The organism is Stenotrophomonas bentonitica (assembly GCF_013185915.1).
Classification (GTDB): domain Bacteria; phylum Pseudomonadota; class Gammaproteobacteria; order Xanthomonadales; family Xanthomonadaceae; genus Stenotrophomonas; species Stenotrophomonas bentonitica.
In genome coordinates, this window is record NZ_JAAZUH010000001.1 from 115,344 (window position 1) to 576,716 (window position 461,373).

Annotated in this window: 407 protein-coding genes, 1 tRNA gene and 6 pseudogenes (2 of these 414 running past the window's edge); 186 read left to right on the plus strand and 228 right to left on the minus strand. The window is 66.8% G+C overall.

Annotation, left to right across the window (positions count from 1 at the left end):
* From acnB to HGB51_RS00485, 3 genes are all read left to right on the plus strand, one after another.
* Window positions 1-878 carry the 3' portion of a bifunctional aconitate hydratase 2/2-methylisocitrate dehydratase gene (acnB, locus tag HGB51_RS00475; RefSeq protein ID WP_070206790.1) on the plus strand. The gene continues 1,708 nt to the left of window position 1, outside the view, so only the last 878 of its 2,586 coding nucleotides appear in the window; the start codon falls outside the window, past its left edge; the stop codon is at window positions 876-878.
* Window positions 879-1,088: 210 nt separating this feature from the next.
* Window positions 1,089-1,595 carry a hypothetical protein gene (locus tag HGB51_RS00480; RefSeq protein WP_070206791.1) on the plus strand — a complete coding sequence of 169 codons (507 nt, stop codon included), beginning with the start codon at window positions 1,089-1,091 and terminating at the stop codon, window positions 1,593-1,595.
* A 684-nt stretch (window positions 1,596-2,279) separates the two neighbouring features.
* Complete coding sequence (locus tag HGB51_RS00485) at window positions 2,280-2,705, plus strand: hypothetical protein (RefSeq protein WP_141739041.1); 426 nt, start codon at window positions 2,280-2,282, stop codon at window positions 2,703-2,705.
* A gap of 121 nt (window positions 2,706-2,826) precedes the next feature.
* Here HGB51_RS00485 and HGB51_RS00490 read toward each other — a convergent pair whose 3' ends face one another.
* From HGB51_RS00490 to flhB, 25 genes are all read right to left on the minus strand, one after another.
* Window positions 2,827-4,125, minus strand: a complete 1,299-nt coding sequence (locus HGB51_RS00490) for a hypothetical protein (protein ID WP_070206793.1) — start codon at window positions 4,123-4,125, stop codon at window positions 2,827-2,829.
* Between the two features lie 52 nt (window positions 4,126-4,177).
* The gene (locus HGB51_RS00495) at window positions 4,178-5,245 is read right to left on the minus strand and encodes a protein-glutamate methylesterase/protein-glutamine glutaminase (RefSeq protein WP_070206794.1); all 1,068 of its coding nucleotides are present in this window, start codon (window positions 5,243-5,245) and stop codon (window positions 4,178-4,180) included.
* Window positions 5,242-5,838: a chemoreceptor glutamine deamidase CheD gene (cheD, locus tag HGB51_RS00500; protein WP_070206795.1), complete on the minus strand. Its 597-nt coding sequence runs from the start codon at window positions 5,836-5,838 to the stop codon at window positions 5,242-5,244. The genes HGB51_RS00495 and cheD overlap by 4 nt, the downstream gene beginning before the upstream one ends.
* A complete protein-coding gene (locus HGB51_RS00505) occupies window positions 5,835-6,701 on the minus strand; it encodes a CheR family methyltransferase (RefSeq protein ID WP_070206796.1) in 867 nt (288 codons plus the stop codon). Before HGB51_RS00505 ends, cheD begins: the two co-directional genes overlap by 4 nt.
* A gap of 56 nt (window positions 6,702-6,757) precedes the next feature.
* Window positions 6,758-9,010 (minus strand): methyl-accepting chemotaxis protein, encoded by a 2,253-nt coding sequence (locus tag HGB51_RS00510; RefSeq protein ID WP_070206797.1) that lies wholly within the window; start codon window positions 9,008-9,010, stop codon window positions 6,758-6,760.
* Window positions 9,011-9,172: 162 nt separating this feature from the next.
* Window positions 9,173-11,539, minus strand: coding sequence for a methyl-accepting chemotaxis protein (locus tag HGB51_RS00515; protein WP_171966694.1), 2,367 nt, complete (start codon window positions 11,537-11,539; stop codon window positions 9,173-9,175).
* A gap of 94 nt (window positions 11,540-11,633) precedes the next feature.
* Window positions 11,634-12,017, minus strand: a complete 384-nt coding sequence (locus HGB51_RS00520) for a hypothetical protein (RefSeq protein ID WP_070207884.1) — start codon at window positions 12,015-12,017, stop codon at window positions 11,634-11,636.
* Window positions 12,018-12,106: 89 nt separating this feature from the next.
* A complete protein-coding gene (locus HGB51_RS00525; RefSeq protein WP_070207885.1) occupies window positions 12,107-12,598 on the minus strand; it encodes a chemotaxis protein CheW in 492 nt (163 codons plus the stop codon).
* An 88-nt stretch (window positions 12,599-12,686) separates the two neighbouring features.
* Window positions 12,687-13,463, minus strand: a complete 777-nt coding sequence (locus HGB51_RS00530) for a flagellar brake protein (protein ID WP_070207886.1) — start codon at window positions 13,461-13,463, stop codon at window positions 12,687-12,689.
* 158 nt (window positions 13,464-13,621) lie between these two features.
* Window positions 13,622-15,859 (minus strand): methyl-accepting chemotaxis protein, encoded by a 2,238-nt coding sequence (locus tag HGB51_RS00535; RefSeq protein ID WP_070207887.1) that lies wholly within the window; start codon window positions 15,857-15,859, stop codon window positions 13,622-13,624.
* Between the two features lie 309 nt (window positions 15,860-16,168).
* Window positions 16,169-18,157: a chemotaxis protein CheA gene (locus HGB51_RS00540; protein ID WP_070207888.1), complete on the minus strand. Its 1,989-nt coding sequence runs from the start codon at window positions 18,155-18,157 to the stop codon at window positions 16,169-16,171.
* A gap of 45 nt (window positions 18,158-18,202) precedes the next feature.
* The gene (locus tag HGB51_RS00545) at window positions 18,203-18,568 is read right to left on the minus strand and encodes a response regulator (RefSeq protein ID WP_070207889.1); all 366 of its coding nucleotides are present in this window, start codon (window positions 18,566-18,568) and stop codon (window positions 18,203-18,205) included.
* Window positions 18,565-18,873: an STAS domain-containing protein gene (locus HGB51_RS00550; RefSeq protein WP_070207890.1), complete on the minus strand. Its 309-nt coding sequence runs from the start codon at window positions 18,871-18,873 to the stop codon at window positions 18,565-18,567. The genes HGB51_RS00545 and HGB51_RS00550 overlap by 4 nt, the downstream gene beginning before the upstream one ends.
* A 116-nt stretch (window positions 18,874-18,989) precedes the next feature.
* The gene (locus tag HGB51_RS00555; protein WP_070207891.1) at window positions 18,990-20,060 is read right to left on the minus strand and encodes a chemotaxis protein CheW; all 1,071 of its coding nucleotides are present in this window, start codon (window positions 20,058-20,060) and stop codon (window positions 18,990-18,992) included.
* The gene (locus HGB51_RS00560) at window positions 20,057-20,839 is read right to left on the minus strand and encodes a ParA family protein (RefSeq protein WP_070207892.1); all 783 of its coding nucleotides are present in this window, start codon (window positions 20,837-20,839) and stop codon (window positions 20,057-20,059) included. Before HGB51_RS00560 ends, HGB51_RS00555 begins: the two co-directional genes overlap by 4 nt.
* Window positions 20,840-20,843: 4 nt before the next feature.
* Window positions 20,844-21,854 (minus strand): flagellar motor protein MotD, encoded by a 1,011-nt coding sequence (gene motD / locus HGB51_RS00565; RefSeq protein ID WP_070207893.1) that lies wholly within the window; start codon window positions 21,852-21,854, stop codon window positions 20,844-20,846.
* Between the two features lies 1 nt (window position 21,855).
* The gene (locus HGB51_RS00570) at window positions 21,856-22,596 is read right to left on the minus strand and encodes a flagellar motor protein (protein WP_070207894.1); all 741 of its coding nucleotides are present in this window, start codon (window positions 22,594-22,596) and stop codon (window positions 21,856-21,858) included.
* Window positions 22,597-22,688: 92 nt separating this feature from the next.
* Window positions 22,689-24,509 carry a chemotaxis protein CheA gene (locus HGB51_RS00575; RefSeq protein ID WP_070207895.1) on the minus strand — a complete coding sequence of 607 codons (1,821 nt, stop codon included), beginning with the start codon at window positions 24,507-24,509 and terminating at the stop codon, window positions 22,689-22,691.
* Between the two features lie 4 nt (window positions 24,510-24,513).
* Window positions 24,514-25,128 (minus strand): protein phosphatase CheZ, encoded by a 615-nt coding sequence (locus tag HGB51_RS00580; RefSeq protein ID WP_070207896.1) that lies wholly within the window; start codon window positions 25,126-25,128, stop codon window positions 24,514-24,516.
* A complete protein-coding gene (gene cheY / locus HGB51_RS00585; protein WP_017357461.1) occupies window positions 25,128-25,520 on the minus strand; it encodes a chemotaxis response regulator CheY in 393 nt (130 codons plus the stop codon). The genes HGB51_RS00580 and cheY overlap by 1 nt, the downstream gene beginning before the upstream one ends.
* 16 nt (window positions 25,521-25,536) lie before the next feature.
* Complete coding sequence (locus tag HGB51_RS00590) at window positions 25,537-26,283, minus strand: RNA polymerase sigma factor FliA (RefSeq protein ID WP_070207897.1); 747 nt, start codon at window positions 26,281-26,283, stop codon at window positions 25,537-25,539.
* On the minus strand, window positions 26,280-27,167 hold the full coding sequence (locus HGB51_RS00595; protein WP_070207898.1) for a MinD/ParA family ATP-binding protein: 888 nt from the start codon (window positions 27,165-27,167) through the stop codon (window positions 26,280-26,282). The genes HGB51_RS00590 and HGB51_RS00595 overlap by 4 nt, the downstream gene beginning before the upstream one ends.
* Entirely contained in the window at window positions 27,154-29,124 is a 1,971-nt protein-coding gene (gene flhF / locus HGB51_RS00600) for a flagellar biosynthesis GTPase FlhF (protein WP_171966695.1), read from the minus strand. Before flhF ends, HGB51_RS00595 begins: the two co-directional genes overlap by 14 nt.
* Before the next feature lie 148 nt (window positions 29,125-29,272).
* Entirely contained in the window at window positions 29,273-31,375 is a 2,103-nt protein-coding gene (gene flhA / locus HGB51_RS00605; RefSeq protein WP_070207899.1) for a flagellar biosynthesis protein FlhA, read from the minus strand.
* On the minus strand, window positions 31,372-32,499 hold the full coding sequence (gene flhB, locus HGB51_RS00610; protein ID WP_070207900.1) for a flagellar biosynthesis protein FlhB: 1,128 nt from the start codon (window positions 32,497-32,499) through the stop codon (window positions 31,372-31,374). Before flhB ends, flhA begins: the two co-directional genes overlap by 4 nt.
* A 164-nt stretch (window positions 32,500-32,663) precedes the next feature.
* Here flhB and HGB51_RS00615 point away from each other — a divergent pair, with 164 nt between their 5' ends.
* Complete coding sequence (locus HGB51_RS00615; protein ID WP_070207901.1) at window positions 32,664-33,491, plus strand: EamA family transporter; 828 nt, start codon at window positions 32,664-32,666, stop codon at window positions 33,489-33,491.
* 39 nt (window positions 33,492-33,530) lie between these two features.
* Here HGB51_RS00615 and HGB51_RS00620 read toward each other — a convergent pair whose 3' ends face one another.
* The 40 genes from HGB51_RS00620 to HGB51_RS00815 all read right to left on the minus strand — a co-directional run bounded on the left by HGB51_RS00620 (window position 33,531) and on the right by HGB51_RS00815 (window position 73,057).
* Entirely contained in the window at window positions 33,531-35,672 is a 2,142-nt protein-coding gene (locus HGB51_RS00620) for a putative bifunctional diguanylate cyclase/phosphodiesterase (RefSeq protein WP_070207902.1), read from the minus strand.
* A gap of 212 nt (window positions 35,673-35,884) precedes the next feature.
* Window positions 35,885-36,676, minus strand: a complete 792-nt coding sequence (gene fliR / locus HGB51_RS00625; protein ID WP_070207903.1) for a flagellar biosynthetic protein FliR — start codon at window positions 36,674-36,676, stop codon at window positions 35,885-35,887.
* 7 nt (window positions 36,677-36,683) lie between these two features.
* Window positions 36,684-36,953, minus strand: coding sequence for a flagellar biosynthetic protein FliQ (locus HGB51_RS00630; RefSeq protein WP_070207904.1), 270 nt, complete (start codon window positions 36,951-36,953; stop codon window positions 36,684-36,686).
* Window positions 36,954-36,962: 9 nt separating this feature from the next.
* Window positions 36,963-37,745 carry a flagellar type III secretion system pore protein FliP gene (gene fliP, locus HGB51_RS00635; RefSeq protein ID WP_070207914.1) on the minus strand — a complete coding sequence of 261 codons (783 nt, stop codon included), beginning with the start codon at window positions 37,743-37,745 and terminating at the stop codon, window positions 36,963-36,965.
* 2 nt (window positions 37,746-37,747) lie between these two features.
* Entirely contained in the window at window positions 37,748-38,149 is a 402-nt protein-coding gene (gene fliO / locus HGB51_RS00640; protein WP_070207905.1) for a flagellar biosynthetic protein FliO, read from the minus strand.
* Window positions 38,146-38,484, minus strand: coding sequence for a flagellar motor switch protein FliN (fliN, locus tag HGB51_RS00645; RefSeq protein ID WP_070207906.1), 339 nt, complete (start codon window positions 38,482-38,484; stop codon window positions 38,146-38,148). The genes fliO and fliN overlap by 4 nt, the downstream gene beginning before the upstream one ends.
* Window positions 38,481-39,488: a flagellar motor switch protein FliM gene (gene fliM, locus HGB51_RS00650; RefSeq protein WP_070207907.1), complete on the minus strand. Its 1,008-nt coding sequence runs from the start codon at window positions 39,486-39,488 to the stop codon at window positions 38,481-38,483. Before fliM ends, fliN begins: the two co-directional genes overlap by 4 nt.
* A gap of 9 nt (window positions 39,489-39,497) precedes the next feature.
* The gene (locus tag HGB51_RS00655; protein ID WP_070207908.1) at window positions 39,498-40,016 is read right to left on the minus strand and encodes a flagellar basal body-associated FliL family protein; all 519 of its coding nucleotides are present in this window, start codon (window positions 40,014-40,016) and stop codon (window positions 39,498-39,500) included.
* A 399-nt stretch (window positions 40,017-40,415) separates the two neighbouring features.
* Window positions 40,416-41,573 carry a flagellar hook-length control protein FliK gene (locus tag HGB51_RS00660; protein ID WP_070207909.1) on the minus strand — a complete coding sequence of 386 codons (1,158 nt, stop codon included), beginning with the start codon at window positions 41,571-41,573 and terminating at the stop codon, window positions 40,416-40,418.
* Entirely contained in the window at window positions 41,573-42,028 is a 456-nt protein-coding gene (gene fliJ, locus HGB51_RS00665) for a flagellar export protein FliJ (protein WP_070207910.1), read from the minus strand. The genes HGB51_RS00660 and fliJ overlap by 1 nt, the downstream gene beginning before the upstream one ends.
* Before the next feature lie 3 nt (window positions 42,029-42,031).
* Complete coding sequence (locus HGB51_RS00670) at window positions 42,032-43,414, minus strand: FliI/YscN family ATPase (protein WP_070207911.1); 1,383 nt, start codon at window positions 43,412-43,414, stop codon at window positions 42,032-42,034.
* Window positions 43,411-44,046 carry a FliH/SctL family protein gene (locus HGB51_RS00675; protein WP_070207912.1) on the minus strand — a complete coding sequence of 212 codons (636 nt, stop codon included), beginning with the start codon at window positions 44,044-44,046 and terminating at the stop codon, window positions 43,411-43,413. The genes HGB51_RS00670 and HGB51_RS00675 overlap by 4 nt, the downstream gene beginning before the upstream one ends.
* Entirely contained in the window at window positions 44,043-45,056 is a 1,014-nt protein-coding gene (fliG, locus tag HGB51_RS00680; protein WP_171966696.1) for a flagellar motor switch protein FliG, read from the minus strand. The genes HGB51_RS00675 and fliG overlap by 4 nt, the downstream gene beginning before the upstream one ends.
* Entirely contained in the window at window positions 45,049-46,695 is a 1,647-nt protein-coding gene (fliF, locus tag HGB51_RS00685) for a flagellar basal-body MS-ring/collar protein FliF (protein ID WP_070209322.1), read from the minus strand. The genes fliG and fliF overlap by 8 nt, the downstream gene beginning before the upstream one ends.
* Before the next feature lie 12 nt (window positions 46,696-46,707).
* Window positions 46,708-47,064, minus strand: coding sequence for a flagellar hook-basal body complex protein FliE (fliE, locus tag HGB51_RS00690; protein ID WP_070209323.1), 357 nt, complete (start codon window positions 47,062-47,064; stop codon window positions 46,708-46,710).
* A gap of 277 nt (window positions 47,065-47,341) precedes the next feature.
* Window positions 47,342-48,493, minus strand: a complete 1,152-nt coding sequence (locus HGB51_RS00695) for a YadA-like family protein (protein ID WP_084739097.1) — start codon at window positions 48,491-48,493, stop codon at window positions 47,342-47,344.
* A gap of 299 nt (window positions 48,494-48,792) precedes the next feature.
* Window positions 48,793-50,280: a sigma-54 dependent transcriptional regulator gene (locus tag HGB51_RS00700; protein ID WP_070209325.1), complete on the minus strand. Its 1,488-nt coding sequence runs from the start codon at window positions 50,278-50,280 to the stop codon at window positions 48,793-48,795.
* Window positions 50,277-50,657, minus strand: coding sequence for a response regulator (locus tag HGB51_RS00705; RefSeq protein ID WP_070209326.1), 381 nt, complete (start codon window positions 50,655-50,657; stop codon window positions 50,277-50,279). Before HGB51_RS00705 ends, HGB51_RS00700 begins: the two co-directional genes overlap by 4 nt.
* A gap of 12 nt (window positions 50,658-50,669) precedes the next feature.
* On the minus strand, window positions 50,670-52,079 hold the full coding sequence (rpoN, locus tag HGB51_RS00710) for an RNA polymerase factor sigma-54 (RefSeq protein ID WP_070209327.1): 1,410 nt from the start codon (window positions 52,077-52,079) through the stop codon (window positions 50,670-50,672).
* A gap of 266 nt (window positions 52,080-52,345) precedes the next feature.
* A complete protein-coding gene (locus HGB51_RS00715) occupies window positions 52,346-52,978 on the minus strand; it encodes a response regulator (protein ID WP_070209332.1) in 633 nt (210 codons plus the stop codon).
* Between the two features lie 162 nt (window positions 52,979-53,140).
* Window positions 53,141-53,719, minus strand: coding sequence for a PilZ domain-containing protein (locus tag HGB51_RS00720; RefSeq protein ID WP_070209328.1), 579 nt, complete (start codon window positions 53,717-53,719; stop codon window positions 53,141-53,143).
* A complete protein-coding gene (locus tag HGB51_RS00725) occupies window positions 53,716-54,021 on the minus strand; it encodes a hypothetical protein (RefSeq protein WP_141739228.1) in 306 nt (101 codons plus the stop codon). Before HGB51_RS00725 ends, HGB51_RS00720 begins: the two co-directional genes overlap by 4 nt.
* Window positions 54,021-54,437, minus strand: a complete 417-nt coding sequence (fliS, locus tag HGB51_RS00730; RefSeq protein WP_070209330.1) for a flagellar export chaperone FliS — start codon at window positions 54,435-54,437, stop codon at window positions 54,021-54,023. The genes HGB51_RS00725 and fliS overlap by 1 nt, the downstream gene beginning before the upstream one ends.
* Before the next feature lie 67 nt (window positions 54,438-54,504).
* A complete protein-coding gene (fliD, locus tag HGB51_RS00735) occupies window positions 54,505-55,887 on the minus strand; it encodes a flagellar filament capping protein FliD (protein WP_070209331.1) in 1,383 nt (460 codons plus the stop codon).
* A 387-nt stretch (window positions 55,888-56,274) separates the two neighbouring features.
* Window positions 56,275-57,432, minus strand: a complete 1,158-nt coding sequence (locus HGB51_RS00740; protein ID WP_171966697.1) for a flagellin — start codon at window positions 57,430-57,432, stop codon at window positions 56,275-56,277.
* Between the two features lie 79 nt (window positions 57,433-57,511).
* Window positions 57,512-58,690, minus strand: coding sequence for a flagellin (locus HGB51_RS00745; protein ID WP_171966698.1), 1,179 nt, complete (start codon window positions 58,688-58,690; stop codon window positions 57,512-57,514).
* Window positions 58,691-58,770: 80 nt separating this feature from the next.
* Entirely contained in the window at window positions 58,771-59,967 is a 1,197-nt protein-coding gene (locus tag HGB51_RS00750; RefSeq protein WP_171966699.1) for a flagellin, read from the minus strand.
* A gap of 72 nt (window positions 59,968-60,039) precedes the next feature.
* Window positions 60,040-61,206, minus strand: coding sequence for a flagellin (locus HGB51_RS00755; protein WP_070208090.1), 1,167 nt, complete (start codon window positions 61,204-61,206; stop codon window positions 60,040-60,042).
* A 250-nt stretch (window positions 61,207-61,456) separates the two neighbouring features.
* On the minus strand, window positions 61,457-62,659 hold the full coding sequence (gene flgL, locus HGB51_RS00760; protein ID WP_070208091.1) for a flagellar hook-associated protein FlgL: 1,203 nt from the start codon (window positions 62,657-62,659) through the stop codon (window positions 61,457-61,459).
* Entirely contained in the window at window positions 62,656-64,533 is a 1,878-nt protein-coding gene (gene flgK / locus HGB51_RS00765) for a flagellar hook-associated protein FlgK (RefSeq protein ID WP_070208092.1), read from the minus strand. The genes flgL and flgK overlap by 4 nt, the downstream gene beginning before the upstream one ends.
* 8 nt (window positions 64,534-64,541) lie before the next feature.
* A complete protein-coding gene (gene flgJ / locus HGB51_RS00770; protein WP_070208093.1) occupies window positions 64,542-65,759 on the minus strand; it encodes a flagellar assembly peptidoglycan hydrolase FlgJ in 1,218 nt (405 codons plus the stop codon).
* Window positions 65,759-66,868: a flagellar basal body P-ring protein FlgI gene (locus HGB51_RS00775; RefSeq protein ID WP_070208094.1), complete on the minus strand. Its 1,110-nt coding sequence runs from the start codon at window positions 66,866-66,868 to the stop codon at window positions 65,759-65,761. The genes flgJ and HGB51_RS00775 overlap by 1 nt, the downstream gene beginning before the upstream one ends.
* A 7-nt stretch (window positions 66,869-66,875) precedes the next feature.
* Window positions 66,876-67,568, minus strand: a complete 693-nt coding sequence (flgH, locus tag HGB51_RS00780) for a flagellar basal body L-ring protein FlgH (protein WP_070208095.1) — start codon at window positions 67,566-67,568, stop codon at window positions 66,876-66,878.
* Between the two features lie 23 nt (window positions 67,569-67,591).
* Window positions 67,592-68,377: a flagellar basal-body rod protein FlgG gene (flgG, locus tag HGB51_RS00785; RefSeq protein ID WP_068851734.1), complete on the minus strand. Its 786-nt coding sequence runs from the start codon at window positions 68,375-68,377 to the stop codon at window positions 67,592-67,594.
* Window positions 68,378-68,482: 105 nt separating this feature from the next.
* On the minus strand, window positions 68,483-69,235 hold the full coding sequence (locus HGB51_RS00790; RefSeq protein WP_070208096.1) for a flagellar basal body rod protein FlgF: 753 nt from the start codon (window positions 69,233-69,235) through the stop codon (window positions 68,483-68,485).
* 32 nt (window positions 69,236-69,267) lie between these two features.
* Window positions 69,268-70,491, minus strand: coding sequence for a flagellar hook protein FlgE (gene flgE / locus HGB51_RS00795; RefSeq protein WP_070208097.1), 1,224 nt, complete (start codon window positions 70,489-70,491; stop codon window positions 69,268-69,270).
* A 31-nt stretch (window positions 70,492-70,522) separates the two neighbouring features.
* The gene (locus HGB51_RS00800) at window positions 70,523-71,203 is read right to left on the minus strand and encodes a flagellar hook assembly protein FlgD (RefSeq protein ID WP_070208098.1); all 681 of its coding nucleotides are present in this window, start codon (window positions 71,201-71,203) and stop codon (window positions 70,523-70,525) included.
* Between the two features lie 26 nt (window positions 71,204-71,229).
* Entirely contained in the window at window positions 71,230-71,637 is a 408-nt protein-coding gene (flgC, locus tag HGB51_RS00805; protein ID WP_070208099.1) for a flagellar basal body rod protein FlgC, read from the minus strand.
* Between the two features lie 3 nt (window positions 71,638-71,640).
* On the minus strand, window positions 71,641-72,036 hold the full coding sequence (flgB, locus tag HGB51_RS00810) for a flagellar basal body rod protein FlgB (protein WP_070208100.1): 396 nt from the start codon (window positions 72,034-72,036) through the stop codon (window positions 71,641-71,643).
* A gap of 76 nt (window positions 72,037-72,112) precedes the next feature.
* Window positions 72,113-73,057 carry a chemotaxis protein gene (locus HGB51_RS00815; RefSeq protein ID WP_070208101.1) on the minus strand — a complete coding sequence of 315 codons (945 nt, stop codon included), beginning with the start codon at window positions 73,055-73,057 and terminating at the stop codon, window positions 72,113-72,115.
* 104 nt (window positions 73,058-73,161) lie between these two features.
* Here HGB51_RS00815 and flgA point away from each other — a divergent pair, with 104 nt between their 5' ends.
* From flgA to HGB51_RS00835, 4 genes are all read left to right on the plus strand, one after another.
* Window positions 73,162-73,824: a flagellar basal body P-ring formation chaperone FlgA gene (flgA, locus tag HGB51_RS00820; protein WP_070208102.1), complete on the plus strand. Its 663-nt coding sequence runs from the start codon at window positions 73,162-73,164 to the stop codon at window positions 73,822-73,824.
* An 82-nt stretch (window positions 73,825-73,906) separates the two neighbouring features.
* The gene (gene flgM, locus HGB51_RS00825) at window positions 73,907-74,209 is read left to right on the plus strand and encodes a flagellar biosynthesis anti-sigma factor FlgM (RefSeq protein ID WP_070208119.1); all 303 of its coding nucleotides are present in this window, start codon (window positions 73,907-73,909) and stop codon (window positions 74,207-74,209) included.
* 2 nt (window positions 74,210-74,211) lie between these two features.
* Window positions 74,212-74,544: a flagellar protein FlgN gene (locus HGB51_RS00830; RefSeq protein WP_171966812.1), complete on the plus strand. Its 333-nt coding sequence runs from the start codon at window positions 74,212-74,214 to the stop codon at window positions 74,542-74,544.
* 53 nt (window positions 74,545-74,597) lie between these two features.
* Window positions 74,598-75,839, plus strand: coding sequence for an ATP-binding protein (locus HGB51_RS00835; protein ID WP_070208104.1), 1,242 nt, complete (start codon window positions 74,598-74,600; stop codon window positions 75,837-75,839).
* Window positions 75,840-75,845: 6 nt separating this feature from the next.
* On the opposite strand, the gene HGB51_RS00840 is transcribed toward HGB51_RS00835, so the two are convergent.
* Both HGB51_RS00840 and HGB51_RS00845 read right to left on the minus strand, forming a co-directional pair.
* Window positions 75,846-77,603 carry an EAL domain-containing protein gene (locus HGB51_RS00840; RefSeq protein ID WP_070208105.1) on the minus strand — a complete coding sequence of 586 codons (1,758 nt, stop codon included), beginning with the start codon at window positions 77,601-77,603 and terminating at the stop codon, window positions 75,846-75,848.
* Window positions 77,604-77,606: 3 nt separating this feature from the next.
* Window positions 77,607-79,709, minus strand: a complete 2,103-nt coding sequence (locus HGB51_RS00845) for a sensor histidine kinase (protein ID WP_070208106.1) — start codon at window positions 79,707-79,709, stop codon at window positions 77,607-77,609.
* A 144-nt stretch (window positions 79,710-79,853) separates the two neighbouring features.
* Between HGB51_RS00845 and HGB51_RS00850 the strand changes: the two genes are divergently transcribed.
* On the plus strand, window positions 79,854-82,328 hold the full coding sequence (locus HGB51_RS00850; RefSeq protein WP_070208107.1) for a putative bifunctional diguanylate cyclase/phosphodiesterase: 2,475 nt from the start codon (window positions 79,854-79,856) through the stop codon (window positions 82,326-82,328).
* 85 nt (window positions 82,329-82,413) lie between these two features.
* Here the strand turns inward: HGB51_RS00850 and HGB51_RS00855 are convergent, their stop codons facing one another.
* The 6 genes from HGB51_RS00855 to HGB51_RS00880 form a co-directional block, all read right to left on the minus strand.
* Complete coding sequence (locus HGB51_RS00855; RefSeq protein ID WP_070208108.1) at window positions 82,414-82,686, minus strand: hypothetical protein; 273 nt, start codon at window positions 82,684-82,686, stop codon at window positions 82,414-82,416.
* Window positions 82,687-82,783: 97 nt separating this feature from the next.
* Window positions 82,784-83,974: a methyl-accepting chemotaxis protein gene (locus HGB51_RS00860; protein WP_070208109.1), complete on the minus strand. Its 1,191-nt coding sequence runs from the start codon at window positions 83,972-83,974 to the stop codon at window positions 82,784-82,786.
* 73 nt (window positions 83,975-84,047) lie between these two features.
* On the minus strand, window positions 84,048-84,662 hold the full coding sequence (hflD, locus tag HGB51_RS00865) for a high frequency lysogenization protein HflD (protein ID WP_070208110.1): 615 nt from the start codon (window positions 84,660-84,662) through the stop codon (window positions 84,048-84,050).
* A complete protein-coding gene (gene mnmA / locus HGB51_RS00870) occupies window positions 84,659-85,798 on the minus strand; it encodes a tRNA 2-thiouridine(34) synthase MnmA (protein ID WP_070208111.1) in 1,140 nt (379 codons plus the stop codon). Before mnmA ends, hflD begins: the two co-directional genes overlap by 4 nt.
* Window positions 85,795-86,256, minus strand: a complete 462-nt coding sequence (locus tag HGB51_RS00875) for an NUDIX hydrolase (protein WP_070208112.1) — start codon at window positions 86,254-86,256, stop codon at window positions 85,795-85,797. The genes mnmA and HGB51_RS00875 overlap by 4 nt, the downstream gene beginning before the upstream one ends.
* A gap of 1 nt (window position 86,257) precedes the next feature.
* Window positions 86,258-86,722 carry a hypothetical protein gene (locus HGB51_RS00880; RefSeq protein ID WP_171966700.1) on the minus strand — a complete coding sequence of 155 codons (465 nt, stop codon included), beginning with the start codon at window positions 86,720-86,722 and terminating at the stop codon, window positions 86,258-86,260.
* Between the two features lie 94 nt (window positions 86,723-86,816).
* Between HGB51_RS00880 and clpS the strand changes: the two genes are divergently transcribed.
* Window positions 86,817-87,146, plus strand: a complete 330-nt coding sequence (gene clpS, locus HGB51_RS00885; protein WP_070208114.1) for an ATP-dependent Clp protease adapter ClpS — start codon at window positions 86,817-86,819, stop codon at window positions 87,144-87,146.
* Window positions 87,147-87,324: 178 nt separating this feature from the next.
* Entirely contained in the window at window positions 87,325-89,607 is a 2,283-nt protein-coding gene (gene clpA, locus HGB51_RS00890) for an ATP-dependent Clp protease ATP-binding subunit ClpA (RefSeq protein WP_070208115.1), read from the plus strand.
* Between the two features lie 42 nt (window positions 89,608-89,649).
* Here clpA and HGB51_RS00895 read toward each other — a convergent pair whose 3' ends face one another.
* The 4 genes from HGB51_RS00895 to HGB51_RS00910 all read right to left on the minus strand — a co-directional run bounded on the left by HGB51_RS00895 (window position 89,650) and on the right by HGB51_RS00910 (window position 92,508).
* Window positions 89,650-90,015 carry a hypothetical protein gene (locus tag HGB51_RS00895; RefSeq protein ID WP_070208116.1) on the minus strand — a complete coding sequence of 122 codons (366 nt, stop codon included), beginning with the start codon at window positions 90,013-90,015 and terminating at the stop codon, window positions 89,650-89,652.
* A gap of 218 nt (window positions 90,016-90,233) precedes the next feature.
* Entirely contained in the window at window positions 90,234-90,452 is a 219-nt protein-coding gene (infA, locus tag HGB51_RS00900) for a translation initiation factor IF-1 (protein WP_005409596.1), read from the minus strand.
* A 194-nt stretch (window positions 90,453-90,646) separates the two neighbouring features.
* Window positions 90,647-91,381 (minus strand): leucyl/phenylalanyl-tRNA--protein transferase, encoded by a 735-nt coding sequence (aat, locus tag HGB51_RS00905; RefSeq protein WP_070208117.1) that lies wholly within the window; start codon window positions 91,379-91,381, stop codon window positions 90,647-90,649.
* On the minus strand, window positions 91,378-92,508 hold the full coding sequence (locus tag HGB51_RS00910) for a GNAT family N-acetyltransferase (RefSeq protein ID WP_070208118.1): 1,131 nt from the start codon (window positions 92,506-92,508) through the stop codon (window positions 91,378-91,380). The genes aat and HGB51_RS00910 overlap by 4 nt, the downstream gene beginning before the upstream one ends.
* A 193-nt stretch (window positions 92,509-92,701) precedes the next feature.
* Here HGB51_RS00910 and HGB51_RS00915 point away from each other — a divergent pair, with 193 nt between their 5' ends.
* A complete protein-coding gene (locus HGB51_RS00915) occupies window positions 92,702-93,595 on the plus strand; it encodes a hypothetical protein (RefSeq protein ID WP_171966701.1) in 894 nt (297 codons plus the stop codon).
* Window positions 93,570-94,229, plus strand: a complete 660-nt coding sequence (locus tag HGB51_RS00920) for an N-acetylmuramoyl-L-alanine amidase (RefSeq protein WP_171966702.1) — start codon at window positions 93,570-93,572, stop codon at window positions 94,227-94,229. The genes HGB51_RS00915 and HGB51_RS00920 overlap by 26 nt, the downstream gene beginning before the upstream one ends.
* A 61-nt stretch (window positions 94,230-94,290) precedes the next feature.
* Here HGB51_RS00920 and trxB read toward each other — a convergent pair whose 3' ends face one another.
* Window positions 94,291-95,262: a thioredoxin-disulfide reductase gene (gene trxB / locus HGB51_RS00925; RefSeq protein ID WP_070207995.1), complete on the minus strand. Its 972-nt coding sequence runs from the start codon at window positions 95,260-95,262 to the stop codon at window positions 94,291-94,293.
* Window positions 95,263-95,496: 234 nt separating this feature from the next.
* On the opposite strand from trxB, the gene HGB51_RS00930 reads away from it, so the two are divergent.
* From HGB51_RS00930 to HGB51_RS00955, 6 genes are all read left to right on the plus strand, one after another.
* A complete protein-coding gene (locus tag HGB51_RS00930; RefSeq protein ID WP_070207994.1) occupies window positions 95,497-97,863 on the plus strand; it encodes a DNA translocase FtsK in 2,367 nt (788 codons plus the stop codon).
* A 63-nt stretch (window positions 97,864-97,926) separates the two neighbouring features.
* Window positions 97,927-99,885: a DUF3857 domain-containing transglutaminase family protein gene (locus HGB51_RS00935; protein ID WP_171966703.1), complete on the plus strand. Its 1,959-nt coding sequence runs from the start codon at window positions 97,927-97,929 to the stop codon at window positions 99,883-99,885.
* A 64-nt stretch (window positions 99,886-99,949) separates the two neighbouring features.
* Window positions 99,950-100,588, plus strand: coding sequence for an outer membrane lipoprotein periplasmic chaperone LolA (gene lolA / locus HGB51_RS00940; RefSeq protein WP_070207992.1), 639 nt, complete (start codon window positions 99,950-99,952; stop codon window positions 100,586-100,588).
* Window positions 100,589-100,666: 78 nt separating this feature from the next.
* The gene (locus HGB51_RS00945; protein ID WP_171966704.1) at window positions 100,667-101,968 is read left to right on the plus strand and encodes a replication-associated recombination protein A; all 1,302 of its coding nucleotides are present in this window, start codon (window positions 100,667-100,669) and stop codon (window positions 101,966-101,968) included.
* The gene (gene crcB / locus HGB51_RS00950; protein ID WP_070207990.1) at window positions 101,968-102,372 is read left to right on the plus strand and encodes a fluoride efflux transporter CrcB; all 405 of its coding nucleotides are present in this window, start codon (window positions 101,968-101,970) and stop codon (window positions 102,370-102,372) included. The genes HGB51_RS00945 and crcB overlap by 1 nt, the downstream gene beginning before the upstream one ends.
* 137 nt (window positions 102,373-102,509) lie before the next feature.
* The gene (locus tag HGB51_RS00955) at window positions 102,510-102,782 is read left to right on the plus strand and encodes a hypothetical protein (RefSeq protein ID WP_070207989.1); all 273 of its coding nucleotides are present in this window, start codon (window positions 102,510-102,512) and stop codon (window positions 102,780-102,782) included.
* Here the strand turns inward: HGB51_RS00955 and HGB51_RS00960 are convergent.
* From HGB51_RS00960 to HGB51_RS00975, 4 genes are all read right to left on the minus strand, one after another.
* The gene (locus HGB51_RS00960; RefSeq protein ID WP_141739137.1) at window positions 102,727-105,078 is read right to left on the minus strand and encodes an ATP-binding protein; all 2,352 of its coding nucleotides are present in this window, start codon (window positions 105,076-105,078) and stop codon (window positions 102,727-102,729) included. The genes HGB51_RS00955 and HGB51_RS00960 overlap by 56 nt on opposite strands.
* A complete protein-coding gene (locus HGB51_RS00965; RefSeq protein ID WP_070207987.1) occupies window positions 105,075-105,701 on the minus strand; it encodes a response regulator in 627 nt (208 codons plus the stop codon). Before HGB51_RS00965 ends, HGB51_RS00960 begins: the two co-directional genes overlap by 4 nt.
* A 186-nt stretch (window positions 105,702-105,887) precedes the next feature.
* Window positions 105,888-106,769: a LysR substrate-binding domain-containing protein gene (locus tag HGB51_RS00970; RefSeq protein ID WP_070207986.1), complete on the minus strand. Its 882-nt coding sequence runs from the start codon at window positions 106,767-106,769 to the stop codon at window positions 105,888-105,890.
* A gap of 39 nt (window positions 106,770-106,808) precedes the next feature.
* Window positions 106,809-107,789 carry a helix-turn-helix transcriptional regulator gene (locus HGB51_RS00975; RefSeq protein WP_070207985.1) on the minus strand — a complete coding sequence of 327 codons (981 nt, stop codon included), beginning with the start codon at window positions 107,787-107,789 and terminating at the stop codon, window positions 106,809-106,811.
* Between the two features lie 120 nt (window positions 107,790-107,909).
* Here HGB51_RS00975 and HGB51_RS00980 point away from each other — a divergent pair, with 120 nt between their 5' ends.
* The 22 genes from HGB51_RS00980 to HGB51_RS01085 all read left to right on the plus strand — a co-directional run bounded on the left by HGB51_RS00980 (window position 107,910) and on the right by HGB51_RS01085 (window position 132,214).
* A complete protein-coding gene (locus tag HGB51_RS00980; RefSeq protein WP_070207984.1) occupies window positions 107,910-108,515 on the plus strand; it encodes a glutathione S-transferase family protein in 606 nt (201 codons plus the stop codon).
* A gap of 102 nt (window positions 108,516-108,617) precedes the next feature.
* Window positions 108,618-110,066 (plus strand): amidohydrolase family protein, encoded by a 1,449-nt coding sequence (locus HGB51_RS00985; RefSeq protein WP_070207983.1) that lies wholly within the window; start codon window positions 108,618-108,620, stop codon window positions 110,064-110,066.
* 337 nt (window positions 110,067-110,403) lie between these two features.
* Window positions 110,404-111,162 (plus strand): CS1 fimbrial subunit B flags: Precursor, encoded by a 759-nt coding sequence (locus HGB51_RS00990; protein WP_216666701.1) that lies wholly within the window; start codon window positions 110,404-110,406, stop codon window positions 111,160-111,162.
* 68 nt (window positions 111,163-111,230) lie between these two features.
* Window positions 111,231-111,731, plus strand: coding sequence for a CS1 type fimbrial major subunit (locus HGB51_RS00995; protein ID WP_070207982.1), 501 nt, complete (start codon window positions 111,231-111,233; stop codon window positions 111,729-111,731).
* 59 nt (window positions 111,732-111,790) lie between these two features.
* Window positions 111,791-114,334, plus strand: coding sequence for a TcfC E-set like domain-containing protein (locus tag HGB51_RS01000; RefSeq protein WP_070207981.1), 2,544 nt, complete (start codon window positions 111,791-111,793; stop codon window positions 114,332-114,334).
* A complete protein-coding gene (locus tag HGB51_RS01005) occupies window positions 114,331-115,566 on the plus strand; it encodes a hypothetical protein (RefSeq protein ID WP_070207980.1) in 1,236 nt (411 codons plus the stop codon). The genes HGB51_RS01000 and HGB51_RS01005 overlap by 4 nt, the downstream gene beginning before the upstream one ends.
* Before the next feature lie 527 nt (window positions 115,567-116,093).
* A complete protein-coding gene (locus tag HGB51_RS01010) occupies window positions 116,094-116,867 on the plus strand; it encodes a hypothetical protein (RefSeq protein WP_141739136.1) in 774 nt (257 codons plus the stop codon).
* A gap of 180 nt (window positions 116,868-117,047) precedes the next feature.
* Window positions 117,048-117,206: a hypothetical protein gene (locus tag HGB51_RS01015; protein WP_171966705.1), complete on the plus strand. Its 159-nt coding sequence runs from the start codon at window positions 117,048-117,050 to the stop codon at window positions 117,204-117,206.
* A 206-nt stretch (window positions 117,207-117,412) separates the two neighbouring features.
* Entirely contained in the window at window positions 117,413-118,357 is a 945-nt protein-coding gene (locus tag HGB51_RS01020; protein WP_084738962.1) for an alpha/beta hydrolase, read from the plus strand.
* 85 nt (window positions 118,358-118,442) lie between these two features.
* Entirely contained in the window at window positions 118,443-119,825 is a 1,383-nt protein-coding gene (locus HGB51_RS01025; RefSeq protein ID WP_070207999.1) for a YncE family protein, read from the plus strand.
* Between the two features lie 53 nt (window positions 119,826-119,878).
* The gene (locus tag HGB51_RS01030; RefSeq protein WP_070207998.1) at window positions 119,879-120,928 is read left to right on the plus strand and encodes a heme/hemin ABC transporter substrate-binding protein; all 1,050 of its coding nucleotides are present in this window, start codon (window positions 119,879-119,881) and stop codon (window positions 120,926-120,928) included.
* 13 nt (window positions 120,929-120,941) lie between these two features.
* Window positions 120,942-121,982, plus strand: a complete 1,041-nt coding sequence (locus HGB51_RS01035; protein WP_070207978.1) for a FecCD family ABC transporter permease — start codon at window positions 120,942-120,944, stop codon at window positions 121,980-121,982.
* Complete coding sequence (locus HGB51_RS01040) at window positions 121,979-122,743, plus strand: heme ABC transporter ATP-binding protein (RefSeq protein WP_070207977.1); 765 nt, start codon at window positions 121,979-121,981, stop codon at window positions 122,741-122,743. Before HGB51_RS01035 ends, HGB51_RS01040 begins: the two co-directional genes overlap by 4 nt.
* A gap of 292 nt (window positions 122,744-123,035) precedes the next feature.
* The gene (locus HGB51_RS01045) at window positions 123,036-123,674 is read left to right on the plus strand and encodes a DUF1120 domain-containing protein (protein WP_070207976.1); all 639 of its coding nucleotides are present in this window, start codon (window positions 123,036-123,038) and stop codon (window positions 123,672-123,674) included.
* A gap of 69 nt (window positions 123,675-123,743) precedes the next feature.
* Complete coding sequence (locus HGB51_RS01050) at window positions 123,744-124,382, plus strand: DUF1120 domain-containing protein (RefSeq protein WP_070207975.1); 639 nt, start codon at window positions 123,744-123,746, stop codon at window positions 124,380-124,382.
* Between the two features lie 219 nt (window positions 124,383-124,601).
* Window positions 124,602-125,345 carry a fimbria/pilus chaperone family protein gene (locus HGB51_RS01055; RefSeq protein ID WP_070207974.1) on the plus strand — a complete coding sequence of 248 codons (744 nt, stop codon included), beginning with the start codon at window positions 124,602-124,604 and terminating at the stop codon, window positions 125,343-125,345.
* Window positions 125,346-125,534: 189 nt separating this feature from the next.
* Window positions 125,535-126,176 carry a DUF1120 domain-containing protein gene (locus tag HGB51_RS01060; RefSeq protein WP_070207973.1) on the plus strand — a complete coding sequence of 214 codons (642 nt, stop codon included), beginning with the start codon at window positions 125,535-125,537 and terminating at the stop codon, window positions 126,174-126,176.
* A 37-nt stretch (window positions 126,177-126,213) separates the two neighbouring features.
* Complete coding sequence (locus tag HGB51_RS01065; RefSeq protein WP_070207972.1) at window positions 126,214-126,849, plus strand: DUF1120 domain-containing protein; 636 nt, start codon at window positions 126,214-126,216, stop codon at window positions 126,847-126,849.
* 27 nt (window positions 126,850-126,876) lie between these two features.
* Entirely contained in the window at window positions 126,877-127,509 is a 633-nt protein-coding gene (locus tag HGB51_RS01070; RefSeq protein WP_070207971.1) for a DUF1120 domain-containing protein, read from the plus strand.
* Between the two features lie 123 nt (window positions 127,510-127,632).
* Window positions 127,633-130,113, plus strand: coding sequence for a fimbria/pilus outer membrane usher protein (locus tag HGB51_RS01075; RefSeq protein WP_070208145.1), 2,481 nt, complete (start codon window positions 127,633-127,635; stop codon window positions 130,111-130,113).
* Window positions 130,110-131,324 carry a DUF1120 domain-containing protein gene (locus HGB51_RS01080; RefSeq protein WP_084738982.1) on the plus strand — a complete coding sequence of 405 codons (1,215 nt, stop codon included), beginning with the start codon at window positions 130,110-130,112 and terminating at the stop codon, window positions 131,322-131,324. The genes HGB51_RS01075 and HGB51_RS01080 overlap by 4 nt, the downstream gene beginning before the upstream one ends.
* 248 nt (window positions 131,325-131,572) lie before the next feature.
* Window positions 131,573-132,214, plus strand: a complete 642-nt coding sequence (locus tag HGB51_RS01085) for a DUF1120 domain-containing protein (RefSeq protein WP_070208143.1) — start codon at window positions 131,573-131,575, stop codon at window positions 132,212-132,214.
* Window positions 132,215-132,336: 122 nt separating this feature from the next.
* Here HGB51_RS01085 and HGB51_RS01090 read toward each other — a convergent pair whose 3' ends face one another.
* Window positions 132,337-134,520, minus strand: coding sequence for a TonB-dependent siderophore receptor (locus HGB51_RS01090; RefSeq protein ID WP_070208142.1), 2,184 nt, complete (start codon window positions 134,518-134,520; stop codon window positions 132,337-132,339).
* 507 nt (window positions 134,521-135,027) lie between these two features.
* Here HGB51_RS01090 and fusA point away from each other — a divergent pair.
* The 3 genes from fusA (at window position 135,028) to HGB51_RS01105 (ending at window position 138,713) form a co-directional block, all read left to right on the plus strand.
* On the plus strand, window positions 135,028-137,064 hold the full coding sequence (gene fusA, locus HGB51_RS01095) for an elongation factor G (RefSeq protein ID WP_070208141.1): 2,037 nt from the start codon (window positions 135,028-135,030) through the stop codon (window positions 137,062-137,064).
* A 259-nt stretch (window positions 137,065-137,323) separates the two neighbouring features.
* The gene (locus HGB51_RS01100; RefSeq protein ID WP_070208140.1) at window positions 137,324-138,253 is read left to right on the plus strand and encodes a M14 family metallopeptidase; all 930 of its coding nucleotides are present in this window, start codon (window positions 137,324-137,326) and stop codon (window positions 138,251-138,253) included.
* Window positions 138,254-138,380: 127 nt separating this feature from the next.
* Window positions 138,381-138,713: a hypothetical protein gene (locus HGB51_RS01105; RefSeq protein WP_070208139.1), complete on the plus strand. Its 333-nt coding sequence runs from the start codon at window positions 138,381-138,383 to the stop codon at window positions 138,711-138,713.
* Here the strand turns inward: HGB51_RS01105 and HGB51_RS01110 are convergent.
* Complete coding sequence (locus HGB51_RS01110; protein ID WP_070208147.1) at window positions 138,707-139,111, minus strand: ribonucleotide reductase subunit alpha; 405 nt, start codon at window positions 139,109-139,111, stop codon at window positions 138,707-138,709. The two genes, HGB51_RS01105 and HGB51_RS01110, sit on opposite strands and share 7 nt — an antisense overlap.
* Window positions 139,112-139,330: 219 nt before the next feature.
* Here HGB51_RS01110 and moaA point away from each other — a divergent pair, with 219 nt between their 5' ends.
* From moaA to HGB51_RS01205, 19 genes are all read left to right on the plus strand, one after another.
* Window positions 139,331-140,311 carry a GTP 3',8-cyclase MoaA gene (gene moaA / locus HGB51_RS01115; protein ID WP_070208138.1) on the plus strand — a complete coding sequence of 327 codons (981 nt, stop codon included), beginning with the start codon at window positions 139,331-139,333 and terminating at the stop codon, window positions 140,309-140,311.
* Window positions 140,312-140,318: 7 nt separating this feature from the next.
* Window positions 140,319-141,317: a bifunctional molybdenum cofactor biosynthesis protein MoaC/MoaB gene (gene moaCB, locus HGB51_RS01120; RefSeq protein ID WP_070208137.1), complete on the plus strand. Its 999-nt coding sequence runs from the start codon at window positions 140,319-140,321 to the stop codon at window positions 141,315-141,317.
* Window positions 141,314-142,573, plus strand: coding sequence for a molybdopterin molybdotransferase MoeA (locus HGB51_RS01125; protein ID WP_070208136.1), 1,260 nt, complete (start codon window positions 141,314-141,316; stop codon window positions 142,571-142,573). The genes moaCB and HGB51_RS01125 overlap by 4 nt, the downstream gene beginning before the upstream one ends.
* The gene (locus tag HGB51_RS01130) at window positions 142,570-142,830 is read left to right on the plus strand and encodes a MoaD/ThiS family protein (RefSeq protein WP_070208135.1); all 261 of its coding nucleotides are present in this window, start codon (window positions 142,570-142,572) and stop codon (window positions 142,828-142,830) included. The genes HGB51_RS01125 and HGB51_RS01130 overlap by 4 nt, the downstream gene beginning before the upstream one ends.
* A 2-nt stretch (window positions 142,831-142,832) precedes the next feature.
* Window positions 142,833-143,312: a molybdenum cofactor biosynthesis protein MoaE gene (locus HGB51_RS01135; protein ID WP_070208134.1), complete on the plus strand. Its 480-nt coding sequence runs from the start codon at window positions 142,833-142,835 to the stop codon at window positions 143,310-143,312.
* The gene (mobA, locus tag HGB51_RS01140) at window positions 143,293-143,856 is read left to right on the plus strand and encodes a molybdenum cofactor guanylyltransferase (protein ID WP_070208133.1); all 564 of its coding nucleotides are present in this window, start codon (window positions 143,293-143,295) and stop codon (window positions 143,854-143,856) included. The genes HGB51_RS01135 and mobA overlap by 20 nt, the downstream gene beginning before the upstream one ends.
* On the plus strand, window positions 143,853-144,221 hold the full coding sequence (locus HGB51_RS01145; RefSeq protein ID WP_070208132.1) for a hypothetical protein: 369 nt from the start codon (window positions 143,853-143,855) through the stop codon (window positions 144,219-144,221). The genes mobA and HGB51_RS01145 overlap by 4 nt, the downstream gene beginning before the upstream one ends.
* Before the next feature lie 140 nt (window positions 144,222-144,361).
* Complete coding sequence (locus HGB51_RS01150) at window positions 144,362-145,774, plus strand: NarK family nitrate/nitrite MFS transporter (protein WP_070208131.1); 1,413 nt, start codon at window positions 144,362-144,364, stop codon at window positions 145,772-145,774.
* Window positions 145,775-145,843: 69 nt separating this feature from the next.
* Window positions 145,844-149,587: a nitrate reductase subunit alpha gene (locus HGB51_RS01155; RefSeq protein WP_070208130.1), complete on the plus strand. Its 3,744-nt coding sequence runs from the start codon at window positions 145,844-145,846 to the stop codon at window positions 149,585-149,587.
* A complete protein-coding gene (gene narH, locus HGB51_RS01160; RefSeq protein WP_070208129.1) occupies window positions 149,587-151,131 on the plus strand; it encodes a nitrate reductase subunit beta in 1,545 nt (514 codons plus the stop codon). Before HGB51_RS01155 ends, narH begins: the two co-directional genes overlap by 1 nt.
* Window positions 151,128-151,808, plus strand: coding sequence for a nitrate reductase molybdenum cofactor assembly chaperone (gene narJ, locus HGB51_RS01165; RefSeq protein WP_070208128.1), 681 nt, complete (start codon window positions 151,128-151,130; stop codon window positions 151,806-151,808). The genes narH and narJ overlap by 4 nt, the downstream gene beginning before the upstream one ends.
* Window positions 151,805-152,512, plus strand: a complete 708-nt coding sequence (gene narI, locus HGB51_RS01170; protein ID WP_070208127.1) for a respiratory nitrate reductase subunit gamma — start codon at window positions 151,805-151,807, stop codon at window positions 152,510-152,512. The genes narJ and narI overlap by 4 nt, the downstream gene beginning before the upstream one ends.
* A 3-nt stretch (window positions 152,513-152,515) precedes the next feature.
* Window positions 152,516-153,415 (plus strand): peptidylprolyl isomerase, encoded by a 900-nt coding sequence (locus tag HGB51_RS01175; protein WP_070208126.1) that lies wholly within the window; start codon window positions 152,516-152,518, stop codon window positions 153,413-153,415.
* Window positions 153,412-154,743, plus strand: a complete 1,332-nt coding sequence (locus HGB51_RS01180; protein WP_070208125.1) for an MFS transporter — start codon at window positions 153,412-153,414, stop codon at window positions 154,741-154,743. Before HGB51_RS01175 ends, HGB51_RS01180 begins: the two co-directional genes overlap by 4 nt.
* Window positions 154,730-155,953 (plus strand): oxygen-independent coproporphyrinogen III oxidase, encoded by a 1,224-nt coding sequence (locus HGB51_RS01185; protein WP_256123609.1) that lies wholly within the window; start codon window positions 154,730-154,732, stop codon window positions 155,951-155,953. Before HGB51_RS01180 ends, HGB51_RS01185 begins: the two co-directional genes overlap by 14 nt.
* Window positions 155,953-156,747: a cyclic nucleotide-binding domain-containing protein gene (locus tag HGB51_RS01190; protein WP_070208124.1), complete on the plus strand. Its 795-nt coding sequence runs from the start codon at window positions 155,953-155,955 to the stop codon at window positions 156,745-156,747. Before HGB51_RS01185 ends, HGB51_RS01190 begins: the two co-directional genes overlap by 1 nt.
* Window positions 156,744-157,496: a molybdate ABC transporter substrate-binding protein gene (modA, locus tag HGB51_RS01195; RefSeq protein WP_070208123.1), complete on the plus strand. Its 753-nt coding sequence runs from the start codon at window positions 156,744-156,746 to the stop codon at window positions 157,494-157,496. Before HGB51_RS01190 ends, modA begins: the two co-directional genes overlap by 4 nt.
* Window positions 157,497-157,499: 3 nt before the next feature.
* Complete coding sequence (gene modB / locus HGB51_RS01200; protein ID WP_070208122.1) at window positions 157,500-158,180, plus strand: molybdate ABC transporter permease subunit; 681 nt, start codon at window positions 157,500-157,502, stop codon at window positions 158,178-158,180.
* Window positions 158,170-158,838 (plus strand): sulfate/molybdate ABC transporter ATP-binding protein, encoded by a 669-nt coding sequence (locus HGB51_RS01205; RefSeq protein WP_070208121.1) that lies wholly within the window; start codon window positions 158,170-158,172, stop codon window positions 158,836-158,838. The genes modB and HGB51_RS01205 overlap by 11 nt, the downstream gene beginning before the upstream one ends.
* Before the next feature lie 18 nt (window positions 158,839-158,856).
* On the opposite strand, the gene HGB51_RS01210 is transcribed toward HGB51_RS01205, so the two are convergent.
* Window positions 158,857-160,395, minus strand: coding sequence for a flavodoxin domain-containing protein (locus HGB51_RS01210; protein ID WP_171966706.1), 1,539 nt, complete (start codon window positions 160,393-160,395; stop codon window positions 158,857-158,859).
* On the minus strand, window positions 160,392-160,820 hold the full coding sequence (locus HGB51_RS01215; RefSeq protein ID WP_070206115.1) for a PAS domain-containing protein: 429 nt from the start codon (window positions 160,818-160,820) through the stop codon (window positions 160,392-160,394). The genes HGB51_RS01210 and HGB51_RS01215 overlap by 4 nt, the downstream gene beginning before the upstream one ends.
* Window positions 160,821-161,039: 219 nt before the next feature.
* On the opposite strand from HGB51_RS01215, the gene HGB51_RS01220 reads away from it, so the two are divergent.
* The 3 genes from HGB51_RS01220 to HGB51_RS01230 are packed head-to-tail and all read left to right on the plus strand — an operon-like array spanning window position 161,040 to window position 165,580.
* The gene (locus HGB51_RS01220) at window positions 161,040-162,464 is read left to right on the plus strand and encodes a basic amino acid/polyamine antiporter (protein ID WP_070206116.1); all 1,425 of its coding nucleotides are present in this window, start codon (window positions 161,040-161,042) and stop codon (window positions 162,462-162,464) included.
* Window positions 162,465-162,470: 6 nt separating this feature from the next.
* On the plus strand, window positions 162,471-163,883 hold the full coding sequence (locus HGB51_RS01225; protein ID WP_070206117.1) for a basic amino acid/polyamine antiporter: 1,413 nt from the start codon (window positions 162,471-162,473) through the stop codon (window positions 163,881-163,883).
* Window positions 163,883-165,580: an alpha/beta hydrolase gene (locus HGB51_RS01230; RefSeq protein ID WP_070206118.1), complete on the plus strand. Its 1,698-nt coding sequence runs from the start codon at window positions 163,883-163,885 to the stop codon at window positions 165,578-165,580. Before HGB51_RS01225 ends, HGB51_RS01230 begins: the two co-directional genes overlap by 1 nt.
* Before the next feature lies 1 nt (window position 165,581).
* On the opposite strand, the gene HGB51_RS01235 is transcribed toward HGB51_RS01230, so the two are convergent.
* From HGB51_RS01235 to HGB51_RS01245, 3 genes are read right to left on the minus strand one after another with little or no spacing between them, the layout of a single operon-like run.
* Complete coding sequence (locus tag HGB51_RS01235) at window positions 165,582-166,145, minus strand: TIGR00645 family protein (protein WP_070206119.1); 564 nt, start codon at window positions 166,143-166,145, stop codon at window positions 165,582-165,584.
* Window positions 166,145-166,645, minus strand: a complete 501-nt coding sequence (locus HGB51_RS01240; RefSeq protein WP_070206120.1) for a DUF6491 family protein — start codon at window positions 166,643-166,645, stop codon at window positions 166,145-166,147. The genes HGB51_RS01235 and HGB51_RS01240 overlap by 1 nt, the downstream gene beginning before the upstream one ends.
* 27 nt (window positions 166,646-166,672) lie before the next feature.
* A complete protein-coding gene (locus tag HGB51_RS01245; protein ID WP_070206121.1) occupies window positions 166,673-167,134 on the minus strand; it encodes an outer membrane lipoprotein in 462 nt (153 codons plus the stop codon).
* A gap of 312 nt (window positions 167,135-167,446) precedes the next feature.
* Between HGB51_RS01245 and HGB51_RS01250 the strand changes: the two genes are divergently transcribed.
* Genes HGB51_RS01250 through HGB51_RS01275 form a run of 6 tightly spaced genes read left to right on the plus strand, consistent with a single transcriptional unit; the run spans window position 167,447 to window position 177,371 of the window.
* Window positions 167,447-168,697, plus strand: coding sequence for an arginine deiminase (locus tag HGB51_RS01250; protein ID WP_070206122.1), 1,251 nt, complete (start codon window positions 167,447-167,449; stop codon window positions 168,695-168,697).
* A 21-nt stretch (window positions 168,698-168,718) separates the two neighbouring features.
* Window positions 168,719-169,882: an efflux RND transporter periplasmic adaptor subunit gene (locus tag HGB51_RS01255; protein ID WP_070206123.1), complete on the plus strand. Its 1,164-nt coding sequence runs from the start codon at window positions 168,719-168,721 to the stop codon at window positions 169,880-169,882.
* A complete protein-coding gene (locus HGB51_RS01260; protein ID WP_070206124.1) occupies window positions 169,879-173,034 on the plus strand; it encodes a multidrug efflux RND transporter permease subunit in 3,156 nt (1,051 codons plus the stop codon). The genes HGB51_RS01255 and HGB51_RS01260 overlap by 4 nt, the downstream gene beginning before the upstream one ends.
* The gene (locus tag HGB51_RS01265) at window positions 173,027-174,445 is read left to right on the plus strand and encodes an efflux transporter outer membrane subunit (protein WP_070206125.1); all 1,419 of its coding nucleotides are present in this window, start codon (window positions 173,027-173,029) and stop codon (window positions 174,443-174,445) included. Before HGB51_RS01260 ends, HGB51_RS01265 begins: the two co-directional genes overlap by 8 nt.
* A 47-nt stretch (window positions 174,446-174,492) precedes the next feature.
* Window positions 174,493-175,956: a DcaP family trimeric outer membrane transporter gene (locus HGB51_RS01270; protein ID WP_070206126.1), complete on the plus strand. Its 1,464-nt coding sequence runs from the start codon at window positions 174,493-174,495 to the stop codon at window positions 175,954-175,956.
* An 8-nt stretch (window positions 175,957-175,964) separates the two neighbouring features.
* Complete coding sequence (locus HGB51_RS01275; protein WP_070206127.1) at window positions 175,965-177,371, plus strand: MipA/OmpV family protein; 1,407 nt, start codon at window positions 175,965-175,967, stop codon at window positions 177,369-177,371.
* Window positions 177,372-177,385: 14 nt separating this feature from the next.
* Here the strand turns inward: HGB51_RS01275 and HGB51_RS01280 are convergent, their stop codons facing one another.
* Window positions 177,386-177,964, minus strand: coding sequence for an HdeD family acid-resistance protein (locus HGB51_RS01280; RefSeq protein WP_070206128.1), 579 nt, complete (start codon window positions 177,962-177,964; stop codon window positions 177,386-177,388).
* Between the two features lie 159 nt (window positions 177,965-178,123).
* On the opposite strand from HGB51_RS01280, the gene HGB51_RS01285 reads away from it, so the two are divergent.
* On the plus strand, window positions 178,124-179,509 hold the full coding sequence (locus HGB51_RS01285) for a metal-dependent hydrolase family protein (protein ID WP_070206129.1): 1,386 nt from the start codon (window positions 178,124-178,126) through the stop codon (window positions 179,507-179,509).
* Window positions 179,510-179,575: 66 nt separating this feature from the next.
* Here HGB51_RS01285 and HGB51_RS01290 read toward each other — a convergent pair whose 3' ends face one another.
* Entirely contained in the window at window positions 179,576-179,944 is a 369-nt protein-coding gene (locus tag HGB51_RS01290) for a hypothetical protein (protein WP_070206130.1), read from the minus strand.
* A 170-nt stretch (window positions 179,945-180,114) separates the two neighbouring features.
* On the opposite strand from HGB51_RS01290, the gene HGB51_RS01295 reads away from it, so the two are divergent.
* The 4 genes from HGB51_RS01295 (at window position 180,115) to HGB51_RS01310 (ending at window position 186,040) form a co-directional block, all read left to right on the plus strand.
* Window positions 180,115-180,552: a hypothetical protein gene (locus HGB51_RS01295; RefSeq protein ID WP_141738938.1), complete on the plus strand. Its 438-nt coding sequence runs from the start codon at window positions 180,115-180,117 to the stop codon at window positions 180,550-180,552.
* A gap of 167 nt (window positions 180,553-180,719) precedes the next feature.
* Window positions 180,720-183,833 (plus strand): YadA family autotransporter adhesin, encoded by a 3,114-nt coding sequence (locus HGB51_RS01300; RefSeq protein WP_070206132.1) that lies wholly within the window; start codon window positions 180,720-180,722, stop codon window positions 183,831-183,833.
* A gap of 37 nt (window positions 183,834-183,870) precedes the next feature.
* On the plus strand, window positions 183,871-185,643 hold the full coding sequence (locus HGB51_RS01305; protein ID WP_070206133.1) for a S8 family peptidase: 1,773 nt from the start codon (window positions 183,871-183,873) through the stop codon (window positions 185,641-185,643).
* 1 nt (window position 185,644) lies between these two features.
* Window positions 185,645-186,040, plus strand: coding sequence for a protease inhibitor I42 family protein (locus tag HGB51_RS01310; protein ID WP_171966707.1), 396 nt, complete (start codon window positions 185,645-185,647; stop codon window positions 186,038-186,040).
* 215 nt (window positions 186,041-186,255) lie between these two features.
* Here the strand turns inward: HGB51_RS01310 and HGB51_RS01315 are convergent, their stop codons facing one another.
* The 3 genes from HGB51_RS01315 to HGB51_RS01325 are packed head-to-tail and all read right to left on the minus strand — an operon-like array spanning window position 186,256 to window position 190,954.
* The gene (locus HGB51_RS01315; RefSeq protein WP_070206135.1) at window positions 186,256-189,249 is read right to left on the minus strand and encodes a Tn3 family transposase; all 2,994 of its coding nucleotides are present in this window, start codon (window positions 189,247-189,249) and stop codon (window positions 186,256-186,258) included.
* 23 nt (window positions 189,250-189,272) lie between these two features.
* Complete coding sequence (locus tag HGB51_RS01320) at window positions 189,273-190,544, minus strand: site-specific integrase (RefSeq protein ID WP_070206136.1); 1,272 nt, start codon at window positions 190,542-190,544, stop codon at window positions 189,273-189,275.
* Window positions 190,541-190,954 (minus strand): MerR family transcriptional regulator, encoded by a 414-nt coding sequence (locus HGB51_RS01325; protein ID WP_070206137.1) that lies wholly within the window; start codon window positions 190,952-190,954, stop codon window positions 190,541-190,543. Before HGB51_RS01325 ends, HGB51_RS01320 begins: the two co-directional genes overlap by 4 nt.
* Window positions 190,955-191,059: 105 nt before the next feature.
* On the opposite strand from HGB51_RS01325, the gene HGB51_RS01330 reads away from it, so the two are divergent.
* The 6 genes from HGB51_RS01330 to HGB51_RS01355 are packed head-to-tail and all read left to right on the plus strand — an operon-like array spanning window position 191,060 to window position 197,795.
* Window positions 191,060-191,677 carry a cation efflux transmembrane domain-containing protein gene (locus HGB51_RS01330; protein ID WP_057681761.1) on the plus strand — a complete coding sequence of 206 codons (618 nt, stop codon included), beginning with the start codon at window positions 191,060-191,062 and terminating at the stop codon, window positions 191,675-191,677.
* The gene (locus HGB51_RS01335) at window positions 191,674-192,030 is read left to right on the plus strand and encodes a hypothetical protein (protein WP_070206138.1); all 357 of its coding nucleotides are present in this window, start codon (window positions 191,674-191,676) and stop codon (window positions 192,028-192,030) included. Before HGB51_RS01330 ends, HGB51_RS01335 begins: the two co-directional genes overlap by 4 nt.
* Window positions 192,031-192,086: 56 nt before the next feature.
* A complete protein-coding gene (locus HGB51_RS01340) occupies window positions 192,087-193,367 on the plus strand; it encodes a TolC family protein (RefSeq protein WP_070206139.1) in 1,281 nt (426 codons plus the stop codon).
* Window positions 193,364-194,314, plus strand: a complete 951-nt coding sequence (locus HGB51_RS01345) for an efflux RND transporter periplasmic adaptor subunit (protein ID WP_084738757.1) — start codon at window positions 193,364-193,366, stop codon at window positions 194,312-194,314. The genes HGB51_RS01340 and HGB51_RS01345 overlap by 4 nt, the downstream gene beginning before the upstream one ends.
* A gap of 8 nt (window positions 194,315-194,322) precedes the next feature.
* Window positions 194,323-197,520: an efflux RND transporter permease subunit gene (locus HGB51_RS01350; protein WP_070206140.1), complete on the plus strand. Its 3,198-nt coding sequence runs from the start codon at window positions 194,323-194,325 to the stop codon at window positions 197,518-197,520.
* Window positions 197,517-197,795 (plus strand): hypothetical protein, encoded by a 279-nt coding sequence (locus tag HGB51_RS01355; RefSeq protein ID WP_032961123.1) that lies wholly within the window; start codon window positions 197,517-197,519, stop codon window positions 197,793-197,795. The genes HGB51_RS01350 and HGB51_RS01355 overlap by 4 nt, the downstream gene beginning before the upstream one ends.
* 31 nt (window positions 197,796-197,826) lie before the next feature.
* Here the strand turns inward: HGB51_RS01355 and HGB51_RS01360 are convergent, their stop codons facing one another.
* The 8 genes from HGB51_RS01360 to HGB51_RS20200 all read right to left on the minus strand — a co-directional run bounded on the left by HGB51_RS01360 (window position 197,827) and on the right by HGB51_RS20200 (window position 203,938).
* A complete protein-coding gene (locus HGB51_RS01360) occupies window positions 197,827-199,131 on the minus strand; it encodes an arsenic transporter (protein WP_070206141.1) in 1,305 nt (434 codons plus the stop codon).
* 18 nt (window positions 199,132-199,149) lie between these two features.
* The gene (gene arsH, locus HGB51_RS01365) at window positions 199,150-199,875 is read right to left on the minus strand and encodes an arsenical resistance protein ArsH (protein WP_014159624.1); all 726 of its coding nucleotides are present in this window, start codon (window positions 199,873-199,875) and stop codon (window positions 199,150-199,152) included.
* Entirely contained in the window at window positions 199,872-200,285 is a 414-nt protein-coding gene (gene arsC, locus HGB51_RS01370) for an arsenate reductase (glutaredoxin) (RefSeq protein WP_083279732.1), read from the minus strand. Before arsC ends, arsH begins: the two co-directional genes overlap by 4 nt.
* A 10-nt stretch (window positions 200,286-200,295) precedes the next feature.
* Window positions 200,296-200,826: an arsenate reductase ArsC gene (locus HGB51_RS01375; RefSeq protein WP_070206143.1), complete on the minus strand. Its 531-nt coding sequence runs from the start codon at window positions 200,824-200,826 to the stop codon at window positions 200,296-200,298.
* Window positions 200,823-201,170 (minus strand): ArsR/SmtB family transcription factor, encoded by a 348-nt coding sequence (locus HGB51_RS01380; RefSeq protein ID WP_070206144.1) that lies wholly within the window; start codon window positions 201,168-201,170, stop codon window positions 200,823-200,825. Before HGB51_RS01380 ends, HGB51_RS01375 begins: the two co-directional genes overlap by 4 nt.
* Window positions 201,171-201,285: 115 nt before the next feature.
* Window positions 201,286-202,380, minus strand: coding sequence for a UvrD-helicase domain-containing protein (locus HGB51_RS01385; protein ID WP_070206145.1), 1,095 nt, complete (start codon window positions 202,378-202,380; stop codon window positions 201,286-201,288).
* The gene (locus HGB51_RS01390; protein ID WP_246233389.1) at window positions 202,358-203,749 is read right to left on the minus strand and encodes an ATP-dependent nuclease; all 1,392 of its coding nucleotides are present in this window, start codon (window positions 203,747-203,749) and stop codon (window positions 202,358-202,360) included. The genes HGB51_RS01385 and HGB51_RS01390 overlap by 23 nt, the downstream gene beginning before the upstream one ends.
* Before the next feature lie 39 nt (window positions 203,750-203,788).
* Window positions 203,789-203,938: an AAA family ATPase gene (locus HGB51_RS20200; protein ID WP_246233390.1), complete on the minus strand. Its 150-nt coding sequence runs from the start codon at window positions 203,936-203,938 to the stop codon at window positions 203,789-203,791.
* A 266-nt stretch (window positions 203,939-204,204) separates the two neighbouring features.
* Here HGB51_RS20200 and HGB51_RS01395 point away from each other — a divergent pair, with 266 nt between their 5' ends.
* Together HGB51_RS01395 and HGB51_RS01400 are read left to right on the plus strand one after the other, a co-directional pair.
* Window positions 204,205-205,257, plus strand: a complete 1,053-nt coding sequence (locus HGB51_RS01395) for a DNA-binding protein (protein WP_070206146.1) — start codon at window positions 204,205-204,207, stop codon at window positions 205,255-205,257.
* A gap of 45 nt (window positions 205,258-205,302) precedes the next feature.
* Entirely contained in the window at window positions 205,303-205,929 is a 627-nt protein-coding gene (locus tag HGB51_RS01400) for an SEC-C domain-containing protein (protein ID WP_084738758.1), read from the plus strand.
* A gap of 3 nt (window positions 205,930-205,932) precedes the next feature.
* Here HGB51_RS01400 and HGB51_RS01405 read toward each other — a convergent pair.
* Both HGB51_RS01405 and HGB51_RS01410 read right to left on the minus strand, forming a co-directional pair.
* Window positions 205,933-206,035, minus strand: a tRNA-Ile gene (locus HGB51_RS01405).
* Between the two features lie 92 nt (window positions 206,036-206,127).
* Entirely contained in the window at window positions 206,128-206,679 is a 552-nt protein-coding gene (locus HGB51_RS01410; protein WP_070206147.1) for a 3'-5' exoribonuclease, read from the minus strand.
* 157 nt (window positions 206,680-206,836) lie between these two features.
* Between HGB51_RS01410 and HGB51_RS20480 the strand changes: the two are divergent.
* Window positions 206,837-207,040 (plus strand): annotated as a pseudogene (locus HGB51_RS20480) (winged helix-turn-helix domain-containing protein); the annotation flags it as partial.
* A 378-nt stretch (window positions 207,041-207,418) separates the two neighbouring features.
* Window positions 207,419-209,119, plus strand: coding sequence for a tetratricopeptide repeat protein (locus tag HGB51_RS01420; protein ID WP_070206149.1), 1,701 nt, complete (start codon window positions 207,419-207,421; stop codon window positions 209,117-209,119).
* 6 nt (window positions 209,120-209,125) lie between these two features.
* On the opposite strand, the gene HGB51_RS01425 is transcribed toward HGB51_RS01420, so the two are convergent.
* Complete coding sequence (locus HGB51_RS01425; RefSeq protein ID WP_070206150.1) at window positions 209,126-209,914, minus strand: transporter; 789 nt, start codon at window positions 209,912-209,914, stop codon at window positions 209,126-209,128.
* A gap of 1 nt (window position 209,915) precedes the next feature.
* Window positions 209,916-210,983, minus strand: a complete 1,068-nt coding sequence (locus HGB51_RS01430) for a hypothetical protein (RefSeq protein WP_070206151.1) — start codon at window positions 210,981-210,983, stop codon at window positions 209,916-209,918.
* A 250-nt stretch (window positions 210,984-211,233) separates the two neighbouring features.
* Between HGB51_RS01430 and HGB51_RS01435 the strand changes: the two genes are divergently transcribed.
* On the plus strand, window positions 211,234-212,016 hold the full coding sequence (locus tag HGB51_RS01435) for a CHAD domain-containing protein (RefSeq protein WP_070206152.1): 783 nt from the start codon (window positions 211,234-211,236) through the stop codon (window positions 212,014-212,016).
* A 158-nt stretch (window positions 212,017-212,174) separates the two neighbouring features.
* On the opposite strand, the gene HGB51_RS01440 is transcribed toward HGB51_RS01435, so the two are convergent.
* The 15 genes from HGB51_RS01440 to HGB51_RS01515 form a co-directional block, all read right to left on the minus strand.
* Window positions 212,175-216,830: a hypothetical protein gene (locus tag HGB51_RS01440; protein WP_070206153.1), complete on the minus strand. Its 4,656-nt coding sequence runs from the start codon at window positions 216,828-216,830 to the stop codon at window positions 212,175-212,177.
* Between the two features lie 341 nt (window positions 216,831-217,171).
* A complete protein-coding gene (locus tag HGB51_RS01445; RefSeq protein ID WP_070206154.1) occupies window positions 217,172-217,675 on the minus strand; it encodes a hypothetical protein in 504 nt (167 codons plus the stop codon).
* A gap of 442 nt (window positions 217,676-218,117) precedes the next feature.
* Window positions 218,118-218,711: a hypothetical protein gene (locus tag HGB51_RS01450; RefSeq protein ID WP_141738940.1), complete on the minus strand. Its 594-nt coding sequence runs from the start codon at window positions 218,709-218,711 to the stop codon at window positions 218,118-218,120.
* A 20-nt stretch (window positions 218,712-218,731) separates the two neighbouring features.
* Window positions 218,732-219,466, minus strand: coding sequence for a hypothetical protein (locus tag HGB51_RS01455; protein WP_070206156.1), 735 nt, complete (start codon window positions 219,464-219,466; stop codon window positions 218,732-218,734).
* A gap of 160 nt (window positions 219,467-219,626) precedes the next feature.
* Window positions 219,627-220,001 (minus strand): hypothetical protein, encoded by a 375-nt coding sequence (locus HGB51_RS01460; protein ID WP_141738941.1) that lies wholly within the window; start codon window positions 219,999-220,001, stop codon window positions 219,627-219,629.
* Window positions 220,002-220,159: 158 nt separating this feature from the next.
* Entirely contained in the window at window positions 220,160-221,860 is a 1,701-nt protein-coding gene (locus tag HGB51_RS01465; RefSeq protein WP_070206158.1) for a serine hydrolase domain-containing protein, read from the minus strand.
* A gap of 64 nt (window positions 221,861-221,924) precedes the next feature.
* Window positions 221,925-222,446, minus strand: a complete 522-nt coding sequence (locus HGB51_RS01470; protein WP_141738942.1) for a hypothetical protein — start codon at window positions 222,444-222,446, stop codon at window positions 221,925-221,927.
* A 100-nt stretch (window positions 222,447-222,546) separates the two neighbouring features.
* Entirely contained in the window at window positions 222,547-222,990 is a 444-nt protein-coding gene (locus tag HGB51_RS01475) for a hypothetical protein (RefSeq protein WP_141738943.1), read from the minus strand.
* Entirely contained in the window at window positions 222,957-223,613 is a 657-nt protein-coding gene (locus tag HGB51_RS01480; protein ID WP_070206161.1) for an NAD-dependent epimerase/dehydratase family protein, read from the minus strand. Before HGB51_RS01480 ends, HGB51_RS01475 begins: the two co-directional genes overlap by 34 nt.
* 179 nt (window positions 223,614-223,792) lie before the next feature.
* Complete coding sequence (locus HGB51_RS01485) at window positions 223,793-224,530, minus strand: hypothetical protein (RefSeq protein WP_141738944.1); 738 nt, start codon at window positions 224,528-224,530, stop codon at window positions 223,793-223,795.
* A gap of 63 nt (window positions 224,531-224,593) precedes the next feature.
* A complete protein-coding gene (locus HGB51_RS01490; RefSeq protein ID WP_246233391.1) occupies window positions 224,594-225,013 on the minus strand; it encodes a lysozyme inhibitor LprI family protein in 420 nt (139 codons plus the stop codon).
* Between the two features lie 259 nt (window positions 225,014-225,272).
* Window positions 225,273-225,695 carry a BLUF domain-containing protein gene (locus HGB51_RS01495; RefSeq protein WP_070206164.1) on the minus strand — a complete coding sequence of 141 codons (423 nt, stop codon included), beginning with the start codon at window positions 225,693-225,695 and terminating at the stop codon, window positions 225,273-225,275.
* Window positions 225,696-226,167: 472 nt separating this feature from the next.
* Window positions 226,168-227,070 (minus strand): manganese catalase family protein, encoded by a 903-nt coding sequence (locus HGB51_RS01505; RefSeq protein WP_070206165.1) that lies wholly within the window; start codon window positions 227,068-227,070, stop codon window positions 226,168-226,170.
* A 54-nt stretch (window positions 227,071-227,124) separates the two neighbouring features.
* Entirely contained in the window at window positions 227,125-227,634 is a 510-nt protein-coding gene (locus HGB51_RS01510) for a ferritin-like domain-containing protein (RefSeq protein WP_070206166.1), read from the minus strand.
* Between the two features lie 208 nt (window positions 227,635-227,842).
* Complete coding sequence (locus tag HGB51_RS01515; protein ID WP_141738945.1) at window positions 227,843-228,163, minus strand: hypothetical protein; 321 nt, start codon at window positions 228,161-228,163, stop codon at window positions 227,843-227,845.
* Between the two features lie 1,107 nt (window positions 228,164-229,270).
* Here HGB51_RS01515 and HGB51_RS01520 point away from each other — a divergent pair.
* The 5 genes from HGB51_RS01520 (at window position 229,271) to HGB51_RS01540 (ending at window position 232,031) form a co-directional block, all read left to right on the plus strand.
* Complete coding sequence (locus tag HGB51_RS01520) at window positions 229,271-229,768, plus strand: YciE/YciF ferroxidase family protein (protein WP_070206169.1); 498 nt, start codon at window positions 229,271-229,273, stop codon at window positions 229,766-229,768.
* Between the two features lie 99 nt (window positions 229,769-229,867).
* Window positions 229,868-230,506, plus strand: coding sequence for a DUF6766 family protein (locus tag HGB51_RS01525; protein WP_070206252.1), 639 nt, complete (start codon window positions 229,868-229,870; stop codon window positions 230,504-230,506).
* 15 nt (window positions 230,507-230,521) lie between these two features.
* On the plus strand, window positions 230,522-231,070 hold the full coding sequence (locus tag HGB51_RS01530) for a cysteine hydrolase family protein (RefSeq protein ID WP_070206170.1): 549 nt from the start codon (window positions 230,522-230,524) through the stop codon (window positions 231,068-231,070).
* Between the two features lie 118 nt (window positions 231,071-231,188).
* On the plus strand, window positions 231,189-231,686 hold the full coding sequence (locus tag HGB51_RS01535) for a hypothetical protein (protein ID WP_070206171.1): 498 nt from the start codon (window positions 231,189-231,191) through the stop codon (window positions 231,684-231,686).
* 81 nt (window positions 231,687-231,767) lie between these two features.
* Complete coding sequence (locus tag HGB51_RS01540) at window positions 231,768-232,031, plus strand: type II toxin-antitoxin system TacA family antitoxin (RefSeq protein WP_070206172.1); 264 nt, start codon at window positions 231,768-231,770, stop codon at window positions 232,029-232,031.
* 244 nt (window positions 232,032-232,275) lie between these two features.
* On the opposite strand, the gene HGB51_RS01545 is transcribed toward HGB51_RS01540, so the two are convergent.
* Together HGB51_RS01545 and HGB51_RS01550 are read right to left on the minus strand one after the other, a co-directional pair.
* Window positions 232,276-232,578, minus strand: a complete 303-nt coding sequence (locus HGB51_RS01545; protein ID WP_070206253.1) for a PQ-loop repeat-containing protein — start codon at window positions 232,576-232,578, stop codon at window positions 232,276-232,278.
* Between the two features lie 25 nt (window positions 232,579-232,603).
* The gene (locus tag HGB51_RS01550; protein WP_070206173.1) at window positions 232,604-233,767 is read right to left on the minus strand and encodes a zinc-dependent alcohol dehydrogenase; all 1,164 of its coding nucleotides are present in this window, start codon (window positions 233,765-233,767) and stop codon (window positions 232,604-232,606) included.
* A gap of 158 nt (window positions 233,768-233,925) precedes the next feature.
* Between HGB51_RS01550 and HGB51_RS01555 the strand changes: the two genes are divergently transcribed.
* Window positions 233,926-234,090: a hypothetical protein gene (locus HGB51_RS01555; RefSeq protein WP_171966709.1), complete on the plus strand. Its 165-nt coding sequence runs from the start codon at window positions 233,926-233,928 to the stop codon at window positions 234,088-234,090.
* Between the two features lie 542 nt (window positions 234,091-234,632).
* On the opposite strand, the gene HGB51_RS20485 is transcribed toward HGB51_RS01555, so the two are convergent.
* Entirely contained in the window at window positions 234,633-234,908 is a 276-nt protein-coding gene (locus HGB51_RS20485; protein WP_425505353.1) for a hypothetical protein, read from the minus strand.
* Here HGB51_RS20485 and HGB51_RS01560 point away from each other — a divergent pair.
* On the plus strand, window positions 234,907-242,898 hold the full coding sequence (locus tag HGB51_RS01560) for a GH36-type glycosyl hydrolase domain-containing protein (RefSeq protein ID WP_425505354.1): 7,992 nt from the start codon (window positions 234,907-234,909) through the stop codon (window positions 242,896-242,898). The two genes, HGB51_RS20485 and HGB51_RS01560, sit on opposite strands and share 2 nt — an antisense overlap.
* Window positions 242,895-243,116, plus strand: a complete 222-nt coding sequence (locus HGB51_RS01565) for a hypothetical protein (RefSeq protein ID WP_070206174.1) — start codon at window positions 242,895-242,897, stop codon at window positions 243,114-243,116. The genes HGB51_RS01560 and HGB51_RS01565 overlap by 4 nt, the downstream gene beginning before the upstream one ends.
* Here the strand turns inward: HGB51_RS01565 and HGB51_RS01570 are convergent.
* The 3 genes from HGB51_RS01570 to HGB51_RS01580 are packed head-to-tail and all read right to left on the minus strand — an operon-like array spanning window position 243,079 to window position 245,210.
* Window positions 243,079-243,462, minus strand: coding sequence for a nuclear transport factor 2 family protein (locus tag HGB51_RS01570; protein WP_084738761.1), 384 nt, complete (start codon window positions 243,460-243,462; stop codon window positions 243,079-243,081). The two genes, HGB51_RS01565 and HGB51_RS01570, sit on opposite strands and share 38 nt — an antisense overlap.
* A gap of 21 nt (window positions 243,463-243,483) precedes the next feature.
* Window positions 243,484-244,338, minus strand: coding sequence for an MBL fold metallo-hydrolase (locus HGB51_RS01575; RefSeq protein WP_084738762.1), 855 nt, complete (start codon window positions 244,336-244,338; stop codon window positions 243,484-243,486).
* On the minus strand, window positions 244,335-245,210 hold the full coding sequence (locus HGB51_RS01580) for an MBL fold metallo-hydrolase (RefSeq protein ID WP_070206176.1): 876 nt from the start codon (window positions 245,208-245,210) through the stop codon (window positions 244,335-244,337). The genes HGB51_RS01575 and HGB51_RS01580 overlap by 4 nt, the downstream gene beginning before the upstream one ends.
* Before the next feature lie 74 nt (window positions 245,211-245,284).
* On the opposite strand from HGB51_RS01580, the gene gcvA reads away from it, so the two are divergent.
* Window positions 245,285-246,193, plus strand: coding sequence for a transcriptional regulator GcvA (gene gcvA / locus HGB51_RS01585; RefSeq protein ID WP_216666704.1), 909 nt, complete (start codon window positions 245,285-245,287; stop codon window positions 246,191-246,193).
* A gap of 11 nt (window positions 246,194-246,204) precedes the next feature.
* Here gcvA and HGB51_RS01590 read toward each other — a convergent pair whose 3' ends face one another.
* Both HGB51_RS01590 and HGB51_RS01595 read right to left on the minus strand, forming a co-directional pair.
* Window positions 246,205-246,624, minus strand: a complete 420-nt coding sequence (locus HGB51_RS01590; protein ID WP_070206178.1) for a hypothetical protein — start codon at window positions 246,622-246,624, stop codon at window positions 246,205-246,207.
* 175 nt (window positions 246,625-246,799) lie between these two features.
* Window positions 246,800-247,831, minus strand: a complete 1,032-nt coding sequence (locus tag HGB51_RS01595) for a threonine aldolase family protein (protein ID WP_070206179.1) — start codon at window positions 247,829-247,831, stop codon at window positions 246,800-246,802.
* 375 nt (window positions 247,832-248,206) lie between these two features.
* On the opposite strand from HGB51_RS01595, the gene HGB51_RS01600 reads away from it, so the two are divergent.
* Window positions 248,207-248,770: a fasciclin domain-containing protein gene (locus tag HGB51_RS01600; RefSeq protein ID WP_070206255.1), complete on the plus strand. Its 564-nt coding sequence runs from the start codon at window positions 248,207-248,209 to the stop codon at window positions 248,768-248,770.
* Between the two features lie 111 nt (window positions 248,771-248,881).
* On the opposite strand, the gene HGB51_RS01605 is transcribed toward HGB51_RS01600, so the two are convergent.
* The 8 genes and pseudogenes from HGB51_RS01605 to HGB51_RS01635 all read right to left on the minus strand — a co-directional run bounded on the left by HGB51_RS01605 (window position 248,882) and on the right by HGB51_RS01635 (window position 262,467).
* Window positions 248,882-250,261 carry an NAD-dependent succinate-semialdehyde dehydrogenase gene (locus tag HGB51_RS01605; protein WP_070206180.1) on the minus strand — a complete coding sequence of 460 codons (1,380 nt, stop codon included), beginning with the start codon at window positions 250,259-250,261 and terminating at the stop codon, window positions 248,882-248,884.
* Window positions 250,262-250,630: 369 nt separating this feature from the next.
* Entirely contained in the window at window positions 250,631-251,482 is an 852-nt protein-coding gene (locus HGB51_RS01610; RefSeq protein ID WP_070206181.1) for an aldose epimerase family protein, read from the minus strand.
* On the minus strand, window positions 251,472-252,488 hold the full coding sequence (locus tag HGB51_RS20205) for a glycoside hydrolase family 43 protein (RefSeq protein ID WP_343034364.1): 1,017 nt from the start codon (window positions 252,486-252,488) through the stop codon (window positions 251,472-251,474). The genes HGB51_RS01610 and HGB51_RS20205 overlap by 11 nt, the downstream gene beginning before the upstream one ends.
* Window positions 252,462-253,928: pseudogene (locus HGB51_RS20210) on the minus strand (MFS transporter); the annotation flags it as partial. The gene HGB51_RS20205 and the pseudogene HGB51_RS20210, both read right to left, overlap by 27 nt.
* Complete coding sequence (locus HGB51_RS01620; protein WP_141738946.1) at window positions 253,921-256,617, minus strand: glycoside hydrolase family 3 protein; 2,697 nt, start codon at window positions 256,615-256,617, stop codon at window positions 253,921-253,923. The pseudogene HGB51_RS20210 and the gene HGB51_RS01620, both read right to left, overlap by 8 nt.
* The gene (locus HGB51_RS01625; protein ID WP_070206184.1) at window positions 256,617-258,305 is read right to left on the minus strand and encodes a glycoside hydrolase family 43 protein; all 1,689 of its coding nucleotides are present in this window, start codon (window positions 258,303-258,305) and stop codon (window positions 256,617-256,619) included. The genes HGB51_RS01620 and HGB51_RS01625 overlap by 1 nt, the downstream gene beginning before the upstream one ends.
* Window positions 258,305-260,290 carry a sialate O-acetylesterase gene (locus HGB51_RS01630; RefSeq protein WP_070206185.1) on the minus strand — a complete coding sequence of 662 codons (1,986 nt, stop codon included), beginning with the start codon at window positions 260,288-260,290 and terminating at the stop codon, window positions 258,305-258,307. Before HGB51_RS01630 ends, HGB51_RS01625 begins: the two co-directional genes overlap by 1 nt.
* Window positions 260,287-262,467, minus strand: coding sequence for an alpha-glucuronidase family glycosyl hydrolase (locus HGB51_RS01635; protein WP_070206186.1), 2,181 nt, complete (start codon window positions 262,465-262,467; stop codon window positions 260,287-260,289). Before HGB51_RS01635 ends, HGB51_RS01630 begins: the two co-directional genes overlap by 4 nt.
* Window positions 262,468-262,601: 134 nt before the next feature.
* Between HGB51_RS01635 and HGB51_RS01640 the strand changes: the two genes are divergently transcribed.
* Complete coding sequence (locus HGB51_RS01640; protein WP_070206187.1) at window positions 262,602-263,660, plus strand: LacI family DNA-binding transcriptional regulator; 1,059 nt, start codon at window positions 262,602-262,604, stop codon at window positions 263,658-263,660.
* Between the two features lie 14 nt (window positions 263,661-263,674).
* Here HGB51_RS01640 and HGB51_RS01645 read toward each other — a convergent pair whose 3' ends face one another.
* The 7 genes from HGB51_RS01645 to HGB51_RS01675 form a co-directional block, all read right to left on the minus strand.
* Window positions 263,675-266,245 (minus strand): glycoside hydrolase family 3 protein, encoded by a 2,571-nt coding sequence (locus HGB51_RS01645; RefSeq protein WP_070206188.1) that lies wholly within the window; start codon window positions 266,243-266,245, stop codon window positions 263,675-263,677.
* A gap of 22 nt (window positions 266,246-266,267) precedes the next feature.
* On the minus strand, window positions 266,268-267,602 hold the full coding sequence (gene xylA / locus HGB51_RS01650; RefSeq protein WP_070206189.1) for a xylose isomerase: 1,335 nt from the start codon (window positions 267,600-267,602) through the stop codon (window positions 266,268-266,270).
* Between the two features lie 45 nt (window positions 267,603-267,647).
* Entirely contained in the window at window positions 267,648-269,141 is a 1,494-nt protein-coding gene (xylB, locus tag HGB51_RS01655; RefSeq protein WP_070206190.1) for a xylulokinase, read from the minus strand.
* Between the two features lie 64 nt (window positions 269,142-269,205).
* On the minus strand, window positions 269,206-270,738 hold the full coding sequence (locus tag HGB51_RS01660) for a tryptophan halogenase family protein (RefSeq protein WP_070206191.1): 1,533 nt from the start codon (window positions 270,736-270,738) through the stop codon (window positions 269,206-269,208).
* Between the two features lie 13 nt (window positions 270,739-270,751).
* Entirely contained in the window at window positions 270,752-271,771 is a 1,020-nt protein-coding gene (locus HGB51_RS01665; protein WP_070206192.1) for a cupin-like domain-containing protein, read from the minus strand.
* Between the two features lie 3 nt (window positions 271,772-271,774).
* Window positions 271,775-272,515 carry a SapC family protein gene (locus tag HGB51_RS01670; RefSeq protein WP_070206193.1) on the minus strand — a complete coding sequence of 247 codons (741 nt, stop codon included), beginning with the start codon at window positions 272,513-272,515 and terminating at the stop codon, window positions 271,775-271,777.
* Window positions 272,516-272,582: 67 nt separating this feature from the next.
* Window positions 272,583-275,717, minus strand: coding sequence for a TonB-dependent receptor (locus HGB51_RS01675; protein ID WP_070206194.1), 3,135 nt, complete (start codon window positions 275,715-275,717; stop codon window positions 272,583-272,585).
* A gap of 297 nt (window positions 275,718-276,014) precedes the next feature.
* Between HGB51_RS01675 and HGB51_RS01680 the strand changes: the two genes are divergently transcribed.
* The 6 genes from HGB51_RS01680 to HGB51_RS01705 all read left to right on the plus strand — a co-directional run bounded on the left by HGB51_RS01680 (window position 276,015) and on the right by HGB51_RS01705 (window position 283,107).
* Complete coding sequence (locus tag HGB51_RS01680) at window positions 276,015-277,097, plus strand: LacI family DNA-binding transcriptional regulator (RefSeq protein ID WP_084738763.1); 1,083 nt, start codon at window positions 276,015-276,017, stop codon at window positions 277,095-277,097.
* 154 nt (window positions 277,098-277,251) lie between these two features.
* Window positions 277,252-278,841, plus strand: coding sequence for an arylsulfatase (locus HGB51_RS01685; protein WP_070206195.1), 1,590 nt, complete (start codon window positions 277,252-277,254; stop codon window positions 278,839-278,841).
* 93 nt (window positions 278,842-278,934) lie between these two features.
* Entirely contained in the window at window positions 278,935-280,668 is a 1,734-nt protein-coding gene (locus HGB51_RS01690) for a GMC oxidoreductase (RefSeq protein WP_070206196.1), read from the plus strand.
* Between the two features lie 9 nt (window positions 280,669-280,677).
* On the plus strand, window positions 280,678-281,001 hold the full coding sequence (locus HGB51_RS01695) for a Rieske (2Fe-2S) protein (protein ID WP_171966710.1): 324 nt from the start codon (window positions 280,678-280,680) through the stop codon (window positions 280,999-281,001).
* Between the two features lie 177 nt (window positions 281,002-281,178).
* Window positions 281,179-282,219, plus strand: a complete 1,041-nt coding sequence (locus tag HGB51_RS01700) for a YeiH family protein (RefSeq protein ID WP_070206198.1) — start codon at window positions 281,179-281,181, stop codon at window positions 282,217-282,219.
* Between the two features lie 15 nt (window positions 282,220-282,234).
* The gene (locus tag HGB51_RS01705) at window positions 282,235-283,107 is read left to right on the plus strand and encodes a LysR family transcriptional regulator (protein ID WP_070206199.1); all 873 of its coding nucleotides are present in this window, start codon (window positions 282,235-282,237) and stop codon (window positions 283,105-283,107) included.
* A gap of 29 nt (window positions 283,108-283,136) precedes the next feature.
* Here the strand turns inward: HGB51_RS01705 and HGB51_RS01710 are convergent, their stop codons facing one another.
* From HGB51_RS01710 to HGB51_RS01745, 8 genes are all read right to left on the minus strand, one after another.
* Window positions 283,137-283,853, minus strand: coding sequence for a L,D-transpeptidase (locus HGB51_RS01710; RefSeq protein ID WP_070206257.1), 717 nt, complete (start codon window positions 283,851-283,853; stop codon window positions 283,137-283,139).
* Between the two features lie 157 nt (window positions 283,854-284,010).
* On the minus strand, window positions 284,011-284,289 hold the full coding sequence (locus HGB51_RS01715; RefSeq protein WP_070206200.1) for a hypothetical protein: 279 nt from the start codon (window positions 284,287-284,289) through the stop codon (window positions 284,011-284,013).
* Between the two features lie 198 nt (window positions 284,290-284,487).
* Window positions 284,488-284,967 carry a hypothetical protein gene (locus tag HGB51_RS01720; protein WP_070206201.1) on the minus strand — a complete coding sequence of 160 codons (480 nt, stop codon included), beginning with the start codon at window positions 284,965-284,967 and terminating at the stop codon, window positions 284,488-284,490.
* Between the two features lie 13 nt (window positions 284,968-284,980).
* Window positions 284,981-285,910, minus strand: a complete 930-nt coding sequence (locus HGB51_RS01725; RefSeq protein ID WP_141738948.1) for an SEL1-like repeat protein — start codon at window positions 285,908-285,910, stop codon at window positions 284,981-284,983.
* A 238-nt stretch (window positions 285,911-286,148) separates the two neighbouring features.
* Window positions 286,149-288,977 (minus strand): autotransporter family protein, encoded by a 2,829-nt coding sequence (locus HGB51_RS01730; protein WP_256123573.1) that lies wholly within the window; start codon window positions 288,975-288,977, stop codon window positions 286,149-286,151.
* Window positions 288,978-289,373: 396 nt separating this feature from the next.
* Window positions 289,374-289,685: a SymE family type I addiction module toxin gene (locus tag HGB51_RS01735; RefSeq protein WP_141738949.1), complete on the minus strand. Its 312-nt coding sequence runs from the start codon at window positions 289,683-289,685 to the stop codon at window positions 289,374-289,376.
* 403 nt (window positions 289,686-290,088) lie between these two features.
* The gene (locus tag HGB51_RS01740) at window positions 290,089-290,700 is read right to left on the minus strand and encodes a hypothetical protein (protein ID WP_070206203.1); all 612 of its coding nucleotides are present in this window, start codon (window positions 290,698-290,700) and stop codon (window positions 290,089-290,091) included.
* Between the two features lie 108 nt (window positions 290,701-290,808).
* Window positions 290,809-291,105: a putative quinol monooxygenase gene (locus HGB51_RS01745; RefSeq protein ID WP_070206204.1), complete on the minus strand. Its 297-nt coding sequence runs from the start codon at window positions 291,103-291,105 to the stop codon at window positions 290,809-290,811.
* Between the two features lie 114 nt (window positions 291,106-291,219).
* Between HGB51_RS01745 and HGB51_RS01750 the strand changes: the two genes are divergently transcribed.
* The 3 genes from HGB51_RS01750 (at window position 291,220) to HGB51_RS01760 (ending at window position 292,507) form a co-directional block, all read left to right on the plus strand.
* Window positions 291,220-291,750: a hypothetical protein gene (locus tag HGB51_RS01750; RefSeq protein ID WP_070206205.1), complete on the plus strand. Its 531-nt coding sequence runs from the start codon at window positions 291,220-291,222 to the stop codon at window positions 291,748-291,750.
* A gap of 173 nt (window positions 291,751-291,923) precedes the next feature.
* A complete protein-coding gene (locus HGB51_RS01755; protein ID WP_070206259.1) occupies window positions 291,924-292,208 on the plus strand; it encodes a CopG family ribbon-helix-helix protein in 285 nt (94 codons plus the stop codon).
* Between the two features lie 2 nt (window positions 292,209-292,210).
* On the plus strand, window positions 292,211-292,507 hold the full coding sequence (locus HGB51_RS01760; RefSeq protein ID WP_070206206.1) for a type II toxin-antitoxin system RelE/ParE family toxin: 297 nt from the start codon (window positions 292,211-292,213) through the stop codon (window positions 292,505-292,507).
* 1 nt (window position 292,508) lies between these two features.
* Here HGB51_RS01760 and HGB51_RS01765 read toward each other — a convergent pair whose 3' ends face one another.
* The 4 genes from HGB51_RS01765 to HGB51_RS01780 all read right to left on the minus strand — a co-directional run bounded on the left by HGB51_RS01765 (window position 292,509) and on the right by HGB51_RS01780 (window position 296,450).
* On the minus strand, window positions 292,509-292,799 hold the full coding sequence (locus tag HGB51_RS01765; RefSeq protein ID WP_070206207.1) for a hypothetical protein: 291 nt from the start codon (window positions 292,797-292,799) through the stop codon (window positions 292,509-292,511).
* A gap of 99 nt (window positions 292,800-292,898) precedes the next feature.
* Complete coding sequence (locus HGB51_RS01770; RefSeq protein ID WP_256123574.1) at window positions 292,899-293,489, minus strand: hypothetical protein; 591 nt, start codon at window positions 293,487-293,489, stop codon at window positions 292,899-292,901.
* 471 nt (window positions 293,490-293,960) lie between these two features.
* Window positions 293,961-295,034 (minus strand): hypothetical protein, encoded by a 1,074-nt coding sequence (locus tag HGB51_RS01775; protein ID WP_070206209.1) that lies wholly within the window; start codon window positions 295,032-295,034, stop codon window positions 293,961-293,963.
* 102 nt (window positions 295,035-295,136) lie between these two features.
* A complete protein-coding gene (locus HGB51_RS01780) occupies window positions 295,137-296,450 on the minus strand; it encodes a PAS domain-containing sensor histidine kinase (RefSeq protein ID WP_246233393.1) in 1,314 nt (437 codons plus the stop codon).
* A 239-nt stretch (window positions 296,451-296,689) separates the two neighbouring features.
* On the opposite strand from HGB51_RS01780, the gene HGB51_RS20435 reads away from it, so the two are divergent.
* Entirely contained in the window at window positions 296,690-300,253 is a 3,564-nt protein-coding gene (locus tag HGB51_RS20435; RefSeq protein WP_141738950.1) for an autotransporter outer membrane beta-barrel domain-containing protein, read from the plus strand.
* A gap of 84 nt (window positions 300,254-300,337) precedes the next feature.
* On the opposite strand, the pseudogene HGB51_RS01790 reads toward HGB51_RS20435, so the two are convergent.
* Window positions 300,338-301,261: pseudogene (locus HGB51_RS01790) on the minus strand (alpha/beta hydrolase).
* Window positions 301,262-301,378: 117 nt separating this feature from the next.
* On the opposite strand from HGB51_RS01790, the gene HGB51_RS01795 reads away from it, so the two are divergent.
* Window positions 301,379-302,773 carry an FAD-containing oxidoreductase gene (locus HGB51_RS01795; protein ID WP_070206212.1) on the plus strand — a complete coding sequence of 465 codons (1,395 nt, stop codon included), beginning with the start codon at window positions 301,379-301,381 and terminating at the stop codon, window positions 302,771-302,773.
* Between the two features lie 11 nt (window positions 302,774-302,784).
* Window positions 302,785-303,921, plus strand: coding sequence for an alpha/beta hydrolase family protein (locus tag HGB51_RS01800; RefSeq protein WP_070206213.1), 1,137 nt, complete (start codon window positions 302,785-302,787; stop codon window positions 303,919-303,921).
* Here HGB51_RS01800 and HGB51_RS01805 read toward each other — a convergent pair.
* A complete protein-coding gene (locus HGB51_RS01805) occupies window positions 303,827-304,168 on the minus strand; it encodes a hypothetical protein (protein WP_256123575.1) in 342 nt (113 codons plus the stop codon). The two genes, HGB51_RS01800 and HGB51_RS01805, sit on opposite strands and share 95 nt — an antisense overlap.
* Before the next feature lie 175 nt (window positions 304,169-304,343).
* Here HGB51_RS01805 and HGB51_RS01810 point away from each other — a divergent pair, with 175 nt between their 5' ends.
* Window positions 304,344-304,754 (plus strand): YidH family protein, encoded by a 411-nt coding sequence (locus tag HGB51_RS01810; protein ID WP_171966711.1) that lies wholly within the window; start codon window positions 304,344-304,346, stop codon window positions 304,752-304,754.
* A gap of 10 nt (window positions 304,755-304,764) precedes the next feature.
* On the plus strand, window positions 304,765-305,211 hold the full coding sequence (locus HGB51_RS01815) for a hypothetical protein (RefSeq protein ID WP_070206214.1): 447 nt from the start codon (window positions 304,765-304,767) through the stop codon (window positions 305,209-305,211).
* Window positions 305,212-305,223: 12 nt separating this feature from the next.
* On the opposite strand, the gene HGB51_RS01820 is transcribed toward HGB51_RS01815, so the two are convergent.
* The 3 genes from HGB51_RS01820 to HGB51_RS01830 are packed head-to-tail and all read right to left on the minus strand — an operon-like array spanning window position 305,224 to window position 307,118.
* Entirely contained in the window at window positions 305,224-305,640 is a 417-nt protein-coding gene (locus HGB51_RS01820) for a DUF1622 domain-containing protein (RefSeq protein ID WP_256123576.1), read from the minus strand.
* The gene (locus HGB51_RS01825) at window positions 305,637-306,458 is read right to left on the minus strand and encodes a bestrophin-like domain (RefSeq protein WP_070206215.1); all 822 of its coding nucleotides are present in this window, start codon (window positions 306,456-306,458) and stop codon (window positions 305,637-305,639) included. The genes HGB51_RS01820 and HGB51_RS01825 overlap by 4 nt, the downstream gene beginning before the upstream one ends.
* Window positions 306,459-306,467: 9 nt before the next feature.
* A complete protein-coding gene (locus HGB51_RS01830) occupies window positions 306,468-307,118 on the minus strand; it encodes a MarC family protein (RefSeq protein ID WP_070206216.1) in 651 nt (216 codons plus the stop codon).
* 212 nt (window positions 307,119-307,330) lie between these two features.
* Here HGB51_RS01830 and HGB51_RS01835 point away from each other — a divergent pair, with 212 nt between their 5' ends.
* The 5 genes and pseudogenes from HGB51_RS01835 to HGB51_RS20225 all read left to right on the plus strand — a co-directional run bounded on the left by HGB51_RS01835 (window position 307,331) and on the right by HGB51_RS20225 (window position 312,785).
* Window positions 307,331-307,660 (plus strand): YegP family protein, encoded by a 330-nt coding sequence (locus HGB51_RS01835; protein WP_070206217.1) that lies wholly within the window; start codon window positions 307,331-307,333, stop codon window positions 307,658-307,660.
* 86 nt (window positions 307,661-307,746) lie between these two features.
* Window positions 307,747-308,871, plus strand: a complete 1,125-nt coding sequence (locus tag HGB51_RS01840; protein WP_070206218.1) for a DUF3667 domain-containing protein — start codon at window positions 307,747-307,749, stop codon at window positions 308,869-308,871.
* 175 nt (window positions 308,872-309,046) lie between these two features.
* Window positions 309,047-310,570 carry an SDR family NAD(P)-dependent oxidoreductase gene (locus HGB51_RS01845; RefSeq protein WP_246233438.1) on the plus strand — a complete coding sequence of 508 codons (1,524 nt, stop codon included), beginning with the start codon at window positions 309,047-309,049 and terminating at the stop codon, window positions 310,568-310,570.
* A gap of 168 nt (window positions 310,571-310,738) precedes the next feature.
* A pseudogene (locus HGB51_RS20220) lies at window positions 310,739-311,176 on the plus strand (TonB-dependent receptor plug domain-containing protein); the annotation flags it as partial.
* Window positions 311,177-311,588: 412 nt separating this feature from the next.
* The gene (locus tag HGB51_RS20225; RefSeq protein ID WP_256123577.1) at window positions 311,589-312,785 is read left to right on the plus strand and encodes a TonB-dependent receptor domain-containing protein; all 1,197 of its coding nucleotides are present in this window, start codon (window positions 311,589-311,591) and stop codon (window positions 312,783-312,785) included.
* A gap of 106 nt (window positions 312,786-312,891) precedes the next feature.
* Here the strand turns inward: HGB51_RS20225 and HGB51_RS01855 are convergent, their stop codons facing one another.
* Window positions 312,892-314,937 (minus strand): TonB-dependent receptor, encoded by a 2,046-nt coding sequence (locus tag HGB51_RS01855; RefSeq protein ID WP_070206220.1) that lies wholly within the window; start codon window positions 314,935-314,937, stop codon window positions 312,892-312,894.
* 409 nt (window positions 314,938-315,346) lie between these two features.
* Window positions 315,347-315,736 carry a hypothetical protein gene (locus HGB51_RS01860; RefSeq protein ID WP_141738951.1) on the minus strand — a complete coding sequence of 130 codons (390 nt, stop codon included), beginning with the start codon at window positions 315,734-315,736 and terminating at the stop codon, window positions 315,347-315,349.
* A 196-nt stretch (window positions 315,737-315,932) separates the two neighbouring features.
* On the opposite strand from HGB51_RS01860, the gene HGB51_RS01865 reads away from it, so the two are divergent.
* A complete protein-coding gene (locus HGB51_RS01865; RefSeq protein ID WP_070206221.1) occupies window positions 315,933-317,258 on the plus strand; it encodes a sensor domain-containing diguanylate cyclase in 1,326 nt (441 codons plus the stop codon).
* Window positions 317,259-317,304: 46 nt separating this feature from the next.
* Here HGB51_RS01865 and HGB51_RS01870 read toward each other — a convergent pair whose 3' ends face one another.
* From HGB51_RS01870 to HGB51_RS01885, 4 genes are all read right to left on the minus strand, one after another.
* Complete coding sequence (locus HGB51_RS01870) at window positions 317,305-317,781, minus strand: hypothetical protein (protein WP_141738952.1); 477 nt, start codon at window positions 317,779-317,781, stop codon at window positions 317,305-317,307.
* 71 nt (window positions 317,782-317,852) lie between these two features.
* Window positions 317,853-318,485 (minus strand): hypothetical protein, encoded by a 633-nt coding sequence (locus HGB51_RS01875; RefSeq protein WP_141738953.1) that lies wholly within the window; start codon window positions 318,483-318,485, stop codon window positions 317,853-317,855.
* Between the two features lie 597 nt (window positions 318,486-319,082).
* Window positions 319,083-319,376, minus strand: coding sequence for a hypothetical protein (locus tag HGB51_RS01880; RefSeq protein WP_070206225.1), 294 nt, complete (start codon window positions 319,374-319,376; stop codon window positions 319,083-319,085).
* A 246-nt stretch (window positions 319,377-319,622) separates the two neighbouring features.
* Window positions 319,623-319,934 carry a hypothetical protein gene (locus HGB51_RS01885; RefSeq protein ID WP_070206226.1) on the minus strand — a complete coding sequence of 104 codons (312 nt, stop codon included), beginning with the start codon at window positions 319,932-319,934 and terminating at the stop codon, window positions 319,623-319,625.
* A gap of 185 nt (window positions 319,935-320,119) precedes the next feature.
* On the opposite strand from HGB51_RS01885, the gene HGB51_RS01890 reads away from it, so the two are divergent.
* Window positions 320,120-320,359 carry a hypothetical protein gene (locus HGB51_RS01890; protein ID WP_425505368.1) on the plus strand — a complete coding sequence of 80 codons (240 nt, stop codon included), beginning with the start codon at window positions 320,120-320,122 and terminating at the stop codon, window positions 320,357-320,359.
* 82 nt (window positions 320,360-320,441) lie between these two features.
* On the opposite strand, the gene imm31 is transcribed toward HGB51_RS01890, so the two are convergent.
* From imm31 to HGB51_RS01905, 3 genes are all read right to left on the minus strand, one after another.
* Window positions 320,442-320,744 (minus strand): Imm31 family immunity protein, encoded by a 303-nt coding sequence (gene imm31, locus HGB51_RS20490; protein ID WP_070206228.1) that lies wholly within the window; start codon window positions 320,742-320,744, stop codon window positions 320,442-320,444.
* Window positions 320,745-320,768: 24 nt separating this feature from the next.
* Window positions 320,769-321,182, minus strand: coding sequence for a hypothetical protein (locus HGB51_RS01900; protein WP_141738954.1), 414 nt, complete (start codon window positions 321,180-321,182; stop codon window positions 320,769-320,771).
* Window positions 321,183-321,374: 192 nt separating this feature from the next.
* Entirely contained in the window at window positions 321,375-321,635 is a 261-nt protein-coding gene (locus HGB51_RS01905; protein WP_141738955.1) for a hypothetical protein, read from the minus strand.
* A 176-nt stretch (window positions 321,636-321,811) separates the two neighbouring features.
* On the opposite strand from HGB51_RS01905, the gene HGB51_RS01910 reads away from it, so the two are divergent.
* Window positions 321,812-322,087 (plus strand): hypothetical protein, encoded by a 276-nt coding sequence (locus HGB51_RS01910; RefSeq protein ID WP_070206231.1) that lies wholly within the window; start codon window positions 321,812-321,814, stop codon window positions 322,085-322,087.
* Between the two features lie 127 nt (window positions 322,088-322,214).
* Here HGB51_RS01910 and HGB51_RS01915 read toward each other — a convergent pair whose 3' ends face one another.
* Both HGB51_RS01915 and HGB51_RS01920 read right to left on the minus strand, forming a co-directional pair.
* The gene (locus tag HGB51_RS01915) at window positions 322,215-322,415 is read right to left on the minus strand and encodes a hypothetical protein (RefSeq protein ID WP_141738956.1); all 201 of its coding nucleotides are present in this window, start codon (window positions 322,413-322,415) and stop codon (window positions 322,215-322,217) included.
* A gap of 185 nt (window positions 322,416-322,600) precedes the next feature.
* On the minus strand, window positions 322,601-323,056 hold the full coding sequence (locus HGB51_RS01920; RefSeq protein WP_141738957.1) for a hypothetical protein: 456 nt from the start codon (window positions 323,054-323,056) through the stop codon (window positions 322,601-322,603).
* 546 nt (window positions 323,057-323,602) lie between these two features.
* Here HGB51_RS01920 and HGB51_RS01925 point away from each other — a divergent pair.
* The 11 genes from HGB51_RS01925 to HGB51_RS01975 all read left to right on the plus strand — a co-directional run bounded on the left by HGB51_RS01925 (window position 323,603) and on the right by HGB51_RS01975 (window position 335,997).
* Complete coding sequence (locus HGB51_RS01925) at window positions 323,603-324,763, plus strand: SPFH domain-containing protein (protein ID WP_070206233.1); 1,161 nt, start codon at window positions 323,603-323,605, stop codon at window positions 324,761-324,763.
* Window positions 324,764-324,781: 18 nt separating this feature from the next.
* Entirely contained in the window at window positions 324,782-326,116 is a 1,335-nt protein-coding gene (locus HGB51_RS01930; protein WP_070206234.1) for a hypothetical protein, read from the plus strand.
* Complete coding sequence (locus HGB51_RS01935) at window positions 326,113-326,364, plus strand: hypothetical protein (RefSeq protein ID WP_070206235.1); 252 nt, start codon at window positions 326,113-326,115, stop codon at window positions 326,362-326,364. Before HGB51_RS01930 ends, HGB51_RS01935 begins: the two co-directional genes overlap by 4 nt.
* A gap of 94 nt (window positions 326,365-326,458) precedes the next feature.
* The gene (locus tag HGB51_RS01940; RefSeq protein WP_070206236.1) at window positions 326,459-327,016 is read left to right on the plus strand and encodes a (2Fe-2S)-binding protein; all 558 of its coding nucleotides are present in this window, start codon (window positions 326,459-326,461) and stop codon (window positions 327,014-327,016) included.
* Window positions 326,989-328,059 carry an FAD binding domain-containing protein gene (locus tag HGB51_RS01945; protein WP_070206237.1) on the plus strand — a complete coding sequence of 357 codons (1,071 nt, stop codon included), beginning with the start codon at window positions 326,989-326,991 and terminating at the stop codon, window positions 328,057-328,059. Before HGB51_RS01940 ends, HGB51_RS01945 begins: the two co-directional genes overlap by 28 nt.
* Window positions 328,056-330,332 carry a xanthine dehydrogenase family protein molybdopterin-binding subunit gene (locus tag HGB51_RS01950; RefSeq protein ID WP_070206238.1) on the plus strand — a complete coding sequence of 759 codons (2,277 nt, stop codon included), beginning with the start codon at window positions 328,056-328,058 and terminating at the stop codon, window positions 330,330-330,332. The genes HGB51_RS01945 and HGB51_RS01950 overlap by 4 nt, the downstream gene beginning before the upstream one ends.
* 118 nt (window positions 330,333-330,450) lie before the next feature.
* A complete protein-coding gene (gene paoA, locus HGB51_RS01955) occupies window positions 330,451-331,095 on the plus strand; it encodes an aldehyde dehydrogenase iron-sulfur subunit PaoA (protein ID WP_070206239.1) in 645 nt (214 codons plus the stop codon).
* A complete protein-coding gene (locus tag HGB51_RS01960; protein WP_070206240.1) occupies window positions 331,092-332,042 on the plus strand; it encodes an FAD binding domain-containing protein in 951 nt (316 codons plus the stop codon). Before paoA ends, HGB51_RS01960 begins: the two co-directional genes overlap by 4 nt.
* 3 nt (window positions 332,043-332,045) lie before the next feature.
* Window positions 332,046-334,244, plus strand: coding sequence for an aldehyde oxidoreductase molybdenum-binding subunit PaoC (paoC, locus tag HGB51_RS01965; protein ID WP_070206241.1), 2,199 nt, complete (start codon window positions 332,046-332,048; stop codon window positions 334,242-334,244).
* Window positions 334,241-335,287, plus strand: coding sequence for an XdhC family protein (locus tag HGB51_RS01970; protein ID WP_084738767.1), 1,047 nt, complete (start codon window positions 334,241-334,243; stop codon window positions 335,285-335,287). The genes paoC and HGB51_RS01970 overlap by 4 nt, the downstream gene beginning before the upstream one ends.
* Before the next feature lie 14 nt (window positions 335,288-335,301).
* Window positions 335,302-335,997: a nucleotidyltransferase family protein gene (locus HGB51_RS01975; protein ID WP_246233394.1), complete on the plus strand. Its 696-nt coding sequence runs from the start codon at window positions 335,302-335,304 to the stop codon at window positions 335,995-335,997.
* 41 nt (window positions 335,998-336,038) lie between these two features.
* Here HGB51_RS01975 and HGB51_RS01980 read toward each other — a convergent pair whose 3' ends face one another.
* Entirely contained in the window at window positions 336,039-340,766 is a 4,728-nt protein-coding gene (locus HGB51_RS01980) for an ATP-dependent helicase (RefSeq protein WP_070206243.1), read from the minus strand.
* Between the two features lie 71 nt (window positions 340,767-340,837).
* On the opposite strand from HGB51_RS01980, the gene HGB51_RS01985 reads away from it, so the two are divergent.
* Both HGB51_RS01985 and pip read left to right on the plus strand, forming a co-directional pair.
* Window positions 340,838-341,284 (plus strand): hypothetical protein, encoded by a 447-nt coding sequence (locus HGB51_RS01985; protein ID WP_141738958.1) that lies wholly within the window; start codon window positions 340,838-340,840, stop codon window positions 341,282-341,284.
* A gap of 88 nt (window positions 341,285-341,372) precedes the next feature.
* The gene (gene pip / locus HGB51_RS01990) at window positions 341,373-342,326 is read left to right on the plus strand and encodes a prolyl aminopeptidase (protein ID WP_070206245.1); all 954 of its coding nucleotides are present in this window, start codon (window positions 341,373-341,375) and stop codon (window positions 342,324-342,326) included.
* Here pip and HGB51_RS01995 read toward each other — a convergent pair.
* Window positions 342,311-343,444, minus strand: coding sequence for an alkene reductase (locus HGB51_RS01995; protein ID WP_070206246.1), 1,134 nt, complete (start codon window positions 343,442-343,444; stop codon window positions 342,311-342,313). The two genes, pip and HGB51_RS01995, sit on opposite strands and share 16 nt — an antisense overlap.
* A 127-nt stretch (window positions 343,445-343,571) precedes the next feature.
* Between HGB51_RS01995 and HGB51_RS02000 the strand changes: the two genes are divergently transcribed.
* Window positions 343,572-344,504, plus strand: coding sequence for a LysR family transcriptional regulator (locus tag HGB51_RS02000; RefSeq protein ID WP_070206247.1), 933 nt, complete (start codon window positions 343,572-343,574; stop codon window positions 344,502-344,504).
* A gap of 83 nt (window positions 344,505-344,587) precedes the next feature.
* Window positions 344,588-345,811 (plus strand): patatin-like phospholipase family protein, encoded by a 1,224-nt coding sequence (locus HGB51_RS02005; protein ID WP_070206248.1) that lies wholly within the window; start codon window positions 344,588-344,590, stop codon window positions 345,809-345,811.
* A gap of 24 nt (window positions 345,812-345,835) precedes the next feature.
* On the opposite strand, the gene glgX is transcribed toward HGB51_RS02005, so the two are convergent.
* The 8 genes and pseudogenes from glgX to xth all read right to left on the minus strand — a co-directional run bounded on the left by glgX (window position 345,836) and on the right by xth (window position 359,186).
* The gene (glgX, locus tag HGB51_RS02010) at window positions 345,836-347,956 is read right to left on the minus strand and encodes a glycogen debranching protein GlgX (RefSeq protein ID WP_070206249.1); all 2,121 of its coding nucleotides are present in this window, start codon (window positions 347,954-347,956) and stop codon (window positions 345,836-345,838) included.
* The gene (locus HGB51_RS02015; protein ID WP_070206250.1) at window positions 347,953-348,117 is read right to left on the minus strand and encodes a DUF2934 domain-containing protein; all 165 of its coding nucleotides are present in this window, start codon (window positions 348,115-348,117) and stop codon (window positions 347,953-347,955) included. The genes glgX and HGB51_RS02015 overlap by 4 nt, the downstream gene beginning before the upstream one ends.
* Window positions 348,118-348,127: 10 nt before the next feature.
* Window positions 348,128-350,629, minus strand: a complete 2,502-nt coding sequence (gene treY, locus HGB51_RS02020) for a malto-oligosyltrehalose synthase (RefSeq protein WP_171966712.1) — start codon at window positions 350,627-350,629, stop codon at window positions 348,128-348,130.
* Window positions 350,626-352,542 (minus strand): 4-alpha-glucanotransferase, encoded by a 1,917-nt coding sequence (locus HGB51_RS02025; RefSeq protein WP_070209053.1) that lies wholly within the window; start codon window positions 352,540-352,542, stop codon window positions 350,626-350,628. Before HGB51_RS02025 ends, treY begins: the two co-directional genes overlap by 4 nt.
* On the minus strand, window positions 352,539-354,278 hold the full coding sequence (gene treZ, locus HGB51_RS02030) for a malto-oligosyltrehalose trehalohydrolase (protein ID WP_070209052.1): 1,740 nt from the start codon (window positions 354,276-354,278) through the stop codon (window positions 352,539-352,541). Before treZ ends, HGB51_RS02025 begins: the two co-directional genes overlap by 4 nt.
* Entirely contained in the window at window positions 354,275-356,458 is a 2,184-nt protein-coding gene (gene glgB / locus HGB51_RS02035) for a 1,4-alpha-glucan branching protein GlgB (RefSeq protein WP_425505369.1), read from the minus strand. The genes treZ and glgB overlap by 4 nt, the downstream gene beginning before the upstream one ends.
* Window positions 356,459-356,508: 50 nt before the next feature.
* Window positions 356,509-357,953 (minus strand): annotated as a pseudogene (gene glgA / locus HGB51_RS02040) (glycogen synthase GlgA); the annotation flags it as partial.
* A 432-nt stretch (window positions 357,954-358,385) separates the two neighbouring features.
* A complete protein-coding gene (gene xth / locus HGB51_RS02045; protein ID WP_070209055.1) occupies window positions 358,386-359,186 on the minus strand; it encodes an exodeoxyribonuclease III in 801 nt (266 codons plus the stop codon).
* Between the two features lie 153 nt (window positions 359,187-359,339).
* Between xth and HGB51_RS02050 the strand changes: the two genes are divergently transcribed.
* A complete protein-coding gene (locus HGB51_RS02050) occupies window positions 359,340-360,011 on the plus strand; it encodes a hypothetical protein (RefSeq protein WP_141739212.1) in 672 nt (223 codons plus the stop codon).
* A 115-nt stretch (window positions 360,012-360,126) separates the two neighbouring features.
* On the opposite strand, the gene HGB51_RS02055 is transcribed toward HGB51_RS02050, so the two are convergent.
* Both HGB51_RS02055 and HGB51_RS02060 read right to left on the minus strand, forming a co-directional pair.
* Window positions 360,127-361,494, minus strand: coding sequence for a PQQ-dependent sugar dehydrogenase (locus HGB51_RS02055; RefSeq protein WP_070209049.1), 1,368 nt, complete (start codon window positions 361,492-361,494; stop codon window positions 360,127-360,129).
* Window positions 361,491-361,913 (minus strand): DUF2231 domain-containing protein, encoded by a 423-nt coding sequence (locus HGB51_RS02060; RefSeq protein ID WP_070209048.1) that lies wholly within the window; start codon window positions 361,911-361,913, stop codon window positions 361,491-361,493. The genes HGB51_RS02055 and HGB51_RS02060 overlap by 4 nt, the downstream gene beginning before the upstream one ends.
* 235 nt (window positions 361,914-362,148) lie before the next feature.
* Between HGB51_RS02060 and HGB51_RS02065 the strand changes: the two genes are divergently transcribed.
* Window positions 362,149-363,381 carry an MFS transporter gene (locus tag HGB51_RS02065; protein WP_070209047.1) on the plus strand — a complete coding sequence of 411 codons (1,233 nt, stop codon included), beginning with the start codon at window positions 362,149-362,151 and terminating at the stop codon, window positions 363,379-363,381.
* 10 nt (window positions 363,382-363,391) lie between these two features.
* Here HGB51_RS02065 and HGB51_RS02070 read toward each other — a convergent pair whose 3' ends face one another.
* Window positions 363,392-364,189 carry an AraC family transcriptional regulator gene (locus HGB51_RS02070; protein WP_070209046.1) on the minus strand — a complete coding sequence of 266 codons (798 nt, stop codon included), beginning with the start codon at window positions 364,187-364,189 and terminating at the stop codon, window positions 363,392-363,394.
* Window positions 364,190-364,385: 196 nt separating this feature from the next.
* Between HGB51_RS02070 and HGB51_RS02075 the strand changes: the two genes are divergently transcribed.
* Complete coding sequence (locus HGB51_RS02075; protein ID WP_343034366.1) at window positions 364,386-365,012, plus strand: SOS response-associated peptidase; 627 nt, start codon at window positions 364,386-364,388, stop codon at window positions 365,010-365,012.
* Between the two features lie 6 nt (window positions 365,013-365,018).
* On the opposite strand, the gene HGB51_RS02080 is transcribed toward HGB51_RS02075, so the two are convergent.
* From HGB51_RS02080 to HGB51_RS02105, 6 genes are all read right to left on the minus strand, one after another.
* Entirely contained in the window at window positions 365,019-367,322 is a 2,304-nt protein-coding gene (locus tag HGB51_RS02080) for a GH92 family glycosyl hydrolase (protein WP_246233395.1), read from the minus strand.
* 116 nt (window positions 367,323-367,438) lie between these two features.
* Window positions 367,439-368,923, minus strand: coding sequence for a glycine betaine/L-proline transporter ProP (proP, locus tag HGB51_RS02085; RefSeq protein WP_070206612.1), 1,485 nt, complete (start codon window positions 368,921-368,923; stop codon window positions 367,439-367,441).
* A gap of 291 nt (window positions 368,924-369,214) precedes the next feature.
* Window positions 369,215-369,841: an ATPase gene (locus tag HGB51_RS02090; protein WP_070206611.1), complete on the minus strand. Its 627-nt coding sequence runs from the start codon at window positions 369,839-369,841 to the stop codon at window positions 369,215-369,217.
* Window positions 369,842-369,844: 3 nt separating this feature from the next.
* Complete coding sequence (locus tag HGB51_RS02095) at window positions 369,845-370,186, minus strand: type II toxin-antitoxin system prevent-host-death family antitoxin (protein ID WP_070206610.1); 342 nt, start codon at window positions 370,184-370,186, stop codon at window positions 369,845-369,847.
* Window positions 370,187-370,275: 89 nt separating this feature from the next.
* Entirely contained in the window at window positions 370,276-370,608 is a 333-nt protein-coding gene (locus tag HGB51_RS02100; protein WP_070206609.1) for a thioredoxin family protein, read from the minus strand.
* A gap of 2 nt (window positions 370,609-370,610) precedes the next feature.
* Window positions 370,611-371,021, minus strand: coding sequence for a host attachment family protein (locus HGB51_RS02105; RefSeq protein ID WP_070206608.1), 411 nt, complete (start codon window positions 371,019-371,021; stop codon window positions 370,611-370,613).
* A gap of 172 nt (window positions 371,022-371,193) precedes the next feature.
* Here HGB51_RS02105 and HGB51_RS02110 point away from each other — a divergent pair, with 172 nt between their 5' ends.
* Genes HGB51_RS02110 through HGB51_RS02125 form a run of 4 tightly spaced genes read left to right on the plus strand, consistent with a single transcriptional unit; the run spans window position 371,194 to window position 375,238 of the window.
* Complete coding sequence (locus HGB51_RS02110) at window positions 371,194-371,871, plus strand: DUF3348 domain-containing protein (protein ID WP_171966714.1); 678 nt, start codon at window positions 371,194-371,196, stop codon at window positions 371,869-371,871.
* Between the two features lie 10 nt (window positions 371,872-371,881).
* On the plus strand, window positions 371,882-374,011 hold the full coding sequence (locus HGB51_RS02115) for a DUF802 domain-containing protein (protein WP_070206607.1): 2,130 nt from the start codon (window positions 371,882-371,884) through the stop codon (window positions 374,009-374,011).
* Window positions 374,008-374,655, plus strand: coding sequence for an OmpA family protein (locus HGB51_RS02120; RefSeq protein WP_070206606.1), 648 nt, complete (start codon window positions 374,008-374,010; stop codon window positions 374,653-374,655). The genes HGB51_RS02115 and HGB51_RS02120 overlap by 4 nt, the downstream gene beginning before the upstream one ends.
* Entirely contained in the window at window positions 374,645-375,238 is a 594-nt protein-coding gene (locus HGB51_RS02125; protein ID WP_070206605.1) for a DUF2894 domain-containing protein, read from the plus strand. The genes HGB51_RS02120 and HGB51_RS02125 overlap by 11 nt, the downstream gene beginning before the upstream one ends.
* On the opposite strand, the gene HGB51_RS02130 is transcribed toward HGB51_RS02125, so the two are convergent.
* From HGB51_RS02130 to HGB51_RS02160, 7 genes are read right to left on the minus strand one after another with little or no spacing between them, the layout of a single operon-like run.
* Window positions 375,235-375,996, minus strand: a complete 762-nt coding sequence (locus HGB51_RS02130) for a 2,3-dihydro-2,3-dihydroxybenzoate dehydrogenase (RefSeq protein WP_070206604.1) — start codon at window positions 375,994-375,996, stop codon at window positions 375,235-375,237. The genes HGB51_RS02125 and HGB51_RS02130 overlap by 4 nt on opposite strands.
* Entirely contained in the window at window positions 375,993-379,922 is a 3,930-nt protein-coding gene (locus HGB51_RS02135; RefSeq protein WP_084738824.1) for a non-ribosomal peptide synthetase, read from the minus strand. Before HGB51_RS02135 ends, HGB51_RS02130 begins: the two co-directional genes overlap by 4 nt.
* Window positions 379,923-379,942: 20 nt before the next feature.
* Complete coding sequence (locus HGB51_RS02140; RefSeq protein WP_070206602.1) at window positions 379,943-380,212, minus strand: phosphopantetheine-binding protein; 270 nt, start codon at window positions 380,210-380,212, stop codon at window positions 379,943-379,945.
* Window positions 380,209-380,844 (minus strand): isochorismatase family protein, encoded by a 636-nt coding sequence (locus HGB51_RS02145; RefSeq protein ID WP_070206601.1) that lies wholly within the window; start codon window positions 380,842-380,844, stop codon window positions 380,209-380,211. Before HGB51_RS02145 ends, HGB51_RS02140 begins: the two co-directional genes overlap by 4 nt.
* The gene (locus HGB51_RS02150; protein ID WP_070206600.1) at window positions 380,844-382,496 is read right to left on the minus strand and encodes a (2,3-dihydroxybenzoyl)adenylate synthase; all 1,653 of its coding nucleotides are present in this window, start codon (window positions 382,494-382,496) and stop codon (window positions 380,844-380,846) included. The genes HGB51_RS02145 and HGB51_RS02150 overlap by 1 nt, the downstream gene beginning before the upstream one ends.
* A complete protein-coding gene (locus tag HGB51_RS02155; RefSeq protein WP_070206599.1) occupies window positions 382,496-383,686 on the minus strand; it encodes an isochorismate synthase in 1,191 nt (396 codons plus the stop codon). The genes HGB51_RS02150 and HGB51_RS02155 overlap by 1 nt, the downstream gene beginning before the upstream one ends.
* Window positions 383,683-384,885, minus strand: coding sequence for an MFS transporter (locus HGB51_RS02160; protein ID WP_070206598.1), 1,203 nt, complete (start codon window positions 384,883-384,885; stop codon window positions 383,683-383,685). Before HGB51_RS02160 ends, HGB51_RS02155 begins: the two co-directional genes overlap by 4 nt.
* Before the next feature lie 195 nt (window positions 384,886-385,080).
* Here HGB51_RS02160 and atpC point away from each other — a divergent pair, with 195 nt between their 5' ends.
* From atpC to HGB51_RS02185, 5 genes are all read left to right on the plus strand, one after another.
* Complete coding sequence (atpC, locus tag HGB51_RS02165) at window positions 385,081-385,527, plus strand: ATP synthase F1 subunit epsilon (RefSeq protein WP_070206597.1); 447 nt, start codon at window positions 385,081-385,083, stop codon at window positions 385,525-385,527.
* 167 nt (window positions 385,528-385,694) lie between these two features.
* Window positions 385,695-388,067, plus strand: a complete 2,373-nt coding sequence (locus HGB51_RS02170) for a ribonucleoside-diphosphate reductase subunit alpha (RefSeq protein ID WP_084738821.1) — start codon at window positions 385,695-385,697, stop codon at window positions 388,065-388,067.
* A 70-nt stretch (window positions 388,068-388,137) separates the two neighbouring features.
* Complete coding sequence (locus HGB51_RS02175) at window positions 388,138-389,178, plus strand: ribonucleotide-diphosphate reductase subunit beta (RefSeq protein WP_070206596.1); 1,041 nt, start codon at window positions 388,138-388,140, stop codon at window positions 389,176-389,178.
* Window positions 389,179-389,188: 10 nt separating this feature from the next.
* Entirely contained in the window at window positions 389,189-389,644 is a 456-nt protein-coding gene (locus HGB51_RS02180; RefSeq protein ID WP_070206595.1) for a flavodoxin, read from the plus strand.
* Complete coding sequence (locus HGB51_RS02185; protein ID WP_070206594.1) at window positions 389,644-389,970, plus strand: thioredoxin family protein; 327 nt, start codon at window positions 389,644-389,646, stop codon at window positions 389,968-389,970. The genes HGB51_RS02180 and HGB51_RS02185 overlap by 1 nt, the downstream gene beginning before the upstream one ends.
* A gap of 12 nt (window positions 389,971-389,982) precedes the next feature.
* On the opposite strand, the gene HGB51_RS02190 is transcribed toward HGB51_RS02185, so the two are convergent.
* The gene (locus HGB51_RS02190) at window positions 389,983-390,297 is read right to left on the minus strand and encodes a DUF3817 domain-containing protein (RefSeq protein ID WP_070206593.1); all 315 of its coding nucleotides are present in this window, start codon (window positions 390,295-390,297) and stop codon (window positions 389,983-389,985) included.
* A gap of 86 nt (window positions 390,298-390,383) precedes the next feature.
* Entirely contained in the window at window positions 390,384-391,148 is a 765-nt protein-coding gene (locus HGB51_RS02195) for an SDR family NAD(P)-dependent oxidoreductase (RefSeq protein WP_070206592.1), read from the minus strand.
* Between the two features lie 101 nt (window positions 391,149-391,249).
* On the opposite strand from HGB51_RS02195, the gene HGB51_RS02200 reads away from it, so the two are divergent.
* Both HGB51_RS02200 and HGB51_RS02205 read left to right on the plus strand, forming a co-directional pair.
* Window positions 391,250-392,158 (plus strand): LysR family transcriptional regulator, encoded by a 909-nt coding sequence (locus HGB51_RS02200; RefSeq protein WP_070206591.1) that lies wholly within the window; start codon window positions 391,250-391,252, stop codon window positions 392,156-392,158.
* Between the two features lie 57 nt (window positions 392,159-392,215).
* Window positions 392,216-393,373: an MFS transporter gene (locus tag HGB51_RS02205; RefSeq protein WP_070206590.1), complete on the plus strand. Its 1,158-nt coding sequence runs from the start codon at window positions 392,216-392,218 to the stop codon at window positions 393,371-393,373.
* Here the strand turns inward: HGB51_RS02205 and HGB51_RS02210 are convergent, their stop codons facing one another.
* The 8 genes and pseudogenes from HGB51_RS02210 to HGB51_RS02245 form a co-directional block, all read right to left on the minus strand.
* Window positions 393,374-394,291 carry a M14 family metallopeptidase gene (locus HGB51_RS02210; protein ID WP_070206589.1) on the minus strand — a complete coding sequence of 306 codons (918 nt, stop codon included), beginning with the start codon at window positions 394,289-394,291 and terminating at the stop codon, window positions 393,374-393,376.
* A gap of 244 nt (window positions 394,292-394,535) precedes the next feature.
* Window positions 394,536-395,511 (minus strand): annotated as a pseudogene (locus HGB51_RS02215) (zinc-binding dehydrogenase).
* A gap of 14 nt (window positions 395,512-395,525) precedes the next feature.
* Complete coding sequence (locus HGB51_RS02220) at window positions 395,526-396,302, minus strand: hypothetical protein (RefSeq protein WP_070206588.1); 777 nt, start codon at window positions 396,300-396,302, stop codon at window positions 395,526-395,528.
* 80 nt (window positions 396,303-396,382) lie between these two features.
* The gene (locus HGB51_RS02225; protein WP_070206587.1) at window positions 396,383-398,023 is read right to left on the minus strand and encodes an MFS transporter; all 1,641 of its coding nucleotides are present in this window, start codon (window positions 398,021-398,023) and stop codon (window positions 396,383-396,385) included.
* Window positions 398,017-399,315, minus strand: coding sequence for an alginate export family protein (locus tag HGB51_RS02230; protein WP_070206586.1), 1,299 nt, complete (start codon window positions 399,313-399,315; stop codon window positions 398,017-398,019). The genes HGB51_RS02225 and HGB51_RS02230 overlap by 7 nt, the downstream gene beginning before the upstream one ends.
* The gene (locus tag HGB51_RS02235; RefSeq protein WP_070206585.1) at window positions 399,294-401,135 is read right to left on the minus strand and encodes an amidohydrolase; all 1,842 of its coding nucleotides are present in this window, start codon (window positions 401,133-401,135) and stop codon (window positions 399,294-399,296) included. The genes HGB51_RS02230 and HGB51_RS02235 overlap by 22 nt, the downstream gene beginning before the upstream one ends.
* A 13-nt stretch (window positions 401,136-401,148) precedes the next feature.
* Window positions 401,149-401,556, minus strand: a complete 408-nt coding sequence (locus HGB51_RS02240; RefSeq protein WP_070206584.1) for a DoxX family protein — start codon at window positions 401,554-401,556, stop codon at window positions 401,149-401,151.
* A gap of 2 nt (window positions 401,557-401,558) precedes the next feature.
* On the minus strand, window positions 401,559-402,215 hold the full coding sequence (locus tag HGB51_RS02245) for a hydrolase (RefSeq protein WP_070206583.1): 657 nt from the start codon (window positions 402,213-402,215) through the stop codon (window positions 401,559-401,561).
* 185 nt (window positions 402,216-402,400) lie between these two features.
* Here HGB51_RS02245 and HGB51_RS02250 point away from each other — a divergent pair, with 185 nt between their 5' ends.
* On the plus strand, window positions 402,401-405,424 hold the full coding sequence (locus tag HGB51_RS02250; RefSeq protein WP_084738820.1) for a sensor histidine kinase: 3,024 nt from the start codon (window positions 402,401-402,403) through the stop codon (window positions 405,422-405,424).
* The gene (locus HGB51_RS02255; RefSeq protein WP_070206582.1) at window positions 405,421-406,080 is read left to right on the plus strand and encodes a response regulator; all 660 of its coding nucleotides are present in this window, start codon (window positions 405,421-405,423) and stop codon (window positions 406,078-406,080) included. The genes HGB51_RS02250 and HGB51_RS02255 overlap by 4 nt, the downstream gene beginning before the upstream one ends.
* Here HGB51_RS02255 and HGB51_RS02260 read toward each other — a convergent pair.
* Window positions 406,077-407,270, minus strand: a complete 1,194-nt coding sequence (locus tag HGB51_RS02260; protein ID WP_070206581.1) for an MFS transporter — start codon at window positions 407,268-407,270, stop codon at window positions 406,077-406,079. The genes HGB51_RS02255 and HGB51_RS02260 overlap by 4 nt on opposite strands.
* A gap of 96 nt (window positions 407,271-407,366) precedes the next feature.
* Between HGB51_RS02260 and HGB51_RS02265 the strand changes: the two genes are divergently transcribed.
* The 7 genes from HGB51_RS02265 (at window position 407,367) to HGB51_RS02295 (ending at window position 414,270) form a co-directional block, all read left to right on the plus strand.
* The gene (locus HGB51_RS02265; RefSeq protein WP_070206580.1) at window positions 407,367-408,326 is read left to right on the plus strand and encodes a LysR family transcriptional regulator; all 960 of its coding nucleotides are present in this window, start codon (window positions 407,367-407,369) and stop codon (window positions 408,324-408,326) included.
* A 43-nt stretch (window positions 408,327-408,369) separates the two neighbouring features.
* The gene (locus HGB51_RS02270; RefSeq protein WP_070206579.1) at window positions 408,370-409,692 is read left to right on the plus strand and encodes an Nramp family divalent metal transporter; all 1,323 of its coding nucleotides are present in this window, start codon (window positions 408,370-408,372) and stop codon (window positions 409,690-409,692) included.
* Window positions 409,693-409,747: 55 nt separating this feature from the next.
* Entirely contained in the window at window positions 409,748-410,581 is an 834-nt protein-coding gene (locus tag HGB51_RS02275) for a class I SAM-dependent methyltransferase (protein WP_070206578.1), read from the plus strand.
* A 68-nt stretch (window positions 410,582-410,649) separates the two neighbouring features.
* Window positions 410,650-412,539, plus strand: coding sequence for a DUF885 domain-containing protein (locus tag HGB51_RS02280; protein ID WP_141738999.1), 1,890 nt, complete (start codon window positions 410,650-410,652; stop codon window positions 412,537-412,539).
* Between the two features lie 111 nt (window positions 412,540-412,650).
* Window positions 412,651-413,451 (plus strand): DUF2092 domain-containing protein, encoded by an 801-nt coding sequence (locus HGB51_RS02285; protein WP_070206576.1) that lies wholly within the window; start codon window positions 412,651-412,653, stop codon window positions 413,449-413,451.
* Between the two features lie 469 nt (window positions 413,452-413,920).
* Entirely contained in the window at window positions 413,921-414,088 is a 168-nt protein-coding gene (locus tag HGB51_RS02290) for a hypothetical protein (protein WP_171966687.1), read from the plus strand.
* Window positions 414,085-414,270, plus strand: coding sequence for a hypothetical protein (locus HGB51_RS02295; RefSeq protein ID WP_070206574.1), 186 nt, complete (start codon window positions 414,085-414,087; stop codon window positions 414,268-414,270). Before HGB51_RS02290 ends, HGB51_RS02295 begins: the two co-directional genes overlap by 4 nt.
* Before the next feature lie 122 nt (window positions 414,271-414,392).
* Here HGB51_RS02295 and HGB51_RS02300 read toward each other — a convergent pair whose 3' ends face one another.
* The 3 genes from HGB51_RS02300 to HGB51_RS02310 all read right to left on the minus strand — a co-directional run bounded on the left by HGB51_RS02300 (window position 414,393) and on the right by HGB51_RS02310 (window position 418,470).
* Window positions 414,393-416,645, minus strand: a complete 2,253-nt coding sequence (locus HGB51_RS02300; protein ID WP_171966715.1) for a patatin-like phospholipase family protein — start codon at window positions 416,643-416,645, stop codon at window positions 414,393-414,395.
* Window positions 416,642-417,826, minus strand: a complete 1,185-nt coding sequence (locus HGB51_RS02305) for a BamA/TamA family outer membrane protein (protein WP_256123581.1) — start codon at window positions 417,824-417,826, stop codon at window positions 416,642-416,644. The genes HGB51_RS02300 and HGB51_RS02305 overlap by 4 nt, the downstream gene beginning before the upstream one ends.
* 95 nt (window positions 417,827-417,921) lie before the next feature.
* A complete protein-coding gene (locus HGB51_RS02310; RefSeq protein WP_070206572.1) occupies window positions 417,922-418,470 on the minus strand; it encodes a DUF4136 domain-containing protein in 549 nt (182 codons plus the stop codon).
* A 168-nt stretch (window positions 418,471-418,638) separates the two neighbouring features.
* Between HGB51_RS02310 and HGB51_RS02315 the strand changes: the two genes are divergently transcribed.
* The 7 genes from HGB51_RS02315 to HGB51_RS02345 are packed head-to-tail and all read left to right on the plus strand — an operon-like array spanning window position 418,639 to window position 425,635.
* A complete protein-coding gene (locus tag HGB51_RS02315; RefSeq protein WP_171966716.1) occupies window positions 418,639-419,058 on the plus strand; it encodes a response regulator transcription factor in 420 nt (139 codons plus the stop codon).
* Entirely contained in the window at window positions 419,055-419,594 is a 540-nt protein-coding gene (locus tag HGB51_RS02320; RefSeq protein ID WP_070206570.1) for a DUF3302 domain-containing protein, read from the plus strand. Before HGB51_RS02315 ends, HGB51_RS02320 begins: the two co-directional genes overlap by 4 nt.
* Window positions 419,595-419,597: 3 nt before the next feature.
* Complete coding sequence (locus HGB51_RS02325) at window positions 419,598-420,779, plus strand: HlyD family secretion protein (protein WP_070206569.1); 1,182 nt, start codon at window positions 419,598-419,600, stop codon at window positions 420,777-420,779.
* A gap of 52 nt (window positions 420,780-420,831) precedes the next feature.
* Window positions 420,832-422,247: an efflux transporter outer membrane subunit gene (locus HGB51_RS02330; RefSeq protein ID WP_070206568.1), complete on the plus strand. Its 1,416-nt coding sequence runs from the start codon at window positions 420,832-420,834 to the stop codon at window positions 422,245-422,247.
* Between the two features lie 9 nt (window positions 422,248-422,256).
* On the plus strand, window positions 422,257-423,309 hold the full coding sequence (gene cax / locus HGB51_RS02335) for a calcium/proton exchanger (RefSeq protein WP_070206567.1): 1,053 nt from the start codon (window positions 422,257-422,259) through the stop codon (window positions 423,307-423,309).
* A gap of 6 nt (window positions 423,310-423,315) precedes the next feature.
* Complete coding sequence (locus HGB51_RS02340; protein WP_070206566.1) at window positions 423,316-423,978, plus strand: potassium channel family protein; 663 nt, start codon at window positions 423,316-423,318, stop codon at window positions 423,976-423,978.
* 13 nt (window positions 423,979-423,991) lie between these two features.
* Window positions 423,992-425,635: a mechanosensitive ion channel family protein gene (locus tag HGB51_RS02345; RefSeq protein ID WP_141738998.1), complete on the plus strand. Its 1,644-nt coding sequence runs from the start codon at window positions 423,992-423,994 to the stop codon at window positions 425,633-425,635.
* Window positions 425,636-425,653: 18 nt separating this feature from the next.
* Here HGB51_RS02345 and HGB51_RS02350 read toward each other — a convergent pair whose 3' ends face one another.
* Genes HGB51_RS02350 through HGB51_RS02360 form a run of 3 tightly spaced genes read right to left on the minus strand, consistent with a single transcriptional unit; the run spans window position 425,654 to window position 428,741 of the window.
* Window positions 425,654-426,547, minus strand: coding sequence for a DUF2950 family protein (locus tag HGB51_RS02350; protein WP_070206565.1), 894 nt, complete (start codon window positions 426,545-426,547; stop codon window positions 425,654-425,656).
* Between the two features lie 13 nt (window positions 426,548-426,560).
* A complete protein-coding gene (locus tag HGB51_RS02355) occupies window positions 426,561-427,901 on the minus strand; it encodes a DUF3300 domain-containing protein (protein ID WP_070206564.1) in 1,341 nt (446 codons plus the stop codon).
* Window positions 427,902-427,943: 42 nt separating this feature from the next.
* Window positions 427,944-428,741, minus strand: coding sequence for an OmpA family protein (locus HGB51_RS02360; RefSeq protein WP_070206563.1), 798 nt, complete (start codon window positions 428,739-428,741; stop codon window positions 427,944-427,946).
* Window positions 428,742-428,952: 211 nt separating this feature from the next.
* Here HGB51_RS02360 and HGB51_RS02365 point away from each other — a divergent pair, with 211 nt between their 5' ends.
* From HGB51_RS02365 to HGB51_RS02385, 5 genes are read left to right on the plus strand one after another with little or no spacing between them, the layout of a single operon-like run.
* A complete protein-coding gene (locus HGB51_RS02365) occupies window positions 428,953-431,709 on the plus strand; it encodes an aminotransferase class I/II-fold pyridoxal phosphate-dependent enzyme (protein ID WP_070206562.1) in 2,757 nt (918 codons plus the stop codon).
* Between the two features lie 30 nt (window positions 431,710-431,739).
* A complete protein-coding gene (locus tag HGB51_RS02370) occupies window positions 431,740-433,440 on the plus strand; it encodes an aspartate:alanine exchanger family transporter (RefSeq protein ID WP_070206561.1) in 1,701 nt (566 codons plus the stop codon).
* 9 nt (window positions 433,441-433,449) lie between these two features.
* Window positions 433,450-434,307: an OprD family outer membrane porin gene (locus tag HGB51_RS20365; RefSeq protein ID WP_084738813.1), complete on the plus strand. Its 858-nt coding sequence runs from the start codon at window positions 433,450-433,452 to the stop codon at window positions 434,305-434,307.
* Window positions 434,280-434,804, plus strand: a complete 525-nt coding sequence (locus HGB51_RS20370; RefSeq protein ID WP_343034367.1) for an OprD family outer membrane porin — start codon at window positions 434,280-434,282, stop codon at window positions 434,802-434,804. The genes HGB51_RS20365 and HGB51_RS20370 overlap by 28 nt, the downstream gene beginning before the upstream one ends.
* A gap of 22 nt (window positions 434,805-434,826) precedes the next feature.
* Window positions 434,827-436,515 (plus strand): aspartate-alanine antiporter-like transporter, encoded by a 1,689-nt coding sequence (locus HGB51_RS02385; RefSeq protein WP_070206558.1) that lies wholly within the window; start codon window positions 434,827-434,829, stop codon window positions 436,513-436,515.
* Between the two features lie 10 nt (window positions 436,516-436,525).
* Here HGB51_RS02385 and HGB51_RS02390 read toward each other — a convergent pair whose 3' ends face one another.
* From HGB51_RS02390 to HGB51_RS02425, 8 genes are read right to left on the minus strand one after another with little or no spacing between them, the layout of a single operon-like run.
* The gene (locus tag HGB51_RS02390; RefSeq protein WP_070206557.1) at window positions 436,526-437,143 is read right to left on the minus strand and encodes a response regulator transcription factor; all 618 of its coding nucleotides are present in this window, start codon (window positions 437,141-437,143) and stop codon (window positions 436,526-436,528) included.
* Between the two features lie 4 nt (window positions 437,144-437,147).
* Complete coding sequence (locus HGB51_RS02395; protein WP_070206556.1) at window positions 437,148-438,266, minus strand: two-component system sensor histidine kinase NtrB; 1,119 nt, start codon at window positions 438,264-438,266, stop codon at window positions 437,148-437,150.
* 55 nt (window positions 438,267-438,321) lie between these two features.
* Complete coding sequence (locus tag HGB51_RS02400; protein ID WP_070206555.1) at window positions 438,322-438,837, minus strand: hypothetical protein; 516 nt, start codon at window positions 438,835-438,837, stop codon at window positions 438,322-438,324.
* Window position 438,838: 1 nt separating this feature from the next.
* Window positions 438,839-439,651: a DUF2092 domain-containing protein gene (locus HGB51_RS02405; protein WP_084738811.1), complete on the minus strand. Its 813-nt coding sequence runs from the start codon at window positions 439,649-439,651 to the stop codon at window positions 438,839-438,841.
* A 35-nt stretch (window positions 439,652-439,686) separates the two neighbouring features.
* Complete coding sequence (locus HGB51_RS02410; protein ID WP_070206614.1) at window positions 439,687-440,670, minus strand: SphA family protein; 984 nt, start codon at window positions 440,668-440,670, stop codon at window positions 439,687-439,689.
* A 5-nt stretch (window positions 440,671-440,675) separates the two neighbouring features.
* The gene (locus tag HGB51_RS02415) at window positions 440,676-441,599 is read right to left on the minus strand and encodes a formylglycine-generating enzyme family protein (protein ID WP_070206554.1); all 924 of its coding nucleotides are present in this window, start codon (window positions 441,597-441,599) and stop codon (window positions 440,676-440,678) included.
* An 11-nt stretch (window positions 441,600-441,610) separates the two neighbouring features.
* On the minus strand, window positions 441,611-442,123 hold the full coding sequence (locus HGB51_RS02420; protein ID WP_084738809.1) for a YidH family protein: 513 nt from the start codon (window positions 442,121-442,123) through the stop codon (window positions 441,611-441,613).
* The gene (locus HGB51_RS02425) at window positions 442,120-442,551 is read right to left on the minus strand and encodes a hypothetical protein (RefSeq protein WP_070206553.1); all 432 of its coding nucleotides are present in this window, start codon (window positions 442,549-442,551) and stop codon (window positions 442,120-442,122) included. Before HGB51_RS02425 ends, HGB51_RS02420 begins: the two co-directional genes overlap by 4 nt.
* A 131-nt stretch (window positions 442,552-442,682) precedes the next feature.
* Here HGB51_RS02425 and HGB51_RS02430 point away from each other — a divergent pair, with 131 nt between their 5' ends.
* The gene (locus HGB51_RS02430; protein WP_070206552.1) at window positions 442,683-443,849 is read left to right on the plus strand and encodes a hypothetical protein; all 1,167 of its coding nucleotides are present in this window, start codon (window positions 442,683-442,685) and stop codon (window positions 443,847-443,849) included.
* An 18-nt stretch (window positions 443,850-443,867) separates the two neighbouring features.
* On the opposite strand, the gene HGB51_RS02435 is transcribed toward HGB51_RS02430, so the two are convergent.
* From HGB51_RS02435 to HGB51_RS02445, 3 genes are all read right to left on the minus strand, one after another.
* Window positions 443,868-444,257, minus strand: a complete 390-nt coding sequence (locus tag HGB51_RS02435) for a response regulator (protein ID WP_070206551.1) — start codon at window positions 444,255-444,257, stop codon at window positions 443,868-443,870.
* A gap of 119 nt (window positions 444,258-444,376) precedes the next feature.
* The gene (locus HGB51_RS02440) at window positions 444,377-445,024 is read right to left on the minus strand and encodes a response regulator transcription factor (protein WP_070206550.1); all 648 of its coding nucleotides are present in this window, start codon (window positions 445,022-445,024) and stop codon (window positions 444,377-444,379) included.
* Between the two features lie 152 nt (window positions 445,025-445,176).
* Window positions 445,177-446,136: an AraC family transcriptional regulator gene (locus HGB51_RS02445; RefSeq protein ID WP_141738997.1), complete on the minus strand. Its 960-nt coding sequence runs from the start codon at window positions 446,134-446,136 to the stop codon at window positions 445,177-445,179.
* Between the two features lie 267 nt (window positions 446,137-446,403).
* Here HGB51_RS02445 and HGB51_RS02450 point away from each other — a divergent pair, with 267 nt between their 5' ends.
* Both HGB51_RS02450 and HGB51_RS02455 read left to right on the plus strand, forming a co-directional pair.
* The gene (locus HGB51_RS02450) at window positions 446,404-447,972 is read left to right on the plus strand and encodes a sensor histidine kinase (RefSeq protein ID WP_171966717.1); all 1,569 of its coding nucleotides are present in this window, start codon (window positions 446,404-446,406) and stop codon (window positions 447,970-447,972) included.
* Between the two features lie 42 nt (window positions 447,973-448,014).
* Window positions 448,015-448,878 carry an acid phosphatase gene (locus HGB51_RS02455; protein WP_070206547.1) on the plus strand — a complete coding sequence of 288 codons (864 nt, stop codon included), beginning with the start codon at window positions 448,015-448,017 and terminating at the stop codon, window positions 448,876-448,878.
* 218 nt (window positions 448,879-449,096) lie between these two features.
* On the opposite strand, the gene HGB51_RS02460 is transcribed toward HGB51_RS02455, so the two are convergent.
* Window positions 449,097-449,495 carry an ESPR domain-containing protein gene (locus tag HGB51_RS02460; RefSeq protein WP_070206546.1) on the minus strand — a complete coding sequence of 133 codons (399 nt, stop codon included), beginning with the start codon at window positions 449,493-449,495 and terminating at the stop codon, window positions 449,097-449,099.
* 160 nt (window positions 449,496-449,655) lie between these two features.
* Window positions 449,656-450,645 (minus strand): helix-turn-helix domain-containing protein, encoded by a 990-nt coding sequence (locus HGB51_RS02465; RefSeq protein ID WP_070206545.1) that lies wholly within the window; start codon window positions 450,643-450,645, stop codon window positions 449,656-449,658.
* Between the two features lie 672 nt (window positions 450,646-451,317).
* On the opposite strand from HGB51_RS02465, the gene HGB51_RS02470 reads away from it, so the two are divergent.
* From HGB51_RS02470 to HGB51_RS02525, 12 genes are all read left to right on the plus strand, one after another.
* Window positions 451,318-451,524 (plus strand): Flp family type IVb pilin, encoded by a 207-nt coding sequence (locus HGB51_RS02470; protein WP_070208264.1) that lies wholly within the window; start codon window positions 451,318-451,320, stop codon window positions 451,522-451,524.
* Between the two features lie 77 nt (window positions 451,525-451,601).
* Entirely contained in the window at window positions 451,602-452,141 is a 540-nt protein-coding gene (locus tag HGB51_RS02475) for a prepilin peptidase (protein ID WP_070208237.1), read from the plus strand.
* Window positions 452,138-452,605: a pilus assembly protein gene (locus HGB51_RS02480; protein ID WP_070208238.1), complete on the plus strand. Its 468-nt coding sequence runs from the start codon at window positions 452,138-452,140 to the stop codon at window positions 452,603-452,605. The genes HGB51_RS02475 and HGB51_RS02480 overlap by 4 nt, the downstream gene beginning before the upstream one ends.
* A gap of 31 nt (window positions 452,606-452,636) precedes the next feature.
* A complete protein-coding gene (gene cpaB / locus HGB51_RS02485; protein ID WP_070208239.1) occupies window positions 452,637-453,515 on the plus strand; it encodes a Flp pilus assembly protein CpaB in 879 nt (292 codons plus the stop codon).
* 4 nt (window positions 453,516-453,519) lie between these two features.
* Window positions 453,520-454,836 (plus strand): type II and III secretion system protein family protein, encoded by a 1,317-nt coding sequence (locus HGB51_RS02490; protein WP_070208240.1) that lies wholly within the window; start codon window positions 453,520-453,522, stop codon window positions 454,834-454,836.
* Window positions 454,837-454,851: 15 nt separating this feature from the next.
* Window positions 454,852-456,132, plus strand: coding sequence for a CpaE/TadZ family protein (locus HGB51_RS02495; protein WP_070208241.1), 1,281 nt, complete (start codon window positions 454,852-454,854; stop codon window positions 456,130-456,132).
* Entirely contained in the window at window positions 456,117-457,472 is a 1,356-nt protein-coding gene (locus tag HGB51_RS02500; RefSeq protein ID WP_070208242.1) for a TadA family conjugal transfer-associated ATPase, read from the plus strand. Before HGB51_RS02495 ends, HGB51_RS02500 begins: the two co-directional genes overlap by 16 nt.
* A 2-nt stretch (window positions 457,473-457,474) precedes the next feature.
* Entirely contained in the window at window positions 457,475-458,416 is a 942-nt protein-coding gene (locus tag HGB51_RS02505) for a type II secretion system F family protein (RefSeq protein WP_070208243.1), read from the plus strand.
* Window positions 458,413-459,357, plus strand: coding sequence for a type II secretion system F family protein (locus HGB51_RS02510; protein WP_070208244.1), 945 nt, complete (start codon window positions 458,413-458,415; stop codon window positions 459,355-459,357). The genes HGB51_RS02505 and HGB51_RS02510 overlap by 4 nt, the downstream gene beginning before the upstream one ends.
* Before the next feature lie 2 nt (window positions 459,358-459,359).
* On the plus strand, window positions 459,360-460,106 hold the full coding sequence (locus HGB51_RS02515; RefSeq protein WP_070208245.1) for a tetratricopeptide repeat protein: 747 nt from the start codon (window positions 459,360-459,362) through the stop codon (window positions 460,104-460,106).
* Window positions 460,103-460,399 (plus strand): DUF3613 domain-containing protein, encoded by a 297-nt coding sequence (locus HGB51_RS02520; RefSeq protein ID WP_070208246.1) that lies wholly within the window; start codon window positions 460,103-460,105, stop codon window positions 460,397-460,399. The genes HGB51_RS02515 and HGB51_RS02520 overlap by 4 nt, the downstream gene beginning before the upstream one ends.
* A 4-nt stretch (window positions 460,400-460,403) precedes the next feature.
* On the plus strand, window positions 460,404-461,373 hold the 5' portion of the coding sequence (locus HGB51_RS02525; RefSeq protein WP_070208247.1) for a TadG family pilus assembly protein. The gene runs 1,172 nt beyond the window's last position; 970 of the gene's 2,142 nt are visible here — the first part of the coding sequence; the start codon lies at window positions 460,404-460,406; its stop codon lies beyond the right edge, outside the window.

Here is a 461,373-nt window from a genome sequence, read left to right on the forward strand (position 1 = left end):
GCAAGAAGAACATCTTCTCCGGTCGCATCCTGGAAATCGAAGGCCTGCCGGACCTGAAGGTGGAGCAGGCGTTCGAACTGTCCGACGCCTCGGCCGAGCGCTCGGCTGCCGGTTGCTCGGTGCACCTGAACAAGGAACCGATCATCGAGTACCTCACCAGCAACATCACGCTGCTGAAGTGGATGATTGCCGAGGGTTACCAGGACGCCCGTTCGCTGGCGCGCCGCATCGAGAAGATGGAAGCGTGGCTGGCCAACCCGGAGCTGCTGGAGCCGGATGCCGACGCCGAATACGCCGCGGTCATCGAAATCGACCTGGCCGACATCCACGAGCCGATCGTGGCCTGCCCGAACGATCCGGATGACGTCAAGACGCTCTCGGACGTGGCCGGTGCGGCCATCGATGAAGTCTTCATCGGTTCGTGCATGACCAACATCGGTCACTTCCGTGCGGCTGCAAAGCTGCTGGAGGGCAAGCGCGACATCCCGACCAAGCTGTGGGTGGCCCCGCCGACCAAGATGGACGCCTCGGAGCTGACCAAGGAAGGCCATTACGGCACCTTCGGCACCGCCGGTGCGCGCATGGAAATGCCGGGCTGCTCGCTGTGCATGGGCAACCAGGCACAGGTGCGCGAAGGTGCGACGGTGTTCTCGACCTCGACCCGCAACTTCCCGAACCGTCTGGGCCGCAACTCCAACGTGTACCTGGGTTCGGCCGAGCTGGCCGCGATCTGCTCGCGCCTGGGCCGCATTCCGACCAAGGCCGAGTACATGGCCGACATCGGCGTGCTGGATGCCAGGGGCAAGGAGATCTACCGCTACATGAACTTCGACCAGATCGAGGAATACCAGGACGTGGCCAAGACGGTCGCCGCCTGAGTTTCGTGATCGGTTGATGTGTTGAATGAAAAACCCCCGGTGCGAGCCGGGGGTTTTTTGTTTGCGGATGAGTTGTCGATGACTCAACTCTGCGCAGTGCGTCGCTATTTCTTGCTAAGGCTGATTGAGATACTACGCAGATAGAAAAACGCATGGACGCGTCGGTCGCTGATGGCAGGACGAGCGCATGCGGTCATAGGGAGTGATCTGATGCGAGTGTTAAGTATTCCAGTCCTTGGCGGGCTGCTACTTGCGCCCGCGTTGGCCGCGGAAGCCGCGGCGGTTGCAGCGCCGCCACATTGCTATGGCGAGGGGAAGGGCCAGACCTGTGCACTTTCCTTTGGTGATCTTTGGGGCTCTCAGGAGCGGTACGCGGGGCGGCGGATCGAAATTAGTGGATACCTCGTCCGCGGTTTTGGCCAGCTGGTTCTGTATCCCGGGAAAGACTATTTTCTGTACCAGAAAGGAATCGGTGGCATCGCGGTGCAAATGGACCAGGCAACGTTGGAGGCCGCATTTGCCGAGATGCGTCCTATCCCTGGCGACGGAGACTGGAAGTACGAGGCTCTGTGCCCCATCACCGTGCAGGGCATCTACAGCGACAAGCCGTTTGGGGACTTGGCAACGTTGGGAACTGTAACGGTTGCAAGCGGTCCAAGGATGCTTCCATTCATTGGATCCTGCGCTGACTTGCCGCCCAAGCGGCCGCAACCTTAAGCATGCCGGACGTCTCCAATGCCAAATGCGGGAACATCTACCGCTACATGAACTTCGACCAGATCGAGGAATATCAGGACGTGGCCAAGGCGGTCGCCGCCTGAGTTTCGTGATCGGTTGATGTGTTGAATGAAAACCCCGGTGAAACCCGGGGTCTTTTTGCCGGTTTATCCTGGTCTTATTGCGTTCGCCAGCAATTCGTAGTGCCACGCCGCGCCTCATGGGCAACGGGCGCCGATTCAACCATCGCGTCGCCACGCGCCCGGGCATGCCCGCAACAACGGGATACGCGTGGTAGCGTGGCAACCGCGCAACGCGCGGCCCAAGCATCCGAAGCCGCAACAACGCGGCTCGGATGCCATCACCGCCGCTGACATGTGTCCGAAGCCGGCCGTCCGGTGTTCATGACGCCGGAACGGAGAGGCGGCGTTGATTACGGGTCATGCGTCATCGGATCTGGAGCCTTTATCGGCGGTTGTTTGGGAACCAACCCTACCGTTGCGCACTGCAGGCTGGCGCGGCGCGATCGCGCACCGGAAGGCTGCCTGAGTCTCGTGATCGGTTGATGTGTTGAATGAAGAAACCCCCGGTGTGAGTCGGGGGTTTTTGCTTGCGTCTACGCGATGTGCGCACATGGCGCCCGTTATCATGGAGTTTGAAGTGTCTGGCCCTGAGGTGATGACAATGAAGGTGATTGTGACGGCATTGGTTCTGTCCCTCAGTCTTGGATACATGGGTTGCACGCACTCGGCCGAGCCTTCTGGTAGTCAGGTTGAGGGTGCAAGGGCTACTTATCTGAAGGTCAGAGCGCTGCCTGCAAGTGAGGTTCGGCACGGGGCAGCACAGGAGGTTGAAACGATGATCCCGCTGCTTGCCACATCAGACGAAGCAACCATCGGCTACGTTGCGGACGTGTTGAGGCTCGCGGGCTGTCGCGCTCGTAGCGCATTGCCTGAGCTGAAGGCGGCGTTGTCCAGATTCCAGGGGCCAGATGATTCCGGAGAAGCGCTGCTGTCTTACGTGGTGCCAGAAGGACCTTGGGGCGACATCTACAATGCAATTGCTGTCATTGAAAGTGATGGCCGCTGTGGCACGAGGACTGGTCGGTGACACGCTGCGAGCAGAGAAATCAGGCGGTTTGATAGTGCCTTGCCAAGGGCTATCATAGGCTTGTAAACCCCGGTACCGTCTCTGCCATTGGCACGCGGTCGGGGTATTTTTCTGCTCCGGATCAGTCCGCGCGGGCAACCGGCGGCGGCGTCTGCACGGGTGCGGCGGCGGGCGGGAACAGCTTTGGCAGCTGGGTGGCGAAGCGCGCGATGCAGCGACCGGCGAATTCCTGCGCGGCGGCCCTGACCTTGGCGTAATCGTCGGCTTCCCATTCGTCCAGTGTGGCCAGGCGGCGCTCGTCCATGCAGCGGATGACGGTCTCCTTCATGCCGTCCAGCGGCGGTGAGAAGCTGATCATGGCTTCATGCCGAAGCTCGTACGGATCGGTGGAGCCGGCACGTTCCTGGTAGATGAGCGACCAGTGTCCGCCCAGGGGCTGGACCGTGCGCAGGTCAAGGGGAACCCGGCCGGGGTACTTGCTGAAATACTCGGTCAACTGCGCGCGCAGCAGGCCCGGCATCAACTCGACGGCAGGACTCAGCACTTCGTCAACCTTGCCTCCCTTGGGGTTCTTGACGGCAAACCGGCTCAGGCCGCCGCCGCCATAGAACTTCAGCGCCAGCTCCCCGATCTTTGCACCCTTGGCCCGGCCACGGGTCAGCACGCGCAGCACAAGGTCGCCCTGCTGTCCGTCAGCCAGCTCCCTGGCTGCGCCATCGCCGACCAGTACGGTGGCCTTCCAGTCCCGCAGCGGGCCGTTGTAGGGCTCGTCGATCGGCTCCGCCGGGGTCTGAGTCGTTTCGGCTGACGTGGCAAGCGGTGCGTCAACCTTTGGATCGGGGCACTGCGCTTTCGGCATCTTGAGAGGGGCAGGCGCCAGGCCGCCATCGGCGTGGACCTCGTTGGCGCTGATCCGGCACATGCCACCGGAGACCGTCATCACCACCTCGTAGTCCTTGCCCGGCTCGGGGGTGAACTGGAGGGTCGGGGGACGTTCGCAGTGATAGCTTATGTCCGGCCCGTGCCGATAGCTTCTCGGCATGGTGCCGCCTTCGATGCGTCCGTCGAAGATCAGCGGTTGGCCGCCGGCGACCAGCAGTTCCTGGTAGTTGGGCCGCGAGAACATGACGCTCTTCATGTTGCGCACGGTGTCGGTGATGGGAATGCCCAGCGAGACGTTGTCGGGTGCACCCTTCAACAGGGTGCCGAAGGTGTCCTCGACGGACCGCACGACTTCCAGCCGGTCGTCATACATGTCGCGACAGACCGCATTGGTGTACATGGTGATGGCCCGTCCGTTCTGGCCGAAGATGCGAACGCGGGCGTCGGCAACGGGGTCCGGGTCCTGCGCGGCGGCGGGGCCGGCGAGCAGCAGGCTGGCCAGCAGCAGGGTGGCTGCGGTACGGGGTGATCCCTTCACGGTGAAGCTCCTTGATGATTGCAGTGCAGCGGGGAACGCGGGCTGCATGGTATCAGCCACGCGCCAGCGCCATCAGGCGTTCGGCGATCCGTTCCAATGGCACCTGCTCTTCGGCAGCGCCCAGCTTGAACGCGGCGCCGGGCATGCCCCAGACCACGCTGGTGGCTTCGTCCTGGACCAGGGTAGGCGCGCCGACGTTTTTCAGTTCGAGCAGGCCGCGCGCGCCGTCGTCGCCCATGCCGGTGAGGATGGCGCCGATGGCGTTGGCGCCGGCGCTTTCCGCTACGGAGCGGAACAGCACGTCCACGGCCGGCTTGTGCCGGTTCACTGCCGGGCCGTCGTCGACGCGGCAGCGCCAGCGGGCGCCGTCGCGGATCACGCGCAGGTGCTTGCCGCCCGGGGGCAGGTAGGCGTGGCCGGCCAGCACGGCCTCGCCGTCGCTGGCTTCGCGCACGGACATCGCCGAATGGCGGTCCAGGCGCTCGGCGAAGGCGGTGCTGAACGTTGCCGGCAGGTGCTGCGTGAGCACTACTGCCGGCGCGTCGGCCGGCATGCCTTCCAGCACCACGCGCAGCGCTTCGGTGCCGCCAGCGGAGGCGCCGATGGCGATCAGGCGGTCGGTGGTGCGGAACTGGATGGAGCGCGCGGGCGAGGGCGCCACGGGGTCGAGCGTGACGCGCGGGGCGATCGGGCGGGCGAGGGTGCGCACGCGCGAGCGCGCGGCCATCTTGACCTTGGCGATGATCTCCTCGGCATAGCCCTGCAGGCCACGCGCGACGTCGAGCTTGGGCTTGGAGATGAAGTCTACCGCGCCCAGCGCCAGCGCCTGCAGGGTGGTGTCGGCGCCGCGCTCGGTGAGCGAGGAGATCATCACCACCGGCAGCGGGTGCAGCCGCATCAGGTTTTCCAGGAACGCCAGCCCGTCCATGCGCGGCATTTCCACGTCCAGGGTGATGACGTCAGGCGCCAGGCGCTTGATCTTCTCGCGCGCCAGCAGCGGGTCGGCGGCGGTGCCGACCACTTCGATGCCGGGGTCGCTGGCGAGGATCTCGCTCAGCATCTGCCGTACGACGGCAGAGTCGTCCACGATCAATACACGTACGGGCGAACCACTGATCATTCGAACAGCTCCACGCCACCGGTGACCGGGGCACGCGACAGGCGCGCACGCACCGCCGATTCGGTTGCGGCCACTTCGGCTTCGTGCGCATGCGGCAGGCGCTGCACCACCACGCGGCCGGTGTCGGCGAAGAACCACACCTTGCGCGGATGGATGCCGCACAGGTCTTCGGCCAGCACCGGAATGTGCTCGGCCTGCAGGTACTGCCGCACGAACTCGGCATTGCGGGTGCCGACCGGGTTGCTGGTGAAGCCCTTGAGCACGTTGGCGCCGCCGAACACCTTGGCTTCCAGGCGCTTGCGGTGTGCGCCGCGCTTGAGCAGGTCGTTGATCAGTAGTTCCATGGCGTAGCTGCCGTAGCGGGCGGGTGCGCCGTCGCCGACGTTGCCTTCGGGCAGCAGGAAGTGGTTCATGCCCCCGATCTTGAGCACCGGGTCGCGCAGGCACGCGGCCACGCACGACCCCAGGGTGGTGGTGAGCGCGGTTTCGTCGTCGACCACCAGGTACTGGGTCGGCAGCAGCTTGGCGGCGGTGACCTTGAAGCGGCTGTCGTAGTAACGCATCACCTCGTCGGTGCGGGCGGCGAGGTTCATGCCGGGGCTCCGGGAGCGCGCTTGTACAGGGTGCGGCCGCAGGGCTGGATCAGGTCGGCGGCGTGCAGGTAGTTTTCGGAGTGCCCGGTGTAGAGCAGGCCGTCGTCGCCCATGTGCTGGATCAGCCGCGAGAGGATGCCGCGCTGGGTGGGCTTGTCGAAGTAGATCATGACGTTGCGGCAGAACAGGGCGTCGAACGGGCCGCCGACGTCGTAGCGCGGCGCCAGCAGGTTGAGCGGGCGGAAGTCGATCAACTCGCGCAGCGCGGGATGCACGCGGCACTGGCCTTCGTTGGGGCCGCTGCCGCGCTGGAAATAGCGTTTCTTGATCGCCGGATCGAGGCCGGAGACGCGGTCGATGGCATAGACGCCCTTGCTGGCGGTGGCCAGCACCTGGGTGTCCACGTCGGTGGCCAGGATCCGCACCGGCGGCTTCAGGGTGCCGAACGCTTCGCAGGCGGTGATCGCCATCGAGTAGGGCTCTTCACCGGTGGAGGCGGCGCACGACCAAAGTTGCAGGGTGCCGTTGCCGGTGCGTGCGCGGAGTTCGGTGTCGAGCTTTTCGAAGTGGTGCGGCTCGCGGAAGAAGGCGGTGAGGTTGGTGGTCAGGGCGTTGGTGAACGCCTGCCATTCGTCGCCGCCCTGGCTTTCGAGCTGGTCCAGGTAGTCCTGGAAGCTGCGCAGGCCGAGCGCGCGCAGGCGCCGCGAAAGGCGGCCGTAGACCATGTCGCGCTTGGCCGGGGCCAGCGAGATGCCGACGCGCTGGTAGATCAGGTCGCAGATCCGGCGGAAGTCGCGGTCGGCGAATTCGAATTCGCGACCGTGGGGAGTGGCGGTGGTGGCAGGGGCGGTTGGCGTGGTCACGGGCGCACTCGGGAGAATGGGGGGCTGTGGGAAGCGGGGCAGAGCCCCGCTCTACCTCAGAATTCCTGCCAGTTGGTGTCGTCGGCCGGGGTGGTGCGGGGAGCGCGCATTACGGGCGAAGGTTTGGCGGCAACCGGCTTTACGCTGCGCAGCGGCGCGGGCGGCGCTACGCGGGCGGCCACCGCGCTGACCGCGGCGGCCACCTGGTTGTCGAGGCGGAAGATCGAGACCGCGTCGGCCAGCTGGGTGGCCTGTTCTTCCATGGCGCGGGCGGCGGCGGTGGCTTCCTCCACCAGCGCGGCGTTCTGCTGGGTGGTTTCGTCCATCTGCACCACGGTCTGGTTGACCTGTTCGATGCCGGCCGATTGCTCCTGCGAGGCCGCCGAGATTTCGGCCATGATGTCGTTCACGCGCTGCACCGAGGCGACGATCTCGCCCATGGTGGTGCCGGCCTTGTGGACCAGCGCCGAGCCGTCGGCCACGCTGGCCACCGAGTCGTCGATCAGGCCCTTGATCTCCTTGGCCGCACCGGCCGAGCGCTGGGCCAGGGTGCGCACTTCGGAGGCGACCACGGCGAAGCCACGCCCCTGTTCGCCGGCACGGGCCGCTTCGACCGCCGCGTTCAGGGCCAGGATGTTGGTCTGGAAGGCGATGCCGTCGATCACCGAGATGATCTCGGCAATGCGCCTGGAGCTGGCTTCGATCGCGCTCATGGTGGTCACCACCTGGCCGACCACTTCACCGCCCTGCGAGGCGACGCTGTGTGCGCCGATGGCGAGCTGGTTGGCCTGGCGGGCGTGTTCGGCGTTCTGGCGCACGGTGGAGGTCAGTTCCTCCATCGAGGCGGCGGTTTCTTCCAGGTTGGCCGCCTGCTGTTCGGTACGGCGCGACAGGTCGCTGTTGCCAGTGGCGATCTCGCCGGCGGCCAGGTTGATGTTGCCGGCGGCCTGCTGGATCTGGCCGACGATCTGGGTCAGCTGCGCGACGGTGGCGTTGGCGTCGTCGCGCATGGTCGCGAACACGCCCTGGTAGTCACCGTGCATGCGCGCAGTGAGGTCGCCTTCGGCAATCGCCGACAGCAGTTGCGAGAGCTTGCCGAGGTTGTCGTCGCTGACCTGCATCATCGCGTTGAGGCTGGCGATCATCTGCGCGAAATCGTGGTCGAAGCGGGCGGTGTCGCCGCGCTGGCTGAAATCGCCGGCAGCGGCCGCGGCGCCCAGGCGCTTGATCTCGGCGTTGATGCTGGCCAGGTTGTGCTTGACCGCGTCGACGGTGTTGCTGATCGCGGCCTTGTCGCCCGGGTAGCGGGCGATGTCGGCACTGAGGTCGCCGATGGCATAGCGCTGGACCACGGCGAGCACGTCCTGCATGGTCTGCACGTGCGCGCCGACCAGGGTGTTGGTTTCATGCACCATCAGGCCGTACTCGCCCGGGAAAGCAGCTTCGTCCATGCGGTAGGTGGTCTGGCCGGCGTCGTGCTGGCTGGCCATCTCGCGCTGGGCGCCGATCACCGCGTGCAGCTGCTGCTGCATGCGGCCCATGCTTTCCAGCAGGCGGCCGGGTTCGTCCTGCGCCTGCACGCCGATGCGGCTGTCCAGTTTGCCGCGCGCGATGCTCTCGGCCACGCTGGTGGCCTGGCGCAGCGGTCCGGTGATGCGGTTGCCGATCAGCCAGCTCAGGGCCAGCACCAGCAGCACCACGGCGCCGCCGCTGCCGGCCATGATGCCGGTGAAGGCCAGCGCGTCGGACTGCACGTCGTCCATGTACACGCCGCTGGTGACCACCCACTGCCACGGCGCATACATGCCGGCGTAGGTGGCCTTCTCGATCAAGGCGTCGCCGTTGCCGGGCTTGGTGGTCGAGTAGTAAGTGAAGCCGCCGCTCTGCCTGGCCAGGTCCACCTGCTGCCGGTACAGCGGCACGCCGTCCTTGGAGACGTAGTCCTTCTGCACCTTGCCGACGCGGTCGGGCGCGAACGGGTGCATCAGCAGGGTGTAGTCGGTCGCCAGCACGTTGTAGTACGCCGCGTCGTTGTCGCCGCGCATGCTGTGCAGGGCCTGCAGGGCCGCACTCTTTGCCGCTTCCTCGGTGAGCTCGCCGCTGTCGGTCAGGCGCTTGTAGTGGTCCAGGATGCCGTAGGTGAGTTCGACCTGGGTCTTCAGGCTGTCCTTGCGGGTCTCGGCCAGGTCCAGGTACTGGATGCGGGCGGCGATCATGGCGAGGACGATCACGCCGAGCGCGATCAGGGCGGTGAGCAGGTTGAGCTTGCCCCTGACGGAGAGGTTGGAGAAGCGGCTGGCGAGATTCATGTATTCGGGTCTTCTGCTGCGGGGGACGGCAAAAGAGTTATCGGCCGCAGGCGCGTCGGATTGAGTCGTGCGAACTGAGCGCATTCAGGCTGGGATATGAAAAGGCCCCGGTGCATGCGCACCGGGGCCTGGTCTGTTGCACGTCACGCGAAGGCGTAGCGCTTAGAACTCCTGCCAGTCGCCTTCGGCAAGTTCGGCGGCGACTGCACGGCTGGCCGGCTTGCGTACCGGTGCAGCGGCAGCCACCGGACGGGCGGCCACGCGCGGTGCGGGTGCAGCGACCGGTGCAGGTGCAGGCACCTCACGCTCGTCGAGGCGGAAGATCGAGACGGCGTCGCTGAGGTGGCCGGCCTGTTCTTCCATGGCGCGGGCGGCAGCGGTGGCTTCTTCCACCAGCGCGGCGTTCTGCTGGGTGGTTTCGTCCATCTGCACGACGGTCTGGTTGACCTGTTCGATGCCGGCCGACTGTTCCTGCGAGGCGGCGGAGATCTCGGCCATGATGTCGGTCACGCGCTGCACCGAGGCGACGATCTCGCCCATGGTGGCGCCGGCCTTGTGGACCAGGGCCGAGCCGTCGTTGACCTTGCCGACCGAGTCGTCGATCAGGCCCTTGATCTCCTTGGCCGCACCGGCCGAACGCTGGGCCAGGGTACGCACTTCGGAAGCGACCACGGCGAAGCCGCGGCCCTGTTCGCCGGCGCGGGCCGCTTCCACCGCGGCGTTCAGCGCCAGGATGTTGGTCTGGAAGGCGATGCCGTCGATCACCGAGATGATCTCGGCGATCTTCTTGGACGAGGTCTGGATCGCGCTCATGGTGGTGACCACCTGGCCGACCACGTCGCCGCCCTGCGAGGCCACCGTGTGCGCGCCGATGGCGAGCTGGTTGGCCTGGCGGGCATGTTCGGCGTTCTGGCGCACGGTGGAGGTCAGTTCCTCCATCGAGGCAGCGGTCTCTTCCAGGTTGGCGGCCTGCTGTTCGGTACGGCGCGACAGGTCGCTGTTGCCGCTGGCGATTTCGCTGGCAGCCGTGCTGATCGCCTGGCTGGAATGCTTGATTTTGGTCACGATGCCGCTGAGCTGTTCGGCGGTGGCGTTGGCGTCGTCGCGCATGGTGGCGAACACGCCCTCGAACTCGCCGTGCATGCGTACGGTCAGGTCGCCCTGCGACAGCGCGGTGAGCAGGCCGGAGATCTGTTCGATGCTGGAGGCATTGGCATCGAGCAGGCCGTTGATCTGCTGGGCCAGCTGCAGGAAGAAGCCGTCCTTGCCTTCGGCGCTGATGCGGCCGGACAGGTCGCCGGCGGCGGCCTGGGCGATGACGCGGGCCACTTCGGCTTCGACCAGCGCTTCGGGGGTGCGGTCGCGCCATTCGACCACGTGGCCGACGCTCTCGCCTTCTTCGTTGCGGATGGTGGAGACAACCTGGGCGAACTGGGCGTCACCGAACTGCATGGCGCGGCGGGCAACGCCGTGCTGCTTGAGGTTGGCCAGCAGGTTGGCGTCCATTTCGCCACGGTGCTCGAGCACGGTCAGCGGGCGGCCGACCAGGCTGGTGCCGGCGTCGAAGTCCGGCAGGCTGGTGCGCAGGTCGTCCTGGTACTGGGACAGGGTCTGTTCCAGGGCGCGGTTGGCGTAGACGATGTTGAGGTTGTTGTCGGTCAGGTACACGCCGGTGGAGCTGTAGTCCAGCGCGGTACGGATGCGCAGGTTCTCGCGGGCCACGGCCTGCTCGGTCTCGGTGCGTTCGCGCAGGTCGCGCTGCATGCGCTGCATGGCCTGCATCAGCTCGCCGACTTCGTCCTGGCGGGTGACGTCGATATGGCCGTCGAGCTTGCCGCCGGCCACGTCGTTGGAGACCGAAACCGCGCTGCGGACGGCACCGACCAGCGAACGGGCGAACAGGTAGACCAGCACCAGGCCGAGCGCGGCGCCGCCGAGCAGGGCGATGACGGTCAGGGTGGCCGAGGTGGCGTAGGTCGATTCGGCCTCTTCGCGCGAGGCGCGGGCGAGGCGGTTGTCTTCGGCAATCAGGGTCTCAAGCGCGCTGGCGGCCTTGAGGTGCTTCATGCGGGTTTCGCCGACGAAGGTGTCGATGGCATCGTCCGGCAGGTCGAGCTCGAGCATTTCGGTGACGGCGTCGTAGGAGGCGAGCGAGTCGGTCCAGTCCTTGGCGAAGGCGTCGAACAGCTTCTTCTGCTGGGGGCTGTCGATCAGCGCGGGGTACTTCTTGATCGAGGCGTCGATGTTGCCGCGCAGGTCCTTGGCGCGGGTCTTGGCTTCAGCCTTGACGTCGTCGCTGGCGCGGATCAGGCCCTGGTAGGCCGAGTTGCGGTATTCACCGAGCATGCCACGCATTTCGCCGGCCATGCGGATGCTTTCCATCCGGTTGCCGGCCAGTTCGGTGGTCACGTTGTTGAGGGAGTGCAGGCCGCGATAGGCGACCACGCCCTGCAGCAGCATCACCAGCAGGATGACGCCAAAAGTCAACATCAACTTCGGCATCAGTTTGAGGTTCTTGATCCATTGCATGGTGGTGCACTCTCCTGTGGCAGACGCGCCCGGGTCTCAGGCCCGGTTGCAGCAGCCACGCCGGCGCAGGCCGGCGTGGCGGGGCATGGGTCGGTTACTTGATGTTGGCGAGCTTCAGGCCGGCCGGCGAGCTGACTTCGATTTCAGCGCGCGAGGCGTCGCGGGCGATCTTGCCGATCACGCACACGGTCTTGCCTTCCAGGGTTTCCAGCGGGAAGCTGAACTTGCCGCGGTTGGCGCCGGCGATGCGGGCCGAGAAGGTGTGGCGCGGGAAGGCGCCGCCCATGTACAGGAAGGTCGGCTGGCCTTCGGAACCTTCGGCGTAGCGGGCCTTTTCGACCTTGCCGCAGACCATGCCGTCCTTGCCGACCGAGCGCGCTGCCAGCTCCGGCGGGATCATCTCGGCGGACTGGGCGTAGGCGGAAGAGGCGGAAGCGGCGAGGACGGCAACCGAGAACACGGCAAGCAGGGACTTCATCGGGAAATTCTCCGGGGGACTATGAATGGTGATACCTGATTCCAGCTATCGGCCATTTGCGACAGAACTGAAGGACTTTTTGTGTCGGATCAGGCGGCGGCGTCTTCGACGGCGGCCTGCTGGCCCATGTCGGCGCTGTCGAGCAGGGTTTCGATGTCGAGCAGGATCAGCATGCGGTCGTCCTGGGTGCCGATACCGGAGATGAAGCGGGTGTCGACGGCGGCGCCGAATTCGGGGGTGGGGCGGATCTGGTCGGCGTTGAGCGGGATGACGTCGGAGACGCTGTCGACGACGATGCCGACCACGCGGTTGTCGACATTGAGCACGATCATGACGGTGAAGGCGTCGTAGCGGGCTTCGTCCAGGCGCAGCTTGAGGCGCAGGTCGATGACCGGGACGATGGTGCCGCGCAGGTTGATCACGCCCTTGATGTAGTCGGGGGCATCGGGGACGCGGGTGACCGAGTCGTAGCCGCGGATTTCCTGGACCTTGAGGATGTCCACGCCGTAGTGCTCGGCGCCGAGGGTGAAGCTGAGATACTCGCCACCGCTGCTGGCGGCGTTGGGGTTGCTGTCGTTCATGGAAGGAATCCTGGGTCGGGCGTGGCGGTCGGAAAACCGGGGCGTCACGCTCAATATCGGCCTGGATTCGGGAGTCTTTAGGGACCGGTCATTCCCCGTTCTTGCGGGCGCTGCGCTGGCGGTCGATGCGGAAGATGTAGCGCTGGATGGCGCTGTCGCCGCCGCGGGGCAGGCCGTCGAAACGCATGCCGATGCGCTTCATCTCGACGCCGTTGGGGAGCTTGAGGGCGAGCTGGTTGCAGACGATCAGGGAGACCTGCAGGGGGCCGGTTTCAGGCATGTCCAGGCGGGCGTCGTAGCGCTTCTGGATGGAGAAGGCGTTGCAGTTGACCGGGACGGTGACGGCCAGGCCGCCGCCGCTGATGTCCACCACGCGCAGGTGCAGGGCTTCGCTGCGGTCTTCGTTGATCGGGAACAGCAGGTTCGGGGAGTCGGTGACCGGGGTTTCCAGGCGGTACAGTTCGCGGCGCTGGAGGTGCACCAGTTCGGTCGGGAAGGGCACGCGGAAGGCGACGTGGCCATAGCCGCCGGTGCGTTCCAGGTGGTCCAGGCGGAAGCGGACCATGACCCGGTCCAGCTGGGCGAAACAGAGCAGGTGGCCGGCCTCTTCGGCGGCGCGGTTGGCCGGTTCGGAGGGACTGCCGTCGAGCAGCAGGGTGTCGTCGTCTTCGTCCAGCTCGAGGATGGCGGTGGGGAACGACTGGTCGCGCCCACCCAGGTGCGCGGTGAGCAGCGACCGCTGGTCGATCAGCGCCTGCAGCAGCTGGCGGATCTGCCGGGGATTGCGGACCAGGTAGCGATCATCCGCGCCGTCGTCGTGGACGGCGTGGTCGTCGTTGTGTGCGTCAAGGCTGCCTTCGGACATGGACTCTGCTGCGTTGGGCGGGTACAGATTTCTTGCGAAATCAGGTCTCTGTCCGTTTATCGGCAGCAGATCACAATAATGTAGAGGCAATGTGTGCATCGGTAAACACGACACCCCGCCGGAGCGGGGTGTCGTGGGACTGTCGCCTGGGTGCTGGCTTAGAACTCCTGCCAGTCGCCTTCGCTGGCCAGCGCCGGTTCGCGTACCGCCGCGCGGCGGGCAGGCGCCGCCGGCGTGCGCGGCGGGGTCGAGGTCCGCTGGCGGGTGGCCGGTGCGGCTGCGACCACGGCCGGTGCGGCCTGGCCTTCCAGCTTGAACAACGCGACCGCATCGGTGAGGTGGCCGGCCTGTTCTTCCATCGAGCGGGCGGCGGCGGTGGCTTCTTCCACCAGCGCGGCGTTCTGCTGGGTGGTTTCGTCCATCTGCATGACGGTCTGGTTGACCTGCTCGATGCCGGCCGACTGTTCCTGCGAGGCGGCGGAGATCTCGGCCATGATGTCGGTCACGCGCTGCACCGAGGCCACGATTTCGTCCATGGTGGCGCCCGCCTGGTTGACCAGGGCGGAGCCTTCGGCGACCTTGCCGACCGATTCGTCGATCAGGCCCTTGATCTCCTTGGCCGCGCTGGCCGAACGCTGGGCCAGGGTGCGCACTTCGGAGGCGACCACGGCGAAGCCGCGGCCCTGTTCGCCGGCGCGGGCCGCTTCGACCGCGGCGTTCAAGGCCAGGATGTTGGTCTGGAAGGCGATGCCGTCGATGACGGTGATGATATCGGCGATGCGGCGCGAGGAGGCGTCGATCTCGTGCATGGTGCTGACCACCTTGCCGACCACGTCGCCGCCCTGCGAGGCCACCGAGTGCGCGCCGATCGCCAGCTGGTTGGCCTGGCGGGCGTGTTCGGCGTTCTGGCGCACGGTGGAGGTGAGCTCCTCCATCGAGGCGGCAGTTTCTTCCAGGTTGGCGGCCTGCTGTTCGGTACGGCGCGACAGGTCGTTGTTGCCCGAGGCGATTTCGCCGGCGGCGGTGCTGATGCTGCCGGAGGCGTGCTGGATGCGGCTGACGATCTGGGTCAGCTGTGCGACGGTGGTGTTGGCATCGTCGCGCATGCTGGCGAACACGCCGTGGAACTGCCCTTGCATGCGCGCGGTGAGGTCGCCATTGGCAATCGCCTGGAGCAGGTGCGAAAGCTGCGAGAGGTTGCCGTCGGCCACTTCCATCATGGTGTTGAGGTGCTCGATCATGACCCTGAAGTCGTGGTCGAAGCGCTGCGCGTCGCCGCGCTGGCTGAAGTCGCCGGCCGCGGCGGCCTGGGCCAGGGCCTGGATCTGGGTGTTGATGGCCAGCAGGCTGGCCTTGGCCGCGTCCATCGATTCGTGCAGGATCGCGCGGGTGCCGGGCAGGCGGCGTGCATCCTTGGACAGATCGCCGGCCGCATACTGGTTGAGCACGTCGATGGCGTCGCGGATCGAATCGAGGTGCTCGAAGATCACCGTGTTCACGCCGACCGCCAGCTGGCCGTACACGCCCGGGAAGTCTTCCGGAATGCGGTGGCTGATGTCCGGGCCGGCGTGCATTTCGACCATCTGCTGGGTTTCGCTGGAGTAGCGGCGCAGCATCAGGGTCATGTCGCGGGTGGCCGCGAGCATGCGGCCGGCTTCATCGGCGGTGGTGCTGGAGGCGATGTTGACCGACAGGTCGCCGCGGGCCACCGACTGGATGGCGTGCATGGCCTGGCGGATCGGGCCGGTGATGGCGCGCGCGATCACCACGCCCATCGCGATGGCCAGCAGGGCCAGCAGCGAGACGGTGGCGATGATGGCGATCACGCTGTTGCGGTGGGTGGTGTTGGCCTCGTCGATCTTTTCCAGCATCAGGCCGCTGCTGAACGCGCCGAGTTCCTTGAGGTCCTCGAACATCGAGCGGCGGGCCGGGCGCGACTTTTCGTCGGAGATCTGCTGGGCCAGCACGGCGTCGCCGGCGGCACCGGCAGCGCGCATTTCGGCGTTGGCCGCGAAGTAGACCTCCAGGTCGGCGGCAACCTTGCGGTACAGCGCCTTCTCCTGGTCGCCGGCCGGCAGCGCGGCGTAGGCGTTGAGTTCGTCACGGACGGTCTTGGCGGTGGCGTCCATGCGCGTGTTGTAGTCGGCGACCTTGTCGGGCTGGTCGAGCATGCTCAGCTGCGCCAGTTCGAAGGTGCGGAACTCGCCGAGCTGTGCGCGCACTTCGCCCAGGTGTTGCACCGAGGGAATGTCGTTGCTGGCCATCTCGGCCAGTTCGGCATTGGCGCCGTTCAGGCGCAGCAGCGCGAACACGCCCAGCCCGATCGTCATCAAGGTGGTGAGGGCAAACCCGACCGCGAGCTTGCGGCTGATGGGCAGATTCTGGAACCACTTCATGCTGGGGACTCCGGGCAGGGCAGGGGCGCACGGCGGTTGAACCGCAGGGCGGGCAATGAAACTGTCATCGCTACTGCGGATAACGGCGTGCCCCCGGCCGAACTTGAGCGTTCGATTTCACATTTTTCCTGAAGCGTGAATGGTTGCGAAAGCAAGCAATACCAAGGCTTTCGCCATGCGCAGGCGGATGGATCGCGGGTGGCGATGAACGGGGGCGAAAACGGGCGTCACGGTTTTGGTGGCGGCGCGGGAAAACAAAACGCCCCCGCTTTCGCGAGGGCGTTCCAGACAACCGGCAATTGAACGTGGTTACGCCGCCTGCGGCACCCGCAGCGAGCGCACCAGGCCGCCGATGTCGACGATCAGTGCGACGCGGCCATCGCCGAGGATGGTCGCACCGGACACGCCACCGATACGCCGGTAGTTGTTCTCGATGTTCTTCACCACCACCTGCTGCTGGCCGACCAGTTCGTCCACTTCCAGCGCGATCTTCTGGCCATCGCCTTCGACCACCACCACCAGCGAGTCGTCAGTGGCGCGGCGGCCGTAGCCGTAGTACTCGCTGAGCGAAAGAATCGGCAGGTACTCGCCACGCACGCGCAGCACGCGGCCTTCGCCGGCCATCGAGCGCACGTCTTCGGCCTTGGGCTGCAGCGCCTCAAGCACGTAGGCCAGCGGCAGGATCACGGTTTCGCCGGCCACCGATACGGTCATCCCGTCGAGGATGGCCAGGGTCAGCGGCAGACGGATCAGCACACGGGTGCCGTTGCCGGTCCTGCTTTCCAGCTGCACTTCGCCGCCCAGCGCCTGGATGTTGCGGCGGACCACGTCCATGCCCACGCCACGACCGGACAGGTCGGTGACCGCGTCGGCGGTGGAGAAGCCGGGCTGGAAGATCAGGTCCCAGACCTGCGCGTCGGTGGGGTTGTCCGGCACGGCAAGGCCACGTTCGTGCGCCTTGGCCAGGATCTTGTCGCGGTTCAGGCCGCGGCCATCGTCGCTGACTTCGATCACGATGTGGCCGCCCTGGTGCGATGCCGCCAGGGTAATCGTGCCGGTTTCGTCCTTGCCGGCGTCGCGGCGGACGTCGGGCATTTCCAGGCCGTGGTCGATCGAGTTGCGCACCAGGTGGACCAGCGGGTCGGCGATCTTTTCGATCAGGCCCTTGTCCAGTTCGGTGCCTTCGCCGATCGTGCGCAGGCGGACCTGCTTGCCCAGGCGCGTGGAGAGGTCGCGGACCAGGCGCGGGAAGCGGCGGAACACCGCGTCCACCGGCAGCATGCGCACGCCGATCACCGCTTCCTGCAGGTCGCGGGTGTTGCGTTCGAGCAGGTCCAGGCCGGCGAACAGCTGCTCGGCATGCACCGGGTCCAGTGCGTGCGAGACCTGCTTGAGCATGGCCTGGGTGATGACCAGTTCGCCGACCAGGTTGATCAGCGCGTCGACCTTGTCGACGCTGACCCGGATCGAGGTTTCCGCTTCGCTCGAGGCGGCAGCGGCAGCGGGGGCTGCGGCAGCGGCCGGAGCAGCCGGTGCGGCGGCCGGAGCAGCGGCGACAGGCGCGACCGGAGCGCTGGTGGCCAGGCTCGGCGGTGAGGCCGGGCGGATGTCCAGTTCGCAGTCGTCCACGACCCAGGCGAAGGTGTCTTCGATCTTGCTGCGCGGCACCTTGCCGACCAGGCCCAGGTCCCAGGCCAGGTGCGCTTCAAGCGGATCGAGCTGGTCGAAACCGGGCAGGCGTTCCAGGCGCGCGGCCACCTGCAGCGAACCGAGGTGTTCCAGTTCGCGGATGATGCGCAGCGGGTCGTTGCCGCTCATGAACAGCGACGGCGCCGGCACGAAGCCGATCTGCCACGCTTCGGGGGTGTCGTCGACCTTGGCCGCGACCGGTGCGGCGGCGCTGGCAGCCTGGCCGGACAGCACCGCTTCCAGCCGTGCCTTGATCGCGGCGACGGCCTGCGGGTCGGCCGGCTGGCCGTGTTCGGCTTCGCGCAGCAGGGCGCGCAGCACGTCCACCGAAGACAGCATCGCATCGACCGCGACTGGCTCCAGCGCACGCTTGCCGGCACGCAGTTCGTCCAGCAGCGTCTCCAGCACGTGGGTCAGCGCGGCGATCGCGTCGAAGCCGAAGGTGCCGGCGCCGCCCTTGATGGAGTGCGCGGCGCGGAACACCGAGTTGATGATTTCCGGATCCTGCTGGCCCGATTCCAGTGCCAGCAGCCCGGCTTCCATGGCGTCCAGGCCTTCGCGGCTTTCCTCGAAGAAAGTGGCGTGGAAGCGTTGCAGGTCCATGCTCATGGCAGTTCGGGTCCGGTTACGAAGGGGGAAGGCAGTGGAAAGGGATCAGCCCAGGACTTTCTGGACGGTGGCGACCAGCTGTTCCGGGTTGAACGGCTTGACCAGCCAGCCGGTGGCACCGGCGGCCTTGCCTTCGGACTTCTTGTCAGCGGCCGACTCGGTGGTCAGCATCAACATCGGAGTGAACTTGTAGTCCGGCAGCTGGCGCAGTTCGCGGATCAGCGAGATGCCGTCCATGTTCGGCATGTTCACGTCGGTCACCACCGCGTTGAAGCGCTGGCCCTTGGCGCGACCCAGCGCGACCGCGCCGTCTTCGGCTTCTTCGACGGCAAAGCCGGCCGAGGTGAGGGCGAAGGAAACCATCTGGCGCATCGACGCCGAATCGTCCACCACCAAGATACGTGCGCTCATGCCGCGTTCTCCACAGATTTCAGGTTGTCATGGGTTGCGTCCAGGCCGAGGGCCTGGGTGACGCCGAGCAGTCGCGCGGCGTCGCGGAAGGTGGCGGTGCAGCCTTCGAATGCGGTCGGGTGGCCGGCCTGGCGGCGGGCTTCGACGAATGCGCACAGGACCTGCACCGACGCGGTATGGATACGGCCGACCTGGCTGGCGTCCAGCGTCAGGTCGCCGCCCTGGTCCACCAAGGGGGCCAGGCGTGTTTTGAGCTCGGTGCTGCTCTCGATTCCGAGATCATCACCCAGGGCCACAGTGCTCATCGTTGCTCCGGACAAACGGTTCCTAGGTCTATAACGGCTGGGTTGGAGGAACCTTTAGGGGGCGTTGTTCATGGTGGTCCGGCACCGCGTGTCCCACGGGAACCTGGCCACACCCATCAATTCAACAACTGCGTGGCATCCAGCAGGATCATCGGCTGGGCGGTGACCCGGGCGACGCCGCGGAACAGGTCGTTGGAGATCTGGCAGATGCGCGCGGTGTCCGGCGGTTCGATCTGCGAATCGGTCAGGTTGGCGACGTCTTCCACGGCCGAGACGCGCAGGCCCATGGTTTCGCCGTCTTCTTCCAGCACCACGATGCGGGTGTTGGCGTCGTCCTGGGCCGGACCGGCACCCAGGTGGATGCCGAGATCCATCACCGGCACGACCTGGCCGCGCAGGTTCATGATGCCGAGCATGGCCGACGGGGTGCCGCGCAGCGGCAGCAGCGGGACCGGCAGCACCACTTCCTGCACCTTCAGCAGTTCCAGCGCATACGCCTGGGCACCGCAGCGCAGGCGCAGCCAGCGCGAGGTGCGCTCGCTGGCGCGGCGGTCGCCACGCGGGCTGGAGGCGGGGTTGCGGGCCTGGGCCTGCAGTTCCTGCCAGCTGCTCGGGCGGCCGGTCGGTGCCATCGGTGCCGGTGCGGCGGCGCGGGCGACCGGTTGCGGAGCGGGCGCGGGGACGGCGCGTGCAATGGGTGCAGCAACCGGTGCGGCAGCGCGGGGCGGTGCAGTCGGAGCGGGTGGCGCAACGGCAGGCGGAGCGGCAGGCGCAGGCGTTGCTGCGACGGCGGGCACGCTGTCGTGGAGCGCTTCGTCGGGCAGGTCGTCCCAGCTCGGGCGCGATGCGTCCGCAACGGGACCCAACGCGGGATCGTTGAGCAGCTCGTCGAGCAGCGCAAGGTTGGCAGGCGCACCGGGCGAGGTGGGCGTATCGAAGGCAGGCGTAGCGGCAACGGCCACCGGTCCAAGCGCCGGGTCGTTCAGCAGTTCCTCGAGCAGGGCGAGGTTTGCCGGTGCGCCGGGCGAGGTCGGGGTCTCGAACGCGGGCTCCGCAGCGAATTCCGCGCGGATCGCTTCGGCCACGCCTGCGGCTTCGGCCACATCGACAACGGCGATGCTTGCGGTCGGCACCGCGTCGCCCAGCAGTTCTTCCAGATAGTCGTCGAGCACGCCCACGGTATTCATGCCGCGCGCTCCATCTGCTGCGCGTCGTCGGCCAGGATCCATTCCAGCGCGCGGCGGTAGGCCAGCAGGCCGCGGCCGGGGTAATCGTCCGAGGTCAGCGGCAGGGTCAGGCCGGCGGCGTTGGAGATGCGGGTGTCGACCGGGATCGCGTCTTCCCACACGCGTTGGCCGTGGCGGTCCTGCATCTGCTTGAGGGTTTCGTTGCCGGCACGGGTGCGGCGGTCGAACAGGGTCGGCAGGATCGACATCGGCAGCGGACGGCGGCGCGAGCGCTCGACCATCTCACCGGTGCGGACCATGCCGTCCAGGCCGTGCAGGGCCAGCGGTTCGGCCTGGGTCGGGATGATCAGGCGGTCGGCGGCGGCCAGCGCGTTGATCATCAGCAGGCCAAGGGTCGGCGCGCAGTCGAGCAGGATGTAGTCGTGCTGGCCCTGGTGGCGGGTCATCGCGTTCTGCAGGGCCAGGCCGAGGCCGGGCTGGTTGGCGCTGCGGCGTTCGAGCGTGGCCAGCGCGGCCTGCGCGCAGATGTAGTCCAGGCCCGGCACCGTGCTGGCGTGTGCCAGGGTGCTGAGTTCAGCAGGCGGGGTGCCGAACAGTTCCAGCACGCCGGCCGGCGGCGGGTCCAGCGGCACGTTGAACGCGCGGGTCAGCGACGAATGCGGATCCAGGTCGATCAGCAGGACGCGGTGGCCCAGCGTGGCCAGGCCGCGGCCCAGCGCGAGGGTCGTGGTGGTCTTGCCCACGCCGCCCTTCTGGTTGGCGATTGCCCAGATACGCATCGGTTCACTCCTTCATTGCGGGGGGAACGGCGGCGCCAACTCGGCTGCCGGCCGGCACCGGTGGCAGCTGCACCGGGGCGAGGGGGGAAACAGGGGAAAGCGCCGGCGGCGCCGGTGCGGGTGCCGGTGTGGTGGCGGGTGCGGCGTCGGCGGTGAGCTGCGGGCCCAGCGGGTCCACGCCCTGCGCGGTGTCGGCGAGGATGATCACATTCACCCGGCGGTTGCGGTTGCGTCCCTGCGCGCTGGCGTTGTCCTCGCGCGGGCGGAACTGGCCGTAGCCGACCATCGCCAGCCGCGCCGGCTGCACGCCCTGGTCGGCGAACAGGTGCACCACGCTGGCCGCGCGCGCGGCCGAGAGTTCCCAGTTGGAGGGGAACAGCGCGGTGGCGATCGGCACGTCGTCCGTATGGCCTTCCACGCGCACGCCGTTGGGCGCGTCGTGCAGCACCTGGGCGAGCGAAGACAAGGTGTCGCGCGCATGCACGTCGAGCGTGGCCGAGCCGGTGGTGAACAGGATGTCGCTGTTGATCTCCACTTCGATCCACAGCTCGGTACGGCGCACGGTGATCATGCCGCGATCGATCAGCGGCGCGAGCGTGGCGGTGAGACGGTCGGCGATGCCGTTGAGCTGGCGCTCGGCGCGCTGCAGCTGTTCCTGGTTGTGCACCGAGACCGGCATGCGCATCTGCGAGGCCATCGCCGGCAGCAGGGTGGGGTCGTTGCTCGGCGAGGGTGCGGACGGGCCGACCCGGTTGCCGGCCTTGATCACCGAGGGGCTGTCCCAGCCGCCGCCCTGGACCTGCTGGTTGCCGACCTGTACCGGATTGATGGTGCGCGGCGCGCCGCCGAAGGCGGTGGTCAGCGCGTCGGCCATGACCCGGTACTTGCCTTCGTTGACCGAGGAGATGGCGTACATCACCACGAAGAAGGCAAGCAGCAGCGTCATGAGGTCGGCGTAGGGAATCGCCCAGGCCTCATGGTTGGCATGCTCTTCGTGGGCCTTGCGCCGGGCCATCTCAGTGCAGGAACCCGGACAGGTTGGTTTCGATGTTGCGCGGGTTCTCGCCCTGCGCGATCGAGATCAGGCCTTCGATGATCATCTCGCGGTCGCGGCTGTTGTGGTGGATGACGCTCTTGAGCTTGGCCGAGACCGGCAGGAACAGCAGGTTGGCCGAGGCGATGCCGTAGATGGTGGCGGTGAACGCGGCGGCGATGCCGTGGCCGAGCTTGCTTGGGTCGGCCAGGTTCTTCATCACCGCGATCAGGCCGAGCACGGCGCCGATGATGCCCAGGGTCGGGGCATAGATGCCCATGCCTTCGAACACCTTGGAGGCGGCGAGGTCGCGGCTTTCCTGGCTGCTCAGTTCGATCTCCAGCATGTGCCGGATGGTTTCCGGTTCGACGCCGTCGACCAGCAGCTGCAGGCCCTTGCGCAGGAACGGGTCGTCCTGGGCCTCGACCTGGGTTTCCAGGCCGAGCAGGCCCTGGCGGCGGGCGATGTTGCTCCATTCCACGATCTGGCGGATCAGGTCGCTGCGGTCGGTGCTCGGCGGGTGCACGATCCAGCTGACGATCTTGAAGGCGTGCTTGAACACGGCCGGGGAGGTGTGCAGCAGGATCGAGGCGAGCGTGCCGACGATGACGATGACGAAGGCAGCGGGAGACCACAGCGACGCCAGCCCGGCACCCTTGAGGATGCTGCCGCCGACCAGGGAGGCCAGGGCGAGGAAAAGTCCGATGAGGCTGAGTCTGTCCATTGGTTGGATATCGGCTTGCGTTTGGGGGACTTGAATTGGGGCGGTGGTGGGTTGGTCGGTGGTTCAGCCACGCAGGGCGTGGCTCTACCCGATTACCGCAGACCGTCTACGTCCAGGATCAATGACATGCGGCCGTCGCCGATCAGGGTGGCGCCGGCGTAGCCGCGCAGGCCGCGCAGTGCCTTGGGCAGCGGCTTGATCACCACTTCCTCGCGGCCGCGCACCTGGTCGACCACCAGGCCGAAGCGTGCTTCACCTGCCTGCAGCACCACGATGGTGAGCAGCGGCGAAGCGGTCGGCTCCACCGCCAGCCAGTGGCGGAGGTCGACCAGCGGCAGGGTGTGCGACTTGCGGTCCAGCACCGCGCGACCGTCGAACCAGCCGAGCGAGGTGTTGGGGGCGTGCAGCACTTCCATCACGCGCGCCAGCGGCAGCGCATACACGTCTTCGCCCGCCTGCACCAGCAGGGTCGGCAGGATCGCCAGGGTCAGCGGCACCCGGATCAGGAAGCGGCTGCCGCGACCGAGTTCGGACTGGATCTGGATCTGGCCGCTCAGTTCGCGGATGCGCGACTGCACCACGTCCATGCCGACGCCACGGCCGGAGATATCGGTGACTTCCTGCTTGGTGGAGAAGCCGGGCAGGAACACGAGGTGCAGGCATTCCTCGCTGCTCAGTCGGGCCGCTGCTTCGGGGTCGATCAACCCCTTCTCGCGGGCCTTGGCGCGCAGGCGCTCCGGGTCGATGCCGGCGCCGTCGTCCTGCACTTCAATGCTGACGTAGTCGCCTTCCTGCTGCGCCGACAGCCGCACGTTGCCGCTGCGGGGCTTGCCCTGTGCTTCGCGCAGTTCGGGCATTTCGATGCCGTGGTCGATCGCGTTGCGCACCAGGTGCACCAGCGGGTCGGCCAGCGCTTCGACCAGGTTGCGGTCCAGCTCGGTTTCCGCGCCGATCAGCTCCAGCTCCACTTCCTTCTTGAGGTTCCGGGCGACGTCGCGGGCGACCTTGGGGAAGCGCGAGAACACCTTACCCACCGGCTGCATGCGGGTGCGCATCACCGCCGACTGCAGGCGCGCGGTGGCGATGTCCAGGGTCGACACCGCACGGTCCAGCTCTTCGTCATGCAGGCGCGCGCGCAGGGTCTTGAGCCGGTTGCGCGAGAGCACCAGTTCGCCGATCAGGTTGACGATGGCATCCAGGCGCTTGGTGTCCACGCGCACGGTGTGCTCGGCTTCGGCCACCGGCTTGTTGGCAGCCGGCTTGGCCGGGGCCGGGGCGGCGACCGGGCGCGGCGCGGGCGCCGGTGCGGGAACAGCCGCCTGCACTGTGCCGGGGGCGGCGCCACCGTGCAGCTGGTCGAGCAGTGCTTCGAATTCGTCTTCGCCGATCAGTCCGTCGTCGACCTTTTTCGTGGGCGTCACGGCGGTCGGCGCGGCGCCACCGTGCAGGGTGTCCAGCAGCGCTTCGAACTCGTCGTCGGTGATCAGGTCACCGTTGGCCGGCACCGCGGCCGCCACCGGCGCAGGCACGGCCGGACCGTTGACGTCGAACTGCGAGATCAATTCCGGCGGCGCATAGCCCGGCTCGGTACCGGCCGACACCGAATCCAGCATCGACTGCAGGTAGTCCAGCGACTGCTGGCCGGCATCGAAGTGGTGCGCCTGCAGCACCGCCTGCCCGGAGCGGGCCATGCCCAGGGTCTCTTCCGCGGCGTGGCACAGTTCCACCATCGCCTGGATGCCGAGGAAGCCGGCACCGCCCTTGAGCGTGTGGAAGCCGCGGAACACCGCGTTGAGCTGGTCGCTGTCCTGGGGCGACTGCTCCAGCGACACCAGCTGTTCGCCGAGGCGATCCAGGATTTCCTGGGCCTCGAGGATGAAGTCGGCGGCAATGTCGTCTGGAACAGCACTCATGTTTTCAAAGCCCCAAATCGGAAAGCAGGTCGTCGGCGTCGACCTGCGACACCTGGTGGCGGTCCAACCCGGTCACGGCCGGGCCGGCCAGGCCGTTGTCGCGCTTGCTGGTGGTCTCGTCCGGCGGCGGCAGGCCGAGCGCGCCGAAGCCTTCGTGCACGCGGCGCACGATGCCGACCACGCGGCGGATGATCTGCCCGGTGAGATCCTGGTAGCTCTGGGTGAGCGCGATCTCGGTGAGGTTGTGGCGGATCCGTTCCAGCTGCACGTCCTGGTCCGGGCTCAGCCCGTTGGCGCGCAGCTGCTCGGTCAGCGCCCGGCATTCTTCGGCCAGGTCCAGGGTGCGGTGGGTGGCCTGTTCGGTCATCGCCACCACGTGGTCCAGGCGCGCGCAGGCGTCGTCCAGCTCGCCGGCTTCGCTGGGCAGGGTGGGCAGTTCGCCCAGTGCCTGGCCCAGTTCGCGGGCCAGCCGGTTCAGACCGGCCATCATCGGCTGGGTGCGCAGCGCGGCCAGGGCGTCGATTTCCCGGCGCCAGCCGGCTTCGTCGCCACTTTCCAGCGCGGCAAGGGCGTCCTGCAGGCGCTGCACCAGCGCCGATTTGTCGCGAAGGGTTTCCATCAGGCGCTCGCCGCCAGGCGCTCGAAGATCTTGCCGAGCTTTTCTTCCAGGGTCTGTGCGGTGAACGGCTTGATGATGTAGCCGTTCACGCCGGACTGCGCGGCTTCGATGATCTGCTCGCGCTTGGCTTCGGCGGTGACCATCAGCACCGGCAGGGTCTTGAGCTTGGCGTCGGCGCGGATCGCCTTGAGCAGGTCGATGCCGGTCATCACCGGCATGTTCCAGTCGGTGACCACGAAATCGAACGGCTGGCTCTGCAGCAGGGCCAGCGCGGCATGCCCGTCCTCGGCTTCGGCCGTATTGGTGAAGCCCAGATCGCCCAGCAGGTTCTTGACGATACGACGCATGGTCGAGAAGTCGTCGACGATCAGGATACGCATGTTCTTGTTCAAAGCACTTTCCTCGGTCTCAGTTGTTCTCGAGGCCGGCGTCGGCCGCCTCGAAGATCTTCAGTCGGCCACGCAGGCGCAGCACTGCCTGGCCATGGATCTGGCAGACGCGCGACTCGCTGACCCCGAGCACCGCGCCGATCTCTTTCAGGTTCAGTTCCTGCTCGTAGTACAGCGACAGCACCAGCTGTTCGCGCTCGGGCAGCAGGCCGATCGCGTTGCCCAGCTCGCGGCCGAACTCGCCGCGCTCCAGCACCTGCTGCGGGGTCGGGCCGCCCTGGGCCACGGTGTCCAGCTCGCCCTGGTCTTCGATCCGCGACTCCAGGCTCAGCACCTGGCCGCGCGCGGCGTCTTCCATCAGGCGCAGGTAATCCGGCAGCGGCATGTCCATCGCGGCGGCCACTTCGGTGGCGCTGGCTGCGCGGCCGGTGCTCTGCTCCAGGCGGCGGATGGTGGAGGCGGCGTCGCGCGCACGGCGGTGCACCGAACGCGGCACCCAGTCGCCACGGCGGATCTCGTCGATCATCGACCCGCGGATGCGGATCGAGGCGTAGGTTTCGAACGAGGCGCCCTGGTCGGCGTCGTAGCTGCGCGAGGCCTCGATCAGGCCCATCATGCCGGCCTGGATCAGGTCGTCCACTTCAACGCTGGCCGGCAGGCGCGCGGCCAGGTGGTGGGCAATGCGCCGGACCAGGTCCGAGTGCTGGGCAATGCACTCGTTGGCGGCGGCGCGTTGCACCTCCTTGTAGTGTGCGGCGCCTTTCATGCGGCCACCCCGCGTTGCTTGAGGATGCGTTCCAGGAAGAACTCGACCCCGCCACGCGGTTCGGTGGGGGCCTGCCAGCGGGCGGTGCGGCGGGCGATCTCGGCCATCGCCTGCGCGGCCGGGCTGGACGGGTAGGCCTTCACCACCGGCTGCTGGCGCTGCACCGACAGGCGCAGCCAGTCGTCCTGCGGCACGCAGCCCAGGTAGTTGAGCGAGACGTCGGCCAGGAACTTCTCGCAGACCCGGCTCAGCTTTTCGTACAGCACGCGGCCCTCATTCGGGTCGCGCACCATGTTGGCCACGACCTGGATGCGGTCCACGCCGCGCTCGCGCGAGAGCACCTTGATCAGTGCGTAGGCGTCGGTGATCGAGGCCGGTTCGTCACAGACCACCACCACGGTGTCCTGCGCGGCCTGGCAGAAGGTCAGCACGCCGTCGGTGATGCCGGCGGCGGTGTCGACCACCATGAAGTCCAGTTCGCGTTCCAGTTCGGAGAACACGTTGACCAGGCCCACGTGCTCGGCCGGCTGCAGTTCGGCCATGTGCCGGCGACCGGACGCGGCCGGGACCACCAGCACGCCGTTGGGGCCTTCCAGGATCACCTCGTCCAGCGTGCAGCGCCCGGCGACCAGGTCGGCCAGGGTCAGCTTGGGCTGCAGGCCCAGGATCACGTCGATGTTGGCCAGGCCCAGGTCGGCGTCCAGCAGCAGCGTGCGCTTGCCCATGCCGGCCAGCGCCACGGCCAGGTTGGCCGAGACATTGGTCTTGCCCACGCCGCCCTTGCCGCCGGTGACGGCGATGGTGCGCACCGGGCCCAGCGGCTGGCTGCGGGTAGCCGACAGCGGGAAGGTCCTGGTCAGGTTTTCGTACTCACGCGACGGCATGGTTCAACTCCGGGTTGCAGGGCATATCGGCCGCGCGGCGCAAATCTTCAAGGCGAAGTACAAGATTGGCGGCACTGGCCCGGTGCAGGTCTTCGGGAACGTCCTGGCCGTCGGTGACCCAGGTGATCGGCAGGCGGTGGTCGACCGCCACCGACAGGGCGGTACCGAAGCGGCCGGTCTCGTCCAGCTTGCTCAGCACCACGCCCTGCGGGTTGGCGGCGCTGAAGCGGCGGACCACTTCGTCCATGTCGCCGAAGCTGGTGTTGGCCGGCAGCACCAGCAGGGTGCGGATCTGCTCGGAGGCGCGCAGCCACTGCAGCTGCGCGGCCAGGGCGCGGTCGCGCGGGCCCAGCCCGGCGGTGTCGATCAGCACCAGCTTGTAGTCCTTCAGGCGCTCCAGCAGCTGGGCCAGGTCGCTGCCGCTGTTGGCTTCGTGGACCGCGATGCCGAGCTGGCGGCCGAAGCCGTACAGCTGTTCGCGGGCGCCGATGCGGGCGGTGTCGGTGGTGACCAGGGCCACGTCGCGGGCGGCATGCGCTTCGGCGAAGCGCGAGGCCAGCTTGGCGATGGTGGTGGTCTTGCCGGCACCGGTCGGGCCGACCAGGGCGATCACGCCGCCGGCCTCGAGCGGGTCGACCGGGGCGATCGGCAGCTTCTTGGAGAGCAGGCCCAGCATCAGGCCGCGGCCACGGTGGGCTTCGGTGTCGAGCGGGATCTGCAGGGCGACGTCGCGGCAGATGCCGGCGTCGAAGCCGTACTCGTCCATCAGGTCGAGCGCGGCGGCACGCACCGGCGAGCCGCGCAGGCGTTCGTCGGTGAACCGGTTCATTTCGCGCTCGATCACGTGGCGCATGCCGGCCACTTCATGGCGCAGCTGGCGCAGTTCCTCGTCGTCGCGGACCAGGGTGACCGGCGCCGGCGCCGGGGCGTCAGCCGGTGCAGCGGCAGCCGGTTCCGGGGCGGGCGCCACGACGGCTTCGGCGACTTCGGCGGGGGCCGTCGGTTCGTTGGCGGCCTGCATCGGCGGCAGTGCCGGGGCGGCGATCATCATCGGCGCGGCCGGGACGACCGGTGCGACCGGCGCAACCGGAGCGGTCTCGATCATCGCCATCGGTGCCGGCGGCACGAACACGGCCGAATCATCGATGTCGAAGCGTTCGCTGGCCGCTGCCGGGACCACCGGCACGGTTTCCCACAGCGGGGCGATCGGCGCGTCGAACGCGGCGCGCTGCATCTGCTGCGCCGGCATCTGCGGCAGCTGCGGCGGCACGCTGCGGCCGGGCGGGGCGTGCATTTCGAACAGCGGGGCGTCGTCCTGCGGCGGGTCGATGATGAAGCGGGCGCGGTTGGACGGGGCCGGGGTGGCGCGGACCGGGGAGGGTGCGTCTTCGATCATTGGCCGGGCAGAGCCCGGCGCTACTTCGGGGCGGGCAGCGAGAGCAGCGTCGGAGTGGGCAGCGTGGGCGGCGGCCTGTTCGACATTGAACGGCGCGAAGATCTGTTCCGGCAGCACGTCCAGGGTGCGGCTCGGTGCAACCGCAGCGCGGGCCAGGGTCGCGGCGAAACCGGGGCTGCCCGGCGGCGGCACGATTTCGTTGGCGGTGTCCAGGGTGCGACCGGTGGCGCCGACGGCGGCGCGGGCCAGCGCGGCGACGGCCGAGGTGGTGGCGGCCACCGGTTCCGGCGCGGCCACCGGGGCCTTGCGGCGGGTGACGGCGGCGATCACCGCGTCGGCGGCGTTGCGCGGGCGCGGGGCCGGCGGCGGCGGGGCGACGTCCTTGCGCGCGGCTTCCAGTGCGCGCTGCACCGCGCCTTCGTCATAGTTCGCCGCGGCCACGATCTCAACGCCTTCCTCGATCCGGCGATTGGACAGGATCACCGCATCGGGACCGTGTTCCTTGCGCACCAGGTTCATGGCCGAGCGCATATCGGGAGCGACGAAGCGTTTGATTTTCATGCTGTGGTACCGGGACTGGGGCTGGGGGGCGGAAGGGAGGCTCTGGTTGTCGGTGGTCTGCACGGTCCGGGGTTCCCTTCTTGTCCTGCTGCGGTGATGGCGAAATGGGTGTGTCTGTTTTCTGACGCGTTGCTGTCGGTGTTCCGGCTCAGCTGATCGTGCCGACCAGCTTCAAGCGCTTGTCTTCTGGCACTTCGCTGTAGGCCAGCACGGACAGCGACGGAACGCTGTGGCGTACCAGCCGTGCCAGCGCGGCACGTACCGGACCGGGCACCAACACCACCGCGGGCTCGTTCTTCGCTTCCTGCTTGCCGACACATTCGGCCAGGCTCTGGTGCAGTCGCTCGGCGAGTCCGGGTTCCAGCGCTGCGCCGTTGCCCTGTGTGGACTCCTGCAAGACACGTTCCAATTGTGGGTTGAGGGTGAACACCGGCAGCTCCGCCGACATTCCGGCGATCTCCTGCACGATGAAACGGCCCAGTGCGTTGCGCACGGCGGCGGTGAGCACGCCCGGGTCCTGGCTGAGCGGCGCGTTTTCGACCAGCGACTCGGCGATCTTGCGCAGCTGGCGCACCGGAATGCGCTCGATCAGCAGGTTCTGCAGTACCCGCACCACCACCGACAGCGGCAGCGCCTTGGGGGTGAGGTCTTCGACCAGTTTGGGCGCGCTCTTGGCCAGGTTGGCCAGCAGCTGCTGCACTTCTTCGTGACCCAGCAGTTCCGGTGCGTGTTCGCGGATCAGGTGCGACAGATGGGTGGCAACCACGGTGGCCGGGTCGACCACGGTGTAGCCCATCGATTCGGCATGGGCGCGCTGGTGCGGCTGGATCCAGGTGGCATCGAGGCCGAACGCGGGGTCCTTGCCGGCGATGCCTTCCAGTGCGCCGAGCGCGCTGCCCGGGTCCAAGGCCAGTTCGCGGTCGGGGTGGATTTCGGCGGTGGCCACCGGCACGCCGTGGATCAGCAGGCGGTAGGCGGTGGCGCCCAGCTCCAGGTTGTCGCGGATGTGCACCGAGGGAATCAGGAAGCCGATGTCATGGGTGAGCTTGCGGCGCACGCCCTTGATCCGCGCCATCAACTCGCCGCCCTGGTTCTTGTCCACCAGCGGGATCAGGCGATAGCCCACTTCCAGGCCGAGCGGATCGACCGGGCGCAGTTCGTCCCAGGTGAGTTCGGCGGTGGGCGAGGGCGTGCCGGCCGGCAGGCCGAGCGCGGTGGTCGGGCCGGAGGCCGGTGCGGCGGCAGCCTGTTCGGCGACCTGGCTCTTCTTCCACAGCTTCCAGGCGATGAAGCCGAGGATGGCGGCCAGCGTCAAGAAGGCGACGTTGGGCATGCCGGGTACCAGGCCGACCAGGCCCAGGATCGCGGCGGCAATGGTCAGCGCACGGTGCTGACCGAACACCTGGCCCATCATGGCCTGCGCCATGTCCTGCGAACGCGAGGCGCGGGTGACCAGCATCGCCACCGCCGAGGACACCAGCAGGGCCGGCAGCTGCGCCACCAGGCCGTCACCGATGGAGAGCAGGGTGTAGGTCGCGGCGGCTTCGCCGAACGGCATGCCGTGCTGGAGCACGCCCACGGCCAGGCCGCCGAGCATGTTGATGAACAGGATCAGGATGCCGGCGATGGCGTCGCCGCGGATGAACTTGCTGGCACCGTCCATTGCACCGTAGAAGTCGGCTTCCTCGCGGACTTCTTCACGGCGGACCTTGGCTTCCTCACGCGTCAGCAAACCGGCGTTGAGGTCGGCGTCGATCGCCATCTGCTTGCCGGGCATGGCGTCGAGGATGAAGCGCGCGGTCACTTCGGAGACGCGCCCGGCGCCCTTGGTGATGACCACGAAGTTGATGATCGTCAGGATCGCGAAGACCACGATGCCGACCGCGTAGTTGCCACCGATCACGAATTCGCCGAACGCGGCGATCACCTTGCCGGCCGCTTCGTGGCCGTTCTGGCCGTTGAGCAGGATCACGCGGGTGGAGGCCACGTTCAGCGCCAGCCGCAGCATGGTGGTGATCAGCAGCACGATCGGGAAGATGGTGAAGTCCAGCGGGCGCTTCACGTACACCACCGCCAGCAGCACCATCAGCGAGATGGCGATGTTGAAGGTGAACAGCGCATCCAGCACCGGCGCGGCCAGCGGCACCACGACCATGGCCAGCAGGGCCAGCACGATCAGCGGGGCGCCCAGGCCCTGGCGGATCATGTCCAGGGCGCGACGGGTGTTCATGCCGGCGGGCTGGGCGCTCATGCGCGGCCTCCCTTGCCGAACTCATCCACGTCGATGCTGGGCGCGGCCGGCATCGGCCCGCCCCGCCAGGTGCGCAGCTGGTAGACGTAGGACAGCACCTGGGCGACGGCCGAATACAGTCTCACGGGAATTTCCTTTCCAAGTTGACCTTCCCGATACAAGGCGCGTGCCAAAGGCGGGGCCGAGACGATCGCGACCTTGTTGCCGTCGGCCACTTCACGGATGCGCAGGGCGGTTTCGTCCACGCCCAGGGCCACCACGGTGGGAGCGCCCATCTTGCCGCCGTCGTACTTGAGGGCCACGGCATAGTGGGTCGGGTTGACCACGACCACGTCGGCGGTGGGCACCGCTTCCATCATCCGGCGGTTGGCCAGCTGCTGCTGCATCTGCCGGATGCGGCCCTTCACTTCCGGGCTGCCTTCGCTTTCCTTCATCTCCCGGCGCAGCTCTTCACGGGTCATCTTCAGCTTGCGCATCCAGTTCCAGCGCTGGTACGGGGCGTCGATGGCGGCCAGCAGCATCATCGCGCCGCCGGTGGCCAGCATCAGCTTCAGGGTGAAGCCCAGGCCGTTGACGATGGCCGCTTCCAGCGGCTGGTGGACCAGGTCGCGCAGCGGGCGGATGCCGTGCCAGACCACCAGCCCGGCGGCGGCGCCGACGAACAGGATGCGCAGCAGCGACTTGATGAACTCGGCGATGGCTTCGGCGCCGTACAGGCGCTTCATGCCGGCCATCGGGCTGAGCCGGTTGAACTGGGGCATCAGCGACTTGTTCGACCAGCGCAGCCCGCCCATCGCGACCGGCGCCAGGAAACTGGCCAGCAGGCAGATCAGCAGCAGCGGCCACATCGCGAGCATGAGCTGCAGGAACAGGTGGCCGAAGTGGCTGAACAGGCCATTCGGCTCGAAGCGCAGGCCGGGCTCGGGGCTCAGCGCGGACTTCATCCAGGCCTTGCCGCCGGCGGCCATGCTCCCGGAGAACGCCATCAGCGCCAGCACCGAGGCGCCGAATACGGCGGCGGTGGCCAGCTCGCGCGAACGCGGGATGTTGCCCTCTTCACGGGCATCGCGCAGGCGTTTTTCGGTAGGTTGTTCGGTCTTTTCGCCGGCTTGTTCTTCGGACATCGGGAGCGGGGTACCGGAGGGGTCACCCGGGGTGGTGCAAGAACTGTTCCGTTGTGGGACGGGAACGGCGTTCTTCGTTGGTGTTCATGCCCAATCGGGCGTGGGGAATTTACGCGCGGTCGACTGGGATGCGACCCTACCGGGCTGGATGCCTGGGGTCTCAGATGTCGCTTGCGCTGTTTCTCATCGTTCTGTTCGCGGGTCTTCTTCACGCCAGTTGGAATGCCATCGTCAAACGGGGCAGCGATACGCTGCTGACGACGATCCTGGTCACGGGGGCGGCGGCGCTGATCTCGGCGCTGCTGCTGCCGTGGGTGGCCGCGCCGCACCCGCGCAGCTGGCCGTGGCTGGCGGCCTCGACCGTGCTGCAGGCGGGGTACTACGTGCTGGTGGCGCGTACCTACCGGCTGACCGACATGAGTGCGGCCTATCCGTTGATGCGGGGGTGTGCACCGATCGTGGTGGCGGTGGTGGCTGCACTGCTGCTGGGGGAGCACCTTGCCGCCGGGGCGTGGATGGGGATCGGGCTGGTCTGCGTGGGCATTCTGTGCATGGCGCGTGGGATCCAGCGGCAGCGTCTGTGGCTGCCGCTGCTCAATGCCGGGGTGATCGCGACCTACACGCTGGTGGATGCGACCGGCGCGCGCCAGTCCGGGTCGGCGCTGGGCTACACGCTGTGGTTGTTCCTGCTGTCCGGGCTGCCGTTGCCGATCTGGGCGGTGTGGACGCGGACCCCCCAGCTGAGCGCGTACACGCGTGCCAACTGGCACTACGGGCTGGTGGGTGGCGTCGGAACGCTGACCTCGTATGGCCTGGCGCTATGGGCGATGACCCAGGCACCGGTGGCGATGGTGTCTGCGCTGCGCGAGACCTCCATCGTGTTCGCGGTGATCATTTCCGCAGTGGTGCTGCGCGAGCGGGTGCGTCGCCAGCGGTGGTTGGCAGCCGGGTTGATCGTGGTGGGTGTAGCGGTGTTGCGGTTCGCGACGTAATGCCCCCGAGGTAGAGCCACGCCCTGCGTGGCTCCGCCCTCAATCCAGGAAATGCCCGCCCTGGCTGGTCTGGTACTCCGGCGCGACCACCATGCGGGGGCGCGGCAGGTCGTGCAGCTGCATGAAGCGTTCGGGGTCGACCGGGCGGCCGAGCAGGTAGCCCTGCAGGAAGTCGCAACCCAGCCGCTCCAGGTACGCGCGCTGGCCGGCGGTTTCCACGCCTTCGGCGACGATGTCCATGTCCAGCGCGTGGCCGAGCGCGACGATGGCCGAGACGATCACCACGTCTTCGGAACTGTTTTCCAGATCGCGCACGAAGGCGTGGTCAATCTTGATTTCAGTCGCGGGCAGGCGCTTGAGATAGAGCAGGCTGGAATAGCCGGTTCCGAAATCGTCGATGGAAATGCCCACGCCCAGCCGCGCCAGCGACTGCAGCAGGCGCAGGCTGGTGTCGGTGTCGCGCATCACCGCGCTCTCGGTAATCTCCAGTACCAGCCGGCGCGGTTCGACCCGATGGGTCTCCAGCGCGTCGCTCACTTCCTGCAGCAGGTACGGCGAACCGAACTGGATCGGCGAGAGATTCACCGACACCGACCAGTTGTCGTGCCCGGCGTCGTGCCAGCGCCGCAGCTGGCGGCAGGCCTCATTCAACGCCCAGCGGCCGATGTCGTTGATCACGCCGCTGCGCTCGGCCAGGCGGATGAAGCGGTCCGGTGGAATCAGCCCCTGTTCGGGATGCTGCCAGCGGATCAGCGCCTCGGCACCGCTCACCTGGTGGGTGCTGACCCGCACCTTGGGCTGGTACTGCAGGAACAGCTGGTTCAGTTCGATGGCGCGGCGCAGGTCGGCCAGCAGCCGGAACTGCTGCTCGGCGCTGTCGCTCATCCATTCGGCGAACACCACATAGGCGTTGCGCCCGGCCTCCTTGGCCTGGTACATCGCCGCGTCGGCGTAGCCCATCAGCTGGCGCTCGGTGGCGGCGTGGTCGGGGCAGATCGCGATGCCGATGCTGGCGGTGATCTGCAGCTCGTGGCCGGGCACCAGGTTGCCCTTGCCGATTGCCTGGATGATGCGGTTGGCCACGGTGGCCACGTCTTCATCGTTTTCGATGCCGACCACCAGCACGAATTCGTCACCCCCCAAGCGTGCCAGCACGTCGGTCGGGCGCAGCAGCTGGCGGGTACGTGCAGCCACCGCGACCAGCAGCGAGTCGCCGGTCTGGTGGCCATAGGCGTCGTTGACCTGCTTGAAGCCGTCCAAGTCCATGAACATCACCGCGAAGCGGCCACCCCGCAGTTCGGCGTCGACCAGCGCCTGGTCGATGCGCTGCTGCAGCAGCAGGCGGTTCGGCAGATGGGTCAACGGGTCATGCAATGCGGCCTGGCTGAGTTCGGCTTCGGCGTCGTCCAGCGAGCTGCGCAGGCGCTGGTTGCGCAGGCGCAGCAGCTGCGCCTGCTGGCGCTGGTCCAGCCAGGACACCAGCAGCACCACGGCCAGGATGCCGATGGTCAGCACCATCACCAGCGCGCCCAGCCACTGGGTCTGCAGGCCATCGCCCGCGGCGGCGCCGCACACGCTGTTGGCGGGGAACTGGGCGGCGGCCATGCCGGTGTAGTGCATGCCGACGATGGCCACGCCAAGCAGCACGGCAGGCACGATGCGATGGTGCAGGCGGGTGTCGTTGTGGCGCAGGCGGAACGCGACGAACAGCGCCACCCACGACGCGGCGACCGCGACGAGCACCGACAGGATGAACCAGCCACTGTGGTACTCGATGCCCGGTCGCATCAACATCGCCGACATGCCGATGTAATGCATGCTGGCGATGCCGCAGCCCATCAGCAGCCCGCCCAATGCCAATCGCGTATGCGGCAGGGTCGGGCGCGAAACCAGCCACAGCGCGAAGATCGACGATGCGATGGCGGCCAGCAGAGAGGCAGCGGTCAGGCCGAGGTCGTAGCCGAGGGGAATCGGCAGACGGAACGCCAGCATGCCGATGAAATGCATCGACCAGATGCCCAGGCCCATGGCGCAACCGCCGCCGAACAGCCACAACACGCTGATGCGCGAGGAGGGCGCGGTGGTAACGCGGTTGGCCATGTCCAGCGCGGTGAACGACGCGAGGATGGCAACCAGGAGCGACACTACGACCAACCACGGGGTGTAACTGCCAATAAGCATGCTGACTCCTCCCTGGCGTACGCAGCAGACTGCACTGACCAGCACGCGCGTGTGGCGATGCCGGCTGCTCCGGCACGTTTCCCCCCTGCCGTAGGCGCATGAGACGACAGGGGTGGGGGCGAAATCAAGCGCAAAATCGGCCAAATTTCATTCGACACTCACACGATCATGACGCTTTTTACATACCTGGCGGTATTTAACGGGCCTGTGCGTCAGTGCGTCAAGCTGTCTGCGGCCTGGAAGGCGGCGTCGAACAGGCGCTGCACCGGCGGCCCCATTTCACCGGCCAGCACGGTCAGCAGGAACAGGCCGAGCAGCAGCGCGACCGGCAGGCCGAGCTGGATCGGGTTCAGCGCGGGCGCGGCCTTGGAGAGCACGCCGAAGGCCAGGTTGATGGCGAGCATGGCCACGGTGAGCGGCAGGGCGAGGGTGAGCGCGCCGCGCAGCACCTGCAGCAGGAACATGGGCGCGACGTTGAGGAAGGCGTCGATGTCGGGCAGCGAGGTGCCGATCGGCACCGCCTTGTAGCTGTCCATCAGCAGCGAAATGAGAGCGAGGTGGCCGTTGGCGGTGAAGAACAGCAGGCCGAACAGCAGGTAGAACCACTGGCCGATCACGCCGGAGGTGCCGCCACGCATCGGGTCGCTCATCTGCGCGAACGCGAGGCCGGTGCCTTGGGAAACCAGTTCGCCGGCCATGGCGCCGGCTTCGAACACCAGCCGCAGCAGGAAGCCGATGGACACGCCGATGGCCAGTTCGCGGGCGATGCTGAGCACGGTGGCGGCGTCGAACCCGGTCCACGCCGGCACCGGCGGCAGCATCGGCGAGAGCGCGATGGCCAGGGCGCCGGAGAGCATGACGCGCACGCGCGCAGGGACGGCGCGGCTGCCGACCAGCGGCATCGCCATGATCATGGCGCCGATGCGCAGCATGGTCCACAGCACGGTGCCGATCATGCCGAAGGCATTGAGCCCGTCGGCGGCCATCTGGGTTGCCGAGTCCATCGCGGTGCTATCCGATCAGGTGCGGGATGCGCTGGAACAGCAGGATGGTGTACTCGACCAGGTGGCCGATCAGCAGGCTGCCGAGCGCGAACAACACGGCGGTGAGCGCAGCGGCCTTGGCGACGAAGGCGATGGTGGGTTCGTTGAGCTGGGTGGCGGCCTGTACGACGCCGACCACGACGCCGACGATGAGCACGGTGAGCAGCAGCGGGCCGGCCACCCAGAGCACGGTGATCAGGCCACCGCGCAGTTCGGTCAGGGCAAGTTCGGGGGTCATGTCAGCGCCTCAGACCGCGTTGAAGCTGGCGGCAAGCGTGCCGACCACCAGGACCCAGCCGTCGACGAGGACGAACAGCAGGATCTTGAACGGCGCCGAGACCAGCATCGGCGAGAGCATCATCATGCCCATGGACATCAGGACGCTGGCGACGACCAGGTCGATGATGACGAACGGGATGAAGATGAGGAAGCCAATTTCGAAGGCGGTCTTCAGTTCGCTGGTGACGAACGAGGCGACCAGCACCGGGAACGGGATGGCGTCGGGGCTGGCGTAGGTGCCATGCCCGGCCATGCCGGCGAAGGTCATCAGGTCGGTTTCGCGGATCTGGGCGAGCATGAAGGCGCGCAGGGGCTGGGTGGTGAGGGTCCAGGCGGTCTGGAAGTCGATCTCGCCGTTGAGGTAGGGCGCCATGCCGGTGCCCCAGGCCTTCTGCCAGACCGGCAGCATGACCATGGCGGTGAGGAACAGGGCGAGGCCGAGCAGGACCTGGTTGGAGGGGGTCTGGCCGGTACCCAGTGCCTGGCGCAGCAGGCCGAGCACGATGATGATGCGGGTGAAGGCGGTGAGCACCAGCAGCATGGACGGGATCAGGGTGATCGCGGTCATCAGCAGCAGGGTCTGCAGTGGCAGGCTGACCGGGGCGCCACCGATCTTGCCGACGTTCACGTCGGGCAGGCTGGGCATGGCGGGTGCGGCAGGCGCGGCCATGGCCAGCGCGGGCAGGGCGCACAGCAGCAGGGCCAGCAGCAACGGCAGGTAACGGGTCCAGGACGCTCGGGGGCCACACATGATCATTTGTCCTTGCGCAGCCGCTGTTGCAGGAGCTGGGCGAAATTCGGGAGGTTCTTCAGATCCGGCAGGCGTGCCGGTTCCGGGGTGGGCAGGGGTTCGGGCAGGCGGTGCAGGGTGTTGATGCCGCCGGCGGTGACGCCGAGCAGCAGGTGTTCACCGTTGACGTCGACGACGACGACGCGTTCCTTGGCACCCACGTTGAGGCTGGCGACGATGCGCAGGCCTTCGGCGGGCTTGAAGCCGCTGCCGGGCATGCGTTTGAGCAGCCAGCCGAGGCCGACGATCAGGGCAAGCACGGCCAGCAGGGCGAACACGGCGCCGAACATGCTGGGCGCGGCGGCGGCATGCTGGCCGACCTTGGTCGCCTGCGCGCCGGCGGCGAAGAGTGCCAGGGCGATCAACGCAGTCTCCGGATCCGTTCGCTGGGGCTGACGACGTCGGTGAGGCGGACGCCGAAGCGGTCGTTGATGACGACGACTTCGCCATGGGCGATGAGGGTGCCGTTGACGAAGACGTCGAGCGATTCGCCGGCGCCGCGTTCGAGTTCGACGACGGAGCCCTGGTTGAGCTGGAGCAGGTTGCGGATGGGCAGGCGGGCGCGGCCGACTTCGAGCGACAGGGTGACCGGGACGTCGAGGATGACGTCAAGGTTCAGGTCGGGACCGCCGTCGGCGTCGTCGGAGTGCAGGGTGGTGAACTGCGCCGGTGCCGGTTCGTGGTTTTCGATGTCGTTCATTGCGGGTCTTCCTGGATGACGGGTACGCGGGGGCGGGTGCCCGGCGGGTGGGTAGCGGTGATCTTTACGGCGTTCATGCCGTTGGCGACGCCGAACTGGCCGGTGAAGACGGGGATGTTCTCGACGCAGACGGGCACCTGGTTGGGCAGGTCGATGGGCAGGATGTCGCCGATCTTGAGCCGGGTGAGGTCGCGCAGGCTCATGCGCTTGGTGGCGAGGACGCTGGAGAGGGTGACTTCGGCGACGTTGAGCTGTTCTCGCAGCATGGTGCCCCAGCTTTCGTCACGATCGTTGCGGTCGCTCTGGATGCCGGCATCGAGCAGTTCGCGGATCGGTTCGAGCATGGAATACGGGAGGGTGACGTGGATGTCGCCGCCACCGCCGTCAAGCTCGACATGCAGTCGGCAGACGACGACGTATTCGCGGGGGGTGACGATGTTGGCGAAGTGGGGGTTGATCTCGGAGTTGATGTATTCGAAGTCGACATCCATGACCGGGGCCCAGGCTTCGCGGAGGTCGGCGAAGGTCTGCTTGAGCAGGAGATGGATGACGCGCATTTCGGTGGCGGTGAATTCGCGACCTTCGATGCGGGTGGGGTAGCGGCCGTCGCCACCGAAGAAGTTGTCGACGATGGCGAAGACCAGGGTGGGCTCGAAGACGATCAGGCCGGTGCCGCGCAGGGGCTTGAAGCGGATGAGGTTGAGGTTGGTGGGGACGTAGAGGGAGTGCATGTAGTCGTTGAACTTGATCAGTTCAATGCCACGCACGGAAAGTTCGGCCGAACGACGGATGAGGTTGAACAGGCCGATGCGCCAGAGCCGGGCGAAGCGCTCGTTGACCATTTCGAGGGTCGGCATGCGGCCGCGGATGATGCGGTCCTGGCTGGCGAAGTCGTAGTTGCGGGCTTCGCCGGGGGCGATGGTGTCGACTTCGGTTTCGACGGCACCGGAGTCGACGCCATGCAGCAGGGCGTCGATTTCATCCTGGGAGAGCAGGTCGTTCATGGGGCGCCCTTACTGGGTGACGAAGCTGGTGAACAGCAGTTCGTCGACGCCCTTGGAGCCGGTTTCGGCCTTGAGGAGCTTCTGGACTTCGGCGAGGGAGTCGGCCTGGAGCTTTTCCTTGCCGGCACGGTCGGCGATCTGGGCGGGTTCGACCTGGGAGAAGAGCATGAGCAGCTTGGCGCGGATGGCCGGGGCGTGAAGCTTGATGGCTTCTAGGGCGGCGGGGTCGCGGGTCATGAGCTGGACTTCGACCTGGAGGTAGCGGGGGCCGTCGAAGCTGCTGCTGAGGTTGACGACGAACGGGGGTTCGAGGCCGAAGTACTGGGCGGGCGCGGGCACGGCGGACTTGGCCTTTTCGGCGGTGGCCGGGGCCTTGTCGTCATGGGACTGGGTGAAATACCAGACGCCGCCACCGGCGGCGCCAGCGGCAACCACGGCGATCAGGGCGGTGACCAGAAGCGGGCTGCGCGGCTTGGCGGCCTTGTCCTTGTCGGCGGATTTCTTGGTTTTGTCGGCGGCTGCGGCCACTGGGAAGCTCCATTGGATTGCTTCCTGGCTACATGCAATTGGTGTGCCGAAGTGCGCCGGGCTTCTGTTGCCGGGAAATTGACGTGACGGGTTTGGTTAACGTCAACGGCAACGGCAACGGCAACGGCGTCGGCTCTGCGGTTCCGCCTGGCTGGGCGGGTCGGTATGGGTTTGTGGGGGACGCCGTAAATCCGTCCATGGAGGCTAAGTCGCGGCATCCATGCCGCTCATTCCCCCACAAACCCATACCGACCCACCCCTGAGACTGTATGGGTGACGGACGGGAACGCGGCTTGGTCGCACGAACAATGGCAATGGGAACGGTAGGGTCGGTTCCCAAACGACCGCCGATAACGGTCATCGGCTCTTTAACGCATGGACCCTGATCGAAACGCGGCTTTACGCGTACGCGTCGACCAACCCTCTCTGCCTCATCAATTGCGCCGGGGAAACGATGGTTTCCGTGACTGCTATTTCGCTGTCGCTGCCCGCCTGTCCATTCTGACTACCACCGGCCTTCCCATCCTGTGCGGTGTGCTGCTGCCCCACATCGGCATTGCCGAGCTGGAATCCCTGCTCGTTCAACATTTCACGCAGGCGCGGAATGCTGGATTCGAGGGCATGCCGCACATCCGCATGGGCGCTGCTGAAGGTGGCGTGGACCTTGTCGCCGTCCATCTGCAGGCGGACTTCGATCAGGCCGAGGTCGTGCGGGGTGACCTTGATGGTGGCGTGGCCGATCTTCTGGTCGGCGAGCCAGCCGATGCGGGCGCTGAGGGCGTCGTCGAAGTCGTCGCCGCCTACATGCGGGGTGGCGGTGGGTTCGGCCTGGAAGGGGGCGTTGGTGGCGTTGGCCTTGAGTTCGGCGGCGGCGTGCAGGGCGTGAAGGAGCGGGGTGGTGGTGGGGGCGTCTGCGTCGGCGGTGGTGGCGGACGCGATAGCTTCGGCCAGGTCGTCGGGCAGCGGGGCGTCTTCGGCGACGCTGGCGTCGAGCGGCAGGGCGATCGGGCCGGCGGCGCTGTCTGCGGGGGCAGCGGTCGCTGCTGTCAGCGTGGGGGTGCCGGGCAGGGGTGTTGCGTTGGGCAGGCCGCCGAGCAGGGGGTCTGCCTTGGAGGCGACGCTGTCGGCGTTGGCGGCGGGGGCGGCCTGGACGCTGACGGCTTCGGGGCCGGCGAGGGCGAGGCCGGCCAGGCCCAACGGGGGCCAGGGGGTGGTGTCGGTGTCGTCGGTGGGTTCGGAGGTGGCTGGCGTTTCGCTGGCTGCCGAACTGGTTGCGGGGTCGGTGCTGTCGCCGGTCGCGGTGCTGCCGGGACGGCGCGCGGCGTCGTCGGTGGCGTTGCTGGCGGTGTCCTGGGCGGGCTGCTTTGCCGTGCCATCGGGCTTGGCCTGCTTGCTGTCGGCCTTGGCGGTGGTCTGCTTGCGGGCGGGCTCGGCGTTGAGCAGGGCGTCAAAGTCCCGGCGGTCGCTGCCGTTGGCGGTGTTGCGCGGGGCGGTGCCGGCGGTGGCATTGCTGCCGCTGGTGGCGCTGCCGCTGCTGCCGAGGAAGGTGGGGGTCATCACGCGGTCTCCCCGCTGTCGGTGTCTTCGGCGCGGGCGGCGCGGCTGCGGCGGGCGCCGATGTCGTCCATTTCGCGCTGGTCGCGGCGGTCGACCAGGACTTTTTCCTGGGCGCGGTAGCTGGCGGCGAGCTGTTCGAGCACGGCCTTGTCGCGGCTGGCGAGGATCAGGCGGGCGCGTTCGGCTTCGACCTTTTCGCGGTTGTTGTCGACGGTCTGGCGCTGCTGGGCGACGGCGGTGTCGAGGCGGTCGAGGAAGGCGCGGCGGTTGAGCAGCTGGGCCGGGCTGGTGGCGGCCATCTGGGCGTTGGCGTACTCCTCGGCGTAGCGGCGCAGTTCGTCCAGGCGCGAGAGGTGGGTGTCGAGCACGCGCTGGCGCTCGGCGAGGTCGCGGGCGACTTCGTCTTCGTGGTCCTGGGCCCGCTTGAGCAGGGGATCGATGCGCTTGGATTGCATGGCTTAGCCCTCAGGTTCCACCAGGCGCTTGAGCGCGGCCTGGCTGTGCGGCAGGTCGGCGGCCTTGCCGACGTCCTGGCCGAGGAAATCGACGATGTCCGACCAGCGTTCCAGTGCTTCGTCGGTGGCCGGATCGTTGCCGCGCTGGTAGGCGCCGATGGCGATCAGGTCGCGGTTGCTGGAATAGGCCGAAACCAACCGCTTGAGCTTGCGGATGCGCAGGCGCCACGGTTCGTCGGCGATTTCGGTGACCACGCGGCTGACCGAGGATTCAACGTCGATGGCCGGGTACAGGCCGCTGTCGGCAACACGGCGCGAGAGCAGGATGTGGCCGTCGAGGATGGCGCGCGCGGCGTCGGCGATGGGGTCCTGCGGGTCGTCGCCTTCGGTCAGAACGGTGTAGAACGCGGTGATCGAGCCGCGTCCCTTGGCGCCGTTGCCGGCGCGTTCGACCAGTGCGGGGAGCTTGGCGAATACCGATGGCGGATAGCCGCGGGTGGTGGGCGGTTCGCCGACCGACAGGCCGATCTCGCGCTGGGCCTGGGCGAAGCGGGTCAGCGAGTCCATCAGCAGCAGGACATTCAGGCCCTGGTCGCGGAACCATTCGGCAATCGCGGTGGCGCGGTAGGCGCCGTGCAGGCGGGCCAGCGGCGGGCGGTCGGCGGGGCTGGCCACGACCACGGCGCGGCGCAGGCCTTCTTCGCCCAGGGTGCTTTCTACGAAGTCGCGAACTTCGCGGCCACGTTCGCCGATCAGGCCGACCACGATGACGTCGGCGGCGGTGTAGCGGGTCATCATGCCGAGCAGGGTCGACTTGCCGACACCGGAGCCGGCGAACAGGCCCACACGCTGGCCGCGGCCGATCGGCAGCAGGGCGTTGATGGCGCGTACGCCGACGTCCAGCGGCTGGGTGATCGGTTCGCGGGCGAGTGGGTTGATTGCCACGCCGGCCATGCCGACGGTGCCTTCGGCGCGGATCGGGCCCTTGCCGTCCAACGGGACGCCGTCGCTGTCGATGACGCGGCCGAGCAGGCCTTCGCCCACTTCCACGCCGCCACGGCCCAGCGAGGGCACCACGCGCGCGTTGGGCAGCAGGCCGTGCAGTTCGGCGCTGGGCATCAGGTAGGTGCGTTCGCCGGCGAAGCCGACAACTTCAGCGTCGACCCAGCCGCCGTCGGCCACTTCGACCTTGCAGCTGGCGCCCATCGGCGATTCGCAGCCGACTGCTTCGAGGGTCAGGCCGACGGCGCGGCGCAGCACGCCTTCGCGGATCAGGCCGCGTCCATGCGCGCCGTCGGGCTGGATGGTGTCCAGGCGCGCGGCCAGGCGCAGGTTGCGCGCAGCCGCCCAGTCGGCGGCGGGCGGGGGCAGCGGTTCGGTGTTCATGCGCTTGCTCCGGATTTGCGCAGCACCGCGTCGAGCGCGCCGCGCAGGCGGGCTTCCAGGGTGCCGTCGATGCGCACCGCTTCGGCGTGCACGCGCAGGTCGCCGCGGCTCAGGCTCAGGTCCGGGCTCAGGCGCTGGTTGGGCGAGAGATTCAGCAGTGGGGCGAGGGCGGCGATGTCGTCGGGGTGCAGGCGCACTTCCACTTCGCGGTTGGCACCGCCGACCGCGTCGACCGCTTCGCCGACCAGCTGCGCGAGCAGGGACGGATCAGCCTCGTAGGCGCGACCGACCAGCGTGCCGGCGATGCGCACGGCCAGTTCGCCGAGCGCGGCCACCACTTCGTTTTCCAGGCGCACCAGCGGCCGGCTGAAGTTGTCCAGGATGCCTTCGATCTGCGCGATCAGGCGGCGCACTTCGGCCTGGCCCTGGGCGTGGCCGTCGGCATGGCCCTGTTCGAAGCCGTCCTTCTCGGCCGCGTCCTGGATCGCCTGGATTTCCTCCAGGGTGGGCAGCTGCAGCAGCGGTTCGGGGTCGTGTTCGAGCTCGATGGCCTGGTCGTCGAACGCTTCTTCCTGCACGGCGGCCGGGTCGGCCAGCAGGTCCGGGGCGAGCCAGCGTACGGCGTTGTTCACAGCATGGCCTCCGCGTTGCCGCCCAGGGTGACGGTGCCTTCATCGGCCATGCGCTTGACGATGGCCAGGATCTCGCGCTGCGCCGCTTCCACGTCGGACAGGCGCACAGGACCGCGCGCTTCCATGTCTTCGAGCAGGATCTCGGCCGCGCGCTGGGACATGTTGCGGGTGATCTTGTCGCGCACCTTGATGTCGGCGCCGCGCAGGGCCAGGCCCAGGCGTTCGCCGCTGACTTCGCGCAGCACCAGCTGCAGTTCGCGGTCTTCCAGGTCGATCAGGTCGTCGAACACGAACATCTTTTCCTGGATGCGCGCGCTGAGCGGGGCGTCGATGCGGGAAATCTCGCCGAGGATCGCCTGGTCCTGGCCGCTGTCCATGAAGTTCAGGATGTTGGCCGCGCACTGCACGCCGCCGATGTTGGACGACTTCAGGTTCTGGTTGCCGGCGAACTGGCGCTCCATGATCTCGTTCAGTTCGTTCAGCGCGTTCGGCGGAATGCCGTCAAGGGTGGCGATGCGCAGCAGCACGTCGACCCGGGTGCGTTCGGGCAGCAGCTTGAGCGCGTCGGCGGCCTGGTCGGTTTCCAGGTGGGCCATCACGATCGCGATGATCTGCGGGTGTTCGTTGCGGACCAGGTCGGCCACCGCACGCGGGTCCATCCACTTCAGCGCGTCCAGGCCGGTGGTGTTGCGGCCAAGCAGGATGCGGTCGATCAGGTTGCCGGCCTTTTCGCTGCCGAGCGCCTGCACCAGCATGTTGCGGATGTAGTCGTCCGAGCCGACGCCCAGCGAGGTCTTGGAGCCCAGTTCGGTGTTGAACTGGTCCATCACCCGCTCGACCTGCTCGCGGGTGATGTCGCTCATGGTCGCCATGGCGATGCCGATCTTCTGCACTTCCTTCGGTTCCATGTGGCGCAGCACGTCGGCTGCTTCCACTTCGCCGAGCGACAGAAGCAACACGGCGGCGCGCTGCACGCCGCTGAGCGGGGGGATGGCAGTGGGATCAATCATTGGCCACCCACCCCTTCACCACCTGGGCCACGCGCTTGGAATCGGTCTTTACAGCTTCACGCGCCATGCGCAGTCGTTCCTCGTAGGAGTCCACCGGCAGGGCCAGGGGCTCCTGTCCGGAAAGATGTACCCGGTCGGCACCCAGCGCCGGCAGGCCTTCGCCGTCGTCCACCAGCTGCACGTCGGCGCTGTGCGGTTCCAGGCTGCCCTCGTGGGCCAGCTTCTTCGGGGTGCCGGTGATCGAGCGCAGCGCCGGGCGCAGCACGCCGAACACCAGCGCCAGCACCACGATGGCGCCAAGCAGCAGGCGCAGGCCGTCCTGCACGTACGGCAGCTCCCACCAGTTCGGGGCTTCCACCGGGGTGGTTTCGCGTACGAACGGGGCGTTCATCACCGACACGGTGTCGCCACGTTCGGCGTTGAAGCCCACTGCCTGCTTGACCAGCGCTTCCACGCGGGTCAGCTCGGCGGCCGACAGCGGCTGTTCGGTGGTCTTGCCGTTGGCACCCGGGCGCGGCACGTTGTCCAGCAGCACGGCGACGGAGACGCGCTTGATGCGGCCGGCCGGCTGGCGGGTGTGCTGCAGGGTGCGGTCCAGCTCGTAGTTGCGGGTGGCGTTGCGCGCGGTTTCGGTCGGCGTGGCCGCGGTGGCCGGGGCGGCGGCCGGGCCGGGCGGGGTGTTGCTGGCCGCACCCGGAACGCCCTGCGGGCCCGGGGTGCTGGTGCTGTTTTCGCTGGTCTGTTCGCTGCGCAGCTTCTGCGGCTCGCCGTTGTACAGCTCACGGGCTTCTTCGGTGACCGAGAAGTCCATGTCCACGCTGACTTCCGGGTTGACCCGCCCCGGGCCGGTCATCGGCTCGAGCAGTTCGCGGATGCGCTGGTTGAACGAGGTTTCCTGGCGGCGCACCTGGTCGAACTGGGCGGCATTGACCGCCGCTTCGCTGTTCGGGTCGGACACGCTGAGCATGCGCCCGCTCTGGTCGACCACGGTGACGCGCTCGGCGGTCAGGTCGGGAATGCTGGCCGCCACCATGTGCACGATGGCGTCGATCTGGCCGCGCTCGAGCTGCTGGCCACCGCGCAGTTCCAGCACCACCGAGGCGCTGGCCACGTCGCGCTGGCGGGTGAAGGCGCTGGGCTTGGGAATGGCCAGGTGCACGCGCGAGTCGCGCACCGGGCGCAGGGTGTTGATGGTGCGCGACAGCTCGGTTTCCAGCGAGTGCTGGTAGCGGGCGTTTTCCATGAACTGGCTGACGCCGAAGCCGGGGTCGCGTTCCATCAGCTCGAAGCCGAGGCGGCCGCTGTCGGTCAGGCCGGAGCCGGCCAGCTTCAGGCGTGCGTCGTGCAGGTTCTTTTCCGGCACGGTGATGCCACCGGTGGCGGGGTCCAGCTCGAACGGAATCTGCGCGGCGCGCAGCAGGTCGGTCGCTTCGGCGGTGGCCTTCTGGTCCAGGCCGGTGTACAGCGGCACCATGCCGGGCTTCTGCGACCAGAAGAACACGAACAGGCCTGCCGCAACGGCCACGGCGATCATCGCCATCAGGCCAAGCCGACGGGTGATCTGCAGGCTTTGCAGCCGGTCGAACCACTGGCCCGCCTTTTCGGCGTTCAGGGATTCCTTGGTGAGCGACAGGGCCATGCGGTTCTATCCTTACAGCGGCATGTTCATCACGTCCTGGTAAGCCTGGACGAGACGGTTGCGGACTTCCACGGTGGCGCGGAAGGCGATCTGGGACTGCTGGGACGCGACCATGACCTTGGCCAGGTCGGCGCCGGGTTCGCCCAGTTCGAAGGCGCGGGCGAGGGCGCCGGACTTCTGCTGCGCCTCGTTGACGCCGGCGATGGCGCCGCGCAGGGTGTCGGTGAAACTTGCGCCCTGCACGTCCTGCGGGGCAGCCAGGCCCTGCAGCCCATTGGTCTGCGGGGTCTCCAGCGGACCGACCGGCTGGGTGGCCTGGGTCTGGTAGCTGCGGATCTGGGAAAGGATCGAAGTAACGGAATGTGACATCTGGAACGTTCCGGCTGATTGGGGGATCTCGGGTGATGACGTTGCAAGCCCCGTGCCGAAACGGCTGAGTGGTTCAGTGTTGTGGTGATGGCGGCGCGTGAAGGCCTGCGGTGTACGACGGGCGTCGAGAAATGTGTGACGTAGTTCCGCTGCGACGGGACGACGCAGGCGCGCGACGGAAGGTCGGCGTCGGGAAACCGGCGCAGGGTTTGGGCGGCAGATGTGAAGACGCCCGGAGGGTCCGGGCGTCTATGTACACATGTAGCGTGAGTGGCGCTTACCAGGTAATCCCGGCACCGACGGCAACCACGCTTTCATCGCCACTGCGGGAGGCACCCACCGATGCGGTGAAGTGCTCGGTGAAGCGGCGGCGGAAGCTGGCGGCAAAGGCGTTCTCGCCTTCAGACCAGCCCATGCCGGCGCCGAGGTAGTTGCTGCCGACATCCGGCATGCCGAGGCTCTGGGCCATGGCCCCTGCCATCGCACCCTGGCGGCTGATCCGGCGATCCATGGCATGCAGTGCGTCGTCCATCCGGTTCAGACGTCCCTCGACATTGGCAAAGCGATCATTTGCTTCGGCCTTGAACTGTGCAAGGTCCGCACTGGCGGCGTTCGCCAGGCCACTGAGCTGGTTGACCTGCTGGTCGGTGTACTGGTTCGCGGCCACCAGCGTGTCTCCGGCTACCGTGTCGGCGTAGGTGTTGGCCTCCACCAGCGTCGCGTCGGCCTGTTCGTCGGTGTATTGGTTGGCAGCGGTGAGGGTGTCGGCGGCGGACTGCTTCAGCTGGCTGACGTTTACGCCGTCGGTGTCGGCCACGCCGGCAGCGAGGTTGACGATCTTGCGCTCTGAACCTACGACGCCAAGAGAAACGGTGTTGGCCTCCGTGGCGACGGCACCCGCACCGAGCGCGACGGAGCTGAGGCCTTCGGCTTTGGCAGCCTGGCCGATCGCGATGGCGTTGAGTCCCGTGGACTCGGTGCCAACACCGACAGCAATGCCACCTTCCAGATTAGCCTTGCTGTTGACGCCCACGATTACGGTGTCTTGTCCTACAGCCTGATTGTTGAAACCGACGGATGTGGAAGCAAAGCCTGCGGCATTGGAGGCGCGGCCGATAGCCGTTGAGAATTCACCGGTGGAGGTGGCGGCGACGCCGATAGCCGTTGAGTTGGCCCCGCTTGCAGTGGCGTCGGTGCCGAACGCAGCAGCGGTGCCGCCTGCAGCAGTGGCACCGTCGCCGCACGAAAACGCACTGCCGCCCGTGGCCGTTGCGGCTACACCACCGGTCTGGTTGCAGAACGACTGGGCGAGTACGGGTGAACTCGTCGACAGGAACACGCCCAGCGCGGCGCCGGCGAGGAGGAGGGAACGGGCGAAGGAGGCGCGCGAAACACCACGCAATACAATGCGATACCAGGAACGATCCATGGCAGGAATCCTCGGGTGGCAGCGCACCTGGCCGGTCAAACGCCGGTTTGGCGTTCTGCGTGAATCCCCCGATTCCCCGTAAGCCGGAGCGTGTTTTCGAAGCCCCAGCACACGGCTGTGGGCGACGCTATGCCCGGGGCCGTCATGGTGAGGTGAAGGTAGAGCCACGCCCTGCGTGGCTGCTCTTCGTTCCGGCGTCTAGATATCTCCGGCGCCGGGGCGTCTGGGGCCAGATTGTCGCCGGCATCGCGAGGACACGCATGGCGTGTCGCTACGCGTGTGATCCCCATCCGTTCCCGTTAGCCGGCCAGCTCTGCCTGGTCGCGCTCGATTCCGTACTTGCGCAACTTTTCGACCAGGGTGGTGCGGCGCAATCCCAGCAACTGCGCGGCGTGGGCGACCACGCCCTGGGTGCGCTCCAGCGCTTCGTTGATCAGCGTCAGCTCGATGCTGGCCATGTGGTTGCGCAGGTCCAGGCCCGCGTCGGGCAGGGCGGGGGCGCGTTCTGCTGGGTTTGCCGCTGCGGCAGCGGTGCCCGCCGTCGGGGTGTGGAACGAGAAACTGCGCAGGTCGAGGCGCTCGTCGCCGTTGGTTTCCGGTGCAGCAACCGCCACCGGTGCTGCGACTGCGAAATCGCCGCGGTACTTGGCCGGCAGGTCCTGCACGCGCACGCTGCCGCCCGGATGAAGCACCGCCAGGCGCTCCACCAGGTTGGTCAGCTCGCGCACGTTGCCCGGCCATTCGTACCCTGCAAGCGCCTGCAGCGCTTCCGGGCTGAAACGCACTTCCCCACGCCCGGTGCGGGCCAGCTGGCCGGCGATGGTGGTGACCAATGCGGGCAGGTCTTCGGCGCGCTCGCGCAGCGCCGGCACTTCGATCGGGAACACGTTGAGGCGGTAGAACAGATCCTCGCGGAACTTGCCGTCGGCAATGCGCGATTCCAGGTCGCGGTGGGTCGCGGCGATCACGCGCACATTGCAGCGGATGGTCTGGTTGCCGCCCACGCGCTCGAAGCTGCGTTCCTGCAGCACGCGAAGCAGCTTGACCTGCATCGGCAGGCTCATGTCGCCGATTTCATCGAGCAGCAGGGTGCCGCCTTCGGCCATTTCGAAACGGCCCTTGCGTGCACTCAACGCACCGGTGAAGGCGCCCTTTTCGTGACCGAACAGTTCGCTTTCCAGCAGGTCGGCCGGGATCGCGCCGCAGTTGATCGCGACGAACGGGCCATCGCGGCGCGGCGAGCGCTGGTGGATCGAGCGCGACACCACTTCCTTGCCGGTGCCCGATTCGCCCAGCACCAGCACGGTGGTGTCGAACGCGGCAACCTGTTCGATCATCTGGCGCAGCGCGCTTACCGCAGCGCCGTCGCCGGTGGGGCCCTGTTCCTGCACGGCGCCGGCCTGGTGCTCGGCGTCCAGCCGCTTCAGGCTGGCACGGCGCAGCAGCGCTTCCATCTGCGCGTGGCGCAGCGGCGCTTCCAGCGGCCAGACGTTGGCTTCATGCAGGCCATGGCGCTGCGCGAACGCGCTGGCGTCGCCGTCGATCAGCATCACCGGCGGCGGCAGGGCGCCCTGGCCGGCCCAGGCAAACAGCGCTTCGCTGCGCTCGCCCGGTTCCAGTCCGCCGATGATCACCGCCATCCAGTCGGTGGCGCGGTGGCGGCGGTGGTCGAAGTCGGCCGGGTCGGCGACCCAGCGCGGGTTGAAGTCCATGAATTCCAGCAGGCTGACGGTGCGCTCGGCGCGCACGGCGTCGTTGTCCAGCACCAGGATGCGCGACTCGCTCATGGCGTGGCCTCCGGCTTCAATCCTTCCAGAATCGGCATGACCTCCTGGATGTAGGACAACTTGCTGACGAAGTTGTTGGCACCCGCACGCAGGGCGTGGTCGCGGTGTTCGGCGTCATCGAAGTGGCTGGCGATGACGATGTACGGCGCGTCGTCCTGGCTCTTGATCAGCCGGGTGGCCTGCAGCCCGCCCATTTCCGGCATGGCCAGGTCCATCAGCACCACCTGCGGGCGCAGCGCCTCGGACCGCTCGATGGCCTCCAGGCCATTGCCGGCGCTGCCGACCACATCCAGCCATTCGACCTTGCGGAAGTGACGCATGGCCGCGTTGATGAAACCTTCGTGGTCGTCCACCAGCAGTACGGTGAGCTTGTTCATGTGTGTACTTCCTCAGCCCACCCGGGCCAGTAGCGGGGTGCGGGCACTGTGCCGGCGGCGTTCACGGGCCGGCGCGATGTCCAGTTGTTCGCGGTATTTTGCAACGGTTCGGCGGGCAATATTCACCCCCTGGCGTGACAGAAGTCCCGCAATGGCTTCGTCGGCCAGCGGTTTGCCGGCCGGTTCGGCGTCGATCAGGCGGCGGACCATGGCCTTCACGGCCTGGCCGGAGACGCTGGCGCCTTCCAGCCGCACCGCGAAGAAGTGCTTCAGCTCCAGGGTGCCGCGCGGGGTCTGCAGGTACTTGCCGGTGGTGATGCGCGAGACGGTGGACTCGTGCATGCCGATGGCGTCGGCCACTTCCTTCAGGGTCAGCGGCGCCATCGCCTCTTCGCCGCGGGTCAGGAAACCGGCCTGGCGCTCGATGATGACCCGGGTGGTGCGCAGCAGGGTGTCGTAGCGCATCGACAGGCCGCGGGTCAGCCAGCGGGCTTCCTGCAGCATGTCGCGCAGCGGCTGGCCGCTGTCGCCGGCATCAGCCAGGGCGTTCTCATAGGTGGGGTTGATGCTGAGGCGGCGGCTGGTGGCCGGGTTCAGGGCCACGCGCCACTGGCCGTCGGCGTGCCAGGCGACCACGTCGGGGATGACCGCGCCGGTGCTGTCCGGCAGCAGGCTGTCGCCCGGGCGCGGCTGCAGCGACAGGATCAGGCGGACCGCTTCGTGGATGTCGGCCACTTCGGCGTCGAGCTGGCGGGCGAGGGCGGGGTAGTCGTGGGCGGCCAGGGCCTCCAGGCCGTTGTCCAGCACGCGCTGGGCCAGGTGGCGGGCCGGCACGCGGCCGTGCAGGGCGCGCAGCTGCACCGACAGGCATTCGTGCAGGTCCTGCGCGGCCAGCCCGGCCGGGTCGCCGTGCAGGATCTGCTGGCGCACCACTTCCACGCCGGCGGCGTCGACATCGCAGTGGGCGCTGGCCAGCAGGGTCAGCTGGGACAGGGGGGCGTCCAGGTAACCGGCGTCGTCGCAGTGCTCCAGCCAGAACCGGGCCACCGCCAGCTCGCGGGCGTCCAGTTCCAGCGACAGGCGCTGCAGGGCGCGCAGCTGCGGGTCGCTGGACTCGTCGGCGGCAATGCGCTGCAGGCGGTCATCGTCGCCGTCGTGCCAGCTGGCACCGGCCACGTCCCACATCGCCGGTTCGGGCAGTTCGTCGAACGCGGCCACTTCCACCGTGGTGCCGGCCTCGCTGGTGGTCGCCGCTTCCTGCGCGGGGGCGTCTTCAAGCTCCAGCAGCGGGTTGGTTTCCAGGGCGCGGCGGATCTCCAGCTCCAGCTGCATGCCGTCCAGCTGCAGCAGTCGGATCGACTGCAGCAGTTGCGGCGTGAGGTGGAGCTGCTGACCCAGCTGGGTCGACATGGTCGGCTTCATTGCGGTGTATCCCCGTCGCACCGTGTCCCCGGTGCGTTATGGAACACATCTTGCTTCTGATCCCTCGGGGGGAAAATCAGGGGGTTCCTGAGTGGGGTCGTCAGGTTCCCGACACCCTGTAGGGAGATTCCCTACCGTATTCCAGTTCTTTGACGCTGCCGACCGCTGGAAGCCTTGTAGTTGCGTGGCCGGGCGGCGTGTCTGCGATTCAAAATTCCGACGACGACGGGTGGGAGGCCTGTCCGGTGTCGGGGAACCGACGCCGTTTATTCCAGTTCGTGCTGGTGGCGGGCGGCCAGCAGCAGCAGGTCGTTGGCGCGGCGGCAGCCCAGCGACTCCATCATGCGCGCCCGGTGGGTCTCCACGGTCTTGACGCTGATGCCGAGGTCGGCGGCGATTTCCTTGTTGCTCTCGCCCTTGCCGATCTGGCGCAGGATCTCGCGCTGGCGTGGCGACAATGCGGCCACGCCGACCGGCTTTTCCTTGCCCAGCATGGGCGCCAGCATCTTGGCCGAGATCTGCGGGCTCAGGAATACCTGCCCGGCATGCGCGGCGCGCAGCGCCAGTTCCAGCTCCTGCGGGGCGGCGTCCTTGACCACGAAGCCGACCGCGCCGCGGTCCAGCGCGTCGCGCACGTGCACCGCGTCGTCGTGCATGGTCATCATCACCACGCGGGTGCCGGGGGCACGCACCAGGATGTCGCTCAGCGCTTCCAGCCCGGTGCGGCCGGGCAGGGACAGGTCCATCAGGATCACGTCGGGCGAATGCAGCAGCGCCATCTGCAGGGCCTGCTCGGCGTTGCTGGCCTCGGCGGCCACGTCCACGTCGGTAAAGCCCTGAAGCAGGCGACTGAGGCCGGCGCGGACCAGGGTGTGATCGTCGACGATGAGAACGCGCACGGGCAGGCTGGGTGTGAAGGTCAAGAAGTTCTTCACATTACCGGAGCGGAGGGGCGAATTAAAGGGTAGTGCCGGCCGCCGGCCGGCTCCAGGAGGTCCATGGTCATGCGAGGAGCCGGCCGGCGGCCGGCACTACGGTCGCTCGCGCCGCAACGGCCGGGGTCAGCGGCTGCGGCGGCTTTCTGCTACCTGCCGCCGATGAAGCCTGAACAGGTGGCGCTCGAGCGCCATTTCCAGCGCCTCGCTCATCGGCTGGAAGCGCAGCCACAGGAAGCAGGAGCCGGCGCCGCTGGCCGCTTCGGCCAGGATCGAGACGGGCAGGTCGATGTGGTCGGGCAGCCAGTCGCAGGGCTGCAGGCGGATCACGCCCAGGCTGCCGGTCGGCGCGCCGGTGCGGGTGCCCAGCTCCAGGCGGATGCCGCGGCGCGACCAGCGCAGAGGGCGCAGGTCCAGTTCCTGGCTGCTCTGCCGGACCAGCCGGCCGAGCAGCACCATGGTCAGGTCGAGCTTGGCTTCCAGGCGCTGCAGCTGGGCGCTGTCGCCGCGTTCGTCATGGCCGTCGTCGACGCGGGCGTCTTCAACCAGCGCCACGCTGCGCAGCAGGGTTTCGGCGCTGCCCGGGCGGATCACCGCGCTGCCCAGCCGGAACTCGGCCGGCAGGGCCAGGTCGCAGCTCAGCGTTTCATCGAACAGCTCGCTTTCGGCCGGATGATGGATGTCGCTGGGGCGCTGATCGCTCATGACAGGGCTTCTGCGGTGAGGTAAGCACGCGCCACGCGGCCGGCGGCGACGTTCTGGCGCAGGTGGCGCGCGGCTTCGTCGCGCTGGCTGGCCATCGTCCGCAGCAGGTGCTGCTGGCGGCTTTCCAGCGCGGTCAGCCCGGCCACGTCGGCCAGTGCGCCCGGCTGGGCCAGCCAGGCCTGCTGGTGGCGGTCCAGGTCGTCCAGGCAGACCCCGGCGGCGGCGTAGTCGTCCACGCGCAGCGCCGCTTCCACCGCGTCGAGGTCGGCGTTGAGGCAGGCCAGCGACAGCGCGCCTTCCATCACAGCGCGACCGCGGCCGGCTGGCGCTGGTCGTGCGGAATCGCATTCCAGGCCGAATCGATCTCGCCCAGCAGCTCCAGCGACTCGCGCAGGGCTTCGGGGTCGTTGTGCAGGTTGGCTTCGGTCAGGCGCTGCATGACGTAATCGTACAGGGCCGACAGATTGCCGGCGATTTCACCACCGGCCTCATGGTCCAGCGAGCCGTTGAGGTGGCCCACGATCGCGCAGACCTCGCCGATCGCCTTGCCCTTGCGCGCCTGGTCGCCGCCTTCCAGGCAGGCCTGGGCCAGGCGCACGCGTTCCAGCGCGCCGGACAGCAGCAGCGCGACCAGCTTGTGCGGGTCGGCATCGGTGATCGAGCTCTGCACGCCGACCTTGCGGTACTGCTCGGTGAATTGACGGTTGGAACCGTACATGGATCATGTCTCCTGCAACGTTGGTACCGATATCGGCCGCGCGCGCGCCCAACTTGAGCGTCCGGGCTCAACCCGACAGCTGGCTCAGCTGCTGGCTCAGCGCGGAGCTGCTCTGGCTGAGCTTGCCCATCAGGGCGTCCAGCGCCAGGAACTGCTTCTTGTAGCGTTCTTCGACGCCCGCCATGCGCGTGTCCAGCGCCTTGCGGCGCTTGTCGATGTCGGTCAGCGTGGCATTGATGCTTTTGGTGCGGGAAACGAACGCGCCTTCCTTGCCGACCGTGGTGCTGGTGTAGCCGTCGACCATGTTGAACAGCTTGGTGGCCGCACCGTCGTCGCCCGTGAAGGCCTGGCGCACCGCGCCGGCCTGGTTGACCAGGGCCGCTTCGAACTTGGTGTTGTCCAGCACCAGGCTGCCGTCCGCGTTCGGGTAGGCGCGGGTCTGCAGGCCCAGGGTCTTGGGGTCCAGGCCGTTGGCGGCCAGGTCCTTGAGCACGCCGCTCATCATCGAGCGCAGCTGGCTGGCGGCACCGCGCATCTGCGCGTCGCCAGTCAGCGAGGAGGGCTCCTTGTTCTCGATGTCGTACTTGGTCGCCGTGTTGATCGCCGCGAGCGCGCCGTTGTAGGCGGTCACGAAGTCCTGCATGACCTTGCGCGCGGCGGCGACGTCGCTGCTGATGGTGACGTTGCTTTCGCCGACCTTCTTCAGGTTCAGGGTCAGGCCCGGGACCACGTCGGTGACGGTGTTCTCGCTGGCGACCACGGCCACGCCGTCGATGGTCAACTTGGCGTCGGCGGCGGGGGTGCGCTCGGACATGCTGGCGGCCAGCGCGGTCAGGTCGGCGTTGCCGCTGCCGGCCCGGAGCTTGATCGCGTTGGCGGTGCCGGACTTTTCCTGCGACAGCGACAGGTACTGGTCGTCGCCGGAGGCGATCAGGGTGGTCTGCACGCCCAGGCTGCGGGCGGCCTTGTCGATCTTGGTGCGGATCGAGGACAGGGTGTCGTCGGCCTCGACCTGGATGTCGAGCGACTTCATCTTGTCGCCCACGCCGACGTCCAGCGTCAGGGTTCCGGCGCCGAAGGTCTTGGTCTTGGGGATGGCGGTGTCGGCGATCCACTTGTTGGCGGTCGCCAGTTGCTCGACCTTGACCACGTGGGTGCCGGTGGCGGCATCGTTGGTGCCGCTGGCGGTCAGGATGTCGTCGGTGCCGCTCTTGGTCACGTTGAACAGGCGCGCGTCGAAGGCGGTGGAGGCCTTGAGCGCCTTCAAGGAGGTGCTCAGCACGTCGAACGCGGACTTGACCGTGCCCACGGCCGACAACTGCATCTTGGCCTTGGACTGCTGCAGGTTCAGTGCGTTGTCCGCCGGCTTGCGGTCGGCCGCGACCAGGCTGGCCACCATGCCGGAAATGTCCAGTCCCGAACCGATGCCGCCGTAACCAAAGTCAGCCACGTTGTCTCTCCTGTCTGTCAACGAATGTAGCGGCCGTAGCCGCAAGGTCTTTAGACCCGGGTCGATGCAGGAGTTGTGCCAAGGGCAGGGCGCGGAAGACTGGCACGCGCTTTGCAGGGGTAATCATGCGGGACGCAGTACGGTCCGGCCAGGGGTCTGTAAAAAACCCTCCCCCAATGCAGGGGAGGGCTCAGGCTACTGAAAAATACGGGGGGAGACGAAGCCACCCGGGGAGTTCAGTCAAACTTACAGCGCTGATAACAGTTCGGCCGCAGGGGCGGGCCATGGCCACGGATGCCATGGACATGGCCCGGTCCTGCAATTCGTTTGCTGCTGCTCGGGGTTGCCCGCGCCGCCGGCGGTATGCCGGCGGCGTAGGCGCGTGACTCAGCGCAGCAGGCTGAGCACGTTCTGCGGCACCTGGTTGGCCTGGGCCAGCATGGCCGTACCGGCCTGCTGCAGGATCTGGGTGCGGGTCAGCTCTGCGGTTTCCTTGGCGAAATCCGTGTCCTTGATGCGGCTGCGCGAGGCGGACAGGTTTTCCGAGGAGGTCTGCAGGTTGGCCACCACTGAGGTGAAGCGGTTCTGCACCGCACCGAGGTCGGCGCGGGTGCTGTTGATCGCGCTCAGTGCCTTGTCGACGATTTCCAGCGACTGCTGGGCACCCTTGACCGTGGACACGTCGATCGCGTCGGTGAACTGCTTGGTCGGCGCCGTGGTGTTGCCAGCCAGCGTGATGCCCGTGCCGCTCAGCTGCACTACCGTACCGGCCGAGTTCACGCTGTCCTTGACCGAGGTCAGGGTCAGCGCGCCGGTGGTGGCGTCGGCTTCAGCAAGGACGCCGGTTTCGCCGATCTTCGCGTTGATGTGCGTGGCCAGCGCCTGACCGGCCTTGGCGGCGGTGGTGTCGGTGAGCTTCAGCTCGTCGAACGACACCGTGCCCGAGGCGCTGGTCAGCGAGAACGCGGCCTGGGTGGCGGCGCCAGCGGTGATGGTCGGGGCGGCAACCGTGGCGGTCACGAACTGGGCGCCGCCCAAGGCATTGGCCTTGGCATCCACGACCTTGTCGATGGCAATCGCCTGGCCGGCATTGGCACCGACCTGGAACAGCTGGCTGGAGAACGAGCCGTCCAGCAGCTTGGTGCCGTTGAAGTCCGACTGCTTGGCGACGCGGTCGATTTCGCTGACCAGCTGGGTCACTTCGGCCTGCAGCGCCTTGCGGTCGCTGGCGGAGTTGGTGGCGTTGGAGGCCTGCACCGACAGCTCGCGGACGCGCTGCAGGTTGTTGCCGATTTCGGTCAGCGAACCTTCGGCGACCTGGGCCAGCGAGATGCCGTCGTTGGCATTGCGGATGGCCACGTCGGTGCCGCGGATCTGGGTGCCGAAGCGCTCGGAGATCGCCAGGCCGGCCGCGTCGTCCTTGGCGCTGTTGATGCGCGAACCGGACGACAGGCGCTGGATGGTGGTGGCCAGGGAGCTGCCGCTGGTGCTCAGGTTGCGCTGAGCGTTCAACGACATCGTGTTGGTGTTGATGACTTGTGCCATGGGAATTCCTTCAGGCGTATGCGGTATGAAGTGCGGTGGAAGCGGCGCCGGTTTCCCGGCGCCTCTTGGTCAGTCGGGATCAGCGCAGCAGGCTGAGCACGTTCTGCGGCACCTGGTTGGCCTGGGCCAGCATGGCCGTGCCGGCCTGCTGCAGGATCTGGGTGCGGGTGAGTTCTGCGGTTTCCTTGGCGAAATCCGTGTCCTTGATGCGGCTGCGCGAGGCGGACAGGTTTTCCGAGGAGGTCTGCAGGTTTGCGACCACCGAGGTGAAGCGGTTCTGCACCGCACCGAGGTCGGCGCGGGTGTTGTTGATCGCGCTCAGTGCCTTGTCGACGATTTCCAGCGCCTGCTGGGCACCCTTGACCGTGGACACGTCGATCGAGTCGGCGAACTCCTTGCTGCCCTGTACGGCAGCAGTGGCGGCGCCAGCAAGATCGGTGGTGGTGAACAACGCCGCCGCGCCGTCCTTGTCCACGCTGTCCTTGACCGAGGTCAGGGTCAGCGCGCCGGCATCGTCGGCTTCGGCATAGATGCCGGTTTCGCCGATCTTGGCATTGATGTGCGCGGCCAGCGCCTTGCCAGCAGCCACTTCGTTTGCTGCTTCATCACCCGCACTCGGCACCACCAGCTCGGCGAACTTGACTGCCGTGCCCTTGCTGTCGGTGATGGTGAACTCGTCGATGGTGGTTGCGGTGTCGTCGGCAGCGGCCTGCTTGGCGACTGCCAACGTCGCGAACTGCGCGCCACCCAGGGCATTGGCCTTGGCGTCCACGACCTTGTCGATGGCGATGGCCTGGCCGGCATTGGCGCCGACCTGGAACAGCTGGCTGGAGAACGAGCCGTCCAGCAGCTTGGTGCCGTTGAAGTCCGACTGCTTGGCGACGCGGTCGATTTCGCTGACCAGCTGGGTCACTTCGGCCTGCAGCGCCTTGCGGTCGCTGGCAGAGTTGGTGGCGTTGGAGGCCTGCACCGACAGCTCGCGGACGCGCTGCAGGTTGTTGCCGATTTCAGTCAACGAACCTTCGGCGACCTGGGCCAGCGAGATGCCGTCGTTGGCATTGCGGATGGCCACGTCGGTACCACGGATCTGGGTGCCGAAGCGCTCGGAAATCGCCAGGCCTGCCGCGTCGTCCTTGGCGCTGTTGATGCGCGAACCCGAGGACAGGCGCTGGATGGTGGTGGCCAGGGAGCTGCCGCTGGTGCTCAGGTTGCGCTGAGCGTTCAACGACATCGTATTGGTGTTGATGACTTGTGCCATGGGAATTCCTTCAGGCGGGGGTGGAGCGTGGGACGTTGCCGTCGGCGCCGGTCAGACCGGCCCCGACACTCGAGGGTGGATCAGCGCAGCAGGCTGAGCACGTTCTGCGGCACCTGGTTGGCCTGGGCCAGCATGGCCGTACCGGCCTGCTGCAGGATCTGGGTGCGGGTCAGCTCAGCGGTTTCCTTGGCAAAGTCCGTGTCCTTGATGCGGCTGCGCGAGGCGGACAGGTTTTCCGAGGAGGTCTGCAGGTTGGCCACCACCGAGGTGAAGCGGTTCTGCACCGCACCGAGGTCGGCGCGGGTGTTGTTGATCGCGCTCAGTGCCTTGTCGACGATTTCCAGCGACTGCTGGGCGCCCTTGACCGTGGACACGTCGATCGCGTCGGCGAACTGCTTGGCCGGGGGCGCCGCCGGGGTGTTGGCATCGACGTAGGTCGCGTTGGTGGCGGCTACGGTGAAGGCCTTGTAGGCACCGTCCTTGTCCACGCTGTCCTTGACCGAGGTCAGGGTCACACCGGTGCCGGCGTCATTCACCTCGGCGTACACACCGGTTTCGCCGATCTTGGCATTGATGTGCGAGGCCAGTGCGTTGACGGCGGCAGTACCGGTGGCCAACACGCTGCCGGCGCTCTTTACGGTCAGGTTGTCGAAGTCGACCTTGTTGCCCTTGCTGTCGGTGATGCTCAGGCCGGTGATGGCCACGTCGGCCGCGGCGTTGGCCGCAGCAGCCGGGGTGATCGTACCGGTGGCGAACTGGGCGCCGCCCAGGGCATTGGCCTTGGCGTCCACGACCTTGTCGATGGCAATGGCCTGGCCTGCGTTGGCGCCGACCTGGAACAGCTGGCTGGAGAACGAGCCGTCCAGCAGCTTGGTGCCGTTGAAGTCCGACTGCTTGGCGACGCGGTCGATTTCGCTGACCAGCTGGGTCACTTCGGCCTGTAGCGCCTTGCGGTCGCTGGCCGAGTTGGTGGCGTTGGAGGCCTGCACCGACAGCTCGCGGACGCGCTGCAGGTTGTTGCCGATTTCAGTCAGCGAACCTTCGGCGACCTGGGCCAGCGAGATGCCGTCGTTGGCATTGCGGATGGCCACGTCGGTACCGCGGATCTGGGTGCCGAAGCGCTCGGAGATCGCCAGGCCTGCCGCGTCGTCCTTCGCGCTGTTGATGCGCGAACCCGAGGACAGGCGCTGGATGGTGGTGGCCAACGAGCTGCCGCTGGTGCTCAGGTTGCGCTGAGCATTCAACGACATCGTGTTGGTATTGATGACTTGTGCCATTAGGAGAGGTCCTTGAGCGGTTGCACGTGTATGGGTTCAGACGCTCATGACGTGCTTCAGGAGCGGCTACTGTCAGCGCTGCAGCAGGCTGAGCACGTTCTGGGGCACCTGGTTGGCCTGGGCCAGCATGGCCGTGCCGGCCTGCTGCAGGATCTGGGTGCGGGTCAGTTCTGCGGTTTCCTTGGCGAAGTCGGTATCGCGGATGCGGCTGCGCGAGGCCGACAGGTTCTCCGTGGAGGTCTGCAGGTTGGCGACGACGGAGGTGAAGCGGTTCTGGATCGCGCCGAGGTCGGCGCGCACGCTGTTGACCGATTCCAGTGCCTTGTCGACCACTTCCAGCGCCTTCTGCGCGCCGACGTAGGAGGACACGTCCAGGTCCTTGACCACCGCGCCGGTGGCGGTGGCGGCAACCGAGCTGGGCGCGGCGGCGGTGGAGTTGGCCAGGTTGAGCTGGGCGGCGCCGGTGATGACCAGGTCGCGGTCGGCTTCCACCGGGGTCAGCTTCAGGCGGTGGGTGTCCGGGGTGCCGGCGGTGGTGACCACTTCGGCGTAGACGCCGGTTTCGCCGATCTGGTTGTTGATCTGCGCGGCGGCCGATGCGGCGAACTCGGCGGTGGTGGTGCCGCTGATGGTGCCGATGGTGATGCCGTTGATGGTGACGCCGGTCAGGTCCGTGATCGTGGCCACGTCAGCGGTGCTGCTCACGGCCGGGGCGAACTTGGCGTTGCCCAGCGAGCTGGCCTTGGCGTCGACCACGTTGTTGATGGCGATGGCCTGGCCGGCGTTGGCGCCCACCTGGAACAGCTGGCTGGTGAAGCTGCCGTCCAGCAGCTTGGTGCCGTTGAAGTCGGACTGCTTGGCGACGCGGTCGATTTCGCTGACCAGCTGGGTGACTTCGGCCTGCAGGGCCTTGCGGTCGGTGGCCGAGTTGGTCGCGTTGGAGGCCTGCACGGCCAGTTCGCGGACGCGCTGCAGGTTGTTGCCGATCTCGCTCAGCGCGCCTTCGGCGACCTGTGCCAGCGAGATGCCGTCGTTGGCATTGCGGATCGCGACGTCGGTGCCGCGGATCTGGGTGCCGAAGCGCTCGGAGATGGCCAGGCCGGCGGCGTCGTCCTTCGCGCTGTTGATGCGCAGGCCGGACGAGAGGCGCTGGATGGTGGTCGCGAGCGAGCTGCCGCTGGTGCTCAGGTTGCGCTGAGCGTTGAGCGACATCGTATTGGTGTTGATTACCTGTGCCATGGGTCGTCTCCCTTATTGGAATCCCGGTGCGGAAATGGAACGAAGCGCCGCCGTTTGTTTTTGTTTGGCTGTGTGCTTCGTTGTTGCCAAATGAATAACGGCGCTTTGTCAACAACCTTTAGCCGGAAATTTCGTTGGGGTTTCCGGAGGGGCCACGGACCCAACCTGAACGGGCAGGGCGCAGCAACGAAAAAGGCCGCGATGCTTGGAGCATCGCGGCCTTGGGGCCTTGCGGAGGTGGTGTGGCGGGTCAGCGTATGACGTTGAACAGCGACATCTGCTGCATCTGCGAGAACAGCGTCTGGGCCGCCTGCAGCGCGGTGCTTTCCAGCTGGTACTGGCTGATGGCGTCGGCATAGTCCAGGTCGCGCATCTGCGACAGAGTGCCCTTCAGCGTGACCGTATTGGATTCACGCATGTCCGCCGCGTTGTCCAGCGCCTTGAGCTGGGCGCCGCCGGCCGCACGCGAGTCGATCATCCGTTCCGAGGCCCGGGCCACGTCGCGCAGGCCACTCTGCAGCAGGTTCTGCTGCGCGGCCGACTTGGCCGCCGTGCCGGTGTCCATCTTCAGCGAACCGATCAGGCTGTCCAGGGTGCTGAAGATGTCGCGGCTGGTCGCGGCACTGACCTCGAAGCTGTCACCGGCGGCGGGGACGCCATCTATATGCAGGCGCACGCCGTTGAGTACCAGATCATCGCCGGCCTTCATGCTGCCGGTGGAGACCACCGTGCCGCCCGCGTCGAGCAGTTCGTACTGGTCGGCAGCGGTGAAGCGCACGCTGAAGGCCTGGCCGTTCCAGTTGTCGCTGCCGTCGCGGGTGACGTTGGTGAGCACGCCGGTGCCGGTGTTGGCGGTGTTGGCGGCACCGTCGACATGGCCGTCGCCGGTGGCGATGCGCAGGAAGATCTCGCTGCCGGGCAGGGCGTCGAGCACGTAGGTGTCCGGACCCACTTCGACCTGGCGCTGGTTCTGGTCGCCGTTGTAGACGACCTTGCCATCGACCTGGCTGAACGGCGGGCTGTCGTCGGCGGTCCCACCGAACAGATAGCGGCCGGTGCCGTCGGTACTGTTGGCCAAGGCCAGCAGATTGCCGCGGATCGCTTCGATTTCGGTAACCATCGACTGCTTGTCCGACGCGGCCAGCGCCGGATTGTTGGCGTACACGGTCAGTTCGGTGATGCGCCCCATCATGTCGCCGACCTGGGCCAGCGCGTTTTCCTGCAGGCCGAGCCGGTTCTGCACGTTGCCGGCGTTGAGCTCCATGCGCTCCAGCGAGGCCAGGGTGCGGTCCAGCCCGACCGCGGCGCCGGAGGCGACCGGGTCGTCCTTGGCGGTCACCAGGCGGCGACCGGTGGCGATCTGCTGTTCCAGGTGGCTCATCTTGGCCTGCTTGGCCAGCATCAGCGACACCGACTGGTTGAACATCATCCCGGTGGAAATGCGGTTGTTCATCGGCTCACGGCTCCGAGGATGGTCTGGAACATGTTGTCGGCGGTGGAGATCAGCTGCGAGGCGGCCTGGTAGGCCTGCTGCAGGCGGAGCATGTCCGCCGCTTCCTCGTCCAGGTTGACCCCGGACACCGCGTCCCGCGACGCCTGCGCCTGGTCGGTGATGACCTGCTGCGCCTGCAGCGAGTAGTCGGCCGCGCGCGCGGCGGCGCCGACCTGGGTGGTCAGCCCGCCCAGCGCACCGCTCAGGGTGACCGTACCGGCGTTGAAGGCCTTGGCCTGCTCGACCTTGGACAGCAGCAGGGCGTTGCTGTTGTCCGACGACCCGGCCGGGGTCGGCCCCATATTGAAGGTGTCGCCGGTCTTCGGCGCACCGTCCAGCACGAAGCTCCAGCCGTTGGCGCTGAGGGTCTGGCCGGGGGTGTAGGTGAACGGACCGGCACCGTCCACGGTGTACTCGGTGCCGCTGGTGAACACGATGGCGGCCGGGGTGCGCAGCGCCGGGTTGGTCGGGTCGGTGACCTTGACCCCGGTGAGCTTGCCGGTGCCGCTGTTGGACAGGGCGGCGCTGCCCTTCACCGGCGCCGCCGCGGCGATGCGCGAAGTGTCGGTAATCGCGACCGACAACGTGCCGGCGACGCCGGCGGTGGGCTGCAGCAGCATGCGGTCGTTGGTGGCCGGGGTGCCGCTCATGACCAGTTCCACGCCATTGATCACCAGCGGGTCGGCGGCGCTGCCGGTGCCGGTCATCGGAATGGCGGCGCCGGTGTCGGCGCGGGTGGCCTGCCACTGGGTGCCGTCGAACTTCAGCACCACGTTCTGGCCGTCCAGCTTGGACAGGTCGCCGAACGTGGCGGTCATGCTGGCGGTGCCGGCGTTGTTGGCGTTGCCGGTGACGCGCGGGCTGCCGATGTTGAAGAAGTCGCCGCCCAGGTTGCCGTACAGGTCCGCGCCCTGGCGGTGCACGTCGTTGAAGCTGCTGGCCAGGCCGATGGCGAGCTTGCCCAGTTCGGCCTGGGTCGGGGTCAGCACCGTGTCGCGGAACTCGAGCAGGCCGCCGATCTGGCCGCCCAAGATCTTCGGTTCCAGGGTGATCTTCTGGCCCTGGGTTTCAAGCGCCAACTGCAGGCGCTCGGGCTGGTAGGGGTCGGTGACCGTGGTGACCTTGCTGGCGGTGGTGCCCACCACCAGCGCCTGGCCACCGGCGGTGTAGACGTTCATGAAACCGCCGTCCTGGATCACCGCGGTGCCGCCGGTGTAACCGATCAGGTTGGCGACCAGCGCGTCGCGGCGGTCGAGCAGGTCGGGCGCGGCGTTGTTGGCGTTGCTGCCGATCGCGCCGTTGAGCTGCGCGATCTCGGCGGCCAGGCGGTTGACTTCGGTGGCACCGGCGATCAGGCCGTTGTTGACCTCGCCGTTGAGCGTGTCGAGCTGGCCGTTGAGCTGCTGGAAGCGGCTGGCCAGGGTCTTGCCGCCGTCGAGCATGTTCTGGCGGTCGGAGGTGCCCGAGGCATTGGAGGACAGCCCGCTGACCGTATCGAAGAAATTCGACCACACACCCGACACATTGGTGGCGGTGTCGGAGAACATCGCGTCGACGCGGTCGGCCATGCTGGAAAGCTGCTTCAGCCGCGCCAGTTCGCCGCTGCCGTCGAGCAGCCGCGAGATCGCCAGCTGGTCGGCGACGCGGCGCACATCGGTGATCCGGGTGCCGTTGCCGATATCGCCATAGCCCAGGTTCTGCGGGGTGGCGGTGGCGAAGTCGACCTTCTGCCGGCTGTAGCCGGGCGTATTGATGTTGGCGACGTTATGGCTGGTGGTGGCCAGTGCGCGCTGGAAGGCGAGCAGGGCGCTGGAGCCGGTGGAAAGTACGGACATGGGTTACCTCAACGACGGATTGCCCCCAGCCCGGCAGGGCTGGCGGTACTGGCAAACGTGCGGCCCAGGCGCTGGCCGGCGTCGTCCACGGCGGCGATGGCGCGCTCGATGGTCGGGCCGCCGGCGATCGCGGCGATCTTGGCCGCGTAACGCGGGTCGGTGGCATAGCCGGCGCGCTGCAGGCCCTGCGCAAAGCCGCGCACGTCGCTGCCGGCCTGCAGGGCGTTCTGGTAACGCGGGCTGTTCTTGAGCAGCTTCACGTAGTCGGCAAAGCTGTCGCCCACCGAGCCGTAGGCGCGGAAGCTGGCGGTTTCGTTACGGCGCACGCCGTCCACATATTCATGGGTGCCGCTGGTGGCACGCTCGCCGCTCCAGCCGGTGGACTTGATCCCGAACAGGTTGTGCGAGCTGCCGCCGCCATTGCGCTGCACCAGCTTGCGGCCCCAGCCGGTTTCCAGCGCGGCCTGGGCGACCAGCGCCTTGGCGTCCACGCCGAGTTCGCGTGCGGCCTGCTGCGCGTGGCCCCAGATGCTGGCCACGAAGCCTTCCGGGGTGTGCGGGCCGAGCTGCGCGGCGGCGGTGCTGGCGGCGAGGGTGTCGACCGCGCCGGGCGCGGTGCCGGCGTTGCCCACGTTGCTCCAGCGGTCGTCGGCCATCGCCCAGTCGGCGCTGGCGGGATCCTGCGAAGGCATCGCGCCGTACGCATCGCTGCGACCGATGGCTTCATGCATCTGGCTGCTTTCGCGCGCGGCGATCAGGTCCAGCGCGCGTTCCATCGGCTGCAGCACGGCCGCCGGCGCGCCGCCGCTCATCTTCTGCAGCAGGTCCACTTCGCTGGTGCCGCCGGGCAGCGGCTCGGCGCCGGGCAGCGCCATCGGCGCGGCAGCTGGCGCGTTGAGGCGGTAGGCGCGCAGCGCGGCGCCGGGATCCAGACGGGTATCGGTGGGCTTGGCGGCTTCGCCGTCGCCGCCGCCGAGCTGGCGCGAGATCATCGCCGACAGCCCCAGGCCACGGCCGCGGGTCATCGCTTCGGCGATCTTCTGGTCGTACATGTCGCGGAACATGGTGTTCTCGCCGGGCAGCAGCGAGTCGCCGAAGCTGGCATCGCGCATGCTCTTGACCAGCATCTGTGCGAACTGGCCCTCCAGCTGGCGCGCGACCTTATCGACCTTGGCCGGGCTGTTGGCCTGGGCCGGATTGAGTTCCAGCGACGGTTGGATGCGCATCAGATGACCTCGAGCTCGGCGCTGAGTGCGCCAGCCTGCTTGAGCGCCTCCAGGATCGCGATCAGGTCGCCCGGGGCCGCGCCCACTGCGTTGACCGCATGCACGATCTCGTCGAGGGTGCTGCCGCCGTTGAACTTGAACATGCGGCTGCCATCATTGGTGGCGGTGATGGTCGACTGCGGGGTGACCACGGTCTGGCCGCCGGCAAACGCGTTGGGCTGGCTGACGTTGGCGTTCTCGTTGATGGTCACGGTGAGCGACCCGTGCGAGATCGCTGCGGCGCCCACATGGACCTGGGACCCGATCACGACCGTGCCGGTACGCGAGTTGACCACCACCTTGGCAGGCGCGCTGCCGGGGGTGAGTTCGAGGTTTTCGATACGCGCGAGCATGCCGATGCGGGCGCCGGCATCGGTGGGCGAGCGCACCGCCACGGTGACGCCGTCCACTGCACGCGCGGCGCCTTCACCGAACGCATTGTTCAGCGCCGCGACCATGCGCGAGACGGTGGTGAAATCGTTCTGGTGCAGGTTGAGGGTGATGTCGCCGCCGGCGCTGAACACGTCGGGCAGGGCGCGTTCGACGGTGGCGCCGTTGGGAATGCGGCCGACGCTGGGCACGTTGACCGAGACCCGCGAACCGTCCTTGCCCTGCGCGCCGAAGCCGCCAACCACCAGGTTGCCCTGGGCGATGGCGTACACCTGGCCATCGGCACCGCGAAGTGGCGCCATCAGCAGCGAACCGCCGCGCAGCGACACCGCGTTGCCGATCGAGGACACGGTGATGTCGATCGGCTGGCCCGGCTTGGCGAACGGCGGCAGTTCCGCATGGATCGCCACCGCCGCCACGTTCTTCAACTGCGGGTTGACGTTGGCCGGCACGTTCACGCCCAGCTCGCCGAGCAGGTTCTTGAGGCTCTGCACGGTAAACGGCGCCTGGCTGGTGCGGTCACCGCTGCCATCCAGGCCCACCACCAGCCCGTAACCGACCAGCGCATTGCCGCGCACGCCGCCGACCTGGGCCAGGTCCTTGATGCGCTCGGCATGCGCCGACGAGATCAACACGAACGTTGCGGCAAGCCCGAAAATGATCGAAATAATGTTCTTCATACCCACCTCAGAACGGCACCAGCGCCGAGTTGAAGAACCGGCTCAGCCAGCCCATCGCATTGGACTGCGCCACCGGCCCGCGCCCGCCGTACACGATGCGCGCATCGGCCACGCGGCTGGAGGGAATGGTGTTGTCGGGGAAGATGTCGGCCGAGCGCACGATGCCCTGCACCTGAACCAGCTCGTCGCCCTGGTTGAGCCGCAGGTTCTTCGCGCCCTGCACGACCAGGTTGCCGTTGGGCAGGCGCTGCATCACGGTCACGGTCACGCTGCCCTGCAGGCGGTTGCTCTGCGCGCTGGTGCCCTTGCCGGTGAAGTCGCGGGTACCGGACGCGGTGGCACTCAGGATGTCCTTGCCGCCCAGCGTGACCGGCGCGCCGAGCAGCGTCGGCGTGCTTAGGGCAAGGTTGGATTCCTTGTCGGTGCTGGTGTTGGCGGTGGTCTGTGCGGTGGTGCTTTCGGTCAGGGTGATGGTCAGCAGGTCGCCGACATCGCGTGCGCGACGGTCCGAATACAGCTGCAGGCCCGGGCCGGCCGCGTAGATGGCGCCGGCGGTGGCCGGGGCGCTCGGTGCGACCACCGGAACCACCGGGGCCATGGCCGGGTACGGCCGGACGTCGCCGGCGATCACGCAGCCGCCGAGCAGGGCGACCACGCTGGCGGCGGAAAGCAGGCGAAGGGCAGGGGTGAGAGGCAGCATGGCGGGGTCCCGGTTCAAACCGATCAGACGTTGTTGTTGAGGTAACCGAGCATCGAGTCGGTGGTGGAAATGGCCTTGGCGTTCATTTCGTAGGCGCGCTGGGTTTCGATCATCGACACCAGCTCTTCGACCACGTTGACGTTGCTGCCTTCCAGCGCGCCCTGGACCACGCTGCCCAGCCCGTTCAGGCCGGGATTGCCGTTCTGCGCGGGGCCCGAGGCGGTGGTTTCCAGGAACAGGTTTTCGCCGCGTGCCTGCAGGCCGGCCGGATTGACGAAGTCGGTCAGGGTCAGTGCGCCGATTTCCACCGAGGCAGCGTCGTCGGCCATCTTCACGCTGATGGTGCCGTCGGTGCCGATGGTCAGCGACTGCGCGCCTTCGGGAATCTGGATGCCCGGCTGCACCGGGTAGCCGCTGTTGGTGACCAGTTCGCCCTGCTGGTTGCGCTGGAACGAGCCGTCACGGGTGTACGCCGAGGAACCGTCGGGCATCTGCACTTCGAAGAAGCCGCGACCGTTGACCATCACGTCCAGCGCGCGGCCGGTCTGCTGCTGGCTGCCCTGCTCGAAGTTCTTCGAGGTGGCCACCACGCGCACGCCGGTGCCCAGCTGCAGGCCGGTCGGCAGCTGGGTCTGCGCCGAGGAAGAACCGCCGGGCTGGCGCACCTGCTGGTACAGCAGGTCTTCGAAGCTGGCACGGTCCTGCTTGAAACCGGTGGTGTTGGTGTTGGCGAGGTTGTTGGACACCACCGACATGCGCGTCTGCTGCGCGTCCAGTCCGGTCTTTGCGATCCACAATGCCTGGTTCATGGCCTTGTTCCTGTATTGGTACGGGTGGCCGCATGGGGCGGCCGTCGTTCTGGCTGATGCATGGCGCGTGCCACAACCGCGCCGGAATTACGTCGGGGCGCCCGGTCAGCTGCCCAGGCGCAGCAGCGCGTTGGCGCTGCGGGCGTTGTCGTCGCCGTGCTTGATCACCTTCACCTGCATTTCGTACTGGCGCTGCAGCTGGATCATCTGCACCAGCGCGCCGGCCGCGTCCACGTTGCTGCCTTCCAGCTGGCCGCTGTCCAGCGACTTGCCCTGGGCCTGCACGAACGGCTGCTGCGGGTCGGTGTTGCGCATCAGCCCGTCCAGGCCGCGTTCCAGCCGCGCATCGTCGGCCTGCACCACGCGCAGGCGACCGATCACCGCCATGGTCTGCGGGCCTTCGCCCTGCGGGATGATCGAGATGGTGCCGTCGTTGCCGATGTCCATGGCCTGGTGCGGCGGCACCGCGATCGGTACGCCGTTCTCATCCAGCACCGGGTGGCCGCCGGCGGTGACCAGCTGGCCGTTGGGCGTGATCGAGAGGGCGGCGCCACGGGTGTAGGCCTCGCCGCCGCCGGTGGGCGCCTGCACCGCCAGCCAGTTGCCCTGCTCGAGCGACAGGTCCAGCGCGTTGCCGGTGATCTGCTGGGCGCCCTGGCGGCGGTTGAAGCCCGCGTCCACGTGCACGGCGTCCACGCGCGAGGCGAAGCCGGCGCCCTTGATCGGGAAGGCCTCGGTATTGGCCAGCGCTTCCTTGAAACCGGGCGTATCGGTGTTGGCCAGGTTGTGCGACAGCGTGCCCTGCGCCTGCAGGGACGCGCGTGCACCGGTCATCGCGACGTAGAGAGCCTTGTCCATCGTGGTGTTCCCGAGCTGCGGTCAGTGGCTCATCAACGGATGTTGATGATGGTCTGGGTGATCTGGTCCATGGTCGAGACCATCTGCGAGTTGGCCTGGAAGTTGCGCTGGGCGGTGATCATGTTGACCAGCTGCTCGGTCAGGTCGACCGTGGACGATTCCAGCGAACCGGCCTGGACCTTGCCCAGGTTGGAGCTGTCCGGTGCGCCGGTGCGCGGGGTGCCGGAGCTGAAGGTTTCCACCCACAGGTTGTTGCCCTTGGCTTCCAGGCCCTGCGAGTTGTTGAAGGTGGTCAGCGCGACCTGGCCCAGCGGCTTGTCGTCGCCGTTGGTATAGCGGGCGTAGACCACGCCTTCCTCGGACACGGTGATCTCGTTGAGCTTGCCGGCGGCGTAGCCGTCCTGCTGGGTGTTGCGCAGCGCGAACTTCTCGCCGTACTGGGTCGAGCCGGTCACGTCCAGGGTCATCGCCAGGGTGCCGGCGCCGGTGGTCGGGGTGAACGGGTCCATCACGATCTGGCCATTGGCCGGGTTGGTCAGCGCGCCGGCGTTGTTGAAGGCCACCGTGGTCGGGGTTCCCACGGCCTGGCCGTCGACGTAGTTGTAGACCTGCCATTCGTTCACTGCGGCGGTCTTGACGAAGTACGAGGTCTGGGTGTGGCTGACGCCCAGCGAGTCGTACACGGTGACGCCGCCGGTGGACTCGCTGTAGCTGTTGGAGTCGGTCGGGTCGAACGGGGTCACGGTCGGCGGCTTGGCGTTGGCCGGCAGGGTGAAGGCCACGTTGACCTTGCCGGTCTGCTTGGGCGCGCTGTCGGTGGTGAGCAACTGCAGGTCGGTGAGGCGGCCGGCGTCGAAGCCGCTGCCGTCGGCGTTCGGCGCGAACACCTGCAGGCGTGCGCCCTGCGGGTTGGTGACGAAGCCGGCCTGGTCGGTCTGGAAGTTGCCGGCACGCGAGTACACGCGCGCACCGTTCATGTTCATGGTGAAGAAGCCCTCACCGGAAATGGCCATGTCCAGGCTGCGCCCGGTCTGTTCGTTGTTGCCCTGCGAGAACTGCTGGGCCACGTTGGTCAGGCGCACGCCCGAACCGACCGCGTTCTTGGACAGGCCGTAGCTGGTGGCCGAGAACAGGTCGGCGAATTCCGCGCGCGATTCCTTGAAGCCGGTGGTGTTGACGTTGGCGATGTTGTTCGCGGTGACGTTCAGGTCGGCATTGGCGGCGTTGATGCCGGACAGCGAGATGTTGAAGCCCATGGGGTTCTCCTTGGATGCGTGACGAAGGGACTCAGCTGACGCGCAGCACGTAGTCGATCGGGGCCGTACCGAGGCCCTTGAGGTTGAGGTACAGGCCGTCCGAGCCGACGGTGACGCTTTCCACCGGCGCTTCGACGTAGGTGTTGGTCTTGGTCTGGGTACCGGCCGTATCGGTGTGGGTGGCGGCGATGCTGTAGCTGCCGGCGGCGACGCGATTGCCGTTGGCGTCCTTGCCGTCCCACTCGAAGGTCACTTCGCCGGCGGCCTTGGCTTCCACGCTGAGCTGGGTGACCTTGACCCCGTTGGCATCGGTGATGTCCACGGTGACGTAGCCGGCGCCCGGCGCGGCGACCATGCCGCTGGTACCGCCTTCGGCCTCCAGCTGCCACTTGCTGGACGGCACCAGCACCTCGTGGCCGACCAGCGCCGCGCCACGCAGCACCTGGTCGCCGGCCATCGACTCCTGGAAGCCCTTGACCGTGCTGTTGAGGTCGTTGATGCCCTGCACCTGCGACAGCTGCGCCATCTGCGCCACCATCTGGGTGTTGTCCATCGGCTTGAGCGGATCCTGGTGCTGCAGCTGTTCGGTCATCAGGCGCAGGAAGTCGGCCTGGTCCAGGGTGTCCTTCTTCTTGCCGGTGCTGCTGTTGGGTGCGTTCAGGCCCAAGGCGCTGTAGATGTCGGTGTTGCCGACGCCGCTGGTGGTGCTCATGGAAGGGTGTCCTGCAATAAGAAGGGTCAGCGACCCATGGTCAGGGTGGCCAGGGCCAGTTCCTTGGCGGTGGTCAGCATCTCCACGCCAGCCTGGTAATTGCGCGAGGTCGAGATCAGGTTGACCATCTGCGCGACCGGGTCGACGTCGGCCTGGTAGATGTAGCCGTCGCCGTCGGCGAGCGGATGGCCGGGCTCGTAGCGCTTGATCGGCGCGGCGTCGCTCTGGCTGATTTCCTTGACCTGCACCGTGGTGATGTTCGGGTCGGTGCGGCTGGTGACGGCCTGGAAGATCGGTTCCAGCGGCTTGTACACCGCGTCGGCCGAGCCGGCCACGGTGTCGGCGTTGGACAGGTTGGAGGCCAGGGTGCTCATGCGCACGGACTGCGCCTGCAGCGCGGAGCCGGCGATGTCGAAGATGGGCAGGTTGCTCATGGCTTATTGCCCCGTGATCGCGGTGAGCATGGAGCGCACCTTGGATTCGACGAAGCTCAGCGAGGCGCGGTATTCCAGCGCGGCGCGGCCGTAGGCGGCGCGTTCGGCGTCCGGGTCGACGGTATTGCCGTCGATGCTGGGCTGCACGCCTTGCTTGGTGATCTGGAACGGGTTGAGGCCGTTGCCGGTGAGGAAGTGCTGCTCACTGGTGGTGCGCATCAGGCCGTTGCTGTCGGCGCCCTGGGCGTTGCGCAGGGCGGCGTCGAAGTCCAGGTCCTGGGCCTTGTAGCCGGGGGTGTCGGCATTGCTCAGGTTGCTGGCGATCAGCTTCATGCGCTGCTCGCGCAACGGCATGGCCTGGGCATGGACACCCAGATAGTCGGAAATCAGGTTGGGCACGGCGCTCTCCCACGGGACGATGTGGGGGAGGGTGCAAGGGCTGTGCCAGAACGGGGGCGGGATGCGTCCGGCGGCGTTACGCCGCCTCGGCGACCTTTCGGAGGCGGTCCAGGACGAAATCGGCCAGTTCGTGCGGGGAATATTTGGCTACGAAGGCGTTCGCGCCCACCCGCTCGACCATGGCGTTGTTGAACACGCCCGAGAGGGAGGTGTGCAGCAGCACGTACAGGCCGGCCAGGCCGGGGTGGCGACGGATTTCCGTCGTCAGGGTGTAGCCGTCCATGGCCGGCATTTCGATGTCCGAAATGACCATGGAGTACCGCTCGGCCGGGTTTTCGCCGGCGGCGTGGATCTGCAGCAGGTGGTCCAGCGCCTGCTTGCCGTCCGAGAGCAGGGTGGCCCCCACCCCCAGCTGGTCCAGCACGCTGCGGATCTGCTGGCGAGCCACGCGCGAGTCGTCCACCACCAGCACCTGCAGCTGCGGGCCGTCGGACGGCAGCGCCAGGGACGGGTCCAGCACCGCCTCGCCGCGCACCTGGGCGATGTCGGCCAGTACGCTTTCCACGTCGATCACCTGGATAAGCTCACCCTGGAAGCGGGTCACGGCGGTCAGGTAGCTCGATTCGGCGCCCAGTTCCGGCGGCGGGTGGATGTCTTCCACCGCGATGTTGACGATGCGCTCCACACCGCTGACCAGGAAGCCCTGGATCGAGCGGTTGAACTCGGTCACCACCAGGTAGCCCGGCGCCTTGTCCGCGTCCGGCTCACGCTCCGGGTGGCCGATCGCCAGGCCCAGGTCCAGCACGGGCACCGAACGCCCGCGCACGTCGGCCACGCCGGCGAACTGGCCGGGCAGGCCGGGTACCTGGAACAGGTCCGGGCGGCGCAGGACTTCCTGCACCTTGAACACGTTCACGCCAAAAAGCTGACGTCCGCCAAGGCGGAACAACAGCAGGGCGAGGCGGTTGTGGCCAGCCAGGCGCGTGCGCTGGTCGATGCGGTTGAGCAGGTCATGTGACATGGAGACGGTATCGGCGCCACCGGCATTCCCTTGAGGGCCGCGCGGCAGGTCGCAACGGCACGCCGCTTGCATGACCCTGCGCAATGCCTGTACCTGGAGCCGCCATGCGTATCTATAGAGTCGCCCTGCTGATTGCCGCCGTCGCGCTCGCCGCCGCGCCGGTGCACGCCGCCGGTGGCTGGCAGCCGGTGGACAGCATCCGCGCCGCCGCCCTGTCCACGCTGCCGGCCGGCAGCGAGGGCGACACCACGCTGGACTCGGCGCTGCGCCTGCCGGCCTGCGGCCAGGCGCTGGTGGCGCAACCCACCGGCACCACCACGGTGGAGGTCAGCTGCCCGGACGCCGGCGGCTGGCGCCTGTTCGTGCCGGTGAAGGTGCGGCGCAACCAGCCGGTGCTGATCCTCAACCGGGGCATCGCCGCTGGAGAAACCCTGACCGCGGCCGATATCACCACTGCACAGCGTGACGTGGCCCGTATCGCCGGTGCCGCCCTGGCCGACCCGGCCGTGGCGGTGGGGCGGGTGGCGCGGCGCACGTTGAGTGCCGGCAGCCTGCTGTCGGCCAATGATCTGGTCGCCCAGCGTCTCATCCGCCGTGGCGACAGCGTGGCCCTGGTCTCCCGCTTTGGTGGGGTCGAGGTCCGCGTGGCCGGCAAGGCGCTGGCCGATGCCGGTGAAAATGAACGCGTGTCGGTCGAGAATCTGTCGTCACGCAAGGTGGTACAGGGTACGGTGGCGGCCTCCGGCGACGTAATTGTGACGCGCTGACCACTGCAACCTGTAAATTTTCCTAAAGATGGCGGCCGTGGTGCCGTTATCCCTTGTGAACCGTAACTCCCAGGACATCACCATGAGCCAGAAAATCGACGGCAACCTGCAGGCGCCCACCCTTCTGCGCAGCATTGCGCCGGGTAACAAGCCCAGCGTGAGCACCGATGCCCCGGCGCGCCCGGTGGAAGCGGCCGACAGCCTGCGGCTGACCGGCGAAGCCACCAGCCTGCAGGCCATGCAGCGCGAGCTGAGCACCGCCCCGGCCATCGACGCCGGCCGCGTGCAGGCCGTGCGCGAGTCGCTGCAGAACGGCACCTACAAGATCAACCCGGACGCGATCGCCTCGCACATGCTCGAGCTGGACCAGCAGCTGCAGGGATGAAGCTGGCAATGAGCGAGCCGCTGCAGCGCCTCAGCGATGCCCTGGACGTCGAACGCCAGGCATTGGTGGAGCATGACGTGCAGTCGCTGATCCGCGCCACCAGCGCCAAGCTCGACGCGCTGCGTGCGCTGGAGCAGGTGCTGCCGGTGGGGCAGCAGGAGCGGCTGCAGGAGCTGGCCGAGCGCAACCGCGCCAACGGCGTGCTGCTCTCGCGCCGCCGCCGCGAGGTCAACTGGGCGCTGCGCCAGCTCGGCCGCAGCGAAGAATCCTCGGCCTACGACGCCAAGGGCCAGTCCAGCACCCTGCATACCCGGCGCCCGCTCGCGGTCGCCTGAGCGGTCAACACGGATATAGTGGGCGCTCTGTTCCAGCGGCCCCCGATCCGACCGTGACCCTGTCCTCTACGTTTGTCACCGCACCGCTGCCCCCGCAGCCGGTCCTGCTTGCGCTGTTCGAGCGCATCAATGAAGGCGTGCTGCTGTTCCGCGAAGACGGAACCGTGGCCGTGGCCAATGCCACCGTACGGGCGATGCTCGGCCAGGCCGAAACCGATGGCGACGCCGAAGCCGGTTCCGGGCTGGACCCGGCGAAGTGGCTGCGCCAGTTGCTGCCGCCGGATGCGCTGGAACATGCGCGCCAGCACGGGCACTGGAACGGCAGCCTGCCGGTCGGCGAGCGCATGGTCATCGTGCACCTGTACGAGCAGGAAGATGCCGGCCGCCGCCATTACCTGGCGCTGTTCCGCCGCATCGAAGGCCAGGAAGACTACGAACGCGAACTGCAACAGCGCCATGCCGAACTGCGCCAGGCGTACCTGCGCCTGAACGGCACCCAGGAAAAGCTGCTGCAGTCCGAGAAGATGGCCTCGATCGGCCAGCTGGCCGCCGGCGTGGCGCATGAGATCAACAACCCGATCGGCTACGTGCATTCCAACCTGGGCAGCCTGCAGGAATACCTGCGCAGCCTGTTCACCGTGATCGAAGCCTACGAGCGCGCCCTGCGTGCGCCGGACCCCAAGGCGTTGATTCCGGAAATCGACGACATCCGCAACCGCTTCGACATCGACTTCATCAGCCGCGACCTGCCGCAGCTGATGGCCGAGTCGCGTGAGGGCATCGAGCGGGTGACCCGGATCGTGCGCGACCTGAAGGACTTCTCGTATTCGGGCCGCGACGAGTCGTGGAAGCTGGTCGACCTGCACGCCGGGTTGGAGTCGACCATCAACATCATCTGGAACGAGCTGAAGTACAAGGCGGAACTAAAGCGCGAATTCGGCCAGCTGCCGCTGGTGGAATGCCTGCCGTCCGAGCTCAACCAGGTCTACATGAACCTGCTGCTCAACGCCGGCCACGCCATTGCCGAACGCGGCACGATCACCGTGCGCACCGGCGTGGACGGTGAGAATGTGTGGGTGGAATTCGAAGACACCGGCGGCGGCATTTCGCCCGAGCTGCGCCAGCGCATCTTCGACCCGTTCTTCACCACCAAGCCGGTGGGGAGCGGAACGGGCCTCGGCCTTTCCATTTCATACAGCATCATCAACAAGCACCATGGTCGCATCGACCTCGACAGCACCCCGGGTGTCGGGTCGACATTCCGGTTGGTGCTGCCGATCAAGCAGCCGCGTTGAGGTCGCTCATTCGCCTTCCGGCGCCGGTATCGGCGCGGGTTGGGCGGTGTTGGCGCGACGCTGTTCCTCATGCGTGCGGAACGCCTGGTGGATGTGCTTGCGCAGCTCGTCGTCGTTCCACGGCTTGGTCAGGAACCGGTAGATGGCGCCGCGGTTGATCGCGTCGGTGACGGTGTTGAGGTCGGTGTAGCCGGACAGCACCAGCCGGATCGTGTCCGGGTACAGCATCTTGACCCGGCCCAGGAATTCGGTGCCGCTCATGTCGCTCATGCGCTGGTCGGACAGGATCACCTGCACGTCGTTGATCGCCAGCAGGTCGAAGGCATCGCGCACGTTGCCTGCGGCCAGGATCCGGTAGCCGTCGCGGCGGAAGAGGCGCACCAGCGAGCGCAGCACGTTTTCTTCGTCGTCCAGCAGCAGCAGGGTGCGGTCCGGTCGGGTCTCGGCGAATGCTTCCGGACGCAGGTAGCGGCGGCGCAGGGTCATGCCGGCCGCGTCGGCCGACATCGGTTCGCCGAACAGGTAGCCCTGGAACACGTCGCAGTCGTTGCGGCGCAGGAAGCCGAGCTGGGCCTGCGACTCCACGCCATTGGCGATCACGGTCATGCCCAGCTGGTGGCCCATGGCGATGATCGCGCGCGCGATCGCCGCTTCGCGGTTGCCGGCGGGCGCACTCTTGATGAAGCTGCGGTCGATCTTCAGCTTGTCGACCGGGTAGCGCACCAGCGCGCTCAGGCTGGAGTCGCCGGTGCCGAAATTGTCCAGGCTCAGGCTGATGCCTTCGTTGCGCAGGTTCACCAGCGTTTCGTGCACGAAATTGACGTTGTTGGTCAGCGCGCTTTCGTTGATCTCCAGGGTCAGCATGTGCGCCGGTACCCCGGCCGCCTGCATCAGCGACATCACCTCGGCGAAGAAGTTCGGGCGCAACAGCTGCAGGGTGGAGACATTCACCGCGATGGTGAAATCGTCGAAGCCCTGGTCGCGCCACAGCCGCGCCTGCTTCAGCGCGCCTTCCAGCACCCAGGTGCCGATCTGCACGATGATGCCCAGCCGCTCGGCAGTACGCATGAAGCGCTCCGGCACCAGCATGCCCAGGGTAGGGGACTGCCAGCGCAGCAGCGCCTCCATGCCGACTACATGGCCGTCGCGAGCGCTGACCAGCGGCTGGTAGCGCAGCTTAAGCTCGCCATTGGGAATGGCGTCGACGATCTGGCGCGCGATGATGCTTTCGCTGTGCGCGCTCGAGGGCGTGTTCACCGCATGGATGCGCACGGCGTTGCCGCCTTCGCGCGCCGCCTGGTACAGCGCATCTTCGGCGTGGTCGAGCAGGCGGGTGGCGTCGGTCGCGTGTTCCGGGCACAGGCTCACGCCGAGCTTGCCGGTCATGAACAGCGTGTACGGCAGCACCGACAGCGGCAGCTCCAGCTGCTGGCGGATTTCTTCGGCCAGGTCGTCGGGCAACGGCATGTCGGCGGCGCGCGGCACCGCGATCAGGAACTCGTCGCTGCCATGCCGCCACAGTTTGCCGCGCCCGCGCAGGTGGTGCTGCAGGCGCTGCGCCACCAGTACCAGCGCCTGGTCGCCGACCTCGGCGCTCATGTTCTCGTTGACCGAGGCGAAGTGGTCGATATCCACGTGCATCAGCATCAGCGGCGTGCCGCCCGAGGCGGCCTCGGCCACCATCGCCTGCAGTTCGGGATTGCCGGCGCCCAGGCGCGGCGGTGCGTCCTCGATGCTGACCAGGGGCAGGGAAGGGTTCCACATAACTCAGTGTTCCAACGTATCGGGGGTGGCCACGCTGTCGCTGCTGTACGGCAGGAACAGGTCGACCAGGGTGCCGGCGCCGTGCGCCGACTCGATCTTGAGGGTGCCGCCGGCGCTCTGCGCGCGTTCGCGCATCACGATCAGGCCCAGCCCGCGCGGGCCGTCCGGGTCGAAGCCTTCGCCGTCGTCGCGGACCTGCAGGTGCAGGCCATGGTCGTGCACGTCATGCAGTTTCAGGTGCACCTGGCTGGCGCGCGCATGGCGCAGCACGTTGGTCAGGCTTTCCTGGGCGATGCGGAAGCAGGCCTGCTCGATGTCGCCCTCAGGGCGGCGCGGCAGTGCGTCGATCTCGGCCAGCAGTTCGATCGGCGAGGAACGGAACAACACCCCGGCCTGCCAGCGCAGCGCCGCTTCCAGCCCCAGCGCGTCGAGCTGCGGCGGGCGCAGCAGGGTGGAGATGTCGCGCAGCTTGCCCACCGTGGTGTCGGCCAGCTGGATGATCTGTGCCAGGTCTTCGCCGCGCCGCTGCGGGTCGGTCTCGTCCTGCGCCGCATACGCGGACAGCTTCATTGCGGTGATCGCCTGGCCGATGTCGTCGTGCAGGTCGCGCGAGATCGCCCGGCGTTCGTCTTCCTGCAGCGAGAACAGCCGCCCGGCCATCGCCTGCAGCTCGCGGTTGCTGGTCTCCAGCGCCTCGCGGATGCGCTCCGGCTCGCTCAGGTCGCGCACGATCAGCAGCTTGCAGTTGCGTCCGCCGTAGCGCACGTCGCCGACGGCCAGCCCGGCCTGGAAGCACTCGCCATCGAGCCGGCGCATGCCGATCACCTCGGTACCGCTGCCGGGCAGCGGAATGCTGGCGAACAGCTGCGCGCGCACCCGGGCCAGGTCGCCGGCCACCACCAGCGCCGACAGCGGCTCGCCGAGCAGGGTGTGCTGGTCATAGCCGAACTGCGCGGCCGCGCAGGCGTTGGCATACAGGACGTGTTCTTCGGACAGGATCACCACGCCGTCGGGCAGTACCCGCACCAGTTCGCGGAACTGCTCTTCACGTTCGCGCAGCAGGCGGCGCGACTGCTCGCGTTCGGTCACGTCCTGCAGGGTGCCGACCACCCGCGGGCGGCCGGCGTCGTCGCTGCCACGCTCGGCGCGCAGGTGCACCATCAGCGCGCGCCCGTCCATGGCCAGCAACGGCAACAGCACGTCGATCTGCACCTGCTCGCCGCGCAGGTCCTGCAGCAGCTGTTCGGTGAGTGCGGCGGTGGCCGGGTCGGCCGGCACCAGCAGCTCCTCGAAGCGGTGCCAGCGCCGCGCCTCGGGTGGGCGCCGGCCCAGCAACTGGTAGACCTGGTTGGAGTAGCGGCCCAGGCCGGTGGCCGGATCCACTTCCCAGGCGCCGATCCGCGCCATCTCGTGCGCTTCCTCGACCCGGGTCAGGGCCTGGTCGCGGCGGCGCAGCGCCTGGTCTTCGCGGGTGCGGTCGATAGCGATCAGCAGCCGTGCCGGGCGGCCGGCGTAATCCAGGTAGTTGCTGCGCATCTCGATGCTGCGCGCGGTGCCGTCCTTGAGCTGCAGGTCGGCGGTGATCTCGCACAGCTGCCCGGGCTGGGCCCGGATCTGCTCGAGCTTGGCCGCCAGCGCGGGTTCGTCGCCGGGCGGCCACAGCGCGGTCATCGGCAGCGCAGTGAATTCCTCGCGGGTCCAGCCGAACAGGCTGCAGGCGGCCGGGTTCACGTCCAGGATCTCCAGCGTGTCCAGGTCGTAGACCAGAATCGGGCCGGGATTGCCTTCGAACAGCTGGCGGTGGCGCTGCTCGGAGTGTTCCAGCTGCAGGTGGGTCTGCAGCACGTGGTGCGCCAGCGGGCGCAGCAGCAGGTAGATGACCGCGCCGCTGAGAATGACGAAGAAGGCGCCCTTGGCGGTCTGCCAGCGCGCGGCGGTGCCCAGGTCGGCGGTGAGCACCTGCACGGCCGCGTCGCTGCACAGGATCCAGACCAGTGCCAGCACCAGGTAGCCGAGCACCACCCGCCAGCGGTCGCGGCGCAGGGCGCGGGCGAGCGGGTGGTCACGACGGTGCTGGGCAGGCGGGCCGGGCGGGGCGACAGGCATGGGGCGCGACGGGTCCGGGGTCGGAGGGGCGGTCCATAGTAGTAGGTGCGGCCCCTCCGGCGCACGCGGCACTCAACTATCGGCGGCATCCGCCGCTAACGACTACGTTCCCGGCTGTCGGGTGCGTTATCGGAGTCATACCGCGTGGACCAAGGCATCATCGCGAGTCTGCTGCAGCACCCCCTGGCGTCGGCCCTGGTGATCCTGGACCGCAACGGGCGCCCGCTGGCCGCCAACCCGGCCGCGCGCGAGCACGGGCTGCCGGCCACGGTGGCGGCGTATGGCGAGCTGCTGGAGGACCTGCGCCTGCTGGCCGCTGATGGCGGCTTGGTGCCCTGCCAGCTGCCGGGCGGCCCGCACGGCAGCTTCGACGGCTGGATGCGTGCGGTGCACGACCCCGACGGCAACCTGCTGGCCTTCACCCTGAGCGTGCCCGAGCCGGTGGTGGCTGAGACCCGCGCCGCGCCGGCCGACCTGCAGGCGCAGGCGCAGATGGAAGCCCTGCTGCGCGAGCAGCAGGTGCACCTGCGCGAAGCCCAGCGCATCGCCAGCATGGGCAGCTGGGCGTGGGACCCGGACAGCCGCCAGTTCTGGTGGTCGCCGGAGTTCCGGGCCCTGCTGGGCGCGGGCGACGCGCCGCTGGGTGGCCGCCGGCATTGGCTGCGGCAGCTCGAAACGCGTTCGCGCGGCCTGCTGCGGCAGGCCTGGCGGCGCATGCTGCGCGATGGCAAGCCGAGCACGCTGGCGCTGGAGCTGCCCCGCGGTGCGGAAGGCACGCTGCACCTGCGGCTGTGGCTGCAGCCGCTGCTGGGCCCGGACGGGCATATCCAGCGCGTGCTGGGCCAGGTCCAGGACATCACCGAACAGCACCAGACCGACGCGCTGATCCGCTGGCGCACCGAACTGCTCAACCGCGTCTCGGCCCTCGGCCGGATCGGCGGTTGCGAAATCGACGTGCTCACCCGGCACACGCAGTGGACCGAGGAGTGCTACCGCATCCACGGCCTGCGCAAGGAACCCATCACCCTCGACCAGGCCCTGGCGCTGTACACCCAGGACTCGCGCGAGGCGTTCGAGGCGGCACTGGCGCGGATCGCGGCCGGTGGCCTGCCCGAACAGCTGGATCTGTGCTTCTACCGCCAGTCCGGCCTGCGCGTCTGGGTGCAGGTGCTGATTGAGCTGGACCATCGCGACGGCCTGCCGACGCGCTACGTGGTGCTGTTCCGTGACATCACCCGCGAGCGCGAAGCCAGCGAACGGATCGAGCTGCTGGCCCACTACGACCTGCTCACCGGCCTGCCCAACCGCATGCTGCTGCGCGAGCAGACCGCCGACGCCATCGAGGAAGCACGCGACCGCGGCGCGGCCCTGGCGATGCTGTTCATCGACCTGGACGGCTTCAAGACCATCAACGACACCTTCGGCCACGCCACCGGCGATGCGCTGCTCAAGGCCGCTGCGGCGCGCCTGCACCAGGCGCTGCGCAATGTCGACCTGTTCGGTCGGTTCAACGGCGACGAGTTCATCGTGGTGCTGCGCGACCTGGCCGACCCGGAAGACGCCGGCCATGTGGCGCGCAAGCTGATCGCTTCGCTGGCCGAACCGCTGCAACGCGGCGACACCACCTTGAAGGTCGGCGCCAGCGTGGGCATTGCCATGCTGGACGACGAGCACGGCGATTTCGACACGCTGCTGCGTGCGGCCGATGCCGCGATGTACGCCGCCAAGGAAGCCGGGCGCAATACCTATCAGTACTACAGCCAGGACGCCCTGCTGCGGATCCAGCGCAGGCTGGAGATCGAGCATGCGTTGCTGGGGGCAATCGAGCGCGAGGAGTTCAGCCTGGCTTATCAGCCGCTGCTGCACGCCGCGCACGACCAGCCGCCGGCGATTGAAGCGCTGCTGCGCTGGCATCGTCCGGGCATCGGCTATTGCAGCCCGGCCGAATTCATTCCGATTGCCGAGAAGTGCGGTGAAATCGTGCGCATCGGCGACTGGGTGCTGGCCGAGGCGTGCCGCCAGGCGGCGGCATGGGACCGTGCCGGCCTGCAGTTCGACCGCATCGCGGTGAACGTCTCGGCCGTGCAGCTGCGCGACCGGGGCTTTGCCGAACGGGTGATCGACACCTGCCATGCGCACGGCTGGCCGCCGCAGCGGCTGGAGCTGGAATTGACCGAATCGGCGTTGATCCGCGACACCGACGTGCTGCGGCATTGTTTCGACGTGCTGGAACGGCACGGCGTGCCGCTGGCGGTGGACGATTTTGGTACCGGGTTCTCCAACCTGCATTACCTCAACCGCTTCCCGGTTGGCCGCCTGAAGATCGACCGCAGCTTCGTGCAGGGCATGCTGCACGACACCGGCACCGCCGAGGTCACCCAGGCGATCGTGCATCTGGGGCATGCCCTGGGCATGAAGGTGGTGGCTGAAGGCGTGGAAACCGAGCAGGAAGAGGCGATGCTGCGCCGGCAGGGCTGCGATGAAATCCAGGGCTACCTGTATTCGCGGCCGTTGACCCCGCGAGACCTGGCGCACTGGTTGCGGCAGGGTGGGGCGCAGGGGCAATTGTCGCTGGCTGGGGCCGCGATGGAATCCACGCGGATTCCGGTTTCTCCGTAAACCGCCGGTGCATTTTCACCGGCTTGGAATCGTTCCGGGCACGTAACCTATCCGTGGGACACGCATGGCGTGTCTCTACGCGGTGTCAGGTTGCTTCGTTAATTTCAGGGGCCGTAATCTCGGCTCCCGACAGGCCCATATCCCATCCCAGCCACGCCAACGTCGGATCCAGGCGTGGTTCGTCTTTTGCGTTCCCCGCCATCGCTGCCAGTTCCGCCTGCGCCATCTGTTCCAGGGCCGCCAGCAATGCGCGCCCGATAAGCGGCGCGACCGGCGCCGGGGCAGGGTGGGGCACGTCGGCAGGCGCGTCGCTCGTGGCGCCTGGCATTGCGTGATGGGGGGCGGTATTCAACAGCATCGGTCGGTCATCTACGCGAAGGTGGAAAGGTCACACACACGAAAGCCCCGGCAGTGCCGGGGCTTCGCGTTTTGCCGTTGCCGGCAACCATCATCGATCAGAACAGCTCCACCGCGCCTGCGGCCATGCTCTGCTGGCTCACCGGCTTGTGCGGCGGGCGCTCCCACTCGCTGCGCATGTCGCGCAGGCGGTTGCCGGTGCGCTGCAGGGCGGTGGCCACTTCGGCGTCGAACACGCCGCCGTTCTTGTGCAGGAGCTCCTGCAGGCCCACCGCTTCGCGGTTGATCGAGGTCAGGCGGTCCAGGTGGGTGTGTACGCCGCCCAGGGCCTGGGTGGCGATGTCCTCGAACTGCAGGGCGCGCACCGCTTCAGCCACGCTGCTGTCGATGGCACGGCCGCATTCGGAGATCTCGCGCATGCCGTCGCCCAGCGAAGCGTTGATCTGGGCCACGTTGTCCAGCATCGCCGCCGCTTCGTGGCGGGCTTCGCGGGAGCGGTCCATGTCGCGCGAGGCCATGTTGGAGACCGTCTCGCGGACCTTGGCGATGGCGTCCTTGGAGCTGTGCGCCAGCTTGCGGATCTGCTCGTTGAAGGTGGTGGAGCGCTCGGACAGGTTGCGCACTTCGTCGGCCACCACCGCGAAGCCACGACCGGCTTCACCGGCCCGGGCCGCTTCGATGGCCGCGTTCAGGGCGAGCAGGTTGGTCTGGTCGGCGATCGACTTGACGTCTTCCAGCAACGAGAAGATACCGTCCAGGTGCTGCGCCATCTGATCGATGTGCTGCACGGTGGTGCTGCTCTGGCCGCTCACCTGTTCCAGCGCTTCCACCAGCTGCTCCATGCGCTGGCTGGCGTGCTGGGCAAAGCGGGCCACGTCGACACCGGCGCCGCCGTCTTCACCGGCGCGGTCGACGATGCGGGCCAGCGCCTGGCTCTGCTGGCGCGACTTGCGGTTCATCGCGTCGAAGCTGCCGCCCAGGCCACCCACCGCTTGGCGGATAAGGTCACGGGCGCGTTCGATCTCGGCGCGCGAGCCGTCGATCTCGTTGCCGACGAAGGTGCGCAGCTCGGTGAGCAGCTGGTCCTGCTCGCGCATCAGGCGGGCATGTTCGGGCGAACGCTGGGTCTGGGCGCGGATGGTCCACCAGGCAAAGCCCAGCCAGCTGAGCGTCATCGTGGTCAGGATCGCCCAGGTCAGGGCGGCCGGCCAGGCGAAGCCGATGGCGAAGGGAAGCAGCAGGGTCAGGACCAGGGGAGCGGCCAGACTAGTGAAAAGGCGTGAGTACATAAACGTTCTCGGGGAGGTGCACGGAGAATGTATCGGCCGTGCCCCCCTGAGCTTTAGGCATCGCGCGGCTTTTTTACCGCAATTGGCGATCCACCGCTTCGATCATCGCCTTGCGCGAGATCAGGAAATCCCAGTACTGGCCGCCGGTCTGGCGCCACAGCACGGCCGAACGCACCGCCGCCAGCAGCAGCGCGCGGATCTCGGCGACTACCCCGGCCTGGCCCAGGTAGTGCGGGTTGCCCTGCACCATCACGCGCGGCTTGAGGTGACTGATGGTGTCGGCATACAGGCCGCCCAGGCTGCCCAGCACGTCCGGGTGGGCGCTGTCGTTCAGCTCCAGCGCCTGGCGGCGGGCCTTGGCGATGCCCTCGCTGACCTGCTCGACCACCGCGTGCTCACGCACGAAGCGGCGCTCCAGCTGCAGCACCGCCAGCGCCAGCCGCGGCAGGATCTCGTCCTGGCCCTGGCTGCGGAAATAGTTGTGCAGCAGGCGCAGGCCCGGGGCCACGTTGGCCGCGCTGCCGTACACGGCCTGCGGGCTGTCGGCGTCGATCCGGAACACGCTGTCGATCGCGGTGCGGACCACGCTGGCCTCGGAATGGCCGGTTTCGGCGATGCGGCGCACCTGCTGCAGCGCCTGGGCGATGCCAGCCAGGGCAAGGACGCGGTCGTCGATCGAAAAACTCATGCAGCAGATACCTCGAAGGGGGAAGGGGCGGTGCGCAGGCGCTGTTCCAGTGGCGCGTCGGTGGCGGCGATCACCGCGCCACCCAGGCAGACCTCGTCGTCATACAGCACCAGGGATTGGCCCGGGGTGACGGCGCGCTGCGGCCGGGCGAAACGCACGTCCACGCTGCCATCGTCGCGCACCCGCACGGTGCAGGGTTCGTCCGGCTGGCGGTAACGGGTCTGCGCGGTGCAGGTGAATTCCCGCGCGGGCGGGGCGCCGGCGATCCAGTGCGCGGTTTCCGAGTGCAGCCGGGTCGACTGCAGCCACGGGCTCTCGCGGTCCTGGTCGACGTACAGCACGTTGCTGGCGACGTCCTTGCCGACCACGTACCACGGCGCCGCGGGACGGCCGCGCACGCCGCCGATGTTCAGGCCCTCGCGCTGGCCCAGTGTGAAATAGAACACGCCGGGGTGCTCGGCGATGACGGTGCCGTCCGGGTCCTGGATCTGCCCGCTGCGCGCCGGCAGGTAGCGGCCCAGGAACTCGCGGAAGTCGCGCTCGCCGATGAAGCAGATGCCGGTGGAGTCCTTCTTGGCATGCGTGGGCAGGCGCGCGTCGCGGGCGATCCGGCGCAGGTCGTTCTTCTGCAGGTCGCCGATCGGGAACAGGGTGGCCGCCAGCTGGGCCTGGCCCAGCTGGTGCAGGAAATAGCTCTGGTCCTTGCTGCGGTCGGCGCCGCGCAGCAGCGCCCAGTGCCCGCCGACCTTGGCCACGCGGGCGTAGTGGCCGGTGGCGATGCGTTCGGCACCCAGTTCGCGGGCCGCGTCCAAAAAGTGCTTGAACTTCACTTCGCGGTTGCACAGCACGTCCGGGTTCGGGGTGCGCCCGGCGGCGTACTCGGCCAGGAAGTGCTCGAACACGCCCTGCCAGTACTCGCTGGAGAAGTCGCGGAAATGGAACGGAATGTCGAGCAGGCCGCACACCGCGACCGCGTCGCGGCGGTCGTCTTCAGCGCGGCAGTCGCCGCTGCCGTCATCGGCCCAGTTCTGCATGAACAGTCCGGCCACCGGCTCGCCCTGCTGCACCAGGCGCCAGGCCGCGACCGAGGAGTCCACGCCACCGGAGACGCCGACCATGATGCGTGGGGTGCTCATGCGATCTCCTTGACGATGGAAAGGGGGTGGCGCTGGCCGGCCAGGAAGTCGGCAATGACCTCCCAGACCAGCGGACTGCGCAGCCGCGCCGGGTCGGCCCGGAGCTGGGCCGGGTCCAGCCACAGCGCGCGCAGGATGCCGGTGTCCAGCGGCAGCGTCGGGTCATGCGCGACCGGTTCGGCCGCGTAGGCAGAGCGCAGGAACGGGGTGCCGTCCGGTGCGGTCCACTGGTAGGTGCCGATGAAGGCGGTCAGGCGCACCGTCCAGCCGGTTTCCTCCAGTGTTTCGCGCAGCGCGGCTTCGGCCAGGCTTTCGCCCGGTTCCAGGTGGCCGGCCGGCTGGTTGAGCACGGCGCGGCCGTCGATGGCTTCTTCCACCAGCAACAGCTGCCCGTCGCGTACCACCACGGTGGCCACGGTCACATGCGGCGTCCAGCGGGTGTCCTGCGCTGCGTTCACGTCAGTACTCGTCCGTTCCGGTCAGTTCGGCTTCCATCGCATCGGCGGTGTGGGTGGCCGCCTCGATGGCGTCGCCCAGTGCCGGCGCACCGGCGTTGGCGTCCACCTTCACCACGAACATCGCCAGCGTGTCCTGTTTCACCCAGCCGCCCAGCTTGGCGTCCTGCGAGTCTTCCAGCAGGCGGTTGGCGACGTCGGCGGGGAACGCGCCGGAGGCGGCCTTGTAACCCGGCGACCAGACCTCGCGGATCCGGTGCGCGCCGTAGGTTTCCACTGCCGAGCGCACGAACACCAGCTGGGTGCGGCCGCCTTCCACGTCGAACACCAGCTTGTAATCGCCGTCTTCGTCGATCTCGTAGGGGTATTTGAGCGTATCCAGCACCTTGCCGATGGACGGATCCGGCGACGCCGCATGGGCCCCGGACACGGCGGTGGCCAGCAGCAGCGCGGCGACGGTCGATCTCATGAAAACCTTGTGAATGTCTCGTTGCATGCGGGGATTGTGACGGGGGCAGGGGGCCAACGTCCAATCCGGCGGGTCCGGCGGCTATAATGTCTGGATGCCTCGCGAGCCCTCCCAAGACCCCCATCACGACCACGGCGTAGCGCTGGAACCGGCCCGGCCGGAGGTCGCGCCGCCGCCGTTCTACCAGGTGATGCTGTTGAACGACGACTACACCCCGATGGATTTCGTGGTGACCGTGCTGCAGCACTTCTTCTCCATGGACCTTGAAAAGGCCACCCAGGTGATGCTCAACGTGCACACCCGCGGCCGTGGGGTATGCGGGGTATTCACCCGCGAGGTCGCCGAATCGAAGGTGGCCCAGGTCAACGAGTTCTCGCGCATGAACCAGCACCCGTTGCTGTGCACGATGGAAAAGGCCGGGTAACCCGGTTCCAGCCATGGCCGGTTCCATCCCCGGCGACCGTCAATTGGGATAACGGCACCGGGGGCTCTGGGGAGCGTCCGCGTGAGTACTAACGCCGTCTGAACGCACTGATCCGCTAGGGTGATGGAAATTGAGCACGTAGGCCGCATATTGTTCACAACTGCCGCCGGAGTAGAACATGTTCAGTAAAGACCTCGAACACACCATCGGTCAGTGCTACAAGCGCGCCCGTGAGGCCCGCCATGAGTTCATGACGGTGGAACACCTGCTGCTGGCACTGCTCGACAACCCGTCCGCCCAGGCCGTACTCAAGGCCTGCGGTGCCGACGCTGAGCGCCTGCGCCAGGAGCTGGAGCAGGCCATCGAGGCCTCCGTCTCCCGCCTGGCCGAAGATGACGGCCGCGACACCCAGCCGACCCTGGGCTTCCAGCGCGTGCTGCAGCGGGCGGTCTACCACGTGCAGTCCTCGGGCAAGAAGGAGGTCACCGGCGCCAACGTGCTGGTGGCGATCTTCGGCGAGAAGGACTCGCACGCGGTCTATTACCTCAACCAGCAGGACGTGACCCGGCTGGATATCGTCAACTACCTCTCCCATGGCATCGCCAAGCTGGGCGAGGAGGGCGAAGTGCCGCCGTCGTCCGACGCCGAAGGGCGTGCCGAAGGCGGTGACGGCGAAGGCAAGGGCGACGCCCTGGCCGAGTTCGCCAGCAACCTCAACGACGCCGCGCGCGCCGGCAGGATCGACCCGCTGGTCGGTCGCCGCGACGAGATCGAGCGCACCATCCAGGTCCTGTGCCGCCGCCGCAAGAACAACCCGCTGTACGTGGGCGAGGCCGGCGTGGGCAAGACCGCCATCGCCGAAGGCCTGGCCAAGCGGATCGTGGAAGGCTCGGTGCCCGACGTGCTGGCCGACGCGGTGATCTACTCGCTCGACCTGGGCGCGCTGGTGGCCGGCACCAAGTACCGCGGCGACTTCGAAAAGCGCCTCAAGGGCGTGCTCACCGCGCTGAAGAAGATGCCCAACGCGGTGCTGTTCATCGACGAAATCCACACCATCATCGGTGCCGGGTCGGCCTCGGGCGGCACCATGGATGCCTCCAACCTGATCAAACCGGCGCTGGCGTCGGGCGAACTGCGCTGCATCGGCTCGACCACGTTCCAGGAGTACCGCGGCATCTTCGAGAAGGATCGTGCGCTGGCCCGCCGCTTCCAGAAGATCGACATCGTCGAGCCGACCGTGGGCGAAACCTACGAGATCCTGCAGGGGCTCAAGCCCAAGTACGAAGCGCACCACGGCGTGACCTACGCCGATGACGCGCTGCAGGCCGCAGTGGACCTGTCGGTCAAGCACATTGGCGACCGCCTGCTGCCGGACAAGGCCATCGACGTGATCGACGAAGCCGGTGCCCGCCAGCGGCTGCTGCCGGAAGGCGAGCGCAAGGAGCTGATCGACATCGAGGAGATCGAGACCATCGTGGCCAAGATGGCGCGGATTCCGGCCAAGCAGGTCAGCGCCACCGACAAGGACGTGCTGCAGCACCTGGAGCGCAACCTGAAGATGGTGATCTTCGGCCAGGACCCGGCCATCGAAACGCTGTCCTCGGCGATCAAGCTGGCCCGCTCGGGCCTGGCCAACCCGGAAAAGCCGATCGGCAACTTCCTGTTCGCCGGCCCCACCGGCGTGGGCAAGACCGAGGTGACCAAGCAGCTCGCGCTGCAGCTGGGCATCGAACTGGTCCGCTTCGACATGAGCGAGTACATGGAGCCGCATTCGATCAGCCGCCTGATCGGTGCGCCCCCGGGCTATGTCGGCTTCGACCAGGGTGGCCTGCTCACCGAAAAGATCGTCAAGACCCCGCACTGCGTGCTGCTGCTGGACGAGGTGGAAAAGGCCCACCCGGACATCTTCAACATCCTGCTGCAGGTCATGGACCGTGGCGTGCTGACCGACACCAACGGGCGCGAGGCGAACTTCAAGAACGTGGTGCTGGTGATGACCACCAATGCCGGTGCGGCGCAGGCCTCGCGGCGGTCGATCGGCTTCACCCGCCAGGACCACGCCACCGACGCGATGGAGATCATCCGCAAGAGCTTCACGCCGGAGTTCCGCAACCGCCTCGACGCGGTGGTGCAGTTCCAGCCGCTGGGCTTCGAGCACATCCTGCGCGTGGTGGACAAGTTCCTGATCGAGCTGGAAATGCTGCTGCAGGAAAAGCACGTCAGCCTGTCGGCCACCCCGACCGCGCGAGACTGGCTGGCCCGCCACGGCTTCGACCCGCTGATGGGCGCCCGCCCGATGGCCCGCGTGATCCAGGACAAGATCAAGCGTCCGCTGGCCGACGAGCTGCTGTTCGGCAAGCTGGTCAATGGGGGCCGGGTCAGCATCGACGTCCGCGACGACGAGCTGTTCGTGGAAACCCAGGCCGAGCCGGAGCGGTTGCTGCCGGCAACGGTGGAGTGACCCGAACGCCCCGCTCGCGCGGGGCGTTCTTCGTTTGCGGCCTCAGCGCCTTGCGCGGCTGGCGAACGACTCGGCGCTGATCGGTTCGAGGCTGGCCACGTCGCAGCTGCCGGAATCGGTCCTGAGCTTGCTGGCGCGGGCGCCGCACAGCTGGCCTTCGTTGTTCGGGGTTTCAAATGCCAGCTTCTTCGAGAAGGCGGCCTGGCTGCAGGAGCCCTGGAAATGCACGATGTAGTGGTCGGTGCCGCTGCGCAGCAGCATGCTGCGGTCAACGCCCTTGCGGATCAGTTGCTGGTCGGTGGACAGTGCAACGCAGTCCGACCCTGCCGGGGCGGGCGCGGTCTGGGCGGTCGCCGTGCCGACAACGCTGGACACCATCAACAGGCAAAGCGGAATCAGGATCTTCATGGCGGGGGCCAAGGTGGTTGCGGTCCGGAGTGGACCGGGAGCCACTGTGCGCGCCGGCGGCCTGCCGCGAATCTGCATCAAGGCAGGCTGACTGATGTCAGGGTGAAGGCGGTCAGGGTGACTGCTGGCCTACCCAGTCAGGCTGAATGGCGCCCACGCAAAAAGGCCAGCACAGGGCCGGCCTTCGAACGCGTCTTCCGCAGAAGCCGCCTTACCGCTTACTTCATGCGGTAGGTGATGCGACCCTTGGTCAGGTCGTACGGCGTCATTTCAACCTTGACGCGGTCGCCGGTCAGGATGCGGATGTAGTTCTTGCGCATGCGGCCGGAGATGTGGGCGATGATTTCATGCCCGTTTTCCAGTCGAACGCGGAAAGTGGTGTTCGGCAGCGTCTCGCTGACGGTGCCTTCGAACTCGATGGAGTCGTCTTTCGACATGTAGTCCTGTGCAGGTCTATAAACGGCCGAGCTGGCCTTAAGAGCGGGCATTTTACGCAGGTTGGCCCCGGGATGCAAAGTTTGCGTTAACCGGGGGGACAACCGTGGCCCGATCAACCACCGTGGCCCGATCAACCGTAGTGCCGGCCGCTGGCCGGCTCCAGGCGATATCGGGAGCCGGCCGGCGGCCGGCACTATGCCAGGGTTGCCGCCGCCTGTGTTCCGAACCGGCCGCTCCAACTTTCCGGCGCTTCCGGCATCTGCACCTGCTCCCGCACCACTCCTAGAAATCGCTCCCGGGGCCAATGCTCAGCTCCCATGCTCAGCAGATGGTCGTTCTCAACCTGTGCATCGATCAACGGCCAACCCTGCGAGCCCAGGTAATGCGCCAGCCCTGCCAAGGCGACCTTCGAGCCGCCGCTCTCCGCGCTGAACATGCTCTCACCGAAGAACATCCGCCCGATCGCCACCCCGTAGATGCCGCCGACCAGCCGGTCGCCGTCCAGCACCTCGATGGAGTGGGCGTATCCGAGCTCATGCAGGGCCACGTAGGCCTCCACCATCTCCCCCGTGATCCAGGTGCCATCCTGTCCCGGCCTGGGGCTGGCCGCGCAGGCCTGGATGACCTCGCGGAACCGCGTGTCCGCGCGCAGGGTCCAGCCGCTGCCACGCAGGCTGCGCCGGAACCGTGACGACAGGCGCACGCCGTCGGTGCGGAACACCATGCGCGGGTCCGGCGACCACCACAGCAGCGGCTGGCCCTCGGAGAACCACGGGAAGATCCCGCCCGCGTAGGCGTTCAGCAGCCGCACCGGCGCCAGGTCGCCGCCCAGCGCCAGCAGTCCGTCCGGCTCGCGCAGGGCGGTTTCAGCTGGCGGGAATGGCGCGTCGGAGCGGTCTTCCAGCCTCCACGGCAGGTGTCGGGTCATGTCGGTTCGCCGTCCTTGAACGGGCTGTGCCCGGCCAGCACCTGCGCATAGCGGCGCACGTCGGCGCGCTCCTGTTCGCACCAGCCGGCCAGGGCCTCGGCGAACGCCGGTTCGGCGATCCAGTGGCGGCTGCGCACCGTCGTCGGCAGGAAGCCGCGGGCCAGCTTGTGCTCGCCCTGGGCGCCAGGCTCGAACCGCGCCAGGCCTTCGCGGAGGCAGTACTCGATGCCCTGGTAGTAGCAGGTTTCAAAGTGCAGGCCGGGCAGGGTGGCTCCGCCCCAGTAGCGCCCGTACAGGGTGTCGGCACCGCGCAGGCACAGCGCGCCGGCCACTGGTTGTCCGTCGAGCAGTGCCAGGAAGATCACCAGCCGGCGCGGCATCGTCGCCGCCAGGTGCTGCAGGAACGGCAGGGTCAGCGCGGGCGCATTGCCATAATCGCTGAAGGTCTGCAGGTAGAACTGGTGCATGGCTAGCAGGTCGGTGGCGCTGGCTTCGTCGCCATGGACGATGCGGTAGGTGACGCCGGTGCGGGCCAGCTTGGCGCGTTCCTGGCGGATGTTCTTGCGGTGCTTGTGGTCCATCGCGGCGAGGAAGCCGCTGAAGTCGGTCCAGCTGCCCGGGTTGTGCCACTGGAACTGGATGTCCTCGCGCAGCAGCCACTCCGGTCCGAAGGCGGCGTCGTCATCGACCCGATGGAAGTTCACGTGCGCGGACGACCAGCCCATGCGTCCGACCTCGCTGCGCAGGGCGTCGACCAGTGCCTTGGCGGTCCGGGCATCCCGGGCCAGCAGGCGCGGTCCGGTCACTGGCGAATACGGCACCGCACCCAGCCACTTCGGGAAGTAATCCAGCCCGTGCCGCGCATAGGCGTTGGCCCAGGCGTGGTCGAACACGAACTCGCCATGCGAGTTGTCCTTCAGGTACCCCGGCACGGCGCCGACCAGCTGACCGTCTTCCCACAAGGTGAAGTGGCGCGGTCGCCAGCCCCATTCCGGCCGCAGGCAGCCATGCTTTTCCAGCCCCGCCAGGAAGGCATGGCTGACAAACGGGTTGCACCCGTCATGCAGGGCATCCCAATCGGCAGCGGGAAGGTCGGCGAGGCGATGAAGAAAGCGTGTATCGGGCATGCCCAAAGGATAGGCCAGGGCGATGGGAAAGGGGTGGTTTTAGGCGCTGTCGATGGAGTCGCTCGTTTCGATAGAAAAGTCATTTGGGGCGTATCTGGAAGCGTGAAGTAGCGCGCGCCTGATTCCTTGCAGGCGGCGCAAATTTGCCAGGCGCTTCCAATGAGGTGCAACTCGTTATCAAGGAGACAAACGAATGATCAGGAAACAGCTGTACTCAGCCGCAACGACCTGCGGGGCTCTGTTCGTCGCGGCTGCTCTAGCCGCTATTCCCGTGGAGCACGCGTCCGGGCAGGAGGCGGGGTCTGCAGTCGCGGCGAAGTACGTCGATCCGGAGCTCATTGCAGTGTTGGAGCAGGAGGCCGGAAGGAAGGTGTCTGACTACCTGCAGTCACGTGGCCGTCTTGCTGCCGTCCGCGTCACAGTGACCATCAACACGACCACTTCGCGGCTGACCGCCGACTTCGGACCCGGATTCCGACCTGGAATCGAGCAGGAGTACGCAGAGACCTTCCTTCATTCACTGGCAACGACCTTGCGGTACTACGCGGAAGCTGTCGGCGTAAAGGTCCATGACGTGGATTTTCTCTTCGAGGGAAAGCCGTTGAAGTACTACTTCCCCGGCGACCTTGCGGTTCCGGCTCGAGCGAGGGTCGATCCCGGCAACGCCACGGTGCTGGTGTCATCCAGCCACGGTCTGGTTCGCGTGTTCCCCTCGCAGGACTGGGACTTTCAGCGTCCTGTTGCGTTCGGCTTTCGGGAGGACACCATCACCCCCGCCTACGGCGATGAGCTGCAGGCGCTGCTGGAGCAGAGGAGTGGATTGGTGGTTTCGCGGGCGCGGACCCGGTCGCTGGACCTCCACCCCGAATCGAGTCGTCCCTGGGAGCAGATGTCGGCGAGATACCACCTGAAGGAAGTCCTGCCAGAACGTGCCGACATATGGAACTCACTGCCGACAGACACCGCACGCGATCGCGAAGTGCGGGAAGACATACGCGCAAGGCCTCTGTACGCGAATGATCTTGCCGTGGGTGGCATGATCAGTCTGCATACGAATGGGAATGAAATTGCCTACGAATGGGAATGAAATTGCCACGGTGCGCGGGCTCGAGGTTTTCTACCACGGCGACAAGCCCGCAGACAGGCCGTTGGCCGAGAGTGTGTTGTGCGGGATGCGCGAGGTGATTCGAGCGCAGCCCGGCTACGAAACCTTCCCTGTCCGTGACGCTGCAAATGAAGGTCGGCATGGTGAGAATCGAATCGGCACCATGCCGTCGGTGTTGGTGGAGATCGCCTATCACTCCAATGCCGACGACTCTGCGGCGCTGCAGGACCCGGTGTTCCGGTCTGCATCGATGAAGGGAGTGGAAAAGGGGTATCGGTTGTTCCGGGAAGGCAAGACCTGCGCGCCTTTGGCGCTCACGAAGATCAACCGCGTCACCGTGCCCTCAAACGGCAGCGCGGAGACGAGCGTGCACTTCAATGGCAGCCCGCAGTTTCCGGTGACGTTGAGCTTTACGCCCGCGTTCTGCTCCCAGCCTTGGGCATGCCAGGCTGGAGAGCAGACGATCAGCGAGGCGTCGGAGTCGCCGATCCAGCTGCGCCTCAGTTGCCAGGGGACGGGCTACGGCATGGTCAACTGGAGCACGGTGATGCGCGACGCCGATGGGGTGACGTCGGCGCCCATCGAGCACTGGCAGACCTGCAGCAACGATGGTTGAGGGGGGACAAAAAAGGCCGGCGCTGGGCGCCGGCCTTTTCGTTGACCCGGGTGGCCTGGGCTCAGCCCAGCTCGCCCTTCGCGTCCAGGTAGCGCTCGGCGTCCAGGGCGGCCATGCAGCCGAAGCCGGCCGAGGTGATCGCCTGGCGGTAGTGCTGGTCGGCGACGTCGCCGGCGGCGAAGACGCCTTCCACCGAGGTCTGGGTGGCGTTGCCGCCAAGGCCCGAGCGGATGTCCAGGTAGCCGTTGTTCATGGTCAGCTGGCCGTCGAACAGGCTGGTGTTGGGGTGGTGGCCGATGGCGACGAAGAAGCCGTGGGCGTCGATGTCGCGGGTGCTGCCGTCCAGGGTGGACTTCACGCGCACGCCGGTGACGCCGGCTTCGTTGCCCAGCACTTCTTCCACCTGGTGATGCCACACGGTTTCGATCTTGCCGTGGGCGACCTTGGCGAACAGCTTGTCCTGCATGATCTTTTCCGCCTTCAGGGTGTCGCGGCGGTGGACCAGGTAGACCTTGCGGGCGATGTTGGACAGGTACAGGGCCTCTTCCACGGCGGTGTTGCCGCCGCCGACCACGACCACGTCCTGGTCACGGTAGAAGAAACCGTCGCAGGTGGCGCAGGCCGACACGCCGCGGCCCTTGAAGGCCTCTTCGCTCGGAATGCCCAGGTACTTGGCAGTGGCGCCGGTGGCGATGATCAGCGCGTCGCAGGTGTACTCGGCGCTGTCGCCGATCAGCTTGAACGGGCGCTGCTGCAGGTCGGCGGTGTGGATGTGGTCGAAGATCACTTCGGTTTCGAAGCGCTCGGCGTGGGCCTGCATGCGCGCCATCAGGTCCGGACCCATCAGGCCGTGGGCGTCGCCCGGCCAGTTGTCCACCTCGGTGGTGGTCATCAGCTGGCCGCCCTGCTGCAGGCCGGTGATCACCACCGGCTTCAGGTTGGCGCGCGCGGCGTAGACGGCGGCGGTCCAGCCGGCCGGGCCGGAACCGAGGATGACCAGCTTCTGGTGGCGGGAAGGCTTGGAATTGCTCATGTAGACTCGCAAAGAGATGATGGGGCGGGGCGCTGGCGGTGCATTGCCCGGCGTCCAAGACAGGTCATAGAGTGGCGGCTGGGGGCGGCTGATTCAAGGCGAGCAGCGGAACGCGGTGAGCCAGCAGGGCATTCGCGACCGTTGCGCCAGGGAATTGGCGCCCAACCCTACCGGCGTTGGCATCAGTCGTTTATTATCAAGGACTAACAGTGCATTCCCAAGGTCTGGTCTAAGGTGGCGAAGCAGGTCCCGGAACGATCCAAGTCTGCCGACGGCAAAGCGGCGTCGCGCCGTGCCGCGGCTGCGGCGCCGGTCGACAACCCGCGCAAACAGCGTCTGTGGCGCGACCTCGGCCTGATCGCGATCGCGCCGGCGCTGCTGTATCTGATCGCCAGTCTGTTCACTTACTCCGCGTCCGACCCGGGCTGGTCGCACACCGGCAGCGTGGTCGCACCGATCCAGAACATGGGCGGCCGGGTAGGCGCCTGGGTGGCCGACGTGCTGCTGCAGCTGTTCGGCTACATGGCCTTCCTGCTGCCGATCGTGCTCGGCGCGCTGGCCTGGTTTGCGATGTTCGGCCTCAAGCGCGAAAGCAAGGGCGAGCATGACCTGGACCCGGCGCTGCGCCTGGTCGGGCTGGTCGGCTTCCTGATCGCCGGTACCGGCTTCCTGCACCTGCGCCTGTTCAGTGGCGATGTCGGCCATGCCGGCGGCATCCTCGGCCGCCTGGTCGGTAATTCGCTCAGTGCCGGTTTCGGCGCGCTGGGCGCGAACATGTTCGTGCTGGTGCTGCTGCTGGCTTCGATCACGCTGGCCACGGGTATTTCGTGGTTCGTGGTGATGGAGAAGATCGGCCGCGCCGTGCTGGCCCTGCCGCCGCTGCTCAGCAAGAAGAAAGAGCAGGCCAACGAATGGCAGCAGACCCGCGCCATGCGCGAGGAGCGCCAGGAAGTGCGCAAGGTCGACGCGGAAGTGCGGGCCAAGCGCGAGCCGGTCAAGATCGAGCCGCGCCCGGAGCCGGTGCTGGAAAAGAGCGACCGCGCCAAGCGCGAGACCCAGATTCCGATGTTCCGTGGCGTCAATGGCGACGGTTCGGACCTGCCGCCGCTGGCGCTGCTGGACGACCCCAAGCCGCAGCCCAAGGGCTACGACGAGACCACGCTGGAAACGCTGTCGCGCCAGATCGAGTTCAAGCTCAAGGACTTCCGCATCGACGCGCAGGTGGTCGGCGCCTATCCGGGCCCGGTGATCACCCGCTTCGAGATCGAGCCGGCGCCGGGCATCAAGGTCAGCCAGATCAGCTCGCTGGACAAGGACATCGCACGCGGCCTGTCGGTGAAGTCGGTGCGCGTGGTCGACGTGATTCCGGGCAAGTCGGTGGTGGGCCTGGAGATCCCCAACGTCACCCGCGAAATGATCTACCTGTCCGAACTGCTGCGCTCCAAGGAGTACGACAAGTCGGCCAGTCCGCTGACCCTGGCGCTGGGCAAGGACATCGCCGGGCGCCCGACCGTGGCCGACCTGGCGCGCATGCCGCACCTGCTGGTGGCCGGTACCACCGGCTCGGGCAAGTCGGTGGCGGTCAACGCGATGGTGCTGAGCCTGCTGTACAAGGCTTCGCCGAAAGACCTGCGGATGCTGATGATCGACCCGAAGATGCTCGAACTGAGCGTCTACCAGGGCATTCCGCACCTGCTGGCGCCGGTGGTCACCGACATGAAGGAGGCCGCCAACGGCCTGCGCTGGTGCGTGGCCGAAATGGAACGCCGCTACAAGCTGATGAGCGCGGTGGGCGTGCGCAACCTGGCCGGGTTCAACAAGAAGGTCAAGGACGCCGAAGACGCTGGCCAGCCGCTGATGGACCCGCTGTTCAAGCCGAACCCGGAACTGGGCGAAGCACCGCGTCCGCTGGAAACGCTGCCCTTCATCGTGATCTTCATCGACGAATTCGCCGACATGATGATGATCGTCGGCAAGAAGGTCGAAGAGCTGATCGCGCGCCTGGCGCAGAAGGCACGTGCGGCCGGCATCCACCTGATCCTGGCCACCCAGCGGCCGTCGGTGGACGTGATCACCGGCCTGATCAAGGCCAACATCCCGACCCGCATCGGCTTCCAGGTGAGCTCCAAGATCGACTCGCGCACCATCCTGGACCAGTCCGGCGCGGAAACGCTGCTCGGCCACGGCGACATGCTCTACCTGCCGCCGGGCACCGCGCTGCCGGACCGTGTTCATGGCGCGTTCGTGTCGGACGAGGAAGTGCACCGCGTGGTCGAACACCTCAAGGCCAGCGGCCCGGCCGACTACATCAGCGGCGTGCTGGACGAAGTGCAGATGATGGGCGATGGCGTGGTGGTGGGGGCGGGCGGTTTGCCCGAGACCAGTGCCGCGGCCGGCGACGAGTCCGACCCGCTGTACGACGAAGCGGTGCGGATCGTGACCGAAACCCGCCGCGCCTCGATCTCCGGCGTGCAGCGCCGGCTCAAGATCGGCTACAACCGCGCCGCGCGCCTGATCGAAGCGATGGAAAACGCCGGCGTGGTCAGCCCACCCGAACACAACGGCGACCGCAGCGTACTGGCCCCACCGCCGCCTAAATAACGCCGCTTGGCAACACCCCGGTAGAGCCACGCCCTGCGTGGCTGCGCACTCAAAGGACCCGCAATGAACGGCATGGCATGGAAGATGGTCGGCGCACTGGCGTTGGTCCCATTACAGGTCCTGGCGCAGGCCGCCGCCCAGGCGCCCACCCCCGTGCCCGCCATCGCCCCCACCTCCGCCCCGGCGTCCAACGACACCCAGGCCAGCAACAATTTCAGCTTCGTCGCCTACCGCGCCGACTACGAAGTCCGCGCCGACGCCAGCAACGTGCAGACCGAGTCGTACGACATCCTGCTCAAGACCAAGGCGGCGGTGGAGCAGTTCAGCCAGGTGCGGCTGAGCTACAGCGAGAAGATGGAAACGCTGGAGGTGCTCTCGGCCTACACGCTCACCGCCGACGGCCAGCGCCGCGACGTGCCGGCCGACCGCATCTACACCCAGGAAAGCTATTCCAGCGCCGCGGCGGCGATGTACGCCGACCGCAAGGTGAAGGTGGTGGTGTTTCCCAACCTCGCCCCCGGCACGCGGGTGGTCTACCAGACCCGGCGCACCCAGAACGTGCCGTATTTCCCGGGCTACTTCAGCCTGTGGGAAACCTTCAACGTGTTCCAGCAGTACGACGACGCGCAGGTGACGCTGACCGCACCGGCGTCGTTGCCGATGTACGTGCAGCAGCGCGGCGTGCAGGGCAGCCAGGCGCCGACCGTGCGCAACGGCCAGGCCCGCTGGACCTGGAAATACCGCCGCAGCGAACCGATGCCGGTGCAGAACTGGACCGCGCAGCCGTGGGAGTTCAGCCCGACCATCATGGCCAGCACCTACCGCGACTGGGCGCAGGTGGCCAGCGCCTACCAGCTCAAGGGCGGTGAGGCGGCCAAGGTGACCCCGGGCATCCAGGCGCTGGCCGACGAGGTCACCCGTGGCATTACTGATCGTCGCGAGCAGGCCGCCGCGTTGTACCGCTGGGTCTCGCAGAACATCCGCTACGTGGCGGTGTACCTGGGCAACGGCGGGCTGGAGCCGAACCCGGCGCAGAGCATCCTCGACAACCACTACGGCGACTGCAAGGACCACGTGGTGATCCTGGAAGCGCTGCTGGCCGCGCGCGAAATCGACAGCACCCCGGTGCTGATCGGCGCCGGCGGCGGGCCGACCCTGCCGGCGATTCCGATGCTGGGCCGGTTCAACCACGCCATCACCTACGTACCCGAGTTCGACCTGTACCTGGATTCCACCAGCGCGTACGCGCGCTTCGGCCAGCTGCCCGACGCCGACCTGGGCGCACCGGTGCTGCATACCCGCCAGGCCACCGTGGCGCGCACCCCGGACAACGATGCCGCGCGCAACGGTTCCGGCTTCGAGGTGACCTTCGAGTTCTCGCCCGGTGGCGACGTGCAGGGCCGCACCGTGCAGCAGCCGCGCGAAGTGAGCGAGATCGGCATGCGCGGCGCGTTCGCGCGGCTCAACGCGCAGAACCGGGCGCGGGTGGAGGAGTCGATCATGGCCTCGTCCGGCTTCGACGGCAGCGGCACTTTGACCCTGCTGGGCGACCCGCAGGACCTGACCCGTCCGTTCAACTACCGCTACGACTTCCACGCCACCGACTACGTGGACTTCGGCGTGGTCGGCGGCATGGTGCTGCCGGACCCGCCCGGCGGCGAGTCGTTCCGCGACATCTACACCACCACCTCGGCGCCCGACAACGCGACCCCGTTCTACTGCAACGACAGCCTGCGCGAAGAGACCTACCGGCTGCAGTACCCGGCCGGGGTGCCGATCGTGGCGATGCCGCGCGACCTGGACTTCCACAACGCCGCCGGTGAGTACCAGCTGCAGTGGCGTCGCGAAGGGCAGGCCATCGTGGCCCGGCACCGCCTGCACCAGCGGGCGGTGCGTGGCGCGGACGCGCTGTGCCAGCCGGGCGACTATGCTGCGTTCCGCGAGCTGTACCAGCAGGTGCGGCGCGGTTTCCGCGGCCAGGTCGTGTACGGTGACCTCCGCACCGTGCAGTCGGTGCCCTGATCCCCCATTCAGGATGCTCCGGGCACACTGCCGGACATCCTCCAAATCTTGCCTGGATACCTGCATGAACAGCACCTTCCGCCGCTCCCTCGTCGCCGCCACGCTGCTGGTTGCCAGCGTCGGCTCGGCTACCGCCTGGGCCGGTGCCCGCGATGAACTGAACAAGTTCACCAAGGATCTGAAAGGCCTGACCGGGGACTTCAGCCAGCAGGTGATCGACAGCAAGGGCAAGGTCAAGGAATCCACCAGCGGCACCCTGGCGCTGTCGGCGCCGCGCCAGTTCCGTTGGGAGTACCTCAAGCCGCACGAGCAGCTGATCGTGGCCGACGGCAAGAACGTGTGGGTGTACGAGAAGGACCTGGAGCAGGCGACCAAGCGTGCGCAGGGTGCCGAAGAGCAGAACAGCCCGCTGACCGCGCTGATCAATCCCAAGCTGCTGGACCAGCAGTACGACGTGAGCGAGGAAGCGGCGCCGCGCGATGGCCTGCAATGGCTGTCGCTGAGCCCGAAGCGCGAGACCGAGACCTCGTTCCAGTACGCCGCGCTGGGCTTCAACGCCCAGGGCCTGGCGCGCATGGAAGTGACCGATGCGGTCAACCAGCGCACGGTGATCAACTTCAGCGGCTGGAAGCGCAATCCGGCGTTCAAGCCGGGCACCTTCACCTTCACGCCGCCGAAGGGCACCGACGTCATCGGGAATTGATCGCCATACAATAGCGGCGTGGCCAGACTCCGAACGACATCCCCAGGCCCCGATCTGCTGAGCGTGGATCGGGACAACATGCGCCCGCTTGCCGAGCGGATGCGCCCGCAGACCCTTGATGAAATGGTCGGGCAGAAGCGCCTGCTCGCGCCGGGCAGTGCGCTGCGCCGCGCGGTCGAGTCCGGGCACGTGCACTCGATGATCCTGTGGGGGCCGCCTGGTTGCGGCAAGACCACGCTGTCGCTGCTGCTGGCCCACTACGCCGATGCCGAGTTCCGTGCGATCTCGGCGGTGCTGTCGGGCCTGCCCGAAGTGCGCGTGGTGCTGGCCGAAGCGGCGCAGCGCTTCGCCGAAGGCCGGCGCACGGTGCTGTTCGTCGACGAAGTGCACCGCTTCAACAAGGCCCAGCAGGACGCGTTCCTGCCGCATATCGAGCGCGGCACCATCGTGTTCGTCGGCGCCACCACCGAAAATCCCTCGTTCGAACTGAACTCCGCGCTGCTCTCGCGCTGCCGCGTGCACGTGCTGGAAGCGGTGTCGCCGGCCGACATCGTCGAAGCACTGGAGCGGGCGCTGCACGACAGCGAACGCGGCTTGGGCAGCGAAGCGCTGCAGGTCACGCCCGAGGCGCTGCTGGAAATCGCAACCGCCGCCGATGGCGATGTGCGGCGTGGCCTGACCCTGCTGGAGATCGCGGCCGAACTGGCCGGCGGCGAAGGCGGGCGGATCAGCCCGGAGATGCTGGTCCAGGTGCTGGCCGACCGCACCCGTCGCTTCGACAAGGGCGGCGAGCAGTTCTACGACCAGATCTCGGCCCTGCACAAGTCGGTGCGCAGCTCCAATCCCGACGCGGCGCTGTACTGGCTCACGCGCATGCTGGATGGCGGTTGCGACCCCTCCTATCTGGCCCGGCGGCTGACCCGGATGGCGATCGAGGACATCGGCCTGGCCGATCCGCGCGCGCAGTCGATGGCGCTGGAGGCCTGGGACATCTACGAGCGGCTGGGCAGCCCGGAAGGCGAACTGGCATTCGCGCAGCTGGTGCTTTACCTGGCCAGCACCGCCAAGTCGAACGCCGGCTATGCGGCCTTCAACCTGGCAAAGAAGGAAGTCCGCGAGACCGGCACCCAGGAGGTGCCGCTGCACCTGCGCAATGCGCCGACCAAGCTGATGAAAGAGCTGGGATACGGTGCGACCTACCAGTACGATCACGACGCCGACGGCGGCATCGCGCTGGACCAGACCGGGTTCCCGGATGCCATGGGCGAGCGCGTGTACTACCAGCCGGTGGCGCGCGGGCTGGAAATCAAACTCAAGGAAAAGCTGGACCGCCTGCGCGCCGAGCGCGAGCAGGCCCGGGCACGCAAGGGGCAGGGTTGATGGGCGGATTCGGAACGTGGTGGCAGCAGCTCGGGCTGGTGATGATCGGCGGGGCGTTGGGCTCCGCGCTGCGTTTCGTGATCGGCGATGCGATGTGGCGGCAGTTCGGCAGCAGCTTTCCGTGGGGCACGCTCACCGCGAACCTGGTGGGTGCGTTCGCGATCGGCTACGTCGCGGTGTGGCTGCAGACCCGGGGCAGTGCGGCGGTGTATTGGCGGGCGTTTGCGGTGGTCGGGATCATCGGTGGGCTGACCACGTTTTCTTCGATGATGCTGGAAGCGGTGCTGCTGGTGCGGGGTGGGAAGGGGTGGGTGATGCCTACCTATATCGGGATCAGTCTGGTGGCTGGATTTGCCCTGGTGTGGTTGGGGGGCCGGTTGGCCGAGGCGTCTGTCGCGCGGTGATGGGATCCTGCGGAGCCAGGCAGGGCCTGGCTCTACCGGCGGAGGCACGTGATGTTCAAATTCGGCGGTTTTTGCTGGATTTCCGTGCTTTATCACGATATTGTTTCGCCCCCGTTCGTGCCGCCACCGCCCCTGTCATGCGTGATGAAGAAGATCCCGGCACCCTGGAACTGATGCTGCCGCGCAAGCGCGGGCGTCCGCCCACGTTCGGCTACGCGATGACCGATGCGCAGCGTGCGGCGCGCTACCGTGCGCGCCGGGCCGGGCAGGCCGACCACGCCGATGTGCGCACCTGCAGCGACATGGTGCTGCTGGACAAGATCCGTGCCTCGATCACCGCCAAGGACGCCGAACTCACGGGGTTCCTGGTGCACGTGCTGTGGCAGCGCTATCCGCTGCAGTTGAAGTAAGCGCGGCACGCACCAGTTCGGCCACGGCCGGGCGCAGGTAGCCCAGCAGCCGCTCGGCGTCGACCCAGCCGGTGGCATCGTCCAGGTCCAGTTCGTGCAGGTCGTCGGCAATGGACGCCAGAGCCGACTGCCCGAGCATGCGCAGCACCCCGGACAGGCGGTGCGCGTGGTGGCGAAAGCGCTTGTCGGCCTGCTGGCGCAGGGCATCGTTCAGGCCCATCAGCTCGTCCTGCAGCGACTGCAGGAACCTGTCCCAGAAGGACTCGGTAGGCAGCGTCGTGGTCGTGTGCAGGTCGCCCACCGCCTGCGCATCGCCCAGCTGCAGCACCTCCAACAATCGGGCCACCTCCAGCGGTTTGCACAGCACCGCGTCCATGCCACAGCTGCGGCAGCGCTCCTCGTGCCCGGCCGAGTCGTTGGCCGAGACCGCCACCAGCACCGCCGGGATGCGCGCATGGCAGCGTTCAAGGTCGCGCAGCTGCGCCGCCAGCTCGTAGCCACTCATGTCGTCCAGCACGCAGTCCAGCAGCACGATCCCGCACGGTTCGGTGGCCTGGCTGCGCAGCGCGCTGGCGCCGTCGCCGCAGGCGATCACCGAGGCGCCCAGCACTTCGAGCTGGCGGGCTACCACGGTGCGGTTGAGCGCGTGGTCCTCGACCAGCAACAGGGTGCGCCCGGCCAGCGGCTGCGCGCTCGTGCCCTGGCCGCCGCCTTCGACCACCGCCGGCAACCGCACCTCGAAGCAGCTGCCTTCGCCCGGCGCGCTGTACAGCCGCAGCTGGCCGCCCATGCCGCGCACCAGGTCCCGGCAGATCGACAGCCCGAGACCGGCGCCGCCCAGTTCGCGTGAGTGGCGGGCATGCGCCTGCGAAAACGGCTTGAACACGGCCTCGTGCTGGTTGGCCGGAATGCCGATGCCAGTGTCGCGCACCGCCAGGGTCAGCTGCACGCTGTCGTCGCGCGCCTGCAGCGCCAGGGTGACTTCCACTTCACCCACCTCGGTGAACTTCACCGCATTGCCGAGCAGGTTGCTGAGCACCTGGCGCAGCGCATCGCCATCGATCCAGATGCGCGGCAGCGGCTCGGTGTGCTGCAGCAGCACCAGAGTGAGCGCCTTGGCGTCGGCCGCCGGGCGAGCCACGGCCATGCACTCGCGGGCCAGCTGGCGCAGGTCCTGCCAGCCGGGGATGGGCAGGTACTCGCCACTGGCCACGCGCTCGTAGTCCAGTGCATGGCCCAGCAGGTGGCGCAGGCTGACCCCGGCCGAGCGCGCGGCGTTGACCAGCTGGCGTTGGCCGTGGTCCAGCGCCGACTGGTGCAGCAGGTCGACCGAGGTCACCAGGGCCTGCGCGGCATTGCGCACCTCATGGCTCATGGTGGCGAGGAAGCGCGCCTGCTGGCGCTCGCTGCGTCGTGCCGATTGCCGCGCCCGGTACATCCACCCGCCGCCGCCCAGCAGCAGCACCACGGTCAGGCCCATCGCCAGCAGCTCCCACTGGAAGTGCCGGGACATCACCTGCAGCGACGGCCCGCTCAGGTAGGTCGCCTTGGTCCAGCGCTGCATCAGCAGGGCATGCTCATGCGGGCTGATGGAGCGCATCGCCTGGTGGATCTGGTCGAGCATCGGGCGGTCGCGATGCCGCACCACCAGGTGCAGGGTGCCCGGCAGGCTGGACGGACCCCCATGCAGCAGCAGGCTGTCGCCGAACTCGCGGCGCACCGCCGGACGCATCGCCACGTCCAGCTCCATCGCCACATCCACCACGCCGGCTTCCACGGCGGCCAGCGTTTCGCGCAGGGTGGGCAGGCCGACCACCTGCAGGTGCGGGTGGTAGGCGGCCAGCCATTCGGAGAGACGGCTGCCCCGTATCACCGCCACCCGGCGCAGGTGCGCGAACTCGGGTGGTTGCGCGTGGATGTGGCGGCTGGCGAGCAGGGTCTGGCCCCGGTAGTACGCGGGCGATGCGGCCAGCGCCGTGCAGGGTGCATTGTCCAGCGGGCCCAGCAGCAGCATCAGGTCGGCACGTCCATCGCAGATCGCCTGCAATGCGGCGGTGGTCGACTCCACCGGCTGCTCCTGGAAGCGCATGCCGGTCTGCTCCGAGACCAGTTGCGCGTAGCCACTGATCAGGTTGGCGTCGCGCATGGCGCGGTTGTCGGCGGCCAGCAGCCGGTGCTGGGTGGGGTCGGTGGCCACCCGCACCAGGCGCGGTTCCGGCTGCGCGAAGGCCACCGGCAACAGGGCAACGGCCAGCACCCCGGCCAGGGTGCCGGCGGCCATGCGGTTGGCGCTCACCACACCGCCAGCTGGTGGCGCAGGGTGAACAGGTCGCGGTCGGTGCGCAGGCCGAGTTTGCGGAAGGCCGCATGCTTCTGGGTGCTGATGGTCTTGATGCTGCGGTGGCGCTGCTGCGCGATGTCGGTGACGGTCATGCCGCTCAGGCACAGCTGCAGCACTTCGCGCTCCGCCTGGGAGAGCCGGTGCTCGGCGTGCTCGTCGCGGTAGTTGACCGGCACATGGTCATGGCCGGCGGCCACCCGGAGGATCGCCCGGGCCAGCTCATCCAGCGTTTCGCCCTTGGAGATCACGCCCGCCGCACCGGCCGCCAGCGTGTTGGAGATCATCACGTGATGCACGTTGGCCGAGAACATCAGCACCCGCACCCGGGGAAAGCGGCGCCGCAGCATGCGCAGCAGTTCCATGCCCTGCAGGTCGCCTTCGGCCAGCGTGTAATCGACTATCGCCACGTCGACCAGATGATGCAGCAGCGTGGTGACCAGGGCACGCGTGCCCGCATGGTTGCCGACCACGTGGAAGCGCGGGTCCTGGGAGAGATGGACGTAACTGCCTTGGCGTACCACGTCGTGATCATCGAGCAGGGCGATGTTCACCACGCTGGGTAGCAGGGGTCCGTACACGGGGCCGGGATAGCGTCGAGACAATGGAGGCACGCAATCGTGGGATTTGCGCCATTCTTACTGCTTCACCGTGCTGGGTAGATACTCTGATGTCAGATTAGGACTACTCCTATGCCCGGTACGAGAGCTGCGTCACTTTCTGCGCGCATCCGAACGCACCATTCCGAATCCTGCAGCGAAATGTGATCAGCGGCGCTCGCGGTCGAGCAGGCGCGCGAACTGTGACGCCAGTTCCACCACCAGCGCATCGGCGGTGGGGCGGTGCAGCATCGCGATCTCGATGCTGTCGATCGGTGTCAGTCCCTGCTTCGCAGTGAGCACGCGATGCTCACGGGTCACTGCGCGCGCCGGCAGCAGGCTGATGCCCATGCCGTCGGCCACCGCACCCTGGATGCCACCGAGGCTGGAACTGGTGAAGCCGATCCGCCAGCGCCGGCCCAGGCCTTCCACCGCCGCGATCAGCTCGTCGCGGTACAGCCCGCGCGGTGGAAAGGTCACCAGCGGAATCGGATCGAGGGTGATGCAGGGGCTGCGCGCACTGTCCACCCAGCGCATCGGTTCGGCCCAGCACGCCATGGCCTGGCGGCTGTTGCGGCGCTGCTTGACCAGCACCAGGTCCAGTTCGCCGTGGTCGTACGCCGCAGCAAGGTCGCGACTGAGCCCGCTGGTGACTTCCAGCTTCACCTGCGGGTGGCGGCGGGTGAAGCGACCGAGCAGGGCGGTGGTGCGCGGGTTGACGAAGTCCTCCGGCACGCCCAGTCGCACCGTTACCGCCACCGTGGCGCCGGCCAAGGCTTCGCCCATCTGGTCGTTCAGCGCCAGCATCTGGCGGGCGATGCCCAGCAACGAATGGCCGGCATCGGTGGGGTGTACGTCGCGGTTGCCGCGCACCAGCAGCGGGTGGCCGGCCAGCTGTTCCAGGCGTCGGATCTTCTGGCTGACCGTGGACTGGGTGGAATGCAGGCGTGCGGCGGCGGTGGTGAAGCTGCCACAGTCGGCGACCATGACCATCGCGCGCAGCAGGTCGAGCTCGAACAGGGTGCGATGCGACGTGGCATTGGCGGGCATGGTGCTATCCAGAAAACGAATGCAGAGGGTGCAGCATAGTCACTCTGCAACTACCGCGCTGGCGCGGGCCAGGCTGCGCGCCACCCGTGCGCCGGCGTCGCGCATCATCACGTGCAGGGCGGGTGGGCCCAGCACCTCGAACTCCAGTTCCAGTGCGAGCAACCAGTACACCACCGCGCCCTGCGGGTGCGCACCGCAGCGTAGCAGGCAGCGCTGCGCATCCAGTGCTTCGAGCACGCCGGCCGACCCGGGCATGCGTTCGCGCACGGTCTCGATGGGCGCGTGCAGGATCACCCGTGCTTCGTCGCCGTGCGGGCCCATCGTCAACGACTGGCTGACAAAGGCGCGCAGGTCGCCGTTGGCCGGGGAGGGACGTGGGCGGAAGTGCACGCCTACGTCGGGCGTACTGGTCATGCGGTCGATGCGGAAGGTGCGCCAGTCGTTCCGCGTGGTATCCCACGCCACCAGGTACCAGCGCCGCTCGGCGTGCACCACGCCCTGCGGTTCCACCTGGCGGTGGCTGGGCTGGCCCTGGCGGTCGGCGTAGTCGAAGCGCAGCTGCAGTTGATCGCGGCAGGCGCCAGCCAGCGTCGCCAGCAGGCGCGCGTCCACCAGCGGCCCGCTCTGGTCGATCGGCAGGATCGCAGTGCGCAGCGCATCCAGGCGGCGGCGCAGGCGCGCCGGCATCACCTGTTCCATCTTCACCAGCGCGGTGATCGCGGTTTGTTCGATGCCGCTGATGGTGCCGCTCACCGCCATGCGCAGGGCGAGCGCAGCAGCCAATGCCTCCTCATCGTCGAGGAGCAACGGCGGCAACGCGCGCCCGGCGCGAAACGCGTAGCCGCCGGCGACGCCGCTGCTGGCCTGGATCGGGTAGCCCAGTTCGCGCAGGCGTTCGATATCGCGCCGCAGCGTGCGCGGGTGCACGCCGATGTCGGTGGCCAGCGTGTTGCCGGGCCAGTGCGGCCGGGATTGCAGCAGCGCCAGCAGGCGCAACAGACGGGCAGAGGTCGTAAGCATGGCGGCAGGGTCGCGCCTGTCGAGGACAGGATCTGTCCGCAATGGTGGCTAGCCTGTGTCCACGGTGCAAGGCCCCCCGGCAACGCACCTTTCTCCCCTGACACCTACAAGGAGTACTGCATGTCCCTCGTCTTCTATTGGCACCCGATGTCCAGCGCCACCCCGGTGGCGTGCGCGCTGGCCGAACTGGGCGTGGCCCACGACCGGGTGCGGATCGACATCCGCAACGGTGAGCAGCGCACCCCGGAGTACCTGGCGATCAACCCCAACGGCAAGGTGCCGTGCCTGGTGGTGGACGGCACGCCGATCTTCGAAGGGCTGGCCATCCACCTGTGGCTGGGCGACCGCTTCGGCGTGGCGCGTGGGCTGTGGCCGGCGGCCGACACCCCGGAGCGCCTGCAGGCGCTGTCGTGGTGCGCCTGGGCCTATGTGACCTTTGCGGCGGTCATCAACCGGATGTTCCTGGCCAGCGGCGACGGTCCGCTGCGCGACGCCACCCAGGCCGCTGCGGCGGGCGAGGCGGCGCAGCAGCTGCTGGCACTGCTGGAAGATCGCCTCTCCACCCAGGCCTGGATGGTGGGCGATGCCTACTCGCTGGTGGACCTGGTGGTGGCGCAGGTGGTGGGTTATGGCACGTATGTGGGTGCCAGCGTGGTGGCGTACCCGACGGTGGCGGCGTGGCTGGCCACGGTGCAGACGCGACCGGCGATGCAGGGCGAGGTCTGAGCGGCATTCGGATATCGAATGTGCGGCATGCTGAAATTTAACTGGTGAATGGGGGCCGCCGCGCCGTATGGTGCGGTGGTCCTTCCGCTACTGCGTCCTCACATGAATTCCATCGTGCTGCCTGCATTCCCGCTGCTGCTTGCGCTTGCCCCTTCCGCCTTGGCGGCCGAACGGGCCGACCTGATCATCCGCCATGCCACCGTGGTCGATATAGAACACGCCACCACCGTGGCCGACCAGGCGGTGGTGGTGCGTGGCGACGATATCGTGGCGGTCGGCGACGACCGCGCCATCGCCAAGGCGTGGACCGCAGCGCGGAAGATCGACGGCAAGGGCCGCTACCTGATTCCCGGCTTGTGGGACATGCACGTGCACTTCGGTGGCGGTCCCGAACTGATCGAAGAGAACAAGGCGCTGCTGCCGCTGTACATCGCGCATGGCATCACCACCATCCGCGACTGCTCCGGCGACCTGCCGGAGCAGGTGCTGCAGTGGCGTGGGCAGATTGCAGACGGCAGCCTGGAAGGCCCGCAGCTGTTCAGCTCCGGCGCCAAGATCGAAGGCATCAAGCCGGTCTGGAAGGGCACCATTGAAGTGGGCAGCCAGGCCGACCTGGATGCGGCCTTCGTCAAGCTCAAGCGCGACCGGGTCGACTTCGTGAAGATCACTGACAGCACCCTGACTCCGCCGCTGTTCCTGGAGGCGGTACGCGGTGCGCGCGCCAATGGGCTGCGTGCCTCGGGCCACATCCCGATGGCGCTGACCGTGCAGCAGGCGGTGGACGCGGGCATCAGTTCCATCGAGCACCTGGACTACGCGTACAAGGCGGGGGTCAAGGATGAAGCGGCCATCGCTGCCGACTTCGCCGCCAAACGGATCGACCGCGCCGAAGCCAACCGCCGCCTGGATGCCGGCTTCGACCATGACACCGCAATGGCCGCGTATCGCGGATTCGTGGCCAAGGGCGTGTATGTCACCCCGACCCTCAATGGCGGGCGCATCCTGGACTTCCTGGACCAGGACAACCACGCCAACGACCCGTACCTCGCCTACATCGGTCCCAAGCTGCAGGCCACCTACCAGTGGCGCGTGGAGCGTGCGGCCAAGGCCAGCCCGGAACAGATCGCGCAGCGCCACCAGCAGTACCACCAGGTCGCGGCGGTGCTGCCGATGCTGCAGGAAGCGGGCGTGACCGTGATGGCGGGTACCGATGCGGGCTTCCTCAATTCGTTCAACTACCCGGGCATCGGCCTGCACGACGAGCTCAGCCTGTTCGTCAAGGAAGGCCTGACCCCGGCGCAGGCGCTGTCCTCGGCGACCCGCGCCGGTCCGTCCTGGTTCGGCACGCTGGACCGTTACGGTGGCATCGCGCAGGGCAAGGCGGCGGATCTGGTACTGCTGGACGCCAACCCGCTGCAGGACATCCAGGCCACCCGTGCCATCAATACGGTGGTGGTGCGTGGCCACGTCTACGACCGCAAGGCGCTGGATGCGCTGCTGGCGCAGACGCGTGAGAAGGTTGCGCAGTGGCAGCAGGCGGCGAAGCAGTAACGCCCTTCACACCCTACTAATAAGAGAGAAACAAAACGCCCCGCATCTGCGGGGCGTTTTCGTTTGCGCGCGTATACAACAAATTGCAGTGGCGCATTGATGAAAATTGAATGTGCCGCACCGCAGCAGAATTTTACGCTGCGCACCTGTTCATCGCGGATGTGCATCCGGGCTTCGGAAAAACCAAAAACCATCGACGTTTGCAACTTGTTGCAGTGCTACTTGAAAAAAGTTGCATGGGGCGACAGGCGGCTGACGCCTACGCTGCGCACTCGATTGAAGGCAGTTATGACAACCGGCCTTCGCATTCACCCCGTTAATCACAGGAGCATCTTCGATGAAGCGTCTGATGACCGCGCTGGCGGTAGCAATGACCGTGGCGATGTCGGCATCGCCTCATTCGGCCCAGGCCGCCGCACCCAACATCCATGTGGGCGCGATGTACGAGTACGCCGAGCCGGGCAAGGGCGCGCTGCTGAAGCGTGTGCGCAACACCGGCGATGCCACCGCCTTCGTGCGCGTGCAGATCAGCGAAGTGCGCTACGCCGTGGACGGCAGCCACCAGGAGATCCCGGTCGACACAGCAGCCGGCGCCCAGGCCGGGCTGGTCGCCAGCCCGTCGCGGATGATCGTGCCGGCGCAGGGCCAGCAGGCCACCCGCCTGCTGGTGCAGGGTGACCGCAGCACCGAGCGCTACTACCGCGTGCGCTTCGTACCGGTGCTGCCGCAGTCCGAAGACGAGTTCGCCCTCACCGACGCGCAGCGCGACGACTACCGCAAGGAGCTCTCGGCCGGCGTGAACGTGCTGACCGGCTACGGCGTGTTCGTGATCGTGCACCCGGACCAGGCCCGCTACGACGTGCAGACCGAAACCACCGGCGAACACGTGCAGCTGCGCAATGCCGGCAACACCACGGTGCTGCTGGACGACGTGCGCCAGTGCAGCGCGGCCGACAAGACCGCCAAGTGCTCGCCCACTCGCAAGATCCACCTGCTCCCGGAGCGCACCGAGCGCTTCACCCGCAGTGCCGAGCACGTGCACCGCTTCCAGATCGTTGAGGGGGACACCCGCAAGGATGTCCTGCTCAGCCCCTAGGTTCCGCCCGGAACCGCCGTCCCGTCGCCGGACTCCAGGCGACACCTTCCCTTTGGAGATGTAAAGCAATGAACCTCAAGACCACCATCCTGGCCGCCGCGGCTGCCCTGATCCTGACCCCGGCCGCTGCCATGGCCGCCACCGAACAGTTCCCGATCCAGGTGACTGTTGAAGCCACCGTTCCGTCGGCCAACGGCCTGCAGATCTCGCCGGTTGGCGACTGGGCCGGCCAGACCCAGCAGATGCGCTGGAACATCGCGACCCAGAGCCTGGCCCCGATCCAGCAGCAGGTCGACATGAAGAGCGGCCTGGGTGCCATCAACGCCTACCTGACCACCGAAGCCATGCTGACCAGCGCCGGCAACGCCATCGACCTTGCGGTCAATGTCGCCGGCCAGGAACTGCAGGTCGGTGCCGGCAACGCCGTTGAAGTGGCCACCTCGACCGAAGCCGCTGCCAGCAAGCGTGCGCAGGTTGCCATCACCGCCGCTCCGGCGACCGGCGACGGCTACGTGCACGGCACCTACCAGGGCAACGTTTTCATGATGTTCGAAAGCGGCACCCCGTAAGCGTTTCTGTTGTTACCCGAGGGGCGCTCCCGCGCCCCTCTTTTTCCTGAGGAATGTCCATGTCGCGCCTGCTTCCGATCGCCACCGCCGTGATGCTCTACTGCAGCAGTGCTGCAGCATCCGCTGCGCCTGCCGCTCTGGAGAGCCTGACCCTGCTCGACCAGGCAGGGGGCCTGCCCGACGACTTCCGCGACCACTTCTTCGACGTGCCCCTGGTGGTACGCGTGGAACGCGATGGCCAGTTCCTGGGCGACGCCCGGGCGCTGCTGACCCGCGAAAATACCTTGTCGCTGCTGGAGTTCACCGACAGCGACGACAGTACCGAGCCGGCCACCGAGCGTGCCCGCTGGCTGCAGGTGCTGGCCACGCCGCGTCCGCTCGGCGCGTGCGCCCAGTTCTGCGACGCCGGCCTGGACCGCCTGCATTACAGCCTTGAAAGTTCGCTGCTGTCCATTGCCACCGAAAGCGGCGGCCGCGCCGCGAACGACGTGCGCCACCATGCGCTGCCCGAAGGCGGCAGTCGCGGCCTGATCCTGCGCCACCAGCTCAACGCCTATGCAGGCGAGGGCATGGATGCGTCCGGCCGCTATGCGCTGGACCTGCAGGGCAGCCTGGGGCAGTGGACCCTGGCCGGCAATTACCAGGTCGACCGGAGCGGTGATCTGGACGGACAACTGCGCCACTCGGTCCAGAGCCTGTACGCCCAGCGCGAGTTCCGCGACAACTTCCTGCGTGCAGGTTACTTCCTGCCCAACTTCCAGGGCGTCACCCGGCAGCCGCGCGCAGCCGGCTCGGTCAACCACACCACCGTGGGCGTGATGGCGGGATCCTCTGACAGCCTGGCCATCGACGCACGCGCACCCAGCCTGTACCCGGTGTACGTGACCGCCAACCGCGAGGGCACCGTGGAGGTGTTCCGCGACGGCAGCCTGATCCTGACCCAGCCGCTGCAGCCGGGCCTGCAGGAGCTGGACACGCGGCGCCTCCCCGGTGGCATCTACGAAGTGGAATTGCGGGTCATTGAAGATGGCCGCGAGAGCTCGCGCGAAACCACCGTGATCCACAAGCCCGGCAACTGGCGCGACCCCAGCCGCCGTTGGCGCTACAGCGCCTTCGCCGGCGTGCAGCACACCCTGCTGGACAGCATTGACGACCCGAACGCGGGCGCGTTTGCGGCGGGCGGCATCATCAACTACCTGGCCCACCCGCGTGCGGTGGTCGGGCTGTCCGCGCAGCACCTGGACGGCGCGAATGCGTTCGCCGGTTCGGTGGACTGGCAGATCAGCGACAGCGCGAACCTGTTCACCAATGCCTACACCAGCGACCAGGGGCGCGGCGTCGACCTGCAGGGGCTGTGGCGCTATCGCCATGGCACCGTGATCGTCTCGCATAACCGGACCTGGCAGGAGCGCCGTCGCCCGTGGGACGAGGGCTACGCACCGTACCCGCCCGATACCGAGCTGACGGAAACCCGCTCCGGCTGGCTGCAGACCAGCGCGCTGAGCGTGAATCACCGCCTGGGCGACAGCAGCCATGTGGCCGCGCGCGTGTCGCATAACCGTGGCGTCAGCGACGGCGTCGGCGTGGACCTGTCGTTCAGCCGTCGCCAGACCCTGTTCGGCAGCGACGCCACCTGGCGCGCCTCGGTGTTCGACCGTCCGGCCAACAGCAGCAGTGGCATGCGCCGCAATCGCGGCGTGGACTTCACGCTCAACATCGCGCTTGGCGACGACGGCCGCCGTTACACCGGCAGCCTGGGTAGTCGCACCGCCACCGATGGCGGGCGCAGCCTGTATGCCAGCGCCGGCGCCCAGCAGAGCTTCGAGGAAGGCCTGCTGCGCAGCGTGGGCGGCCAGGCTACCGCCGACAGCGACGGCCTGGGCCTGAGCGGCACCGCGCTGTTCGAGCATCCTGCACTCCGCGGCGACGTACACGCCCAGCGTTCTTCGCTGGGCGGCCAGCTGAGTGGCGGCGTGAACCTGGAAAGCACCATGGCCATCGGCGGTGGCAAGCTCGCGATTGCCGGTGCGGCTCAGGTTGGCAGCACCAGCACCGGCATGATCGTGGACGTGAGTTCCGAGCTGCCGGACGTGGAGCTGCGTGCGCACAACAGCCGGGGCGGGTCCTATACCCTTCACCCGGGCCGCAACTTCCTTCCGGTCACTGCCTACCGAACCGGTTCGCTGCAGATCGACTTCCACGGACGTGCCGCACCGGCGGCGACCATCCAGCCGGCCAGCCTGGACTACCACCTCAACAAGGGTGGGGTGTCCTACGGCAAGGTCGAGGTGCTCAATACGTTCACCGTGATGGGCCACCTGAAGGACGCTAACGGCAAGCCGCTGGCTGGGGCCCATGTGATCAACCATGCCGGACGCAGCGTGGCGGAAGCCGACGGCTTCTTCGCGCTGGAAATGAGCGCCCGCGCGCCGAGCATGGAAGTGCGCCATCCCACCGTGACCGGTTGCAGCTTCCAGCTCGACGGCACCACCACCCGCCCTGAGGGCGATACCTGGATGGCAGGCGTGCTGCAGTGCCCGTCGTCCAGCCTGACCACGGCGCAGTCTGAAACGACGGCGTCGGCTGCTGGAGCAATGCCATGATCCGCGATTTCTTCTCGACCTGTCTGCAGCGTCGCTTGCGGCAGGGCTTGTGCGCATTTGCGTTGATCGCGGGCGTGGGTAGTGCGCACGGCGCCGACATCCATATCAGCGCTGAGTTCAAGCCTGACATCAGCGATCCGGACAAGCGTGAGTTCACCAACACCACGCCGTGGTCGGGGGTGTGTAACAGCGGGCACCTGCAGAGCTGCATCAACAATGAATGGTGGAGCATCGATACCAAGATCCGCGGCACCAAAGACGCTATCGCCCAAGCCAACTATGGTCGAAACGGCTTCTTTATTGGCATGCCGGCACCAAGGGTGGTGCAGGTTACTTCCGACGATGGCGCGCACACCTTTGACCTAAGATTGAACATCATTGGCGCAGCAATGCGCCTGACCGACCTGGAGCAGGATGGGCCGCCCGAGCCTGGGCCGGTTGCACCCCGCAACTGCGACTTGGGTTTGAAGAACGCTGGTGCAGGCAACTACAGTGTCATGAGGATGTTCTTGCGTCGGGACGGCGGGGAAGGGGTTGCCGAGTGCGCGCTGCAGTACATGCAGACAAACAACTACGCAATGCAGGAGTTTGACTTCACCTACAAGCTGATTACGCCTGCCCCGCTTGGAATGCCCAGTGGGATCTACACGGGAACGACCACATACCGAATCGGCGGGACAGGTGAGGGTGCTGACTTCGATCTGGGTAATGGCGTCACGCTCGAGGACAACATCATCAATGTGCATTTCTCGCTCACCGTGCAGCATGCATTCCAGCTCGACCTTCCCCCGGGCAGCGATCGCGCAGTGCTGATGCCCCGAGGCGGGTGGACGCAGTGGAGTGATTACGGAATCGTGCCGAAGTCACTGGAACGCGAAGTGCCTTTCAGCGTAAGCAGCTCTGGGCAGTTCGAAGTGTCGCTGCAGTGTCAGCATCCGACGGCTGACGGGCGATGCGCCATAAGGAACATGACGGACACGGCGCACGAAGTCCCGCTGGATATTCGCCTGACCATGCCTGGATTCCGTGATGCGGCATCTGGCCTTGATGCTGTGGACATGTCGCTGACCACCACGATGGTGCCCCCGGTGTTCACCGCCGATACGTTCATCATTCGCCGCCCATCAAAGCTGCACTTTGGCGTTCACGGTGAGGCGGTGAGCGAAATGCTGGACAACCCGGGCAGTCACTACCGGGGGGATGTAACCGTGATCTTCGACGCAGCGCCGTAACACCCGTCCCGGCGACGGGGCGACATGTAGTTATCGTACCTCTTGAAGGAGTAAGTGCCATTTCTACTGTAACCCTTGCGACCCCGCAGCCCAGCCGGTGGCGCGCGGCAGCGCTACCGCTGGTTCTCCTGCTTTTCACGGCTGCCGCTGCCCATGCGGCCGACATCTACATCAGCGCCGAGTTCAAGCCGGATATCAATGACCCGGACAAACGTGCCTTCACCAACACCACGCCATGGTCGGGCGTATGTGCCGATACCCACCTGCAGAGCTGCATCCGCAACAATTGGTGGAGCATCGATACCAAGATCCGTGGCACCAAGGACGGCATCAAGGAAGCCAACTATGGTCCGAACGGCTTCTACATCGGCATGCCAACTTCCCGGACGGTGGCAGTTACCTCAGATGACGGCGCCCACACATTCGAGCTGGGCTTCAACATCATCGGCGCGGCGATGCGGCTGTGGGATCGGGAGGGCGATGGACCGGCCCAGCCGGCGTCCACGGGTGGCCCGAACAACTGCTCGTTGGGCCTGACCAACAACCAAGCCGGCAACCACAGTGCCATGCGGATGTTCCTGCGCCGGGATGGGGGCGAGGGTGCGATTGCCTGCGCATTGCACTGGCTGGCCACCAACAACTACCGGATGAGCGAGTTCGATTTCACTTACAAGCTCACCACGCCGCAGCCGCTGGGTATGCGGAGTGGGGTGTATCGGGGCGTGACCACTTATCGAATCGGCGGCACTGGCGAGGGCGCGGACTTCGACCTTGGCAATGGGGTGGTGCTGGAGGACAACATCGTCAATGTCCACTTCGAACTGACCGTCGAACATGCGTTCCAGCTGGATCTTCCGCCGGGCAGCGAGCGCGCGGTGCTGGCGCCCAAGGGTGGCTGGACGCAGTGGAGCGATCATGGCATCGCGCCGAAATCGCTGGAGCGCGAGGTGCCCTTCAGCCTCAGCAGCTCTGGGCAGTTCGAGGTGTCGCTGCAGTGCCAGCATCCGTTAAGCGATGGGCGGTGTGCCATTCGAAACGTGACCGAGGCTGCAGAGGAAGTGCCGCTGGAGATCCAGCTGACGCTGCCTGGATTCCACGATTCGACTACGGGCGTGGATGTGGTGGGCATGCCACTGACCACGACGATGGTGCCGCCGGTGTTGGCGGCCGATGTCTTCATCGTCCGGCGGCCGTCGAACCTGCGCTTTGCGGTGAACGGCGATGCGGTGCGCAGCATGCTGGATCATGCCGGCAGCCACTATCGCGGTGACGTCACGGTGATCTTCGACGCAAGCCCGTAGCAGCACCGCGTCATGCGCATGCGACAACAGCGTGACGGTGCCGACGGCTGCGCTGAACTGTTTACCGAGATGCGCGATACGTCTACGGCCAGAGGGCTTTCGCGCACGTCGTGGTAACGCGGAAATCCCTACGGTGGGGTCACCGGCCTCACTTCGATGTCGGGCACTCGGAGACACGACATGGGTAACCAGCAGAATCCGCAGCAGGGCCAGCAGAACCAGCAGGGTCAGCAGAACCAGCAGAACCAGAAGGATCCGCAGCGCCAGGGCCAGCAGCAGCAACAGCAGGACCAGAAGCGCGAGCGCAACCAGCAGGGCGGCCAGGACGAAGAAGAATAAGGTCCTGCCCCAACGGAATAACCCGAAGTCCGGCCCTAGGGCCGGACTTTTTGTTTGAGGGGCCGGATTTAGCAAGTGATACCCATTCGCATTTGCGGTACACTGGGGCGATCGCCTTGCCCTGAGTCGTGCCTGCCGTGCTTTCCAGCCTGATCTCTTCTTTTTCTCCCTGGTTGCGCAACGTGGGCGCGGTAGCAGTGCTGGGCATGGTGGCGGCCGCACCGGTTGCAGCCCAGCAGCGCAACCCGCTGCAGAAGGTGGGCGAGACCGTTCTGGACCAGCCCGCGCAGAGCTACCGTTTCGAACGTTTCGTCGTCGAAAGCGGCGAGCCCGCGCGGAAGTGGCGGGTCAATCTTGGCGTGCCGACCAAAGCGGCCACAGCGCCGTCGCCGGTGCTGTACATGTTGGACGGCAATGCCGCCGCCATGGTTTTCGACCAGGCGCTGTTGAGCGACCTCGCCGCACATGCCGCGCCGGTACTGGTGTTCATCGGTTACGACAACGACCTGCGCATCGACTCGGCCGCACGCACGCTGGACTACACCGCGTGGGTGGACACCGCCGACGATGAGAACGGCACCCTGCAGTCCAGTGGCGGTGGCGCGAAGGCGTTCCTTGAAGTGATCCAGCAGAAGATCAAGCCCGAGGTGGAACGCCGCGCGCGCGTGGACACCGCGCAACAATCGCTCTGGGGCCATTCGCTGGGCGGGCTGTTCGTGCTCAGCACGCTGTATACGCAGCCGACCGCCTTCCAGAATTACGTGAGCGCCAGCCCGTCGCTGTGGTGGAGCCAGGGCGCGCCGCAGGGCGCGATGGAGCAGGCGTTCTTTGCCAAGCCCGAACCGGCCAATGTTTGGCTGATGCTGGGCGGCGACGAGCGCACCGGCAACCGCGGCGTGCGCGACATGAACAATCCACGCGTGGTGGCCCATCTGCGCCGTATTGCCGGGGCCACCCCGGATGCCGCGCACGCGCTGAGCGACCGCCTGGCCAAGGTGCCGGGCGTGCAGGTCACCTACCGCGAGTTCCCCGGGCTTGGCCATGGGCCGATGCTGCCGGCCTCGCTGAAGGCGACGCTGGCAGCGCTGTATGGCGCCGCAGATCGCAGTGACCCTGCACCGGCAGGCGCTGCCGATGCCGCCGCCGAGTGACATTTCTTTCCCTTACCCAGGCGGCAACGCCAAGGCAACCCTTGTGACACGCGCCGCTGGCGCGCCCCTACAGAAGGAGTCTGCTATGTCCCGTTTCGTTTCCCTGCCACGTGTCGCCGGCCTGGCCCTGGCGTTGTCGCTGGTCACCGGCGCGGTGTCGGCCGAGCCGGTGTTCGACGCGCCGGCCAATGGTTTCCGTGGCCAGGTCAGTGCCCGCAATGAAAACGTGGTGCCGGGCAGCACCGCTGAGGTCACCGGCCGTGCGTTCGTGCCGGGCCAGCAGGTGACGCTGTTGCGCGGTGCCACCGTGCTCAACGACACGCCGTACGTGGTCGACGCGCAGGGCAACTTCAAGGCCAGCGTGCAGGTGCCGGCCGATGCGGTGCCGGGCCAGCAGCCGCTGGTGGTGCGTGCCAGCAACCCGGCCGCTGCGGCGGTGGTGGCGCTGCGGGTTTCGCCGCATCTGCCGCTGAGCGGGCAGCAGGCGTTCCAGCAGACCTCGGGCAAGCTGGTCCAGGGTCTGTACCAGAGCGCTTACAGCGCCGGTAGCAATGCCCTGTTCGTGACCTCAGCGGTGGGCCGCCCGCCGGTCACCCAGTCGCAGCTGCTGAAGGTGGACCCGAAGACCCTGAAGGTGGTCAAGGCGATCACCCCGGCGCAGGTGCCCGACGCCAAGGGCGGCAGCGTGTTCGCCGTGTATGGCGTGGGCGTGGATGATGCCAACGGCAACGTGTGGGTGAGCAACACCCGCCAGGACACGGTGGCGGTGTACCGCCAGTCGGACCTGTCGCTGGTGCACCAGTTCCCGGTCGGCGCGGTGCCGCATGCGCGGGACGTGGTGGTGGATGCCAAGCGCGGCAAGGTGTTCGCCTCGGCGGCCGGTGAGGATCATTTGTCGGTGTTCGACGCGAAGACCCTGAAGCCGCTCGAACCGATCACTCTGGCCTCGGGCGTGGATGATGAGAAATTCGTGCCGATGAGCCTGGTGCTGGATGAAGCCAGCGGCAAGCTGTTCACCGTGAGCATCGGTACGCCGGAAGCGGCGGTGATCGATGTGGCCAGCGGCAAGGTCGACAAGGTGATCGACCTGGGCAACGCGATCAGCGCCTCGGGCGTGGCCTTCGACGCGAAGCAGAACCGCCTGTACGTGGCCTCGCAGGGCACCGACAACCTGCTGATCGTGGACGTGGCCAGCGGCAAGGTGCTGCACGACGTGCCGGTGGGCGCCGGTGCGCTGAACGTGGCGTTCGAGCCCGTTTCCGGCCTGGCCTACGTGACCAATCGCGGCGCCGGTACGGTGACCGTGGTAAACGGCGACGGTAAGGTGGTCGGCAATCTGGATGGCGGCACCTTCCCCAACCACGTGCGCGAGGACGGCAAGGGCAACGTGTTCGCGGTCAACAAGTCGCGCGGTGCCGAAGATCCCAAGGGCGACCGCATCACCCGCATCACCCCGGCCAAGCGTTGATGACCCGCGTGCAGGGCTGCGGTCCTGCGCGCGCCTGATTGGAGCGATACATGTTGAATTTCCTGTCCCTGCGGCGAAGCGTGCTGGTGCTGGCCATGACGGCCGCATTGGTGGCGTGTGGTGGCAAGCCAGCCGAACCTGCGGCGGCTGGCGCGCCCGACAAGGCCAATGCGACGGCCGATGCGGCAGCCAGTACAACCTTGCCGCAGGGCTGGCTGCGCGTGGCCGGCACTGACGTCCCGACCAGCAGCGAGCTGGCGGCCGTACTGCCGGCGATCGTCACCTCCGACGACGGCGAACAGGTGACGGTGAAGGACACCTCGCGGATCGTCGCAGGCGGTGACGATGTCATCGCAGTGATCGAAGCGCTCGGCATGGGCGCACAGGTGTATGCCGCGCCGCTGCGTTCGGCCACGGAAGCCGGCCGCAGCGCGCCGAAGCAGTTCCTGTTCAACCGCACCACCGGCGTGGAAGGGGTGCTGAGCCTGGAGGGCACGCTGTTCCTCGGCAACAGCCTGCGCCGCCACACCGAGCTGGCGAAGAAGCTGCGCGGCGCTGGTGAAGCGGCGGTGGTGATCGACGACCTGCAGTCGGCGCCGGACAAGGTGCGCAAGGTGGCGGCCGCGCTCGGTGTGGCCGAGGCGGGCACGCAGCTGGCAGCGCAGGTACAGGCGCAACTGGATGAAGCGGCCGCGATCGCAGCGGCGAGCAAGGTCCATCCGCGGGTGATTCACCTCTCGGCCACCGGCGCCGGGGGCGCGCCGACCGTGGCAGGGGCGGACAGTGCGTCGGGCAAGCTGATCGGGTTGGCCGGTGGCATCAACATCGGTACCGAAGCGGGCGTGGCCAACTATTCCGCACTGAGCAACGAAGGAGTTGTAGCCGCCGCCCCGGACGTGATCCTGGTCACCGAGAACGACCTGCAGCTGTTTGGCGGCGAGGCGGGACTCTGGAAGGCGTATCCCACCCTGAAGCAGACCCCGGCCGGCGCGGCCAACCGGGTCTGGGTGATGCCGGACGTGCAGCTCAAGGCGGCCAGCGTCGGCTCGGGCAGCGGTGCGCTGGCACTGGCAAAGGCGCTGGCGGCGCTGCCGTCGCCGTGAGTTGGGGGCAGTGATGCAGCGCAGAACGCGTCGCCGCGCGGGCGGCTGGGTGCTGGCCGTGATGGCGTTCGCGTTGTTGGGCGCGATCCTGGCCTCGTTCGCGGTCGGGCCCTTGCGCCTGCCGCCGCTGGAAGTCGTGCAGGCGGTCGCGGTGAAACTGGGGCTGCTCGACCCCTCGCAGGTCAGCACGCGCGACATGGCGGTGGTCTGGAACCTGCGCATTCCGCGTGCACTGCTGGGGGCGCTGGTGGGGGCGTCGTTGGCCATGGCGGGAGCCAGCCTGCAGGGGTTGTTCGGCAACCCGCTGGCTGACCCGGGCATCGTGGGGGTGACGCAGGGGGCGGCACTCGGCGCGGTGGCCGCCATCGTGCTGGGCGCGGGCAGCGTGGGCGGCTGGACGTTGCCGCTGGCCGCATTCGCCGGCGGCGCGGCAGCCATCAGCCTGACCTATGCGCTGGCCCGGCCGGGGCGCAACACCGGCACTGCCACGCTGCTGCTGGTGGGCATTGCGATGGCCGCGTTCTGTTCGGCGGCGATCGGGTTCCTGACCTACATTGCCAGCGAGAGCGAGCTGCAGTCGCTGGTGTTCTGGCAGATGGGCTCGCTGGCGCAGGCGGACTGGGCGGACGTGGCGGCCGCGCTGCCGGTGTTCGTGCTGGGCACGGTCGCGCTGCTGCGGCTGGCCACGCCGCTGGACATGCTGGCGCTGGGGGAGCGCCAGGCGCAGCACCTCGGGCTGGATGTGAAGCGCACCCGCCTGAAGCTCATCGCGTTCAGCGCGCTGCTGGTGGGGGCGGCGGTGGCGTTTGCGGGGTCCATCGGATTCGTCGGGCTGGTCGTGCCACACGTGGTACGCATGCTGGTCGGCCCGGGGCACCGCTGGCTGCTGCCGGTCTCGGCAGTAACCGGCGCGCTGCTGATCGTGGTGGCCGACACCGCCGCACGCACACTCGACCCGCCGGCTGAGATTCCGCTCGGCCTGTTCTCGGCGGCGCTGGGGGCGCCGTTCTTCCTGTGGCTGGTGCTGCACCAGCGCCGGAGCGGAACCGTATGAGCACGCCGTTCCTGCAGCTGGACGGGGTAGGGGTGCGCTACGGGGAGCGCAGCATCCTGCACGACATCCACCTGGGTTTCGTGCCCGGCACGGTGACCGCGCTGGTCGGCCCGAACGGTGCAGGCAAGTCCACGCTGCTGGCGGTGGCCAGCGGCGATGTACCGGCCGACGCCGGGAAGGTAATCCTGCACGACCAGCCCATCGCGCACTGGAAAGCGATGGCGCTCGCGCGCGAACGCGCGGTGATGCCGCAGGATCACGCGGTGCGCTTCGCGTTCACGGTGGAAGAGGTGGTGGCGATGGGACGGCTGCCACACCCCGCCGATGCGATGCGCGATGGGGCGCTGGTGGAGCAGGCACTGGGCCAGGCGGAGATGGTGGGCCTGCGTGGGCGCGAAGTGCAGACGTTGTCCGGCGGGGAGGCGGCACGCGCAACCTTCGCCCGGGTGCTGACCCAGGGCACACCGTTGCTGCTGCTGGACGAACCCACCGCCGCGCTCGACCTGCGCCATCAGGAGCGCACGCTGAAAGCGGTGCGCGCACTGGCCGACGACGGCGCCTGCGTGATCGTTGTCCTGCACGACCTCAATCTTGCGGCTGGCTACGCCGACCGGATCGTGCTGCTCGAACAGGGCAGGGTGGCCGCAGACGGCACGCCCGACCAGGTGTTGACCCGCGAGCACATCGAACGTGTCTACCAGCAGGCCGTAGTGGTGCTGCGCCACCCCCAGCGGAACGTCCCGCTCGTGGTAGTCACATAGCACACTGTCTCCGTCAGGCGCGGCGTAATACCGCGAAGCGTTGTACTCACGCGCGCCGACTTTTGTCATTCGACGCTGGAAAACAGCCGGTTACGCGCAATGCGCCGGCCTTTTGATGCTGTGTCGCTTCCAGCTCAAATACAAATTATTGCACCCCGTTTTGAACAAAGTTGCATTCGAGCTGGCGCAATCGGCCCGTAATCTTTGCGGCGTTCCACAAGGGTCAATCAAGCACTCGCTCGCGATTGACCAATCCGATTGTTTTGCCCACTAACCCACAAGGAATACCCAAATGAAGTTCTCCACCACGCTGCTTGCCCTGGCCATCGCTTCTTCGGCCGCCATCGCCCCGTCTGCCTTCGCGCAGTCGGCTGACCTGTCCATCAACGGTCGCATCTTCCCGGGTGCCTGTGTTGTCGATCTCGACGGCGGCGGTGTCGCCGACCTGGGCAACATCCGCCTGGATTCGCTCCAGACTGACAGCGCCACCAAGCTGGACCAGATCGACATGAACATGACCGTGGCCTGTGAATCGGCCGTCCGCTTCGCCTTCAGCGGCGTCGACAACGCAGGTGACAGCTCGACCAATGCCAATGAGTATGGCCTCGGCGTTACCGCTGCGGATGAGAAGATCGGCAGTGCCCGCTTGGGCATGGCAGACGTCATCATCGACGGTGCGAGCAGCCACGCAATGATCTCCGGCGACAACGGCGAAACCTGGCAGATCATCCTGATCCCGACCGGGATTCACGTTCCGAAGGGCAGCCTGATCGGCTTCAACACCGAGCGTGTCGGCACGGGTCCGTCCGCAATCAAGGACATGCAGGCCACCCTGCAGGTCCAGCCGACCATTGCCCCGACCAGCGGCCTGACCGTCACTGAAGACGTGGCGATCAACGGCAACGCCACCATCAACCTGACCTACCTGTAAGTACGTCGTTCGCTCCGGCGCACGGTCTCCACCGTGCGTCGGAGCCCCCCCTATCACGAGGCTTGTTCCATGAAGTTCTCCAACACGTTGATTGCCCTGGCCATCGCGTCGTCGACCGCCATCGCCCCGACCGCCTTTGCGCAGTCGGCGGACCTGTCCATCACGGGCAACATTTTCCCCGGCGCCTGCACGGTGAGCGTCGGCGGAGGTATCGCCGATCTGGGCGACATCCGCGCCGAAACGCTTAACGCGGACGCCGCCACGCTGCTTGCTCCGGTAACGCTGCCGATGAACGTTGACTGCGAGTCGGAAGTGCGCTTCGCCCTCCAAGGCGTGGACAACACCGCCGAGAGCTCGACCCAGTCGGACCGCTACGGCCTGGGCATGACCGCCCAGGACGAGAAGATCGGCAACGCCAACATCCTGGTCGCCGACGTCACCGCGGACGGCGTGCCGGCGCATGGCACCTTCTCCCATGACGAAGGGCTGACCTGGAACGAGAGCCACAGCGGTGGCCACTTCACCCTGGCGATGCCTGACATGCTTGGCTTTGCCAAGGAAGAGTCGGTCGATACCGGCCCGGCCGCGATCAAGAACCTGCAGGGCAGCCTGAAGGTGATCGCGCAGATCGAGCCGACCGATTCGCTGACCATTGACGAAGACGTGCTGATCAACGGCAGTGCCACGATCAACCTGACCTACCTGTAAGTGCTCCACCGCCGCCGGCGCATCGCACATCGCGGGGCGCCGGCGACTTTTCTTCACCGCCACTTCACGGCCGCAGGCGCATGAATGCGCCAGCAAGGCAACAGCATCGTCCCGGCACCAGTCCGGGGGCTTGTGAATCGGGGGATTCATTGGCTGCGCATTGCTCCATCTCTTAGCGCGGGTAGTACGCAGCCAGGACACCCTTGAGGAGCTGGTCCCATGGCTATCGCACGCTTTGCTGTTCCCGCCCTTGTCGCGGGCCTGGTGGTGTTGGGCAGCGCGCAGACCGCCTGCGCCGACGGAATGAAACCGGACAAGTCGATCGTGATCGTGTCGACCGACCCGAAGCACCCCACCAAAATGACGGTCACGAATACGGGCGGGACAGAGGACCTGCTGCTGGTCGACATCCTGCCCATCGACGAGGATACGGCAGATATCGTAAGAGTCTCTCCGGCGTCGGGCACGTCGAGCGTGAAGCCCGACGGGACGCAGCAGGTGACCTTCACCGCGGTGGAACAGGTCCAGGATGAGACGAAGCAACGGCTGCGCAGGGTGGTGTTCGAGGGTGCCAAGGGTACGCCTTCGCGTACAACGAAGCGCAACGAGGTGGGGGTGAGCGTGCGCCAGAACCTGCCGCTGATCATTCATCCTTCGAAGCTGCCGTTGGAGCGGGAACCGTGGAAGCGTCTCCAATGGGTCGAGCACAACGGCGAACTGACGGTGAAGAACGACAGTCCGTACGTAGTACGTCTGTCACAGGAGTTTGAATCGCTGCCCTCCAAAACAGTGATGGGACTGTCCCGTTCGTACGTACTGCCTGGTGCGCGCCTTACGATGAAGCGGCCGGCCCGTGCGGCGCATGACACCGAGGTCCGCATCCATCCAGCGACTGTATACGGGTACCAGACCGATCATTTCGAGGCGCCGATAACAGCGGAAAAGGTGACTGGCGAAAAGTAGCGGCAGGACGCCCGAGGGCTGCACCACTCGCTGCGCGAATACAACACATTGCATCCCGTTTTGAAACACCTTGCATGTGGTGTGGCGCAATCGACCCGTACTCTTTGCGGCGATCAATACGGTCTATCGCGCATCAACGTGCCATTGACCAACCACATCGTTCGCCAAATCCGTCACGAGGACTATCCCATGAAGTTCACCACCCCGCTGCTGGCCCTGGCCATCACGTGCTCGGCTGCCTTCGCGCCGAATGCCCTTGCCCAGTCGACCGAGCTGACCATCGTCGGCAAGATTCTTCCGGGCGCATGCAACGTTGCGTTGAGCAACGAAGGCGTCGCCAACTTCGGCGACATCCGCTCCAGTTCGCTTGAGGAAGACACCAGCACCATGATCGGCTCGAAAGACCTGACCATGACCGTTACCTGCGATTCTGCGGTGCGATTTGCGATGCAGGGCGTCGACAATACCGGCGATACTTCGTTCGTCACCAACCGTTACGGGCTCGGCCGTACTGCCGACGACGAGAAGATCGGCAGTGCGACCATTGGATTCACGGCCGTCACTGTCGACGATGCGAGCGGCTTTGCCACCACTTCATACAACCAGGGCGAAACCTGGTCCGACAGCGTTGTCCCCGGTCCGGCCCCCATCCCGCGTGACGGGATGATCGGCTTCGCGACCACCCAGGGGGTTACCACCGGGCCGGATGCCGTCAAGTCCATGACGGGCACGATTGAGGTCAAAGCCTACATCGCCCCGACCTCCGGCATGACCCTCACCGGCGAAGTGCCAATCCGGGGCAATGCCACCATCAATGTGATGTACCTGTAGCAGCAAGCCCGGCACGCCTGTCTCTGCGGAGGTTGCGATGATGAAGTTCACGACGGCCCTGATGACGCTCGGACTGTACGCGGCGGCGACGCCTGTCCTTGCGCAATCTGCAGAGCTGACGATCGTCGGTAACCTGCTTCCCGGTGCCTGTACTACTGTGCTGGCAGGCGGTGGGGTGGTCGATCTTGGCACTACGCTCGCGGAGAAGCTTGACCCGACGGAAGAGACATCGCTGGGGTCGGTGAGGGTCGCGATGACCGTGACATGCCTGGTGCCGGTGCGGTTTGCCTTCATGGGCATTGACAACACCGGTGACAGCGCCTCGGTCGCAACGCGCTATGGGCTGGGACTGTCGCCGGATGCCGAGAAGATCGGTGGTGCGGTCATCAGTTTCAAAGATCCCAGCTCGGATGGGTCGCCCGTCCACTACACGCGCTCGGAAGACGGGGGGCAGCAATGGGAGCCCAGCGGGAACGAGGGCTCCACCTGGCTCGGGAAGGTGTCGATCAACGGATTCTCCACCGCCCCAGGCGTGGTGACCGGACCAGATCCGATCGCGTCGCTGCAGGTGGACCTGGAAGTCCGTACCTACGTCCAGCCTACGAATGCACTGACCATCGACGACAACGTGCCCATCCATGGCAGTGCCACCGTCGACCTGATCTACCTGTAAGTACATCTACCGGAAGAGGATGCCGTCATGAAGTTCGCCACGACCTTGCTTTCGCTTGCAGTTGTAGTCGCAGCTCCGGCCGCCTTCGCGCAGTCGACCGACGTGTCCGTCACCGGCATCATCCACCCAGGATCGTGCGACATCCAGCTGGGCGGCAACGGCACTATCGAACTTGGCACGCTCAATACCGCCAATCTTAATACCGATGTTCCGACAGACCTGGAGCCACGGACGATGACCCTGGCGGTTGCCTGCGATTCTGCCATGCGCTTTGCGCTGGAAGGCATCGACAACCGGCAGGAGAGCTCGGTGTACACCCAGATGTATGGCCTGGGGATGACCCCGGAATCGGAACGCATTGGGGGTGCCGCGCTGAGTGTCGAAGAGCCGAAGGCGGACGACGCTGCAGCTTACGGCACCCAGTCGGTGGACAGCGGGACCACTTGGGATGCGTCCACCGCGACCCCACTGACCCCGCTCATTCCGGATTCCCTGCGCGGCTTCACCACGGAACAGGGTGTGACGACTGGACCGGCGCCGATCAGCGCATTGACCGGCAACCTGGTGGTCGGGGTCCGGATCCAGCCCACCGACGTGATGCGCCTGACTGGTGAAGTGGATATCACCGGCAACATCACGCTGAACGTGATCTACCTGTAAACAGTGGTTGCGCGGTAAGGCTGCAACCGACGGGCGCGGTTGTGGCGGCTGGTGAATCGGGGGATTCATGGCAGCAGGCACGGGGCGATGGGCCGGACACCGACCGTTCAAGCGGCGACATGGATGAGCGGCCTGCTGCTGTGCGGCTGCCTGCTGGCCACGCCTGCGCGAGGCCAGGAAACGCCGGCGGAGGAGCCACAGGATGCGCCGGAGGACGACGACGACGTTCTGGTGTTCGACGCCGACCTGTTGCGCCAGCGCGGCCTGGATCCCAAGCTGGGCGAGTACCTGAGCCGCGGCGCCCGCTACACGCCCGGCAAGCAGTCGGTCACGCTGATGGTGAACCAGCAGCGTATCGGCCAGGTGGACGTCACCTTCGATGAGGGGGGCAAGCTGTGCCTGGACGAGGCCCTGCTGGAACGCGCCGCACTCAAACTGCCCAAGGCCACCGGCCCCGGCGGCACGGTGGCCTGCGATGACTTCAGAACGACCTACCCGTCGACCGTGGTCGAGAAGGACCCCGGCCAGCGCACGGTGACCCTGCTGGTGCCCGGCGACAGCCGCCAGCCCGGGCGCGAAGGCGTGGGCGGCTACGTGCAGGGTGGGGTGGGCGCCCTGTTCAACTACAGCGTGATGACCACCCGCAGCGACAGCAGCAGCGGCGCCAGTACCTACGTGGCCGCCATTACCGAGGCCGGATTCAATGCTGGCGACTGGATCCTGCGCAGCCGCCAGAGCTACACGCGCTCGGACGAGAAGACCACGTTCGACGTCACCCAGAGCTACGCGCAGCGCACCTTCGCCCGCTGGAAGACGGTGGTGCAGCTGGGCGAGCTGGACATGCTGACCCCGGTGCTGCCCGGCACTTCGATCACCGGCATCCAGCTGCTGCCGGAAGCCGCGCTGCAGGTGGGCGAGGGCCCGGTGATCAGCGGCATCGCCAATTCCAATGCGCGGGTGGAGGTGCGCCAGCGCGACGTGCTGTTGTACGTCACCGTGGTGGAGGCGGGGCGTTTCACCCTGTCCGGACTGCCGCCGCTGGCGTCACTGACCGATGTCGACGTGAAGGTGGTCGAGGCCGATGGCAGCGAACACGGCTTCACCGTGCCGGCGGTGGCGCTGGCCGGGCTGGTGCGGCCGCAGAGCGGCTACACCGTTGCCGTGGGGCGCGTACGCAATGTGGAATTGGCGCCGGGGCGGCAACCGTGGGTGGCCAGCGCCAGCTGGAGCGGGGCGCTCGGTGGCTGGGGCACGGGCAGCGTGGCGGCGATGGCCGCGCAGGACTACACCGCGCTGGGCGGCAGTGGATTCGTGGGATGGCGCTTCGGAACCTCACTGAGTCCGTACGTGCTGCTCTCCCATGCGAAGGATGACGAAGGCACCCGTCGCGGTTGGCATGCCGGGCTTGGGCTGCAGCAGACGTTGGGCAGCCAGCTCTCGCTCAATGCCGGTGTGGCGATGCAGTCGCGCGAGTACCGCGAGCTGGTGGATGTGCTGGCGGCCACCACCGACGACACGAGCCGCGCGCGTTACCGCGAGCAGGCCCATGTGTCGCTCAGCTGGTCCACGCGCTGGCTGGGTTCGATCAGCGCGGGGTACTCGCGCGCTACGGTGTTCGATGGCCGCCCGACTTCGCGCGCGTCGTTGTCGTGGGGCCGCAATTTCAGCTGGGCCACGGTGTCGCTCAACGCCGATCGCGACCTGGCCCAGCGCGACGTGCCGGACAGCCGCAACGACACGGTGGAGGGCGACGCCTACCGGGTGTACCTCAGCGTGAGCGTGCCGCTGGGCGAGCGCCGCCGCGCGCGCACCAACGTGCAGCACGACCGCTCCGGCGAGCGCATGGGGCTGTCCTACACCGACGCGCCGAGCAGCACCCTGAGTTATCGGCTGGGGGTGGACCGCGATACGTTCAGCGGCCGGACCGACACCAGCGCCTCGGCAGCGTGGCTGGCGCGCTACCTGCAGACCAGTGGGTCGTACACCCGTTCCAGCCTGGGCAATTCGTCCAGCTCGGTGCTGCTCAGTGGCGGGGTGGCGATGCACGGGCGCGGGGTGACGGTGTCGCCGTATCCGATCCAGGACACGTTCGGGATCGTGGCGCTGACCGACAAGGTGTCGGGTGTGGAGATCAGTACGCCTTACGGCCCGGTCTGGACCGATCCCTGGGGCAAGGCGGTGGTGGCGCAGCTGACGCCGTACACCACCAGCATGTTGGAGGTGGATACCGCCAGCCTGCCGCGCAACATGCAGCTGGATAACGGTGCGGTATCGCTGGAGGCGGGGCGTGGTGCAGTCGCGCAGGTCGACCTGGCGACGCGCTACAGCCGGCGCATCCAGCTGCTGCCGAAGCGCCCGGACGGCACTGCGCTGCCGCACGGCACAACCGCGTTCCGCACCAACGACGACCTGGTGGGCATGGTGACCGCCGGTGGTTCGCTGTTCGTCTACGACGCGGTGGACGGCGAAACACTGGAGCTGCACCTGCCCGATGAAAGCGTGTGCACGCTCAGCTACCCGCTGGATGAGGACGAGGATGAAGACGTGATCATGCCGGTAGCCACGGTGACCTGCACGCCCGGCGCAGCGGAGCCTTCGTCATGAGCATGCACGGTGTGGCTGCACGCATTCTGTTGTGCGCGCTGCTGCTGCTGGCGTGGCTGCCCGCGCAGGCGCGTATCGACCCGCTCAAGCGCTGCACGATGACCTTGTCGCCGGGGATGATCGACTACGGGCAGCTCACCCGGATGCAGGGCATCAGCCGTCCGTTCCTGCCGGGGCAGGGACCGGGCCTGGCGCGCGGGCCTGGACTGATCAGGCCAAGCGGGATGGCACTGCCTGCGCACACGCTGTTCCTCAACCTGGTGTGCCCACAACCGATCAACCTGACCATGCTGTTCCATGCGCCTTCGCGCGATCCGTCCACGTTCGACTTGGGCGGTGCGGGCTTCTACACGCTGCGCGTGCACGACGTGCGGGTGGACGAACAGCCGGTGGACATCGGCCTGGTGACGGTCCCCGGCGAGCCGCCCAGCACCATCGCCGAGCTGCTGGAATGGGTGCCCGAGCATGCCTGGGTGCCGATGCGCGCGGGCATGCAGGTACCGGGCAGCCGGTTGTCGGCGCAGATCGACGTGCAGGCCTGGGTGACCGCAGACCTGGCCTCGGTGCGCGACGCGCAGGCGTGGGAAGCGGAAGGGCTCATCGACGCCGAGGACGCGCGGCAGTTCGTGGCCCTGGGCCAGCGTGCGCAGGCCATGCCCAGCGCGTGCACGCCGCGGCTGAGCCCGGCCACGCTCGACCTGGGCACGGTGCCACGCAGCAACCTGCACGCGGACTTCGCGACCGCACTGGCACCGCGCACGGTGCAGTTGCAGTTGAACTGCAGCGGGCCCGCGCTGCTGGCGGTGAAGCTGCTGGACAACCGCGCCGGTGCGGATGCGGCCGGATGGGCAGCGGGCGTTCCAGACCCGGGGCGCTTTGCGATCACGCCGCGCGAGGGTGGGGTGGCGGGCATCTACGGGCTGTCGTTCGGCGCAGTCATGGCCGACGGCCAGTTGATGCAGGTGGTTGAGGGCGCCGGCGAGCGTGCCAGCACCTGGAGTCCGCACCCGGACGGTTCGCCGCTGCAGCGCTTCGATGCGCAGTCGACGGTGTACGCCTTCGCCCAGCCCGGGCATGCGGTACCGGCCGCGGTGGACAACCTGAGCGCACCGATTCAGGTGGACGTGCAGCTGGCGCCCGCCTCCACGCTGGAGGGAGGTGATGAGATCCTGCTGGATGGCTCGGTGACGATCGAGATCGTATATCTGTGACGCTGCCGCCCGGCTGGCGCATGCGACGTCGAACGCCACGCCGTGCGTGGTGCTCCAAACGGCAGCTGGGACGACACCGATTGTCGCGCATGGCCATTTACAACTAGTTGCACCCGGGTTTGAAAGTTGTTGCATGTGTGGTGGCGTGATCGACCCGTAATCTTTGCGGCGTTCCAAGAGGTCAATCAAGCAAGCGTTTGCGATTGACCTACCCAATCGCTAAACCTACTCGCCGCAAGGAAAACCCCATGAAGTTCACCACCAAGCTGCTCACCCTGGCCATTGCCTCTTCGGCCGCCATCGCTCCGACCGCGTTCGCGCAGTCGGCTGACCTGTCCATCGCCGGAAAGATCTTCCCGGGTGCCTGCACTGTGCAGCTGGGAGAGGGCGGCGTTGCCGACTTCGGTGACATTCGTGCCGATACGCTCAATGCGGACCAGGTGACTCACCTTGAGCCCGTTTCCCTGTCGATGGACGTCGCCTGCCAGTCCGAAGTCCGCTTCGCCTTCAAGGGCACGGACAACGTGCAAGGTACCTCTCCCAATCCGCAGCGGTTTGGACTGGGTCTGACGCCCTCGGACGAAAGGATCGGCAGTGCTGACCTGCATCTGGAAGAAGTTCTGGTTGACAGCGGCACCGGGTATGCAACGTACTCCAGCAACGATGGCGCGACCTGGAGCGGCAGCTCGCTTGTCCGCTTCTTCAACATCTCGAAGTCCGCACTCATCGGGTTCGCCAAGGAAGCGTCCGTCGTGACTGGCCCCGCGCCAATGAAGGCAATGCAGGCCCGGCTGGACGTGAAGGCCCAGATCCAGCCGAAGAACGACCTGACCATCGACGGCGATGTGCAGATCAACGGCGGCGCGACTCTGAATCTGATCTATCTGTAAGCGGATCGAGCCGCTACCCGTGCGTCGCTACGCGAAACACGGGTAGCGCCGGGCTCTGCCTGGCACCCACAGCCGGGCAGAGCCCGGCTCTTCGCGTTGGAGTTCACCGCGCGTGAAGCGCTTTACCAGGCGAGCGTGGCGGTGGCCATTACCGTGCGGCCGCTGCCGTAGTAGCAGGACGAGACGCCGGTGCAGGTGGAGACGTAACGCTTGTCGGCCAGGTTGCTGGCGTTGAGCGCGAGCTTGACGTCGGTGCTTCCCAACTGGCCCAGGTCGTAGCGGATCGCGGCGTCGAACAGGGTGTACGACGGAATGCGGTACAGGTTTGCGCTGTCGCCGTAGCTGACGCCGTTGTAGCGGGCGCCGGCGGCCAGGCTGAGCCCGCGCAGGGCGCCGGCCTGGAAGGTGTAGTCGGCCCAGAACGAGGCCGTCAGGTCCGGCACCATGGCCAGCTGCTTTCCGCCGTAGGCACTCGAGTGCAGCATTTCCGAGTCCATCCGTGACGCCGCACCGATCAGGCTCAGGCCGGCGATGGGGGTGATGCGGCCTTCCAGTTCGATACCGCGCACGCGGCCTTCGTCGCCCTGGATCGAGCACACGGCGGTGCCGGTGGCGCCGCAGTTGCGGTGGCTGGCGACCGGGTCGTCGACGATCATGTTTTCCTGGCGTAGGTCGTACACGGCCAAGGTGACCAGGCCGTCCACATTCGCCGGCTGATACTTCACGCCTGCTTCCCACTGCGCACCGGTGACCGGCTCGAACGCGGTCTGGGTGAAGCTGTCCAGTGGCGACTTGGTCGCGGGCTGGAACGATTCGGCATAGCTGATGTACGGGGTCAGCCCGTTCTCGAACACATACAGCAGGCCACCGCGACCGGTGAATGCCTCGTTCTTGATCACGTTGTGCGGGCCCGGCTGCGAGATGCCGGTGGCGATGTTGCGGGTGGCGCTGAGCGTGTCGTCCTTGGTCCAGTCGTAACGCCCGCCCAGGGTGAGGCGCCAGTTGCCTGCGGCCAGCTGGTCCTGCAGGTACACGCCGCTCTGGCGGTTGATGCCGCTGGTCGGGGTCTCGCTGGTGACAGTGGGGGTGTACGGGTAGTAGACCGGGTTGAAGATGTCGATCGGACGCGGGTTGCTCATCGCGCTGCGCACGCCTTCCCAATCCGCACGCTGCCAGTCCCAGCCGAGCAGCACGGTGTGGTCGACCGCGCCGGTGGCGAAGCGTGCCTGCAGGCGGGTGTCGAAGGTGTCGCCGTCCGAGTCGCCCGTACCTTGTACGCCGCGCCGGTTCTGGGTGCGGCCGTCGGCGTTGAGCGCGCCGAAGGTGACCACGCCGCGATACAGCGAATCCACATGCGTACGGCGCGCGTTCTGGGTCAGGGTGAGGTGGTCGTTGAATGCGTGTTCGAACAGCCAGCCGGCCGTCCACAGGGTGCGGTCGAAGGTGTTCCAGTCCGGCTGGCCGATGAAGGTGCTGTTCTTCATATGGCCGTATTGCGTGGGGTTGAGCGTGCCGGCCATCGGCAGGAACTGGTAGGTGGAGCCGCCGTCGTCCTTCTGGTACATGCCGAGCAGGGTCAGGCGGGTGCGCTCGGCGATCTGCCAGGTGTAACTGGGGGCGAGGAACCAGTGTTCCTGCGCGGTGTGCTTGATCTGGGTGTTGCCGTCGCGGTACAGGCCGACCAGGCGGCCCAGGTGTGCGTTGTCTTCCGTCCCGGCGCCCACATCGAACGCGGCGCTGTACTGGCCGTTCGCATCAACGCCGAGGCTCAGCTGCTGCGCCTGATCCGGCGTAGGCGTCTTGCTGACCTGGTTGACCATGCCGCCCGGGGCGACCTGGCCGTACATCACCGCAGACGGGCCCTTGAGTACTTCGACCCGGTCCAGGTTCCAGCTGTCGAACATGCTGCGGTTCCACTGGCTGCCCTGCGGGGCGCGCATGCCGTCGAGCGTCACGTTGTTGGCCCAGCTGCCGGCGTCGAAACCACGGATGCGGAAGTCGTCGACGCGGTTGTCGATGCCGCTGCTTTCCAGGCTGACCCCGGCCACATAGCGCATGGCGTCGTTGAGCGACTGCACGCCACGAGCGTCCAGTTCGGCGCGCTCGATCACCGCGATGGACTGCGGGGTTTCGGCGATGGCGGTGCTGGTTTTCGTGGCGCCGCTGGTGCTGTTGGTGGCGCGGTAGGCGTTGACCCGGACGGCGTCGAGATTGGTGGCGGATTGGGCCAGGGCGGGCGGCGCGAGGGCCAGGCAGCAGGCGAGGGTGAGCAGGTGGCGGCGGGACGATGCGGGGGAGAGGTTCATTCCTATATTTTCTGGGACTTGATCGTTCAATGCAATTGCGACCTATTCGCATGTGACGCTTTGTCGCGGGTTTCGTCCAACCTTGGTGACTTGGCAGGTGTTCTGTTGTAAGAGTTATTGCTGCTTCAGGCGCTTCAGCGTTCCATCTGTGCTGTTAAAAACCGCTTGCACCCGGCTGCTACAGGTCTAGAATGCGCGGCACACCTTCCTGATACACCGTGATGACTTCGATGCCGCTCCTGACGTTCTTTACTCGTAACCGCGCTAGCGCGGAACGGGCGCGTCTGCCTTGCGGCTCCACGGACGGCTGATCGATCCACGATCACCGCAGGACCCCAGACAGAGCGCCCACAGGGCGCTCTTTTCGTTTCCGCCTCCCAAACCTGCTTCAGAACCGTTCGAAGGAGAACGTGCCATGCACCAGATCGCCGAGCCCCAAACCTGGCCGCACGCCCGATAGCCAACGGCGGCGTGCGGCTCCCCAGAGTTGGCAGCGAGATACTTCACATGAACACCCAGAATCAGAACCTCCGTCGCAACCTCGGCATCATTGCCCACATCGACGCTGGCAAAACCACGCTCACCGAACGCCTGCTGTGGAAAACCGGCGAGATCCATCGCGTCGGCGAAGTCCATGACGGCGCCGCCACCACCGACTTCTCGGCAATCGAGCGCGAGCGCGGCATCACCATCGGCGCCGCCGCCGTGCAGGCGCATTGGGCGCCGCGCGACGAGCCGACCCACCACCTGACCCTGATCGACACGCCCGGGCATATCGACTTCGCCATCGAAGTGGAACGCTCGCTGCGCGTGCTGGACGGCGCGGTGGCGGTGTTCTCGGCCGTGGACGGCGTGCAGCCGCAGTCGGAAACCGTATGGCACCAGGCGCGCCGGCATGGCGTGCCGCTGATCGCGTTCGTCAACAAGATGGATCGCATCGGTGCCTCGTTCGAGCGCGTGCTGGCGCAGCTGCAGGACAAACTGCAGGCGCGCCCGTGGGCGATCGGTTGCCCGCTCGGCGCGGAAAGCGACTTCCACGGCTGGGTCGACCTGGTCGACCGCAGCACCGTGCTGTGGGACGACGCCGGGCAACCGACGCGCAGCGCATGGACCCCTGCCGAACACGAGCAGTGGGAGCCGCGCCGCGAAGAGCTGGTTGAGGCCGTGGCCGACCATGACGAGCTGCTGGCCGAGGCCTGGCTGGCCGGTGAGGCAGTGGCACCAGCGGCGCTGCGTGCGGCGCTGCGCCGGGCCACGCTGGCCGGTGCGGGTGTGCCGGTGCTCGCGGGTGCGGCGTTCAAGAGCAAGGGCATCGAAACCCTGCTCGACGCCATCGTGGACTACCTGCCCGCGCCGGAAGACCGTCCGGCGGTGGTCGCCACCGCGGAAGACGGCGAGGTCAGCCTGCCACCGGATCCGAACGGTCCACTGGCGGCGCTGCTGTTCAAGATCACCCACCAGCACCACGGTGCGTTGAGCTTCGTGCGGGTGTATTCGGGCACGCTGAAAGTGGGCGATGCGTTGGCCAGTTCGCAGCACGCGCAGGGACGCCGGGTCAGCCGGCTGGTGCGGGTGCAGGCCGACCAGACCCACGACATCAAGCAGGCGGTGGCGGGCGACATCGTGGCGGTGCTGGGCTGGAAGGACGCGGTGAGCGGCGAAACGCTCAGCGCGCCGTCGCGCCCGCTGCTGCTGGATGCGATCCGCGCGCAGCAGGCCGTGCTGGCGTGGCGGTTGACCGCGGAAAAGGCGGCCGACCTGATCCGTATCGCGCAGGGCCTGTCCAGCCTGGCCCAGGAAGATCCGTCGTTCCGCGTCGAGACCGAGGCGGACAGCGGTGAAACCCTGGTCTGGGGCATGGGCGAGCTGCACCTGGAGGTGATGGTGGAGCGGCTGCGTACCGAGTGGAACGTCAACGTGCGCACCGGCGCGCCGCGCGTTGCCTACCAGGAAACCCTGCGGCAGGCCGTGCGTGGGGTGGAAGGCAAGGTGGTCAAGCAGACCGGCGGCCAGGGCCAGTACGCGCGGGTGGTGCTGGATGTCAGTCCGCGCGAGGACGGCGAGGTGCATTTCGTCGACCGCACCGTGGGCGGCGTGATTCCGCGCGGGTTCGTGGCGGCGGTGGAGAAGGGCGTGCGCAGCGCGCTGCAGGAAGGGCCGCGTGGCCATCCGGTGGTGGGCATCGAGGTGGCGCTGGTCGACGGGCAGACCCATGCCAAGGATTCGTCGGACATGGCCTTCCACCGTGCCGGTGCCGAAGCGGTGAAGGCCGCGCTGGTGCAGGCCGGGACCACGCTGCTGGAGCCGGTGATGGAAGTGGCGATCCACGTGCCGTCGGTGAATGTCGGCGACGTGGTCGGCGACCTCAACCGCCGCAGTGGCCGCATTGCGTCCATCGAGGACCAGGGCGGCCGTGCGGAAGTGGTGGGCTACGCGCCGCTGGCTCAGTTGTCCGGTTACACCACGTCGCTGCGGTCGTTGACGCAGGGCAGGGCATCCAGCGACATGCGCTTCACCGGTTACGAAGAGGTACAAGCCGCATAGGGTTGGAAAATGGGCGGGGGCCGGCAGTGTCGGCCCCCTGGACACGCATGGCGTGTCCCTACGCATCCAGCACCCCATCAACGTTCGAGCGACGCGTTCAACCCACCGTCAACGCCCGACCCCCATCCCGAGCGACCACGGGTCGTAGTGACACGCCATGCGTGTCAAAGCCATGTCCCTGCGCACGTACATACGCCACGCGTGTCAAAGCCATGACCCTGCGCACGTACAATGGGCGCATTCGTTTCAGGAGCGCCCCATGACCACCCCCCATTTCTACCCCGTCGGTACGCCCGGCCAGCCCTGGGGTGACGGCGAGCGGGCGGCATGGCGCGCACGCCAGGTCGTGCAGCGCAGCTACGCCGACGATGTGGTGGCCGCGTTGAACGCACTGCCTGAAGCATTCACCGTGGTGCAGTACGGCGACCTGCAGGCCGGCACCGACCGCTACCCGCTGCTGCTGGCCATGACCCGCGACTGGAGCCCGGCGCTGCCCACCGCGCTGGTCACCGGCGGCGTGCACGGCTACGAAACCAGCGGCGTGCATGGCGCGCTGCAGTTCCTGCGCGACCATGCGGCCGCCTATGCCGGCCGCATCAACCTGATCGTGGCCCCCTGCGTCTGCCCGTGGGGCTATGAGCGCATCCAGCGCTGGAACCACGATGCGTTCGACCCGAACCGCAGTTTCCGTGATAGCGGCCTGATCACCGAATCGGCCGCGCTGATGGCATGGATCGCCGCCCGCAACGATACGCTGACGGTGCACATCGACCTGCACGAAACCACCGACAGCGACGCCCATGAATTCGACCCGGCGCTGGCCTCGCGCGATGGCAAGGCGTGGGTGCCCGAGTCGATTCCGGACGGGTTCTATGTGATCGGCAACAGCGAGAATCCCGAACCTGCGTTCCAGCAGGCGCTGATCGCCGCAGTGGCGCCGATCACCCATATCGCCCCGGCCGATGCGCACGGCCACCTGGTAGGCCTGCCGCTGCAGTCCAACGGTGTGGTCTGGGGCGAGTCGCGCTCGATCGGCGCCTGCGCCGGTTTCACCGACGCGCGTTTCGCCACCACCACCGAGGTGTATCCGGACAGCCCGCGCACCACGCCGACGCAGTGCAATGCCGCGCAGGTGGCCGCCGTGTGCGCCGGGTTGGAGTTTGCGTTGTCCGCAGTGCAGAACCAGTAGTTTTACTGGTCTAGCGCCCACGCCGCGCGCGTCCGCTACGGTTGACGCGCCTGTAGCGGCGGGGGCACTCTGGCAGCACAGGGTTCCACATTACCTGCACCGCGTGATGCAGGTCACAGGGAGAATCATGACTGCCGCAACGTCTACGGGTTCACTGGAGTCCGGCCCGGGCCGCCACTCACGGTTGTGGCGCGTGTTCTGGCTGCAGGGCGTGATTCCCAGCAACATTCTGTGGGCGGTGGCGCTGTGGGCGCTGGCGCAGCAGAACACACCGCTGGTGCTGGGTCTGTTTGCGGTGCTGCTGCTGTACACCGGCTGGATCATTCCCGCCGTCTGGCGCGCCGCACCGACCGCCCGTACGCCCGGCCTGGGCGTGGCCGCACGTGGGCTGACCGTCGCCTGGGGACTGAACACCGTACTGGTGGTGTTCTTCCTGACCCTTCAACTGGTGAATCAATAGAACTGGACCGGATCGCCGTCGCGGTCGAAGGCCGCGAACCGGTGGATCTGTCCATCGTTGATGGCATTGACCATCAAGCGCAGCGGTTGCGCCGCCTCGTCGCTGGACGGCGCCACCCCGGCCCGCCCGTCCTGGGCGGCCACGAAGACCAGGTCCCAGCTTATGTCCGTATGTTCCGATTCCTGCAGCAGCGCCGCGAACGAGGGCACCTCGCCGGGCAGTTTGTCCACGCACAGCACCGGGCCCAGCGTGCCGCCTTCGCCGCGCGCATGCCGCTCGCGCTGGTCGGCGGTGGGCGATTCGGGCAGCTCCACGCGTACGAACACGAACAGCAACCGTTGCGGTTCCGGCTGGTTGCGCGCGGCATTCAACAGGGCATCGAAGTCATTCAGCATCATGAGCAGTGTCATCGCGGTGAAGCAGGTGGACCTGCATGCTGCCACAACCGCTGTGGCCCCGGCATGGGGCCGCATTGATTTAAGTCATACCGCGACGCGATGACGCGGCCTAAGCTGTAGGCCATCGCAACAACACGGATTTCGCACGCGCTGTCGTATACCTGAACGCTTGTGTTTCGAACGGAAGGATATGTGGTGGAAGAGCGAGGTACCCCTGACATGACCCAGCTCACCGACGGCTTCGGTCGCCGCTTTCCCTACCTGCGCCTGTCGCTGACCGAGGCGTGCAACTTTTCCTGCAGCTACTGCCTGCCCAACGGCTACCAAGCCGATGGCCGTCCGCGCTTCCTCGAGGTCGATGAAATCGGCCGGCTGGTCCGCGCGTTCGCCACGCTGGGCATGCACAAGATTCGCCTGACCGGCGGCGAGCCCAGCCTGCGCAAGGATCTGGAGCAGATCATCGAGCGCGTGGCCGGCGTGCCGGGCATCCGCAAGGTGGCCATCACCACCAACGGTACCCTGTTGCCGCGCCGCCTGCCGGGCTGGCACCGCGCCGGGCTGACCGCGCTCAACGTGAGCTTGGACAGCCTGCGCCGCGAGCGCTTCAAGGCCATTACCGGCCATGACCGCCTGCCGGAGATCCAGGAAGGCCTGGCACTGGCGCAGGCGCTTGGCATGGAATCGGTGAAGCTCAACGCGGTGCTGCTGCGCGGCCTCAACGACGACGAACTTCCGGAGTGGATGGCGTTCCTGCGCGACCGCCCGATCAGCGTGCGCTTCATCGAACTCATGCGTACCGGCGACAACGCCGACTATTTTGAACGCCACCACCTTCGCGCCAGCGTGGTGGTGGACCAGCTGCTGGCCGCCGGCTGGCGACTGCGCCCGCGTGCGGCCGACGCAGGCCCGGCGCGGGAATACACCCATCCTGATCATCGCGGCAGCATCGGCGTGATCGCGCCGTATTCGAAAGATTTCTGCCAGGGCTGCAACCGGCTGCGGGTGACCGCGCGCGGCGACCTTCGACTGTGCCTGTTCGGCGAGTTCGGGGTGCCGCTGCGGCCGTTGCTGCAGCACGAAGACGACCGCGACGCGCTGCTGGCCCGCATCACCACCCAGCTGGGCCTGAAGGCCGCCGGGCATGGGCTGCACCAGGGCCAGACCGGCCTGACCCCGAACCTGGCATCCATTGGAGGATGAGCACTACATGAGTGGCGAGATGTCCGCAGCGTTTCATATGGCCGATGTGCGCGACAAGCGCGTTACCCGGCGGCGCGCCGTCGCCGTGGGCGAACTGCTGGCCGGGCCGGTGGCCTACCCGTTGATCGTCGAGCGCCGCCTGCCCAAGGGCGATGCGCTGGTGATGGCTGAAGTGGCCGGGCTGCAGGGCGCGAAGATGGCCTCGGCGCTGATGCCGCTGTGCCACCCGCTGCCGCTGGAACTGGTGCGCGTGCACTGCGCGCCGGTGCCGGAGCGGCAGGCGATCCGGGTCTGGTGCGAATGCGCCAGCGAAGCGCGCACCGGGGTGGAGATGGAAGCACTGGCGGGCGTGAACGCCGCACTGCTGACCCTGTACGACCTGAGCAAGCCGGTGGAGCCGGCGCTGGAGATCGGCGCGGTGCGGCTGCTGTTCAAGGAAGGCGGCAAGCGCGGGCTGTGGATCCACCCCAAGGGCATGGACGACGCCGAGCGTGAGCGTTACCAGCCGCGTCCGCCGCGCCAGCTGCAGGGTGTGTCGTGTGCGGTGATTACCTTGAGCGACCGTGCCAGCGATGGCACCTATGAGGACCGTTCCGGCCCGCGCCTGGTCGACGGGTTGCAGGCACTGGGCGGCCACGTGACCGTGGCCGAAGTGCTGCCGGATGGCGTGCAGCCGCTGGCGCGCCGGTTGCAGGCGCTGGAAATTTCCGGGGTGCGGCTGTGCCTGTGCACTGGCGGAACCGGGCTGGGTCCGCGCGACCTGACCCCGGAAGCATTGCTCTCGGTCGGCGGTCGCCGCGTGGATGGCCTGGCGCAGATGGTGCGCAGCCTGAGCGCGCAGCACACCCCGCTGGCGTGGTTGAGCCGTGCCGAAGTGGTGCAGCTGGGCCAGATGCTGGTGTTCGCGCTGCCGGGCAGCCCGCGTGCGGCCACGCAGTGCCTCGACATCCTGGCGCCGGTGCTGGGCCATGCGCTGGCGATGGTCGACGGTGGAGATCACCGATGATCGAGTACGCCGACGCGCTGCAACGCATGCTGGCCTGCGCCACCGCGCTGCCGGTCGAAACCGTGCCGCTTGAACAGGCCGCCGGGCGCGTGCTGGCGCGCGAAGTGAGCAGTCCGCAGTGCCTGCCGCCGTTCGACAATTCGGCGATGGACGGCTTCGCGCTGCGCTGTAACGGCGCGCCGATGGCCGCCGGTACCGAGCTGGAGGTGCAGGGCTGGCTAGCGGCCGGTGACGCCGCCAGCGAAGGCGGGCAGGGCGCCTGGGAAATCATGACCGGTGCGCGCATGCCGGACGGACTGGACAGCGTGATTCCGGTCGAACAGGTGCGCATCGTGGCCTCGAGCGACGGGCGCCCGCAGCGGATCGAACTGCTGAAGGACGTGACGCCGGGCCAGCACGTGCGCCTGCGTGGGCAGGACGTGCAGACCGGTGAAGTCCTGCTGGAAGCGGGCAGCACGCTGGCGTTGAACGCCTGCACCCTGCTGCACGCCACCGGCGTGGGCGAGGTGGAGGTGCGTGCGCAGCCTCGCGTTGCGGTGATCGCCACGGGCAAGGAGCTGGTCAGCGATGCAGCGCAGGCGCTGGAGGTCGGGCAGATCCGTGACAGCAACCGGCCGTACCTGGTCGGTCGGCTGCAGGCCGCCGGTGCCGCCGTGGTCTGGCAGGGCGTGGTCGGCGACGATGTGGACGCGTTCAATGCGGCGCTGCAAAGCGCGCTGGACGCCGGGGCGCAGCTGGTGCTCAGCACCGGCGCGGTATCGCAGGGGCGCTACGACTTCATTCCCGAGGCGCTGCGCGCGCGTGGGGCGACCATTCATTTCCACAAGGTGGCGATCCGCCCGGGCAAGCCGCTGCTGTTCGCGCGGTTGCCGGACGGCGCGCTGTATTTCGGGCTGCCGGGCAACCCGGTGTCCGCTGCTGTCGGCCAGCGCTTCTTCGTGGAGCCGGTGCTGCGCCGGCTGCTCGGTATGCCGGCTGAAACCACGCTGCAGCTGCCGTTGCGCGCCGATGTACGCAAGCCGCCCGGGCTGCGCTTCCATGCGCGTGCGCGGGTCGAGCTGGGGGCGGACGGGCAGCTGTCGGCACGGGTGCTGGCCGGGCAGGAATCCTTCCGGTTGATGTCCATGCTGCAGGCCAATGCCTGGGTGGTGCTGGACATCAATGATGACGAGATCGCGCGGGCGGGTACGCCGGTGCAGGTACAGGGTTGGGGGCACCGCGATCCGGTGCGCCTGGCCGCGATGGAGGTGTCATGAACATGATCCAGGTACAGCTGTTTGGTGCGTTCTCCGAGCTGGTGCCCGAGCGGGTGCTGGAGGTGGAGGTGGACGGCGATTCGGTCGCCGACCTGCGCAGGGCGCTGCACGAACAACTGACGCAGCGTTGGCCTTCGTTTCGCAGTGGGCTGCTGGCCTATTCGGCGTTTGCCGATGAGCAGCGGGTGCTGCGCGACAGCGAACCGCTGCCAGGCGACGGGCGGGTGGCGGTGCTGCCGCCGGTGAGCGGGGGATGAGCATGCACGCGCGACAGCAATTGAAAGTGGTGGAGCGCAGCGACGCCGCGCTGGATCCGGTCGAGGCCATCGAGTTCGTCTCCGATCCCGGCTTCGGCGGCATCGACATCTTCATCGGCAAGGTCCGCGACCTCAACCACGGGCGGGCCGTGCAGGGCATCAGCTACGACCTGTTCGTGCCGCTGGTGCTGAACACGTTCCAGCAGCTCGCGGCCGAAGTGGAGGCCGAGTTCGGGCCGCGCCTGAAGCTGTATGTCGGGCATGCCAAGGGCCGGTTGGCGGTGGGCGAGGTCGCGGTGGTGGTTGCTGCCGGCAGCCCGCACCGCGACGAGGCGTTCCGCGCCTGCCGGGCCTTGATCGAGGCGGTCAAGCACCGTTCCCCGATCTGGAAACAGGAACACTACGAGGACGGCGACAGCGTGTGGAGCGAGGGGTGCTCGCTGTGCCATCCGGAACACGCGCATGAGCGCGCCACGCACTGACGCTGCGCTCGCCGGGATCGTACTGGCCGGCGGCCAGTCGCGGCGCATGGGCCGCGACAAGGCCATGCTGCCCTGGAAGGAAGGCAGCCTGCTGACGCACATGCGGGCGTTGCTGGGTGAGGCCGGTGCACATCGGGTGGTGGTGAGCGGGGCTTATCCTGACTTCGATGGCGTGGTGGATGTCATCCCGGGGCAAGGTCCGCTCGGCGGCCTGTACAGCGTGGTGCAGACCTTGCCCGACAGCACTGCCTGGGTGGTGCCGGTTGACATGCCTCGCCTGGACGTGGCGCTGCTGCACCGGTTGCGCGATGCGCCGGCGGCGGCCTGCGCGATCTTTGCCGGACAGCCACTGCCGATGCGGCTGCGCATCGATGCGCGCACGCGTGCAACGCTCGCGAAGCTGCTGGCCGACGCGGACGGTCCGCGCTCGCTGCGCGTTCTGCAACAGACGCTCGGTACGGTGGAACTGCCCGCGCTTGAGGACGCGGCTGGACGCCTCAGCAACTGCAATACCCCTGAACAGTTCAAGGAGCTGGTCGCATGAAAGTGCAGCTGCAGCACCAATCGGTACGCATCCGCCTGGACGAGGACGAGTTGGCCCGGTTGCTGGCGGGCGACACGCTGGGCAACCTGACCCGGTTCGGCACTGCGCCGCCGTGGGCGCTGCTGGTCGCACTCGGCGAACAGGACGCGGCCGCACTGGTCTACGAAGGCAACACCCCGCGCATCCTGCTGCCGGAGGGGTTGATCCGCGCCTACAGCGACCGCCTGCCGTGCCGCGACGGCCTGTCCTTCGCGCTCGCGCACGGCCACGAATTGCTGAAACTCCAGTTCGACGTCGATGTCCGCGACAGCGTGCGCCAGCGCGGCGCGGTGCGACGCCGTACCCCGGAGGCCGCCCCGACTTGATCTATGTCAGGTGAGGTGGGATCGGGGCGGGGCGATTGATTTCGATCAACCCGTCTACGACGTCCGACCGGTCAAATGGTCGCATGACCCCGAACCCGCACACACAACGCCCGTCGTCACTCCACAGCCAGGAGCCCTGCATGACAGCCGGTAGCGAAGTGGTACACAACCGAAAGGACAGTCGCGTGATCAGCGACTGGCAACCCGAAGATCCCGCCTACTGGGCGGCGACAGGCCATCGGGTGGCCACGCGCAACCTGGTGATCTCGGTGCCGGCACTGCTGCTGGCGTTCGCGGTGTGGATGCTGTTCTCCGCCGTGTCGATCAGCCTGCCGAAGATCGGGTTCAGCTTCAGCACCGACCAGCTGTTCTGGCTGGTGGCGCTGCCCAGCCTGTCCGGCGCGACCCTGCGCATCTTCTACTCGTTCGTGATTCCGCTGGTGGGCGGGCGGCGTTGGACCGCGCTGTCCACCGCCTCGCTGCTGCTGCCCACGCTGTGGCTGGGCTACGCGGTGCAAAACCCGAACACGCCCTACTGGGTGTTCGTGGCCATCGCGATCCTGTGCGGCTTCGGCGGGGCCAACTTCTCGTCGTCGATGTCCAACATTTCGTTCTTCTACCCCAAGCAGCGCCAGGGTTTCGCGCTGGGCATGAATGCCGGGCTGGGCAACGTGGGCGTTTCGGTGGCGCAGCTGGTGATTCCGCTGGTGATCAGCGTTGGCGTGTTCGGTGCGCTGGGCGGGGCGCCGCAGCCGGCGGCCGACGGCGGTGCGCCGCTGTTTCTGCAGAACGCCGGGTTCATCTGGGTACCGGCCATCGCCGTGGTGGCAGTGGCGGCGTGGTTCGGCATGAACGACCTGACCACCTCGCGTTCTTCGTTCGCCGAACAGGCGGTGATCTTCCGGCGCAAGCACAACTGGCTGATGTGCTGGCTGTACATCGGCACGTTCGGTTCGTACATCGGCTTCTCGGCCGGGTTCCCGATGCTGGTCAAGAGCCAGTTCCCGGCGGTCAACCCGATGACCTACGCCTTCATCGGCCCGCTGCTGGGCGCGCTGATGCGCTCGGTGGGCGGCAGCATGGCCGACCGCTGGGGCGGTGCGCGGCTGACCTTCTGGGTGTTCGCGCTGATGATCGCCGCGGTGGCCGGGGTGCTGCACTTCCTGCCGCAGGACGGGCAGGGCGGCAACTTCTACGGCTTCCTGGTTTCGTTCATGGCGCTGTTCGTGCTCAGCGGCATCGGCAACGGCACCACCTTCCGGATGATCCCGGTGATCTTCCGCACCCTGCATGAGCGGTTGTCCGCCACCGCCGATGCGGCCGGCAAGAAGGCCGCCGCGCACCAGGCCAGCATCGAATCGGCCGCGGTGGTCGGCTTCTCCGGCGCCATTGGTGCCTATGGCGGCTTCTTCATTCCCAAGAGCTACGGCACCTCGATCAGCCTGACCGGGGGTCCGAGCCTGGCCCTGTATGGATTCATTGCCTTCTACGTTACCTGCCTGGCCGTGACCTGGTGGTGGTACTACCGGCGCGGCGCTGAAACGCCCTGCTGAAAACCTCCGCACCGCAGCCACTGCTTTACCCAGCCACGATGCCAAAGAATATGCCGAGGGAGATTCACCATGAGTTACTTTCTTGATCGCCTGCAGTTCTTCAAGCGGGACGCCCAGCCATTTGCCGACGGCCATGGCTTCACCAAGACCGAAAGCCGCGAGTGGGAGAACAGCTACCGCTCGCGCTGGCAGTACGACAAGATCGTGCGCTCCACCCACGGCGTGAACTGCACCGGCTCATGCAGCTGGAAGATCTACGTGAAGAACGGGCTGGTCACCTGGGAAACCCAGCAGACCGACTATCCGCGTACCCGACCGGACCTGCCCAACCATGAACCGCGTGGCTGCCCGCGTGGCGCCAGCTACTCCTGGTACCTGTACAGCGCCAACCGGCTGAAGTACCCGCTGATCCGTGGCGCGCTTGTGCGGTTGTGGCGCGAGGCGCGGAAGACCTTGAGCCCGGTGGATGCCTGGGCCAGCATCGTGGAAGACCCGGCCAAGGCTCGCGAATACAAGACCCGGCGTGGCATGGGCGGCTTCGTGCGGCTGCAGTGGGACGAGGCCAACGAGATCATCGCCGCCTCCAACCTGTACACGGTGAAGCAGTACGGTCCAGACCGGGTGGTGGGCTTCTCGCCGATCCCGGCGATGTCGATGGTGTCCTACGCCGCCGGTGCGCGCTATCTCTCGCTGCTCGGCGGCGCCTGCCTCTCGTTCTACGACTGGTACTGCGACCTGCCGCCGGCCTCGCCGCAGGTGTGGGGCGAGCAGACCGACGTGCCCGAATCGGCCGACTGGTACAACAGCCGCTACATCATCGCCTGGGGCTCGAACGTGCCGCAGACGCGCACGCCCGACGCGCACTTCTTCACCGAGGCGCGCTACAACGGCACCAAGACCGTGGCGATCTGCCCGGACTATTCGGAGCTGTCCAAGCTCACTGACCACTGGCTGCACCCCAAGCAGGGCACCGACGCGGCCCTGGCGTTCGCGTTCGGCCATGTGATCCTGCGCGAGTTCCATGTGGACAAGCCGTCGCAGTACTTCCAGGACTATTGCCGCCAGTACTCGGACATGCCGATGCTGGTGCGGCTGGAGCGCCGCGAGGACGGCCGGCTGGTGCCAGGCCGCTTCCTGCGTGCCAGCGACCTGGGCGGGCTGGGCGAGGCCAACAACCCGGAATGGAAGGTGCTGGCCATTGATGAAGCCAGCAACGCGATCACCATTCCGAACGGCTCGGTGGGTTTCCGCTGGGGCGAGCAGGGCAAGTGGAACATCGAGGAGAAGGCCAGCGACGGCTCGGCGACCCGCCTGCGGCTGAGCCTGGCCGGTGACCACGACGCGATCGAAGCGGTGAGCTTCCCGTACTTCGGTGGGGTGGAGAACGAACGCTGGACCGCCGCGCCGGTGGACGAGGTACTGGAGCGCAACATTCCGGTCCGGCGCATGGCGCTGGAAGATGACGGCGAGGCGCTGGTGGCGACCGTGTACGACCTGCTGCTTGCGCAGTACGGCGTGGATCGGGGCTTCGGTGGCGCCAACGTGGCCACCTCGTATGACCAGGATGTGCCGGGGACACCGGCCTGGCAGGAACGGATCACCGGGGTGCCGCGCGCGGACGTGGTCGAGATCGCCCGCGAGTTCGCGCGCACCGCCGACAAGACCCGTGGCCGCAGCATGATCATCGTCGGCGCCGGCATGAACCACTGGTTCCACAACGACATGAACTACCGCGGCCTGATCAACATGCTGGTCATGTGCGGCTGCGTGGGCCAGACCGGGGGTGGCTGGGCGCATTACGTGGGCCAGGAAAAGCTGCGCCCGCAGACCGGCTGGCAGCCGCTGGCGTTCGGGCTGGACTGGAGCCGCCCGCCGCGCCACATGAACGGCACCTCGTTCTTCTATTTCAACACCGGGCAATGGCGCTACGAAAAGCTGCAGGTGAACGAACTGCTGTCGCCGCTGGCCGACGCCTCGAAGTACAGCGGCAGCCTGGCCGACCTCAACCTGCGCGCGGTGCGCATGGGCTGGCTGCCGTGCACGCCGCAGCTGGACCGCAACCCGCTGCAGCTGACCCGCGAAGCCGAACAGGCCGGCGTGGCACCGGCCGACTACGCGCTGGGCAAGTTCAAGGACCACAGCCTGGACTTCGCCTTCGCCGACCCGGACGCGCGCCAGAACCACCCGCGCATGATGTTCATCTGGCGCTCGAACCTGCTCGGTTCGTCCGGCAAGGGCCACGAGTACATGCTGCGGCATCTGCTGGGCACCAAGCACGGCCTGCAGGGCAAGGACCTGGGCGAGGCCGGGGCGATCAAGCCGGAGGAAGTGAAGTGGCGCGACGAAGCGCCGGAAGGCAAGCTGGACCTGCTGGTCACGCTCGACTTCCGCATGTGCACCACCGCGCTGTACTCGGACATCGTGCTGCCGACCGCCACCTGGTACGAGAAGGACGACCTCAACACCTCGGACATGCACCCGTTCATCCACCCGCTGTCCAAGGCGGTGGATCCGGCGTGGGAATCGCGCAGCGACTGGGAAATCTTCAAGGGCGTGGCGCGCACGCTGAGCGACATGGCCCCGGGCGTGCTCGGGGTTGAAAAGGACCTGGTGCTGGTGCCGACCCTGCACGACACCCCCAATGAACTGGCGATGCCGTTCGGGGTCTCGGACTGGAAGAAGGGCGAGTGCGAGGCCATTCCAGGCAAGACCATGCCGTCGATGGTGGTGGTCGAGCGCGATTACCCGAACCTGTACCGCAAGTTCACCTCGCTGGGCCCGCTGCTGGACAAGCTGGGCAACGGTGGCAAGGGCATGAGCTGGGATACCCGCGACGAAGTGGACTTCCTGGGCAAGCTCAACCATACCGTACACGAGGAGGGCATCAGCAAGGGGCGGCCGGCGATTTCCTCGGCCATCGACGCCTGCGAAGTGATCCTGCACCTGGCCCCGGAAACCAACGGCCACGTGGCGGTGAAGGCCTGGGAATCGCTGGGTACCTTCACCGGGCGCGAGCATACCCACCTGGCCGAGGGCAAGGAACACGAGGCGATCCGCTTCCGTGACATCCAGGCGCAGCCGCGCAAGATCATCTCCTCGCCGATCTGGTCCGGGCTGGAAGACGACCATGTGAGCTACAACGCCGGCTACACCAATGTGCACGAGCTGATTCCCTGGCGCACGGTCACCGGCCGCCAGCAGTTCTACCAGGACCACGAGTGGATGATCGACTTCGGCGAGGCCTTCATGGGCTACCGACCGCCGATCAACACGCGCACGGTGGAACCGCTGTTGAACCAGCGCGGCAACGGCAACAAGGAGCTGGTGCTGAACTGGATCACCCCGCACCAGAAGTGGGGCATCCACAGCACCTACAGCGACAACCTGATCATGCAGACGCTGTCGCGTGGTGGTCCGATCGTGTGGATCAGCGAGGACGACGCGCGCGAAGGCGGGATTGTCGACAACGACTGGATCGAGCTGTTCAACGTCAACGGCGCGATCGCGGCACGTGCGGTGGTCAGCCAGCGCGTGAAGCCCGGCATGGCGATGATGTACCACGCCCAGGAACGGATCATCAACGTGCCGGGTTCGGAGATCACCGGCACCCGCGGCGGCATCCACAACTCGGTAACCCGCATCGTGCTCAAGCCCACCCACATGATCGGCGGCTACGCGCAGCTGTCCTACGGGTTCAACTACTACGGCACCTGCGGCACCAACCGCGATGAATTCGTGATCGTGCGCAAGATGAAGAAGATCGATTGGTTGGACGGCGAAGCCGAGCCTACCGAACAGCAGGAGGTCGCATAATGAAAGTTCGCGCACAGATTGCGATGGTCCTCAACCTGGACAAGTGCATCGGCTGCCACACCTGCTCGATCACCTGCAAGAACGTCTGGACCTCACGCGAAGGCGTGGAATACGCCTGGTTCAACAACGTGGAAACCAAGCCGGGCATCGGCTACCCCAAGGAATGGGAAAACCAGGAAAAGTGGAACGGCGGCTGGGTACGCAACCGCAGCGGCAAGCTGGTGCCGCGCGCCGGCGGCCGCTGGCGGATGCTGGCCAAGATCTTCGCCAACCCGGACCTGCCGCAGATCGACGACTACTATGAACCGTTCGACTTCGACTACCAGCATCTGCACGACGCCGGCGACAGCCAGCACCAGCCGACCGCACGGCCGCGCTCGCTGATCACCGGGCAGCGCATGCAGAAGATCGAGTGGGGGCCGAACTGGGAAGAGATCCTGGGTTCGGAGTTCTCCAAGCGCGCCCGCGACTACAACTTCGACAAGGTGCAGAAGGAGATCTACGGCGCCTTCGAGAAGACCTTCATGATGTACCTGCCGCGCCTGTGCGAGCACTGCCTCAACCCGGCGTGCGTGTCGGCGTGCCCCTCGGGCGCGATCTACAAGCGCGAGGAGGACGGCATCGTGCTGATCGACCAGGACAAGTGCCGTGGCTGGCGCATGTGCGTGTCGGCCTGCCCGTACAAGAAGATCTACTACAACTGGAAGAGCGGCAAGTCGGAGAAGTGCATCTTCTGCTACCCGCGCATCGAAATGGGCGAACCCACGGTGTGCTCGGAAACCTGCGTGGGCCGGATCCGCTACCTGGGCGTGATGCTGTACGACGCCGACCGTATTGCCGAGGCGGCCTCGGTGCCGGCCGAGAAAGACCTGTACCAGTCGCATCTGGACATCTTCCTGAATCCGGAAGACCCGGCGGTGATCGCGGCGGCGCGGGCCGAAGGCATTCCGGACAGCTGGCTGGAGTCGGCGAAGATCTCGCCGGTGTACAAGCTGGCGATCGACTGGAAGCTGGCCCTGCCGCTGCACCCGGAGTACCGCACGCTGCCGATGGTCTGGTACGTGCCGCCGCTGTCGCCGATCCAGTCGGCGGCCGAGCGCGGCCATGTGGGCATGAACGGCGAACTGCCGGATGTGGCTTCGCTGCGCATTCCGGTGCGCTACCTGGCCAACATGCTCTCGGCCGGTGACGAAGCGCCGGTGGTACGGGCGCTGGAACGGCTGATGGCGATGCGCGCCTGGCGCCGTGGCATCAACGTGGACGGGGTGGAAGACACCGCCGTGCTGGAACAAGTGGGGCTGAGCGTGGCGCAGGTGGAGGAGATGTATCGCTACCTGGCCATCGCCAACTACGAAGACCGTTTCGTGATTCCCACCGCGCACCGCGAATACGCCAACGATGCGTTCGGCGAACGCGGCGGCTGCGGCTTCACCTTCGGCAACGGCTGCAACGGCGACAGCCCGGCCGACCTGTTCAGCCAGCGCAAGACGACCACGTTCACCGTGCATCCGAACCGCCAGCAGAAGCATGAGGTGGTCGAATGAGCCTGCTCAAACTGATCGGGGTGCTGCTGGATTACCCCCGCGACGAACTGTGGCAGCACGGTGGGGAGCTGCTGGACGCCACCGATGACCCGGCGCTGTCGCGGGGCCGCCGAGCGCAGCTGCGAGCCTTCGTGCAGGACCTGCTCGCCCTCGACCCGCTGGAGGCACAGGACCGCTGGCTGGCCACCTTCGACCGCGGCCGGGCGATGAGCCTGCTGATCTTCGAGCACATCCACGGCGAATCGCGCGACCGCGGGCAGGCCATGGTCGACCTGATCGACGCCTACCGCCGCAACGGCTTCGAGCTGGATGCCAAGGAGTTGCCGGACTACCTGCCGCTGCTGCTGGAGTACCTGGCCCAGCGCCCGCAGGCCGAGGCGCGCGACTGGCTGCACCACATCGGCCACATCGCCGGCATGCTGGCCGCACGTGCCGGCGAACGCGAGCCGCCGCATGCGCTGCTGTTCGAGATCCTGGTGGAAGCCGGCGACGGCAAGGTCAACCTGGACGTGATGCGCCAGCGCGCCAGTGAGGAAGTCCGCGACGACACCGTGGCCGCGATGGACCAGCTGTGGGAAGAGGAGGCGGTGCGCTTCGGCACCGACGCGCCCTCGCAGGAATGCGATCCCCCACACCGGTCGCCGGCCCGCCCTGTGAACCGAGAGGTCCAGCCATGAACCACTATCTGCATCAATTCGCCTTCCAGTTCTACCCGTACATCGCTATCGCGGTGTTCCTGATCGGCAGCTGGGCGCGCTTCGACAAGTCGATGTACACCTGGCGCACCGGCTCGAGCCAGATGCTGTCCGACCGTGGCATGCGGATCGGCAGCAACTGCTTCCATATCGGCATCCTGGCGATCCTGGGCGGCCATCTGGTCGGCCTGCTGACCCCCCACTGGCTGTACGAGCATTTCATCACCTCCTCGCAGAAGCAGTTGCTGGCGATGGTGGTGGGCGGCTTCTTCGGCGCGCTGTGCTTCGTGGGCATCAGCATCCTGCTGGTCCGGCGGCTGTTCAACCCGCGGGTGCGCGCCACCGGCAGCTTCGGCGACGTGCTGGTGCTGGTGCTGCTGTTCGCCCAGCTGTGCCTGGGCATGTACAGCATCCGCATCTCGTCCGGCCACATGGATGGCGGGGTGATGATCATGCTGGCCGAATGGGCGCAGCACATCGTGACCTTCCGCGCCGGTGCCGCCGACTTCATCACCGACGTCAGCTGGGTCTACAAGATGCACATCTTCCTGGGCCTGACCCTGTTCCTGATCGCGCCGTTCACCCGCCTGGTGCACGTCTGGAGCATTCCGCTGAGCTACCTGTGGCGGCCCTACCAGGTGGTGCGCCGCCGCCAGGCCACGCTGCGTTACGGACCGAGGGAGTAAGCGATGGGCACGCTGCCGAGAATCCTGCCGATCACCATGATCGACACCGCCCAGCCGGTGCCGGCCGAGGCCGCGCACCACCACGCCGACCCGGCGGGGGAGGGGCCGCGTTCGTTCGGGCAGCCGGCGCCGTGCCGGCTGTTCGTGGCCGACACCGCGATCAGCGAGGCCGAGATCGCCCGCGAGATGCAGTTCCATCGCGCCCTGCGGCCGGAGCAGTCGCGCGCCGATGCGGCCCGTGCGCTGGTGGTGCGCGAGCTGCTGCGGCTGGAAGTCGAGCGCCTGGGGCTGGCGGGCGCGGACGAGGGCGACGACGTGATCGACGAAGAGCGCCTGATCGAACAGCTGCTGGAAACCGAGGTGGGCGAGCGTGCCCCGGATGAAGACGCCTGCCGCCGCTATTTCGAGCAGAACCGCGAACGCTTCCGCGCGCCGGACCGGATCAAGCTGCGGCACATCCTGCTGGCGGCGCCGGCCGACGACGTGGCGGGACGCCTGAAGGCGCAGAGCCAGGGCGAGAAGCTGATTGCCGAACTGCGCGAACAGCCGCACCTGTTCGCCGACCTGGCGCTGCGGTTCTCGGCCTGTCCTTCCAAGGACCAGGGCGGCGACCTGGGCTGGCTGCAGCGCGGCCAGACCACGCCCGAGTTCGACCGCCAGGTGTTCCGCCTGCGCCAGGGCATGGCGGGGTTCCCGGTGGAATCGCGCTGGGGCCACCATGTGGTGGTGGTGGACGAGCTGCAAGCCGGCGCGGCGCAGGATTTCGAGGCCGTGCACGCGCAGATCCGCGACTACCTGGAACTGCAGGTGCGCCAGCGCGAGGTGCAGGCCTACCTGCTGTCGCTGCAGGAACGCTACCCGGTACGCGGGCTGGATGAGATCGAGGCGCAGGCCGACGCATGAATACCCCCTCCCTGAGTGTCAGTCACGGCGAGCAGCAGCGCGCCCTGTGGATCAGCACCTTCGCCTTCACCGTGTGCTTCGCGGTGTGGATGATTTTCTCCATCATCGGCATCCAGATCAGCAAGGACCTGGGGCTCAATGACACCCAGTTCGGCCTGCTGATCGCCACCCCGGTGCTGACCGGCTCGCTGAGCCGGGTGTTCCTGGGGATCTGGTCGGACCAGTTCGGCGGGCGCAAGGTGATGGTGCTGGTGATGCTGTGCGGCGCGGTCGCCACCTGGATGCTGACCCATGCCACCACCTACACCCAGTTTTTGATCGCCGCGCTGTGCGTGGGTATCGCCGGCGGCAACTTCTCGGTCGGCGTGGCCTATGTGTCCAAGTTCTTCCCCGCCAGCAAGCAGGGCACCGCATTGGGCATCTTCGGCGCCGGCAACATCGGCGCGGCGGTGACCAAGCTGCTGGCACCGCTGGTGATGGTGGCGTCGGGTTGGATGATGGTGGCCAAGGTGTGGGCGGTGGCGCTGGCGGTGACCGCCGTGCTGTTCTACCTGTTCACCAAGGAAGATCCTTCGCTGGAGCAGCGCCGCCGTGACGGGGTGAAGCCGGTGCCGTTCGTCGAACAGATGGCGCCGCTGAAGAACCTGCAGGTGTGGCGCTTTGCGCTGTACTACTTCTTCGTGTTCGGTGGCTTCGTGGCGCTCGCCTTGTGGCTGCCGCACTACCTGGTGGGCGCCTACGGCATGGACGTGGCGCATGCCGGCATGGTGGCGGCGTGCTACTCGATCCCGGCCAGCCTGTTCCGCGTGGTGGGCGGCTGGTTGAGCGACCGCTACGGCGCGCGCCGGGTGATGTACTGGACCTTCGGCGTCTCGGCCATCTGCACCTTCCTGCTGGCCTACCCGGACACGGTGTACGTGGTGCAGGGCATCCACGGCGAGATCCGCTTCCACCTGGCGATCGGGCTGGTGATGTTCACCGTGCTGGTGTTCGTGCTGGGCTTTTTCATGTCGCTGGGCAAGGCAGCGGTGTACAAGCACATTCCGGTGTACTACCCAAACCATGTGGGTGCGGTCGGCGGAGTAGTGGGCATGATCGGCGGGCTGGGCGGTTTCATCCTGCCCATCGTGTTCGGCGCGCTGAACGATGTGATCGGGATATGGAGTAGCTGCTTCATGCTGCTGTTCCTGGTGGTGGCCGCCGCACTGGGCTGGATGCACTTCGCGATACGGCGCATGGAACGCCGCAGCTTCCCGCAGATCGACAGCCAGACCGATCTGCCCGAGGCCATCGACGCCGCTGCGGCAGACCGTCGTGCTGGTCGCTGAGACCGTGCCGGGCGACACCGAGCAACTGCCCGGCTGCCTGCTGCGGCAGCCGGTGCACGTGCTGTTCCCCGGCGCGCTGGAGTTCAGCAGCGGCTTCGGCGAAAAGGCGTGGCGCGGTGCATTGCTGGCCAGCAACGAGCACCTGATTCCGCGTTCGCTGACCCTGGGGTTCCAGACCGCACGCGGCGCGGTGGACGCCGCCGCCTACCTGCAGGCGCTGCTGGACGGGCTGCGCGTGCAGTCGGCGCTTGTCGCCGACGACCGCGAAGTGGTGGCGCTGGTGCTGCAGCTGGGCCTGGCCGAATGCCTGGCGCCCACGCAGATCGCGCAGCTGCTGGAAGCCGTGCCCACCCACTTCCGCACGGTAGCGCGGCCACAGGTGGAGGTGCGGGTGGATGCGGGCAGTGGCTGCGACCCGCTGCAGCTGCGCGCAGTGGGCTGCACCCGGCTGACCGTGATCGACCGCCCCGGTGCGGACGGGCCCGGCCTGCTGGCGCGTGGTCAGACGGCCGCTTTCACTGCCTGCTATTACCAGCTGCGGATGCCCGCACGCGACGATGCGCAGTACCTGCACCGCCTGCAGCAGGCCATCGCGCTGGGCCCGGCGCGGATCCTGCTGCCGGCGCCGTGCGCGATGCCGGCCGACCCGTGCGCGGCCACGTGGTACCAGGCGTGGCAGCACCTGGTGGCGGCCGGCTACGTGCCCATCGGCGGCGACCATTACCAGCACCCCGAACGCGCACCGCCGACCACCCTGCGCGATACCTACCGGTACTGCGACGTGGTCGGCGTGCCGCGCCGCGAACGAACCGACTTCATCGGCATCGGCGCCGGTGCCTGCAGCCAGGTCGGCGAGGTGCTGTGCCGGCTGGACGAGGATCCGGCGCGCTGGCAGGCGCGGATGGATGCCGGCCATGCCGGGGTGGTGGCCGGACTGATCCTGTCCGACCAGGAAGCGCTGGCCAACGATGCCGTGCAGCGCATCGCCTGCGACCATGCACTGGATGCGGCCGATTTCGAGTGGAGCCACGGCTGCACCCTGGACGACGCCTTCGAAGACGCGCGAGCGCAGCTGGGCCCGTGCCTGGCCCAGGGCTGGGCGTACTGGGACGGCCCGGTGCTGCGCCTTCGCGCGGAGGGCATGCTGCTCTGGCGTATCATCGCAGCGTGCTTCCGACCCGCCGCGATGCGGGCCCCGATCCAGGAATGATGACGTCTTCAATGCTTACCCAGGGCCGGTCCGGCCGTTCCACCCCGAACCCGGCCGCGGCCGACGATGGCGATGCGCTGCATTTCTGCAGCACCTGTGCGTTTTCCGATGCATGCACGTCGCAGGGCTACGACAAGACGGCGCTGAACGAGCTGCATGTGCTGGTCGACCACGTGGGCCCGTTCCACGCCGGCGACTACATCTTCCGTGCCGGTGAACCGTTCGATGCGATCGCGGCGGTACGCGCCGGCATGGTCAAGACCTTCGTGGATGACAGCCAGGGCAGCGAGCAGGTGCTGGGCTTCAGCCTGCCCGGCGAAGTGATCGGGCTCAACGCCATCCACGGTGCGCGCTATCCCTGCAATGCGGTGGCACTGGACACCGTGCACCTGTGCCGCATTTCGTTCCCGAAGATGAGCCAGCTGGCCAGCCGCATGCCGGGCCTGCAGGCCAAGTTGTTCAGCCTGCTCAGCGCCGAGATCGGCAAGGTGGCGCTGTTGGCCGCCAACCACCGCACCGAAGAGCGCATGGCCGCGTTCCTGATCGACATGTCCGAACGCTACGCGCGGCGCGGATTTTCGGCGGTGCGCTTCAACCTGACCATGGCCCGCACCGAGATTGCCAACTACCTGCGCATGGCGCCGGAAACCGCGAGCCGCGTGCTGCGCCGGCTGGCCGACGACGGCGTGATCGCGGTCAACCAGCGCGAAATCCTGCTGCTGCAACCCGAACGGCTGGCGGCGATGGCCGCGGCCGGCGACACCGACTCCACTGACCCAAGGACCGCAACATGATTCGTACGCTACGTGGACTGCTGTGCCTGGCGGTGTTGGCGACGGCGCTGCCGGCTGGCGCGGCCGGGCTCACGGTCTCGGCCGCATCGAGCCTGACCGAGAGTTTCCGTGACATCGCCAGTGCGTACGAAAGCGCGCACCCCGGGACCAAGGTCGACCTGAACTTCGCCGCCTCCGGGGTGCTGCTGCAGCAGGTTGCGCGCGGCGCGCCGGTGGACGTGTTGGCCACTGCGGACACAAAAACCATGGACCAGGCCGCGCAGCAGAACCTGCTGGCCGCCGATACCCGGCAGCTGTTCGCCAGCAACCAGCTGGTGGTGGTCGTGCCAAAGGACGCGCGCACTGCGCCGACCTCGCTGGCGGCACTGGGTGGGGCCGATGTGAAGCGCGTGGCGATCGGCAATCCGGACAGCGTGCCGGTGGGTCGCTACGCGCAGACGGCGTTGCAGGAGGCCGGGCTGTGGGAGGCGATGAAGGCCAAGACCATTTCCACCCAGAACGTACGCCAGTCGCTTGACTACGTGGCGCGTGGCGAGGTGGATGCGGGCTTTGTTTACTCCAGCGACGTGCGCGCAGGAGGCGACCGGGTGCGGCAGGCCTTCGCGGTACCGCTGAAAACGCCGATCACCTATCCGCTGGCGGTCATCAAGGACAGCGCGAACGCGGCCGAGGCGAAGCGCTTCGTGGCCTTCGTGCGCTCGCCGCAGGGCCTGGCGATCCTGAAGAAGCACGGTTTCGGCGCGCCCTGATTCATGGCGTTGGACTGGACCGCGTTGTGGTTGTCGCTGAAGGTGGCCGGCTGGGCCACGGCGATCAATCTGGTGGTGGGCGTGGCGCTGGGCGCGCTGCTGGCGCGCCGCCGCTTCCCCGGGCGTGAGCTGCTGGACACGCTGCTGACCCTGCCGATGGTGCTGCCGCCGACCGTGCTGGGCTATTACCTGCTGGTGGTGATCGGCCGCAACGGCCCGCTCGGTGCCTGGTTGCAGTCCACGTTTGGGATCAACCTGGTGTTTACCTGGCAGGCGGCGGTGATCGCTGCGGCAGTAGCGTCGCTGCCACTGGTGTTCAAGCCCGCACGCGCCGCCTTCGAAGCGGTGGACGGGCAGCTGGAGCAGGCCGCGCGCACCCTGGGCGTGTCCGAATTCGCGCTGTTCCTGCGGGTCAGCCTGCCACTGGCATGGCGCGGGATCCTGGCCGGGCTGCTGCTCGCGTTCGCGCGTTCGATGGGCGAATTCGGTGCCACGTTGATGGTGGCGGGCAGCATTCCGGGGCGCACCCAGACGCTGTCGATTGCGATCTACGAAGCAGTGCAGGCCGGGCAGGACAGCAAGGCCAACGGGCTGGTGATCCTGACCTCGGTGGTATGCATCGTGATCCTGCTCGCCGCCGCGCGGCTGGTGGGACGCCGGCAGGAGGCGCGCGATGTGGCTTGACCTCGACATCCGTCGCCGTTTCAGCGCCCCGGGCCAGCAGTTCGATCTGGACGTGCAGTTGCAGTGCACGCAACGCCAGGTGGTGCTGTTCGGACCGTCGGGCGCGGGCAAGAGCCTGACCCTGAAGGCCATCGCGGGGCTGTTGCGGCCGGAGGCCGGCCATGTGCGGCTGGATGGGGCAACCCTGTTCGATGCCGGGCAGGGCGTGCACCTGCCGCCACAGCAACGGCGGCTCGGCTACCTCTTCCAGGACTACGCGCTGTTTCCGCACCTGACCGTGCGCCAGAACATTGCGTTCGGGCTGCGCCGCGGCTGGCTCAATCCTTCGCGTCGTGAACAGGATCCCGAGGTAGAACGCTGGATGGCGGCGCTTCGCATCGAGCACCTGGCACAGATGCACCCGGCGCAGCTCTCCGGTGGGCAGCGCCAGCGCACCGCGTTGGCCCGTGCACTGGTGACGCGTCCGCAGGCCCTGCTGCTGGACGAGCCGTTCGCCGCGCTCGACCATGACCTGCGCGCGCACCTCCGGGAGGAACTGCAGGAGGTGCTGGATGCCACCGACGTGCCGCTGCTGCTGATCAGCCACGACCCGGCGGATGTGGCGATGTTCGGCCAGCAGGTGGTGGAACTGGCGGACGGGAAGGTCAAACGCCCCTGAGGCGGGGCGCTGTGGATCTCAGTACAGTTCGCAGTGCAGGCGCTGTTGGGCCTGCAGCGCGGACCAGGTGCTCGCATCGACCGCACCCTCGGGGTACAGCGCATTGACGGCCTGCTGGATGGCGCCTTCCAGGTGTTGTTTGTTGCCGCACAGGTACAGGTGCGCGCCGCGCGCCAGCAGCTGGCGGATCGGGTCGGCGTGTTCGGCCAGCGCGTGTTGTACGTAGAACTTGCTGGCGCCGTCGCGTGAGAATGCAGTGCGCAGCGTGGTCAATCGACCTTCGTCGTGCCACTGCTCCAGCTCCTCCTGGTACAGGAAGTCGTGCGCGCGGTGCTTCTCGCCAAACAGCAGGTGCACCTCGCGGCGGCTGCCGCTGGCCTGCAGCTCATGCACCAGCCCCATCAGCGGCGCGATACCGGTGCCGGTGCCAATCAGCAGCAACGGTGCGTCCGGTTCAGTCGGCAGGTGGAAGCCTGGGTTGGAGCGGCAATAGATGCGAACGCCCAGGTTGGACGCCAGCAGCCAGCCGGTGGCGGTTCCGCGACGCTCCCGACCGCGATGCACGTAGGCGACCTCGCGGATGCACAGGCTGACCGTGTCACCGAACGCGGAGGCGATGGAATAGGCGCGGGGCAGGCACGGCGACAGCAGTTCGGCCAGCCGCGCCAGCGGAACGCTTTCCGGCGTGGCATGGTCCTGCAGCACATCGAGCAGGTCGCTGCCATGAAGGTAGCTTTCCAGTGCTTGGCGCTGGCTGACCTTGAGCAGGCCCTTCAACCCGTCGCTGCCACCCAGCCGGGCCAGTTCACGCAGCACGGTTTTGTTGAGCAGACGCAGTTCCTTGTGGCGCAGCAGCTCGGCCGCCTGCGGGTCGCCGTACCACGCCGCCAGCGCATCCAGCAGCGCAGGGTCGTTCGGCGCCAGCACATGCAGGGTGTCGCCGGCACGGTAGACGATGCCGCTGCCGCGCAGGTCCAGGGTGACATGCCATGCCGCAGGGCAGCTGCCGCTCAGTCGGCGCCGTTCGATGACCGGCGCGTTGAACGCATTGTCCTCGCCATACGCGGTGACCTGCAGGTGCAGGTCGCGGCCGGCCTCGGGCTCGCCGTTGAGCACGCTGCCCAGCACCGGGGCCCAGCGTTCGAAGAAGGTTTCGTAACAGGCGTCGGCGTCGACCCGGTTCATGATCGGGTGCGCCTGGCGTTCGCCGAGCAGCGAGTCCAGCGCCTTGGTGAACCCGCAGAAGCGCGGGTAGCCGGTGTCGCCGAGCCCGAACACCGCATAGCGCAGGCCGGGCAGGGCAGGGGCGAGCCGCAGCGCTTCGGCGAAGTGCTCACCATTGGCCGGCGGTTCGCCGTCGCCGAACGAGCTGGACAGGGCCAGCAGCACATCGCCGGCGCCCAGGCGGGCCACGTCGATCTCGTTGAAGGGCAGCACCTGCGGCGCGTGCGCCTGCAGGGCCGGGAACGCGCCCAGGCGGTGGGCCAGGGCGCGGGCGTTGCCGGATTCGGAGCCGTAGCCCACCAGCACGCGTTGGATGGGGGCCGGGGCGTTCACGCGGCCTCGTAGAACTCGTCGAACTTCTCCTTGCTGAACTCCACCGCTTCGAAGTTGCCCATCAGGTCGTTCACCACGCGGCGGATGCTGATGTAGGAAGTGATCTGCCCGGCCTCGTCGAACAGCGGCTGCACGGTGGTGTCGACCACATACAAAACACCGCCCTTGCCCAGGTTCGGCACGATCCCGGTCCAGGTCTTGCCGGCCTTGATGGTGTCCCACATGTCCTTGTAGACCGCCTTGGGCACGTCCGGGTGGCGGACCATGCTGTGCGGCTGGCCGATCAGCTCTTCGCGCTTGAAGCCGGTGAGGGTGCAGAACAGGTCGTTGGCATAGGTGATGTTGCCCTTCAGGTCGGTGGTGGAGATCACCATCACGTTCTCGAGGGCGTTCAACAGCTGGGCAGCGTCGGGGCGGTAGGACATGGTCGTTTCCAGTGGTGGTTCGGGTTCGTGAACAGCTTCTGCCTGCCTCCCGTGCCGCGCCCTGACATTCGTCAAGTGGTGCCGTGCAGACAGTGCGACCGGGTGTCGCAGGTGGTGCGTGCGAAAACATGTCGGCATTCGGATAACAACACGCGTCTCACGCCTCATTTACGAAATCCTCTCCATCCTGAACCCTCCATTCCGAAGCGGGTGCCGGCCATGTCCTCGAATGTCGTGAAGATGACCCGGATGCAGCTGACCGCCATGGTGGTGGGCGGCATGATCGGGGCGGGGATCTTCTCGCTGCCGCGCACGTTCGCCGGCGCCACCGGGCCGTTGGGCGCGGTGGTGGCGTGGACCATCGCTGGCCTGGGCATGTACACCCTGGCGCGGGTGTTCCAGCTGCTGGCCGAGCGCAAACCGGACCTGGACGCGGGTGTGTTCGCGTATGCGAAGGAGGGCTTCGGCGACTATCCGGGCTTCCTGTCCGCATTCGGGTACTGGATCGGCAGCTGCATCGGCAATGTGTCGTACTGGGTGCTGATCAAGTCGACGCTGGGCGCGTTCTTCCCGGTCTTCGGCGACGGCAACACGGTGGTGGCGATCCTGGTCGCCTCGGCCGGGATCTGGCTGTTCCACTTCATGATCCTGCGCGGCGTGCAGCAGGCCGCGGCGATCAACAAGATCGTCACCATCGCCAAGGTCATTCCGATCGTCGTGTTCCTGGTGATCATTGCCTTCGCGATGAAGATGGACGTGTTCCGCTTCAACTTCTACGGCGGCGACCTCTCCGGCAGCATCTTCGAGCAGGTCCGCGCGACCATGCTGGTCACGGTGTTCGTGTTCCTGGGCATCGAAGGCGCCAGTGTGTACTCGCGTTACGCCAAGGATCGAAAGGACGTGGGTGCGGCCACGATCACCGGCTTCCTGGTGGTGACCACGCTGATGGTGCTGGTGACCCTGTTGCCGTTCGCGGTGATGGAGCGCGCCGACATCGCCGGCATGCGCCAGCCGTCGATGGCGGCGGTGCTGGAGGCGGTGGTGGGGCGCTGGGGTGCGATCTTCGTCAGCGTCGGCCTGCTCGTGTCGGTGCTGGGTGCGTACCTGACCTGGTCGCTGATCTGTGCCGAGGTGCTGTCGGCCGCGGCGCGGACCAAGGACATGCCGGCGATCTTTGCGCGTGAGAATGCCAATGGCGTGCCGTCGGCTGCGCTGTGGGCGACGAACATCATCATCCAGCTGATCGTGATCAGCACCTACTGGTCGCGCGACGCGTTCTCGCTGATGCTAAACCTGACCAGCGCGATGTCGTTGATCCCGTTCCTGCTGGTCGCGGCCTACGGGCTGCAGCTGACCAAACGCGGGGAGACCTACAACGAGCGGCCCAACGAGCGCGGCCGCGACATGGTGCTGGCCATCCTGGCCACGGTCTACACGGTGTTCCTGCTGTATGCGGGCGGGATCAAGTTCATCGTGCTCTCGGCGGTGCTGTACGCGCCGGGCAGCCTGCTGTACTTCTGGGCGCGGCGCGAGCAGGGCGGGAAGATCTTCACCAAGGCGTCGGACTTCATCATCCTGGGCGTGGCCGTGGTTGCCGCCGTGGTTGGCGTCTACTGGATCGCGACCGGCTACATCCAGATCTGACCGGCCATGGCGCCCGCTGCAGGCGACCGCAAACTCTCGCTGCTGGAGCTGACCGCGCTGGTGGTCGGCTCGATGATCGGCTCGGGCATCTTCGCGCTGCCGGGCGCGTTCGGCAGCACCACCGGCGTGTACGGCGCGCTGCTGGCCTGGCTGATCGCCGGTACCGGCATGCTGATGCTGGCGTTCGTGTTCCAGTCGCTGTCGCGGCTGAAGCCCGAACTGGACGCCGGCATCTACGCCTATGCCAAGGCCGGCTTCGGCGACTACGCCGGCCTGCTATCGGCGGTCGGCTACTGGCTGGGCTGCTGCCTGGCCGACGTGGCCTGCCTGATCCTGATCAAGGCCACGCTGGGCCAGTACTTCCCGGCGTTCGGCGATGGCACCACGGTGGTCGCGATCCTGTCGGCGTCGGTGCTGCTGTGGGGCTTCCACTTCCTCATCCTGCGCGGGATCAAGGAAGCGGCGCTGATCAACACCATCGCCACGGTGGCCAAGCTGGTACCGCTGGCGGTGTTCGTGGTGTTCCTGTTCGTCGGCTTCCGCGCCGACGTGTTCGCGCTGAACCTGTGGGGCTTCGAGCCGCCGGCCGCGTCCACCCTGTGGCAGCAGACCCGGGGCACGCTGCTGCTGACGGTGTTCGTGTTCGTGGGCATCGAGGGCGCCAGCGTGTACTCGCGCTATGCGCGTCGCCGCGAGGACGTGGGCATCGCCACCGTAGCCGGCTTCCTCGGCGTGCTGTGCCTGCTGGTGATGGTCACCATCCTGTCCTATGGCGTGCTGCTGCGCCCGGACCTGGCCGCACTGGCCACGCCGTCGATGGCAGGGGTGATGGAGGCGATCGCCGGGCGCTGGGGCGCGCTGTTCATCAGTATCGGCCTGCTGGTGTCGGTGCTGGGCAACTACCTGTCGTGGTCGCTGCTGGCCGCCGAGGTACTACATTCGGCCGCGTTGAATGACGCGATGCCGCGGGCGCTGGCGCGCGAGAACAAGGCCGGGGTGCCGGATGCGGCGTTGTGGCTGACCAATGGCGTGATCCAGGCGTTCCTGCTGGTCAGCTGGTTCGCCGACTATGCCTTCACCCTGGCGCTGAAGATGACCAGCGCGATGACGCTGGTGCCGTACCTGCTGGTGGCGGCCTACCAGTTCAAGCTGTCGCTGGCCGGCGAGGGCGGGCATGCACGGATGCGCTGGATCGCCGCCATCGCCACGGCGTATGCGGCGGCCATGCTGCTGTCCGGGGGCAGCCGTTACCTGTTGCTGTCCAGCCTGCTGTACGTACCGGGCTCGATCCTGTTCTGGGTGTGGCAGCGGCAGCGCGGCATTGCGTTCCGGCCACTGGAGCTGCTGGTGCTCGTAGCGCTGTGTACGATGGCCGTGATGGCATTGGTCGGGATGGGCAGCGGATGGCTGAGACTGTGATGCGTCGCGTATTCGACCGACTGACCGCACCGTATCGGGGGCCGCTGTGCCGCACCGGGCAGGTGCTAGGGGCACTGTTCTTCATCGCGTCGCTGACCCCCAGCCTGGTACCGCGCGGGTACGTGGCGCAGGGCCTGCTGAGCGGCGTGTGCTTCGCCCTGGGCTATCTGCTGGGCGTGGCGCTGGCAGGGTTGTGGCACCGGTTGATGCTGCCTGAGCTTGGCAAAGGCCGGCTGCAGCAGCTGCTGCGCTGGCTGCCGTGGGTGAGCCTGCTGGCCTGCGTGCTGACCGCCTGGTGGGTACGTCCCTGGCAGGATTCGGTGCGCGCGGTGATGGGCCTGCCGCCGATGGATGAGGGCTTCTCGCTGCGCCTGCTGGCGATCGCGCTGCTGGTATTCGGTGTGCTGCTGCTGGTGGGCCGCGCCTTCGCATGGGTGGCGCGACGGGTAGGCGCGCTGTCGCGGCGGGTGATGCCGGCACCGGTGGCGCGGCTGCTGGGCATCGTGGTGGCCGCCGTGCTGTTCTTCAACATCGCCAACGGCGTGCTGCTGCGCGGTGCGCTGCATGCCGCAGATGCGTCGTTCCGCAGGGCCGATGCCCTGATTCCTCCCGAAGCGACGGCGCCGACGCGCCCAGGCAGCACCGGCGGGCCCGGTTCGCTGGTGGCGTGGGAACAGATGGGCCGTACCGGCCGCGACTTCGTGCGCAACGGGCCCGAAGCGGCCCAGATCGCGGCTTTTACTGGCAAGCCGGCACTGCAGCCGATCCGTGTCTATGCGGGCCTGCCCTCTGCCAGCACCGCGCGTGCGCGTGCGCGGCTCGCCTTGCGCGAACTGCAGCGCCAGGGCGGCTTCGAGCGCGCCAACCTGGTGGTGATCACCCCCACCGGCACCGGTTGGGTCGACCCGGCAGCGGCCGACAGCCTGGAGTACCTGCTGCACGGCGACGTGGCCAGCGTCGCGGTGCAGTACTCGTATCTGTCCAGCCCGCTCTCGCTGCTGGTCGAACCGGAGTATGGCGAGGAGACCTCGCGCCTGCTGTTCGCCGAGGTCTACGCCTACTGGCGCACGTTGCCCGTGGAATCGCGGCCGCGTCTGTTCGTGCATGGGCTGAGCCTGGGCGCGATGAATTCGGAGCGCTCGGTCAACCTGTTCGACATGATTGATACGCCGATCGACGGCGCGTTGTGGAGCGGGCCGCCATTCGCCACGCGGATCTGGCGGCAGACCACCAACCAGCGCAACCCGGGTTCGCCCGAGTGGTTGCCCGTGTTCCGTGACAGCCGTTCGGTGCGCTTCATGAACCAGCAGGGCACGCCGGTGCCTGCCGACGCACCGTGGGGCCGGATGCGCGTGGTGTACCTGCAGTACGCCAGCGACCCGATCACCTTCTTCACGCCGTACGATGCGTGGCGGCAACCGGACTGGATGGCCGAGCCGCGTGCGCCGGACGTCTCCAGGGAGGTGCGCTGGTACCCGCTGGTGAGCATGCTGCAGCTGGCACTGGACATGCTGCTGGCCGACCGCACTCCGATGGGGTATGGCCACGTGTTCGCGCCGGCGCACTACGTGGCCGGCTGGCAGGCGGTGCTGGGCAAGGGCGACTGGAGCGACGGCGACACGCGCCGCCTGCAGGACCTGCTGGACCCGCTGCGCCGCCAGGAGATCGAGCGGCGGCGCAACCCCAGCGGCGGCTGAGTCAGGACGGCGGCGGCACGTTCGGCGGCGGATCCTGCGGTGGCCGCATGCGGTGGCGGGCCAAGCGCTCGGTGACCGCCAGCACCAGGGCTGAGAGCAGCAGCATGCCGTGGATGGCCGACATCCAGCGCAGCGTTTCCGGGTCGATCCGGCTGCCTTCTTCCAGTTTCATGAAGATGCGCAGCAGGGCGATGGCCGAGATGGCGATGATCGACCCCATCAGCTTGTTCTTCATCGCCGCGAAGTCGACCATGCCCATCCACTGCGGCCGCCGTTCGCCGCCCGAGTCGATCCGGGTCACGAAGTTCTCGTAGCCGGCCAGGGTGACGATCAGCAGCAGGTTGGCGACCAGCGACAGGTCGATCAGCGACAGCGCCATCAGCACCGCGTCGGCGGCGCCGAGGTCGGTGATGCGCAGTGCGTAGTTGGCCAACTGGCGCAGGAACACGAACAGCAGCAACAGCAGCGCGATCACCAGCCCGAAGTAGAACGGTGCCATCAGCCATCGCGCATCGAACAGACTGCGCGATACATTGCGGCGGATCAGGCTGCGCAGCTTTTCCATCAATCGACCGGCCGGTCGGTGATGTCAGGACCGGTGTCTTCCACCAGGTCGGCCGGACGCTCGCCGTAAATGGTGTTGCGCATTTCACGTCGTGCGTCGCGGATCGCGGTGCCATCCAGCGGGCGGATCCGGATGATGCGGCAGGACTGCGGCATGGCCACGCTGGAGGTGCGCGGAATCACGCTGTCCCAACGTGCGTTGACCGTGCCGAAGGAGTTGGTGATCTCCACCGTATGCGCGATCGACAGTCCCGTACAACGGCCACGCAGCTCCAGCAGGTGGCCCACGCTCTGGCTGGTCCACACCGCCAGTGCGCGGTCACCGAGCGGTGTCCACTGGGTCTGGCGCACGAAGCGTGCAAGGCGGAACGAAGCTACCGGCGGCCCGGCATGCTGCACGTACAGGTTGAAGCGGTCCTGGGTACTCAGGGTGGGGGAGGTGGCGCACCCACCGAGGGCGGTCACGGTCACGGCAAGCAGTGCGATCAGCAGGCGGCGCATGGCGATTCCCTCGGGTGGGTGCACGGGTCAGCGGGTGACGCGGGTGGTGGTGCCGTCGCTGGAGACGCGCACGCGGTCACCGACGCGGTAGTCGCTGGCGTTACCGTCCTGGACCACGGCCACGGTGCGTCCGTTCTCGAGCTGTACGGTGATCTCAACGCCGTTGCGTGCATTGCGCGAAAGCGCATTGCCTGCGGCACCACCGGCTGCGGCACCGGCGATCGCGCCGACGGCATTGGCACGGCTTCCGCCGCCGATCGAACTGCCGGCTACGCCGCCAATCGCCGCACCGACCAGGGTGGGCACGCCGCGCGAGTCGTTCTGGATCTGCACGCCACGGATCGACTGGATGGTGCCCATCTGTACATCCTGGGCACGGCCTACTTCAGAGCGGTTGAACGTGCTGGGCGTGGTGTGGGTAGCGCAGCCTGCCATGAACAGGGCAGACGCCAGCATCGCCGTGGCAACGCCTGCATGAGGAAGTTTCATTATGTGTCTCCATCGAATGAATGCGCGGAACACTGAAGGGAATGCCGCCGTCCGTGCGCGTGAAACCGGTCCTTGCAGCAGCGATTAACTACGCGGCGGGTAACGCGCATGTGAAGAGCCATGCAACGCCTTGGGCGGCAACAGATTGCAGATTCAGCCCTGTTTTTCAGCACTATCCACAAACCGACGTTCACGCACGCATTACCTTTTCAGGGCTACTTCTTCACGCACGCTCACTACATCCAACGGCCGACCGCGACGGCACGCGGGGCCACGTCTTCCCCACGTTTCGTGATCGAGAGAGGTCCGCACATGTCCACTGCACCGGTGTATGGCGTTCATTCGGAAGTTGGCGTACTCAGGAAAGTGATGGTCTGTTCCCCGGGCATGGCGCACAGCCGCCTGACCCCGCGCAACAAGGACGACCTGCTGTTCGACGACGTGATCTGGGTCGACAACGCCAAGCGTGACCACTTCGATTTCATGTCCAAGATGCGCGCCCGTGGCGTGGACGTCGTGGAAATGCACGACCTGCTCACCGAGACGCTGGAGATCGAAGACGCGCGCAACTGGATCCTGGATCATCAGATCAACGCCAATGAAGTGGGCGTGGAGTTCATGGGCGAGGTGCGCGCCTACCTGCAGGGCATGCCCGCGCGGCAACTGGCCGAAACCCTGATCGGCGGCCTGAGCGTGCTGGACCTGCCCGACGACTTCGCCGGCCCGACCCTGCAGAAGGTGCGCGAGGTGCCGGACCTGGTCGGCTACCTGCTGCCGCCGCTGCCCAACACCCTGTACACCCGCGACACCACCTGCTGGATCTACCAGGGCGTGACGCTGAATCCGCTGTACTGGCCGGCCCGGCATGAGGAGACCATCCTCACTACGGCGATCTACAAGTTCCATCCCGACTTCACCAAGGCCGACTTCCCGATCTGGTTCGGCGACCCGACCGTGGACTACGGCAACGCCACGCTGGAAGGCGGCGACGTGCTGATTCCCGGCAACGGCATCGTGCTGGTGGGCATGAGCGAGCGCTCTTCGCGCACCGCCATCACCCAGCTGGCGCAGTCTCTGTTCAAGAACGGTGCGGCCAAGCGGGTGATCGTGGCGGTGATGCCCAAGCTGCGCTCGGCCATGCACCTGGACACGGTGTTCACCTTCGCCGACCGCGACGTGGTGACCGTGTTCCCGGGCATCGTCGACCAGATCCGCACTGTGTCGCTGTATCCCAGCGACAAGGACCCGGGCTTCGAGATCGTGTTCGAAACCAAGCATTTCAACGACGTGGTCGCCGAGGCGCTGGGCTTCAAGCAGCTGCGCATCGTCGAGTCCGGCGGTGATCGCTATGCCGCCGAACGTTCGCAGTGGGACAGCGGCAACAACCTGGTGGCGATGGCACCGGGCGTGGTGGTGGCCTACGACCGCAGCACCCAGACCAACACCGACCTGCGCAAGCAGGGTATTGAAGTGATCAGCATCGTGGGGGCGGAACTGGGGCGCGGGCGTGGCGGTGGTCACTGCATGACGTGTCCGCTGATCCGGGACGTGGTGACGTTCTAGTCTTTAACGGAGGCCGGAAGGATGCGATTCCCAGGGTGGATGGCGCGTGCATCGGTACTGGCGGCGGTTGCGCTGGGAGTGGCGGCCTGCGGGCGGGGCGGTGGGCCGGCGGGTGGTGAGCGGCCCCCGACCCTGGTCGCGGTGGAAGTAGTGAAGGCACAGAGCGTGCCCAACATGGTGGAGCTGCCGGGGCGGGTGGAAGCCAGCCGCTCGGCCGAGGTGCGGGCGCGCGCCGATGGCATCGTCGAGCGCCAGCTGTACGTGGACGGCACCGAGGTGGAGGCCAACGCACCGCTGTTCCAGATCGACCCACGCGACCTGCAGGCACGGGTGCAGCAGGCCCGCGCCTCGCTGGCCTCTGCCCGCGCGGCCAAGGCGCAGACGTCCTCGCTACGCGCACGCCTGTCCACGCTGGTCCAGCGCAAGGCGGTGAGCGTGCAGGAGTACGAATCGGCGCAGGCGTCGTTCCGCCAAGCCGACGCGGCGCTGATGGAAGCACAGGCCGCGGTGGATCGCGCCCAGCTGCAGCTGGACCACGCCACCGTACGCGCGCCGATCCAGGGACGCACTGGCCGCGCCCAGGTCAGTGAAGGTGCGCTGGTCAGTGCGGCCGCCGCCACGCTGATGACCCGGATCGACCAGGTCGACCCGGCGTTCGTGATCTTCAATCCCTCCAACATCTCGATGAACGAACTGCAGCGCGGCGTGGCCGACGGCCGCATCGACGTGGGCGACAACAAACAGGTCAAGGTCACCATCCTGCTCGACGGTGGCGAACGCCTGCCGACCCAGGGCGTGGTGGACTTCAGCGAAACCGCGATCGACCCCTCCACCGGCAGCCGCACCCTGCGTGCGCGCTTCCCCAATCCGGATGGCCGGCTGCTGCCGGGGCAGTTCGTGCGCGGCATCCTGCAGCTGGGCAGCATCCGCAACGGCACCAGCCTGCCGGAGCGCGCGATCCAGGTCGGCGAGGAAGAGGCCAGCGTGATGCTGGTCAACGATGAGAACGTGGCGGTACGGCGTGCGGTGACGCTCGCCGGGCAGGCCGATGGCCGCTGGGTGGTGCAGAGCGGCCTGACCCCGGGCGACCGGGTGATCGTGGACGGCTGGCACAAGATCCAACCCGGCCAGCCGGTGTCCATCCAGTCCGAGCCGATTCCCAAGGCGAAGGCCAAGGCTCCATGAGCGGCTATTTCGTCTACCGCCCGGTCCTGGCATGGGTCATCGCGCTGTTTGCGATCCTGTTCGGTGGCATCGCGCTCAGCACCTTGCCGGTGGAACAGTATCCGGACGTGGCACCGCCCAGCCTGAGCATTTCGGCCACTTTCGTCGGCGCCGATGCGCAGACGCTGGACCGCACCGTGACCTCGGTCATCGAGAACGAGCTGAGCGGCGTGGACGACTTCCTGTTCATGACCTCGACCAGCCGCGCCAATGGTACGGCGCAGATCCGGGTGACGTTCCGCAGCGGCACCGACCTGAACATCGCCCGTTCGCAGGTGCAGGACCGCCTGGCCCGGGTCGAGCCGCGACTGCCCGACGAAGTGCGGCAGATGGGCGTGCGCGTGACCCAGGCCAGCAACGGCTTCCTGATGCTGGTCTCGCTGCAGTCGGACAAGGGCCGCTATTCGGCGCTGGAGCTGGGCGACTATGCCAACAGCAACGTCGCCGACGAGCTGCGCCGCGTGCATGGCGTGGGCGATGTGACCCTGTTCGGCTCCAGCTACGCGATGCGGATCTGGCTGGACCGCGAGAAGCTGGTCAGTTATGGCATTTCACCCGGTGAGGTGATGGCGGCGGTGCGTGAGCAGAACGCGCAGACCGCCGGTGGCGGCCTGGGCCTGCAACCGATCACGCCCTCGACCGAGACCACCGCGCAGATCGTGATGCGCGGTCGCTTCAGCACCCCGGAACAGTTCCGCCAGGTCATCATCCGCGCCACGCCCGGCGCGGCCACGGTGCGACTGGGCGATGTGGCGCGGGTGGAACTGGGCAACGACAACTACGCCTTCAACCTGCGCTTGAACGGACAGGAGAACGCCGGTCTGGCGGTGTCGCTGGCGACCGGCGCCAACGCACTGTCCACCGCCACGGCGGTGCGCCAGCGCATGCAGGAGCTGGAATCCAGCTTCCCGGACGGCATGCAGTGGAGCACCCCGTTCGACACCACGCCCTTCATCGTCGAATCGGTCAATGGCGTGGCGCTGACCATGCTGCAGTCGCTGGTGCTGGTGTCCATCGTGGTGCTGCTGTTCCTGCAGAGCTGGCGTGCGGTGTTCCTGCCGACCATCGTGGTGCCGGTGTCGCTGCTCGGTGCCTGCCTGGGCCTGCTTGCGTTCGGGGTCTCGATCAACCTGCTGTCGCTGTTTGCGATGGTGGTGGCGATCGGCATCCTCAACGACGACGCCATCGTGATCGTGGAAAGCGTCGAGCGGATCATGCGCGAGGAGGACCTGCCACCGCGCGAGGCCACCGCCAAGGCGATGGGCCAGCTCTCCGGTGCGATCATCGCCACCACGCTGGTGCTGCTGGCGGTGTTCATTCCGATGGGGTTCTTTCCCGGCTCGGCGGGCGGTATCTACCGCCAGTTCGCGGTCACGCTCAGCGTCTCGCTGGTGGTGTCCACCATCCTGTCGTTGACCCTGGCCCCGGCGATCTGCGGCGCGATGCTGCGTCCGGCCAAGGAACAGGAGGGCAAAGGCGGCCCCGCGCGGCGGCTGTTCAGCGCGATCAACACCGGGCTGGACCGCAGCAGCCGTCGCTATGCCGGCTGGGTCGGCAGCATGCTGGTGCGGCCGTGGCTGTGGATCGGCGTGTTCGCGGTGGTGACCCTGCTCACCGGGCTGCTGTATGCGCGGCTGCCAGGCGGCTTCCTGCCCACCGAGGACCAGGGCTACATTTTCGTGGCGTACAACGCCGCGCCCGGCGCCACCATGGAGCGCACCCGCGCTGCGGCGGAACAGGCCGAGGCGATCCTGCGCCAGCAGCCGGAAGTGCGCAACGTGGCCACCGTGATCGGCTTCAGCTTCTTCGGCCAGGGCCAGGCGGTGGGCATGTCGTTCGTCGACCTGCACCCGTGGGCCGAACGCAGTGGCAGCGACCACAGCGCGATGTCGCTGGCCGCGCGCATGAGTGCGGCGTTCACCCGCATTCCGCAGGCGCAGGTGTTCGCGCTCAATCCGCCGGCGATCCAGTCGCTGGGCAATGCGAGCGGCTTCAGCATGATGATCGAGGACCGCAGCGGTGTGGGCGGTGCAGGACTGACCGCGGCGGCGATGGGCATCACTGCGCGTGCAGCGGCCAGCGACCGGCTGATGGGCGTGCGTCCGGAAGGCATGCCACGCGCGCCGCAGCTGTTCGTGGACATCGACCGCACCCAGGCGCGTGCGCTGGGCGTGCAGCTTTCCCAGGTCAACCAGGCGCTGGGCATCATGTTCGGCTCGGCTTACGTGAATGATTTCGTGCGCCAGGGCAACGTGCTTCGGGTGTTCATCCAGGGCGATGCGGAACAGCGCATGCGCGCCGAGGATGTCTCCGACCTGCGCGTGATCGGCAACAACGGGCAGTCGGTCCCGTTCTCCGCGTTCGCCACCACGCGCTGGACGGTGGGCGAGCAGCAGGTGGAGCGTTACAACGGCTTCCTCTCTGCCACGGTCTCGGGGCAGGGCGCGCCGGGCGTGTCCAGTGGCGCGGCGCTGGTGGAGATGGAGCGCATCGCCGACGACGTGCTGCCACCCGGCATGCGCCACGAATGGACCGGCACCGCACGCGAAGAACGCGAGGCGTCCGGCCAGGTTGGCATGCTGCTGGGCCTGGCCTTCATCGTTGCGTTCCTTCTGTTGGCAGCACTGTATGAGAGCTGGGTAACCCCGGTGATCGTGCTGCTGGTGGTGCCGCTGGGCATCCTCGGCGCGGTGGTGTTCACTGCCGCCCGCGGCATGTCCGCCGATGTGTACTTCACGGTAGGCCTGGTGACCATCATCGGCCTGGCCGCGAAGAACGCGATCCTGATCGTGCAGTTCGGCCTGGATGAAGAGTCGCGCGGGGTGCCGGTGCGTGATGCGATCCTGCAGGCGGCGCAGCAGCGCCTGCGCCCGATCCTGATGACCAGCCTGACCTTCATCGTCGGCATGGTGCCGCTGGTGATCGCCACCGGGGCCGGTGCGGCCAGCCGCCAGGCGGTGGGTACCGGCGTGCTGGGCAGCATGCTCAGCGCCACGGTGTTCGGCATCTTCTTTACCCCGCTGTTCTATTACGTGCTGCGCCGCCGTGCGCGGGCAAAGCAGGTGGATCCGGCGACCGCCGCCCCGGCGAAGAGCGAGGGCGACCATGCATAAGCGCATGCTCGGACGGGCAGGGGTGGTGCTGCTGGCGTGCCAGCTGTGCGCGTGCAACCTGGCGCCCACCTATGAGCGCCCCGATGCACCGGTACCCGCCACGTTCCCGCCCTCGGCTGCCGACGGTCGCGCCGCGCCGTCGATTCCGTGGCAGACCTATTTCCACGACCCGGTGCTGGGTGATCTGATCGGCCAGTCGCTGGCCTACAACCGCGACCTGGCAGGCGCCGCCGCACGCATCGAACAGGCACGCGCGCAGTTCCGGATCCAGCGCAGCCAGCGCCTGCCCGGGCTGGATGCCAGTGCCTCGGGCCAGCGCCAGCGCGGGCCGTTGAGTCCGGCCGACAACGCGCCCCGGGTCACGCTGGAGAGTTACGGCGTGCAGGTCGGCATTCCCTCGTTCGAGCTCGACTTCTGGGGCCGCGTGGCCAACCTCAGCGAGGTCGCACGGCGCCAGTACCTGGCCACGGTGGAAGCGCGCAACACCGCCGAGCTCTCGCTGGTGGCGAACGTGGCCGCGAGCTACTACGCGGTGCGGGCCAGCCAGGAGGGCATCGTGCTGGCCGAGCGCTCGCTGACCAGTCGCAACGAAACGCTGGAGCTGGCGCAGCTGCGCATGGACGCCGGGCTGACCTCGTCGATCGACTTCAACCAGTCCTACGCGCTGGTCACCCAGACCGAGCTGCAGCTGGCGCAGCTGCGGCGTACCCAGGGCCAGGCGCTGCAGCTGCTGCAGTTCCTGGTGGGCACGCCGTTGCCGCAAACCCTGCCGGCCGGGCTGCCGCTGGACCCCGACGCGCAGTTGACCCGGCTCGACCCGGGGCTGCCTTCGGCCTTGCTGGAAGCGCGCCCGGACGTGCGCCTGGCCGAGCACCAGCTGCGCGCAGCCAACGCCAACATCGGCGTGGCCCGGGCGCTGTACTTCCCGATCATCGCCCTGACCGGGGCGGGCGGGTATGCGTCCAACGAACTCTCCGGCCTGGTCTCGGACAGCAACCGTGTCTGGTCGTTCGGGGCGGGTGCAGTGCTCCCGCTGCTCGACTGGGGCGCCCGCCGCGCGCGCGTGGATGCGGCCAACGCAGGCCGCGACGAGCGCGAAGTGGCCTACCAGTCCACCGTGCAGAACGCCTTCCGCGAAGTCGCGAGCGGGCTGGTCGCGGCCGAACAGAACGACCTGCAGATCGCCGCGCAGGTGCGCGCGGTGGAAGTGCAGCAGGCGCTGGTGGTGACCGCTCACGACCGCTACGACGTGGGCCTCACGCCTTACCTGGAAGTCCTCGACGCCGAACGAAACCACTTCGCCGCCGAACAGAACCTGCTGCAGCTGCGCGCCGCCGCGCTGCAGGACGCGGTCAACCTGTATGCCGCACTCGGCGGCGGCCAGGACCTGCGGGAGCGACCCGTCGACTGATCGTGCAGTGCACCCGTGATCCGCAACTCCAGTGAGGTACGCTTTCCATGCGCATTCCCGCCCGATCGCTCTGCCTGGCCGTCGTGCTGCTGCCCGGCGCTGCCGCCGCCCAGACCCGCGACGCCAGTCAGGACGCGGAGATCCAGCGCCTGCGCCAGACCGTGGAGATGCTGACCGCGCGCATCCAGGCGTTGGAGGCCGGGCAGGCCGGAACGACACCGGCGGCACCTGCGGTGGCCACAGCGCCACCGCCTGCTGCGCCACCGAGTGCAGCGCCGGTTGCCAGCGTACCGGCTGCGCCACTGCTCGCTGCCACGCCCGAAGCGCTCAAGGTTCCGGAGTCACCGCTGCCCACGCGCGAAACCTTCGACGAAGACGAGCAGGCGAGCGCCCGCGTCGACAACGAAGTGCCGCCCGGCGACGAGCTGGAGGGCTTCTTCCAGATTCCCGGTACCGGCACCTGGCTGCGGCTGGGCGGGTACGCCAAGCTCGATGCGATGTTCGACAGCGGTGATGCCGGCGACAGCGACCAGTTCATCACCTCCGAAATCCCGGTCGATGGTGGCCGAGACAGCACGCGCTTCAACATGCACGCGCGGCAGACCCGCTTCACCATCGAAGGTCGGCGCGAAACCGGTGCCGGACAACTACGCTTCCTGGTACAGAACGATTTCTTCGGTTCCGGTGGCAGTTACGGTTATCGCCTGCGGCACGCCTGGGGCCAGCTCGGCAATACCTACGTGGGCTTCGGCTGGTCGGCCTTCATGGACCTGGACTCCGGCCCGGACACGCTGGACTTCGCCGGTCCGCCGGCCTCGCCATCGGCACGGCTGGCCAGCATCCGCCAGTACTTCCCGCTGGGCAACGGCAACCAGATCATCCTCGCTGCCGAACATCGCGCCCCGGAACTGCGGTTCAATGGCCTGACCCAGCGCTCGCGCACCGCCGCACCCAACCTGGTGCTGGCCGCGCGCCACGAAGCAGGGTGGGGTAGCCTGCAGGCGTCGGGCCTGCTGCGCTACCTGGCGTACGACTCGGCCAGGGACAGCAACGAAGGCAGCGACAGCGCCACCGCCGGCGGCCTGGCCCTGAGCGCTACCTGGGGCGGCGGCGACCGGGGCGACTACGTGGTGTTCGGTGCGGTCGGCGGCGAGGGCATCGCCGCGTTCCTTGGCGACCTTGGCGGCTTGAACCTGGACGGCATCGTCGACCCGCAGGGCGACCTGAAGCTGCTGCAGCAGTACGGCGGCTGGGTCGGTTACACCCACCACTGGTCGCAGCGCTGGCGCTCCACGCTGACCTACAGCCGGCTGTACCTGGAGCGCGAAGACCTGCTCGACCCGAGCGTGTTCCGGCGCAGCGACTACGCCGCCGCCAACATCGTCTGGCAGCCCGCGCCCAGCTGGAGCTGGGGCGCCGAACTGCTGTACGGAAAGCTGCAGGAGCAGAGTGGTGAGAGTGGTGATGTGTTCCGACTGCAGACCGCGCTGAAGTACGACTTCGTGAAGTAGGAGGCCACATGTCTGCCCGAACCCGATACCTCCACAATGCCCGCTGCTGGCGGCCTGCGTTGCTGGCCGCCGCACTGGCCGCGTCCGCGCCGCTGGCCGCGCAGGACGCCATGCTCGGCACCATCCTGGAAGAACCCGGCGCGGCCGGGCTGGGCTTCCTCAGCCGCATCGAATCGTCGCCGTACAAGGGGGCCGATGACCGTGTCGACCTGATGCCGCTGTATCTGTACGAGGGCGAGCGCTTCTTCCTGCGCTCCAACGCGGCCGGCGTCCGCTTTGCCACGCAGGAAAACCAGGGATTAGAACTGTTCGTCGAGCGCCGGTTGGAAGGGTATCCGGAAGACGAAACCCCGGAGATCCTGGAAGGTATGGAAACCCGCAACAGCGAAGCAGACATCGGGGCGCGCTACTACTTCAAGCACAACGACCATGCGCTGGATCTCAGTGTGCGCCAGGACCTTTCCAACAACTCCAACGGCACCGAGATCCGCGCCGCCTATGGCCACACCTGGCGCGGGGACCGCTGGGCCCTGCAGCCGGTGATCAGCCTGAACTGGCGCAGTTCCAAGCTCAACGACTATTACTTCGGCGTGGAGGACTACGAAGTCACGCCCGAGCGCAGCGCCTACTCGGCGGGCAGTGGCGTGGACGTGGTCGCCGGACTGTACGGCCGTTACCGCATCCTGGAAAACTGGAGTCTGCTCGGTGGCGTGTACGCCAAGCGCTACTCCAGCGAGGTGCGCAACAGCCCGCTGGTGGACAGCAACCTCGAATGGGGTGGCATGGTCGGTGCGGCCTACGACTTCGGCAATGGCCAGGTCCGCTGGGACGACGACCACACCCCGACTTACATAAAGGTGTTCTACGGCCGCGACTCTGCCGATGGCTGCCATCTGGTCAAGATCATGACCTTCAGCTGCGTCAGCCTCAACGATGACGACCCCACCGACATCTGGGGCGTGCACGTGGGAAGGCCGTTCGTGTCCGGGCTCAACGGCTGGCCGCTGGACCTGGTGGGCTATGTGGGCATCCTGCGCCACAACGAACGCGGCCACCAGCCCGACGCCTGGCAGATCGACGCGTACATGAAGGGCTTCTACTACGGGTTCCCATGGTCGCACCGGGTCAAGACCCGGATCGGCTTCGGCTTCGGCGTGTCCTATGCCGAGCGCGTGCCGTATGCGGAGGTGCAGGCGCAGGCACAGCGCGAGCGCAATACCTCCAAGGTGCTGAACTACCTGGATCCGAGCATCGACGTGAGCCTGGGCGACATCTTCGGCAGCGAGCGCTGGCACGAGCTGTACTTCGGCTTCGGCGTCTCGCACCGCTCCGGCATCTTCGGTTCGGCGCAGATGCTGGGTACCGTCGACGGTGGCTCCAACTACATCTACACGTACCTGGAAGGCGCCTTCTGATGCAGGGTCCGGAACTAGCCGGGGTCGCGGTCCTGGCGGAACAACAGGGCGATGGCGATGTAGGCCGCGCCCATGGCGACCAGCGCCAGGCCCACGCCCCACGAGGCGGATGCACGCCCGGCCCAGGCGACGCCGCTCACGCAGACCACGGCTGCCACCAACGCGACCAGACCGGAGACCAACGATATCCAGCGCTTGCCGCCGGGCTTGAAGCGGAATGCAAGGCTGATCTGGGCGATCGCCTGCACCACCAGTACCGCGGCCACCGTGGTGGCTACCGCATAGGCAGCCCACTCGGGGTGGGTGTAGATAGCGATGCCGCCGATGATCTGTGCCGCGCCCAGTGCGATGGTCATCGCGAAACTGGGCAGGCCGTGCAGCAGGAAGGCTTCGGTGAGCTGCAGCGCACCGGCAATCACCAACAGGCCGGCGATCAGCACGGTCATGGTGCGCACCATGAAGGACGAGGCGTAGATGCCGAACGCACCCAGCGCCAGCAGCAGGATGCCAACGATGAGCAGGCGCGGCCAGCTCGATTTCATGGCCATGCCGATGGAGCCGGGATCCTTGCCAAGGCGGGAGAGGACGGTCATCACGGTCGCTCCAGGGTGGACCACGCAATTACCTCCCGGCCACCGTTAGCCGTTGGTGAAATTGCGACCAGTAAATCCCGCAGAACGGTGCACGCTGCACATCGCAGTAACGCAACCGCTCCTATACCCAACTCACCACCGCTACGGGGGAGTAGTGCCATGTTGCACCGTCTGTCTTTCTGCATCCTGGGCATCGCGCTGTCGATGGTGCTGGCCACAGGTACCTCCGCGCATTCCGTGATCCAGCAGGATCCGGGTGGCGCGCTGGCGGAGCCTGCGGCTGCGCCGTCTCCAGCGGTACTGTTCACCAACGTGCGCATCTTCGACGGCACCCACGCCCGCCTCTCCGGTCCGAGCAACGTGCTGGTGCAGGGCAATACCATCACCCGGATTTCCACCGGCGCCATCGACGCGGCCGGCGCGCGCGTCATCGATGGCCGGGGTCGCACGCTGATGCCGGGGTTGATCGACGCGCACTGGCACAGCATGTTCGCCGGCATTCCGATCCAGACGCTGATGACCGCCGACAACGGCTACATCAACATCGTGGCGGGCGCCGAGTCGCGCAAGACGCTGATGCGCGGCTTCACCACCGTGCGTGACGTCGGCGGAGCGGTGTGGGGCCTGAAGGCGGCGGTGGATTCCGGGCATGTGGAAGGGCCGCGCATCTTCCCGTCCGGCGCGATGATCACCGTGACCAGCGGCCATGGTGATTTCCGCCAGGCCTCCGACCTGCCGCGTACGCTGGGCGCGCCCGGCTCGCGCCATGACGTACTGGGCGACAGTGCCATTGCCGATTCCCCCGACGAACTGCGTGTGCGCGTGCGCGAGCAGCTGATGCGCGGCGCCAGCCAGATCAAGCTGACTGCCGGTGGCGGGGTGTCCTCACCACACAGCCCGCTGGACGTGGTCACCTTTACCGAGCCGGAGGTCCGCGCCGCCGTGGAAGCCGCGAGTGACTGGGGGACCTACGCCGCCGTGCATGCCTACACCCCCGAAGCGATCCAGCGGGCCATCCGCGCCGGCGTGAAGTGCATCGAACACGGCAGCCTGATGGACGACGCCACCGCAAGGCGCATCCGTGACACCGGCACCTGGCTCAGCACCCAACCGCTACCGGAGGAGCTGGCGAATGCATTCCCGCGGGGTTCGGAACAATGGTTGAAGGCGCAGGAAGTGTTTGCCGGCACTGACCAGACCTACCGCTTCGCGATCAAGTACAAGCTCAAGACCGCGTTCGGTACCGACGTGCTGTTCTCCAGCGCGCTGGCCGGCCAGCAGAACCGCATCCTGGCCAGCCTGACCCGCTGGTACACCCCGGCCGAGACCCTGATCATGGCCACCGGCACCAACGCCCAGCTGCTGGCGCTGTCCGGCAAGCGCAGCCCCTACGTCGGCCGCCTGGGCGTGGTGGAAGAGGGCGCCCTGGCCGACCTGCTGCTCGTCAACGGTGACCCGTTGGCGGACATAGCGGTCATCACCAACCCGGACGCAAATTTCAACGTAATCATGAAGGACGGAAAAATCTACAAGGAAGACCGCTGACAATGCCGGCCGAACACGCGTAGCGACACGCCACGCGTGTCCCACGGAACAACGATCCCCACGCAGTCAATTCCCCATCCCCATCCCACCCCCCGCCTTGAAGTTCAGCACCAGCAGAACCACCCGCCAGAAAATAAACGCGTAAGCCGCACACAACAGCACCTGCAGCACCAAATGCGACTTCATCCGGCTCAACCGCCACAAGCCATCCAGCAGGTTCAGCAGCAGCAACGACCCCCCGATCGCCGCCACCACATACCCCACCAGCGTCGGATTCACCAGGTCCAGCTCCCCCGGTCCGTCCCGCACCACCTCCAGGCCGGCCGCGGTGATCAGCGTGGAGACCGCCATGTTGCGGGTGTTCTCGAATATCAGGCGCAGAACGCCGTTGTCGAACAGTTGAACGGCGATACGCCTGATCGAAGCAGGAAGCATGGCTCACCCCTTGCCGGCGTGCATGCCGGGTCAGGCACAGGGTTGTCCGCACCCCATTAAGCCCGCGTGGACGCCCTGCGTGCATCGCGTGTGACTAGGTAGCTTTACTGATGCGCGGACGCGCCCCATCGGCCCAGACTTTGTCCAGATGATCCGTATGGGGCAGGGCAATGGCCAGGGTAGCTTCGAACCGGGTGTTGTATGCGTCGATGGCGTCCTCGGCCGAACCACAGCCGGGTGCCTTGTGTGGCATCTCCGATCTTGGGTCCCGGCGGTACAGCCGGTATCCCACCACGCGCGCAGTGCGCTACGCGACCGAATCCGGCAGCCCGCTGGAAGGCGAGGGCACGGGTGACGGCAACGAACCGCCCGGCGGACAGCCGCCCAGCGCGCCGGTGGCCAGCGCCACCCTGGACGGAAGTTACCGTGGCGCCGCCTACCGGGTCACCGCCTGGCAGCCCGAGGGCAAGCCGGCATTCGTGTTCCTGCTTGCGCTGGGCGAACGAAAGTTCCTGCAGCCCAACATTCCGGAAGGTGCCGACTTCGATGCGGTGATGGAGCACGCTGCGAACTACGTGGCACAGCTGCTGGACGAAGACGAAGCCTGATAAGCGTGACGCGTCACGGCCATCGGCGTGCCGGATTCGCTCCGATTTCACAACAATGTCATCTATGTCACACCGATGACACCACGTTTGTGGCCAATGTCACGGCAGCGTCATGCGTTTCCGGCGGGGATGCGGCGTTCTAGGGTCTTCCAACCCAGAGCACGCTCATGCTTCCGACCAACTGCACCCTGCATCGCAAAGCGCTGACTGCCGCCCTTCTTTCAGTCCTCACCCTGCCGGCCTACGCCGCCGGCGTGAACTGCCAGCTGGTCGACGCCAATGGCGTGGTCCTGCCTGTCGACAGCACTGCCACCGGCGACCAGTCCCTGGCCTGCGGCACCGACGCCAACGCCAGCGGCAAGGGCAGCACCGCCGTGGGCAGCTGGGTGGACCTCGACGGCGATGGCGCGGTGGACCCCAACGAAGTGACCTGGGGCAGCGGCAGTAACGCCACCGCCGTGGGCGCCGCCGCCCAGGCATTGGGCAACAACAGCACCGCCATAGGCGTGCGTGCGGTCACCGCCACCGACGGCAGCGTGGCCATCGGCAACCAGGCCGGGGCCGTGCATGCCGGGTCGACAACCACCAACACTACCCTCTACACCCAGGGCAGCCCACAGCAGCAGTCCAGCAGCAAGTTGACCACCACGCCCAACGGCAGCAGCGTGAACGCCATCGCTGTCGGCACGGGTGCCACCGCCAACGGCAGCAACAACATCGCCATGGGCACCGGCACCCAGGTGCGCTCGATCAACGGCGCCTTGACCGTTAGCCAGGATTCCAACGGCGTCATCACCAAGCTCGAGACCCTGACCGAAACGCCTGCGCAGAATTCGGTGGCCGTCGGCAACAACGCCACGGTCAACGGCAATGGCTCCATCGCCTTGGGCAATGGCGCTACTGTCACCGGCATCAAGGGCAACCAGACGACGTTCAGCAGCAACTGGGCCGGCAGCTTTGCCCAGCTCACGACAGCGGAATCGGCGGTCAATTCCATCGCCATAGGCAACGGTGCCACCTCCCGGGGCAACAACAACGTGGTGATTGGAGCGGGCGCGGGCACGGCCGGCGACGTGCTGTACACGTCCTACAGCCCGAACTGGCTGCCAGACCAGAACTCCACCATCATCGGCGCCGGCGCGCAGTCGATCCGCACCAACGGCACCGCCGTCGGCTACTCGTCGATCTCCTACAGCCCCTACGCCACGGCGATGGGCTACAGCTCCTTCGCATTGGGCACTGGCTCGGTGGCCGTGGGCGGCTGGCTCGATTGGGCGCAGGCGTTTGGCGCCGCGCCGCGCGGCCCGGGCAACCTGACCAACGCCTACGGCAAGGCCTACGCGACCAGCCTGGGAAGCGCTGCTTTCGGTAGCGGCACCTATTCCTTCGGCAACTACAGTACTGCTCTGGGCCCAGCTGCGAGCACCGGTGACCGCGACACCGAGAACCCGGGGCCGACCAGCGTCATCCGCAACTACGACAGCGTTGACCCGACCGTAGTCTCCGGCTCGTTCGCCGGCGGCTTCTTCGCCCAAGCCGCAGGCCGTTCCAGCGTTGCCGTGGGCCGAGAAGCAACGGCTGCCGACGCCGACGCCATCGCCATCGGCACCCAGACCGTGGCCTACGGCGTGGCCAGCATCGCGCTGGGCGACCAGGCCATTGCCACCTGGCACCGCAATATCGCCATCGGTGAAAACGCGTATGCCGACGGCTACACCGGCACTGCCAACATCGCCTTCGGCGTAGATTCGAAGACCGCGCCGGGCGTGAGTGGTGAAACCAGCAATGCCATCGCGTTCGGTACCGGCGCGCAGGCCAGTGAAGACTCTGCGCTGGCCATGGGCACCGCCGCGCAGGCCAGTGGACTGGGCAGCACCGCGCTGGGCGCTGCGGCGCAGGCGCAGGGCGCAGGCAGTGCTGCGCTGGGCGAAGGCAGCACCGCCAGTGGCGATACTGCCACGGCTATCGGCACCTACGCCTATGCATCCGGCGAATCGTCGCTCGCCAGCGGCACCAATGCATTTGCGACCGGCAACTTCGCCATCGCCAGCGGCTACAACAGCTATGCCGGTGGTGACGACGCAGTGTCTATTGGCAGCTACGCGGTGGTAGAAACCGCCGGCGGCGTGGCCGTCGGCAGTGGCGCCACGGTGTACGGCCTGAACAGCATTGCGATCGGCATGAATTCCAGCGCCGACCAGGACAACGTGGTCTCGGTCGGCAGCGCCGGTGCCGAGCGCCGCGTGGTCAACGTGGACAACGGCGTGGATGCCACCGACGCGGTGAACAAGCGCCAGCTCGACGCGGTGGTCGCCGACGTGGGCGGCACCATCGGCTCGCAGCTTGATACCGTGGCGACCGCACTCGGCGGCGGCGCGGCGGTGAATGCCACCGGCATCAGCGCCCCCAGCTTCGGCTTCCAGGGCGCGGCGTACACCAACGCGGGCACCACCTTCAGCGCGATCGATGCCGCCTTCAGCGGGCTGCAGAACCGCGTGGCCGTGCTGGAAGCCGCACCGGCAGGGCCGACACCGGTCGCTTCGGACGTGCCGATGGGCAGTGGTGACGGCCTGGCCGTCGGAGGCGGTTCCAACGCCAAGGATACGAACGACACCGCCGTGGGCAGCGGTGCGCATGTGGGTGCCGCCAACAGCGTCGCGGTGGGCAGCAATGCCACGGTCGATGCCAGTGCTGACAATGCCGTCGCCCTCGGCGCGGACAGCCATGCCAGCGCCAGCGGCGCGGTTGCACTGGGGCAGGGCGCGGTGGCCGACCAGGCCAATACCGTGTCGGTCGGCAACGCCAGCCAGCAGCGTCGCATCACGCAGGTCGCCGCCGGCACCGATGCCAATGACGCGGCAAACGTCGGCCAGATGCAGGACGCCGACGCCGCCACGCTGGCCTCGGCCAACACCTACACCGACAACACCGCCACCCAGACCCTGACCCGCGCCAACGCGTATGCGGATTCGCGCCTGCAGGGCCTGAACGACAGCTTCGACCTGCTGCGCAACGACGTCAACGCGCGCCTCAACGCCCAGGACAAGCGCCTGGACCGCCAGGGTGCGATGGGCAGCGCGATGATGAACATGGCGATCAACGCCGCCAACTCGCGCAGCCCGCGCGGTCGCGTGGCCGCCGGCGTGGGCTGGCAGAACGGCGAAAGCGCGCTCTCGGTCGGCTATTCCAAGGCGCTGAGCGAGCGCGTCTCGATGAGCATCGGTGGTGCCTTCAGCAGCGACGACCGCTCGGCCGGCGTCGGCTTCGGTGTCGATCTGTAATTCCTCCTTCCAGCAACCGCATTCCAGGAATCCAACCATGAACTTCCGTCGTTCCGTTCTGAGCCTGCTGGTGGCCAGCGCCTGCGCCCCGGCGTTTGCCGGCACCGTCGATCTTTCTTCGATCAACGACGCCACGCTGTCGCCGCGCTTCATCGTCACCTACAAGGCGGGTACCGCCGAGCGCACCCAGCCTGCCGCACGCCAGCGCTCGCTGGATGCCGCCGCCAGCAGTGCGCGCCCGCAGCTGGGCGCGCGTATCGCCGCGCTGCAGGGCACTTCCGCACTGCATGTGAAAACCCTGCGCGCCACCTACGGCGGCCAGCACGTGGTACGCGCTTCGCAGCGATTGGACCGCAGCCAGGCCGAGACCCTGATGCGTGCCATCGCGGCCCAGCCCAACGTCGAATCGGTGCGCGTAGACCGCCTGATGCACGCGGCGGCCGTGCCCAACGACCCGGTGCTGAGCAGCCACCAGATGTGGCACTACGGCACCGGTGCCGGCGGCGCGCGCGTCACCACCGCGTGGGAGTCGGGCGCAACCGGCGCCGGTGTGGTGGTGGCGGTGATCGACACCGGTGCCACCCACCATGCCGACCTGGAAGCCAACCTGCTGCCGGGTTACGACTTCATCTCCGACGCGTTCGTCTCGCACCGTGCCGATGACACCCGCGTACCCGGTGGCTGGGACATCGGCGACTACAGCGCCGCCAACGAATGCGGCGCCGGTGCACCGGCCAGCAACAGCAGCTGGCACGGCACCCACGTGGCCGGCACCATCGCCGAAGTCACCAACAATGGCGTGGGCGGCGCAGGCATCGCCTACAACGCCAAAGTGCTGCCGATGCGCGTGCTCGGCCGCTGCGGTGGCTACACCTCCGACATCAACGACGCCATCGTCTGGGCCGCGGGCGGCCATATCGACGGCGTGCCGGACAACACCACGCCGGCCGAAGTGATCAACATGAGCCTTGGCGGTGTTCACGAGTGCGACGCCGACACCCAGGCCGCCATCAACACCGCGATCAGCCTGGGCACGGTGGTGGTGGTCGCCGCCGGCAATGACAACGCGCCGGTGACCGGTCATTCCCCGGCCAGCTGCGCGAACGTGGTGACGGTCGGCGCGACCGGCTATTCCGGCCAGCGCGCCAGCTACTCCAACTACGGTCCCGGCATCGACCTGGCCGCGCCCGGCGGCGCCGGCACCGAAGGCAGCCCGAACGGGTACATCTGGTCCACCCTCAACAACGGCACCACCGTGCCGGGTAGCGACATCTATGCGGGCTACACCGGCACCTCGATGGCGACCCCGCATGTGGTCGGCGTGGTCGCGCTGATGCAGAGCGTGGCACCGCAGCCGCTGACGCCTTCGCAGGTGGAAGGGCTGTTGAAGGCCACCTCGCGCGCGTTCCCGGTCAAGCAGACCCAGCCCAATGGCGCCGGCCTGCTCGACGCCGCCGCAGCGGTGGCACGTGCGCGTACGTTCGGCCAGCCGATCGACGGCATCCCGACCAGCCCGGGCACCGCCATGCTGCTGCCGGCGATGAGCGCCGGCCAGCGCGACCTGTATGTGATCGATGTGGCGCCGGGCAAGACCAAGCTTGAAATCACCACCTACGGTGGCCGTGGCGAACTGCAGCTGCTGGCCGGTTACGAAATGGATCCGCTGCCGAATCAGAACGCTGGCGCTTCAGCGCGGCCGGGCGTGAACCAGGCCATCACCGTGGTCAACCCGGCGCAGGGCCGCTACTACCTGGCCGTGAGCGCCACTCAGGAAACCACCGGTTCGCGTCTTCTGGTGAAGGTGAACTGATTTGAAGCGTTGCGCATTACCAGCGCTGCTGGCCTGGGCGTTGGTGGGGTGCAAGGGCGGGGACGGGCAGGATGGCCCGGGTGCAGCACCGGCGGCGGCGACGCCGCCGGTGCTTGTACTGAATCGCGACGATGACGGTCGGCCGGTGCAGGTGCTGACCGGTCAGAGGGTCGAAGTGCGCCTTCCCGCCCATTCAGCCAGCGGCTACCGCTGCTGGTTGCGTGCCACGCCGTCGTCGCTGCTCGATCTGGAGCAGGAGCCGGCCCGGGTAGCCGGCGCCCATGCCTGGCGCTTTCGTGCGCTTGCAGCAGGGCAGGGCGAGCTGCTGTTCGAATGCGGGCAGGAACTGGGTAGCAGCGAGCGTCGCGTGTTCGCATTTCATATGCGTGTCCGCTGAGCACGACGGGGCGCGCGTGTCGTAGGATGGGGATCCCCAGAAGTGCGAGTGGCAGGCCAGGCTGATGCGCCTTATCCAGTATCGATTCGGCGATTACGTGCTGGACCCGGCCGTACGCGAGGGTCGGCAGGGAATCGTTACGTACCGGGCCACAAACCACCTAAGCGGTTGAAACGCAATGATAAATGCCTTGTCCCGGTGGCGGATGTCCCCGTCTATGGGGCCTGTTCAAGGACTTTCGCTGTATAGCTCAGTGGCGCCACTTCCCTATCAAGGTCGAGGTGGTAGTCGCCGAAGCGATTGATGTGGCTGGTTCGATACGGCGACAGGCCGGCCAGGATCTCGGGCGTCAGTTCAATCCCCTCCTTCCGCATCTCAGCCAAGGTCCGGCTCATGCCCTCCACGTTGTGGAGGATGATCATGTTGGCGACCAGCTGGCTGTACTTGATGATCTTGCGCTGCTCGTGTTGGACGTTCTCAGCAATGATCCCCTGGCTGCCAAAGAACACCCATTTTACGAAGCCGTTGTACTCCTCGCTCTTGTTAGTCGCAGCATGGATCGTTTTCCGAATCTCGTTGTCGTCGATGTAGCGCAGCAAGAACAGCGTTCGGACGGCCTTGCCAAGTTCCCGGAAGGCGAAGTACAGCTTGTTCTTCCGGCTGTAGGTGCCCAGCCGGCGCAGGATCGAGGACGCGGTGATCTTCCCCAAACGGATTGAGATCACCACCCGTAGCATGTCGTGGAGATGGGTCGCGATCAGTTGCCAGTCGATGCTGTCTCCGAACAGTGCCTGGATGTTCTTATAGGTTCTGCCAGGTTCGGGCCGGAAGAATGTCAGATCCTTGATGTTTCGTATCCTGGGCATCAGCTGGATGCCCAGCATGTGGGCCAAACCGAAGACCGGGTAGCTTTGGGCCTGCGTGTCGCCATGGACGATCTCAGGCTGGATGTCGGAAGTGTTGGCCAGCAGGCCGTCGAGGATGTAGATGCCCTCGTGCACGCCACAGGGAATGAAGTGGCTGAACAGTGCCACGTATTTGTCGGACACGTGGTAGTAGCCAATGCCGCCGTAGCCGCCGTAGCGGATGTGGTACTCCGACAACAGGTTGTCCTCGTAGACGCTCCATTTGGTGCCATCTGCGGAGGCGCTCTTCCCGCTGCCCCAATAGCCCGGCAGGTCGAATTTGTTGTAGGTATTGATAACCTCCACGATGGCCTTCTCAAGCACATCCTCGGTCACGTATTTCAGGTTCAGCCAAGCAACCTGGCGCCGGCTGAAGCCCTTGATCGACCGCGCCGTCTGCGTCGGCCCCAGGTTGCAGCCATAGCAAAATAGCGTGGTGATCACACGTCGGGGCAGATCTTCAACCTGGCTCTCGGTGCCGGCGATCGGGCGGAAAAACCGGTGCAGATCCAGCCATTGACTAGCATCGATTAGGACATCGACGATGCTGGATTCTGGAAGCCGTTCGGCGATGAGGCGATCCACGGTGGTAATCGCGCTGGAGACTTCGGCGCGTTGCCCCTTCCGCAGCACCAGGCGCCCCTCCAGGATGTCCGCATGCACGTTCTCCGGGAAACGCGCGTCGACGTCGTCGGCCAGGGAGGTCAATTGTGCGCGCAACCCTGCCACGAACGACTCGGCGTCGGTGGGCAGGCCTGACACCTGGCCATAGGCTTCCAGCTCCTGGGCCAAGGTGGCTTCATCGACCAACTGCTCGCGGTAGTCATCAAACCGTTCGCTGCTGGGAATGAAGAGATCTCCGGACTTCAGCTCGTCTTTAACCTGCACCAGGACGGCCAGCTCAAAATATTTCCGGTGCATCCAGCCGGCGCCAGCTGCGCTGGCGCGCTTGCCGAACACGTGCTGACGCCATAGCTTGGACATCCAGTCAAAATCCTTCTCCGGGTCCAGGCCGAGGGAAGCAACCTCGATCAGCTCGCGCCGTTGGTTGCGCAGTGACAGCACGGCCGCGATCAACGGCTCCATGCCGGCGTCGTGGCTGGTTGCCCGTAGATTCATCAGCTCCAGCCCATTGAACAGCAGCGGCCTGACCGCGCCGTAGGGCTGCAGCATGAAAGGCAGGTAGTTTTTCCCTGCATAGGCCATATGTTCTTCGCATTCGGCCAGCAAGGTCGATACTTCCGCTTCCAGGCTGTTGTCGATGGCATCCACGCGCTGACTATCGCTGCCGTCGAGCTGATAGGCCTGCAGGATTTCCTTGAGCTGGCCGATGAGGAAGTCGGCCCGCTTGGCATGTTCGAGCTGGTAGGCCAGCAGCTTCTGCTGGGCCGTGTTCTCCAGCCCGCGCACCTGCTTGATGAACAGCTCGGCGGCGTCATCCAGCGTCTTGGCATGCTGGGCGCGAATGAAGATGGTGGCCAGCGCATAGCGCTTGTCCGGAGCCAATTCGGCCAGCTCGCTGGCGTCATAGGCCCGAGCCATTGCACGGAATTGCTTGAGCTTGGGCACCGGCACATCGATGGGAGGCAGCTGGTCGGCCAGCTGCTGCAGCATGCGGATGTGCTGCAGATAAAAACGAACTTCCTTGTTGGTCGGCCGGCCAGGCTCGCGCTTGAGTGAGTGCCAGCCAGTAAATCTGGAGCCTTCCGGTGCGCGCAGCAATTCGTCAATGAGCGTGCGCGTTGCGGGCGTCAGCGCGTGACTGATGCTGCGGTAGTACCCCAGATTGACTCGTTCACGCGCGCCAATGGCGGCCAGCTCCAGGGTGCGGAAGCCTGGCAGTTCGTAGCGGTGGTGCACCAGCTCTTCGAGCAGGACGTTCACGATGTCCGGGATGGTGTGCTTGGTCTGGGCTGCTCCGGTGGCCACCGTGTCCAGCCAGGCCAAGCCTGATTTGTCCAAGGGACGTACCCCAATGAACTTCCGAAGCTGCGGCATATGCCGGCGCTGGCTGCCGGAGGCGTCGTAGCGTTCGAGCTGGTCGGTGTCCAATACGCGCCCGAGTCGGGCGGCCTTGGCGATGTGCTTCCGGATCCGCTCGGGCACTTCGGCCAACACCGTGAAGTAACCCAGGCGCTGGAAGAGCTTGAGATGAATCAGTACCGCCAGCTGCGGTCCCGGCTTGGTGGTGAGCTGCTTGGCGAATGCAATCTCAGCGGCGGTCGGGGTGTAGATCTCCTCCAGTTCCTTGGCGGTGGGATCAGGCTTCAGTCGCGGGTAGGCGGTCTCGTGAAGGGTAGCCATTGGATCCGAAGGTTATGAGGGGATCAATCCCAGTGCCGGCCATCGCCTGTATTGAGAGACGCTTCCAGGAAACACTGGTGCGTATCGGCCATGCGGTGCATGTCATCGAGCAACGTGGCCAGGATTTCATCCAGATCCCGGTCGGGATCGGTGGGAGCTGTCAACCGGTACTCGCTGCTGGCGGTGTTCAGCCGCACAGCCTGGAACGGGGCCAAGCAGATCTCTTCGATTCGCCCCCGGGCCTTGGCCGCGCCGCGGCCGGCGCGGGCAAACGGGGTCAGCACCATGCGCAGGCGCAGCTGCAGGGCAGATTTTCCCTCGGGCGCCGGCAGCGCCATCGTCGGAGCTGGCGAGGTTGGGCTGGGCAGGCTCGCTTCAATGCGATCCCGGGCGAACGGGTCACGCCCGTCCAGGTAACGCATGGCCGACTGCACATCGCGCCAGCCCACGTACTCCATCAGCGCTTTCATGTCCCAGCCTTGGTCGTTGGCCCAGCTGGCAAAGCCGCGGCGCAGCGAATGGCTGCTGTGGAGCCCAGCATCGGCAAAACCAGCACTGGCCAGCAACTCACGCAGCAGGCGCACCAAGCTGTTGGGATGCAGGCCTTCGGCGCTCACCTGGCCCCATTGGCTGACCGCCCGAAATACCGGCCCTTCTTGCAGTTCGGCCGCCTGCAGCCACACCTGGGTCGCATCCACCGGACACAATCGCGACAACGCCGGCACCTTGTAGGTGACGCCGGCCGCCTGCCGATCGCCCTTGCTGCGCGGCAGGAAGCAGGTCATCCCCTGTCCCGGCACCAGAGTGAGATGGGCCACGTCCAGACGCAGCAGTTCATCGCCGCGGAAGCCACGCCAGAATCCGAGCAGCACCAACGCTCGGTCCCGTTGGTGACGCAGCGCCGCCGCTCCGTCGCCCCGCGCCTGTGCCGCAGCGATCGCTGCAGCCAACCAGTCATCGAGTTCGACCAGCCGCCGAATCTGGAGCGGCGCGGCTTGCTTGACCTGGCCCGGGTGCAGGGTCTGGATGCCTTTGAGCACCTTGCGCACCAGCGGCGACCGGGTCGGGTCGACAAAGCCGTGGTCGCGGTGCCAGGAGGCAATGGCGGCCAGCCGGTGGCGAAGGGTGCTGGTGGCCAAGGTCTGCGCATAGGCGGCCAGGTACCGCGCCACGCTGTCAGGTGTGGCTGGGAGGTGGCCTTGCCACTCAACCTCAAAGTGCCGCAGCGCCGACGCATAGCTGCGCACCGTGTTCTGGCGCGTGGCCGCATCGAGGTAGCGGTCCAGTTCGGTCACTGGCGCGTGGCCTCCACCGAGGCCGGCTGTCGCAGCGTTGACAGGATGGTGCATTCTGCCCGCTGACCGCCGTGGCAACTGGCAATCACCCGTTCCAGCTCGCTGGCCATGCGCTGAAGGTCAGCCATGCGCGCCCGCACGTCGGTCAGATGGCTGCGGGCCAGCCGATCCACGTCCCCGCACGAAAGCTCCTCATCGCCGGCCAACTGCAGCAGGCTGCGGACCTCTTCCAGGCTGAAGCCCAGGTCCCGGCCACGCGCAATGAAGCGCAGCCGCTCGATATCGGCCGGTCCATAGACCCGGTAACCGTTCCCCGTGCGCCCCGGGCGCGGCAGCAGGCCGATCCGCTCGTAATAGCGGATCGTCTCAAGGTGGCATCCACTGGCGTCGGCAGCCTCACTGATTTTCATTCGTAGTACGCTTGACTCCGTAGTAGCTACGGACTTTACCCTCACCGGCTGTGTCATGCCAGCGGCCCGCCCGGGCCCGGCTTCCCTGCGAATGGAGATGTTCCGATGAGTGATTGCGGCTGCCACCACGAGGCCAAGAATGCGCAGGAGCGGCGCGTCCTCTGGATCGCCCTAGCGTTGAACGCGGCGATGGCCGTGATCGGCGGCATCGCCGGCTGGGTTGCTCATTCCACTGGCCTACTGGCCGACGCTCTGGACATGCTGTCCGATGCCACCGCCTATGCCATTGGCTTGGTCGCTATCGGGCGCACGGCGCGCTTCAAGGCCAATGCCGCGTGGGTCAGCGGCAGCGTGCTGCTTGTGCTGGGTGTGGGCGTGTTGGTCGAGGTCGGCCGCCGCGTAATGTTCGGTGCCGAGCCGGTCAGCGGCTGGATGATTGGCACCGCCCTGCTGTCGCTGGTGGTAAACGTGACGGTACTGCGCATGCTGGCGCCGCTGAAGTCCGGCGAGGTGCATCTGCGGGCGACCTGGCTGTTCACCCGGGCTGATGTGGTCGCCAATGTTGGCGTAATCCTGGCCGGCCTCCTGGTGTGGTGGCTGGCCAGCCCGTACCCAGATTTCGTGATCGGCGCCCTGATCGGCCTGTATGTGATCAAGGAAGCCTTCGAGATCTTGGGTGATGCCCGCCGGGCACGTGCCGACGCGCGCAAGACGGCTGCATGACCAGGCTTGGCCGGCTGGGTTCTGGCCTGCGCTGGCTCCTGCTGGCGCACTTGGCCGTGGGCCTGGTGGCGCAGCCGGTGCTGGCACTGGTCGGCGAGCTGCATGCCCAGACCCATCTGGCCGCTGCCGACCGTGGCCCGGCAGTGGCGCCACCAGCTGCCGAGCGTGGCGTAGACGTCGCCCTGCATCGGCTTCAGCAGCTGGTGCTGTGTTGCGGCCAAGCCGTGCCGGCCCCTGAGATCCTACTGGCCGTGGCGGACATCGGTCGGTACTTGCACGAGCTGGACGCCGATACGCCCCGGTATCCGCCCGCGCACCTGATCGCGCCATTCCGACCGCCGATCGCAGGGTGAGGTCGGCCGGCATGCGCCGGCGCCATGTCGATATCGAGAACCTTCGGAGTACTTCCATGCATGTGCGATTGGCGGCTATAGCCGCATGGCTGCTGTTGGGCGGCGCGGTGACGACGCCGGCGGCGGCTGCCGACTTGATGACCTTGGACGACGCGTTCGCGCGTGTGGCCCAAACCCATCCCGAGCTGCGCCTGGTCGATGCGCGGGCCACAGTGCTCGCTGCCGAGCGCGATCAGGCCGTTCAACGCCCACCGTGGACGGTCGGTGCCGAGGTCGAAAATGCCTTAGGCACGGGCGCGGCCCGTGGTCTGGACAGCGCCGAGCTGACCTTGAGCCTGAGTTCGGTCCTGGAGCGCGGCGGCAAGCTCGACGCGCGTCGTACCCTGGCCCAGAGCCGGATCGATGCGCTGGCCGTGCAGCGGGAGACCGGTCGGCTGGATCTGCTCGCCGAGACGGCGCAGCGCTATCTGGCCGTCGTTGGCGCCGACCGTCAGCGCCGGCTGGCGGACGTGGATGTCGGCCAGCGCCAGCGGACCGTGGCGGCCGCCCGGCAGCGCCTGCAGGCCGGTGCTTCGCCCGAATCGGTGGTGCTCACCGCGCAGGCAGCGCTGGCGCGGGCCGAGCTGACCCGTGGTCGGGCCGAGCAGCAGCGAATCGCCGCTCGTCAGCATCTGGCCGCACTGTGGGGCGAACGTGCTCCCAGCTTCGAGGTCGCCGCGGCCGATCCCATGGTCTTGCCGGCGATCGCATCCATGCAGACGCTGGCCGAGGAGCTGGAGCGGACTCCGGAACTGGCGCAGTTTGCCGACGCCCGTCGGATCGCGCAGGCACGACTGCAGCTGGCGCGTTCGGCGGCCGCGCCGGACCTGTCCTGGCAGCTCGGTGTGCGCCGCCTGCAGGAGTCCGATGACACCGCGCTGGTGGCCAGCCTGTCCATGCCGCTGGGCAGCCGCAGCCGTGCACAGCCGGAGATTCACGCCGGCGAAGCCGAGCTGGAGGTCCTGACGATCGAGCGTGAGGCCAAGGGCCTGTCGCTGTACTCCACGCTGGTCGAGGCCCATGGCCGCTATACCGTGGCGCAGGCCGAGGTGGCGCGGCTGCAAGGCGACGTACTGCCGAAGCTGGCCCGGGCCGAGCAGGCTGCCGAGCGCGCCTATCGCGCCGGCGCGATCAGCTACCTGGAATGGGCACAGCTGCAGTCCGACGGCACGGCCATGGCCCAGCAGCAGCTGGACGTAGCCTTGGATGCGCAACGCGCCCTGATCGAAATTCAACGACTGACCGGCCAGGCGCTTGTAACGCCGCCGGCGGCCGCTTCATTTGGAGATAGCCCATGAGCCGTTTTTCCTGGACCGCACTGGGCATGGCCCTGTTGCTAACTGCCTGCAATGCGTCCGCCCCCAACGAAGCCTCCGAGGGCGGCGCCGCCGCTGAGGGCGAAGAACACGGCGAGCACGAGGAAGCGCCGCTGGAGACCAAGATCGCGGCCAAAGCTGCGCAGGCGGCAGGTATCCAGGTCGCGCCGGCGGGTCCAGGTGAGATTGCTGATGAGCATGAGGTACAAGGGCTGCTGACCCCGATTGACGGGCGCATCGCGCAGGTCACTGCACGCTTCCCCGGGCCGGTCCGCTCCGTGCGAGCGGGCGTGGGTGATCAGGTGCGGGCCGGCCAGGCACTGGCCACGGTAGAGAGCAATCTGAGCCTGACCAGCTACACCGTCACTGCGCCAATCAGTGGCGTGGTGATGGCGCGCACGGCCGCCGTGGGCATGGCGGCGGCTGAGGGCGCGCCGCTGTTCGAGGTCGCCGACCTATCCACCTTGTGGGTGGACCTGCACATCTTCGGCGCCGACGCCCAGCACATCGGTGCCGGCGTGCCGGTGACGGTCACCCGCTTGAGCGATGGAGTGACGGCGCAAACCACCTTGGAGCGCGTCCTGCCCGGCACTGCCACCGCCAGCCAAAGCACCATCGCGCGCGCCACCGTGGCCAACACCGATGGTCTGTGGCGGCCGGGTTCGGCGGTCAAGGCGCGGGTCACCGTGGATCGCCAATCGGCGGCGCTGGTGGTACCGATCACTGCGCTGCAGACCGCAGAAGACCAGGACGTGGTTTACGTGCAGCAGGGCGAGACCTACCACACCCGGCCGGTCAAGCTGGGGCGCCGCGACGCCGAACGCGCCGAAGTGCTGGAAGGCCTCAAGGCCGGTGAACAGGTGGTAGTGGCCCAGAGCTTCCTGATCAAGGCCGACATCGAAAAATCCACCGTCGAAGAAGACCATTGAGGCCCGCCATGCTCGAACGCCTCATTGGGCTGTCCATTCGCCATCGCTGGCTGACGCTGGTGCTCACCGCTGCGCTGGTTGCGCTGGGCGTGTGGAGCTACCGCCACCTCTCCATCGACGCCACGCCGGACATCACCAACGTCCAGGTCCAGATCAACACCCAAGCCCCGGGTTACTCGCCGCTGGAGGCCGAGCAACGGGTGACCTTCGCCATCGAAACGGCCATGGCCGGCCTGCCCAAACTGGACTACAGCCGCTCGCTGTCGCGCTACGGGCTTTCGCAGGTCACCGTCGTCTTCAAGGACGGCACCGACCTGTACTTCGCCCGCCAGCAGGTCGCCGAGCGCCTGCAGCAAATCGCTTCCCAGCTGCCGGAAGGATTGGACCCGGAAATGGGGCCCATCTCCACCGGCCTGGGCGAGATCTTCATGTATACCGTGGAGGCCGAGCCCAACGCTCGCAAGCCCGACGGCACGCCGTACACGGCCACGGACCTGCGCACCCTGCAGGACTGGGTGATCCGGCCGCAGCTGCGCACTACCGCTGGCGTCACCGAGGTCAACACCATCGGCGGCTTTGAGCGGCAGATCCACATCACCCCCGACCCGGCCCAGCTGGTGGCGCTGGGATTCACGTTGAACGACGTGGTCGCCGCGGTCATGCGCAATAACCAGAACATCGGCGCCGGCTACATCGAACGCAACGGCCAGCAGTTCCTGGTGCGCGTGCCCGGCCAGCTGGCCAATCTGGAGGCGATCGGCAACATCGTGCTGGACCGGCGCGATGGCGTGCCCATCCGGGTGCGCGATGTCGCAAGCGTCGGCGAAGGCAAGGAGCTGCGCACGGGCGCGGCCACCCAGAACGGCCATGAGGTCGTGGTCGGTACCGCTTTCATGCTGTTCGGCGCCAACAGCCGGGAGGTCTCCCAAGCGGCTGCGGCCAAGCTGGACGCCGCCAACGCCAGCTTGCCCCCGGGCGTGCATGCCAAGGCCGTGTATGACCGCACCGCGCTGGTGGACCGCACCATCAATACCGTGTCCAAGAACCTGATCGAGGGCGCGCTGCTGGTCGTGGTGGTGCTTTTCCTGCTGCTGGGCAATGTGCGCGCTTCGCTGATCACCGCCGCAGTGATTCCGCTGGCGATGCTGTTCACCATCATCGGCATGGTCCGTGGCGGCGTGTCGGGCAACCTGATGAGCCTGGGCGCGCTGGACTTCGGCCTGATCGTGGACGGGGCGGTGATCATCATCGAGAACTGCCTGCGTCGGTTCGGGGAGGCGCAGCACGCACTGGGCCGCCAGCTCAACGATGAAGAGCGCTATGACCTGACCGCCTCGGCCACCGCCGAGGTGATCCGTCCCAGCCTGTTTGGCCTGGGCATCATCGCGGCGGTCTACCTGCCGATCTTCGCGCTGTCCGGGGTGGAAGGAAAAATGTTCCACCCGATGGCGATCACGGTGGTGCTGGCCCTGACCGGTGCCATGGTGTTGTCGCTGACCTTTGTGCCGGCAGCGATCGCCACCTTCCTGCGCGGCCGCGTGGCTGAGCACGACAACCGTCTGATGCGCTGGTCGCGCGCCCGCTACACGCCGCTATTGGATTGGGCGCTGCGCCGGCGGGTCGTGGTGCTGACAGGCGCGGCCGTGCTGGTGGTGGGCTGTGGCGTGCTGGCCACTCGCCTGGGCTCGGAGTTCGTACCGAGCCTGGATGAAGGCGACATCACCTTGCAGCCCATGCGTATTCCCGGCACCAGCCTGGAGCAGTCGGTGGCTATGCAGGAAACGCTGGAGAAGCGCTTGGCCCAGTTCCCGGAGGTGGCCAACATCTTCTCCAAGATCGGCACCGCCGAGGTGGCCACCGATCCTATGCCGCCGTCGATGGCCGACACTTTCCTGATGCTCAAACCCCGCGACCAGTGGCCCGATCCGCGCAAGCCCAAGGCCGAGTTGGTGGAAGAGCTGGAGGCGGCGGCCAAGGAAATTCCGGGCAGCAACTACGAGTTCACCCAGCCCATCCAGATGCGCACCAACGAGTTGATCTCCGGCGTCCGCTCTGATGTTGCAGTCAAGGTCTACGGTGACAACCTGGACCAGCTGACCCGTCTGGCCAGCCGGGTGGAGCGCGTCATGCGCAGCGTCCCCGGCGCCGAGGACGTCAAGGCCGAGCAGGTCTCCGGCCTGCCATTGCTCACCATCACGCCAGATCCGGCGGCATTGGCACGGTACGGCCTGAATCCGGGCGACGTGCAGGAAACGGTCGCCACCGCCATCGGGGGCAGTGTCGCCGGTCAGTTGATTGAAGGCGATCGCCGCTTCGATCTGGTGGTGCGCCTGCCCGAATCGCAGCGCCAAGACCCGGCTGTGCTGGCAGATCTGCCCATTCCACTGCCGGCAAGCACCAGTGTCGATGAGTCCAGCCGCCTGGCCACCGGCGCCAATGGTGGGCCTCGTACGGTGCCGCTGCGGGAAGTGGCGAAGATCCAGGTGGAGCGCGGACCCAATCAGATCAACCGCGAGAACGGCAAGCGGCGGGTGGTGATCACTGCCAACGTGCGCGAGCGCGATCTGGGCGGGTTCGTCGGCGACTTGCGCACGCGCATCGGCCAGGATGTGAGGCTCCCGGAGGGCTACTGGATCGACTACGGTGGCACCTTCGAGCAGCTGATCTCGGCCACCCAACGCCTCGGCGTGGTCGTTCCAGTGACACTGGCGTTGATCTTCGCCCTGCTGTTCATGGCCTTCGGCTCGGCCAAGGATGCGGCCATCGTGTTCAGTGGCGTTCCACTGGCGCTGACCGGTGGTGTGCTGGCGCTGGCCCTACGCGGGATTCCGCTGTCGATCTCCGCCGGCGTCGGCTTCATCGCGCTGTCGGGCGTGGCCGTACTCAACGGACTGGTCATGATCGCCTTCATCCGCCGCCTGCGCGAACAGGGCGATCCGCTGGACGACGCTGTCCGTGACGGCGCCCTTGGCCGCCTGCGCCCGGTGCTGATGACCGCCCTGGTGGCTTCGCTGGGCTTCCTGCCCATGGCCTTGAATATCGGTGCCGGCTCGGAGGTGCAGCGGCCGCTGGCCACCGTGGTCATCGGCGGCATCGTCTCATCCACTGCATTGACCTTGCTGGTTCTGCCAGTGCTCTATCGTTGGCTGCATCGCGACCGAGCTCCCCGCGCCGGTGGCAGTGCCTTGGAGTCTTCGACACCATGAACGAGATCAACCTGGAACAGGTGCGTGCGGCGATGTTTACCGACCCCGGCGTGAAGGCGGTCGATGACCTGCGCCTGGTCCCCGCCAAAGAGCATGGCCGCGCGATCGCGGCCACCATCACTGTCGCAGCGCCCTCGGTCGACCTGGACCTGGTGCACGCGGTGACCGCGCGGGTGCTTGCCGACCAATTTGGCATCGATCAAGTCATGCTGTGCTTCAATGACCCAGGACCGGTGCCGCCGCCACCCACTGCTGCACCCTTGAAAAAGATGTGATCGCTGCCGGCGACCCTATGTGCCGACAGCGTCATTGAGCGAGCGGCAGCCAGATCCAGAGGGCGACGAGCGTGGCCAACAAGACCGGCGGCGTGAGGATCAGCCCCACCCTCATGTACTGTCCCCACGTTATCCGTTGGCCCTTGCCGGCAAGGACGTGCAGCCACAGCAGGGTCGCGAGCGACCCAATCGGAGTGAGCTTGGGGCCAAGGTCGTTGCCCACGACGTTGGCATAGATCATCAATTCGCGGGTGGCGCCCGGAAGATTGGCCCCGTCGATGGCCAGTGCGCCCACCAGCGTCGCCGGCATGTTGTTCATGATCGAAGCGAGGCCCGCCACTGCGAAGCCGGTGCCGATCGTGGCCACAAAGGTTCCCTGCGCCGCCAGCCACTCAAGCACCGCACTTGCAGCCTTTGTCAGCCAGGCGTTGCCAAGCCCATAAACCACCAGATACATGCCAACCGAGAACAGCACGATCTGCCAGGGCGCGCCACGCAGAATCTTGGTCACGGCCATGGTGGCGCCTCGGCCGCCTGTCGCCCAGCGACCCGCAATTGCCATCAGCACCAGCGCAGCCACACCCGTCACCAAGGCGATCGGGACGCCCAGCGGCCCGGTCACGAAGTAGGCAAGGAGCAGTGATGCGAGCAGGGGCAAGGCGGCGCGGAAGACCGCCTTGTCGCGGATCGCCTCATGCGGCGCTTCAAGATCGTGGACCGGGTAGGTGCGGGGAATGTCGCGGCGGAACCAGAGCCACAGGACGATCAGCGTGGCGCCGACCGACACCAGATTCACCGGCACCATGACCGCTGCGTAGCGCCCGAACGAGACGTCAAAAAAGTTCGCGGTGACGATGTTGACCAAGTTCGAGACAACCAGCGGCAGGCTGGCCGTATCAGCGATGAAACCGCAGGCCACAGTAAACGCGAGCGCACTCGCGGGTGGAAAGTTCAAGCGCAACAGAATGGCAAGAACAATCGGCGTCAACAGGAGAGCCGCGCCATCGTTGGCGAACACTGCCGCGATCGCAGCGCCAAGCAAGACGATCAGCGGAAAGAGTTTCCGACCACTGCCGCCGCCCCAGCGCGCCACGTGCAGCGCCGCCCATGCGAAGAAGCCGGCCGCGTCTAGGATGAGCGAGATGATGATGAGTGCGACGAAAGTAAACGTCGCATCCCAGACAATCCCCCACACCGTGGCGACGTCACCCCACCCGACGACGCCGGTGGCCAACGCTACTGCGGCGCCGGCCAGTGCCGACCAACCGATACCGAACCCGCGCGGCTGCCAAATGACGAATACAAGAGTGACGATGAAAATCGCAAGGGCAAGCATGCACCGCTCCGACAAGGGTTAGATGGAGCGCTGATTCACGCGCTTGGACAGTTCTTCGGCGCTCTCAACACGTTCGGAATAGCGATCGGTCAGGTACGCTGAGCGACCACGCACCAGCCAGGTGAACTTCACCAACTCCTCGCAAACGTCAGCAACGCGCTGATAGTACGCAGACGGCTTCATGCGCCCAGCCTCATCAAATTCCTGGAAGGCCTTGGCCACCGAGGACTGGTTCGGGATGGTGACCATGCGCATCCAACGGCCCAGTACGCGCAGCTGGTTTACTGCGTTGAAGCTCTGCGAGCCGCCAGACACCTGCATCACCGCCAAGGTTTTGCCTTGTGTCGGGCGCTTGGCCCCGTCGGCCAGCGGAATCCAGTCGATCTGCGCCTTCATGATTCCGGTCATGGCGCCGTGGCGTTCCGGGCTGACCCAAACCATCCCTTCGGACCAGTACGCGAGCTCGCGCAGCTCACCCACCTTCGGATGATCCGGGGTGGCTCCGTCAGGCAGTGGCAAGTCATGCGGATCGAAGATTCGCACGTCGCAGCCGTACCAGCGCAAGAGTCGGCCGGCTTCCTCTGCCAGCAGCCGGGAATAAGAGCGTTCCCGCAGCGAGCCATAGAGGATGAGGATCCGGGGCGGGTGCCTGGGGTCGCCGGGCCCAGCTAGTGCGTCAACGTCGATCGGTGCAAGTTGCGTTGCGTCGATGCTCGGCAGATCTGCGGCAATGCGATCGATCACGTCGACGCTCCGGCAACCGTCACGGTTTCGCCGTCTTCCTTGGTGAAGGAGGACACAGGCTTGTCCAGCAGCGCGAGCACCTTCTCGGACGGTCGGCACAGGGCCACGCCCCGGTCGGAAACAACGATGGGGCGGTTGATCAGAATCGGATGCGCCATCATCGCGTCCACCAGTTGCTCATTGGTGAGCGCGGGATTGTCCAAGCCCAGCTCCGCGTAAGGTGTTCCCTTCTGGCGCAGAAGTTCACGAGGGGGCATGCCCATCGCGGCCAGCAGCTCGACCAGCTTCTCGCGCGTGGGCGGCGCCTGCAGGTATTCGATGACCACCGGGTCTTCACCGGATTGGCGCATCATTTCCAGGGTATTCCGAGACGTGCCGCAGGCCGGGTTATGGTAGATCGTCAGTGACATGGTGATCGCCTCAAGCCACGTCGGGTCGGGGAGATGAGGTGCCCTCGAACTTCCCGATTTCGCCCACCTGCGCGGCCAAGCTCGTCCGGGTCAGGGTGTGAATCGGAAGCGCCACGAACCCCTTGATGCGGTTCTCCATGTACATCAGCGCCTGCCGAAAGGCGGCGCGTTGCCACATGTCCCCGCGCGCTTCTCGGCTCGGGTCTTCGATGCCCCAATGCGCGGTGATCGGTTGTCCCGGCCACAATGGGCAGGCCTCGCCGGCGGCCTGGTCGCAGACGGTAAAAACGAAATCCATGGTCGGGGCATCCGGCACGGCGAACTCGTCCCACGCCTTGGAGCGCAGCCCCTCGACTGGGTAGTCGGCCTGACGCAGCGTTTCGATTGCCAGTGGGTGCACCTCACCCTTGGGATGGCTACCGGCGGAGAACGCTTTGAAACGGCCATCGCCGATCTTGCGAAGGACGCTCTCGGCCAGGATCGATCGGGCTGAATTGCCGGTGCATAGGAACAGGACGTTAAACGGCTGAGGAAAGCTCATGCGCAGGTCTCCACGGTACAAGGAGTGACGAGGTTATTGAGGGCGCCGCAGATGTCCGGATTCCCGGAGCAGCAGTCCTCGGTGAGGAATTCAAGAAGCTGGCGCATGTCTTCGTAGCTGGCGGCGTACAGGACACGCCGCCCGTCGCGCCAAGAGCGCAGTAGGCTCGCCCGCTCCAGGGTCGCAAGGTGAAAGCTCATGCGAGGGGGCGGAATCGCGAGCGCTTCAGCAATTTCACCCGACGGCATGCCGTCGGGACCTGCGCGGACAAGCATCCTGAATGCGGCCAGGCGATCAGAGTGGGCAAGAGCAGACAGCGCTGAGACGGCAGAGTCATCGTTCATTCGCCGATTCTACAACCATCCTTGTAGGATGCAATCATAGTGGGTGCCGCCACCTATCAAGCCAGGTATTGCTTAGGCGCCGGTAACCCCGAATGCCACAAGATCCAACGCTTCTCTATGCGCTTGCGCTGGGGACATAGAGCTGATGCCCCGGCAGCGTACACACGCCGGCGTACACAAATGCCACGCTTTGCCGCGCCCGGGTAAAGGCCACGTAGTATTTCGGTGGCGCAGTGATACGCGCCGCATCTGCCGTGCGCAGGTACTGCGTCAACGGCCCGTTGGGGAAGATTAGGACCCGGGAATAGGTGCGGCCCTTGCACTGCCCGAAGTTCACCGCAGGCAGTCCGTCGCAGGCTTGCCGCCGGTCATGCCGAAGCACGGTGGGGGCAAACTCCTGCATGTACGCCGCAACATCCCCTGGCGCGACGAGGTAGATGCCATCGTGCCCGGTGACCTCGCCATTGCCTGATTGAGTTCGGGGCATATGCGAATAGAGCGTGTCAGCCATATCGCACAGGGCCTGGATGCAGCGCAGACTGATGAGGCGGTGATCCAGCTGGCATAAGCCATCCGACTCCCAGTTCTGAAACAGCGCTGCCAGATTGGGGCCACGATACTGGCTGTGCCTTTGCGCATAGTTGGTGGCATACGTCGCTTGGCGAGTATCACCTACCAACGTAACGGCGATATCACTCTTCAGCAGCCGCTCGACAAGATCTAGATCGTAGCCGGCCAGGTCCTGGACCTCGTCGATGTAGAGCTCGTCGTACATGGCCGCCAAGCGCGCGATCACCTGACCTTGGGTCAGTTCGTCGCAACGCACAGCAAAGTCGGCCGCCCGGTCCGAATACATCCGGTTGCCTGCCAGGTAGTGGCGCGCCACCTGGGTGCGTGGGGCCCGGTTGTTGGTGACACCTTCTACGAACAGGATGGTCTCGATGCGAGGCTCAGGGCACAGTGCCGCCTGGTACGGGCGGATGCACTGGCGCAGCAGGAAGCCATACCAGCTGTGCAAGGTGACATGCGCGGGGACCGCGCCGGCGTGGACCTCAAACGAGCGCCGGATCTCTTCAAGGTTTTCCAGCGTGTAGGTGACAATGGCGATGCGGCGCCCAGGTCGCTCCAAGGCCTGCCGGACCAGCAGCGTGGTCTTGCCAGAGCCGGCCGCTGAGAGCAGTACCCGGTTAGGCGATGGCACGCTGGACATAGTCCGGGAACCTGATCGAGTAAGGGCTGTTGAAGATCGCCAGGGCCGTATCGGTCTTATGGCCTTTCATGTACTTGAGCAGCGCCACCTCATCGGCGAAGGTCTTGCCCAGCACGGTGTTGAGCTCGGCCAGCGAATTGGCCTTGATTAACTGTTCCTCCAGCGATGGGGCGCTTTCGTCGGAATCGTAGTAGATCGCGTTGATGTGCTCGGCATAGCGTTCCTGCACAACGGCGATATCGCCATCGTTGTCGGTGATCACCTTGGCCTGGATTTTCAGCCGATCCGCGATCTGCAAGAAGCGCTTGAATGCCAGCGACTTGACCGAAATGATGTCTACGCCGCGAGCCATCGGCGCCACGCCATGGTGGTCGCTGTAGGCGCGCTGCACGATCAGCTCGTCGGAAGGGCCTTCCACCAGGATCGCCTGCTTGGCCAGGATCAGCCGCAGCGTGTCGTGGCCAGGCAGCTTCATGAAATAGTCGTGGGTATCGCTCGGCAGCTGATCCAGCTTCATCTGGCCCTGCGCGCTGAACAGGATCACGTTGTCCACGCCCAGCTTGTTCAACACGAAGCTGCTGTGGGTGGCGATGATCACCTGCTGAGCGGTGGAGAGGGCCGCAATCTTGTCGATCAGCTGGGTCATGCTGGAATAGGACAGATGGTTCTCCGGCTCCTCGATCAGCAGCACGTGGGCCGCGCCCGCCGCGTGCATCGCCAGCTTCATCTTCACCGCGCTTTGCTCACCCTTGCCGGCCTGGGTGAACGGGAGCTCATCCAGGTAAGGTGACAAGCTGGTTTCCCACGTTGAGCGCGGCGATGTGTCCACACCCACCGTCAGCGCCCGGTGGCTGATGTCCCCGGTGTGCTCGGTCAGGTAGGCATTGATTGCCGCCACATCCGCCTCTTCGGAGAAACTCTGCCGCATGCGGCGGAAGCTCAGCGACAGCGAGACGCGCTGCGCAGGCGTCAGTGCCTGTTCGATGATGCCGGCGATATAGCGATCGGCACCGGACAAGGTCTTGATGCCGTGCGTGTCGATGATGGTCGAGTCGAACGGAATACTGCGGGCGGTGACGCCATTGTTGGCAAAGGAGTACCAGCGCACCGTGTAGTACTCCACCGGCAGGCTGACCGCACCCTGGTGCTGCTGCAGGTAGGCGTTGAACTCCTCGCGGTAGTCGTCGTTGAGCTCAACCAGCAGCCGGATACCGGCGGTGTCATGGCGCAGTGAGTTGTTGGTGCCGCGCAACGACGCCAGCGCGGCGTCGCCGCCCAGATATGCTTCGATGGAGATCCGCGGCGGCGATGCCGGCGTGCCTGCAGCAAGGGCTGCGAAGTACTCCTGCACCGTGGGCTGATGAAACAAGTAGGGCGTGAGCTCGTAGGCAAGATTTCGCGCATGCAGCTACCCGGTGACCACCGCGTGGATGGCCTCCAGCAGGGTGGACTTGCCGACCTCGTTGTCGCCCACCACCAGGTTCATGTGGGCGTTGAGGGGCAGGTCCAGATGGCGAAACGACTTGAAGTTGTCGATGACGATACGTTCGATCGGCATGCACAGTCCTTTGATGGCCAACGAGCTCGATGGCGGAGTGACCGCACTCTGGCCCCCATTCCGCTCTGAGCCATACTACCCAGCGATCGCCGTCGTGGGCGGTTTCGTACTGTTGTGACGGCTGGAAATGGCCGAAACGCTTGTCAAGCGGGATAATTCAATATTATCCCGCTTGATGTTTTGGTCGCTGGCTCGGCTTTCTTTGGTGTTGAGTAGTACGTAATTACATGGTATGTAATGCATTACGAAATAACCGGAGAGAACGCATGGCTCGGTCTGGCTTGTACAAAAGCGATGTGCAACGTGCCCGGGACAGCCTCCGGGCCGAAGGCAAGAACCCCTCGGTAGACGCTGTCCGCGTGGCGCTGGGCAACACGGGGTCCAAAACCACCATCCACCGCTACCTGAAGGAGCTGGAAGAGGAGGACGGGCAAGGCGTAGGCGCCAAGGTTGCCGTCAGCGACGCCCTGCAGGACCTGGTGGCTCGTCTGGCCGAGCGGCTGCATGCCGAGGCCGAAACCGTGGTCGCTCAAGCGCAAGAGCGGTTCCAGGCCGAGCTGCACGAGCGCACCCAAGCCTTGGAGCAGGCCCGGCAGGAGGCCGGCAATCTCAGCGCGCAGCTTCAGCGCACCGAGACGTTGCTACAGACAGAACGCCAGGCGAGTGAAGTGGCCAGGGGCGAAGTGGCCAGCCGCACCACCGAACTGGCCCAGCTGGAGGAGCGCATTGCCGGCCTCACGGCGCGGCTGGCAGAGCACGAAAGCCACGCGCGCTCCCTGGAGCAGAAGCATGAGCATGCCAGGGAAGCCCTTGAGCACTACCGCACATCGGTCAAAGACCAGCGCGAGCAGGAGCAACGCCGGCACGAGCACCAAGTGCAGGAACTACAGGTCGGCCTGCGCCAGGCCAACGAGGCGTTGACCGCCAAGAACCATGATCTTGTGCAGCTCAACCGGGAAAACGGCCAGTGGCTGGAGCGTCATACTCGACTGGAAAAGGAGGTGGCGCAGCTGCGTCAGACCATCCAGACGCAACAGGGCGAGCTCGATACGCTGCGCCTGACGGCGGCCGAACACCAGGCGCTGCAGGTACGCTGGGGCCAAGACGCTCAGAGTTTGTACACCGCTCGGCAAGACCTCGCACAAGCCAGAACCGAGCTGGCCCAGGAGCGCGAACGACGCGAGCAGGCCGAGGCGGAAACGCTGCGCGCCACCGTGCGCCTGAGCACCTTGGAGCCGCTGTTGGCCCAGCTACAGCCGGCCAGTGCCGGCGGCAAAGGCGCCAAGCGGATCTCATCGGAAGAGACGCCGGCGCCATAGCCTGCGAAGAGAACACCCGGTGCAACGATCACAAGGAGCTTTGGCATGAGCGGAATAACCACCACACCCCCGGAAATCACCCGTGCCGTGCGGCGCCTGACCGAATCCGTCGTGCGCGGCGCAGAGCCGGTCTATCTTGATGTACAGCCGGAAGCCGACGCGATCGTGCACGAGTGCTTTCCCAACGTGCAGGCCAAGGTCGCGCGCGACGGTGGCCAGATGCTGTGCGGGTGGCAGCTGTGGGAATGGCCGCACGTGCTGGTTGAGGCAGAATTCCATGCCGTGTGGGTCAGTCCCGCAGGGGAAATGGTCGACATCACGCCAAAGCCTGAAGGTGAGATACGCATTCTTTTTGTGCCGGATCCGCGAAGACGCTACGAGGGCCTGGCCATCGACAACGTCCGCATGCCATTACGCGATGACCTGCTGATCAAGCACTTCATCCAGATGTCCGAAGCGATTGTCCAGGTGATGAACCGCGGCGAGCGATCATCCCAGTATGGCGAGGTCAGCGTGCCCGCCAATGAAATCCAGCCCCTGCTGCAGGCGAGGGATTTCCTGGGCCAGTCACTCGGTGCGGGATTGCGCGAGCATGCACCGTGCCTGTGCGGCAGCGGCAGCAAGTACAAGCGCTGTCATGGCGCGCAAGTAGAAGCATTCTTCCGTCGTTGACGGTGGTGCCCCTGGTCGGAATCGAACCAACGTGTACGCGCTTATCTGGCGCGTGCTCTCACCGGGGTATAAGGCCGGCGCTCTGACCAACATGAGCAACAGGGGCGTGATCGATACATGCGATCACGCCGGTATTCGAGGGTCGAGCTGGCTCAGACGGTTCATGGGGCAAGCATACCGGGGATAGACGCCATGGCGCTATGCCCGGGCGCGACGGTAGGAGTGGGCCCACGCCGGAGCAGGGATGCGGTCGGTCGCCACCAGCCAAGCCATCCGCAAGGCCTGCGCATCCACCAAGGCATGGTGGCGCCTGGCCCTATGTTCCGGATAGGCCGCGAACCAATCTTCCACCAGCAATCCCGCAAGGCCTTCCTTGGACATGCGCGTCATCACTGGGGCCGGCCGGGGCCCGCACGCGGCAACCTGGTCATCGGGTAACTCAAACCCATCCAGGGCGTACCGCAGCAGCTGGAGATCGTTCGGGAAATCCGCCATCACAGCCGGCGCGTCGGCCTCGCTGAGGAAGGCGCGCAGCTCGGTAGTTAGGGCGGCATCAGGCAGGGCTGCGTCGCCGCGGTCTAGCAGCGGGTAGACGTTTTGACGAACGAAGTCGGTGGGAGCCTCGGGCAGGCTGGCTCGCTCAGCGTAGAAAAGGCGGTCTCCACCTTCGTTCACCAGCGCCAGACTCACCAGCTCGCTGCCCGTTACATCGGCCCACTCGGTGTCCAAGAAGTAGTACGTGGTGGCCATGATTGAATGGTGCCACAGCTTCCTGGGGAGGGCCGAGCCTGGAAGTGCGGCCGAGGGTAGAATTCAGCGATCCATCAATCGGTTAGCGAAGATCTGGCCGTGTTCGTAACGATTCCCTGCCAACCCTCTACGCGAGCTCCGCCGCAACGGCGAGCGCCTGCCTCTGCCGCTCAAGTCTCTGGAGTGTCTGGTGTATCTGGTGGCCAACCGGCAGCGTGCGGTGGGCCGCGATGAACTGGTTTCCGCCGTGTGGGGGCGGGCAGAAGTAAGCGACACCGTGATTACCCAGACCATGCGCCGCGCACGCAAGGCACTGGACGATGCCGGCGACCGGCAGACCATGATCCGTACAGTGCCCGGTTTTGGTTACCGGTGGGTCGCAGAAGTTGAAGAGCTCGATCCGGAAGCGCCCGCGGTGCGCCCAGCAGTGAAGACGAGTGAGCCGACGGCGGCGGTCGACGATGTCGTTGCGCCCGCTCCCGACCCGCATTCTGAGCCGACAGTAGCGGCCCACAAAGTAGCGGCGGTGCCGCACAAGCCGAGGCATTCAGTACGCATCTTTTTGATGCTTGCGCTGGCCGCACTCGTGATGGTGCTGGGCGTTGGCGCTTGGTGGTGGACCCGTAGCCCGGTACCCATGCCCGGCGCATCCCCGGCCGCAACTCGCACGGCAGCAACGGTGTTGCCGGTGCGCGTACCCGCGGGCGAGGCTGATGCAAGCTGGGTGCGTCTGGGCGCAATGGAATATGCAGCCGACCGCCTGCGTGGCGCGAAGCTGCAGGTCACTCCCACCGAACAAACACTACATCTGAGCGCAGGGTTGGCTGAAGGCCAGGCGCTGGACAACGCCGACCTGAAACAACTGCTGGAACGCAGCGAAGCGCGCTGGCTGATCGTGCCTACCGCGCAGCGTACCGGCGCGCAGTGGCGCGTGCAGCTGCGCGTGCTGGACAGCGCCACCGATGTCGCCGTGGATGCAGTGGGCGACACGCCCCTGCAGGCGATGGCGGTGGCGACCGACACCTGGCTGCGCCGCATCCAGCGAACCCCGGCCGACCGCGCCGCGCCCACCGAACTCCAGGAGCGCCTGCGCCGGATCGACGCCGAGCTCGACGCCGGCCAGCTCGATGCGGCGCGCGAGCAGATCCAGGGCACGCCCAAGGCGATACGTGACAGCGCCGCGCTGCAGGTGCGCGAAGGCCAGCTGGAGTATCGCGCCGGGCGCATGTCCGACGCCGCACGCCTGTTCGAACGCGCGCTCGCGCAACAACCAGCGGCTGCGGCAGGCGTGCGCGCTAAAGGCCTGATGGGACTGGGCAGCGTGGCACTGCGCGAAGGCCAGCCGGACCAGGCCGAGGCCCGCTACAGCCAGGCGTTGGCCGTACTGGCCGAAGCCGGCGGCAACGCGGATACCAGCCTGTTGGGCAACGCCTACAACGGGCGAGGCGTGGCCCAGGTGCAGCAGGGCAATCTGGAAGCAGCAGTGGCTGACCTCGGCCAGGCGCGGGCGGCAATGCGGCGCACCGGCGATGTGGTGTCCGCCGCCATGGTCGGCGCCAACCTCGGGCGCATGGAAGGCATGCGCAACCATTGGCCGCAGGCGCTGCAGGAGTTCGACAGCGCCATCGAAGTGTTCGAACGTTTCCAGGTCAACGACTACCTCGCCGCCACGCTGGCCGCCAAGGCAATGGCCCAGCTGGAAGCGGTGCAGCCGGCGCAGGCGCGCACCACGCTGGCGCGTACCGATGCACTGCGCGCTGGCCTGGAAGACCCGCAGCTGATCGGGGTCATCCTGCACGCCCGCGCCAACGTTGCGCTGGCCAACGGCGAGTTGGGCAAGGCGGCGGACGCCGTGGATGCGCTGGCCGCCAACGCAGAGCAGGGTTCGCTGGTGGCGCGCCTGCGCATGGCGTTGGCCGTGGCACGGGGCGATCTGGCGACAGCGCATCAGTTGGCGCGTAGCGGAGGCACAAGCCTGAAGCGCCTGGACTCTACGGTGACGATCGTGGCGGTGCAAGCGGCGGCAAACGAAACGGACGCTGCGCGCTGGCTTCGGCCCGAAACAGAGGCGCCTGCCACGAATTCTGATCCAGGCGATGCGTTTGCACGCGCCGTCCTGCAGCACCGGTTCGGTGAACCTGCCGTAGCGATGCGCGAAGCGCAGACTGCGTTGGCGGTGGCCAACCGCGATGGCAGCCCGAACGATCGCGTGCGTGCCAACCTGCTGCGCGCCCGCGTATTGATGGACGCCCGCCAGCTCGACCAGGCCACTGCCGTGCTGGGCGAACTGGATGCCTATGCCGCTGCCGACTACCGCGTGGCCTGGCTCGCCTACACGTTGTACACCCAGCGCGGCGATACCAGCCTCGCGAGACTGGCGCGGGAGCAGCTCAGCGCGTTGGCCGGTGAGCGCAAGCTGGACGTGACGCCGCTGCTGTAGCTCGCTTCATTCCGGGAAGAGCAGGGTGACGGTGGCGCGCACGCCCCAGTCCGGGCCGCCGCGTGGCGTATCCAGATAGGCGCGCACGCCGCCCTGGTAGCTGATCATCTGCGAGCCGATCTTGGAGACCTTGCTGTAGAACAGGTTGAGCGGCACCGTCCACTCCTTGGCCTCCCAGTCGTAGGTCGACTCGATGTTCGCGCCGATCGTGCGCCCCTGTCCCAGGCCACGGGTGACGAACGGCTGCAGGAACGTGGAATTGATGTCCACGCGATGCCTGCCGCCGCCGACATCGACGATATGGTTGGCCAGCGCACCGTAGCTCCAGACGCCTTCCTGCTTCAGCAGCACGATGGTGGGCCCCAATCCCCACGTATCGGCGCCCAGATCATCGGTGCCGGTGGGCAACAGCATCGCCGGACCGATGCCCCAGACCAGGCCACCGTCGGCGGGCTTTTTCGGCGAGAAGAAGAAGCTCTGGGTGATGTCGCCGATGCCAGCCTGGTCGGTGCCGGGAATGATGTCTTTCTGGTAGACCACCGGCAGGATCGTCCGCGAGATCACGTTCCAGTGTTCGGAGATTGAGAATGGCGCCACCGGCTGGATGTTCAACTGGTGCCGATACCCGTCATCGCCCCAGGTCTCGTCGTAGTTGTATTGCATCGGCACGCTGATCAGCGCAGCCACCGGGTTGGAGAGCTGTTTGGCCAGTTCATCGGCATCGTGCTGCTGGGCTGCAGCGCTGGCCGATATCCCGCACAGGGCCAGACCCAAGGGAAGCGTCCACGTCTTCATGTCAGTTCGCACCTATCGTAAGAACGGGCGCCGGCGCCGAGGTGCCCGTTTCAGCAAGCGAGAAGAACACCATCATGAACGCGAAGGCGCGCTTGGAATTCATGTCGGTGTCGTCCACCCAGTACCAGGTGTTGCGGTAGCGCACGGCCGCGTAGGCATCCTCCGGCGCCTTTTCTCCACTGTGGATGGTGGCCAGCCGGCGCGGTGCATCGCCCTGGCCGGGCGGGTAGCCGGCAAACGCGCGTCCTTGAGCGATGTGCTCTGGTGGCACGTCCACGCAATTGGAGAAATCCAGCAGGATTTCCAGCATGGAGCGGGTGAGCAGGGCGATTTCGGTGTCGTTGCGCGCAGTGGCCCCGTACACCAGGTTGAACTCGGGCGACTTGCGGATGCCCAGCAGCTCGCGCACCCGCGCCACTTCCTGGTCCAGCTGCGGCTCGGCCTGGCCGCGGAAGAAGAGCAGGGTGGCGTCGCCATTCTCGCGACGCTCGATCCGCATGCCAAGGCCTTCGGCGCGTTGCACGTGGCGCAGCCGGTCTGTCAGCTCGGTGAAGTCAGCATCGGCTTGACGCGCGTTCACGCCTGACGAGCGGTTGTAGTGGCCGTTGATGGCACGCGTGGTGGCGCCCAGGATGAAGTCTGCCGGGTAGCCTGCCTGGATCATCTGGAAAACAGACGCAGGTGCGATGGGTCGCAGCAGGCTCTGCGCGAACTTGTCGCCGGTCAGTGGCGCATAGGAAATGGTGGGCTTGGTGGTGAACCGGCCGTAGCCGCCGAGGGTGGGCGTGGCACTGTCGTGCGGCGGGAAGGTCACCGAGCCGTCGACCTGACCCTCGGCCGCATAGGAGGCCACGATGGACGAGACATCCAGGAACACCGGCGCGTCGGCGTAGCGCAGGCGCACGATATTGAGCAGGGTCTGTTCCTTCCAGGATTCGCCGATGGCGTAGGAATAGCCTTGGCGATCGCGCGGGATGCTTTGCGGGCCCATGGTTGAGCAGCCAGTGGTCACGGCCAGCCAGGCAAATGCTGCCACCTTGATACCTCGGCGGAGGCTGGCGGTGCTCATGGTGCAAGGATCGCCAGCCAGACAATGCGTCGACGCGGTTGGGCCATGAGCGATTCGCCAGGTGGAGGAGCGACGCTCAGTTCAGCACGCAGGGTGGGCGGTGGCCTCTGTATTGTTACTGGCCTGGGGCCAGTAGTTGTCCGGTCGAACCGGGCGCACTTCCGTGTCACGATGGGTATTATCGTGACGCATCACATCCGGGTCGGGCAGGCTGGTTACAATCCGGGCATCGTCCCGCCAAAGGTCGTCCATGCCAGCTGATGTCCCCGGGATGATTGCCAGAGGCCTTCTCGTAAAGGACGGCCAAGCCATTCTGGACGCGCTTCCGGCATCGACCGATCAGAACGACGCCATCCATGCCGCACGCAAGGCGGTCCGGCGCATGCGGGCGTTGCTGGCGCTGCTGGTTGCCGATGACCTGGACCTGGACCGCGAAGATTTCGCGCTGCGACGGCTCGGCAAAGGGTTGTCGGACATGCGCGACGCCCATGTGGTGGTCGAGACCGCCACGCGGCTCCAGACTCTGCATCCTGATCCCGGCTGGCAGCCCATAATCGAGGCGCTGGAGCTGCGACGTACGCGCATTCTGCAGCGTTCGCTGGGCGTAGACCCTGGATTTTTGAAGAGACGGATGGTGGTTGAGCGGGTTCTGGAGCGGATCGAGGCCCAGCCATGGGGAACCTTGCGAAAACGGACGATTCGGGCGGCGTTGGCCGCCAGCGAACGTCGCGCAAAGAAAGCTGCCGAGCGAGCTGCGCACGACGACGATCCGGAAACCGTGCACCGGTGGCGCCGGAAGGTTCGGCGTTTGCGAATGCAGCTGGATGCGGCGCAGGAGCTGGGTGCGATCCACGGGCATGGACATGCAGAGGTGGCACGCAAAGGAAAGGTGATGCACAAGGTCAGCGACCGGCTGGGCTGGGCCCAGGACTTGAGGCTGCTGCGGAACCTCGTGCGGGGACTGCCGGCAAGTGAGGGGAAGCAGGCCGTGATGGGGTTGATCGAGCGGGAGATGTTGGTGGCTGGGGGTTGAGGGAGATCCCTGCCGGGCCACTTCGTTCGTAACATAATATACATTATGCGAAATACAGTATCCGTCGCTTTCTAGCGGCCGTCTGCCCTCAGGAACTCGTTCTCGTCCAGCGCCACCGTAGACGCCAACGTCTTGCCGCCGGCCTCCAGCGTGTGAACTCAGTCCCGTCGCGACAATCGCCACGGCCAAACGCGCTCTTCGGTGTTACGACCGAGGAACTTACGCTCCAGGTGCAGGTGTGTGCTCTCGGCACCGTGCTTCCACTTCGGCTGCGTGACGGCCCACTGCCGTCGCTTGATGGCCTTCAACGCCTCCGAGTTCGGGCTGGCCTCGGCTTCCGATGCCAGCCACATAAGCGCGCGACGGTCGGCGCATTGCCAGAACAAGACCCAGGCCGAGTACGCCTTCTCGCGGTCTTCCAGCCGCCAGTACTCCCGCCACCAGTGCCTCGCGCAAGCTTCGTGGTGACGCAACCGCGCCGAGCGGCGCGCCACGTCTTCGGCCCAAGACGTCGACGGCCCTTCGGCCCACGCGTCAGCCGTGGGCAATTGGTTGTCGCTCCGGAATCCGGCAAGCGTAGCCCCCCGCTGCTGTCGCCACGGCAACGGCGAGGCAGCGTCGCGCGCGATGTGATCTTCAAGCCAATCCCGGTGACCGTTGATCTGAGCCACCAGCGCGATCTCGTAGAGCTCTGCGTCGGTGCTAGCCTCCTCCAGCGATAGCAACGCGTCGCGAGCCGCGACGACGGCAGGTGACTCGGGTGCCCGGAAAAGCGCGTGCATCAACTCCGGCACGCCGGCACGCCCTACGATCCGGGTGAACATTGCGCGGGTCAGGGCGTTTCGCAGGCTGACGCCGCGGGACGGGTCCAGCTCCAGCAAGCCTTCGCACACGGCCAGGAACAAGCCCTCGGCCTGCTGCACGCGACGCCGAAAATCGTTGCTGAGACCCTCGTGGCCTTCGATCCAGCGGCGAACCACCTCCGGCGCATGCCGACACAGCGCCAAGCCGTCCTCACGGGTTACGAATTGCAGGTAAAGGCTCGCGCCTTCCTTGCGGGCCTGCTTGATGGCCTTCTCCGTCTGTTCACTAGCTCGCTCCTGCGCTGCCGCTTGGGCGTCGCTGTCAAACATGTCTCGGAAGGCTTCGGGTGAGCGCGGTTCCAGCGGCGCCGGAGGCCGAACCGAAAGCCAAGGTGGAGAGGTCGTGTCATCATCGCGCTCGACAGTCAGGCGAGCGCCGACCTCGAAGACGCCCGGCGGACCCTTCGCAAGAATCGTGTCTAGGTGCTCAGCAGCCACCCGAACTTCAGAGGCGTCACCCCCGCGTGCCCGCACAGCTTCCAACAAGCGCCACGGGGCCAATCGACTGGCTACTTCATCAAATGCATGCGACTTGGTGACCTCCATCAGTGCGCCGGTGGCGGCATGCGCCGCCATGGCATCCGTCCCGGGTACGAAGCTCGAGCCTTGGCGCTCGAGGTCCTGACCGAGCCGCTTGGCGTCTGCGCTCTCCAAGATCATGAAAGCTAGCCGGACATCCATGGGGTCGTCCGACGTAGTGAGTTGAACGACCCACGCCCACGCGGAGTCGCTGAGCACCGGCGGTGCCGTGACGAGGACGACCACTAGATCACGCTGCTGCTTCTGACTGCCATTTCCGAAGCGTTCGATCAGCTCATCGACCTGCTGCGTCGTGAGTGGCAAAAGGTTGTCTGTGATCGACTGAGGAATGTGCAGCAAGTCCGCCTGGATGACGAGACTGGCCTGAGCGAGAGCGTCCAGGTCCAGCAGTTCTGCCTGAATCCATTCCGACGCTGCTAGAGTTTCCTCACCCTCATGGGATTCGCGTCCGACCTCGCGCATGGCACGCGCCGCGCCCGCTTCCTCCTGCCCGTACAAGAGCAACGCACGGTTGATTTCCCAGGATCGGGGCGCGCGCAGACTCGCAGCCGCAGGGGTTCGGGCGAGTTGGCGACGTAGCGCGGCCAGAGCGTGCGGCGCGCAGCGCGCCATGACCGCCTGCATCTTCCGGAAATCGTTGTCTTGCGCGGTCAGGTTACGCCCGGTGAACAAGCTCACAGTCTCAATCGCCTCGGCCGCTTCGGCGATTTCATCGCAGAAGGCAGGGGTCGGTACGAAGCTCGGATCGGTCCACATCGCCTCGCAGCGTTGGGCGCGCACGCGCAGCGGTAGCGACTTGTCGTTGAGAACGTCCAGCGCATGCCGGCGCTCGAGGCTGAAGATGCTGCGTACCGGATCGGCGAGATAGTCGTCGTTGTAGTTAAAGTTGCGACCCAATGACACCTCCATGGCGTTAGCGGCCTCGTCATCCTTGCGGTCGCCATTAAGATAGAGCAACAGCTCGGCCACGCGGCGATTGAGCTGTTCGGCGATCCCAGGCTCCGGCACTCGTTGCAGCATATCGGCCGCCGCAGCCCTAGCGGAGGTCGCGACGGCCTCGGGATCCACCGGGTTGAGCAAGCAGGCCCAACGCAACTGGTTCCACCCGGTATGGTTGAAGGAGGTCGAGGCCGCAACGGCCGCCACGCGGAAGACCGGCAGCGCGAGCGCGAGGGGATAGCCCTCCAGCAGCGCTGGCACGTGCTCGTTCCACTGCCCTTCGTCCCGGTCGACAACGCGCATGGCCTCCCCCAGCACCGTCAGCTCGCCCGCGGCATCCATTCCTAGCCGACTGAGCATGCGCTCTCGTCGGTGTCCTTCGGCTTGCGGCTCGGCCTTGTGGCGAACGTCTACGTCGCGAGAGATCAGCCGAAACCAGTCATGAGCCCGCGCCAGTACGGCCTGCCGCACGCGCACGTTAGCCCGATCCACCCCACGCAATGCGGCCACGGCGATCTGCTGGCAATAGCCGTGAGTGTAGCGATTGGACAGCTCGATCGCGTCGAGCAGGCCCTCGGGCAATTCCGGTGCCAGCGCTTTGGCGTCGCGCACGTGGGCTTCGGCGAGGTTCTGCGTTTGCAAACACGCTGCTACCAGGACACCCAGGAGGGAGCCGGCGTACTGTGACTGCAAGGCTATGGCGACAGCGGCCTGAAGGATGTCGGCCCGCTGATCCAGTCCGGAAATGGGGTCGAGCCACCTATCCAGTTCGGACTGCAGCGATTGACGATCTGCTGTCTGCGCCGTCGCCAACAGGAAAACGACCGTCGTGCCCAAGGCGTGCGCCATGAACTCCGCCGTAAGCTCCACCTTGTGATCGAGCCGAGGCAGAATCAACGGCGACCCCATTACCGCGCTCAAGCGTCGATATTTCGCAGGGCTGTCCAGCGTGTCATCGGCGGCCAGCGCGCTCAGCTCCTGCACGGTGAACACTCGTTGGCCGGACCGGATCTTCTCGCCCGCCGCCACGAGCCACTGTTCCCACTGTGCGGCGGAGAACTCGTGGCTCATGGAGACCCCGGCAGTGTCGCGTCCGTATTCCCACAGCAACCGATGGGGGGTGACGGCGTCTCCTTCCACCAGCTTGTCCCGAAATCGAACCACCAACGCAAACAACCGAGGATTGCGGGCCAACGCATGGAGTTCGGGGTGGAGATCACATCGGGAGAGCCCATGCTTCGCGAGAATCTGATCGAACTCCCCGCCGTCGCGGTCGTCGTAATCCTTGACTGGGATTGACACTGCGCGGTCTTGCAATCCCGCGAGCCGGTGCAGATACGTTTCGAAATGATGAGTCCTGGTTGTGGCGATTGCGCGGATCCGACCTCGGAACCGCTCCGATTGCAGTTGAGCGAACAGCTCTAGCCACTGCACGCTCGCTTGCTGGTTCAGTCCGTCAAACACGACCAGCAGCGCACTCCCCTCCTCGGCCGGACGTTCCAGCATGCGTTCCAAACGCGCGCGCCAGTGCGTGGAGTCGCGGACCTGCGTCAACTCTTGGAGGCGATCGGCGAGGAAGTCCTTGACAGCGGAGGCCGATCCCATGGCCTGCCCGGCTCCGGGAACAGCGGAGGCAGGGATGAGCAGGACCGGCGGCAGGACGTCGGCGCGCTGGATCAGCCAATCGGCGACGGCCCACGTCTTGCCCACGCCAAACTGACCGCAGAGGCAAACGGGAGAGCCCGCTGCTGGCGGCGACTCCCACCATGCCTCTAGTTCATGCAGGACCTGCACGCGATGCACCAACGGGGTTTTCCCGCCGGTGACCACCTGGCCGAAGTGCGCACGCGATTCGTAGGGATTGGTCCAGATCGCGGTCAATCGATCCCGCGACAGGCGTCGTAGCGTCTCCGTGCCGATCTGCCACGCCGCCGTGTCGCGCCGCAGGCGCTCCAGGGTGGAATCGACCGCCGGACGCAGTCGACGCGCGATCTTCCCCGCCTCGACGCCGAGATACTGGGTTACGGCGTCCGGGTTCAAGGCGAACAAGGCGGCGAGCAGTGGGGTCTCGTGCGCCTTCCAATCGATCACGAGCAACGGCACGCCAAGGCGGTGCGCTTTCGCGAAAAGTGATGCCTCCAACTGCTCGGGTACGTCGCGGGTCGCCGCCAAGACCCACACTTCCAGCCCGGGATCGCGAGCAATCGCGTCGTCGAGTTCGCCCTGGAGCTCCCGCGCGCTCAGCGAGGTGGTGTCCTTGTAGCGTTTGCACTCGATGCGAAGCGCTCGCTGCTGGCGTCCGCTCGTACCGGCGTCGCCACCGTTCTGGAAGCCCGACTTAGCGACCGCGACGCTCGTACCGAGCAACTCGCCCATCAGCGATGCCACCAGATGCTCGAACTTAGTAGGCGGGTCAACACCCTGTGCAAACGCCCGGAGGCTCTCGAGATCTTGCGGGTCGAACAATGCCATGGATGGGTCTCCGGCTCGCCACAAAGTGCGGTCCGCCGCCGATGATCGCCAGCGGCGGACCGCGGATGCGCTACTAGGGATTGCGCTTGCTTGGCAGGAATTTTACCGTAGTTGACGGTGCGCTCCGGAAAAGCTTCTTGTTTCGCGAGCTCCCTTGTGATCAATTTTCGGTCGACTGCAGGGATCGCCGCCGGGGGGGAACTCCTCGTGCGGAGTCTTCGCTACATGCTTCCGCAGTAGCTTGGTCTGCCTGCAGGGACACCCTTCGACTGGCAGGCGTCTACGCTACCCAGGGCTATGCTCTTCTTGCCCGGCTTGGTGACTGCCCGCCGGGCCACAAGTCAGCCCTGCCGAGGCCGGACTGGAAGCGCATCGCACGCCGGTGTTTTCTGCGGATTGATGCTCTTCATGGCCTGGTGAACCTGGCGCTGCGCCCTGCACATGGATGTCTGGAACTGCTCGGGGGTCACGCGCGTAAGTGCGTATCGCACCCTTGAATTCTCGAAGTCGGCGGTGGGTGCAAGCACGTAGTATCCCCCTTCCTCGAAATCCATCACCTGTTCACTCAGGGAGTAGTGCATCCCATTGAAGTACGTGAGGAACAGCGTATTGCGCCCTGCGGGCACTTGGACCTCGTAGCCCATAGCATTGGGGCCGCGCACACCCTTTCCATTGACCTTGGATATGATCGCCCCAGGCTCACCCATGTGGTTGATGGCACTCACCACATGCGCGACAGGCACGCCGGGTGGCGCAACCCGGACCATCGAATAGTCAAGCTTGCAGGAAGCCAGCACGCACAGAAGCAGCGCGGTAAGTGCGCGAACGAACGATTTCAGGACCATGAATCTTCCTTGACGGGTGCCGGTCCCCACCGACCTTGTTTGCGGAGCATATCGAAATTCGCATAGGCCGAACACTGTGCCGCGTCAAGGACCTGCAACGACCCGCTCTGCAACGCCCACATCGACAGCCCAAGCGGGGCATGCGCGGCATAAGCTACAGAAAATCCCTGCCTTGGGTCGGCAGCCGACATTGCCACGCTACCGGGCTTTCGGTCTCGGCCCGGGGTCCGCTACCGGTCAGAAGCAAAGGCTACACTCATACTCTCCAGACTTTGCTGCCTTCGGGTACGTCTGACTCATCTAGTCCAGGTAGGTAGACCATCAATTTGAACCCGCCCGGTCGAAAGTGCTCATAACGAAGTTCTGCCCTTGCGGGCAATCGGGTTGAACGCACAGGTTTGAGCCCGGAACCTCCAAGGTTGCCGCAGAGCCTTCGGCCATACTAGCAGTTGGTCTTCCAGGTGGTTGAGACGAACTGGAACTGTTCGGCGCTCTGGCGCCAATCCATCTCCTTGTCCACCTCCCGGAGCCGGGGCGGTACGCCTGTCGGTCGAATGTAGGTCTGCAGATTGGCACGCCTGCCAACCCAGCCGGGTTGAAGCGGTACGACACGCCATGCCTCCCCGCCGACGGAATCGTACTGCACGTACGGCGAGGCCGGCCGGCCCATGTCGTACCAGGTGCTGCAGAACATGTAGGTAGCCACAACCGACCACGTCGATGAAGCCCGGTCGTAATCCATGACGACCGGAATCAGGCCCGACCGCCATACGGGCGGCTTGGCATAGCCGTCCAGCTGGGGGATCCGTATCGTTGTCTCCTCGGGGATCCAACCGGTTGCACGCATTGCAATGTCGCGCGTGATGCGCCCCTTCGCGGTGCGTTCGACCTCGATCAGCCGGTCGTCGGAGAGTCGCACTTCCTCTTTCCACGACTCACTCATCCGACTGCAACCGACCGTCGCCAGGACCAGCGTGCACAGCAGCGTCTGACGAAGAACGGGCACCAAGGCGATGGTCGCCACTGCAATCTTCATGCTGGATGCTCCAATCATTGTCAGGGGGCAGTGGTAGCGCTTTGACATGATACGTCTGCCAACGACGCTTCCAGCAAGTTGACATAGGTGTCCAGTCTTATCCGCATGCCCACCAGCATCCAGCCGAGTACAAACAACAGAACCATGGTGGCAATCAGCATGCCCGAGACAAGATTCACATCGAATGCAGCCGCCCAGTCGCCCCACTTCCAGTTGCGGAACTGAAGATAGAGCGCCACCAGCATGGGAAACGGCCCAAGCTTCTGCAGGCCGCCGTACATCAGGCCCATTCGTTCCGTCATGCTTTGACGCAGGTTGTTGGCGAAGCGGAGGCGCTGCTCGCGTTGGTGGCGAGGAAACTCCCTGAGCCTGGCAACCAGGTCCCCCCAGTAGGCGAAGTCGCCGTCCATCTCATCTGCGTGGGTCTGCCGGGGCTTGATGTACTGCCGCCCTTCCCTCTTAAGCATCAGGGCGAAAGACAGTAGAAGACCTGATACTTCGACCAGGAGGCAGGCCTTCAGGATGAGCAGCATCGATTCAGCAGGAATGACCACTCCTGCCAAGGCCCCTATCACAAGCCCGATTCCGGTCGCGCCCACCCCGACCCACATGGCTGACTTCTCAAGGCGCGAAGGCTTCGGGTAGATACCTTGGGTGGCATATCCTTGCACCTGTTCAAACAGCCAGGAAAAGGTCAGGTGCCTTGCGTCCGCCCTACCCTGCGCTTCGTCTCCACTACCTACCTGCATGTCCATTGCGGCAACCCTTGAAGTGTTCGGGGCGTGTGGGGAAATGTTTGCCATCTTCGGCGGTGCTTGGCTTACACGCTAGGCAGTGGGCTGATGCTGACCTTTCACACGCCATTGGCTGATCAGCGCTGGCTACAGTCGCGCCCCCGCCTGTTGCCACTACGCTCTAGCGAAGCCGGTTGTAGTAGTTCCCTGCGAAATCTATCTGAACGTTCTCGTGACTGTCGTACTCGAACCGAACATCGAGGCTTGATTTAGGTCCTCGCCCAACCTCCTCAAGCGCCTGCAAAGCAGCTCCCTCAATTTCGGAAGCAAGTCCCGTCTCCTGGGCGCTAGCAGCTTGTGTGTTCGATTGGAAGAAAACGAACACGCCAAAGCTATTTGTTGCACGTGAGTACAGTACAAATACCTGATGGACCCCCCGAGATCCGAACCGGGTCACGATCTGTCTACGGACATCAGCCAACCCCTGATCGGCCTTCTTCATTGCCGCTTTGGCCCGCGCAAAATCTTCTGGAGAAGGAACGCTGTTCTTACTCATCGCTCTGCCTGCCAGGCCTCTTAACCCATCCGTGGAAGTACTTCATCTTGACCGAATTTCTGACTGCAGAAACTGGCGCCGATCCCATTGGGCTAGTTGGCAGATCATAGCCACAATCGATTCGGCCGTATACGGCGCTTATCGGATTGGACAAATCGTTACGGGCCGGTGGGGGTCAGTTGGCGGTTCGTACGGACCTTCCGAAAGGGAAGCTCATGCAACCCGTCGGGCGCAATCGCCAGACCGTTCACGCGACCGCTGTTGTCCCGCTTGAAGACCACCAGAGTGCTTTGCATCTGCGGCAGGTCCTGCGCTTCAAAGACGTCCGTCGCACGTGGTTGCAGGGTTGCTGCAAGGTGCGACAAGCCGCGCAGTGTCATCTTCAACTGCTTGCCATCGAACGTGACGTCGTAGCTCGCGAGTAGCTCGTCGCTGGTGAAACGTCCTTGATACTCACCGGGAGTCGTTACGATCGAGTCTGACTTGGACACGCGCTCCCATTCCACCGCATTGCCGTAGCTGCGACGCGTTATCCGCTCAGGATGCTTGTCATCAAGCTGATAGGTGTACGGCCCCATCACGAACTCGGCACCGTCCAGTCTGGCCTTGGTTGGGAACGTCCATAGTGCCAGCTGGCCATTGTCGATGCGGCGATAAACTCCGTTGCGCGCCGAAAGGTCATCTGACCCTTGGGCTGGACCTGTCTCTCGCGCCGGGGCGTCCGCGGGCAGGAAGAGGTCGACAAGGTCGTACGGGTCGACGTTGTCTGCATCGCTGTTGCACACGTAGGACACCGAAAGGTCGGCCTCCGGGTAACGCGCCACCCAGGCCATGTAGTTGCCGTTGTAGCCGCCGTGTTTAACTTCGTGGAAGCCACGATACTTGCCGACGAACTCACCGCGCGCGTAGTCGGTGACGAAGCCGTTGCTCAGCGTGGCTCGTTCCTCCAGTTGGGCGGTCAGCTCTGGGCCATATGCGTTGCGCGACAAGGCGGTGTTCCAGCGCTGCAGGTCGCCAGCGGTGGTCAGTAGGTTGCCGTGGCCATACGTGTTTCGATCCGTCAGAGACTGTACAAAGCGCGGCGGTTGGCCATCGTGGGCCGGTTCCTGCATCACGTAGCCGTAGGCGCGCTTGTCCACAAGCTGCTGGCTGTCGACCTCCCACTGGGTACGCGTCATGCCGGCAGGCTGGAAGAGTCGTTCGCGGCTGAAGTCCTGGAGGCTCCGCCCGGTAACTCGCTCAACGATGATCGCCAACAGGACGTAGCCCGTGTTGCTGTACGAATACGACTCGCCGGGTGCATGGTTCAACGACTGAAGCCGCGACGCGTAGTCCAGGATATCCTGGTTGCGTTGCGGCAATGCATCCCGCCCGACCAACCAATCGGTGTATCGAAAGTCGCGCAAGCCGCTTGTGTGGCTGAGCAGGTTGTCGATCGATATTGGCCTTCGCTGCGCCGGGAGCTCGGGCAAATACTTGCGAATGTCATCTCCAAGGGAAAGCTTCCCTTCGTTGGCCAGCAGCAGCACGGCGGCGGCGGTGAACTGCTTGCTTGCCGACGCGATGTTGAACACGCTGTCGACCTCCAGGGCGACATTGCGTTCAAGGTCTGCCTGACCGTAGGCACGCAGCAGGTCGACGTTCTTCGAATGCACTCCGAGTACGCAGCCTGGAGTCTTGTCTAAGACGCCCTGCATCATGATCTTGTCGACCGCATTGACGACTTCCGGTGAGGGCTCAATGGCAACCGGGTTCGCAGTCGCAGTGGAGACGCAGCCGCCGAACAGCAGGGAAAGGGCCAGGCCACCTACGGCTACCCTACCCTGCCTTCCGTCGCGACTGCTTACCTGCATATCCATTGCGGTATCCCTTCGAGTGCGTGGCGGGGGCGCTGCTTCACTTTGAGTCGTATTGAACGCGGGCTCAAGTGATCCAGGTGGAACGTATGTCACGGATCACCCATTCTCCCTTGATCTTGGCCAGGTGGATCTCCCAGCCTGCGCCGCACCTGTAGCTGCAGGTGCGGCCGAGATTGACCACAGCCGTGGTCAATGACGGGTACGTCGGAAGACTGAGCGTGATCACACCAGTGGCATCTGGATATGCAGCATAGAAGTTTCCCCAACCGCCTACGAGCGTGGTGTTCGTTTTGCCGTGATAAGGCCTGCTGAAGAGGTCCTTAAGCTTGCGCGAGTCAACAATCTCAACCTTGGCGCAGGCAAGTTCGTCCGGGAAGTTCTCGAGGCTCCGGCTGCTGCGACTCTGGTTCTCATCGCTGGGCTTGGAATCCAATACGACCGGACTGCGTGCTTCACACGCTCTTTTCATCACAGCGCGAAGAACGGCAATGTCGTTTGCTTTTTCGAACGCCGCCGGCGCCTGGAATGCGGATGGCGGATCAACGACCTCGAGGGGCACCTGAAGCGGCTTGGTCTTTGGGCCCATGAACGCCAGGAGGACCATAGCTGCAACGAGAATGGCAGATATGGCGACAATGCGACCCCAGCGAAGGCGCGCTGGTAACACCAAGGGCCTGCGGGCGCTTCTAACGTCCACTCTTGAATTCCCAATCGCTGACACTGAAAGGATTGATAACCAGAACGGTAGCGTCCGGATTCAGGTGCGCACCGTGGTCTTCGGCGATCCGGCCTCGTACGGTCACCATCGCTTCAACGACGCATAGATATGGCTTATCTTCAGATTCGCAGAGCGCCTTCCGCGCTGCGTTGAAGTCATCGACCGAGGCTTCGCGCTCCGGCACTCGGAACCCAATGTCCAGCATGCCATGGCGGCAACCGGGATCAGTCAAAAACTCAAAGTGCATTGAATCAGTGGTGTAGCTTGCGGTGACAGTCACCACCTTGCCCAGATAGAGTTCTGGACGTTCGCGAATGGCGCAGATCGAGGCGCTTTCTTGAAGCTCCTGGGCCTCCTTACTGCTCTCAAACCTACCTCTTAATGCCCGGCCAAGGCGTTGATCTCCGCGCACTCAACAGCCGCCGGGGGCTGCGCTTGCGATGCCAGCGCGATCATAGCTCGGCCGATGGCCTCGTTGCTCGTCACCATCGAGGGGGCCATGTGCTCGGCCACCTTCATCAGCGGTCCACCCAGGAGGTAAAGGGGCTTCAGCGCGCCGTGGCGGGTTCCGGTATGTTCGACCGGCCGTACCCCGCCCGGTCGGAGCATCACGGTACGTATGGGCAGTGCCCCAAGTGCCTGCTCGGTTTCGCCCTTGATCCGCAGCGGCATGACCCGGCTGGTTGGGTCGGCGTAGGCACCCGACACGTAAAGGAAGCAACCCGCTGGGTTTGCCTTGGCCCAGGCTCGCGCGACCGCGAGGGTGGCCTCCAGCGTGACATGCCGGTACTCCGTTTCGGGCGTGCCAACCGGGGGCGCGCCCGCGCAGTAGAAGCAGGCGTCGAAGCCTGAAAGGCGGTCGGCAATCGATGAGGCCTGCATGAAGTCAGAGAGGGCGATTTCGTCCTTTCCCGGGCCGGCATCGTCCGGTTTGCGGACCAGTGCCGCCATCCGGTCGACCGCCGTGGACGCCTCGCAGGCGCGTACCACGCCCTGCCCCACCAGCCCGGTTGCACCGGTCACCAGAACTTTCATGATCGAACCCTCTGCGGTATTGCGAAAACGCAACTGAAACTATCACCCGCACCGGGTGATGGAAATTGCGCCTCATCATTAGGAGAGTGGAGCTTCAGCCAGCGTAGGCCACGAGCGTGTCTCCATGAGAAAGCGGATGGCTTGAACCACGGCAGGTGCACGCCTCGCGCGCCCGTCCCCTAGAATTCCGCTTCCTTGCTGGCAGGCTGCAGCACCTGCTTCCCCCGATCATTGCCGATGCTCAGGGACCCTATCCCGCCCGCCAGCCCATGCGCCCTCGCGACCGAAGAATAATCGACAAAGAAATCGGGCTTGCGCCATTGCGCGGAAATCGACTCACGGCTGCCGCCCTGATCGTTGTTCCAGGCCACCGCCTCCTGCGAAACGGGCGAACCGAACTTGCGCTTCAGCAGCTCCATCACGCGCGGCTGCGCCTCGAACCCCGTAGTGTTAAAGCGCAAGGCAATCACACGCAAGTCGTGCAGCAGAACCAAGCCGCCCGCACCTTCCAGGGAAAGGGTGTCGCCTGCGCCCGCGCCGATCGCCATGCCGATGGGCGCGACCCACGCCGGGAACTCATCCGTGGCAAAGAACAGGTAACCGTACTCGCCGGGTCCGAACTCGGTATTGCCCACGGCCAGGTTTGTCGTGCCGGGCGCCACGCACAGCCCTGTTGCTGGCGGAGTGACCTTCAGCGGCTCTGGCGGCGGGGTCGTCAGCCTCTCGAACCTCCTGGTCCCCAACCAATTTTTGGTCTCGCGGGCAGGCGGAGCTGGCATGGCTAGTTCGCAAAACGGCAGCGCTAACGGCGCCCCCACCTTGATGCCGAATACGTCAGGTTCCGCCGCAGATACCGAGACGGGAGAAGCAATGGTCAGTACAACGAAAAGCGAACTGGCGGCTGCAATAAAACGCATGGGGCTGTCATCCAAGCTGGATAATGATTGGGGCGGAGGTGTGTCCCGGTTGCGACTTTGTGGCTAATGATCGTTCGCGACCGCGAGATATTCTTCGAGAACATTGGCGCGCTCGCAGAGACGAAAAATCTCGTTCTGCATGACCTGAAAGCTGCTCACGGTTTCGCTGCCGTAGAGTGACGACTCAAACGCACCGCTGGTGTTGTGGGAATCGAGCCACGCGCGCTCGGCGCGGATCAGATTTTCCTTGGCTGTGTCACGCTGCGTGCTGAGCAGTGCCTTGTAGGCGCCATTCAATCGAACGTCCTGGCGTTCCTTCTCTCCAGATTGGCATGCAGCAAGTGCGATGCCGTCTGATCCCGCATTTTCAACGCAAGCGTAGAACAGGTTCGTAATGCCTGGAGGCGCTTGACGCTTGATGACCTGGGTGGTGCTTTCGTTCGCCTGGGCGCCAGAGCCGTACATGAAGAATGCAAGGCTCAAGGTGATAATTCTGGTTGTAGCTTTCATGCGGTGTCGGCCTCAGTGTATCCAGGGGCGGCATCGGCTTTCCGTTGCCAGTGTCCCGGTAGTCTACCTTCCAGACAAGGTCCGCGTCGTGAGTGCCCTTGTCGCGCCACCCGAGCCCGCTGGGCCTACATCGATCCGCGCCAGCCGCAACTCATCCGGTCGATCATGACGCCCACCCTGCCCTCTGGCTCCCTCCCTGAGACGCGGAGTCGCGAGACAAGAGCCTGCCGGTTTAGTTGAGGTGCGGCGCAACAAGCTGCCTAAGTTTGTCCACGCCCGTAGCGCGCTGACTTGCCGGATGATGGCTCTGCACCAGGGCAGCCCATTCAGCCCTTGTGGCTTCAGCGAGATCGGACTGATCGACAGGAATCCAATGCATTGACCAGAACGGGAAGCGTCTGGCTCCTGTCATCGCACGCCCCAACTCCATAACCTCGAAGTGGCTCGTCGCGTTGCGTATCCGGCGATAGGCGGACGCTACTCCGTCAGCGGGGCCCTCAAGGTACTGGAGAAAAACAGCTCCATCACACAACAGAACGCCGGTTACTCCCGCCATGGAATTGTGCGCAGCGGCGTCGCGGACGAGTTCGTCGATCTCATCTCTACCAAGGCCGGGAACCAGCTGACTCACATAGGCGATTGCATGAACCGGCACTCTCTTTTCCTCTATATATGCAGCCTGCAGGTCCGAGCATACGATGGCGTCGGTTAATGGATGGTGGAAGCGTGGTGATCTTCACTCGTCCTGCGCCCAACGCGCCAATGCGATAACCATCCCATTTGATCCCATGAATCCACTGCTCGCCCTTCGGGGGCACGTCGCCTGGCTTGGCCAGCTGGGGCTAGAAGGGCCCTGCGGCAGGCTCTGCCGCCACTGCTGCAGGCAGTGCCAACGCTGGTCAAACTGCGCGACATGGCCACCCCCATACTCCCCCTTGGGAATCTCGCCCGCTGCCCGGCTGGCAACGCCTTGCCGGGCTCGGGTTCCTTGGTCTGGTCAAAGCGGCGTTTGCGGCGGTATTCGACCAAGGACATTGCGGCGACCTACTTGCCCAGGCGCTGCCGCACCGCCGCAGCTGTCGGCCACGGTTGTATCCTCACTTCGTGGTCATTGAAGACAACATGGCTCATGGCTCCCGGGCCGGACTCTTCGTTGCACCCGCGCCTTCGCCGGCGGCCAGTTCGGCGCCCGTAAGTGGATCTTCTTCCGGGTCCGAAAGCGTGCGCAAGCTGACTGCCTCCAACGCCAGCTTCTCGCGCTCAGATAGCCCGACCGAGTAGCCTCCTTCACCGCCGTCCAATGCAGCCTGCGCATCGCGATCGCTGACCTGCTCCCAGAGATCACCACTGTTCCAGCTTCCCGTGACGTCGCCTTCGCCCTGGGACATGTCCATGTAGAGATCAGTGAAAGCCGGATCGCCGGGCATCTTGCCGGGCGGGAAGTTGGGGCGAATGCTGTAAAGCGCCTTCTCAAACGATTTCTGATGCGCGATCTCGCGGGTCATCAGGAAGCGCAGGGCGTCTTTGATGCCGGGATCGTCGGTGACGTTGATGAGGCGTTCGTAGACAATCTTGGCACGGGCCTCTGCGGCGATGTTCGAGCGTAGATCCGCAGTGGGCTCACCGATGGAGTCGATATACGCCGCATTCCAAGGCACGCCGCTGGAGTTCACGAGCGCAGGGCCGCCCCCGTAGAGGATCTGCTGCGTGTGGCTGGTGCTGTTACCACCCAGGTTACGCATGTCCTCGACTTCGGCCATGCCCTCGGACTGGACGGCCTTGGGCCCTTGGTTGAGCATGGCAATGATGGTGCCGATGATTTCCAGGTGGCTGATTTCTTCGGTGGCGATATCGAACAGGAGATCCTTCCGCCCCGGATCGGTCTCCCCCAGCGCCTGGGTGAAGTAGCGCATCGCAGCGGCCAACTCCCCTTGGGGGCCGCCAAACTGTTCCAGCATCAGGGTTGCAAGGGCCGGATCAGAGCGCTCGACCCGGACGGTGTACATGAGCTTTTTGTGGTGCAGAAACATGGTGTGGTCCTCTGGCGTTGGCTGGGACGAAATCCCGGATTTCGATAAGGTCTACTATTTCTTGGCTTCCACGCCCGGCGTGGCGTCGCGGACCATGAACTCTTCCGTGACTTCCGGCAGGTGCGCAGCCAACCACTCGGCCATCGCCTCTTCCTGCACCAGGATCTCCTCGCAGACGCGGGCCGTTTCTGCATCTCCGGCCGTCTTCGCGGCGGCAATAAGGGCGGTGTAGGAGGCGATTTCGAAGTGTTCGAATACATACCCCGCCATCGCGCCCTTGACGATCTCGTCGGAGGCGGTCATTCCACCAACCGCCTGACCGAATGCGGCCATCTTTCCCATCACATCTTTGATCGTGGAGGGAGAGCCACCCAAGCGTTTGATGCAGCCTTCCAACAGCTCGCGCTGCCCGATGGTTTCTTGAATGTGTTCCTCAATGCGGGCCTTGAGCACCGGGTAGTGCTCGATGCGCGATGCCTGCCCTTTCAGCATGGTTTCGGCCTGTTGCTCCATCGCGTGTGCATCGCGCAGCCAATCCAACAAGTTCTCTTTGATTTCTGCCATGTGAATCTCCTCCGTGGGTGTAGTCCAGACCCTACGGTGTCATCCATGTGGACGAGGCGAACCTATCGTGAAGAAGTGGAGATAGACTTCCCCGATTTGCACAGATGTTTTTCACAATGCCGTGGAACTGCGACATCGCCTACGGCACCGGCGTCCATGAAGGTCTCCATCCGGGGCGGCGACTCCGCCGCCCCGGTCGGCGTAACCGTCATCCAGGCAGGCCCAGCTTCCAGTTACCGCCGGTCTTCTCGAATCGGACCAGGACCTTGGAGAGCGCCTCGGGTGACGGATCGGCGGCAAGCACCATCACCCCTGGCCCGGTGCCCAGGTACATGCGCCTTCCCGGCTCAATGCCCAGATCGCGGATCCAAAGCCCCCTCGCCTTCAGACAGGGAACGGTTGGGCATCCTGGGTACGTTTCGAGACCTTCGTGGTGAAACGCGTTGATGATCAGGCTCTGCGGTGCGCGCCAGAAGCGCTTGCGGAAGGCGCGTTCGTCGGGGGTCAGCGTGGACCAGTCGTCGTGCATCATGGTTCTCCTGTGTGTTCTCCCTCGCCGGAATGGCGAGGGAGTCGGGAGGTTCAGAACCGTGATGTGGATACGGTGCGACGCTTTTCCGCGAGGGTGTTGTATTGCGCCACCCTCCCGACACAGATTGGTCACCATGCAATTCCACATCGGGTTCTGACACCCAAGACACACCATGCGACCGGCGTAAGAGTACTGGAAATCGAATTCCTCTATTGCCATTGCTGCTTGTCAGCGCGGCAGCAAAAAAGATGTCGCGAACACATCAGTTTGAGACAATTTGTGTGCCAGCGCGCATTTACCACGGTACCAGATCGCACTTTCGGATGACGAGGCCCTGCGAAAATTCATCTACGGGTTTCGTTCCACCCTGTCGCAATGGGCACATGTCGCGCAAACGGCCGCCGGTACCCCCGTCGGCGTGGTCCGCTGCATCGCCTGTAGCATCGGAATCGAAGAGAATCGAGTCGGGACTAGCGCCCTACTCCGCCCTGCACCGCTGCCAGCCGCCGGTAGGTGACGAGACCTGTTCCCACCCATTCGGCAGCTTGCGCATCGCCTGGCCACCCACACATGCGCGCCCTGACTTTGCCGCCGCTTCACTCCCCAGTGCAGGCAGGCGAATCACGTCGTCAGATGGGCCGGGGCGCCCGGCGCGACGCGCCTCACCCTGAAGCGTGCTCGCTTCCAGTTGGTCGCAGTAGAGCTTCATTTTGGGATCCGGGTGATTGGGCCATCCATACTGCTCGCAGTTGAAAGGCGTGGTGGTATTCGACATGGAGTTGTAGGCCGCCTTTGGCACGACTTGCGCGGGCTTGGGGCTGGGCCCTGTGGCGGTGTGTATCTGCGCGACCGCTGTCGACGAAACCAGCAAACCCAAGGTGATCACTGTCAAACGTACGTCCATGTAGCCCCCTTTTCCCTACCCCGGATTCTGCATGCATTAGGGCTGGCCAGACAAGGGTTCCATGACTCTGTTAAACGGCTTGGTAGTGAGGGAAATCCGGATGCCACGTGAAGAAAACCTCTTCGCTTGAGCGTTTGGCTTCACGGTCCTTAAGCATCGCGGGCGTCAACCTATAAGCCCTTCCACCAGAGGATCGATACATGGCGATTAAAACCCTTGAAGAGCTGTTCGTCCACGAGCTTTCCGATATCTACAGCGCTGAAAAGCAGCTGACCAAGGCCCTTCCGCGATTGGCGCGGGCCGCAGAAAACCCCGACCTGGCGGCAGCGTTCGAGACTCATCTGGAAGAGACACAGGGTCAGATCGAGCGCATCGACCAGGTCGTCGAAGTGCTGGGCATTCGCCTCAAGCGCATCAAGTGCGCCGCCATGGAAGGATTGGTCGAGGAAGGCAAGGAAGTCATTGACTCGGTTGACAAGGGCCCCGTGCGCGACGCTGCGCTGATCGGTGGCGCCCAGAAGGTGGAGCATTACGAAATTGCCTCGTATGGCACCATCGCAGCGATTGCCAAGCAGCTGGGGTACAAGGACGCGCTGCCGCTCCTTCTTGAGACCTTGGAGGAAGAGAAGGCAACCGATGAGAAGTTGACCCTCCTGGCGAAGTCCGGTGGAAACGCCAAGGCCGCCCAGGCGGCGTAATGTGTAACTCGGAGGGCGGCACGGGTTGCCGCTCCTCCACTCAAGTCGCATAGGCAGGGCAAACGCCGCGTCGCTTGGTCAACTCTGGGCCGTATGCTCATGTGGAAACGTAACGGTTTATCCATAGTACTGCTCCTGCTGCTTCTCTGCTTCCTCGGGGGGCAGGTGTGGACCGGCTTTCTGGCACATAATCAGGAGCTCGCGGACGCACATCGTGCGTCATTGGACCTGTGGGAGTACCTACAGAGCGGGCACTTCGTCAGCGCCACGTTCGAGAACTGGGAAAGCGAGTTCCTCCAGATGGCCATGTATGTGCTGTTGACTGTCACCCTCCGCCAGAAGGGGTCCGCCGAATCCAGGCCGCTGGACGAAGCCCAGGAAGAAGAGCGCGTTGAACCTGGCCCCACCCCGTGGGCCGTCCGCAAGGGGGGGCTCTGGAAGACGTTGTACGGTCACTCCCTGGCGATCGCCTTCGGCGCCCTGTTCCTTATGAGCTTCTCCCTGCACCTGGCGGGCAGCTGGCGTGCGGAGGTCGAGGAGCAGCTGGCGTTTGGACAGCCGGCCCCGACGTGCTGGGAACACCTTTGGAGCAGCAGCTTCTGGTTCGAGTCGTTCCAGAACTGGCAGAGCGAATTCCTGGCCGTGCTCTCGCTGGTCATCCTGACCATTTTCCTGCGTCAGAAAGACTCGCCGCAGTCCAAGCCGCTTGCCGCACCCCATAGCCAGACGGGCGATTGAGAGGTCTCATCCAGCATGCCCCAGCCCATTCCAGCTCTTTTGATCATCGACATGTTCACCCTGTTCGACTTTCCGGAAGCTGACATGGTGAAGTCCGAGGCACTGCAGGCCGCGAGGAAGATATCCGTCCTGGCGGAGCGTTTTCGCGAGCGGGGAGACCCGGTCATCTACGCAAATGACAACTTCGCCAACTGGCAGATGGACTTCAAGCAGCTGGTAAGTGTCTGCTTGGCTACAGAGGGCGAGTCCTCCGATATCGCCAAGGTTCTGCAGCCACAGCCTGGCGACTATTTCGTGCTTAAGCCCAAACACTCGGCGTTCCTCGCCACCCCGCTTACCGTGCTGCTCGCCAAGCTTGGAGTGAAGGAGCTCGTCGTTGCGGGGATGACCGCCGAATCGTGCATTACCGCTACGTGCTTCGACAGCAATGCGAGGGAGTACGACACGATCGTGGTGCAGGAGGCGGTGGCTGGACTTGGCGCCAACCGAAGGACGGCGTTACGCCTGCTGCAAGACTCAAAGGCGGCGCGAGTCTTGAAGTTGGCGAGCTACCTGCGCCGCTGAGGAATCAAGGGCGGCCGGCGTGAGCTCGCTAAAGTTCCGTGATACCAACTTTTGGTCAAGATGCCGGAGTTACGATGAAGAGTGATTGCTACGTAGTCGCTGACGGCGGATATCCGTCATGAGCGTGACCGGTTGGCATCTGCTTTACCTGCTTTGGCTGTCTGCAGGTGCCATGGACTTCATGCTACACAGGGCCAGCAACATCGAAGCCACGTCGGGTCTGAAAGAATCAACGCTGCACCTGGTTCAGATTGGGATCCTGGGGCTGGCTACAGTACTTTGGCTTAGCTTCCAGGCATCGCCAACACTGCTGGCGATCCTGCTGGCACTGGTGTGCCTGCATGCGATCACTGGCTATTGGGACACAAAGGTGGCCTATCCCAAACGCGCGATCCGGCCCGTCGAGCAGCATGTTCACAGCATCCTGGATCTGGCCCCCTGGATTGCGGCAGGCGCCGTTTATTGGTCCATCCCGGTCAACCAGGCAGGGGTTGGTTTGACCTTCGAGCCAGCCCCGCTACCCATGTGGGTGTTTGCCATCGTGCCGGCGTTGCTCCTTACCGTGCTCCCTGCCCTGATTGAGTTCCGACGTTGCTTTGTCTACCGGGCCTCGTAGATGAACATGCCCTACGTAGCTTTTGGCGGGTAATTGACTCGTGGCAGATGTACGGCAAACTTCCGTACAGGAGGATCACCCATGACTACCGCTATCGCCCGCATCGACCTGCGCCTGAAGCCTGCTGACAAGGCGCGCATCATCCGTGGCGCGGACCTGCGGGGTGTGCCCCACTCGACATTTTTGCGCGACGCGCTACTACGCGAAGCCGACAACGTCATGGCTGCCGAACTGACAATTACCCTCTCGGCTGAAGAGTCCCGACGCTTCCTGAAGGCTTTGGACGCACCCTTCCAGCCCAATGCCAAGCTTATGCAGGCGCTTGCGCGCGTGGGACAGGGCTGATTCGGGCTGCTGTTGAACAGCTCAAGCCCAAGCGCCGCAAACGGTAGAGGTTTACATGTGGCGAACCGACGCTGAATGGCTACCTGCAACAGCAGGCAGCCCAGCATCACCGTGATGGCATCAGCACTACACACGTCCTCGAGGACGACGCCGGCGCTCCACGAAAGCGCTGCCCTTTTCCACCGCGCATACGGCCTTCGCGAAGCCACGGCAAACGCGCATACACTGTACTTGCCGCTGGGGTTCAAGGAGCCCTGATTTCATGCGGCCGTTTGGGCCTTGGGGTTGTCGCCCGGCTTCGCCTCCGCACCGCAAGAATCTGTCCAACCACAGCCGTCAGGAGAATGAGGCTGTTGGTGACCACGAAGACCGTAGATCCCATAAGGGCGCTGTAAGCGATGAACAGTACCGAGGCTGTCATTTGACCGATGAATAGCCACGTGGACACCGCCTCCGTGGAACCCGCCTGGTGCTGTTTGTAGATCTGTCGAGACAGCGTGGCAATGAGGACGGCCGTGGCCGCCCAGCCCAACAGATCCACTGGCATCGAGGTCATCGCGCGTGCGCCTCTATCAAGGAATGAGGATCACCTTGCGGCAGTCCTCCTCCTTGCGGTCGAAGAGTTCATAGCCGCGCACGGCCTCTTCGAGCGGAAGTCGATGGGTGATGATCACGCCCGGGTCGAGTACACCCTCCCCGATGTAGTCCAGCAGCTCGGGCATCAGCCCCTGCACGTGGGTCTGGCCCATCTTGAAGGTCAGGCCCTTGTCGAACGCATCGCCCAGCAGGAAGGCATGCAGGTAGCCGGCATACACGCCGGGAATGCTCACGATCCCGCAGCGGCGGGTGGCCGCGATGCACTGGCGGATTGCCACCCCGCTGCTGCCCTCTACCTTCAGGGTGGTCAACGCCGATTCAAGCGCGCTGCCTTCGGCTTCAAAGCCGACCGCTTCAATGGAAGCATCCACGCCGCGCCCGTTTGTCTGGGTGACGATGTACTGCGCTGGGTCTTCGATCTGGCTGAAATCCACCGGGGTCACGCCATACGTCTGCGCGGCGAACGCCAGCCGGTATGCCAGATGGTCGACCATGAAGATGGTCTCGGCGCCCAGCAGACGACAGCACGCGGCAGCCATCAGCCCCACCGGGCCGGCGCCGAAGATGGCCACGGTAGACCCCGGTTTGACCCCCGCGTTGATGGCGGCCTGGTAGCCGGTAGGCAGGATGTCCGAGAGGAACAGCACCTGTTCGTCGGGTAGCGCATCAGGCACGCGTAGCGGGCCTACGTTTGCCTTGGGAACCCGCACATATTCAGCTTGACCGCCCGACACGCCGCCGTATAGATGGCTATAGCCGAACAGTGCAGCCGGCGGACGGATGCCTTTCTGGTTTACTGCCGCGCCCTTGCCGGTGTTCGTGGTCTCGCAAGCCGCGTGTTCAGCCAGCTTGCAGTGGAAGCATTCGCCGCATGCGATGACGAACGGCACCACTACGCGGTCGCCCGGTCTCAGGTCGGTCACGCCGCTGCCAACTTCTTCCACGACGCCCATGAATTCGTGACCGAGCACGTCGCCGGTGTGGAGATCGGGGATCTTGCCGCGGTAGAGGTGAAGGTCAGAGCCGCAGATGGCGGTGGCCGTAACGCGCAGGATCAGGTCATCGGGCGCTGCCAGGGTGGGATCCGGGACGGTGTCCACCCGAACGTCTTTGCTGCCGTGGTAGGTCAACGCGCGCATCGGCGATTCCTTGTGGCGTGATAAGTGCAACCACAGATACCCGTCAAGGCGTTCCCGGTCGGTGACCGCAATGTAGCGAGGATGTAGATGCCACCAAGACGCTGCTCTCATGGCTTCAGGCTCAGCATGTACATCACCCCTCATCGTTGGAGCGACCCATGACCAAGTTGCCTTTCAACCCCGGCGCGGACGTGGCTGACCAGGACAAGGCGCACACGCCCGACAAGCTTCGGAACGACGACGCTAAGTGGAAGGAGAAGGACATGCCCGAGTCGGAGCACACCGCCAAGCCGGAAGACTACGAGCGGCCGCCGAAGCCCTGAGGCAGGCGGGCTCACACGGGGTACGCCCGGTCTTCACGGCTTCCACCGGCGCCAGTGCAAGTATGCAGAATGCGACTTGCCTCCCCCGGTAACCTATGCCCCACTTTCGTCGTCTTGTCGGCCGTTGGCTGCGCTTGCGTCGTCTTGTCCGTTGGCGGTGGCGTGAGCGCCAGGCCTCGGTCCCTGCCATCGAAGCCGCCGAGGGGCCGCTGCGGGCCACGCTATACAGCGTTGAACAGATGGAGGTGTATGGCCGCGCCCTTGCACGCCAGCACCGGGTGCGGATGCGCCCCAGCCCGGAGCGCCTGCTCGAGCGCCTGCAGGCCAACCAGCGTGTCCTGGAAGACGCCAATACGCTGCTGAGCAGCGTGGTGCGCGAGCAGCTGCCCGTGACCCCGGCGGGCGAATGGCTTCTCGACAATTACTACCTGATTGAAGAGCAGATCCAGACCGCGCGGCGCCACCTGCCCCGCGGCTACAGCCGGCAGTTGCCGTCGCTTGCCGCCGGCCCCTCTGCCGGCTTGCCGCGGGTGTATGAGCTTTCAATGCAGGCCATCGCACATGGCGACGGCCGCATTGATGCCGATACGCTGGGCCGTTTCATCGCCTCGTACCAGTCGCTTGCGCCGCTGAGCCTCGGCGAGCTGTGGGCGGTCCCCATCATGCTGCGTCTGGCGCTGCTGGAGAACCTGCGGCGAATGGCGGCGCGGGTGATGCGCGACGGGACTGACCGTCGCCTGGCCTCGCAATGGGCGGACAACCTCAACCGCGCCGCGTCCGACACCCCCACCGATGTGGTGCTGGTGGGTGGCCGACATGGCGCGGTCCGAGCCGCCATTGACCGGCGCGTTCATCGCCGAGCTGACCCGCTCGTTGCAGGGCCGCGGTGGCGCGTGGGCCATGCCCCTGGCCTGGCTGGAACAGTGGGCAGCCGCGTCCGGGCAGCGCGTAGAAGAGCTGGTCGCCACGGAGGGGCAGCAGCAGGCGGCCGACCAGGTCTCCATCGGCAACAGCATCGGCAGCCTGCGCTTCCTCTCCACCATGGACTGGCGCACGTTTGTCGAAGACATGAGTGTGGTGGAGCAGCGGCTGCGGGAAGACCCGATGGCCGTCTATCCGCTGATGGATTTTGGTACCCGCGACGCCTATCGCCACGTGGTCGAAAAGATCGCGCGCGGTAGCCGCGTAGCGGAGGAGCGCGTGGCGACCATCGCGCTGGACCTGGCGCGGGCTGCCGCGCCGCTGGAAGGGCCACGCGCGCACGTGGGCTACTGGCTCGTCGGCGAAGGCATGCAGTCCACGGTTGACGCGGTGGCCGAAGCGGCACCGCGCCACCGCAAGGCACATGGGCTTCCGCGTCGCGTGCCGCTTGCGCTGTACCTGCTTCCCATCGCCCTGCTGGCGGTACTGGCCACCGGCGGCCTGCTGGCAACCGGTAGTGGCGCGGCGCCCATCTGGCTGGCCGCGTTGCTGGGACTGCTGGTGTTCAGTGAGCTGGGCATCGTTCTGGTGAACTGGGCCGCGACGGTGCTGGTGGCACCCAGGCCGCTTCCCCGGCTCGATTTCAGCGAGGGTATCCCCGCCGCTTGCGCAACGGTGGTTGCGGTCCCGTCGATGTTGTCCAGCATCGACGGCATCGACGTGCTGGTCGAAGCGCTGGAGGTCCGCTTCCTGGCCAACCGCGACCCTCAACTGCGCTTCGTGCTGCTGACGGACTTTCTCGATGCCGCGGCGGCCGAGACACCGACAGACGACACCCTCCTTACGCACGCCGTGAAGCGGATCGAGGAGCTGAATAGTCGTTACGCGCCCGAGCGTGGCGATCGCTTCTACCTGCTGCACCGCCCCAGGCAATGGAACCCCAGCGAAGGGGTATGGATGGGGTACGAACGCAAGCGCGGCAAGCTGGCAGCGCTCAATGCCCTGCTCCGCCAAGGCGATGCGGCCGCATTCATGCGCATTGTGGGTGACACGGAGGCCGTGATCGGCAACCGCTTCGTCATCACCCTGGACGCGGACACCCAACTTCCGCGGGATGCGGCACGCGCGTTTGTCGCCACCCTGGCGCACCCGCTCAATCGCCCGCGCTTCGATCCAGACCTGCAGCGCGTAGTTGAAGGCTACGGCATCCTGCAGCCGAGCGTGGGCACCAGCCTGGGCCGGCGCCGCACCTCGCGATTTGCCCGGATGTTCGGCAGCGAGCCCGGCATCGATCCGTACACGCGCATGGTTTCTGACGTCTACCAGGACCTGTTCGACGAAGGCTCGTTCGTAGGCAAGGGCATCTATGACGTCGAAGCCTTCGAGCATGCGCTCGAGGGCCGCCTGCCTGAGAACCGCATCCTCAGCCACGACCTGCTGGAAGGCTGCTATGCACGTGCGGGCCTGCTCAGCGACGTGCGCCTGTACGAGGACTATCCCGAACGCTTTGCCGCCGACGCCAAGCGGCGTGCGCGCTGGATCCGCGGCGATTGGCAGCTGTTGCCCTGGCTGTTGCCGTGGACCCCCCGCTCCGGCTCAGGATGGGAGCGCAACCGGCTCAACCTGCTGGCGCGTGGCAAGTTGCTGGACAACCTGCGCCGGAGCCTGGTGCCGGTGGCTGCCCTGGCCTTGTTGGTGACAGGCTGGCTGTATGGGGAAAACCCGGCGGCATGGACCGCCTGGGTGTTGGCGCTGTGGTTCGCGCCACCGCTGGTAGGGATGCTGCGCGATGCACTGAGCGTGCCGCAGGACACGCCGCTGGAAGCGCACTACATCATGGTCGGGCGCGGTGCGCTGCAGTCGCTGCTGCGCGCGGCCACCCAGCTGGCATGCCTGCCCTTCGAGGCGTTGCTGGCCAGCGGCGCGGTGCTGCGCACGCTCTGGCGCATGGCGATCACCCGCCGCCACCTGTTGCAATGGAACCCTTCCAGCGAGGTCGAGCGCCGCCTCGGCGGCGACCGCGGCGCGGAATGGCGGGTGATGGCGCCGGCTTCACTGCTGGCGCTGGCGCTGGTGGCTGTGGTGGCGATGCTGCGACCGCAGGCACTGCCGGTTGCCCTGCCCCTGCTGTTGGCGTGGACCTTCGCGCCTGCGTTGATGGGCTGGCTGGGCCGCCCGCCGGCCGCGAGCGCGGCGGAACTGTCCGTCACACAACGGGCGTTCCTGGGCCGGCTGTCGCGGCGCACCTGGTCGTTCTTCCAGGCCTGGGCGCGCGAGCAGGATCACTGGCTGCCGCCGGACAACATCCAGGAGCATCCGGCGCTGGTGGTGGCGCGGCGCACCTCGCCGACCAACATCGGCCTGTCCCTGCTGGCCAATCTGTCTGCGTGGGATTTCGGCTATCTGCAGCTCGGTGAAGTCATCGAGCGTACGGAGCGCACCTTCGATACGCTGGACAAGCTGCCGCGGCATCGCGGCCACTTCCTCAACTGGTACGACACCGAAACGCTGGCGCCGCTGCCGCCGCGCTACGTCTCCACCGTGGACAGCGGCAACCTTGCCGGCCACCTGCTTACGCTGCGCCAGGGTATGCTCGCGCTGGTGGACGCGCCGGTGTTGGCGCCGCACACGTTCGACGGCCTGGCCGATACGCTTGGCGTACTGGACGAGGAACGGCAGCGCCATCGTCCTGACGACGCGCCGTTGGGCGAGACGCTCAGCCACCTTCGGCAGCGACTGGTGGCAACGCGCGCCGACCTGCCCCGCGGGACGGTACAGTCGCTGGCCCGGTTGCAGGAGCTGGCGGGCCTGGCCGACGCCGTGCTGGCGCAGTGGCCGGCACCGGAAGCACCCGAAGAAGGCGATCTGCACTGGCCGGCGCTGTTCGCTGCCGAATGCCATGCCGCCCTGGCGTTGCTCAACGACATCCCTGCCGACGCCAGTGCGGCCGGCGAGGCATCGGTGCCGAGCCTGCGCCAGCTCGCCGCCCTGCCCGGTTCGGCCGGTGCGGACGCGCGTGCGCGCATCGTGCAACTGCAGGCCCTGGCGCATCGCGCCGGACAGTTCTCGCTGATGGAATACGGGTTCCTGTTCTACCGCACCCGAAACCTGCTCTCGATTGGCTACAACGTAGACGACCACCGCCTCGACAACAGTTTCTACGACCTGCTCGCTTCCGAAGCGCGGCTGTGCACTTTCGTCGCAATTGCCCAGGGCCAGTTGTCGCAGGAAAGCTGGTTTGCGCTCGGCCGCATGCTTACCGAGGTCAACGGCACGCCGACGCTGCTGTCATGGAGTGGCTCGATGTTCGAGTACCTCATGCCACAGCTGGTGATGCCCAGCTATCCGGACGCGCTGCTCGACCAGACCGCGCGGCACGCGGTTGAGGCACAGATCGTCTACGGGCGTACGCTGAACCTGCCGTGGGGTGTGTCCGAGTCCGGCTATAACGCCGTGGATGCGCGCATGAACTACCAGTACCGCGCGTTCGGCGTGCCGGGGCTGGGTCTCAAGCGCGGCCTGGGCCAGGATCGGGTCATTGCGCCCTACGCCAGCATGATGGCGCTGATGGTGGCGCCGGAAGCGGCCTGTCAGAACCTGCAGACGCTCGAAGGACTGGGGTTCTCCGGGCGCTTCGGTATGTACGAGGCGATCGACTACACCCCTGCCCGCCTCCCGCCGGGGCAGGATCACGTGCTGCTGCGTTCGTTCATGGCGCATCACCAGGGCATGGGGCTGCTGGCGCTGGATTACCTGCTGCGCGAGCAGCCAATGCAGCGCCGCTTCGTGGCCGATGTGGAGTTCCAGGCCACCCTGCTGTTGCTGCAGGAGCGCATCCCGCGCATCGGCGTGTTTCATCCCCACGAGGTCGAAGCGCTGGGCGAGGACGCCGCGGTGGCCGAGGACGAGACGTCGCTGCGCGTCCTGCGGGACCCGGCGGGCCCGCGCCCGGAAGTGCAGCTGCTGTCCAACGGTCGCTACCACGGCATGCTGACCCATGCCGGCGGCGGCTACAGCCGCCATGGCGACCTGTCGCTCACCCGCTGGCGCGAGGATGGCACCACCGACGCATGGGGTTCGTTCTGCTATCTGCGCGACGTGGACAGCGGTGAGTTCTGGTCTGCCGCCTACCAGCCTACCTGCGTTCCGGTGGACAATTACGAGGCGATCTTCTCCGACGCCAAGGCCGAGTTCCGTGGTGTGCACCGCCGCTGCGAGAGCCACATGCAGGTGGCGATTTCCGCCGAGGACGACATCGAGCTCAGGCGCCTGCGCCTGACCAACCGCAGCCGTCGCCCGCGCATCGTGGAGTTCACCACCTATGCCGAGGTGGTGCTGGCACCTGCAGCGGCCGACGATGCACATCCCGCCTTCAGCAACCTGTTCGTGCAGAGCGAGATCGTGGCTGCCAAGCAGGCCGTGCTGTGCACCCGCCGCCCGCGTTCGCATGACGAAGTGCCGCCGTGGATGTTCCATCTGGTTGCGGTGCATGACGCGGCGGTAGTGGCAATCTCCTACGAAACCGATCGTGCGCGCTTCCTGGGGCGTGGCAACACGCCGCGCACGCCGCAGGCGTTGACCACCGATGCCGAGCTCTCCGGCACTGACGGCTCGGTGCTCGACCCGATCGTGGCCATCCGTGTCCGGGTGGAGCTCGAGCCCGAGCAGACCGTGCAGCTGGACATGGTGTTTGGCATCGGCGCCGACCGGGCGGGTTGCGAGGCACTGATTGATAAGTATCGTGATCGGCGTCTTGCCGACCGGGTCTTCGACCTGGCCTGGACGCACAGCCAGGTGGTGCGCCGGCAGATCAATGCAACCCCGGCCGAGGCGGCGCTGTATGAGCGTCTGGCCAGCCACGTGCTGTATGCCAATCCCTTCCTGCGGGCCGGCGCTGCCGTTCTGCAGCAGAACCAGCGCGGGCAGTCCGGGCTGTGGGGCCACGCCATCTCGGGCGACCTGCCCATCGTCCTGCTCAAGGTCACCGACGCCGAGAATGTGGAGCTGGTGCGGCAGCTGGTGCAGGCGCATGCGTATTGGCGGCAGAAGGGACTCAACACCGACCTGGTCATCTGGAACGACAGCAAGTCCGGCTATCGGCAGGAGCTGCAGGACCAGATCCTGGGCATGGTGGCGGCCAGTTCGGAGACGGGCCTGCTCGACCGCCCCGGCGGCATTTTCGTGCGGCCAGTGCAGAACATGACCCATGAAGACCGGATCCTGCTGCAGGCGGTGGCACGCGCGGTGATCAGCGACGAGGACGGCACGCTGGTTGCGCAGGTTGGGCGGCAGGCCCTGCCGGTGCGACGGATCCCGCCCTTTGTGCCGCAGGCAGTGCTGCAGGACCTGGAAATGCCGGTGGAAGAGACTCCCAGCGTGCCCCTCATTGCCGAGGCGGGATTCGAACCCGGACTCCCCCCGACCGCCGAGCACGACGAGGACATGGACGATCCATGGCCTTTCCTGCCGTACCGCGGTGCCGGCCAGTTCGACAACGGCACGGGCTGTTTCAGCGAAGACGGTCGCGAGTATGCGGTGGTGGTGCGCGAAGGTGCCCCGACGCCGGCGCCCTGGGCCAACGTGATCGCGAACGCGCGCCTGGGCACGGTCGTCAGCGAAAGTGCGCCGGGCTACACGTGGTTCGAGAACGCACACGAGTTCCGATTGACGCCCTGGCTGAATGACCCGGTATCCGATACCGGAGGCGAGGCGTTCTACGTGCGCGACGAGGACTCCGGCCGAGTCTGGTCGCCGATGCCGCTACCGTGCCGGGGCACCGGGGCGTACCGCACGCGCCATGGCTTCGGCTATACGGTGTACGAGCATGTTGAAGACGGCATCCTCAGCGAGTTGTGGGTATACGTCGACGTCACGGCGCCACTTAAGTTCTCGGTCCTGCGCTTGCACAATCTTTCGGGCAGGTCGCGGCGGCTGTCTGCCATTGGCTACGTTGAATGGGTCATGGGCGACCTGCGCGCGAAGTCGCGGATGCACGTGGTCACCGAGCACGACCCGCAGACCGGGGCGCTGCTGGCGCGCAACGCCTACAACACCGACTTCGGCGGCCGCATGGCCTTCTTCGACACCGACGCTGATGGCTGCACCTGGACCTGCGACCGCCTGGAGTTCGTCGGTCGTAACGGCGGCCTGCACGCCCCGGCGGCGCTGCGGCGCGAACGCCTGGATGGACGCTTGGGCGCGGGCCTGGATCCCTGTGCGGCGATCCAGGTGCCGATGGAGCTTGCGCCGGGCGACCGCCGTGAAACAACCTTCCGCCTTGGCGCGGGGCGCGACCGTGCGGAAACGCTTGCGCTGGCACGAAGCCGCCAGGGTGCCCAGGAGGCCATCGATGCGCTGGACGCAGTGCGCATCCACTGGCGCAATGTGCTGGCCACTGTGCAGGTACGCACCCCGGATCCGGCCTTGGACGCACTGGCCAATGGCTGGCTGGTGTACCAGACCCTGGGTTGCCGCTATCTGGCGCGCAGTGGCTACTATCAGTCGGGCGGCGCGTTTGGCTTCCGCGACCAGCTGCAGGATGCCCTTGCCCTGGTGCACGCTCGACCGGACCTGACCCGCGAGCATTTGCTGCTGTGCGCGGCACACCAGTTCACCGAAGGCGATGTGATGCACTGGTGGCATCCGCCGCAGGGTCGCGGCGTGCGCACGCGCTGCTCGGACGACTATCTCTGGTTGCCGCAGGGTGCCTGCCGGTATCTGGAGGTCACTGGCGACGCCAGCGTGCTGGACGAGGTGGTTGGCTTCATCGAAGGGCGCGCGGTGACAGCGGAGGAGGAAGGGTATTACGACATGCCCACGCCTTCGGGCCTTCGCGGCACGCTGTATGCGCACTGCGTTGTTGCGCTGGAGCGCGGTTGCAGGCTGCTCGGTGAGCGCGGCCTTCCGTTGATGGGGAGTGGCGACTGGAACGACGGCATGAACCGTGTCGGCGACCAGCAGCGCGGTGAAAGCGTGTGGCTCGGCTTCTTCCTGCATGACACACTCCGCCGCTTCATCGTGCTCGCCAACGCACGGGGCGACGAACCCCGGGCGCAGTGGTGCCTGGAACAGGCCGAAAGCCTGCGTCAGAACCTGGAAGCGCATGCCTGGGACGGGGCGTGGTATCGCCGCGCCTGGTTCGACAACGGCGCCACGCTGGGCTCGTCACAGAACGAGGAATGCCGGATCGATTCGATCTCCCAGAGCTGGTCCGTGCTTTCAGGGGTTGCGGCGCCTGAGCGTGCCGGGCAGGCATTGGATTCGCTGTACACGCACCTGGTGAGAAAGGACGCCAAGCTGATCCAGCTGCTGGACCCGCCATTCGACAAGACGACCGAGGACCCTGGCTACATACGTGGTTATGTGCCGGGCGTGCGCGAGAATGGCGGCCAGTACACCCACGCAGCGGTGTGGGCGGCAATGGCATTCGCACAGCAGGGAGATGCCGCGCGTGCCTGGGAGCTGGCCAGCATGATCAACCCCCTCAACCACGCGCTGGACCCGGACGCGGTCCAGACCTACCGTGTCGAACCGTATGTACTGGCGGCGGACGTCTACGCCGTGGATCCGCACGTCGGGCGCGGTGGCTGGACCTGGTACACCGGTTCGGCTGGCTGGATGTATCGCCTGCTGGTCGAGTCCCTGCTGGGCATACGTCGAGAAGGCGATCGACTGTCGCTTGCGCCATGCCTGCCTGACGATTGGCCGTCATTTGAGTTGAGCTACCGCTTCGGCCGCAGCCTCTATGAGTTCGTCGTGACGCGCACTGCGGAGGGGCAACCCACGCTGCACGTGGATGGGGTGTTGCAGCCGGACCTTGCCGTGCGGCTTCGCGACGACGGTCATCACTATCGTGTAGAGCTGGATCTGGGGCAGGGCCCTGGATGAACGTGCGCCCTGAAATTCAGGTGCAGCTTGATGCGCTGGAAGAGAAACTGGTGCATTGGGTGGCGCGCGTGCGCCACCCGGCGCAGTTCTGGCCGCAGTTTGAAGTGCTGGCGGGAGAGATACTGGATCAGTGCGAGCGCTCGGAGCGGGAACAGGTGCGCGCTTACATCCAGTCCATGCTCAATCGCCTTGCGCCGGAGCTTCCGCCATGGCGGTAACAGAGCCTCCAAGCACCTGCCAGCCTGTGCTGGTCCTGGTCCAGAACCGGCAGTACCTGAATCGGCCGGCGAACGCCCCTCCGTCGATGCTCCCCGTCAACTGGGCTGCAACTGATGTAACAGCTGCATTGCCTTGAACGGTGACCTCGACTGATTCCCACTCGGCCAGGGTGAGCTTCTGCCTCCCGGAACGGTGCATCGCCAGATCGTCCTGCTTATTGAACACTTCACCAGATGGGCCCACGAAGATCAGGTCGTCCGAGATCAGTTCATCCAGTGCTTCCACGTCACTGGCGAGCATTGCCAGGCGCAGTACCTCTTCGTGCTGCCGGATTTCAGTTTCCACTTGAACCTCCTGTCAGAGACTTCATAGGTTCCCTTCCGGCCACTGCAGCCACGTGCCCGGTTCCAGAATTTGCAAAGCGACATCCCGCTCGCGTGCGGCTTGGCGGACCCTGCCAAGCGGGTCGTCCACTTCGACATACTTGTCCATACCGCTCACGCCATAGTGGATCGGCACCAGCATCCGTGCGCCGAGGATAACCGCAGCGGCCACAGCCTGCTCGGGGGTCAGCGCGCCTGGCTGGCCGCTTACCGGCTCACGCCAGCCGAAGCGTGCGCCATTGATGGGCAGGAACGCGACATCGAAAGGCCCGTACTGGCGACCGATCCGCCACCAGTGACCGTGCCACTGGGTGTCTCCTCCATGGAAGATCCGCCGCCCACCGGCGGTGACCACCCACGAGACCTGGGTGTCGCCGTACCCGTCCGAGGCTGGAACAGGCGTTGCGGTGAAATCCCCGAGGAGTTGCGGCTCCCATAGTGGGCTGGGGCGCGGGCGGGCGTTTGGTGGCCACGGCGAAGGCTGCAGGCCTGCGGGGTACGCCAGTACGCCCCCGTTCTTCAGGGCTGCCGCTACTGCGGTGGCGTCGAAGTGGTCGGAATGGGTGTGGGTGACCAACACGTGGCTCTCCCCCACCGCATCATCAACCGGTACCAGCCGATCGGGTAGCGCCCTGCCCCACGCCTCAGGGTTGGTCAGGGGGTCGATGAACAGTGTGCTGTCGGGCAACTGCAGTCGAACCCCGGCCCATGCCAGTCGCTGGGCACGCAGGGTGCGCGCGGGTGCTGTAGCGGCCATTGCACCGACCGGAATCAATGCCGCTGCCGCCGCGCCAGCGCAGCCGGCCAGGAAGCGCCTGCGGTGATGGAGGTGACTCATGCGGCGCGCCCCCTGGCAGCCAGCGCTGCATCGAGGGCGAAGATGGATTGCGTAACGATTACTTCCAGGTTGTGCCCATGCCATTCGCGCTCGAAGGCGGTTGGCACTACCCCGGCGGCCAGGCAGTCTTCCAGCGGGATGGCTGCAATCTGCTCGGCCCATTGCATGGAGGCTGTATGCAAGCGGATGCCCACCACGATGTCCTGGATGCGGCGTAGATAGTGAAGTGCGTTATCCAGCACTACGGCGTCAAAGACGCCCATGTGGCCGCCGACCACCCTGCCCCGCCCGAACTGTTGGATGCGGCCGATGGCCGCCCGCTGCAGCGCCGGGTCTGCCCGCGAGAGATACACGATGTTGCCCACGATGTTGTCCCCCACGCAGACGAGGTCGGCGGTGGGCACATCCACGCTGACGTGGTCCATGGTCTTGCCGGGGTTGAACAGGAAGCGGAGCTGGTGCCGTCCCCAGCGCAGTGCCAGGTTGTCGAACAGGATGTCCGGCTCCCGGTAGAGCGAGGCCACGGGGCGGTTCTGGGAGAGAAACGCCTGCCGGTGATGGCGGTGTGCCAGGGTCAACGCCTCGGGGAACATCGACATGCCGGCAATGTGGTCGCTCATGAAGTGCGTGGCGGCAACCAGGTGCACCGTTTTGCCCATCTGCCCGCACAGCACCTCCCTGAGTTGGGCGGCATCCTCCTCGCTGCCCAGTGCGTCGACCAGCAGTACCCGGTCACCATCGATGAAGGCAGTGGCGACCGATTCCACTGCTTCGCCCACGAACATCACAACGTCTGCAGCCAGTTCCTGGATTCGCATGGCGGTATCCCGATGGAGGTGGGGCATCGTCGCCACCCCCACGAGCAGCGGCAAACGAGTTGTTTTGTGCGTGGCATTAGAAAAACTAACGCGATACGATGCCGGGAACCCCGCTCCCCAAGGCGCCCGTGAAAGCCCGCCCCACTGCCCCGCTCAATGCGCTGCGCACGTTCGAAGCGGCGGCACGCCACCTGAGCTTCAACGCCGCCGCCAGCGAGCTGTTCGTCACGCCGGCGGCGGTTAGCCATCAGGTCAAGCATCTGGAGGCGTACCTGGGGGTGAGCCTGTTTGAACGCCACCACCGGTCAGTGGCGCTGACCCCGGAGGGTGAGGCCTTGGCAACCACCGTGGGCGAGCTGCTGGGGCAGCTGGACCGGGCATTGGACCGCGCCAGGACACGCGCGCCCACCGAGCTGCGGGTGACCACGATGGAATCGTTCGCGGCCAAGTGGCTGGTACCTCGCCTGCACCGTTTCCAGCAGGCATTTCCCGATGTCCGGGTGCGGATTGATACCAGCGACGAGCGCGCCGACTTTCTCCGTGAGGGCTTCGACGTGGGCATTCGCTATGGGCCGGGCAACTACGTCGGCGTTCGAGCCGAAGTGCTGATGCAGGCGCCGGTGTTCCCCGTGTGTTCGCCTACCCTGCTGCGCGACACCTCGAAAGTGCTGCAGGATCCTGACGACCTGCGCCACTACACGCTGCTGCACGATGAGGGCGCAACAGGCCGTTCCGGGGTTCCTGCGTGGGCTGATTGGTTGGCTGCAGCGGGTGCTACGAAGGTAAATGCAGTCGCTGGCCCTGTGTTCGCCAGCATGTATCTTGCGCAGGAGGCCGCAGCTTCAGGCCAAGGTGTTGCGCTGGGCCTGGCTCCTCTTGTGGAGGAGGACCTTCGGCAAGGGCGGCTGGTCAGGCCGCTTAGCGAGGAGCTGGGCAACGCGTACTCGTTCTGGTTGATTCAGCGCGAAGGCGCTAAGCCGCGTCCGGATGTCGAGGCGTTCTGCGAGTGGCTTCGGGACGAGTTGGGGACAAGCTAGAGACGCAACAACTACTCCTGTTCTCGCGCGCGACTTGGATAATCCATTACAGAAACGAAATCTTCCACATGACGCTGCCAAGCAAGCAAGCCGCGTACCATCTGCTCGATGAGTTTGATGCCGGACTGATCGTCGATGCCAGCATACTGTTCTGGTTCGCGATTGAATTTGGCGCTGACAGCGCGTAACCCTTCGCCGCATGGGACGAAATCGACCTGAGCGAAGCAGATGCCGCTCCAGCTGCGATGTACATGGAGCGTATCTCCCTCGCAGTACAGGAACCACTTGTCTTCCATCTCCAGAGGGATCATCCCCTGCCGCATCAGTGCCGACTCGGCAGCATCAAGGCTGAAGTCTGGCGTCAGGACCGCATAGCGGTCTGGCAGCGGAACGGTCTTCCAGTCGGCGGCTGTGGCTACGCGTGTCTTCATGGGTTGCCTTGAGGCTCGACGAAAGGGTTGGACGAATTTTCACCGTGCTCGCACGCCTGGTGGGTGCACAACTTCTACATAATGCATTCTGCGAGGTTCTGTCCAGCGATTGGCGGTTTCCACGTACTACCCTTGTCCTGCGCCTGCCGCCAAGCACGGCCGTTCACTGGCCCAGCTAGAGCTGTGCAACGTTCGTCCGTATTACCGATACGGCTCTATCGATGGCTTCGCGGTCGATCTGCCAATGGGTCACCAGTCGCATCTTGCCGCCGTACGCCCCGTTGGCGCGGATGCCTTCAGCTTCCAGGGCGTCCATCAACCGAGGCATGTCCACCCCATCGGGCAGCGCGAACCACACCATGTTGATGTGGACGTCGTCCATGTCGACGTTGATGCACGGCACTTCGGCCAGGCGCTCAGCCAAGTACCTGGCATTGTCATGGTCCACATCCAGCCGCCGCGTCATCTCGGTGAGCGCAAGGATGCCCGGCGCAGCGATGACGCCTGCCTGCCGCCAGCCACCGCCCAGCAGCTTGCGGTTGTAGCGGGCGCGTTTGATGAAGGCGGCTGGCCCTGCCAGGATGGAGCCGACCGGTGCGGCCAAGCCCTTGGAGAGGCAGCACATCACGGTGTCCACGTGCTGTGTGATCTCCTTTACGTCGCATCCGAGGTACGTAGCGGCATTGAACACGCGTGCGCCGTCCAGGTGAATGGGAACGCCGTGGGTTCGGGCGATGGCGGCAGTGGCCTCCATCGTGGCCAGCGGAATCACGCGACCGTTGCCGTGGGCGTTCTCCAGGCAGATCAGCCCGGTGCGCGGGATGTGGATGTCTTCCCCTACCCGGATGCGGGACTCGATCTCGCCGGGCTCCAACAAACCCTGCTTGCTGGCAATCGTGCGCAGCTGCACGCCACTGATCACCGCCGCAGCGCCGTTCTCGTGCCAGACCAGGTGTGAGTCGTCGCCCGCGATCACCTCATCGCCGCGTCGGCAGTGGGTGAACACTGCCAGCTGGTTGCCAAACACGCCCGTTGGAACGAACAGCGCATCGTCCTTGCCCAGCATCTCGGCAGCGAGCCGCTCGAGCTGGATGACGGTAGGATCGTCCTGATAGACGTCATCCCCTACTTCGGCGGTAGCCATGGCCTGGCGCATGGCCGGCGTGGGCTGGGTAACGGTATCGCTGCGCAGGTCAATCCACTGCATCTGGGAACTCGCTGAAGGTGGGCAGGCATGGCCCTGAAAGGCCTTTTGGGCATTCTAGGTTATGCGATCGCTATTGGCATGGGGCCCGTATGAGCAATGGCCCGCCCAGGCGTTGCTTCGTTCTGGGGTCATGCGCTACCGGGGTGGTTGGGCTATCGGCGGTCGTTTGGGAATCGACCCTACCTTGCGCGTCGGGGTGATCAGGTTGTGGGGAATTCCGCGCTGCGACCGTGTCAGGTTAAATCCCTGTGAGTGCGGCGCTGAATGACGGCAGAAAAATGTGCCTTATTTTCGACCTCTACTGCATCCGGGCGCCGGGTTGGCCCGTACGTATCAGGGCACACCCTTGTGCGCTCGAACTTTGAGGACATACACATGTACAAGTCAATTCAGCGTCTGGCTATCGCTTCGTGCATCGCAGCAGCTTGTCTTGCAACTGTCAGTGTTTCGGCTGCCGACAATCCGATGGTTGGCGGGGCGGCCATGTACCCGACCAAGACCATTGTTGAGAACGCCTCGGCCGCGAAGAATCTCACCACGCTGGTCGCTGCCGTGAAGGCGGCTGGGCTGGCTGAAACGCTGTCCGGGACGGGGTCGTTCACCGTGTTCGCGCCCACCAATGATGCGTTTGCGAAGCTGCCGAAAGGAACGGTGGATACGCTTCTGAAGCCTGAGAACAAGGCGAAACTGACCAAGATCCTGACCTACCACGTGGTTCCTGGTACGCATTCCGCTGCCGAGCTTACTGCGGCTGCCAAGAAGGGTGGCATGGCCAGCATGCTGACTACGGTTGAAGGCGAGAAGCTTACGGTGAAGCTGGCTGACGGCAAGGTGTGGGTGGTGGATGCCAAGGGTGGCAAGGCGGCCGTGACTACCGCGGATGTCGGGCAGTCCAACGGTGTGGTGCACGTTATCGATACGGTTTTGATGCCCAAGTAGTCTGGGCGCGGGCGGGGGTGTTTGTTGCCCCCGCCCCTTTTTGTTCGCCGTCCGTCTGTGGCCCGGTCGGCGTTGTTCAGCCAGGCATGGCCTGGCTCTACCGGTGTGGGGTCAGGATGGAATCTTGATGGACTTTACGTTCACGAATTCCTTCAGACCTTCCGGGCCGTGCTCCCGGCCGTAGCCTGAGGCCTTGACGCCGCCGAACGGGAGCGTTGGGGACGCTACGTCGAAAGTGTTGATGAAGACCATGCCGGTATCGAAGTACTTGGTGGCCAGTTCGCGGGCGCGTTTCACGTCGCGGCTGAAGATGCCGCCGCCGAGGCCGTAGCGGCTGTCGTTGGCGATGCGAAGTGCATCGTCATCGTCCTTGGCGCGGATGATGGCCGCTGCAGGACCGAACAGCTCGTCCTGGTATGCCACTTGGCCGGGCGCTACGTCTGCCAGTACGGTGGCCGGGTAGAACCAGCCAGTGCGGTCGGGAACCTTGCCACCTACTACGAGGCGGGCGCCCTGCGAGACGCTTTCGGTTACCTGCTCATGCAGCTTGTCGCGCTGTGCTTTGGAGACCATGGGGCCAAGCTGCGTGTCTGCGGCGTTCGGGTCGCCCATCTTCACCGCCTCGAATTTCCTGGCGTATGCGTTCACAAAGGCATCGTAGTTCTTTGCGGTCACGATGAAGCGCTTTGCATTGACGCAGGTCTGCCCGTTGTTGAACAGGCGTCCTTTGACGCAGGTCTCCACGGCCAGATCGAGGTCGGCGTCGTCCAGGACCAGATAGGCGTCGTTGGAGCCCAGTTCCAGTACGGTTTTCTTCAGTGACTCGGCGGCCTTGGTCGCTACGGTGCGGCCAGCAGCCTCGCTGCCGGTCAGCGTTACGGCGCGGACCAGGTCATTCTTCACGATGTCGTTGGACTGGTCATGGCTGATCAGCAACACCCCGAACAGGCCCTTGGGCAGGCCGGCACTTTCGTAGATGTCACGCAGCAGCAGCCCGCTGCCGGTGCAGCTCTCCGCATGCTTGAGAAGTACACCGTTGCCCGCGATAAGGCTGGCGATGGAATAGCGGATTGCCTGGTAAGCCGGGAAGTTCCAAGGCTGGATGCCGTAGACCACGCCGATGGGGCAATGGGCCACTATCCCCGTTGCACCCTTTACGTCGCGCTCTTCGTCTGCAAGAACCGTGGGGCCCTCTTTGGCGGTGTAATCGCAGATGGCTGCGCACAGCTCGACCTCGGTGCGGCTGTCTTCAATGAGCTTGCCGACCTCGCGGGTCATGAGTTGGGCGAACTCTTCTTTTCGTTCGCGGAGGGCTTCGGCGATGTCTGCGATGACGTTGGCGCGGTCTTCCAGGCTACGGAGGCGCCATTGGAGGAAGGCTTCGTGGCTGGCCTTTACTACGCTGGCCGCTTCATCGTCGGACATGTAGGCGTAGGTAGCGAGTACTTCTTCGGTTAGCGGATTGATCGTGGTGAGTTGCTTCTGGGGCATGGATTTGGATCCTTTACCGCATTGGGGGAAAGCGATCAGGTGATGATCGTTTCGTAGCGGTTCCCATGCAGTGAATTCCATGGCTGCGTGCATCACTGGGGATTCACAGCGCCTCTTCGTTCTTCGGCCATGCGTTACCGGGATGGTTGAGGTTATCGGTGGTCGTTTGGGAACCGACCCTACCGGTGGGTAGAGCCACGCCCTGCGTGGCTAGCGGGCGCCGACGTAAACGGAGTGTCGCCTCAGGTAGAGCCACGCCCTGCGTGGCTGGCACCGGCGTATCCGGAGCGTTGCCCCACCGGTAGAGCCACGCCATGCGTGGCTGGCCGTAGCCGATTGAGGTGGGCGCCACGAAATGTTGCCTTGCGATCAGTTGGGTTTGGCTTCAGATTCCCACGTCATCACGAAGGTCAACTCGAGGTTCTCGCCTCGCTCCAATCGGTTTGGTGAAAGTGTGAACGCGTCCGGTGGCCCGGTCTGGGGTTCTACGCAGGTGGCGTGGGACGCGGCGTCGTAAACGACCCAATAGTTGGTGTTGGCTCGCATGCGGAGGCGCTGATCCGCTGACACCAGTGCTATCTCCGCGTGATTGATGAAGCAGTCGTCCCAAGGGCCGGGCGTCGGGGCTACGCAGGGCACTGTGGCAATGCCCTCCCCGTCCTGCGGGTACATGGCATCAGGGGCAAAGATCAGCTGCTCTGGCTTGCGGAACCATGGGTGCCAGCCGAGTACGGCCGGCATGGCGTGGCGGTCTGCCTGTATCGCGAGGTGCAGTTCAAGGCAATGGGGTCGCAGACGGATAATCTGTGTCGCCGTTCCACCAAAAGGCCAGTAGGCGTCTTCGGCGAGCTTAAGCGACAGCGTTGCTGTGTCCGCTTCGAGGCTGTCCATCTGCCAGGGGCGCGTAAACCCTACCCCGTGGATGGCGTGACCGCCGAAGTTGATGGGCAGTACATGAGGCTTGCCGTCGAAGTCGAAGCGGCCATGCCGGATTCGCCCTGCCCACGGCACCATCGGGTAGCAGCCCCAGGCAATGGCTGCCGCGCTGCCCTCTTCTTCGCTGACCAGCCAGTCCATCCCGTCATAGCGGATCTGGGCGATGCGCCCACCGGCTTCGGGGGCCAGTGCCACTTCCAGCTTGCCTGACTTCAGCCAGTGCAGACGGCCTGCCAGCAGCGGCGCCAGCGCGTCATCAATGGGAGATGCGGTCTCAGGCGCCATACGGATCTATCGTCCTGATGCTGCCATCGGCTTCCATATGCAGCGGCGTGCACTTGACCGAGCGCAGGTGGGTTACGCCGCCTGACAGCAGGGAGTCGTGATAGAACAGATACCACTGCCCATCGACCTCGCAGATGGAATGGTGCGTGGTCCAGCCGACTACCGGCCTGAGGATCACGCCGGCATAGGTGAACGGCCCGTACGGGTTGTCGCCCACGGCATAGCACAGCAGGTGGGTGTTGCCGGTGGAGTACGAGAGGTAGTACCGGCCGTTGTACTTGTGCAGCCACGGGCCTTCGAAGAAGCGGCGTTCGTGGTCGTCGGCTCGCAGCAGCTTTCCGTGCTCATCCAGGATCAGCACTTCCCGGGTGGGCTCCGCCAGCTGGGTCATGCCGGGTTCGAGCCGCCCTACCCTCGGACCCAGCGCGGGTGCGTCGCCGGTGGGCTCCTCGTTCGCTGCGTCGTACCGGTTGTCACGATACTTCTGCAGTTGGCCGCCCCAGATGCCGCCGTAGTACAGGTAGTGCGCGCCGTCGTCGTCCTCGAACACTGCCGGGTCGATGGAGTATGTGCCTGCAATGGGCTCGGGCTCGGCTTTGAACGGCCCTTCCGGGCGATCGGCCACCGCTACGCCGATCCGGAAGATGCCCTGTGCGTCCTTGGCCGGGAAGTACAGGTAGTAGCGGCCGTCACGGGTAGCGGCGTCTGGCGCCCACATCTGCTTCGCGGCCCAAGGCACGTCACGTACATGCAGTGCCAAACCACAGTCGGTGGCTTCGCCCTGCGGCGAATCCATCCGCAGTACATGGTAGTCCTCCATGCCGAAGTGGCCGCCTTCGTCATCGAACGGTGCGCCGGCATCGATGTCGTGAGATGGATAGATGTACAGCTTGCCCTCGAAGACATGCGCGGAAGGGTCCGCCGTGTAGATATGCGACACCAGCGGCTCGGAGATGGCGTGTGCGGCCAGGTGCTCCAGGCTGTTTCCATTGCGCCGTTGCAGCAGGTCCTGTTCGATCCGGGTTTCCATGCGCTTGTCGATCTTGTAGAGGAACAACAGCCCTACGGCGAGCAGGAACGGGATCGAGCAGTACAGGCTCACGGTCAAGCGGATGCCGTCCACCACGCCGTCCGGCTGCTGGGCGGCGCCGGCCTGATAGCCGTAGTGCGCCAGGATGCCCGCCACCAGTGCGCCGCCAATGCTGAGGCCGATCTTCAGGCCGCACAGCATGGCGGAGAAGATGATGGCGGTGGCACGGCGGTGGTTCTTCCACTCCGAGTAGTCGGCCACGTCGGCAATCATCGCCCACAGCAGCGGGATGGTGATGCCGTAGAAGAAGCCGTGCAGCATGAACGACACGAAGGCCACGGCCACTCCCGTGGGCGGGAACAGGTAGAACACCAGCAGGAACACGGTGCACACGAACAACGCCGCGCCGAATACATCACGCTTGCCGAAGCGGTCGGCCAACCGGCGAGAAACGCCGATGCCCAGGATCATGCAGATGATGCCGCACGCGTTGAACAGGCTGAAGGCCGAGGTGGCTGGATCTTTCGGCCAGGTGAAACCGGACAGTCCCCAACCGCTGAGCATGGCGTTGAGGCCACCGATGAAGCGGTTGAAACCGGAACTGTCGAGGAACGCGGCCAGCGCCGGTTCGCTCATGTAGTACTGGAAGTAGTAGATGTAGGTGCCGCCCTTCAGGGCGAGGTTCATGAAGACCAGGATGGTCAGCGCCAGCATCACCTGCCACGGGCGGTTGTGCAGCAGGTCCTTCAGGTCCTGCCCGACCCCGGCGGTCTGCTCCTTGGCGGGAACGATGCGCTCGCGGGTGGTGGCGAAGGTGATGAGGAAGAACACCGTGCCCACTACCGCAAACACGGTCATCACCCGCTCGAAGCCGAGCACGCGGTCGCCGTCGCCGAGGATCAGCACCAGCGGCAGCAGCAGGACCTGGATGATGAACTGCGCGATCATCACCGCCACGAAACGGTACGCGGAAAGGCTGTTGCGCTGGTCCATGTTGCCGGTGAGCACGCCGCTGAGCGCGGAGTACGGCAGGTTGTTGGCTGCGTACACCAGCATCAGCATGCCGTAGGTGGCCAGCGCGTAGACCACCTTGCCGCGCTCGCCCAGGTCCGGCGTGCTGAATGCAAGCAGCGAGAGCACGCCGAACGGAACAGCGGTCCACAGGATCCACGGCCGGAACTTGCCCCAGCGGCTGCGGGTGCGGTCGGCGGCGATGCCGATCAACGGGGTAAACACGAACGCGCCGAGCAGGCCGACCACGAAGATCACGGTGGCCGCCGTGGCGGGCGGCAACCGGTAGACGTCGGTGTAGAAAAACGCCAGGTAGGTGATGAGCGTCTGGAAGATCAGGTTGGCCGCAAGGTCGCCCAGGCTGTAGCCCAGCTTTTCCCGTACCGACAGGGTGTGATCAGTCACGTTTTGCCTCCACGGTGAAACGTGCCTTTACCCGGGCGTCGGCACTGGAGCTGCCTACCCGCACCTCGTACGCCCCCGGCGGCACCGCATACGCGCCACGCGCTTCGTCATACTGGCGAAGGGCCTGGTAGGCGTCCAGGTCGAAGGCCACCGTCTGTTTCTGGCCTGCGCCCAGGTGCACGCGCTGGAAGCCGTGCAACGACTGCACGGCATCGCCCGCTGCGGCGTCCACCCGGCGCACGTACAGCTGCACCACTTCGTCGCCGTCGCGCTTGCCGGTGTTGGCTACTTCAACCTGTACCTTGAGACGACCATCGGCGGCGACGCGCGGTGCATCGAGCTGGAGCTTGCCGTAGTCGAAGGTGGTGTAAGAAAGGCCATGGCCGAACGGGTACAGCGGGGTGCCGCGGAAGTAGCGGTAGGTGCGGCCTTCCATGGCGTAGTCGTCGAAGGCCGGCATCTTCTGGTCGGCAGTGTAGAAGGTCACCGGCAGGCGGCCGCCAGGGTTGTAGTCGCCGAACAGGGCCTCGCCCACGGCAGTGCCGCCGCGCTGGCCGGGGTACCAGCCCATCAGGACGGCCGAGAGGTTTTCCTGGGCCCACTCCACCGCGAGCGCGGAACCACCGGTCAGCACCATCACTACGGGCTTGCCGGTGTCCTTGAGCGCTTCGAGCAGCTTGCGTTGGGTGGCGGGCAGGCGCAGGTCGGTGCGGTCGCCGCCGGCGAAGCCCGGGTAGTTGACCTTCATCTCCTCGCCTTCGACATCGCCGGTGAGGCCGCCGACGAATACCACCACGTCGGCGTTGCGGGCGGCGTCCAGTGCTTCCTCGAACGGCGGTTTGGCGCCGGGCATGCGCCAGCCCAGGCGCACCCCAGCGTCGCGCTCGGCGTCGAAGTATTCCAGCTTCAGCTCGTAAGCACGGCCGGCTTCCAGCTCCAGGTCCACGCCGTCGCTGCGCATGCGGTCGCTGGGAGTCCAGTGGTCGAGCACGCGCTTGCCGTCCACGTAGAGGCGGAAGCCATCGTCGGCGGCCGCTTCAATGCGGTAGCGGCCCGAGACCGGTGGGAGCAGCTGGCCACTCCAGCGGATGCTGAAGTTGTCATTCGGCACGCCCTGCCCCGGGCCGGCTTCGCCGCGCGCCATCAAGTTGTCGGTGGGCGAGCCGCGGTCCCAGCCGAAGCCGATCTGGGCGTCGGTGCGGACCAGTGCCGGGGTGCCGGCCAGGTCGGCCGTGCGGAAGTACTCGCCGCGCAGGCCGCGCTCCGGTGAGTCGGCGGCAGGCCGCAGGTAGGCGGCTTCGATCAGCGGGGTGGCGTTGGGATCATCGCGCCCTTCCACCAGGTCCACGCCGCGCGCGTAGCGCACCTCCACGCCCTTGGCGGCGTCACGGATGCCCTGCAGGATCGTGACCGGTGCCGCCGGGGTGCCGAAGTAGTTGCCCAGCAATGCCATGGTGTCGTCGGCGGTGGGGCCGACCACGGCGATGCGCTTGAGATCGCGCGAGAGCGGCAGCACGCCGTCGTTCTTCAGTAGTACCAGCGATTCCCGCGCCGCCGTCAGCGCGAGCGCGTCGTGCGCGGGCGCCTGGTTCACGGACGCGGGGATGCGTGCGTAGGCTACGCGCTCCGGCGGGTCGAACATGCCCAGCCGCATGCGTGCGGTGAACAGGCGGGTCACGGCGTCGTCGATCTCGGCTTCGCTGATCAATCCCTGCTTCACTGCTTCAGGCAGCGTGGCGTATTCCTGCCCGCACTCCAGTTCGGTGCCGTTCTTCACCGCCAGTGCGGCGGCGGCTTCGCGGGTCGGCACGATTTTGTGATGCTTCCAGATGTCGACGATGGCCCAGCAGTCGGAAACCACGTAGCCCTTGAAGCCCCACTCGTCGCGCAGGATGTCACGCAGCAGGAATTCGCTGGCGCTGGCGGACTCGCCGTACACGCGGTTGTAGGCGCCCATCACCGCGTCCACCTGCCCTTCCTTCACCAGCGTTTCGAACGCCGGCAGGTAGGTGTCGTACAGGTCGCGCCTGCTGGGCTTGGCGTCGAAGTGATGACGGTCGGCCTCGGGGCCGCTGTGCACGGCGAAGTGCTTGGCGGTGGCGTCGAGCTTGCGGTACACCGGGTCGTCCCCCTGCAGGCCGTGCACGAAGGCCACGCCCATGCGCGCGGTGAGGTACGGGTCTTCGCCGTAGGTTTCCTGGCCGCGGCCCCAGCGGGGGTCACGGAAGATGTTGATGTTGGGCGACCAGAAGGTCAGACCCTGATAGCGGCCGTGCTGGCCGTCACGCACGAACTGGTGGTGCTTGGCGCGTGCTTCGTCGCTGATGGTGGTGGCCACCTGCCCCATCAAGGGGACGTCGAAGGTGGCGGCCAGGCCGATGGCCTGCGGGAACACGGTGGCCTGCCCTGCCCGTGCGACCCCGTGCAGGCCTTCGCTCCACCAGTCGTACGCGGGCACGCCCAGGCGCTCGATGGCCGGGGCGCCGTTCTGCATCTGGGCGGCCTTTTCTTCGAGGGTCATCTGCGCAACGAGCGCGGCGGCGCGGGTTTCAAAGCTGGCGGAGGTGTCCAACCAGGGTTTGGGCTCTGCGGCGTGCGCGGCGGTGGCGAGCCCGATGGCGGCGCACAGGGCAAGGGTGGCAAGGACGGGGCCGCGAAGGCCGACGGAGTGGTAAGGCCTGCGCGTCATCATCTGCTCCTCGAAGCGCGCTCGTCGCGCGCGAATGGTCCCAGCAGGGTGCCTACGAAGCCCCCTGCACGATCGGTGCTGAGTACGGTGCCGTCTACGTTTTCTGCGAGGGTTTGCCAGCCCTGCCCGTGGCCGGTGTCGACTGCGAAGGCGTAGTTGCCTTCATTGCCGCTGATCTGAAGGCGCAGCGTGGGTGCTGCTTTCAGTTCGCGGCTGGCAAGGGTTTTCGTTGTGTTGCCGCCGTCCCGGGCTTCGAGGAAGACGGCGACGCGGTCACCACCAAGGCTGCGTACGCCGAGGAAGTACCACCAGGCTTCGCTCTGGAAGGCAGCCAGGCCTGCTGCGACGCCTTGCCCCGGGCGGGTCATGGCGGTGCTGGCCTCGAAACGCAGGTGTTGCTGGCGGCGGCCGAGGAAAGCTGGATTCTTGAGTGTGTCGAGGCCTTCCGGCAGTGGATGCAGGGCGAGGCTCCCTGGCCGCTCGCGCAGGTCTGCCCACTCTTGCTTGGGCACACGCACGCGCAGCCACGCATTGCCAAGCGTCGCGCCGTCGAACCCGTCGCGGTCAATGAAGTTGCCAGTCGAAGGCGCTTGAACGGCTTCGCCCTTCATCCAGCTGGGGGCTTGCACCACGTAGGGGATGGTCTGGTTGGCAGTCAGGATCACCGGCCAGCCATCGCGCCATTCCACCGGCAGCAGGTAGGTCTCACGCCCAGTGTTGTAGTGGCGCTGCTGGTAGTTGCGGCTGGCCAGGAACACGGCCCACCACGAGCCGTCCGGGCCTTCGACCAGATCCGCGTGGCCAGCGTTGGTGATGGGCAGTGGGCGGTCGGCAGGCAGGTCGCGCTGGGTGAGAATCGGGTTGTGTGCATAGGGAACGTAAGGCCCCCAGACATCGCGGCTGCGCAGTACCACCTGCGAATGCTGCGGCCCGGTGCCGCCCTCGGCGTCGGAAAGGTAGTACCAGCCTTCGCGCTTGAAGATGTGAGGGCCTTCGATCCAGATCGGATTCTTTGCCGGTTCGACACCGCCGTCGATCAGGATCTTGCGTGGGCCGATGGGCTTGAATGCGGCCAGCTGGATCTGCTGCATCCAGATGGCGCGGTGGCCTTCGTATCGCGGGGTGCCGGCGGGCGCATCGTTGTTTACGAGGTAGACGCTGCCATCGTCGTCGAAGAACAACGACGGGTCGATGCCGTCGATGCTCGGCAACCAGTGCGGGTCGGACCACGGGCCGGCGGGATCGTGCGCAGTGGCGATGAAGTTGCCGCCACTGTCTACAGCGGTGGTGACCACGTAGAACAGGCCATCGTGGTACGAGATCGCAGGTGCGAACACGCCCCGTGAGACGCTGAGGCCGTCGAAATCGAGCTGGCTTGGGCGATCGATGACGTTGGCGATCTGCTTCCAGTGCACCAGGTCCTCGCTCTCGAAGACGGGGATGCCCGGAAAGTAGGTGAAGCTGGAGTTGACCAGGTAAAACCTGCCGTTGGCGGCGACGATGCTGGGATCTGCGTGGAAGCCGGCCAGGATCGGGTTGCGGTAGTGCCCAGCCGGCAGCGGCGTTTCGAACGCGGCATCGCGGCCCGTGTATTCGAACCAGTCGAAGTAGACCGGCGGCGCAGGCTCGGTCGCGCGGGTGGTCAGCACCGCGCTGAGCAGCATGAAGGTGGCGAGCAGCCGGCGCATCAGCGAGCTGCTCCTTCGTCGACGGGCAGCTCGAACGGTCCCGACGGCAGGCCGCTGCTGTCACGCAGCGTGCAGACCGGGCCGTCGGCCCAGCAGTAGCGGACGCGGGCGGCGGTGCCTGCCTGAGGGCTGCGCAGGATGACCGCGTGCCCGTCCAACGTCGCGTCGGCGTAAGCGCAGTGTTGGGCAGCGGCGTCGCAGACTTCAAAGCCGATGGGGCCCTGCGCGCCGGTGGTGATGAGGTCACCGTTAACGTCCGCGAACTGGATCCGGAGTCCCTCCGGCGTGCGCGAAGCATGCGTTGCCGTCGGACCGGTGGATGCCAAGTCGTGCTCGCCGTAGACCACGTTTCGCGCCAACCGCGCCAGGCGGCGGCCCAGCTCCTGCTTGTTCGGCGGGTGGATGTCGTAGGCGTCACCAATGTCGATGGCCACGGCGAGGCCGCTGTGCGGGTCTTCCGCTGCTACGCGCCGCTGTGCATCACGCACCTGCGCCCAGCCGCTTTCGGTGGGCGCAGCGGGTGGCTTGCCGTAGTTCGCGAGCTGGACGATCAGCAAGGGCAGCGTTGCACCAAACCGGCTGCGCCAGTCCTCGCGCAGGCTGCGCAGTCGCCCTGCGTAGGCGGCACCGTCGCCGGTGTTGGACTCGCCCTGGTACCAGAGCATGCCGCGCAGGCCATAGTTGCCCAACGGCGCGATCATGCCGTTGTACAGCGTGGACAGCCCGGTTGCTGCCTGCCATGGGGCGAGTGGCGGTGACTCGGGGCCGGGTGCTGGCCGGTACTGCCACGTCGCGTCGAGCGTGACGCGGGTGCCATCGGCCAGACGGATCGCATGGGCGCTCGCGGGCCCGGCCAGTCCTCCGTCGCCCCAGGTGTCGAGCACGTTGAGCACTACGGAATTCGCGCCCGCTTTCAGCAGTCCCGGAGCCAGGGGGTATGACCGCGCTTCGCCGGGGCCGTACTGGCTGCCCACTGCAACGCCGTTGACCCAGGTGACGTCGGTCTCGTCTACCCGCGCCAGTTCCAGCGTGGCCCCCTGCGCTGCCTGCGCGGCGGTCAGGGTGACCTGCGTGCGGTACCAGACCATGCCGTTGTAGTCGGAGAGCTCGGGGACGCCCCAGCGCTCCCATGCGCCCAGTGCTGTGGGTGCCTGCCTCCATGTGCCGTTGTTGGTATCAGGCTGCCATGGCGCATCGCCAGAAGCGTTGCCATCGCGACTGGCCCACCACTGCTGCCAGTGCGTTCCCCATTGCGCGTTCGCGGCTGCAGGGTCTTTGGCATACAGGGCGAGCACGTCCAGTGCGGGTTGCATGCCTTGCTGTGTGCGCAGGCCATTGGCGCTGGTCCACGCCTCGATCCGTGAGCCGCCCCATGCCGATTGGATGAGACCCATCGGTACCTTGACGGTCTTCTGGAGTTCGCGCGCGAAGTAGTAGCAGGCGGCGGAGAACTCGCGCACGGTGTCCGGGGTTGCGGCGGCCCAGGCGACCGGTGCGTTGAACGACTGTTGCGGGGCGACGGCGGCGGCCTTGGGAACGGTGAACAGACGGATGTCGGGATGTGCGGCGGCTGCGAGTTCGCTGTTCGCGTCCAGGGTGCGCCATACCGGCAGCTCCATGTTGGACTGGCCGGAGCACAGCCAGACGTCGCCGATCATGAGGTCATGCGCGGTCTGGGTCGCTTGCCCTGCCCTTACGGTGAGTGCGTAGGGGCCGCCTGCGGTGGTTGGGGGAAGCGTGGCTTTCCAGTGCCCACTGGCGTCTGTGCGGGTTTTCTGGGTGTGCCCCGCCAGCGTTACGGACACGCTCTCGCCCGGCTTTGCTTCGCCCCAGACCGGAATGGGCTGGTCGCGCTGAAGGACGGCGTGGTCCTGGAAAAGTGGATGCAGCAGTGGTGGCGTGGGTTGCTGCGCCATCGACGGTGCGCTGGCGATGGCAAGTGCGGGCAGCAGCAACCGGTGAGCCCAATGGCGGAACCTGCTCATCGGCCGTCTCCGGGTGCTGAGGGGAACTGCAGGGACTGGTAGTAGGACAAGGGGTGCGGTGGTGGGGCTTCGCCCTTCGGCAGTGGCAGGCCGTTGATGGATTGGAAGTAGGCGATGCTGGCGTCGCGCCACCATTGGGCTTCGCGTTGTTGGATGCGGAGGAAGGCGGTGATCTGGGCGTTTCGTTGTGGGTCGATCGGTGAGGCCAGCGGGGCAGAGCCCCGCTCTACCTCGGTGGGGTTCGTCAGGCTCGCCCACAGACTCTGCATCTCTTGCACCTGCCGTACGCCGAGCGAGTAACGGGTGACGAGTTCGTCCCACAGGGTGCGGCCGGAGGCCATGCGGTGGTCCCAGGGGACGTGGTGGAACCACAGAAGCAGCGGTTCGGGCACTTTCGCGAGGTCGCCGTAGTGCGCGGCCACTTCGGGCGCGTACTGGGCCACGGCGTTGCTGCCGCTTGCGTTGCGGTCGAAGCCGATGCCGTTGCGGTCGGCGCGGTGGTAGTACACCGAGGTCCAGTCCGGGCGCGGGCCGCCGTCTACCCAGGGGCCAGGGCCGTAGTGGTGGCCGCGCGCCATCAGGTGGTGCAGGCCAAGCGGGGTCATGTAGTTCACGGCCGCCTCGCGCGAGGCCATCATCATCTGCACGATGGGCTGAACCACGGCGGGGTCCGGCGAGAACGTCATCGCGGCCCAGTCGGCTGCGACATCGCGGGCGGACTGGTGTGGATTCCAGGCCAGCCGTCCGAAGGCATACCAGTTGGCCTGGTCGAAGTGCGAGCCGGTCCAGGTGCGGTCGTTGCCGATGTTGGCGACCCCGGCCATGCCGGTAAGTGCGTGCCCTTCCAAGGAACCGTCCACCACCTTGGCCACGGTCGAGCCCTTCCCTCGTGCATGCGTGTCAGAGCGCAGCACTTCCTCGAACAGCGGTCCGAGGTACACCAGGTGGGTGGCGAACCCGAGGTACTCCTTGGTGAGCTGGAACTCCATCATCAGCGGCGTGCGCGGCATGGCGCCGAACAACGGGTGGAACGGCTCACGTGGCTGGAAATCGATGGGCCCGTTCTTGACCTGCACGATCACGTTCGGGCGGAACGCGCCGTCCAGGCCGGCGAACTCGGTGTAGGCCTGGGTGGCGCGGTCTGCCGGCACTTCATGCGCGTAGACGAAGGCGCGCCACATCACCACGCCACCGTGCGGCGCCAGCGCGTCGGCGAGCAGGTTGGCCCCGTCGGCATGCGAACGGCCATAGTCCTGCGGGCCCGGCTGCCCTTCGGAATTGGCTTTGACAAGGAACCCGCCGAAGTCGGGAATGCGGGCGTAGATCTCGTTGACCTTGTCGCGCCACCAGCGCTGCACGCCGGGATCCAACGGATCGGCGGTCTTCAGCCCGCCCAGCTCGATGGGGGCGCTGAAGCGCGCGCTCAGGTAGACGCGGATGCCATAGGGCCGGAACACTTCCGCGAGCGCAGCCGCCTTGTCGAGGTACGCCGGCGCCAGGCTCCAGGCGCTGGCATTGACGTTGTTCAGCACGGTGCCATTGATGCCCAGCGAGGCATTGGCACGTGCGTAGTCGGTGTAACGCGGATCCTTCCATTCCGGCAGGCTCTGCCAGTCCCACAGCGAGCGACCCGCGTACCCGCGTTCGACATAGCCGTCCAGGTTGTCCCAATGGTCGAGCACGCGGAGCTGCGCGCGCGGCGATTCGTGCACGTCCAGCGCGTCCAGCGACCCGCCGGTCTGCAGCAGGCGCAGCAGGTGGAACACGCCGTACAGCACGCCGATGTCGTGCTGCCCTGCCACCACCAACACACTGTGGCCGTCGCGCTGGATGCGCTTCAGCAGGTATCCGTCCGCACCCAGTGATTCAATTTCGCTGCGCAGTGGCGCGAGCAAAGGGGACGACGCCGGCGTACCCAGTACCACGGCGTACTGTTGGGTCGGCTCGGTGTGTATCGGCGGTGCCTTGCCGAGCAGGCCGGCGAGCCCACGCTCCAGCTCAGCACGCGCGGCGCGCTGCGTCGGCGTTGCGTCGGGTGCGACGATGTCGCTCAACTGCGCGCGATACGTGGCTGCGAGCGCAGGTTCAACCGGCACATAACGCAACCACAGTGCATAGCCATCTTCCGCATGTGCGTTGCCCACAAAAAGCAGCAGCGCGATGACAACGCTCGACATCCAATGACACCGCGCGACAGCGGCAAAATGCGGCGTTTTTGGCAGTAAACCGGGTAAGCTGGTGACGTGCCTTGGCCGCTGCATCATCTCCCCTGACCGCACGGTAGCGTTACGAAAACGAAAGGAAACGCGTATTGGACAAGCCGAAGAAATCGGTCCGCCGCAAAACCAGTGGCGTGACGATCGACGAGGTGGCGGCGCTGGCAGGCGTTTCGCCGATGACCGTGTCGCGGGCCGTGAACCAAGGCAACGTGCGCGAAGAGACCCGCGAACGCGTGATGCGTGCGGTGCGCAAGCTGGGTTACACGCCCAATGTGGCAGCCAGTTCGCTGGCGGCCGCGCAGCACACCCGCATCGCGCTGATCTACGCCAACCCCAGCGGCGCCTACCTGAGCGAACTGCTGGTCGGCCTGCTGCGCGTCGCCTCCAACGCACCGGTGCAGCTGACCATCGACTACTGGGAAAACATGGACGCCGAGGCCGAGCGCAAGGCTGCGCGCAACCTGGCCAGCCGGGTTGACGGCGTGATCCTGCCGCCACCGCTGTGCGAGTCCGCCGCCGCCGTCGGCGAGCTGGTGAAGGCGCGCATTCCGGTGGTGGCGATTGCCTCCGGCCGCCAGGGCGATGGCATCTCCTGCGTGCGCATCGACGACTTCCACGCCGGCAAGGAAATGGCCGAGCATCTGATCCAGCACGGGCATACCCGCATCGGCTTCATCTGCGGGCGCGACGACCTCAGTGCCAGCGCCCGCCGCTACGACGGCTTCGTCACCGCGCTGCACGAAGCCGGGCTGGAGGTCGACCCCGAACTGGTCCAGCACGGCAACTACACTTACCGCTCCGGTCTGGGTGCTGCCGAGCTGCTGCTGGCGCACGCGAACCCGCCCACCGCCATCTTTGCCAGCAACGACGACATGGGTGCGGCCGCCATTTCGGTCGCGCACCGGCGCGGGCTGGATGTGCCCCGCGACCTGACCGTGGTCGGCTTCGATGACACCTCGGCCGCCACCACGGTGTGGCCGGAACTCACCACCATCCACCAGCCGATTGCGGCGATGGCCGACGCGGCCATCGACATCCTGCTGCGCACCATCCGCCACCGCAACGATGAAGCACGTCCGCTGACCGACCATGTGCTGCCGCACCGCCTGGTGGAGCGTGACTCGGTGGCGCGCCCGCCCAAGCGTAGGTAGGGCGCGCCGCATCGTCATGCTCCCGGGCAGGCGACAGTAACGTCGGCTTCGTTCAACGCGCCCAATGCAACCCGCGACATCGAAACGGTCATCGCCGATGCGCTCACCAGCGACCACGGGCGGTCCAGCTTTCCCACCTGCGCGCCGGCACCGGCCAGGCACTTCAGCGGCACGCCCACGCGGGTCCACTGCCCCACCGGCAGCTTGGCCAGGGTCGGCCCCAGCGGCACGCGCGCCGAGCAACCGGTACCACAGCCCACCGCCAGCCACGCCTCGCCCTTGGGCGCCGCATCCACGCGCAGCGTGGTGACCAGCATCAGGTCGCCGTTGCTCTCGCGCTGCAGGTCCAGTGCGGTGTGCGACTGCAACGCGGCGGTTGCTTCACCCTTGCCGGTCCAGGCCAGGCGGCGGCCGTCTTCCTGCTTGAGGTGGTCCACGCCGGTCACGTTGAGCAGGTCGCCGTCCAGGCCTTCCGGCACCTTGGTGACGGTCACGCCCTGCCCCGTGGCGTTTTCCAGGCGCAGCGCCATGCCGGCGCCGGCATCGCCCGCCGCGAAGAACACGCCGGCCGCGCCTTCATTGCCGGTCACGCCGGAGACTTCGGGCAACGCCGCAAGGTTGCCCTTGTCGGCATAGGTCAGGCCGTAGCCGAACGCGAACTGCGGGTCGTAGTCCTTCTGGCCCACGTTGTTGGCGTACTGCACCGCCGTGCGCGGCCAGCTGAAGCTGAGCTTGCCCTTGAAGTCGTTCTGCACGGCGCCATCGGGCGTGCGCAGCAGCACGTCGGCAATGCCTGCGCCTTCCGAACCCGGCAGCCAGGCGGCGACGAAGGCATCGGCGGCGTTGATCTCGCGATTCACCCACAGCGGACGACCACTCAGGAACACCGCGACCACGGGGATGCCGTCGGCTTTGAGTTTCTTGAGCAGCTGCAGGTCCGAGTCGTCGCCCGGCTTGTAGGCCAGCGTGGCCAGGTCGCCCTGGAACTCGGCATACGGGTTCTCGCCGAACACCACCACGGCGACATCCGGCTTCGCCTTGTACTTCCCATCGACCGCCAGCTCGGCCTGCCCACCCGCGGCCTTCACCTGCTTCGCGATGCCCTCAAAAATGGTGTCCGCGTTCGGGAAGTCCTTGCGCGTGGTGCCGGTGCCCTGCCAGTTGAGCGTCCAGCCGCCGGCCTGCTTGCCCACATCATTCGCACCGTCACCGGCCACCAGGATCTTCTGCTTCGGCGCCAACGGCAGCACGCCACCCTGGTTCTTGAGCAGTACCAGCGACTCGCGCACGGCCTGGCGTGCAACCTCGCGATGGTCCGGTGCGCCGATCAGGGCGAACTGGCCACCGACCGCACGTGCGGACGGCTTGCCGGCTTCGAACAGGCCCAGACGCATCTTCACCCGCAGGATCCGGCGCACCGCGTCGTCCAGTCGTTCCTGGCTGATGGTGCCGGCCTTCACGGCGGCCAGCGTGGTTTCGTACATGCCCTTCCAGCTGTCCGAGGCCATCGGCATGTCCAGCCCGGCATTGATGGTGGCCGGGCAGTCGGTGGTGGTGCAGCCCTTGACCTGGCCGTGGCCGTTCCAGTCGCCCACCACGAAACCGCCGAAGTTCATGCGGCCTTTCAGGGCATCGGTGAGGTACGGCTTGTTGCCGTGCATCTTCTCGCCGTTGACGCTGTTGAAGGACGCCATCACCGTCTGCGCGCCGGCCGCGATCGCTGGCGGGTAGCCGGCCGCGTGGATGCGGACCAGATCGGCCTCGCTGACCTTGGTGTCGCCCTGGTCCTTGCCGTCGGTGGTGCCGCCGTCGCCCAGGAAGTGCTTCACCGATGCGATGACATGGCGGCCGTCGAGGAACTCCGGCGAGCCCACCTTGCCCTGCAACCCTTCCACCACCTTTCCGGCATAGCTGGCCACCACGTCGGGCGATTCGGAGTAGCCCTCATAGGTGCGGCCCCAACGGTCGTCCTGCGGCACCGCCACGGTCGGCGCGAACGCCCATTCCATGCCGGTGGCGCGGGTTTCCAGCGCAGTGATCTCGCCGATCCGGCGCACCAGCTCCGGATTACGCGCCGCGCCCAGTCCGATGTTGTGCGGGAACAGGGTGGCGCCGACGATGTTGCTCTGCCCGTGCACCGCGTCGATGCCGAACAGCACCGGGATCGCCTTGCCGCCCTGCGAGGTGTCCATCGAGGCAGCGTAGAAGGCATCGGCCAGGGCCAGCCATTCGGCCGGCGAGGCGTCGTAGCGACCCCCGGGGTCGGAGTTGCCGCCGGCCAGGATCGAGCCCAGCCGGTACTTGCGAACATCGTCCGGGGTGATGCTGGCGATGTCGCCCTGGATCAGCTGACCCACCTTCTCTTCCACCGTCATGGTTGCGATCAGGTCATTGATGCGCTTTTCCAGGGCGGGGTCTTCGGCCAGCGGCCAGGCCACCGACGGCCACGGGTTGGTTTCGGCGCTGGCGGTGGCGGCGGCCGGGGCCTTGTCGGCGGCCTTGTCGTCGCCCTTGCAGGCAACCAGCGCGAGGACCACCGCGACCATCAGGGCGCTGCTGCGGCGGGAATGAAGAAGGTGGGTCATGGGCTCATCCTTGGGGCTGCGCTCAGCGCAGCAGGTACGTGTTGATCAGGTTTTCGTAACGTTCCTGCTTGCCGCTGATCTGCGTGGGCTCACCGCCCTTCGCCCCCAGTGCAGCCAGGTCCGCCAGACTGAGCTTGCCATGTTCGAAGTCCTTTCCGGCGCCGCTGTCGAAACTGGCGTAGCGTTCGGCGCGCCACTGCTCCCACGGCGAGTCGTTGAGCAGCCCGTGGGCGACTTCCAGCCCGCGCGCGAACGCGTCCATGCCGCCGATATGGGCCACGAACAGGTCCTCCATGTCGGTGGACTCGCGGCGCACCTTGGCGTCGAAGTTCAGGCCGCCTTCCAGCCCGCCCTGGCGTAGCACCACCAGCATCGCGCCGACGGTGTCGTACAGGTCGGTCGGGAACTGGTCGGTGTCCCAGCCGTTCTGCGCGTTGCCGCGGTTGGCGTCGATGCTGCCGAGCAGGCCGTGGTCCGAGGCGACCTGCAGGTCGTGCTCGAAGGTGTGGCCGGAGAGCGTGGCGTGGTTGGCTTCGATGTTGAGCTTGAAGTCCTTGTGCAGGCCATGCTCCTTCAGGAAGCCGGCCACGGTGGCGCTGTCGAAGTCGTACTGGTGCTTCATCGGCTCCATCGGCTTGGGCTCGATCAGGAAGTTGCCCTTCAGGCCGATGCTGCGGCCGTAGTCGCGCGCCATCGTCAGGAACCGTGCGAAGTGCTCGACCTCGCGCTTCATCTGGGTGTTCACCAGCGACGCATAGCCTTCGCGGCCACCCCAGAACACGTAGTGCTCGCCACCCAGCTCAACGGTGGCTTCCAGCGCGGCCTTGACCTGCACGGCGGCGCGCGCGACCACGGCGAAGTCCGGGTTGGTGGACGCACCGTTCATGTAACGCGGGTGCGAGAACAGGTTGGCGGTGCCCCACAGCAGCTTCATGCCGGTGGCGTCCTGGCGCTCCTTGGCCAGCTTGACCATGTGCTTGAGGTTCTTCTCGTACTGGCCCACATCGTCGGCGTCCGGTGCCAGGTCGATGTCGTGGAAGCACCAGTACGGCACGCCCAGCTTGGTGAAGAACTCGAACGCGGCGTCCACCTTGGCTTCGGCACTGGCCAGCGGCGAGCTGGATTCCCACGGGAAACGGCGGGTGCCCGGCCCGAACGGGTCGTGCCCGGCGTTGCAGAAGGTGTGCCAGTAGCAGACCGCGAAGCGCAGGTGCTCCTGCATGCTCTTGCCGCCGATCACCTTGTTGGCGTCGTACACCTTGAACGCGAGCGGGTTGTCCGAGCCGCGCCCTTCGAAGGGGATGCGGCCGATGCCGGGGAAGTACTCGGTGGCGCCGATGAAGGGCTGCGTGCTCATGGTGCGGTTTCCTTTCGTTGTGCGAGGTGTCGCGTGAAGTGGGTTTCAGCCGCGCTGCAGCGGCGTGAGGGCGTCGAGGTAACGTAGGAAGCGGGTGTAGGCGGTGGCATAGGTGTGGCCGCGTGCCGGGTCCGGGCGGGCCGAGAGCTGCGGGTCGAGCGCCACGTGCCGCTCGGTGATGTCGGCGATGGAAGCGCCGTCGCCGCGTGCATGGCCCAGCGCCCACAGCGCCTGCAGGGCGGCGCCGAACGCCGCGCCTTCGGATTGGGTCGGCACGTCCACCGGCAGGCCGAACACATCGGCTACCAGCTGCCGCCACTGCGCGCTGTTGCTGCCGCCGCCGGTCAGCACGATGCGGTCGAACTGCATGCCGCCGCGCACGAAGGCGTCGTAGCCGTACTTCAGGCTGTAGGTGGCGCCCTCCATGGCGGCGCGGTAGAAGTGCGCCGGGGTCATGTTGGTGGTGTCCAGGCCGGCCAGCACGCCCTTGCCCAGCGGCAGGTCCGGGGTGCGCTCGCCGTTGAGGAACGGCAGCATCACCAGGCCGTCGGCACCGGGCGGCGTGGTGCGCAGGTGGCCGTCGGCATGGCGGGTGTTGAAGTCGAAGGCGTCGGCCACCTGTTCGGTGACCACGGTGCAGTTCATGGTGCAGATCAGCGGCAGCCAGCCGCCGGTGGACGAGCAGAACGCGGCCCAGGCGCCTTCCGGGTCGACTACCGGTGTATCCGAATAGGCGAACAGGGTGCCCGAGGTGCCGAGGCTCATCGCCAGGCGCCCCGGGGTGACGCAGCCGGTGCCGATGGCGGCCATCATGTTGTCGCCGCCGCCGACAGCCACCTTGACCGTTGCCGGCAGGCCCAGCGTCTTTGCTGCAGCGGGTGCGATGTCGTACAGCGCTTCGGGTGCGGCGATGGGCGGCAGGCATGCCGCCAGGTCGCGGTCCGGGTCGGTCGCGCGCAGCAGTTCGGGCGACCAGGTGCGGTTGCGCACGTCGAGCCAGCCGGTGCCCGAGGCGTCGCCGTACTCGCAGAAGCGCTCACCGGTCAGCACGAAATTGAGGTAGTCGTGCGGCAGCAGGATGGTGGCCAGCTTCGCGTAGGCCTCGGGCCGGTGCGTCCTGGTCCACGGCAGCTTGGAAGCGGTGTAACCGGTAAGGATCGGGTTGCCGGCCGCTGCAATGGTCTGCGCGGTGCCGCCGACCGCGTCCATGATCTGCGTGCATTCGGCCGAGGTGCTGGTGTCGCACCACAGCTTGGCCGGTGCCAGTACCTGCCCTGCCGCGTCGAGCGGCACGAACCCATGCTGCTGGCCAGACACCGCCAGCGCCACGATGCGCGCACGCACCGCCGGTGCAATCGCGGCGAAGCAGCTGTTGAGCGCGGCCACCCAATCGGCCGGGGCCTGCTCGCGGCTGCCATCCGCGCCGCTGGCCAGCTCCAGCGCGGCACTGGTGCTGGCCACCACCTTGCGCGCGGCAGGGTCGTACACCAGCACTTTCAGGCTCTGCGTGCCTGCATCGATTCCGGCAACCAGTTCCATCCCTTACACCCCGTATGCTTCAAAAGGTAGCGCTACCAAATCCGGGCAACAACGCGCAGCTTCGCTACGCGGTCGCCATCCTCCGCGGCCACACGTCCTCGGACGCCTTGCAGTACTGCGCAATGAAGTCCGCCTGCGACGGCATCGTCGCCACCGCCTGCTGGATCGGCTGGCGGATGCGCTGCAGCAGGGTGCGCAGGTCGTCGTCGCTGATCGCGCTGGCCAGCGGGTGCGCCGGTCCGGGCTGGATGCCCTGCCCCATCAGCACGCTGGTCCAGGAGTCCACCCGGAACAACTCGCCCGGGTCCTGCCACGCATGCGCACGCTCGCGCCAGGCGCGCAGGCGCACCGCCAGCGACTCGGGCAATTCCATTTCGCGAGCGGCCTTCCACATCGGCTCGTCGCGCTGGGTGGCGTGGTAATGCAGGATGATGAAGTCGCGCACGTGCTCCATCTCCTTCTGCCCGACGTCGTTGTACAGCGCCTGCAGGGTCGGAGTGATGCCCTCGATCGGGAACAGCTGGATCAGGCGTACCACCGAGCTGATGGTGAGGTGGATGCTGGTCGATTCCAGCGGCTCGATGAAGCCACTGGCCAGGCCCAGCGCCACCACGTTCTTGTTCCAGGCCTTGAGCCGGCGCCCGCTGCGGAACGGCACCAGCCACGGGTCGCGCAGCGGTTCGCCTTCGATGTCGCGCAGCAGCTTGGCCTGCGCTTCGTCGTCGGACATGTGGCGGCTGGAGAACACCAGGCCACAGCCCACGCGATGCTGGAGCGCGATATGCCAGCGCCAGCCGGCCTCGTGCGCGATGGCGCGGGTGTACGGCACTGGCGGCTTCACCGATTCGGTCTGCACCGCCACCGCACGGTCGCTGGGCAGCCACTGGTTCCAGTCTTCGTAGCCGGTGTGCAGGGTCTGTTCGGTGAGCAGGCCACGGAAGCCGGTGCAGTCGATGAACAGATCGCCTTCCAGCACCTGGCCGTCTTCCAGCACCAGCGCCTGCACCGAGCCGTCATGCGCGTGCTGGCGCACTTCACGGATCTTGCCTTCCACCCGGCGCAGGCCGTTTGCTTCGGCCTTCCGGCGCAGGAATTTCGCGTACAGCCCGGCGTCGAAATGGTAGGCGTAGTTCACCTGCGGCTGGGTCTGCAGCGAGAACTGGTCGCCGCGCGAGGCCACGCTTTCCAGGCAGAAGTCACCCAGGTCCGAGGCCATGCCACGGCGCTGGCTGTCCAGCCAGAAATGGTGGAACGGCGTGGCCCAGGTGTTCTGCCCGATGGTGCCGAACGGGTGAATGAAGCGCTCGCCGGGGCGACGCCAGTTTTCGAACGAGATCGAGAGCTTGAAGGTGCCGGCCACTTCGCGCAGGAACTCCTGCTCGTCGATCTGCAGGAAGCGGTGGAAGGTGCGGATCGGCGGCACGGTCGATTCGCCCACGCCGACGGTACCGATCTGCTCGGACTCCACCAGGGTGATCTCGAGCTGGTCACGGAACTGGTGGGCCAGCGCGCAGCCGGCCAGCCAGCCTGCGGTGCCACCGCCGGCGATGACGACCTTGCGGATGCGGCCCTGGGTGGTGGTGTTGGCAGCGTTCAAAGCGATATCCCCGTCAGCGGTTGAGTCGAGCGAGCAGCTGGGCGCGCGTGCGGCGCGCCTGCAGTTCGTCGAACGGTGCCAGTTCGCCGCGGGCGGCCTCGGGCAGGTGCTGCCCGGCGTGCCCAGCGGGTCCAAATACGTAGTACTCGAAGATCTTCGCCCAGGCCTGCTTCTCGCGCGGCGGCAGGTCGCGCAGTGCCCACATGGCGTGCTGCAGGGCCGGCAGCGGCGAGGACAGGAAGCCGGGCACGCTGCGCCACCAGTAGTTCACCAGCACGTTGAACGGCGCCAGGCTGCGCACGTGGTGCCACCACATGCTGGGAATGAAGATCGCGTCGCCGGGTTCCAGTTCGGCGGTGACCGCGCTGGTCAGTGCATCACGGAACCGGGGATGGCGTTCGAAATCGGGGTTGTCGAAATCCACCACGCTCACCACCTGCCCGCCCGGGGTCGGTTCCAGCGGGCCCGGGTAGAGGTTGTCGATCTGCTCCGGCGGGAACAGCGTGAAGCGGCGACGGCCGACCGCGCAGCAGGCCAGGTTGTCCGGCGTGTCGAAATGGCAGGACGCGGTGACCCGGTTGCCGATCCAGATGCTGGCCGAGGCGTCGATGCCCTGCCCGGCCAGCGCGGCGTCGTTGTGTTGCGAAAAACCGGGCAGTGCCCGATCGATCAGCAGCGAGGCGATGTAGTACGTGGGCGGCTGGGGATCGTCTACGTGCCGCGCGATCTCCTCCAGCACCTCGCCCAGCACGCCGCGCCGAACCTCGAAGTTCAACGCGGTGAAGTCGGCGTTGTAGAACGGACGGCCCCGGATGGCGGGCTCGCCATGCGAGTACGGCACCGGCACGCCGGCGTCGAACCCGCGCAGGTAGTCCATGGCGTCGCGGGTCGAGCGCAGCCCGGCCTGGACCAGGCCCCAGTCGCGCACGACACCGCGCAGCACCACCGGTTCGCCGGCCGCGACCAGCGCGTCCAGCGGCAGCGCGGCAGGCGCCAGCCCTTCCAGTGTCCGCATCGCCGCCCCGTCGGCCATCGCTCAGTTCCTGCCCTGCAGGCGCAGGCGGCGCTGTTTCTCGGCGATCAGCCGCCGCATGTTGTGCAGCGAGGCCAGCATCAGGTACGCACCTTCCAGGTAACCGGCGCGGTTGAGCTCGGCCAGCGCCTCGCCGTCCATCGCGGCCAGGCGGTCGCGGTCGACCGCGTGCAGGCCGTTGACGCCGACCCGATGCTCGGCATCGATCTGCACGTCGAGCGTGACCGGCTGGATCAGTCCTTTGGCATCCAGCATCGCAAACATCTCCGCGCCAAAGGCATGGCCGTCGCTGATGCCGCGCAGCACGGTGGCGATGTGGTCGAGATACGGGGTATTTCCACCCTGCGGCAGGAACACCGGCTCGCCGGCGCTGTTGTTCACGCGCGGGTGGTCCAGGTCCACGTGCAGCACCGCTTCACGGGTGAGTTCGCCGTCGATGCGGTTTTCCTGGAACCCGATCAGGAACGGGCCCTTGGCCGCGGCCCCCGGCAGGTACGAGGCGTTCCAGCGCCCCTCGTCCAGGTACAGGTTCTCATGTTGTTCAAAGCCCAGCAGGACCACCGACTGCCACGCACCGGTGGCGGTGTCCCTGCGCAGGAAAATGGGGTATTCACGCTGCAGTTCGGCGAACTCGCTCGGGTACGCCGGCACCATGCCGACCGCGTCGCCGAATTCAGGTCCGAAGCCGGTCGCCACGCGCAGGTCGCGGTGGGCGATGTTGTTGAGCATTTCGTAACGCGGCATGTGTAGTCCAATCCCAGCAGGAGCCTGCACGGGTGCCGCTGCCCAGGCAGCGGCACCCGTGACCTGTTCAGAACCTGTAACGAACGCCAAGCATGTAACGCGGATCCTGGTCGGCCAGCTTTACCAGCATCTGCGAGGTGCGCGAACGCCAACGCACGTCCTCGCCGGTAAGGTTGATCGCTTCCAGGCTGAACGACCAGTTGTCATTCAGCGTGTACCCCACGCTGAGATCCCACTGATCGTACTCTTCCACATAGTACGGGTTTCGGCTCGCACCCTGGTTGGCCAGGATCAGGTACTGGTCACGCCAGTTCCATGCCAGGCGCACAGACCAGCCGTACTTCTCGTACATCAGCATGGCATTGGCGGTGTCGCTCAGGCCGGTGAGCGAGAACTGGTCGATGTTGGGATCGCCTGCGTCGTTGAAGCCGACGTCACCATTGACGATGGTGTAGTTGGCCAGCACGCCGAACCCGGTGTCGCCGAAGAAGTACTGCCCGCCCAGCTCCCAACCGTGCAGCTTCGACTCGTTCTGGTTGATCGGGCGGTTGACGTTGAACTGGTACAGCGGGTCGTCAGCCTCCCCGTACAGGTCGTATGCCGCTTCGGTCGCCAGCACCTGGGCGTCGGTGCCATTGTAGGCCCCCAGCCCGGCCGGGTTGTTGCGCAGCAGCGCCAGTGCAGTGAACAACGAGGTATCGTTGGCCGAGCAGGCCGCCGCGTTGGCGGGGCCGACCTGGGCTATACAGGCCCCGCTGGTCAGGAACCCCAGCGCCGCCTGTGCGTCCGGCCCGGAGCTCGGGTCGCGCAGGCCGTACAGGTTTTCCTGCACGATGGTGTTGCCGACGAAGTTGGCTACCTGCTTGTTCCAGTACGTCACCGACACATAGCTGGCGTCGGCGAAATACCACTCCAGTGCGAGGTCGAGGTTGTCAGACTCCAGCGGCTTGAGTGCCGGGTTCTGAGCGGTACCGCTGGCCCGCGAAGACGGATCGATCAGCACGGAACCGAACGGCTGCTGTGCGGTGGGACCTGCGTACAGGTTGCCGATCGGCGCGCGGGCGATGCTCTTGCCAAACGAGATGCGTCCCTTCAGGTCGTCCAGCAGGTCGATGCTGAAGTCCAGGTTGGGCAGGATGTAGCTGTAGCTGGTCTTCTCCGTGAAAGGCTGCTGCTCGTTGGACAACATTACCCGGAAGTCGTTGTTCGACTGCCACTGGATGGATTCCGGAATGGCGATGATCGAGGTCGAAACAACATCCGTCGTTTCATAACGGACACCCAGGCGCGTATTGGTGCGGTGACCGCCCAGGTCCCCGTCCAACTCGATCTGCATGTAGGCCGAATTGGTCTTCTCTTCCACCCGGTTGTCTGCGGCGTTCTGCGGGCTGACGCCCAGGTTGGCGCCGTAGTACTGCCCTGCCCACTGCGCCAACCGGCCGGCGTCGCCGCGCCAGGCGGTGAAGCTGGTGGCATTGAAGTCGTCGAACATGCCGACGATGTTGACTGGCTGCAGCAGGTCCATCAAACCGTTGGCGACGTCGCCGTTGACGTTGGCCACGCCCCAGTCGCCCAGGGTGTTGTAGTTTTCCGCGGCCTGCAGGCGGTGCGTGGTCTGCTTGCTGGAGTCCACGCCGAACTGGAAGCGGCCCGCATCGAACGCCCACTCACCGTCGACGCGCCCCTGCTTGATCTCGGTGATCTGCGTCTGCGAGTTGATGCGCAGCACCTGGGAGCCGATCTCGCCTGGCACGAAGCCCGCATTGGTCACGCCGTTGGTCTTGGCGATGGCGTCGGCGGCCGTTGGGTACCACACCTGGGTACCGACCGGCAGGCCGTTGTTCCAGACCATTTCCTGCACGTAGGTGCCGCCGCACTGCGGACCGGTGGTGCAGTTGTTGGTGCCGGCTATACTGGAGAAGATGGAGCCACCGCCGGTGAGCGGATCGTTCGGGCGGCTTTCGTTCTTCGAGTCGTGGCCGTCGAAGCTCAGCTTGAAGCGGTCAGTGATGTTCCAGGTGGCGTTGAAGCCCAGCGAACCCAGCTTGTACTTCTGCATGCTGCGCTGCTGTTCAAGACCGAAATCCTTGGTGCCGGCGATTTCACGGATGAAGACCGGTGTGGCCACCGCGCCACTGGTGTCGAAGGTCACATCGGTGTAGTTGCTGTTCTGCAGCCACATACCCTGCTCGCCACGATTCTCTTCGATCTCGTTGGTCGAATAGGTGTAGTCCAGGGTCAGGGTCACCGCGTCGGTCGGTGCGAACTGGAGCACCGCCTGGCCGTTGATGCGCTCGCGTTCGAATTCGGAGAACGCATAGCGCAGGTCATTGGGCCGGCCGTACAACGCACCGATGGCCGGCGCATTGGTCACGGTGGGATTGCCGGGCATGGTCCCGGTCCACGGCTGGATGTTCCAGTAGTTGTTGGTGGCCTGGACCGAGCCACCCTTGCGCTTCTGGTAGCTCGCGCTGACGCCGACACCCCAGGTCTTGTCGGGATTGCTGTAGCTGAAGATGCCGGACAGTTCCGGGGTGAGGTCGCTGTCGAACAGCTGGCTCTGGTCGGAAACGATCTTGGCGCCGGCGCTGGCAACGATGCCCTCATGATCGAACGGTCGGCCGGTGAGGATGTTGATGGTGGCGCCGATACCGCCGCTGGGCACGTTGGCCTGGCTGGTCTTGAAGACCTCGATGCCATTTACCGCTTCCGCAGCCAGCTGCGCGAAGTTGAAGGCACGGGTACCTCCGTCCACACCACCGATGGCGACCTGCCCGGCTGCCCCGAATGCATCGGCACCCGGCATCTGGCGGCCATTGAGCGTGACCATGTTGAACTGCGGACCGAAGCCGCGCGCAGTGACCTGTGCGCCTTCGCCGTCACGACGCTCGATGGAGATGCCGGTGATTCGCTGCAGGGATTCAGCCAGGTTGGTGTCCGGGAACTTGCCAATGTCCTCGGCACTGATCGCGTCCACCACGCCAGCCGAGTCGCGCTTGATGTCCATTGCCTGGCTTAGGCTGTTGCGGATGCCCGTGACCTGCACCGTGTCGAGCTGGGTCGGGGTGCTCTGGGTCTGCTGGGCGGTCGTGGCCGGTGCCGGCGTCGACGCGTCCTGCGCAAAAGCGGGATTGATGACCAGGACGCCGCCCACGAAAGTGAACATGGCCCGGGACGTTAGTTTCGCCAGCTTCCGGCTCATGCGTGAGCCCTCAGGTCTGGGGTACGACGGAAAGCACAAGCGGTCATGACTCTCCCCTCTGACATACGATCGAATGGATGTACCGCCCCTCCAAGGGGCACTCACGGGCGATGCCCGTCTTCCAAACCGAACATCGCAGTGCCGATATCAGCACTGCGATTCAAACTCGCTTTCAGGCTTGCCAGAACACGCGTTTGGTATATGGGGGGGTTGTCCGCTGGGCCTTACCCTGGCCGAGTGGTAGCGCTACCATCGCGTCAGGGCGCAGACTAATCACTCCGTCACACCGTTGTCATCATGCAACGCAGCAAAGGAGACCGGTCCTTGAGGAACACCCCCAAAGCAGTGCGTCGGAAAGGCAGCGCCGTCACCATCGACGAGGTCGCCGCGCATGCCGGGGTTTCGGCCATGACGGTTTCCCGCGTGATAAACGGCCACACCGGCGTGCGTGAGGGAAACCGCGAACGGGTACTGCGCAGCGTGCAGGCCCTGGACTACCGGCCGAACCTGGCGGCCAGCACCCTGGCCGCCGCGCAGCAGACCTGCATTGCCTTGATCTACACCAATCCCAGCGCCAGCTACCTGCGCGAACTGCTGGTCGGTGCCCTGCGCGGCTCCACCCGCGCCGCGGTGCAGCTGCTGATTGCCAGCTGGGATGAATTGGGGCCGAAGTCACGACGTGACGCCGCCCGGCACCTGGCCACCCGCGTGGCGGGGGTAATCCTGCCGCCACCGCTGTGCGAGTCGAAGGCCATCGTCAGCGAATTCACCAGCGCGGGCGTTGCGGTGGTAGCCATTGCCTCCAGCCACTTCAGCGGCAGGATCTCCTGCGTCCGCATCGACGACCGGCTTGCAAGCCGCGATATCGTCACTCACCTGATCGCCCAGGGGCACCGCCGCATCGGCTACATCACCGGCGACCCGAACCAGACTGCCAGCGCGCTGCGCTCGCAGGGCTACCGCGATGCCCTGGCCGAGGCCGGCATCGCGCAGGAGGATGCATTGGTCGCGCCGGGCTACTTCACGTACCGCTCCGGGCTGGAGGCCGCCGAGCACCTGCTCGCCCTGCCCCACCCGCCCAGCGCGATCTTCGCCAGCAACGATGACATGGCTTCGGCGGTGGTATCGGTGGCGCATCGTCGCGGCCTGCAGGTGCCGGGCGATCTCTCCGTGGTCGGCTTCGACGACACCTCGGCGTCGACGATGGTGTGGCCGGAGCTGACCACCATCCATCAGCCCGTGGCGGACATGGCAGATACCGCCATCGACATCCTGCTGCGCGAGATACGGCGTGCACCCTCTTCACAGCAGGCCACGGTTAATCACGTACTGCCGCACAAACTCGTGACGCGCGCGTCCGTGTCGGTCGCGACTGGCTGAACACGGGCGCGCCGCTTACTCGTGCCCAACTCCAGTACAAACCCCGGCTGATAATCCGTACTTTTACCGACGACCCATCCACGCCGCCATCCGATAGTGCCCGCACGGGCTTCATTGCCTGATTACCCCAATCCAGCAACGTGAGGATGTGCGCATGGCCACTACCGGGAAGTCCGCCGCAGGGAAGTCGAAAGAAAAGAAGCAACCGAACATTCTTGTGATTTTCGGCGACGACATCGGCATGTGGAACGTGGGCGCCTATACCCACGGCATGATGGGGCGCACGCCCAACATCGACAGCCTCGCCCGCGACGGCATGCTGTTCACCGACCACTACGGGCAACCCAGCTGTACCGCAGGGCGCGCCGCGTTCCTGATGGGCCAGCTGCCGGTGCGCACCGGCATGACCACCATCGGCATTCCCGGCTCCACCCGCGGCATCCAGAAGAGCGACCCCACCCTGGCCGAAGTGCTGAAGGAACAGGGGTATGCCACGGGCCAGTTCGGCAAGAACCACCTGGGCGACCGCAACGAATTCCTGCCGACCATGCACGGCTTCGACGAGTGGTTCGGCAACCTGTACCACCTCAACGCCGAGGAAGAGCCGGAAGAGCTGGATTACCCGGGCCAGAAGAACCCGGAGTACGGCAAGAAGTTCGGGCCGCGCGGCGTGCTGCACAGCTGGACCAGCGACAAGGACGATGCGACGGAAGATCCGAAGTTCGGCCGCGTAGGCAAGCAGAAGATCGAAAACACCGGTCCGCTGACCCGCAAGCGCATGGAAACCTTCGACGGCGAAGTGCTGGACAAGACGCTGGACTGGCTGGACCGCACCGCCAAGAAGGACAAGCCGTTCTTCTGCTGGTTCAACACCACCGCGATCCACATCTGGTCGCACCCGCCGAAGAAGTACATCCAGAAGGCGGTGGACGAAGGGCGCTCGGAGACCGACCTGGTCCGCGCCAAGATGATCGAGCACGACGAGCAGATCGGCGTGCTGCTGGACAAGCTGAAGTCGCTCGGCGTGGACGACAACACCATCGTGGTCTACACCACCGACAACGGCAACGAGCTGCTGTTCTGGCCGGATGGCGGCTACGCGCCGTTCCGTGGCGAGAAGGGCACCACCTGGGAAGGCGGCCTGCGCGTGCCGTGCCTGGTGAAGTGGCCGGGCGTGATTGAAGCGGGCAGCAGCAGCAACGGCATCCAGAGCCATGAGGACCTGTTCGCCACGCTGGCCGCAGCCGGCGGTGCCGAGGACCTGAAGGAGAAGCTGAAGAAAGGCACCTCGTTGAACGGCAGCAAGTTCAAGGTGCACCTGGACGGCTACGACCAGACCGCGATGTGGAGCGGCAAGGGCCCGTCGGCGCGCCGCGAGATCTTCTACTACGACGAAACCGACCTGATGGCCATGCGCATCGATGGCTGGAAGATGCACATCGGGGTCAAGCCCAAGGGGCTGTGGTTCGACGAGAAGTACTACCCGGCCATCCCGTACATCATGAACCTGCTGATGGACCCGATGGAGAAGATGGACCCGCACTCGGAAGAATGGGGCTACATGGGCCGCAAGTTCTTCGCGCAGAAGATGTGGGCGCCCACCGCCGCCGGTCCGTTCATCGCCGCGCATATCAAGAGCCTGATGGACTTCCCGCCGTCGCAGGGTGCGGACAGCCTGAGCATGAAGAAGAACCTGGAAGCGGCGCACGAAAAGATGATGAACCCGCAGGGTTCGAACAACTGACACGCGCGGTCAGTACTTCAGTCATGTGATTCACCGGCAGGCCGTCAGCGATGACGGCCTGCTCCATTAGGGCCCACTGCGGCGGAGCGTTCCATGAGCGGATTCGACTACGACGTGATTGTGATCGGCTCCGGCTTCGGAGGCAGCGTGGCGGCGATGCGCGCCACCGAGAAGGGCTACCGGGTGGCGGTGATGGAGTCCGGCAGGCGCTGGAACGACGAGGACCTGCCGCACACCAGTTGGGACATGCGCCGGTTCCTCTGGCAACCGGAGCTGCAGATGTTCGGCATCCAGCGCATGGAGTACCTGGACGATGTCTTCATCCTCTGCGGTGCCGGGGTGGGCGGCGGCTCGCACGTGTATGCCAACACGCTCTATACGCCGCCGAAGCGGTTCTTCGAGGCCGAAGAATGGTCGGGCATCACCGACTGGGCCGACGAGCTGGCCGGGTACATCGACCAGGCCAAGCGCATGCTGGGGGTGGTGCGGGTGCCGTACATGGATACCGATGTGGACCGCCTGTGCCGGGAGGTGGCGGTGGACATGGGGGTCGAGCAGTCGTTCAACAAAGCGCCGGTGGGCGTCTATTTCGGTAGTCCCGGCGTGCGGGCGGCCGACCCCTACTTTGGCGGCGCCGGCCCGGCGCGGGACGGCTGCATCAGCTGCGGCAACTGCATGATCGGCTGTGGCCGGAACGCCAAGAACAAGCTCACCGTGAACTATCTGTACCTGGCGGAGAAGTTCGGCGCGACGGTGCATGACCTGTCCGAGGTGTATGACCTTCGGCCCCTGGCCGGCGGTGGATTCGAGGTGCACGTTCGCCACCCCGGTTGGCTGCAGCGGGCGGGCCATCTCAGCCACCGCCGGTTCACCGCGCAGCAGGTGGTGGTGTCCGCGCATGCATACGGGTCTGCCAAGCTGCTGCACCATATGAAGCACAAGGGGCACCTGTCGGGTCTGTCTGACCAGCTGGGCCAGAAGGCCCGTACCAACTCCGAGCAGTTGCTCTGCCTGCAGCGACCGTATGGCGAGTGGAAGCAGCATCCGGAGCGCCTGCATGTTGCGCCGGGCGCGGTGTCCATCACCTCCGGCGTCTGGCCGGATCCGCGCACCAGCATCGAGCCGGTGTACTACGGGGTTGGCAGCGACCTGATGGCGCTGCTGTTCACGGCGCACCAGAAGGGTGAGCAGGAGCATCCCTTCCAGGGCTGGTTGAAAGAACTGATCGAGCACCCGCTGAAGGTCATGAGCATCGACGATCCGCGTCATTGGTCGGAACGGATGATGGTCATGCTGTGCATGCAGACCGGCGATACCTCGATCGAGCTGTACTGGAAGGACGGGATGCTTCGCAGCCGCAAGGGGCAAGGCGAGGCGCCGCCGACCCATATCCCGGTGGTGGAAGACTTCGCCGACCGCCTTTCGAAGAAGATGGGCGCCGAGCAGTCCGCGATGTGGTTCGAGGTGCTCAACAAGACCGCCTCCGCCCACTTCATCGGCGGCATGTCGATTGCGGAGACCGCCGACCGGGGCGTGGTGGACCCGTACCAGCGCGTGTTCGGCCAGCCCGGCCTGCATGTGATCGACGGCAGCGTCATGCCGGCCAATCCCGGCGTGAATCCATCCCTGATGATCACCGCGCTGGCCGAGCGGGCCATGTCGTTCTGGCCGAACAAGGGCGAGGCCGATGCCCGGCCGAGTCTTGGCTCGGGCTACAAACGACTCAAGGCGGTCATGCCTCACACGCCGATCGTGCCGGCGGGCGCGCCCGGCGAACTGCGGCTGGACGCAACGAAAGAAACCGTGATTCCCGAATACCCCTACTAGGAGATGGCAATGGACGCCCTGCCCGGATATCGAAAAGTCACCCCCTCAGACCGTTTGCAGGAAGGATGGGTGTACCCGCACTACTTCGACGATGTGAAGCGCCGCGTCTCCATCGCCCGCGTGGCGGGAACGCTTTACGCATTCGACGATCTCTGCAGCCACGACGCGGCCCCGCTGTCTGCGGGTCTGCTGTCAGGCACGACACTGATGTGCCAATGCGATGGCTCCCAGTTCGACATCACCAGCGGCCAGGTAGTGCGCGGACCGGCGGTCACGAAACTCGAGACCTACCCTGTGCTGGAGGCCGAAGGCGACATCCTGGTGCGTCTGTGATGCCATGTAGTGCCGGCCGCTGGCCGGCTCCTCTTTCATCTGGATTTGCTTGGAGCCGGCCGGCGGCCGGCACTACCTAGCCATGCATCAGATGCATGGCTTATCTAGATTAATTGTATTGGATGCATATCGTGCAGGGGTCCAGACTGGGCGCATCCCGTCACCGCAGCTCACGAAATGCACTCCGCCCTCCCCATTGCCCGCCCCGCCCCCTGGCTGCGTTCCCATGCCGCCGGCCTGCTGCTGACCGCTGCCGTCGCGGCGGTCGCCCTGCTGCTCGGCCACTGGCTGCCGCTGGTCGGCGGGCCGGTGTTCGGCATTGTGCTGGGCATCCTGGTCAAGAACGCGGTTTCGCCCGGCACCCAGTTCGACGCTGGCATCCGTTTCGGCGGCAAGCAGGTGCTGCAGTGGTCGATCATCGCCCTGGGCTTCGGTCTGAGCTTGGGCGAAGTGCTCAAGACCGGGATGGAATCGCTGGCGGTGACGCTGGTGACCGTCACCGTTGCCTTCCTGAGCGCCTGGGCGCTGGGCCGCTGGCTGCGCGTGGAGGGCAAGCTGACAGTGCTCATCGGCGTCGGCACGGCCATCTGCGGCGGCTCAGCCATTGCTGCAGTCACCCCGATCCTCAAGCCTGACGACCACGACACTGCGTTCGCCATCTCCACCATCTTCCTGTTCAACCTGGTAGCAGTGCTGCTGTTCCCGCTGCTGGGCCACCTGATGCAGATGAGCGACCAGGGTTTTGGCCTGTGGGCCGGCACGGCGATCAACGACACGTCCTCGGTGGTGGCTGCCGGCTACGCCTACAGCGACCTGGCAGGCGGCTACGCCACCATCGTCAAGCTGACCCGCTCCACCCTCATCATCCCGATCTGCCTGGTGCTCACCGTGGTCATGGCCACGCTGGCCAAGCGACGCAGTGCGGGCGGTACCGACGCCGGCACCTTCAACCTGGCCGCCATCTTCCCGTGGTTCGTCCTGTGGTTCCTGGTCGCCTCGGGCCTGCGCTCGGCCGGCTGGGTGCCTGCCGCTGCGCTGCCGGTGCTGCATGTGCTGGCGGAGGTGTTGATCGTCTTCGCCCTGTCGGCCATCGGCCTGTCCGCCAACCTGCGCCGCATGGCCGCCACCGGGGTGCGCCCGATCCTGCTGGGCCTGGGGGTTTGGGTCGCGGTGGCGGTCAGCAGCCTGATTGTGCAGTACTTTATCGGGCAGCTCTGACCCCGAACCGCGCGCATGAACCTCCACCACCTGGCCATTTTCCACGCCATCGCCGAAACCGGCAGCATTTCCGCCGCCGCCCTGCGCGTGCACGTGTCCCAGCCCGCACTGTCGCGGGAGCTCAAGGTGTTCGAGTCGCGGCTGGGCGTGGTGTTGTTCGAACGGCAATCCCGTGGCATGCGCCTGACCGAACCGGGCAAGGTGCTGCACTCCTATTCCACCCGACTGTTCGCGGTTGCCGACAGTGCGCAGGCGGCCATGCGCGACTTCGCCGACGCCCGTGCCGGTCAGCTTTCGATAGGCGCCAGCAATACCATCGGCACCTATGTGCTGCCCCGCTACATCGCCGAGTTCCGCAAGGCATTTCCGCAGGTGGGCATTTCCCTGTTTGTCGGCAATACCGAGCAGGTCGCGCAGGGCGTGGCCGATCTACGCTTCACCGTGGGATTCGTCGAAGGCCCGATACGGGTTGAGGGCGTAGCCGCAATGGCCTTCAGCCGCGATGAATTGATTCCGGTCGTAGGCGCTGAGCATCCCCTCACAACGCGCAAGCGCGCGGCGCCGACGGACATCAACGGGCTGCCGTTGCTGATGCGCGAACCCGGATCCGGCACTCGCGAGCTGATCGCAGACCTGCTGCAGGCACTCGGTGTACAGACCGGCGGAATCGTGGAATTCGGTAATACCGAGGCGCTGAAACAGGCAGCGATCCACGGCGGCGGTATCGCCTGGCTGCCTACGATCAGCGTGACGCGTGAGCTGGAGGAAGGAACCTTGGTGCGGCTGCCGATAAAAGCGCTGGCCCTGCAACGTCCGCTCAGCATCATCCGCCGCGAGGGCGCTTGGCAGGCGCCCGCGATGGAAGCGTTTCTGGAAATGGTGCGCTAGCCACAACCAGTTCGGCTGCGCAGGAAGGGCTACGGCGAGACGGCGTCCTGAACTTCAGCGCGTTCACGCCGGGGCCGCTTGCCTTCCGTGCGCTGCGCGGTGGACTGGCTCTTCGCGAAGTCCGGGAAGACTTTGGAAATTTCCGTTTCATCCGGCAGCACGTAGAACAGCCCGCCCTTCTCGAACGTCGGCTTGATCACCTTGGCATAGAACTCGGGATCGACGTTGATGCAGCCGTTGGTAATGCGGTTGTCGTCTGGCTCAGGAGACGCCAGCCGCTCGGGGCGACGTTCGGACTTGACCCCGGTTGCCGTGGGGTGGATGGACACTGCCGTATCGAAGTCCATCCACAGGACCCGCCCGGTATCCATCGAAGGACCATACCCGCCGACGAAACTGCCCGCTGGGGTAGTGCGCTGGCCCTTTGGAATCTTGTTCAACGAGTACTTCACAACACCGGGATCGGAGGTATCGCCCTTGTCCAGGCCGAACAGCGCAGGCGCCGCGCCCTTCAGCTTGCCGTCGCCGCCGAATACCAGGATCTGTGCGTTGACCTTGTCAATGACGGCAAATGGATAGCCGGCCGTATCCTTGCTCGCCTTGACCCAGCCCGCCAGGTCGATCACCGTCTGGGAAACTTCCTGCCCCGAAGGCAGCATGTCCACCGCGTCTGCCGAGTGATCGGCCTCGATGGAGGGCTCTTCCTGGGCGAACGCCGCGCCGGAAATTGCCAAAGAGAGTGCCAGCGCCAGGGCGCTACAGGTAGCCCGGAGGGAAGGATGCAGGGACATGATGATGGGGGATTCCTTGAAGCAACTGCGGGGTCAAGCAGAGAAGCCGGTGGCCAGAATCGGCCACCGGGTCCCGGTTTCTAAAATTGTATTACGTGTTACCCAACAGGAATCAGCCGCGCGGCTGACGCTTGGTGGTGGTCGGCTGGGACTCGAGGCGCTGGAGGCGACCTTCGATCTGGTCCAGACGCTGGTTGGCCTGCTGTGCGGACTGGTTGGCCTGGTCCGCGCTCTGGGCCGCACTGTTCACCTTGGTGTCCAGCGAGTCGAGGCGGGAGTTGATGGTTGCAAACTCCTCTTTGTAGCTGGCGCAACCGGCAAGGCTCAGGCCTGCAACGAGTGCGACGACGACAGTGCGAGCAGTTGCCAGGTGGTTCTTGTTGATGTTCATTCCACTTCTCCTTTCGTCTGGGACGTCGGAAATATTGCAGCCTTGGAGCGGATTTTTGCCGGAGTCATAACCCCGCATGTAGCTTGCGTTGGGTTACGTAGATGAACTGTGAAGGCGTAGGGTTTCACCTGATTCGGCAAAGTTTGGCGTATTTCCGGGGCGACGGGCGGCAAAATCCATGCCGCCCGCAGCTGGCGGTTAGAAGTCGCAGCCCCCAGCTGGAACCATCCGTATCGCACCCCCGAACTTGCAGGGAACCATGGGAATGGGCGTCACGGTGCCTGTCGTCACGGTTCCCGTCTGTCCTCCCCCGAACCACGGGTTGCCTGCGAACCCGCCCGACGCCGGCGCAGGGCCCGTGCTGATCGGTGAGTGGTTGACGTTGGTTCCACTTCCTTGGAAACGCTTGGATTCGGTCAGGGTGTAGGTCGAGCAGAACCCTCGGCTGCACACGTTCACGCTGTCCCCTACGAAAAGCCGGTCGATTGTTCGCATCTTGTCGCGATAATCGTTAAGGAACGCCTCGGTAGAGGGGCCTGGCATGATTGGCTCCAGCATGCACGTACCGCAATAGAACGGACCGAACTGTCGCGGCTTGGTGAACTCCGTGGCCGCAGCCACACCCACTCCAATCGTGTCAAGTGCGATTGCCGCCACGATCTTTTTGCTCTTGGTCATGTGTACTCGTGATTCAAGGTTGGCAACAGGATTGATGAATCTGGTGCGAAAGGGCTTCAGCCGATTCCCGTTGCTTGATCGAAAGTCCCTTTTCCATCGATCGCACCAAATCTGCGCGATAGGCATCGTGTTTTACTCGGTTCGATACCAGTGCATAGGCGTAGGAGAGTTGCGGGTCCTGCGGCACAATGACGCCTTGGTCGTAGGCATTGGATAGCGCAGCCAGGGCATCAAGGTTCCCGGTCCCTGCAACTTCTTTCAGGTACGAAAGCGCGTTCTCTCGCCAGACAACGGCCGCCTGCGGATCTGCAAGCCGGGCCCTGGGATCACCCAACACTGATTCCGTATCGATGCTGTAAAACAGTCTGGCTTCAATGGAGCCCTGCTCTGCCGCCAGCGAAAGCCAATTCGTAGTCATCAACTCGTTGTCTTTCAGGAGCGTTGCGCACTCCGCAAGCTTCCTTTCAATCCATACAAGCTGGGACAGTCGCTGCGAAGCACTCGCGCCGGGCGTCGCCTTTGGGTTGGCCCCGGCCGCAAAGTTGTCTTTGCAATCCGTGACAGCCAGGTAAATCTGATGCGTCGCAAGGGCATCCCCCTTTTGCGAAAGAGTGCGAAGGGGAACGACATGGGCCAGAGCGTCGCCTGGGGGGCGGATCTCCATGCGCGAGACGTAGTACGTGCGCTCACCGATTCGATTGAACACGGCGGGGTCGGTTCGCGACCTGACCTCGTCCATCGTAGGCTTCGAGACTGGAGTAGGCAGTCCGCCCTTGTCGTCTGCTCCTGCGTGCCATGACATCGACAGGTCAGAATCGTCCGCGCTGCCCAGGTGAACGCGTGGCGTCTGCGCTGCGGAAGAGTCGCGCGCAGCAAGCCACGCTCCACCGGCCGCCGCAAGGGTTGCGGCAATGACAAGGTGTACTCTTTTGGTGCGTTTCATGGGGAGCGCCACTCGGATCGGGGCGCCATCCTAAATGCGAATACCTCCCATTCCTGCAATTCCATGAAGCAAACCGATAGTCCCGCTGGTACGAATCGGCGTGAAGCCTTGCGCCGCACGGGATAACACCCAACACTCGGCAACGCGCAACTCACTGAGGTGCTGTCGCATTTGAGCTTTGGACAGATCAGTCGAGCAAACTCCTGCCTGCTTCGATACCCGCTTCGGCCTCTCTGAGCTAGAAGTCCAGCCGCAGCCCCACATTTCCCTCGAACACCCGGCGTTCCTTCTGCGGACTGCTCTCCAGATCCCAGGTGTAGTCCGCCACCGCAAATGCACTTACTGTGGAGTTGAAACGCGCCACCAGGCCAAAACCAGCCTCCAGGGCACGCCCGCCCTGCTCGCTGGTGATGCGATTCGTATCGAAGTCGACCCTGTCTTGGCCATCCAGCGTCTGCCAGTAGTTGACCTTGAAGTACGGCTGCCAGCCGTTACCGGCAATGCCGTAGTCGCCTGCCAGGCGCAGCCCGATGCGGCCGGTCCAGGCACTGTCGCTGGCAAAGCGCAGCTGCGCGATGCGGTCGGCGGTGTCGTCCACGGACGTGCGTTGCCAGATCACCTGCAGTTGCGGTTCCAGCCACCAGGCCGACTGCCCAAGCCGCAGGAGCGGCTTCCCCACCTCCATCGAGGCGGTGGTGCCATCGCCGTCCACGTCGATGCCGATCCCGCGTGCGGAGGTGGCGTTGCCGTTGTAGCGGCTCTGCATCACCACCACGTCCAGGTAACCGCCCGCGCTGCCGGCGCGGGTCCAGTACAGACCTGCGTGCTTGTCGTCCAGGCGCGTACGCCCGACCGCGACGTTCTCCCAACCGATGGCAAACCCCTGCACGTTGCCCTGCGCGCGGGTGCGCCCCACGTACACCCCGAACTGATCGCGGTAGCTGCCACCCGCGTTGGCATACAGGTCCAGCCCCGCCTGCACGCCCTGGATGTCGCCGTCGAACCCGGGCTGGGCATCCCCCTCCCAGGACTGCCGATGGCTCTGCCCGAGCAGGCGTGCCCACGCCGCACGGAATCCCCCCTGCCCGGCCAGCAGGCGCTGCTCGCCCTGGCGCTCATGAAAGGTGCCTAGGCTGGCCAGGCTGGTCTCGCGCAGCAGCGGTGGCACCACCGAGTACAACCCGGTTTCCAGCCGGTACAGCGGCACGATGGGGTCGTCCGATGGGCGCGCATCCGGCGTAGGGGGTTCGGCCATCGGGCCCGGCACGGCCGCCACGGCAGTGGGAACCGGCGGCGGAACGTCATCCTGCGGCGGTGGCACGGGTGCGGGGTCGGCAGGAACAGGCGGCGGCTCGGGCTCGGCAACAACCGGGTTTGGGCTCTCGGGAAGGTCGGGGGACGGCGGCGGCGGCAGCGCTGCAGGCGGCACACCCAGCGGCTCCGGCGGTGGCGGCTCCGGGGTGACCGACCCGATGCCCGGGGGCGGTGCCGTCGGCGCTGGCGCGGCACCGTTGAGCACGGTCGAGCGCAGGTACCAGTTCTCGCCGCTGCCCGCGCTCGCGCCGCCCTTGAACAGGAAGTACTCGAATGCCCCGGCCGCGACCGGGTTGTAGAGCGCGAAGGCGGTAGCGCTGGTGCTGGCGCCGTTGATCGCCTGCACCACCAGGATGCCATCTGCAACGGTTTCAGCGCCTGTGCCGCCCGCGTGGAGAATGCCGATGCCGGTAGTGCCGCTGGCCACGCCGTTGGAGATCACCAGTCGGTCTGACGCAGAATCATCGGCGCCCAGTACCGTGTCCAGATACAGTGCGCCGCCATTGCCGGTGTAGTTGCCGGCGATGGTGAAGACGTCGCCCGCGCCACCGCCCGCGTTGCTGAGATCGATCCGGCCTGCATTGGTCACGCCCACCGGCAACGCTGCGTTGAAGGCAACGATGCCCGCGTTGATGCCGCCCGCGAACAGTGTGCTGGTGGCGTCCACCGCCAGTGTGCCCGTCCCACTGCCAGCATCGCCCAAGCGCAGATCGCCATCAAAGGTCAGCTGGCTGTCATCGCGAAGCGCCACGGCCTCCCACCCGGTGAACCGCGCGACCCCATTGGTCTTGACGTTATCCAGGCCAAGCGAGTCGGTGCCCAACCCGCCATCGAAGAGCGGCAGAGCGCCCAGGTGCGCCAGGTTGAGGTTGGTCAGACTGGCGCGGTCGTCGCCTTCGCCGAGATCCACCGCCCCGTACACCACGCCGCCCGCGTTCCAGTCGAGGCTGTCATTGCCGAAACTGAGTCGTATCTCACCGCGCACGGCGCCGCCGGTGATGGTGATGGCGTCGTTGCCGCCGCTCACGCTGATGTTGCCGCCGATGTAGCCATCGGAGAGCACGATGGTGTCGGTGCCGAACCCGGTGACGAGGTTGCCGTCGATGGTGCCGCCGGACATCAGGAACGTGTTGTCGTCCAGCTTCATGTTGACCCGGCCGATGCGCCCGCCAGTCATCTCCGCGTAGTCACCATCTTCGAACGCGCCCACGATGCGACCGTCGGTCATGCGGAAGCGATCCAGCGCATCGCCCTGCAGCAACGCGCCGTTGGCTCCACCTGTCATCAGGAAGGTATCGATACCACCGCCCTGCTGCACGATCCCGCTCACCGTACCGCCGCTGATCTCCAGGCTGTCCTGGCCAGCACCCTGATCGATGCTGCTGATGGTTCCACCGCTGATGACAACCGAATCGTCGCCAGCGCCCTGCACAACCGCACCGGCAATGTTGCCGCCCAGCATCTCCAGCTGGTCGTTGCCCGCGCCGGACACGATGCCGCCGGTCGCACCATTGATGGTTCCGCGATTGATGACGCGCGTGGCGCCGTTAAGGGAAAGCGCCGTGCCGGATGCGGAGCTGATGCTGCCGTCGTTGATTATCGTGTGGCCGCTACCGCCTTGAAGGAAGATCGCATTGCCTGCGGATACCGCAAGCTGGGCGCCGGTGCTTACCTGCACCGTGAGACCTGTAGCGTCGGCCGTGCTGGCGATCGCCGAGGTGAACGGATTGGGGGCAGCGCTTGCGCACGTCACGGTCTGCAACGACGTAGGCGCTGTGTTGTCGCAGGCGGCCCAAGCAGGCACCGCAATCGAAAGCAGTGCGCTTCCGCAGGCGAGCCGCACGCAGCGATGCAATCCATTGACGCGCGGTGTGTGATGCGAATTCTTCGGCAACGTGTGCATGCGCCCGAGTATCCGGAAACCGACGCACGCGGTCTTGCGTACTTCTACTGTGGACGTTTTGCGCGCCGTTCTACGTACGCGGGCACGCGCGCGAACGGGTGATCGTTGCCTTCGTCACGACGCGCGCACACGGAGTAGATGGTGAACTTACAAGTGCACGGACCGTGCACGAACGATTTTTGGTGCACGGAGAAACTGCGCTGGCCAGCGACTTAATGCCGTGCATTATCTTACTTACAGATACCCTCAAGCTGCGTTCGAATCAGTCCTTGCGCGATTTCGATACGAAACATCAAGAGCCTCAGCGCCTGGCGACTGCACCGTAGAAAGAACGATAACGCCCTGCCTTGTATCCACGTACAGGCGGGTGCCCGGCTTGATGCCCAAAGCGTCGATCCAAAGCCCACGAAGCTTCACGCAGGGAATCGGTGGGCAACCGGGGAACGTTTCAAGGCTGTCGTGATGCAGCGCGTTCGTCATCACGCTCTTGGGCTTGCGCCACCAGAGCTTCTGCTGGGCAGTAAGGGTGGTTGAAGTGCTGGACGAATGACTGGACATGGTGAACCTCCATTGGGAAGCATCCCTCGCCGGGATGGCGAGGGAGTCGGGAGGTTAAGAACCGTGACAGGACCGGCGCGACGTATTTCCACGAGGGTGTTGTATTTCGCCACCCTCCCAACGTAGGAGTTCATCGTGTTTCAGCCTATCAAGAGTTCTTACGCTCCGAGGTGCCACCATGTCGCGGGCATCAGCATAGCGAAAGAAGATTTTCTCTACCGAACTTCAAACTTCGATTAGTACTATCAATGCGCGTAGTCGTTTGCGTCATATCTTCAAAATTGCGTGCGGTGAAGCCCATTCCCAATGGAAGAGGGTCACAGAAATGGAGCGGGCCCGACCTCACATAGTGGCCGGGCCCGTGGAACTGCATGACGCGATCAGCGCTGGTTGCGCGGTCGCGTCAAGGACTGTCACGCCGAATGGCAAGTGCCACAGCCTCGGTGTAGGAGATCTTCACCAGGTCCCCGCGCTTCACGCTGGGCAGCTTGGCGCGCAGGTCGGGCCGTTCCACCGCGATGAGCTGCGTGTTGCCGCTCGCGCCCCTGAGGGCAATCGTGTTCCGCTCCGGATTGACCGCCGTCACCTCGGTCACGATCTCGACGGTATTGGAACGTGCACCACCCGGCTTCTGACCCCGAACCGGGACGGTCTTGGCCTGGGACTTGGTCACGCCCACCGGCGCGCTGCCAGCCGGCTCAAGGGCCAACGCGATGGCTGCGGTGTAGTCCAGGGTGACCTTGTCGCCGACCTTGAGCTGGTTGAAGTTGCGTACCTCGGGCCCGGCCACGAACTCCACGGCACCGCCGTCGGCGCCAGTCACCGTGACGGCACGGGTCTTGGTGTTCAGCGCGGTGATCTGGCCCTGCAGGGTGACCCCGGCGGAGGCGGCGTTGACCGGGGCAGGCATGGCGCGGGCGGCCGGGGCGGCCGCAGGCGGCGCCGCGTGGGCTGCGCCAGCGGCCAGGGCAGCAGTAATGAGGATGACGGAAGAAGACAACAGAACGACGCGCATGGAGGACTCCAGGTCGACGGCCGGACGGCCGATGAACCGTCATTGCATCAGCTGCCCTACCCCGGCGCCCCCGTACAACTACTGGGCCGTTATCAGAAAACTTACCGGCTAACCCTGGATGCCATGGCCGCCAACCGGCTCGGTCTCGAAACGCTCCCCAAAGCCGGCAATGTGCGGCCGCGCCTCGGCGATGGCCTGCTGTACCGAAGGCAGCGCCAGGGAAGCGCGGTGCTGCTCTGCGCTGTCCCATGCCTCTGTGATCCAGATCGCATTATCGTTCGACGGGTCGCGCGCGACTACGTAGCTGCGGCAACCCGGCATCGCCTCTGTTCCGCGCAGCAGGATGTCGATTACCACGTCGCGCTGGCCGGGTTCCGTGAGCATCTTGCCAATCAGTCCGTACATGGGAGCCGCCCGCAAAGTTGGAAGAGGTCAATTGTGCTCGAAGTCCGGGTGGGTCCGCACTTCCTGCTCTGGTATCTTCACACTCCGTCTTCCTGAACTGGATGCGTCACCTTCATGGATCGAATCAACAGGCTGTTGCATGGCCTGGTGCTGGCAACCTTCGCCGCGCCCGCTGCTGCGTCCGATTTCAGGGGCTTCTTTTCGCTGTTCATCGCCGCGCCTTTTCTGATCGGGGCCGCGCTCTTTGCGGGCTTCATCCTTGTCCGCCGGTTGACCAGCAGCTCCTCGGGGCTGAGCCGATTCACGCCCTTGGCCCTGTTGGTGCCCGCCTGGATTGGGCTCTCCTGGCTGTGCATTCTCTTTTCGATCTATGCGTTGATTGCAGTTCCGCTGCTCTGGATTGCGCTGTTCCTGGTTTCCCGGAAGATCTGGTTGAATCCTCGCGGCAGGGCCTCGATCTGGGTTCCGCGTGTACTTGCGTCGTTGGCGGTCGCGACCGGTGGGATCATGGTCTGGGACATGCATCTCCTTCTCAAGGATGGCATGGAGCGGGGACAAGGCGGTGCGCTGGTGCTGCTGGGAGCGATCTTCATTACCTCCCTTGGTCTGTGCCTGCTTGCGGCGCGGCGGCAGCCGAAGCGCTGAGGCCGGCGCATCGCATTGCCCACGTCCAGGGCCCAGTGGCACACCTTGGCCATCGCCCGCGCGCCGGCGTCGCGGAACTTGCTGAGCGCTGCTCTAGACCCTCGCACGGCTTCCCTGACAACGTGTAGCACAAATGTGCTACAATGGTGCAACCCCTCCGACTGGAGTCCGGAATGAGTACGACCACTATCCGCTTGTCGGAAGAGTTGAAAACACGGGTTGCCCGCGCAGCTGAAGAAGCCGGAACCACGGCCCACAGTTTCATTCTCGAAGCGATTGCCGAAAAGGCCGATATGGCAGAGAAGCGCGCCGACTTCCATGCGGTGGCAGATCAGCGTTACGCAACGTTCCTGAAGACTGGCGAGAGCATTCCGTGGGAGGAGGTCCGCGCCTACATGGAAGCACGGCTCAATGGACAAGCGCCACAGCGGCCGATTGCCAGGAAGTTGGTTAGATAACCATGGCGGGAATCGAGTTTGACGCCGGGGTGATGGACGATATCCAACGGATCATCGACCATCTGGACGCGTACGAGGTTTCTGCGTCCAAGGCGCGGTCGAGCCAGATATTCAGTGCCATCCAGGTGCTTGCAGACAACCCATTGATCGGACGCCCTGTCGGCGACGGCAAGAACGAGCTGATGATCGGACGCGATGCTTCAGGATATGTGGCGCTCTATCGTTATCTGCCGATGATCGACATCGTCCTGGTGCTCGGCATACGCGCGCAACGAGAGGCGGGTTACGCGCGACCGTAAATCACGCTCGCGCAAGCGCAATCCAGCGATACCCAACGTAGATGCCAACGGCGACGATGGGTGCCACGCAGAGCCATAGCGGCAGCTTGAGCAGGAAGAACATGAGCGCGGCGACGGCGAATGCGGCGATGCCGAGACCTATTGCCCATGCATCGAGAACGACCATGTCCGCGGCGTCGTCCTGCCAGGCGTTCTTCGGGCGGCCGCGTGCGCTGCGCTGGCGGCGCAACAGCCATACGTCGGTTACGAAGTCGACGATGCCTTCAAGCAGGTCTCCGATGATGCCGGCCATGGTCGATCCTTGAGGTGGGGCGTGATGGCGCTATCTTTCGGTGCGGGCGTGTTTTGGTCAAGTATGCGTGGAGCCGGCCGGCGGCCGGCACTACGGGGTTCAGCGCAGGTCGGCTTCGGGGGCCAGGGTGTGGATGACCTTGCCTTGGGCATCGAGGAATTCGATGGCGCCGTAGCCTTTCTGGGTGACGGTCAGGCGCAGGCGTGGGCGGTCAGCCTTGTCGTTCAACGCGATGGCCGGGGTGCCGTCGGCGCCTACGAGCATTTCGATGCGGGTGGGTGTGGCGACGCCGGGGATGAGGCGGTTGTCGAGCTTGGGTTCACGGATCAACGGCGGTGCCTGGTTGATCGAGAAGCGGACCTCGCCGTCAGGCGATACCCGCCAGCCGATCGCGTCCATGGCCGGGTGGTCGAGCGCCAGCACGGCCATGCCGCCATTGACGTCTGCGGTGCCGAAGCCGCCGCGTTCGCTGCCCTTGTCGTCGTAGAGCACCATGCCGGCGACGTTGAACGCGCGCTTGTACTGGATGCCATCGATGATCGGCGCCGGGGTCTGCCCGGACAGGGTCATCCGGATGGTGCCCTTGTCGTCGACGATGTCGATGCGCTTCGCGGTGATGCGGTCGTTGTCGGGTTTGTCGACGTGGGTCTGCGGGGATTGGTTGACGATGAGTTTCTGAAGCTGTTCCACGCTGGGGCGCTTGGGGCCTGGGGCGTCTGTTGCGTACGCGTTGAGGGACAGTGTGGCGAGAAGTGCTAGAACTGTGCTGCCGATCCGCTTCATGCTGCTTCCGTTCTGATGGATGGTTTGGAGCGCGACGATAGCGGTGATGTGGATTCAGGGCCCGCTGCCTTGCAGCATGGTTTACGTGGGACACGCATGGCGTGTCTCTACGCAGATGGGTTCACGGGGACACGCATGGCGTGTCTCTACGCGGATGGGTTCACGGGGAGCGGATGGTGTGCTGCGTAGCGACACGCCATGCGTGTCCCACGCGGTCTGTCCGGCGCCAGAAACGCAACAGGCCACCCCAAAGGATGGCCTGTTGCATTCAATGGCGGAACGATCAGGTGAAGATCGCCCACAGGATCAGCAGCGGAATCGGCACGCCCAGTGCCCACAGCAGCAGCATTTTCATTTTGGTTCTCCTCTATTGATTCGTTACAGGTCGCGGCGACGGCCGCCCCAGGTGGCAGTGAGGCTGGCGACGAAGGCGCCGATCAGCAGGGTGATGAACAGCCACAGCGCGGCATAGGCGGTGGCCTTGCGGGCGTCATCGGCGGCCTGCTTGGCGGTGTTCTTCGCCTCCTCCAGCGCGGCGCGCATGCGGGTCTGGATGTCGGCCACGCGTGCTTCGGCTTCGGCCTGGCTCATGCCGGTTTCGCGGGCGATCAGCTGGCCGAGGTACTGCTGGTCGGCCGGGCTCAGGCCCTGCGACTGCAGGCTGGTGACGATGATGCGGTTCACCTCGGCACGCACTTCCCGGCGGTCGCCCGGACCGGTGCCCGGCATCGGACGCGGCGGCGGCACCATGCGCGGTGCGGGGGCACCGGCAACAGCGGGCGCTGCAGCACCTGCCGGCGCTACCGGCGGTGCAGCCGGATCAACCGGACCTGCCGGGGCAACGCCCGGGCCCGCGTCCGGACCCGGCGCACGGCGAAACAGCGAGTCCACCCAGTAGCCCAGGTCTCCTTCCTGCGAATCCAGCGCCGCTGCCGAACCTGCACCTGCAGCGGCAACACCTGCGGTGGATACGGCTGCACCCGCAGTGGCACCGGCCACCTTCGCGCCAACGCCCAGCACGCCGCCGATGGCGGAGGTGAGCAGGCCGGCGGTCAACAGCGTGGCCACGGCCCAGGAAACGAAACCATGCGCGGTGTCGCGGAAATAGGTTTCATCGCCGTGCAGGCGGGTCCACTTGGTGCGCAGGCGACCGGCCAGGTAGCCACCCAGGCCGGACGCAGCCAGCGCGGTGAAGGTCAGCCACGCGATGCTGCCCCAGCCGAAGGTTTCCTTGGTGACGCCCTCGAACGACCACGGCGACACCGAAGACAGGCCCAGGCCAACACCGAGGATCAGAAGGATCAGCGAGAGTGCCGCAGCCGCCGCAGCGCCCGCGAAGATGGCACCCCACGACACCGCGCTTTCCGGCGCGCTGGGAACTACGGTTTCATTGATGATCGCGACATCGGGCGCCACCGCGCCGCGTTCGGGGTATTCCATTCGGGTGTTCATCGGTACGTGTTTCTCCGGTCTTGAGCTGCGACTGCAGCTGTAAGCCGGAGGCTGCGCGATGCGCCGTGAACGCGGCGAGACCCGGGAATCTGTGCGATGTGATTACGTCGCGCTGTCGCCCATCACGCGCGGCAACGCCAGTTCGAACGTGGCACCCTCTCCCGGTGCGGAGACGATGGTCACGAAACCACCGGCCTGGCGCACCGCACTGTGCACCTGCGGCAGCCCCAGTCCAGAGCCTTCACCCGGCGGCTTGGTGGTGAAGTACACCTCGAACACGCGCGCCACCACTTCCTCGCTCATGCCGGAACCGGTATCCGAGACGCACAGGGTGAGGTACTCGCCGGGCACGCGCGTACTGTTGCCGGCATCCGGCGGCACGCTCAGATGGCCGGTGGTCACCCGGATGGTGTCGCCCGGCGTGCAGGCGTCGCGCGCGTTGACCACCAGGTTCAGCAGCGCCCGCTCCAGTGTGTTGCGGTCGACCATCGCACAGCAGGTCGAGTCGCCCGGATCGACGATGAGCTCGATACCCTGCCCAACGGCTTGATGCAGGAGCGGCTCCATCTTTGTCACCATGCCGGCCAGTTCCACCGCCTCGGGGCGGTACGGATGCTGCCGGGCGAAGCCGATCAGCCGCTGCGACATCTCCGCGCCCTGCTCCAATGCGGCTTCGGCAACAGTGAGCAGGTTGGCGTTCTTCGGTCCCAGCTCGCCGCTGGCCACCACCAGGTCGATCGCGGTGGTGGCCGACTGCAGGAAGTTGTTGAGGTCGTGCACAACGCCGGCAAGCAGCTGCCCTACCGCTTCGCCCTTCTGCGCATGCTCGGCAATCACCTCGGCGGCACGCTGTGCGGCGAGGGCGAAATCCCGTCCTTGCGCGACCTGGAAGTGACGCACCTCCAGTTCCTGGTAGGCCAGGTTGGTGGCCAGCAGCCGCGATTGGCTTTCGCGCAGGGTGTCGATCAGGTCGGCTTCGCGGCTGGCGGCGTTGGCCAGCATCGCGCCTGCTTCATTGGCCTTGGCGTCGAAGGCGGCACCGAGGACATCGGCTGCGGCCAACGCAGAATTGCGTGCGGTGACATCGGAACTGACGACCAGCACGCCCACCACCTGGCCAGCGTCACGCAAGGCACCGACCCGCAGGCGCCAGTCCCGCAGCATGCCCTGCCCGTCCAGGGTGGAAGCTTCAAACGTGGTTTTCTCTCCGCGCAGCGCGGCGGCGAAGGCATGCTCGATGCGGGGCCGCGCTTCAGCGGGCCAGAGATCCATCCAGACCTTGCCCACCATGTCCGAACGGTGGGCAGCCCGGAACAGCCGCAACCCGTTGTCGTTGACGGTCACGATCATGCCGTCGGTGTCCAATTCCTTGATGCAGTCCTCGGACAACTCAACGATCTGGCGGTATCGATCCATCAATCCATCGGCGTCACGGGCTGGCGCCCATTATGACTGCGTGACCGGCGCGTGAGGGTCCCCGACACAAGATCCGTCCCGGGGCCAACCCTGAATGATTCAGTCTAACGCGTCGAAGCACGCGCCTCAGATGCAGCAACGCGACGCAGTAGTTTTACCGGTCCGCTGCCAGCAAGAGTTCGCAGGCGCAGCAACGGTGTGCGGCGCACCATGCAGGCATCCCCCATGGAGCCGGGCACGTGCGCCAGAAGGACATTGGACGTCGACCGCGACGCACCACCATCGCCGTTGCCATTGCGGGGTTGCTGGCCGCCGGGACCGCGCTGGCGCAGGTCTACCCGACGCCGGTCATCACCTCGGGCAGCACGCTGACCTACGAGCAGTTCTATGACGGCGACGTAGTGCCTGTCGGCCTGATCCAGGGCTCGGTCAGCATCCATCCGGTGCCGCCGTACCCGGCCCAGCTGGGCGGCGCCGGCGTAAGCGTGTTCGACGGTGCGCGGGTGACCATCGACCCGAACCAGGGCACACCGGGCGCGGTGACCATCACCTCCGACTTCCGCAGCGGCGCGCCCAATGACGCGCTCTACATCGCCAATGGCACGGTGGACATCATCGCCAGCCCGGCAGGCGTCGACCTGATCGGCAACGGCACGTCGGTGCATGGCGTCTACATACCGGAAGCCAGCAAGGGCCCTTCCCTGCTGACCGCCGCCAACACCCGCATCCTGACCAATGGCGCCAACGCCGATGGCCTTCGCATCTACGGGGCGCGCTCCACCGCGCAGCTCAGCGGAAGCCAGGTAACCGTGGTAGGCGACGCCGCCTGGGGGCTGCTGTCGTGGGGCGGCAGCAGCACGACCTTCATCAACTCAAGCATTTCACTGCCTGGCGTCGGCGCGGGTGGCGTCTGGGCGTTCAATGGTTCCAAGGCAGAGTTGCGCGGCACCTCCAGCGTGGGCGTTACCGCCGACAGCAGCTACGGTGTGCTGGCACAGTCGCTGGGCGAGGTCGCGACCAACCTCGATCCGGCAGTGAGCGGTCGCGTTTCCATCCAGACGGCCGGCAACAGCAGCCACGCGTTCCGGGTTTCGAATGCGACCGGGCTTCCGAACCGGGTGGATATCACCACCACGGGAACCGGCAGCTACGGCCTGTACGCGAACGGCACTTCCACCGTGAGCGGTTCGGACGTCAGCGTGTCCACCTCCGGCAACAACGCGTATGGCATCTGGATCGCCAACACCACCGATGCCACCTTGACCGGCGGCAGGATAGCCACGCGCGGCACCAGCGCGTATGGCGTCCTGGCCGGAACCAGCAGTGGCGTGTCCACCGTCAACCTGAGCGGGTTCGATGTCGCCACGCAGGGAACGTCGGCCTACGGCCTGTATGGGTGGACCGCCAGCACGATCAATTTTGCGGGCGGCAGTGTCGCCACTACCCAAGCCGCTACGCCGGCGGTGTATGCCAGCGCCGGCACGGTCAACCTGCTGCGCGACGCTGCGGGGAAAGGCTCGGCCATCACCAGCACCGGCACCAACGCGCACGCGGTCCGGATTCTCAGCGGCGGGAACTTCAGCGCCACAGGCGCGGACATCCACGCGCAGGGCACCGGTGCGGTGGGCATTGTGTTTGAAGCCCCTTCAACACTCACCACGACACCCGTACTGGGCTCGGCGCCTCCCCTGCCGACCTTGCCTCCTACCGTACCGGACCTGGATTCCACTGCGCCGCCTCCGGCACCTGCCATTGCATTGGCAGACTCGCCGACTCCGCAGGACGCTCCGCTCGTGACGACGACTGCCCTTCCGGTTGCGCCCGCAGCGTCTGCCAACAGTCTGGTGCTGCAGGACACCACCGTGACGTCGGACAACAGCGCCGCGCTGTGGCTGTATGGCGGCATCGCCAATGTCGATCTGCGCGACAGCACGCTCACCGGAAGCCCTTGGGCGATCAACATCGCACCGCGCACGGTCAGCGGCACCGCGCTGCGCGCCACGGCACAGATCGACGCCCACCACTCGGTGCTGCAGGGCAGCGTGTACACCGCGCCAGGCAGCACCAGCACGCTGACGCTGGGCAATGACAGCCTGTGGAACGTGACAGCCAATTCGAACGTCACCCAGCTGTTGAACGATGCCAGCCTGATCGACTTCGTGATGACCGCTGCGCTGGCGGCGGCGCCGGACGATCCCACCTCGTACCGCACCCTCACCGTTGGCAGTGGCTACACGGGCACCAACGGAGCGATCGCCCTCAACACGCAACTGGGTGATGACAGCTCGCTTTCCGACCGGCTGGTCATCGCCGGTGGAACCGGAAGCGGCAGCACGCAGCTGCAGATTCGCAAGAGCAACGGCAAGGGCGCGCTCACCGAAGCCGATGGCATCCTGGTCGTACAGGCGCTGGGCGGCACCACCCAGCCCGGCAGCTTTGCCTTGAACGCACCGGTGCTTGCCGGGCCCTACGAGTACTTCCTGTACCGCGGCGCCGCCGCCGCTGCGGACGCCAACGGCGACAACAGCTGGTTCCTGCGCTCGGCCATCGACTGCACGGTCCCCGGTGCGCCGGTGCCTCCCTGCCCTGCGCCCGACCCCGATCCCCCGACGCCGCCCGACCCGGATCCACCCACTCCACCGGATCCGGACCCGCCAACGCCGCCGGACCCGCCGCCACCGGACCCGCCCAACCCGCCACCGCCGGATCCCGATCCGCCGCCGGTTCCGCCCGATCCGGACCCGCCCGTACCACCGCCGGACCCGGTTCCGCCGGCGTATCGGCAGGAGGTGTCCCTGGTGGCCGCGCTGCCGGCCATGGCCAGCATCTACGGTCGCACGCTGATCGACACGCTGCATGAGCGCGTCGGCGACGAGGAACTGCTGCGCGCCCGCACCGATCTGGATCCGATGCAGAGCGGTGTAAACGGTGCCTGGGTGCGCTACGTGGGCCACGACGGCAAGCGCGACGGCGGCAGCCAGGGCATCTACGGCACCGAAGGCCCTGGGTTCGACTATCGGTTCGACGCGCTGCAGATGGGCGTGGACCTGTATCGACAGCAGAACGCGGACACCGGCAATCGTACCCATGCCGGCTTCTACCTTGCCTATGGCAAGGCCAAGGGCGAGGTGCGCCACAACTATCTGGACTACGATTTCCACGCCGGCGTGGACCGGTTCGATGCGCGCACCGTGGGTGGCTACTGGACCGCGTTCAACGAGCGAGGCGCCTACCTGGACACGGTGGTGCAGCACACCTGGTACGACCTGCGTGCCGAATCGACGCGCCTGCCGGAGAGCACCACGCATGCCACGGGCACCGCCGCGTCGCTGGAGGCCAGCTGGCCGTTCGTGCTGGATGCAGCGGCCGATGGCAGTGCACGCTGGCGGCTGTCGCCGCAGGCGCAGGTGATCTGGCAGCAGGTGGATGTCGATTCCATCAACGACCCGTACGGCGAGATCCGCTTCACCGACGGCGATTCGCTGGTTGGGCGCCTCGGCGCGCAGCTGGATCGCCGCTCCGGCTGGCAGGGCCGCAGCGGACAACCGCGCAGCGCCACCGTGTGGCTACGGGCCAACATCTGGCGCGAGTTCCAGGGCAGCCCCCGCGCCGAATTCGACAGCGACCGGGGATTCGTGCCCTTCGAAGTGGACCTCGGTGGCAGCTGGGGCGAACTCGGCCTGGGCGGAACCTGGCAGGTGTCGTCGTCCGGCTACCTGTTCGCGGACATCGACTACAGCGCCAGTTTCAACGGCAGGGACGACAGCTGGAACGGCAAGGCCGGCATGCGCTGGAACTGGTGAACCGCGTAGGGACACGCCATGCGTGTCCTCGCGGTGTTGGATCGTGCGCGATGATGGGGTCCGTGGGACACGCATGGCGTGTCGCTACGCGCCTTTTCCCGTCGCCAAGAGGTACTTCAGGCCATGCGTCAGGCCGCGCGGAGCCACGCTTAGGTGGTCTTCGTCGTTGAGCACCTCCAGCTTCAGGCGCAGCGACGGGTAGCGATGGGCGCGCATTGCCGCCTCCATCCGCCGTGCGTCGGCAACCATGTCGGCGTCGTTGCCGAAGGCCGGGGTTTCGTACTCGCCCACGTACATGTAGACCGACGCCGGCAGGTCGTCGTGGCTGGCGGCGTAGTCCTTCTCGAAACGGTCCATCACATTGTGGTCGTACCAGTACGAGGGGCTGCCGACGATGTAGCCGGCAAACAACCCCGGGTCGGTGAACAGGATCTGGGTGCCGAGCAGCGCGCCGTAGGAATGGCCGAGCAGGAGACGGCGGGTTTCGTCGGTGCGGTAGTGGCCTGCAACATACGGCAGCACCTGATCGCGCAGGTAGGTGATGTACGGCGCGGCACCGCCATGCACGGCATCCGCCGGTGCGCTGCTGGGGCCTTTCGGGGTGGGCGTGTAATCGCGGCGGCGGCTGGGCATGCCTTCATCGCCCACTGCGTAGGACAGGCCGACCAGGATGAACTCATCGAGCTTTGGACCTTCGACGTTCAAGCGCCGACCGATCTGGCGTGCCAGCGGGAAGGCGTAGTCCGCATCGGTGACGTACAGGACCGGGTACTTGCGGTCGGGAGCGTCGGCGTAAGAAGGCGGCAGCGCGACGAACACCTGGTAGGTGCGGCCGGAGACGGGATCCTTCACGTCATGGACTTCGCTGCCTACTACTTCATACGGCAGGCCTTGGCCGCGCTGCCCACCCAACACAGAGGCCCTCTCAGGCGCTGGCTAGCTTGGCGGCGATGCGTCGCCGGCGGCCGGGGCGGTGGGTACGGGGGGCTTGGCACACCCGGCGAGCATAGACAGAACCACAACACCTGCTACCAGATAGTTCAACGCATCATCTCCATGGTGATTCCAACGCAGCCTCCAGTGGCCGCCCCGGGATCATACAAGACACGTGAAAGGTTCCCCGCCATGTCCGACATTGCTGCATCCCAGGCCTCTCCCCGCGCGTTCGACGCCATCATCATAGGCACCGGGCAGGCAGGCCCCGCGCTCGCGGGCCGGTTGCACGCGGCCGGCATGCGGGTGGCGATCATCGAGCGCCACTTCGTAGGCGGTACGTGCGTGAACACCGGCTGCAAGCCGACGAAGACGCTGGTTGCCAGCGCTTATGCCGCCCACACCGCCCGGCGCGGCGCGGAGTATGGGTTCGCAGCAGGCCCGGTCACCGTGGACATGGGCGTGGTGGCCGCGCGCGCACGCAAGGTGATCCTGGATTCGCGCAGCGGCAACGAGGACTGGTTGGGCAGCATGCCGAACGTAACGTTGATCCGCGGCCACGCGCGCTTCGAGGGCGCCGATACCGTGGTGGTCAACGGCGAACGACTGACCGCGCCGCGCATCTTCATCAACGTAGGCGGGCGCGCTTCGGTACCGGACATGCCGGGGTTGGCCAACGTGCCTTACCTCACCAACAGCAGCATGGTCGAGCTGGCTACCCTGCCCCGGCACCTGGTCGTGGTGGGCGGCAGTTACATCGGGCTGGAATTCGCGCAGATGTACCGGCGCTTCGGCGCACAGGTGACCATCATCGAGCGCTCCGACCGGCTGATCTCGCGCGAGGACCCGGACGTCTCGGCCGAAGTGCGGCGGATCCTCGAAGATGAGGGAATCGAGGTCCACACGGGTGCCAGCGACATTTCGTTCAAGACGCACGCAGAGGGTGTTGCCGTGTCCGTTGGCGCGACACCCGTGGTCGGCAGCCACGTTCTGATCGCCATCGGCCGGCGCCCGAACACCGACGACCTGGGCCTGGAGTCGGCTGGCATCACGAAAGACGCGCGTGGCTACATCACCGTGGACGACCACCTGCAGACCTCCGTGCCGGGCATCTGGGCGCTGGGCGACTGCAACGGACGTGGCGCGTTCACGCATACGGCCTACAACGATTTCGAGATCGTGGCCGCCAACCTGCTGGACGACGAGGACCGTCGGGTCAGCCAGCGGGTGCCCGGCTATGCGCTGTACATCGACCCACCGCTGGGGCGGGCCGGCATCTCGGAAGCCGAAGCGCTCAAAACCGGCCGCCCCTTGCTGTTCGCCAAGCGACCCATGATCAACGTCGGCCGCGCGGTGGAAAAAGGTGAAACCAAGGGCTTCATGAAAGTGGTCGCCGACGCCGAAACCCGGCGCATCCTTGGCGCGGCCATTCTGGGCACTGGCGGCGACGAGGCGATCCACGGCATTCTGGACATGATGAGCGCCGACCGTCCGCTGGACGAGCTGCGCTGGGCAGTGCCGATCCACCCGACGGTTTCCGAGCTGATTCCCACCCTGCTGGTCGACCTTGCGCCGGCCGCCGACTGAGGACGAACTGGATGCGCAACATACGCTGGCTGTCGCTGTACCTGGGGCTGTGCACGGACCTGCTGCTTCCCCCGGCGTGGAGCAGGCCGCCGGCCGATTCGCCCATCCGCACCGAAACCGGCACCCTGCAGGGCGCTCCCTGGCGTGTCGACGTGCCGGCCCACTGGAATGGCGAACTGGTGGTGTATGCGCACGGGTTCGAGCCGATCGGCACGCCACGGCCGGACCCCTGGCCCGGCAACGCCTGGACCGAAGCGCTCACCCAGGCCGGCTACGCGGTGGCCCAGAGCGGGTACAGCAGCCAGGGCTGGGCGGTCACCGATGCGATCGCGGACCTGGAGCGCCTGCGCGCCCGGTTTGTCGCCCAGCATCCGGACACCCGGCACAGCTGGATAATCGGCTTCTCGATGGGCGGCGCGGTGGCCATCGGCACGCTGGAACGACTGCCGCAGCACTACAGCGGTGGCGTGTCGATGTGCCGTGCCAACCTGCCGGGCGACGTACTGGCCGCCGAGATGCTGACTTCGCTGGTCGCGTTCGAGTATTTCTTCCCGGATGCGAAAGGCCTGCCGGAGGGAGGGCTTATCTCGCCGGCAGCGGCAGCGATGCCCCAGGGGGAAACCTATGACGCCATCGCCGCAGCCATCGAGACGAATCCGGTGGCGGCCGCAACCCTGTCCCGGCGACTGGAACTGAAACCGGACGAACTGGCCGGGACGATCAGCCTGCATACCCTGGTGTTCCAGCAACTGGTCAAACGCAGTGGCGGCGTACCGGTGTCGAACCAGCAGACGGTGTATTCCGGTTTCGGCGACGACAAGGCGTTCAACGCCGGTGTGCGGCGGGTGTCGGCAGACCCGTCCGCAGAAAGGAAACTGGCACGCGGGCTGGCGTTGACCGGCGCGCTGCAGAAACCGCTGGTGCTGCAGTACAACCTGGATGATCCGTCGGTGACGCCCCGCTTCGAACCAATTTACCCGGCACTGGCGCGCAAGGCGGGGGCGGCCTCACAGCTTGCCCAGCTGCCCCCGGTGGGCAGCGGGCACTGCCAGTTCACGCCGCAACAGGTGCTGGCGGCAGAGGCGATGCAGAGTGCAGCCGCGCAGGCGACGTCGGCGGGGTCCACTGGCGAAGCGCAGCGCCCCTGAGCGCCTGCTCGCCGCAACCGGCCGGGCAGCGCAGCACGCGGGCGACCGAGGTGCTGACGAAGCCCTGCCCTTCCTCGGCCTTGAACACGGTCTCGCAGGACTGGCAACGGGCGACCATCGAGTACAGGTGCACGATGCGACCGCTGCAGGGATCCTGCAGCGCGTTGAGGTCGAGCAGTTCGAACTGGCAGGTGTCGGGCAGCGGGCGCCGCGGCAGCGGATGGGGAATGGAGGTGTGCAGGTTCACGGGGCGCGCCGATGCTGGGGTGCGGCCACTCTAGGCAGCCCCGTGTGCAGCGGATGTGCAGCCGATATGCGGGCCAAGTAGATTTACTGACGTGCGACCCGCAGACACACGCATGTGAATCGCAGCGCGCATGCGCACACTGGGCAGGTCCGGAACCCGCCAAGGCCGCGCCACCATGCCCCATTCCACGCCTCCGCCCACCGCGCCGCCGTCGCCGACCCTGTCCAACGACCTGGCCCGGGGGCGCACCCACCTGGCCAACGAGCGGACCCACCTGGCCTACCTGCGCACCACGGTGTCGCTGATCGGCTTTGGCATCACCATCAACCGGTTCAGCACCTACCTGATCCAGAACGATGAGGCCCCGACCAAGGGGCGGCTGCTGCTGGACGACGCCAGCAACGCGGGCATCGGCATGGTGGTGCTGGGGCTGGCCCTGCTTGTCTGGTCGTTGATCCGCTACAGCCTGGTGACGCGCGACATCGAACGGGGCCTGATCGATTCCCGGCATCGCGCCACCACGGCATTCACGGTCGGCCTGCTGCTGATCGGGGGCATGACCGCACTCTGGCTGTTCACCAGTTGAGGAGGCTTCCATGAAGATCCATCCCTACCGCATTGCGTTGTCGCTGGTGCTGGCGGCAACCATCCTGGTCGCCGCACCGCTGGTCCGGGCCCAGGCACAGCCGACCCCTGCTGGCGTCGCCGCACCCTCCGAGGCCGAGCGCCCACGACGCTCCAACAAGTGGCGGATCGTGTTCGATGAGCGCGCCAAGTCCGACGGCGTCATCAGTTTCCGGATCTGGCCGCGTGACGGCGCGCCGATTCAGGTCGACATACCGATCGTAGATGGCCAGTCGGAGAATCGCATCGCCTCCACCGTGCGCGACGCGCTGAAGGTTCGCCTGGGCAAGGGCTTCCACGTGGAAACCGACGACGGCGAGGACGTGCTGGTCAAGGCGAAGCACGGCACCGGCGATTTCGGGCTGCAGCTGCTGGGCAACACCGCCCGCGACGTGGACATCAAACTGCGCCGCGAGTAAGCGGCACTTACGCTACCGTCCGCTGCCTGCGTCGTGGTCCGAAGTAGACTCGTGCTGCCGCCCGCGTATCTCCTCGATGTCCCGTTCAAGGAAGTAGTTCAGGAAGGTCCGCACCACCGCAATCGCCGCCAACTGGCCGATGGAATCCCAGGTGGTGTAGATAGCCGATTCCACGATGTCACCGGCCAGCTGCAGGGTCAGGCCGGCGACCAGCCAGCGCCCGTACTCCAGCCACATCGTGCGGCGCTGCGCGTTGGTGCCGCCGCGCACCATCAACAGCATCATCTTCACGAAGGCGACGATGGTCGCCACGGTGATCAGGATCAACGCGAGCAGCGCGATGATCGTCACCACCGGCTCGGTGAGCTTCACCAGCCAGGTCTCCAGCGGCAGCGGGTCCAGCGGTTGGGTGGCGGCGGCAAGGTTCACGGTCCTGCTCCGGTGGGGGCATTGGGGAGATGCACTGCGCGCTGCAGGTCCAGCATCGGCTCCTGCGGCACGTTCACGGTGCCGGTACTGGGCAGGTCGAGATCCAGCACCAGGCCCACCGCCAGCGAGAACAGCAGCAGCACCAGCGTGGTGGTGCTGCGTTTCTGCGCACGCTCATAACCCAGCAACCCTGCCGCCAGCAGTGAGAAGATGAACAACAGCCGCAGGATCCGCGGCGGAATGTGGTCCTGGCGCGCGGCGAAGCGCTCGGTCGAAAGATCGATGGTCTGGTTGGTGGTGGTGACCAGCAGCGAGGCGCGCGGCGTGTCACGGAACGCCGCCGTGCCAGCTACTACCGCCGCCCAGAGCTCGTTCTGCAGGGCCACGGTGCGGGCATTGGTTTCCACTTCGGCATCGGCGCCCTTGGCATTGGCAAAGTCGACGCGTGAATCCACATAGCGGCGCAGCACCTCTCGAACGCGCTGGGTGTCGGTGGGTTCCAGCAGATCCGCGCGCAGCCAGGTGGTGCCCAGCGCGTTGGCTTCCTTCAGCACCAGGTTGCGGCGCTCGTCGTAGCGGCCCAACGCCAGCGAGAAAGTGAAGCCGATCAGCAGGGCCAGCAGCCCCAGTACCGTGGTAGTGGCAAACGCCACGCTCTCACCACCAGGGGTCTCATCACTGGCCTTGCCACCCGCGGGCGCGGGCCGATGACGCAGCCGCAGCCAGTTGCCCAGTTCGCGCGCCAGCAGCAACGCGATGAACAGCAGCAAGGTGATCAGCCACAGTGGCAGGTACGGGTAGCTTCCCTGCAGTTCCATGCCGGTGCCCTATGAAGTGATGATGGTGCGTACGGCACCGGTGATCAGCTGCAGCGCCAGCGCGACCTGCAGCATCCCCAACACGGCCGCCAGGATCTGCAATGGCAGTTGGCCCACCACACGCATGATCTGGCGGATGAAGAGCATGACCAGCAGGTCGAGAAGCAGCACCGCGATCGCCAGCCCCATGATCCAGAGGTAGCGCTCGGTGGACCCGCTCAGCGCCACCAGCACGATCAAGGCGGCGATACCGTAGGCCGGCAGCGTGACCGGGAACGCCAGCCGCGCGGCGGGTGGCGCGCTTGCCGCAGCCGGTGGCGGCGCGGGCGGTGCGTACTGGGCCAGCACCATCTGCAGGGCCACCAGCAGGAAGACCAGGCCGCCGGCCAGCTGCAGCACGGCAGGAGCGATATGCCATTTGTGCAGCATCGCCCCGCCCAGCCCCCCGGCCGCCACGGTGGTGACCACGGCAATGCCAAAGACCTTCCAGGAGACTGCGGCCCACTGCTTCGATTCCATGCCCTGCGCGGCCGTCGCGTAGGCGCCGATGGCCTTGATCGGGCCGATCATGATGAAGAACAGCAGGAAGATGTCGGCCAGTGCCAGCAGGTGCGACGGCGACGGCGGAGTACCCAGGGCAGCAGGTATGACCAGCGACATCGAGCTCACCCCGCGGGCACGAAAAGTTCATGGCCAGAATCGCGGAAGCACGCACGACGGCGCGTCAGTACTTCTACTTGTTTGCGACCAGTGAAGAATGCACCGCCTGTTCAGCCAATTCGAAGGCCGCAGGGTCGGATTGAGGATAGACAGGCCATGCCCGCGCGCCGGACATTCATGTCGCCATCTTCGGCACGACGACAGGAGTTCCCGTGGCCGCTCGATACGTCCTGAGCCGATCCGGCTCGCAGTTCCACTTCGTGCTGAAAGCCGGCAACAACGAAATCATCCTGCAGGGCGAGCGCTACACCACCAAGCAGAACGCGCTGTCCGGCATCGCCTCGGTGCGCGCCAACTCGCTGTACGAAGACCGCTACCTGCTCAAGAACGCGGTCAACGGCCAACCCATGTTCAACCTGATGGCCGCCAATGGGCTGGTGATCGGGACCAGCGAAACCTATACCTCGGCCGGCGCCCGCGAGAACGCAATCCGCTCGGTGATGACCAACGGCCCGGAGGCGCCGATAGACGACCAGAGCTGAGTTACCCCTGCGGGTCTGGCAGGCACTGGCACCGGGATGGGTGCCCCGCTATGTTATGCGCCTTCCCTGCCCGGGCCCCGGCACCGATGAGTTCGACTGCGTCCCACCTTGATGCGTGCGAGAACTGCACCACCGCCCTCCAGGGCGACTTCTGCCACCAGTGTGGGCAATCGGCGCACAGTCCGGTACGCAGCTTCGGGCATGCCATTGAAGAGGTGTTCGAGTCGTTCTGGCACCTCGACGGGCGGATCTTCCGCACCCTCCGCCAGCTGCTGCTGCCCGGACGCCTTGCTGCCGACTACCTGGCCGGCCATCGCACCCGCTACATCCCGCCGATCCGTCTGTTCGTGATCGTGGCGGTGCTTACCTTCTTCGTGGCGCGGTTGGCTGTCCACGTCGATGCCGGGACCTTTGTCGACAAGACGCCAGCACCGCCGGAAGTGGCAACCGCGTTCAAGGACGCCCGCACCAGCGAAGAGGTGGAGAAGGCACGCCGTGCCCATATCGCGCCGCTGGAAACCGCGCGTGCAACGATGCCCGAGTCGCTGCGCTTCACCATGGACCGGGCCATCGCCAAGATCGAGAAGCAGGCCGCGAAGCGCAACGAGGAATTGGCCGGGCAGCCCGCCCCCACCCCGTCCGCGACCCCCACCCCGCCACCGCGCGCCGAAACAGAAGCACCCAGGGGCTACACCCCGGTGGACATCGACTTCCTTCCGGGTTTCGCCAACCGCTGGCTCACCGGGCAGGCCGAGATCATCCGGCTCAACCTGCCCCGCATCAGTGAGCGGCCCCAGCTGCTGGTGAATGCCTTCTTCGCCTCGGTGCCGTCGGCCCTGTTCGTGCTGGTACCGCTGTTCGCGCTGCTGCTGAAGCTCTTCTATCTCGGCAGCGGCCGCCTGTACCTGGAGCACCTGGTCGTGGCGCTCTACAGCCATGCGTTCCTGTGCGTGGCCCTGCTGGGCATCCTGCTGCTGACCATGCTGGCCGGGCAGAGGCCCGATGTGCCCGTCGTGGGAACCCTGATCGGCCTCGCCATCGCCGCGCTGCTGACCTGGATGCCGGTCTACCTGCTGATCATGCAGCGTCGCGTCTACGGGCAGTCCTGGCTGGTGACCTCGATCAAGTTCATGGCCCTGGGCTGGTTGTACTTCACCGTGGTGACCACGGCCACGGTGTTCCTGGCCATTGCCAGCCTGGCCCGGATCTAGGATCGGGGCGGTTCAGCCCCCTCCAACATGAACAGCCGGAATCAGGGAGAATAGCGGCCCGCTGTACGCCCGCCTGCCGCTCTCTCCCGGATCCAACGTGAACGCTATCGCTTCTTCCCCCGCCGACGCCCTGCCCCAGGACGAGTCGCCCCTCAACGAGCGGATCCTTGCCGCGATGGACCTGCTGGCGGCGATCGACCTCGACCGCACCCTGCTGGACGTGCTGCCCATCGACGAGCGCAAGCGCTTCCACCAGGTGGTGGCCCAGGTCTACCACCCGGAACCGAAGGAGCGCCGGGCCAAGCTCAAGCAGGAGGCCAAGGTGCGCCTGCGCGACGAGAGCATCCGCAAGGAAGAAGCCAAGCTGGACAACACCGGCATCCGCACCCTGCGTCGCAAGCCGGTGTTCACCACGCCGAACTACTTCCCGCCGCACGCCGCCGGCCTGCACGACCCGCACAACGGCGAGAATGCCGCTGAGGCGTCGGAACCCGTGCATTCGTCGGAAGAGCGCCACTGCTATGTGTGCAAGCAGAAGTTCACCCTGCTGCACCACTTCTACGACCAGATGTGCGTCAGCTGCGGCGACAGCAACTTCATCAAGCGCACCGAAACCGCCGACCTGCGCGGCCGCGTGGCGCTGCTCACCGGCGGCCGGGTCAAGATCGGCTACCAGGCCGGCCTGAAGCTGCTGCGTGCCGGTGCCGAGCTGATCGTCACCACCCGCTTCCCGCGCGACTCTGCCGCACGCTACGCGGAAGAGCCGGACTTCGCCGAATGGGGCCACCGCCTGCAGGTGTATGGCCTGGACCTGCGCCACACCCCGAGCGTGGAAGCGTTCTGCACGGAACTGCTGGCCACCCGCACGCGCCTGGACTTCATCATCAACAACGCCTGCCAGACCGTGCGCCGCCCGCCGCAGTTCTACGCGCACATGATGGCCGGCGAAACCGTCGCCCCGCAGGACCTGCCGGAGACGATCCGCAAGCTTGTGGGCCAGTACGAAGGCCTGCGCAGCTCGGAAATGCTGGCGCTGGGCGCGGAAGCGTCCGCGCTTGCGGTGAAGGACGCCGCCCTGCTGGGCGCCGACGGCCTGACCCGCGCCGCCGAGCTCTCGCAGGTGCCGTTGCTGGCCGACGAACTGCTGGGCCAGCAGCATCTGTTCCCGGAAGGGCAGCTGGACAAGGACCTGCAGCAGGTCGACCTGCGCGGACGTAATTCGTGGCGCCTGCAGCTGGACGAAGTCTCGTCGGTGGAACTGCTGGAAACCCAGCTGGTCAACGCCGTCGCGCCGTTCATCATCAACGCGCGCCTGAAGCCGCTGATGCTGCGTTCGCCCGAGCACGACAAGCACGTCGTCAACGTGTCGGCGATGGAGGGGCAGTTCTACCGCAACTTCAAGACCACCCGTCATCCGCATACCAACATGGCGAAGGCCGCGTTGAACATGATGACGCGTACCTCGGCCGCCGATTACCACGGCGACGGCATCCACATGAACAGCGTGGATACCGGCTGGGTGACCGACGAAGACGTGGCGGAAATCGCCAAGCGCAAGGTGGAGGAAGAACGCTTCCACCCGCCGCTGGATATCGTGGACGGTGCCGCGCGCATCGTCGATCCGATCATCCACGGCTTCAATACCGGCGAGCACGTGTGGGGCCAGTTCCTGAAGGATTACAAGCCGACGGATTGGTGATTGCGTGTGTAGAGCCGGGCAGAGCCCGGCTCTACTTACATGTGACAGTGCGTCGCAATGTGTCAAATGCGAATGGTTCGTGATACGATTGTTAAAGTTGTCTGAAACAACGTACACGGACGTCCCAGCCATCGCCAGCGGACCCTCTCATCCAGGAGTTTGCTCTCGATGCATCGCTCATCCCCCACGCTTGTCCATTCCCTGGCCGCGCTCACCGCCGCCATTGCCCTCGCCCTGTCCGCCCAGGCGCACGCCAACGGCGAGGTCGCTGCCAACGCGACCGACCTCGACACCGTCGTAGTCACCGCCACCGGCGCCCAGCAGTGGATCCGCGACGCGCCCGCCAGCATCAGCGTCATCACCCGCCAGGAAATCGAGCGCAAGCCGGTCAGCAGCATCGGCCAGCTGCTCAGCACCGTGCCCGGCGTCACCGGCGGTTATGCCCTCTCCGGCGCGCAGTCCAAGATCCGCCTGCGCGGCCTGCCCGAGCAGTACACCCTGATCCTCATCGACGGCCGCCGCCAGGGCAATTCGTCCGGCGTGAACTACCGCGACGACCTCGGCCCGCAGGACCTCAACTGGCTTTCGCCGGACATGATCGAGCGCATCGAAGTGGTGCGCGGTCCGATGTCCTCGCTGTACGGCTCCGACGCCATGGGCGGGGTGATCAACATCATCACCCGCAAGATCGGTACCGAATGGGGTGGCTCGGTCACGTATAACTACAGCAAGCCGGATTCGAAGACGCGCGGCAATACCACGCAGATGGGTGGATTGTTCAGTGGCCCGTTGACCGACAACCTCGGCCTGCGCGTCGGCGCCAACGTCACCGACCGCGAGTCGGACCGCGGCCGCAGCCAGACCCCGGGCAACAAGGCGGAGAACGCCAACGCCCTGCTCAACTGGGCGATCAACGGCGACCATATGCTGGGCTTCGAAGCCTCGCACGGCGTGCAGCAACAGTGGCGCCGGCAATGTAAACGCCTGGGGCCTGTCCAAGCTGGTCCACACCGGGTACGTGGTCACCCACGACGGCCGCTACGGCGACACCAGCACCTCCAAGACCACGCTGACCCAGAACGATTACGAAGACAAGGGCAGCGCGGTCGGCAACCATTCGAAGGAAACCGTGTTCGACACCGCCTTCGCCACCGGCTTCCACTGGGGCTTCGAGCACAGCTTGAACGTCGGCGGCCAGTGGAAGCGCGAAGAACTGCAGAACACCGACACCATCGTTACCGTGCCGGTGACCTGGAGCGGCAGCGGTCGGATCAGCCCGACCAATGAAGCCGACTCCTGGGCGTTGTTCGCTGAAGACCACATCACCCTGCACGAACGTTTCACCCTGACCCTCGGCCTGCGCTGGGACAACACCGAGAACTACGACGACAACCTGAGCCCGCGCATCTACGGCGTCTGGCACCCGTCGGACACCTGGACGGTGCGGGGTGGCGTATCGCAGGGCTTCCGTGCCCCCAACCTGAAGCAGGGCAGCGCCGGCGCGGCCACCCAGTCCGGTGGCAACGGCTGCCGCAGCCTGACCGTGGAAGGCTGGACCAACCGCTCGGTCAGCGCCGACGGCACCACCGGCTGCTACATGGCCGGCAACCCGAACCTGGAACCGGAAACCAGCACCAACTACGAGTTGGGGGTCGGCTTCGACCGCAGCGGCTGGTCGGCCTCGGCCACCTACTTCCTGACCGACTTCGACGACAAGATCGAACAGGTGCCACTGCGCGACATCGCCGGTTTCGATTCCAGCTTCGTCAATGGTTTCTGGTGGACCGTCGCGCAGAACATCCAGAAGGCGCGCACCCGCGGCGTGGAAGCCAGCGTCACGATTCCGCTGCATGAGCGGCTAAGCTGGACCACCAACGCCACCCGCATGCTGGAGTCGAAGAACCGCACGACGGGCGCCAACCTGCTGGTGGTGCCGAAGTTGACTGCGAACACCTCGCTGGACTGGCAGGTCACGGATGCGTGGTCGTTGAACCTGAGCGCGCAGCATGTGGGTGAGCAGCTGGTGTCCAGCACCAGCCCGACCTTCGCCAAGGCGAACACCACGTGGGACCTGGTGACCGGGTTTGATGTCAACGAGCACCTGACGTTGCGTGCGGGCGTGCTGAATGCAGGTGATGTTTCCACCATTGACGATGGCAACAGCTACGACACCGGCTCGCGCACGTTCTTCGTGGGTGCGACGGCGCGGTTCTGACCGCCGCGCCCCACCGAGACGTGCGACAACGCGTAGTGCCGGCCGCCGGCCGGCTCCAGGCGATGCCGGCCTCCGCGTGGAGCCGGCCAGCGGCCGGCACTACGCATCACAGTTTCATGTTCAACCCCACGTACACACCCCGCCCAGCCGCCGGTGAAAACATCGGCTGCGGCTGTTCCCAGAAGAAGCTGTCGTACCACGCATACGCGTACTCCCGGTCCGTCACATTCTTCACCTGCACATCCACGCTCCACCGCGGGCTGATGTCGTAACGCGCACTCAGATCCAGCACCGCAAAGCTGCCGTACTTGCCGGCCACATTCCGTTCTTCAAGGTAGTAATCCCCCTGCGCCCTGCCCTGCAGCCCGAACTGCAGCTTCTCGGTCGCCTGGAAATCCACACCCACATTGCTGATGTAACGCGGCGTAGCGGCCACCTCGCGCCCTTCCAACGATACCCCGGCATCGCGCCCATCACGCTCGATCTTCGCCTCCTGGTACGCATGCGACGCCCACACCGTCCAGCGCTCGCCCAGGCTCGCACTGATCTGCGCATCCACGCCCCGCCGCCGGGTCTTGCCCAACGTCACGGTAGTACCAGTAGCCGGCATGTTGGACACCTCATTGGCCGCGTCCTGCTGCCAGACCGCAATGCGCGCCTGGCTGCCCGCGAACGGGCTGAACTTCATGCCCAGCTCCATGCCGGTATTGGTGGACGCGCCCATCGGCGCCTGGCCCGGGGTCAGGTACGCCGGCGGCGTTGAACCGGTCAGCACCTGGAAGGTGCGCCCCCAGTTGGCGTAGACATTGGCCGTGTCCGTGAAGGCATAAACCACGCTCAGCTTCGGCTGCCCGATGGTCCCGTAGCGCTGCAGCGGCCCCGTCACGCCACCCTGCAGCCGGGTATCTCCATCAAAGCGGTCCACGCGGTACGCCGGCACGATCTTCAGCGCTTCGATGGGCTGGTAAATGGCCTGCACGTACGCGCCCCAGTTGTCGAGCGTGTGCCGGTCATCGTTCTGCACCCGCGCGGGCGGCGCCGAGAAGTCCGTGGGCTCGGCGTAGCTGAAACGCTCGCGGATGTAGCCGTTGTCCTGATGCTCATAGTTGAGACCACCCTCCAATGTGAGCGTGTCTGCAGGCTGCCAGGTCAACGTGGTCAGCATCCCGGTCTGCTTTTCATCCCACACCCGTCGCTGGCGCGGCGCGTTGCCGGTCGGCAGGTCGCTGAAAGTAACCTTGCGGTCGTCTTCGTACCGGTTGTAGTAAAGCTTGCTACCCAGGAACAGGTTGTCCGCCAGCTTCATATCCAGGTGCACCCCAATCTGCCGCATGTCCCGCTCATCGTGATCATTGGCGTTGCGAAGCTGCGAGCCGCGGCGGTCCGTGCGCAGTTCTTCAGCCGTCATGAAACCCGGCTCATCGGCTTCGTGATGGTAGGTGCGTGCGGTCAACCCGACCCGCATCCCTTCATCCAAGCTGCCGTAGAACCATTTGCCACCCAGCGCATACTTGCGCGACGTGTCGTGGTCGCGATACCCATCGGAGGCCTGGGTGCCGAAGAAGTAGTTCTGCGAGAAGCCGTTGCCTTCACGCCCAATCGCCAGCTGCGCATCGCGCGTGTTGTAGCTGCCGTAGCTGAGCCGGCCATCCGTGTAAGTGCCACCCTGGCGGGTCCCGAAGTTCACATTGCCACCGATGTTGTGCAGGCCGTAGCGCGGGTCGTTGGTGCCGCGCACCACCTCGATGTAGCTGATCTCCAACGGGAACAACATGTCGATGAAGCGCTGGTTGCCGCTGTTGACGTTGCTCGGCACGCCATCGATCAGGGTTTTGATCGCATTGAGGTAGCCCTCGCCGTTGAAGGCGCGGAAGCTGACCTTGCCCGACTCGGCGCCCTGGCGGGTCTCCGTCAGCTGGATACCGGGCATCTGCCCCAGCAGCTCCCAGCTGTGCGAAACATTCTTGTCCTCAATCTGGTCGGCCCCCAGCACATCCACCGAGGTCAGCACCTGATGGGCGGTGAGCTGGCCCTCGGTGTGCTGGTGCACATCGACCTTGCCCAGCGTGAGCGTGGAATCAGAGGACTGGGCGTGGCTTTCGGGCGCGAACAGGATGGCGGCCGTGGCGGCCACCAGAGCGTGGATCTTCATCAAGGACTGTCGTTATGAATAGGCAGTGGATGTAACACTATAACATCACAATGCCCCGTCCGCGCTTGCTCAAGTCACCAAACGTAATCCGGGATGCGAGTCGTCAAAGAGCCGATACTCCTCTTCGGTTCTCAGGACCAATGCCGCCTCCGGCACGATCACCCTGCAAACTCGCACCCCACTGAGGCACGACGGGCACCAGGCGCACTTCCACCCGACGTTCCCACTCTCAACACTGAAGTACTGGAAACGCAGCCCGACGCTTCCACATCCTGGGCAGTTGTAGGTCCCGTACTCCTCATCAGATCTCGGCAGCGTAAGTAGCCATTTCTCATACTTCACTTCATTAGGACTCATTGCATCTCCAATGCGTTGGAGCAGGCCGGCAGGATCAATCTTCATGTCCGCCCTACTCTTCCGAGCGGCTTGGACAGGTGCTCAGGCGATCTCCCACGCAAAGGAGATCAAGCCCTTCGCCAGAGAACCCCACGAGTGCTGTAACGCCTTGCCCAAGGAGCTGAATGCTCTGACGCATCACCTCAACATATGTAAGCGTCAGCGATACCCTTCTTCTGTTCGCTGGCGCGGCCAACGGCCGCATCATTCGGACGTCTTCAATCGTTCGAGGGATTACATAAGCTTGAACGAAGACATCACCGATCGATACAGATCCACCAGAGTTTATGTATCCGATATAGCGAAGCGCACCATCCTTACCGCGATCGATAGTATCAATGAAGAACTCCACGCCCTTACTTGTTGAGCCTGACGACGAAGGCAGATCGGTGGATGAGGTCATCGGTCTCGCTCTGATTGTGGTTCCGGATCTCCATCATCTTGCCACGCATCTGCGTCTCACACGCCCTGCGACTCAGGCCACCTCCCAGCTTGGCTAGTCGAGGCTGCGGCACTTCACTGCCCGGTGCACGTCAGATCCTTACGATGTCCCCAATCGCAGCGGAGGGCTGCGCCGGAACAGGCTGTGGAGGCGTGGAATGACCGAACGCGAGCGTCAAGCTGCCCTGGAGTACCTGCGGATTCTGGATTCCGACCCGGAACCGTTCTTCGACGCGCTGACCCGCGCGGCCCATGCCATGACCGGCATGCCGATCGCCATGATTTCGCTGATCGACGGCAACCGCCAGTGGTTCAAGTCGCTGGTCGGTATCGATGGCGCGTCGGAGACTGCCCGAGACATCTCCTTCTGCACCTGGGCGATCCAGTCCGACATGGTGCTGGAGGTGCAGGACGCCAGCGAAGACCCGCGCTTCGCCCACAACCCCATCGTGCAGGGACCGCCTTTCGTCCGCCATTACCTGGGCGCACCGATCCGGGTACAGGGCGGCAATCGGATCGGCACCCTGTGCCTGCTGGACACCGCACCGGGTCAGGCCAGCGCCGGCCAGCGTGAAGCCCTGGCATGGCTGGCGCAGGTCGCCGCCTTTGCCATGGAACAGCGCGCCAGCCTGCTCAATCGCATGGCCGAGCAACGGCAGGCCAGCGAGGCACTGTCACAGAGCGAGGCGCGCTACCGCCGGTTGTTCCAGCACAGCCTGGGCCTGATCTGCACGCACACGCTGGACGGCATCATCACCTCGGTCAACCCGGCCGCCTCCGCCTCGCTGGACCGTCCGGAAGCGGAGCTAGTCGGTCACTCGCTGGCCGAGATCATTCCTGAAGAACGGCAGCACCTGCTGCAGGGCTACCTTGAGCGGATCGCAGAAAACCAGAGCGATTCCGGGGTGATGGAACTGCTGGCCGAAGACGGCTCCCGCCGTTACTGGGCGTATCACAACATCCTCGACACTGAAGCCAGCCCGCACTATGTGCTCGGGCACGCGCAGGACATCACCACCCAGCACCTGCAGGAGCGTCAGCTGATGGAGCTGTCCATCCGCGACCCGCTCACCCGCTCCTTCAATCGTCGCTATCTGGCGGAGCTTGCCGAAAACCAGCCCGAAGCCTGGGGTTGCCTGGTGTTCGACCTGGACCACTTCAAGGAAATCAACGACACCCAGGGCCATGCCCACGGCGACTCGGTGCTGGTCGACTTCGTGGCGTTCCTGTCCGAACCCCTGCAGGAAGGCGAAGTAGTGGTCCGACTCGGCGGCGACGAATTCCTGGTGTTCGTTCCGGGCGCCACCTTGGATCGCCTGCAGGCTCTGGAGGCCGAGTACCAGGACCGCGCCTACCTCTCCCCCATCCGCTTCTCCGGCGGCTGCGCCATCAACCGCCCTTCGGAGACCGTGGCCGACACCATCAATCGGGCCGACATGAAGCTTTACGAACGTCGGCGGCGTGAGCGTCCACCATCCAACTGAGCGCTTGGCACAGCCGCAGCCGCATCGCGCACTGAGTCAGCTCCAATCAAGCCACCGACGCTACAACTTCGAGATCGTTCACATCGAGGTAAAGTCGGGCTCTCACGTACAAGCCTGCGATCATGTCCAGCTCGGATTCCTTGTCGGCGTGGTGGGTCACCAGTCTTTCGCCAGGAAGCATGCCCTGTGTGACTGCTTCCTGTCGAAGCTCGGCAAGATTGGCCTGAAGAAGCTCGCCCGACATGACACCGCCAATCCCCCCTTTGAAGGTGACCAGGTAATTCCCGTCCTCATGGCGTTGAACCCTGAAATCCGGGTCTTGAAGCGTGACCGCACGGAGTCGTTCGTTTGCTTCGGCGACACCGAGTTCGCCGTGTCCAATCCAGACCACACAGGTCCCATGGGAATAAAGCGTAAACGCGCGACCACCCAGGTACTTGCGCAAATGGGACATCGTCCATTCCCGCGCAGGTATGACGCTTGGGCGCCAGGTCGGCTTGGGACCTTCAGTTTGCATGTTCATCCTTGTTCTGCTTGATATGCATGAGAAGTATGCGGATAGGGGCAACTGCGCATACCGAAATGGATTTCAGTCTAGCGAGGAAGCGTGCAACCAGTAGCAAGGGTTTGCTGCTCCACCGGCGTGTAGCCAAATCTTCCTTCCAACACCTTCAACGCGAACGTGTCACCTACGGTCAACTGCGAGAGATCGATCGATTTTGGCGAGTACCGGAATGGGCGTGACACCTGTGCATCCTCACCGGGCAGCCTCACATTCGCAGTGACAATGTTCCGAACCCTGGCGCTGGGGCCGGTCCAGCCAGGAGCAAGGACGAAGCAGTGCGTTCGTTGAACCGCACCCCATGGATTTGCAAGGGTGCCGGAGCCAGAAACAACCTCACGTGCACCAAAGCCCATAAGAACTGCGCCAGCAATAATCATGAGCGAATTACTCGAAAAGGAGCCCTTCGGCTCTTTCATGAAGTGCATACGGATCGCTATCGCAGCCAAGATCAACGCCGCGGTCCCCAGCCACACAAATAAGCTCGCAATATTGAACCAGGCCTTGGGAATAAACGGGGTGGATCGCCCAAGATAGGCGACGATACCGAGAGACGCTAACAGCAGGAGCGCAAACACGGCGACGCTCTTATGGAGGATCGTCAACTGAGGCCTTGAGTAATGGCTCACTTTTTCATTCCTTGAGGCGGTCAAACGTTTGGACATGGTCGCTCGCTGCCAGGCACTCGAACAAATAGGGAGCTCTGAGCCAGGTCAAAGCGCTGGAACCTCGGACGCTTGTTCGTTTCGATAATCCCCTCGGTGTCCAGGCAACCCTTGAACCTCGGACGGCAACTGTTTAGCCTCGCCCACCACCCCAATAGACGAAACCAACCTCCTGGCAAGAGCGTCGGCGAGATGCGGCCGACGTCACTCATATCGGCAGATGAACGGATGCGAGTGCATCAAGCAGATGTATCACATCAACGCGAAGAGAAAGTACTCGGGCTCCTTGAGGCAACGTATGACAGATCATCCAGGTAGCTTTTGCCTCGCACCGCATACTCCCTCAGCTCAGCCTTAGAGAGCACGAACGTCACTTCATACATTGCGATACCACCCGTCATAACGCCGAGGCAGATGGCGCCCTCCGAGGTTTCAAATAAACGGTACGCTAGCTCCGAATCAACCAGCAGGTCGCGTTCCGTTTTCATCGAAGTCCAGTAGTGATAGTGAGTGCCATATGCCCGGCATTGCTGCCCAGGCTAAAGAAGTGCCTGCACCAGCGAACGTTGGACTCAATCATAACGATTTGCGAAAGGATCACACATAGCGGATGGCTCTAACAACGACAGGTAGAACTTCGCCTTCAACGAAAGCCCTTGCAGCCAACTCCGAGTCGAACTCTTCGATATGGCACTCCTCACTCCACAGAGCGTCCTTCCAAGAGAAGTCAACGTCAGAGAGGCTCTCGGAGAGTTCCGTCATTACGCGATGGCCATAGGATGGAGTGGCCCTCATTGTGTCTTCAAAAAAGGCAACGAAATTCGGGCCATCCGCCAGCTCTATCGAGTAAAAGCACTCGACAGCCGACAGGGCAACGTCATATTTCCTCATTACAACGACTCCGGGCAGAGAGTAATCATGTCGTACTCCTGGGTCGTAGCATTGCAGAGGCAGTTGACCTCAACCCGCCCTCATTGGGCAAGTTCTAACAGTTCGTCAAATGGGGTGCCCGGTTGCCCGTTGGCAGCATTGCTTCAGCCTGCCGCAGCCGCTGCGCCGGTATGGGCATCCACACCGGCTGCACACCCTCGCCCACAGCCTGTAGCCACGCCAAAGTCCGATGCACCCGCCTCCCCTCTAACCCACGTCGCCACGGTGAAGCCGCCGAAGCACCCCAACCGCCAGAGCCACTGTCCAGCCCACCGACCAGGCTAAGAAGCCCCACTCCCTCAGCAGGGTGTCCGTCGGAATCACCGAGATAAAGAACCCGAGAACCGCCAGCCCCACCACCAGCAGCGGCGCCACCACCGGCCCACGCCATGCAACAACTGCAGCCACCGGTAGAGAGATCACGGGAAAGAACACACCCCCGCCGAATGGCGCAGCCCCAACCACGGCGAAGAACGCCGACGCCACCACCAGCACCCACCCCAGCACCTTGAACTGCATCCTGCCTTGCTCCTGTCCATGCGGCCCGGCGACAGCGCCTTAACCTGCATTGCCTATCCTAGCAACGCGCCACGGGCATGACGCTCGGCGTTTCAATCGCCTTTCTTGATTCGATAGACAGGCGCTAACGAACACTGCAAAGGAGTAGCAATGAAGAAGCGTTACGCTCCGTTCTCACCGCATGCCTGCTGGGCATCAGTGCCCTCGCCTTCGCCGAGGTCGCCAACCTGACCAACAGCGCCGAGGGTGCGAATCGCGACGCGGGACTGGCCGCAGTCAAGAAGAAGCTCCAGGACGCCTGCACCGACCGCAAGGGTACGCCCGACGTGGCCTCCTTCGAAGTGGTCTTCGAGAAGACCAGCGACAACTCCGACGTACCCAAGCCGTACTACGTAGACGGCAAGATGAAGTGCGATTTTCCCTGATCCTACCTTGGGCCTTCGCCTGAAGGCCCTTCTTCGACTTCCGTGAAACTGGCCGCGCCTCGGGGCCGCAGCCGGTAAGCCCTCACGGATCGGCCAGGTTTCCCTCACCCGTTTCCGGGTCTGTCAGCACCCTGATAGAGGAGCCGTCATAGAAATCGCCTCTGGCCATGTGTGAGCCTGTTGCGATGAGCTCACTCTCCCTGAGACTCCAACTTTTGCCACTCTCCACCATATGGACCGAGTAGGACCACGTGCCGGTCTCGTCGTTGCGAGCCATACCCAGAACAGCCCCTCTACACCCGACTATGGGGCCGATCATCGACCTTCCCGCTATCACCTCTACGACTTCGTAGAACGCAAACAGGGAGCCACCATCTCTGTTCATTACGCGACTCTCACGTCATCAAGCCTATTGCAGGGGGATATCGATCTCACCGGAGAACTCCCATATTGGATCCCTGTTGATGATGGTTGTGAATCGAAGAGGAAAGAGAGATGGTGCTTCTGGAAGACCAAGAGATGGATTATCGGCTGAAAGTCGCGACAGGCTTTCAATCGAAAACTTTGGGAAGTTCGAATTGATTGCGTACATCTTCCCGTTGGCGAACACCCCCATCCCTACGTCACCCATGCCATTCACGAATCCATCGAACTGAAATCCCTGCGCGCTGGTGATCCGAACTCTAAAGAAAAGGTCATCGATACTCTCTATCTGCTCATCAAGAGTGATGACAGGCGAACAGACTTCCGTATCCCTATCTTGCATCCAGACAGAGAACGCGAGGAAATCACTGAGTTCAAGAAATTGTTTTGACGCAGTCATGAGTAGCTTCACCAAGTCTAGTCTGCACCCCTCAAAGCAACATCAGGAGCAGCACGCTCCCATCGGCACTCCCCTGCCACTTACCGATGCAAGACGGCTGAATCCATCCATTGGCCTTCCCGCAATTTGGGTCGATAACTAACAACCATCACTATCGCCGATTTCCCACTAGTTGGTATAGCGCTACGGAGGCTATAGCGCCCCAACCGCCAGTGCCACTGTCCAGCCCGCTGCCCAGGCTATTAAGCCCCACTCCCTCAGCAGGGTGTCCGTCGGAATAACCGAGACAAAGAACCCGAGAACTGCAAGCCCCACCACCAGCAATGGCGCCACCACCGGCCCACGCCACGCAACAACTGCAGCCACCGGTAGAGAGATCACGGGAAAGAACACATCCCCACCGAACGCCGCAGCCCCAGCCACGGTGAAGAACGCCGAGAGCACCACCAGCACCCACCCCAGCACCTTGAAAACTGCTTCCTGCCTTGGTCCTGTCCATGCGGCCCGGCGACAGGGCCTTAACCTGCGTCGCCTACCCTACCAACGCGCCACGGGCATGACGCTCGGTGTTTCAATCGCCTTTCTTGATTCGATAGACAGGCGCTAACGAAAACTGCAAAGGAGTAGCAATGAAAAAGCGTTACGCTGCCGTTCTCATCGCATGCCTGCTGGGCACCAGTGCCCTCGCCGTCGCCGAAGTCGCCAACCTGACCAACAGCGCCGAGGGTCCGAATCGCGACGCGGGCCTGGCCGCAGTCAAGAAGAAGCTCCAGGACGCCTGCACCGACCGCAAGGGTACGCCCGACGCATCGTCGTTTGAGGTGGTCTTCGAGAAGACCAGCGACAATCCCGACGTACCCAAGCCGTACTACGTTGACGGCAAGATGCAGTGTGATCTTCCCTGATCTCACTGGGGGCCTTCTTTGAAAGGCCCTTTCTATCTGGGCTGTTCAGCGCCGCGAATCCGTTCGTGCGTCCCCCTTAGTGGCTCGCCAGCCATATTGAGGGGATTGCTGGTATCGCCGGCTGACGCTAGGAACATGCACCACGCGAAGCATCAGCGCGGGGCGGATAGCGTGCATCACGCGCCATCGCCTCGAGAATCCAATTCCACCAACCCTCGTAGAACACCGGATGCCCACTGCACTTCGATCGGAAGTAAGCCCGCTCGATCACGTCGCAAACGACCTTGTACTGCTCTGATGAGAGATCAACGGCGGTAAGAAAGTTCATGCCATCATCCAAGGGAGCAAAATAGCTCCGCAAAAACATCTCGCTCGCCCAACCGAACTTCCTCGCGAAGCAGATGGACGAGGCGATTGACTTGAATCGTGCTCAACGCGACTCCGTTTCCTTCCGAAAAGACGACACCCCCTCCCATAGCCCCCCCTCCATGTAACCAGCAAAGATAATATCGGTCAGGCTTCGTCAAGCAAAACTTCAAACTTCTTTCCTGACATAGCCTCCATCCCATGAATAGCAATCTCTGACAAGAACGACCGCCAGTGATTCATGATGATCGCCAGTTGGGCGCGCGAGAACTGCGGCGGATCTCCACCCACGTCAAGTTCGGGGTAGATGTCAAAGGTGAAGCACGCAAAGCCGGGCATCGCAACAGGCGGATCAAGCCAGATTGCGTTGTAGTTGTAGCCCCAGTTGGCTCGACCCGGGGCGCTGGCAGCGCGTTCCGGAGAATCAATCGTGTCCAGCAGTTGAGTCACCTCCTCGAACTGCTCCTGATCCAAGTCTGAGATGAGCTGAAGCACTGTCAGACTCATTGCACGACAGTACGCAGCATCCGGTCCCTCGCATGCGTAATAGCTGCGGAAAACCCCCGGAAACGGCTCATAGACTGAAGCGGTCAACGTGATCATCGATTTATCCATAGGTGATAGTTGCTCGCTGGCCGCCGTTCAGTCCGGTTCTGGAACGCAAAGGCTACGCGGCAGTTTACTTCCGACTGAAGCCCCTGATCACGTCCCTAATGCGGTGCATCGCATCAGCATCCTCAATCAGGACAGCGTAATGATCCTCGTTGATCGGACATTTGATCATCGATAGCGGCGTGCCCTGTACCCAGTCCTCGGGCACAGGCTGAATCCGGGCGCCGCACCTCGGACAAGCAACCGCCTCGCCGCTCTTTACGAGTCCAACAACCTTGTTCACTGGTAGCTGTTCTGTTGAATGCATAGTGGTTGGGTGAGAGCTTCAGGATGGGCGGAGAGTTGCCAGACGCCATAACTATCGCCGATTTTTCCAACGTCGGCTGGTTTCCCCGGCAGCTGACCGGAACCTGTGAGTCTGCCGCGCCCAGGATACCCGCCCTGCCGGAAACGCCCATCTCCACCCCACCCCTCACTGCTATAGTCGTTCCATCGTGACGGGCACCCCGCCCGTCCTTGGATCGCAGGGAGCGGGTCATGGGTCTCATTCAAGCAGTCAAGGGTGCAGTGGGCGGCGTGCTGGCCGACCAGTGGAAGGACTTCTACACCGTACCCGCCGGGCTGCCGGCCACGGCGGCGCTGTTCGCAGCGGTCCCGCAGGGCACCAACGCCGGGCGCGGGTCCAACACCAGCGGCTCGTCCAACATCATCACCAATGGCTCGAAGATCTTGGTGCCGGAAGGCTACGGCCTGCTGCTGTTCCAGGACGGCGCGATCACCGGCTTCGTCGCCGAGCCGGGTGGTTATGAATGGCGCTCGGACGACCTGAATTCGCAGTCGATCTTTGCCGGCGACGGCATCGTCACCCCGCTGATCAAGCAGAGCTGGGAGCGCTTCAAGTTCGGCGGCCAGCCCGGCGGCCAGCAGCAGGCGTTCTTCGTCTCGCTCAAGGAGCTGCCGGACAACCGCTTCGGCACCCAGTCGGAGATCTACTGGGACGACGGCTTCCTCAACACCCAGGTCGGCGCGGTCACGCGCGGCTCGTACACCCTCAAGATCGTCGACCCGATCCTGTTCGTGAAGAACTTCGTGCCGGCCAGCTACCTGCAGCGGGGCAAGGTGTTCGACTTCACCGACATGGACAACGCCGCCGCCACCCAGCTGTTCAACGAAGTGGTGGGCTCGCTGGCACCGGCCTTCAGCCTGTATACGAACGATCCCGGCAAGGGCAACCGCATCACCAAGCTGCAGCAGGATTCGCTCGGCTTCGCGCAGAGCCTCTCCGCTGCGGTGGAACAGGGCTACCAGTGGAAGTCCGACCGCGGCCTGGCCATCGTCAAGACCGCCATTGTTTCCATCGAGTACGACGCCAACACCCGCGAGCTGCTCAAGACCGTGCAGCGCGCCGACGCGCTGTCCGGCGGGCGTGGTAACTCCAACCTCCAGGCCAGCGTGGCGCAGGGCATCCAGTCTGCCGGTGAGAACGGCGGCGCGGCCGGCATCATGGGCGTGGGCATGGCGTCTGGCATGGTCGGCGGCTTCGGCTCGCTGCAGCAGCCGGTTGCGCCAGCCGCTCCCGCCGCGCCGGCAGCCGACGACCCGGTGGCCAAGTTGACCAAGGCCAAGGAAATGCTCGACCTCGGCCTGATCACCCAGGCCGATTACGACGCGCTCAAGGCCAAGGCGCTGGGTCTCTAAGGCGGACAGAACCGAACCATGTCCGACCCCAGAACCCCGCCCCCGTTGCCCGGGGCTCCGCCGCCGTTGCCGGAGGCCGTTACCGGCCCCGGCTCGCCGCGTGATGTACCGCCCTTGCCGGGCAGCTTCCCGCTGGACCCGGCCACCCTGCCCGACCCGATCCGCGCCGAGATCGAGGCGCCGGACCCGGTCGCCCTCGACACCCGTGCCGAGGAGCTCAAGGACGGCCTGAACCGCTGCCCGAAATGCGGCTCCACCGACGTGCGGCTCAAGCTCGGCACCGACGTGCTGATCTGCCAGTTCTGCCGTCACGAATGGCACGGCGCGTCCGTCGAACAGGAGTTTGGTCTGGGCGCAGGCCTGGACCAGCTGCGCGGCACCATCATCGCCTCCGGTGCACGCGACATCGAGGCCGGCACCGCCAGCCTGATGAGCTTCAAGTGCACCGGCTGCGGTGCGGAAGTGACCATCAACACCGAAACCACCATGACCGCACGCTGCCACTGGTGCCGCCATGTGTTCGGGGTGAACGAGCAGGTCGCCAACGGCGCCGTGCCCGACGCGGTGCTACCGTTCCGGATCACCAAGGATGATGCGGTCGCGCGCATCCGCCAGTTCGTGGACAAGCGCCGCCTGTTCGCGCTGAAAGCGTTCAAGGACCAGTTCACCCCGGAAAACGTGGTCGGCGTGTACATGCCGTACATGATCGTGGACAGCAACGTCAGCGCCAGCGTGACCGGCAAGGGCGAGATCCAGACCCGCCAGTACACGCGTGGCGACGGTGACAAGAAGAAGACCTACTACGACGCGGACGTGTACCAGGTGGAGCGCTCGGTGGATTTCACCGTGGATGACCTGCCCATGGAATCCTCGGCCGAGCGTGGCAACCTGGACATCAAGGCCAACACCAACAACATCATCAACGCGATCCTGCCGTTCGACACCAAGAACGCGCTGAAGTGGAACGCCTCGTACCTGCTGGGTTTCAGTTCCGAGAAGCGCAACCTGGACGTGGAAAAGATGAAGCCACGGCTGGAAGACCAGCTGCTGTCCATCGCCCGCTCCCAGGTCGAAGGCTCGGTGCGCCGCTACGACCGCGGCGTGCGCTGGGAAACCGAGCAGGTGGACGTGCACGGCTCGCGCTGGGTCTCCATGTACCTGCCGGTGTGGCTGTACTCGTACCACCAGCCGGGCCGCAACGGCGGCATGCTGCATTACATCGCGGTCAACGGGCGTACCGGTGAAACCATGGGCAGCGTGCCGGTGCAGCAGTGGAAGCTGCTGCTGGCCGCGCTGACCACCGGCACCATCGTTGAAGCCATCACCCTCTGGTTCCTGGTAGCAGCCTCATGAGCGACGATAGTGGACTCTGGTTGCTGTTGGCTGGCCCTGCCAGCGCAACAGCGTTGTATTGGGGCTTGTACCGGTATTACCGCAATACCGACAAGTCGCACGCGTTCGAGCGTGAAACCACGGTGGAAGCCAAGCCGGTGACCGGTTCGGACCGGCAGGTTGACACCAACAACGGAACGCAGGAAACGCGGATCCGTGGCGACAACGTGCGCGAGTATCGGAAGCGGGTGGTGCGCGGCGGCGGATGAATGTGGTCGCCTTCGCACCACCTGCATCAACCGTGCACCGTGACTAGACAACCCATGGCACACCGTAGGGCGAATCGCCCCAGCCGGAACTGCCATGAGCGAGTCTGTCGCCCCACCGCCCCGCCCGCGCGCGCTCTACCCCCTCACGCTCACCGTGAATGGCGAGCAGCACACGCTCCAGGTGGAATCCACGGTCAGCCTGCTCGACCTGCTGCGTGAACGGCTTCAGCTGACCGGCACCAAGAAAGGCTGCGACCACGGCCAGTGCGGTGCCTGCACGGTGCTGGTGGACGGGCGGCGCATCAACAGCTGCCTGACCCTGGCGGTCATGCAGGACGGCGCTGAAGTGCAGACCATTGAAGGGTTTGCCGATGGCGACGCCCTGCACCCGCTGCAACAGGCCTTCATCGCCTGCGATGCCCTGCAATGCGGCTACTGCACGCCCGGCCAGATCTGTTCGGCACAGGGCCTGGTCAACGAAGGCAGGCTGTGCAACCGCGACCAGGTGCGTGAGCTGATGAGCGGCAATGTCTGCCGCTGCGGCGCCTACCCGCAGATCACCGACGCGGTGATGTCGGTGCTGGCCAGCGGCCACCCCGCACCGGCCGAAGCAGAACCCGCGGACTGGGTGCCTGGCACGGTGCCCGCATGATTCCGGCGACCTACGAACGCGCAGCGTCGGTGCAGCAGGCGCTGCAGGCCCTGGCCGGGTCGAGCGGCAGCAGCGACATCCGCCCGATCGGCGGCGGTACCAACCTGCTCGATTTGATGAAGCTGCAACTGGTGAACCCGTCCCGCCTGGTCGACGTGAGTCGCCTGCCGCTGGACCGGATCGAGGCGAGAGAAGACGGAGGCCTGCGTCTGGGCGCCACCGCGCGCAATGCCGATACCGCGTGGCATCCGCTGGTAGAGCGCGACTACCCGCTGCTTTCCGCCGCGATGCTGGCCGCCGCATCCCCGCAGATCCGCAACATGGCCACCAATGGCGGCAACCTGCTGCAGCGGACCCGCTGCACCTATTTCTATGACAGCGCCACGCCGTGCAACAAGCGCACGCCCGGCAGCGGCTGCTCGGCCATCGGCGGTCTGACCCGCCACCACGCGATCCTGGGCGCCAGTGAGCAGTGCATCGCCACCCACCCGTCGGACATGTGCGTGGCGCTTGCCGCCCTCGACGCCAGCGTGCACGTGGCCAGCGTCCGCGGCGAACGTGTGATTCCGTTCGCGGCGTTCCATCGTCTACCGGGGGCCACGCCGGAGATAGACAGCACCCTCGCCGCCGACGAGCTGATCCTGCATATCGAGCTGCCGCCCGCAGCGCAGTTTGCCGCGCACAGTGCCTACCTCAAGGTGCGGGAGCGCCTGTCCTACGCGTTCGCGCTGGTATCAGCCGCCGCCGCACTGGACATCGATGCAGAAGGCACCATCCGCGCTGCCCGGCTGGCACTCGGCAGCGTGGCGCACAAACCATGGCGGGTCGAAGCCGCCGAGGCCGCTCTGGTAGGCGCACGCCCCGGGCCCGAGGCATTCGAAGCCGCCGCCGAAGCGCTGCTGCAGGGCGCGGTGTCGCAGGGCCAGAACGCCTTCAAGATTCCGCTGGCACGACGAACCGTGATCCGGGCGCTGGAAACCGCCGCCCAGGGCACCGTGGACAACCAGGGCAACCCGCGCCCCCACCCGGAGACGCAGGTATGAACCTTCCCAACCCGCTGCATCCGCCGGTGGCACCTGCCGGGACCGGCCATGTCCCGACCGGCACCGGTACACCGCGTATCGACGGCCGCGCCAAGGTCACCGGCCAGGCCCGGTATGCAGCCGAATGGCCGGCACAGGATCTTGTGTATGGCGTCGCGGTCAACAGCACCATCGCCAAGGGACGTATCCTGGGTTTCAGTCTCGATGAGGCCAATGCCGTACCGGGCGTGATCCGCATCATCACCCACGACAACCGCCCGAAGATGCGCGGCGTGGGCCTGTTCTACAAGGACATGACCGCACCGGCCGGCAAGCCGTTCCGGCCGTTGTACGACGACAAGGTGCTCTACAGCGGCCAGCCAGTGGCACTGGTACTGGCCGAGACCTTCGAAGCGGCCCGTGAGGCGGCCGGCCGCGTGCAGGTGCACTACGAAACCGAAGCGCACGACACCAACCTGCTCGCCGCCATGCAGCGTGCGCGGCCGCCGAAGAAGATGAAGGCCGGTTTCTCCGCGCCGCCGAAAGACAAGGGCACGCCGGACGAAGCCTTCGCAGAGGCCCCGTTCAAGATTACCGCCGCTTTCTACCACGGCGTCGAGCACCACAACCCGATGGAGCTGTTCGCCAGCACGGTGATCCGGGGCGACGATGGCCATCTCACCATCTACGACAAGACCCAGGGCTCGCAGAACAGCCGCTGGTACGTCTCCCAGGTCTTTGGCCTGCCCAAGCGCAAGGTCACGGTACGCAACCCGTTCGTGGGCGGCGCGTTCGGCGCCGGCCTGCGCCCGCAGTACCAGCTGGCCCTGGCAGTGATGGGCTCACTGGCGCTGGAGCGCTCGGTGCGCGTAGTGATGACGCGGCAGCAGATGTTCACCTTCGGTCACCGCGCCGAGACCGTGCAGCGGGTGAAATTGGCCGCCGATGCCGACGGCACCCTGCGTTCGATCTGGCATGAAGCGGTGGCCGAAACCTCGCGGATGGAAGACTACGTCGAAGTCGTGGTGAACTGGAGCGGGCAGCTCTACGCCTGCGACAACGTCCACCTGGGTTACAAGGTGGTCGACCTGGACCAGTACACCCCGATCGACATGCGGGCGCCCGGTGCCGCTCATGGCGTGCACGCGCTGGAAGTAGCGATGGACGAGCTGGCAGCCAGTCTCGACATGGACCCGCTGGCGCTGAGACTGAAGAACTACGCCGAGGTGAACCCCGCGGACGGCAAGCCGTATTCCAGCAAGGCGCTGCGCGAGTGCTACCAACGTGGTGCCGAGCGCTTCGGCTGGGCGCAGCGCGCCCCGCAGCCCCGCGCCCGCCGCGAAGGCAACGAATGGGTAGGCTGGGGCATGGCCACCGGCCAGTGGGACGCCATGCAGATGTTCGCCCGGGCGCGCGCCGAGCTGCATGCCGATGGCCGGCTGGTGGTGAGCAGCGCCGCCACCGACATCGGTACCGGCACCTATACCGTGATGAGCATGATTGCCGCCGAGGCGCTCGGCCTGCCGCTGGAGCAGGTGAGCTTCCAGCTCGGCGACTCGACCCTGCCGGTGGCGCCGATTGAAGGGGGTTCCTCCCACGTAAGCACCGTGGGCTCGGCAGTGGAAGGCGCCTGCACCAAGCTGCGCCGACGCCTGCTGGCCCTGGCCCGGCTTACGCCTCGCTCCCCCTTCGCCCGCGCGCGCCTGGACGATGTGGTCTTCCAGAACGGTACCCTCGCCCTGCGTGATGACCCGAACACTGCAGTGGCGCTGACCACCCTGCTCTCCAACGCCCGCCGCCGCAGCATCGACGCGAGCTACCTGCTGCTGCCCAACGTGCTGGAGCAACGCAAGTACACCCGCGCCACGCACAGCGCGGTGTTCGTCGAAGTGCGGGTGGACGAGGACCTTGGCACGGTCCGGGTGATGCGCGTGGTCAGCGCCATTGCCGCCGGCCGCATCCTCAATCCCACCACCGCGCGCAGCCAGATCGTCGGCGGCGTGGTCTGGGGCATCGGTGCCGCCCTGCACGAGCACACCGAGGCTGACCATCGCTTCGGCCGCTTCATGAACCGGGATTTCGCGCAGTACCACGTCTCGGTGAATGCGGACATCCACGATATCGACGTGCTGTTCGCCGACGAGGATGACCGGGTAGTAAGCAGCCTGGGCGCGAAGGGTGTGGGCGAAATCGGTCTGGTCGGGGTGTCGGCAGCGGTCAGCAACGCCATCTACCACGCCACCGGCAAGCGCATCCGCAGCACGCCGATCACCCCGGACAAGGTCATGCGCTGAGCCGCGCTTCACCGTATGCCTACCCCGCCTCCCCGATGATGGGGACATCGGCGCGCTTGGGGCGTGGCCGTGCCCCACCCCGTGAGCCAGGCTGCAGCAGCCAACGAGGAGCCAACCGATGAGCACCCCTCCGCACCTTTCCCTGTCGCGCCGCGACGTACTGAAACTCGGCGCCGGCTCGGCCACCACCATGGTGCTGCCGGCGGCCGTGGCCGAGGCGCAGGGGAACACCCCGGGCGCCCGCGCCCCGGTCACCGCCGAGGTGGCCTTCGAGATCAATGGCCGCCCCCGCACCCTGCAGCTGGACACCCGCGTCACCCTGCTCGACGCCCTTCGCGAGCACCTGCACCTGACCGGCACCAAGAAGGGCTGCGACCATGGCCAGTGCGGCGCCTGCACGGTGCTGGTCGACGGGCGCCGCATCAACTCCTGCCTGACCCTGGCGGTGATGCATCAGGGCGCGAAGATCACCACCATCGAAGGGCTGGGCAGCCCGGACAACCTGCACGCCATGCAGGCCGCGTTCGTCAAGCACGACGGTTACCAGTGCGGCTACTGCACCCCCGGCCAGATCTGCTCGGCGGTGGCGGTGCTGCAGGAGGTTCGCGACAACATCCCCAGCCATGTGACCGGCGACCTGGAGGCGCGCACTGCGCTGTCCACCGACGAGATCCGGGAGCGCATGAGCGGCAACCTCTGCCGCTGTGGTGCCTACTCCAACATCGTCGAAGCGATCGAAGACGTCGGGGGTAACCGCGCATGAGAGCCTTCAGCTACGAACGCGCCACCTCCCCCGCGGAAGCCGCCGCTGCGGCCGCGCGCACCCAGGGCGCACGCTTCATCGCCGGCGGCACCAACCTGCTCGACCTGATGAAGCTGGAGATCGAAACCCCGGCGCATCTGATCGATGTCAACGGACTGCAGCTGGACACGATTGAAGCCACCGAAGAAGGCGGCCTGCGCGTGGGGGCACTGGTGCGCAACACCGACCTGGCCACGGACAAGCGCATCCGCCGCGACTATGCGCTGCTCACCCGCGCGTTGGTGGCCGGCGCCTCCGGTCAGCTTCGCAACAAGGCGACCACCGCCGGCAACCTGCTGCAGCGCACCCGCTGCCCCTACTTCTACGACACCGCCCAGCCCTGCAACAAGCGCCTGCCCGGCAGTGGCTGCGGCGCGATCGGCGGCATCAGCCGGCAGTTGGCCGTGGTCGGTACCAGCCCTGCGTGCATTGCCACCCACCCCAGTGACATGGCGGTGGCGATGATGGCGCTGGATGCGGTGGTGGAAACCATCCGCCCGGACGGCACCAGTCGTCGCATTCCACTGAACGATCTGTATCGCCCGCCGGGCACTACCCCGCAGCTGGAAACCGTGCTCGACAAGGCCGAGCTGATCGCCGCTGCCGTGCTGCCTGCCCCGCTAGGCGGCACCCATATCTACCGCAAGGTGCGCGACCGTGCGTCTTACGCGTTTGCGCTGGTCTCGGTGGCGGCGGTGGTCCAGCGCGATGGTACAGGTCGCGTGGCGCTGGGCGGCGTGGCCTACAAGCCCTGGCGCAAGCCGGAAGCGGATGCGCTTCTGCCACAGGGCGCAGCCGCTGTGATGGGCAAGTTGCTGGAAGGCGCGACACCCTCGTCACAGAACGCCTTCAAGGTGCAGCTGGCCGAACGCACGCTCGCCGCCGTACTGCTGGAAGCCAAGGGGTAAGCCATGAAATTCGACACACCCGCCGGCAAAAATCCCATCGACCAGCTCAAGGTGGTCGGCAAGCCGTTGAACCGCATCGACGGCCCGCTCAAGACCACCGGGCAGGCGCCGTACGCGTATGAGCGGCACGATGCGATCGCCAATCCGGCCTACGGCTACGTGGTGACCGCCGGCATCGCCAAGGGGCGGGTCAGCGGGATGGAACTGGACGCGGCGCGGCGCTCGCCCGGCGTGCTGGCCATCGTTACCGCCGACAACGCCGGTCCACTACAGAAATCGGAGCGCAACGCAGCCGCGCTGCTGGGTGGACCGGAGATCTCCCATTATCACCAGGCGCTGGCACTGGTCGTGGCCGAAACGTTTGAACAGGCGCGCGCGGCCGCTGGGTTGGTCAAGGTGCGCTACGCCACCGAGAAAGGCGCCTACGACCTGGCCACTGCGAAGAAGGCCGGCACCAACTTCCAGAAGACCGATCCCGACGCGCGCGTGGGCGATTTCGAACGCGCCTACGGCAATGCGCCGGTCACCCTGAATGCGACCTACCACACGCCTGACCAGTCGCACGCCATGATGGAGCCGCACGCCACGCTGGCCGCCTGGGAAGGCGACAAGCTCACCGTGTGGACCTCCAACCAGATGATCGACTGGGGCAAGGGCGACCTCGCCAAGACGCTGGGCATGCCCAAGGACAACGTGCGGCTGATCTCGCCGTACATCGGCGGCGGCTTCGGCGGCAAGCTGTTCGTGCGCTCGGACGTGCTGCTGGCGGCGCTGGGCGCCCGCGCGGCGAAGCGGCCGGTGAAAGTGGCACTCTCGCGCCCACAGATCGCCAACAACACCACCCATCGCCCCGCCACGCTGCAGCGCATTCGCTTGGGCGCCACCGCAGAAGGCACCCTCACCGCGATCGGTCACGAATCGTGGTCGGGCAACCTGCCCGGTGGGTCGCCCGAGGAAGCCGTGCAGCAGACCAAACTGCTGTATGCCGGTACCAACCGGCTGGCCGGTCTTCGCCTGGCCACACTGGATCTGCCGGAAGGCAATGCAATGCGTGCGCCGGGTGAAACCCCCGGGTTGATGGCGCTGGAAATCGCGATGGATGAGATGGCGGAAAAACTCAAACTCGACCCCATCGAGTTCCGCATCCGCAACGACACCCAGGTCGATCCGGCCAACCCGGAGCGGCCGTTCTCGCAACGCCAGCTGGTGCAGTGCCTGCGCGACGGTGCGCAGCGTTTCGGCTGGGACAAGCGCAATGCGCAACCGGGACAGCAACGCGAAGGTCGTTGGCTCGTCGGCATGGGCGTGGCTGCGGGCTTCCGCAACAATCTGGTGATGAAGTCCGGTGCACGCGTGCGGCTGGATGCCACTGGCCAGGTGACCGTTGAAACCGACATGACCGATATCGGCACCGGCAGTTACACCATCATCGGGCAGACGGCCGCCGAAATGCTGGGCGTGCCGATCGAGAAGGTCACGGTGAAGCTGGGCGATTCCAGCTTCCCGGCGTCGGCAGGTTCCGGTGGCCAGTGGGGCGCGAACAGTTCGACCGCAGGCGTGTTCGCGGCCTGCACCAAACTACGCGAAGCCGTTGCCGCAAAGCTCGGGCTTGACCCTGCCACGGCCACCTTCGCCGACGGCAAGGTCAGCGATGGCGGCAAGACCGTCGCACTGGGCAAGGCCGCCGCCGACGGCGAACTGGTCGCCGAAGACAGCATCGAGTTCGCTGAGCTGGAAGAGAAGTTCCAGCAGTCCACCTTTGCCGCGCACTTCGTGGAAGTGGGCGTGGACGTGGCGACCGGCGAAAGCCGTATCCGCCGCATGCTCGCCGTGTGCGCGGCCGGCCGCATCCTCAACCCCAAGACGGCGCGCAGCCAGGTGATCGGCGCGATGACCATGGGCGTCGGCGCAGCGTTGTCCGAAGAGCTGGCGGTGGACACGCGGCTGGGCTTCTTCGTCAATCACGACCTGGCAGGCTATGAAGTGCCGGTGCATGCGGATATCCCGCACCAGGAAGTGGTGTTCCTGGACGAAACCGACCCGGTGTCCTCGCCGATGAAAGCCAAGGGCGTGGGCGAGCTCGGCCTGTGCGGGGTCAGCGCGGCAGTGGCCAATGCCATCTACAACGCTACCGGCACTCGCGTGCGGGAGTACCCGATCACGCTGGACAAGCTGCTGCGCGGGCTGCCAGAGCTCGGATGAGCGCCGGACTCGTCACGACGCCGCTGGACGCGGAGGACGGCAATCCCGGCCGCGTCCTGCAGGCCACGCTGGACGCGCTGCGTGCCGGTCGGCGCGCGGCGTTGGCAGTGGTGCTGGAAACGGAAGGCTCCACCTATACCCGCGCCGGCACTGTAGTGCTGTTCACCGACGAAGGCCACGTCGGTTGGCTGAGCGGTGGCTGTTTGGAGCCGGAGATTGAACGACGCGCGATGCAGGCGGTCGACCAGGGTGCGCTGGACTGGATGCAGATCGACACCCGCGACGATGACGCGTTGTTTTCGGCCAACGCGGTCGGGTGCCGGGGACTGCAGCGGATCGTGCTGATTCCCCTCGCCGCACTGGAGGGCGTTGGCGGCGTATTGGAGTGCTGGCTGCGTGGTAACGGAACGCTGACGTTGCAGCTGCAGGCTGACGGCCAGCTTGGCTGGCGGTGCGAGGACAGCGAAGCTGCGGGTTCGCTGCACAGCCTTCCCCTCGAATGGGGCGGTGCCCGTGCGCAGTGGCAGATCCAGTGGCGCGCCGCACCGAGTGTGGTGATGCTGGGTGCGGGTCCCGAAGCGGAGCCCCTGGTGCCGCTGTTGCGTGGACTGGGTTGGCGCGTGCAAGTGATCGAACCGCGTGCGCGTTGGCGCGACCGGCTGCCGGGCGGTTGCTCGCCTGGCGAGTCCGCGTGGGCCGGCCAACGGCCGGCGCTACCAGGGCATGCGGGCGGTACCACGGCAGTTCGGTGGCACGCGCCGTTGCCCGATGCGGTGCTGGTGATGCATCACAATTTCGAGCTGGACCGCGAGGCGCTGGAGCAACTGGCCGACCTGTCCATTCCCTTCATCGGGCTGCTGGGGCCGCGTCGCCGGCGCGATGATCTGTTCAAGGTGCTGCCGCCGCAGGCCTGTGCTTCGCTTTCCCCCAGGCTGCGCTCGCCGGTGGGGCTTGCACTGGGCGGCCGCGGTCCTGAGGCGATCGCGTTGAGCATTGCCGCGCAGTTGCAGGCGTGGCGGCATGCGGCGACCGGCGTGTCATGACAGGCGGCGCGACATTGGACCACGCCGTGGTGGTACTGGCCGCCGGTTCCAGTGCGCGACTGGGGCAACCCAAGCAGCTGCTTCGCATCGACGGGGAAACGTTGCTGCATCGCGTGGTGCGGTTGGCACGCAGTGCCAACCCTGCGGCGCTGGTGGTGGTGCTGCCGCCGGATGCGAACGCCATTGCCGAAGCATTGGGCGACCAGGCGCTGACGATGGTCATCAACCCGGAACCGCAGCGGGGCATGCGCAGCAGTCTTGAAGTGGCAGCGCCGCTGGTGGCGGGATTTGCGCGGGTGCTGGTGGTGACGTGCGATCAGCCTGCGTTGGAGGCGGCGCATCTGCATGCGTTGTTGCGGGGGGCTTGCAACGCGTTGTCGGGGTGTGCGGGGACGCGGCTTTCGGGTGGGATTGCGAGGGACACGCGTGGCGTGTCGCTACGCGGGGTGCCGGGTGGGCCCGACGTGGATGCGGAGGCGCCGGGTGGGGCCGACGCGGATGCGGGGGCGGTGGGCGTGCCCGCGGTGGTGCCGGGGCAGTGGTTTGACGATCTGGCCGGTGGCAGCGGGGACAGCGGGTTCCGCACGCGGCTGCGCACGCTGGATCCGGCGACCGTCTACCTGCTCGACGCACCGGCACTTGCACTGGACATCGACACCCCCGAGAACCTGCACGCCGCCCAATCTTTGGGCCTCCTGGACTCCCGGTAGCGCCGGCCGTTGGCCGGCCCACGCACACCCTACACCGTTCCTCACGGTTCCCACCCCAACCCCTTCGGCGCACTGGCAAACCCCACCGCCCGCAACGCCTCGGCCACCGCATCGCGACGAACCGGCTGGTCATCGATCAACTCCAGCGTGAACGACACCCGCCACCCCCGGCGCAACGCAATCGCCAGCGCCTGCGCGGCCGCCGTCAACACGGCATCAGCATCGGCCGCATCCGCATCGATCCAGGTCAACAGTTGCCGCCCACCCTGCGCCAGGTACATGCGCAGCCGACCGCCGCCGATCACCACGATCGCGCCGGCTCGGCGCACGGGTCGCAACACCGCGCGATGCGCCGGCCACGGCAGCACCGGGCCGAACGGATTGGCAGGATCCACCGCCGACAACCCGATCGTCGCGCCCGAACCCTCCGGCACCTGCGCGTCGGCCACCTCGCGCAATGCATCCACCAATCCACGCTCGGCGAACTGCGCCCCGCCCATGCCCTCGACGAAACGCCCGCGCAACACGCGGCCCGCATCCTCCATGCCGCGATACACCTGCACCAGCGCGGGGAAGCCGCCGGCAACACCTTCGGCAATGGCGGCGCCACGCGTCACGATGCCATGCCGCTCGAGCAGGCCCTCCGCCAGTGCCACGGCGCGCACGGTGTCGCTGGTGGCGGGACGCTGCACCAGTGACCAGCGGCCAGCCAGCGTGGCGCCAGACGCCGCATCGCGCAGTCCGCCCTGCATCTCCTCGCTGCCCGGCGGATGCATCATCGCCCTGCCCCGCGCGTACCGGCCCTGCCGCGCCGTGCTGACCACACGCGGGCGCACCGGACGTGCACCAGAGAGATGGCGAAGTGGCGTCCAGATGTCGGTGGTGACCAGGCCTGCCCAGACCAGCTCCCAGAGCGCATCGTGCAGGGCATAGGAATCCGCACTCCGGCTGCCCGTCGTGTCCACCCGGGCAAGTACTGCCGCCAGCAGCTGCCGGGCGAAATACGCGCCGCCATCGGCCAGCACCTGCAGGATCGCAGCCTGCAACGTGGAAGGTTCGAAGGGCTGAAGAGGTGGCAGCGACTCCGCCGCAAGCTCCTGCGGATGCAACGAGACCAGGCCGTCGTCGTCGCCGAGCTTGCCGTGCCCCGCCCAGACCACCGTGCCGCTGGCGAGCAGTCCGTCCAGCATCGACGGCGCATAGTCGGCCACGCGCGCCGGCAGGATCTGGTTCTCCCAGGCAGACGCTGGCAGCGGTACGCCGGCCAGCAGCTCCACCACGCGCAGCACGCCATCGGCACCCTGCAATGGGCCGTGCGCTGGCACCGCACCCGTGCGGGTAGCCACCGCCGCGTCCGCAATCAGTTCCTGGCGCTGCAGCAACAACGCCACGTAAGCCTCGCGCGTTGCCGGTCGCGTGGCCTCGCGCGCCGCCTGCAGCGAACGCAGTCGCAGGCGTTGGAACACGCCCTCGCCTACCCATTCCCGGCGCGCCAGCGGCACAGGTTCTGCGGAGGCGTCAAGACCGGCACGCTGTGCCGCGCCGAAATGCCCACCCAACACCTTGCCCTGTACCGAAAAGGCGTCCAGCCCCGCATCCGCTACCGCCACGCCCAGGCCCCAGTGCTGGGCAACGTCAGCCGTCGTGAACGGTGCATGCGTGCGCGCGTAGCGCCCGAGCAGCTCACCGACAGGATCTGCGCTGCCCTGCAGGAATGCAGCAGGCAGTCCTTCGGGCAGCACCACGCCCAGGGCATCGCGCAGCCGTGCGGCATCTTCCACCGCCGCCCAGCACGAGCGAGTGGCAAGCCGTACCGGGAAGACGCGCTGTTCGCGTTGCAACGCGAGCAGATGGTCGCGGGCCTTCTCGCCATCGCTCAGGCGCTGGGCTACCGCGTCCTCGCTCATGGGGCCCAGCTCGCGCAGCAGATCCGCGACGCCTTCCTTGCCTGTCGCCTGCCGATCCGGCGCCAGCCGCTGCAGCTCCAGCCCTACCTGCTCCACCACCGAGGCATCCAGCAGTTCGCCCAGGTCCACCTGGCCGAGCAGGTCGCCAAGCAAACCGGTATCCAGCGACAACACCGAGGCGCGGCGCTCGGCCAGCGGCACGTCGGTGCCGTACATGAACTCGGCCACATAGCCAAACAACAGGTTGGCGGCGAACGGCGACGGCACCTCGGTGGTGACCTCGGCGATCTCCACGCTGCCCTCGGCCAGGCGCTGCATCAACCCGTCAAGCGCATCCAGGTCATACACGTCCTGCAGGCACTCGCGCGCGGTCTCGATCAGGATCGGGAAGTCCGGGTAACGCTGCGCGATCGCCAGCAGCTCGGCCGAACGCAGGCGTTGCTGCCACAGCGGCGAGCGGCGACCGGGCTTGGTCCGTGGCAGCAACAGGGCGCGCGCGGCGCACTCACGGAAGCGGGCCGCGAACAGCGCCGAACTGCCGACCGACTGGTTGACCTCGCGGCGCAACCGCTCCGGATCGAACAGGAAAAGTTCCGCGCCCGGCAGGCGCCCGGTGGAATCCGGGATGCGCAGGATGATGCCGTCGTCGCTGGCCACCACCGCCGGATCGATGCCCCAGCGGTCCTGGATGCGCCCGGCCAACGCCAGCGCCCACGGGTCGTGCACGCGGCGCCCATAGGGCGAATGCAGCATCACCCGCCAGTCGCCGGACTCGTCGCGGCAGCGCTCCACCACCAGCCGGCGGTCGGTGGGCAGCACGCCGGTGGCCTCGCGCTGCTCGTCCAGCAGCCCCACGATGTTGGCGATGGCGTTGGGCTGCAGCCCGCAGCGGCGCAGGTCCTCCAGATGCGCGGGCGCGATCCCGCCCGTTGCCACGTCCGTGTCCATCGCCGCCAGGAAGGCACCCACCGCTTCGCCCAGCTCGGCCGGACGGCCCACGCCCTCGCCACGCCAGAACGGCAGCCGCGCCGAGCGCCCGGGCGCCGGGGTCACCACCACCTGGTCATGGGTGATCTGTTCGATCCGCCACGACGTTGCACCCAGGGTGATGACGTCGTTGACCCGTGACTCGTGCACCATTTCCTCATCGAGCTCACCGACCCGACGCGAACCGGCGCGTTCCTCACCTTCCGGCAGCATCACGCTGTACATGCCACGGTCCGGAATGGTGCCGGCGCTGGTCACGGCCAGCAGCTTCGCGCCGGGCCGCGCGCTCAGTTCACCGCTCTGCCGGTTCCAGACCAGACGCGGGCGAAAGCCGGCGAAGTCGTCGGAGGGGTAGCGCCCGGCCAACATGTCCAGGGTCGCGTCGAACGCACTGCGCGGCAGCGTCATATAGGGCGCGGCGCGGCGCACTGTGGCGTACCACTGCTCCACGTCCAGCGTGCCCATCGAGGCTGCGGCCACGGTCTGCTGGGCCAGCACGTCCAGCGGATTGCGTGGCGGGTCGACCGCCTCGATCTGCCCGGCCAGCATGCGTTGGATCGCCACGGTTGCGTCGATCAGGTCCCGCCGGGTGCGCGGATACACCAACCCCGTGGACGTGCCACCCACCTGGTGGCTGGCTCGGCCAACACGCTGCAGGGCGCTGGCGACCGATGGCGGTGCCGCAACCTGGATCACCAGATCGACCAGACCCATGTCGATGCCGAGCTCCAGGCTGGAGGTGGCCACGACGCAGCGCAGGCTGCCGTCCTTGAGCGACTGCTCGATCTCGCGGCGTTGTTCCTTCGAGACCGAGCCGTGGTGCGAGCGCGCGATCACTTCCGGACTGTCGAGCACGCGCGACACGGTGCTGCCGGTGAACGAACCGTAATGCTCCGGCACCGCCGTGGGGGGTGGAAGGCCGGCATCGCGTGCGCTGCGCTCGGCATGCAACTCGTTGAGGCGCGCGGTCAGCTTCTCCGCCACCCCGCGCGAATTGGCAAACACGATGGTCGAGCGGCGCTGCAGCACCTGGTCCAGGATGCTGGCCTCCACATGCGGCCAGATCGATCCGGCGCGCCCGGGCAGCTCCCGCGCGCCGACCGGCCCCGCCTGCGCAGGCAGGTCGGCCATGTCCTCCACCGGCACCACGATGCGCACGTCCAGCTGGCGCGGGCTGTCCGGGTCGACCACCGTCACCGGCCGGTCGCCGCCCAGGAACGCCGCAACCCGCTCCACCGGCCGCACCGTGGCAGACAGCCCGATGCGCTGCGCCGGCACCGGCAGCAGCGCATCCAACCGCTCCAGGCTGAGTGCCAGATGGGTGCCCCGCTTGCTGCCGGCCACCGCGTGGATTTCGTCGACGATCACCGTGTCGACCTCGCGCAGCGTCTCGCGCGCCTGCGAGGTCAGCATCAGGAACAGCGATTCCGGCGTGGTGATCAGGATGTCCGGTGGGCGCCGCACCATCCGCGCGCGCTCGGCGCTGGGCGTGTCCCCGGTGCGTACCGCCACGGTCAGGGTCACCGGCGGATCGCCCCGGCGTTCGCGCTTGGCATCCACGCCCAGCAAGGGCACCTGCAGGTTGCGCTGCACATCCGCGCCCAGCGCCTTGATCGGGGAAATGTAAAGAACGCGTGTGCGTCGTGGCGCGGTGTCGTGCAGGCGCTGGCGGTACAGCTGGTCGATGGCGTGCAGGAACGCGGCCAGGGTCTTGCCCGAGCCGGTGGGTGCAATCACCAGGGTGTGCTGGCGTTGGCCGATGGCCGCCCACGCCGCCGTTTGCACCGGCGTGGGCGCTGGGAAGGCCGAGGCGAACCAGTCGCGGGTGGCGGGTTCAAACGGAACGAGCGCGTGATGGGAAGGCGACTGTCTCATTGACGTCCAGATTACCCGCAGGGGCGTAGAAATACCGATCACAACCCGCTGTTTCCTCACCGGCCACCGCCATGAACCGCCATCCGCATCCCGCCCTGAAAGCCGCCCTCTCCCTCGGTCTGTGCGTACTGTTTGCGGGCAGCTCAACGGCCATGGCGCAGTTCGCACCCATGCTCACCCCGCGTGCCACCGATATGCCGCGCCCCAAGGCCGCCAACAGCTGGCGCCTGGCGATCCATGACGCCGCCGAATCGAACGGCACCGTGAGCTTCCGCATCTGGCTGCAGGAAGAGTCGCCGATGCACATCGACGTGCCGATCAGCGAAGGCGACTCGGAGACGCTGATCGCCAACGCCGCCCGCGCCGCCATCAGTGCGCGACTGGGCGACCGCTACAAGGTCATGGTCGAGAACGGCGACGTAGTCGTCATAGAAGCCCAACTCGGCTCCCCCGACTTCACCGTAGAACTCCTGCGCGACACCGCCAGAGACGTACAGGTAGCCGTAGCCAAAAACTAAAAAACACGAAGCCGCGTAGCGACACGCCGCGCGTGTCCCACGGAACCTCTGGGCTATTCTTGAACACCACCCCGCCCAAGCCCCCCGAATGCGCACCCTCTACCCACCCATCACCCCCTACCGCGAACACACCCTCGCGGTAGACGCGCTCCACACCCTCCACGTCGAAGAATGCGGCACCCCCACCGGCATCCCGGTCGTGTTCCTCCACGGCGGCCCCGGCGCAGGCATTTCCCCCACCCACCGCCGCTTCTTCGACCCATCGCGCTACCGCATCGTCCTGATCGACCAGCGCGGCAGCGGCCGCTCCACGCCGTGCGGCGAACTGCGCGACAACACCACCGCACACCTGGTCGCCGATATCGAAAAAGTGCGCGAGCATCTCGGCATCGACCGCTGGCTGGTCTTCGGCGGCTCGTGGGGCTCCACCCTCGCCCTCGCCTACGCGCAGGCCCACCCCGACCGCGCCACCGGCCTGATCGTGCGCGGCGTTTACCTCGGCCGTGCCGAAGAGAACCGCTGGTTCGCGGAAGCCGACGGCGGCGCCCGCTGGATCTTCCCGGAACGCTGGGCGCGCTATGCCGCGCATCTGCCCGAAGATGAGCACGGCGACATGATCGAAGCCTACTGGAAGCGGCTGGACAGCGACGACGAAGCGACCCGCATCGCCGCCGCGCAGGCCTGGCTAGGCTGGGAAGACTTCGCGGCCACGCTGGAGCACGACGTCAACGCCGTCTCCGATGCAGACCCGCTCGATACCCTGGCCAAGGCGCGCATCGAAGCACACTACTTCCGCCACAACGCGTTCCTGCCGCACGGCCAGCTGCTGCACGACATCGACCGCATCCGCCATCTGCCCGGGGTGATCGTGCAGGGCCGCTACGACATCATCTGCCCGCCACGCAGTGCCTGGGACCTGTCCCAGGCGTGGCCGGAAGCACGCCTGGAGATGGTGCTGTCCGGCCATGGCGCCACCGAACCCAACACGGTGGACGCGCTGGTGCGCGCCACCGATGCCTTCGCCGATCAGGCAGCGGCGTAACTGGGGTAATCGATGTAACCTTCCGCGCCGCCACCGTAGAAGGTGGTGCGGTCGGCGCTCGCCAGCGGCCACCCGTTCTGCAGCCGGGCGACCAGGTCCGGATTGCTGATGAAGGGCGCACCGAATGCGGCCAGGTCGATCAGGCCCGCATCGATCAGCTGTTCGGCGCGGGCACGGTCCAGCCCGCCAGCCAGGATCAGCGCGGTGTTCGGGAGGTTGCCGCGGATCGTGCGCAGCAATGCCTGGAAGCCCGTTTCGGCACCTGCGGCCATGACCTTCTCACCCATCTGGTAACCGGACTGGTCCATCAGGTGCACATAGGCCAGCCCGCGCTTGCCGATCTCTTCGGTCAACGCGCCGTAGGTGCTGTCGATCGCGTCGTGCAGCGGCATGTCGAACAGCTGCCCGTACGGCGACAGACGAATGCCGGTGCGCGCCGCGCCGATGCGCGCCACCACTGCGTCGATCACCTCCAGGGTGAAGCGCAAGCGGTTGTCCATGGTGTCGGCGGCGTATTGGTCGGTGCGGTCGTTGACCAGCGGATTCATGAACTGCTCGAACAGATAGCCGTTGGCGCCGTGGATTTCCACGCCGTCGAAGCCGGCCTCGATGGCATTGGCCGCGGCCTGCGCGAATTCGCCGACGATGCGTGAGATCTCGTCCGCTGCGAGCTGGCGCGGCGCCGGCGGTGCAACCAACGCAGGCGTGCCGCTGTCGTCGTAGCCAAAGGCCTGTGCGCCCATCGGCTGCTTCGAGCTGGCGCTCACCGGCAGGCGCCCTTCGGCCTGGATCGTCGGGTGCGAAACGCGGCCGACGTGCCACAGCTGGGCCACGATCTTTCCACCCACCGCATGCACGGAGTTGGTGGTCAGGCGCCAGCCCTCGATCTGCTCGGGCCGGAAGATGCCCGGGTTGAACAGGTAACCCTGCCCTTCCTGCGAGATCGGCGTGCCCTCGCTGACGATCAGGCCGGCCGTGGCGCGCTGGGCGTAGTACAGCGCGATGCGCTCGTCGGCGATGTCATTGGGCGCGCGGGCGCGGGTCAGCGGCGCCATCACCACGCGGTTGCGCAGCGGCGTGCCGGCCAGGTCGAACGGGGTAAACAGGGAAGCAGTCATGGCAGGGTTCCTGGGGAGGGGCCCGACGGTGCGGGCAGGCGACCATGCTAGGTAGATGCTGATGGAGCTACAATCCAGCCAATCGTCAAATCACAATTGCGGAAATCGCAATCATGGAGCCCAGCCCATGCAGCTCAAGGCCCTGCGCTACTTCCTGATGGTGGCCAGCAACCGCAGTTTCCTGGCCACCGCCCGTCATTTCCGGGTACCGGCGTCGTCGGTCTCCCGCTTCATCGCCGGGCTGGAGAAGGACCTGGGCCACCAGCTGTTCTACCGCAGCACCCGCGCGGTGCGGCTGACTGAAGAAGGCGAACGTTTCCATCAGCAGGCCCGCGAAGCCATCGACCTGCTGGATGCAGCGGTGGACGACCTGGGCCACAACGAGGGCGCCCTGAGCGGGCGGCTGCGGATCAACGCCCCTGAGGCGTTCGGCCGTCTGCACGTGGCCCGCCTGATCGGCGCGCTGCAGGCCGAGCACCCTGCCCTGGATGTCGAACTGCAGCTCACCGATGTCTTCATCGACCCGGTCCAGGGGGGCGTGGACATCACCGTACGGATCGGGCCGCAGGTCGACTCCGGGTTGATCGGTCGCACAGTGGCCGCGCAACGGCAGATCGTCGCGGCCAGCCCGGCTTACCTAGCCGCGCATGGTCTACCGGAAACACCCGCCCACCTGCTGAATCACCGCTGCCTGCTCTACAAGGGCCAGTTCGGCACCCAGCGTTGGTACTTCCGGCAGGACGCTGACGCCCCGTTCGAAGGCATCAACGTCAGCGGCCCACTGTGCAGCAACAACGCAGAGGTGCTGCTGGACGCCGCCATGGAGGGTCGCGGCGTGGTGCTGTTTCCGAGCTGGTTGTATCGGCAAGGCAGCTTTGAACGCACGCAGCTGGTGCCGTTGCTCGGCGCGTGGGAAGGCTCGGCAAGCGTCGAGAGCTCCTACATCCAGCTGCTGTCCCCCGAGAACAAGCTGCGCTCGCGCAAGGTCCGCGAAGTGACGGCATTCCTGCTGGACGGCTTTGGGTCACCCGCGTACTGGGATGAAGCTGCCGATACGTGATGCGATACAGACCTCGCGGCAGATCCCACACTCTGCGGGTTTTACTGTGGACCCGGCTCCGCTCTTGGTGCCACGCTGGCGGCGTGGACGCATCCAACGCCCGCCGCCGCGCGTTTGCCTGGCTCGCCTTGCTCCTGGGCTGCCTGCTGCTGGCCGGGTGCGCCACCCTGCCCCGTAACCCCGTACCGGCCGATCAGATCGCCTGGGCGGCCGTGCCCGGGATGCCCGATGTGCGGGGTTGGGCCGGGCGGCCGAACCGGGACATGGAGCTGGATTTCGAGCGCTCCATCCGGGATGAGCGGCCGGACGACTTCCCGGTCGGCAGTGATGGGCGCATCCACTATCCGCACCTTGCGTTGTCGGGTGGCGGCGCGAATGGGGCCTTCGGGGCCGGCTTCCTCAATGGCTGGACCGCAACGGGCACCCGGCCGACGTTCAAGATCGTCACCGGGGTTTCGACCGGGGCGTTGATGGCGCCTTACGTTTTCCTCGGCCCGGACTACGACGAGGCGCTGCGGCGCTTCTACACCACCACCTCCGACGCGGATGTCTTCAGCGCCGGCAATCCGCTGATGGCACTGCTGCGGCGCGAGTCCCTTGCAAATACGGCGCCACTGGAAGCTCTCATCGCCCGTGCCATCGATGCGCCGCTGCTGCGGAAGATCGCCGCCGAGCACCGCACCGGGCGGCGGCTCTACATGGGTACCGCCGACCTCGATTCGCGCCACTTCGTGGTCTGGAACATGGGCCTGATCGCGACCCGCGAGACGCCCGAAGCACTCGCGCTGTTCCGCCGGGTGATGCTGGCCTCCGCCTCGATCCCGATCGCGTTCCCGCCGGTGCTGATCGAGGTCGAGGCCCATGGCAAGCGCTACGACGAGATGCACGTGGACGGCTTCGTCGCCGCCAACATCTTCCTGCATGCCGGCATCATCGACCCGCAGCGGATCTACAACCGCGTGTCGCGCGCCCCTGCCACCTACGACACCTACATGATCCACAACGGCCAGTTGGCCGCCGCCTCCGACCCAGCCGAACGCTCCCTGCGAGGCATCGCGTTCCGCACCATCGAAGTGGCCGGGCGCGCTGGCATGATCGGCGACCTGTTCCGCGAGTACGCCTACGCCCGGCGGGACCGTGCGCAGTTCGCCTGGGTCACCATCGACTCCACGTTGGACCTGCCCGAGGCGACCAGCTTCAACCCTGTACAGATGAAGGTGCTCTACGACCTCGGCTACGAACGCGCCCGCGCTGGCCCCGTGTGGCTGTCCCGCCCCCCGGGAATGACGCCCGGCGACGATCCCTGATCGCCAGGCACCTGTGCTTCACGGCTACTGGCCGCTGCCCACGCGGCTGGCCAGCAGCGCGATCGCCCGGTCCGGCAGATGCCACTGTCCATGCTCGTCGGGCTGCACCGGCGCGTCGTCTACCGAGGTAATCAGCAGGCGCCACGGAGTGTGATCAGCGGACGGCGGCGCGAATGTCTGGCCTTCCGCCGCGGCATTGACCAGCAGCAACAGCTGGGTCGACTCCACCACGGACGACTCCCCATCATGCGGCAGCGCTGGAAGCTGCAGCATCAACGCCCGCTGCTGCGGCGCGTGCCAGTCGGGCTCCTGCATCGGCTGGCCATCCGGGCGCAGCCAATGTGCCGTGTCTGCGCCCTGCCCGTCCCGGGCATCCAGGAAGCGGCTGCGCCGCAGCTGCGGGTAGCGACGACGCAGGGCAAGCAGGCGGCGAACGAACTGCGACTGCTGCTGCCCGTCCTCGCTCGCCGCCCGTTCCCAGTCGATCCAGTTGATCGGATTGTCCTGGCAGTAGGCATTGTTGTTGCCATTCTGGGTGCGGCCGAATTCGTCGCCGGCCAGCAGCATCGGCGTGCCCTGCGCCAGCAGCAGGCTGGCCAGCAGGTTGCGCATCTGGCGACGGCGCAGCGCCAGGATTCCGGGATCATCGGTAGCGCCTTCCACCCCATGGTTCCAGGAGATGTTGTGGTCGCTGCCGTCGCGCCCGTCTTCGCCGTTCTCGATGTTGTGCTTGTCGTTGTAGCTGACCAGGTCGTGCAGGGTGAACCCATCATGCGCGGTCACGAAGTTGACCGACGCTGCAGGTCGTCGCCCGTTGTGGTCGAACAGGTCGGCCGAGCCCATCAGGCGCGTGGCGAACTCGGACAACTGGCCCTCGTCGCCCTTCCAGAACGCGCGCAGGTTGTCACGGAAGCGGTCGTTCCACTCTGCCCAGCCCGGCGCGAAGTTGCCCAGCTGGTAGCCGCCCGGGCCGATGTCCCACGGCTCCGCGATCAGCTTTACCTGGCTCAGCACCGGGTCCTGCCGCACTGCATCGAGGAAGCTTCCGGACGCATCGAAGCCCGCGCGCTCGCGCCCCAGGATCGTGGCCAGATCGAAACGGAATCCATCGACATGCATGTCCTGCACCCAGTAGCGCAGCGAGTCCATCACCATGCGCAGTGCACCGGCGTTGGTCAGGTCGAACGTATTGCCGGTGCCGGTATCGTTGATGTAGTAGCGCCGGTCTTCTGCCAGGCGATAGTAACTGGCGTTGTCGATGCCCTTGAACGACAGCGTCGGGCCAAGCTCGTTGCCCTCGGCGGTGTGGTTGTAGACCACGTCCAAGATCAACTCCAACCCTGCGTTGTGCAGGCTCGCCACCATCTGCTTGAACTCGGCGATGGTGCTGGTCGACATGAACACCGGATCCGGCGCGAAGAAGCCCAGAGTATTGTAGCCCCAGTAGTTCTTCAGTCCCTTATCCACCAGGTACTGGTCGTCGACATGCGCGTGCACCGGCAGCAGTTCCAGCGCGGTGACCCCCAGATGCTTGAGGTGGTCGGTGACCGCGTCCGAGCGCAAGGCCGAGAACGTGCCGCGTGAGGCCTCCGGCACCGCCGGGTGCTGCATCGACAGACCCCGCAGGTGCGCTTCGTAGATCACCGTGCGGTCCCAGGGGACTGCCGGGCCGCGATCCGCGCCCCAGGTGAAAGCCGGGTCCACCACCACGCAGCGCGGCATGTAGCCTGCACTGTCGCGACGGTCGAAGCTGAGGTCCTTGTCCTTGTGGCCGATGGTGTAGCCGAACAGGTGCGGCGCCCATTTGATCTGGCCCACCAGTTGCTTGGCGTACGGGTCCAGCACCAGCTTGTTCGGGTTGAAGCGGTGACCGGCGTCCGGCGCGTAGGGGCCATGCACGCGGTAGCCGTAGCGCTGGCCGGGGCGCGCGTCCGGCAGGTAGCCGTGCCAGATCTCGTCGGTGTACTCGGGCAAGGTGATCCGCTCGATCTCGCGGCCGCGTTCGTTGAACAGGCACAGCTCCACCCGCGTGGCATGCCGACTGTAGAGCGAAAAGTTGACCCCCAGCCCGTCCCAGGTAGCCCCCAGCGGATACGGCCGACCGGCCTTGACCCGCGAGTGCGCGGCGCCACTGGCACGGCTCATCGGCTCGCCTCCTGGTCGTACTGCGCCGCTTCCACTTCTGCCGCGACCAAGCGCTCGGCCATATGCCAATGGCGGGCCGAATGTCCATCCGGGCGGCCCTCGGCCTCCCAGATCTGGCGGGCAAGTTCCCGGGTGCGCTCTGCTTTCTGTTCGTCGTCCATCGTCGTGCTCTTACCAGGTCGAGTAGATCGCCACCGGGCTGCCGTTGAACAGCTGCCGCAGTCGCGTGGGGGAACCGTCGCTTGTGAATTCCGCGCCGGTGAGGAGATTGCGGTAGCGTCCGGGAGGCACGGACAACGCCGCGCCGCGCCAGTGTGCGTCGCCCAGGGCCGCGCCCAGGCGCGCAGGCTGCGCGCCGGTGTGATGGGCCACCGCCACCAGCAGGCGGGCGTCCGGAGTGCTGCGGAGGAAGGCGAGCATTGGCACGGCGCGGTCGGCATGCAGGGTGTGGTATTCGCCGTCACGGAACAGCGCTGGCTGCTCGCGGCGCGCCTCCAGCAACCGATGCAACAGGCGCGCCTTCACTGCGCCGTCCTGCCACTGCGTCAGCAGCTGCGGCCAGCTCCGTGGGTCGGCGAGCCATCCGCGCCGCTGGACGTAGTCCACCGGGCGGCGATTGTCCGGGTCGACCAGCGAGAGGTCCCATCCCTCGGTGCCCTGGTACAGGTCGGGCACGCCCGGCAGGGTCAGGCGCAGCGCAAGTTGTGCGAGTCCGTTGCGCGCACCGGCGGCCGCGATGTGCAGCACGGACTGTTCAAGTACGCGACGCACCGGGGCCGCGGCAGGATGCGTCAGCAGGTCATAGGTGAACCTTTCCAGCCGCGCTTCGAAGGCCGTGTCCGGATCGGTCCACGAGGACCACACGTCGCCTTCGCGCACTGCCTTGACCTGCCACTGCACGATGCGCGCGGAAAAGCCGTGCGGTTCAACCAGGCCCTGCACCGGCCACGCGCCGACCAAAGTCTGCCACAGCATCGCGGCGACTGGCGCGGGCGGCAGTCGCAGTCCAATCCGCTTTGCTGTCCGCTCGAGGGTTCGGGTCTGCCGCGTCCACCACTGCGGGTGCTCTGACAGCACCGCCAACCGCGCGCGACTGTCTTCCCCGCGCTTGTGGTCATGGGTGGCCGTGGCCAGCATCGCCTGCGGGTGCCGGTGCGCCCGCATCAGCGCACGGGTGTGCAGTGCGCGGGTGGACAGCGCGAACAGGTCGGGCCGGCTGCCCACTTCGTTGCGCGACAGCAGCACGCCATACCGGTAGAACGCGCAATGTTCGACCGCCTTGGCGTTGAGGGGCGCGCTCAACTGCTGGAACCGCACGCGCAGCGTGTCGCGAGCAGGCTCTGGGACCTCCGTCCAGAAACGCTCCGCGATCCACTGCGCAGCAAGCGCGGTATCCGGTCGTTCCTCACGCACCACCCCTTCCAGCACTTCCGACCACCACCCTTGATCGGCCTCGCTGCTGCCTTGGTCGGTGGCGTAGCTGCGATAGACCGGGAAGCGCACCAGCAGCGCGGCCAACGCGCGCGCCATCACCGTACGCCCCCAACGGGCATCGGCAGCCACCGCGTCGCGCTCCATGCCCAGCAGGTGGCGCAGCACGGCATCGAACTCGCTGCGCAGGCCGCGCTCAAGCACCTCCTGGCGTGCCAGCCGTTCTTCGATGGCGAAGCTGGCCGGGCGACCACTGCATGCATGCCAGTGCGCGGCCAGCGCCGCTTCGCCGGTCGGCTGGTGCAGCCAGGCCGACACCTGGTCCATGAAGTCATAGCCGGTGGTGCCGTCGCACGTCCACTCCGGGGGCAGTTCTTCGTCGGGCGCCAGGATCTTCTCCACCCACAGCAGCGGGGGATGCTGGCGACCAGCGCAGGCAGCATCCATCGCGCCGCGCAGGCGCTGCAGGTACGCCCGTGGATCGGCCAGCCCGTCCACGTGATCCACGCGCAGGCCATCGGCCAGGCCTTCGGCCAGCAGCGCCAACGGCAGCCGATGCACGGTTTCGAACACATCGTCGTGCTGCACCTGCAGCCCGGCGAGCGAGGTGATGGTAAAGAAGCGCCGGTAGTTGACGCGGTCATCACCCAGGCGCCACCAGATCGGGCGGTAGGCCTGGGCGTCAAGCAATCCACAGACATCGGCGCTCGCCGCATCGGCCGCACCTGCCTCAGCCAGCGGCAGCCGGCTGCCTTGGTGAAGCAGCGTAGGCGCTTCGCCGTCGCGGTCCACCTGCAGCACGCCGTCTGAAAGCGCATCCTGCAACGGCCGGTCGAGCACGGGCAGCTGCACCTTGCCCTCTGACAGCGGCGCGTTCCACTGGATGTCGAACCAGTGGGCATAGCTGCTGCGCTGACCGCGCAGCAGCACGTCCCACCACCAGCGGTTGTCGGCGTGCGCGGCCATGTGGTTCGGTACAATGTCCAGCACCAGCCCCATGCCGTGTGCGCGTGCGGTTGCCGACAGCGCACGCAGTGCCGGCTCTCCCCCCAGCTCAGGATTGATCCCTGTCGGGTCGACCATGTCGTAACCGTGCGTGGAGCCCGCTACCGCACGCCAGACAGGCGACAGATACAGATGGCTGATGCCCAGCGCGGCGTAGTACTCGACCTGGCGCGCTGCATCGGCGAGGGTGAATCCGGCATGCAGCTGCAGCCGGACGGTTGCGCGAACGGGCGTCATGCTGGCACCCGCGAACGTGCGGCGGCGAAGCGCGCCATCGAATCCGCCAGCACCGCATCATCACCGTCACGGGGCAAGCGCTGACGCCAGTTGGGATGCGTCCCCACCGTACCCGGCAGGTTGACCTGGTCGGCCAGGCCCAGTGCGTCCTCCACCGGCAGCAGGGCCAGCACGCTGGGTCCCGACGCCACGAATTCGAGTGCCGCGCCACGCCCATCCTGCGGATCCCCGCTGTCCACGCCGAGCGCCGTGTCCAGCAGTGCAACGTCGGCCGCCCTGGCAGACAGCTGTTGCGCGAGGCCCATTTGATCGAGCTCACCCAGCCGGTGGCGCCAGGCCAGGTCCAGACCGCGTCGCCACCCGATCAGCGTGGGCAGGTCGTGGGTACCGGTCATCGCCACCGCATCCGCGCGCCAGTCCGCCGCAGGCAGGAAGCGGCCGGTGTCGTCACGGGTGAAGGCCAGCACATCCATCCCCATCACGCCGCGCACGGCCAGGCTCTGGCGGATGCCGGGCGGCACGACGCCGAGGTCTTCGCCGATCACGATGCAACGGTGCCGCCACGACTCGATCGCCGCAATGTTCAACAGGTCCTGCAGCGGATAGCGCAGATAGGCGCCCTGCCCGGCATCGGCGCCCTCCGGCACGACCCACAGACGCTGCCAGCCCAGGATATGGTCGACCCGGATTCCGCCACGGTCGCGCATCACCGCGCGCAGCAATGCGATGAACGACGCGAACCCCTGCGACTGCAGTCCGGAGGGAGAATAGCTGCTGACGCCCCACACCTGACCACCGGCACAGAACGCGTCCGGCGGCGCACCCAGCACCAGGCCGCGCAGGCAGGCGTCGCCGCCTGCAGCGGCCTCCGCGCCGGTCGGGTCGAATCCCACTGCAAGATCGGCGATCAGTCCCAGCCGCATGCCGCTGCCAAGCGCCTGGGACTGCGCCTGCTGCCAGCCGCAGGTCACCAGCCATTGTCCAAACAGGTAAAGCGACCGGGGCAGTGCGAGGTGTTCATGCATGAAGTCCACGTGCGCGGCCAACGCAGCGCCGCCCTCGTGTTCGAAACGCTGCAGCGCCTGCGCGGTCGCGACATCATCAGCGACGGCGTGCTGCACTTCAGAGAGCCACGACCACTTGGCAGAAGCCACCGCCGGCCAGTCGATCAGCTCGGCATTGCGCAGCAGCTCCAGCTCCGCGCGCAGCACCGGGTGCGCATCCAGCGCCCGCAGCGCCACGCCTCCCAGTGCCTGCACTGGCGCGGCGTACAGCGCCTCCAGGTAGCGGCGGTCACCGGGCGAGTACGGGCTGTAGTCCCGACCCACCGCATTGGCCGCATGCACCGGTCCCAGCGCCAGCGCGTCGGCGCCCGCCGCCGCCGCGCGCACGGCCCAGCCTGCACAGGCTGCAGTGTCGCCGATGCCGGCGTCATGTTCTCCGCGCGCAGCGTAGGGCTGCAGCACCAGCCCCCATGCGCGTGCATCCGCGCCAAGGGCATCGGTCACGCCGAAACAGCGAACCGGCGCCACCGCCACCTGCTGCACGACGCCGGCGCAGGCCACGGTCCAGTATCCCGGTCGTGCAGGCGCATCCACGCGGCCGCCCGCGTCGGTCCGCGTGGACTCGCTGCTGCCATCCTCATGCACCCACACGCAGGCCGAGTCGACCGGACCGACCGCAACGCTCTCGCGCACGATGGCGGTGCGCAGCACGCCAGCCTGTTGCCGCCCCGAGAGTGCCTGCAGCGCATCGCGCCGCTGCAGCGAGGTTGCAGCCGGCAACGCCAGACGCTCAAGGATGGCTACCAGGGCGCGGTCGCCGACCCGCTGCGGAATTCCGGCAACATCGGTCCAATCAACCATCACACCGGCGGCGGCGGCTACCTCTGCCAGCGAGGGCGCGCTGTTCATGGTGCCTCCACGACGACGGCATACAGGCAGTCGGGATCCAGCTGCCCATCGCGCGACGGCGCGCCGAGTCGAAAGACTTCCCTGCCCTGCGGCAGGTCGAGGGCGACCGGCGCATCACTGCCGTTGAATCCGATCCACCACTGCGCGCCCGGCACCTGCCAGCCGGCGCGGATTGCGCCGGGTGCGATGATGTCGGCACCGAGCGCGCGTACCTCCCCTTCCGCCACCAGATGCGCCCTGCGAACGTCCAGCAGGCTCCTGAACCCTTCGAGCCAGGTCGCTGCGTCGTTGTCATCCGGCGAGGGCCACAGGCTGCGGGAGCGCTCGTAGGTTTCCACTGCATTGGGATCGGGGATGAGCGCGCGCCGGTGCTCGTCCTGGAAACTGCTGAAATGGGAGAACTCACTGCGGCGACCTTCGCGCACCTGCTCGTCCAGCGGGGGGCGGTGGTCGGTGAAGTACAGGAACGGCGTGTGCGCGCCCCATGGCTCTCCCAGGAAGAACATAGGAATCATCGGGGTCAGCGCAGTCAGCGCCATCGCCAGCGCCGCCTTGCGCGGCCCCACCAGCTGGATCAGGCGCTCGCCCTGCGCGCGGTTGCCGATCTGGTCATGGTTCTGTGCGAACAGCACGAACTGGCGCGGGGACACTTCGCTGCTGGGCTCGCCGCGAGGCTGGCCACTGCCAGTCACCTCACCCTGCCAGGCAAACCCCTCGGCCAGCACGCGCCGCAACCGTTCCGAAGGATCATCGGCGAAGTCACGGTAGTAGCCTTCGACCTCGCCGGTCAGCAGCGCGTGCAGCGCGTTGTGGAAGTCATCATTCCATTGCGCGGTGAAGCCACGGGCCAGCAGCGAGGCCTGGTTGCGCTCGTTCTCAAGCACCAGCGCGATCTCCCGATCCGGCAGCGCGCTTTGTACGCGCTCACGCAGGATGTCAAGGAATTCAGGCGGGTGGATGGCGTGCACCGCGTCCAGGCGCAATCCGTCGAAGCGGTACTCCTGCAGCCACATCAGCGCATTGTCGATGAAGTACTGCTGCACCTCCGGGCGACGGAAATCCACGGCCGCGCCCCAGGGCGTGCGCACTTCATCACGGAAGAACGCCGGCGCAAGTGAGGGCATCACATTGCCATCGGGGCCGAAATGGTTGTACACCACATCCAGCAGCACCATCAGGCCATGGCCATGGGCCGCGTCGACCAGCGCCTTCAGGTCATCCGGTGTGCCGTAGGCCGCTGACGGGGCGTACTGCAGCACCCCGTCATAGCCCCAATTGCGGGTCCCGGGAAAGGTCGCTACCGGCATCAGCTCAATCGCCGTGATGCCCAGGGCGGCCAGCTGCGGAACCTGTTCGCGCACCGCCGCGTACGAGCCGCCAGCGGCGCCAACGTGAACTTCGTAGATCACCGCCTCGCGCCACGGCCGACCACGCCAGTCCGTGTGCTGCCAGGCGAAGTCGTCCCGCAGCAGCGCGCTGGGTCCGAACACGCCGTCAGGTTGCGAGCGCGACGCCGGGTCAGCCAGCGTCAGCTCACCGTCGATGCGGAAGCGATAGTGCATGCCCGGCGATGCGGGCGCAGAAAGCTGGAACCAGCCGCCACCCGCCGGCTGCATCGGTAACGCTTCACCTTCCAGCAGCAGCTCCAGAGACTCCGCGCCGGGTGCCCATGTTGCGAATTCCCACTGCCCCTGCCCGCCCTCGCGGGCGCCCCACCGCGGTACGGCTACGCTCATTCGGCCGCCTGCAGGTAGATCACCGAGAGCGGCGGCAGGGTCAGCGGCAGGCTCTGCGCATGGCCGTGCATGGGCCGGGCGATGGTGCTCACGCTACCGGCGTTGCCCATGTTGCCACCGCCGTAGTGCGCGCTGTCGGTGTTGAGAATCTCCGACCACTCGCCGGCAGAAGCCACCCCGAGCAGATAGCCCTGGCGCGCCACCGGGGTGAAGTTGCACACCACCAGGGTGGAACGGCCGTGGCCGTCGGGCGCATGGCGTACGAACGCCAGCACGCTGTTGCGATGGTCGTCGCTGACACTCCATTCGAAGCCCGCTTCACTGTCGTTGGCCAACCGCAGGCTCGGCTCCTGCTGCAACAGGCGGTTGAGGTCGCCGACCAGCCGCGCCACGCCGGCATGACCTGGCTCGGCAGCGGCGTTCCAGTCCAGCATGGCGTCGTGGTTCCACTCCGCCGGCTGCGCGAACTCCCCGCCCATGAACAATAGTTTGCTGCCGGGATGCGCCCACATGAAGCCGTAGCAGGCGCGCAGGTTGGCCAGCTGCTGGCTGCGGTCGCCCGGCATCTTGGCCAGCAGCGAGCCCTTGCCGTGCACTACCTCGTCATGCGAGAGCGGCAGGATGAAGCGCTCGCTGAACGCGTAGATGGCGCTGAAAGTCATCTCGCCATGGTGGTGGCCACGATGGATCGGGTCACGGTGGAGGTACGCCAGGGTGTCGTGCATCCAGCCCATGTTCCACTTGTGGGTGAAGCCCAGCCCCTGGGCGGCCGTGGGTGCGGTCACGCCTGGCCAGGCCGTCGATTCTTCGGCCATGACCAGCACGTCCGGGAAGCGCGCGCGAATGGCATCGTTGAGCTGGCGCAGGAACGCTACCGCTTCCAGGTTTTCGCGGCCGCCGTTGACGTTTGGCAACCACTCGCCTTCCGCACGGCTGTAATCGCGGTAGAGCATCGAGGCGACAGCGTCCACGCGCAGGCCGTCCACATGGAAGCGGTCGATCCACTCCAGCGCACTGCCGATGAGGAATGCGGCCACTTCGGCGCGGCCGTAGTTGTAGATCAGCGTGTTCCAGTCCGGGTGCAGGCCGAGCCGCGGGTCATCGTGCTCGTACAGGGCGGTGCCGTCGAACCGATTCATGCCATGGGCATCGGTGGGGAAATGTGCGCCCACCCAGTCGATGATGACCCCGAGCCCGGCACCATGGCAGCGGTCCACGAAGGCGGCAAAATCCTGCGGGCGTCCATAGCGCGCGGTCGGCGCATACAGGCCCAGCGGCTGGTAGCCCCACGACCCGCCGAACGGATGCTCGCTCACCGGCAGCAGTTCAATATGGGTAAAGCCCAGACCGGTGACGTAGGGAATCAGCTGGTCGCCCAGGGCATTCCAGTCCAGCGGCGCACCGGCCGGGCCATGTCGCCAGGAACCGGCATGCACCTCGTACACCGAGATGGCCTGCCGGGGTGCCAACGCACGGTTTCGCATCCAGGCGGCGTCCTTCCAGACATGCGCGCATGGCGCCGACACCCGCGACGCCGTGTCCGGCGGAAGCTCGCACGCGCGCGCCAGCGGGTCGGCCTTGAGGACCACGGACTGTCCGTCGGCCGCGGTCAGTGCGAACTTGTAACGGGCACCGGCCTTGGCGCGCGGCAGGAACAGCTCCCACACGCCTGCATCATGGCGCAGGCGCATCGGATGACGGCGTTGATCCCAGCTGTTGAAGTCGCCCACCACGGCCACCCGGGTGGCGTTGGGGGCCCACACCGCAAAGCGCACGCCGGGCACGCCTTCGCAGCTTGTCGTGACCGCACCCAGCGAACGGCGAACCGCGTCCGGATCTCCTTCACGCAGCAGCGTCAGTTCGCCGTCATCCAGCTGGGTACCGAAGGCGTAGGCGTCCTCGACCTCCTGGATGCCATCGGGCCATTGAATGCGCAGCAGCCCGGTGCCGCGCTGTCCGGTCCAGAGCTGGAACAGGCCTTCGGCTGCGCCCTGCTGCATGGCACGCCAGCCGCCTTCGGCGAGCTGGGCATCCACATGACGGGCTCCGGGCAGGTACACGGTATGTCGCCAGCCGCCAGCGTCCTGGTGTGGCCCCAACAAAGCAAACGCATCACAGGGTTGCCCCGCCAACAGGGGCAGCAGCGCGGGCTCCAGCGGCTGCGGCAGTGCGTCAGGCATCCCGGCGTCGTCAGAGATCACCGCATCGCCAAGGTTCAGCGCGTCCTCGCTCATGCGCGCTGCTCCATCGCGCGGTCATATAGATTCAGGTAGTGCGACCCTGCCTGTTCCCAGCTGCTCGGGCGCAACATTGCGGCGCGGCGCATTGCGGACAACAGGTTCGGCAGTCGATAGGTCCGGAACGCCCGCTGCACGCAGCGGCGCAGGGAGTCGGCGTCTGCGGAATCGAACAACAGCCCGGTCACGCCGTCCTCGATCGTGTCGATCAGGCCACCGGTGGCGTGCGCGATCGGCAGGCAGCCGAACCGCTGCGCGTACATCTGGCTCAGTCCACACGGTTCGAAGCGTGAGGGCATCAGCAGGAAATCGGCGCCGGCGAACATCTTGCGGGCCAAGGCTTCGTCGAAGCCGGCAAACACGCCTACCGACGACGGGAACCGACGCGACAGGGTCGCCACCTCGGCGGCGATGCGCGGGTCGCCATCGCCGATGATGGCCAGTTGCCCGCCCGCGGCGGCGATTTGATGCGCCACTGCGCAGCTCAGGTCCAACCCCTTCTGGTGGACCAGCCGCGACACCACCGCGAACAGCGGGCCGTCGCCATGCGGCAGGCCGAGTGTGCGCTGCACGCGACGCTTGTTCGCCACGCGACCTTCCCAACGGTGCAGGTCGAAGTGTTCGGTCAGGTGAAGGTCGGTACGCGGGTCCCAGCTGCTGTCGATGCCATTGACGATGCCACTCAGGCGACCGCTCGCGGCGTGTCCGGACAGCAGCGCATCCAGGCCGCAGCCCTGCTCCGGACCGGTGATCTGCCGCGCATAGCTGACGCTGACCGTGTTCACCTGGTCGGCGTGGACGATGCCCGCCTGCAGGAACGACAGCCTGCCGTGGAACAGGATGCTTTCCGCCTGTTCCGGGGAAACGCCGAGCGAGTCGGCCAGTTCAACCGGGAACAGGCCCTGGTATGCCAGGTTGTGGATGGTCAGCAACGCCGGAACGTCCGAGCCGTACCACCGCAGGTACGCCGCCGCCAGCGCACACGGCCAGTCGTTCAGATGCAGCAGCTCCGGCTGCCAGTCCAGTCCGGCGCTTCCTCAGGCGATCACTGCCGCGGCGCGCGACAGGGCGGCGAAACGCACCGCGTTGTCGCTCCAGTCCTGCCCGGCGCCGTCCACGTAGGGGCTGCCGCCACGCTGGTACAGCTCCGGGCAGACCAGTACCAGCACCGGCAGGCCATCAGCGAGGGTTGCCTCGCCGATGTCGCAGGCGGGAATACCGGCGCGCGCCGGTACCCTCCCGACCAGGCGCATGTCCGGCGCCCGCGCGATCACATCGTCGTAGCCGGGAATCAGCACGCGCACGTCCGAACGGCCGCGCAGCGCTCGCGGCAGCGAGGCGGCGACATCGCCGAGCCCGCCAGCCTTGATGTAGTCGGCCATCTCAGAAGTGACGAACAGCACGCACCGCGCACGTTCGATGCGGGCCTTGGCAGTCGGGGCACCGCCTTCGACCGCGCGCAGCTTCGGCGCGCGGCGAACACGGATGCCACGGTCACCGCTGTCAGCGGCAGGCACGAGCGGAATCGCAGGAACAGCGGACAGACGCGGAGGCGACATGGGGGCAATCTCAGAGGTGTAACGCGGTGGGGGAACCGCTCATCGGCATTGCGCCGCAAGCTTTCGGGGCTTAAGCCCTGATTGGAATCTACCTGCGTACCGAATAAACAACGCGTGAATCCGTTGCGACAGCTTCGTGACTTGATGTGATTTCAGCTCCACATTGCGCCGGAAAACGCAGGTGTGAGCGCATGCGGTGATTCGAATATTCCATGTGCACATCACCTCGCGGCATATGGGACCTCGCGCAGCGCCTGATTCGCGATGGAATCTGAAGGCTTCACATAGTGAGCGGAAGTGTCATCGCATTCTCACGACTGCGGCGCGAGCACTTCGATCCAGGTCGGCGCATGGTCGCTCGCCTTTTCCAGCCCGCGCACCCAGCGGTCCACGCCGGCGTCCTTCAAACCGCCGGACAGCACCGGGTTCAAGAGCAGATGGTCGATGCGCAGTCCGCGGTCGCGCTCGTAGTGTTGCCGGAAGTAGTCCCAGAACGTGAAGATCTGCGCGTCGCCATGCACCTGGCGCAGGCTGTCGGTCCAGCCCTGCGCCAGCAGGTCGAAGTAGGCCTCGCGTGCCTCCGGCTGCAGCAGCGCATCGCGCCGCCAGGATTTCGGATCATAGATGTCGGCGTCGGTGGGTACCACGTTGAAGTCGCCGATCAGGGCGACCGGGTGCGGCAACCCCACCAGCCCGGCGGCGTGCTTGTGCAGCCGCTGCATCCACTTGAGCTTGTAGTCGAACTTCGGTCCCGGCTGCGGGTTGCCGTTGGGCAGGTATAGGCCGCCCACCAGCACGCCGTGCGCGGCCGCCTCCAGGTAGCGGCTCTGGTCGTCGCTGCGGTCGCCCGGCAGGCCGCGCCGGCTTTCGATGGGGTCCTGCCCACGGGCCAGCAGCGCGACACCGTTCCAGGAGCGCTGGCCGTGCCAGATGCAGCCGTAGCCCGCGTCACGGATCTCCTGCTCCGGGAAGCTGTCCTGCGCGGCCTTGAGCTCCTGCAGTGCCACGATGTGGGGCTTCTCGCGTTCCAGCCAGGCCAGCAGATGCGGCAGCCGCGACTTGATGCCGTTGACATTGAACGTGGCGATCTTCAGTCGCTTACGGCGGCCCATGGCGTGCTCCTTCTGCATGGCATGAGTATCCGCCGGCCGTCGAACGTGCGCGTCAACGTCCAGCTCACGCGGACGTGCCTCCAACGTCGATGTTCACCCTCTGCAACGCAGTCAGGCGCATGCTGACCGCGTCCGCCCTCCATGGAGCTCCGCATGCACACCTCCCTGCGCACCTCGTTGATGCTTGCCCTGCTGGCCAGTCCCCTGGTCGGGTGCGGTCGCAGCCCGGAGCCTGCGCCTATCGCGCCGCCGAGCGGCGCTGATCCGGGTGCTGCCAAGGCCGCCGCGGTCACGGAGCAGAAAGCTGCAACCGTGGCGCCTGTGTTCGCGGAAGACGCGCCGGGCACCGCGCTGGACGCGGTTCCGGGCATGCAGGTGCGCCGGGACTTCACCCGCAGCTACCTGGCGCTGGACAGCTGGAAACTGTTCGCGGAACCCGACAGCAAAGGCACGCCGCTGGCGGCGTTGGTGCTGGAGGGGTCCAACGAGGTCACCGCCGCCGAGTTGCGGTTGGGGCGCAGTGACGATGCCGATGCGGTGAAGCGATGCCTGGACCTGCCGGCCGAAGCGACCGGGAAGGCTGACACGGTGCAGATCGACGGCGTGCCGTTTACCCACTTCAGCGTCGGCGATGCGGCGATGAGCCATTACGTGTCAGCGGAAAGCTACCGCGCCGTGCAGGACGGGCGCTGTTATGCGATTGACCTGGTGGTGGCCGGGACGCGCCCGGAAGTGTATGACCCGCCGAAGGTGCCGCCTTTCAGCAATGATGAGGCCAAGGAAAAGTTGGCGGCGGCGTTGAAAGCCGTTCGGTGGGTTCGCTGAGCCACGCAGGGCGTGGCTCTACCCATTGATCGCGAACGTTCCCCGGTAGAGCCACGCCCTGCGTGGCTGCCCCAACGCGCCTGCGACAATTGCCGCAGGCGCGATTTCCTCCCGCTTACTGTGCAGGAGGCGCCGCGGGCGCAGGCGTAACCGGCGCAGGAGCAGCCGCTGCAGGCGCCACCGTCCCCGCCGCAGGCGTAATCCGCCAGATCGTATTGGCCAGATCATCGGCCACGATCACCGCGCCACGCGGATCCACGGTCACACCCACCGGCCGGCCACGAGTCTTGCCATCTTCCCCCCGGAACCCGGTGGCGAAATCAATCGCATCGCCCGCCGGCTTACCATCCCGGAACGGCACGAACACCACCTTGTAGCCCACCGGCGGATTGCGGTTCCAGCTGCCATGCTGGCCCACGAACACGCCGTCGGTGAAGTTGCCGCCCACCGCAGGGTTGGAGAACGCAACGCCCAGCGCGGCCACGTGCGAGCCCAGTGCGTAGTCCGGCGCGATCGCCGAGGCGACCTTTTCCGGGTTCTGCGGCATCACGCGCGTGTCCACATGGTTGCCCCAGTAGCTGTACGGCCAGCCATAGAAGCCACCCTCACGCACCGAGGTCAGGTAATCCGGCACCAGGTTCGGGCCGATCTCATCGCGCTCGTTCACCACCGCGAACAACGTGCCGGTACCCGGCTGCACCGCCAGCGCGGTGGGATTGCGGATACCCGTGGCGAACGGGCGGTGCGCGCCGGTCTGCGCGTCGATCTCCCAGACCTGCGCGCGGTCGAGCTCCACTGCCATGCCGCGTTCGGTGATGTTGCTGTTCGAACCGATACCCACGTAGAGCTTGGTGCCGTCTTCGCTGGCCGCCAGCGACTTGGTCCAGTGGTGGTTGATCGCCGACGGCAGGTCGGTGACCTTCACCGGCGCGCCGCTCGCCTTGGTCTGGCCTTCGGTGTAGTCGAAACGCACCAGCGCGTCCTGGTTGGCCACGTAGATGGCATTCCCGATCATCGCCAGGCCATACGGCGCGTTGAGCTTGTCCGCGAACACCGTCTTCAGCTCATACACACCGTCACCGTCGGCATCACGCAGCAGGGTCAGGCGGTTGCCACTCTTCACCTGGGTGTTGCCCTTGGCCTTGATCTTGCCGGCAATCACGTCTTTGGGTTTCAGGTTCGGCGCACTGCCGCCGCGCCCTTCGGCCACCAGGATGTCGCCGTTGGGCAGCACCAGGGTCTGGCGCGGAATCGCCAGGTCTGTGGCGATCGCCGAGACCTTGAAGCCGGCCGGCACGGTCGGCACGCTGTCGCCCCACGGGGTCGGCTTTGCGATGGTCATGTCAGGCATCACCGCGCGGTGCGGCTTGGGCAGTTCCGGATTGCCACCGAGCTGCTGCAGCTCCGGCGCTTTACCGCTGCAGGCGGCCAGCGCCACCGCAAGTGCGGAGACGGCGAGGATCTTCGTGGACGCGCGGCTCACAGGGCACCTCCCACGCGCACGCGGACGCTGGCAAAGCCGAGCCAGGTCGCGACAAGCGCGAGCAAGGTGACGATCACCGACCACACCAGCGCGCCGGGCATGATCGCCCACGCATCGCGCGCATGGTGCAGCGAATTGAGGAAACCGACGATCCAGGTCGCCGCGAGCACGATCACGTAGAAGCCATTGCGGCTGCCGCGCAGACGCCCGAACAGGCCAAGCAACAACGCCAGGGTGGTCATCACCATGGCCCCCACCAGCAGCCAGGACGCGAAGTTGCTCCACTGGATTTCATAGGTGTTCCAGTACGCATAGTCCGCGAGCGATGCGCCGAGGAACAGCGGCAGCACGCCCCCGAGCACGGCGGCATGGAACGGATGGATGACCCAGTGGCGGGTCACGACGGCAGTTGAGGCCACGATTTGTCTCCTGGAGTGGGGCGAACGCCTGTCATCGTGCCAGCCACGGCGTGACGGCTTGATGGATGCAGGACGCCAGATCCGGCACAGCCACGCAATGTCCTGAATGCGACGATGACCGTCCGTATCGCGCGAGACGGCCGCCAGCGCCGGGCTTACGCTTTGCCGCTACCCTTCCCCCACGGGTCCGGGTCGGTGCCGCCGACCGGGATCGCTGCTGCTGTTGATTGCCCCCATGCGCCCAGAAACTCCGCCGTCTGCTTCCCCTGTTGCCCCGGTAGTACCCGCCGTCACCGAGCCTGCCCAGCAGGGCTTTGCAATCCGCATCGTCGGTGCCGCTGCGTTCGCGCACCTGCTCAACGACATGATCCAGGCGGTGTTGCCCGCCGTGTACCCGATGTTCAAGAGCCAGTTCCAGCTGAGCTTCGGCCAGATCGGCACCATCGCGCTGGTCTACCAGTTCACCGCCTCGCTGCTGCAGCCGTGGGTGGGCATGTACACCGACAAGCGACCGATGCCCTACCTGCTGCCCTCGGGCATGGTCGCCACCTTCGTCGGCATCGGCATGATGGCCATGGCCAACAGTTACGAAATGCTGCTGCTGGCGGCCGCCGTGGTCGGCGTGGGCTCCGCTACTTTCCACCCGGAAGCATCGCGCGTTGCACGCATGGCCTCGGGCGGTCGCTTCGGTACCGCGCAGTCCACGTTCCAGGTCGGCGGCAACACCGGCTCGGCGATCGGCCCGCTGCTTGCCGCTGCGGTCGTGATCCCGCATGGCCAGCGCGCCATCGGCTGGTTCCTGCTGATCGCTGCGGTAGCGATCTTCGTGCTGTTCCGCCTCACCGGTTGGACCGTGCGTCACGGCCAGGCCAAGATGAACAGCCTGGCGCGCTCGCATGGCATCGGCCTGAGCCGCGGCAAGGTCGTGCAGGCCATCGCGGTAGTCGCGGTGCTGATGTTCGCCAAGTTCGTCTACATCGCTTCGATCACCAACTACTTCACCTTCTACCTGATCGAACGCTTCCACCTGAGCGTGCAGCAGAGCCAGATGTATCTCTTCATCTTCCTGGCTTCCATCGCACTCGGCACCTTCATGGGTGGCCCGGTGGGCGACCGGATCGGCCGCAAGGCGGTGATCTGGATTTCGTTCCTGGGCGTGGCCCCGTTCGCACTCGCCCTGCCCTACGCCAACCTGATGGGCACCGCCATTCTTGCCGTGGCCGTGGGCCTGGTGATGTCCTCGGCATTCGCCGCACTGGTGGTGTACGCGCAGGAAGCCGTCCCCGGTCGCGTCGGCATGGTCTCCGGCCTGATGTTCGGCCTGATGTTTGGCATCGGCGGCATCGGCGCGGCGGGCCTCGGCAAGCTCGCCGACATCCACGGCATCGTGTGGGTCTACCACCTCACCTCGTTCCTGCCGCTGCTTGGATTGGCGACCGCGTTCCTGCCGAAGACGTCGATGAAGTGATCCGCCCGGGTTACTGGAAGAACTGGCTCGGCAACTGACCGAAGCGCTTCTTGAACATCGCGGTAAACGCGCTTGGACTGGCGTAGCCCTGTGACAGGGCTACGTCGATGACCTTTTCGCCATGCGCGAGCCGCTCCAGTGCACGCACCAGGCGGATCTGCTGGCGCCATTGGCCGAAGGTCATGTCCAGTTCGCGGGCGCACAGGCGCTGGATGGTCTTGGCGTCCACGCCCAGGCGCTGCGCCCAGTCCTGCAACGTTGAAGCGTCGTCGGGTGTGCTGTCCCAGTAGTGTGCGATCTCCTGCAGGCGCGGGTCGGCCGGTTCCGGCACGTGCAGCGGCAGCACCGGCAGCGTCTGCAGTTCGTCCACGATCAGCTGCATCAGGTGGCCGTCACGGGAGTCCGTTGTGTAGGGCTGCTGCACGTTTGCCGCCGCTGCGATCAGCTCAGCGAGCAACGGAGTGATCGACACCGTAGCTGCCGTGGTCGGCGCATCGGGCATCACCTCCGGCTGGATGTACAAACTGCGCATGCGCACGGCCCCGATGCAGCTGACCTTGTGGCCGATGCCCGCCGGCATCCAGATCGCGCGCGTGCTCGGCACCACCCAGCGCCCGCTGCCGGCCTGCACCACCAGCACGCCGGAGGCGGCGTAGACCAGCTGGTGACGGTCGGGATGGTGGTGCAAGGCGATCACCGTGCCTGCCACGTAATCGCGCGCCCGGCATAGCACCGCCGACTCGGGTCCCAACGGCAGGCGCTGGCCTGCGCTGTCTGCAGGCGGAATGTCTTTTTTACGACGCGGCATGGGCAGGTATCGCGAAACAACCACGCCCCGACTCTAGCGCCGACCCCGCTCCGGCTCAACCATGCGCTCACGCCGCGCCGCCTAGGCTGGGCATATGCGTCGCTTCGCCCAGGCCATTGCCGAACCCGAGTCCGTCCCCGAAGGCCTGCCGCGCGAGCTGGCCGACGCGCTTGCGGCTGCGCCGGACCACTAAAACATCGGCAAGGGCTCGCCTGCGTCGGTGCTGGCACGCGACGGCGACGGTGTGCTGCATGTGGCGGAGATGGTCTGGGGCCTGGTGCCGCGCTGGTCGAAGACACCCAGCACGACCTACACCACGGTTACTGCCCGCCTGGACCGCGCGCCCCGCAGCCGGATCTTCGCCAAGGCGTGGGCCGAACGCCCGTGCGTGGTGCCCTTGACCGGTTACTACAAACTCGACCGCAGCCGCCGTCCCCCGTGGCCGCGGTTCGTGCAGCGGCGCGACGGGCTCGCCCTGCTCGCGGCCGGCCTATGGGAACACTGGGAAGACGGCGACGGCCAGCAGCTGGACAGCTTTACCGTGCTGACTGCACCCAACCGCGCCATTCCCGCGCCGCTCACACCGGATGGGCCGGTGTTTCTTTCCGCCGCACAGGCCATGGACTGGTTGTCCGGCGCGATCACTACTCCTGCAGGCCTGCACGAGCGCTCCCCGGCACTGGAGGCGTACCCGGTCAGCCGCGCCTTCCGCGACCTGAAACGCGACGACTACACCCTGCTGGAACCGGTCGACCCGGACCTGGAAACGACATCGCCGCCCCCGGAAGACGGGGACGGCGATGGGTGGGACGAAGACAGCTGAAGGACGTCAGTGCGACATCGAGTACGGCTGCTCGGCGCCCTGCCCCGGCCACGCGGTGTTGGCGTCGGCCTGCAGGGTGAAGTGCAGTTCGCCACCGGCCATGATTTCGGCGTGGCGCAGGAACGTGCGGTTGAGCGGCTTGCCGTTGAGCGTGACCGAACCTACGTATTCGTGGCCCTTGCCCATGCCTTCGGTGGTGATGCGGAAGGTCTTGCCGTTGGGCAGGTTGAGCACCGCCTTGGGCAGGAACGGACGGCCGATGATGTACTCGGCGCTGCCCGGGGCGACCGGATAGAAGCCCAGCGCGGTGAACACGTACCAGGCCGACATCTGGCCCAGGTCGTCATTGCCGGCCAGGCCATCGGGACGGTCCGCGTACTGGGTGTCCATGATCTGCTTGAGGCGGGCCTGGGTGCGCCACGGCTGCCCGGCATGCGCGTACAGGTAGGCGACGTGGTGGCTGGGCTCGTTGCCGTGCGCGTACCAGCCGATCAGGCCGGTGATGTCTTCCATGTGCTCGAAGATCGAAGGATCGACCTTCGCATCGAACACCGCGTCCAGGCGCGCCAGCAGCTTGTCGGCGCCACCGTGTGCGGCGGCCAGGCCGGCCACGTCCTGCGGGACATACCACGAGTATTGCCAGGCGTTGCCTTCGGTGTAGTCGGTGCCGTAGCCGCTGGCACTGGGATCGAACGGGGTGCGGAAGCTGCCGTCGCGCTTGCGGGCGCGCATGAAGCCGGTTTCCTCGTCGAAGGCATGGCGCCAGTTGCTGGCGCGCTTGTCGAACTCGGTAGCGACCTCGGTCTTGCCCATGGCGGTGGCCATGCGCGCGATGGTCCAGTCGTCGAAGGCGTATTCCAGGGTCTTGCTGGCGGCTTCGCCTTCTTCGTCGATCGGCACCCAGCCCAGTTCGCGGTACTGCGCGATGCCGTCGTAGGGGCCGTAGTTCGCGGTGGCGACCATCGCCTTGAGCGCCTTGTCGGCGTCGAAGCCACGGATGCCCTTGACGTACGCGTCGGCGATCACCGGCACCGCGTGGTAACCGATCATGCACCAGGTTTCCTGGCCGTGGAACGCCCACACCGGCAGCATGCCGTAGGGGCTGTTGTGCTGGTGGGCAAGCAGCGAATTGACCATGTCGCTGGTGCGCTGTTCCGGCTGCACCAGGGTCAGCAGCGGGTGCAGCGCACGGTAGGTGTCCCACAGCGAGAACGTGGAGTAGTTGGTGTAACCCTCGGCGCGGTGCACGGCGTTGTCCGAACCGCGGTACTGGCCGTCGACGTCCATGAACAGCGTCGGCCCCAGCAGGCTGTGGTACAGCGCGGTGTAGGCACTGCGGCGATCGTGCTGCGGCGCCTCGATGTCCAGCACCGACAGCGCCTGCTGCCACTGGGTGCGGGCGTCGGCGCGGATGCGGTCGAAGTCCTGGTCCTTGGCTTCGGCTTCAAGGTTGGCGATGGCGCCGGCTTCGCTGACCGGCGAAATCGCCACGCTCACCACCAGCGGTGCATCGAGCTTGCCGAAGTCGAACGTGCCGACCAGCTGGCGCCCTTCAATCTGCGCACGCTGGGTCGGGTCATTCTGGCCCGGCGGCGGGAAGCCCTTGTAGGGGATGTCCTTCTCGGTGTTGTGCAGCGCGTGGCCGGTGAGCGGGCGCGAGAAGCGCATCGCGAAATACAGCTGGCGGCCGGGCGCCCAGCCGCGGGTTTCGCGGAAGCCGGTGATGGTGCCGTCGTCGCGCACGCGCAGCCGCGACCACGAGATCTTGCCCGGGTAGTCGTACAGGCTGGTGCACAGGTCGAGCAGCAGCTTCGCCGACTCGCCCTTCGGGTAGGTGTAGCGGTGCACGCCGGTACGGGCGCTGGCGGTGAGTTCGGCGCGGACCTTGTAGTCCTGCAGGGTCACCGCGTAGTAGCCGGGCTCGGCCTTTTCGTCCTTGTGGTCGAAACGCGAGGCGTAGCCGCTGCGGGGCTTCTCCGGATCGCCGCGCTCCAGGCCGGGGTCGCCGGTGAACGGCATCACCAGCACGTCGCCGAGGTCGGAGTGGCCGCTGCCGGAGAAGTGGGTGTGCGAGAAGCCGACGATGCTGCTGTCGTCGTAACGGTAACCAGCGGCCCAATCGTAGGCCTTTTCGCGCGGCTGGATGCGGGTGTCGGGGCTGAGCTGGACCATGCCGAACGGCACCGTGGCGCCCGGGTAGGTATGCCCTTCGCCACCGGTACCGATGAACGGATCGACCGCCGCGTAGGCGCGTTCGCCTGCGGTCTGTGGCGCCGCGGTGGCGCCTCCTGCTGCCAGCATGGCGCCCATGGCCAATGCTACCCACCCCGTTGCCGCTCTGGTCATTTTGGATTTAGATCGATTCAAGGTGGATCGATCCTAGCATTGGATGGACCCGCGCCGCATGTTGCGGCGCGGGGTTCAGTTTACGCGGGTCGTGCTTCCGGCAGGGCCGCCTCCGGCAGCGTCGGCTGGGTCGCATCCACGGTCACCGGCTCGTCGCTCTTCAACAACGCATGGGCTTCGGCTTCGCTGGCCACGGCCGGCGGAGAGCCGCGCAGCGGCAGGTTGGCGGTTTCGTTGACGAACAACATGGTGACCAGGCCGATCACCGCGGCGCCCATCAAGTAGTACGCCGGCACCAGCGGATCGCCGGTACGTTCCACCAGCCAGGCGGTGATCAGCGGCGTGGTGCCGCCGAACAGCGAGACCGAAATGTTGAAGGCGATCGACAGCGCGCTGTAACGCACCGGGGTGTAGAACAGCGCCGGCAGCGTGGACGGCATCGAACTGGTGAAGCAGACCAGCGCCAGGCCCAGCAGCATCAGCCCAAGGAAGATCAGCCAGTCGTTGCCGCTGCCAACCAGCAGCAGGCACGGAATGGCCAGCGCGAACAGCGCGATGCAGGCACCGATGATCATCGGGCGACGGCCGAGCCTGTCGCTGAACAACCCGCCGACCACGTTGAGCGGCATCATCACCAGCATCACGATGATGATCAGCAGCAGGCCCTTGCTCTCGGCATAGCCCATGGTCACGCTCAGGTAGCTGGGCATGTAGGTCAGCAGCATGTAGTCGGTGACGTTGAACACCAGCACCAGGCCCACGCATTTGAGCAGCTGCGGCCAATGCACGCGCAGCAGCGCACCCAGCCCCGGGCGTTCCAGGTCGCGCTTGTCGGCTTCTTCGGCATACGCGCGGAAGGCGGGGGTCTCTTCCAGCTTCATGCGCATGTACAGCCCGAGCAGGCCCAGCGGGCCGGCGATCAGGAACGGCAGGCGCCAGCCCCAGTCCAGCATCTGGCTGCTGCTCAGCGCCATGTGCAGCACGGTCACGGTGGCCGCACCGGCGATGTAGCCGCCGAGCGTGCCGAATTCCAGCCAGCTGCCCATCAGGCCGCGGTTGCGGTCGGTGGAGTATTCGGCAATGAAGGTCGCTGCACCGCCGTACTCGCCACCGGTGGAGAAGCCCTGTACCAGCCGCGCGATCAGCAGCAGCGCGGGCGCCCACATGCCGATGCTGTCGTAGGAGGGAATCAGGCCGATGCTGAAGGTGCCCAGCGCCATCAGGATCATGGTGAAGGCCAGTACCTTCTGGCGCCCGTAACGGTCACCGAGCGGACCGAACACCAGGCCGCCGAGCGGACGGACCAGGAAGGCCACGGTGAAGGTGGCGAAGGTGGCGATCAGCTGCGCGGTCGGGCTGCTGGAAGGGAAGAACACCTGGCCCAGGGTGACCGCGAGATAGCCGTAGACACCGAAGTCGAACCATTCCATCGCATTGCCGAGCGCAGCAGCGCCCACGGCTTTCTTCAACATGGGGCGGTCAACGACGGTGACTTCGTCGACCTTCATCTGGCGGCGGCGTTTGAACCAGCCGAAATGCGCGTGTGCGGCATGCACTTCCTGCATCTGCTTTCTCCTGGAAGCAGGGTCATCCCGACGCCTGACGTCCCGCGCAAGGCACAGGAAAAGACCGCCTCTGGAAGAACGCGGCACGATGCGCGAAGAGGGGTGGCAACAGACGTTCCCGGACGGCCGCGAAAACACAACGGCGCTGCAGGAAGGATGACCGAGAGACGGGCAACGGCCCGAGACAATGATCAAGCGATGAATGTTAACACATTCGACCCGTCGGGTCCTGACCATGTCTTCACATGTTGCAGAAAACGCCTGTTTTCAAGCGTTTTCCATGCACTGCGATCAACCGTTCGCGTGCAGTTCCATCGCGCGCATCACGATGGGCTTCGCCCAGTCCGGCGTCTTCAGCAGATCGATCACCGTCACCGGATGATGCAGTCCTTCGCGATCCAGCTGCAGCAGCGGCAGCGGCGTTGCCCTGCCCTGCGCGTCCACAGGCGCGCTGTTGTCGTACACATGCAGCTCGGCAAGAAACGGCAGCAGCTCGATCAGGTTTTCGCGCGCCGAATCGTAGCGCGCACGGATCTTGTCCTGCGGAATGTCATGCCCGCCCTGGCTGACCCGATCGGCCACGCGCTGCACGTGCAGTGCCACGCTCTGCAGCCCGCAGAACCAGATCGCCACCTCGTGGCTGTCGCACGCCTCGCGCAGCAGGCGCGGAATGGTATTGCCACCCAGCGTCGTCTCGAATGCGAAATCGGTGCCGTCGGCCATCGCCTGGCGCAGCCGTCGCGTGCCCTCGCTCCATGCCGCGGCATTGGCTTCATCCAGGGGCCAGCCCTGCTCCACCAGCCGGCGGGTAAATGCGTCGGGGTTGAACCAGGTCAGGCCGGCTTCGCGCAGCCACGTGCCCAGCAGCGAACTTTTACCGGCGCCGTTGACGCCGGCCAACACCAGGATCTTCGCCACCGGTCAGAGCGACGGGCCAAGCAGCGTTGCCTTGCCACGGCGGATCGGCTGGCCGAGCACCTTGCCCAGGCCACCCTCGCGCTGCAGGCTGGACAGGGCGGTGTCGAACTCGGCGCGCAGGCGCTCGAGTTCGCCCTGGCGGCCGTCGTCGTGGCTGCCGGCCGCGCGGGCAAGCAGCTCCTGGTAGGCCTTGATGTCCACGATCACCGCTTCGGGGTGATTGTGGTTGGTGATCACCAGCGCCTGCTTCTCGCGCACGGTGCGCATCAGGCTCGGCCAGCCGCGGGTCTTCACCGACGACGCAGTGGCCTTCTCAAGACCGGGCACATCCAGGGGCAGGCTCATGGCGGAACTCCAACGGCGGACGGGGCCAGTATACCCTTTTTGGACAAATTGGGAATTTTGGTATATCCGGGTCCGACCAGCGGCCGGACCTACCCGGCGTTGAGCGCCTGTTCGAGCGGCTGCAGGTCTGCCGGTGCGGTCGGCCGCACCACCCTCGCCTGCTCCTGGCCGTCCTTGAGCAGCACCAGGGTCGGCCACAGCTTCACCGTGAAGGCGCGCCCGAGCGGGCGCCCCTTGCCGTCCTCGACCTTGCGGTGCGCCAGGTCGGGATGGCCGTCCACGAACCCGTGCACCGCCGGCTGCGCGGCTTGGCAGTGCCCGCACCAGTCGGTGCCGAACTCCAGCAGCTGCCAGCCCGTGCCGGCCTCGACCTCGGCACGGGTTGGCTCCGGTGGGTCCGCATAGCGGGTCGCGAAGGCCATGCTCAGGCCACCAGGGCGCGCTGGATGTCGTCCAGCGTGGAATTGGTGAGGTCCTTGGCGATCTCCCTGAGCATGCGCGACTCCACTTCCTTGTGCAGCTGCGGGCGGATATGCCCCAGCGTCTTCGGGTCGGCCACCAGGATCAGGTGGCTGTAGCGGTTCTTCAGCGCGTGGTCGTTCAGCTGCTGGGCCAGCTGCTTGGCGAAGGTGGCTTCGTTGAGCTGGGAAATGCTCATGTCCTTGGGCACCGCACCGGACGGGCCTTGGCCGGAGACGCCCTCCGGGCTGATGTCGCGGATCTGCAGTTCCTCGTCCTGCTTCAGTTGCAGCGTGCGGCCGTCACCCACGTTGGTGAACACACGGGCCGAGCCGCCGTCGGCGACCACTACAAGGGTTTTTTCGGGGATCTGCATGGTGGACTCCTGGAAAGATTGCGGGCGATGGGTTGGCCCACCCCCACCGTAGGCAACCGCATGTAAGCGCGGCGCATACGCGCGTGTTCACGGCGTGTGGAAACCCCACCGCGCCGGGCCGCCCGGGCATTCAGCGAGCCCGGCCGTCATTCCAGTGTAAAATTCGCGGTTTTTGACCGGTACCATGGCGAAAAAGCAGCACCGCACGCCTGTCCCCGGCCCGCCCTTCATCCGGTTGCTGGCGGCGCTGGCCGACCGCAACGCCCCGCGCACCGGGCCGGACCTGTCCGACCGGCTCAGCCAGTGGATCGACTGGACCCGTGCGGTCGCGCTGTCGCGCGCGCTGGACGGGCGCCTGCCGGCCCCGGCGGGCAGCGAGCCGACCGGGGTGGAGGCGCTGGCCGAGGAATGCGCGAAGGTGCGTGCCAGCCTGGTCCAGTCCATCCAGTACACCCCGGACGCCGGCGCACCGGTCAAGATCGACCCGATCGCGTTCCGCCAGCGCTGCCTCACCGTACAGCGCGCCATGCTCACCGCGACCGGGCGCCTGCGCGGCCAGCTGCGCGACCGGCTCAGCCAGGAACCCGGCGAGCTGCCGCGCCTGGCCGAGGTGGACGCCGCGATGGAACAGGCCCTGAGCCCGCGCGAGCAGCAGCTGCTGGCGAGCGTGCCGACCCTGCTGGGCGCCCATTTCGAGCGCCTGCGCGACGACGCCGGTGGCGACGGGGCCGATCCCGACGCCGGCTGGCTGCAGATATTCAGGAACGACATGCAGGCCGTGCTGATGGCCGAACTGGACGTTCGTTTCCACCCCATCGAAGGCCTGCTTGCAGCGCTTCGCCCCCACTAACCGGGCTGTCATGTTCAGAACTCCTCTTTACGTTGTTGTTTTCCTCGCCGGCCTGCTGGCGGTGGGCTGGATCGGCGCCGGGTACGTCGGCAGCAACCTGGTCGGCGTCGCCGTCGCCTTGGTGATCGCCGCCTGCTACTGCGCCGGTGCGCTGGAACTGCACCGCTACCGGCAGGGCACTGCCGGGCTGGCCCAGGCCGTAACCGACGCCGCCGAGGCGCCGTCCAGCCTGGGCGAATGGCTGGCCAAGGTGCCCGATGCGCTGCGCAATGCGGTGCGGCTGCGCGTGGAAGGCGAGCGCGTCGCGCTGCCCGCGCCGGTGCTGACCCCGTACCTGGTCGGCCTGCTGGTGCTGCTGGGCATGCTCGGCACCCTGCTCGGCATGATGGCGACCCTGCGCGGCACCGGCCTGGCACTCGGCAGCGCGACCGACCTGCAGGCCATCCGTGGCTCGCTGGGCGCGCCGGTGGAAGGCCTGGCCGTGGCATTCGGCACCTCGATTGCCGGTGTGGCGACCTCGGCCATGCTCGGCCTGCTGGCCGCGCTGTGCCGGCGCGAACGCCTGCAGGTGGTGCAGCAGCTGGACACCCGCATCGCCACCACCCTGCACGTGCATTCGCAGGCCTGGCAGCGTGCCGAAGCCTACCGCCTGCTGCAGGCCCAGGCCGGGCTGATGCCGGCACTGGTGGATCGCCTGGAAGCAATGAGCGCCGCAATCGAACAGCAGAGTGGCGCGGCCGGCGAGCGCCTGGCCAGCAGCCAGGACAGCTTCCACGCCCGTGCCGAGGCCGCGCATGAGCGGCTCGCCGCATCGGTACAGCAGGCACTGGAGGCCAGCGTCGCGCAGAGTGCGCGCGCGGTCGGCGACGCACTGCAGCCGATCATGGCGGAGACCATGGCCGGCATCGCGCAGCAGACCACCGCCCTGCAGGGCACCGTCGGCGATGCCGTGCGCGCGCAGCTCGATGGCCTGGCCACGGGCTTCGAGACCAGCCGCGCCGCCACTGACGCGACCTGGAACGCTGCGCTCGACGCTCAGCGCCAGGCCCACGACACCCTGTCGGCCGACCTGCGCGCGACCCTGGCCACGCTCAACGAGGCGCACGACCAGCGCGCCGTACAGCTGCTGGAAACGCTGGCCGCCCGCCTCGACGCCAGCGCCGACGCCGTCGCCGCACGCCTGGATGCCACCGCCACGCAGTGGAACGACGCACAGGCCGTGCAGCAGCAGACCCACGCCACGCTGATTGCCCAGCTCGACGTTGCGCTGGGCCGTTTCAGCGAGGTCCACACCGAGCGCGCCACGGCGCTGGTGGAAACACTGGCGGACAGCCTGCAGGCGTCGCACAGCGGCCTGCAGGAGCGCCTGGAAGCGCGCGATACGCAGCGCCTGGATACCTGGCGTGATGCGTTCGCGCAGCTGTCCTCGCAGCTCGGCCAGCAGTGGGCCGACAACGGCGCGCAGGTCGCGGCCAGCCAGCAGGCCGTGTGCGAGACGCTGTCGCGCACCGCGCATGAGATCGGCACCCAGGCGCAGGCTCATGCCGCCGAGACCATCAGCGAAATCTCGCGCCTGGTCACGCTGGCCTCCGAAGCACCGAAGGCCGCCGCCGAAGTGGTCGCCGAGCTGCGCCAGAAACTCTCCGACAGCATGGTCCGGGACACCGCGATGCTGGACGAACGCACCCGCTTGCTGGGCACGCTGGAAACCCTGCTGGACGCGGTCAACCACGCCTCCACCGAACAGCGCACCGCGGTGGACGCGCTGGTCAGCACCTCGGCCGAGCTGCTGGAGCGCGTAGGCACGCAGTTCACCACGCATATCGCTGCCGAGACCGGCAAGCTGGAAGACGTGGCCGCGCAGGTCAGCGGCAGCGCGGTGGAAGTGGCCAGCCTGGCCGATGCGTTCGGCACCGCCATGCAGAGCTTCGGCAGCGCCAGCACCGGGCTGGGCGAGCAGCTGCAGCAGGTCGCCGGTGCGCTGGACGCGTCGATGACCCGCAGCGATGAGCAGCTGGCCTACTACGTGACCCAGGCGCGCGAAGTGATCGACCTGAGCGTGCTCTCGCAGCAGCAGATCATCGAAGAACTGCAGCAGCTGGCCGGACGCAGCCGCAGCGCCGGGACCGCCACCGCATGAGCGACGAGATCGAGCTGGAGAACGAAACCGGCGCACCGATCTGGGCCGCCTTCGGCGACCTGATGTCGGTGCTGCTGGGTGCGTTCGTGCTGATCCTGGTCGGCGTGGTCGCATTGCAGCTGGAGCTTTCGCACCGGCTGGACCAGGAAGTGGCGCAGCGGGAGGCCGAAGCCAAGCGCCGCCAGACCCTGGAACAGGCGCTGGCCGCACCGCTCGCGGCCGGCCGGGTGACCCTGGTGGATGGACGCATCGGCATCCGCGGCAGCGTGCTGTTCGCGCTCAACTCCGACCAGTTGCAGCCGGAAGGCCGCGAACTGCTGCGCAGCCTGGCTGCGCCGCTCAGCGGCTACCTGGCCTCGCGCGAGGAAATCCTGATGGTCAGCGGCTTCACCGATGACCAGCCGGTGCGCAACAGCAACCGGCAATTCGCGGACAACTGGGAGTTGTCCGCCGAGCGCGCGTTGACCGTGACCCGCACCCTGATCGCCGAAGGCGTGCCGGCCGGCTCGGTGTTCGCCGCCGCGTTCGGCGCCGAGCAGCCGGTGGGTTCGAATGCCGACGAGGAAGGCCGCGCGCGCAACCGCCGCGTGGAGATGGCACCGATGCCGCGCCTGAAGCCAAGCGTCGCAGGCGATGGACGGTAACCGCTCCGCCGTCACCGATCGCCTCGCCGGATGGCGGGCACAGCACCTGGATCGCGTGGATCCGGTGCAGTTTGCGTTCCTGGAAGCGCTGCAGCGGCGCAGCCAGGCCACACAGGGCGCGCTGCGCCGCACGCTGGATGCACGCCTTGAAACCCTGCTGGAGGCATACGCCAGCCGGCTTGCGGCACGCCCCGCTGCCCCCGCGACCGCCGAGACCGCCTCACCGCTGAAAGTGCTGGCTGCCCTCGGTACACCGCGCGCAAGCCACAACCCGGACTACCCGGCACTGCCTGCACTGGCGCAGTTCCGCACCCAGTGGGCGCAGCTGCGTACCGCCAGCCAGGTCCGGCAGACCCTGGCGCAGACCCCCAGCGACGGCGGTCCGTTGAATTCCAGCGTGCTGGTGCACCGTGCCATCGGCTGGATGGGCGAAGTCTCGCCTGCGTATCTGGAACACTTCCTGGCCTACGTGGACAACCTGGCCTGGCTGGAACAGATGCAGCAGCGCGGCACCCTGCCCAGCCGCGACAGCGCGCCCGGCCGCGCACCGGCCAAGCCACGCCGCGCCCGCACCGCGCGCTAGCCGCGCAGGGTCGCGCCCCCGTCCACGTACAGGTCGCTCATCGCGATGTGGCCGGCCTGGTCGGAGAGCAGGAACATCACCGCCTGCGCGATGTCGCCTGGCGTAGCCAGTTTGCGCAGTGGAATGCCGGCCTTGTAGGTCTCCGGAGTGCCGTCGATGACGCGCTGCGCGCCGTTGTCGTCGGTCCACATGCCGGTCTGCATCGGGGTCAGGGTCGAACCCGGCGCCACGATATTGCAGCGGATGCCATGCGGCGCCAGCTCCAGTCCAAGGCAGCGGGTGAACATGGTCGCGGCCGCCTTGGACGCCGCATACGCGGCCATGCCATGCCGCGGCACACCGGCCGCATTCGAGCTGACCGTGACGATGGCGCCGTGCCCGCGCGGCGTCATCACGCGTGCCAGGGCGCGGCCGAGATGGAACACGCCATCGGCGTTGACCGCGAATACGCGGCGCCACTGCGCATCGTCGATCCCCACCACCTCACCCACCTGCAGCACGCCCGCCACGCTGATGCCGAAGCCGATCGGTCCAAGCGTGGCCTCCACCTCGGTGACCAGGGCGTCCACCGCCGCCGCGTCAGCGACATCCAGCAACCGTGCATGCAGGCGGGGATGTGCAGGCAACGCGGGCGCGAGCAGGTCGCTGGCGACGACCACGCAGCCGCTCTCCAGCAGGTGCTGCACCAGCGCGTTGCCAATGCCGCCGCCCGCACCGGTAACCAGTGCCAGGGTGCCGTCGAATCCAGTGAGCTTCATGTTTTTTGGTCCTGTTGGAGAACGTCCCAGTGCTGCAGTCGCGCCGACAACCACGGCGCCAGCTGCGCCACCGCCTCATGCCCGGTGAGTTCGGCATGCAGGAACGGCAGTGGCAGCGCTTCGACCCGAGCGGCATGGGCCTGCCACAGTGCGGACTGCAGGTGCGGACGCTGCACATGGTCGTTGCCGGCGCGCACGTGCACCAGGGTGCCGTTGTAATGGCGGTGGTGATGCTCGCGGATCAGGCGATTGGTGCCGGTCACCGCGCGCACCACGCCGTCGAGCACCGGTTCGGGCAGGTTGCCCAAGGCACTGTCGCCGTGGCGCAGGAAGGCGACGATGCGTTCGCGGCTGTCCAGCTCGGGGTGCTGCTCCGGATCGTGCCCGGCAATGGCCAACAGGGCACGCAACGCGGCCACCGCGTCCGGTTCTGGCTCGGCCCGCCAGCACTCGCTGGGATACGCGTCCAGCAGCACCAGTGCGCCGGCCTCGCGACCGTGCGCCTGCAGGTGCACGGCGATGGCCTGGGCGATGATGCCCCCGACCGACCACCCAAGCAGGTGCACCGGGCCCTGCGGATGCAGCGCGGCGATCCGCGACGCATAGTCGGCAGCCAGCGCTTCAATGCTGTCCGGCAGGGGCGCGGTTGCATCGAGCGCGGGCGACTGCAGCCCGTGCACGTCGCGCCCGGGGCCCAGCGCCCGCGCCAGCGTGCGGTAGTTCCACGCAATGCCCCCGGCGGGATGAATCACGAACAAGGGCGCCCTGCCCGGCTCGCCGCGCGCCAGCACCAGCGTCGGTCCCAGCCCATGGTCGGTGTCCTGCGCCGCAGCGTCCAGGTGCGCGGCCAGTCCGGCCACCGTCGGTGTGGCGAAGATCGCGCCCAGACCGGGATCGCGCTGCCAGCGCTGCTGGATCGCCAGCAGCAGGTGCACCGCGCTCAGCGAGTCGCCGCCGAGTGCGAAGAAATCGGCATCGGCCGGCACCGGCGCAGGCAGCCCCAGCGCCTGCTGGAACAGCGTGGCCAGCACGTGTTCGGTGGGCGACCCGGCGGTGCGTCCTGCGCCCTCGGCCACCTCCGGCAACGGCAATGCATTGCGGTCCAGCTTGCCGTTCGAGGTCACCGGCCACTCCGATACGACCATGATGGGCGACGGCACCATGTAATCCGGCAACTGGGCGCGCGCCGCAGCCTGCACTGCAGCGGCATCCACGTCGACGCCGGACACGTACGCAAGCAGTCGTGCCGGCATGCCGTCCGGCGCATGCAGCAGCACTTCGGCGCGCGCCACGCCCGGTGCGCTGCGCAGGGCCGCTTCGATCTCGCCCAGTTCAATGCGCAGTCCGCGCAGCTTCACCTGATGATCGCTGCGCCCCAGGTACTCCAGCGCGCCATCCTCGCGCCAGCGCGCACGGTCGCCACTGCGGTACAGGCGCCCGCCGGGCAGGTGCGGGTTGGCCAGGAAGCGTTCGGCGGTCAGGTCATCGCGGCCGAGGTACCCCCGCGCCAGCTGCACCCCGCCCAGGTACAGGTCACCCGCCACGCCGGCCGGCAACGGCCGCAGCCGCGCGTCCAGCACGTACAGCTGGGTGTTCCAGACCGGGTAGCCGATCGGCACCGGGTCGGAGCGGTCCTCGCGGCTGGCCGGCCAGAAACTCACGTCCACGGCGGCCTCGGTGGGTCCGTACAGGTTGTGCAGCTCTGCATCGACGCGGGCGTGGAAACGGTCGCGCAGACCGGCGTCCAGCGCTTCGCCACTGGTAAATACCTGCTGCAGCGGCAGTGCATCCAGGTCGGGCACGGCCAGCCATGCGTCCAGCATCGACGGCACGAAATGCAGGATCGAAATGCGTTCGTCGCGGATCAGCCGGGTCAGCGCCTGCGGGTCGCGATGCATCCACGGCGGCGCGATCACCAGGGAGGCCCCACTGACCAGCGGCAGGAAGAATTCCCAGACCGACACATCGAAAGTGGCCGGGGTCTTCTGCAGCACGCGCGCCTGCGCATCCACGGCGTAGTGGCAGCGCATCCATTCCAGCCGGTTGACGATCGCCCGATGCTCGACCAGCACCCCCTTGGGCTCGCCGGTCGACCCGGAGGTGTAGATCAGGTAGGCGGCATCGTCGGGCTGGACCGTATCGGGCAGCGCAGCCTTGCTGTCGGTGTGCCACTGCGCCGGCGACAGCACGCTGTACCCCTCGAAGCGCGCGGCATCGGCTGACTCGACCAGCACGCACTGCGGCGCCGCCGAGTCCAGGATGCGGCGCAGGCGTGCGTCGGGGTGTTCCAGGTCTACCGGCAGGTACGCGCCCCCTGCGCGCAGCACTGCCACCAGCGCGACCAGCAGCGACAGCGAGCGCGGCAGTGCCACCACCACGCGCGACTCGCGGCCTACTCCGAGCGCCTGCAGCTGCAACGCCAGGGCGCGGCTGCGCCGCTCCAGCGCGGCGAAGGTGAGCGACTCGCCTTCGAACACCAGTGCCGTGGCGTCCGGCGTGGCTGCCATGCGTGCCAGCAGCAGCGCCACCAGCGAGACGTCCGGCACCGCGTGCCCAGTGGCGTTGACCTCGTGCACCCAGCGATGCTCCTCCGCGGGCGTGCACAACGCGACCTCGCCCAGCGTTCCCCCACGCGCCTGTACCTCCAGCGCGGCCGACACGAAATGCAGCAGGCGCTCGGCATGCTGCGGCAGTTCCGCCGCCGCGTGCCGCGCCGGATTGGCTTCGACCTCCAGCACCAGCGCGCTGACTGCATCGCCGCGGAAGCCGAGGGTGATGTCGTCCACCGGCCCGGTGCACAGCACCTCCAGCTGCGCGGTGACCCCCTGCCACGGCAGCGGCCGGTAGAACGGCTGCACATTTACAAGCGGCCCATGCAGGCGATGCTGAAGGCCGACCCAGCCCAGGTCGCGGCGCAGCTGCTCGCCGCGATAGCGGCCGTGCCGCCGCCCCCTCACCAGCGAGCGCGCGGTGTCGCGCACGCTGGCGTCGATCCGGTCGTCGTCGCGTGCCCCGACGCGCAGGGGCAGCACGTTCATCACCATCGCCGGCACCCGCGCCGAGGCGCTGCCGAGCCGGCCCATGAACGGCACCCCCACCATCACCTCCTCGGCCGCGCTGTACCGTCGGCAGTATTCCGCCGTCAACGCGGTGAGCAGGTCCGGCCACGGCTGCCCGATCGCCTGCGCCGCGCTGAGCAGCCGCTCGCGCAGCGCGGCGTCCACCGGCCGGGTGAAGCGGTGCGCGTCGGCCGCCGCGGCGGCCGTGCCGCCGCCCAGCCCTTCGGCCGGCGTCGCCCCTTGCAGGTAGGCGTGCCAGTGCGCGGCATCGCGCTCGCGCCGGTCATCGGCCTGGTACTGCGCGTCTTCGTCCAGGACCGGCCGCAGCGGTTGCAGCGGTTCGCTGTCGCCGCCGTTGTACAGCGCGCAGACCCGTGCACTGAACAACGCCATGCCATAACCGTCCGTCGCCAGGTGGTGCACCCGCACGTACCAGGCCACGCGCTGCGGCCCCAGTACATACAGGCGTTGCCGGGCGAGCCGGTCACGCGCGGGGTCGACCGGACGCAGGCGCTCGGCCTGCATCGCATCGCGTACCGCCTGCTCCGGATCAGCGGCGGTGGACACGTCCACCACCTGCAACAGCGGCACGTGCGCGGGATCCAGCCATTGCCACGGCACGCCTTCCGCGTCGGCTGCCATGCGCAGCCGCAGCGCTTCCGCCTCGGCCGCCGCCGTGTCCGCCGCAGCCGTGAAGCGGGCCAGGTCCAGCCCACCCTCGAACCAGATCGCGTGCGCGGTGTTGAAGGCCGCAGCCGCCGCCCCGAAACGCCGGGAGCTGCCCGGCGGCGCCTCCAGCACCCGCTGCGCGAACCACAACCCGCGCTGCGCCTCGCTCAACGGCCAGCGCAGGGCGTCCGCCGGAATCCCGCTGGCCGCGTCCCCGCTCATGCGTCCACGCGGGCCCGCGCCTGCAACAGCTGCACCACCTGCCACCAGCCGCCCAGGGTAGTGTGTTCGGCCAGATGGCCAAATTCCAGTGCAATGCCAGTCTTGCCCCAGGCCAGCACCAGCCCGAGCACGCGCATCGAATCCAGCCCCAGGTCCATCAGGTGGTCGTCGTCGCCCACCGCTTCGGGCGGCTCACCCAGCAGGTCGGCGACATCGGCGCGCATGCGCTCCAGGGTGAGCGGCGCGAGGGCCAGGGAATCGGTCATGCGAGCGTCTCCAGCAGCTGGTCGGTGGTCATCGGTACGCCGCAGGTGCGCGCGATCCAGCGAAGCGCCTGGTCGTGGTCGTCGCGCGAGAAGTCGGCCACCGCGTCTGCCGCGATGAAGGCTTCGATGTCGCGCTGGAACGCCTCGGCCACGGTGGCGGTGCAGCCGATGTGCGCGTACACGCCGGTGACCAGCAGCTGGTCGCGGCCGCGCACGCGCATCAGGGTTTCAAGGTTGCTGCGCTGGAACGCGCTGTAGCGGTGCTTGACCAGCACATGGTCGCCGTCCGCCGGCGCCAGCGCATCGATGATCGTTTCGTGCTCGGCGGTGGCGTGCATGCCCGGGCCCCACAGGTCGGCCTGCAGCCCGCGGTCGCGCCGGTCCTGGTGGCCGCGCTGGGCGGTGTAGAACACCGGAATCCCGCGTGCGCGGCAGTGCGCGATCAACCGCGCGATGTTGGCCACGGCCGGCGCCAGCGGCGCGCTGTCGGCACCGAAGGCGGCGAGGAAGTAGCGCTGCATGTCGTGCACCAGCAGCGCCAGGCGCGCCGTCTCCGGCCGCCACGGCCCGCGCGGCGGCGGCAGCTCGGCGGCGGTGGGCAACGCGTAATCGGTAATGCGGGGCAACGCCATCAGCGCGTCTCTCCTGTCTGTGCAATGTGGTGGGCGCGCAGCTGGGCGCGCAGTTCGCGGCGGCTGACCTTGCCTACTGCGGTAGTACCGAAGGCGTCGACGAACACCACCTGGTCGGGCACCTTGAAGGCGGCCAGGCCGCGCCCGCGCACCCAGGCCTTCAGGCTGGCCGCGCTGGGGCGCTCGCCCCGCGCAATCACGAACGCGCAGCTGCGCTCGCCCAGGTACGGGTCGGGCATCGAGACCACCGCGGCATCGAACACGCCGGCGTGCGCCAGCAGGTGGTCTTCGATCTCCTCGGCGGAGATCTTCTCGCCGGCGCGGTTGATGTGGTCACCGGCGCGGCCCTGCACCACCAGATAGCCACCGGGCAGCTGCTGCACCATGTCGCCGGTGCGGTAGTAGCCGTCCTCGGTGAAGGAACGCGCATTGGCGCCGGGGTCGTTGTGGTAACTGCGGATCGTGTACGGACCCCGCGTGAGCAGGTGCCCGACCTCGCCCGGCGCGACCGGGTGGCCGTGGTCGTCCACCACCAGCACCTCGTCGTCCGGCGAGATCGGGCGGCCCTGGGTGCCGAGCACGCAATCCAGCGGATCATGCAGGCGGGTGTAGTTGACCAGGCCCTCGGCCATGCCGAACACCTGCTGCAGCTGGCAGCCGAGTCCGTCGATCACCCGGCGCGCGGCCTCCGGCACCAGCTTGGCGCCGCCGACCTGCACCACCTGCAGGCTGGAAAGGTCATGCGCGGTGCTGGCCGCAGCCTGCGCCCACAGCAGGGCGAGAGGTGGCACCAGGCCGACGCAGGTAACCCGCTCGCGCGCGATCAGCGGGAAGGCCGTGTCCGGCCCGGCGCCTGCGCTGAGCACCACGCGCGCGCCGGCGTAGAGCGCGCCGAAGAAACCCGGCGAACTCATCGGGAAATTGTGCGCGGCCGGCAAGGCGACCAGGTACACGCTGTCGCGGGTGATCCCGCAGATCGCGTTGCTGGCGCGGAACGAGTAGAGATAATCGTCGTGGGTGCGCGGAATCAGCTTGGACAGCCCGGTGCTGCCACCGGACAACTGCAGGAACGCGACCGCCTGCGGGTCCGGGTCGGGCGGCAGGCGCGCAGTGTCGCCCTGCAGCGCCTCGACCGCGGTGAACTCGGCGGCATCGCCCACCACCAGCACGTGGCGCAGCGCGGGAATCGCGGCCTGCAGCTCGCGCGCCAGCAGGCGGTAATCGAAGCCTTCGTACTGTGCGGTGGTGATGTAGGCGTTGGCCTCGGCGTTGCGCAGCACGTGCGCCACTTCGGTGAAGCGGTGGGCGGGCAGCGCATACACAGGCACCAGCCCGGCGCGGAACAGGCCGCAGACCACGGTCACGAATTCCACCGTATTGCCCAGCTGCACCACCACCCGATCGCCGGGCTGCAGGCCGTGGGCGAGCAGGCCGGCGCCGATGCGCCCGGCCTCGTCCCACAGCTGCGCATAGCTCAGCCGACGCTCGCCGCCGACCACGGCGATGTCATCCGCGTACTGCTTCGCGCGCTCGCGCAGGAAGCCGGGAAAGGTTTCGCCGCGCCAGTACCCGGCGGCGCGATAGCGGGCGACCAGCCCGGCCGGCCAGGCCTGGCGCAGGGGAACGCGGGCGGCAACTACGGGAACAGCCATCAGCAACTCCAGGAATCAGTCGACAAGGCACCGTCCGCGCCAAGCGCGGCCAGCAGCGCCCCGAATTTCGTCGCGGTCTCGGCCACTTCCCCCGCCGGTGCGGAACCGGCCACGATGCCGGCACCGGCGTGGATGCAGGCCTGCGTGCCCTGCACGCGTGCGCAGCGGATCGCCACGTACCAGTCGCCATCGCCGTTGGCGTCGATCCAGCCGACCGCACCGGCGTAGAACCCGCGCGGCACCGGCTCCAGTTCGTGGATGGCGTCGCGCGCCAGGGTCGGCGGCGTGCCACACACTGCCGGTGTGGGATGCAATGCAGCCAGCAGCGTCGTCACCGGGGTTGCCGGATCACGCAGCGTCGCTTCGATGCGCGTGCCCAGGTGCCACAGCGTGGTGGTGGCATGCAGGGTGGGCTGCGGGGCCGCATCGATTGCGTCGCAATACGGCCGCAGTGCGTCGACGATGGCCTCGACTACGTAGCGGTGCTCATCGTGGTCCTTGGACGACGCCAGCAGCTCACGCGCGGCCCTCGCGTCTTCTTCCGGGTCGGCACGCCGAGCCGCCGAACCGGCCAGCGGGTGCGAGAGCACCTGGCGGCCACGGCGCGACACCAGCCGTTCCGGGCTGGCCCCGACCAGCCATGCCGGGGGCTGTTCCGCAGCGACCGGCAACGGTGCCAGGTAGGTCACCGCGTCCGGGTCGCGGCCGAGCCGCGCGACCAGCGCATGCGGATCGATGTGGGTGTGCGACTGAACGCGCAGGGTGCGTGCGAGGACCACTTTCTGCAGCGGTGCGCCTGGCTGGCGCAGCCTGGACACTGCCGTTGCCACGCTCGCGGCGTACTGCGCGGCAGCGGGTTCGGCATGGATCTCGCCACGAAAGCGCGGGGGCACGGATGCGGGCCCGCCGCTGCCCTGCCCCAGCGACTGCGGCTGGAACAGCGCATCGTGCGCCTGCGGGTCGAAGGGCACCAGCCCGACCAGCAGCGCCGGACCGCGTTGCCGGGCCGCGAAGAACGCGCGCGCGCGCGCCTCCAGCGTTGCGGTGCCGCCAGAGGCAAGCGTTTCGAGGCAGCCACGCGCTTCGAGCGTGCGCCCGGCCACGCGCAGCTGGAAGCGCGTCGCCGTGTCGACCGCCACGTTTTCAGCGCCGGCCTCGACGGTGTCGCATGTGCGCACGGCATCGTTCATGGCGCGCGCCTGCCGTGCAGCATCGCCGCAACCGCGAGAGTTGACAGCACCGCGCCGACCAGCAGGTACGGCACGCTGGGCGCAATCCGGTACAGCAGGGTGCCGACCATCGGGCCGATCACCATGCCCAGCCCCTGCACGCCCGCCACGGCGCCGGCGGCAGCCCCCTGCTCATGCGCTTCCACCGAATCGGCGGCCAGCGCCTGGAAAGACGGAAACACAAAGCCCATACCGAACGCCGCGACCGCATAGGTCGCCAGCAGCTGCCAGGGCAGCGTGACCAGCGCCACCGAACCGAAACCCACCGCCGCGATCAGCGCCCCCAGCGCGATCCAGTGGCGGGGTGGCATGCGCTTGAAGGTCATCACCAGCATCTGCGCCAGGATCAGGCCGACACCCACCGCCGTCAGCGCCAGCCCGGCCATGCGCGCACCGGCGGCCGGGGCCAGCTGCAGGCGGTCGATTGCAAAGAAGCCGACCGTGACCTGCGCGATGGTCACCGAAATCATCGCGGCGAACACGGCCATCATCGGCAGGCGCAGGCGTGGATCGAACCGGCCCAGCGGGGCCTGCGGCCCCTTGCCCGCTGCTGCAGCCGGGGCAGACTTGGGTAGGCGCCATGCAATCACCAGCAGCGCCAGCACCGGCAGCAATGCGGCCACGTACAACGTCAGCGCAAGATCGTGGAAGGCGACCCAGCCGGCCGCTGCGGGCCCGATCACCATGCCCAGCGCATTCGCGCTGCCGAGCTTGGCCATCGCACCGGCGCGTTGGCCCGGCGCGGCTTCATCGGCAACCAGCGCGGCGGCGGTCGGTGGAACGGCGGCATAGAACAAACCGACCAGCGCACGCGTGCCCACCAGCACCAGCACCGACACCCACACCGCCGGCGCCGGCGCCGAGCGCAACGCGGTGTCCACGAACACGGCCATCAGCACATAGATCACTGCATACGCGGCGAGCGCGGTCAGCAATACGCGGCGGCGGCCGATCCGGTCGCTCAGTGCGCCCCAGCGGCGCGCGGAGAGCATCCACAGCACGCCGGCCGCCGTGACCGACAACCCGGCATGCCACTCCGAGAGTCCCAACAGGCGCACCACCGGGCCGATCACGGCCACGAACGCCATCATCGCCATGGTCCCGACCCAGGCCGCGAAGACCAGGGCCGGCAGGCTGGAAACGACAGGGGTTGAACGCATGCACCACCAGAAGCAGACAGGAATGGACACGCACCGCGCAGGGGCGGGCGTTCGATTGAGTCGGCTTCGTCGGTGCGGGCACCGGCGTGGCTATCAGCGTAAATGATAACAGCTCGCATTTGGATTGTGGCGGTCAATCACCCCCGGTTTGCACCCGCCTGTCTAAGCTGCAGACAGTTCCACTGGATGTGTCCCATGGCATCACCTCCCCTGCCCGCGCTGCTGGACGACGCACAGGGCATCGCACTGCAGGTCATCAGCCTGGCCGGCGAGCTGTGGAGCGGTGACGTGCGCGAAGTGAGCGTGCCAGGCAGCAACGGGCGCTTCGGGGTGATGGCACGGCATGCCCCGCTGCTCGGCACGCTGCGCGAAGGCATGGTGTCGGTGTTTCCGCTGAAGGCGGAACCGCCGCTGCACGTGTATGTCACCGGTGGCTACGTGGAAGTGCAGCCCGGCCGGGTGATCGTGATGGCCGACCTCGCGCTGCGCAGCGACGACATCGACCAGGCCCGCGCCCGCGTCGCGCAGGAGGCCGCACGCTCGCCGATGGCGCAGGCGTTCACCGACGAAGACTACGTGCGGCTGCATGCCGAACTGATGCACCAGCGCGCCCTGCAGCTGCGCGGACTGCCCTGGAAGTAGCCGCCGGAAGTGCGGCAATCGGTCATCTCTGTCCGCTCGTCAACACTACATATGATGTTGACGATGAGACAGACCCACACTATGTTGTGTTCATCGGCTCCCCGCTTCCGCCAGGCCCGGTTTCTGTCTCACGACACTCCGAACGGCACAGGGAAGAAGGATTGACGATGCACGATGACCACACCGCAGCCACCACGCTGCTGTCGGACGCGCCGGTTGCAGAGGCCGGCCACGCCCCGCTCTGGATCACCAAGGAAGCCGGCAACCGGCGCATGCCGTTCGACCCGGCGCGACTGGAGCGTGCGCTGCGCAGCGTACACGCGCACTTCCCCGCGCTGGACCTGGCCGACTACCTGCGCGCCGTGCTGGCCCTGATCCAACGGCGCCCCCAGCTCAGCGCCGACGACCTGGTCGACCTGCTGATCCGCGAGGCCGAGTCGCGCATCGACCTTGTCGCCCCGGACTGGGAACACTTCGCCGCGCGCCTCTACCTGCGCCGCCTGTACAAGCGTGCCAGCCGCAACCGCTTCTACGACGCCGCCCTGCGCTACGGCTCCTATGTGGGCCTGCAGGAGAGCCTGGCCGACCGCAACGTCTACTCGATCGACATCCTGAAGGCCTATTCCAAGGAGGAACTGGAGGAAGCCGGGCAGATGATCGAACCGGAGCGCGACCATCTGTTCGCCTACAACGGCCTGTACCTGCTGGCGACGCGCTACCTCGCCACCGACCACTCGCGCGGCGTGTTCGAACTGCCGCAGGAGCGCTGGCTGACCATCGCGCTGTACCTGATGCAGCACGAGCACCTGCAGGGCGACCGCTCGCGCAAGCGCCGCATGGGGCTGGTGCGCGAGGCGTACTGGGCGCTGTCGAACCTGTACATGACCGTGGCCACACCGACCCTGGCCAATGCCGGCAAGGTCGGCGGGCAGCTCTCGTCGTGCTTCATCGACACCGTGGACGACAGCCTGCAGGGTATCTACGACTCCAATACCGACGTGGCGCGGGTGTCCAAGCACGGCGGTGGCGTGGGTGCCTACCTCGGCTATGTGCGCTCGGCCGGCGCGCCGATCCGTGGCGTGGCCAACTCCTCCGGCGGCGTGGTGCCGTGGATCAAACAGCTCAACAACACGGCGGTGAGCGTAGACCAGCTGGGCCAGCGCAAGGGGGCCATCGCGGTGTACCTGGATGTATGGCACCGCGACATCGAGGCCTTCCTCGACCTGCGCCTGAACAACGGCGACCAGCGCCTGCGCGCGCACGATGTGTTCACCTCGGTATGCCTGCCCGACCTGTTCATGGAAGCGGTGGAGCGGCGTGGCGACTGGTACCTGTTCGACCCGCACGAGGTGCACCGGATCAAGGGATGGTACCTGCAGGATTTCCATGACGAAAAGCGCGGCGAAGGCAGTTTCCGCGAGCGCTATGCCGAGGTGGTGGCCGACGAACGGATCAGCCGGCGCACGCTCAAGGCCATCGAACTGTTCAAGCGGATCATGGTCAGCCAGCTGGAAACCGGCAACCCCTTCATGTTCTACCGCGACGAGGTCAACCGGAAGAATCCGAACAAGCATGCCGGCACGGTGTATTCCAGCAACCTGTGCACCGAGATCCTGCAGAACATGAGCCCCACCCGCATGATCCAGGAGATGATCAGCGGCGACCAGATCGTCACCACCCGCCAGGCCGGCGACTTCGTCGTCTGCAACCTGTCGTCGATCAACCTGGGTCGCGCGGTTACTGCGGCGCCGGACCTGCTCTCCACCGATGTGCTGGAGCGGCTGGTGCCGATCCAGGTGCGCATGCTCGACAACGTGATCGACCTCAACCAGCTGCCGGTGCCGCAGGCCACCATCACCAACCGCAAGTACCGCGCGATCGGCCTGGGCACGTTCGGCTGGCACCACCTGCTGGCCCAGCAGCACATCCAGTGGGACAGCGTGCAGGCCGAGGACTACGCCGACAGCCTGTACGAGCGGATCAATTTCCTGTCGATCCAGGCCAGCCTGCAGCTGGCGCAGGAAAAGGGACGGTACAGCGCCTTCGCCGGCAGCGACTGGCAGACCGGCGCTTACTTCCGCGCGCGCGGCTACGACAGCCCGGCCTGGCAGGCACTGGCGGCACAGGTGGCCACGCATGGGTTGCGCAACGGCTGGCTGCTGGCGGTGGCGCCGAACATGAGCACCGCGCAGATCGCCGGTTCCAGCGCGTCGATCGACCCGGTGTATGGCGCGTTCTATTACGAGGAGAAGAAGGACTTCCGCCGCCCGGTGGCTGCACCGGGGCTGTCGCTGGAGACGTACCCGTATTACGAAAAGGGCGCGTACCGGCTGGACCAGTTCGCCAGCATCCGGCAGAACGCGCGACGGCAGCGCCATGTCGACCAATCGATCAGCTTCAACCTGTACGTGCCGAGCACGATCCGCGCGAGCACGCTGCTGGCGCTGCATATGAGCGCTTGGAGGGAGGGTTTGAAAACCACGTACTACGTGCGGTCGAACGACATCGATATCGACGAATGCGAATGGTGTTCGTCCTGACCGTGGTTGTGCAGCCACGCAGGGCGTGGCTCTACCCCCCGCTTTTCATCGAACTCTGGAACAAACCGTCATGGCTACCCCGCTCGACCGCATCAAGATCCTCGAACCGCGCCATCCCAACCGCTCCACCGGGATCATCAATGGCCGCACCAGCGGCATCCTGAACTGGAACGACATTCCCTACCCGTCCTTCTACCGGGCCTACAAGGAACTCTCGACCAACTTCTGGATTCCCGACGAAGTAGACATGAAGGGCGACGCCCGCCAGTACGGCGAGCTCTCCGCGCGCGAGAAAAATGCCTACGATTCCATCATCGGCCTGCTCGCCACGCTCGAATCGCCGCAGACCCGCTTCATCTACAACGTGGCCGAGTACATCACCGACCCCGCCGCGCATGCCAACGCGGCGATCATCGGCCAGCAGGAAGTGATCCACAACGAAAGCTACAGCTACGTGCTGGCCTCCATCGCTGGCCTGGCCGACCAGAACCGGGTGTTCGAACTGGCCCGCACCCACCCGACCATCCTCGCCCGCAACGCGCCGATCATGCAGGCATACGATGACTTCATGCGTGAGAAGACCGCCGAAACCCTGATCCGCTCGCTGATCCAGTCTTCGATCCTGGAAGGCATCAATTTCTATTCCGGGTTCGCCTTCTTCTACAACCTGGTTAGGCAGAACCGCATGACCGGAACCGGCAAGATCATCAGCTTCATCAACCGCGACGAGCTGGCCCACACCAAGTTCATCAGCGAGCTGATCCGCGCCATCGTCGGCGAGAACCAGCAGCTGCAGGGCGATGCGCTCACCGCCTATGTGCACGAGGCGTTCGAGCATGCCATCCAGCTGGAGACGCGCTGGACCGGCGAGGTGCTGGACGGCATCGACGGCATCGACGTGGACGAGATGATCCGCTACGTGAAGTACCGCGCCAACAAGATGGCCGGCATGCTCGGTATCGAACAGCTGTATGGCGACGCCAACGCGAACGTGATGCCGTGGATCAAGGCCTACGCGGACAACTTCACCGAAACCAAGACCGACTTCTTCGAGATGCGCAACGCCAGCTACAAGAAGACCAACTCCGACAATGGTTTCGACGACCTGTAAGGACCTGCCCATGGATGTCCTGGTCTGCTACGCGTCGCTGAGCGGCAATACCCGCGAAGTGGCGCGCCAGGTCTCGGCGCACTGCAGCGCACGCGGTCACCGCGTGCACCTGATGGATGTCGATGACGCGCACGCGGCGGCGACCGCCGCGCAACCGCACGACCGCCTGCTGCTCGGGTGCTGGACCGACAACGCCGGGCGCAACCCGGCCGAGATGAAACGCTTCGTGGCCGCCCTGCACGACATCGCCGGCATTCCCCCTGCAGAGACCGTGGCGGTGTTCGGCACCGGCGAAACCCAGTGGGGACTGGAGTACTACTGCGGCGCCGCGCATCGGCTGGCCCGCCACTTCGGCTCGCCCCACCCCGTGCTGGAAATCGAGCAGATGCCGCATGGCCCGGCCGATACCCGCGCCATCCACCTCTGGACCGACCGCGTCCTGCAACCGATAGGAGTCACTGCCTGATGTTGACCCTGCATGCCGACACCCCCGAGCAGTACCACGCCGCAGTCGCCGACCACCCGGCACTGCTGGTCGACTTCCACAAGGACAACTGCCCCGGCTGCCGGATGCTGGCGATGTCGCTGGCCGCCGTGGCCAGCACGCCGGAGGCGCACGAACTGGTGCTGCTCAAGGTGCGGCTGGAAGCCATTGGCGAAGTGTTCTTCCGCAGCCTCGGCCTGCGCCAGACGCCCACCCTGAGCGTCGTGCGCGACGGCCAGGAAGTACTGCGCCTGCCCGGCTTCCAGTCGCCCGACGCGATCCGCGCCGCGCTGGCGCGCTCGGCCTGAGCGCGGCGCCCTTTACGCTGCCGGACGTGCGCCCAGCAGGCCACGCCGCTTGAACCACCACTCCAGCGGCAGCGTCACCAGCGGCGGCACCGCCGCCAGCAGGGCCAGCACGGCCGCCCACCACGGCCAACGCAGCTTGACCGCGGCCAGCACGGTGACCACCACGTAGACCATGAAGGCCACGCCGTGGACGGGGCCAAACAACGCGACGCCCGCAGTGGTCGGCTCGGCGGCGTGGTATTTCAGGTACATGCCGACCAGCAGGCCGGCCCAGGTGAAGGCCTCGAACAGGGCCACGACAGCGAATACGCGACCCATCGGGTGCATCGGTACGGAAGAGCGCAAGAGAAGTCCAGCTACAGCGGCAAGGCCGGCCATCATACCGGCTTGCCGCGAATGCGACGCTTTCGCACTCAGACGAACATGCCGCCCGACGCTTCCACGCGCTGTGCGTTGATCCAGCCAGTCGCCGGCGACAGCAGCGCCACCACCACCGGACCGATGTCGTCCGGCTTGCCGGCGCGGCCCAGTGCGGTATTGCCAGCGACCATCGCGTTGATCGCCTCGTCGTCGCGCACGCGCCCACCGCCGAAGTCGGTCTCGATCGCACCCGGCGCCAGCGTGTTGGCACTGATCCCGCGCGCGCCCAGTTCCTTGGCCAGGTAACGGCTGAACACTTCGATGCCGCCCTTCATCATCGCGTAGGCCGAACTGCCCGGCAGCGCGAAGCGGGCAAGCCCGCTGGAGACATTGAGGATGCGACCACCGTCGCCGATCAGCGGCAGCAGCGCCTGGGTCAGGAAGTACGGGCCCTTCAGATGCACCGCGACCAGCTGGTCGAACTGGGCGGCGGTGGTGTCGGCAATCATCGCGTGCAGGCCTTCGCCGGCGTTGTTGAGCAGGCCCTGCAGGGTGGTTTCGCCCCACGCCTGCAGCTGCGCACGCACCGCATCGGCGAACGCGGGGAAGGAATCGCTGTCGGCCACGTCCAGCGGCAGCGCAGCGGCACGGCGGCCCAGCGCCTGGATCTGGGCAACGACCTCATTGGCCGCGCCTGTCTGGTTGCGGTAGGTCAGCACGATGTCGGCACCGTCCGCGGCAAGCGCGAGGGCGGCGTTGCGGCCAAGGCCACGGCTGCCACCGGTGACCAGCACGATGCGGGAAGTCGAAGAACTCATGGGAGGCGCTCCTGGGTTGGGGTGCAGCCAGACTATTGGTATTGCCAGCACGCATAAATCACGCGATCCTGATTTGACTGTCCAACTGGAACGAACAATCCATGGATCGCCTCGATCAGCTGCGCAGCTTCCTGCGGGTCGCCGAATTGGGTTCGTTCACCGCAGCGGCCGAGCAGCTCGGCCTGCCCAAGGCCAGCGTGTCCCTGGCCGTCCAGCGGCTGGAGGCTGAGCTGGGCGTGCAGCTGCTGCACCGGACCACCCGTCGCGTGCGGCTCAGCGCGGACGGCGCGCAGTTCCAGCAACGCGCGCGCGACCTGCTGGATGACATGGAGGACCTGCAGGGCATGTTCCGCCGCGACACCGGCCAGCTCAAGGGCCGGCTGCGGGTGGACATGTCCAGTGGGCTGGCCCGGCAGTGGGTGATTCCGCACCTGCCCGGCTTCCTCGACCGCCATCCGGGGCTGGAAATCGAGCTGAGCGGCACCGACCGCCGTGTCGACCTGGTCCGCGAAGGCTTCGACTGCGTGCTGCGGGTGGGGCCACTGGACGACAACACGCTGGTCGCGCGCCCGATCGGGGCGATGCACATCGTCAACTGCGCCAGTCCCGGCTACCTCGCCGCGCACGGGGTGCCGCGCAGCGTGGACGACCTGGCAACCCACGCCCTGGTGCATTACGTAGGCACGCTGGGCCAGCGTTCGCCGGGCTTCGAATACCACGACGGCCAGGGCTACCGCAGCGTGCCGATGCGCGGCGCGGTCACGGTCAACAGCGGCGAGGCCTACAGCGCAGCGGCGCTGGCCGGTCTCGGCATCATCCAGGTGCCCCGCCTGGGCGCACGCCAGGCGCTGGCCGCCGGACAGCTGGTGGAAGTGCTGCCGGACTGCGTGGCCGAGCCGATGCCGGTCACCCTGCTCTACACCCAGCGCCGGCACCTGCCGCGTCGGGTGGCGGCATTCATGGACTGGGTGGCTGAACTGCTCGGCCCCGAACTGGCGCGCCGGGATTGACCACCCTCCCCGGCGCCCGGGTAAGCTGTGCGCCACCCATGTAAACGTTTTCATGCCATGTCCGAACCGCTCGACGCGCTTGCCAGCGCCGCCCGCACCCCGCGCGCCGAACAACACGCCACCCGCGCCGCATTCTTCCTGCCCGGTTTCGCCACCGCCGCGTGGGCGCCGCTGGTGCCGTTCGCCAAGACCCGGACCGGCCTGGACGAAGGGACGCTTGGACTGGTGCTGCTGTGCCTGGGCGCCGGCTCGCTGCTGGCGATGCCGCTGGCCGGGATCCTGGCCGCCCGGCATGGCTGCCGCGCGGTGATGGTCGCCACCCTGCTGATGGTGGTGGCCAGCCTGCCGTTGTTGGCCATTGCCCCGTCGCCGTGGACGCTGGGCCTGGCGCTGTTCGTGTTCGGCGCCGGCGTGGGCGCCTGCGACTGCACCATGAACATCCAGGCGGTGATGGTGGAGCGCGACAGCGGCAAACCGATGATGTCCGGCTTCCACGCGTTCTACAGCATTGGCGGCGCGGTCGGTGCCGCCGCGATGACCGCGTTGCTGTCGCTGCAGCTGGCACCGCTGTGGGTGTGCGTGCTTGGTTCGCTGGCGATGCTGGTCGTGCTGGCGCTGTCGGTGCGCTACTGGCGCCGCGACCGCGCGCCCAGCGGCGCACCGGTGTTCGCGATACCGCATGGCGTGGTGCTGGCGATCGGCGTGCTGTGCTTCGTCGCGTTCCTGGCCGAAGGCGCGATGCTGGACTGGAGTGCGGTATTCCTGCACGAAGTGCAGCAGGTGCCGCCGGACCGCGCCGGGCTGGGCTTCATGACCTTCGCCATCGCCATGACCGTGACCCGGCTGGTGGGCGACGGCGTGGTGGCGAAACTGGGCCGCCTGCGCGCGATCCTGCTCGGCAGCATCGTCGGTGCGCTGGGCTTCGGCGTGGCCACGTTCGCCGGCACCCTGCCGGTGGCGCTGCTGGGCTATGCGCTGATCGGCCTTGGTTGCGCCAACATCGTGCCGGCGCTGTTCTCGATGGCCGGCAACCAGAAGGCCATGCCGGAAAGCCTGGCCATTCCAGCGATCACCACGCTGGGCTATGCCGGCGTGCTGGCCGGGCCGGCGCTGATCGGCTTCGTGGCCCAGGCCAGCAGCCTGGTGTTTGCGTTCTGCCTGGTTGCAGCGGCGCTGCTGCTGGTCGGCATCAGCGCCCGCTGGGTCAAGGCCTGATCAATGCGCCAACGCGTAGTCGATCGCCGCGCACACCGCGGCCACCTGCGCGTCGTTGCACTGCTGCGGGGTCGCGCGCGGGCTGTCCGGGTAGACCTCGGTGGTGGTCGTGAAGCGCGCGCCGGTGATGCTGGCGCACAGGCCGAGCTTCTTCAGCGGGTACTGGATCACGCCGGGGGCGACCACGGCTGAGCCGATGATTTCGTTGCGTTCATCGGCCGGGGCGATGTGGGTCACCTGCTCCACCGCCGCATTGACCGCCTGCTGGAACGCCGGCTGCGGGTTTTCGGTGTCGTCGACCAGGTAGAAGCCATCGGGAATCAGGCCCGGCTCGAACGGCTTGCCATCGCGTGCGGCCAGCGCCGGGCGGAACTCGGACTCGTCGCTGTCGGTGGTTTCGTGCAGGTCGATGTGCATGACCATGCCCTCGCGCAGCGGCGCGACCAGTGCCATCAACGCGGCCGATTCCTGGGCCGGGCTGTCGGCCACGAACGAACGGTTCGGATCGATGGCATCGGCATTCCAACGCTGGATGCGCTCATAGCCCCACGGGCTCACGCACGCCACCACCAGCACGTTGGCGCGGCCCGCGTAGTCGGCTGCGCGGGTGTCGAGGAACTGCAGCGCGCCTTCCACGCCGCTGGTTTCGTAGCCGTGGACGCCGCCGGTGACGAGGACGGACGGGAGTGACGGATTCCAGTTCTTGCTGCGCACCGCGAACAGCGGGTAGGTGTGCGGGGCGTAGTCCAGGGTGCCGTATTGGGTGACGTCGAACCGGTCACGCAATGCGTCCAGTTTGGGAACCACGTCGTCGGTGTATGAACGCACCGGCACCTGCTTTGCCCGCCATTCCGATTTTTCGGCGGCGCCCCACGGTTGGTTGGGGGTGCCGATGGGGTAAAAGCGGGTGTCGTTCATGGCGGGCTCGGCGTGATTACGGAAGAACCCTGATTTTAGCGTTCGCGACGGCGCCGTCACACCCGCGGTAGGGTCGCATCCCGATCGACCGCCGATAGCGGTGATCGTGTCATTAGGGCATGACCCGGATCGGAATCGTGCAGGTCTGCCGGTAGAGCCTGTTCCGATCAGGGGTCATGCCCCATCGCATGCGGCAACGTTCACTGCGGTCGATCGGGATGCGACCCTACCGGCAACAGCCGGATTACGGACGCAGCAGGACCTTGCCGTTCCGACCTGCCTGCAGGCTGGCCGCGGCCGCCTCCGCCACCTGATCCAACCCGTAAACCCCATCCACCGGCAGGCTCAATCCGCCCTTGGCGGCCAGGGTCAACAACTCGCCGACCAGCCGCCGCTTGTCTTCCGGCGCCATGGCCTGGCTGACCTTGCTGCCCCAGAAGCCCTTGACCGTGGCCTGCTTGAAGATCACATCGCCCGAACCGATCTGCATCGGTTCGCCGGTCATGGAACCGAACGACACCAGCGTGCCGTTCTCGCTCAGCAACTTCATCAGCTCGCCGCTGGCCGTGCCACCAACCGAGTCCACCGCCGCAGCGACCACGCCGTCACCCACCTTAGTCTTGACCTGCTTCGTCCAGTCTTCGGATGCCGTGGAGATCGTGTTTTCGATCCCCAATGCTTCCATCTCGGCGACACCGGCATCGCGTCGCACCAGGTTGAGGCAATGCACGCCGCGCGCCTTGGCCAGCATCGCCAGCGCCTTGCCCACCGCACCGTTTGCGGCGTTCTGCACGATCCACTGGCCCGGCTTCACCTGCAGGAACTCCAGCAGCATCAGCGCGCTCAACGGCATCGCAATCAACTGCGCGGCGGTGTTGTCGTCGATGCTGTCCGGCATCGGGATCACCATCTTCGCCGGGGCGATGAAGTACTCGGCCCAGGTGCCATGCACCGGCGCCGCTGACCCGTTGGCCCACCTGCAGCCCGGTCACGCCCTCGCCCAGCGCATCGATCACGCCGGTACCTTCGCTGCCGCCGATGGCCGGCAGCGTAGGCTTGTAGCCGTACTGGCCGCGCACGGTCCACAGGTCGTGGTTGTGGATCGGAGCCAGCACCGTGCGCACCCGCACTTCGCCGGCGCCGGGCTGCGGGGTCGGCGCTTCGCCGCCGTGCAGGACTTCGGTCGGGTCACCAAACTGCTCATGCAGTGCAACGCGCATGTTCTTCTCCTTCTTCAACGACGGTGGCGGTGCGCGGCGACCACGCCCGCGCGCGGCGTGCGCCAGGCACGCGTGCGCAGCAACAGGGTCTGCAGCACCAGCAGCGCGGCAATGGCCAACGCCAGCACCGCAATGGTGTCGGCGCCCGGCAGGCGCCAGTCGGACTGCTTCACATACACCCCGACCAACGCCCACAGCACCGCCGCCGGATAGGCAAAATGCCGGCGCAGGCGGTAATTCATCACCCAGGCCAGCACGGTGGCGATGGCCAGCAGCACCACGCTCCAGCCCAGCATGTTGCCGGTCGGCAACCACTGGTAGGCGACGATCACCTGTGCGGTATTGAGGAACGCGGCCATGGTCAGCCAGCCGGCATGCAGCGCCAGCGGATACGCGGCGAACGCACGTTGCCCCGCGCTCGCGGTCGGCGGCGCGGCGCGCACGGCGGCCACCAGCAGGCACACCAGCGCGGTCCAGATGATCGCCAGCGCCGGCAGGAACAGCTCGTTGGAAAACACAGGCATCCACGCCGCGGTCAGCGCGAAACCGGCCGCCGCCCAGCCACGCACGCCGGCGTTGTCATCCGGCCGGCGCTGGCGCAGCTGCCACAGGCCGAAGGCCACGTCCCACAGGAAGATCAGGCCCCAGATCGAGAACGCATACCCGGCCGCCACCAGCAGCGTGGGATAGCGGTCCGAAATCGCGCCATTGGTCGGACCGAATTCCCCGGTCTGGGACAGCCACGCCACCAATGGCATGGCCAGGGCGGCCAACAACACGATCCAGCGCATGCATCTGCTCCTCTCAAAGAGCGCCGACCATACGCCGGATCCGGTTAAAACGGTGGCACGACCGCCCTGGCCCGCGGCCTTCAACCCAATGCGTGGTGCTCATGATCGCCGTGCAGGGCCTTCAGCGCACCGCTGCCCCCCACGAAATGCCGCACGATCGGCGCGTGCTCGTTGCGGTGCAGCGCACGCACCCGGTCCTGCAGCGCACGGTCTTCGGCGGTCACCCGCTCGTGCTGGCGCAGGTGCTCGATCCACGAACTGGTCACGAAATACTCCATGTGCACGCCCGGCGTGGCCACGTCTTCGGCCACGCCCCAGATCACCGCGCCGTCGCGGCGCCGGGTGCGGCCGAGCTCGCCCAGTAGCCGGTGGAACGCGGCGCGGTCGGCGTCGTCGATGTGGTACTCCACGGTGACCAGCACCGGGCCACGGTCATGCGTGACCGGCACCGCCAGCTCAGGCGCGGGCCAATGCCCGGCGGGACGCAGGTCGAGCTCTTCGCTGCCGGCAATGCGCACCCGCCATACCAGCAGCCCGGCGACCACGGCGCCGATGGCGGCCACGGTCAGCGCAACCGGGATCGAGGTACGCTGGGCGATGCTGCCCCAGCTCAGCCCGCCGGCGGCCATGCCCAGCGAGAACACCATGATGTACAGCGACAGCGCGCGCGCGCGCACCCAGGCCGGCACGGCGGTCTGCGCGGCAATCTGCAGCGACGACAGCACCGTGATCCAGGCAAAGCCATTCACCAGCATCGCCACCGGCAGCAACGCCCAGTGCCGCAGCCACGCCAGGCCCAGCAGGCTCAGCGCGCAGGCGAGCGTGGCCAGCAGCACCAGCAGGTCGCGGTCCAGGCGCGCACGCAGGTGCGGCAGCAGCAGCGCGCCGGTGACCGCGCCGATGCCGATGCAGCCCAGCAGCAGGCCATAGGTGCCTGCCCCGCCCTGCATCTCGCCGCGCACCACCAGCGGCAGCAACGCGGTGACCGCGCTGGCGAAGAAGAAGAACCCGGCCGACTTGATCAGCACCGCCTGCAGGCGCCCGGCACGCAGCGCATAGCGCAGACCGGCACGCAGCCCGGCGCCGAAGCCTTCCGGCGGGAGGCTCGAGGCCTGTGCATCCTGCTTCCAGTTGAACAGCACCCACAGCATGGCGGCGAAGCTGATCGCGTTGAGGCCGAAGGCCCAGCCCGCACCGAGCTGCGCCACGATCAGGCCACCGATCGCCGGGCCCAGCGAACGGGCAATGTTGATGCCGATCGAGTTCAACGCTACCGCCGAGGCCAGCATCGGACGTGGCACCAGCTCGGAAACGATGGCGGCCTGGGCCGGCATCGCCATCGCCGCGCCGCAGCCCATCGCGAAGGTCAGCGCCACCAGCAGCGGCGGGGTCAGCATCTGCAACGCCGTGAGCGTCGCCAGCGAGGCCGCCACCAGCAGCATCCAGCCCTGGGTGAACAGCAGGTAGCGGCGCCGGTCGACGATGTCGGCCAGGGTGCCGGCCACCAGCGCCAGCAGCACCACCGGCACGGTGGTGGCCGACTGCACCAGCGCCACCATCAGCGGCGAGCCGGTGCGCTCGGCCATGACCCATGCCGCGGCGACATCGTTGACCCAGGTGCCGACATTGCTGCCCAGGATCGCCAGCCACATCGCCCGGAACAGCTTGATCTTCAGCGGCGACCAGGCGCCGGGCGCCGCATTTTCGTGTGTGTCTACCATTGCCATGCTCCAACTACCGATGCAAAGAAGGTGTCGCGGCCACCGGCCGCACGCAGGCCAGGACCGGCCTCGAACCACGCCAGCTGGCCTTTCCAGGTCCACTGCGGGCTGGCCTCCCAGCTGGTTTCCCACTTGTACTGCTGGCCGATCCGGCGCGGCGTGCCGGCCGTGCCGGGGACCGCCGCCAGCGGCGCCGGGGTGGTGTAGACGGCGTCGCTGCGCTGGTGCTTCCAGGCCAGTTGCCAGCCGATTTCAGTGCTCAGGCCGGGGCGCGGGGTCAGGGTCAGCGTGGGCTGCACATCCATCAGGTTGGCCGGCGCCAGCAGGCTGGCCTCACTGAAGTACGCCGACTTCGGGTACATCGCATTGAACGTCCCCAGCCGCCCGTCCTGCGGGTTGCGGTCGCCACTGGCGATATCCAGCTTGATGCCCAGCCGCGGTTGCCAGCGGATCGAGGGCCAGCGCAGTCCACTGTCGGTGGCCAGGGTCCAGGCACGAATGTCGAGGTTGCCCTGGCTGCGCGACAGCGTGCCCTGCTGCGCGACCAGTTCAATGTTGGCGTCCCAGCGCGGTTGCAGCGCAAACCAGCGCGTGCCCAGCGAACGCCGCCGCTCGTTGCCCACGGCGCTGGCAAAGCGTGCGCCGTCGCGGCCGTAGTCGAGCAGGTAGAGATCGGTGCCGTTGCCCGCTCTGCCGCGCTGCCAGGTGGCATAGCCCCCGGCCAGGTGCTGGCCACGGTCGCTGCGGTCGTCGAACGCGCCCATGCGATTGTCGACCGGGCGCAGCGCCATCAGGTCTAGCCTGAAGCCGCCCTGCTGCCAGCGCCCGCGCACGCCGTCGAAGGCGAGCCGGATGTTGGGACCGTCGCGCACCGACAGCAGTCGGGAGCTGCCGTACGCCGCTTCCTGGCGACCCAGCTGCCAGCTGAGGTGTTCGCCGTGCCAGCGCACATAGCCCTGTTGCAGGTCGAGCGCCCCCTGGTCGGTGCCGCCGGGCCCGCCGTTGCGGCCCTGCTCCGCATGCACGCCCAGCTGCGCGAATCCTTCCCAGCCGTCCCGCCGCACTGCGGCCGAGGCCAGCGCGCGCAGCAGGCCGTAGCCATCCTCGCGCCCACCGATGCCGAACCGGGTGGGGTCGTAATACATCCCGCGCAGGCGCAGCGAGGCGTCCAGCTGCAGCTCGCCGCCGCCGTCCAGCGCGATGCAGCGCCCACTCGCGTCATTCGTGCACGCACTCGCCAGCGAGGGCAGCGCCATCGCCAGCGCCAGGCTCAGAACGCGAAGCACGAACATCCCAGTGCGCCCCAGAACGCATTCGGCGCGTCGGTCGGCACCGGGTGCGCGGCCGCGTGGCCATGCGCATGGGTGCGACACCCGCCTGCGCCATGCACGTGTGCATGCGCCGCCAGGCCGGTGGCCGCACCGCCCACGTGGTAGCCGCCGAAGCGGTTCACCGGCGACCAGTCCGGCATCGCCGGCGGCAGGGTCGGTGCGAGCGGGCCGAACTCGCCGTCGCCATGCACCACCCGCCCGCCGACCACGGTCAGCACACTGGTGATGTCGGCAATCGCGGCATCGTCCACGGCAAAGTAATCCGAAGACAGCACGCAGAAGTCGGCCAGCTGTCCCACCGCCAGCGTGCCCTTGCGACCGTCATCGCCGGAGAACCAGGCACTGCCCTGGGTCCACAGGCGGAGCGCCTCTTCGCGTTCAAGCAGGTTCTCTTCGCCATACAGCGCCAGCCCGCCCACGGTGCGCCCGGTGACCAGCCACGACAGCGCCACCCACGGGTTGTAGCTGGCCACGCGGGTCGCGTCGGTACCGGCGCCCACCGGCAGCCCGGCCTGCAGCATGCGCCGCACCGGCGGGGTGTGCCGCGCCGCCTCGGCGCCGTAGCGCTGCACGAACGCTTCACCCTGGTAGGCCATGCGGTGCTGGATCGCCAGCCCGCCACCGAGCGCGCGGATGCGGTCGATGTTGCGCGGGGTGATGGTTTCGGCGTGGTCGATGAACCAGTGCAGGCCGTCGAACGGAATCTCGCGGTTGACCTGCTCGTATACATCCAGGATGCGGTCGATGCTTTCGTCATAGGTCGCGTGGATGCGGAACGGCCAGCGCTTCTCCACCAGCAGCTTCACCACCTCGGCCAGCTCCGGCTCCATGCCCGGCGGCAGCTCGGGGCGCGGTTCGTTGAACAGCTCGAAGTCGGCGGCGGAGAACACCAGCATTTCGCCGGCCCCGTTGTGGCGCAGCAGGTCATCGCCCTGGCGTGGCGCGAGCATCTCGCTCCACTGGTGGAAGTCCTGGACCTCCTTGCCCTTGTTCTGGGTGAACAGGTTGTAGGCGATGCGCACGGTGAGATCACCGTCGCGGTGCAGCTGTTCGATGACCTGGTAGTCCTCGGGGTAGTTCTGGAAGCCACCGCCGGCGTCGATCACCGAGGTGATGCCAAGCCGGTTGAGCTCGCGCATGAAGTGCCGGGTCGAGTTGGCCTGGTACTCGATCGGCAGCCGTGGGCCCTTGGCCAGGGTGGCATACAGGATCAGCGCGTTCGGCTTGGCCAGCAGCAGCCCGGTGGGGTTGCCCAGGCTGTCGCGTGCGATCTGTCCGCCCGGCGGGTCCGGCGTGTTCCTGTCGTAGCCACAGGCCCGCAGCGCGGCGCGGTTGAGCAGCGCGCGGTCGTACAGGTGCAGCAGGAACACCGGCGTGTCCGGGGCGATGGCGTTGAGTTCGGCCAGGGTCGGCAGGCGCTTCTCCACGAACTGCTCCGCGGTGAAGCCGCCGACCACGCGCACCCATTGCGGCGCCGGCGTATTGTCGACCTGCGCCTTGAGCATGGCCATCGCGTCGGACAGCGAGCGCAGCCCGTCCCAGCGCAGTTCCAAGTTGTAGTTCAGCCCGCCACGGATGAGGTGGGTGTGGCTGTCGTTGAGGCCGGGCACCAGGCGGCGGCCGCCCGCATCGATCACGGTGGCGTCGACAAGACCTGCGCGCACCTGCGCTTCGGCGCCAATGGCAGCAATGCGCCCGTCCACCACCGCCAGCGCATCGGCCTGCGGCACGCGGGGGTCGAGCGTGGTGATGCGGGCGTTGCGGATCAGCAGCGTGGTCATGGGTTTCTCTCTCTCACAGGGACTGCAGCGCGAGTGCGCCGGGTCCGGCCAGTGCGATGGCCAGCAGCGCCATCGTCCAGAACAGGGGGTACTCGATGCCGCCGTGCATCCAGAACCAGCCCTTGGGCAGGGCCAGCACAGCGGTGGTGGCCAGGAACAGCGCAGCGATGCTGGCCGCCGCGCAGGTCTGCCAGCCCAGCAGCACCGCCAGCCCGCACAGCACCTGCACCACTGCCAGCAGCAGGGGTGCGGGTGCGGGTGCAGGCAGGCCGAAGCCGCGCAGCTCGTCGGCGAACCCACTCAGGCCGGGGCCGCCGAACCAGCCGAACAATTTGCCCAGCGCGTGCGGCAGCAGGAAACCCCCCGCCGCCAGCCGCAGCACCAGCAGCCCCAGGTCCAGGCCGGTGGTGCTGCCGGCCATGTTCAGTGGCCGCCTTCCTGCGCGCCGAACATCGCCTTGGCGTACTGGATGCCCAGGCCGTAGCCGCCGGCATGTTCGCGGGCGATGCCGGTGGTCAGGTCGTAGGTGGCGCCGCGGCCCCAGTCGCGCTGCAGCTCCAGCAGGTATTGCAGGGCGGTGATCGGCACCGCGCCGGCCTGGACCATGCGGGTCACCGCGCGTTCGTGCGCCTCATCGCTGACATCGCCGCAGGCGTCGGTGATCACGTAGACCTCGAAGCCCTGCTCGATCGCCGACAGCGCCGGGCCGACGATGCACACGCTGGTCCACAGACCGGCCAGCACCACGCGCTTCTGGCCGATGCGGTTGATTTCATCCACGAGCGGCTGGTCTTCCCAGCTGTTCATGGTGGTGCGGTCCAGCACCTTCTGGCCCGGGAAGATGGCCGGCAGCTCCGGGAACATCGGGCCGGAGAACGACTTTTCGGCCACCGTGGTCAGCACCACCGGCACCTTGAAGCCGGCCGCGCCCTTGGCCAGCATCGCCACGTTGTTGCGCAGCGCGGCGATGTCGATGTTGCGCGTGGCGAACGCCATCTGCGACTGGAAGTCGATCAGTACGAGCGCGTGGTTGGTCGGCGACAGCAGCGAGCTGCCCGGAACGGCGGTGGCGGTGGTCATCGGAAGTCCTTGCGGGATGGGTGACCAGATGGTGACGGCGTCAGCGCCAATGCCCTACCCCCCTTGGGTGGTGGGCGCAGCTACTCTTTTGGGGGAGAAGTCCATGTCGCTACCCCATTGCGCACCCCTTGCGCCTGCCCCGAATGGGGAGTCATGCCCGCGTCCCGGCCTGAGACAATCCGCGCATGCAGCGCGTGCCCTTCGTGTCCCGACCCACCGCCCCGGCGACGAGGTGGCGACGGGCGCGCGGCTGGCTGCTGGCGGCGGCGCTGTGCCTGCTGTCGACCCTGCCCGCCGCAGCGGCTGCACTGTCCGACTACGAACACAGCGCATGGCGGGTCGGCCAGGGCGCGCCCGGCGATATCTGGGACATCGCCCAACTGGCCGACAACCGCCTGCTGCTGGCCACCGGTGCCGGCCTGTACCGCTTCGACGGGCGCCAGTTCGAGCGCGTCGCACCGCCCAATGGCGGTTCCTTTCCCTCGGCCAACATGACCTCGCTGGTGGTCGACACAGACGGCACGATCTGGATCGCCTACTACAACGGCAGCATCACCCGGCTCGACGCGCATGGCGCACGCGACTTCGGCAGCCGCGACGGCCTGCGTCCGGGTTTGATTCCGCGCCTGGAGCGCGACGCCAGCGGTCGCCTGTGGGCAGCCTCCGACGCGGGCCTGCGCTGGTTCGACGGCGTGCGCTGGCAGGCGCCAACGGCAGCCATGGGCATCGGCGACATCCCCGCACACTGGGCGCTGCGCGATCACCACGGCACCCTGTGGCTGCTTGCCGGCGGCGAGCTGTGGCGGCTGCGCTCGCACGCCACGCGGTTCGAACGGCTGGGCCTCCCGGTGTCCACGTTCTCCTCGCTCGCGCTGCGCGGCGACGGCCAGCTCTGGTTGGCCGATCGCCAACGCGGGATCATGCCGGTTGCAGATGCACGCGGCCTGCTCCCCGCCGCACAGCGCGAGGTGCAGCGCCTGCCGGGGCTGCTGGCCGGGCGAATCCGCTTTGCCGCCGATGGGAGCCTGTGGGGCAGCTTCGTCGCCAACGGCGGCATCTTCCATGTCACCGAAGGCGAGCGCGGCCCACGCATCGAACGCTTCGATGCCGCGCAGGGGCTGGCCTCCAGCACCGCCGGTCCGCTGCTGCAGGACCGCGAGGGCAATCTCTGGGTTGGCACCAACCTCGGGCTCAACCGCTTCCGCGAACACCAGGTGCATGCGCTGGCCCAGCCCGGCCCGGTCGATCCGCTGCGGGCGCTGTACCGCGCCCCCGACGGCGAGGTGTTCGGCCATGGCGTCGACCTGCAGCCGCTGGCACTGCGCCGCGCACTGCGCGATGCCACCCCCGCGGTGCAGCAGCACGCGGCCCGGGCCACCCGGCAACCGCTCTGGCTGGGCGATTGGAATGCGCTGGTGCGGATCGTGGACGGCCAGCGGGAGGCGCTGTCACCGCCCGGCTTCCCGGTGCCGCGCGAACTGCGCGCGCTGCTGCCGCTCGGTCGCGCCGAAGCCTGGTTCTGCCTGGGCAGCGACACCCTGCTCCAGTACCGCGCGGGTCGCTGGACACGCGACCCGTCACTGCCGCGCCAGGCCTGCACCGCACTCGCCGCCGGCAGCCACGGCCAGCGCCTGATCGGCTACCCGGACGGCACCCTGCGCGTCGGCAGCAGCGGCCACTACCGCCACTACACCCGTGCCGACGGACTGGACGTCGGGCCGGTCACGGCCACCGCGCAGGCCGGCGACAGGATCTGGGTGGCCGGCGAGAACGGCCTGGCCCTGCTCGGCCATGACGGTCGCTTCCGCACCGCGCGCGCCGCTGGCGATGGCCTGTTCGAAGGCATTACCGGGATCGTGCATGACGGGCGTGGCCGCTACTGGTTCAACGGCAGCCGTGGGCTGGTCCGGGCGGAAGCCGCCACCTTCGAGCGCGCGGTCGATGCCGGTCGGGACACCGCGCCGCGCCTGTTCGACACGCCCGATGGCATGCCCGGCATCGCCAGCCAGGCAAGCCCGGTGCCGAGCGCGGTGCTGGCCGCCGACGGCCTGCTCTGGCTGGCCACCAACCAGGGGCTGGCCTGGCTGGACACGGAAAAGGTGCGCGCCGACGCCTTGCCGCTTGTGCCACGGATCGGCACGCTGTCCACGGCCGGCACGCAACAACCGCTCCGCGACGGGCTGCAGCTGCCACCTGGCACCGCGCAGCTGCAGATCGACTACCAGGCCGTGTCGCTGTCGCGCCCTGAGCGCGTGCGCTACCAGCACCGCCTGGTCGGGCTGGACGACCAGTGGCAGGACGCCGGCAACCTGACCCGCTCCTTCTATACCAACCTGCAGCCCGGCGCGTACCGCTTCGAGGTGCGTGCCGCCAACGAGGACCAGGTGTGGAGTACCGCACACGTCCAGCGCGCTTTCCGCATCGCGCCGCTGTGGTACCAGACCGTGTGGTTCGGAATCGCCTGCGTGCTGGCCATGCTGGCGCTGATCGGCCTGGCCATGCGCCTGCGCAGCCGCAGGCTGACCCTGCTGGTCCGCGCGCGCCTGAAAGAACGCCACGCCGAGCGTGAGCGGATTGCCCGCGAGCTGCACGACACCCTTCTGCAGGGCACACAGGGATTGATCCTGCGCCTGCACGCGGTGAGCCACTCCCCGCAGGCCACCCCCGAGGTGCGTGCCGCGCTGGAAGCGGCCATGCAGCAGGCCGAACAGGCGCTGGGCGAAGCGCGAGAGCGGGTACGGCTGCTGCGCGACGGCAGCACCGACTACCAGGACCTGGGTGCCGCACTGGTCCAGGTGTATGGCGACCGCACCGACGACGCCGAAAGTCCCGCCTTGCGCCTGAACATCGAAGGCACCCCCCGCCCGCTGCGCCACGACGCTGCGGAAGAAGTGTTCCTGATCGGTCGCGAGGCCCTGCTCAACGCGTTGCAGCACGCCTCGGCCGCTACCGTCGATATCGAGCTGGCGTACGCGCGGCGCGGATTGCGCCTGCACATCCGCGATAATGGCAGCGGCCTGCCGCTACGGTTGCCCGACGACCGCTGGGGGCTGGTCGGCATGCGCGAGCGTGCCGAGCGCCTTGGCGCGCGGCTGCGGCTGTGGTCACGCCCGCAGGTCGGTACCGAAATCGCATTGTTCCTGCCCGGCGAACGCATCTATCGCCATCACCGCCGACGCTGGCGGCGCCCCACCGGAGAAACCGCATGACCGCCGTACCCCCGCCCATCGGCATCCTGGTGGTCGACGACCACCCGCTGCTGCGCGACGGCCTGGCCGCACTGCTCGGCCTGCAGCCGGACATGCACCTGCTCGGCGAAGCCGCCGACGGCGAAGAAGCGGTGGCCCAGTTCCTGGCACTGCAGCCGGACGTGGTGCTGATGGACCTGCAGCTGCCGGGCGTGGACGGGGTGGAAGCGATCAGCCGGATCCGCCAGCATGACCCGCGTGCGCGGATCATCGTGCTCACCACCTACCGCGGCGACGTCCGCGCGGTACGCGCCCTGCAGGCGGGGGCGAGCGGCTACCTGCTCAAGGACATGCTGCGCCACGAGCTGGTCGACACCATCCGCACCGTGCACAGCGGCAAGCGCGCCGGCATTCCCGCGCCGCTGGCGGCCAGCATCGCCGCGCACGTGGTTGAAGACAGCCTGTCGCCGCGCGAAACCGAAGTGCTCGGGCACGTCGCCGGTGGCCGCTCGAACAAGGGCATCGGCGAGCGCATGCACATCTCCGAACAGACCGTCAAAGCGCACATGAAGAACATCATGGAGAAGCTCGGCGCCCGCGACCGTACCCACGCCGTCACTCTGGCCCTGAAGCGCGGCATCATCAGCCTCGACGACACCGCCGAACCCACCGCCTAACGCCGGCGCACCACGAAACTCATCCCGGCCGTCACCACCGCCAACCCGGCCACGCCACTCCACCCGAAGTGCGCCAGCATCACCGCCCCCAGCGCACCGCCTGCGGCCATGCCCAGGAACACCCCGGTGAACAGCAGCGCATTGAGCCGGCTGCGTGCTTCCGGCGCCAGGCCATAGACCAGCGTCTGGTGCGAAACCAGCGCCGCCTGGAACCCGAAATCGAACACCACCGCGCTGACCGCCAGCAACGGCAGGATCGCGGCCTTCGGCAACCACGGGTCCAGCAGCAGCAACGCAAATCCAACCAGCGCGATCAGGATCGCGATACGTGCCACCGCATGGCTGCCCAGACGGTCCGCCCAGCGCCCCGCCAGCGGCGCGGCCAGCGCACCGGCCGCCCCGGCGATGCCGAACGCCCCGGCCACCGCGCTGCCCAGCTGGTAGCGGCTGTGCAGCATCACCGCCAGGGTCGACCAGAACGCACTGAAGCCCACCGCCAGCAGGCCCTGCGCATAGACCGCGCGACGCAGCGGCGGCTGCCCGCGCCACAGGCCGAACAGCGAGCGCAGCAGCGCCGGGTAGCCCAGCTTCGTGGTCGGGGCCATGTGCGGCAGCTCGCGCGCCAATGCCAACGCCATCACCACCACCGAACCCGCCGCGAAGCCGAACATCGCGCGCCAGCCCAGGGTCTGCGCGACCAGCCCACTGGCCACCCGTGACAGCAGGATGCCCAGCAGCAGGCCGGTCATCACCTTGCCGACCACCGCGCCACGATGCGCTTCCGGCGCCAGCGTGGCGGCAGCGGGCACCACGTCCTGGGCCACCGTGGCCATCAGCCCGATGAGCAGGCTGGCCAGCAGCAGCGTGGGCAGGTTGCCGGCGATGGCGGCGAAGGTCAGCGCCGCCGCCAGCACCAGCGACTTCACCAGGATCAGCCGACGACGGTCGAAGCGGTCGCCCAGCGGGGCCAGCAGCAGGATGCCCAGCGCGTAGCCCAGCTGGGTAAGCGTGGGCACCATGCCGGTGGCCTGCTCGCTGCTGCCCAGGCCGCCACTGATGACGCCCAGCATGGGCTGGCTGTAGTAGATGGAGGCGACAGAAAAACCGGCGCCGGCCGCGAGCGAGACGATCAATCGCGCGGGCACGCCATGCGCGGCGTGGGGCATTGCGGGGATATGCGTGGTGGACATGAGCCACTCCAGCCAAGAAGAAGATGCCGCAAGGTTCCTCTCTGGCCGCCCATACGTGTAGTAGGCTTGGGTACATATCCATCATACGAAGGTTGTATGACCACACCGTCCCCTGCCGCCGGCGCGGACCGGATCGACCTGCTGCACACCTTCGTCCGCATCGTCGAAAGCGGCAGCCTGTCGGCCGCAGCAGTGCAGCTGGGCACCACCCAGCCCACCGTCAGCCGTCGCCTGCAGACCCTGGAACGGCTGTTCGGCCTGCACCTCCTCCAGCGCTCCACCCACCAGATGACCCTGACCGAGGATGGCGAGCGCTGCTACGCCCACGCCCGTGCGCTGGTGGACGACTGGGACGCGATCCAGGCCGACCTGCGGGGCGAGGTCGATGTACCGCGCGGGCGCCTGCGCGTGGTGGTGCCGCATGCGTTCGGCCAGGCCCAGCTGCTGGAGCCGATGCTGCAGTTCATGGCGCGCCACACGCAGGTGACCCTGGAATGGATGCTGGAAGACAGCCCGGTGGACTTCATCGCCGATGGCATCGACTGCGCGATCCGGGTTGGCGGCGTCGATGCGCCGCAGCTGGTCGCGGTGCCGCTGGCCGAAGTACCGCGCATCGTGATTGCCGCCCCGTCGCTGCTGGGCACGGCCGACCCGCACGACCCCACCCTGCTGCCCGGCCTGCCGTGGATCGCACTGACCACGTTCTACCGCGAACGCTTCACCCTGCTGCCGACCGACGACGGCCCGGCCCTGCGGGTGGACATCCAGCCGCGCCTGCTCACCGACAACCTGTTCGTGGTGCGCCGCGCGGCGTTGTCCGGGCTGGGTGCGGCGGTGGTGTCGGCGTGGCTGGTGGCCGACGACCTGCGCGAAGGCCGGCTTCTGCAGCTGGTGCCCGGCTGGGAGGCGCCGCCGCTGCCGGTGCACCTGGTGTACCCGGCCGCGCGCCAGATTCCCGCGCGCCTGCGCGCCTTCATCGACAGCATGAAGGCCAGCCTGCCGTATACGCATGGCATGCGTTCGTTGCCCTTGCCGCCCCGCCGAACGCCGGGGTGATTTTGCACGGCCTGCATAACATAGCCTCTGCTATATTCGAGGCATGAGCGCGCACCCCACCACCCCAACCCCCAGCCTCGGCGACATGCACGCCAGCGTCGCCGTCCCCAGCGGCGGCCACTGGTGGTTCCGGCTGCTCGCCTTCCTCGGCCCGGGCTACATGGTCTCGGTGGGCTACATGGACCCGGGCAACTGGGCCACCGACATCGCCGGCGGCGCCCAGTTCGGCTACCTGCTGCTCTCGGTGATCCTGCTGTCCAACCTGATGGCGATCGTGCTGCAGGGGCTGTCGGCCCGGCTGGGCATCGCCACCGGCCGCGACCTGGCCCAATCCTGCCGCGACCATTTCTCCAAACCGGTGAACCTGTGCCTGTGGCTGCTGTGCGAGGTCGCGATCATCGCCTGCGACCTGGCCGAGGTGATCGGCACCGCGATCGCGCTGAAGCTGCTGTTCGGCCTGCCCCTGCTGATGGGCGCGATCATCACCGCGGTGGACGTGGTGCTGGTGCTGTGGCTGATGAACCGCGGCTTCCGTGCGCTGGAAGCGTTCGTGATCGCGCTGCTGCTGGTGATCTTCGCCTGCTTCGCGATCCAGATCGCGCTGGCCGCACCGCCGCTGCACGCGGTGCTGGGCGGGTTCATCCCCCGCGCCGAAGTGGTGACCAACCCGCACGCCCTGTACCTGGCGATCGGCATCATCGGCGCCACGGTGATGCCGCACAACCTGTACCTGCATTCGTCCATCGTGCAGACCCGCGCCTACCCGCGCACCGACCCCGGCCGCCGCAGCGCGCTGCGCTGGGCGGTGACCGACAGCACCATCGCGCTGATGCTGGCGTTGTTCATCAACGCCGCGATCCTGATCCTGGCCGCGGCGGTGTTCCATGCCAACGGCCGCACCGACGTGCAGGAGATCGAGCAGGCCTACGAACTGCTTGCGCCGATGCTGGGCGTGGGCATTGCCTCCACCCTGTTCGCGGTGGCATTGCTGGCCTCGGGCATCAACTCCACGGTGACCGCCACGCTGGCCGGGCAGATCGTGATGGAAGGCTTCCTGCGGCTGCGGATCGCACCGTGGGCGCGACGGTTGATCACCCGGGGCATCGCCATCGTGCCGGTGGTGATCGTGACCGCGATCTACGGCGAACAAGGCACAGCACGGCTGCTGGTGCTGAGCCAGGTGGTGCTGTCGATGCAGCTGCCGTTCGCGGTCATCCCGCTGGTGATGTTCGTGGGCGACAAGTCGCGCATGGGCGCGCTGGTGGCGCCCCGCTGGTTGCTGGCGTTGGCGTGGGTGATCGGCGGGGTGATCGTGGTGTTGAACGTGAAATTGTTGGTGGGGTTTTTCTTCGCAGGCGGCGCTTGACCTCAATCACGGTTGAGGTGGCACCCTGACAACTCCCATCCAACGAATCCACCCCATGACCTCCACCGCGCCGACCCAACACGATCTCTGGAATGGCCCGGCCGGCGATGCCTGGGTGCAGGCGCAGTCGCTGCTCGATGGCATGTTCGCCGGTTTAGTTCCGGTGCTTGCCAACCCCCTCGCGGCCGCGCCAGACGCGCATGTGCTGGACGTGGGCTGCGGAACCGGGGCGCTGTGCCTGGCCATTGCCGATCGCCTCGGGTCGGCCGGGCGCTGCAGTGGCGTCGACATTTCCGCCCCGATGATCGACGTCGCGCGCGAACGTGCACGGTCTGCGGGCCACGCCATCGAATTCACCGTGGCCGATGCCGAACAGCATGCGTTTGCCCCGGCCAGCCTCGACCGCATCGTCTCGCGCTTCGGGGTGATGTTCTTCAACCATCCCGTGCAGGCCTTCGCCAACCTGCGGCGTGCACTGCGCAGCGGCGGCCACCTGCATGCCATCGCCTGGCGCAGCCCGGCCGACAACCCGTTCATGACCACCGCCGAGCGCTTCGCCGCCCCGCTGTTGACCCTGCCTGCGCGCGCCGAAGGCGGGCCGGGACAGTTTGCGTTTGCCGATGCGGACAAGGTGCGGGGGATCCTGGCGGACAGTGGTTGGACGGACATCCAGATCACGCCGCTGGATGTTGAATGCCGTATCGCGGCAGACCAGTTGCCCACCTACGTCTCATTGCTCGGCCCAGTCGGCCAGGCGCTGCGCGCCGCCGATCTGGCGCCCGCCGACCGCTCCCGGATCCTGCAGACCGTGGTCGACGCGTTCGCGCCGTTCGTCCACGGCGACCAGGTGGTGTTCAACGCCGCGTGCTGGTCTATCCGCGCGGAGTAGCGGGCAACCACCAGCGCGGTGCAATTCCTGTAGCCTCCGATCCAGCCGTCCGCCACTGGAGTTGCCCCGTGCTGTCGTCCAAGCCTGCTGTTGCTGTCACCGCCCTGCTCTGCCTGGCCATGTCATCCGCGCTGCACGCCGCGCCAGTGGCCGCACAGACCGCGCCACCCGCCGCGGCTACATCGGCCACGCAGAGCTTCAACGCGCTGCTCGACGCCCAGACCCTGGCCGCGATCAACGCCGATCCGGAGCTGCGCACGGTGCTGGGCATCAGCGGCGACGGCGCGGACGACAGCTCCGACCGGCTCACCGACGTGTCGCTGGCGCAGCGCGAGGTCAATCGCCGCCTGCTGGCTGACAACCTGGCCGCGATCAAGGCCTGGAACGGCGCGCCGCTGGATGCGCAGCAGCAGCTCAGCGATGGCCTGGCGCGCTGGTTCTACCAGGCCCAGATCGACCTGATGGCGGTGCCGTGGTCGGCGGCTTGGCTGCCGGTGGGCGGCAGCACCTACGCGGTGGACCAGCTGTTCAGCCTGCCGGTGAACCTGCCGCAGTTCTTCGACAACCAGCACCAGGTCACCGACGCGAAAAGTGCGCGGCATTACATCGCACGCCTGAACGCGATGGGCACCAAGCTCGACCAGGTCCGCGCCAACCTGGACATGCAGGCGGCGCAGGGCGTGGTGCCGCCGGAAGTGGCGCTCGACGGCGCGGCAACCCAGTTCCGCACGCTGCTCAAGCCGGCGCCGAAGGACAGCCTGTGGGTGACCTCGCTGCAGCGCAGGCTGGACAAGGTCACGGCGCTTTCCGCCGCCGAGCGCACTGCGTTGATCGAACAGGCCACGCTCGCGGTGCGCGACAGCGTCAACCCCGGCTACCAGCGGCTGCTCGACCGCGTGCAGGCGCTGCAGGCCGCCCACCCGGGCAACAAGGGCATGTGGGCGCTGCCGCACGGCGATGCGTACTACGACGCCGCCCTGCGCTGGTACACCAGCACCGACCTCGGCGCCGATGCCATCCACCAGATCGGCCTGGACGAAGTGGCCCGGCTGGAGAAAAGCATGGATGCGCGGCTGCGCGAGCTCGGCCTGCGCGAGGGCACCGTGGCCGCACGCATCCAGACCCTGCGCGAGGACCCGCGCTACCGCTATGCCGACAGCGACGCCGGCCGCCAGCAGCTGATCGGCGACATCGAGCAGCGCCTGCGCGATCTCGATCCACTGCTGCCCACCTACTTCGGCCACCTGCCGCCGCAGAAGCTGGTGGTGCAGCCGGTGCCCACGCACATGCAGGCGACCTCGCCCGGCGGCTACTACTACCCGCCGGCGATGGACGGGTCGCGCCCGGGCACCTTCTACATCAACCTCGGCGACATCGATTCCAACACGCGTTGGAGCATTCCTACGCTGACCTACCACGAAGGCTCGCCAGGGCATCACTTCCAGATCTCGATCGGGCAGACCCTCACCGACCTGCCGCTGCTGCGCCGCAGCCTCAACCCGAGCGCGTTCTCCGAAGGCTGGGCGCTGTACGCCGAGCAGCTGATGGCCGAGGCCGGCGTGTACAAGGACGACCCGGCCGGCGACATCGGCCGGCTGCAGGCGGAGATGTTCCGCTCGGTGCGGCTGGTGCTGGACACCGGCCTGCACCGCAAGCGCTGGACGCCCGAACAGGCCATTGCCTACATGCGGGAAAAGACCGGCATGAAGGAATCGGACGTGCGCATCGAGGTCAACCGCTACCTGGTGCAGCCCGGCCAGGCCTCGTCCTACAAGATGGGCCAGCTGCGCCTGCTCGCCCTGCGCGAGAAGGCCCGCACGGCGCTCGGCCCGCGCTTTGACATCCGCGCCTTCCACGACCTGATCCTGGGCAACGGCGCCATGCCGATGACCGTGGTCGAACAAGCGGTGGATGGCTGGATCGCCAGCGGCGGGGGCGACCCGCGCCGCGCACCGTGACCGGTAGAAATACCTAGGGCGGGTCGGTGTAACTCCGGTTGTCGGCCCGGCAGCGCGTGCGCACAGTGGGGCATGGCCGGTGGTTGGGGCCATCACCCACAGGAGAGCCCCATGCGCCGGTCCCGTTCCTGCCTGTTGTTGACCCTGTTGCTGGCTGCGCCGTGGGCGTGGTCGACCGCAGGCGCCGCGCCGCCCACCGCCAGCGAAACGGTGGGCGCCTCCACCCGCGACCCGGATGCGATTGCCGCCGTGGAGCGCATGGGCAAGGCGCTGCGTGCGCTGCCGCAGTTCACCCTGGCCGCCAGCACCCGCACCGAGTACGTGCTCGATGATGGCCAGAAGCTGGCGCTGGCCGGGACGGTGGACTACAAGGTGCTGGGCCCCGACCGCTTCTTCGTCGAGATCCGCAGCGACCACCAGCACCGCCAGCTGTTTTACGACGGGCACACGCTGACGATTGCCTCCCCGGAGCAGAAGTACTACGCACAGGTTGAGAACCTGGACCGCAGCAGCCAGGCGCTGCTCAGCGACTCGGCCACCCGGCTTGGCATCGAATTCCCGCTGGCCGACCTGTTCCTGTGGGGCACGCCCGGGTTCCCGACCGAGCGCATCGAGTCGGCACTGTTCGTCGGTACCGAGCGCATCGACGACCAGCCCACCCGCCACTACGCCTTCCGCCAGCCCGGGGTGGACTGGCAGGTGTGGATCTCCGACACCACGCAGCTGCCGCTGCAGGTGCTGATCACCAGCCACTCCGACCCGGCGCTGCCCAGCTACCTGGCGACGTTGAACTGGGACACAAAGCGCAGCGTTGCCGCCAATGACCTGGTGTTCCGCGCCGACGGTTCCACCCGCATCGTGTTCGTGCCGGTGGCCGCTGCGGCCGACGACACCGCTACCGGAGGCCGCTGAGATGACCACGACCACGACATTGCGTACTGCGCTCGTCACGGCCCTGTTGTGCGCCAGCGGCGCGGGGCTGCTGGTGCCGGCACCGGCCGACGCGCGCCCCGGCCTGCGCGGATTCGCCCATCCCTCGATTGCCGGGCATGGCGGTTTTGGCGGGGGCGGTGGATTCGCCGGTGGCGGCGGCTTCCATGGCGGGGGTGGATTCGAACCACATCCTGGCCCTGGACCTGGTCCTGGACCCGGACCGCACCCGGGCCCAGGTCCCGGCCCTCATCCTGGCCCGGGACCCGGTCCTGGCCCGGGTCCTGGCCCGGGTCCTGGCCCGGGTCCGGGTCCGGGTCCGGGTCCGGGTCCGGGTCCGGGTCCGCATCCTGGTCCCGGCCCTGGCCCCGGCCCGCATCCCTATCCGCCGCCGCCTCCGCCGCCCTATTGGGACCACCCGTTCTGGGATGCGGCCGCAGTCACCGCCGGCGTGGCACTCACTGCCGCCGCAATCGGCTCGGTGGTATACAGCCTGCCGGTGGACTGCAGCACCATCGTCGTCAATGGCATCGGCTACCAGCAGTGCAGTAATGGCTGGTACCAGCCGCAGTACGTCGGCACCACCGTGCAGTACGTGGTGGTGGACGCGCCGCGATGAACCACACGTTCCAGCATCCCTGGCTGTGGTTCCTGGCCCTGTTCCTGGTGCCCCTGATCGGGGCACTGGTGGTGAGCCTGCTGGTGCGCAAGCGCGGGCTCACCGCCAATGGCGTGCTGGCGTGGTTCGTACTGGTGTGCTGGATCGGGGCGTTGGGTGTGATCTTGTCGCAGGTGCTCTGACCGTGCGTGGAGCCGGCCGGCGGCCGGCACTACGGTGCCTCGTCGCGTTTTGCGTGGTGCTGGCTGTGGCCGGGATTACGGCACGCCGTTGCGCGTAGTGCCGGCCGCCGGCCGGCTCCTCATTACAACGATTGCCCCAACTCGATGAACACCACGCGGTGCCCGCCTTCGCGCATGCCGATGCCGAAGATCAGCGGCCCGATCCACGAGTCGAAGCCCAGGAACAGGCTGCCGTTCCAGATCCCGTCGCTGATCGACATGTCCGAACGGCGCTGCCATGCGTTGCCGTATTCGACCGTGCCGCCGACCTGCGCCGAGCGCCCCAGCACCTTGCCCAGCTCGTAGGTGTAGCCTGCAAAGGCCAGCGCGTAGTTCTGGCCGGTCAGCTGGTTCTGCTGGAACCCTGCCAGCCGCCAACGCCCGCCGAGACGATACAGGCTCTGAAGCGGGGCGGTGCCCGACGCCGTGACGTGGTACCGCAGTCCCAGCTGCACCGCATTGCTGCCGATCGGAAACGCGCCCACCGCATCCAGGTCGATCTGCCCGAACCGGGTGTCCGCACCAAGCCATTCCTGTGACTGGTAGGTGCCCAGATTGACCAGGAATCCGTTGCGCGGGAAGTAGACGCTGTCGATGTTGTCATAGGTCGCACTGGCGGTCAGCGCACCTTCGTCGAACGAGGTGCGCGGCACCTGCGGCGAACCGATGTCCATGCGCGCGTTGCCGGCGAAGCGCTCCACCCCGACCCGCAGCGTCAGCACGTTGGATACGTTGCGGGCCAGGTCCACGCTGGCGCCGGTGCGCTGCACGCGGTAACGCGAGGTTTTGTTGCCCTGGTCGTCGAAGACGTTGAAGCTGCGCGTTTCATAACCGGCCGCAGCCTCGAACGCATACCGGTTGCCGACATCGAAGGGATGGTAGTAGCTGCCCTGGATGGCAGGCTCGCTGCCCAGCTGCACCGTCACCCGCGCCTCTGCGCCATACGGCGACAGCGGCGCGAACAGCAGCCCGGCGCGCAGGTTGCTTTCGTGGTTGCCGTCGAGGTCGTTGCTGAGCCGGAACCCCGCTTCCAGGTAGGCCGGACCATTCGGCTTTTCATAGGCGGTGATGACCACGCCGACCCGGCCATCGCGACGGGTCTCCTCATAGCCGATGCTGGCCAGGGTATCCATGCCGTAAGCGCGCAGCACGCCTTCCTGCATGCCCTTGCTGTCCAGCGGCTTGCCCACTTCAACCGGCAGGTAGGACAGCAGAAGTTCGTCGGCGTAGGCGGTGTGGTTGCGGACTTCGATGAACTCGATGGGTGCGGGTGCGGCACGCGCGGCGCGCTGCTCTCGGACCGCGTACCAGCGCTGCCACGCCGGCTCCGGCTGCGAGAACGCCCGCAACGCTGGCGCGGCTGTATCGGCGGCCTGCTGGCCGATCTCCAGCGCCAGTGCTGCCTTGTCGAAGTCGCCGGTGGCGACCTTGCCGGTCAGCGGCGGGGAGATCAGCAGGTCCTGCGGCCCCAGCGTGTCCAGTTGACGCTGCGCATTGCGGGTGGTGAGAAAACCGCTGAGCTGGCCGATCACGTCGACCAGGCTGGCGTCGCGGTCCAGCTCGGTCAGCGGTGTGCCCACATCCACCGCGATCACGCGGTCGGCGCCCATCGCACGCACCACGTCGATGGGCACCTGGTTGGCGACGCCGCCATCCAGAAGGACCCGGTCGCCAATCGTGATCGGCCGGAAGATGCCGGGCAGCGACATGCTGGCGCGCATCGCCAGCGGCAGGCTGCCGTGGTCCAGGATCACCGCCTCGCCGGTGTTGAGGTCGGTGGCGATGGCGCGGAACGGGATGGACAGATCGTCGAAGTCGCCACTGACCCGGCTGCCGCCGGTGGCGGTCTCGAACAGCGCGATCAACCGCTCGCCCTGCGCCATGCCGCCGGCCAGCTGGATGCGCTTGCCCTGCCCGCCCAGGCCGATGCCGATCGGTGCGAGCTGTTCGTAGTCGTCGCCCTTTCGGCGCAGCGAGCGCTCGCGGCGCGGCAGCGTATCGCTGAACATCGCCATCCAGTTGGTGTCCAGCACCACCTTCTCGATCTGTTCGGGGGTCTTGCCCGAGGCGTACAGCGCACCAACCAGCGCGCCGGCGCTGGTGCCGGCAATGCAGTCCACCGGAATGTGCAGCGCTTCCAGCTGTTTCAGGATGCGCACATGCGCGATGCCGCGCGCTCCGCCACCGCCGAGCGCCACCCCGATCCGCGGGCGGGTGTCGCCCGGCTCGCGATGGCCACACTGGGTGCCGTTGAGTACTTCGGTTTCCTCCGCCGCCCACGCCACGCCCGGCAATCCGGGCAGCGCCAGCAGCAACCAGCCAAGGCAGCGTTTCATCGCCATGCACTCCCTACCTGGATGTAGAACGTCGAGTCCTCGGGGCCCCATGCATAGTCCACGCCGACATGCATGCCGAGCTGGCGGGCGATCAGGTAACGGAACCCGGCGCCCTTGGAGACTTCGTTGTCGGCGTCGCCGAAACTGTTGTGGCGACCCCAGGTGCGCCCGGCGCCGACGAAGCCGATCAATGCCCAGCGTGTCGTCATGTTCCAGCGCAGCTCGGTTTCCAGCACCGCCGCGCGGGTGTCCTGGTAGCGCGCCGACCCGATCCCGCGCAGGTCGATGTACGGCAGCCGGTAGAACGGGATCTCGCCATTGGCCCAGCGCGTGTCCACGCGCCCGCCCAGCACCAGCCGCTTGTCCAGCAGCGGCCAATAGCCGAACGCATGCGCGCGGTAGCTCTGGAACGCGGTGTCGCTGCCGATCCCGGGCATGTAGAAGTTGCCCTCGGCCATGCCCAGCCAGCCGCTGTTGGGGGTGAAGGTGTTGTCGCGGCTGTCGTACTGCAGCGACATGCCCAGCCCGGAACTGCGCGAGGCCAGCTCGGGCGGGGTGAAGTTATCGCGGTCCGAGGCGACGTCGAAGCCGACGTCCAGGTCCATGTAGATCCAGGCCAGGCCGAGGAACAGGTCGCGGTCGCCCAGCCGGCGGAAGCCCTGCTGGAACGACATCAGGCCATCGAGGTTGTAGTCGATCTCCAGCGGCGGCAGCCGCGTGCCCGGGGTGTGGAAGCCCAGGTTCATCGAGGTCTTGGCCACGCCGCCGCGATAGCGCCAGCGGTCTTCGTCGAAATGCAGCGAGGCGCCCACGCCGTAGGCCTTGGTGCCGTTCTCGGTGCGCATCGCCGCGCCGCCGTAGATGTCCGGCGCCACCATCTGCTGCCGGCCATCGCTGCCCGGCCGCGTGGCAGCGGAATCCGCGGGCCGGTGGAAGAACGCCAGCGCCAGGCCGCCACCATTGCCCACCGCGGGGTCGGTGATGATGATCGGCACCGGCAGGAAGCCACGGTGCTCCAGCAACCAGCGCGACATGTCGAAGCGACCGTCTTCGCTGTCACGGAACACCGACAGGCCGTGCGCCGGGGCGGCCTGCCCCGCGTCTTCGGTCCCGGCGGCGTGCGCCGGAACCAGCCCAGCCAGCATCAGGCACAGCACGGCCGCGCTCGCACGTGTCGCCACCCTGCACCTCGTCAAAAAGTGCGCGGCATCGTGCCGGTGGGAGGGATGGGCCTCGGCACGACGCCGCGCGGTGAAACGTCAAAGGTGGTGCGCGCTCACTTGGCCGGTGCGCTGCCCGGCGGGAAGCTGGCAAACAGCCTGTCCAGGCCGGCTTCCACGGTGGCGTTGACCCGGTCCGGCGAAGACGGCACGGTGGCGCTGGCGGTACCGCGCCAGACCGCCTGCTTGCTCTTGGCGTCGAACATGTCCACCACCAGCGTGCCGACGTCGTAGGTGCGTACCGTGGTGGTGGCCGAGCCCATGCCCATGCCGCCGCCCCACGCGCCGCCGCGCCAGCCCCAGCCGCCCATGTTGCTGCCGGTGTAGAAGGTGTCCAGGGTCTGCCGCTGGCTGGTCACGATATGCGCGGCCACTGCGACGTCGCCGTTCGGCGACTGGGTCCAGCCGCGGGCGGCCAGGCGCGCGTCAATCCCGTCCACGATCCGCTGGGTCACCAGCGGGGAGCCGCCCTGCGGCTTCATCGCCCAGGTGTAGGTCTTGAACGAGGCGAAGTTCGCGCCCGGGTCGAAGTCGGTGTGGACGGTGGGCGTGGTCGTACAGGCAACCAGCGCCGTGGCGAGGACCGCAATCGCAAAGGCTTTCATCACACACGACTCCCATTTCGTGGACTGGCCTCCAGCCTAGCCCCGGCAACGCCGCGTGGTCATCCGAATAACTACGCAGTGCGGCCAGCAAAACTACCGGTCGACGACCCCGACATGGGGCCAAGGGCCAATTGTCGCCGCTGCCGGTGCAGGCGATGTTTTCCGCCAATGACAGCACGAGCGCCAGTGGTTGCGGTGGTCGACGACGAGGACGACGTGCGGCTCGCGCTGCGCCGGTTGCTCCGTTCGGCCGGGTTCGACGTACTGGCCTACGAATCGGGGTCGGAGTTCCTGCGCCATGCCGCACGCAGCCTGCCCGACTGCGTGATCCTCAACCTGCGCATGCCCGGCCCCAGTGGGTTCGACGTGCTCGACAGCATGCGGGCGCAGTCGCTGCGGATCCCGGTGGTGATGGTCACCGGCAACGACACCGCCGAAAGCCGGCAGGAGGCACTGGACCGCGGTGCCGACGCCTATCTGTGCAAACCGGTCGACGGCGACGCCCTGATCGGCGCCACCCAGGCCGCCATCGACCGACATCGCCGACGCCGTACCCCCCCACCCGCCGGCCGACCGGAGGCACCATGAACCGTTCATCTCCACTGGCCCTGCCCGCCTGGCTTCTGCTGCTGGCCCTCGGCCTGTGCTGGACGCCGGACGCGCACGCCTCCTTCCTCAGCGGCGACGCGCTGGACACCATGGCCAACGCCATCGCCTGGCTGGCGCTGATCGTGGTGCCGGTGGTGCTGATCGCGGTGTTCTGGATGGTGCACATCCTGCCGGAGAAGATCGCGCACCAGCGCCACCACCCGCAGCTGGACGCGATCAAGACCCTGTGCCTGCTCTCGCTGCTGTTCGGCGGCCTGCTCTGGCCGCTGGCGTGGCTGTGGGCCTACACCAAGCCGGTGCTGCACAAGATGGCCTACGGCACCGACAAGGCCAGCCACGACGACCACGACGCGGCCCTGTCACCGCTGCACGACGCGCGGGTGGAAGCGCCGCTGGAGCCCGAACCCGCCGTGCCGACCGCCGAACAGTGGCAGCAGCGGGTGGACATGCTGGAACGCCGGCTGGCCGCGGTTGAAGCCGGCCGCCCCGACCCCACCCACGGAACGCAGGGCTAGGCCATGGAAATCATCCTACTGCTCATCTACTCGTTCTTCGTCTGGCTGATCTTCTTCAAGTTCAAGTGGCTGCCGTGGAATTTCGTTTCGCAGGTGATCGTCATTTCGCTGCCGATCTTCGCGATCACCGCGCTGATCCTGATCCTCAACGTGGTCGCGCCCTCGTCGGCCGACGTGCGCGCGATCAACTACGTGGTGCAGGTGGTGCCGCGGGTGACCGGGCGGGTGATCGAGGTGCCGGTGGAAGCCAACCGCCCGGTGCGCAAGGGCGACGTGCTGTTCCGGATCGACCCGGTGCCCTACCAGCAGCAGCTGGCCGCACTGGAAGCCAAATTGCCGGAACTGTCGGCCAAGCTGGACAGCGCCGACGCCTACCAGCGCGAACTGGGCGAGCAGCTGCGCGGTGCGCGCGCCACCCGCGAAGCGCTGGCCGTGCGCCTGCAGCTGGCCGAACGCCGCCAGCAGCAGACCGGTGAGCTGGCCAGCACGGGCGCCGGCTCGCGCTTCGACCACGAACAGGCACAGACCGAAGCGGCCAGCCTGCGCTCTGACCTGGTCTCCACCACCGCGCAGATGGCCCAGGTGCAGCAGAAGCTGTCAGCGCAGACCCAGGACGGCAAGCTTTCCGAAGTGGCCCAGGCCCAGGCCGGGCTGGTGCAGTTGCAGGCGCAGATCGTGGAAGCGCGCTGGCAGCTGGAGCAGACCGTGGTGCGCGCGCCGGCCGACGGCAGCGTGATCAACCTGCAGCTGCGCGAAGGCAGTTATGCCGCCAGCCTGCCGCTGACTCCGGTGATGACTTTCGTCGAGCGCGAGCAGTGGATCCTGGCGATGTTCGCGCAGAACGAACTTGGCAACGTGGCGCCCGGCAACGAGGCCGAGATCGCGCTGAAGGTGTACCCCAACCGCATCATCAAGTGCCGGGTCGACTCGGTGGTGTGGGCCTCCGGCACCGGCCAGCTGCCGATCAGCGGCATGATTCCGCAGAGCGGCGCCACCCCGTTGCCGCCCGGGCGCATCGCGGTGCGGCTGCGGCCGGACGGGCGCGACCGCGACACCTTCATCGCCATGGGCGCGCAGGGCCAGGGCGCGATCTACACCGAGCACGGCAAGCTGATCCACATCGTGCGCCGGGTGATCCTGCGCGTGGGCAGCAAGCTGGATTGGCTCGTCCTCAAGCTGCATTGAGCCGACCATGGACCCTCGCCCGCCCGCACCCCCTCGCTCGCCACTGCCCCGCATGGCCGGTCTCGCACTGGCCATCGCGCTGGCCGGCTGCGCCACCAAACCCGAGCCCACCGCCGAACAGATCCGCGCCGAGGCCCTGAACACGGTGGCCATTCCGCCGAACTGGTCGGCCCAGGCCAGCCAGGCGCAGGTCGACCGTGGGTGGCTGGCCGCGTTCAACGACCCGCAGCTCACCGCACTGGTCCATGAGGCGCTGGACCGCAATCCCGACCTGTTGATCGCCGCCAGCCGGGTCGAACAGGCCAACGCGCAGGTCGATATCGCGCAGGCGCAGCTGCGCCCGGCGATCGGCCTGATCGGCCGCGCCGGCTCCAAACCCATCGCCGATCTGGTACCGCTGCTGAGCGGGTTGATGTTGCGCATGAGCTGGGAAATCGACCTGTGGGGCCGCCTGCGCTACGCGCGCAACGCGGCCATGGCCGCCAGCGACGCGCAGAACGCGGACTATCGCTATGCGCAGCAGTCGCTGGCAGCCAGCGTGGCGCGCGCGTGGTTCACCGCCACCGAAGCACGCCTGCAGCTGCAGCTGGCCACCGAGGTCGCCGCCAGCGGCCAGCAGCTGGCGGAGCTGGCCGGGCAGCGCGAACGGGTCGGCGCCGGCAGTTCCAACGACACCCTGGCCGCACGCGCGAATGCGGCCACCTTCGAAGACGCGCGCCAGCAGACCGAACTGGCCAGCCGCAGTGCCGCGCGTGCTTTGGAAATCCTGCTCGGACGTTATCCCGGCGCCACCCTGCAGGCGGCGACCGCGTTGACCCCGCTGCCCGGATCGGTACCGGCCGGGGTGCCCATCGATGCGTTGAACCGCCGCCCGGACCTGTACGCCGCCGAGCGCCGCGTCGCCGCCGCCTTCGACAAGGTCGGCGAAGCCCGTGCGGCCATGCTGCCCACCCTGACCCTGTCGGCCGGCTATGGCCGGCTCAGCAATGCGGCGGTACGCACCCGCGACGACCTGGAGCAGACCACCTCCAGCGTCTCGGCCACCGGCATCGTGCCGCTGTACACCGGTGGCGCGCTCAGCGGGCAGGTGCGGCTGCGCTCGGCCGAACAGAAGCAGGCGGTGGCCGACTACGCGCGGCGTGCGCTGGTAGCGCTGGCCGAAGTGGAAGACGCACTCACTGCCGAACGCGTGCTGGGCCAGCGCGAAGCGCTGCTGTCCGACGCGCTGGCCGCCAATGAGCAGGCCGCACGCCAGGTGCGCGAGTCCGAACGGATCGGCCGTGCCGACCAGCGCGCCGTGCAGGCCCAGGACATGCAGACCCTGGCCGCCCGCTCCGCGCTGCTCAGCCTGCGCCGCGACCGCCTCAGCCGGCGCGTGGACCTGTACCTGGCACTGGGCGGTGATTACAGCGCCGAGGCCGTGCCCGCACCCGACGCCGGGACCGCCGGCGAAACGCCACCCAGATAAGGGAACGCCATGTACTGGATGCTGCTGCTGGTGCCGCTGGCCATCGTGCTGCACTACCTGATGCCGGACAACGCCCTGCTGGTGTTCGGGGCCACCGCGTTCGCGATCGTGCCGCTGGCCGCGTTGATGTCGCGCGCCACCGGGGCACTGGCCTCGCGGCTGGGGCCCAGCATCGGCGGCCTGCTCAATGCCACCTTCGGCAACGCCGCCGAGTTCATCATCGCGCTGGCGGCGCTGCGCGAAGGCCTGCACGGCATGGTCAAGGCCTCGATTGCCGGCACTATCATCGGCAACATCGTGTTCGTACTCGGGCTTTCGATGGTGCTGGGCGGGCTGCGCAACGGCGAGCAGCGCTACGACGCGCGCAGCGCCCGCATGCAGGCCACCATGCTGACCCTGGCGGTGTTCACCCTGATCCTGCCGGCGTCCTACAAGGCGGTCGTGCCCGGCGCGGCCAACACGCTGCAGGACATCAGCCTGGTGTTGTCCGGGGTCCTGCTGCTGGTCTATCTGGCCACGGTCGTGTTCACGCTGCGCGCGTCGCGCAGGGGTGGCGGAGAACACGTGACCCACGACGTGCATGGCGCACCGATGTCCAACGGTCGCGCCGCGCTGCTGCTGGGCGGCACCAGCCTGGGCATCATCTGGCTCAGCGAGATCCTGGTAGGAGTGGTGGAGCCGGCCGGCCGGCAGCTGGGTTTTTCCGATGCGTTCACCGGTGTGTTCGTGCTTGCCGTGATCGGCGGTGCCGCCGAACAGGCCACGGCACTGGTCGCTGCACGCAAAAACCTGATGACCTTGAGCCTGTCCATCGCGCTGGGTTCGGGCGTGCAGCTGGCGCTGCTGGTCGCGCCGTTGCTGGTCCTGCTCAGCTACGTGGTCGGCCCGGCGCCGATGAGCCTGGAGTTTGGCCCCGGCCTGCTGCTGAGCGTACTGGTGGCGGTGATCATCACCGGCCAGGTGGCGAGCGACGGGCGCTCGGACTGGCTACGCGGCGTGCAGCTGCTCGGCCTGTACGTGATCCTGGCCACGCTGTTCTGGTTCGTGCCCGATATGGCTTGACCGCCGATGCGCCCGCCCCTGCTCCCGCTGCTGCGCCGCCACCGTTACGCGATCCTGTTCGGCGCGCTGCTGGTCACCCTTACCCTGGGGCCGCTGCTCGAGGCGATGTCGTTCGGCCACCGGGTCATGGAACTACTGCTGTGCGTGAGCCTGCTGGCCGCGTTGTTTCCGATCGGCGAGCGCGTGCAGCGGCACCTGCTGCTGGTGCTGGTGGTGGTTGCGCAGGGCCTGCGCTGGTGGGCGCGCGACGCGGGCGGCGCATTGGCACTGACCGGCGCGGTGCTGTGGGGCGTGCTGGCCACCGTGGCTGCGTGGCACGCAGTGCGCTATGCACTGTCCAGCCAACGTGTACAGAGTGAACACCTCGCCGCTGCGCTGAGTGCGTACCTGCTGCTGGGCCTGTGCGGCGGCGTGGTGTTTGCCGCGGTTTCGGCCATCGCCCCCGGCTCCATGGCCGTGGGCGGGCAACCGGCGCACGAGGGCCTCGGCATGGGCAGCGCGATGTACTTCAGCTTCGTCACCCTGGCCACGCTGGGCTACGGCGACATCACCCCGGTCAGCCAGGTGGCGCGCGGTCTGGCCACGCTGGAAGCGATCACCGGCCAGCTGTTCCTGGCCCTGCTGGTGGCGCGCCTGGTCGGCCTGCGCAGCAGTGCACCGTCCCGATAAGCAGGTAACGCCCATGCAACGCCTGGTCCTGCCCGTCCCTATACGCCTGTTGCCCTGGTTGCTGCTGTTGGCCCTGTGGGCAGCGCCCGGTCTAGTCGGCGCGACACCGGCGCCCCCGTCGGTCACCGCACCGGTCGCAGGGGCCCCCGCCGCCACCGCCCGCTGGTTCAATCGCGAGCTGGTCACCTTCCGCGCGCCTCTGTACGGCAACAGTCCGTCGATGCGTGCACGCGCGGCGGAAGCCAACCTGGCCCGCATTGTCGACCTCCCCGGCCGCGCCGAGCTCACCACCCAGGAGGTGGCGCAGGGCGTGGTGATCCTGGCCGGCGGCCAGCTGGTCACGGTGCTGACCCCGGCCGACCGCGACGTGCTTGGCAATGAAAGCTTCGCCCAGCTGCGCGATCGCACCGTGCAGCGCATGCAGGTCGCGGTGGATGCGGCCGAGCAAGCACGGCTGCCGCAACGCCTGCTCGGCGGCGCGGCGTGGGCGCTGCTGGCCACGGTGGTCGCATTCGCGTTGCTGTGGTTCGTGCGCTCGTGCGCGCGACGCATGCGCCGCCGGGTCGACGCGCTGGTGCAGCACCGGGTGCAGCAGCTGCGCAGTCCCTCCGCCCGCCAGCTGCTGTTCGGCCTGGTCACCAGTGCGCGCAGCCTCGGGCGACTGGTCGGGTGGCTGCTGGTGCTGGTGCTGCTGGAGGAGTGGCTGCGCTTCGTGTTCGGGCGCTTCCCGTACACCCAGCCCTGGGCCGATGCGATGGGCGGCTGGATCGCCGGGCGCTTCTCGCAGTTCGGCCAGGCGACCCTGCAGGCGCTGCCGGACCTGTTCACCGCGCTGCTGATCTTCCTCGCCGCGCGCGTGGTGGTACAGGCGGTGCGCATCGTGTTCGAAGGCGTGGCCACGGGGCGTTTCCAGTTCGTCGGCATCGACCAGCCACTGGCCGAACCGACCCGCAAGATCGTCACCGTGGTGATCTGGCTGTTCGCGCTGGCGATGGCCTACCCCTACCTGCCCGGCGCCGAGACCGATGCCTTCAAGGGCTTGAGCGTGTTCGTCGGCTTGATGGTCTCGCTGGGCGCGTCGAGCATCATCGGCCAGGCCGCCAGCGGCTTCACCCTGCTCTATTCGCGCACCATGGCGCTCGGCGACGTGGTGCGGATCGGCGACACCGAAGGCGTGGTGCAGCAGATCGGCTTGTTCACCACGCGGCTGCGCACGCCCTTGGGCGTGGAGATCAGCTTCCCGAACAACGTGGTGCTGTCCGGCGAGCTGCGCAACTACTCGCGCGACCCGGACGGCCCGGGCATGTGGCTGGAAACCCCGGTCACCATCGGCTACGACGCGCCCTGGCGCCAGGTGCACCGGCTGCTGCTGCAGGCGGCAGCGGCGACCGACGGCGTGGTGCTGCAGCCGCCGCCGCACGTGGCGCAGTCCGAGCTGGGCGACTTCGCGGTGGGCTACACGCTGCGTGCGCGCGTGATCGACGTCGGCCGCCGCTGGCAGGTCCGCAGCGCGCTGCACGCCAACATCCAGGATGCGTTCAACGCGGCCGGGGTGCAGATCATGTCGCCGAATTACGAAGCGGATCCGGAGTCGGCGAAGATCGTACCGAGGGAGATGTGGGAAGGGCGCCCATTGGACGCCCCGGATTCCCATTGAAATTGAATACGCCGCCCGTCAACGGGCGGCGGTTGCGTCGGTCTTGACCTCGGTCCAGCTGCTATCGGGATCAAACAACGTCATCGCACGCGCCTGGCTGTCCGTCTCCGGGCCGAGGTCCTTTTCGAACACTTCGCCGGCGTGGCTGATGGTGTAGGTCATCACCCCGCTGTCGCCGTAGTGTGCCGGCCACGCGACCAGCGCGAAGCCGCGGGTCAGCGCGCCCGCCACCGTGTACGGATACGCGCCGCGCGGTGCCGACGCACCCTGCCCCAGCAGGACCTTGTAGTGGTAGCCATGCCATTCGTCCTCTGGCGTCTCACCGCCAAAGAGCGGGCCGAGCGGGCTTTCGCCGCTGGCGTCGGCCGGCCAGTACAGACCGTCGTGCTTGCCCTCGCTGCTGCGCAGCTTCTGCGCGTACTCGGGCAGCGAATCGGCATTGCGGTCGCGCTCTGCGTACTCGAACTGGGCGTCACGGTAGGCCAGCACTGCCTGGACCGCTTCGCGCTCGTTGCGGCCGATCCGGCGCGCCCGCAGTTCCGGCTCGGCACCCTTCAGGTCGAACGCCACACCGCCGCTGGTCTTCTCCAGCGGCAGCGGGAAGGTCCAGCCTTCGTTGCCCACCGCAAGCAACGAACGCCCATTGGCACCGGCCTTGATCGCATGCTTGGCCTGGTAGGCCGCAACGAACGCGTCTACGTCCTGGCGGTCGATGCTGTTGCGCGGCACGTACAGCTCCCAGTCGGCACCGAGCACGGTGGCGACCTGCTCCGGCTGCTGGTCGCGCACCTTGAGTGCGGCGATCAGGGCGTCGGCTGCGGCGGCAGGCGTGGGGTAGGTCTGCTGGGCCGCGGCCGGCAGCGCCAGCAACGCAGTGCAGGCCAAGGTCAACACGGAAAATCGAACGATCATGGGAAGTCTCCGTTCAGCGGCGACGGCCGCCACCACCACCACGGGGCGCAGCCGCCGGCCGGCTCATCGGCCTGCCCTGCGGACGCGAACTGGCCGGGCGCTGTGAGCTCTGCATGCTGCGATGGCCCCGGTTGGCATCGGACAGCGATTGATGCGGATTACGCGCACCGCTGAAGGCATTGTCATGCTGGCTGCCCGGCGGCCGGCCCTGGCCGACGCTGCCCTGTCCACGGCCCTGGCCGGCACCCGCCTGGCCACGGTTCTGGAAGCCGCCTGTATCTGCGCCACCGTGCCGCTGCCCCATCTCGCGCTGCGATGCGCCGGCACGCTCACGCGCCTCGCGGTTGCTGGTGGCAGGCGGCTCGAAGCCACGGCTTTCCATCGACTGCCGCGCGCGGTCGCGCTCGGCACCGCGGGCGTCGTCGCGACCGCGATAGCCTTCGCGTTGCGCGGTGCCGTCACGCTGTCCGGCAAACCGCTCACGGGTCGCACTGTCGCGATACGGCACGCCGTCACGATTGGCCGCGTTGTGCTTCCACTTGCTGTCATTGCGGTTGATCTGGCGGTTGCTGTTGAACTCGTTGTAGCGGTTCACGTCGATATCGATATCGCCATGCCCCCAGTCCAGGTCGCCCCACAGCGCACCGCCCACCGCAACGCCGATGCCGAAGCTGAGCAGCGCCCCGCCCGGGTAGTAGTACGGCGGTGGCGGATAGTAATACGGCGGGTACGCCGGGTACGCCCAGCTCCCATACACCACGCTGGGGTTGTAGCTGGGCACGTAAACCACGTCCGGCTGCGCCGATTCGATCACGATGGTCGGCGGCGTCCACGATTCGGAGCCGGCCTGGGTGGCCACCTTCTGCTGCTCGTTGCTCTTGAGATTCCCCGCCGCTTCGGCCTGGCGGCGCAGCCGCTGTACCGAGTCCATCACCGCGTCGGGCTGGGCCAGGAACGCGTCGCCCATCTTCTGCACCCAGGCCGGGTCCTGGCCCAGCACGGCCAGCAGCTGCGGGAAGGCCACCAGCGACTGCACGCTGGGGTCCCACGCCTGGTTGGCGACCTGGCGCACCGCGTCTTCGCCCTTGGCATCCGGATGCGCCTTGGACCAGGCGACCGCATCGCTCACATCACCCGGGTAACTGGACGCCATCAACACCTGCGCCAGCAGCGAATCCGGGTACAGCGCGACAGGGGCCAGCATCTGGTCCAGCTGTTCCTTCGAGAACGACGTCTTCGCGCTCGTGCTGCCGGACGCCGGTTTGGCCGGCGTCGACGGCGGCGCAGCGGCCGCGCCGGCGCCGAACGCCAGCAGCAGGGCGGCGGCCAGCGCCTGGATCGTGTGGGTATGCATGCAACCTCCGCTTGCGCAATCGCTGCGCGCCGTCTACCGGGTTCAGGGTTTGGCGCCGGCCTGCACGCCCTTGTCCACCACCAGCTTGGCCACCACCTTGCGCGCGCCGCTGTTGCTGCCGCTGCCCGCGTCCGGGGCCACGCCCATGCCGTCGCCGGCGCGCACCCGGCCCGGGGCCAGCCCGGCGTTCTGCTGCAGGTAGTTGGCCACCGCATTGGCGCGCTGGGTGCTCAGCCGCTGGTTGGCCGCCGCGTTGCCGGTGGAATCGGTGAAGCCCTGCAGCACCACCGCATAATTCTTGGTCTGCTTGGCCTTGGCCGCGAACGTGTCCAGGCTGGACTTCGCTGCCGCCGAGAGTTTCGCGCTGCCCGAATCGAAGGTCACATCAACCGCATCCAGCTGTTCATACGTCCCGAACTCATCCATGCGCTTGCCCATCGCGCCGACTTCGGCGTTGGTGGTCGCCATGCCGGCCTCGATCTGCCGGGTGGTGCGCAGGTCCTCGGAACGGAAGCTGATCTCGCGCGCGGCCAGCTGGCTGCCGCTTTCGGTGCCTTCCACGGTCACCGGCAAGCCTGCGGCGAGCACGCTGCTGTCGACCTTTTCATGAATGACGTTGGTCAGGCCCTTGGTCTTCTTCAGCTTGGTCTCCGGCGAGACCGTCACGGTATGCGCGGTGCGGCTCTGGTCGACCACGGTGATGGTGTCGCCCTGCACCGCGGTGATCACCCCCTTCAGCTTGGTCTTGGCCTCGTCGGCGGCATACGCTCCCAGCGCGGTGAGCGCGGCCACCAGGAGAAGGGTGCGGGCGGGGGCCCGGGTCAGGATGCGCTTGGCCATTGCGGGAACTCCGATGAAGTGGGTGGTGTCGCCATGCTGGGCGCGGCCTGTCACCCCGGCTATTGGCCCTTGGGGCTACGCGGCGGCATGGGCCCAAGGGCCAATTTCGGCGTGAGGAAGGCATCACTACGCTGCGCACGTAACCATCACGGCCCTTGCCTGAACAGCGGGCGCCAGTCCTCCACCGATCTGCCGTTTCCGGAGCCATGCCATGAGTGTCGACACTGCCGCCCCGGCGGAGCTTTCCAATGTGCTGGTCGCCGCCTCGATGCGTGCCGACCAGTGGCGCCAGTTGAACGCCGACGCCCGTGCCTGGGCCGCCGGCAACGGCGACAGCGCCGCGCTGCGCGGTGCCTGCGCCAACGGCCTGGCCCGCCTGCGCCGGCTTGAACAATGCTGGGCCTACCCGGGCGAGCGCCTGCTCACCGCACTGACTGAAGCGCTGGGCAGCAATGACGCTGCCCAGTTCGCCCGGCTGGCACGCAAGCTGTCCGCCGCGATCCTGTCCGGCGACTTCCGCCGCGACGAGCAGGCGTGGGACGCCAGCGACGACAGCGACCGTACCCTGCTCGACGCACTTCCGCCGGAACTGCTCGGCAATGCGGACAAGCCGTACTTTGAAGTGCTGGTGGTAACCCCGAACGATCCCGCCCAGTGGCAGCGCGCCCGCGATGAAATGCGTGCGATGCGCCGCGGAGACGATCAGTTCCTGTATGCGGTGGCCCATGCCGGCAGCTTCGAAGACGCCGCGCTGGCGGCGATGGTCAACCCCGACCTGCAGGCCGTGGTGATCGTGGATGGCTTCGGCTTCGCCTCGCTGCTGGACGTGCCCGACCTGAAGGACTTCCTCGGCCGGCAACTCGGCCCGGACGCCGCCGCGCCCACGACCGGCACCGGCGCGTTGTCGACCCGCCTGGCCAGCACGCTGAAACACTTCCGTCCCGAGCTGGACCTGTACCTGCTCACCGACCGCTCGCCCGAAGCGCTGGCCGGCAGCGACGAAGCCGCGCCACTGCGCCGCGTGTTCCACCACGTGGAAGAGCCGATGGAAGTGCACCTGGCGCTGCTGGATGGCGTCGCCGACCGCTTCGAGACGCCCTACTTCGACAACCTGAAGAAGTACGCGCTGCGCCCGATCGGCACCTTCCACGCGCTGCCGATCGCGCGCGGCAAGTCGATCTTCGGCTCGAACTGGATCCGCGACATGGGCCAGTTCTACGGCACCAACATCCTCTTCGCCGAGTCCTCCGCCACAACCGGCGGCCTGGACAGCCTGCTCGAACCCACCGGCACCATCAAGCGCGCGCAGAACGCCGCGGCGCGCGCGTTCGGCGCCAAGCGCGCCTACTTCGGCACCAACGGCACCTCCACCTCGAACAAGATCGTGGTGCAGGCGGTGTGCAAACCCGGCGACATCGTCATCGTCGACCGCAACTGCCACAAATCGCACCACTACGGCTTCGTGCTGAGCGGCGCGCAGCCGTACTACGTGGAAGCGTTCCCGCTGACCCAGTACTCCATGTACGGCGCGGTGCCGCTGCGCACCATCAAGCAGGCGCTGCTGGACTGCCAGGCCGGCGGCACGCTGGACCGGGTCAAGGTCATCGACATGACCAACTGCACCTTCGACGGCCACATGTACAACCCGCGCCGGGTGATGGAGGAGTGCCTGGCGATCAAGCCGGACCTGATCTTCCTGTGGGATGAAGCCTGGTTTGGCTTCGCCCGCTTCAACCCGCTGCACCGCCGCCGCACCGCGATGGGCGCAGCCGCCGCACTCACCGAGCGCTACCGCAGCGACGCCTATCGCAAGGAGTATGCGGACTGGAAGGCCGCGCGCGGCGATGTCGACCCGGGGGATCCGCTGCAGCTGGAAGAACGGTTGCTACCCGATCCGGACAAGGTGCGCATCCGCGTCTACCAGACCAACTCCACCCACAAGTCGATGTCCGCCTTCCGCCAGGGCTCGATGATGCTGGTCTGGGACGAGGACTTCCATGAAGTGGAAGGTCCGTTCGAGGAAGCGTTCTTCGCCCACACCTCCACCTCGCCCAACCTGCAGCTGATCGCCTCGCTCGACCTGGCGCGGCGGCAGATGGAGCTGGAGGGCTACGGACTGACCCTGAAGATGACCGACCTGGCGCTGCGCCTGCGTCGCACCATCAACACCCACCCGCTGATCTCGAAGTACTTCCACGTGGCCACGCCGGAAGAGATGATTCCGGCGGAGTTCCGCGCCTCCGGCCTGCGCGACTACGGCCCGCCGAATGCCAGCTGGGCCGACACCACCCGCGCCTGGGACGAAGACGAGTTCGCGCTCGACCCGACCCGGCTGACCGTGGTCTGCGGCGCGGCCGGGTTCGACGGCACCCAGTTCAAGGGGCTGCTGGCCGAACGCTTCGACATCCAGATCAACAAGACCTCGCGCAACAGCATCCTGGTCCAGACCAACATCAACAATACCCACAGCGACGCCGCGCTGCTGATCAAGGCGCTGGCTGACCTCTCGCGCGAGATCGAATCGCGCCTGGCCCAGGAGGGCGCCGGTGGTCGCCAGGTGTTCGCCGACCGCGTGCGCGCGTTGATGACCGACGTGCCCGACCTGCCCAACTTCAGCCGCTTCCACGACGCGTTCCGCGAAGCACCGGACGGCGACAGCAACGAAGGCCACATGCGCCCGGCGTTCTTCATGGCCTATGAAGAGTCCAACTGCGAGTTCGTCAAGCTGTTCAGCGACGAAGTCGACAAGCGCCTGCGCGACGGACCGGAAATGGTCTCGGCCAACTTCGTCATCCCCTACCCGCCCGGCTTTCCGATCATGGTGCCCGGGCAGGTCATCACCGCCGACACCATCGCGTTCATGCGCAAGCTGGACGTCAAGGAAATCCACGGCTACCACGCCGCGCAGGGCATCAAGCTGATCAAACCGGACGCACTGGAAGGTGTTCGCGCCCGTTCGCTGCAGTGAACCCCCTTTCCAGGACAGGAGATTTTCGCCATGCAAGCGTTCTTCCAGTTCCTCGCGGACAACCCGTACATCCTGCTGTTCTTCACCGTCGGCATGGCGGTGCTGGTCGGCAAATTCTCGGTCAAGGGCTACGGCCTGGGCATGGTCGCCGCGGCGGTCGTGGTCGGCGCCGCACTGGCGACCTGGGCCTCCACCTACGGCGTCAAGCTGCAGCTGGACAACTTCGCCAAGTCGCTCTTCTACTACCTCTTCATGTATGGCGTCGGCCTGCGCGTGGGGCCGGCGTTCTTCAACAGCCTGAAGAAGGACGGCATCACCTTCACCATCCTGGCGGTGATCTGCGCCGTGCTCGGCCTGGTGCTGGTGGTCGGCATGGCCGGCCTGCTCGGCCTGCCGGCCGGTGCCGCCGGTGGCGTGCTGGCTGGGTCGCAGACCATGTCCGCGGCCATCGGCACCGCCGAAATGGCGGTTGAACAGGGCGCCTACCAGCTGCCGCCCGGTACCACCGCCGAACAGGTCTCCGGCATGATCGCGCTCGGCTACGGCGTGACCTATATCTGGGGTACGGTCGGCATCATCCTGATCTGCAAGTACCTGCCGCGCTGGTGGGGCGTGGACGCCCGCAAGGCCGCGCTGGAGTACGAAAAGGAACACGGCGTGCGCAACGTCGATGACGCCGCGCTGTCGGGCTACCGCGGTGGTGGCCTGCGTGCCTACCGGCTGGAGAATGCCGGCACTGCCGGCCAGAGCATCGCCGACTTCCGCCACAAGTACCCGCAGTACCGCATCGTCAACGTGCGGCGTGGGGATGAATCGGTAGGCGCAGGGCCTGACGTGGTGCTGCAGACCGGCGATGTGATCGCGCTCGGCGGCCGCCTCGAAGACCTCACCGCCAACCTCGGCCTGATCGGCACCGAAGTGGACGACCCGCAGGCGCTCAACGTGCCGCTGGACCAGGCCGAGATCCTGGTCACCGACAAGGACTTCGTCGGCAAGCCGCTGAAGACGCTCTCCACCGAGGACTTCGCCGGCCAGCTGCAGGTCACCCGCCTGGAACGCGCAGGCGAACCGTTCCCAGTCGGCGCGGAGACCGAACTGAAGCGGCTGGACGTGCTGCATGTCACCGGCCTGAAGAGCGCCGTGGACAAGGCCGCCGCACTGCTCGGCAAGGTCGCCCGCCCCAGCACCACCACCGACCTGCTGACCCTGTCGCTGGGCATGGTGCTGGGCCTGCTGATCGGCAAGATCAACGTGCCGGTGGGCGACTTCTCGGTGGGCCTGGGCAATGCCGGCGGCCTGCTGCTGTCGGGCATCCTGGTGTCCTCCGTGGTGTCGCGGCTGCGCTACTTCGGCAGCACCCCGAACGCGGCGCGCAACATCCTTGAAGACCTGGGCCTGGTGACCTTCATCGCCATCGTCGGCATCAACGCCGGTGCCACGCTGCTGGAACAGCTGACCGGTGCGATCGCGGTCAAGATCTTCCTGGCCGGCTTCGTCGCCAGTACCGTGCCGCCGTTCATCACCTGGGCCATCGGCTACCACTTCTTCAAGATCAACCCAGCCGTGCTGATGGGTGGCGTGGCCGGTTCGCGCTCGCATTCCGGGCCCGCCCGCGAAGCGGCCAAGGAGATCGGCAGCACCGTGCCCTGGGTGGGGTTCCCGGTGGGGTATGCCGTCTCCGGCGTGCTGTACACGGTGTTTGGTTACTTCGCGATGGTCCTGTCGAACTAGGAGAACGGCATGAAGACGCTCACCCGACTGATGGCGATGACGGCGGTGCTGCTGCCCGGGTGGGTCGCCGCACAGACGGCGCCCGCAACGGCGCCGCCTACTGCCGACGACGAGTATGTGGAATCCGAACCCAGCTCCACCGAACAGGGCCAGACCCCGCTCGACCAGGCGTTCGGCCCGCGCGACCGCGCCACCTGGATCCGCGAGACCCGGCGCAAGGCGTGGCAGGACACCAAGTGGGACGTGCAGGCCCGCACGTTTTACCTGGACCGCGACAAGTACGACGACAGCCAGAGCACCGCGTGGGCTTTGGGCGGTTCGGTGGGACTGAAGACCGGCTACTTCCGCGACCGCTTCGCGCTGGCTGCCACCGGCTACACCTCGCAACGCCTGTACGGCCCGGACGACAAGGACGGCACCCTGCTGCTCGCCCCCGGGCAGGAAGGCTACACCGTGCTCGGCGAGGCCTACGGCGAGGTGCTGCTCAACGACGACACCCGGCTCAAACTGGGCCGGTTCGGCATCGACTCGCCCTACATAAACCGCAACGACGCGCGCATGACGCCCAACACTTTCCAGGCGCTGGCCCTGCAGGGCTTGTACGGCGGCGAGAACGGTGCCCCGGAATGGCGCGTGGGCGCAGGCTATTTCGACAAGATCAAGGAGCGCAACTCGGACGAGTTCGTGAACATGGCCAAGGACGCCGGCGCGCCGGCCTGGGTAAAGCGCGGCGTGTACACGCTGGGTGCCAACTACAAGAAGGGCAACTCAGCGGCGGTGCGATCTACTACCACAGCAACGACATCATCGGCATCTTCTACACCGAGGGAAAATACGGCATTCCGCTCGGCGACGACTGGAAGCTGACCCTGGCCGCGCAGTACACCGACCAGGACAGCGCCGGCGACAACCTGCTGCGCGACGCCGATTTCTCCTCCCGGCAATGGGGTGGCAAGGCCGAGCTCGGTTGGAAAGGCGCGCTGTTCACGACCGGCTATACCCGCGCCAGCGGCGGCGCCAACATGCAGAACCCGTGGAGCGGTTACCCCGGCTTCACCAGCGTGCAGGTGGAGGACTTCAACCGCAACGGCGAAGGCGCCTGGTTGATGCGCGCCTCGTACGCGTTCGAGTCGTTGAAGGGGCTAAGCCTGTACGCGCTGTACGTGGACGGCTCGGACCCGGATTCGCCCACCGAGTACGCCAAGGACGAATACAACCTCAACGCGCAGTGGGCGATTGCCGAGGGTGCGCTGAAGGGCCTGATGATGCGCGTGCGCTATTCGCACGTGAAGCAGAAGGACCCGCTGTCCAGCGACCTGGACGACATCCGCCTGCTGGTCTACTACGACCCGCCCAGCCTCTGAGGCACCCGGCAAGGAGATCCATATGGCCTGGCTCGCGTCGGTGCTGACCCGCTACCCGGAGCTGGCCGTGTACCTGGCGCTGGCCCTGGGCTACTGGGTCGGCGGCTTCAAGGTGAAGGGCTTCCAGCTCGGCGGCGTTACCGGTTCACTGCTGGCCGGCATGCTGCTCGGCTGGGCCTTTGAAGTTCCCGTCGCCGCCGCCGCCAAGTCGCTGGTTTTCCTGCTGTTCCTGTTCGGTATCGGCTACGAAGTCGGTCCCCGCTTCGCCCCGGCGATGAAAGGCGACGGCTGGCGCTACGCGGTGCTGGCGGTATTCATGCCGGTGGTGGGCCTGGTCGTGGCGCTGCTGGTGGCACGCGGGTTGAAGCTCGACCCCGGGCTGGCCGCCGGCATGATGTCCGGCGCACTGACCGAGTCACCGGCCATGGGCACCGCAGCCGAAGCGATCCAGCGGCTTCCGATCGACGACGCGCTTAAGGCCCGCTACGTGGCCCATGTCGGCGTTGCCGACGCCCTGTGCTACGTGGTTGGCGCACTTGGGGTCATCTTCACCTGCAATGTTTTCGGCCCACGGCTGCTGCGTTGCAACCTGGTGGACGATGCGCTGGCGCTGGAGCAGCGCTTCGGGATCGAGCGCACCCGCGCCGGCGTGGCATCGGCCTGGCAGCCGTTCGACACCCGCGCCTACCGGATCACCGCCGGCATGCCCATCGCCGGTCGCAGCGTAGCCGAAGCCGAGCGCCTGCTCCCCGGTGAGCGCCTGTTCGTATATCGCATCCGACAGCAAGGCGAACTCATCGAGCCACGACCCGACACCCGCCTCCAGGCCGGCGACCTGGTCGCGATCGGCGGCCACCGCCACGCCCTGGTGGAGCTGCTGGGCGAACGGGCCGACGAAGTCGATGATCCGACATTGCTCGACGTGCCGTTGGCCTCGCACCGGGTCCTGGTCAGCAAGGCCACGTGGGCAGGCCGTACCCTGCAGCAGATCGCGGAAGGCGATGCCGTGCGCGGGGTGTTCCTGCGCTGGATCCTGCGCAATGGGCAGAAGATGCCGATCGGCACGCAGACCGTGATCGAACGCGGCGACGTGCTGTTGCTGGTCGGGCCGGAACCGGCGGTGGAACGCGCGGCCGCCGAACTGGGCGCCATCGTGCACGCCACCGAGGCCACCGACTTCGTCGCGGTGGGGTTGGCAGTTTTCCTTGGCGCGGTGTTCGGTATCGTGGCCGTCGTGCCGCTGGGCAACGTCTCGGTCACGGTCGGCACCAGTGTCGGCGCCCTGCTGGCCGGCATCGTCACCGGCCACCTGCGCGCCAGCCGTCCGTTGTTTGCCCGGGTGCCCGACAGCGCGGTCAAGTTCATGCAGGCCTACGGCCTGGCGGCGTTCGTGGCCATGGTCGGGCTGGGCGCCGGCCCGCACTTCGTCGAGGCGATGCAGCAGCATGGGGTCAGCCTGTTCGTGGGCGGCATCGTGGTCACCATGAGCCCACTGCTCAGCGGCCTCTGGTTCGGGCACAAGGTGCTGAAGATTCCCCCGGTACTGCTGCTCGGCGCCATTTCCGGCGCGCAGACTTTCACGGCCGCCCTCGCGGCCCTGCAGGAACGCTCGGGCAGTTCCATCGCGGTGATCGGCTACTCCGGCTCGGTGGCCATCGCCCACGTGCTGCTGACCACCTGGGGCACGGTGATGGTGATGGCGATGTCCTGAGCCGCAGGGCTCAGAACGCGCAGGTCACCACATGCGCCTGTTCGGCCTGGCGCACCAGCGCCGCCACCGAACGCACCCCGAACTTGTGCATGATCCGGCTGCGATGCACCTTGGTGGTCTTCAGCGAGATGCCCAGGTCCGCCGCGATCTGCTTGTTGAGGCGGCCGGCGATGATGTGCGGCAGCACTTGGCGCTCGCGCGGGGTCAATGCGTTGTAGCGCTGCACCGCCAGCTGTTCGCCCAGCCGCCGCGTGCGCGTGGACGCATCGTGGTCGATGCCGCGCCGCACCGCCGCCAGCAGCACCTCCACGTCCACCGGCTTGGTCAGGAAATCCAGCGCACCGGCACGCATCGCCGTGGCGCAGCTGGACACGTCGGCCGTGGCACTGACGAAAATCAGCGGCGGTGCCTGGCCGGAATCGCCGAGCAGGCGCTGCAGCGCCAGCCCGTCCATGCCCGGCATGTTCAGGTCCAGCACCACACAGCCGCCCAGCGCCGGGTCATAGCGGGTCAGGAACTCGTTGGGCGACGCGCTGAGGGTGACCTCAAGTCCATCGGCCTTCAGGCATCGCCCCAGCGCGGTCAGCACACCGGGGTCATCGTCAACCACATGCACGACAGTGTTCATGGCGTCACTCCAGGATGGGTAGATCAATGCAGAACACAGCGCCGCCGCCCGGCAGGTTGGCCGCTTCGATGCTGGCGCCGTGCGCGCGCAGTAGGGTGCGGCAGATCGCCAGCCCCATGCCCAGGCCGTTAGGCTTGCTGGTCTGGAACGGGGCGAAGATGGCATCCAGCCGGTCCGGCGCGATGCCCGGCCCGGTGTCGCGCACTTCCACCCGGATCACGTCGGTGGAGGGTGCGTGGGTACAGAGGGTGAGCACCCGCTGCGGGCTGTCGGCCATCGCGTCGCAGGCATTGAGGATCAGGTTCAGCAGCACCTGCTGCAGCTGCACGGTATCGCCGTGGACCCGGCTGATCGGCGCGCGCAGGTCCAGCCGGTACTCCACCCCCCGGTTGATCAGGTCGTTGCGGATGATCCGGATCGAATCGTGGACCATCTCATCCACCACCAGCGGCCCGAAGCTGCGGCACTCCCTTCGCAGCAGGCCGCGCAGGCGGCGGATCACTTCACCGGCGCGCTGGTCGTTCTCCACGATGTCTTCGAGAATCTCGCGGATGTCGGCGATTTCGCCCGGGTCGCGGCGCAGGATCCGCAGCGCGGCCTGGGCGTTGCTGAGGATCGCCGCCAACGGCTGGTTGAGCTCATGCGCCAGCGAGCCGGAAATTTCGCCGACCAGGGTCACCCGCGACATGTGCGCCATGCTTTCGCGTTCGAAGGCGATTTCCTGCTCGGCATTGCGCTTGTCGGTCAGGTCGTTGACCGCCACCACCCGATGCATGCGCCCGTCCAGATCCACGCGGTTGACCATGACCTCGGCTGGAAAGTGGTCGCCGCCACGGCGGCGTCCCTGCGGGTCATGGCCCGGCAGTGGCTGGGTCTGCTCCGCCCAGGTCGGCGCGCCGCGTGGACGCACCACGACGCCCAGGTCCGGCAGCAGCTGGGCGATGGCGCGCCCATCCATGTCGGCGCGCGGATAGCCAAATACCGACGCAGCACGATCGTTGGCGTAGCGGATGGTGCCTTCCGGGTCGACCAGAAGCAGTGCCGTAGGTACGGCGTCCAGCAGCGCGCGAAGCTGTTCCTCCGCGTGGCTGCGGTCGCCGTCCTGCCGATTCAGTGCAACCATGCGCACCTCCTCCTTCCCATGTCCCCCTTGTCCGCAGGCGCCCTCGCCTGCGCGTTCAGCGTGGTGGATTGATCACCACGTACTGCACCGTCGTGCCGCTGTAGCGCGGCTCGTACCAGGTGTTGCCGCACTGCTGGTAGGCCATGCCGTTGATCACCGTGGTCACGCAGCTGGGCGGCACCGAGTTGACGATCGAACCGATCACCGCCGAGGTCACCGCCACCCCGGCCGTCACCGCCGCCGCGGTGGCGAACGGATGGTCGTCGTAGCGGTCCCAGTGGTCGTCGTAGTGACCGTGGTTGTCGACATGCACGTCCACATTCCGGTTCACGTTGACGTTGCGGTTGACGTTGCGGTTCACATCACGGTTCGCAGCGCGGTTGACGTCGCGATGGTCGCCGCCATGCGGCCGCTCCACCGGCCGGTTGATGTTGCTGTGTGCGCTGGCGCGCGCATGGCCGCCGCCACGTGCGCCATGCTGTGCATTGACCGGGGTGATTCCGATGGCCAGCAGGACCAGCAGGCTGCCAGCGGCGAGCAGCGAAGTACGGGGATTGGGCAAGCAGCGCATGTCAATTCTCCTGGCCAGCATCAGAGGCTGCTACCGCAACCGGCACCAGCTTGATCCGCGCCGCGTCGGCAGGCGGGGTGAACTGGAAGGCGGTGGCCGGCACCGGCGTACGCGTGTCCCAATGCAGCCGCGCCCGGTACTGCGGCTGGGTCGGGTCGTCCAGCGCATTGATCACCAGCTTCTTCGGCAACGAGGTCTCGTTCGAGATCCACACCTGCCAGTCCACCGCGTCCTGCTTGAAGGCATACTGCTCTACCGCCTCACCGTCAATGGTGCCGCCGCCGATGTGCAGCGCGTTGCGGATGTTGCTCTTGGGCGCCTTGTCGGTGCCCCACAGGAACATGTCCGCCAGTGGCAGTTCGATGCCGTAGCGGGTCGACGCGCGGTCGACCAGCTCGCCCAGGGTTGCGCCAACCCCGTCCACCTGCGCGTAGTACTTCAGGCGCGGCGAGTACACGGTCAGTGCATTGCCGTCGTAGATCAGCTGGCGCAGCTGGCGGTCGCTGTTCAACTCCAGGAACAGCTTGTCCGGCGTGTGCACCTTGTAGGTCACCAACCCGTCCAGCTCGATCTTCTGGTCATTGTCCAGCACCAGCTCGGTGCTGCCCTCCGAGGTCAGCGTGAACTGCTTCAGCGACCGCAGTGCGGCGCCCATGCGATCCAGTGCGGCCAACGCTTCCGGATCAAGGTCGGTGGCGGCGGCCCCGGCCGCTGGCGCACTGGGCGGTGCGGCGTACAGCGGCATGGCACCCGCGACCAGCCCACCCAGCAGCAGGCAGGCAGTACGGGCGACGGAGGAAGCTGCGGTAGGCATGGGGTATCTCCAGAAGCGATGGAAAGGCGCGCGGCTCAGAAGCCCGCGCTGATCGACACGCTCCAGGGGTCGCCCTCGAAGCGGTTGCGCACGCTGAACTCACTCAGGTATCGCACTGACACATCCACGTGCTCGCCGCCCGACCATTTCTTGCCATAGGTCAGAACTGGGCCCAGGCCAAACGAGCGGCCCTTGAAGCCGTTGAGCTGGTCGGCCAGGTCGCTGTCGTCGTCCTGCACCTGCTGGATCCAGCCGCCCGCCGCGCCGAAACCCCAGCCGCTGGGGGTGCGCTTGACCAGCAGCGCATCGGCGCGCAGGTGCAGGCCATTCTTGTAGTCGGTCACGTCATTGCGGCTGTACCAGTCCATGCCGCCCAGCACGCTGAACTCCAGCGTGCCCTTCTGGAACAGGTGCGTGTAACCGACCGCCGGCGATACCGTCCACACGTTCAAGCCCGGGTTGGCCAGCTTGCCCGGCGTGTACTTGGCGGTCGGCGCGTAGACGTAGAGCCCGAACGACACGTGCTGCACTTCGTTGATGTGGTACCCGGCGATCACAGGCGCGAAGTACACGTCGAACCAGTTCGACGTGGTGTCTTCGGTGCGCACCTGGTTGCCCAGCGGTCCGCGCAGGCTGGCAGTGATGTCCGCGTCGATGTACGGCGCGGTCAGCATCGAGGCGAAGTTCCAGCGCCCGGCCTTGGTCGGCCAGACATACACGCCCGTCGCCGCAATCAGGCTGACATCGGCCTCCAGCCCCAGCGAGACCTGCCCGGCCACCGGTGCCGCCCGGCTGCCACCGATCTTGCCGCTGTAGTTCACGTAGCTCAGCGACCACTGCATGCCCGGGTCGGGCGGAATCACGCCCACGTACGAGGTGATCTGCATCCCGGTGATGGAGCGGCCAAGCCCGCCTTCCACCGCGTGCGCGGGCAGCGCCGCCACCACGGCCAGGGTGCCGAGCAGCACCGCGCTGGCGATGCAGTGGCGGCGGTAATGGGTCGCAGTGGTCGTGGTCATGGCGGTCACCGTTCCACGCAGCGGAAGCCGACGTGGCAGGTCGAGGTATCGATGGGCTGCGCCATGCGCGCGGCCGGCCGGTACCGGCGGCAGTAGTTCGGCGCGCAAAGGTGCGAGCCACCCTTCATCACACGGCGCGGAATGCCGCTGCGGTCATGGGGGTCATGGCTGCGCTGGCGCTCGCCACCGCGCGGGTTGTCAATCGCGCAGCAGGGCTTGCTCGGAATCTGGTCGTGCTGCTGGTACCAGTCGCTTGTCCATTCCCACACGTTGCCGATCATGTCGTACAGGCCGTAGCCATTGGGCGCATAGCTGCCCACCGGCGAGGTCCAGCGGTAACCGTCCTCGTCCAGGCTCTGCCACGGGAACTCGCCCTGCCAGGTGTTGGCCTGGTGGCGGCCGCGCGGGGCCAGTTCATCGCCCCACGCGAACTCGCTGGGCTCCTGCCCACCGCGCGCGGCGAACTCCCATTCCGCCTCGGTTGGCAGCGACTTGCCGATCCACTCGGCGTAGGCCTGCGCGTCGGCGAAGGTCAGGTGCACCACCGGGTGGTCGTCCAGCCCGTCCAGCCGGGTGAACGGTCCGCGCGGGTGGCGCCAATCGGCACCGGCCACGTACTGCCACCAGTTGTGGGTATTGGACATGTCCACCGGCCCTTGCGGCTGCACGAACACCACAGACGACGGCACCAACAGCGCCGGGTCCGCGCCCGGGTAGTCGCGCGGGTCGGCCGGCCGTTCGGCGAAGGTCACATAGCCGGTGTCGCGGACGAAGCGCGAGAACTCGCGGTTGGTCACCGGGTAGCGGTCGATCCGGAACGGCGCCACCCGCACCTTGTGCGCCGGCTTTTCTTCCGGGTAATGGTCGTTCGAGCCCATCAGGAACAACCCGCCTTCGATATCGATCATGGTGTCGGCTACTACGCTCATCGTGTATCTCCTCAGCCGAACGGTGCGATGTTGAAGGACATTCCCGCGATCGCCAGCAGGCCCAGCAGCCACAGCAGGCCGGCCGTGATCAGGGTCAGCGAAACCGGGTAATGGGTTTCGCCGTGGATCAAGCCTTCATCACGCATGCGGGTACGCTCGGCGCGCAACTCCTGCATGTAGCGCAGGTGGTAGATGATGCCCAGCGTGAGCATCACGATCCCCAGTGCTACCAGCGCCACGCCGAAATTGCGCGGCGCGTGCGGCTTCAGGCTGACCCCGGGCATTTCCAGCATGTGCCCGAAGAACTGATAGATGGTGAAGCCGAAGCCGATCAGCGAGAGCGCGGTGCGCATGATCGACATGAGCGTGCGGTCGGCGCTCATGCGCGTGCGCTGGAACGACATGCCGGTGCGCCGCGAGGACAGCTCCAGCGACACCGCGTCGGCGCTGCCCAGGGTCGCCTGGGCCTGGTCCAGCGTCACTGCACGGTCAGCCAAGGCCTTGCGAGGATCCTTATCGGTCATGACGCAGAATCCTTGCGTGTGGTCGGATGGCGGCGGAACCAGCGCGCGGCCAGCCGGGTGAAGATGCCGCGCATGATCAGGTAGGGAACGAAACCGAGCGCAACGGCCAGCACGAACGCTTCCAGCGGATGGGGAAAGCCACCGTAGACACGGACCTGGTAGATCGCGTCCATCACCACGCCGAGCAGCAGGATCCGCGCCGTGGCGGTCACGCCTTCCCGCCACAGTGCAAGGTGCTCGCGCGGAGTGCTGCGCATCATCCGTGCCGCATAGGGGGCCTTCCCGGCCCGGGCATCGCGCACGCCATCGATCAACGCGGTGATCAGCGCCATGGTCGGCTGCAGGAAGAAGCGGAAGGTCATCGGACCGTCGGTTCGTCCCACCAGGTCGGCCCAGAAGCGGGTCAGGAAATCGATGACCAGAAGCATTGCCGGTTTCCGTTGCGGTGGCGTCCAGCTTGGGGGCGGGGCTGACTGCGCACATCGGGATTGGTACTGCACCGGCACCAGTATTTTTACTGCCCCGGAATCGCCCCGGCCCGGCGCTATGCTCGGTACGCATGAGCCAGGACAGCTACTCCTTGATGCGCGGCGGGCTGGTGCATCGCCTGCTGCATGCCAGCGGCGCGCTGCACCGCAGTCGGCGCCTGTCGCGCTGGCTGGCACTGCTGCTGGTGGCGGTGAGCCTGGTGCCGATGCTGCTGCTGGCCAATGCAGAAGGCATGCTCTGGCCCCGTCCGGGTTCCATGGCGCTGTTGGGCGACTACGCCACCCTCGCCCGCCTGCTGCTCGCGCTGCCCCTGCTGGTGCTGGCCGCGCCGCGCGCCGACGACCTGCTGCGCAGCGCGCTGCGCCAGCTGACCCAGGCCAGCCTGGTCCGCCCGCATCGCCAGCCGCGCCTGCAGACGTTGCTGGCGCGGGTATTGCGCTGGCGCGACAGCTGGTGGCCGGAGCTGGCCTGCATCGCCCTCGCCTTCGCCCCGGTGGTCTACCAGGGCGGCGTTGTCACCCTGCTGGTGGGCGTTCCCGACTGGCGCGTGGCCGGCGGCGAGGTCACGGCGGCCGGCGACTGGTATGCCTGGGTCGGCACCCCGCTGTTCCGGATGGTGGTGCTGCTCTGGCTGTGGCGGTTTGTGTTGTGGACGATGCTGCTGTGGCGGCTGCCAGCGGTGGGGCTGGAGCTGCACGCCGAACATCCCGACCGCAGCGCAGGGCTGGCCTTCCTCGGGTTGGCCCAGGAACGCTTCAGTGCCCTCGCTGCGGCAGGTGCGGTGCTGGTCTCCGGCACCTGCGTCAATCAGATGATCTACATGGGCACCACGCTGTACGAACTGCGCCACCTGCTCGTCGGCTACGTGGTCGGCGTGTGCCTGCTGCTGATGGCCCCGCTGCTGCTGCTCACCCCGCTGCTGGTGCGCACCCGCCGCCACGCGCTGTATCGCTTCGACGGACTGGGCAACCGCGCGGCCGCCACCTTCGAAGAGCGCTGGCAGGCCGCCAGTGAAAGCACCGCGGGCACGGCGTCGCTGGTCGACACCGGCGACGCCTCGGCCATCGCCGACTTCGCCGGCGTCTACCAGGGCATCGTGGCGATGTCGGTGGTACCGGTCACGCGCCGGAACCTGCTCTCGGTCGCGATGGCCGCCACCGTGCCGCTGCTGCCGCTGGCGCTGCTGGCGTTCCCGTTCGACGAGCTGGTCGCCAAGCTGATGGGCATCCTGGTCTGAGCAACCGCGCGTTGTTGGCTACAGCGATCGCGAGACGAAGGGTTCACCGCGCAGCGCGGCCTGCACGGCCAGCGCCAGGTCGTCGCCGGCATCGGATTTGAGCACGTAACTGCACGGCCCCAGCGCCATCGCCTGCTCGACCATCTGCGGCTCGGCATGCACGGTGATGAACACCACGCCCAGCACCGGGCGCTGCACGCGCAGCCGCCGCGCCGCCTCCAGCCCGTCGATCTCCGGCATGGCGATGTCGGTCACCACCACGTCCGGCAGCATGCTCTGCGCCGCCTTGACCAGCGACGCGCCGTCCTGGACCAGGCCGATCACTTCGAACTGTTCGGCCAGCAACCCGCGCAGCTGCCGCCCCATCGCGGAACCGTCTTCGGCCAGCAGCACACGGGCAGCGTTCATGGGGTCCCGTCAGGTAATCGCACACCCTGATGGTGTGCCGCACCCGAGGCGGGAACAAGGGAAAAACAACGGGGCGCAGGCAAGTAAATCTACTTGCCACGCGCCACGGCCGCCCCGGCTCAGTGCCGGATCAGCCCCTCGTGCTCGGCCTTGCGCACCAGTTCCAGGGTGCCGTGCACGCCCAGTTCCTGCATGATCGCGTACTTGTGCGATTCGATGGTGCGGACCGAAACGCCCAGCTCGTAGGCGATCTGTTTGGAACGCAGCCCGCGCGCGACGTATTCAAGGATGCGCAGCTGCTTGTCGGTCAGCACGTAGTGCTGCCGCCCGGCATTGGCGATGGCGTCCACCGCCAGGGTCGGGGTCACGTAGGTGTGCCCGCCCATCACGCCGGCCAGGGCTCGCACCAGCTCTTCGCCGGCTGCACTCTTGAGCACGTACCCGCGTGCACCGGCCCGTATCGCCTCGGCCGCCACGCTGGATTCGTCGTGCATGGTCAGGAATACCACCGGCATCTCATAGCCTTCCTCGCGCATCCTGCGTAACGCCTGGATGCCGGTCAGGCCGGGCATGCTGATGTCGGCCACCACCACGTCGGGTGGATCGCGTCTTACCGCTTCCACCAGTTCCTCGCCGGAAGACACCAGTTCGATCGAATCGAAACGGTCTTCCAGCAGGTGTTCGATACCCTGCGCCACCACCCGGTGGTCATCTGCCAGTACTACCCGGCGGTATCGGCACTCCGCCGTCGAATACGAAACCTGCATGTGCTCGTCTCCCGTGGCCATCAATCGTCCCCTGATTGAAGTACTGCGCGGAGCGGCTCTCCGGCCGTTTCCGTGCAACGCCCTGAAAATTACAGTCGCTGTGTGATGGAACTGTGACGAAAACGTATTCTGTGACTCACGTTCCCAACAATTCAGCTGCGCAGCGTGTCGCGCGGGCTTTCTCCGAATACATCACGGTACATGACGGAAAACCGGCCAAGGTGGGCGAACCCATAGCGGGTGGCGACCTCGGTGACCCCGACCCGCCCCTGCGCGCGGCGCAGGGCGCTGCGCGCCAGGTTCAGCCTCGCCAGCTGGTGCCAATGGCACGGGCCGTGGCCGTAGGCATCATGGAACAGGCGCTCCAGCTGGCGTTCGCCCACCCCCAGGTAGCTGGACAATGCGCGGCTGTCGTAGGCATTTTCCAGCTGCGATTTCAGGTAGGCCTCGGCCTGGCGCACGATCGCGTCGCGCCGGCGTTCGATGCCACTGCCCAGCCCGCGCCGCTCCGGACCGCCGTCACTGGCGCCCACCGCATCGATGAACACCCCCAGCAGGGTACTGGCCTGCACCTCCAGCTGCTCCGGCAGCACCACGCCCTGCCATTCGGCCGCTTCCTGCAACACCGAGAACACCCCTTCGCGCAGGTTGCGTGCATCCTTCGGCGCCGCCGCCCGGCTGTGCCAGCCGGTGCGGGGCAATCGCAGTTCGCGGCCGAGCCGCCGCACCGACTCGCGCTGCAGCACCTCGCGGGGAATCAGCATCACCGCCCATTGCCAGCCGCCGGGACTGGGCCGGACGTTCAACTCGCTGTCCTCGGCAAATACCATGACCTGGCCTGCGGCAATCCAGCGGCCGTTGGCCCACATCGGCTCTTCACAGGTCACCGCCAGTGCCAGCGCGATCATGCCCTGGCTGAAACTGCCGCTGGCGAAGATCGGCAACGTATAGGCGCCGCTGTCGAGGCTGAACTCCGGAAACACCAATCGCTGCACACAGGCGCGGAAGTGGCCGGAGGCCAGCAGGCGCTGTTCGAAGCGTGTATCGCGGACCACCCCGAGCAGGGCGTCTGCATCGAAACCGTCAACCACGAAACGGCTGTACGGTGACATCGGTTCATCCATCGCCAGCTCCCCCGTTGCGTCGGAATGTGGATAGCGTGCGTCGCGTCAACCTGATTACATCGGCCCGATTGTGGGGCTGAAGCAACACGGCGGCAAGCGGTCAAGCAGAGGGTCGTACCACGCATGGCGCATGGATCGCCTTTCGCGATCCCGCCCATCTCCCCGAGGTGCAGAGTGCAGGCCAGCAGCCAGGTGAATCGTGTCGGCGTGGAAGCGCCGGGCACGCCGCGACGTCGCTCCCGGGCGAGGCGGGTCGTGCGCTTCACATCTTCTGCACTTGATGTGCGCACGCTTTTAACACTCGCGCTGCCGCTGCTGATCGGCTGCATGCTGGGTCAATGGCTCCCAACCCTCCTGCCAGATCAGCTGCACCTGCATGTCATCTGGATTCCCGGACCGCTCCTGCTCGGCTTCCTGCTGATCACCCCGCGCAACCAATGGCGGACCTGCGTGCTGGCGGCCTGCATCGGCACCGTGCTGTCGCTGCCGCTGGTCCCGATGGCCTCGCTGCCGCGCCTGCTCGCCGGCCTGGGTGAGTTCGCCATGGTGGGCGTGGTGGCCTGGCTGCTGCTGCGCTGGCGGGGCGAGCGCGCCGCGCTGGAAGACTACCGTGATCTGAGTTTCTTCCTGCTGCTGGCGTGCGTGCTGCTGCCGTTGTGCAGCGCCTGGTGGTACACGCTGGCCCAGGGCGGGCGCAGCGGCGCGAGCGGTCCGGCCGCACTGCGCGAGCTGGCCCTGACCAGCGCGGTGAGCTATCTGGTGCTGGTGCCGGCGCTGGTCAACGTGGTCCGCATCATCGACGCCCCGGAACGCCGCCACGGTTGGCGCTGGGATTCGATGGCGCTGGCCATGGTGCTGTTCGGCCTGTTGGTGGTGCTGTGGACCGTGGACTGGCAGGACGGGGTGATGACCCCGCTGCTGACCCTGGCGCCGATTCCGCTGCTGGTTTGGGCGCTCATAGTGTTCGGCATTGCCGGCGCCTCGGTCACCATGCTGGCGGTAGCGGTGCTCGGCATGCAGCTGGGCGTGGAAGGACTCGGCCCGTTCGGCTTCTGGTCGATCGACCGCAACCTGCTCACCGGCCAGGCCTGGACCCTGTGCACCGGCTTCGCGCTGCTGTTCCTGGGCGCGCTCTCCGAGCAGAAACTGTCCAGCCGGATCAAGCTGCAACGCGCCTATGCGCGCCTGGGCGAAGTGACCGGGCGCATGCTGGTGGTGCAGGAAGAAGAACGGACGCGCATCGCGCGCGACCTGCACGATGACGTCAACCAGTCGCTGGCCGCGATTTCGATCCGGCTCAGCACGCTGCGCAACCATATTCCGCTGGAGGAGCGCCCCAGCGTGGTCGAACTGCAGGACCAGCTGCTGTCGGTGTCCAACGACATCCGTGCCATCTCGCACGAACTGCATCCCAGCATCCTGCGTTTCACCGGGCTGGCCAGCGCACTGGATGCGTTCTGCATCAAACGCAACGCCCGCGGCCGGCTGCGCCTGCGCTGCAGCATCGAAGACGCGCCCCGGCTCAACGACGAACAGGAACTCAGCCTGTTCCGCATCGTGCAGGAGGCAGTGAACAACGTCGACAAGCACGCCCGCGCCAGGGTGGCGGATGTGCTGGTCTGCGTGCGCGGCGCGGACCTGCTCCTCCGCGTGGACGACGACGGCATCGGCATTCCCCCCGGCCACCTGCGGCGTGCGCCCGGGCTGGGACTGATCAGCATGGAAGAACGTGCGCGGCTGCTGGGCGGCGTACTGCACGTAGACACCAGCCCGCTTGGCGGAGCGCGCATCGAGGTACGTTTCCCGCTGCGCGACGCCCGGTAGTGCCACGCCCTGCGTGGCAATCCCGCCAGAAAGGAGCCCTACATGCGCACACCCCGCACCGCCGCCACCTTCGCCTTGTCAGCCCTGCTGGCCGCCTGCGCCACCGGCCCGCTCAACCCACCGTCTCCCGCGGTACTCCCCACCGCCGTGCCGCCCGCACCGCCGCCGGTGCCGGAGCTGCGCCCGGGCGTGCCCGCCGGCTACCTCGGCCGGTCCCTGCCCGACAGCCTCGCACTGCTGCCCCCGCCCCCTGCCAAGGGCAGCCCAGCCTTCGCGCGCGACCAGGCGATCAGCCGCGCTTCGCAGAAGCTGAAGAACAGCCCCCGCTATGCCCTGGCCAGCCGTGACGCCGACCTGGGCTTCCCGCACGTCGCCAACACCTTCTCCTGCGCGCTCGGCGTGCCGGTCAGCGCGCAGGACACCCCGCGCCTGTACCTGCTGCTGCAGCGAAGCATGGTCGACGCGGGCCTGGCCACGTATGCCGCCAAGGACCACTACAAGCGCACCCGTCCGTTCGTGTACTACAAGGAAAAGACCTGCGCGCCGGCCGACGAGGACGCGCTGCGCAAGGACGGCTCCTATCCCTCCGGGCATACCGCGATCAGCTGGGCCTGGGCGCTGCTGCTCAGCGAGCTCAGCCCGGCCCAGGCCGACGCGGTGCTGGCGCGTGGCCGCGCCTTCGGCGAGAACCGCCTGATCTGCAACGCGCACTGGCAGAGCGACGTGCTGCAGGGGCGCGCGGTGGGCGCCGGCGCAGTGGCGGTGCTGCATGCCAATCCGCAGTTCAACGCCGACATGGCCGCCGCCCGCGCCGAGATCAATGCGCTGCGCGGCAATGGCGTGGAACCGCAGGACTGCACCGCCGAGGCGGCGGCGCTGAAGGTGAAGATTCCCGGCGTGGAGTGAGCCCGCCGATCCGCAGGCAAAACAATGACCCGACTCGTCGTCCTACCCAATGACGGGGGAGACATCGCGCATGGCGACGAGCCGGGTCAAGCCGTTGTCCCGATCAGCACGGGAGAGAGTCGTGCCAGCGGGCACAACGCAGACGTAGTGGGATGGCCTGGCTCGCTGCCCCCTGAGCGATGACGGGGGAGACATCCCGCGGTTGACAGCGAGCCAGGTCAAACGGTGCAGATTCCGCGCGGGATCGCAGCAGAATCGGAAGCGTGTGGTGAAAGGAGTTCGGCCACGTCGGGCCCGAAGCCGGCCAGCCCGCCGGTCGGGCCCGACGGCAGCGCCGGCCGCGTCGGTGTCGCCAGGCCGGCGACAACGGCATTGGCGCGGTCCACCGGCGCTGCGGCATGGATCCGCGTCCCCTTGTCCAGCTGCATGGCGGTGTCCACCGCATGCAATGGCACGCCGGGTGCGCTGGCCAGTCCCAGCGACAGCAGCCACAGCGGCACTTTCAGATGGAGCACGGTCGGGCCGGCGGCGAGGCTGCCGCGCGCAGTGGCGATTTCCGAGGTCACCACCAGCGCATCGAGCCGGTGGTTCCATACCAGTCTGAAAATCCTGCCCATCTGCCCTGCCCCCGACGCTGACGTTGCGTTGGGATTATTAAAACGTCGCCAGCAGCGCACGGACGCGGTATTCCGGCAGGCTGAACGTGCGTTCCGGCAAGTCGCAATGGAAAACCGGCAGGCCGATGGACATTTCCGGCAGGGTGCCGGAAACGTGCACTCAGGCCGGACTGCCCAGCGAGGTCGGCGCGCGCATCAGGGTGTCGCGCGGCAGCTCGCCGAATACCCGCCGATAATTGTCCGCAAACCGCGAGAGATCCCACAGCCCGCAACTCAACGCCACCGCCTTCACCGATTTACGCGTCGAATCGGCCATGGAAAGTCCACGGCACGCGGCGCACAGCCGCAGCATCGACAGGTAACGATTGGGCGACGTGCCGAACAGATCCTCGAACGCATAGCGCAGCGCGCGGTCGCTGACCCCGGCGGCGTCGCAGATCTCATGCATGTAGATGTAGCGCCGCAGGTTCTGCCGCATGAAGTTCTCGGCGCGCTGGGCGATCAGGTAATGCGCGCGCCGCGCACGCGTGCCTGGGGCCCGTTCGGTGTTGCCGGTACCCAGCAGCGCCTGCACGTGCGCATGCAGCACCTGGTCCACCGCGTCGGTCGGGAATCCCCCACCCGAGGCGCCCAACCAGGCCGGCAACGTCGCGTAACGTTGCGCCAGCACCGACGGGCCCTCGTCCGCCTCGGCGCTGAACAGCGACAAGGCCTGGCCGGAAGGCAGGCTGCTGCGCAGGCTGAGCTCGGTGAGCTTGCGTTCGATCCGGCGCAGCGGCGTCAGCAGCAGGCTGAGCCGGGTGCCCGCACTGAACGCGAATTCGCTGATGCCTTCGGGCAGGATGGTCAACGCCATGCCGGACGCCAGCGGAACGCCATGGCACCAGCTCTGGGTCGGATCCGTCTGATGGATGTAGCCGAGCAGGCACCAGTCCTGCGGCAGCATGAACCGCCCACGGAACTGGAAACCGCAGGTGGCACTGCAGAACAGCGACTCGTCGTGCACCTGCGAGAGGATCGACGCGCGTGGACCATTCCCGTCCAGCAGCACCAGTTCCAGCTCGCACACACGCAGCATTCCGCCCAGCGTCGCCAGGTCGAATGGACGCAGCGCAGTTTCTCCGATCCCCTCCACTATACCATCGGCCATGACAGTGGCTCCCCAGGTTGAATCGCACCCGCTGCGCACGCTGTCCGCAGCGGAAACACGTCCCTTCTTTATCGAGGCCCTGCTGCGATATCCCCCCGAATTTTCGCGGCAGTATGTCTCGACGCGGGTGGCGGCACGCCATGGATTTACAGCACTTAATCAGCGGCGCACTGTCCAAGTTTCGTCACGACGATGTGTAGGCCGCGTCAATTTTCCGACTTCACGTTATTTTCACACATTCTGTAAACCGAATGCCGCGCCGCGCTTGTTTACACACGGCAGCGAATGCACAAAATCGGCAGATAAACGCAATTTATAAACTTTGTGACCTGCGTGCCGATTTTGTGCATCGCCGTCGATCGCAGCGAAGGAGGATTATCCGCAACAGCGCCGGAGGGGATCCGTGGCGGATACCGGGCTGGACCACAGGGGGACTGCGATGGACCTGCCGACCGCAACGCCGTGCACCTGCTTCCGTCGCATGACCCCGCGTGCGTGTTTGTCCGCGCGCGTCACCTTTCGCAGGATTCAAAGCTGAGCGCATGAGGCCCGCCGGAGCACTCCGTCGGGCGGCGGCCGTTCGTGGCCGCGCCCCTGCGCAGGGACGCGCAGGTTCATTCGTGGCCACCGGTGGAACCGGTCCGTGCCACCCCACGCAGGGAGAAGATCGTCATGCACAGCTCCATCCGCACTTTCATCGCCGAAGAAGACGGCGTCACCGCGCTTGAATATGGATTGCTGGCCGCCGTGGTTGCCGGCGTCCTGGTCGTGGCCGGCAAGGCGGGCCTCACGGCGATGTTCACCGAGCTGTTCGACAAGCTCAAGGACCTGGTCAGCTCCGCCATCGGCGGTTCCGGCGCAGCCACGCCGTCGACCTGAGCCTCTCCGGCACCCGGCGGTAGCGCCGGGTGCCCGGTTCGACCTGCTTCGTTCGGTCCTGCAAGGGGGAGTACCGGATGTCCCTGTTGCCGCTGCTGGCGCTGTTGCTGAGCGTGCGCATCGCGATAAGCGATCTGTATGCCCGACGCGTACCCAACACCTGGCTGGCCGCTGCCGCGCTGGCGGCAGTGGCGTGGCTGCTCGGCACGAAACTGGCCGGCACGCCGTTCCCGCTGCTGCCCAACGTGGCGGGCGCAGCGCTCGGTCTCGCTGCCCTGCTGCCGTTCTATGCCATCGGCTGGATGGGCGCGGGCGACGTGAAGTACTTCGCTGTGCTCGGCCTGCTGCTGGGCATGGGCGCGTTGTGGCCGCTATGGCTGCTGGGCAGCCTGCTGGCCGCGGCGCATGCGGTTGCCCTGCTACTGGGGCGCAGGTTCGGCACCACGTTGCCGTTGCGGTTCCAGTTGCTGCGCGACCGGGCCGGTCGGCACTGGCAACGGCATCCTCTCGCACGCGGCGTGCACGTCGCCCGCCAGGGCCGGGTCGGCATTCCCTTTGCCGCCTACCTGGCGGTTGCGACCGTATCGCTGGTGCTGTGGCAGGGAGACGGCGCATGACCCGCCCGGCCCACGCGCGCGGCGCGGCGACACTGGAATTCGCCTTCATGCTGATCTTCGGGCTGGTGCCGCTGCTGATGCTGACCTACACCGGCGTGATGATCATGGCGGTCCAGCAGACCCTGTCGCTGGCGTCGGCGGAAGGTGCGCGCGCCTCGCTGCGATACGCACCGCCAGCAGAACGCCGTGCAGCGGCCTGCCAGGCCGCAAAACGGTCCATGCAATGGCTGCTCAGCTTCGCCGCCGAGGACCCCGACTGCAGCGCCGCCGGCGCGCCGCCGATCGTGGTCTCGCCACCGGCGCCCTGTTCCGGCCTGGCCAGTGCGCAGTGCATGCAGATCTCGGTCAGCTACGACTATCGCGCCCACCCGTTCCTGCCTGGCACCGGCCGTGTCTATGGCTGGGTGATCGACACCCCGATCCGCAGCACCGCCGTGGCCCAGCTCGATCTGGGAATGCCGTGATGACCGCACCCGCCTGCCTGGAGGCACCTGCATGCTCAAACTGACCCGGATCACCGCCGTGGTACTGATCGCGCTGGCGCTGCTGCTCGCGCTGGCTGCGGTCGCGGTCGGCCGGCGCGCGCCGCCGGTGCCGGCCGCCACCGTCGTGGCGCCACCGCCGGCCATCGCGACCGAACCGGAACCGGCCGCGTCGAGTGCCGCGTTGCCGGTGCAGAGCTACGCGCAACGGCTCAATCCCGGCGAACGCGCCCTGGCGGTGCCGGTCGACGAGCTGGTCGCCGCCGGCAACCGGATCGTGCCCGGCGACCACGTGGACGTATTCCTCAACCTGCGTGCACCTCCGGGCATGAACAACGATAGCCAGGCGCAGACCCGCCTGCTGCTGTCGCGCCTGCGCGTGCTCAGCTACGGCGCCGCCGATGCCGCACCAAACGTGCAGGTCGCCGACGCCACCGCAGCCACCCCACCCGCCGACAGCCGTGCCGCCGACATCCAGGGCAGCGCCCCGGGCAGCAGCGGCAGTAGTGGCGCCCCGCAACCAGCCCGCAGCGCCGTGCTCGCCGTGCCGGTGGCCGACGCCAACCGGCTGCTGCTCGGCGCGCAGCAGGGCAAGCTGTTCCTGGCCCTGCGCAATCCGGCTGACCCCGGCCTGCCCGACGCCACGCTGTTCGCCCGCACCGGTGCCGTACTCGATGCGCGGCGCGACCTCGACCCGGCGCAACGCCAGGCCTTGGCCTCGCCGGAGAACGACGCGTACGCCGGCCTGGATGCCGACGCCCTGGCCGGCCACGCAACGACCCCGCGCGCGCCGCATGCATCCCACCCCGCACGCCACCGCGCCAACGCACGCGTGGATCGCGGCGTGGAAATCATCCGCGGCGACGTGTCGTCCTACACCGGAGCGCACTGACCCCATGCACGGACGCCTGCTCACCCCCTGCCTGATCGCCACGCTGCTGGCAACCGTGCTCGCCCCCGCCACGGCGCGGGCCACGCCCGACGTGGTCCTGCAACTGCGCGAGCAGCATCCCTGGGCGCTGCCTGCGGACCTGGAGCGGATGGCCATCGCAGACCCTGGCGTGGCCGATGTAGTCATGCTGAAACCGGGCCAGGCTCTGCTGGTCGGCAAGCAGGCCGGCAGCACCACCCTGCTGCTGTGGCAACGCGGGCAGCGCGAGCCGGAGCGCCTGCAGGTGGAGGTGCGCGGCGCGTTGCAGGGCGCACTGCCACGGCCGGAAGACCTACAACTCACCGTGCAGGCGCAGCAGGGCCTGCTGCAGGGCAACGCGCCCAGCCTGCTGGCGCACGAAGAAAGCCGCAAGGCCGCGCAGGCCACGCTCGGGCGCGAGGGCCAGCTGGCCGACGTGTCCACGGTCGGTACCGGTGGCGTGGTCCAGGTCGAAGTGAAGGTGGTGGAGTTCAACAAGACCGTGCTGCGCCAGATCGGCATGAGTTTCGCCAACCGCAACAACGGCTTCTCCTACGGCGTCGCACGCCCGGGTGGCAGCGTGCCGGTGCTGGACGGCGACGGCGGCAGCGATCCGGTTGCCAGTCCGCTGTCGTCGGCGTTCGGGCTGGTGTTCCGCTCGCTGACCCATGGCTGGGCCGCCAACATCGACCTGCTGCAGAACAACGGCATGGCGCGCGTACTGGCCGAACCCACGCTCGTCGCGCTGTCCGGCCAAAGCGCCAGCTTCCTGGCCGGTGGTGAACTGCCGATCCTCGAGCCGCAGGGCCTGGGCACCACCACGGTGACCTTCAAGCCCTTCGGCATCGGCCTCACTGTCACCCCCACCGTGCTCGGCCCGAACCGCATCGCGCTGAAGGTCGCGCCCGAAGCCAGCGACCTCAACTACACGGCGGGCATCGCCTACAACGGCGTGCAGATTCCCTCGATCACCACCCGTCGCGCCGACACCACGGTGGAGCTGGGCGACGGCGAAACCTTCGTGATCGGCGGGCTGGTCAGCAACGCAGTGAGCTCCAGCGTCGACAAGATCCCGCTGCTCGGCGACCTGCCGGTGATCGGGTCGTTCTTCCGCAACCTCAACTACAAGCAGGAGGAAAAAGAACTGGTGATCGTGGTGACCCCGCGCCTGGTGCAACCGCTGGCCAAGGGCACAGAACTGCCGTTGCCCGGCGAGCGCGAGGTGCAGCCCACGCAGCCGGTGTGGGGCACCTGGCTTCTGGGCCCGGCCTCACCCGACCCGCTGCCTGGTTTCTCGCGCTGACAGGACGCCAACGCCATGACCGCTTCCCTGCAACTGCTGCAGCCGACCCCGCCCCCGCTGACCCTGGTGCTGTATGCCCCGGCCCGCGAGCTCGCGCTGGTGCTCGAGGCGCGCCTGCCGGTCGGCCTGCACGTGCACTGGCAGGACAGCGCGCTGCCCCCGGCCGCGCTCGAGGTACACCGTCGCAGTGGTCCGTGCGTGGTACTGCTCGACTTCCGGCGCGACGCCGCAGTCGCCTCGGGTGACCTGGCCCGCGCACTGCAGCGCACCCTGCCGGACCTGCCACTGGTGGCGGTGGGCTCGACCGCGCCCGGCCAGGACGAAGGCATCGTCGCCGCGGTCCGTACCGGCCTGCGCGACATCCTCGACCTCGAATCGACCACCGCCGATATCGACAGCGTGCTGCGCCGCGCCGCCGCGTTGTCGGCGCCCTCGCCGCGCGCGCCGGTGCAGGCCGCCCCACAGGCCCAGCTGATACTGCTGCTGGGCGTACGCGCCGGCGTCGGCTGCAGCACCTTGGCCGCGCACCTGGGCGTGCTGGCACAGCAGTGCAGCAGCGGCGACGCCGACGATGCCTCGGGCGAACTGCTGCCCACCGCCACTACCCTGCTGCTCGACCTCGGCCAGCCGGCCGGCGACACCGCGCTGTACCTCAACCTCGACAGCCAGTTCCATGTCGAAGACGCGCTGCGCCATGCCAGCCGCATCGACGGCACGCTGGCGCGCACTGCAATGGCGCGCCACGGCGGGGGCCTCACCCTGCTCGGGCAGGCGGCCGGCAGCGACGGCGGCCCCATCCCCGACCCGGCGGTGCTGGTGCAGCGCCTGCGCACCGTGTTCGACACCGTGCTGTGCGACCTCGGCGGGCTGGCGCTGCGCCAGGTGCCGCGCTCGCTGTTCAACAGCGCCGACGCGATCTGGCTGGTCGCCGACCAGGCCATCGGCACGCTGGTCTCGCTCGACCTCGCACTCAAGCAGCTGGAAGCGATGGGCCTGCGCGACGAACGCGTGCATCTGCTGATCAACCGCTACCAGGAAGACGACGGCCTGGGCCCGGCCCAGATCGCCGGCCGCTTCGGCCTGCCGCTGCTGGCCACCCTGCCCGACTGCCGTCGCCTGCGCGGCAGCGCCAACCATGGCCACCTGCTGCTGCAGGACGCGCCGCGCGACCCCTACGTGCGCGCCCTGGCCCCCCTTTTGCTGCACCTGGACCACGCTGCCGCGCGCACCACGCCGCGCAGCTGGCGCGAAAAACTCGCTCTTGCCCTGGGTGGACTCCAATGGAAGACAAAGTGACCCCGTTCGCACCGTCCGCCGCCCGCGTGGCGCTCGCCGCCGCCGCCGTGGCCGACCTGCAGGTTCCGTTCGCGCAATCCGACGAGTACCAGAAGGTGCTGCTCGCCGCGCACGAGCACCTGCTCAACCGGATCGAAGACGAGCGCATCGACATCGACGCGTGGGCGCCGGACACCGTCGGCCGCTACGTGCGCACGCAGACCGCGCTGTTCGTGCAGGAATGGCGCATTCCGGTCAACGAAGCCGAGATGGAAATCGTGGCCGCCGCGCTGGTCAAGGAGCTGACCGGGTTCGGTCCGCTCGACGACCTGCTGCACGACCCGGCCATCGAAGACATCCTGATCAACGGCTACAAGGACATCCACGTGTCGCAGGGCGGCCGCCTGGTGCGGGCGCGCCAGCGCTTCAGCGACGACAGCCACCTGCTGCGCATCCTGCGCCGCATCCTGGCCCCGCTCGGGCGCCGGCTGGACGAGTCCAACCCGATGGTGGACGCACGCCTGCCCAATGGCGGACGGCTCAACGCCATCATCTCGCCGCTGGCCGTGGACGGCCCGATGGTGTCGATCCGCAAGTTCCGCAAGGACCCGTTCACCCCTGACGAACTGCTGCGCATGGGGACCTTCGATGCCGCCATGCAGGCCCTGCTGCACGCCATGGTGCTGGGCCGCTGCAACATCCTGGTCTCCGGTGGCACCAGTTCGGGCAAGACCTCGCTGCTCAACGCGCTGGCCAGCTACGTGCCGGCCGGCGAGCGCGTCATCACCGTCGAAGACACCGCCGAACTCTCGCTCAACCACCCGCACGTGGTGCGCCTGGAGAGCCGCATCGGCGGCTCCGACGGCCAGGGCGCGATCAGCATCCGCGACCTGCTGCGCAACAGCCTGCGCATGCGCCCGGACCGGATCGTGGTCGGCGAAGTGCGTGGCGCCGAGGTACTGGAGATGCTGCAGGCCATGAACACCGGGCATGACGGCTCGATGGCCACCATCCATGCCAACTCGCCGCGCGATTGCCTGTACCGGATCGAGATGCTGGCCGGCTTCGCCGGTTTCCAGGGCAGTGAGGACAGCCTGCGCCGGCAGATCGCCAGCGCCATCGACTTCATCGTGCAGATCTCGCGGCTCGGCAGCGGTCGCCGCGTGCTGGTCTCGATCACGGAAATCACCGGGGTCAGCGACAACCTGATCAGCACCCAGGAGATGTTCCGCCACGAAGTCCAGTACGACGCCGACGGCAGCGAGCGCGACCGCTGGGTCGGGCTCGGCTTCCAGCCGCATTCGCACAAGCTCGAACCGTTCCGCCGGCAACTGCGTGAAGCGCTGGACGGGAGCTTCTGAGCATGGTGACCGTGCTGCTGCTGTGCAGTGCGATGCTGGTGCTGGTGGCCGTGGCGATGGAGCTGTGGCTGCTGGCCGACCGCCGCGCCCGCCAACGCGCCTCGCTGCTGCATGCCGAGCAGCGGCTGGCAGTGGGGCCGGTGGTGCCGACCCTGGCCGGGTTGCAGCCGCGTGCCACCACCGCGCAGGCGCCGCTGCCGCAGGCCCCTTCGCTGCCGTGGGACGACCTGCTGCAACGCGCGGGGCTGCGTCCTGGCTGGCGCCTGCCGGTGCTGTGGCTGGCCGGGGGCCTGCTGCTGGCCGCGATGGCGGCCAGCCGGATCGGCACCGCCTGGCTGTGGCCGATCACGCTGGGGCTGCTGGCACTGCTGCTGGGCGTGTGGATCTCGCGACGCATCCTCGGGGTCAAGCGCCGGCTGCTGCGCCAGCTGCCGGACTTCCTGGACAACCTGGTGCGCCTGACCGCGCTGGGCAACAGCCTGCAGATGGCCTTCCAGACCGCCAGCCAGCAGGTGCCCACGCCGCTGCGCGCACTGCTCGACGACACCCTCTCCGCCACCCGCAGTGGACTCGACCTGGACCGTGCCCTCTCGCAGGCCGCACGCCCTTACCGGCTCGAGGTGCTGGAAGTGCTGGCCGTGGTGCTGGGCGTGAGCCTGCGCATCGGCGGCCGCTCCGACCAGATCCTGCAGCGCATGAGCGACTTCATGCGCGACCTGGAACAGGCGCAGCAGGAACTGATGGCCACCACCTCGGAAACGCGCATGTCGGCCTGGGTACTGGGGCTGCTGCCGCCGCTGTGCGGCCTGCTGATGGCGATCGCCAGCCCGGACTTCTTCCAGCCGGTGCTGCACGCACCGCTCGGCCATCGCATCCTGGGCGCTGCGCTCGTACTGGAACTGATCGGCGGATTCCTGCTGTATCGGTTGGCGCGCTCGTTATGAAAGAGAGCGCCCTGTGGTTCGCTGCGTTGCTGGTACTGGCCGCCGGGCTCGCCCTGCTCGGCGTTGCCGCGCTGCTGCTGAGTGGCCGGCGGCAACGCACCGCCGCCACCTTGCAGAGCGCGTTGCGCGCGCGCGAGGAAAGCGCCGCCGCGCCGGCCACTGCGGCCGATGCCGGCAGCCGCAGCATTGGTTGGCTCGCTGCTTTGGGCGAACGCTTCAACGGCGGCCGCCTCGAAGCGGCGCTGCTTGCCCCCGAAGACCGCCTGCTGCTGGATCAGGCGGGCTGGAACACCCGCACCGGCACCGCCGTGTTTCTCGGCCTGCGCCTGCTGCTTGCCGTCCTGTGCCTGGTGCTGGCCGGCGTGCTGTACGACGCCCACGGCCTGCAGCGCGTGTTCGTACCGCTGGCCGCGCTCGCCTTCGGCGTACTGCTGCCCAAGCTGGCGCTGCGCAGCTGGGCCAATCGGCTGCGGCAGCGCGTGAATGCCGAACTGCCGCTGATGATCGACCTGCTGCGACTGCTGCAGGGCGTGGGCTTCAGCATGGACCAGAGCCTGCAGACCCTGGGCGACAAGCTGCGCACCGCGATCCCGGTGCTGGGTCGTGAAATCCAGCACGCCAACGTCGCCTACATGCACGGCCGCAGCCGCCAGCAGTCGCTGCGCCGGCTCGCCGACGCGTTCAACGACGAAGACCTGCGCAGCCTGGTGCAGCTGATCCTGCAGGTCCACGAACACGGCGGTGCGGTGCAGGAACCGCTGCGCCAGTTCAGCGTGCGCCTGCGCGAACAGCGCCGCGCCACGCTCAAGGAAATGGTCGGCAGGCTCTCGGTGAAGATGACCGTCGTGATGATGCTGACCCTGCTGCCGGCATTGATGCTGGTGTTGTCCGGCCCGGCGATCATCGCGCTGGCCGATGCCATGACCCGACTGGGAACCTGAGCATGCCTATCCGTGCCCTCCAATTCACCCTGTTGTTGGCCGTCGCTGCATTGGGTACGGCCTGCCACTCCACCCGCACTGCGTACCGTCCCGAACCTGTCAGTCTCGCCACTCCGGCCAAACCTGCGCAGGACGACAAGCGCCTGTACCTGGCCCTGATCGCACAGATGCAGCAGCAGGGCGCGTACTACGCCTCGCTGGCGCATGTTGATGCGTACCGCCAGCGGCATGGCGACAGTCCCGCGCTGCGCCTGCTGCAGGCCGACGCACTACGTGCTACCGGGCAGCTGCCGGCCGCGCGCAGCCTGTATGTCGCGTTGGCCAACGGCCCGCAGGCGGCGGCCGCATGGCATGGACTGGGCCTGATCGCGGTGCACGAAGGCGACCCCGCGCAGGCCGAACAGTGCCTGGCGCGCGCGGTGACGCTGGAGCCGCTCAACACCGATTACCTCGGCGACCTGGGCTTCGCGCGGCTGCGTGCGGGACAGCGCGAACAGGCGCGCGAACCGCTGGCCAGGGCCGCCGAACTGGCGCCGGACAAAATCCAGGCCAACGCCAACATGGCGTTGTGGGCGCTGTTGAGCAACGAAACCGCGCTGGCCGAACGCATCCTGCACAGCGCCGGCTTCCCCGAGGCAACCCGGCAGGAAGTGCTGCGGCTGGCTGTTGAACTGGGGCCACCTGCCGCCGCGTCCTTGTCCCCCGAACGTCTCGCTGATGCCCACCTTGCCTCCGGGAGCACGCCATGAAGGTTTTCGCCACTGCCCGCTTTGCGGGCGTATTGCTGGTCTGTTCCGCGCTCGGCACCACCACCGCCACCTCCGCCGAGTCGCGCCCCGCCGAGGTCGGCGACGCCACGCGCGCCCTGCTGCGCCTGCAGGCCAGCGGCGAACGCGCCAGTGCGCCGCTTCCCATCCTCGGCGACCAGGCCACGGCCAGCTACAAGCGCTACATCGACAGCTTCACCCATCCCATTCCGGCCTACCTTGCTCCCAATGTGCGCCAGGGTGCATCCGGTAGCGCTGCTGACAGCGGGAAGTAGCCCCATGCGCGCCCGGAACCACGCGCGCGGCGGCATGTCGGTGACCATGATGTTCGTGCTGCTGGGCCTGCTTGGCATGCTCGGCCTGATCGAGATCGGGTACCTGTACTGGGCCAAGCGCGATGTGCAGAAAATCGCCGATCTCTCGGCACTGGCCGGCGCGCAGCGACTCGACCTGTGTACGGCCGACCGCGCCGACAACACTGCCGCGCGCCGAAACGCACTGGACGCCAACCGCTTCCCCGGCACCCTCACGGTCCAGTGCGGCAGCTGGAACGCCACCCATGCCAGCGACGACCACTTCATGCTCGATGCCAGCACCGCACCCAATGCGGTCAAGGTCGTGGCCGAGCGCGCAGTGCTGCCGTTCTTCGGCGGCACCACCCGCCTGCCCAGCGTGCGTGCGCAGGCGGTGGCCACCCGCGCGCCGCCGTTGGCGGTGTTCAGCGTCGGCGCGCAACTGCTGCGGGTCAACGGCAACACCCCGCTGGGCAGCGTGCTGCGCCTGGTCGGGGTGGACCTGGACCAGACCACCCTGCTCGGCTACGACGGCCTCGCCCAGGCAAAGGTCACGCCGGGTGGGCTGCTGCAGGCGCTGGGGATCGAGGTTGACGCCGACATCAGCGTGGCCGATTTCAACGCACTGCTCGCCGCGCACAAGGTTTCGCTCGGCCGCCTGCTGACGGCCACCGCACAGGTGCTGGCGCAGAGCGGCGTGGCCAACGCCGACCTGGATGCGCTGCACGACGCGCTGGCCACCCGGCTCGATCTCGACCGGCTGGCCGTGCAGCTCGGCAGCGATGCAGCCGGCAGCGGCCTGTTCGCCCGCATCGTCGCCCCCGAGGGCGCCGCCACCGCCGCGCTGCAGGCCCAGGTCAGCGCGCTCGACGTGCTGACCACCAGCATCAGCATCGCCAGCCGCGGTCGCGCGGTCGAAGTCCAGAACCTCGACATCCTGGGCGTGCAGGCGCAGG

Coding starts and splice junctions, on each gene's coding strand:
- HGB51_RS00480 (WP_070206791.1), top strand. CDS start 1,089: ATGCGAGTGTTAAGTATTCCAGTCCTTGGCGGGCTGCTACTTGCGCCC.
- HGB51_RS00485 (WP_141739041.1), top strand. CDS start 2,280: ATGAAGGTGATTGTGACGGCATTGGTTCTGTCCCTCAGTCTTGGATAC.
- HGB51_RS00495 (WP_070206794.1), bottom strand. CDS start 5,245: ATGATCAGTGGTTCGCCCGTACGTGTATTGATCGTGGACGACTCTGCC.
- cheD (WP_070206795.1), bottom strand. CDS start 5,838: ATGAACCTCGCCGCCCGCACCGACGAGGTGATGCGTTACTACGACAGC.
- HGB51_RS00510 (WP_070206797.1), bottom strand. CDS start 9,010: ATGAATCTCGCCAGCCGCTTCTCCAACCTCTCCGTCAGGGGCAAGCTC.
- HGB51_RS00515 (WP_171966694.1), bottom strand. CDS start 11,539: ATGCAATGGATCAAGAACCTCAAACTGATGCCGAAGTTGATGTTGACT.
- HGB51_RS00520 (WP_070207884.1), bottom strand. CDS start 12,017: ATGAAGTCCCTGCTTGCCGTGTTCTCGGTTGCCGTCCTCGCCGCTTCC.
- HGB51_RS00525 (WP_070207885.1), bottom strand. CDS start 12,598: ATGAACGACAGCAACCCCAACGCCGCCAGCAGCGGTGGCGAGTATCTC.
- HGB51_RS00530 (WP_070207886.1), bottom strand. CDS start 13,463: ATGTCCGAAGGCAGCCTTGACGCACACAACGACGACCACGCCGTCCAC.
- HGB51_RS00535 (WP_070207887.1), bottom strand. CDS start 15,859: ATGAAGTGGTTCCAGAATCTGCCCATCAGCCGCAAGCTCGCGGTCGGG.
- HGB51_RS00540 (WP_070207888.1), bottom strand. CDS start 18,157: ATGAGCATGGACCTGCAACGCTTCCACGCCACTTTCTTCGAGGAAAGC.
- HGB51_RS00545 (WP_070207889.1), bottom strand. CDS start 18,568: ATGAGCGCACGTATCTTGGTGGTGGACGATTCGGCGTCGATGCGCCAG.
- HGB51_RS00550 (WP_070207890.1), bottom strand. CDS start 18,873: ATGAGCACTGTGGCCCTGGGTGATGATCTCGGAATCGAGAGCAGCACC.
- HGB51_RS00555 (WP_070207891.1), bottom strand. CDS start 20,060: ATGAATACCGTGGGCGTGCTCGACGACTATCTGGAAGAACTGCTGGGC.
- HGB51_RS00560 (WP_070207892.1), bottom strand. CDS start 20,839: ATGCGTATCTGGGCAATCGCCAACCAGAAGGGCGGCGTGGGCAAGACC.
- motD (WP_070207893.1), bottom strand. CDS start 21,854: ATGGCCCGGCGCAAGGCCCACGAAGAGCATGCCAACCATGAGGCCTGG.
- HGB51_RS00570 (WP_070207894.1), bottom strand. CDS start 22,596: ATGGACAGACTCAGCCTCATCGGACTTTTCCTCGCCCTGGCCTCCCTG.
- HGB51_RS00575 (WP_070207895.1), bottom strand. CDS start 24,509: ATGAGTGCTGTTCCAGACGACATTGCCGCCGACTTCATCCTCGAGGCC.
- HGB51_RS00580 (WP_070207896.1), bottom strand. CDS start 25,128: ATGGAAACCCTTCGCGACAAATCGGCGCTGGTGCAGCGCCTGCAGGAC.
- HGB51_RS00590 (WP_070207897.1), bottom strand. CDS start 26,283: ATGAAAGGCGCCGCACACTACAAGGAGGTGCAACGCGCCGCCGCCAAC.
- HGB51_RS00595 (WP_070207898.1), bottom strand. CDS start 27,167: ATGCCGTCGCGTGAGTACGAAAACCTGACCAGGACCTTCCCGCTGTCG.
- flhF (WP_171966695.1), bottom strand. CDS start 29,124: ATGAAAATCAAACGCTTCGTCGCTCCCGATATGCGCTCGGCCATGAAC.
- flhA (WP_070207899.1), bottom strand. CDS start 31,375: ATGAGCGCCCAGCCCGCCGGCATGAACACCCGTCGCGCCCTGGACATG.
- flhB (WP_070207900.1), bottom strand. CDS start 32,499: ATGTCCGAAGAACAAGCCGGCGAAAAGACCGAACAACCTACCGAAAAA.
- HGB51_RS00615 (WP_070207901.1), top strand. CDS start 32,664: ATGTCGCTTGCGCTGTTTCTCATCGTTCTGTTCGCGGGTCTTCTTCAC.
- HGB51_RS00620 (WP_070207902.1), bottom strand. CDS start 35,672: ATGCTTATTGGCAGTTACACCCCGTGGTTGGTCGTAGTGTCGCTCCTG.
- fliR (WP_070207903.1), bottom strand. CDS start 36,676: ATGGACTCGGCAACCCAGATGGCCGCCGACGGGCTCAATGCCTTCGGC.
- HGB51_RS00630 (WP_070207904.1), bottom strand. CDS start 36,953: ATGACCCCCGAACTTGCCCTGACCGAACTGCGCGGTGGCCTGATCACC.
- fliP (WP_070207914.1), bottom strand. CDS start 37,745: ATGTGTGGCCCCCGAGCGTCCTGGACCCGTTACCTGCCGTTGCTGCTG.
- fliN (WP_070207906.1), bottom strand. CDS start 38,484: ATGAACGACATCGAAAACCACGAACCGGCACCGGCGCAGTTCACCACC.
- fliM (WP_070207907.1), bottom strand. CDS start 39,488: ATGAACGACCTGCTCTCCCAGGATGAAATCGACGCCCTGCTGCATGGC.
- HGB51_RS00660 (WP_070207909.1), bottom strand. CDS start 41,573: ATGACCCCCACCTTCCTCGGCAGCAGCGGCAGCGCCACCAGCGGCAGC.
- fliJ (WP_070207910.1), bottom strand. CDS start 42,028: ATGCAATCCAAGCGCATCGATCCCCTGCTCAAGCGGGCCCAGGACCAC.
- HGB51_RS00670 (WP_070207911.1), bottom strand. CDS start 43,414: ATGAACACCGAACCGCTGCCCCCGCCCGCCGCCGACTGGGCGGCTGCG.
- fliG (WP_171966696.1), bottom strand. CDS start 45,056: ATGATTGATCCCACTGCCATCCCCCCGCTCAGCGGCGTGCAGCGCGCC.
- fliF (WP_070209322.1), bottom strand. CDS start 46,695: ATGGCCCTGTCGCTCACCAAGGAATCCCTGAACGCCGAAAAGGCGGGC.
- fliE (WP_070209323.1), bottom strand. CDS start 47,064: ATGTCACATTCCGTTACTTCGATCCTTTCCCAGATCCGCAGCTACCAG.
- HGB51_RS00695 (WP_084739097.1), bottom strand. CDS start 48,493: ATGGATCGTTCCTGGTATCGCATTGTATTGCGTGGTGTTTCGCGCGCC.
- HGB51_RS00700 (WP_070209325.1), bottom strand. CDS start 50,280: ATGAGCGAGTCGCGCATCCTGGTGCTGGACAACGACGCCGTGCGCGCC.
- HGB51_RS00705 (WP_070209326.1), bottom strand. CDS start 50,657: ATGAACAAGCTCACCGTACTGCTGGTGGACGACCACGAAGGTTTCATC.
- rpoN (WP_070209327.1), bottom strand. CDS start 52,079: ATGAAGCCGACCATGTCGACCCAGCTGGGTCAGCAGCTCCACCTCACG.
- HGB51_RS00720 (WP_070209328.1), bottom strand. CDS start 53,719: ATGAGCGATCAGCGCCCCAGCGACATCCATCATCCGGCCGAAAGCGAG.
- HGB51_RS00725 (WP_141739228.1), bottom strand. CDS start 54,021: ATGGAAGGCGCGCTGTCGCTGGCCTGCCTCAACGCCGACCTCGACGCG.
- fliS (WP_070209330.1), bottom strand. CDS start 54,437: ATGTACGGTTCCAACCGTCAATTCACCGAGCAGTACCGCAAGGTCGGC.
- HGB51_RS00740 (WP_171966697.1), bottom strand. CDS start 57,432: ATGGCACAAGTCATCAACACCAACACGATGTCGTTGAACGCTCAGCGC.
- HGB51_RS00745 (WP_171966698.1), bottom strand. CDS start 58,690: ATGGCACAAGTCATCAACACCAATACGATGTCGTTGAACGCTCAGCGC.
- HGB51_RS00750 (WP_171966699.1), bottom strand. CDS start 59,967: ATGGCACAAGTCATCAATACCAACACGATGTCGTTGAATGCTCAGCGC.
- HGB51_RS00755 (WP_070208090.1), bottom strand. CDS start 61,206: ATGGCACAGGTAATCAACACCAATACGATGTCGCTCAACGCTCAGCGC.
- flgL (WP_070208091.1), bottom strand. CDS start 62,659: ATGAACAACCGCATTTCCACCGGGATGATGTTCAACCAGTCGGTGTCG.
- flgK (WP_070208092.1), bottom strand. CDS start 64,533: ATGTCCGTACTTTCCACCGGCTCCAGCGCCCTGCTCGCCTTCCAGCGC.
- flgJ (WP_070208093.1), bottom strand. CDS start 65,759: ATGCGCATCCAACCGTCGCTGGAACTCAATCCGGCCCAGGCCAACAGC.
- HGB51_RS00775 (WP_070208094.1), bottom strand. CDS start 66,868: ATGAAGAACATTATTTCGATCATTTTCGGGCTTGCCGCAACGTTCGTG.
- flgH (WP_070208095.1), bottom strand. CDS start 67,568: ATGCTGCCTCTCACCCCTGCCCTTCGCCTGCTTTCCGCCGCCAGCGTG.
- flgG (WP_068851734.1), bottom strand. CDS start 68,377: ATGAACCAGGCATTGTGGATCGCAAAGACCGGACTGGACGCGCAGCAG.
- HGB51_RS00790 (WP_070208096.1), bottom strand. CDS start 69,235: ATGGACAAGGCTCTCTACGTCGCGATGACCGGTGCACGCGCGTCCCTG.
- flgE (WP_070208097.1), bottom strand. CDS start 70,491: ATGGGCTTCAACATCTCGCTGTCCGGCATCAACGCCGCCAATGCCGAC.
- HGB51_RS00800 (WP_070208098.1), bottom strand. CDS start 71,203: ATGAGCACCACCAGCGGCGTCGGCAACACCGACATCTACAGCGCCTTG.
- flgC (WP_070208099.1), bottom strand. CDS start 71,637: ATGAGCAACCTGCCCATCTTCGACATCGCCGGCTCCGCGCTGCAGGCG.
- HGB51_RS00815 (WP_070208101.1), bottom strand. CDS start 73,057: ATGTCACATGACCTGCTCAACCGCATCGACCAGCGCACGCGCCTGGCT.
- flgA (WP_070208102.1), top strand. CDS start 73,162: ATGCGTATCTATAGAGTCGCCCTGCTGATTGCCGCCGTCGCGCTCGCC.
- flgM (WP_070208119.1), top strand. CDS start 73,907: ATGAGCCAGAAAATCGACGGCAACCTGCAGGCGCCCACCCTTCTGCGC.
- HGB51_RS00840 (WP_070208105.1), bottom strand. CDS start 77,603: ATGTGGAACCCTTCCCTGCCCCTGGTCAGCATCGAGGACGCACCGCCG.
- HGB51_RS00845 (WP_070208106.1), bottom strand. CDS start 79,709: ATGCCTGTCGCCCCGCCCGGCCCGCCTGCCCAGCACCGTCGTGACCAC.
- HGB51_RS00855 (WP_070208108.1), bottom strand. CDS start 82,686: ATGCTGTTGAATACCGCCCCCCATCACGCAATGCCAGGCGCCACGAGC.
- HGB51_RS00860 (WP_070208109.1), bottom strand. CDS start 83,974: ATGTACTCACGCCTTTTCACTAGTCTGGCCGCTCCCCTGGTCCTGACC.
- hflD (WP_070208110.1), bottom strand. CDS start 84,662: ATGAGTTTTTCGATCGACGACCGCGTCCTTGCCCTGGCTGGCATCGCC.
- mnmA (WP_070208111.1), bottom strand. CDS start 85,798: ATGAGCACCCCACGCATCATGGTCGGCGTCTCCGGTGGCGTGGACTCC.
- HGB51_RS00880 (WP_171966700.1), bottom strand. CDS start 86,722: ATGAGATCGACCGTCGCCGCGCTGCTGCTGGCCACCGCCGTGTCCGGG.
- clpS (WP_070208114.1), top strand. CDS start 86,817: ATGCCTCGCGAGCCCTCCCAAGACCCCCATCACGACCACGGCGTAGCG.
- clpA (WP_070208115.1), top strand. CDS start 87,325: ATGTTCAGTAAAGACCTCGAACACACCATCGGTCAGTGCTACAAGCGC.
- HGB51_RS00895 (WP_070208116.1), bottom strand. CDS start 90,015: ATGAAGATCCTGATTCCGCTTTGCCTGTTGATGGTGTCCAGCGTTGTC.
- infA (WP_005409596.1), bottom strand. CDS start 90,452: ATGTCGAAAGACGACTCCATCGAGTTCGAAGGCACCGTCAGCGAGACG.
- aat (WP_070208117.1), bottom strand. CDS start 91,381: ATGACCCGACACCTGCCGTGGAGGCTGGAAGACCGCTCCGACGCGCCA.
- HGB51_RS00910 (WP_070208118.1), bottom strand. CDS start 92,508: ATGCCCGATACACGCTTTCTTCATCGCCTCGCCGACCTTCCCGCTGCC.
- HGB51_RS00915 (WP_171966701.1), top strand. CDS start 92,702: ATGATCAGGAAACAGCTGTACTCAGCCGCAACGACCTGCGGGGCTCTG.
- HGB51_RS00920 (WP_171966702.1), top strand. CDS start 93,570: ATGAAATTGCCTACGAATGGGAATGAAATTGCCACGGTGCGCGGGCTC.
- trxB (WP_070207995.1), bottom strand. CDS start 95,262: ATGAGCAATTCCAAGCCTTCCCGCCACCAGAAGCTGGTCATCCTCGGT.
- HGB51_RS00935 (WP_171966703.1), top strand. CDS start 97,927: ATGAACGGCATGGCATGGAAGATGGTCGGCGCACTGGCGTTGGTCCCA.
- lolA (WP_070207992.1), top strand. CDS start 99,950: ATGAACAGCACCTTCCGCCGCTCCCTCGTCGCCGCCACGCTGCTGGTT.
- HGB51_RS00945 (WP_171966704.1), top strand. CDS start 100,667: ATGCGCCCGCTTGCCGAGCGGATGCGCCCGCAGACCCTTGATGAAATG.
- crcB (WP_070207990.1), top strand. CDS start 101,968: ATGGGCGGATTCGGAACGTGGTGGCAGCAGCTCGGGCTGGTGATGATC.
- HGB51_RS00955 (WP_070207989.1), top strand. CDS start 102,510: ATGCGTGATGAAGAAGATCCCGGCACCCTGGAACTGATGCTGCCGCGC.
- HGB51_RS00970 (WP_070207986.1), bottom strand. CDS start 106,769: ATGCCCGCCAATGCCACGTCGCATCGCACCCTGTTCGAGCTCGACCTG.
- HGB51_RS00975 (WP_070207985.1), bottom strand. CDS start 107,789: ATGCTTACGACCTCTGCCCGTCTGTTGCGCCTGCTGGCGCTGCTGCAA.
- HGB51_RS00980 (WP_070207984.1), top strand. CDS start 107,910: ATGTCCCTCGTCTTCTATTGGCACCCGATGTCCAGCGCCACCCCGGTG.
- HGB51_RS00985 (WP_070207983.1), top strand. CDS start 108,618: ATGAATTCCATCGTGCTGCCTGCATTCCCGCTGCTGCTTGCGCTTGCC.
- HGB51_RS00990 (WP_216666701.1), top strand. CDS start 110,404: ATGAAGCGTCTGATGACCGCGCTGGCGGTAGCAATGACCGTGGCGATG.
- HGB51_RS00995 (WP_070207982.1), top strand. CDS start 111,231: ATGAACCTCAAGACCACCATCCTGGCCGCCGCGGCTGCCCTGATCCTG.
- HGB51_RS01000 (WP_070207981.1), top strand. CDS start 111,791: ATGTCGCGCCTGCTTCCGATCGCCACCGCCGTGATGCTCTACTGCAGC.
- HGB51_RS01005 (WP_070207980.1), top strand. CDS start 114,331: ATGATCCGCGATTTCTTCTCGACCTGTCTGCAGCGTCGCTTGCGGCAG.
- HGB51_RS01015 (WP_171966705.1), top strand. CDS start 117,048: ATGGGTAACCAGCAGAATCCGCAGCAGGGCCAGCAGAACCAGCAGGGT.
- HGB51_RS01020 (WP_084738962.1), top strand. CDS start 117,413: ATGGTGGCGGCCGCACCGGTTGCAGCCCAGCAGCGCAACCCGCTGCAG.
- HGB51_RS01025 (WP_070207999.1), top strand. CDS start 118,443: ATGTCCCGTTTCGTTTCCCTGCCACGTGTCGCCGGCCTGGCCCTGGCG.
- HGB51_RS01035 (WP_070207978.1), top strand. CDS start 120,942: ATGCAGCGCAGAACGCGTCGCCGCGCGGGCGGCTGGGTGCTGGCCGTG.
- HGB51_RS01040 (WP_070207977.1), top strand. CDS start 121,979: ATGAGCACGCCGTTCCTGCAGCTGGACGGGGTAGGGGTGCGCTACGGG.
- HGB51_RS01045 (WP_070207976.1), top strand. CDS start 123,036: ATGAAGTTCTCCACCACGCTGCTTGCCCTGGCCATCGCTTCTTCGGCC.
- HGB51_RS01050 (WP_070207975.1), top strand. CDS start 123,744: ATGAAGTTCTCCAACACGTTGATTGCCCTGGCCATCGCGTCGTCGACC.
- HGB51_RS01055 (WP_070207974.1), top strand. CDS start 124,602: ATGGCTATCGCACGCTTTGCTGTTCCCGCCCTTGTCGCGGGCCTGGTG.
- HGB51_RS01060 (WP_070207973.1), top strand. CDS start 125,535: ATGAAGTTCACCACCCCGCTGCTGGCCCTGGCCATCACGTGCTCGGCT.
- HGB51_RS01065 (WP_070207972.1), top strand. CDS start 126,214: ATGATGAAGTTCACGACGGCCCTGATGACGCTCGGACTGTACGCGGCG.
- HGB51_RS01070 (WP_070207971.1), top strand. CDS start 126,877: ATGAAGTTCGCCACGACCTTGCTTTCGCTTGCAGTTGTAGTCGCAGCT.
- HGB51_RS01075 (WP_070208145.1), top strand. CDS start 127,633: ATGAGCGGCCTGCTGCTGTGCGGCTGCCTGCTGGCCACGCCTGCGCGA.
- HGB51_RS01080 (WP_084738982.1), top strand. CDS start 130,110: ATGAGCATGCACGGTGTGGCTGCACGCATTCTGTTGTGCGCGCTGCTG.
- HGB51_RS01085 (WP_070208143.1), top strand. CDS start 131,573: ATGAAGTTCACCACCAAGCTGCTCACCCTGGCCATTGCCTCTTCGGCC.
- HGB51_RS01090 (WP_070208142.1), bottom strand. CDS start 134,520: ATGAACCTCTCCCCCGCATCGTCCCGCCGCCACCTGCTCACCCTCGCC.
- fusA (WP_070208141.1), top strand. CDS start 135,028: ATGAACACCCAGAATCAGAACCTCCGTCGCAACCTCGGCATCATTGCC.
- HGB51_RS01100 (WP_070208140.1), top strand. CDS start 137,324: ATGACCACCCCCCATTTCTACCCCGTCGGTACGCCCGGCCAGCCCTGG.
- HGB51_RS01105 (WP_070208139.1), top strand. CDS start 138,381: ATGACTGCCGCAACGTCTACGGGTTCACTGGAGTCCGGCCCGGGCCGC.
- HGB51_RS01110 (WP_070208147.1), bottom strand. CDS start 139,111: ATGATGCTGAATGACTTCGATGCCCTGTTGAATGCCGCGCGCAACCAG.
- moaA (WP_070208138.1), top strand. CDS start 139,331: ATGACCCAGCTCACCGACGGCTTCGGTCGCCGCTTTCCCTACCTGCGC.
- moaCB (WP_070208137.1), top strand. CDS start 140,319: ATGAGTGGCGAGATGTCCGCAGCGTTTCATATGGCCGATGTGCGCGAC.
- HGB51_RS01125 (WP_070208136.1), top strand. CDS start 141,314: ATGATCGAGTACGCCGACGCGCTGCAACGCATGCTGGCCTGCGCCACC.
- HGB51_RS01130 (WP_070208135.1), top strand. CDS start 142,570: ATGAACATGATCCAGGTACAGCTGTTTGGTGCGTTCTCCGAGCTGGTG.
- HGB51_RS01135 (WP_070208134.1), top strand. CDS start 142,833: ATGCACGCGCGACAGCAATTGAAAGTGGTGGAGCGCAGCGACGCCGCG.
- mobA (WP_070208133.1), top strand. CDS start 143,293: ATGAGCGCGCCACGCACTGACGCTGCGCTCGCCGGGATCGTACTGGCC.
- HGB51_RS01145 (WP_070208132.1), top strand. CDS start 143,853: ATGAAAGTGCAGCTGCAGCACCAATCGGTACGCATCCGCCTGGACGAG.
- HGB51_RS01150 (WP_070208131.1), top strand. CDS start 144,362: ATGACAGCCGGTAGCGAAGTGGTACACAACCGAAAGGACAGTCGCGTG.
- HGB51_RS01155 (WP_070208130.1), top strand. CDS start 145,844: ATGAGTTACTTTCTTGATCGCCTGCAGTTCTTCAAGCGGGACGCCCAG.
- narH (WP_070208129.1), top strand. CDS start 149,587: ATGAAAGTTCGCGCACAGATTGCGATGGTCCTCAACCTGGACAAGTGC.
- narJ (WP_070208128.1), top strand. CDS start 151,128: ATGAGCCTGCTCAAACTGATCGGGGTGCTGCTGGATTACCCCCGCGAC.
- narI (WP_070208127.1), top strand. CDS start 151,805: ATGAACCACTATCTGCATCAATTCGCCTTCCAGTTCTACCCGTACATC.
- HGB51_RS01175 (WP_070208126.1), top strand. CDS start 152,516: ATGGGCACGCTGCCGAGAATCCTGCCGATCACCATGATCGACACCGCC.
- HGB51_RS01180 (WP_070208125.1), top strand. CDS start 153,412: ATGAATACCCCCTCCCTGAGTGTCAGTCACGGCGAGCAGCAGCGCGCC.
- HGB51_RS01190 (WP_070208124.1), top strand. CDS start 155,953: ATGACGTCTTCAATGCTTACCCAGGGCCGGTCCGGCCGTTCCACCCCG.
- modA (WP_070208123.1), top strand. CDS start 156,744: ATGATTCGTACGCTACGTGGACTGCTGTGCCTGGCGGTGTTGGCGACG.
- modB (WP_070208122.1), top strand. CDS start 157,500: ATGGCGTTGGACTGGACCGCGTTGTGGTTGTCGCTGAAGGTGGCCGGC.
- HGB51_RS01205 (WP_070208121.1), top strand. CDS start 158,170: ATGTGGCTTGACCTCGACATCCGTCGCCGTTTCAGCGCCCCGGGCCAG.
- HGB51_RS01215 (WP_070206115.1), bottom strand. CDS start 160,820: ATGTCCTACCGCCCCGACGCTGCCCAGCTGTTGAACGCCCTCGAGAAC.
- HGB51_RS01220 (WP_070206116.1), top strand. CDS start 161,040: ATGTCCTCGAATGTCGTGAAGATGACCCGGATGCAGCTGACCGCCATG.
- HGB51_RS01225 (WP_070206117.1), top strand. CDS start 162,471: ATGGCGCCCGCTGCAGGCGACCGCAAACTCTCGCTGCTGGAGCTGACC.
- HGB51_RS01230 (WP_070206118.1), top strand. CDS start 163,883: ATGCGTCGCGTATTCGACCGACTGACCGCACCGTATCGGGGGCCGCTG.
- HGB51_RS01235 (WP_070206119.1), bottom strand. CDS start 166,145: ATGGAAAAGCTGCGCAGCCTGATCCGCCGCAATGTATCGCGCAGTCTG.
- HGB51_RS01240 (WP_070206120.1), bottom strand. CDS start 166,645: ATGCGCCGCCTGCTGATCGCACTGCTTGCCGTGACCGTGACCGCCCTC.
- HGB51_RS01245 (WP_070206121.1), bottom strand. CDS start 167,134: ATGAAACTTCCTCATGCAGGCGTTGCCACGGCGATGCTGGCGTCTGCC.
- HGB51_RS01250 (WP_070206122.1), top strand. CDS start 167,447: ATGTCCACTGCACCGGTGTATGGCGTTCATTCGGAAGTTGGCGTACTC.
- HGB51_RS01255 (WP_070206123.1), top strand. CDS start 168,719: ATGCGATTCCCAGGGTGGATGGCGCGTGCATCGGTACTGGCGGCGGTT.
- HGB51_RS01260 (WP_070206124.1), top strand. CDS start 169,879: ATGAGCGGCTATTTCGTCTACCGCCCGGTCCTGGCATGGGTCATCGCG.
- HGB51_RS01265 (WP_070206125.1), top strand. CDS start 173,027: ATGCATAAGCGCATGCTCGGACGGGCAGGGGTGGTGCTGCTGGCGTGC.
- HGB51_RS01270 (WP_070206126.1), top strand. CDS start 174,493: ATGCGCATTCCCGCCCGATCGCTCTGCCTGGCCGTCGTGCTGCTGCCC.
- HGB51_RS01275 (WP_070206127.1), top strand. CDS start 175,965: ATGTCTGCCCGAACCCGATACCTCCACAATGCCCGCTGCTGGCGGCCT.
- HGB51_RS01280 (WP_070206128.1), bottom strand. CDS start 177,964: ATGACCGTCCTCTCCCGCCTTGGCAAGGATCCCGGCTCCATCGGCATG.
- HGB51_RS01285 (WP_070206129.1), top strand. CDS start 178,124: ATGTTGCACCGTCTGTCTTTCTGCATCCTGGGCATCGCGCTGTCGATG.
- HGB51_RS01290 (WP_070206130.1), bottom strand. CDS start 179,944: ATGCTTCCTGCTTCGATCAGGCGTATCGCCGTTCAACTGTTCGACAAC.
- HGB51_RS01295 (WP_141738938.1), top strand. CDS start 180,115: ATGGCCAGGGTAGCTTCGAACCGGGTGTTGTATGCGTCGATGGCGTCC.
- HGB51_RS01300 (WP_070206132.1), top strand. CDS start 180,720: ATGCTTCCGACCAACTGCACCCTGCATCGCAAAGCGCTGACTGCCGCC.
- HGB51_RS01305 (WP_070206133.1), top strand. CDS start 183,871: ATGAACTTCCGTCGTTCCGTTCTGAGCCTGCTGGTGGCCAGCGCCTGC.
- HGB51_RS01315 (WP_070206135.1), bottom strand. CDS start 189,249: ATGGCTACCCTTCACGAGACCGCCTACCCGCGACTGAAGCCTGATCCC.
- HGB51_RS01325 (WP_070206137.1), bottom strand. CDS start 190,954: ATGAAAATCAGTGAGGCTGCCGACGCCAGTGGATGCCACCTTGAGACG.
- HGB51_RS01330 (WP_057681761.1), top strand. CDS start 191,060: ATGAGTGATTGCGGCTGCCACCACGAGGCCAAGAATGCGCAGGAGCGG.
- HGB51_RS01335 (WP_070206138.1), top strand. CDS start 191,674: ATGACCAGGCTTGGCCGGCTGGGTTCTGGCCTGCGCTGGCTCCTGCTG.
- HGB51_RS01340 (WP_070206139.1), top strand. CDS start 192,087: ATGCATGTGCGATTGGCGGCTATAGCCGCATGGCTGCTGTTGGGCGGC.
- HGB51_RS01345 (WP_084738757.1), top strand. CDS start 193,364: ATGAGCCGTTTTTCCTGGACCGCACTGGGCATGGCCCTGTTGCTAACT.
- HGB51_RS01350 (WP_070206140.1), top strand. CDS start 194,323: ATGCTCGAACGCCTCATTGGGCTGTCCATTCGCCATCGCTGGCTGACG.
- HGB51_RS01355 (WP_032961123.1), top strand. CDS start 197,517: ATGAACGAGATCAACCTGGAACAGGTGCGTGCGGCGATGTTTACCGAC.
- HGB51_RS01360 (WP_070206141.1), bottom strand. CDS start 199,131: ATGCTTGCCCTTGCGATTTTCATCGTCACTCTTGTATTCGTCATTTGG.
- arsC (WP_083279732.1), bottom strand. CDS start 200,285: ATGTCACTGACGATCTACCATAACCCGGCCTGCGGCACGTCTCGGAAT.
- HGB51_RS01375 (WP_070206143.1), bottom strand. CDS start 200,826: ATGAGCTTTCCTCAGCCGTTTAACGTCCTGTTCCTATGCACCGGCAAT.
- HGB51_RS01380 (WP_070206144.1), bottom strand. CDS start 201,170: ATGAACGATGACTCTGCCGTCTCAGCGCTGTCTGCTCTTGCCCACTCT.
- HGB51_RS01385 (WP_070206145.1), bottom strand. CDS start 202,380: ATGTCCAGCGTGCCATCGCCTAACCGGGTACTGCTCTCAGCGGCCGGC.
- HGB51_RS20200 (WP_246233390.1), bottom strand. CDS start 203,938: ATGCCGATCGAACGTATCGTCATCGACAACTTCAAGTCGTTTCGCCAT.
- HGB51_RS01395 (WP_070206146.1), top strand. CDS start 204,205: ATGGCTCGGTCTGGCTTGTACAAAAGCGATGTGCAACGTGCCCGGGAC.
- HGB51_RS01400 (WP_084738758.1), top strand. CDS start 205,303: ATGAGCGGAATAACCACCACACCCCCGGAAATCACCCGTGCCGTGCGG.
- HGB51_RS01410 (WP_070206147.1), bottom strand. CDS start 206,679: ATGGCCACCACGTACTACTTCTTGGACACCGAGTGGGCCGATGTAACG.
- HGB51_RS01420 (WP_070206149.1), top strand. CDS start 207,419: ATGGAATATGCAGCCGACCGCCTGCGTGGCGCGAAGCTGCAGGTCACT.
- HGB51_RS01425 (WP_070206150.1), bottom strand. CDS start 209,914: ATGAAGACGTGGACGCTTCCCTTGGGTCTGGCCCTGTGCGGGATATCG.
- HGB51_RS01430 (WP_070206151.1), bottom strand. CDS start 210,983: ATGAGCACCGCCAGCCTCCGCCGAGGTATCAAGGTGGCAGCATTTGCC.
- HGB51_RS01435 (WP_070206152.1), top strand. CDS start 211,234: ATGCCAGCTGATGTCCCCGGGATGATTGCCAGAGGCCTTCTCGTAAAG.
- HGB51_RS01440 (WP_070206153.1), bottom strand. CDS start 216,830: ATGGCATTGTTCGACCCGCAAGATCTCGAGAGCCTCCGGGCGTTTGCA.
- HGB51_RS01445 (WP_070206154.1), bottom strand. CDS start 217,675: ATGGTCCTGAAATCGTTCGTTCGCGCACTTACCGCGCTGCTTCTGTGC.
- HGB51_RS01450 (WP_141738940.1), bottom strand. CDS start 218,711: ATGAAGATTGCAGTGGCGACCATCGCCTTGGTGCCCGTTCTTCGTCAG.
- HGB51_RS01455 (WP_070206156.1), bottom strand. CDS start 219,466: ATGGACATGCAGGTAGGTAGTGGAGACGAAGCGCAGGGTAGGGCGGAC.
- HGB51_RS01460 (WP_141738941.1), bottom strand. CDS start 220,001: ATGAGTAAGAACAGCGTTCCTTCTCCAGAAGATTTTGCGCGGGCCAAA.
- HGB51_RS01465 (WP_070206158.1), bottom strand. CDS start 221,860: ATGGATATGCAGGTAAGCAGTCGCGACGGAAGGCAGGGTAGGGTAGCC.
- HGB51_RS01470 (WP_141738942.1), bottom strand. CDS start 222,446: ATGGGCCCAAAGACCAAGCCGCTTCAGGTGCCCCTCGAGGTCGTTGAT.
- HGB51_RS01480 (WP_070206161.1), bottom strand. CDS start 223,613: ATGAAAGTTCTGGTGACCGGTGCAACCGGGCTGGTGGGGCAGGGCGTG.
- HGB51_RS01485 (WP_141738944.1), bottom strand. CDS start 224,530: ATGCGTTTTATTGCAGCCGCCAGTTCGCTTTTCGTTGTACTGACCATT.
- HGB51_RS01505 (WP_070206165.1), bottom strand. CDS start 227,070: ATGTTTCTGCACCACAAAAAGCTCATGTACACCGTCCGGGTCGAGCGC.
- HGB51_RS01510 (WP_070206166.1), bottom strand. CDS start 227,634: ATGGCAGAAATCAAAGAGAACTTGTTGGATTGGCTGCGCGATGCACAC.
- HGB51_RS01515 (WP_141738945.1), bottom strand. CDS start 228,163: ATGCACGACGACTGGTCCACGCTGACCCCCGACGAACGCGCCTTCCGC.
- HGB51_RS01520 (WP_070206169.1), top strand. CDS start 229,271: ATGGCGATTAAAACCCTTGAAGAGCTGTTCGTCCACGAGCTTTCCGAT.
- HGB51_RS01525 (WP_070206252.1), top strand. CDS start 229,868: ATGTGGAAACGTAACGGTTTATCCATAGTACTGCTCCTGCTGCTTCTC.
- HGB51_RS01530 (WP_070206170.1), top strand. CDS start 230,522: ATGCCCCAGCCCATTCCAGCTCTTTTGATCATCGACATGTTCACCCTG.
- HGB51_RS01535 (WP_070206171.1), top strand. CDS start 231,189: ATGAGCGTGACCGGTTGGCATCTGCTTTACCTGCTTTGGCTGTCTGCA.
- HGB51_RS01540 (WP_070206172.1), top strand. CDS start 231,768: ATGACTACCGCTATCGCCCGCATCGACCTGCGCCTGAAGCCTGCTGAC.
- HGB51_RS01545 (WP_070206253.1), bottom strand. CDS start 232,578: ATGCCAGTGGATCTGTTGGGCTGGGCGGCCACGGCCGTCCTCATTGCC.
- HGB51_RS01550 (WP_070206173.1), bottom strand. CDS start 233,767: ATGCGCGCGTTGACCTACCACGGCAGCAAAGACGTTCGGGTGGACACC.
- HGB51_RS01555 (WP_171966709.1), top strand. CDS start 233,926: ATGACCAAGTTGCCTTTCAACCCCGGCGCGGACGTGGCTGACCAGGAC.
- HGB51_RS01560 (WP_425505354.1), top strand. CDS start 234,907: ATGGCGCGGTCCGAGCCGCCATTGACCGGCGCGTTCATCGCCGAGCTG.
- HGB51_RS20485 (WP_425505353.1), bottom strand. CDS start 234,908: ATGTCGGCCACCCACCAGCACCACATCGGTGGGGGTGTCGGACGCGGC.
- HGB51_RS01565 (WP_070206174.1), top strand. CDS start 242,895: ATGAACGTGCGCCCTGAAATTCAGGTGCAGCTTGATGCGCTGGAAGAG.
- HGB51_RS01575 (WP_084738762.1), bottom strand. CDS start 244,338: ATGAGTCACCTCCATCACCGCAGGCGCTTCCTGGCCGGCTGCGCTGGC.
- HGB51_RS01590 (WP_070206178.1), bottom strand. CDS start 246,624: ATGAAGACACGCGTAGCCACAGCCGCCGACTGGAAGACCGTTCCGCTG.
- HGB51_RS01595 (WP_070206179.1), bottom strand. CDS start 247,831: ATGCAGTGGATTGACCTGCGCAGCGATACCGTTACCCAGCCCACGCCG.
- HGB51_RS01600 (WP_070206255.1), top strand. CDS start 248,207: ATGTACAAGTCAATTCAGCGTCTGGCTATCGCTTCGTGCATCGCAGCA.
- HGB51_RS01605 (WP_070206180.1), bottom strand. CDS start 250,261: ATGCCCCAGAAGCAACTCACCACGATCAATCCGCTAACCGAAGAAGTA.
- HGB51_RS01610 (WP_070206181.1), bottom strand. CDS start 251,482: ATGGCGCCTGAGACCGCATCTCCCATTGATGACGCGCTGGCGCCGCTG.
- HGB51_RS01620 (WP_141738946.1), bottom strand. CDS start 256,617: ATGACGCGCAGGCCTTACCACTCCGTCGGCCTTCGCGGCCCCGTCCTT.
- HGB51_RS01625 (WP_070206184.1), bottom strand. CDS start 258,305: ATGCGCCGGCTGCTCGCCACCTTCATGCTGCTCAGCGCGGTGCTGACC.
- HGB51_RS01630 (WP_070206185.1), bottom strand. CDS start 260,290: ATGAGCAGGTTCCGCCATTGGGCTCACCGGTTGCTGCTGCCCGCACTT.
- HGB51_RS01635 (WP_070206186.1), bottom strand. CDS start 262,467: ATGTCGAGCGTTGTCATCGCGCTGCTGCTTTTTGTGGGCAACGCACAT.
- HGB51_RS01645 (WP_070206188.1), bottom strand. CDS start 266,245: ATGACCCACCTTCTTCATTCCCGCCGCAGCAGCGCCCTGATGGTCGCG.
- xylA (WP_070206189.1), bottom strand. CDS start 267,602: ATGAGCACGCAGCCCTTCATCGGCGCCACCGAGTACTTCCCCGGCATC.
- xylB (WP_070206190.1), bottom strand. CDS start 269,141: ATGGAACTGGTTGCCGGAATCGATGCAGGCACGCAGAGCCTGAAAGTG.
- HGB51_RS01665 (WP_070206192.1), bottom strand. CDS start 271,771: ATGGCCGACGGGGCGGCGATGCGGACACTGGAAGGGCTGGCGCCTGCC.
- HGB51_RS01670 (WP_070206193.1), bottom strand. CDS start 272,515: ATGCCGCGTTACGAAATGCTCAACAACATCGCCCACCGCGACCTGCGC.
- HGB51_RS01675 (WP_070206194.1), bottom strand. CDS start 275,717: ATGAGCCGGAAGCTGGCGAAACTAACGTCCCGGGCCATGTTCACTTTC.
- HGB51_RS01680 (WP_084738763.1), top strand. CDS start 276,015: ATGCAACGCAGCAAAGGAGACCGGTCCTTGAGGAACACCCCCAAAGCA.
- HGB51_RS01685 (WP_070206195.1), top strand. CDS start 277,252: ATGGCCACTACCGGGAAGTCCGCCGCAGGGAAGTCGAAAGAAAAGAAG.
- HGB51_RS01690 (WP_070206196.1), top strand. CDS start 278,935: ATGAGCGGATTCGACTACGACGTGATTGTGATCGGCTCCGGCTTCGGA.
- HGB51_RS01695 (WP_171966710.1), top strand. CDS start 280,678: ATGGACGCCCTGCCCGGATATCGAAAAGTCACCCCCTCAGACCGTTTG.
- HGB51_RS01700 (WP_070206198.1), top strand. CDS start 281,179: ATGCACTCCGCCCTCCCCATTGCCCGCCCCGCCCCCTGGCTGCGTTCC.
- HGB51_RS01705 (WP_070206199.1), top strand. CDS start 282,235: ATGAACCTCCACCACCTGGCCATTTTCCACGCCATCGCCGAAACCGGC.
- HGB51_RS01715 (WP_070206200.1), bottom strand. CDS start 284,289: ATGAACATCAACAAGAACCACCTGGCAACTGCTCGCACTGTCGTCGTC.
- HGB51_RS01720 (WP_070206201.1), bottom strand. CDS start 284,967: ATGACCAAGAGCAAAAAGATCGTGGCGGCAATCGCACTTGACACGATT.
- HGB51_RS01725 (WP_141738948.1), bottom strand. CDS start 285,910: ATGAAACGCACCAAAAGAGTACACCTTGTCATTGCCGCAACCCTTGCG.
- HGB51_RS01735 (WP_141738949.1), bottom strand. CDS start 289,685: ATGTCCAGTCATTCGTCCAGCACTTCAACCACCCTTACTGCCCAGCAG.
- HGB51_RS01740 (WP_070206203.1), bottom strand. CDS start 290,700: ATGCGCGTCGTTCTGTTGTCTTCTTCCGTCATCCTCATTACTGCTGCC.
- HGB51_RS01745 (WP_070206204.1), bottom strand. CDS start 291,105: ATGTACGGACTGATTGGCAAGATGCTCACGGAACCCGGCCAGCGCGAC.
- HGB51_RS01750 (WP_070206205.1), top strand. CDS start 291,220: ATGGATCGAATCAACAGGCTGTTGCATGGCCTGGTGCTGGCAACCTTC.
- HGB51_RS01755 (WP_070206259.1), top strand. CDS start 291,924: ATGAGTACGACCACTATCCGCTTGTCGGAAGAGTTGAAAACACGGGTT.
- HGB51_RS01760 (WP_070206206.1), top strand. CDS start 292,211: ATGGCGGGAATCGAGTTTGACGCCGGGGTGATGGACGATATCCAACGG.
- HGB51_RS01765 (WP_070206207.1), bottom strand. CDS start 292,799: ATGGCCGGCATCATCGGAGACCTGCTTGAAGGCATCGTCGACTTCGTA.
- HGB51_RS01775 (WP_070206209.1), bottom strand. CDS start 295,034: ATGAACACCCGAATGGAATACCCCGAACGCGGCGCGGTGGCGCCCGAT.
- HGB51_RS01780 (WP_246233393.1), bottom strand. CDS start 296,450: ATGGATCGATACCGCCAGATCGTTGAGTTGTCCGAGGACTGCATCAAG.
- HGB51_RS01795 (WP_070206212.1), top strand. CDS start 301,379: ATGTCCGACATTGCTGCATCCCAGGCCTCTCCCCGCGCGTTCGACGCC.
- HGB51_RS01800 (WP_070206213.1), top strand. CDS start 302,785: ATGCGCAACATACGCTGGCTGTCGCTGTACCTGGGGCTGTGCACGGAC.
- HGB51_RS01810 (WP_171966711.1), top strand. CDS start 304,344: ATGCCCCATTCCACGCCTCCGCCCACCGCGCCGCCGTCGCCGACCCTG.
- HGB51_RS01815 (WP_070206214.1), top strand. CDS start 304,765: ATGAAGATCCATCCCTACCGCATTGCGTTGTCGCTGGTGCTGGCGGCA.
- HGB51_RS01825 (WP_070206215.1), bottom strand. CDS start 306,458: ATGGAACTGCAGGGAAGCTACCCGTACCTGCCACTGTGGCTGATCACC.
- HGB51_RS01830 (WP_070206216.1), bottom strand. CDS start 307,118: ATGTCGCTGGTCATACCTGCTGCCCTGGGTACTCCGCCGTCGCCGTCG.
- HGB51_RS01840 (WP_070206218.1), top strand. CDS start 307,747: ATGAGTTCGACTGCGTCCCACCTTGATGCGTGCGAGAACTGCACCACC.
- HGB51_RS01845 (WP_246233438.1), top strand. CDS start 309,047: ATGGACCTGCTGGCGGCGATCGACCTCGACCGCACCCTGCTGGACGTG.
- HGB51_RS01855 (WP_070206220.1), bottom strand. CDS start 314,937: ATGAAGATCCACGCTCTGGTGGCCGCCACGGCCGCCATCCTGTTCGCG.
- HGB51_RS01860 (WP_141738951.1), bottom strand. CDS start 315,736: ATGACCTCATCCACCGATCTGCCTTCGTCGTCAGGCTCAACAAGTAAG.
- HGB51_RS01865 (WP_070206221.1), top strand. CDS start 315,933: ATGACCGAACGCGAGCGTCAAGCTGCCCTGGAGTACCTGCGGATTCTG.
- HGB51_RS01870 (WP_141738952.1), bottom strand. CDS start 317,781: ATGAACATGCAAACTGAAGGTCCCAAGCCGACCTGGCGCCCAAGCGTC.
- HGB51_RS01875 (WP_141738953.1), bottom strand. CDS start 318,485: ATGTCCAAACGTTTGACCGCCTCAAGGAATGAAAAAGTGAGCCATTAC.
- HGB51_RS01880 (WP_070206225.1), bottom strand. CDS start 319,376: ATGAGGAAATATGACGTTGCCCTGTCGGCTGTCGAGTGCTTTTACTCG.
- HGB51_RS01885 (WP_070206226.1), bottom strand. CDS start 319,934: ATGCAGTTCAAGGTGCTGGGGTGGGTGCTGGTGGTGGCGTCGGCGTTC.
- imm31 (WP_070206228.1), bottom strand. CDS start 320,744: ATGAACAGAGATGGTGGCTCCCTGTTTGCGTTCTACGAAGTCGTAGAG.
- HGB51_RS01900 (WP_141738954.1), bottom strand. CDS start 321,182: ATGACTGCGTCAAAACAATTTCTTGAACTCAGTGATTTCCTCGCGTTC.
- HGB51_RS01910 (WP_070206231.1), top strand. CDS start 321,812: ATGAAAAAGCGTTACGCTGCCGTTCTCATCGCATGCCTGCTGGGCACC.
- HGB51_RS01915 (WP_141738956.1), bottom strand. CDS start 322,415: ATGAACTTTCTTACCGCCGTTGATCTCTCATCAGAGCAGTACAAGGTC.
- HGB51_RS01920 (WP_141738957.1), bottom strand. CDS start 323,056: ATGATCACGTTGACCGCTTCAGTCTATGAGCCGTTTCCGGGGGTTTTC.
- HGB51_RS01925 (WP_070206233.1), top strand. CDS start 323,603: ATGGGTCTCATTCAAGCAGTCAAGGGTGCAGTGGGCGGCGTGCTGGCC.
- HGB51_RS01930 (WP_070206234.1), top strand. CDS start 324,782: ATGTCCGACCCCAGAACCCCGCCCCCGTTGCCCGGGGCTCCGCCGCCG.
- HGB51_RS01935 (WP_070206235.1), top strand. CDS start 326,113: ATGAGCGACGATAGTGGACTCTGGTTGCTGTTGGCTGGCCCTGCCAGC.
- HGB51_RS01940 (WP_070206236.1), top strand. CDS start 326,459: ATGAGCGAGTCTGTCGCCCCACCGCCCCGCCCGCGCGCGCTCTACCCC.
- HGB51_RS01950 (WP_070206238.1), top strand. CDS start 328,056: ATGAACCTTCCCAACCCGCTGCATCCGCCGGTGGCACCTGCCGGGACC.
- paoA (WP_070206239.1), top strand. CDS start 330,451: ATGAGCACCCCTCCGCACCTTTCCCTGTCGCGCCGCGACGTACTGAAA.
- HGB51_RS01960 (WP_070206240.1), top strand. CDS start 331,092: ATGAGAGCCTTCAGCTACGAACGCGCCACCTCCCCCGCGGAAGCCGCC.
- paoC (WP_070206241.1), top strand. CDS start 332,046: ATGAAATTCGACACACCCGCCGGCAAAAATCCCATCGACCAGCTCAAG.
- HGB51_RS01970 (WP_084738767.1), top strand. CDS start 334,241: ATGAGCGCCGGACTCGTCACGACGCCGCTGGACGCGGAGGACGGCAAT.
- HGB51_RS01980 (WP_070206243.1), bottom strand. CDS start 340,766: ATGAGACAGTCGCCTTCCCATCACGCGCTCGTTCCGTTTGAACCCGCC.
- HGB51_RS01985 (WP_141738958.1), top strand. CDS start 340,838: ATGAACCGCCATCCGCATCCCGCCCTGAAAGCCGCCCTCTCCCTCGGT.
- pip (WP_070206245.1), top strand. CDS start 341,373: ATGCGCACCCTCTACCCACCCATCACCCCCTACCGCGAACACACCCTC.
- HGB51_RS01995 (WP_070206246.1), bottom strand. CDS start 343,444: ATGACTGCTTCCCTGTTTACCCCGTTCGACCTGGCCGGCACGCCGCTG.
- HGB51_RS02000 (WP_070206247.1), top strand. CDS start 343,572: ATGCAGCTCAAGGCCCTGCGCTACTTCCTGATGGTGGCCAGCAACCGC.
- glgX (WP_070206249.1), bottom strand. CDS start 347,956: ATGAGCCGTGCCAGTGGCGCCGCGCACTCGCGGGTCAAGGCCGGTCGG.
- HGB51_RS02015 (WP_070206250.1), bottom strand. CDS start 348,117: ATGGACGACGAACAGAAAGCAGAGCGCACCCGGGAACTTGCCCGCCAG.
- treY (WP_171966712.1), bottom strand. CDS start 350,629: ATGACGCCCGTTCGCGCAACCGTCCGGCTGCAGCTGCATGCCGGATTC.
- HGB51_RS02025 (WP_070209053.1), bottom strand. CDS start 352,542: ATGAACAGCGCGCCCTCGCTGGCAGAGGTAGCCGCCGCCGCCGGTGTG.
- treZ (WP_070209052.1), bottom strand. CDS start 354,278: ATGAGCGTAGCCGTACCGCGGTGGGGCGCCCGCGAGGGCGGGCAGGGG.
- glgB (WP_425505369.1), bottom strand. CDS start 356,458: ATGCCTGACGCACTGCCGCAGCCGCTGGAGCCCGCGCTGCTGCCCCTG.
- xth (WP_070209055.1), bottom strand. CDS start 359,186: ATGGGCCGCCGTAAGCGACTGAAGATCGCCACGTTCAATGTCAACGGC.
- HGB51_RS02050 (WP_141739212.1), top strand. CDS start 359,340: ATGCACACCTCCCTGCGCACCTCGTTGATGCTTGCCCTGCTGGCCAGT.
- HGB51_RS02065 (WP_070209047.1), top strand. CDS start 362,149: ATGCGCCCAGAAACTCCGCCGTCTGCTTCCCCTGTTGCCCCGGTAGTA.
- HGB51_RS02070 (WP_070209046.1), bottom strand. CDS start 364,189: ATGCCGCGTCGTAAAAAAGACATTCCGCCTGCAGACAGCGCAGGCCAG.
- HGB51_RS02080 (WP_246233395.1), bottom strand. CDS start 367,322: ATGGGCGCCATGCTGGCAGCAGGAGGCGCCACCGCGGCGCCACAGACC.
- proP (WP_070206612.1), bottom strand. CDS start 368,923: ATGCAGGAAGTGCATGCCGCACACGCGCATTTCGGCTGGTTCAAACGC.
- HGB51_RS02095 (WP_070206610.1), bottom strand. CDS start 370,186: ATGAGCCTGCCCCTGGATGTGCCCGGTCTTGAGAAGGCCACTGCGTCG.
- HGB51_RS02100 (WP_070206609.1), bottom strand. CDS start 370,608: ATGGCCTTCGCGACCCGCTATGCGGACCCACCGGAGCCAACCCGTGCC.
- HGB51_RS02105 (WP_070206608.1), bottom strand. CDS start 371,021: ATGCAGATCCCCGAAAAAACCCTTGTAGTGGTCGCCGACGGCGGCTCG.
- HGB51_RS02115 (WP_070206607.1), top strand. CDS start 371,882: ATGTTCAGAACTCCTCTTTACGTTGTTGTTTTCCTCGCCGGCCTGCTG.
- HGB51_RS02120 (WP_070206606.1), top strand. CDS start 374,008: ATGAGCGACGAGATCGAGCTGGAGAACGAAACCGGCGCACCGATCTGG.
- HGB51_RS02125 (WP_070206605.1), top strand. CDS start 374,645: ATGGACGGTAACCGCTCCGCCGTCACCGATCGCCTCGCCGGATGGCGG.
- HGB51_RS02130 (WP_070206604.1), bottom strand. CDS start 375,996: ATGAAGCTCACTGGATTCGACGGCACCCTGGCACTGGTTACCGGTGCG.
- HGB51_RS02140 (WP_070206602.1), bottom strand. CDS start 380,212: ATGACCGATTCCCTGGCCCTCGCGCCGCTCACCCTGGAGCGCATGCGC.
- HGB51_RS02145 (WP_070206601.1), bottom strand. CDS start 380,844: ATGGCGTTGCCCCGCATTACCGATTACGCGTTGCCCACCGCCGCCGAG.
- HGB51_RS02150 (WP_070206600.1), bottom strand. CDS start 382,496: ATGGCTGTTCCCGTAGTTGCCGCCCGCGTTCCCCTGCGCCAGGCCTGG.
- HGB51_RS02155 (WP_070206599.1), bottom strand. CDS start 383,686: ATGAACGATGCCGTGCGCACATGCGACACCGTCGAGGCCGGCGCTGAA.
- HGB51_RS02160 (WP_070206598.1), bottom strand. CDS start 384,885: ATGCGTTCAACCCCTGTCGTTTCCAGCCTGCCGGCCCTGGTCTTCGCG.
- atpC (WP_070206597.1), top strand. CDS start 385,081: ATGGCATCACCTCCCCTGCCCGCGCTGCTGGACGACGCACAGGGCATC.
- HGB51_RS02170 (WP_084738821.1), top strand. CDS start 385,695: ATGCACGATGACCACACCGCAGCCACCACGCTGCTGTCGGACGCGCCG.
- HGB51_RS02175 (WP_070206596.1), top strand. CDS start 388,138: ATGGCTACCCCGCTCGACCGCATCAAGATCCTCGAACCGCGCCATCCC.
- HGB51_RS02180 (WP_070206595.1), top strand. CDS start 389,189: ATGGATGTCCTGGTCTGCTACGCGTCGCTGAGCGGCAATACCCGCGAA.
- HGB51_RS02185 (WP_070206594.1), top strand. CDS start 389,644: ATGTTGACCCTGCATGCCGACACCCCCGAGCAGTACCACGCCGCAGTC.
- HGB51_RS02190 (WP_070206593.1), bottom strand. CDS start 390,297: ATGCACCCGATGGGTCGCGTATTCGCTGTCGTGGCCCTGTTCGAGGCC.
- HGB51_RS02195 (WP_070206592.1), bottom strand. CDS start 391,148: ATGAGTTCTTCGACTTCCCGCATCGTGCTGGTCACCGGTGGCAGCCGT.
- HGB51_RS02200 (WP_070206591.1), top strand. CDS start 391,250: ATGGATCGCCTCGATCAGCTGCGCAGCTTCCTGCGGGTCGCCGAATTG.
- HGB51_RS02205 (WP_070206590.1), top strand. CDS start 392,216: ATGTCCGAACCGCTCGACGCGCTTGCCAGCGCCGCCCGCACCCCGCGC.
- HGB51_RS02210 (WP_070206589.1), bottom strand. CDS start 394,291: ATGAACGACACCCGCTTTTACCCCATCGGCACCCCCAACCAACCGTGG.
- HGB51_RS02220 (WP_070206588.1), bottom strand. CDS start 396,302: ATGCGCTGGATCGTGTTGTTGGCCGCCCTGGCCATGCCATTGGTGGCG.
- HGB51_RS02225 (WP_070206587.1), bottom strand. CDS start 398,023: ATGGTAGACACACACGAAAATGCGGCGCCCGGCGCCTGGTCGCCGCTG.
- HGB51_RS02230 (WP_070206586.1), bottom strand. CDS start 399,315: ATGTTCGTGCTTCGCGTTCTGAGCCTGGCGCTGGCGATGGCGCTGCCC.
- HGB51_RS02235 (WP_070206585.1), bottom strand. CDS start 401,135: ATGACCACGCTGCTGATCCGCAACGCCCGCATCACCACGCTCGACCCC.
- HGB51_RS02240 (WP_070206584.1), bottom strand. CDS start 401,556: ATGGCCGGCAGCACCACCGGCCTGGACCTGGGGCTGCTGGTGCTGCGG.
- HGB51_RS02245 (WP_070206583.1), bottom strand. CDS start 402,215: ATGACCACCGCCACCGCCGTTCCGGGCAGCTCGCTGCTGTCGCCGACC.
- HGB51_RS02250 (WP_084738820.1), top strand. CDS start 402,401: ATGCAGCGCGTGCCCTTCGTGTCCCGACCCACCGCCCCGGCGACGAGG.
- HGB51_RS02255 (WP_070206582.1), top strand. CDS start 405,421: ATGACCGCCGTACCCCCGCCCATCGGCATCCTGGTGGTCGACGACCAC.
- HGB51_RS02260 (WP_070206581.1), bottom strand. CDS start 407,270: ATGTCCACCACGCATATCCCCGCAATGCCCCACGCCGCGCATGGCGTG.
- HGB51_RS02265 (WP_070206580.1), top strand. CDS start 407,367: ATGACCACACCGTCCCCTGCCGCCGGCGCGGACCGGATCGACCTGCTG.
- HGB51_RS02270 (WP_070206579.1), top strand. CDS start 408,370: ATGAGCGCGCACCCCACCACCCCAACCCCCAGCCTCGGCGACATGCAC.
- HGB51_RS02275 (WP_070206578.1), top strand. CDS start 409,748: ATGACCTCCACCGCGCCGACCCAACACGATCTCTGGAATGGCCCGGCC.
- HGB51_RS02285 (WP_070206576.1), top strand. CDS start 412,651: ATGCGCCGGTCCCGTTCCTGCCTGTTGTTGACCCTGTTGCTGGCTGCG.
- HGB51_RS02295 (WP_070206574.1), top strand. CDS start 414,085: ATGAACCACACGTTCCAGCATCCCTGGCTGTGGTTCCTGGCCCTGTTC.
- HGB51_RS02300 (WP_171966715.1), bottom strand. CDS start 416,645: ATGAAACGCTGCCTTGGCTGGTTGCTGCTGGCGCTGCCCGGATTGCCG.
- HGB51_RS02310 (WP_070206572.1), bottom strand. CDS start 418,470: ATGAAAGCCTTTGCGATTGCGGTCCTCGCCACGGCGCTGGTTGCCTGT.
- HGB51_RS02315 (WP_171966716.1), top strand. CDS start 418,639: ATGACAGCACGAGCGCCAGTGGTTGCGGTGGTCGACGACGAGGACGAC.
- HGB51_RS02320 (WP_070206570.1), top strand. CDS start 419,055: ATGAACCGTTCATCTCCACTGGCCCTGCCCGCCTGGCTTCTGCTGCTG.
- HGB51_RS02325 (WP_070206569.1), top strand. CDS start 419,598: ATGGAAATCATCCTACTGCTCATCTACTCGTTCTTCGTCTGGCTGATC.
- HGB51_RS02330 (WP_070206568.1), top strand. CDS start 420,832: ATGGCCGGTCTCGCACTGGCCATCGCGCTGGCCGGCTGCGCCACCAAA.
- cax (WP_070206567.1), top strand. CDS start 422,257: ATGTACTGGATGCTGCTGCTGGTGCCGCTGGCCATCGTGCTGCACTAC.
- HGB51_RS02340 (WP_070206566.1), top strand. CDS start 423,316: ATGCGCCCGCCCCTGCTCCCGCTGCTGCGCCGCCACCGTTACGCGATC.
- HGB51_RS02345 (WP_141738998.1), top strand. CDS start 423,992: ATGCAACGCCTGGTCCTGCCCGTCCCTATACGCCTGTTGCCCTGGTTG.
- HGB51_RS02350 (WP_070206565.1), bottom strand. CDS start 426,547: ATGATCGTTCGATTTTCCGTGTTGACCTTGGCCTGCACTGCGTTGCTG.
- HGB51_RS02355 (WP_070206564.1), bottom strand. CDS start 427,901: ATGCATACCCACACGATCCAGGCGCTGGCCGCCGCCCTGCTGCTGGCG.
- HGB51_RS02360 (WP_070206563.1), bottom strand. CDS start 428,741: ATGGCCAAGCGCATCCTGACCCGGGCCCCCGCCCGCACCCTTCTCCTG.
- HGB51_RS02365 (WP_070206562.1), top strand. CDS start 428,953: ATGAGTGTCGACACTGCCGCCCCGGCGGAGCTTTCCAATGTGCTGGTC.
- HGB51_RS02370 (WP_070206561.1), top strand. CDS start 431,740: ATGCAAGCGTTCTTCCAGTTCCTCGCGGACAACCCGTACATCCTGCTG.
- HGB51_RS20365 (WP_084738813.1), top strand. CDS start 433,450: ATGAAGACGCTCACCCGACTGATGGCGATGACGGCGGTGCTGCTGCCC.
- HGB51_RS02385 (WP_070206558.1), top strand. CDS start 434,827: ATGGCCTGGCTCGCGTCGGTGCTGACCCGCTACCCGGAGCTGGCCGTG.
- HGB51_RS02390 (WP_070206557.1), bottom strand. CDS start 437,143: ATGAACACTGTCGTGCATGTGGTTGACGATGACCCCGGTGTGCTGACC.
- HGB51_RS02395 (WP_070206556.1), bottom strand. CDS start 438,266: ATGGTTGCACTGAATCGGCAGGACGGCGACCGCAGCCACGCGGAGGAA.
- HGB51_RS02400 (WP_070206555.1), bottom strand. CDS start 438,837: ATGCGCTGCTTGCCCAATCCCCGTACTTCGCTGCTCGCCGCTGGCAGC.
- HGB51_RS02405 (WP_084738811.1), bottom strand. CDS start 439,651: ATGCCTACCGCAGCTTCCTCCGTCGCCCGTACTGCCTGCCTGCTGCTG.
- HGB51_RS02410 (WP_070206614.1), bottom strand. CDS start 440,670: ATGACCACGACCACTGCGACCCATTACCGCCGCCACTGCATCGCCAGC.
- HGB51_RS02415 (WP_070206554.1), bottom strand. CDS start 441,599: ATGAGCGTAGTAGCCGACACCATGATCGATATCGAAGGCGGGTTGTTC.
- HGB51_RS02420 (WP_084738809.1), bottom strand. CDS start 442,123: ATGACCGATAAGGATCCTCGCAAGGCCTTGGCTGACCGTGCAGTGACG.
- HGB51_RS02425 (WP_070206553.1), bottom strand. CDS start 442,551: ATGCTTCTGGTCATCGATTTCCTGACCCGCTTCTGGGCCGACCTGGTG.
- HGB51_RS02430 (WP_070206552.1), top strand. CDS start 442,683: ATGAGCCAGGACAGCTACTCCTTGATGCGCGGCGGGCTGGTGCATCGC.
- HGB51_RS02435 (WP_070206551.1), bottom strand. CDS start 444,257: ATGAACGCTGCCCGTGTGCTGCTGGCCGAAGACGGTTCCGCGATGGGG.
- HGB51_RS02440 (WP_070206550.1), bottom strand. CDS start 445,024: ATGCAGGTTTCGTATTCGACGGCGGAGTGCCGATACCGCCGGGTAGTA.
- HGB51_RS02445 (WP_141738997.1), bottom strand. CDS start 446,136: ATGTCACCGTACAGCCGTTTCGTGGTTGACGGTTTCGATGCAGACGCC.
- HGB51_RS02455 (WP_070206547.1), top strand. CDS start 448,015: ATGCGCACACCCCGCACCGCCGCCACCTTCGCCTTGTCAGCCCTGCTG.
- HGB51_RS02460 (WP_070206546.1), bottom strand. CDS start 449,495: ATGGGCAGGATTTTCAGACTGGTATGGAACCACCGGCTCGATGCGCTG.
- HGB51_RS02465 (WP_070206545.1), bottom strand. CDS start 450,645: ATGGCCGATGGTATAGTGGAGGGGATCGGAGAAACTGCGCTGCGTCCA.
- HGB51_RS02470 (WP_070208264.1), top strand. CDS start 451,318: ATGCACAGCTCCATCCGCACTTTCATCGCCGAAGAAGACGGCGTCACC.
- HGB51_RS02475 (WP_070208237.1), top strand. CDS start 451,602: ATGTCCCTGTTGCCGCTGCTGGCGCTGTTGCTGAGCGTGCGCATCGCG.
- HGB51_RS02480 (WP_070208238.1), top strand. CDS start 452,138: ATGACCCGCCCGGCCCACGCGCGCGGCGCGGCGACACTGGAATTCGCC.
- cpaB (WP_070208239.1), top strand. CDS start 452,637: ATGCTCAAACTGACCCGGATCACCGCCGTGGTACTGATCGCGCTGGCG.
- HGB51_RS02490 (WP_070208240.1), top strand. CDS start 453,520: ATGCACGGACGCCTGCTCACCCCCTGCCTGATCGCCACGCTGCTGGCA.
- HGB51_RS02495 (WP_070208241.1), top strand. CDS start 454,852: ATGACCGCTTCCCTGCAACTGCTGCAGCCGACCCCGCCCCCGCTGACC.
- HGB51_RS02500 (WP_070208242.1), top strand. CDS start 456,117: ATGGAAGACAAAGTGACCCCGTTCGCACCGTCCGCCGCCCGCGTGGCG.
- HGB51_RS02505 (WP_070208243.1), top strand. CDS start 457,475: ATGGTGACCGTGCTGCTGCTGTGCAGTGCGATGCTGGTGCTGGTGGCC.
- HGB51_RS02510 (WP_070208244.1), top strand. CDS start 458,413: ATGAAAGAGAGCGCCCTGTGGTTCGCTGCGTTGCTGGTACTGGCCGCC.
- HGB51_RS02515 (WP_070208245.1), top strand. CDS start 459,360: ATGCCTATCCGTGCCCTCCAATTCACCCTGTTGTTGGCCGTCGCTGCA.
- HGB51_RS02520 (WP_070208246.1), top strand. CDS start 460,103: ATGAAGGTTTTCGCCACTGCCCGCTTTGCGGGCGTATTGCTGGTCTGT.